Below are 453095 nucleotides of genomic sequence, written 5' to 3'. Positions count from 1 at the left end.
CGGCACGAACTCCCCGACAAGGCGGGCATGAGCGTCGCGGTGCCGGCCGACTTCGTGAAGCCGAAGAAACACGCCGACGACTGGGACGGCACCAACGAGACGTTCACCGACCCGAGCGGGATGGTCGTCGTCCACGTGGACCGGGACATCAAGGCCGACGACGAGGACGGCGACTTCCCCGCCACCGCGAGCGCCCACGCCTGGGCGGACTGGGACAAGCTCAAGGACGGCGACTACGCCCGGGACATCGCGGACGCCCCCGCTCCCAAGGGCGAACCGGTCGAGACCGAGTACAAGGGCGACAAGGCCGCCGAGAACACCGTCGAATACACGACCACGGACTCGCAGAACCCACGTGACCGCGAGTACCACGTGCTCTACTACACGGCCGGGAACGGCGACAACTACCGGGTCTCGATCGACTACCCCGGCAGCGGCTACTTCGTCGACGAGGGACGTGAGATCGCCCGGACGGTGGTCGCGAACTGGGAGGTCGGGAATTCCTGAGGGCGGTTCCGCCCCGTAACGCGCTGATCAGCGGGTTTGTTGCCAGCGATCACTGGCATTGTGTGAGCACTCGGTGAATCCCCATTACCGACGGGTACACAAAGCCCTCGCGGCGTCATACCCTGCGGCTCATGACGGACGCGCACGCCCCGGAACTGACCGGCACGAACCCCCTCGCCCCCGCCCCCGAGGGCGCCCGCACCGCTGCCGACGTGGTCACGCCCGAGCTGGTCGCCCAGCTCACCAAGGGCGTGGCCGGCTCCGGCCGCACCGCCAACCACACGCCGTTCACCGGCGAGAAGCTGGCGGACCTGCCCGAGTCGACGCCGGAGGACGTGGCCGGCGCCTTCGAGCGGGCCCGCGCCGCCCAGGCGGTGTGGGCGCGCATCCCGGTGCGGCAGCGCACCGCCGTCCTGCTGCGCTTCCACGACCTGGTCCTGGAGCGCCAGGCCGAGGTCCTCGACCTCATCCAGCTGGAGACCGGCAAGGCCCGCCTGCACGCCCACGAGGAGGTGCAGGCCGTCGCCGTCGCCGCCCGGCACTACGGCCGCAAGGCGCCCGCGTATCTGCGGTCCAGGCGGCACACCGGCGCCGTACCGACCCTGACGAAGGTCACCGAGCTGCGTCACCCGCGCGGCGTCGTCGGCCAGATCGCCCCCTGGAACTACCCGCTGGAGCTGTCCGTCGGCGACGCGCTCCCCGCGTTCGTCGCGGGCAACGCGGTCGTCATGAAGCCCGACACCGAGACCTGCCTGACCGCCCTGTGGGCCCGTGACCTGCTCATCGAGGCCGGGCTGCCGGCCGAGGTCTTCCAGGTCGTCCTCGGCGACGGCCCGGTCGTCGGCCCCGAGGTCGTCAGGCACGCCGACTACGTCTCCTTCACCGGCTCCACCCGCACCGGCCGCGAGGTCGCCCAGGGCGCCGCCGCCCGCCTGGTCGGCGTCTCCCTCGAACTCGGCGGCAAGAACGCCATGCTGGTCCTTCAGGACGCCGACATCGAGAAGGCCGCCGCGGGCGCCGTCCGCGCCTGCTTCTCCTCCGCCGGCCAGCTCTGCATCTCCATCGAGCGGCTCTACGTCCACGAGTCGGTCGCCGACGCCTTCCTGGAGCGCTTCGCCGCCCGCACGAAGGCCATGCGGCTCGGCACCTCCCTCGCCTACGGCGCCGACATGGGCTCGCTGGTGGGGGAGCGGCAGCTGGAGACCGTGAAGGCGCACGTGGCGGACGCCGTGGAGCGGGGCGCGAAGCTCGTCGCCGGCGGCGTCGCCCGCCCGGACATCGGCCCGTACTTCTACGAGCCGACCATCCTCGACGGGGTCGCGGCCCCCATGACCGTGTGCGCCGAGGAGACCTTCGGCCCGGTCGTCTCCGTCTACCGGTTCAAGACCGAGGACGAGGCGGTCGAACACGCCAACTCCACGCCGTACGGTCTGAACTCCTCGGTCTGGACGAAGGACGCCCGGCGCGGCCGCGACGTCGCGACCCGGCTGCGTACCGGCACGGTCAACATCAACGAGGGCTACGCGTCCGCCTACGGCAGCGTCCAGTCCCCGATGGGCGGCATGAAGGACTCCGGCCTCGGCCGCCGGCACGGCTCCGAGGGCATCCTCAAGTACACCGAGGCCCAGACGGTCGCCCACCAGCGGCTGCTGCCGATGGCGCCGTCGCTGGGGATGGACGACGCCGCGTACGCGGCCTTCATGAGCCGGAGCCTGCGCCTGATGAAGGCGTTCCGCCTCCGCTGAGCAGTCCGCCACCCGTACCCGTTCTCAACGAGGAGAGCACGTGTCACAGGAGAAGTCCGTCCAGACCCGGGACGAGAACGGGTACGACTACGACGTCCTTGTCGTGGGATCCGGCTTCGGCGGCTCCGTGTCCGCCCTCCGCCTGACGGAGAAGGGATACCGGGTCGGCGTCCTGGAAGCGGGCCGTCGCTTCACCCGGGAGTCGCTGCCGAAGAACTCCTGGGACCTGAGGAACTACCTCTGGGCACCCAAGCTCGGCATGTTCGGCATCCAGCGCATCCACCTGCTCGGGAATGTCATGGTCCTGGCAGGAGCCGGTGTCGGCGGCGGCTCCCTCAACTACGCCAACACCCTCTACGTGCCGCCGAAGCCCTTCTTCGACGACCCCCAGTGGCGGGACATCACCGACTGGCACGACGAGCTGACGCCGTACTACGACCAGGCCCGGCGGATGCTCGGCGTCCGCCTCAACCCGACGATGACCCCCTCCGACGTGCACCTGAAGGCCGCCGCCGAGCGGATGGGCGTCGGCGACACCTTCCACATGGCGCCGGTCGGCGTCTTCTTCGGCGACGGCGAGGACGCCGACGGCACGACGCGGGCGAAGCCGGGGGAGCGGGTGGCCGACCCCTACTTCGGCGGCGCGGGCCCCGACCGCAAGGCCTGCAACGAGTGCGGCGAGTGCATGACCGGCTGCCGTCACGGCGCGAAGAACACCCTCAACGAGAACTACCTCTACCTCGCCGAGAAGGCGGGCGCCGTCGTGCACCCCATGACGACGGTCGCCTCGGTCACCGAGGACTCGCGCGGCGGGTTCGCGATCGCCACCCTCCCCACCGACCGCCAGAAGAAGGGGACGGGCCGCACCTTCACGGCCCGCCGGGTCGTCATGGCCGCAGGCACCTACGGCACCCAGACCCTGCTGCACCGCATGAAGGCGGGCGGACAGCTCCCGCACATATCCGACCGGCTCGGTGAGCTGACCCGCACCAACTCCGAGGCCCTGGTCGGCGCCCAGACCGACGACCGGCACTACCGCAGGGCCACCGGCGAGTCGCGGGCCGACTTCACGCGCGGCGTCGCCATCACGTCCTCGATCCACCCGGACGCCGACACCCACATCGAGCCGGTCCGGTACGGCAAGGGCTCCAACTCCATGGGCGGCCTGTCCATCCTCCAGGTCCCGTACGCCGGGCAGACCGCCTCGGGCGCGTCCCGCGTCCTGGGCTTCCTGGGCCACGCGGTCAGGCATCCCACGCTGGTCCTGCGCTCCCTGTCCACACGGCGCTGGTCGGAGCGGACCATCATCGGCCTGGTGATGCAGTCACTGGACAACTCCCTGACGACCCACCTGAAGCCGACGGGCGTCGGCAAGGGCCTGCTCACCGCCCGCCAGGGCCACGGCTCGCCCAACCCCAAGCAGATCAAGGCGGCGACGGAAGGCGCCTCGGCCCTCGCGGCCGAGATCAACGGCTTCGCCGGCTCCAACGTCGGCGAGCTGATGGGCACCCCGCTCACCGCGCACTTCCTGGGCGGCTGTCCGATCGGCGCCTCCCGCGAGAGCGGCGTCATCGACCCGTACCACCGGCTCTACGGCCACCCCGGCATCTCGGTCGTCGACGGTGCCGCGGTCTCGGCGAACCTGGGCGTCAACCCGTCCCTGACCATAACGGCCCAGGCCGAGCGGGCGATGTCGTACTGGCCGAACAAGGGCGAGAGCGACCCGCGCCCGGCCCAGGGAACGGCGTACGAGCGTCTGCCCGCCGTCGAGCCCAAGTCCCCGGCGGTCCCGGCGGAGGCCTTCGGCGCGCTGCGACTGCCGTTCCTGGGGATACCGGCGGTGCCCCCGAGGAAGTAGCGGACGCGGTCACCGCACGGAACACACAGAAGGACCTGCGCCCCCCTCCGAGCGCAGGTCCTTCCCGTCTGGCGGCGGGCCGTGCCGGCCCCGCCGGTTACGCCTCGGCGCCGGCCTTACGGCGCCGCATCGCGAACACCGCGCCGCCACCGAGGACGACGGCGAGTCCGCCGACGAGCCCGATCGTCGGCAGCGCGGAGCTGGAGCCGGTCTCGGCGAGGCTGCCGGTGACCTGCGGCGTGTTGCTCGCCGGCTTCTTCACGCTGACGGGCGCCTTGCCGCCTTCCTGCGGCTTGGTGCCCTCCGTGTCCGTGCCGGCGGCCACGATCTGGAACTGGTAGGCGACGTCACCGAAGCCGGTGCACTCGCCGTCCGAGTCGCCGTAGATGGTCGCGCCGAGCGTGAAGCCGGCGCCGACGGGGGCGGAGGCCTTCACGTTGATCCGCATCGGGATGTCGACCTCGTAGTCGGGCGCCAGCTCGTCGGTGTAACCGATGTAGCCGACCGCGTAACCGATGTCGTTGAGGTCTTCCCAGATCTTGTCGTCGGGGTTCCAGGCCTGGAGGCTGACCTTCTTGCTCTCGAACAGCTCCTCGCCGTTCCGGTCGGCGGACGCGCCGGCCAGGTACTCGAGGTTCTGGAGGGTGGAGCCGGAGTTGTTCGCCACGTTCAGCGAGAACTTGTGCCAGCCGCTGCCCACCGCGATCTTGCCGGGCAGGCCCGCGATGCTGACGTCGACCTTGGTGTCCTCGCACACGGACGGCTCGGGGTCCGGGGTCTCCGTCTCCTCGGGAGCGGAGGTGCTCGGCGACGGGTCCGCGGGCGCCGTCGTGGTCGTCTCCGACCCGCTGGGAGCGGGGGTGCCCTCGTCGTCCGTCTCGCTCGGGGACGTGCTCACCGAGTCGCTCGGAGCGGGCGTCTCGCTCGTCGACTCGCTCTGGGACGGTGACGCCCCGGTGGACGGGTCCGTGGTCGGATCGCCCGTGGAGCTGCTGGACGTGGCGGTCGGGGACGGCGACGCGTCACCGGTCGCATAGGCGGCCGGGGCGGCGAGCAGCGCGACCGGGGTGATCACTGCCGTGGCGGCCGCTGCCGCCATGGCGCGACGAAGCTTCATGAAGACCTCAGGTGGTCCGGCGTACCGCGTGCGGCGATACGGGAGAGTCAGGGAGGCCTCCGCGTGTGGGGGCGCGGGTGTGGCCCTTGGTTCGGTCCGTACGCCTGTTTGATCAGTGAAACCTGTGAATGGTTGCCCCCGAGCTCACAGAACCTTTATGTGTCCTGCGTCACCAACGGGCAGGCTGGGGGCTGGTGGTGGGACGTCGGGAGGCGGGGGACGGGCGACGGCATGGCGAAGGGCCCCGCGGGATGTGCGCCGCGGGGCCCTTCCTCAGCCAGCACCGGCGTCAGTCAGGGCGGCGCCGGTGCCTCGGAAGCGGCGCCGGGGGGTTGCGCCGCTGGCTTCGAATGGCAATGCAGTCGAGTGGGCCGACGGGGAACTCGGTCGCCCCGTCGGCCGGCCCCGGGCGTCCCCGGAGCCGGCCGTTCTCTTGGGTGACCGGGCTGCTGTCCCCTGCCGTCCGGTCACTTTCCTGGAGCGAGGTCCCACGACGTACGGCACGGCCGTCCGTCTCATCGCTCCAGCGAGCCACGCGTGGTTCTTTCGGGCCCGCCCCTGGCTGACACGGACACAGGGACCAACGAGGCGGCTCGCGTCCTGGTCACGCGCCGTACGGGTGAGAAGGTGCCCGAACTGGGCTACGACACTCAGACGCGCCCCCGACACAGCTCCAGCATCGTCATCGCCAGCGCCGTACCCGGCCTGCCCAGCGCCTGGCGGTAGTGGTCGAGGACCTCCATCTCGCGGGAGAGGTTCACGCGACGGCCGCCGGAGGTGATGCGCGCCTCCTGGATGACGGCGGAGACGGCCATCCGTTCCTGGATCAGCCCGATGATGCGGTCGTCGAGGGCGTCGATGCGTTCACGTGCGCCGGTGATCACGTCGGCGGCCTCGGTGGTGCGGGCGCCGGTCTTGTCGGCCGCGGTGCTCTTGGCGGCCGTGGTGCTCTCGTCTGCTGCGGTGACGGTCATGTCGGTGGCTCCTCGTCGAAGGGCGGTGGTGCCCGGAGCGACAGGACCCGGAAACGCCAGACGCCCCGGGCCTTGTCGGCCCGGGGCGCCTGGGAAGTCGCTTGTCAGTTGCTCAAGCAGCACGACCATGGCAGCCGGTGGGCCGGTTGCCATAGGTAAAGAGGAAGGTCTGGTGCGTGAGCATGGCCTCAGTATGCCCCGGAGACGGACGGTGTCCAAGCCGGTTCGCATGGTGAGACCTGGAGGAGGGGCGGCCCTGGCGTCGTGGCCGGGGCGGGGCCACCTGCCCGTCTCGGTAGAATCGGCAGTACAAGACCCCCGCCCGACCGCCGGAAGGCACCCCGTGTCATCAGCGACTCCCGCTGCCGCCGCCCCCGACACCGTCCTGGTCGTCGACTTCGGCGCGCAGTACGCCCAGCTCATCGCCCGCCGTGTCCGCGAGGCGCGGGTCTACAGCGAGATCGTGCCGAGCTCCATGCCGGTCGCGGAGATGCTCGCCAAGAACCCGGCGGCCATCGTCCTCTCCGGCGGCCCCTCGTCGGTGTACGAGCCCGGCGCCCCGACCCTGGACCGCTCCCTGTTCGAGGCGGGCGTCCCCGTCTTCGGCATGTGCTACGGCTTCCAGCTGATGGCGCAGACCCTCGGCGGCACCGTCGACAACTCCGGCGCCCGTGAGTACGGCCGCACCGAGCTGTCGGTCTCCAAGCCGTCCTCCACCCTCTTCGAGGGCACCCCGGCCGAGCAGGCCGTGTGGATGTCCCACGGCGACGCCTGCTCCGCGGCCCCCGAGGGCTTCACCGTCACCGGCTCCACGGACGTCGTCCCGGTCGCCGCCTTCGAGAACGACGAGAAGAAGCTCTACGGCGTCCAGTACCACCCCGAGGTGATGCACTCCACGCACGGGCAGCAGGTGCTGGAGCACTTCCTGTACCGGGGCGCGGGCCTGCGCCCGGACTGGACCACGGGCAACGTCATCGAGGAGCAGGTCGCGGCGATCCGCGAGCAGGTCGGCGACAGGCGCGCCATCTGCGGCCTGTCCGGCGGCGTGGACTCCGCCGTCGCCGCCGCCCTCGTCCAGAAGGCCATCGGCTCCCAGCTGACCTGCGTCTACGTCGACCACGGCCTGATGCGCAAGGGTGAGACCGAGCAGGTCGAGAAGGACTTCGTCGCCGCGACCGGCGTGCAGCTGAAGGTCGTGGACGCCGAGGAGCGGTTCCTCAAGGCGCTGGCCGGCGTCTCCGACCCCGAGGAGAAGCGGAAGATCATCGGCCGCGAGTTCATCCGGGTCTTCGAGCAGGCGCAGCTGGAGATCATGCGGGAGGACGGCCCCGAGGTCGCCTTCCTCGTGCAGGGCACGCTCTACCCGGACGTCGTCGAGTCCGGCGGCGGCACCGGCACCGCCAACATCAAGTCCCACCACAACGTGGGCGGCCTCCCCGACGACATCGAGTTCGAGCTGGTCGAGCCGCTGCGCCAGCTGTTCAAGGACGAGGTCCGGATGGTCGGCCAGGAGCTCGGCCTGCCGGACGAGATCGTCCAGCGCCAGCCCTTCCCGGGTCCGGGCCTCGGCATCCGGATCGTCGGCGAGGTCACCAAGGAGCGGCTCGACCTGCTCCGCGAGGCCGACGCGATCGCCCGCGAGGAGCTGACCGCGGCCGGCCTCGACCGTGACATCTGGCAGTGCCCCGTGGTGCTGCTCGCGGACGTCCGCTCCGTCGGCGTCCAGGGCGACGGCCGTACCTACGGCCACCCGATCGTGCTGCGGCCCGTCTCCTCCGAGGACGCGATGACGGCCGACTGGTCCCGGCTGCCGTACGACGTTCTCTCCAGGATCTCGACGCGGATCACCAACGAGGTCAAGGACGTCAACCGGGTCGTCCTCGACGTGACCTCGAAGCCGCCGGGGACGATCGAGTGGGAGTGATCCCCGGCCCTACGCGCGCCTGACCGTGCGCAGGGGCTCCCCGGGCTGCCAGATCTGAACGACCAGGCTGGCGCCCTCGACGCAGGTCCGCACGACCTCCGTCAGTTCGGTACGGAAGAGGTGGAACGGCTCCGGCGGTTCCACCTCTTTCACGTACGCGGCCCGCCTCTCGGGGTCCTCGACCTCGATCGCCCGGCCGCCGATTCGCACGTCCCCACCGCCCATACCGGTGCCGTCGCCCGGATTCGCCTGCAACGCGAACCGCGGGTCACGGCGCAGGTCGAGCGCCTTCAGCGAGCCCGGCATCATGCCGAACCACAGTTCGCCGCCCAGGAAACGCACCTCCAGCCCGGTGGTGCGGGGCGAGCCGTCCTTGCGCAGGGTGGCGAGGGTGTGGTGGGTGTACGCGCCGAAGCGCGCCTCGACGGTGGCGGCCAGTGCGGGTTCGGCGGCGGCGAACTCGGCCCAGTTGGCGTCGGTGCTCGATGTCATACACCGAGTGTGGATCCAATACCCGACACCTCCTGTCGGATATCGAACTCGGGAACTCGGGAACTCGGGAACTCAGAAACTCCGGAGTACGGCCGCTTTGGTCATGGCGAACTCCGCGTCCGTGAGCACGCCGCTGCGATGCAGGTCGCCCAGCTCGCGCAGCCGGCGCAACAGGACGTCGTGATGATCGGCCGGAGGCGGTACGGCGGTCGGCGCGTCGGTCGGCACGGCGTGTTGTACGGCGGATGGTGGTGAGACGGTCGCGCGCCGCCGGCAGGCGCCGCGCGTACCGGCCGACGGGTGCGGCAGCCGGGCCGTGACCGCGGTGGCGATCAGTGCGGTGAGCAGGTCGCGGCGGGCGCTGCCCCACAGATCCAGGGCGTACGGGTCCTTCTCCGGCGGCAGTGCGGCGAACGCCGTCTCCCGGGTCACGAACCGCAGGAAACCGTCCTCCGAACCCGAGTTGGGCAGCCACTCGACCTGCGTCAGATCGCCGACGGCGATGATCCGCGGGCCGGCGGCGCGCTTGATCCGGTCGGAGGTGTCGGCCCAGTCGATCCGGACCTGGGTGCCGTCGAAGGAGACCGTGCCGTCCGAGGAACGCGCCGAGACCGGCACCGGCGGCCCGGGCAGCAGGTAGGCCTTCGTGGGCTCCTTGGGGATCTGGTCGAGGAGCAGCGCGTGGCGGATCTCCTCGGCGACGTACTCGGCGACCCCGCGGCGATCGGTCTCCACCGTGAGCCGGTACGGGTCCGCCGCGTCGGGCAGCCGGCCGCCGGTCGCCTGGAGGAGGGGGTCGGCGCCCTCACGCAGCCGCAGCCGCAGCCGCCCGCGTTTGCGTTCCGGCTCGTGGGCGATGCCCGCGACGGCCTCCAGCGGCACCGAGACCTCTCCGTACGTCTGCCGGAACAGCGACACCGAGCGGTGCCGACCCGGTGTGATCCGTACCGTACTGCCGTCGAACGCCCAGGTCCCGTCGCGCTGGATGATCTCGGCCATAAGGGAATTCTCGCAGTCGGGTCAACATGGCGGTCCGCGTGTCACCCGCGCTGAGCAGAGCGGACCGGGGGCGGCAGGCGCGCGGGGGGTGGTGTACGGCACAATTCGCTTCCGTCCCATGGGACTTACGGGTTCTGCCGCGGGTGGTGCCTTGGTTGTCGTTGCTGGATTTTCGCAGGGGTTCGGGAAGGCGGGCGTCGGTCGTGGCGGTGCAGGAGGCGAGACGCGGGAGCGGCTCGGACAAAGGCGCGTACGAGGCGGCGCACGGGGGCGGCTGCACCTGCGGGGACTGCCCGCACGGCGCCCGTGAGGGGCACCGTCGAGCGGTCGCCGCGTTCCTGCTCAGGCGGGACGAGTTCGCCGCCGGGCAAGGTCTGCCGGCCGCGGTGGCCCACTCGGCCTCCGCCTCCCGGCAGTGGGTGTCGGAGGAGCTGACCCAGTCCGCGGGGCTCGTCGCCGAACGCGGTCGCGCCGAGGGCCGGGCGTGGCTCGCGGGCCTGGGGCGCCGCACGGCGGCCGTCGTGTGGGCGGCGGTCGTGCTGCTGCTCCTCTGGCAGTCGCTCACCGCGATCGGGGCCGGCTGGACGGCGGCGCGCACCGCCGGGCTCGCGGCGGCGCTGGTCGTGGCCGGTGCGCTGACGGCGGCGTCGTGGTTCCACCGGGCGCGGGGTGGGGCGCTGGCTCCGGTCATCGGCGAGGACAACCGCCTGTCCACGTCCCGGGCCGTCGCGGCGGTCTGGGTGCTCTTCGTCGCCTACGCGGTGCTTGTCCTGGCCGGGCAGTTGGCGGTGGCCTCGGGCCACGGCCGGCGGGACGCGCTGATCTCCGGGCTCGAACTCGCTCGGGGCGTCGGTGCGGTGACCGTGCTCGCGGTGGTGTGCGGGATCGCGGTCCTAGTACGGCGGGTGGTCGGACTGCGGGTGCTGGGGCAGCGGCTGCAGAAGGTTCGGGCGGACCGGCCGCGCGCGGCCGACCTGTTGACGGACGACGCGGGACGCGGGTCCTTCGCCGACATCCAGTACGTGGTGATCAGCACCGTCGCCCTGGTGTTCGCGGCGGTACGGCTGGCCCGGCGCCCGGAACAACTGCCCGACCTGCCCTGGGGACTGGCGGTCGTGGTACTGGTCTCGGCGGCGACCTATATGGCGGGGAAGTACGCGGAGGGCGGGCGTCCCGTGGTCCTCTCCGTGGTCCGGGCACGGGAGGCCGGGGACCTGGACGCCCCGATCCGCACCGGCGACGACATCGAGATCCGCGGCGCCGGCTTCGTACCGCCCGGCGCCCAGGGTGCGGACCGGCTGTCCCGGATGGTCGTCCGTATCGGCGCGGTCAACGTCCACGTGCCCCTCGTCCCCGTAACGGGCGGCTTCAGCAACCCCACGGACGACCTGCTGACGGTCCCGATGCCCGCGGACGTGGAACCGGGCCGGGTGGACGTCCAGGTGGTCACGAGCGCGGGTGTGGAGACCAACCGGTACGCCATCGACGTGACGGACTGACGCCCACTCGCGTCCGCTGCCGACCGGCAGCCTCTCGAAACGGCAGCGTCTCGAAGCGGCAGCGTCTCGAAGCGGCAGCCTGTCGAAACCGACAGGAAGAAACCTGCCGAAGGAGGACTGAGCGGCGGCCTGTCGTACGTATGGTCTGTTGAGAGGGCTCGGCACGCGCGGGCGAGAGGCGGCTGGCAATGATGACTCAAGGTATGCGGACGGATGCGTACACCTCGCATCCGGGCGGCGGCGGAGACTGGCGGGACCACGCCACCCGGTACGCCCTCCTGCCTCTACGGATCTTCCTGGGCGTCACCTTCATCTACGCGGGCCTGGACAAACTCACCGACAGCGCCTTCATGAAGGACGCGGGCGCCGGCTCCGTCGGCGACATGATGCGTACCGTCCGCGATTCCTCGGCCATCCCCTCCCTGGTCGACCTGGCTCTGAAGAGCCCCGCCGGTTTCGGCTACGCCATCGCCCTGGGCGAGCTGGCCGTCGGCATCGGCACTCTGCTCGGGCTGTTGACCCGGCTGGCGGCGCTCGGCGGCGCGCTGATCTCCCTCAGCCTGTGGCTGACCGTCAGCTGGGCCTCCGACCCGTACTACTACGGCAATGATCTCGCCTACTTGATGGCCTGGACCCCGCTCGTCCTGGCGGGTGCCCCGCTGCTCTCCCTGGATGCCGTCCTGCGCTCCCGGCGACGACAGCGGACGGGCGGCGGGTACCAGTAGGCTCCGCCGCGTCGACCGGTGGCCGTGCCGGCCCCGTCGGCTGAGTCGGCGGCCGGATTGCCGTCCGATGGCTGGCTCGGAGTGCCCTCCGATGGCTCAGGTCCCCTGGGGGACCGACCCTCCGCGTAATGCGTGAACTTTTCTGCCGACGTGTTCATGCCCCGCTCGTATGAGCGGCTCGGCCTGAGGGGTGACCAGCGGCGTCCCCGTGAGTCGCATCCCGCTGGGTCGGTCCTGCCGGGCACCGGCCGTCCGAAGCGCCGTCAGCCGTCACCCCGAGAGGTCCGCGCGGGGCCCGCCCTCCTTCGCCGCGCGGAGCGCCCCGCGGCGTCGGTGCACGGCCCGGGCGCAGACTCCGACCGCTCCCGCGGTGCAGAGCCCGCCCACGACGACGGGGATCACCACGAACCACGGCGTGTCCCAGAGGCCGCCCGCGTCGCCGGCGTAGATGACGCCCGCCAGGGTCAGGAAGAAGCCGGCGACCAGTCGGCCGGGCTGGAACCTATGACGCAGCACGGGACACCTCCGCCTGTCCGACGCCGACCTGGAGGTCGAGGTCGAGCGTGCCGGCGTCCTTGCCGTCCGTGGTGGGGGACAGGGTGATCTCCTTGTGCTTGCCCGGTGCCACGTCCACGTCCTGCTTGTCGTCGCCCGGCAACTGGATGTCGCCGACGCCCACCTCGACGCTCAGCCGCACGGTCACGTCCTGCGGCACGACGACCCGTATTCGGCCCAGGCCCACGTCGGCCCGGGTGGTCACCGTCTGCCCCTTGGCCAGGTCGAGCCCGGACAGGTCGAGGGTGCCGCTGCCGGCGCCGATGTCGTACTGCTCGCGTACGCCGGCCACCGTCGTGGGCTCCCAGGTGGTCCGGACCCACTCCGTGCCGACGTCCTTCGGCACGGCCGCCGTACCGGCGAGCAGACCCGCCGTGATGACCGCCAGGAAGATCGAACCGGCTCCCGTGCGCCCCAGGAAGGCGCTGACCGCGATGCCGATGCCGAAGACGGCGAGCGCGCAGGCCAGGCCGGTCTGCAAACTGGTGCCGAGCGGCTGCTCGTCCCAGGTCAGCCGGGTGCCGAGGAAGCCCGCGAGCAGGGCGAGGAGGAAGACCCAGCCGCCGATTCCGCGAGGTCCGCGCGGCTGCGGGTGCCGCGAGCGCCGGTCGTCGGCGGCAGGCCGGTCGCCGCCCCGGACTCCACGGCCGATGTTGACGGCCGCCGCGATGTCACGCTCCTCGGAGTCCGGTGGGCCCCACAGATATCCCGTCCCGCCGATGTGGGTGCCGTCCTTGACTATGGGGTCGCGCCACCAGGAGGGCCAGGTGAACATGATCGGCGGCGCCTGGGCCTCCGGCGGGGCGTCGGCGACGGCCTGGGCGGAGAGGGGATCGGGGGCGGGGGCCCTGCGCTGCCGGGACCAGTAACCGGCGCCCGCGAGCAGGAGGGAGAGGACGACGCCGAAGGTCAGCACCCCGCCGTTGTTCAGCATGGTCAGGAAGACCCCGCAGCCGACCAGGGCGAACAGCACGGCCGCCAGCGCGTGGCCGTCGACCCGGCCGGTCAGCAGCTTGCGCACCTCGTTCTCGTCCTCGTCGTCGTAGGGGACGAAGAGCCAGGCGAAGCCGTAGAAGATGAGGCCGATGCCGCCGGTCGCGGAGAGCACCGCGAGGGTGATCCGGAAGATGACCGGATCCATGTCGCACTGCCGTCCGAGGCCGGCGCACACCCCGGCGAGCGTCTTGTGCCGCCGGTCGCGCTGGAACTTGTGCGGCGGACCGGGGACATCGGGGCCGGCGGGGACGCCCGCCTCGGTTGCGGCACCCGCGGCATCCGCGGCGGGCGCGGCATCCTGCGGCCCGGCGCCCATCGGTGGGCGCGGGCCGGGACCGGGTCCCGGACCCGTCGCGGCGTGCTCGTGATCTGTCATGAGTCCATGGTGACGGGCGCGGCGCCGTGACGGCAGTCGGTTCGACCCTGGTCGGACCCTGATATCGGCCCTGACGCGAGGCCGGGGGAACGTTCGAAGCGCCGGGGGGTCGAAGATCAGGGGAGTCTCGGGGACCGACCCTGATGCTCCGGCTCCCACCGCCGTGTGACCATCAGTGTCATGCCGGAAGCCGCAGCAGCACCACTCGTCGAACCGCGGCCGCCGCGCAAGCTCTACCGCAGCAGCGACGGACGCTGGCTCGGTGGCGTGGCGCGGGGGCTCGCCGGGCACCTCGGGCTGCCCGTCATCTGGGTACGGTTCGTCTTCGTAGGCCTGTTCATGGCCGACGGTCTCGGCGCGCTGCTGTACGCGGCCTTCTGGTTCTTCGTACCGCTGGGCGTCGGCGGCGTCGACGCCCAGCGGCCGCCGTCCCTCGTCACCTCCGAGACCTCACCGGACGGCCGCCGCAGACTCGTCACCCGCAAGCCCGACAAGGGCCAGATCGTCGCCCTGCTCCTCATGGTCGTCGTCGCCCTGGTCTTCGTGGGGAATGTCGACCTCAGCGGCGGAGCCAAGGCCTACCTCTGGCCGACCGTGCTCGTCGGCGCGGGCGTCGCCCTCGTCTGGCGCCAGGCGGACAACGCCCGCCGGGCCCGCTGGGCCGAGGTGGGGCGCCACCGGCGCACCGTCACCCTGCTGCGCTCCGTGGCCGGCGTCCTGCTGGTGACCGCCGGTGCCACCGGCATCTTCGTCCTGCAGGGATCCGCCGCCCACCTCGGCTCCGTTCTCCAGGCGGCCCTCGCCGTCCTCGTCGGTATAACGCTCCTCGCCGGCCCCTACCTGGTGCGGATGACGCAGGACCTCTCGGAGGAGCGGCTGATGCGCATCCGGGCGCAGGAGCGCGCCGAGGTCGCCGCCCACGTCCACGACTCGGTGCTGCACACCCTGACCCTGATCCAGCGCAACGCGGAGAGCGCGAGCGAGGTGCGCCGCCTCGCCCGGGCCCAGGAGCGCGACCTGCGCGCCTGGCTCTACAAGCCGGAGGGCAACGGCAAGGACGAGGACGACGAGCCCACCACGCTCGCCGAGGCCGTGAAGCGCAACGCCGCGGAGGTGGAGGACAAGCACGGCGTGCCCATCGAGGTCGTGGTCGTCGGCGACTGCCCCCTCGACGAGAGGATCGCCGCACAGATGCAGGCCGGACGCGAGGCGATGGTGAACGCCGCCAAGTACGGTGGCGAGGGCGGCGCCGTTCAGGTCTTCGCCGAAGTCGAGGGCAGGACGGTCTTCGTGTCCGTCCGGGACCGAGGCCCCGGCTTCGACCTCGAGTCGATACCCGCCGACCGGATGGGTGTCAGAGAATCGATCATCGGCCGTATGGAACGCAACGGCGGCACGGCGCGGCTGCGCGCGGTGCCGGACGGCGGCACGGAGGTCGAGCTGGAGATGGAGAGGGCGGAGAAGACGTCATGAGCGAGTCGACCGAGGCGAACGGAAACGCGGGAGCGGGCGAGGCGGCCCAGCCCGCACAGCCGGCGAACGGCGGCGCGGCGGAGCGTCACGTGCGCGTGGTGCTCGTCGACGACCACCGCATGTTCCGCACCGGCGTCCAGGCCGAGATAGGCCAGACCGCCGAGACCGGCGTCGAGGTCGTCGGCGAGGCCGCCGACGTCGACCAGGCCGTCACGGTCATCACCGCGACCCGCCCGGAAGTGGTCCTCCTCGACGTACACCTCCCGGGCGGCGGCGGTGTCGAGGTCCTGCGCCGCTGCGCCCCCTTGATGAGTGACGCGGAGCAGCCCGTCCGCTTCCTCGCCCTGTCCGTGTCGGATGCGGCGGAGGACGTGATCGGCGTGATCCGTGGCGGCGCCCGCGGCTACGTGACCAAGACGATCACGGGCACGGACCTGGTGAACTCCGTCTTCCGCGTCCAGGAGGGCGACGCCGTCTTCTCCCCGCGCCTGGCCGGGTTCGTCCTCGACGCGTTCGCTTCCACCGACGCCCCGCCCGTCGACGAGGACATGGACCGACTCACCCAGCGCGAGCGCGAGGTGCTGCGCCTGATCGCCCGCGGCTACGCGTACAAGGAGATCGCCAAGCAGCTGTACATCTCGGTCAAGACGGTCGAGTCCCACGTCTCGGCGGTCCTCCGCAAGCTCCAGCTGTCCAACCGCCACGAGCTGACACGGTGGGCGACGGCGCGGCGGCTGGTGTGAGCACGCGGGGTGGCCGGGCGAAGGGGATACGCCGATAGGGAGACCCTGACACGGCCCCAGCAGCGTGTGATCATGCGTGCATGGCGTCTGGGCGGATCATCTTCCTCAACGGCACCTCCAGTTCGGGAAAGTCGAGCATCGCTCGGGAGCTTCTGGCGATCCTGGACGACGGCGTCTTCTTCCACATGGCGGTCGACACCTTCAACGCGATGCGGAGCAAGCGAGAGCTCGGGGCCGACGAGCTCGATGCCGCGTTGCGGCGGACCCGGATGGGCTTTCACCGCTCGATCGCGGCCATGGCCGAGGCGGGCAACGACATCGTGGTCGACCATGTGCTGAGTGAGCCGTGGCGGCTGCTCGACTGCCTGACGTTGTTGCCGGCGAAGGACGTACTGTTCGTCGGTGTGCGTTGCCCGCTGGACGAGTTGACCCGACGCGAGCTCGCCCGGGGTGACCGCCCGTCGGGCCTCGCCGCCCACCAGTACGAGCGTGTGCACAGCCACGGTGACTATGACCTGGAGTGCGACACGGGCACGGCGAGCCCGCGTGAGTGCGCGCAGCGGATCAAGGACTTCCTCCCGCACCGTCCCAGCCCCACCGCCTTCACCCGGCTCCGCCTGAAGCACGTCGGCTCGCCTGTTCGCTGACCCCCGGCGCGAGTGACATCTCGAACCACACCTCCTTGCCGATGCCGCAGTCCCTTCCCCGCGCGCCCCAGTCGTCCGCCAGCGCCACCACCAGCGCGAGGCCTCGGCCCGACATGTCGTCCGGGCCGGCCGTGGCGGGTGCCGGAAGCGTGGCGTCGGCGTCCGTCACCGTGACGCGGAGGCGGTCGTCCGTGAGCAGGCAGCGGGCCCGGATCTCGCGGCCGGCCGGGACCCGGGCGTGGCGGTACGCGTTCGTCATCAGCTCGCTCAGGAGGAGTTCCGCCGTGTCCGTCACGTCCTGCGGCAGCTCCCAGGAGGCCGCCTGATCACGGAACAGCGCGCGTGCCCGGCCCACACTGCGCGCGCGACGCGGTAGTCGCCACTCGATGTCTTTCGGGGTCGTCGTAGGCAGTGGCGGCCACGGGGTCTGCATGCGCTGTTCATTCCTTGCGTCGATGTTTCACGGTTGGCGAGATCACCGTCCCGGCTCGCGCGTAGCCTCACGAGTGACGGAGCGGGTACAGCGAGTGCCTGTACCCTGCGTGGCCCGGCGGAGGTGCGCGTGTCGACCGAGGTGAACTCCCAGCCACCGATCGCGTGGCGGTACTGCGGCAGCCAGATCAAGATGTGGCGTGCGGGGGCCGGTGTCGGCCGCGATGCGCTGGCCAAGGAAGCCGGTTACGACTACGAGTACGTCAAGTCGATGGAGAACGGCCGCCGTCGGCCCACGCTGCGGCTGCTGCAGATCGCGGACCAGGTGTGCGGGGCAGGTGGGAAGCTGATCGCCGCGCAGGAGTATCTGAAGCCGGAGCCTTTCCCGGCGCGGTCGCAGGAGTTCATGGCCATCGAGGCCGAGGCGATCAGCTTCTCCTGCTACGAGCCGCTGCTCATTCCGGGTCTGTTGCAGACGGAGGAGTACGCGCAGGCGTTGATCGGAGGCAGCTGTCCGCCGCTTGACGACGAGACAGTGAACGAACGCGTCGCCGCCAGGCTGCGCAGGGCAGATGCGCTGAGGCGGAAGTTCGGCGTGATGTATGGCTTCCTTGTCTATGAAGCTGCGCTACATACCGGTGTAGGCGGAGAGACGGTCATGCGCCAGCAGTTGCAGCACCTGCTGCAGGTCGGCCAGCTTCGCAACGTATCGATCCAGATCTTGCCGTTCGGCCGTTGCGGGGGAGTTGCACTCAACGGCCCGATCGTCCTGCTGGAGACGGAAGAGCATGAGCTCTATGCCTTTGCTGAGGGGCAAGGGACGAGTGCTCTATACGTCAACCCTGGCAAGGTCAGTGGGCTATCACGCAAGCATGACATGATCCGCATGCACGCTCTCAGCGTTGAGGAGTCTGCCGAGTTCATCAGAGGGGTGGCTGAGGGACAGTGAGTGACTGCCTGACGTGGTTCAAATCCAGCTACAGCGACAGTGAAGGCAGTAACTGCCTCGAAGTAGCCCTCGACTGGCGTAAGTCCAGCCACAGTGGCACTGAGGGCGGCAACTGCGTCGAAGTCGCCCCCTGCCCCCACACCATCCACGTCCGGGACTCGAAGCTCGGGCCCCGGAGCCCCCGGTTTGCCGTCGACGGAGCGGCCTGGGGTGCCTTCGTCGCGTACGCGCGTACCGGCGCTTGAGCTTCGAGGGGCGAGGCTCGGGAGTCGAGCGGCGTTTGTGAGGAATGGGTGGTGGGGTTCAACCCACCCACCGCCCACCCTCCCGGCGGCGACGGGCCGTCCGTCAAGCCGAGGTGACTTTTCGTGATCGGCTTGCGACGCGCTGTCGCCACCCTCTAGCGTTCGCGGCAACAAACAACCCCGGTCGGGTGCTCGCAACACCCGCCGGGGTCTCACCAACAAGATCGCAGACTCTAGGAACGATCTCATGGCTTACGAAGACTCTATCGCCGCCTTGCCCGCACCCGCAGCTCATCGCATGGCCAATCCCGGCTACGGCAAGCGCACCGCCCCGGTCGAGCCCGGCGCCGCCTTCCGGCCCGTCGACTTCTCGCACCTCCCCGCCCGCGAGGCCTACATCGCCGCCTACGTGCACCGGCTGCCTGAGGGCGCCGCGATGGACGTGAAGAGCCTCGCCAAGGCGCTCCCGCTGTACGGACAGCAGGCCGTCCGCAGCGCGCTCAACTTCCTCTCCCGCGCCGGGCATCTGCACCGTGTGCGGGGCCTCGCCGCGAACGGCGACGGCGGCACGCGCTGGGTGTTCCGTACGTTCTGGTCCAGCACCGCACGGGACAACGCCTGGTGGGCACGCCTCCTGGATGGTGACGTCACCGTGGACGTCGTGACGCCGGTCGACGGAACGGGCGAGGTCACCCCACCGAGCGAGCCCGTGCCAGCGCCCGCACCCCTCACCCCCGAAACGCACCGCTCCACCGCCTACCGCACCCTCGCCCGGCTCGGCCGGGTCGAACCGCGCCTCGCTCTGTCCGACGCCGACTGCAACGACCTCGCCGACCTGGTCGTCCCCTGGCTGGAACGGGGAGCCAGTTCGGTCGCGCTGATGCAGGCCCTCACCTGCGGCCTGCCCGACGTCGTGCACTCGCCGCGCGGGCTTGTGGGCCGTCGGCTGCGGGACAAGTTGCCGCCCGTGCCGACGCCCGCCACGGGACCGGACTCGACGCCCGGCGTCCCCGAGCCCCGTCTCCTCGGTCGCCTCATGCCGGAGTGCACCGAGTGCGGCGTACCGGGGCGGCCCGCCGCCTTCGACGGTGGGCTGTGCCAGGGATGCCGTACCGTCGCGCCGCGTGGCGACGCCCGGTACGTCATCGAGAAGGCTCCGCCCGTCGCCGCGTCCCGTGCCGTCGCGCTTGCCCGCGAGGCGGCGCTGGCGGCCCGTGACCGCCGTCGCCAAGCCGTCACTGTCACACCACCCGCGTAGCCCCCGCGAACGGCATCTCGTCGAGGGGGGCGACGCGGACCGGGGCCGACGGATTCGGGGCGTGGATCATGCGGCCGTCGCCGATGTAGATGCCGACGTGACTGATGCCCGGGTAGAAGAACACCAGGTCCCCCGGACGCAGTTCGGACCGTGAGACGCGGCGGCCCGTGTCGATCTGGGCGTAGGTCGTGCGGGGGAGGGAGACGCCGGCCGCGCGGTAGGCGGCCTGGATGAGGCCCGAGCAGTCGAAGGCGTCGGGGCCGGTCGCGCCCCAGACATAGGGGCTGCCGATCTTCTGGTGGGCGTAGGCGACGGCCGCCGCCGCACGGGAATTGGGCGCCTTGGAAGAGACGGTCAGGACGGCGCGGTCGTTCGTGCCGTGGGCGAGGCCGGCGCGTTCCTCGGTGGTCAGCCGGGACAGCAGGCGGCGGGCCGTCTCCAGTTTGCCGGTGACGGTCTCGCGGTGGCGTTTCAGTTCGGCCCGGCGGGACGTCAGGGAGGTCACCTCGATACGGGCGGCTCCGCGCAGCTGCTCGATCTCCCGGAGTTCCTCGCGTACCCGGCCGACGGCGGCCGTCTGCCTGCTGCCCGCCCGCTCGACGAACGCGGCGCCTTCGAGATACGCGTCGGGGTCGGCGGAGAGTGCGAGTTGCAGGGCCGGGTCGAGGCCGCCGCTGCGGTACTGGGCCGCCGCGACCGAGCCCAGCGCCTCGCGTGCCGAGTTCAGCCGGCCCTCCTTGCGGGCCGCCTCGTCGCGGAGTTCCTCAAGGCGCTGCTCGGCGGCGTCCGCCTTCTCCTTCGCGCCGTTGTACTTCTCGGTGGCGATCTCCGCCTCCCGGTAGAGCTTGTCCACCTTGGCCTTGACCTGCGTCGCGGTCGGCTTCGGGTCGGCGTGCCCGGTCCCGCCTCCCAGGCCCGTGGCGGTGGCCGCGCCCGCGAGGGTGATCGTGACCGCCGTACGGACTCTCCCGCCGCCCGTCGCGCGCTGTCGCGGCCTGCGGTGCTTACCCACCTGCGATCCACGTCCTTCCGTACGGCTCGATACGGCTCGATTCCGGTTGCCTGCGGGAGGACGCTAGGCGCGCCGGTAACGGCCGGGTGACGGGATGCGCGGAAGTGGCGGTACTGGATCGACCGGCGACCGTAAGTGAGCAGGAGGTCGATTCGCGACTGTCGTCTTCACGCTGAGTGATGACCGATGTGTCGGAACGGGGATAGTTGGGAGGTGTGAGGTGTTATGGGGTGCCTGTGCGTACCGAGGGAGGTGCGGGCGTCCTCGCGGGCGGGCGGGCCGGTGTCGGAGGGTGTCCGGGGCCCTGATTAGGCTCCGGCCTCATGGACGTACTCATCCACATCTTCGTCGGCCTGCACATCATCGGCATCGCGTCGCTCCTCGGCGGCTTCCTGACCCAGATGAAGGCGATGGGCCAGGGCACGGCCCGTTTCGTTCCGGCGATGCTGCACGGCGCGCTGACGATGCTGGTCACCGGCGTCATCCTGATCGGCCTCAACCAGGCCGACGACCAGTCCGTCGACAACGTGAAGATGGGCGTGAAGCTCGCCGTACTGATCGTGATCCTCGGTCTGGTCTACGTGAAGCGCGACGACGAGAAGGTGGACAAGCCCCTGTTCGGGCTGGTGGGCCTGCTGACGGTGGTGAACATCTTCATCGCCGTGCTGTGGACCTGAGGGCCGCCGTCCCCATGTCCGGGGCCGGGGACCGCAGCCCCGCCCTGGCCTGGGCGACCGCCCCGGCCGCGACCACCAGCCACGCGGCCACCGCGATCCACAGCAGCGCCTGACCCGGTGCTTCCAGCCACGGGACGTCGATGACGGCGGCGACGGACAGCGTCGCCGCCGCCGTCATACCCAGCGGGAAGACGGTCGACCAGCGGCGCACGTCGTAACGGACCCGGGGCCACGCGATCTCGGCGGCGAGCAGTACGGCGTACCAGGCGAGGTCGAGGGCGAGCAGGAAGACGGTCACGTCGTGCAGGACGGCGTAGTCGTCGTCGTTCCACAGGTACATGCCGGTCCCGGCCGCCGCGAGCAGTTTGGCACCCGCGAGGGCCGAGATGGCGAGCGCGCCGCCCGCCACCCAGTGGTCGCCGCTGCCCCGGGCCACCTGCCGCAGATCGAAGCGGAACAGCGCGACCAGGTAGAGCACGATGCCCAGCCAGAAGGGCACCAGGGACGCGTGCGCCAGCCAGGGCGTCGTGGTCGCCGCGGCCAGCGTGGCGCCGAGTACGGCGAGGCCCTCCGTGGCCACGCAGCCCAGGAACACGGCGCCCGGCATCCTGCGCCCCCAGTGCCGTACGACCAGGAGCAGCAGGACCGGCCACAGCAGCGCAGCCAGGGCCAGCAGGGCCGCCGCCAGGACCGGACGGTCGAGCAGGGAGAAGCGGGTGCCGAGCACGGTGGTGGCGGCGACGGCGGTGAGCGCGCCCGGCGTCCCCGCCCGCGTCAGCCACTGCGCGCGCTCGACCAGCAGCAGGTAGACGAAGTTCGCCGCGAGCGTCAGCCAGGCGGCGCAGGCCAGGACCAGGGCGATCCGGGAAAGGATCTCGTGGCCCGTCAGGTGCAGGGCGACCGACACGATGCCGGTCGCCATCACCGCGGCCCCGGCCGCCGGCGGGCGCTGCGCCCACCAGGCGCGCAGCGGGTAGGGGGAGGTGGGAGAGGTGCCGGATGACATGCGCCCGATGCTAGGCAGCGGCGGGGGTCAGGCCGGGCGCACCACGCTGTGGACCGACGACTCGCCGTCGTAGTAGACCGACTCCTCGCGGACGTACGCGCCCGGCTTCGGGGCGTGGATCATCATGCCGTCACCGATGTAGAGGCCGACGTGGGTCACGTCGTCGTAGAAGAAGACCAGGTCACCGGGTTGCGCCTGGGAGAGCGGGACCGTCGTGCCGGTCTCGACCTGGTCGTAGGTCGTACGCGGCAAGGTCACGCCCGCGGCCTTCCAGGCGGCCTGGGTGAGGCCCGAGCAGTCGTACGAGCCGGGGCCCGTGGCGCCCCAGACGTACGGCTTGCCGATCTGGGCGCGGGCGAAGGCGAGCGCCTTCTCGGCCTTGGTGCCGTACGAGGAGTCCGGCGTCGAGGGGCCCGGTGTGGCGGAGCCCGATGATCCGGTGCCGCCGGAGGATCCCGATCCCGTGGAACCGGAACCGGCGCCGCTTTCCTGCTGGGCGGCCTCCTGCCGGGCAGCCTGTTCCCGTTCCTGCCGTTCCCGCTCCTCGGCCTGCCGCTTCGCCAGCTCCGCGGCCTTGCGGTCGGCCTCCTCCTGCTTCTTCTTCTCGATCGCCGCGAGCCGGGCCTTCTCCTCGGCGGTCAGCGTCGACAGCAGTTCGCGCGCTGTGGCGAGCTTCTCCTGGACGGTGCTCTTGGCGGTCTTCAGGTCGTTCTGCGACTCGGTGAGCGTCTCGAGGCTCTTGGTGGCCTCCCGGCGCTTGGCCATCGTCTCGGACTGCTGTGTGACGTAGTCGTCGACCGCGTTCTTCTGGCGGCCGGTGAGCCGGCTCATCAGCTGGTTCTGGTCGAAGTAGTCCTGCGGCGAGTCCGCGAGCAGGAAGGTCGCGGTCTCCGGGACCGCCGCGCCCGTGCGGTACTGCGCGGAGGCGAAGGACCCCAGCTCCTCGCGCGCCTCGTTGAGCTTCTGGGTGCGCTGGGCGACGTCGTCGAGGAGGGTGTCGACCTGCTTGCGCTGCTTGGAGGTCTTCTCCTTGGCCGCGTTGTACTTCTCGGTCGCCGAACCGGCCTGGCGGTAGAGGTCGTCGACCTTCTTCTCGACCTCTTCGAGGCTCGGCCTGTCGTCGTCCGACGGCGAGGCGGTGGCCGTCTGGGACAGCAGGGCGACGGAGGTGAGGGCGGCAGTGGCGAGGACGGGGGTCCGTATGCCTGCGACGCGGGTACCCGTGGGACGCGACTTGCGGTGCGACGCCAAGGAGGCGACTCCTTCCGGTGTTCCGCCTACCGGGTTAGCGGTGGGGGTCCCCCCAGGCCTTTCAGGCTCTGGGGGAGGGTTCGGGCGGTGGTTCGGAAGGTTTGCCCTACGGCGGTCCGCCCCGTCGAGGGCGGTGAGCCGATTCACCCCAAGGTCTCGGTGGGTCCCCGGCTCCGGGCGCCGTGCGGGCACGCCGGACTCGGCGGAGGCCGCGCGGCCCGGCGAGGTTCGCCGGAGGGGGTCGTGCGGCCTGCCCGCACCGTAGCCAACTCGTGTGGCGGCTGTGAAGGTTGGCGGGTGATATGCCCGATACATTTTCGTGACCTTCCGTGTGGAGCTCCGCGGGCGTCACTCTTCGTGTCCCGAGCTGTCGCAGGGCGTGCCCGGTGGCCGAATGCCGGGCATTTTCCGGGGTGGCGGCGGGTTGTCGGTGGGGCGCCCTAGACTCGGAGAGCGATGAGCAGCCTCTTTGACGAAAGCTTCCTGGCGAGCCTCCAGACCCCCCGCGGTCACGAGGAGGAACCCCCGCCGCCACCCGAGGACGATCACGGACCGGAGCCGGTCCCGCACGATCTGTTCGGCGGGAAGTTCGACGCGCCGCCGGACCGGGACACCCATTACCGCGACGGCGCCCCGCGCCCCGCCCTGGACGCGGCCGCGCTCCTGGAGGGGCTGAACGAGAACCAGCGCGCCGCCGTGGTGCACTCCGGCTCCCCGCTGCTCATCGTGGCCGGCGCCGGCTCCGGCAAGACCCGGGTGCTCACCCACCGCATCGCGCACCTGCTGGCCGAGCGGAGTGTCCACCCGGGCCAGATCCTCGCGATCACCTTCACCAACAAGGCCGCCGGCGAGATGAAGGAGCGCGTCGAGCAGCTCGTCGGCCCGCGCGCGAACGCGATGTGGGTGATGACCTTCCACAGCGCGTGCGTCCGCATCCTGCGCCGGGAGTCGAAGAGGCTCGGCTTCACGTCGTCGTTCTCGATCTACGACGCCGCGGACTCCAAGCGTCTGATGGCACTCGTCTGCCGCGACCTCGACCTGGACCCCAAGCGCTTCCCGCCCAAGTCCTTCAGCGCGAAGATCAGCAATCTGAAGAACGAGCTGATCGACGAGGAGGACTTCGCCGCGCAGGCCGCCGACGGCTTCGAGAAGACCGTCGCCCAGGCCTACGCCATGTACCAGGCGCGGCTGCGCGAGGCCAACGCCCTCGACTTCGACGACCTGATCATGACGACGGTCAATCTGCTCCGCGCCTTCCCGGACGTCGCCGAGCACTACCACCGGCGCTTCCGGCACGTCCTGGTCGACGAGTACCAGGACACCAACCACGCCCAGTACTCCCTCGTGCGCGAGCTCGTCGGCACCTCCGAGCACCCCGTCGACGTGCCGCCCGAGGCCGAGGTACCGCCCGCCGAGCTGTGCGTGGTGGGCGACGCCGACCAGTCGATCTACGCCTTCCGCGGCGCCACCATCCGCAACATCCTCCAGTTCGAGGAGGACTATCCGGACGCGACGACGATCCTCCTGGAGCAGAACTACCGCTCCACCCAGACGATCCTCACCGCCGCCAACGCGGTCATCGAGCGCAACGAGTCCCGCCGCCCCAAGAACCTGTGGACCAACCAGGGCGCCGGCTCGCAGATCACCGGGTACGTCGCCGACACCGAGCACGACGAGGCCCAGTTCGTCGCCGACGAGATAGACCGCCTCACGGACGCGGGCGAGGCCAAGGCCGGAGACGTCGCCGTCTTCTACCGGACCAACGCGCAGTCCCGTGTCTTCGAAGAGGTCTTCATCCGCGTCGGCCTGCCCTACAAGGTCGTCGGCGGCGTCCGCTTCTACGAGCGCAAGGAGGTCCGGGACGTCCTGGCCTACCTGCGGGTGCTGGCCAACCCCGAGGACTCGGTGCCGCTGCGCCGCATCCTCAACGTCCCCAAGCGCGGCATCGGCGACCGCGCCGAGGCCATGATCGACGCGCTCTCCCAGCGCGAGAAGATCAGCTTCCCCCAGGCCCTCAAGCGCGTCGACGAGGCGTACGGCATGGCCGCGCGCTCCGCGAACGCGGTCAAGCGGTTCAACACGCTCATGGAGGACCTCCGTACGATCGTCGAGTCCGGAGCGGGACCGGCCACCGTCCTCGAGGCGATCCTCGAACGCACCGGCTACCTCGCCGAGTTGCAGGCCTCCACCGACCCGCAGGACGAGACCCGCATCGAGAACCTCCAGGAACTCGCTGCCGTCGCCCTGGAGTTCGAGCAGGAGCGGGCCGAGAGCGAGGAGGCCGGGACCCTGGCCGACTTCCTGGAGAAGGTCGCCCTGGTCGCCGACTCCGACCAGATCCCGGACGAGGAGGACGGCGACGGCGTCGTCACCCTGATGACCCTGCACACCGCCAAGGGCCTGGAGTTCCCGGTCGTCTTCCTCACCGGCATGGAGGACGGCGTCTTCCCGCACATGCGCGCCCTCGGCCAGGCCAAGGAGCTGGAGGAGGAGCGGCGCCTGGCGTACGTCGGCATCACACGCGCGCGTGAACGGCTCTACCTGACCCGGTCGACGCTGCGCAGCGCCTGGGGGCAGCCGTCGTACAACCCGCCCTCCCGCTTCCTCGAGGAGATTCCGGCACCCCACCTGGAGTGGAAGCGGACCGGGGCGAACGGGCCCGCGTCCTCCGCGCCGGTCTCGGGCGTGGCGGCCTCGCTGTCGTCGTCCCGTTCCCGTTCCTCGGCATCGGGCGCGTCCGGCTTCGCCACGCGCCGGTCCGCCTCCGCCGAGCAGCCGACGGTCTCGGTGGCGGTCGGCGACCGCGTCACGCACGACCAGTTCGGGCTCGGCACGGTGGTCGCGGTCAAGGGCACGGGGTCGAACGCCGAGGCGACGATCGACTTCGGGGACACCAAGCCGAAGCGGCTGCTGCTGCGGTACGCGCCAGTGGAGAAGCTCTGAGTTGCCGGTGGTGCGGGTGAGTGTGCCGGTGGTGCGGGTGCGGGGGCTTTGAGCGCCCGCACGTCGGCCGGGCTTCGCGCCCGCGCCCGGCCTGCTGAGACGTCAGGGCGTCACGACGGGTTGAGTCCGTGGCTGCGCAGCCACGAGAGCGGGTCGATCGCCGAACCGCCCGAGGGCCGGACCTCGAAGTGCAGGTGCGGACCGGTCGAGTTGCCCGAGTTGCCGGAGAACGCGATCGCGTCGCCGGCCTTCACCGTCGTACCGGAGGGGACCTGGTAGGTGGAGAGGTGGCAGTACCACGTCTCCGTGCCGTCCTTCGCGGTCACGATCATCATGTTCCCGTACGCGCTGTTGTACTGCGTGCGGACCGTGCCGTCGGTCACGGCCATCACCGTCGTGCCGTACGAGACGGGGAAGTCGATCCCGCTGTGCACGGACATCCAGTTGATGCCGGCCTGGCCGTAGTACGCGCTGAGGCCGTGCTGTGCCACCGGGAGCACGAACTTGGGGCGCTGCCGCTCCTTGCGGGCCGCCTCCTCCGCCGCGCGCCTCTTCTCGGCCGCCTGCTGGGCCTTGAGGTCGATGCGCTCCTGGGTCCGGCTGGCCCGGTCGGCGAAGTCGTCTGCCCCGGCGGCGAGGCTCGTGAGCTGGGTGTCCAGCTTGTTGTTGGCGGTGGACGGCTTCACCGGCGTTGGTTCCGCGTCGCCCGCCGTACCCGAGTCCGCGGCGTCCGCAGCGGACGCCCTGGTCTCCTTGCCGTCGTCGCCGGTCAGATCGCCCACGGAGGCCGCGGCGATACCGGCGACGCTCATCACGCAGGCCGACGGTACGGCGATGGTCAGCAGCGCCGAACGCTTGGCGGGCTGACGGCGGCGGGAACGCGCCCCGCCCCGGGAGGGGGTGCGTGCGGAGGGGATCCCGACGGCGGGGCTGACCTCTTCCTGGTCCTCCAGGAGAGCGGTCACGGTGGGGAGTTCGCCGGTGGCGGCCAAGCCGTCGTCGCGCGGGGCGGCTTCCTCGGCGGTCGGAGGTGTGTCCGTCGCGATGTCCTGCGGAGTCCGCGCGTCCTCCGGCGTTTTCGCCGGGGTGCCGTCCGAGTTCCACTGCGTGGCGTCGTAGGCGCCGGTGTCGGCGGTGCCGTTGTCGAACGCGCCGGTCGCGAAGGTACCGGTGGGGAAGGCGCCGGTTTCGTAGGCGTCGGTTTCGAAGGTGCCCGTCGCGAAGGTGTCGGTCGCGAGTGTGCCGGTTTCGAAGGTCTGCGTGCCCCAGTCCCATTGCTGGGTCCCGTCGGCCGGCTCGCCGGACCGGTCCGGCTGGGCCCATGCGCCGGTGTCCCACTGCCCGGTGGCCTCGGCGCTCGTGGCCTGCGGCGGCACGGCGGCGGACTGCGGGTAGTCGGCCGTCCACGTGGTCGTGTCGTAGGCGCCGGTGTCGTAGGCGGCGTGGTGCTGGGCCGCGTACGCGTCGTAGTTCAGGGTCTGCCCGCTGCCGCTGGACCACTGGGTGGCGTCGTACGTACCTGTGGTGTCGTAGGCACCCGTGGGGTCGTACGAGCCCGTGGCGTCGTAGGTCCCCGTCGCGGTGTCCTGGCCACCCGGCAGGCAGCCGAAGAGGGGGTCCGCGTCGAAGGTCGGCGTGGTGGCGTCGCCGGTGGAGAAACCGGTGGTGTCGTATGCGCCGTACGTGGTGAGGTCGCCGTACTGGGCCTCTCCTGTGCCGTACGACGCGTACTGCGCCGGATCGGCATCGGAAGCCGGGGCCGGGGTGGTCGTGGTCCCCGACGGGTGACGGTCGTTCACCAACTTCTCTTTCGCCTCGACAACAGGGGCTGCCAGAGCAGTGCGGCGACTGTACCCGGCGGTATACGGGCACGACAATCTTCGTCAGGTTTCACGCGTGAAGGAAACGGGCAATCGGCCGTGTTTTGGGGGACGGCGGGCACGAGTTTGGCTTTGTGTTCGATGTTTGTTCGATGGCGAATGGGTGGCGTCGGCCGAGTTTCGGAACCGCTCTCAGGGTTTTCGGCGTCTTCCCTGAACTCAGGCGACCGTCAGACCGCCGGCGCCCTTGCCGGTTTCCGTGCCCGCTTCCGGCTCCTCCACGGTGTCGAGCGCCTGCCGGATCCCGGTGGCGACGGCGGGATGCACCGGGAGGGCCAGGTGGCCGATGCCGCTCACCCGTACGTTCTGCACCGTCAGGTCGGGATGGTCGAGGCAGGCGGTCTCCAGCGGGTCCATCACGCGGTCCAGGTCGCTCCAGAAGCTGACGAACTGCGTACGGCAGCCGGGCGACGGCCGGGTCAGCTCCTCGAGCACCGCCGAACCGGGGCGCATCTGGCGCACGATCGGGTGCGCGTTCGCCAGGGGGATCACGCGGGTGCCGGTGTGCGGGGTGCCGAGCGTCACGAGTGTCCGGACACGGAGGTCCCCGGCGAGGCGCTGCACGTAGTACCGCGCGATCAGCCCGCCGAGGCTGTGTCCGACGATGTCGACCCGGTCGCTGCCCGTCCGCTCGCAGATCTCCTCCACGTGACGGCCGAGCAGCTCGGCCGCGGTGCGGATGTCGCAGGTCAGCGGGGAGTAGTTCAGCGACTCGATCTGGTGCCTGCCGTGCTGGGCCAGGCTGCGGCGCAGGAGCAGGAAGACCGAGCGGTTGTCGATGAAGCCGTGCAGCAGGACGACCGGGGGGCTGGTGCGGGCCGGGAGCCGAGGAGTGGGAGGGGAGATCTGCGGCTCCTGGGAGTCGGTCAGCGGGAGGGCGGAGACCGGGCGGCGCTCCTGGATGATCCCCGAGGGGTACAGGAGCACGTGCCCGGCGAGGATCGCGGCCTCCAGGGCGCTTGCCTTCAGGAGGGTCAGGGAGAGCCCGGTCAGCCGGCCCGGGAGACCTGCCAGCTCCGTCAGTCCTGGCAGCGCCGGTAGCCCCGGTAGCCCCGGCAGCCCCGGCAGGCCGGGCAGTAGGCGCTGGAAGAGGGGGAGAAGGGGCAGTGCTGCCGTGGTGACCTTCATGGGCCGACCTCCTGTCGCGGCACGCGCAGGGACGCCTCTGTCCCCCGTGTGCCCTCGTGGAGAGCCGTGACACCAGTGATTGGTGGTGATTGTGAGGTTTGCCCGTCAGGCGTGCCGATGTGGGGCGGCGGCGCCCTGGGGCCCTGTGGTGTCGTGAAAACGGCGACGAGGCCCGCTGCGGTCCTGCCCGACTTCGCCGCGGCTCTCCGTGCGCGTGTAGCCGCCGCGCCCTGGAACGGTGCGTGGCGAACGTGTCCCACTGTGTGATTTCCCCCTCTGTATCCACCGCGAAACTGCCGCTTGCGGGATGCTGGCGATAACGTGCGTTCACCTCGTCGGACGGTGCGGTGCGGTGCGGCGCGGTGCGCCCCCGTGTGTGGCGTCGGCGAATTGTGCGGTACTTGTCGGTACGGATGGATGTAGTCGCTTCATGGAGGCAGTGATGGGTGTGGCAGCCGGTCCGATCCGCGTGGTGGTGGCCAAGCCGGGGCTCGACGGCCACGATCGCGGGGCCAAGGTGATCGCGCGGGCGCTGCGCGACGCCGGTATGGAGGTCATCTACACCGGGCTCCACCAGACACCCGAGCAGATCGTGGACACCGCGATCCAGGAGGACGCCGACGCGATCGGCCTGTCCATCCTCTCCGGTGCGCACAACACGCTCTTCGCCGCCGTGATCGAACTGCTCCGGGAGCGGGACGCGGCGGACATCCTGGTCTTCGGCGGCGGGATCATCCCCGAGGCGGACATCGCCCCGCTGAAGGAGAAGGGCGTCGCGGAGATCTTCACGCCCGGTGCGACGACGGCTTCGATCGTGGACTGGGTCCGGGCGAACGTGCGGGAGCCCGCGGGGGCCTGAGGACTCCTTCCTCCGCCTGAGGGGAGCCCGGCGGCGCTGCTCATGGGCAGTGGGCGGGCCGCTCACGGACGGTGCTGAGCTGATCACGGATGAGGGTGGGCCGCACACGCGAGGTGGCGGGCGGTCGTGGACGGTCGTGTGCGGTCGTGGGTGCGGGCGGTGCTCACGGGGGCGCCGCGCCGCGCGGCCCGCAGGCCGGCCTCAGTGCCGCGCGCCTTCCATCCCGGCCCCCAGTTCTTCGGCCATCGCCGCGCGCAACCGCAGCGTCCTGACGAGCCGCTGGAACGCCTCCGCCCAGTACCCCCCGGCTCCCGGCGACGCGTCCTCCGGTTCGTCCGGTATCGCCAGCAGGCCGTCTAGCCGGCCCGCCTCCGAGGGGTCGAGACAGCGTTCGGCCAGACCCATGACGCCGCTGAAGCTCCACGGATAGCTTCCCGCGTCACGGGCGATGTTGAGCGCGTCGACCACCGCTCGTCCGAGCGACGGGGCCCACGGCACCCCGCACATGCCGAGCAGCTGGAACGCCTCCGACAGACCGTGCGTAGCGATGAACCCGGCCACCCACTCGGCCCGTTCGCCGGATCCCAGGGTGCCGAGCAGTTTGGCCCGCTCGGCCAGGGACACCGCGCCCGGCCCCCCGGCCTCGGGCGCCGTGGGCGACCCGAGCAGCGCCCTCGCCCATGCGCCGTTCCGCTGCCGTACCGCCGCCCGGCACCACGCCGCGTGCAGATCGCCCTGCCAGTCGTCCGCCACCGGCAAGGCGACGATCTCCTCGGGGGTGCGTCCGCCGAGCCGTGCCGACCAGGCTCCGAGCGGGGCCGCTTCCACCAACTGGCCGAACCACCAGGACCGCTCCCCCCGGCCCGAGGGTGGCTTGGCGACGACGCCGTCCCGCTCCATGGCCGCGTCGCACTCGTGGGGCGCCTCGACCGCGATCGCCGGCGGGTCCGGGGTGCGGTCGAGGGACACGCACGTCACGGCCCGCGCCGCCATCCGCGCGGCGAGCGCCGAACCGGGCAGTGCGGACAGCAACTCCGCCGCCGTCGCCCGTACGTTGCGGCTGCGGTCGGCCAGCGCCTGCTCCAGGAACGGTTCGTCCGCCGGCTCCAGTCCCGTCCGCAGCGAGTCGAGGAACATCAGCCGGTCCTCGGCCCGCTCCGTCGCCCAGGTCGAGGCGAGCAACTCGCGCGCGGCCGCGGAATCGCGGGCACGCAGGGACGCCAGCAGCGCGACCCGCTCGGCGAACAGGCCCTCCTCCCAGAGCCGGCGCACCCGCTCCGCGGCATCGGGGCTCGACGGTACGGTGCCTCCGCCCGGCGTCGCGCGCAGGGCGAACCGCCAGTCCGGATTGAGCCGGGCCAGCCACAGGGCCCGGGGCCCCGCGAAGGCCAGCGCCGCCGGACGCAGGTCCGTACGTCCTCGTGCCGCGTCCAGCAGGGCCGGCAGCGCCTGGGGCGGAGCCGCGTAACCGCGGGCGTTCGCCGTCGCCAGCCACTGGGGCAGCAGCTCCATCAAGTCGGGCGCGGTACCCCTGCGGCCGCCGCCCCCCGTCCCGGCACGGTCGGTGAGCAGCATGGTGAGGCGTCGGGCCGCCGCGGCCGGCAACGGCGGACGGGGATCCTCCGGAGCCGGCTCCGGGCGCCGGGCCGCGCGGGCGGGGCGCAGCCCGGCGCGCCGGCGAACCGTCTCCGCCGCCGCCGCGTCCAGCAGCGCCGCCGGTGCGCCCGGGCCGGGCTCGCAGCCCGGGGGAGTACGGCGGTCCGTGCCGAGCAGTGCCGAGGTGACGAGTTCCTCCCAGACGCCCGGCACGGGCGCGTCCGCGGAAGCGGGTGTCGTGATCATGAGGCCCCCTCAGTTTCCCATTGGTTGCGTGTCGTCGGGTTCCGGTCCGTCCGGTCGTCGGATCTCGTTTCGACCGGTTTCGCTTGGTCGGGCCGCATTGGATCCGGCTCCGTTCCACCCGTTTTCGCGTCGTCCGGCCGCGTTCTATGGGACGGTCAGTACAGCGGCACCGCCGGACCAGGCCCGGTCGGCCAGGCCGTCAGTGGGGTGAAGCCCCGGTGGCCGCACTCGCCGAAGACCTTGACGGGCGCGCCGCCCGACAGGGCGACCAGGCGCCACAGCCCCGGGCGGTTGCCGGCCGCAGGGGCGAGCGGCAGCGCCGCGTCCCCGTCGGCGTCCGCCAACTGCCAGGAGTCACCGTCCGGTACCGGGACGACCCGCTCCAGGGTCACCGGCACCGAATCCAGCCACGGGTCGTCCCGGAGGGCCTCGCCGTAACCGATGGCCGCCTGGGGCGGCGTCACCCCCCGCGGGCGTATCTCCGCTGGCGCGGGCGGCGCGAACTGCCGGCCCAGAGCAGCTCGCCGCTGACCGGCCCCCGGATACGCCGACACCTCCGCCTCCAGAGCCAGCCCCACCGGCAGCGCCGGCTCCGGGGCCCGGCCTGCGGCGCCGTAGGAGAGGAGCAGCGCGGTGCGGCCGGTCTCCTCGCCGTACAGCCAGATGCGACGCGTCGTCAGCCGGGCGTCCGCGGTGTCGTACTGGGCGAGAACGAGCCAGCGGTCCCGCACCGGGGAGCCGTCCGCGGAGGCCGGCAGGCCGACGCGTGAACGGACCGTCGCCGCCAGGCCGTCCGGCAGCCGCTCGCGGCGCAGCCAGCCCTGGTCCAGAAGGTGAAGGAGGGCGCACTCCTCCAGCAGCCTGACCGGCCAGCCGGGACCGGACGACGGTATGGCCCCCAGCTCCCGCACCCGTGAGGCCAGCCCGGACGCCTGGGCGTCGACCATGCGGGCCGCAGTCTCCTCCCACAGCCCGTACCCCGCCTGCTCCGCGCCGGCCAGGCCGCCGCGCAGCAGGTCCGTCAGCCGCTGCTCCAACTCCGTCGCGCCCGCGGTGATCCGCTCGGCCCGCTGTGCCGCCCGGCGTCGCGCCGCCTCCGGATCACCGGGCCCGGCCGCGGAACCGGATGCGCCCGCCGCCGTCTTCTCCGCCGTCCGCTCGCGTCGTCCGACGATCCACTGCTCCGCCCAGTCCGGGGGCTCGGCCACCGGTACCGCTACCTCGCCGCCGACCCACAGCAGCAACAGCCCGAGCGCGTGCTTGCACGGAAACTTTCGGCTCGGGCAGCCGCACTTGTACGCGGGCCCGGACACGTCCGCTATGTCGACGACGGTCTGGTACGGCTTGCTGCCGCTGCCCTTGCACAGCCCCCACACCGCCCCCTCGTCGGAACTCCCCACCTCGAACCACGGCCCGGCCGCTCCGAGCTTGCTTCCCGCTCTGCGTGACGCGACGTCAGGCGCCAGTGCCAGCACCTGGTCCGCGGTCCAGCGCACCCCCTGCTGTGTCATGTCTCCGAAGGTAGGTCCAGCCACTGACAATCGGTCACGACGGCGCATTTGTGCAGGTCAGAGCGATTGTCAGTGGCGTAGTGCACCGTGGATGACAGATCGAACCGGCCGAGCTGGAGGGGGAATCAGCCATGCCTGTGTCCGTAGAACCGACTTTCGCCGAACCGATGCCCGCCGAACCGGCGTCCGTTGAACCGGCGTCTGCGGAAGCGGCGTCCGTGGGAAGGGCGTCCGTCGACCCGAACCGGAGCGGGGCCATGGCCGGTGCGGAGGTCTTGCGTCCGCACGCCGAGAACGCCTTCGCGGCCGAACTGGCCGCGCTCGCCGCGCAGGACGACCGTCCGCGACCGACCCGCTGGAAACTGTCGCCGTGGGCCGTCGCCACCTACCTGCTGGGCGGCACCCTGCCCGACGGCACGGTGATCACCCCGAAATACGTGGGCCCCCGCCGGATCGTCGAGGTCGCCGTCACCACGCTCGCCACCGACCGCGCCCTGCTCCTGCTCGGCGTGCCCGGCACCGCGAAGACCTGGGTGTCCGAACACCTCGCCGCGGCCGTCAGCGGCGACTCGACCCTGCTGGTGCAGGGCACGGCCGGCACCCCCGAGGAGGCGATCCGCTACGGCTGGAACTACGCGCGGCTCCTCGCCCACGGCCCCAGCCGGGACGCCCTCGTCTCCAGCCCGGTGATGCGGGCCATGGCGGAGGGCATGACCGCCCGCGTGGAGGAACTGACCCGCATTCCGGCCGACGTGCAGGACACACTCATCACGATCCTGTCGGAGAAGACCCTGCCGATACCGGAGCTGGGGCAGGAGGTGCAGGCCGTCAGCGGCTTCAACGTGATCGCCACCGCCAACGACCGGGACCGCGGGGTCAACGACCTGTCCAGCGCCCTGCGCCGCCGCTTCAACACCGTCGTGCTGCCGTTGCCGGAGACCGCCGAGGCCGAGGTCGAGATCGTCTCGCGCCGCGTCGACCAGATCGGCCGCTCCCTCGACCTGCCGTCGGCGCCCGACGGCATCGACGAGATCCGCCGGGTCGTCACCGTCTTCCGCGAGCTGCGCGACGGGCTGACGAGCGACGGGCGCACGAAGGTGAAGTCGCCCAGCGGCACGCTGTCGACGGCCGAGGCCATCTCCGTCGTCACCAACGGTCTCGCACTGGCCGCCCACTTCGGTGACGGGGTGCTGCGGCCGGGCGACGTGGCCGCGGGCATCCTCGGCGCCGTCGTCCGCGACCCGGCCGCCGACCGCGTCATCTGGCAGGAGTACCTGGAGACGGTCGTCCGCGAGCGCGAGGGATGGAAGGACTTCTACCGGGCCTGCCGGGAGGTGAGCGCGTGAAGGGCATGGGGACGCGGACGCGACGCGGGACGGGTGTTCCGGTACTCGGCTCGACGGGTGACGACGAGGACTCGACCTGGACCCGTAGGCGAGGGGGACGGTGTGACTGGCGCTGACAGGACCGGGAGCGAGGGGAGCGGAGGGAGCGGTGCCGGTGGCTTCGGGGATGGACCGTGGCTGCTGGGCGTACGCCACCACGGTCCGGGATCGGCACGGGCGGTCCGGGCCGCGCTACAGGCCACCCGGCCGGGGGTCGTGCTCATCGAAGGCCCGCCGGAGGCCGACGCCCTGATCCCGTTGGCCGCCGACGAGGACATGCGGCCGCCGGTCGCGCTCCTCGCCCACGCCGTGGACGAACCCGGCCGATCGGCGTTCTGGCCGCTGGCCGAGTTCTCCCCGGAGTGGGTGGCCGTCCGCTGGGCCCTGGAACACGACGTGCCGGCCCGCTTCATCGACCTGCCCGCCACGCACACGCTCGCGTGGCAGGCGGCGAAGGGTACGGGGGAGGAGACGGAGGCGGAGCCGGGGGAGCCCGCCCCGGGCGAGGGGGACGAGCCCGGTGCCGCCGTCCCCGACGTCCCCGCCGTCCCCGACGTCCCCGCCGTCCCCGACGTCCGGGCCGATCCGCTCGCCGCCCTCGCCGAGGCCGCCGGCCACGACGATCCCGAGCGCTGGTGGGAGGACGTCGTCGAGCACCGGGGCACGGAAGGCGAGGACGCGCTCGCGCCGTTCACGGCACTGGAGGAGGCCATGGGGGCGCTGCGGGAGACGGAGGAGGAAGGGGGACACGACCGGGACCTGGTGCGGGAGGCGTACATGCGGCTCCAGGTACGGGCGGCGGCACGTGAGTTCGCCCAGGGCGTCGCCGTGGTCTGCGGGGCCTGGCACGTGCCGGCGCTCCGCCGCAAGGTCACCGTCGCCGCCGACCGGGCGCTGCTGAAAGGGCTGCCCAGGGCGAAGGTGGACATGACCTGGGTCCCCTGGACCCACCGCAGGCTGTCCCGGACCAGTGGATACGGGGCGGGCATCGAGTCGCCGGGCTGGTACGGGCACCTGTTCGCAGCGGCGGACCGGCCGGTGGAACGCTGGCTGACCAAGGTGGCCGGCCTGCTGCGGGAGGAGGACCGGATCGTCTCCTCGGCGCACGTCATCGAGGCGGTGCGGCTGGCCGAGACCCTCGCGGCGATGCGCGGGCGCCCGCTGCCCGGGCTGAGTGAGACGACGGACGCCGTACGGGCGGTGATGTGCGAGGGCTCGGACGTGCCGCTGGCGCTGGTGCACGACCGGCTGGTGGTGGGGGACGTGCTGGGCGAGGTGCCTCCGGGAGCGCCCGCGGTGCCGTTGCAGCGGGACCTCTCCCGGATCCAGCGGCGGCTGCGGCTCAAACCGGAGGCGCGGGAGCGGGAACTGGAGCTCGACCTGCGCAAGGAGACCGACGCGGGACGCAGCAGACTGCTGCACCGGCTGCGGCTGCTCGGCGTCGGCTGGGGTGAGCCGGCCGCCTCGCGGGGCAGCACGGGCACGTTCCGGGAGACGTGGCGACTGCGGTGGGAACCGGAGCTGTCGGTGCGGGTCGCCGAGGCCGGAGTGTGGGGCACGACCGTGCTCGCCGCCGCGACCGCCAGGGCCGAGGCCGACGCCGTCACGGCGCGGGGCCTCGCCGATGTCACCGCGCTCGCCGAACGCTGCCTGCTGGCCGAACTGCCGGACGCGCTCGCCCCGGTGATGCGGATACTCGCCGACCGAGCCGCACTCGACACGGACGTCGGCCACCTCGCCCAGGCCCTGCCGGCCCTCGTCCGTTCCCTGCGCTACGGCGATGTGCGCGGCACCGACACCGGCGCCCTCGCCGAGGTCGCCGCGGGCCTCGCCGAGCGGGTCTTCGTCGGTCTGCCCGCGGCCTGCGCCGCACTGGACGCGGACGCGGCCGAGGAGATGCGCCGGCACGTGGACGCCGTACACGGGGCGGTGGGCATGCTCGGTGACGCCGCCGCGCCCGGCCACGGCGACCTGCGGTCCCGCTGGCGGGCCGTGCTGCGGGCCCTTTCCGCGCGGGACACCGTGCCCGGCGTCGTCCGGGGGCGCGCCGTACGGCTCCTGCTGGACGACGGTGAGCTGGTGCCGGACGAGGCGGCGCGGCTCATGGGCCTGGTGCTGTCACCGGGGACGCCGCCGGCGGACGCGGCGGCATGGGTCGAGGGCTTCGTCGGCGGGGGCTCGGGCGGCGGCATGCTCCTCCTCCACGACGAGCGGCTGCTCGGCCTGATCGACGCCTGGCTGACCGGAGTACCGGCGGAGGCGTTCACGGACGTGCTGCCGCTGCTGCGGCGCACCTTCTCGGCCTATGAGCCGGGGGTGCGGCGCGGCCTCGGTGAGCTGGTCCGGCGCGGCCCGGAGCGGCGGGGGAGTGTGACGACGGCCGGCGCCGGCATACCCGGCTTCGCGGCCGGGCTCGACACCGCACGCGCCGACGCCGTGCTGCCGGTGATCCGACTGTTGCTGGGCTTGGACGCGCCGGACGCGCCGGACGCGCCGGACGCGCCGGACTCGGCGGGAGTGGCGGACTCGGCGGGTGTGGCGGACCCAGTGGTCGTGGCGGACGCGACCAAGGAGGCGGACGCGAACAAGGAGGAGGCCGACACAGTGGGCGGGGCGGATACGTCCGGCGCGGGCACCGGAAACGCCCGGCCCTGCGCGGGCGGCCGACCGCCGGGCGCTGACGACAACGACCTCGTGGGGGTGGACGTATGACGACCGAGCCGGTGGATGCCGACACGGCGGCCGACACGGCCCAGGAACGGCTTCGGCGGTGGCGACTCGTGCTCGGCGGCGACCCGGCCGACGGCACCGGCCACACGCTCGCCGGACAGGACGCCGCGATGGACGGTGCGCTCACCGCGCTCTACGGGAAGGGGGACGCCCCACGGGCGGGGCGCGACCGTTCGGCCGGGCTCGGAGCCTCGGCGCCGGCCGTGGCGCGTTGGCTGGGGGACATCCGGACCTACTTCCCCTCCTCCGTGGTGCAGGTCATGCAGCGGGACGCGATCGACCGGCTCGGCCTCGCCACGCTTCTGCTGGAGCCGGAGATGCTCGAGGCCGTGGAGGCCGACGTGCACCTCGTCGGCACCCTGCTCTCTCTCAACAGGGCGATGCCGGAGACGACGAAGGAGACGGCGCGGGCCGTCGTGCGCAAGGTCGTCGAGGACCTGGAGAAACGGCTCGCCACCCGCACCCGGGCCACCCTCACCGGCGCCCTGGACCGCAGCGCCCGGATCAGCCGGCCCCGCCACCACGACATCGACTGGAACCGCACGATCGCGGCCAACCTCAAGCACTACCTGCCCGAGTACCGGACGATCGTGCCGGAGCGGCTCGTCGGATACGGGCGGGCGTCCCGGTCCGTGAGGAAGGAGGTCGTCCTCTGCGTCGACCAGTCCGGGTCGATGGCGGCGTCGGTCGTGTACGCGTCCGTGTTCGGGGCCGTGCTGGCGTCCATGCGGTCGATCGACACCCGGCTCGTCGTCTTCGACACGTCGGTCGTCGACCTCACCGACCAGCTCGACGACCCGGTCGACGTGCTCTTCGGTACACAGCTCGGCGGCGGCACGGACATCAACCGCGCGCTGGCGTACTGCCAGTCGCAGATCACCCGGCCCACCGAGACGGTGGTCGTGCTGATCAGCGACCTGTACGAGGGAGGCATACGGGACGAGATGCTCAAGAGGGTCGCGGCGATGAAGGCGGCGGGGGTGCAGTTCGTGACGCTGCTGGCGCTGTCCGACGAGGGGGCGCCCGCGTACGACCGGGAGCACGCGGCGGCGCTCGCCGCGCTGGACGCGCCGGCCTTCGCCTGCACGCCCGATCTCTTCCCGGAGGTGATGGCGGCGGCGATCGAGAAGCGGCCCCTGCCGGTACCGGACGCCGGGTGACGATTTGTCGATCGAGGCGGCCTGATTCCTGCCAGTAAAACGGACATGACTACCCATCGGTGAGTCCGGGCTTGCGCAGTGTCCGGACTCACGTGCGAGGATCGCGCGGCGTGTCGATGCGTTGATCGATGCGCTTCCCCGTTCCGCCGCACGCGAGGAATCTCCCTCTCTTGACCTGGTCAGCGCCCCTGCCCGGTGCCGCTCTGCGCATGATGCGCACGGCGGCCGGGCGGCGTGCGCTGCACGTGGCGTTGCTGGTGGGCGGGTTGTTCGTGCTCGGGGTGCTCTGCGGAGAGCGGGCGCAGGCGGCCGGAGGAGCGCCGCCGTCGCCGAGGGACGCGGTCGGCCAGGTCGTCGACGTTTTGGTGGAGGGCCCGCGAGAAGGACGGGGACCAGCCGTCACGGCCGAGAACGTCGTCCGCTCCGTGGAAGGCCGGGCCCTGGGGCCGGTAGGTGACGTGGTCGGTGACACGGTGGAGACGGTGACCGAGGGGCTCGGGTTCGAGGCGGTCGCACAGACCGAGGTGCCGCTGCCCTCGCTGTCCCCATCGCCCCCACCGCCCCCATTGCCCTCGCTGTCGTCGATGCCACCGTTGTCGGCGCTTCCGGACCCGGTTGACCCGTCCGGCCCGTCCGGCCCCCCTGATCTGCCTGGCCTGTCCGGCCTTCTCGGGCGGTCTATGCCGGTCGGCACGGACCCGCAGCCCGGGCCTCCGGCCACGGTGCCCGACACCTCCGGCGCGGCTGACGATCCCGGCACGGCTGTCACCTCCGACACGCCTGATACGTCCGGGGCCACCGACGCCGGGACCTCGGACCGAGCCGGGGGCGCGGCGCAGGCCGCCTACGGGCCGGAGCAAGTCGTGGAGCACGTCGTCCGCGTGGCGCCCGCCGCGGCGCACGTCGACACCCACCGTGCCGAGCCCGCCCCCACCGAGCCCGCCCCCACCGAGCCCGCCCCCGCCCACCGTGCACCCACCGGCGATCCCGACGGCACGTTGGGCAGCGCGTCCGGTGCCGACCAGGGGCCGCCGCGGCAGGGGGACGCGCACGCGCTCACCCCGCACCACCGGATCCCGTTCCGGCTCGTGCCCGGCGCCCTGGCGCGCGCCGACGCGGCCGAGACCCAGGACCGGTACCGGGACATTCCCGTCTCTCCCGCCTAGAGCAGGGCCTTCCTCCGACGCAGACGACGCGATCCCGCCGCGCGGGAGCGGAGAGGCCTGCCCGCCGTCCGGACGCCTTCTCACTCCTCCGGTCACTCGTCCGGTCACTCCTCCGGGCGGACGCCGCCGGGTCGCCTCGCCGGATCGCCGGATCGCCGGATCGCCGGGTCGCCGGGTCGCCGGATCACCGGCGCCGGGCTGCGCCCCGTACGGCCTCCTGACAGCTTCCGAAAGGTTCTGACAGCCTCTGACCTCCCCGCTCGCCGTGGCCATCGCGCGATGCCCGCGACCACCGCGGCGGGCGCCGACCCCGCGGGGCGGCAGGCCTCGGACGGCCGAAATCCGTCGGCCCCCGTCCGCCCGAAGCCCCGCGGTCGGGGCCGGCCGGTCCCCATTGGGGTGGGGACCGGCCGGCCCGCGCTCCCGGAGGACCGCACCCGTGCGGCCTCCGGGAGCCCGACGGGCCTCACCGGGCCAACCCCAGCCCGGTGAGGCCCCTCCCACGGTCCACTGAGCCCTCCATGACCTGCGGAGCCCGTTCCACGGAGCCCCTCCACGGCACTCGGAGAGCCCTCTCCCACGGTCCTCGGGAGCCCCCTCACCCAGACCCTGCCCACCCCTCACACCCGGCACCGCGTGCCAGTGAGCGCGGCATCATGTGACAGGCATCACCGCTCAGGTGTGACCCACGATTTAGAGACCCCCCGCAAGCGGCGATAACCTGCGAGACGGACATGCCGCGCGCTCGGACACCGTGTGCGCCCCCCTTGTGACTCACAGCGGACGTCACGTTGCCCTTCGCGGCACGCCCACGCATCCAACGAACCGCGAGATCACTGATAGGGACGGAAGCGCGTGGACCTGTTCGAGTACCAGGCGAGGGACCTCTTCGCCAAGCACGATGTACCGGTGCTGGCCGGTGAAGTCATCGACACGCCTGAGGCGGCGCGCGAGATCACCGAGCGTCTGGGCGGCAAGTCCGTCGTCAAGGCGCAGGTGAAGGTCGGTGGTCGCGGCAAGGCCGGTGGCGTGAAGCTGGCCGCCTCCGCGGACGAGGCCGTCGCACGGGCGACGGACATTCTCGGCATGGACATCAAGGGCCACACGGTCCACAAGGTGATGCTGGCCGAGACCGCCCCGGAGATCGTCGAGGAGTACTACGTCTCCTTCCTCCTCGACCGTGCCAACCGCACCTTCCTCTCCATCGCCTCCGTCGAGGGCGGCATGGAGATCGAGGAGGTGGCGGCCACCCGTCCGGAGGCCGTCGCCAAGACGCCGATCGACGCGATCGACGGCGTGACGCCCGAGAAGGCGCGGGAGATCGTCGAGGCCGCGAAGTTCCCGGCCGAGGTCGCCGACAAGGTCGCCGACATCCTGGTCAAGCTGTGGGACACCTTCATCAAGGAGGACGCCCTCCTGGTCGAGGTCAACCCGCTGGCCAAGGTCGTCTCCGGCGATGTCATCGCCCTCGACGGCAAGGTGTCGCTCGACGACAACGCCGAGTTCCGTCACCCCGACTTCGAGGAGCTCCACGACAAGGCTGCGGCCAACCCGCTCGAGGCCGCCGCCAAGGAGAAGAACCTCAACTACGTCAAGCTCGACGGCGAGGTCGGCATCATCGGCAACGGCGCGGGTCTCGTCATGAGCACCCTCGACGTCGTCGCGTACGCCGGTGAGGCGCACGGCAACGTGAAGCCCGCCAACTTCCTGGACATCGGTGGCGGCGCCTCCGCCCAGGTCATGGCGAACGGCCTGGAGATCATCCTCGGCGACCCGGACGTCCGCTCCGTGTTCGTCAACGTCTTCGGCGGCATCACCGCCTGCGACGAGGTCGCCAACGGCATCGTCCAGGCGCTGAAGCTCCTGGAGGACCGCGGCGAGAAGGTCGAGAAGCCGCTCGTCGTCCGTCTCGACGGCAACAACGCCGAGCTGGGCCGCAAGATCCTCACCGACGCCAACCACCCGCTGGTCCAGCGCGTCGACACCATGGACGGCGCGGCCGACAAGGCCGCCGAGCTGGCTCACGCCGCCGCCAAGTAAGCACTCAGGACGAGGACACCAACACACCATGGCTATCTGGCTCAACAAGGACAGCAAGGTCATCGTCCAGGGCATGACCGGTGCCACCGGCATGAAGCACACCAAGCTCATGCTGGGTGACGGCACCGAGGTCGTGGGCGGCGTGAACCCGCGCAAGGCGGGCACCTCCGTGGACTTCGACGGCACCGAGGTACCGGTCTTCGGCACCGTCAAGGAGGCCATCGAGAAGACCGGCGCCAACGTCTCCGTCATCTTCGTGCCGGAGAAGTTCACCAAGGACGCCGTCGTCGAGGCCATCGACGCCGAGATCCCGCTGGCCGTCGTGATCACCGAGGGCATCGCCGTGCACGACTCGGCCGCCTTCTGGTCGTACGCCGGCAAGAAGGGCAACAAGACCCGGATCATCGGCCCGAACTGCCCCGGCATCATCACGCCGGGCCAGTCCAACGTCGGCATCATCCCGGGCGACATCACCAAGCCGGGCCGTATCGGTCTGGTCTCGAAGTCCGGCACGCTGACGTACCAGATGATGTACGAGCTGCGTGACATCGGCTTCTCGACCGCCGTCGGCATCGGTGGCGACCCGATCATCGGCACCACGCACATCGACGCGCTCGCCGCGTTCGAGGCCGACCCCGAGACCGACCTGATCGTCATGATCGGTGAGATCGGTGGCGACGCCGAGGAGCGTGCGGCCGAGTTCGTCAAGGCCAACGTGACCAAGCCGGTCGTCGGCTACGTCGCCGGCTTCACCGCGCCCGAGGGCAAGACCATGGGCCACGCCGGTGCCATCGTCTCCGGTTCGTCCGGTACCGCCCAGGCGAAGAAGGAGGCCCTGGAGGCCGCCGGTGTCAAGGTCGGCAAGACGCCGACCGAGACGGCGAAGCTCGCCCGCGCCATCCTCGCCGGCTGACACCTCGTCGGCCGGGCACCTTCCGGCCGATCCGGTACGCCGAGTGGCCCGCCCTGTTCACGGGGGCGGGCCACTCGGCGTAACGGCATGTGGTGCGAGCCCGGCCGGGCTCATTCGAGTCGGGGCGTCAGCCGCTCCGGTCCGTCCTGCAACTGGTCCCGCAGCTTCTGCCGCAGCTCCAGCTGCTCGTCCGACAGCGCCCCCGGCGCCACCCGGGGCGGCACCCCGCGCACCGTCTCCCCCGGGGACACGGGCGGTTCGTAGTGCGTGGGCGAGGTGCGCAGGGTCAGGGCCGTGGTCCCGATCAGGGCGACCGTGAAGGCGATCGCGGCCCGGGTCCAGAACCGCGCCCGGCGCTCGCTGCCCAGCCGCACCGTCGGTGGCCTGCCCGCCCGCAGCCGCTCGTTCGACGCCAGCTCGGCCAGCCGCTGGTGCAGCACCTGAGGATCGGCCAGCTCGGGGAGCCGGTCGGCGACGGCCTCGCGGGCGCGCAGGAGCCGGTTCGCCGCCGCCGGGGTGCTCGCCTCCGTCTCCGCGGCCGTCTCCGGCAGGTCGAGGCCCACACCGTCGTACAGCACGAGCGTGCGGCGGTGCGGCGCGGGGAGTCTGAGGAGCGTGTTCAGCAGGGTGCGGTCGCCGGGGTCGGCGGGCGGCGGCTCCGGGTGCCGATGGCGCAGCCGGAACCGCTGCCAGGGCGAGAGCGCGAACTCGTACGCCGTCGCCCGCACCCAGCCCACCGGGTCGCGGTCGCGGGCCACCTCGGGCCAGTTCTCCCAGGCGGCTTGGAAGGCACGCTCCACCGACTCGCGCGCCAGCTCGCGGCGGCCGGTCAGCAGAAACGTCTGGCGTACGAGGGCGGAGGCGCTGAAATCGTAGAGTGCGTCGAAAGCCTGAACGGGCGTCAAGGCGACCGGACCGGGCATTGGCTCGGGGCGCGGCTCCGGACCTGACTCCTGCTCAGCCGCTGCCCCTGCCGCTGCCACTGTCTCCGTCTTAGCGTCCGCGTCAGCGTCCGCCTCCGCATCGGCCTCCGGCTCCCGCAGGCTCAATGGTTTCGCGGGGAGTACGAGGCTGTCGACGGCCTGCTCGGAGGTGTGCGCCGACCCGGCACCGATGGCCACCACGACGGGCACCGGCTTCGTCCGCCCCGCCGTCGTCTCCGGGGCGAGTGCGCTCAGCAGCTTCGCGTACGCCTCCCGTTTCCGGCCGCGCGGAGTCGTGCGGCCGCTCTCCCACGCACGGACCGTCCCGCGGGTGACACCCACCCGTTCCGCGAGCTGAGCCTGCGTCAGGCCGGCGGCCTCACGTAGGCGTCGGCGTGCCTTGGGAGGAGGGAGCGGGGTGGCGGGGCTCCGCGTCACAGGGCACTCCTTCGTACGAAAAAGTACATAAACATATATTGAGCGACACAACGGGCCTTCGCCTGTTACGCCGGTAAAGCGCGTGTCGTTGGGAGCATGGCGGGCGTGATCCAGACGACCGTTCGCCGAGCCCCGTTGTCCCTGCTGCGCACCCGCTGGCGCGACCGGTCGCCCGGGCTGGCCGCCGGCCTCCTGGGCGGCGCGGTCGCGGCGGGACTGGGACTGGCGTCGTACGCCGTGCTCGTGACGGTGCTGTGGATCAGTTCGCCGTACCCCGACAACGGACCCGGCGGTGCCCTGCACGTAGCCGCTGCCCTGTGGTTGCTGGCACACGGAGCCGAACTGGTCCGTGTCGACACGCTCTCCGGCGGCTCCGCGCCCGTCGGCGTCACGCCGTTGCTGCTGCTCCTGCTTCCGGTGTGGCTGTTGCACCGGGCGGCCCGGGACGCCACGGACCAGGGGGACGGCGTGGGGCTGGTCGTAGGGGCGGGTGCGGGTGTGGGTATGGGCGTGGAGGCGGGGGCGGGGGCGGGGCTCGGGGCGCGTCCTGGCGGGGGCGGGGACCTTCCGGACACCGGACCGCCGCCCGTCTCCGCGCGCATCGCCTGGGCCGGGGTCGTGCTCGGGTATCTCGCCGTCGCCGCGCCCGTCGTGCTGTACTCGGCGGGCGGTGCGTTGCGTCCGTCCTGGTGGTGGGCGGTGGTGTGGCTGCCGCTGGTGGCCATGGGCGCGGCGGGCGCGGGGGTGTGGACGGCGTTCGGCCGCCCGGGCGGGCCGGTGGGGCGGGCGCTGCGGGTACTGCCCCGGAACCTGCGGGAACTGGTGGTGGAGCCGGACGCGCGCCTGGGTGCAGCGACGCGCGCCGCGGGCGCCGGTGCGGCGGTCCTCGTCGGTGGCGGGGCGCTGTTGCTCGCGGTGTCGCTGGTGTGGCACGGAGTCGCCGCCCGGGACGCGTTCCTGCGGCTGACCGAGGGATGGTCGGGCCACTTCGCCGTGCTGCTGCTCTGTCTGACGCTGGTGCCGAACGCGGCGGTGTGGGCGGCGGCGTACGCCCTCGGCCCCGGATTCGCGCTCGGCACCGGGCACGTGGTCGACCCCTTCTCGTCCGCCCCCGCGCCGTTGCTGCCGCCGTTCCCGCTGCTGGCGGCGGTGCCGGACGCGGGCCCGGGTACGCCGCTGCACTGGGCGGCCGGGATGGTGCCGCTGGCGGCGGGGGCGGTGGTGGGGTGGTTCACGGCGCGGGCGGCGACCGGGGCGGACCCGGGCGCTGCCCAGACCGCCGTGGCGTGGTCGTGGCGGCGGACCGCCGGCGCCGCCGCGCTGGCCGCCGTGCTGTGCGCGGTCCTCGTCGCTCTGCTGGCCGCGCTGGCGGGCGGGCCGCTCGGGGGCGGCGTCCTCGCCCGGTTCGGGCCGGTGTGGTGGCAGGCCGGGGGCGCGACGCTGGCGTGGGTCGGGGTGGTGGCCGTACCGGTGGCGGTGGGCGCGCGGGTGTGGCGGGGCCGGAGGAGGCGGGGCGCCGTCCCGGCGCCGGCGGGGGAGACGGCCGGGGGTGTGGCCGACGCCGGTGGGCGTCGGTGGGCGCGGGTTGCCTGGTCCTCGGCAGGGCGGTGGTGGGACAGGGGCGAGGGGGGACGGCGGTGGTGGCCCTGAACGGGCCCCGTCCTCGGCTCGGACGCCGGACGGGCTGAGCCCGCCCGGCGTCGGCAACGCGGTGAGGAACGCGTCGTCAGAAGCCGAGGCCAGAGCCGACGCGTCGGAGCCACGCATCGGAGCCGACGCGTCAGAGCCGACGCGTCAGAGCCGACGCCACGAGGTCGGCGTCAGTGAGGTCGACGTCAGTGAGGTCGACGCCAGGAAGTCGGCGTCAGTCCTCCGTGCCCAGCAGGTCCCGGAGCTGCTCCGGGAGGTGGGTCTCGCAGGACTGCTTCGCCTGGTTGGTCAGGGCGTCGTTCCGGCAGGTGTAGTAGTCGTTGTAGATCAGCTGGGCGCTGAAGGACGCGGCGACCAGGACGATGGCCAGGGAGGACGTGACCAGGCCGCTGATCGCGGCGGTGCGCTGCGGGCGGCCGGTCTGTGGGGCGGGCGGGGCCGGGGTGTCCGGGTCGGCGGCGGCGCGGGGCTTGGCGCGCAGCGCGCTGATGCCCCAGTACAGGGCCAGCGCGCCGAGCAGCAGGGCCACGTACGGCCAGGTGAAGAGCGCGAAGAAGAGCGCCCACATGCCGCTCAGCAGGGCGTAGCGGGCACGCCGCTGGGTGGGGTCCGTCGGGTCCCAGCGCTGACCCGTGCCACCGCCGGGCCCCTCGGGGCCGGAACCGGACGGGCCGGGCCGCTCGCCGAAGCCGTCGGGGGAGCGGCCCGGCTGCCGGTCGCTCCACTGCCGGCCCCACGGCGAACGTCCGCCGCCCTGGGAATCACCCTGGGATTCTCCGCCGTCACCCGACGGGGACCGCGGCTGCCAGGGGCGGTCCGGCGAGCCCTCCGGGGGCGGTGCGAACGGATTGTCCTTGTCGGTGGCGCCGTCCCGATCGCCGCCGTTCGTCCCGTCCGAGGGGGTGTCGGGCGGTGAGGAGGGGCGGCGCTCCCGCAGCAACACGGTGCTGCGCTCCCCTGGCTGTGCCGACTGCTGGGGGAGCGTGAGCAGTCGCAGGCTGCGGTCCGGCATCAAGTGAGCGTCTTCCCCTTGGCGATAAGGAACGGGCGAACTGGTCGGCACGACTGGTGAACGCGTGGCGCGCGAGTCGCGTTCCCGGTCCGGCTCCACGCAGACGCTACCTTCCGGCCACGCCCCCGTCCCGAGGGGGCCGCCCGGTGTGCCGGTATCGTTGCTGACGGTCGGCCGCTTCGTAGACTTCCCCGTATCCGGGGGCGCGAAGCATTCGTACGACCGTACAAACAGACGAACGCTCCCCGAGAAAGGCCCCCACCGTGGCCGCCAAGCCCGTGGCCCAGCGAGCCAAGCGCCTCGTCGTGCTGGTCTCCGGATCCGGCACCAACCTTCAGGCGCTCCTCGACGGGATCGCCGCCACCGGCGTCGAGGCCTACGGAGCCGAGATCGTCGCCGTCGGCGCCGACCGCGACGGCATCGAAGGACTCGCCCGCGCCGAGCGCGCCGGGCTGCCGACCTTCGTACGAAAGGTCAAGGACTACGGGACCCGCCAGGAGTGGGACGCGGCGCTCGCCGAGGCCGTCGCCGCCCACGAGCCGGACCTCGTGGTCTCGGCCGGGTTCATGAAGATCGTGGGCAAGGAGTTCCTGGCCCGCTTCGGGGGGCGGTTCGTCAACACCCACCCCGCCCTCCTCCCCAGCTTCCCGGGGGCCCACGGCGTGCGGGACGCGCTCGCGTACGGCGCCAGGGTCACCGGCTGCACCGTCCACTTCGTCGACGACGGCGTCGACACCGGGCCGATCATCGCGCAGGGCGTGGTGGAGATCCGGAACGAGGACGACGAGAGCGCTCTGCACGAGCGCATCAAGGAAGTCGAGCGAAGGCTGCTCGTCGATGTCGTGGGGCGGCTCGCCCGCAACGGCTATCGCATTGAGGGACGAAAGGTAGTTATCCAGTGACCGCCACCGCCGGAAGCAACAAGCGGGCCATCCGTCGCGCGCTCGTCAGCGTCTACGACAAGACCGGGCTCGAGGACCTCGCCCGCGGGCTCCACGAGGCCGGCGTCGAACTCGTCTCCACCGGGTCCACAGCCGGCCGTATCTCCGCCGCCGGTGTCCCCGTCACCAAGGTCGAGGAGCTCACCGGCTTCCCCGAGTGCCTGGACGGCCGCGTCAAGACCCTGCACCCCAAGGTGCACGCCGGCATCCTCGCCGACCTGCGCCTGGACAGTCACCGGCAGCAGCTCGGCGAGCTGGGCGTGGAGCCGTTCGACCTGGTCGTGGTCAACCTCTACCCGTTCCGCGAGACCGTCGCCTCGGGCGCCACCGCCGACGAGTGCGTCGAGCAGATCGACATCGGCGGCCCGTCGATGGTCCGCGCCGCCGCCAAGAATCACCCGTCCGTGGCCGTCGTCACCAGCCCCGCCCGCTACGCCGACGTGCTCTCCGCCGTGCGGGACGGCGGCTTCGACCTCGCCGCCCGCAAGCGGCTGGCCGCCGAGGCCTTCCAGCACACCGCCGCGTACGACGTGGCCGTCGCCTCCTGGTTCGCCTCCGAGTACGCCCCCGTGGACGAGTCGCGGTTCCCCGACTTCCTCGGCGCCACGTACGACCGCGCCCACACCCTGCGCTACGGCGAGAACCCGCACCAGCCCGCCGCCCTCTACACCTCCCCCGAGGGTGGCGGCCTCGCGGAGGCCGAGCAGCTGCACGGCAAGGAGATGTCGTACAACAACTACACGGACACGGACGCCGCCCGCCGTGCCGCGTACGACCACGACGAGCCCTGCGTCGCGATCATCAAGCACGCCAACCCGTGCGGCATCGCCGTCGGCGCGGACGTCGCCGAGGCGCACCGCAAGGCGCACGCCTGCGACCCGCTGTCCGCGTTCGGCGGCGTGATCGCGGTGAACCGCCCGGTCTCCAAGGAGATGGCCGAGCAGGTCGCGGAGATCTTCACCGAGGTCATCGTCGCGCCCGACTACGAGGACGGCGCCCTCGAAGCCCTCACCAAGAAGAAGAACATCCGCGTGCTGCGTGCCCCCGAGGCCCCCGCCGCACCCGTCGAGGTCAAGCCCATCGACGGCGGCGCCCTCCTCCAGGTCACCGACCGCCTCCAGGCCGAGGGCGACGACCCCGCCACCTGGACGCTGGCCACCGGCGAGGCCCTCTCCCCGTCCGACCTGGCCGACCTGGCCTTCGCCTGGAAGGCGTGCAGGGCAGTCAAGTCCAACGCGATCCTCCTCGCCAAGGACGGCGCCTCCGTCGGCGTCGGCATGGGCCAGGTCAACCGGGTCGACTCCGCGAAGCTGGCGGTGGAGCGGGCGGGCGCCGAGCGCGCGCAGGGGGCGTACGCCGCGTCCGACGCCTTCTTCCCCTTCCCGGACGGCCTGGAGATCCTCACCGCGGCCGGCGTGAAGGCCGTGGTCCAGCCCGGCGGCTCGGTCCGCGACGAACTGGTCGTCGAGGCGGCGAAGAAGGCCGGCGTGACGATGTACTTCACGGGGACGCGGCACTTCTTCCACTGACGCTGACGCTGACGCCGACGCGGTACGAGGACCCGGTGTGTGCGTCCCGCACGCACCGGGCCCGTCCGTCAGGTCGTCAGGATTCCCCGCCCTTGCGCAGCGCGCGCCAGGTCCCCGGTCCGACCATCCCGTCCGCGTCCAGCCCCGCGCGCTCCTGGAAGATGACGACCGCACCGTGTGTCATCGGGCCGAAGTCGCCGTCCACCTCGCCGACCTCCTTGATCCCGTGCAGGTGCCGGAGCAGGCACTGCAACTCCCTGACCTGGCTTCCCCCGTCTCCCCGCTTGATGGTGAAGTCCCACGTGCCGCTGTGGCCCGCCGTGTAGCCGGTGCCGTGCGAGGCGTCCTCGTAGACCACGGGTTTCTCGCAGGTGGGAGGCGCCGCGGCGGCCGGGGCCGACTCCCACGGGGCGGTGTAGGCCAGGCTCGCCGCACCCACGATGGTGGCCGCGAGCGCCGCCGCCAGGACCGGGCGCCGCCACCGCCGGGGACGCAGCCTCGGCAGCCGGGCCGACCGGGAGGTGCCGGCGGCCTCCTCCACCCGGCGCAGCAGCGCGGCGGTGTCGGAGGGGCGTTCCGCGTGGGTCGGGGCCAGGCAGTCCCGCAGGATGTCCCGCCAGACATCGGGGAGCCCGGCGGACAGGCGCAGTTCCTCACGGCCGTGCGCGTAGCGCGTCGCCGCGTCGGCGCGGGCCTCCGAGGTGGCGCCGGGCAGCGGGAAGCCCCCGGTCAGGACCACGTGTGCGAGGACGCCGAAGGCCCAGACGTCGGCCGAGGGGCGGATCCGCGTCCCACGCTCGTCGACCTCGGGCCACAGTAGCTCGGGCGGGGTGTAGTCCGGGGTGGCGAAGGCGGGGGCGTAGGCGTGCGTGCCCTCCATCTCCGCCGCCATGTTGAAGTCGGCGAGCCGCGCCGAACCGTCCGCCATCAGCAGCACGTTGGCCGGTTTCAGGTCCCCGTGCACCCACCCGGCGTGGTGCAGCTGGTGCAGGCCCTCGCAGATCTGCGCCAGCAGGGCGGGTCCGGCGTCCGGAGACGGGGTCCGGGCCAGTACGGCGTCCAGGGAGCCCTCGGCCCGCTCCAGCACCAGGACGGTGGCACCGTCCAGCTCGGGGTGTTCCGGGTCGTCGACGGTCAGCGTGTCGTACATCCGGATCAGCCGGGGCGAGCGGAGCCGCCGCAGCAGCTGCACCTCGCGTTCGGCCAGGTCGCGCAGGTGGTGCAGCTGGCGCGGGGTGCGGGTGCCGGTGGACAGGAACTTCAGCGCCGCCCGGCGCGGCAGCTCCCCGCCGTCGGAGGTGCGGCCGGTCGCTTCGGTGGTGCGGCCGGTCGTCGCTTCGGTGGTGCGGCCGGTCGCTTCGGAGGTGCGGTCGGTGGTGTGGAGGGTCGCGTCGTAGACCGTGGCGAACGCGCCGGACGCGAGTGGCTCGCACACCTCCCACGGCCCGATCCGGTACCCCTTCGGCACCGGGACCGCGTACGTCCGCCCGGTCACCGTGCCGCTCCGCTCGGGACCGGCGCGAGCACCACGAGGTCGTCCTCGCGGACCAGGTCGAAACGGAGGGCGAGGGAGGCCAGGGACTCCTTCTTGCCGTGCGTGCGCCTGCCCGGCTCGGCCGTGTCCGGGCCGGGTCGCAGCCGCAGCTTGACGGCGAGGTAGTCGATGTTCCAGTAGACGGCGGATCGGCTGACCTTGGGCCAGCTCGGGCGCAGCCGGTCCACTATTTCCTCGACGGCGGGCAGCGGGGCGCGGGGCTCACCGCGCAGGCGCCGTTCGCACAGGGCGACCAGGACCGCGAAGTACCGTTTGGTGCGGTCCAGGGCGAACGCCGGGACGGTGCCCGCCCCTTGCAGCCCGCCACGCTCGACGCTGCGGAAGGCGTGCCGCGGCGCCCAGACGTCGAAGGTGAGCAGGTCACCCGCGGCGGGCAGGGTCACGCGCGCCAGTTCGAACGGCACGGGCGCCTCCACGCGGCCCGGAGCGATCTTGATGTGCTCGCCGGCGCCCTCCGGGTTCTCCACCACGTAGGTCTGGTCCTCGCTGAGGTTGCTCAGCAGCCAGAACGTCCGGTGCGCCGCGATCTCCCCGGCGATCCGGGGCACCCCCGCGTGTGCGATGACGAGTCCGCCGCCGCTCGGTTCGGCCCTGCCGAACTCGATGCGCTCACCCGCGCTGATCCTGATCTGGTCGGTCACACTGCCGCACGACGGCGGCACGACGATGACGCTGTACATGGAGTCGTCCCCCTCCCCCGATCGCTCGGGGTCAACATTCCCCAGTCCAACAACGGGCAGCGTACGGGAGGCGAATGGGGGCGACCCAAGCATTCGGACGCCTCGGCGGGTCGGTGGTCACCGGACGACGAAGCGGCCCCGGCCCCCTCCGTGGAGGGAACCGGCGGCCGCCGTTCAGGCACGCTCCGGGGAGCGGATCAGCAGGGGCGCAGGGACCAGATCGGGTCCCAGGTCGCCGTGCCCGCCTGGTAGGCGGTCGACGTCCAGCGGACGCTGCCGTCCTTGTTGAAGAACTTGGCGACCGTGCCCGGTGTCTGGTTGTTGGTGAACGGGCCGTTGCCGGTCCAGTTGGTGAGGTTCCACGTCTGGCACTTGTAGAAGTCGAACTTGGTGCCGTTGACGATCATGCACAGGTGGCCGTAGCCGCAGGCCAGGTCCTGCGCGGCCTTGGTCCTGGGCGCCTCGGTGACGGTCAGTCCCTCGTACTTGACCGCGTCGGCGGACACGTGCAGGGGCTTCGGCTTGTCGGCCAGCACCTCCTCGGCCGCCTGCTGGAGAGCGGTCACCCGAGTGCCGGCCGGGTCGGCGGCGGTGGCCGCGACCGTGGAGCCGGCGACCAGGGCCGAGGCCGCGAGGAGCAGCGCGGCGGGCTTGATCATGTTCACTGTTGTTCCCCCATGAACGTCGGTGTCGTACCGCCGAAGCGGTGTGCTCACACCGTGCCCGGGGCGCCCGCCGCGCGGTACCTCGTAATTCTCAGGGTCACTTCCGCCCGGGCGGCGTGTACTCCTTCAGGTGGTGAGCGACGCGGTCGGCGTAGTGGCGGTACTTCGGGGGAACGCCGTCCGCGTCGTTCACCTTGCGGTACGACGTCCGGTAGGCGACGGCGATCAGCACCCGGCGGTCGCCCGGCAGGCCGGCGTCGAGGCGTGGCGTGATCCAGCACAGGTAGCGGCCCATCGCCGGGATGGACTCGGCGGGTGGGAACGGGGGCTCGGGGACGGACTCGCCGGGTGTGCCGTCCTCGTTCATCCACCAGCGCAGGACGGTCGGGGTCCAGCGGGCGATGCCGTACTCGTCCTTCGCGGGGTCGGAGAGGTTCGGGTCGAAGTCGCTCTCCACCTTCAGTATGGCCGCGATCAGGGGCGGGCTGACCTCCTCGCGGGCGCAGTCGTGCGCCGTCTCGACGATCAGCAGGCGGTAGGCGGGCGGCACGCCCCGGTCGGTGCGCAGCTCGGCGGAGCCGTAGGAGGCGGCGGAGACCGTCGCGGTACGGCCTCCAGGGCCCTGGCCAGTGGGTTCGGGGCCGCCTCCGCCGCCGCCGTCGTTCGGGGCGCTGATTCCGTAGCCGAGCGCGGCGACGACCACGGTGGCGGCCGCCACGGCCAGGACCGCCCACCGGGTGCGCGTGCGGCGCGGCAGGACGGGCCGGAGGGAGCGGAGGGCCCCGGCGGACCGGATGGACCCGATGGACCGGATGGACCCGACGGATCGGATGGATCGGACGGATCGGACGGATCGGACGGTGCCGCCCGTGGTCGCCGCCACGCGGCGTAACAAGGTGTCCGTGCCGATGCGTTCGGCGTGCGTACGGGTCAGGCACGCGCCCACGATCCCCCGCCACGCCTCGGGCAGCGCGGGCGACAGCCGCAGCTCCTCGGTGCCGCGCGCGTAGGCGGCCCCGGCGTCGCGGCGGGCCGTCGGGGTGCCGCCGGGCAGTGGGAAGGACCCGGTGAGCACGAGGTGGGCGAGGACGCCGAAGGCCCAGACGTCGGCGGAGGGGCGGATGCGGCGGCCGCGTTCGTCGATCTCGGACCAGAGCAGCTCGGGCGGGGTGTAGTCAGGGGTGGAGAAGGCGGGGGTGTAGGCGTGGGTGCCTTCCAGCTCGGCGGCCATGTTGAAGTCGGCGAGCCGGGCCGAACCGTCCGCCATCAGCAGTACGTTGGCCGGTTTCAGGTCCCCGTGCACCCACCCGGCGTGGTGCAGCTGGTGCAGGCCCTCGCAGACCTGCGCGAGCAGCGCGGCACCGGCGGCCGGGCGCGGCGACGCGGACAGCAGGGCGGACAGCGAGCCCTCCGCCTTCTCCAGTACGAGGACGGTGGCGCCGTCGAGGGCGGGGCGGGCCGGGTCGTCGACGACGAGGGTCTCGTACATCCGCACCAGCCGGGGCCGCCGCAGCTTGCGGTGCAACTCGACCTCCCGTTCGACGAGTTCGCGCAGGTGCGTCAGCTGGCGGGGCGTGCCCGTACCGGTGGGCAGGAACTTCAGGGCGGCCGCGCGCGGCAGACCGGTGGCATCGCCTTCGCCGACCCGGCGGGCCTCGTACACGCTGCCGAAGGCGCCCGTGGCGATCGGCTCCCGCACCTCCCAGACGCCGACCCGGTACCCCTTCGGCACGGTGACGGCGTACGGCTCGGTCACCGTGGCACCCGGCGCGGTGGTGCCGCGAGGACCACGAGGTCGTCCTCCCGTACGAGGTCGAAGCGGAGCGCCATGGAGACCAGCGACTCCTTCTTGCCGTTGAGCCGCGCGCCCGCCTCCGCCGCCTCCGGGCCCGGCTTGAGCCGCAGCTTCACCGCGAGGTAGTCGATGTTCCACTGGACGGACGTACGCGACGCGGCCGGCCAGCCGGGCCGCAGCCGCTCGACGACCTGCTCCACGGTCGGCAGCGGCGCGTGCGGCGCCCCGCGCAGCCGCGGCTCGCACAGGGCGGCCAGGACGGCGAAGTACCGCTTGGTGCGGTCAACGGAGAAGGCCGGGGCGGTCGGCTCGCCGTCGCCGCCGTCCTCCGCGCGCAGATAGTCGTGGCGCGGTGCCCACACCTCGACGGGCAGCAGGTCGCCCGCGGCGGGCAGCACGATCCGCGAGAACTCGAACGGCACCGGCGCGTCCAGCCGGCCCGGCGCCACCTTGATGTGCTCGCCGGCGCCCTCCGGGTTCTCCACCACGTAGGTCTGGTGGGTGGACAGGTTGCTCATGGTCCAGAAGGTGCCGTGGGCGGTGATCTCACCCGCTCTGCGGGACACTCCCTCGTGCCCGATCAGCAGGCCGCCCTCGGGCACGGACCGCCCGAAGACGAGGCGCTCGCCGGGCGCGAGCCGGAACTGGGTGCGGGTGGGTTCGTCCTCCGTGGTCGGCGGAGGTACCACGATGATGCTGTACAAGGTGCGTCTCCCCGTGCCTGACGGCTACCCACGTCAGACTATTGCGACGCACCGGGCCCGTGTCCCCCTCGTACGGGTGAGACACGGGCCCCATGACGTGATTGGCGCGAAGTGTGCCGTGCCGGACGCCCGTTCAGTACCGCGGGCGGTTGAACCAGTAACTGCCGTTCTTGTTGGCGCAGAAGACGATGATCAGAATGCCGAGGACCAGACTGATCAGGGCGAAGATGTTGGCACCCAGCAGGTTGATCACGCTGGCCAGCGTCACGACCGAGCCGTAGACGATCGCGGAGACCCGCGCACCGCCCCGGCCGGTGGCGAACTTGACACCTGTGAATATCGCCCAGAACGCGAACGCCAGGAAGATCACGCCGAGCCCGATCATGAGGCCCGCGCCGATGTTCGTGACGGTCTCCGCGTCCTGCGCCGAGATGGTGGGGTCGGAGTTGACCTCGTCCTCGATGTAGTCGGCGAACCAGGAGCTGGCCGCGATCATCAGCACGCCGCCGATGATCTGGCAGGCGCCGAGCACGAACAGCATCACGCGCGCGGCCTTCACCGTGCCGGGCATGACCGAGGGGACGGGTGCGTGGCCGCCGCCGTAGGGCTGGACCGGCGGCGCCGAGGGGTAGCCGTAGCCGGGCCCGCCCTGGGGCTGCTGCTGCGGGTAGCCGTAGTTCGGCTGCTGGCCGTGCTGCTGGCCCTGCGGCGGACCGTAGGGGTTGTTCGGGTCGCCGAAACTCATGCGGGACTTCCTCCGTAGCTGTCACGTGCGGGGACGACGCGTGGCTCGATGTGGAGGAGGCATTTCATTGCGGTTCGTCCCCCCGGTACGGCCCCGCGGCACTGTGCTACTGCCCAATCGTTCTTGACCTATCTCTTACTTGTCCAGCCTGGTCGCAAGGTGTTGTGCAAGTGCAACAGCGTCGATCATGATCCGACAGGGTGGGACACGCCCCGGGATGCCCGGTCGGAGGCCGGATCCGTGCCCGGATGCCGGGCGGATTGGAACCGGGGGCCGGTCATCCGCGAGGATGGGGGCATGACCGCCCAGATTCTCGATGGCAAGGCCACCGCAGCCGCGATCAAGTCCGAACTGACCGCCCGGGTGGCGGCGCTGAAGGAGAAGGGCGTCACGCCCGGCCTCGGCACCGTCCTGGTCGGTGACGACCCCGGCAGCCAGAAGTACGTCGCGGGCAAGCACCGCGACTGCGCGCAGGTCGGTATCGCCTCCATCCAGCGCGAACTGCCGGCCACGGCGACGCAGGAGGAGATCGAGGCGGTCGTCCGCGAGCTGAACGAGGACCCGGCCTGCACCGGTTACATCGTCCAGCTGCCGCTGCCCAAGGGCATCGACGAGAACCGCATCCTGGAACTGATGGACCCGGACAAGGACGCGGACGGCCTGCACCCGATGAACCTCGGCCGCCTCGTGTTGAACGAGCCGGCGCCGCTGCCCTGTACCCCCAACGGCATCCTCACCCTCCTGCGCCGCTTCGGCGTGGAGATCAAGGGCGCCGAGGTCGTGGTCGTCGGGCGCGGTGTCACCATCGGCCGGCCGATGCCGCTGCTGCTCACCCGGCGCAGCGAGAACGCCACCGTGACCCAGTGCCACACCGGCACCCGGGACCTGGCCGCCCACCTCAAGCGCGCGGACATCGTCATCGCCGCGGCCGGCTCCCCGCACCTGGTCCGCCCCGAGGACGTCAAGCCTGGCGCGGCCGTCCTCGACGTCGGCGTCTCGCGCAACGCCGAGGGCAAGATCATGGGCGACGTCCACCCCGGCGTGGCCGAGGTCGCCGCCTGGATCTCCCCGAACCCCGGTGGCGTCGGCCCCATGACCCGGGCCCAGCTGCTCGTCAACGTGGTGGAGGCGGCGGAGCGCAGTGCCGGCTGACGACACCGACACCGACACCGAGCGCCCGGAGAGTTCGGGGAGCCCGGAGGAGCAGGGGAGCCCGGGAGGTCGGGAGAGCGCCGAAGGCGGCGTTGAGAGCGGCGCCGAGGGCGGCGCGGAGAGCTCCGAGGGCATCACCGTCCGGGACCCCGTCAGCGCGCCCGACGCAGCGGGCAGGCCGCGGCGGATCACCCGACGGTTCCCGCTCTTCACCCGCGACACCGCGCGCCCCGAGGGCGGCGGCCGGGCCGCCGCCGGCGACGCCCCGGCGCCCGCCCGGCAGTGGCCGATCCTGCTCGTGGTCGGCCTGGTCGGGGTGGGCCTGCTGCTGACCGCGCTGGACGTGTTCCGCTGGGGCCTGGTCCTGATCGGCGCCGCTCTGCTGTTCGGCGCCGTGCTCCGCTGGATGATGCCCAGCGTCGGCATGCTCGCCGTGCGCTCGCGCTTCACGGACATCGCCACATACGGAGTCCTGGGCCTCAGCATCGTCCTGCTGGCGTTGATGGCCCAGCCGGAGCCGCTGCTGGAGATCCCGTTCCTGAAGGACACCCTGCACTTCACGGTGAGCTAGTAGCGCTTCGTTGGGTTCTGTGCTGTCTGCGCATGGCCCCGGCGGCGGCCCGTCCTCACCCCCGTGGAAGGACGGGCCGCCGCCGGGATCCACACTCCTGTACGCGGAACGCCCTGATCAACGCCTGTCAGGGCGCTGTGGCACGGAAGTGACCGTTCCGCTACTCCGTCACTCCGATGTGCGCGCCGTGCAACACGGGGCGCGTGTTCCGAGCGTGACCGTCCATGTACGTTCCGTCGGGCGAGGTATTGACAAGTTCGCGGATATACCGCGAAGTCGTTCAGGGACAGCGCTAGCCTCAGGGGCTCGGTTCAGGGCATGGCGAGGCCGGTGGGACACTGGACCACGGGTCGGTGGGCGTGCGACGGTGCATGTTCGCGACCTCTGTGCTCCTGTGCGCCCCCACCCCGGGAACTGAGATCCTGACCGGGCGCATCCCTGTGGGTAGCCAGAACGGGGACTTCGGGCGGGACGCCGCGCGCGGGACCAAGCGGGGAACGAACAGCACGTCACCGGGGGGAAGAGGGGGAAGCAATGCCTCGTTGGAAGGCCTTGCCGGATGAACTCGATCCGCAGATCAAAGAGTTCACCAGCCAGTTGCGTCGACTCGTGGACCGTAGCGAGCTGAGCGTCGCGTCGGTCGCCGACGCGACGGGCTACAGCAAGACGTCCTGGGAGCGCTATCTGAACGGCCGGCTGCTGGCGCCGAAGGGCGCCATCGTGGCCCTGGCCGAGGTGACGGGGACCAACCCCATGCACCTGACCACCATGTGGGAGCTGGCCGAGCGCGCCTGGAGCCGCTCGGAGATGCGCCATGACATGACCATGGAGGCCATTCGGATCTCCCAGGCGCGTGCCGCGCTGGGTGAGCTGGGCGCGCCCGCGGCCAAGTCGGGCAGCGGCGGCAGGAGCGGCAGGGGGAGCCGGACCGGCCGCCACGGCGGCGGCGCGACGGTCACACCCGGGATCGCGGGGCCGGCCGGTGTGGCACCCACACTGCCGCCTTCGGTCCCCGTGCAGCCGACGGCCGCGGACAGCCCCGACTCGGCCGTCGGCACGGTCCGGGGCGGCGGCGCCACCGGCGCGCCCTCGGTCCCGTCGTCCGGCGGCGCGGCCGACGGCAACTCGTGGGGCATCGCCGGCTACCGGGGACCGGCGCCGACCGGTGACCGCACGGCGCGGTCCGGGCCCGGTGCCGGGCCCGGGGGAACCGCGCGAACCACGGCGATGCCGACCGCCGCCGCACCGAACGGCCACGGCCCGTCGGGACATTCGGGATCACCGGGACACGCGGGCTCGCCGGGGCCCTCGGGGCCGGCGGGCACGTTCGGCGAGCCCCCGCGTGACGGTTCCCGTTCGCGGGGCCGGTCCTCCGGGGGCGGCAACAAGCGGATGACGACGTTCGTCGCGGGTGTCGTCGGCGTGCTCGTCGTGATCGCGGGCGCCTTCTTCCTTCTGAACGACGGCGGCGACAAGGAGAACGAGAGCGCCAAGCCCTCCCCGTCGCCCACCGTGAGCACCGACACCGAGCTGCCGCCGGGCGTCAAGTGCAGCGGCGACGCCTGCACCGGCAAGGACCCGGAGATCATGGGCTGTGGCGGCGACCTGGTGACCACCGCCGCGACCGCCACCGTCGGCACGGCCGCCGTCGAGGTCCGGTACAGCAAGACGTGCGGTGCCGCGTGGGCCCGTGTCACCCAGGCGGCACAGGGCGACGAGGTGCAGGTGAGCGCGGGCGGCGAGAACCAGCAGACGGGCAAGATCACCGGGGCGGCCGACACCGTCGCGTACACCCCGATGGTGGCGGTGAAGTCCGGGGCCGAGGCCAAGGCGTGTGTGACGCTGACGGCGGGCCAGCAGGGCTGCACGGAGTAACAGGCCGCACGGGGGAGCGGCCCGCACGGGGGACCAGGTCGAGGAAGAGGGAGCGGCCCGCAGGGACACGCGTGCGGGCCGCACCGGAAGAAAATCGTCCGCGGCAGGCATGGCCCGCCATGTCACGGGCACGCGAGAAGTACCCCCACGGGAGTCCGGCAACGGTATCCCCGAACGGCGGTCGCTTCGTCCCCCCTCTCCCGGACAGGCGGCCGCCTCTTCATGTCCCCCGCGTTCATGTCCCCCGCGTTCACGTCCCCCGCGTTCACGTCCCCCGCGTTCACGTCCCCCGCGTTCACGTCCCCCGCGCCCTGCGCCGTGCCCCCGCTCCACGCCCCCGCTCCACGCCCTCCCGTTCACGCACGCGGGTGACCCGGCGGTGGTCCTGTGGGCCGGGCCACACCGACCCGGACGTCCCGGCCACCGGAGGCGCGATAGCCTGACGGCTGGATGGATCTCTTGATACCAAGAGATCGATCAAACGCCCGGGGCCGGGACGCCCCACCGCCAGCTGTCATACGGAGAACGCCATGACTCGCACTCCCGTGAACGTCACCGTCACCGGCGCGGCCGGCCAGATCGGTTACGCCCTGCTCTTCCGCATCGCCTCCGGCCAGCTGCTCGGCGCGGACGTGCCGGTCAAGCTGCGCCTCCTGGAGATCACCCCGGCGCTCAAGGCCGCCGAGGGCACCGCGATGGAGCTGGACGACTGCGCGTTCCCGCTCCTCCAGGGCATCGAGATCACCGACGACCCCAACGTCGCCTTCGACGGCGCCAACGTCGCCCTCCTCGTCGGCGCCCGCCCGCGCACCAAGGGCATGGAGCGCGGTGACCTCCTGGAGGCCAACGGCGGCATCTTCAAGCCGCAGGGCAAGGCCATCAACGACCACGCCGCGGACGACATCAAGGTCCTCGTCGTCGGCAACCCGGCCAACACCAACGCCCTGATCGCCCAGGCCGCCGCCCCGGACGTACCGGCCGAGCGCTTCACCGCCATGACCCGTCTGGACCACAACCGCGCGCTGACCCAGCTCGCGAAGAAGACGGGCTCGACGGTCGCCGACATCAAGCGCCTGACCATCTGGGGCAACCACTCCGCCACCCAGTACCCGGACATCTTCAACGCCACCATCGCCGGCAAGAACGCCGCCGAGGTCGTGGGCGACGAGAAGTGGCTGGCCGAGGAGTTCATCCCGACCGTCGCCAAGCGCGGCGCCGCCATCATCGAGGCCCGCGGTGCCTCGTCGGCCGCCTCCGCCGCCAACGCCGCCATCGACCACGTCCACACCTGGGTCAACGGCACCGCCGACGGCGACTGGGCCTCCATGGGCATCCCGTCCGACGGCTCCTACGGCGTCCCGGAGGGCATCATCTCCTCCTTCCCGGTCACCACGAAGGACGGAAAGTACGAGATCGTCCAGGGCCTGGAGATCAACGACTTCTCCCGCGCCCGCATCGACGCCTCCGTCAAGGAGCTCTCGGAGGAGCGCGAGGCGGTCCGCGGTCTCGGCCTCATCTGATACGTCGCACCACCCCACCGCCGGATCAGTGGTCCGGCCGGTGCACCGGTCCCCGGATCCGCCACGGCGGTCCGGGGACCGACGTGTCTCACCCGGCGCTCTGTTGACGTTTCGGGCCTGGCGGCCCCGTCCCTCCTCTATGCTGCTGCCTCTCAACTCGACCGAAGTCGCCGGACTTCACGCGCATCGGGGGATCGGCGTGAGCACCGCCTACGTGCCGCAGCAACCACAGCAGAGCAACGCGGGGACACCACCGGAACCCCCGCCCACCCCGCCCTACGCCAGTGAGGCGACCCGGCTGCTGTGCGCGGGCGCCTATCTCGACCCCGGTTACCGGGACCGCGTCATCGACGATCTGTATCTCGACGAGCAGCGGGTCGTGGCGCCGTCGCTCGGCTTCGACGCGGCCCGGGTCCTCGCGCACGCCCTGCGGGCCCGCCGACTGGAGCTGCTGTGGTCCGCGGCCGTCATCGGACTGTGGGTGGTGGGGATCCCGCTCAGCGGCGGGCTGCTCGCCGTCTTCCTGTGGCCCAGTGTGCTGCTCGCCCTGGCCCCCTGGATCAGGGGCCGCGGGGAGCGACCGCCCCTGTACCGGCGGATCGCGGCCTTCATGGTGCGCTGGTGCGGGCGCTTGCAGTTCGCCTTCTCCATGTTCATCATGGTCGCCGTCGCGTTCGGCGGCGGCTCGGACGACGACTCCTCGTACGGATCGGCAGCCGACTTCTACGGCTCCGGCGGCTCCAGCGGCTCCGACTGGCAGGAGTTCGCCGACGTGGCGCTCCCGTCCGTCGGGGACGGCGCCGCTCTGATCGAGGTCTGGCAGGCCTGGCTGGGGATCGCCGTCCTCGTGCTGATCGGGATGTGCGTGGCCGCGCAGCGCAACCAGTTCGCCCGCGCGCTCGCCGCCGAACTCTCCCCGGAACGCTTCCCGGACGCCGCCGGTGACCCGGCGGAGAAGGCCGAGGGCGAGCGGTTCCAGCGGCTGATGCGACGCATCCGGCTGGAGCAGCACGCGCCGCTGGTCATGTACAACGAGAAGCACCCGTTCTTGGGGGCGGGAGCGGCGTACGACACCTGGGTGCTGGCCGTCGAGCTGAAGCCGGACGACGAGAAGAAGCAGCAGCCGCTCAGCAACCGCGCCGTCCTGGACCGCGTCCGGCCCCTGATCGAACAGCTGCGCATGCCCTCCGAGTACGCGGGCGCCGGCGTGCGCGACCGGTTGCGCCGGCTGGAGCTCGACGAGTGCGTGTTCCTCCCGGTGGAGGGGCTGCTCGACCGTGAGCAGGCCCCGTACAGCTGGGAGGAGTTCGAGCAGCACCGCTCGCGTGCCGTGGAGGAGGGCGCCGAGAAGCGGCGGCACTTCCTGCGGATCCGGGTCGGCGGCTGGGAGGAGGAACTGGTCGTCACGGTCTTCGTGCGCCTGCACACCCAGGGCCGGATGCTCATGCTGGAGATCGCCCCGCACGTACTGACCCCGGTGCGCGCGGACTTCAAGGACGCCGACCGTGCCTCCCACCGCTTCCGCAACAACAACGTGCTGGGCAAGGCGGCCGGGGCCGCCGCCCTGGTGCCCGGCTCCGTGGGCCGTTCCCTGCTCACCCTCGGACGGGGCCTGGTGTACGGGTGGCGGCTGCTGACCGGCGGCCACACGGGCGCGCTCCCCGCGGGTCCCGCCATCTCCGTACGGGAGCTGGCCTCGATGCCCACCGGGTCGACCTTCCAGGAGATGGACGTCAGCCGCTACCTCAGGAGCATCCAGGACCGTGTGGGGCACGGTGTGCGGCTGGCCCTGGCCGACGCCGGTTACGAGACCGGTGAGTTCGTGCAGAAGATCGTGAACCTCAGCAACGGCAGTACGTACATCGGCAACGCCCAAGGGGCGACCTTCGCCGTCGGCGACAAGTCCCACGTCTCGTCCCACGCCCCGTCCAAGACCGCCGGCCCCGCGCCGCAGAAGGGATCCGGAAGCTAATGGCAGCCAACGAGCCGAACGTGCACATCGGCAACGCCCAGGGGGCGACCTTCGCCGTCGGCGACAACGCGAACGTGACGAGCCACTACGGCACCACGGCGCCGCGCGACCAGACCGCCGAGGAACTGCTGAGGGCGGTGCGGGAGTTGCGTGCCGACCTGGCGCGGATCCAGGGGACCGAGCAGACCGCCAGGCTCGACACGGCCCTCGCGGACACCGAGGAGGAGATCACCCGTACCGGCACGGCCCCCGAGGGGCGCCTCCAGCGGCTGCGGGGCCTGTTCGAGGAGACGCAGGCGGCCCTGTCCCTGTTCGCGTCCTTCGGGACGGTCGCCGGGCTGCTGGGGATGTGACCCGATGAGCGGGGGACGGCAGCGGTACTGGAACGAGACGACCCAACGCTGGGAGGACACCGCGGGCGGCACCGCGCCGGTGACCCCACCACCACCGCCCCGGCCGGGGTCGGCGCCAGAGGCACCACAGACGCCGCAAGGACCACCGACCCCGCAGGCTCCGCAACCACCCCGGACACCACAAGCACCCCAGACCCCGCTACCACCTCAGCCCTCGCCAGCACCTCAGTCCCCGCGAGCACCACAGGTGTCACACGACGAGAACGCCGACCACCCGCCCGGCGCCTCGCTGCCGGGGTCACCGCCGGCCCCCGGTACCTGGTCCGCGCCCGAACTGCCCCACACCGGTTCCTGGCCGCGGCCCGGGCATCCGCGGACGCCGCCCCCCGCCGGCACCGGCGGTCCCAGCCGCCGGCTCATGTGGTCCGTGCTGGGCGGTGCCGCCGCGGCCGGGGTCGTGGGAGCCCTCGTACTGACGCTCGTGGTCCCCAAAGACGACGGCACGGACGACCGCGGCGACCACGCGGCGGTGTCGGCGAGCGCGTCCCCCACCCCGGAACCCTCGGCCCCCGAGCCCTCGACGCTCCGGACCGACGAGGCAGGGACACCCGCCTCCGACATGCCGGATTCGCCGTCCGGCACGGCCACCGGGCCACCCGACGGCTCCGGGCCGCTCGACGGTTCCGAGCTGCCCGACGACTACGAGCTGCACTCCGACGCGGAGGGCTTCACCATCGCCCGTCCCGTGGGCTGGGTGCGCGAGGAGGTGCCCTCGAAGTACGGCATCGACGTGGTCAACTACCGCAGCACCGACGGCGCACTGCGGCTGCAGGTGTACCAGGTGGAGGAAGCCTCGCCCGACGCGTCCTTCGAGCTGTTCCTCTCCGAGGACACGGCCAAGGCCGACGGCTTCCGGCAGATCTCCCTGGAGACCCTGGACGACGGCGACTTCACCGGCTCCCGGCTCGAGTACCTCGCCGACTCCCTCAAGGGCGAACCCGACATCGGCACCTGGCATGTCGTCGACGAGCGCTTCCTGGCCGCCGACGGCGAGGTCTACGCGATCGCCGCCTACGGGGCGGAGGCGGACGGCCGCGAGGACGAGCGGGCCATGCTGCGGGCGGCCCTCGGCCACTTCTGCCCGCCGTACACGACCTGCGGCAGCGACGCCGACACCCTGTGAACGGGCACTCACAGGGTGGGCGGTTCGTTCCGCTCCGTCCCTTTGTTCAGTGACTCGGCACACTTCCGATCCCGGAACCGCATGCATCCGGGGACCAAGGGCATGAGCACCCGGTCCCGTGCATGACACCTGCGTGGTGCACGGGCGCTGAACAGGGAACGGAAGGCATTGACGATCATGGCGGACAGTACGGAACTCCGGGCGCGCGACACCATCCATGCCGGGGGTGAATGGCGAGCGGCCGCCTCGGGGCACACGCGCGACATCCTCGACCCCGCGGACGCCCTGCCGTTCGCCGTGATCGCGGAGGGCGACGAGCGCGACACCGACCTGGCGGTGGCCGCCGCCCGGCGCGCCTTCGACACGGGCGAGTGGCCGCACACCCCGGTCACCGAGCGCGCCGCCCTGCTGCGCCGCGTCGCCGACCTGCTCGTGCGCGACCGCGAGACGCTCGGCCTGCTGGAGAGCCGCGACGCGGGCAAGACCGTCGAGGAGGGCCGGGTCGACATCGACTGCGTCGCCGACGCCTTCCGCTACTTCGCGGACCTGGTCGCCGGCGAGGCCCCCGGCCGGGTCGTCGATGCGGGCTCGCCCGAGATCCACAGCGTCGTCGTGCACGAGCCGGTCGGCGTCTGCGCGATGATCACGCCCTGGAACTACCCGCTCCTCCAGGCCAGCTGGAAGATCGCCCCCGCGCTCGCGGCCGGCAACACCTTCGTGATCAAGCCCAGCGAGATCACCCCGATGACGACCGTCGCCCTGATCGACCTGCTGACCGAGGCCGGCCTCCCCACCGGCGTCGCGAACATCGTCACCGGCCCGGGTCACACCGTCGGCGCCCGGCTCGCCGAGCACCCCGACGTCGACCTGGTCTCCTTCACCGGCGGCCTGATCAGCGGCACCAAGGTCGCCCAGGCCGCCGCCGTCACCGTCAAGAAGGTCGCCCTCGAACTCGGCGGCAAGAACCCCAACGTCGTCTTCGCCGACGCCTGCGAGACCGAGGAGGGCTTCGACACCGCCGTCGACCAGGCCCTCAACGCCGCCTTCATCCACAGCGGCCAGGTCTGCTCCGCCGGCGGGCGCCTCATCATCGAGGAGTCGGTCCGCGAACGCTTCGTCGCCGAACTCGCCCGCCGCGCCGCGAAGATCCGCCTCGGCCGCGGCACCGAGGACGGCGTCGAGTGCGGCCCGCTCGTCTCCGAGCAGCAGCGCGCCAAGACCGAGAACTACGTCGCCTCCGCGCTGGCCGAGGGCGCCGAGCTGCGCTGCGGCGGCAAGCGCCCCGAGCCGTCTCCCCAGCGGCCGGAGAGCGGCTACTTCTACGAGCCGACCCTCCTCGACCACTGCCACCGCGAGATGAAGGTCGTACGGGAGGAGGTCTTCGGACCGGTGCTCACCGTCGAGACCTTCCGTACCGAGGACGAGGCCGTAGCCCTCGCCAACGACACCGAGTACGGTCTGGCCGGTGCCGTCTGGACCGCCGACGCGGGACGGGCCCGCCGGGTCGCGGGCCGGCTCCGGCACGGCACCGTCTGGATCAACGACTTCCACCCCTACCTCCCGCAGGCGGAGTGGGGCGGCTTCGGCAAGAGCGGCGTCGGCCGCGAACTGGGCCCCGCGGGCCTCGCCGAGTACCGCGAGAGCAAGCACGTCTACCAGAACCTCGCCCCGAAGCCCGTCCGCTGGTTCGCCGGCTGACCGGGCTCAGCCCCAGCCCGCCCGGCTCCCCGACCGCTCACCCTCTGGAGTACCCCCATGCCCGAGACCACCCATGTCTACGACTACGTCGTCATCGGCGGCGGCACCGCGGGATCGGTGATCGCCTCCCGCCTCACCGAGAACCCGGACGTCACCGTCGCCGTCATCGAGGGCGGCCCCAGCGACGTCGGCCGCGACGACGTGCTCACCCTGCGCCGCTGGATGGGCCTGCTCGGCGGGGAGCTGGACTACGACTACCCCACCACCGAACAGCCACGCGGCAACTCGCACATCCGGCACAGCCGCGCACGGGTGCTCGGCGGCTGCTCCTCCCACAACACCCTCATCGCCTTCAAGCCGCTGCCGTCCGACTGGGACGAGTGGGAGGCGGCCGGCGCCGAGGGCTGGGGCGCGGTGCCGATGGAGGCGTACTACGCGCGCCTCAAGAACAACATCGTCCCGGTCGACGAGAAGGACCGGAACGCCATCGCCCGCGACTTCGTCGACTCCGCGCAGAAGGCCCTGGAGGTGCCCCGCGTCGAGGGCTTCAACAAGAAGCCGTTCACCGAGGGCGTCGGCTTCTTCGACCTCGCCTACCACCCCGAGAACAACAAGCGGTCGTCGGCTTCGGTGGCGTACCTGCACCCCGTGATGGACGAGCGGCCCAACCTCACGATCATGCTGGAGACCTGGGCGTACAAGCTCCAGCTCGACGGGACCCGCGCCGAGGGCGTCCACGTCCGCACCAAGGACGGCGAGGAGATCCTCGTCCGGGCGCGGAACGAGGTCGTACTCTGCGCCGGCGCGGTCGACTCGCCCCGCCTGCTGCTGCACTCGGGCATCGGCCCCCGTGAGGACCTCGAAGCCCTCGGCATACCCGTGGCGCTCGACCTGCCCGGGGTCGGCGAGAACCTGCTCGACCACCCCGAGTCGGTGATCGTGTGGGAGACCGACGGCCCCATCCCGGACAACTCCGCGATGGACTCCGACGCCGGTCTGTTCGTGCGCCGCGACCCCGAACACCCGGGCCCCGACCTGATGTTCCACTTCTACCAGATCCCGTTCACGGACAACCCGGAGCGCCTCGGCTACGAACGCCCGGAGTTCGGCGTTTCGATGACCCCGAACATCCCCAAGCCGAAGTCCCGCGGCCGGCTCTACCTGACCAGCGCCGACCCGTCCGTGAAGCCCGCCCTGGACTTCCGCTACTTCACCGACGAGGACGACCACGACGGCCGCACCCTCGTCGACGGCATCAAGATCGCCCGCGAGGTCGCGAGGACCGAGCCGCTGGCAGGCTGGCTCAAGCGCGAGGTCTGCCCCGGCCCGGACGTCACCGGCGACGAGGAGCTGAGCGAGTACGCCCGCAAGGTCGCCCACACCGTCTACCACCCGGCGGGCACCTGCAAGATGGGCGCCGCCACCGACGAGCAGGCCGTCGTCGACCCCGAGTTGCGCGTCCGCGGCCTGGAGGGCATCCGCGTCGCGGACGCCTCCGTCTTCCCCGCCATGCCCGCCGTGAACCCGATGATCGGCGTCCTCATGGTCGGCGAGCGCGCCGTCGAGCTGATCGGCGGTGACGCCCGATGAGTACCGCCACCAGCGCCAGTACGCCGCCGGGCACCGACGAGTCCACCGCTCCCGTCTTCTCCGTGGACGGCCTGTGGAAGGTCTTCGGCCCGAAGGCCGCCCGGATCCCCGCCGACCCCGAACTGAGCGCCCTGAGCCCGGCCGAGCTGCGCTCGCGCACCGGCTGCACGGCCGCCGTCGCGGACGTCTCCTTCGACGTGCGCAAGGGCGAGGTCTTCGTCGTCATGGGCCTGTCCGGCTCCGGCAAGTCCACCCTCGTACGCTGCCTGACCCGGCTGATCGAGCCGACCGCGGGCGCCATCGCCATCGACGGCGAGGACGTCCGTGCCATGGACAGGTCCCGGCTGCGCGAACTGCGCCGCCACCGTGCCGCGATGGTCTTCCAGCACTTCGGCCTGCTCCCGCACCGCACCGTCCTGGACAACGTGGCGTACGGCCTGGAGGTCCAGGGCGTGGGCCGCGCCGAGCGCCGCGAGCGCGCCGCCGCCATCGTCGCCAAGGTCGGCCTGGAGGGCCTGGAACACCGACGCCCCGGCCAGCTCTCCGGAGGCCAGCGCCAGCGCGTCGGCCTCGCCCGCGCCCTCGCCGTCGACCCCGAGGTGCTGCTCTTCGACGAGCCGTTCAGCGCGCTCGACCCGCTGATCCGGCGGGACATGCAGGAGGAGGTCGTCCGGCTGCACCGCGAGGAGGGCCGCACGATGGTCTTCATCACCCACGACCTCCAGGAAGCCCTCAAGCTCGGCGACCGCATCGCCCTGATGCGCGACGGCCGTGTGGTCCAGCTCGGCACCCCGGAGGAGATCGTCGGCTCGCCCGCCGACGACTACGTCCGGGAGTTCGTCCGCGACGTGCCCCGCGAGCAGGTCCTCACCGTCCGTACGGCCATGCGCCCCGCCTCCTCGGCCGACGAGGCCGGCACCGGCCCCGCGCTCCGGCCCGGCGCCACCGTGTCCGAGGCCATCGAGGCCGTCGCCCGCGCCGGCTCCCCGGCCCGCGTGATGGACGACGGCCGCTGCCTGGGCGTGGTCGACGCGAACGCCCTGCTGTCGGTGGTGGCGGGCACGGCGGGCACGGCTGACGCGGCCGCAGCCGACGCGACCGCCGCGGCTGCGGGCAGTCGTGCCGCAGCGGCGGCACCGGCCCAGCGCCGCAAGCCGACCACCCCGCCCCCCGCCACCAGCGAGGAGCCGGTCTGATGGCAACGCTCACGGCAACAGCCCGAAAGACCGCCCCGCCGGGCATCCTCACCCACCCCGCCGTACGCAAGCTCCTGACCCTCGCCGTCGCCGCCGCGATCCTCGTCCCCGTCGCCGTGACCCAGTGGGGCGGCACCACCTGGCCGTCCGCCCTCACCGTCGACGTCTCCGAACCGCTCGGCAAGGCCAGCGACTGGATCATCGACAACCGCGACAGCCACCCGCTGTTCCTCTACTTCTTCGGCCACGTCAGCAACGTCGTCGTCATCGCCGTACGCGCCGTGTACCTCGCCCTCCTCGCCGTCGGCTGGGCCGGGGTCACCGCGATCGGCGCCCTGATCGCCTGGCGCGTGGCCGGAGTGAGGCTGGCCTTCGGCACCGCGGCCGCGTTCCTGGCCTGCGGCCTGCTCGGCATGTGGGTGCCGACCATGCAGACCCTCGCGCTCATGGTCGTCGCCGTCCTCGCGTCGGTCGTCGTCGGCGCCCTGCTCGGCCTGGCCGCCGGCCTGTCCGACCGGATGGACCGCGTCCTGCGCCCGGTGCTCGACACCATGCAGGTGCTGCCCGCCTTCGCCTACCTCCTGCCCGTCGTGCTGGTCTTCGGCATCGGCGTCCCCGCCGCGGTCCTGGCCACCGTCGTCTACGCCGCCCCGCCCATGGCCCGGCTCACCGCCCTCGGCCTGCGCGGCGCCGACAAGGAGGTGCTGGAGGCCGTCGAGTCGCTCGGCACCACCGCCCGCCAGCGGCTGCTGACCGCCCGCATCCCGCTGGCCCGCAAGGAACTCCTCCTCGGCGTCAACCAGACGATCATGATGGCGCTCTCCATGGCCGTCATCGCCTCCGTCATCGGCGCCGGCGGCCTCGGCGACCGCGTCTACCAGGCCCTCGCCTCGGTCGACGTGGGCGCGGCGCTCGCGGCCGGCATCCCGATCGTGCTGCTCGCCGTCGTCCTCGACCGCGTCACCGGCGCGGCGGGGGAGCGGCTCGGTGAGACCGGGAAGTCGCCGCTGACCTGGCTGTACGTCGTGGCCGCCGCCGCTGCCGTCGCGGTCGCCGGACGGATCGCCGGGTTCCTCGACTGGCCCGACGCGTGGGAGGTGGACATCGCCGAGCCCGTCAACCGGGCCGTCGACTGGATGACCGCCCACCTGTACTCCGGCGTGCCCGTCGTCGGTGGCACCGCCGACTGGGCCGCCCACTTCACCAGCGGGGTCCTCAACCCGCTCCGGGACGGCCTCCAGTGGCTGCCCTGGTGGTCCGTACTGCTCGTCGTCGCCGCCCTCGCGTGGCTGATCGGCACCTGGCGCACCGCGCTCACCGCCGTCCTCGCCATGGCCGCGATCGGCGTGCTCGGCGTGTGGAACCCGTCCCTGGACACGCTCTCGCAGGTCCTGGCGGCCGTCGCCGTGACCCTGGTCATCGGCTTCGCTGCGGGCGTCGCCGCCGCCCGCAGCGACCGCTTCGAGCGCGCGCTGCGGCCCGTCCTGGACGTCTTCCAGACGATGCCGCAGTTCGTGTACCTGATCCCGGTCGTCGCCCTCTTCGGCGTGGGCCGCGCCCCCGCCGTGGCCGCCGCGGTCGTCTACGCCCTCCCGGCCGTCGTCCGCATCACCGCCCAGGGGCTGCGCCAGGTCGACCCGGCCGCCATGGAGTCGGCCCGCTCGCTCGGCGCCACCAGCGGGCAGCAACTGCGGCAGGTCCAGCTCCCGCTGGCCCGCCGGTCCCTGCTGCTCGCCGTCAACCAGGGCGTCGTCCTCGTCCTCGCCGTCGTCATCATCGGCGGCCTGGTCGGCGGTGGCGCGCTCGGCTACCAGGTCGTCTTCGGCCTGGCCCAGGGCGACCTGGCGACCGGTCTGGTGGCCGGCGCGGCGATCGTCTGCCTCGGCCTGATGCTCGACCGGGTCACCCAGCCGACCGAACGCCGTACGAGGAAGGGAGCCTGAGATGTCACGCAAGCGGATCACGGCAGCCGTGGCCGTGCTGGTGCTGGCCACCGGCTGCGGCGCCGCCGACATGACCAAGCAGGCGTCCCCGTACGCCAATGCCCAGGGCGCCAAGACCGTCACCCTGTCCGTGCAGTCCTGGGTGGGCGCCCAGGCCAACGTGGCCGTCGCCCAGTACCTGCTGGAGCACGAGCTCGGCTACCGCGTCGACACCGTCCAGGTCGACGAGGTCCCCGCCTGGGACGCGCTCAGCCAGGGCCGCGTCGACGCCATCCTGGAGGACTGGGGCCACCCCGAGCAGGAGCAGCGCTACGTCGAGGACAAGAAGACCATCGCCCCCGGCGGCGACCTCGGCGTCACCGGGCACATCGGCTGGTTCGTCCCGACGTACTTCGCGAAGAAGCACCCGGACGTGACGGACTGGAAGAACCTGAACAAGTACGCCGAGCTGCTGCGCACCGCGGAGAGCGGCGACAAGGGCCAGCTGATGGACGGCTCTCCGTCCTACGTCACCAACGACAAGGCCCTGGTGGAGAACCTCGACCTGGACTACAAGGTCGTCTTCGCCGGCTCCGAGGCCGCCCAGATCACCCAGATGCAGCAGTTCGCCAAGGAGAAGAAGCCCTTCCTGAGCTACTGGTACACCCCCCAGTGGCTCTTCGAGAAGGTGCCGATGACCGAGGTGAAGCTGCCGCCGTACGAGGAGGGCTGCGACGCCGACCCGGCGAAGGTCGACTGCGCCTACCCGGTCACCGAGCTGCAGAAGTACCTCAACGCCGACTTCGCGGAGAACGGCGGCGAGGCGGCGGAGTTCCTGAAGGACTTCACGTGGACGACCGAGGACCAGAACCAGGTCTCCCTGATGATCGCCGAGCAGAAGATGCGGCCCGACGAGGCGGCGAAGAAGTGGGTGGACAGCCACGAGTCCGTCTGGAAGAAGTGGCTGCCCTGACCCTCACTTCGCGAGTCCGGCCGCGATCTCCCGCAGCGCACGCGCCGCACGCCGCTGGAGTCCCGGTCCGAACGTGACGCGGGTGGCCCCGAGTTCGCCGAGTTCGGCGGGCGAGGGGCCTTCCCCGGGCAGCGCGCCCACGTTGACCGGCCCCTGTATCCCGGCCCGCAGCGACGGCAGTACACCGACCGGGGCGAAGATCGGGTACACGCAGTCGGCGCCGGCGGCGACGTACAGCGCGGCCCGCTCGATCGCCGCCTCCGGGTCGTCGACGCCCCTGACGAACGTGTCGACCCGGGCGTTGACGAAGAGCCGGTCCCCGGCCGCCGCCCGCACCTCGGCCAGCCACTCGGCGTGCTCGTGCGGGTCCTTGAGCACGCCGTCGGCGGAGTCCTCCAGGTTGCAGCCCACGGCGCCGGCCTCCAGCAGCCGCTCCACCAGCTCCTTCGGCGCCAGTCCGTACCCGTCCTCGACGTCCGCCGACACGGGAACGTCCACGGCCCGCGCGATCCGCGCGACGGCCGCGAACATCTCGTCGGCCGGGGTCGCCCCGTCCTCGTACCCCAGCGACGCCGCCACGCCCGCGCTGGGCGTCGCGAGCGCCGGGAACCCGGCCTCGGCGAAGACGCGGGCGCTCGCCGCGTCCCAGGGGCCGGGCAGCACGAGGGGGTCGCCCGGGGCGCGGCCGTGATGGAGGGCCCGGAAGCGGTCCGCCTTGCCCACGGTCACGCGTGCTGCCCCGGGGTGTAGTGGCCCGGCGTCAGCCGGCACGTCACGCCGAACCGGTTCCAGGCGTTGATCACCGTGATCGCGGCGATCAGCTGGGCCAGCTCGGCCTCGTCGAAGTACTTCGCGGCCTTCCCGTACACCTCGTCCGGCACGAAACCGTCCGTCAGGACGGTGACCGCCTCGGTCAGCTCGATCGCCGCGAGCTCCCTCTCCGTGTAGAAGTGCCGCGACTCCTCCCAGGCGGACAGCTGCACGATCCGCTCCACGCTCTCACCGGCCGCGAGGGCGTCCTTGGTGTGCATGTCCAGGCAGAAGGCGCAGTGGTTGAGCTGGGAGGTACGGATCTTCACCAGTTCCCTCAGCTTCGGGTCCAGCCCCTGGTTGGCCGCCTTCTCCAGCCGGAGCATCGCCTTCCAGACCTCGGGTGCGTGCTTGGCCCACTCCAGCCGGGGGGCCTCCTCGGGGGCGAAGGCGTCGGAAGCGGCGGTGATGTTCTCGTTCGTCGTCATGCTTCGAGACTAGAAGCGAGGCAGCCCACGGGTATGGTCCATTTCCATGGGGAAATCATGGGCCACTTTCGGTGTCGACCTTCACCTGGACCGGTCCGGCACCGGGCTGCGCCGCGGCCTCACCGACGCCCTGCGCGAGGCCGTCCGCGGCGGCCGGCTGGCTCCCGGCACCCGGCTGCCCTCCTCGCGCTCGCTCGCCGCCGACCTGGGCGTGGCGCGCAACACGGTGGCCGAGGTCTACGCCGACCTGGTCGCCGAGGGCTGGCTCGCCGCCCGCCAGGGATCCGGCACCCGGGTGGCCGACCGCACACCCGCCATCCCGGACGGCACGCCCGCCACCCCGGACCGCACGCCCGCCGCCCCCGACCACCGCCCGGCGCCGTCCCACCCGGCACCGCACCGGCGTGAGCCGGGCCGGCCCGCCTACGACCTCGTCCCCGGCACGCCGGAACTCGCGTCGTTCCCCCGGGCCCAGTGGCTGCGGGCGGCCCGCCGCGCCCTGACCACCGCCCCCGACCGGGCCCTCGGCTACGGCGACCCCCGCGGCCGCCCCGAACTGCGCACCGCGCTCGCCGACTACCTCTCCCGCGCCCGAGGCGTGCACGCCGACCCGGACAGGATCGTCGTCTGCGCCGGCTTCCTCGGCGGGCTCGGCGTCCTCGCCGAACTGCTGCGGCAGCGGGGAGCACGCTCCGTGGCGGTCGAGTCCTACGGCCTGCCCCACCACCGCCGGCTGCTCACGCGCGCGGGCTGCGACACGCCGCCGCTGCCGTTCGACGACCGGGGCACCCTCCCCCTCGCCGACCCGGCCGCCGCCCAGGCCGCCCTGCTGACGCTCTCCCACCAGTTCCCGCTGGGCCTCCCGCTGCTCCCCGAGCGCCGGACGGCACTGATCGACTGGGCCCGCCGCACCGGCGGGCTGGTCCTGGAGGACGACTACGACGGCGAACTCCGCTACGACCGACAGCCCGTCGGCGCCCTCCAGGGCCTGGACCCCGACCGCGTCGTCTACCTGGGCACCGCCAGCAAGTCCCTGGCCCCCGGGCTGCGCCTGGGCTGGCTGGTGCTGCCGCCCTCGCTCGTCGAGGACGCCATGGACTGCATGGCGGGCCGCACCCCGGGCGCCCTGGACCAGCTGACCCTCGCGGAGTTCCTCGGCTCCGGCGGCTACGACCGGCATGTCAGGGCCGTCCGGCTGCGCTACCGGCGCCGCCGCGACGCCCTGGTCGCCGCCCTCGCCGAGCGCGCCCCCGAGGTGCGCGTCACCGGTATCGCCGCCGGACTGCACGCCGTCCTCCAACTGCCCCCCGGCACCGAGCAGCAGGCCGTCCGGGCCGCCGCCTGGAACGGACTCGCGGTCCACGGCCTGTCCACGTTCCGGCACCCGGAGGCCGCCGTCGCCCCGCTGGACGCCCTCGTCGTCGGCTACGGCACCCCGCCCGAGCACGCCTGGGCAGGGGCCCTGGACGCGCTCTGCCGGGCGCTGCCGTAGAGTCCCCCGGCGGCGGTCGTACACTCGATCGGTCCAACCATCGGCTCAACTGACGTACAAAAGCGCGGACAACGGGGGAGACGGACATGGCACAGACCCGGCGACGGCTGCGGTCGAGCACCGTGGTGCTCGGCGGTATGGGAATGCTCGCGGCGGCCCTGAGCGCGTGCGGGTCGGACCCCGACCGGCGCTGCGTGGACCGCGACAGCTACGACTACCTCAACGGCTACAAGGTCGTCGCCGACAAGAACTGCAAGTCGGGCTCGTCCGGCGGTTCGTACGGCAAGGGCGGCAAGAAGAAGTCCGGCTCCAAGGTGGACGACGCCGACTGGTACTACGACGGCGACGTCAGCAACGGCTGGGCCGACTCCGGCACCTTCAGCCGCGAAGAGGCCGTCGACCGCGGCGGCTTCGGCTGCTCCGGCTCCGGCAGCGGCGGCGGCTGAGCCCGCCGTGGAGCGCCGCACCACCGAGCCCCGCCCCGGCTGGCAGCAGACCGTGGAGGAGCAGGGCTGCATCTACCCCCTGACCCGCTACCCCGACGACTCCCTGCGCCCCTACTGGGACGAGAGCGCCTACTACGTCTTCTCCCTCCCGGAGGTCGAGGCGCTGGAGGAGGTCGTCGAGGAACTCCACCGCATGTGCCTGGCGGCGGCCGGGCACATCGTCACCGCCGGCCGCTTCGCCGACCTCGGCATCACCGACCCGCGCGTGGTCCGGGCGGTCACCGAGGCCTGGCACCGCCGCGCCGAACTGCCCTCCGTCTACGCCCGCTTCGACCTGCGCTACGACGGGACGGGGCCCGCCAAGCTCCTGGAGTACAACGCCGACACCCCGACCTCCCTGGTCGAGGCGGCGTCCCCGCAGTGGTTCTGGATGGAGGAGAGCTTCCCCGGCGCCGACCAGTGGAACAGCCTCCACGAGCGCCTCGTCGACGCCTGGAAGAAGCAGGCCGCCCTCCTGCCGCCCGGCAGCCCGCTGTACTTCGCGCACTCCGCCGACGACGAGCTCGGTGAGGACCTCATGACGGTCGCCTACCTCAAGGAGACCGCCGAGCAGGCCGGCCTGGAGACCGACTGGATCTCCGTGGAGGAGATCGGCTGGGACCGCCTGTCCGGCCGCTTCGTCGACAACAGGCTCCGATTCATCCGCAGCATCTTCAAGCTCTACCCCTGGGAGTGGCTCACCACCGACCGCTTCGCCGACCACGTCCTGGACACCCTCGACAACGGCGGCGGCACCGGCACCACCCTGTGGATCGAGCCCGCCTGGAAGATGCTGCTCAGCAACAAGGCCCTGCTGGCGATCCTCTGGGAGCTGTACCCCGGCCACCCCAACCTCCTCCCGGCCTACCTCGACGGCCCGAGGGAGCTGGCCGACACGGCGGGCTACGTCGCCAAGCCCCTGCTGGGCCGCGAGGGCGCCGGCGTCACGATCCACGAGCCGGGCGCCGCCCCCGTCGTACGCGACGAGCCCTGCTGCTACCAGGAACTGGCCCCCCTGCCCGACTTCGACGGCAATCGCGTCGTCCTGGGCGCCTGGGTGGTGGAGAACGAGTCGGCGGGCCTGGGCATCAGGGAGTCGTCGGGCCTGGTGACCGACGAGTACGCGAGGTTCCTCCCCCACGTGATCCTCTGAACCGCTCCCGGGGGAGCTCCCGCATCGCGGACACGGAAGGCACCGGCAGAACACACCCGCTACCCTGGGCCCGGGCCGTGACTGGCGCGCAAGGATGGGATGAACCATCGGGAAGCGGTCCGAGCGACAAGTGCCGAGCGCCTGGGCCGACCTGAACGCTGATTCCAACGTCCGGAGGCCCCCGTGTCCGCAGAGCTCACCCCCGAGTCCGTCGCCTACCGTGCCGCGCTGCAAGCGATCCGCGCCGTCGAGCCGCGCGTCGCCGACGCCATCGGCCAGGAGGTCGCCGACCAGCGCGAGATGCTCAAGCTGATCGCCTCCGAGAACTACGCCTCCCCGGCCACGCTTCTCGCGATGGGCAACTGGTTCAGCGACAAGTACGCCGAGGGCACCATCGGCCGCCGCTTCTACGCCGGCTGCCGCAACGTCGACACCGTCGAGTCGCTGGCCGCCGAGCACGCCCGCGAGCTCTTCGGCGCCCGCCACGCCTACGTCCAGCCGCACTCCGGCATCGACGCCAACCTCGTCGCCTTCTGGGCCGTCCTCGGCGCCCGCGTCGAGGTGCCCTTCCTGGAGAAGACCGGCGTCCGCCAGGTCAACGACCTCACCGACGCCGACTGGGCCGAGCTGCGCCAGGCCTTCGGCAACCAGCGCATGCTCGGCATGTCCCTGGACGCCGGCGGCCACCTCACCCACGGCTTCCGCCCGAACATCTCCGGCAAGATGTTCGACCAGCGCTCCTACGGCACCGACCCGGCCACCGGCCTGATCGACTACGAGGCCCTGCGCGCCTCCGCCCGCGAGTTCAAGCCGCTGATCATCGTCGCCGGCTACTCCGCGTACCCCCGCCTGGTGAACTTCCGGATCATGCGCGAGATCGCCGACGAGGTCGGCGCGACCCTCATGGTCGACATGGCGCACTTCGCCGGCCTCGTCGCGGGCAAGGTACTGACCGGCGACTTCGACCCGGTCCCGCACGCCCAGATCGTCACGACGACCACCCACAAGTCGCTGCGCGGCCCGCGCGGCGGCATGGTCCTGTGCGACGACTCCCTCAAGGACCAGGTCGACCGCGGCTGCCCGATGGTCCTCGGCGGCCCGCTCCCGCACGTCATGGCCGCCAAGGCCGTCGCCCTCGCCGAGGCCCGGCAGCCCGCGTTCCAGGACTACGCCCAGCGCGTCGTCGACAACGCCCGCGCGCTCGCCGAGGGCCTGACGAAGCGCGGGGCCACCCTGGTGACCGGCGGCACCGACAACCACCTCAACCTGATCGACGTGGCCTCCTCCTACGGCCTCACCGGCCGCCAGGCCGAGGCCGCGCTCCTCGACTCCGGCATCGTCACCAACCGCAACGCGATCCCGGCCGACCCGAACGGCGCCTGGTACACCTCCGGCATCCGCGTCGGCACCCCGGCGCTCACCACCCGCGGCCTGGGCACGGCGGAGATGGACGAGGTCGCGGGCCTGATCGACCGGGTCCTGACCACCACCGAGGCCGGCACCACCAAGTCGGGCGCCCCCTCCAAGGCGGCACACGTCCTGGACGCGAAGACCGCCGACGAGATCTCGCGGCGCGCGACGGACCTGGTGGCGGGCTTCCCGCTCTACCCGGAGATCGACCTGGGCTGACGGTCGCCGACCGGGGGAACGAGCCTCGGGCGGAACCTGAGACAATGACGGGCATGGCCTCTGAACGTCCCCGCGTGCTCTCCGGTATCCAGCCGACCTCAGGCTCGTTCCACCTCGGCAACTACCTCGGTGCCGTCCGCCAGTGGGTCGACATGCAGAACACCCACGACGCGTTCTACATGGTCGTCGACCTGCACGCGATCACGGTCCCGCAGGACCCGAAGGAACTCCGCGAGAACACCCGCCTCGCCGTGGCCCAGCTCCTCGCGGCCGGACTCGACCCGGACCGCTGCACGCTGTTCGTGCAGAGCCACGTCCCCGAGCACGCCCAGCTCGGCTGGCTGATGAACTGCATCACCGGCTTCGGCGAGGCGTCCCGGATGACCCAGTTCAAGGACAAGTCCGCCAAGCAGGGCAGCGACCGCACCACCGTCGGCCTGTTCACGTACCCGATGCTGATGGTCGCCGACATCCTGCTCTACCAGGCCGACCAGGTCCCCGTCGGCGAGGACCAGCGTCAGCACCTGGAGCTGACCCGCGACCTCGCCGACCGCTTCAACCAGACCTACGGCGCCACCTTCACCGTCCCGAGCGCGTACATCCTCAAGGAGACGGCGAAGATCTACGACCTCCAGGACCCGACGGCCAAGATGAGCAAGTCGGCGGCCACCCCCAAGGGCCTGATCAACCTGCTCGACGAGCCGAAGGCCACCGCGAAGAAGGTGAAGAGCGCCGTCACGGACACCGACACCGTGATCCGCTTCGACCGCGAGCACAAGCCCGGCGTCAGCAACCTGCTGTCGATCTACTCCACCCTCACCGGTGCGGAGATCCCGGAGCTGGAGCGGAAGTACGAGGGCAAGGGCTACGGCGCGCTGAAGACGGACCTCGCCGAGGTCGTCGTGGAGTTCGTCACCCCGTTCCGGGAGCGCACCCAGCAGTACCTGGACGACTCGGAGACCCTCGACGCGATCCTCGCCAAGGGCGCGGAGAAGGCGCGTGCCGTCGCCGCGGAGACCCTCGCCCGGGCGTACGACGGGCTGGGCTTCCTGGCCGCCAAGCACTGAGCCGCGGCACCGCCCGGCCCACCGTCCGACCACGGCCCGACCACCGCTTCCGCGCTGATCCCGGAAACCCCGGTGCGCCCCGGCACGCCGCCGTAGCGCTGCACATCACTCCGGTTGCGCCTGCCCCGGGCCGGGTCGTGGCCGTACAGTCGATATCGGGTGTCCGGCACAGCGACATACGACGAGTGACACGTGACGACAGGAGACGACGTGGGGACCGTAACGATCGGCGTGTCGATCGCGGTCCCGGAGCCTCACGGCAGCAAGCTCCAGCAGCTGCGCGCGGACTTCGGTGACGCCGCCGCTCACGGCATCCCCACGCACGTCACCCTGTTGCCGCCGACCGAGGTCGAGGGCGGCGCGCTGCCCGCGATCGAGGCTCACCTGGCCGAGGTGGCGGCGCGCGGCCGGCCCTTCCCGATGCGGCTGTCCGGCACCGGGACCTTCCGCCCGCTGTCGCCCGTGGTCTTCGTCCAGGTGGTCGAGGGCGCCGCGGCCTGCTCCTGGCTGCAGAAGCGCGTCCGCGACACCTCCGGGCCCGTCCCCCGCGAACTGCAGTTCCCGTACCACCCGCACGTCACCGTGGCGCACGGCATCGGGGAAGCGGCGATGGACCGCGCCTACGAGGAGCTGTCCGACTACGAGGCCCAGTGGCCCTGCACCGGCTTCGCGCTCTACGAGCAGGGCGCCGACGGGGTGTGGCGCAAGCTGCGCGAGTTCCCCTTCGGCAGCACCACGGTCCCCCCGCAGGCGGGCCGCGTGGAGAGCGGCTCCGTGCCGGTCCGTTAGATCCTGCCCGAGGCCCGGCCGGCCTCACAGGCCCCGGACGGCCTCACACCGGCAGCCGGCGGAAGACCGCCCGCGGCAGATGCCGCAGCGCCGACATCACCACGCGCAGCGCACCGGGCACCCACACCGTCTCCGAACGCCGTCGCAACCCCACCTCGATGGCCGTGGCGACCGCCTCGGGCGTCGTGGCGAGCGGCGCCTCCTCCAACCCGGCGGTCATCCGCGACCGCACGAACCCGGGACGTACGACCATGACGTGCACGCCGGTGCCGTGCAGCGCGTCGCCGAGGCCCTGCGCGAAGGCGTCCAGGCCTGCCTTGCTGGAGCCGTAGATGAAGTTGGCGCGGCGGGCCCGCTCCCCGGCCACCGAGGAGAGCACCACCAGGGAGCCGTGGCCCTGCGCCTGGAGCGCGCGGGCGCTGACCAGGCCGGCCGAGACCGCGCCGGTGTAGTTGGTCTGCGCGACCCGTACGGCGTTCAGCGGCTCGCGCTCGTCGTGCGCCTGGTCGCCCAGGACGCCGAAGGCCAGCAGCACCAGGTCGATGTCGCCCTCGGCGAAGACCTTGCCGAGGGCCGCTTCGTGGGACTCGGTCTCGAGCGCGTCGAAGGCGACGGTGCGCACCTCGGCGCCGAGACCGCGCAGCCGCTCGGCGGCCTCGTCCAGCGCGGGGGAGGGGCGGCCGGCCAGCCAGACGGTGCGGGTGCGGCGGGCGACCAGACGGCGCGCGGTGGCGAGCGCGATCTCGGACGTACCGCCGAGGACGAGAAGGGACTGGGGAATGCCGAAGGCGTCCTTCACGACAGGCTCCTGGGGGTTTGTGGAGGAAGGGTCCTGGAGGGGGCCCGAAGGGGCTCCTAGAGGCCGAGGCGCCGGGACAGGTCGGAGACGAACACCCCGCGCGGGTCCAGCTCAGCGCGCAGCGCGCGGAAGTCGTCCAGGCGCGGGTACATCGAGGCGAGCAGCTCCGGCCGCAGCCGGGAGTCCTTGGCGAGGTAGACCCGGCCGCCGGCCGCCGCCACCTCCTCGTCGAGGCCGTCGAGGAAGGAACCGAGGCCCGGCAGCCCCGCCGGGATGTCCAGGGCCAGGGTCCAGCCGGGCACCGGGAAGGAGAGCCAGCCCGGGTCGGCCTCACCGAACCGCTTGAGGACGGCGAGGAAGGACGGGCAGCGGTGCTCGGCGATGCGCCGCACGATCCGGCGCAGGGCGTCCTCCCGGCCGTGCCCGACGACGAACTGGTACTGCACGAAGCCGCCGCGGCCGTAGATCCGGTTCCAGTGCGGGACCCCGTCCAGCGGATGGAAGAAGGTGGAGATCCGCTGGAGCTGCCCGGTCCGCCCGCGGGGGGCCTTGCGGTACCAGAGCTCGTTGAACAGGCCCACCGTCGTCCGGCTGAGCAGCCCGTCCGGGACGAGGTCGGGGGCGGCCGGGAGACGGGAGGTGCGGAAGGCCAGGGGCGCCCGCCGCGCACGGGAACGGGCGGGCAGCGCGTCCAGCGGGGCGTGGTCGCCCCGGGTGAGCACCGCGCGGCCGGTCGCGGCGCCGCGTGCGAGGAGGTCGATCCAGGCGACCGAGTAGCGGTAACGGTGGTCGCCCGCCGTCAGCCGGGCCATCAGGTCGTCCAGGTCGGCGGCGCGCTCGGTGTCGACCGACATCAGCGCGGTCTCGACCGGCTGGAGCCGCACGGTCGCGGTGAGGATCACACCGGTCAGGCCCATGCCGCCGGCGGTCGCGTCGAACAGCGGCGTGCCCCGGTCCACGGTGCGGACCCGGCCGTCGGCGGTGAGCAGCTCGAACGAGAGCACGTGCCGGGCGAAGGAGCCCGACACGTGGTGGTTCTTGCCGTGGATGTCCGCGCCGATCGCCCCGCCGACCGTCACATAGCGGGTGCCGGGCGTCACCGGCACGAACCAGCCGAGCGGCAGCAGCACCTCCATCAGCCGGTGCAGGGAGACTCCCGCGTCGCAGAGCACGGTGCCGCCGTCGACGTCGATGGCGTGGACGCGGTCCAGGGCCGTCATGTCGAGCACGTCGCCCCCCGCGTTCTGCGCGGCGTCCCCGTACGCCCGCCCCAGGCCCCTCGGGATGCCACCGCGGGCCCCGCAGTCCCGGACGGCGACGGCGGCCTCCTCGTACGTCCGCGGGCGGACCAGCCGGGCGGCGGTGGGCGCGGTGCGGCCCCAGCCGGTGACGGGACCCCAACCGGCGTCGGGATCCGAGTCGGCGTCGGGAACGGTGTCGGCAGACATGCCGGTGACCGTATCGCCACTATGCGAACGATTAGTTCCAAAACATTCTGCCCGTCCCTGAAACGGGTGATTAATGGTATGTCGCTCGATCATGCCGGACTTCCGGAGCCGTTGGCGTGAACAGTGAGTCCACATGGACGACCTCGACATGGACCACCGGATCGTGACGGCGCTCAGAGCCTGCGGCACGGACCCGCGCGTGGCCGGTGCCGCGCGTGCCCTGTCCTGGGCCGGGGAGCACGGAGCGGTGTGGCTCGCGGCGGGCCTCGCCTCAGCCGCCGTGGACGGCACGCGGCGCGCGGCCTGGCTGCGCGGTACCGCGCTCACCGCGGGCGCGCACGTCGTCAGCATGGGTCTCAAGCGCGTCGTGCGCCGCCCGCGCCCGGCACACGTCGTGCCCTTGGTGCGCACCGCCGGCCGGCACTCCTTCCCCAGCTCCCACGCCACCTCGGCCGCGGCGGCCGCCGTCGCCTTCGGCGCGCTCGGTGTCCACGCCGCCTGGCCGCTCGCCGCCGCGGTGTGCGCCTCCCGGCTGGTCGTCGGCGTCCACTACCCCTCGGACGTCGCCGCGGGCGCGGCCCTGGGCGCGCTCACGGCCCGGCTCGGCGCCGGCTGGATGCGCGGAGGCACCCGTGACTGACATGGCCGTCCTGCGGCAACGCGCCCCCGAACAGCGGCGGGAGCCCGCCCCGCCCCGTGGGAAAGGGCTCCTGGCCGGCCTGTTCCGGACCGCGCGCCCCCGCCAGTGGATCAAGAACGTCCTGGTGGTCGCGGCCCCGGCCGCCGCAGGTGAGCTGTTCTCCCGGCACGCGCTCACCCAGCTGGCCCTGGTCTTCGTCCTGTTCACCGCCTGCGCCGCCGCCGTCTACCTGGTCAACGACGCCCGCGACGCCGAGGCCGACCGTGCCCACCCGGTCAAACGGCACCGCCCGGTCGCCGCCGGACAGGTCCCGGTGCCGGTCGCGTACGCCGTCGGCGGCGCCCTGGGCGTCCTCGCGCCCCTCGCCGCGGCCTGGCTGTGCCCGAGGCCCGTCGCGGCCCTGCTGACCGCCTACCTCGCGATGCAACTGGCGTACTGCGTCAGCCTCAAGCACGTCCTGGTCGTCGACCTCGCCGTCGTCACCACCGGCTTCCTGATGCGGGCGATGATCGGCGGACTCGCGCTCGGTATCCCCCTGTCGCGCTGGTTCCTCATCACGACCGGTTTCGGCGCGCTGTTCATGGTCGCCGCCAAGCGCTACTCCGAAGCCGTCCAGATGGCCGAAAAGGACGGTGCCACGCGCGCGCTGCTCACCGAGTACACCACCGGCTACCTCCGCTTCGTGTGGCAGCTCGCGGCCGGCGTCGCCGTCCTCGGCTACTGCATGTGGGCCATGGAGGAGGGCGGCGTCCCGCACACCAGCGTGCTGCCCTGGCGCCAGCTGTCCATGGTCGCCTTCGTCCTCGCCGTCCTGCGGTACGCCGTCTTCGCCGACCGGGGCACCGCCGGCGAACCCGAGGACGTCGTCCTGCGCGACCGGGCGCTCGCGCTGATCGGCGTGGTGTGGGTGGCGATGTACGGCCTGGCGGTGGCCAATTGGTAGCCGGACGGCGCGAGCTGCTCGGCTTCGCCTCCGTCGGCCTGCTCGCCTACGCCGTCGACCTCGGCCTCTTCACCTGGCTGCGCGGCCCGGCCGGTCTCGGCCCGCTCACCGCCAAGGCCCTCTCCTTCGTCGCCGGCTGCTCCGTGGCCTACACGGGCAACGCGCTGGGCACCTACCGGCACGCCCGACCGCGGGGCCTGCGCCCGTACGCCGTGTTCTTCGCGGTCAACGCCGCCGGAGCCGCCGTACAGCTGCTGTGCCTGGCCGTCAGCCACTACGGCCTCGGACTCACCTCGCAGCGCGCCGACACGGTCTCCGGCGCGGGAATCGGCATGGTCCTGGCCACGATCCTGCGTTTTTGGGGCACAAGAACCCTGGTCTTCCGTACCGGGGCAGGAACCGGTGACACGACGGGATCATGGACCGGGGCGAGCGGGGGCAGGGTCGGATCATGGACTGGCTGAAGAAGCTCCCCGTGGTGGGCCCGTGGGCGGCGCGGGGGATGACCACGCACGCGTGGCGCTCGTACGAGCGGCTGGACCGGGTGAAGTGGACGCGGCTGGCCGCCGCCATGACCTTCACCAGCTTCGTCGCGCTCTTCCCGCTGCTCAGCCTGGCAGCCGCCGTCGCCGCCGCCACGCTCGACGAGGACCAGCAGGGCCGGCTCCAGGACACGATCGCCGAGCAGATCCCCGGAATCGCCGACCAGCTGAACATCCAGGGCCTGATCGACAACGCCGGCACCGTGGGCCTCATCGCAGGCGCCCTGCTCCTCTTCACCGGCATCGGCTGGGTCGACGCCACCCGGGGCTGCCTGCGTGCCGTCTGGGAGCTGCCCGACGAGGAGGAGAACCCGGTGGTGCACCGGGCCAAGGACGCCGGCGTCCTCGTCGGTCTGGGCGGCGCCCTCCTGGTCACCGTCGCCATCTCCACCGTCGCCTCGGCGCTGGTCGGCTGGATCATCCGGCAGCTCGGCATCGCCGAGGGCGGCTTCGGCGGGGTGCTGCTCTACGTCGCCGCGTTCGTCGTCGCCGTACTCGCCGACTTCCTCCTGCTGCTGTACGTCCTGACCCTGCTCCCCGGCGTCCAGCCCCCGCGCCGCCGCCTGATGGTGGCCGCGCTGATCGGCGCGATCGGCTTCGAGCTGCTGAAACTGCTGCTGAGCGGCTACATGCAGGGCGTCGCCGCCAAGAGCATGTACGGCGCCTTCGGCGTCCCCGTCGCCCTGCTGCTGTGGATCAACTTCACCTCGAAGCTGGTGCTGTTCTGCGCCGCCTGGACGGCGACGGGGAGCAAGGAGGAGGAGCTGACGGAAACGGACGGGCCGGACGTCACGGGCGCGTCCGGCGACGGACCAGGTCCGGCAGCGGCCACTTCCGGTTGATCAGGAACGCGCCGCCCGCGAGCAGGACCAGCAGACCGGCGGTGATACCGGCCGCGACGCCGACACCGCTGGAGCCGTCCGCGGCCGGGGCGCCCGCCACCGGCTTCGCGCCCGCCGCGCCCTTCCCGGTGCCGCCGGCCTCCCCCGAGGCGGCCGGAGCGGGTCGCGGGCTCGCCTGGGCGGCGCTCCTCGGCGGCACCAGCTCACCCACCGGCTCCACCTTGCCGGCCGCCTTGAAACCCCAGTCGAACAGGCGGGCGGTCTCCTTGTAGACCTCGTTGTGCTCGTCCTTCTCCGGGTTCATGACCGTGACGAGCAGCACCTTGCCGCCCTGCTCGGCGACGCCCGTGAAGGTGTAGCCCGCGTTGGTGGTGTAGCCGTTCTTCACGCCCGCGATGCCCGGGTAGACGCTCACGTCCGAGTCGCCGCCGGACAGCAGCCGGTTGGTGTTCTGGATCTCGAAGGACTCGCGGGACGTCTTGCCCTTCTTGTCCTTCTTCGTCTCGCCCGGGAACTTCGCGCGGACCGTCGAGGCGTACTCGCGGAAGTCCTTCTTCTGCAGCCCGGAGCGGGCGAAGAGCGTCAGGTCGTACGCGGAGGAGACCTGCCGCGGCGCGTCGTAGCCGTCGGGGCTGACCACGGTCGTGTCGAGGGCCTGGAGCTCCTCGGCGTGCTCGTTCATGTCCTCGACGGTCTTGTCGACACCGCCGTTCATCGCGGACAGCACGTGCACCGCGTCGTTGCCGGAACGCAGGAAGACACCGAGCCACAGGTCGTGGACGGTGTAGGTCTCCTCCTCCTTGATCCCGACCATGCTGGAGCCGGCGCCGACGCCCGCGAGGTCCGAGGGGACGACCTTGTGCTCGGTCGTCTTCGGCCACTTCGGCAGCAGCGTGTCGGCGAACAGCATCTTCAGCGTGCTCGCCGGGGCCAGCCGCCAGTGCGCGTTGTGCGCGGCGAGCACGTCGCCGGACTCGGCGTCGGCCACGATCCAGGAACGGGCGGTGAGGTCCTTCGGCAGCACGGGCGCCCCGCCCGCCAGATCCACCTGCGTCCCGGGCTTCCCGAGCCGCGCGCCGCCCACGGCGGACATCGACGCGGGAGGAGTGGCCGACGGACTGGCCGAGGGACCGGCCGACGGGTTCGCCGTGGGGCCCGGGGCGGCGAGCGCGGTGGGCGTGAGGAGCGCGAGAGCGGTCAGGGCGGCGGAGGTGACCAACAGGGATCGCCTGACGGCCTTCTGGGGTGCGGGCACGAGCGAGAACGTACCTCCCGGGAGCGGCACGCTCCCACCCCCCTCCCCACCCCGGGCACGGATCCGGACACGGGGCGGCGATACTGAAGGCATGAAGCTCAGCCGCCCCGTCTCCTGGTTCCTGCTCGCTTTCGGGGTGTGGAGCTGGATCATCTGGATCACTTTCGTCAAAAATCTGATCAAGGACAGCAGCGGGCTCGCCTTCGAGGACGGCGACCCCACGGCGTACTTCTGGGTGCACCTGCTGCTCGCCGTCGTCTCCTTCGTATTGGGGACGGTCGTCGGGCTCATCGGGTTGCGCTCGGTGCGCCTGCTGCGCCGAAGGTCATAGACGTCACGGACGTCACAACCGAGGGGATACGACGGCATGGTGGTCGTCTTCGCGCTTGTCGCGGTGGCAGTGGTGAGCGTGCTGGTGGCGGCCAACTGGTACGTGTGGCGGCGCCTTTTCCGCGACACGACCCGGGGCCCCGGCCCCGTGCGCCGTATCGGCGCGGTGGTGATCGCCGGGGGCTGGTCGCTGGCCGTCGGCACGATGGTCGCCGGGAACGTGGGCGCGCCGTTCTGGCTCGAGCGGATTCTGGCCTGGCCGGGTTACCTGTGGCTGGCCCTGTCGCTCTACCTGCTGCTGGCGGTGCTCGTGGGCGAGGTCGTCCGTCCGCTGCTGCGGCGGTTCCTGGAGCGGCGGGCGGCCGGGCGGCAGGCGGGTGCGGAGCCGACGCCGGAGCCGGAGCCGCTGAGGACCCCGGCCGTCGACACGGAGCGCATACCGGCCGGAACGGCCCCGCCCAAGACAGCCGAGGAGTCCGGAACAGGCGAGAAGCCCGAAACCCCCGGGGAGCCTGGAACAGCCGGGAAGCCTGAGGCGCCGGCCCCGAGCGCCGCCGCCGGTGACGGCCCGTCCGAGCGTCCTGACGCCCTCCCCTCCCGCCGTCTCTTCGTCTCCCGCGTCGTCGCCGGTGCCGCCGCCGCGGCGGCCGTCGGGACGGTCGGCTACGGGACGTACGGCGTGCTGAACGGCCCGACGGTGAAGCGGGTCACCGTGCCGCTGGCCAAGCTCCCGCGCGCGGCGCACGGTTTCCGCATCGCCGTGGTCAGCGACGTCCACCTCGGCCCGGTGCTGGGCCGCGGCTTCGCGCAGACGGTCGTCGACACGATCAACTCCACGCAGCCCGACCTCATCGCCGTGGTCGGCGACCTGGTGGACGGCAGCGTGAAGGACCTCGGCCCGGCGGCGGCCCCGCTGGCCCAGCTGAAGGCCCGGCACGGCTCGTACTTCGTCACCGGCAACCACGAGTACTTCTCCGGCGCCGAGCAGTGGGTCGACGAGGTACGGCGGCTCGGCCTGCTCCCGCTGGAGAACGCGCGTACCGAGCTGCCCCACTTCGACCTCGCCGGCGTCAACGACGTGGCGGGCGAGGACGAGGGCCAGGGCCCCGACTACGCCAAGGCCCTCGGCGACCGGGACCGGGCACGCGCGTGCGTGCTCCTCGCCCACCAGCCGGTGCAGATCCACGACGCCGTCGACCACGGCGTCGACCTCCAGCTCTCCGGCCACACCCACGGCGGCCAGCTCTGGCCCGGCAGCCTCCTCGCCGGCCTCGCCAACCCCACCGTCGCGGGCCTGGAGCGCTACGGCGACACCCAGCTGTACGTCAGCCGCGGCGCGGGCGCCTGGGGCCCGCCCACGCGCGTGGGGGCGGAGTCGGACATCACGGTGATCGAGCTGGCCTCACCGAAGGCCTAGGACCCGTTCCGCGGGCCCTTCTCGGGGGCGTCGTCCCCAGGAGGGTCCTCGGGAACGTCCTCGGGGGGCGCCGTCCGCTTCGCCGGGTCCGGGAGCGCCTTGGTCATCCCGGGCAGGAAGTCCGTGAACAGTTCGTGTACTTCGCGCACCAGCGGGCGCAGCACCCGGAAGCGGGCCAGCACGACGCCGCGCGCGGTGAGCCGGGCGCCGCGTTCGGCGAGGCGGTAGCTGCGCTCGCGCCCCTCCGTGCGGTCGAAGATCCAGTACAGGACGAGGCCCATCTGGGAGAGCCACATCAACTCGGGCAGGATGTCCCGCAGCTCCGCGGGCACCTTGGTTCTCGCGCCCGCCAGGACCTGCCGGTGGACGTTGATGGCCTCCACGCGCGCGTGCTCCGACTCCGGGGAGAAGGGGCTGAGCGGGCTGTCCGGGTCGGCCGCGTTCTTGAAGAACTGCACGGCGAACTCGTGGTACGGCGTCGCGATGTCCAGCCAGACCTTCAGCACGCCGGCCAGCCGTGCCTCCAGGTCGGTCTCCCGGGCCAGGACCTCCCGGACCGCCGCCTGGTGCTCGGCGGCGATCCGGTCGTAGAAGCCCTGGATCAGGTGCTCCTTGCCGGCGAAGTAGTAGTACGCGTTGCCGACGGAGACCCCGGCCTCCTGGGCGATGGCCCGCATGGTCGTCCGGTCGTAGCCGCGTTCCTGGAAGAGCCGCATGGCCGTCTCCAGGATCAGCGCGCGGGTCTGCTCGGACTTGCTGAGGGGGGCTCCGTCGTCGGGGCCGTCGTTCTTCGCAGGCACGGGAGCGAGCCTAACGACTGGCACAGGCGCCGTCGTCGCAGCCCGGTCCGGTGTACAGCCATCCCTTGCCGGGTTCGTACGCCCACCCGTCGGCCCGGCGGTAGGCCCGGCCGCCGAACCGCGCGCCCCGCCACTTGGCGGCGGCCAGGACGGCGCCCCGGGCCAGCACGGCCCCGGTGGGCGTGCTGAGCCGGTGGGCGAGCGGGCGGTGCTCGCGCAGTGCCCACAGGACGACGACCCAGGCGGCGGCGCCCCGGTAGACCTGACCGGCGTCGGCCACGACGGTGACCTCGTCGAGGGTGGTGGCGTGGTCGAGGCCGGGCAAGCGCCGGCGTGCCTCGTCGGAGCCGGCCGGGACCAGCTCCATCGGCACCAGCCGCCGCTGCCGCAGCAGCCAGTCCCGTACATGGGCGCACAGGGAGCACTCGGCGTCGTAGAGGACGGTGAGCCGGCGTACCGGGGCGCCGGCCGTCGCGGGAGCGGGGGACGTCGGATACGCCGGTGAGGTCGCTGTCGTCCGTGACATCGGCTCAGGCACCGGCCGTCGGGGCCACCCAGCCCTGCGGCGGGACCGGTGGGATCTGCTCCCGCTCCATCATCCCGCGCCGCCGGATCCGGTTGAGGACGTACACGTTGCCCAGGTGCATCACGCCGAGCACCAGGAGCACCACGCCCAGCTTGGTCGAGAGCGCCTCGAAGATCTGGCGGGTGTCGGCGATGGTCTTGTCGCCGCTCAGGTAGAGGGCGACGAAGCCGAGGTTGACGAGGTAGAAGCCGACCACCAGGAGGTGGTTGACGGCGTCGGCGAGCTTCTCGTTGCCGTGCAGCACGTCGGCGAGGAAGACCCGGCCGTTGCGGCTGAGCGTGCGGGCCACCCAGATGGTCAGACCGATGCTGACCAGCAGGTAGATGACGTAGGCGATGACGGTGCGGTCCATGCCCCACCCCTCCTTGAACGCGTTCAAAACGCTGACAGGGGAGACTGTAGACCTGCTTTTGAACGTGTTCAACTCGTGGGGGGAGTGGTCCGCGTCACGGGCGGCGGCCCAGCTCCGGCCGCTTGGAGTAGTCGGTGAGGCCGATGACGTTGCCCCACGGGTCGGCGAACTCGACGGTCCAGCCGGTGGCGACGGGGAAGGGCTCGTCGAGCGGCTCCATCCCCGCGTCGCGCAGGGCCCGGGCCGCGACGCGGGCGTCCGGCACCTCCAGCCACACCCGCGCGGACGGCCACAGCGGCGGCCGCCGGCCGAACTCCTCCTCCACCCGCAGCAGGATGCCCGGCGTCTCGCCGCCGGCCTTCAGCAGTGCGATCCCGGCCTCGTCGAGCCGGAAGGCGACGGGGAAGCCGGCCCGCTCGTAGAAGCCGACGGCCTCGCCGAGATCCCCGACGGGCAGCAGCACGTTGTCGAACCCGAGCAGTTCGTACGACTCATGATCTGACATGACGTCACATTAGGTGCGTACGACGTGAAGTGGGACGGACCCGCTGCGGGGCGGCGGCCGGGTCACCCGCCCGGGCGGATGGCCGTTCCCGGGGCCCGGCTTCTCTTTGTCCGCCGAGTCCTACAGTATGACCGGCAGTTTCCCGTACCTTCCAGGAGTGACACCACCGTGAGCGAGCAGCCGCAGCAGCCGTCCCAGCCGCCCGGTTACGGCTACCCGAACCAGGGCCCCGGCGCGGCCGACAAGGCCGGCCCCTACGGCTACCCGCAGGGTGGCCCCCAGCAGCCCCCCGGCGGCTACCAGCAGCCGGGTTACCAGCAGCCCGGGTACCAGCAGCCCCCCGGCGGCTACCAGGCCCCCGGATACCAGCAGGCGCCCGGCCCCTACGGCGGCGGCGACCCCAACGCGCTCTACGGCTACGACCCCTACGGGCGCCCGTACTCCGAGAAGTCGAAGATAGTCGCCGGCGTACTCCAGCTCTTCCTCGGCAGCTTCGGCATCGGCCGCTTCTACGTCGGTCACGTCGGCATGGGCATAGCCCAGCTGTTCACCTGCGGCGGCCTCGGTATCTGGGCGCTGGTCGACGCCATCGTGTACCTCGTCAGCAACGACCGTACGGACGCCCAGGGACGGATCCTGCGTGGCTGACGCGGCCCCTCCCGCGCCACCCGCGGGGCGGCGCCTGCCGCGGCACCCCGCGGCGGCACCCCTCGCGGTGCTCGTCGCGGGCGCCGCGGGCGCCGGGTACCTGTGGTTCACCGACCCGCACGAGTCAGGCCACCTCCTGCCGCAGTGCCCGTTCCGGTTCGTCACGGGACTGCTCTGTCCGGCCTGCGGCGGCACGCGCATGACGTACGACCTGATGCACGGTCACCTCACCGCGGCCTGGCTGGACAACCGCGCCCTGCTGCTCGCCGCGCCGTTCGCGCTGGCGCTGTGGGGCCGCTGGACGGTGGAGGGCCTGCGCGGCCGCTCCTGGAGGCCCCGGATCGCCCCGTGGGGCCAGGTGCTGATCCTGGTGACGGCGGTGGCCTGGACGGTGGCGCGCAACCTCGTTTGAGACGCCGTGACGCCGTGACGCCGTGACGCCGTCAGGCCGTGTTGCCGACCGGGAGATCACGGAATGGGAACGTTAGATCGAATCCACTCCCGCCGGCCCCACCCGTCTCTCTATGCTCCTCACGCACAGGGGGGACGGCCACGTCATCACCGCGTGGACCGCCGTGCATGGTCAGTGTGCGATCAGCGGAGTTCCTTCCTGGGCCGCCGGGCCATCCGTCCCGGCCCGTCCCACATCTCCCCAGGAGCACCATCATGACCGTCCCTCCGAACCCCGCCGCGCCCTACGGCTACGACCCGCAGGGCCGCCCGTACTCCGAGAAGTCGAAGATCGTCGCCGGTATCCTCCAGCTCTTCCTGGGCACCCTGGGCATCGGCCGCTTCTACGTCGGCTCCGTCGGCGTCGGTGTCGCCCAGCTGCTGACCTGCGGTGGCCTGGGCTTCTGGGCGCTGATCGACGGCATCATGTTCCTGGTCAGCAAGGACCGCACCGACAAGGAGGGCCGCGTGCTGCGCGGCTGACGCTGACGTATCAGGGCCTGGGGGTACGGTCGCGGGCCCTGACCGGCGCGAAGACAGAACAAAGCGGCACCACCGATCGACGCGGTGGTGCCGCCGCCCGTTGAAACGGGCCCGTGACCGTCAGTCCTGGCCGGGTGCGGGCCTGTGCCGTCCGGCGGCGAGGATCTCGGCGACGTCCAGGGTGACCTCGGCGCCGAGGGAGCCGGGGAGGGTGACGGTCTCACCGGGGGAGTGGACGCGGTGGGTGGAGTAGTCGGCGCAGTCCGGGTCGGTGAGGACGTGCAGGCGCTGGTGCTTGCGGTCGACGATCACGTAGACGGGGACCATGGCGGCGGCGTAGGCGGTGACCTTGGCCTTGAGGTCGTTCTTCCAGTTGCTGGAGGTGACCTCCAGGACGAGGCGGAAGCAGACCGGGTCGTAGCAGTTGTTCTCGATGAGGTGGTCGTCGATGTCGGCGTCCACGATCACCAGGTCCGGGATCGCGTAGTCCTCGGTGTCGGTGGTCAGCCAAATGCCGACGTTCTGGTGTACTTCCGTATCGCCGTCGTCCAGGCCCGCCGCGATGAATGGGCGCATGAGTTTGTTCAGGGCCCGCGAGTGCGGAACGTCCGGGGGCGGGGTCGTGACGAGCTGGCCTCCGATGATCTCGACGCGGTAGCCCGGATTGCGGTCCATGATGCGGTTCGCCTCCGCGATCAACGGAAGGTCGCCGTGGGGCAGCTCTACGGATGCTGCGGACATCGCGTGCCTCCTAGGCGCTGGTGTCGAGGCCATCATCTTAGGACGGAGGGTAGCCGTACGGCCCGTCGCCGACGGGTTCACCCGATGGTGTGGCATATGCCAGAGGGCCCCGTTTCCAGGGGAAACGGGGCCCTCACAGCCGTGAACCGGCGTACACCGACGGGGTCAGAAGCGGCGCGTGATGAGCGCTCGCTTCACCTCCGCGATCGCCTTGGTGACCTCGATACCGCGCGGGCAGGCGTCCGTGCAGTTGAAGGTCGTGCGGCAGCGCCAGACGCCGTCGCGGTCGTTGAGGATCTCCAGCCGCTGCTCGCCGGCCTCGTCACGCGAGTCGAAGATGAAGCGGTGGGCGTTGACGATGGCCGCCGGGCCGAAGTACTGCCCGTCGTTCCAGAACACCGGGCACGAGGACGTGCAGGCGGCGCACAGGATGCACTTCGTCGTGTCGTCGAAGCGCTCGCGGTCCTCGGCGCTCTGGAGGCGCTCACGCGTCGGCTCGTTGGTGTCCTTCGTGATCAGGAAGGGCATCACGTCCCGGTACGCCTGGAAGAACGGCTCCATGTCGACGACCAGGTCCTTGAGGACCGTCAGGCCCTTGATGGCCTCGACCGTGATCGGCTTCTCGGGGCTGAGGTCCTTGATCAGCGTCTTGCAGGCGAGCCGGTTCTTGCCGTTGATCCGCATGGCGTCCGACCCGCAGATGCCGTGCGCGCAGGAGCGGCGGAACGTGAGCGTCCCGTCGAGGTCCCACTTGATCTTGTGCAGCGCGTCGAGGACGCGCTCCTTCGGGTCGATCTCCAGCTGGAAGTCTTCCCAGGTCGCCTCGGCCGAGACCTCCGGGTTGAACCGGCGGACGCGGAAGGTGACCGTGATGTACGGGGAGTCGGCGAAGCCGGGCTCGGGGGCCTTGTCGCTCTTCTCCATGACAGGGGTAGCCATCAGTACTTACGCTCCATCGGCTGGTAGCGGGTCTGGACGACCGGCTTGTAGTCGAGCCGGATGGACTCGGCGCCGTCGTCGCCCACCTCGCGGTACGCCATGGTGTGGCGCATGAAGTTGACGTCGTCGCGGTTGGGGTAGTCCTCGCGGTAGTGACCGCCGCGCGACTCCTTGCGGGCGAGCGCGGACACCGCCATGACCTCGGCCAGGTCGAGCAGGTTGCCCAGCTCGACGGCCTCCAGCAGGTCGGTGTTGAAGCGCCTGCCCTTGTCCTGGATCGCCACGTTCTTGTAGCGGGCACGCAGTTCGGCGAGCTTCTCCACGGCCGTCTTGATCGTCTGCTCGGTGCGGAAGACCATGACGTTGGCGTCCATGGTCTCCTGCAGCTCACGACGGATCGTGGCCACCCGCTCCGTGCCGGTGGATTCGCGCAGCCGCTCGATCTGCTCGACGACCAGGGACTCCGGGTTCTCCGGCAGCTCGACGAAGTCCGCCTTCTGCGCGTACTCCGCGGCGGCGATGCCGGCCCGCTTGCCGAAGACGTTGATGTCCAGCAGCGAGTTGGTGCCCAGGCGGTTGGCGCCGTGCACCGACACGCAGGCGACCTCGCCGGCCGCGTACAGGCCCGGGACGACGGTGGTGTTGTCGCTGAGGACCTCACCCTCGACGTTGGTCGGGATGCCGCCCATCGCGTAGTGCGCCGTCGGCTGGATCGGGATCGGGTCCGTGTAGGGCTCGATGCCGAGGTAGGTCCGCGCGAACTCCGTGATGTCGGGCAGCTTGGCGTCCAGCTGCTCCGGCGGGAGGTGGGTGAGGTCCAGGAAGACGTGGTCGCCCTCGGGACCGCAGCCGCGGCCCTCGCGGATCTCCGTGTAGATGGAGCGGGAGACGACGTCGCGGGAGGCGAGGTCCTTCATGACCGGCGCGTACTTCTCCATGAAGCGCTCGCCGTCCTTGTTGCGGAGGATGCCGCCCTCACCGCGGGCGCCCTCCGTCAGCAGGATGCCCATGCGCCAGATGCCGGTCGGGTGGAACTGGAAGAACTCCATGTCCTCCAGCGGCAGCCCGCGCCGGTACACGGCGGCCTGGCCGTCACCGGTCAGCGTGTGCGCGTTGGACGTCACCTTGAAGAACTTGCCGGTGCCGCCGGACGCGTAGATCACGGACTTCGCCTGGAAGACGTGGATCTCGCCGGTGGCCAGCTCGTAGGCGACCACACCGGCGGACTTCTTGACGCCGTCGACCTCGGTGATCAGCTGGTCCAGGACGTAGAACTCGTTGAAGAACTCCACGCCCTCCTTGACGCAGTTCTGGTACAGCGTCTGGAGGATCATGTGACCGGTGCGGTCGGCCGCGTAGCAGGAGCGGCGGACCGGCGCCTCACCGTGGTTGCGGGAGTGACCGCCGAAGCGGCGCTGGTCGATCGTGCCGTTCGGCGTCCGGTTGAACGGCAGGCCCATCTTCTCCAGGTCGAGGACCGAGTCGATGGCCTCCTTCGCCAGGATCTCGGCGGCGTCCTGGTCGACCAGGTAGTCACCGCCCTTGACCGTGTCGAAGGTGTGCCACTCCCAGTTGTCCTCCTCCACGTTGGCCAGCGCGGCGGCCATGCCGCCCTGCGCGGCGCCCGTGTGGGAGCGGGTGGGGTAGAGCTTCGTCAGCACGGCGGTGCGGCTGCGCTTCGTCGACTCGATGGCCGCGCGCATGCCGGCGCCACCGGCGCCGACGATGACGGTGTCGTACTTGTGTACCTTCATGATTTTCGCAGCCCCGTGCCTAGCGGATGTTCGGGTCGAAGGTGAAGATCACCAGCGTGCCCAGCAGGATGGTGAACACCGTGGCGGTGTAGAGCAGGCCCTTGAGCCACAGCCGGGTGTTCGGACGCTCCGCGTAGTCGTTGATGACCGTGCGCAGGCCGTTCGCGCCGTGCAGCATCGCGAGCCAGAGCATCAGCAGGTCCCAGACCTGCCAGAACGGCGAGGCCCAGCGGCCCGCCACGAAGGCGAAGCCGATCTTGGAGACGCCGCCGTCCAGCACCAGCTGGATGAGCAGGTGTCCGATGACCAGGACGACCAGCACGACGCCGGACAGGCGCATGAACAGCCACGCGGCCATCTCGAAGTTGCCCCGCGTGGACTTCGGGGTCTTCTTGGTGCGCTGGCGGGGGGCTTCGATCAGCGGCGCGGGGTTGTCGACCGAGTACACGGACGCGCCCTCGACGGGGCCGACCCCGGACGTGGTGGTTTCAGCGGTAACTGTGTTCTTCGACATACGGCGCGTCAGCTCCCGAACAGTTCACGAGCGGCGTGGCCGAGCACGGGGTAGATCGCCCCGATCATCAGCACGAGCCACAGGCCGACAACGGTCCAGAGCATCTGCTTCTGGTAGCGGGCGCCCTTGACCCAGAAGTCGACGGCGATGACGCGCAGGCCGTTGAGCGCGTGGAAGAGGATGGCGGCGACGAGGCCGTACTCCAGTAGCGCGACGATCGGCGTTTTGTACGTGGCCACGACGGTGTCGTAGGCCTCGGGGGACACACGGACGAGAGCGGTGTCCAGCACGTGGACGAACAGGAAGAAGAAAATGAGGACGCCGGTGACTCGATGAGCCACCCAAGACCACATTCCTTCCCGGCCGCGGTACAGCGTTCCAGCCGGCACGGAAGTTTCCTCCGGGAGCGGGGATTGGGGCCGCGCCGGCTTTCCTTGTCGGTCGGGCCCGGCCGGGTACGGTCCACCGGCCCCCAGCATCGTAGCGACGGTTGCCCGCGGCGCTTACGGGGGGCCCGCCTGTGTGATCAAAGTTGCACTCAAAGGAGCAGTCGGAGGGCCGCCGGTGGCTCAGAGAGTGGGGCTTTGGGTGGTTTGCCGGGTGTGGGGAGCCGATGGCCGGCCGAGCCCGCACGACGCGGCCGCCGAGGTCACGGCCTCGCGCCCCTGAAGAGCGTCGGGCAGCCTGCTTCTCGCGAGCCGCCTCAGTTCATCGGCCGCGACCTGACGCTCTTCCTCCGGATCGTTTGCCAATCGTGACCGGATGCCTTCGAGTACATGGTCCAGGGCTTCGTTCGCGGGCATGCCGTCCAGGCAGATGACGAACGCGTGTCCGAAGCGGCTCTCGTAGGCCGCGGTGGCCGCGCCGAGGGCCGTGTGCGCCGCCGCGTACGTGTCCTTGGGCAGGGCGGGCAGCGCCTCCGCCGCCAGCGCCTCCGTCAGGTCCTCCGGGGCGAGGTCGTACGCCGCCTCGTCCACCGCGGCCAGGAGGGCGGGCAGGTCCGGGTAGGGGCGGTGGGTGATGAGGCGGTGGGCCCAGTGATGGCTGTTCAGGCAGGTGAGGAGGGCCTGGAGGGCCTCGTCGGCGGGGGCGGTGTTGAAGCGCTCCAGTGAGGCGGCGGTTACCGGTGCGGCGCGGGTTTGCGTCGGTACCGGTATGGCCACTCGGCCGGGGAGGTCTGGGAGACGGTGCGCAGGCAGCGTGGGTCCTCGTGGGCTTCACGTGTGTGTCGGCAGGGGATTGTGCGAAAGATGTGGCGTCACGTTATCGAGTGACGGCATGACGTGTCCGGCCGATGCCCCAATTTCACCCGAACGGGAGAGTTTCAGAACATGTGGTGGACGCATGGTGGAGCTCACGGCCGTAGGTTGGCGCCGTGAGCCAGCACGGACGCCGGACACCGGCGCGCAATGTGAGGCAGCGGGTCGTGATCACCGGTGCGGTGGTCGCCTCGCTCGGTGTGGGAGCAGGCCTGTGGGCCACCGACGGTGAGGGCGACGGCGGGCCCGCGGGCTCGGCCGCGAGATCCCCCAAGGCCGCCGCGCCCAGCCCCAGCCGCTCCTACGCACTGTCGAAGGAGCCGCGGACCATACCCGCCGTACGCGACCACGCCCCGGCCCGCGGCCCCGGATGGCAGGCGGAGAAGGAGCACCGCGTCGTCGTCGCCGACGCCGCTCTCGCCGACGAGGGACGCCTCATAGCCGACGAGCTGGGGCTGACGTACGCGGGGGAGAAGGACGACGAACGCGCCGGGGACGTGCTGCTGGACGTCAAGGAGAAAAAGGGCGCGAACCCGGAGTCGTACACCATGACCGTGCGCGACGGGAGGGTCACCGTCAGCGGACCGGCCGAGGCCGGCGTCTACTACGGCACCCGCACCCTGAAACAGGCGGTCGACGGCGGCGCCGGCGCGCCGGAGGGCGTCGTGACGGACGAACCGGCCAAACCGCGGCGCGGCCTCAGCCTCGACATCGCGCGCAAGCACTACGACGCCGACTGGATAAAGGACCGGATCCGCGAGCTGGGCGACCTGAAGTACAACGAACTGGGTCTGCACTTCTCCGACGACCAGGCCTTCCGGATCGAGTCCGACTCGCACCCCGAGATCGTCTCCGACGACCACCTCACCAAGGCCCAGGTCAAGGAGATCATCGACCTCGCCGCCTCGCGGCACATCACCGTCGTCCCCGAGATCGACTCGCCCGGCCATCTCGGCGCCGTGCTCGCCGCCCACCCCGACCTCCAGCTCCGCAACGCCCAGGGCACGCCCACGCGCGGCGCGATCGACATCTCCAAGCCCGAGTCCGCCGAGATCGTCGACGACCTGCTCGACGAGTACGCCGACCTCTTCCCCGGCTCCCGGTTCCACCTGGGCGCGGACGAGTACCAGGCGCTCATGGTGTCCGACCCCGAGGCGTCCTACCCGGACCTGGCCGCGGCCGCCCGCGAGGCGTACGGCCCCGGTGGCACCGTCGCCGACCTCACCACCGCCTGGCTCAACGGCCGCGCCGAGACGGTCATGGCGCACGACCGCATCCCGCGCGCCTGGAACGACGGCTTCTTCAAGGACACGTCCGTGGAGCCCCTGAAGGAGATCAAGGTCGCCTACTGGACCGGCAAGGAGATCGGCGCCCGCCCGCCCACGGAGTACCTGAGCGAGGGACGCGAGGTCCTCAACTACAACGACGAGTTCCTCTACTACGTGCTCGGCGAGCCCCAGACCTTCGTCTACCCGACCGGAGAGCGCATCTACGAGCAGTGGACCCCTCGCGTCCTGCGCGGCACCACCGCCGTCGACGCGAAGTACGACGACCAGATACTGGGCGGCAGCTTCGCCGTCTGGGGCGACCTGCCGAACGCCCAGACGCAGGCCCAGGTCGCCGAGGGGATCCGGCTGCCGCTGGCCGCGACGGTCCAGAAACTGTGGGACCCGGACAAACCCGAGCTGTCCTGGGCCGACTTCAAGTCGCTGGCGAACCAGCTCGACTGATCCCGTACGCCCCCCCCCGGGCGTCGCGCGGATTGTCCGATACGGCTGCGAACTCCCGTACGGCTGTGGTGGTCTTTTGGCGAGCCGATCGACACGCGGGGGGAGCCGGAACATGGGCTACTGGGGGTATTTCGTCGTGGGCCGGGCCGAGCGGCCGCTCGCTGAGCTGGAGGCGCTGTCCGGCACCACGGACATGACCCTGCGGCTGTCCGCGCCGGACGGCTGGCAGGTGTGGGAGTTCCCGGGCGGCGACGGAGACGTCGGGAACATGAACGACCTGGCCGGCCAGACCGGCGCGCCCGCGCTGTTCGGGTACGTCATGGACAGCGACTGCGTCGTCGTGGAGGCGGCGGCGCCCGAGAGCGGGGCGTGGACGACCTGTCTGGCGCGGTCCGCGATGGCCGGGTACCTGGGCGCCGAGAAGGACGGGCTCACCCTGGAGGACTACTTCCTGGAGCCCCGCGACGCCGCCGAGCGTGCCGTCGCCTGGGCCGCCGAGGCGGGCCGCACCGCGAACGCCGGGGAGCTGGCGGAGGTGCTGTCGGCCGACCCCGGGGGTGCTTCGGGCCCCGGCGGTGACGCGGGTGCCGGTGGTGACGCAGACCCGGGCGCGGATGCCCGCCCGGACGCCGGCCCGTTGGCCGAAAACCTCTTCTTCCGGTTCCTCGACCGGCTGGGTGTGGTGCCGCTGTGACACTCCCGGGCCGTCGCACGCAGTAGGGGGAAGTGCGGGCTCCGTGGTGGTGAGCGGGCCGAGGCGGTAGGAACAGGGAGGCACCGGATGAGCCTGGTGGAACTGATCGCGCGGGCCGACGTACGCGGACTCGCCGGGAGCGGACTGGCTTGTTTGGACCGTTGCGTTCCCCTGTTGGACGGCGACGACGAGGTTCTCAGACCTCTGTGGGCGGCCCTCTCGGATGATGCCGGGGAGGGGCATGGCTGGGCGGACGGGCTCGCGCGGGTGCGCGACAGGCTGGCCGGCCCGGACGCCACCGGCGAGGACGAGGCCGTGCTCCTGGCCCGCCGGATGCTGGCCGCCGCGCCGGCCGAGTGTTCCGGCGCCGGGATACGGGAATGGGCGGATGCCTGCTCCGTCGCGGCGCTCCGGGTCCACCGGCTCCTCGATCCCGCGGCGGACACCGCCGCCCGGGCCGACGTCGTACGCCGGGAGGGCGGCGTGGAAGGCCGCACGGAGGGCTCTGCCCAGGGCCGTGCGGAGCGGCTCTCGCCTCTCGTCGCCGCCGAACTGCGCCGCCAGGTCACCGTCCTCGAGGTGCTCGCCGGTCACGGCCCGGCCGGGCTGCGCCGGGCCCTGGAGGTCTCCACGGAGGGGCGCCGGGTACTGCGCGCGGTGGTCTCCCGCCGGGCGCGCGGCCGGGGCTGAGTGCCGGACCCGCCTGTGACCGTCGTGCGGGGAACGCGCGACGGCGGTGCGGCGAAGGTGGTGGAGGTGGGGTGGTCCCGCGCCGGTTGCGGAAAGGCCGGCGCACCCGTGTGACGAAACTCCACCTGTCGGCGCTTCAGGTGGTGTGACGACTGTGACCAGTGGATTGACGACCCAGCAGGAGAACCGGCCGTCGGCCGCCGCGAAGCCGGTGCGGTGGGCGGCGGACGCCGTGGCCACGATGCGCGAGGGCGCCCGGTTGCGTCTGGACTACTCGGCGCAGAGCCTGTGGCGCGTCGACCGCGTGATCGACGGAATCCGGGGCGAGGGAGCGCCGTACGCCGCCGTGGAGACGGTACTGCGCGGCCTCGGCGCCTACGCGGGGGAGGTGATCGTGCGTCAGGCCGGCGGCGAGTGGTGGGCGACGGGCGGCGATCACTGGGTCCGGACCCCCGACGGCCGCCTGTGGGACCCGATCGACGAGGCCCGCCGCTGCTTCGCCGGTGACGGGTCGCTCCGGCTGCTGTGCCGGGACGCGGTGGCGGCCCGGTGACGATCCTTCCGGGGGACGCGCAGAAACGATTCGTCAATCAGCGGGGCGACGTGGGCGGCGGCGTGCCGCGTGCCTGTGAGATGCGGGCGCACGCGACGGCGTTCGTCCGCCGCGTCACGGCTCGCAGCCGGCTGCCGCTGGACCACTCCCCGGCCTGCCTGCGGATCGTCGACTTCCTGGTCGACGGAGTACGCAAGGGCGGCGCCGGCCACGAGCGGGCACGCGGCACACCGCCCGGCCCGGGCGCCTACGCCGGCCGGCGGGCGTGCTTCGGGCAGCCGGTCGGCGTACGGATGCCGGACGGGCGGGTCTGGAACCCGCTCGGCAGGGTGCACGACCGACGGGTGGCCGGTGGCGGCGCCGAGGAATCGCCGCACGCCTTCTGCCTGACGCCGCACGGACGGGCCCGGCGCGTGCGGCCTGCCGTCAAGTGAGGGCGGCTGTCCGGGCCGCCGGATGTGACACTTCCGTGCGTGCCGACGCTGATGACCGTGGGGGCGGGCTCACCCGAGCGCGCGGAGAACTCGGTACGGACGAGGACGGTTCTTGGGCCAGCGAGGGGAACCCCGCCGCGTACAGGCGTACGACGCGGAACTGGGCGCGGCCGTCGCGCGGGCCCAGGATGGTGACGAGGCCGCCTTCGCGGTCGCCTACCGGCTCGTGCAGCCCGGCCTGCTGGGCTATCTGCGCGGGCTCGTCGGGGACGACGCCGAGGACGTGGCGTCCGACGCGTGGCTGGAGATAGCGCGCGACCTGCGGCGCTTCAGGGGCGACGGGGCCGGCTTCCGGGGCTGGACGGCGACGATCGCCCGGCACCGGGCCCTGGACCACCTGCGCCGCCAGAAGGTACGGCCCCGCCCGACGGCGCTGGAACAGGACGTCCTGGACCTGCCCGGCACGCACTCCACACCCGACCAGGCGCTGGAGACGCTGTCCACCCGGGCCGCCCTGGCCCTGGTCGCGGGACTGCCCCGCGACCAGGCCGAGGCCGTGCTGCTGCGAGTCGTCGTCGGCCTCGACGGACCGTCCGCCGCGCGCGTCCTCGGCAAGCGGCCCGGTGCGGTGCGCACGGCGACGTACCGGGGACTGAAGAGGCTGGCACGGCAGCTGGGCGGCGCCGGTGTGACGGATGATGCGCCCAGGACGCTGGGGGAGTCGACATGACGGGCACCGAGGGCGGCGGCCCGGCCGGCCGAGCGGGAACGGAGGCGGACATGGGCGCACAGCACGGCGACGGCGAAGGCGACGACGGTCACGCCGGCACCCGGCCCGTTCACCACGACACCCCCGGGACGGAGAGGCTGCTCGCCGCCGCCCTGCGGGAGGAGCGCGTCGACGCCGAGGGGGAGCGACGGGCCGTGGCCGCGTTCCGGGCCGCCGCGGAGGCGGCGCCGGGCCGGGCCGCGCGCACCCGCCGGCGGGACGACTGGCGTCCCCGGGAGCGCCGGGGCGCGGGGCGCACGCTGAAGACCGCGCTCTCCGTTCTGCTGGCGAGCCTCACCCTGGGCGGTGTCGCCTACGCGGCGATCGGCGCGGGCGGCTCCGCCCAGGACACCGCCGGGCCGGACCGCACCCCTCCGCCCGCCACCACGGGCGGCACCGAGGTCCGGCCGATCGCCACCCCACGCCCCGCCACCCCGTCGTCCGGCGCCCCCGCACGACCGGACCGCCCGGCCGCCGCCGCCCGGGACACCGAGGCCGGCTGCCGTGCCTACGAACGGCTGGAGGGCCGCGGCAAGGCGCTGGACGCCCCGGTCTGGCAGCGGCTCGTCGCGGCGGCGGGCGAGGAGGAGAACGTCGCCTCCTACTGCGCGGAGCGGCCCACCCCGCGGACCCGGCCGGACCCCCCGGCCCCGAACACCCCGGACGACACGAACAAGCCGAGCGGGGCGCCCGAACCGGCCGCCCCCGGACGTGCGAACGGCGACGCGCCCGGCACGGTGAACGGCGGCAACGGGCACGGGAGTGACAACGCCGGGACGGAGCAAGTGGATCGGGCTCCCGGCAAGGACAAGTAGCCTCGCACCAGCGGCGATCGCGGCGGCCAAGGCAACGGCCGGAGCCGCCACCCCCCACAGGAGAGGCCCCGGCCGTCGCGCGGCACGGGCCGCGCGGCGGCCCGTACTCCCTTCAGCGCCGCGACCGCGTTTTATGTCACACCTCACCGCGTCACGGCTTAGTTGCATCTTGTACGGCAATGGGATGGGGACATGGACGAGTGGCGGTTTCAAGACGTAACGTGCCATTCGCGCCGATCAGCGGGGGGCTCGCTCCCGCGACGGGGTCGCGGGAGGCCACCGCGACCATTGATTGAGAAACCACGATGGTGAGGACCACGTCCGCGAGAGCGGCGCCGGTGCAGGCGCAGAAAGGCTTCTCGGTGCTGGGGGACGACGCGGAGCTGACCGCCGCGGTGCGTGCGGCGCAGGGCGGGGACGAGACCGCGTTCCGGACCGTGTACCGGGCGGTGCAGCCGCGACTGCTGGGATACGTACGGACACTGGTCGGCGATCCCGACGCCGAGGACGTGGCGTCCGAGGCCTGGCTGCAGATAGCCCGTGACCTGGAACGCTTCGACGGCGACGCGGACCGGTTCCGCGGCTGGGCCGCCCGTATCGCCCGCAACCGCGCGCTGGACCACATCCGCATGCGCGGCCGCCGGCCCGCCACGGGCGGCGACGAGACGGAACTGACCGGCAGGCCGTCCGGGTCCGACACCGCGGACGAGGCCATGGAGGCCCTGGCCACCGACAGCACCCTCTCCCTCATCGCCAGGCTGCCCCAGGACCAGGCCGAGGCCGTCGTCCTGCGCGTGGTGGTGGGCCTCGACGCCAAGAGCGCCGCTGAGACACTGGGCAAACGGCCCGGTGCCGTCCGCACGGCGGCGCACCGCGGCCTGAAGCGCCTGGCCGAGCTGCTCGGCGGGGATCCGGAATCGGGCGGCGGGCTCGACGCCCTGCCGCATCAGCGAGAACCACACCGCCGTGCGGTGACGTCCGCGACTGTGACGCATACGCGCGCGCGGACGCAGAAGGACATGTGATGGCCGACGAGCAGGACAGGTGGCTGGACCGCGAAACGGCGGAGATCTTGCTGCGCGGAGAGTCACCGGAGGCTGTCGACCCCGCGGTTCGCGACCGGGCCGAACGGCTCGCCCGGGCCCTGGGCGCACTCTCCGCCCCACCCGTGCCGAGCAGCGCGGAACTCCCCGGCGAGGCCGCCGCGCTGGCCGCCTTCCGCAAGGTGCGGGCGGACGCGGGAGCGGGGACGTCGGACGCCCCCGGGCGCGGTGCCGCGCCGCGGCCCTCCGACGCCGGACTGGTGCGCATCGGCAAGCGCGACGAGGGTGCCGGGCGCCCCCGCTGGAGCCGTCACCTGCGCCTCGGGCTGGCCGCCGCGCTGACCGTCGGCATGGTCGGCTCAGTGGCGGTGGCCGCCGGAACCGGAGTTCTGCCGACACCGTTCGACGGTGCCGAACCGGAACCCGGCGCCACCGTCTCGGCCGCCGCGTCCCCCGACCGCCCGCTCACCTCGCCCTCGCCGTTGGACGGGGCGCGGGGCGGGTCGACGCCCGGCGGAGCCAGGCCCGGCGCGCCGGAGCGGGACGGCGCGCGGGACGACGCGGGCGGCGGCACGGCCGAGAACCGTGACTCCGGCTCCGCCTCCGACGACCGGGCGGACGGCTCCCGGGGCGGGCGGCCGGGCCTCGCCGCGTCCTGCCGTGAGATGGGCGCCGGCAAGGAAGTCGAGGGCGCCCGCAGGCGCGCGCTGAAGGAGGCGGCCGGGGGCTCGTCGCGGGTCGGGAAGTACTGCAGGAGCCTCCTCGCCGGGACCGACGGCGCTGCTCAGGACCGCGACAGCGGCACGGAGGGCAGGGCCTTCGACGAGTCCGCGAAGTCGACCCGGGAACGGGAGACCGAGAGGGAGACGGGCGACTCCGACGACAAGAACGACAAGAGCGACAAGAACGCGAAGGGTGACAAGGGCGGTAAAGGCGACGAGGGCGGTAAGGGAGGGGAGGGCGGAAAGAAGGGTGGCGACGACAAGGGCGGCAAGGACGACGAGGACGACGACGGCCCCCCACATAACCCCGCCCGCCGGGCACCACCACGATCCGCACGCCCCCTCGGCCTTCGTGCCCCTGCCGCAGCAGCGGCCGAACCACCCGCCGCACACGTCGTCCGCCGTCATCAACGCCGTCCGACCTGCGCTTTCGCAGGACTGGAACGGTTCCCTCGCCGAGGGTGTGACACTTTCGGCCGCCATGGCGCAGTAATGAGTGAGCCGACTGGTCATCGGCTTTCGCACCGAGCCGGGGTTCCCCCCGTACCTACGGCTCGTGCACCTCGGCGCGGGCGGGACACGTTCCCCCGGTCCCGCCCGCGCCCCATGCCTCACGCCCCGTACTCCCGGCTCACCGCCTCACCGGTGAACGACGACCTTGTCGCCGTTCCGTACCTGTGCGTACAGGTCCGCGATCGCCGCCTCGTCCCGTACGTTGACGCAGCCGTGGGAGGCGCCCGCGTAACCGCGGACGGCGAAGTCGTCCGAGTAGTGCACGGCCTGGCCGCCGCTGAAGAACATCGCGTACGGCATGGCGGAGTCGTAGAGCGTCGAGACGTGGTGGCGGGATTTCCAGTAGACCTGGAAAACGCCCTCCCGGGTCGGCGTGTACCGCGAGCCGAACCGCACCGGCATCGTCGACACGGTCCGTCCGTCGATCATCCAGCGCAGTGTCCGGCTCGACTTGCTGACGCACAGCACCCGTCCGGTCAGACAGCGCGGATCGGGGGCGGCGGCCGGCTGCCCGCCCATCAGGTACAGCTCCCACTTGTCCGGCTCCCGCGACATGCCCAGCAGCCGCTGCCAGGTGACGGTGTCGGTCCGGCCCGTCCTGGGCAGCCCGCGCTTGCCCTGGAAGCCGGTCACCGCGCGCTCGGTGAGGTCGTCGTACGTCCCGGTCGGCCCGTCGACGAGCCACTCCACCTGGCGCAGCCGGGCCTGCAGTTCACGGATGTCCCGGCCGGTGTCGCCCCGCCTCCACAGCACCCGGGGCTCGACGCGGGCGGCCGGCGCACTCGACGGCGGGTCGCCGGCCGGCGTGTTCACCGGCCCTTTCGGCGACTTCGGCTGCTTCGGCTGTGTCGATCGCAGCGGCTGCTCGGACTGGTGCGGCTGTCCCGGCGGCGCCCCGGTGACCTCTATGTGCACCGGCGCACGCCCCTTGCCGTCGACACCCGTGCTCTGCACGGTGCAGCCGCCCGCCGCCAGTGCGGCCCCCAGGGCGACGGCGACCGCCCTCCCCACGTTCCCCATGCCCGTCATACGCATCACGGCCCCCCGCCGTCTCACCGCCCCGTACGGACGTCCCCTGAGATGTTTCCCCCCGGATGACGCGTCGTGAACGGCACGGCATCGTTGTGACCGGGACCGCATCGAGGTTGTGAGCAAGGTCCCAGCGTGCGCCCCTCCACCGGGTGGCGCGTGCGCCGATACAGTCCGTCGAAGGTCGGTCGTATTGGCGAGTATCTGACAGGCAGTTCGAGCAGTTCGAACATGTGCTCAGCGGGAGGCATCACACCATGGCGCGCGAGTCTGAGTCCGGACTGCCCATCGAACCGGTCTACGGGCCCGACGCCCAGGTGGGCTGGGACCCGGTGGAGAAGTTGGGCGAGCCGGGGAGGTTTCCGTTCACGCGGGGTGTGTATCCGTCGATGTACACCGGTCGGCCGTGGACGATGCGGCAGTACGCGGGTTTCGGTACGGCGACGGAGTCGAACGCGCGTTACAAGCAGTTGATCGCGAACGGCACGATGGGGCTGTCGGTCGCTTTCGACCTGCCGACCCAGATGGGTCATGACTCCGACGCGCCGATCGCGAGCGGTGAGGTCGGCAAGGTCGGTGTGGCGATCGACTCGGTCGATGACATGCGGGTGCTGTTCGGCGGGATCCCGCTGGACAGGGTCTCCACGTCGATGACGATCAACGCGCCGGCGTCCCTGCTGCTCCTGCTGTACCAACTGGTCGCGGAGGAGCAGGGCGTGAGCGCCGACCGGCTCACCGGCACGATCCAGAACGACGTGCTCAAGGAGTACATCGCGCGGGGGACGTACATCTTCCCGCCGAAGCCGTCGCTGCGGTTGATCGCGGACATCTTCAAGTACTGCCGGGCCGAGATCCCGAAGTGGAACACCATCTCGATCTCGGGTTACCACATGGCCGAGGCGGGTGCCTCGCCCGCGCAGGAGATCGCGTTCACCCTGGCGGACGGTATCGAGTACGTGCGTACGGCGGTCGCGGCCGGTATGGACGTCGACGACTTCGCCCCGCGCCTGTCGTTCTTCTTCGTGGCGCGTACGACGATCCTGGAGGAGGTCGCCAAGTTCCGCGCGGCCCGCCGGATCTGGGCGCGGGTGATGCGTGAGGAGTTCGGCGCGAAGAACCCCAAGTCGCTGATGCTGCGCTTCCACACGCAGACGGCGGGGGTGCAGCTGACCGCGCAGCAGCCCGAGGTGAACCTGGTCCGGGTGGCCGTGCAGGGCCTGGGCGCGGTTCTGGGCGGCACGCAGTCGCTGCACACCAACTCCTTCGACGAGGCCATCGCGCTGCCCACCGACAAGTCCGCGCGTCTGGCGCTGCGCACCCAGCAGGTCCTGGCCTACGAGACGGACGTGACCGCGACGGTCGACCCGTTCGCCGGTTCCTACGTCGTGGAGAGGATGACCGACGACGTCGAGGCGGCGATCCTGGAGCTGATGCGGAAGGTCGAGGACCTCGGCGGCGCGGTCAACGCCATCGAGCACGGCTTCCAGAAGTCCGAGATCGAACGCTCCGCCTACCGCATCTCCCAGGAGACCGACTCCGGCGAACGCGTCGTGGTCGGCGTCAACCGCTTCCAGCTCGACGCGGAGGAGCCGTACGAGCCCCTGCGCGTCGACCCGGCCATCGAGGCCCAGCAGGCCGAACGCCTCGCCAAGCTCCGCGCCGAACGCGACCAGCGGGCCGTCGACACCGCCCTGGCCGCGCTGAAGAAGGCCGCCGAGGGCGAGGACAACGTCCTCTACCCCATGAAGGACGCCCTGCGCGCCCGCGCCACCGTCGGCGAGGTCTGCAACGCGCTGCGGGAGGTCTGGGGGACGTACGTGCCCTCGGACGCCTTCTGAGCTGGGGTGTTACCTCGAACGGGTGATCAAGGGCGGATACCGTCCGTCCCCGGTTACTCTCGTGGGGAGTGGGCCCCAGAAGGAGGACGCCATGGCCGTAATGCAGCAGGAGCTGACCCTGGGCGAGGCTGCCGACCAGCTCGCCCGTGCACTGCCGGGCCACCGCGTGGAGATTCTCCAGGGGAGGCTCACTGTGACACCGCCGCCGGATGGCTCACATCAGCTGGCATTGACCAAACTCGGCAGGGCGTTCGACCGCGCCGGGATCGTCGAGGCTGGGTATGAATACGTCCAGGGTGTCGGACTGTGGCTGCCCACGTTGCCGGCGGACTTTGCGATCCCCGACTTCTCCGTCGTCGACGAGGACTTCCGCGACGCTCACGTCACCAAGAACTACTACGCGCCGAACGTCTTCCGCCTGGTCGTCGAGATCACGTCGTCCAACTGGTCCGACGACCTCGGCCCCAAGGTCGAGTGCTACGCCCAAGCGGACATCCCGGCCTACCTGGTCGTCGACCGCAAGCACGGCGAGGTCCTGCTCTACACGGAACCGGCAGACGGCAAGTACCCCGACGCCCAGCGCTTCAAGCGAGGTCAGGACGTGACCGTACCGGAATCCGTCGGCGTCGCCCTCGATCTCTCCGTGGATACCCTCCTCGACGGCGACGGCTGACGGACCAGCCGGTCAGGGGCGGCCGAAGCGCAGCAGGTAGTCGCCGAGACCGGCCGGGGTGTGGCCCGCCCACCCCACGTACCCGTCCGGCCGCACCAGGAACAACCCCGCCCCGTACGCCCCGTGCGCCGCCCCGCGCACCACCCGCACCGCCGCCCCCACGCCACCGACGGGCGAGTCCACGCCCAGCGCCAGCAGCGTCCAGTGCGGCCCCCGGAAGGCGTCGAAGAGGCGTACGCCGTCCACCGTCCCGTCGGGTGCCCGGTCCCCGGCCCGCACCGCACCCTCCGCGACCGCCGCGCGGGTCTCCGCGGTCAGGGAGGAGTCCCGGTACCCCAGCCCCAGCTGCCGCGTCGCCCCACCGCGCCGCACCTCGCCACGGTGGACGCCGGTCGACAGGTCGAGCATCTGCGCGGCGATCGGGCGCCGTTCCTCCTCGTAGCTGTCCAGCAGCCCGGCCGGGGCCCCGCCCGTCAGCACCGCGCCCAGCTTCCAGCCCAGGTTGTAGGCATCCTGGACGCTGGTGTTCAGGCCCTGTCCGCCCGCCGGTGAGTGCACGTGCGCCGCGTCCCCGGCGAGGAAGACCCGGCCCGCGGCGAAACGGTCGGCCAGGGCCGCGCGCGGCCGGAAGTCGGAGGCCCAGCGCACCTCGGTCACATCCTCCGGGGCGAGGTGCGAGCGCTCCGCGACGACCTTGCGGACGCCGTCCGGGGTGAGATCCACCGCCGTGCCCTCCGGGAACCGCGCGACCACCTGGAAGTCCTCGGTGCCGGCCAGCGGGCAGACGGCGAGGAGAGTGGCGCCACCGTCCGCGGGCGGGAAGACGTGCCAGTGGTCGCGGTCCAGCCCACCGACGCGCACGTCGGCCACCAGCGTCGGGCTCGGGTCCACGGTCTCGCCGGTCATGGCGATGCCCAGGGCCCGGCGCACCGCGGACCGGCCGCCGTCGGCGGCGACCAGATAGCGGGCGCGTACGGTCTGGCCGGAGGCGAGGTGCGCGGTGACACCGTGCGCGTCCTGCTCGATCCCCGTGACCTCTCGGCCGAAGGAAACCCCGCCGCCCAGCTCCTCCAGCCGGGCCCGGAGGATCTCCTGCGTGCGCCACTGGGGCACCATCCACGGCTCGTTGTACGGCGAGTCCTCGCTCGCCTCCGCCGGGTCGAACATCTGGTGCTCGCCGACCCGCTCCCCGTCCCGCCAGATCATGCCGACCGGGTAGGTCCCGCCCGCCGCGTGGACGGCGTCCAGGACCCCGAGGTCGTCGAAGACCTCCATCGTGCGGGGCTGCATGCCCTTGCCGCGCGAGCCGGGGAACAACCTCGCCCCGCGCTCCACGACCAACGCGTCCACCCCGCGCCGGGCCAGATCGACACCGAGGGCGAGACCGGTGGGGCCCGCGCCGACGACCAGAACGTCCGTGTCCGTCTCCATGACCACTCTCCTTAACGGTGTTAAGTGCCGCTCGGTTCCGAGCATGGCCTTAACGCCGTTAAGCTGTCAAGCGTGGTGATGGAACGACGAGCCCCCCTCGACCGCCGACGGGTCGCGGACACGGCGCTGAGACTGCTGAACGAGGTCGGCCTGGACGGCCTGACCCTGCGCGCCATCGCCAGGGAACTGGACGTCAAGGCGCCCGCTCTCTACTGGCACTTCAAGGACAAGCAGGCGCTGCTCGACGAGATGGCCACCGAGATGTACCGGCGGATGGTCGCCGGGACCCCCCTCGATCCGGCCGACAGCTGGCGGGGACGGCTGTTCAAGGTCAACCGGGGCCTGCGCGCGGCGCTGCTCGGCTACCGCGACGGCGCCAAGGTGTTCAGCGGGTCACGCTTCACCGGCGCGGTGCACGCCGAGCAGATGGAGGAGAACCTGCGCCTGTTCACCGGCGTCGGCCTCACCCTCGCCCAGGCGGTGCGGGCGACCACGACGGCATACGTGTTCACCATCGGCTTCGTCACCGAGGAACAGGGCGTGCACCCGCTGCCCGGCGAACGCCGGGAGGGCTACGACCTGGACGAACGCGCCCGCCTGATGGCCGAGTACCCCTTGACGGCTCAGGCGGGCGCGGAGATCTTCACGGACTACGAACGGCACTTCGAGGAGGGGCTGGCCCTGGTGATCGAGGGGATCGGAGCCACCTACCGCCTCGACTGAGCCGTACCCGACGCCTTCGCCCGCTGCGCCGCCCGGTACCGGCGCACCGCACGCGTGACGACCGGAGGCAGCAGGTCCAGCGCGAGACGGCGGGTGCGCTCACGCGGAGTCGGCGGCCGTGTCGAGCGTGCCGCACGGCCCGCCGGACGTGCCTGCTTGGTCTGCTCGGGCACGGGCACGCCGTCCGGCCGCGACGCCGAGGAGGCGGGCGCCGGCGAGCTCGGCACCGCCGCGGGCGCCGGGTGCAGCGACGGCGGCAGCGAGGGCAGCCGCATCCGCTTGCCCTTGGCGCGGGCCCGGACCAGCCGGTGACCGGCGGCCTGCTCCACGGTCACGGAACAGTCGTCGCGCTCGCGCAGCGCCGCGAGCAGCTCCTCCCGCACGGGCTCGGGATCGCCCCAGGTGGCGTACAGCTTCTGACTGCTCAGGCAGACGGGACGGAGCCCCCGGTTGAGCACGGCCTCCCAGGCGGCGACGGCGACACCCGGGGTGTGCTCGCTGCGGAAGTCGTCGAGGACGACGATGCCGTCGGGCAGCAGCAGATCCCGGGCCGCGCCGATGTCGCCCTCGACGTGCTCGTACAGGTGCGAGGCGTCGATGTGGGCGAAGCGGCAGGTGCCGGGCGCGACCTCGTCGGTGATCGCGGAGCTGGGGGCCTGGATGATCGTCGGCAGGGTGTCGTGGAAAGAGAGGTAGTTCTGCTCGAAGGCCTGCCGGGTGAGCGAGGAGTACGACTGCGCCGCCTCCGCCCGGTTCGCCGCGTCCGGCGGCTCGGCCCCGAACAGGTCGCAGACCGTGAGTGTCTCGCCCTCTCGCAGGTGGTGCCCCAGCAGGATCGCGCTCTTGCCCAGATAGGCGCCCAGTTCGAGCAGGTCGCCCCGGGCGCCCCGCTGCTCCTGCCGCTCCAGGAACCAGGAGAACAGCACCTGGTCGAGCGGCCAGAACCAGCCGGGGACGTCGTTCAGCTCACCGGGGTACTTGTGCGTCTCTTGCGCAGTGGCCATGAGGGGAGGATGCCTCCTCGGCACGGAAAAAGGAGCCAGCCCGCGCAATCCCATAGGCAGAACATCACACGAATCGCTCAGCGTGCCCGGGAGATCACCATGAGCATGCGGTTCCGTACCGGGCCGGCCGGACGCGCTCAGAGCCTCCGGGAGAGCACCGACCGCAGGCGCGGGGTCAGAGGCTTCTCGACGAACCGGTGCAACAGCCAGGCCAGCAGCAGCATCGCGGCCGTCGTCAGCACGAAGGTCGCCGCCGACGGCACGCGCAGATCGCGGTGCAGGACGTGTATCACCACCCAGCCCAGGTGCTCGTGCACCAGGTAGAAGGGGTACGTCAGCGCCCCGGCCACCGTCAGCCAGCGCCAGTTCGCCCAGCTCAGCCAGCCCAGCGCGATCGCCGCCACCGCGACGAAGCCGAAGGCGACGACCAGGACGATGCCGAACGTGGTGCGGTGGGCGAAGGCGTTCGGGTCGGCGGCGTTCCACAGATCGGCCACCGCGTAGTGCTGCCCGACCAGGAAGCTCACGACCGTGATACCCCACCCGTGGGCGTCCCGCCGGTCGCGGTGGACGAGGTACAGACCGATGCCGCCCACGAAGAAGGGGGCGTACTCCGGCATCAGCACCAGATCGAGCAGCGGCTCGTCCGCGGCCTGCGCGAGCACCGCCGCCAGGAGCCAGCCGCCGCAGAACATCAGGACCCGCCGGCGGTTGGTACCCGGCAGGACGACGCACAGCGCGAACAGCGCGTAGAAGCGGACCTCCACCCACAGCGTCCAGCACACGCCCAGCACCCGGTCCGCGCCCAGCGGCTGCTGCAGCAACGTCAGGTTGACCAGGGCGTCGCTCGGCGAGACCGCCTCGTAGGCGACCGCCGGCAGCGCGAACACCGCGGTCACCAGGACGACCGCCACCCAGTAGGCGGGCATCAGCCGGGACACGCGGGACGCGAAGAACGAGGTCAGGGATCGTCCCCAGCCGCTCATGCAGATCACGAAGCCGCTGATCACGAAGAAGACCTGGACACCGAGACAGCCGTAGGCGAACACGGTGTGCAGCGTCGGGAACTGAAGCTCGGGGGAGCTGCCCCAGGCGTCGGTGACGGAACCCCCTCGTCCGCCGTAGTGGTACGCCGCCACCATCAGCGCGGCCACCAGCCGCAGTCCGTCCAGCGCCCGCAGCCGGCCCGGGGCGGGCCCGCGCTTCTCCGGCTCCGGTCCGGGCGGTACCGGCACCGCCTCGGCGGGTGCCGGAGGGAGGGCGGCCGTCGTTCCGGGCCGCGCTGTCGACGTGCTCACGACCGTTTCGGTCACGCTCGTACTACTCCTTTGACCTGTCCGGTCGGTGTCGGTTGCTCAGGACGCCCGCAGGTACGCCGAGTGCGCGGCCTTGCCCAGGTAGGTGAGGCGGGTGTCGCCCTTCAGGTGGTCGTCCAGGGCGTCCTTGATGCCCGGCCAGTGGGGGTCGCCGAAGTCGTCCAGGACGACGATCGCACCGGGAGCGGCGATCTCCTCGACCCACTCGAGGTCCTGGGCGACGCCCTTGGCCGAGTGGTCACCGTCCACGACGATCACGCCGTAGCGGCGGTCCGAGACGGCGGCCCGGGTCTCGGGGTCCTCGGAGAACCCCTGCTGGATGCGCGCCGCCGCGCCCGCCGGACCGGCGAGGCCGAGGTTGGTGCGTACGGCGTGCTCGTCGACCGGGGCCCCGGTGGGGTCCGGGCGCTGGTCGGTGCCGGGCTGGAGCTGCACGCCGGCGAACGGGTCGACGATGGTCAGGCTCGGGCTGCGGCCGTCACGCTCCATCATCCGGACGAGCCCGGCGGAGAACATGCCGTACAGCGTGCCGATCTCCAGGATCTCGTCGTTCGGCGGATCGAGCAGCGGGATCGTGCCGAGCTTGCCGCAGATGTTCATGGTGCCGCCCGCGATCCGGCCGACGCCCAGCGACTCCAGCGCGACGAGCAGCCGGAAGGCGGAGGTGACGTTGCGTACCGCCGCGTCACGGTCGCCGGACAGCGCCTCGACCTCGGCGTACAGACGTTCCAGCGGAGCTTCGGCGACCATGCGGGAGATACCGCGACCGCGGGGCCCGCAGAGCAGCTCGAAGGTGAGCTGCCGGCGCTTGAGCATCTCGACGTCACGCACCAGCTGCCCGGCGTCCGGGCCGCCCGTCGAGCCCTGGGTGCCGGCACGACGGGCCGCCGAGCGGACCTGCCGCTCGATGCGCTGGTCGATGAGATCGGCGACCGGGCGCAGCAGACGCCGGGAGACCGAACTGCGGAGCATGGAACGGCTGTTCATGGGTCAAGGCCTCAATCCGTCACGGAGTTGTACGTGAGTGCGAGGAGCATGGGTGGGGCGGGTGCGGCACAGGCTAGGCAGCGTCTGTTCGAAGGAAGAACAACCGAGCGGGACGCCAGGGGAACTTCTGTGGAACTCCGGGTGTCCGGCCGGAGGGCCCGTCGCGTCGGGCGTGGGCCGTGGCGACCAGACGGACCGATTCCTCCGGAGGACCGTTTCTTCTTGGAGGTCCCTCTCCTGCGGGAACGCCTCGTTCAGCCCCCCTTGCGCAGTCGTGCCGAGTGGTGGGTCACCTGGGCCCGGACCGACTCCCCGCGGGCCAGTTGGCGGATGGCCCGTCCGCGCGTGCCGAGCGGGGCCGCCACGCGGGAGATCTCGGCCCGCACCCTGCCCCGGCCGCCGCCGGCGATCGCCGCCGCGGCCAGCAGCCGGTCGACGGACTCGGCTGCCTCCTCCTCGATCCAGCGCCCCACGTCTCCGTCGAGGTCGGCGGTGACCAGCAGGAAGGTGTACTCCCGTGCGTCGGGTGCGCTCAGGATCCGCGCGGTGAGACCGACACCGTTGCGGTTCTCGATGAAGACGGCGATACGCATAGACAACCAGCCCGGTCCAAAGGGTCTGCGATGCACAGGGGCACAGAGGCACAGGGATGTGTTTGTTCGGAGGAGGTTTTCCCGCAGATCTTTGCACGAGAAGTGGCAACCGATGGATGAAGAAAAAATGAACGCAGACCGATCCGGTCATGGTCCGGTCGCGATTCGACCGTCGTCCGGTTATCGTCGCGCCCTTTGTCCATGTCCCTGATGCCAGGAATCACCTCACCGTTTGATCGAGCGTTGAATGGCCCTCGCCCGCCGCACCACCTTGCGTGCCGTGGAATTGTGCGGCAGGAATGCCAGCCGCTCCGGAATACCGCCGGGCAGGCCCAGTGAGGTCAGCCGCCGCTTCTTGAAGTACCGCCGGGTACGGGCGTTCAGGTTGCCCCGCAGGTACTCCTCGGCCGCCGGCCGCAGCTCGGGCAGGATCTTGGGCTGCATCGCGAACCCGACGGCCCGCACCAGCGCGGCGAGGGCGTCGGTGTCCAGCCCCGGACGCCCCTGAGCGACGTCGGCCGAGTCGGCGGGCTCGGGCAGCAGCGCGTCGACGATGGTGACCGGGACGCGGTTGCTGTTCTCGTACGGCGTCAGCCGGTCCAGCAGCGTCTCGGTACCGACCCGGGCGACCGGCAGCCCGTACAGCGCGGAGGCGGTCAGCAGGGCCGTGGAGAAGCAGCCCACGACCAGCGCCGGACGCATCCGCTGGTACAGCACCTCGGCGAGGACGGGTGTGTCCACCACGGTGAGGTCGGCGCCGAGCCGCTCCGCCTCCTGCTCCAGCACGCGGGTGAAGCGGGCCGGGGCCGTCGGGTGCGGTTTGAACACCACGCGGGTGTGCCCGAGACCGACCGCGCCGGTCAGCATGCTGACGTGCAGGTCCTCCTCCTCCTCGGGGGAGAGGATGCCCAGCGCCGACAGGTACTGGCCGAGCAGCACCGCGGGACGCTCCACGTCCGGCAGACCGGCGCCGGTGTCCGCCAGCTCGGTCAGCACCTTGGTGAACGCCTCGGTCGGCACGAGCTCCGCCCCGACGCCGAACTCGGTCAGCAGCAGCGGTGCGAGCCCCGGCACCAGGTCCAGGTGGAGCAGCCGTTCCACCCGCGTGCCGACCAGCGGGTCGAGCTTGTTGCGGGTGGGGCCGTAACTCATCAGGCCGTCGGCGTACACGGTGAGGGGCGCGTCGGTGAAGATCTGCGCCACGCCGAGCGCCGGGTGCACCTGGATCGACTCCACGGCGAGTGCCACGTCGTCGTCGCCGATCCCCCAGGCCAGCCGCAGATACCGCTCCCACATGGGCGCGTCATCGACCCGCGGGGACCAGCCGCCGGGGTGGAAGGGGAAGATCGCCTCGTTCCACGACACCACGTCGTCGAACCGCGTCCGCAGCTGGTCGAACCCCGGCATACCGTCCACGGAAGGCGTCGTCTCGGGTGTCGTCGCGTTGTTGGAGACCAGCAGTATCCGCCGGTCGGCCGCGTCGAAACAGCCGGTGTCGAGGGCGGCGGCGAGCGTGGCGGTGCCGTACAGCGTCGACGCCAGGAAGATCTGCGTGGTCACGCGGCCACCTCCGCGCCCGGCACCGCACGGCGGCGCAGCCGGCGCAGCCGCGTGGCGCGCTCGGCGTCCATCGAACCGAGCACCTCGTCGAGCGCGTCCTGCGGCATCCGCCGCAGCGCGGCGGCGCTCATCGCCTTCAGTTTGCGGGCCACGGCGGGTTCGAACCTTTCGATGGAACCGAGATGGTGGGAAATGATCGCGCAGTACGTGCGCACGGCCTTCGGCAGCAGGATCGCGGCGTCGGCGTCCTCGGCCGCCCCGGCGAGGACCTCGTCGAAGGCACGGATGAAGTCGAGCTGGCGGACGTCCCCGATCTGGGTGAGCGAGGACGCCACCCCGCGCCGGTAGAAGACGCCGAGCAGCCCGGTCACCGCGAAGGACTCCGCCTCCCGGTGCAGCTTCCAGATCCACGGCCGGTCCTCGGCCGTGCGCAGCCCGTCGGTGAAGCGCAGCAGACCGCGCTCCACCAGACGGCGGTGGTAGACACCGGCCCACGCGTAGGCGTAGTCGACGGAGGTGGAGCGGTGGGCGGGCAGTATCGCGTCGCGCGGTCGCAGCGGCACGTTGCGGCGGCCGTGCGGCACCCGGTGCACGACGCGGGCCCGAGCCGTGCACTGGACGTGGTCGGTGCGTACGAAGTCGCAGCCCAGCTCCTCGATCACGTCGACGAGCCGGTCGTAGTAACCCGGGGCCAGCCAGTCGTCACCGTCCAGGAAGGTGAGGTACTCGCCGCGCGCCCGGTCGATGCCGGTGTTGCGGGCGGTCGCCAGACCACCGTTGTGTTCGTGTCTGACCAGCACCGCCCCCGGCAGCTCGGACTCGGCCCGCGCGAGCAGGTCCGCTGTCCCGTCCGACGAGCAGTCGTCGACGAGAATGAATTCGAAGTCGTCCCGCGCGTTGGCGCGCAGACTCCGCAGGGTGTCGGGTGCGTATTGCCGCACGTTGTAGAACGGCACGATGACGGAGAGCTTGGGCACGTGAAAGACGTTAGGCGGCAGCCCGGCATCGGGCTTTACCTGAACCTTGACACGGAGTGAACGAGGCATGGCGAAGCCATGAAGCGCGCGCTGTTCCGGACGCCACGTGGCTCGATCCCCCATTCGGCGATGTGCTGTTCACCCTTTGTTGGATTCCGGTTGGGCGGTTCCTAGAAATGACTTCCTAGCGTCTACGACGTGCCAGCAAGTGCAACGAAGGCCCTGCGAGTCGCCGTCCTGGCGGACTCCGACACCCGGTGGAAATGGGGCGCGCTCACCGCGACCCGCATCTCACCCGAGAAGACGGAGATCCACCTCGACGGCTACCTCCTGCGCGGCCGAGCCACCCCCACCCCCCGCCAGCTGCGGGAGGTCGGCGTCACCGCGGACTCGCTCCGCGAGGTGACCGCCGTCGAGTTCCTGCGCGCGATGGGCGGGGCGGCGGGCGAGGAGTCCTACGACGTCCTCGTCCTCGCCCTGGTCGGCGGCGGCGTCCAGGCGATGCTGCACGGCCTGGGCCGGGTCTGGGAGGACCGCGCCGAGCGGCCCGTGGTCGTCACCGGCTACGTCGGCGTCGTCTACGAGAAGCTCGCCGACGGCCTGCTGCTGCGCCACGGCGCCGACCTCGTCCTCGCCAACTCCCGCCAGGACGCGGACCGTTTCCGAGCCGTGTACGAGGGTGTCGGCGCCGACGCCACCGCGGTGACCGAGGTAGCCCTGCCCTTCCTGGGCGGAGCCGCCTACGCGGGGGAACCCGACGCCGCGGACCGCCCCTACACGGTCGTCTTCGCCGCCCAGCCCTCCGTACCGGACAGCCGCAAGGACCGTACGTACCTCCTCGAACGGCTGATCCGGCACGCCCGCCGGCACCCCGAGCGCGAGGTGCTGCTCAAGCTGCGCTCCAAGCCCGGCGAACACACCACGCACATCGAGGAGCTGCCCTACCAGAAGCTGGTGCAGCGGGCCGACCCGCCGCCCAACTTCCGCCTCGTCTACGGGCACATGGGCGAGGTCCTCGACCGCACCGACCTGCTGGTCACCATCAGCTCCACCGCGGCCCTCGAATCCCTGCACCGCCGCGTGCCCACGGTCGTACTGACCGACCTGGGCGTGCGCGAGGCGCTCGGCAACCACCACTTCGTCGGCTCCGGCTGCCTCGCCTCCTGGGACCAGCTCGACGAGGGCCACCGCCCGGCGCCCGACCCCGAGTGGGTCGCCCGGCAGGGCGTGGCGGCGCACGGCGGTTACGAGACCGCCTTCGACGAGGCCCGGACGCGCATCGAGAGCCTGCTCGGCCGGCCCGGCGGCCGGCCCCCGCTCGCCCCGTACTACACACCGGTCACCGCCCCCGGCTACCTCCCCGGCATCCTCGCCCGCCACCACCTCGCCCCCGACGGCACCCCGCTCCCCGGCGCGCCCGCCGCCGACAAGGCACCCGGCCCGGTCCGGCAGGTCGTGCGCCGCGCGGCACGCGGCGCCTACCGGCACGGCGTCCAGCGCGTCGCCCCGGTGATCCGGCGCATGGGAGAGCTGTGAACGCCCCGGACCGTCTCCGTCTCCGCAGCCGTCTCCAAGGAGTACAGCCCATGTCCCAACCGCAAGCGGGCCGGGGCGCCGACGTGCGCCGCGTGCTCGCCGTGATCCCCGCGCGCGGCGGCTCCAAGGGCGTGCCCGCGAAGAACCTCGCCCCCGTCGGCGGCGTGCCCCTGGTGGCCCGCGCGGTGCGCGAGTGCCGGGCCACCCGGCTGGTGACGGACGTGGTCGTCTCCACGGACGACCAGTCCATCGCCACCGCGGCCCGGGAGGCCGGCGCCGAGGTCGTGCTGCGGCCCGCCGCCATCGCCGGGGACACGGCCACCTCCGAGGCGGCCGTACTGCACGCCATGGACACCCACGAGGCCCTGCACGGCGCGCCCGTCGACGTGGTGCTGCTCGTGCAGTGCACCAGCCCCTTCATCGTCCGCGAGGACATCGACGGCGTGGCCGGCGCGGTCGCCGAGAACGGCGCCGACACGGCGGTGACGGTGGCCCCGTTCCACGGCTTCGTATGGCGGGACGGCATCGACCGGAACACCGGTGAAGCGGAAGACGGCTTCGGTGAAACGGAGGGCGGCTTCGGCGTCAACCACGACAAGTCGTACCGCCCCCGCCGCCAGGACCGCCCCCAGGACCTCCTGGAGACCGGCGCCGCCTACGCCATGGCCGCGCCCGGCTTCCGCGAGCACCGGCACCGCTTCTTCGGCCGCACCGAACTGGTCCGCACCGACCCGGCCCGCGTCCTGGAGATCGACGACCCGCACGACCTGTCCCGCGCCCGCGCCCTGGCCCCCCTCTTCGACTCGGCACGCCCCGGCGCCCTCCCGACCGCCGCCGACATCGACGCGGTGGTCCTCGACTTCGACGGCACCCAGACCGACGACCGGGTGCTGATCGACTCCGACGGACGGGAGTTCGTCTCCGTGCACCGCGGCGACGGACTCGGCATCGCCGCGCTGCGCCGCAGCGGACTGACGATGCTGATCCTGTCCACGGAGGTGAACCCGGTCGTCGCCGCCCGCGCGCACAAGCTGGGGCTCCCCGTGCTGCACGGCATCGACCGCAAGGACCTCGCCCTCAAGCAGTGGTGCGAGGAGCAGGGCATCGCGCCCGAGCGCGTGCTCTACGTCGGCAACGACGTCAACGACCTCCCGTGCTTCGCCCTCGTCGGCTGGCCCGTGGCGGTCGCGAGCGCCCACGACGCCGTACGCGGCGCGGCCCGCGCGGTCACCACCGTCCCCGGCGGCGAGGGCGCGATCCGGGAGATCGCGAGCTGGCTCCTGGGCCCCTCGCTGGACCCCCTCGCCCCCACCGAACCCTCCACCACCCCCACCACCTCCACCACCCTCATCACCCCCACCACGCTCACCCAGTCCAAGTAAGGAAATCCCCGCCATGAGCACCAACTCCCGCATCCGCGCCTTCGGCTCCCGCGAGGCCGGCCCCGGCCGCCCCGTCTACATCACCGGCGAGATCGGCATCAACCACAACGGCGACCTCGAGAACGCCTTCAAGCTGATCGACGCCGCCGCCGAGGCCGGCTGCGACGCGGTCAAGTTCCAGAAGCGCACCCCCGAGATCTGCACCCCGCGCGACCAGTGGGACATCGAGCGCGACACCCCCTGGGGCCGGATGACGTACATCGACTACCGCCACCGCGTGGAGTTCGGCGAGGACGAGTACCGCCAGATCGACGACTACTGCAAGACCAAGAACATCGCCTGGTTCGCCTCCCCGTGGGACACCGAGGCCGTCGCCTTCCTGGAGAAGTTCGACGTCCCCGCCCACAAGGTCGCCTCCGCGTCCCTGACCGACGACGAGCTGCTGCGCGCCCTGCGCGCGACGGGCCGCACGGTCATCCTCTCCACAGGCATGTCGACCCCGAAGCAGATCCGCCACGCGGTCGAGGTCCTCGGCTCGGACAACATCCTCATGTGCCACGCCACGTCGACGTACCCGGCGCAGGCCGAGGAGCTCAACCTCCGCGTCATCAACACCCTCCAGCAGGAGTTCCCGAACGTCCCGATCGGCTACTCCGGCCACGAGACGGGCCTGCAGACCACCCTGGCCGCCGTCGCCCTCGGCGCCACCTTCGTCGAGCGCCACATCACCCTCGACCGCGCCATGTGGGGCTCGGACCAGGCCGCCTCCGTCGAGCCGCAGGGCCTGACCCGCCTGGTGCGCGACATCCGCACCATCGAGGCCTCCCTCGGTGACGGCGTCAAGAAGGTCTACGACTCCGAGCTCGGCCCGATGAAGAAGCTGCGCCGCGTCACCGGCGTCGTCGCCGAGGCGGAGATCGCCGCCGCCGCGGGCGAGCCGGTCACGGTCTGACCCCGCGGTCCGACACCCCCACCACGCCCTCACCACGGGACGGTCCTACGCCGATGAGCCCCCGCGCCGGGAATGCCGGCCCCCGCACTCTCGCCTTCGTCGAGAGCCCGGTACAACTGCTGAACGTGCTGGAGTGGGCGCACACCCGCGCACCCGGCGCGGAGCTCACCCTCGTGGTCCTCTCACCCGTCGACCCGATGACCCGCGGCCAGCTGCGCCGCATGTCCGAACTGGCCCGCAAGGAGGGTCACGAGGTCCGCTGGGAAGAGGCGCGGGGCGGTGCCACGGCCCCGTTCCGCACCGTGGGCGGCCTGACGACCGTCCTCCGCCGGGCGGAGCGGATCGTCATGGGCGACCCCTTCTCCCGCTACGTACAACTGCTCCTCACCATCACCCGCGCCCGTGACCTGGTCGTCGTCGACGACGGCACGGCCACGATGGAGTTCGTCACCCAGCTCGCCCGCGGCGAACGCCTGGTGCGCTGGCACCGCAAGGGCAGCCGCCCCGGCCCCCGCGACCTGCTCTTCGCCCCGGTCTCAGGGTCGGCGCGCCGGCGTCTCACCCCCTCCGGGGACCGCCGAGTCTCGGTCTTCTCCGCCATGCCCATCGAGGACACCCCGGACGGCGTGACCGTCACGGCGAACGACTTCGCCTGGACCCGGTCCCGCTTCGGCCCGCCCCGCATCACCAAGGGCGCCGACATGGTGGGTACGTCACTGGTGGAGACGGGCGTCGTCGACGCCGACCGCTACGTGGACGCCGTAAGCGGCCTGGCGCAGGCCCACGGCGCGGCCCGCTACTTCGCCCACCGCCGTGAGAGCGCCGAGAAGCTCCACCGGCTGGCCGTGGAAACGGGCCTGGAGATCGTCCGCCCCGACCTCCCCCTGGAACTGATCGCCCGCCGCGGCCCGATCGGCCGCACCGTTCTCAGCTTCCCGTCCACGGTCGTCCACACCCTCCCCCTGGCCCTGGCCGGCACGGAGGTCCGCGTCGCCGTCTGCGACATCGACCCGGCCTGGCTGACCCAGCACGCCTCACCGAGGGCACGGGGCTTCCTGAGCGGCGTGACGGGCTCGGCCCGGGGGGCGCACCGGCTGTCGGCGGTGGCGGGCGCCACGTAGTCCTCCCCGTGCCGCGGCCGGGCGGGGCGCCCGCCTCCGGGACGCCCGCCGCACAGGGCCGTGCCCAGCGCCGTCCAGGCCCTAGGAGCCGACCTCGTACTGGCCGACCTCGAGGAAGTGGCGCAGCCCTTCGGGGGTGTTGTCGTCCAGGGCCGCGCCCGCCGCCGCGCGCAGGGCGTCACTGCTGTCGGGGTCGGCGAGGATCCGGGTGATGGCGACGCGGTCGTCCTCGGCCTGGGCGAGGCGGTGTCCGGTCTCGAGCCAGGCGCGCATCTGTTCCGGGGTGCCGGTGTCGAGGAGTTCGTTGATCTCCTTGATCACGCGCCGTCCGCTGTCGGGGTCGCCCAGGAGCCGGACGATGGCGACCTGGTCGTCCTCGGCCTGGGCGAGGCGGTGTCCGGTCTCGAGCCAGGCGCGCATCTCCTCCACGGTGGCGCCGTCGAGGAGCTCGTTGGCCTCCCGGATCACGCGTCGGCCGCTGGCGGGGTCTGCGAGGGTCCTGGCGATGGCGACGCGCAGGTCGTCGGCGTCCATCTCGTCGTAGGGGGAGCCCGTGTCCACCGCCGCCGCGACGGACGGCGGTGTCGGGGTGGCGGCGAAGGAGGGGGTGGCGAGCAGCAGGGCCGGGGCCAGGGCGCCGGCGGCCACGGCGAGGGTCACGCGGGTCAGTCTCACAGAGTCAACCACCTTGAGTCGTCGTCATGTTGTGCGGGCACTGCTGAAGCATCATGCCGGGGAGAGGCAGGCCGGGCCACTGTAATGATCAGGCAGTCTTCACAGGTCCTTCATTGCTGGTGGCACGTCAGCGGCAGCGTCGGACCCGTCTGCGTGGACCCGTCTGCGCGGACCCGTGTGGCCGTGTCCGGGGCCCGGCCCGCCACGTCACTTCTCCTGGGTCCGGGCGAGCGTGACGCGCATGTCGCTGATCCGCCGGCCCGCCGGAGTCCGCACGGCGGCGCACGCCCTCCCGCGACGTCCGGCGGTCGGCCCGCGCGTGGGGCGATCGTCGCGTGGTACCCGTACCCCAAGGACGGGTGCCGTCGGGTGGTGAGGGCCGCTCCCGGTGGATCTCTCAGGATCGGCTCGGTCGAAAAAGCGGGCGAGTGTACCCAAGCCAGTCGACAGCTATGCGTAGGGCGGCCCAGTTTTCTTCCCCTAACGGGCTGAATTTTTGTTGATCGTGGGTCCACCGGTCGCTCGGGCGCCCTACGCTGCAAAGGGTGAAAGCGTTGATGTCCCCAGAGTCCGAGGCCGACACTTCCGGTGAAACCGCGCTGCCCGGCGCCCTGCCCGAGGCGCTGCGTGCGGAGCTCGTGGCCTTCCGCCGCGATCTGCACATGCATCCCGAACTGGGCAACCAGGAGTTCCGCACCACCGCCGCGATCAAGGAACGGCTCGAGCGGGCCGGCCTCAAGCCGCGTGTGCTTCCCGTAGGAACCGGGCTCGTCTGCGACATCGGAACCGGCACCGACTCCGGACAGTGGGCCGGCGGGCCGCGCATGCTCGCCCTGCGGGCCGACATCGACGCCCTGCCCATCCCGGACACCAAGAGCGAGTGCCCGTACCGCTCGCGTGTACCGGACCGCGCCCACGCCTGCGGACACGACGTGCACACCACCGTCGTCCTCGGCACCGGGCTGGTGCTCGCCGCCCTGCACGAGCAGGGCCTGCTGCCCCGGCCGGTGCGGCTGGTCTTCCAGCCGGCGGAGGAGGTGCTGCCCGGCGGCGCGGCCGACGCCATCGAGGGCGGCGCGCTCGACGGGGTGCGCCGCATCCTGGCCGTGCACTGCGACCCCCGGGTGGACGCCGGGCGGATCGGCCTGCGGGTGGGCCCCATCACCTCCGCCTGCGACCGGCTGGAGGTCGCCCTCAACGGCCCCGGCGGCCACACCGCCCGTCCGCACCTCACCACCGACCTGGTCACCGCCGCCGCCCGCGTGGTCACCGACGTGCCCTCGCTCGTCGCCCGCCGCGTGGACAGCCGCAGCGGACTCGCCCTGACCTGGGGGCGCGTAGAGTCCGGCCACGCCCCGAACGTCATCCCGCAGCACGCCGAACTCGCCGGCACCGTCCGCTGCCTCGATCTCGACGCCTGGCGGCAGGCGCCCGACCTCGTGGTCGGCGCCATCGACGAGATCGCCAACCTGTACCGGGCCAAGTCCGAGATCACCTACGTCCGCGGGGTGCCCCCCGTCGTCAACGAGGTCACCAGCACCGAACTGCTCCAGGCCGCCATGGTCGCCCGGCGCGGCACCGAGTCCGTGGAGAGCACCGAGCAGAGCCTCGGCGGCGAGGACTTCTCCTGGTACCTGGAGCACGTGCCCGGCGCCATGGCCCGCCTCGGCGTCCGCCCGCCCGGCGAGCGCACGGTCCGCGACCTGCACCAGGGAGACTTCGACGTGGACGAGCGCGCCATCACCGTCGGCGTGGAGATGTTCACCGCGGCGGCGCTGATCGAAGCGGTGCATTGAAGTGCTCTCCCGGCTGAAGCCGGGAGATTCCTGCTTACCTTGCGGTAGCGGGCTTGACGCGCTTTGCGCGCCTGACGACTGCCCTTCCGGCAGCCGGGATGAGCGCGAGGCCCATCCGGTACAGGTGCAGGACGTTGCGGGCCGCGTTGTGGTCGGCGTTGCCCGACCAGCCGCAGTCCGGGCTCTTGCACACGAAGACGGCCTGGGACTCCCGGCTGCCGGGCGTGGTGAGACCGCACGCCGAGCAGCGCTGGGAGGTGCCGGGGGCGGGGACCTTGTGCAGGGTGCCGCCGTGCTGGGCGGTCTTGTACGTCAGCAGGGTGACCGTGCGGCCCCATGCCTCCTGGCTGATGGAGCGGTTCAGCCCGGACTTCTGGGCGACGTTCTTCCCCGGCGCCTCGGTGGTTCCCCTGGCGGATTTGACCATGTTCGTGATGGTGAGTGCTTCGACCACGATCGTGCCGTAGGCGCGGGCGATGGTGGTGGTCGTCTTGTGCTGCCAGTCCAGGGCCCTGCGCTTGGCTTTCGCGCGGAGCTCTGCGATCCGGTCGTAGGTGCGGCGCAGCCGGCGGCTGGTGCGCTCGCCGGGTCTGCGGTGTCGTTTACGCTGGGCGGCGCGCTGCTCCAGGTGCAGGAGCCGCGTCTTCTCCTTGTCGGTCAGCCACTCGTCGTGCTCATAGGTTTCACCGTCGGAGAGGGCGAGGGGCACGTTGATCCCGACGTCGATGCCGACTTCGGGGCCGGTGTGGGGTTCGGGTCTGGTTTCGAGGGTCTGGACGCGGAAGGCGAGGTGCCATCCGAGGGTGTCTTTGACCAGCCGGGCTCCGGTGATCCGGTTGCCGTCGCCGGCGTGTTTGCCGACCGGGAGGTCCTTGGTCCAGCGGAAGCGGACCCGGCCGATCCTGGGGATGTTGGCCATGCCCCAGCGTCGGTGCACACGGCTGATGTTCAGGTCCCGGCCCTGCGGAACGTCCACGGACATCACCGAACGGAGGCGGCTCTTGAAGTCCGGAGCGTTCGCCCGCCCGTCCCAGCAGTTCTTCCACGCCCGGAAGTAGGTCTTGAGTACCGCTTGCGCGGCCTGGGCGGGGAGGGCGGCGAGGAAGTCGATGTCCTTGCGGGCCTGTCGGATCGCGGCGTCCGCGTTCGCGAGTGTCCGTTTCTCTTTCGGCGTCATCTGCCACCACGCGTGCAGCAGGTTCCACATCGTGCGGGCGGCGTGTGCCTGGTCGTCCGTCTTCAGTACCTCGGCAGGCGACAGTGCGAGCCGGGCACGGTGCCCGAACTGTCGTGTGACCAAGGTGTCTTGTTTCACGAGCGTGAGATTAGCATTGGTTTATGTCACCACGCTGGGAACCGAATCCGGATGTCAGAACCGGTCGCCATGTTGTCTACCACTTGCACGTTCACTTGGTCTTTGTCACCAAGTACCGGCGGAACGCGTTCACCGACGCCATGCTGACCCGCACCGAAGAGATCATGCGGGAGGTCTGCACCGACTTCGAGGCCGAGCTGAAACAGTTCAACGGCGAACAGGACCACGTCCACCTGCTCGTGCATTACCCGCCCAAGGTGCAGCTCTCCAAGCTGGTCAACTCCCTCAAGGGCGTCAGCTCCCGCAGACTCCGCCAGGAATACGACAGCCACGTCCGCCGGTACCTGTGGGGCGGACACTTCTGGTCCGGCTCCTACTTCGCCGGATCATGCGGCGGAGCACCGCTCACCGTCGTCCGCCAGTACATCGAGAGCCAGCAACGACCCACCTGACCGTCACCACAAAGGCGCAGAGAACTCCAGCGCTTCGCGCCTCCGCACCAAGGATGCGCCTCACCTCCGCCCTGAAGGACGGAGCACTGCGCAAGATCAGAGGTAGACGCGCCGCGGTGGCCCCGCGGTGAGAGACCGGTCCGCCCAACCGTCGAGGTCGCGGCCCCGGCGGGCCGGCGGCACTCCGACGCACAAGCGCACGGAGTCCCCGGCACGCCCCGAACACCCGCTGCGCCGACCAGCGGCACGAATGGGTAACGGCCCCGCGAAACCCCGTTCCCAGGAGTTTCTACGCGCGTTAATCTGCGCCGAACCGAGCGCCCGCTGCGGGGCTTTGGAGAATGGGGAGCTTCAGATGCGTCGGATATCGAGACTGACCCGCGCCGCGGTGGGGGTCGCGTCGCTCGCGCTCGCCGCCACGGCCTGCGGCGGCACCAGCAGCGAGAGCGACAGCGGCGACGAGGGCACCAAGGACGACAAGGGCCTCGCCATCGCCTACGACATCGGCGGCAAGGGCGACCAGTCCTTCAACGACGCCGCGTACGCGGGCCTGGAGCAGGCGAAGAAGGAGTACGGCTACAAGACCGCCGACATCGAGCCCACCGAGGGCGAGACCAACGCCGACAAGGAGCAGCGGCTGTCCTCGCTGGCGAAGCAGGGCTACGACCCGGTCATCGGCGTCGGGTTCGCCTACGCCCCGGCGATGAAGGCCGTCGCCGAGAAGTACCCGGACACCACCTTCGGCATCGTGGACTCCGTGGTCGACGCCAAGAACGTCGCCTCCCTGGTCTTCGCCGAGAACGAGGCCTCCTACCTCGCCGGTGTCGCCGCCGCCAAGGCCACCAAGACCAGGACGGTCGGCTTCGTGGGCGGTGTGGACATCCCGCTGATCCACAAGTTCGAGGCCGGCTACGAGCAGGGCGTCAAGGACACCGACCCCAAGGTCAAGGTGGTCTCGCAGTACCTGACGCAGACCGCGGAGGACGGCGGCTTCTCCAGCCCGGACAAGGGCCGCGCCGCCGCCGAGGGCCAGATCGAGAAGAAGGCCGACGTCGTCTACCAGGCGGCCGGTCTCTCCGGCCAGGGCGTGATCGAGGCCGCCGCGAAGGCGAAGGTCTGGGCGATCGGCGTCGACTCCGACCAGTACAAGCAGGAAGCGCTCGCGGCGTACAAGGACCACATCCTGACCTCCGCCCTCAAGGACATCGACGGCGCGGTGTTCGCCCTGGCCAAGTCGGTCGAGGACGGCAAGCCGCTGACCGGCACCCACACCTTCGACCTCAAGTCCGACGGCGTGGGCCTGTCCGACAGCAACCCGAAGTACGCCGAGGTCCCGAATCTGACGGACGCCGTGGCCAAGGCCAAGGAGGGCATCATCACCGGCGCCATCAAGGTGAAGACGGAGTAGCACCACGCCTCGCACGGAACACGTGCGGAACCAGATGAAGCGGGCGGGCGCCCGGATGTGCCCGCCCGCTTCGGCATGCCGCGCCCGGATGTGCCCGCCCGCTTCGGCATGCCGCGCCCGGGCGGCCCGGGCGTCACCCTCCGCCACCCTGCGTTCGCGTCCGGCAAGCCCCGCGCCCCGTTCACCGCGGCTTGCTCACGGGCGGATAACAAGAAGGACAGAAGGGGTTTTCAGGCAGGTCTACGCGCGTTAATCTGCGGCGAAGCCAGCGCCGTAGCCGAACCGTCCGGCGCTTTGTACGACAGGAGCACCAGACATGCGCCGGATTTCCCGGATCACGGTCGCAGGCGCAGCGACCGCCTCCCTGGCCCTCGCCCTCGCCGCCTGCGGTGGCACCTCGACCTCCTCCAGCTCGTCGGAGTCCAAGGGCGACAAGGGCCTCGCCATCGCCTACGACGTCGGCGGCAAGGGCGACCAGTCCTTCAACGACGCCGCGTACGCGGGCCTGGAGCAGGCGAAGAAGGAGTTCGGCTACGAGACGGCCGACGTCGAGCCCACCGACGGCGAGACCGACGCCGACAAGGAGCAGCGCCTCGTCTCCCTGGCCAAGCAGGGCCACAACCCGGTCATCGGCGTCGGCTACGCGTACGCCGCCGCGCTGAAGAGCGCCGCCGAGAAGTACCCGGACACCACCTTCGGCATCGTGGACGACGCCACGATCGAGGCGAAGAACGTGGCCGACCTCGTCTTCAACGAGGAGCAGGCCTCCTACCTCGCCGGTGTCGCCGCCGCCAAGAGCACCAAGACCAAGACGGTCGGCTTCGTGGGCGGTGTGGACATCCCGCTGATCCACAAGTTCCAGGCCGGCTACGAGCAGGGCGTCAAGGACACCGACCCCAAGGTCAAGGTGATCTCGCAGTACCTGACGCAGACCGCGGAGGACGGCGGCTTCTCCAGCCCCGACAAGGGCAAGACCGCCGCCGAGGGCCAGATCGAGAAGAAGGCCGACGTCGTCTTCGCGGCGGCCGGTCTCTCCGGTCAGGGCGTGATCGAGGCCGCGGCCGCCAACAAGGTCTGGGCGATCGGTGTCGACTCCGACCAGTACAAGCAGGACGCCCTCGCGAAGTACAAGGACTACATCCTGACTTCGGCCACGAAGGACGTCGCCAAGGCGGTGTACAACCTCGCGAAGTCGGTCGAGGACGGCAAGCCCGAGACCGGTATCGTTCGGGGCGATCTGAAGTCCGGCGAGGTCGGCCTTTCGGACTCCAACCCGAAGTTCGCGGACAACGCCGAGCTCCAGGCAGCGATCAAGACGGCCAAGGAGAAGATCGTCAGCGGCGAGATCAAGGTCAAGAGCAGCTGAGCGGCTTCACCAGCACAGGTAACACCAGCAGTATCACCAGTACGAGTAACACCAGCAGTATCAGCAACACCTCGAACCGCGTGTAACCGCGCCGGTTGCACCCGCCCGGCGGGGTACGGGGAGGAAGCCTCCGGGCCCCCTCCCCGTACCCCGTCGTGTGTCGACGTGCCGCCGCCGCTTTAGATGCCGTAGGGGCGCTACGCGCGTAGACGGCCCCCGTCCCCAGGAGAGTGCGCCATCAACGCGTCCAGCAGCCCTCCGGCCGGAGCGGCGGTCAACGAATCGGTGACCGCCGTCGAACTCGCCGGGATCACCAAGCGTTTCCCCGGTGTCGTGGCCAACCACGACATCCACCTGACCGTCCACAAGGGCACCGTCCACGCCCTCGTCGGCGAGAACGGCGCCGGCAAGTCGACCCTGATGAAGATCCTCTACGGCATGCAGAAGCCGGACGAGGGCACCATCGCGATCGACGGCGAGCAGGTCGCCTTCTCGTCGCCCGCCGACGCCATCGTCCGCGGCATCGGCATGGTCCACCAGCACTTCATGCTCGCCGACAACCTCACGGTCCTCGAGAACGTGGTCCTCGGCAGCGAGAAGCTGTACGGCATCGGCGCCAAGGCCCGCCGGAAGATCAACGAGATCTCCGAGCGGTACGGCCTCGGCGTGCGCCCCGACGTCCTCGTCGAGGAACTCGGTGTCGCCGCCCGTCAGCGCGTGGAGATCCTCAAGGTCCTCTACCGCGGCGCCCGCACGCTGATCCTCGACGAGCCGACCGCCGTCCTGGTCCCGCAGGAGGTCGACGCCCTCTTCGACAACCTGCGCGAGCTCAAGGCCGAGGGCCTGTCCGTCATCTTCATCTCGCACAAGCTGGGCGAGGTCCTCTCCGTCGCCGACGAGATCACCGTCATCCGGCGCGGTACGACGGTCGGTACCGCCGTTCCCGCCGAGACGACGCCGCGCCAGCTCGCCGAACTGATGGTCGGCAGCGAGCTGCCCACCCCGCAGACCGCCGAGTCCACGGTCACCGACCGCCCGGTCCTCACCGTCGACACGCTGCGCCTCGCGGCCCCCGGCGGCAAGGCACTGCTGGACGACATCTCCTTCACCATCCACGCCGGCGAGGTGCTGGGCATCGCCGGCGTCGAGGGCAACGGCCAGACCGAACTGGTCGACGCCCTCATCGGCCTGCGGCACGCCGACTCCGGCACTATCCGCTTCCTCGACGAGGACATCACCGCGCTGCCCACCCGCAAGCGCCGCGAGCAGGGCGTCGGCTACATCCCCGAGGACCGCCACCGCCACGGCCTGCTCCTGGAGTCCCCCCTCTGGGAGAACCGCATCCTCGGCCACGTCACCGAGAAGCCCAACAGCAAGGGCGTCTGGCTGGACCCCAAGGGCTCCCAGGAGGACACCCGCCGCATCGTCGAGACGTACGACGTCCGCACCCCCGGCATCGACGTCACCGCCGCCTCGCTCTCCGGCGGCAACCAGCAGAAGCTGATCGTCGGCCGCGAGATGAGCCACAAGCCGCGCTTCCTCATCGCCGCCCACCCCACCCGCGGTGTGGACGTCGGCGCGCAGGCCGCCATCTGGGACCACATCCGCGAGGCACGCCGCGAGGGACTCGCCGTCCTGCTGATCTCCGCCGACCTGGACGAGCTGATCGGCCTGTCCGACACCCTGAGGGTGATCTACGACGGCAGGCTGGTCGCGGACGCCGACCCGGCCACCATCACCCCCGAGGAGCTGGGCTCGGCGATGACCGGTGCCGCCTCCGGACACCTCGAACACGAAGAGAACCCCGAGACCCCGGCCGACACGTCCAAGTCGTCCGAGGCTCCGGAAGACGAGGCCCGCTGATGAAGAAGTTCGACAAGGAGCGCGTGCTCCTCGCGGTGGCCGGCCCGGTCATCGCGCTCGCCGTGGCCTTCGCGCTCAGCGCGATCGTCCTGATCGCCTCGGGCAAGAACCCGGTCGAACCGTTCGCCCTGATGTTCGAGCAGGCCGGATTCTCCGACATCCAGGTGCTGATCATCAACCAGGCGTCGATGTACTACATCGCGGCCCTCGCGGTGGCCATCGGCTTCCGGATGAACCTGTTCAACATCGGCGTCGACGGCCAGTACCAGCTGGCCGCCATGACGGCCGCGATCGTCGGCGCCCACGCCAGCCTCCCGGCCGCCCTCCAGATCCCGCTCCTCCTGCTGACCGCCGTCCTCACCGGCGCCTTCTGGTCCGGCATCGCCGGCGTACTCAAGATCACCCGCGGCGTCAGCGAAGTCGTCGCGACGATCATGCTCAACTCCATCGCCACCGCCGTCATCGGCTACCTGTGGCTGCCGGACGTCTTCGGCGTCAAGATCGGCAACAACAACACCACCGGCGAGATGCACGAGTCCGGCTGGATCCCCGGCATCGACATGGGCGCGGCCGGCGAGATCTACGGCCTGGTGATCCTCGCCGTCCTCCTCGGCATCGGCTACTGGGTCGTCCTCAACCGCACCCGCTTCGGCTTCGACCTGCGCGCCTCCGGCGCCTCCGAGTCCGCCGCCGCGGCCAGCGGCGTCAACCCCAAGCGCATGGTGCTCACCGCGATGCTGCTCTCCGGCGGCCTCGCCGGACTCGCGGGCCTGCCGATCCTGCTCGGCGACACCCACACCTACAGCCTCAACTTCCCCACCGGCATCGGCTTCCTCGGCATCGGCATCGCCCTGCTCGGCCGCAACAGCCCGGTCGGCATCGCCTTCGCCGCCCTGCTGTGGGCCTGGCTCGACAAGGCCTCGCCCGAGCTGGACTTCCACGGCTACGACAAGGAGATCGCGGTCATCATGCAGGGCCTGATCGTCCTCTCCGTCGTCGTCTCCTACGAGGCCGTCCGCGAGTGGGGCCTGCGCCGCCAGCAGCGCCGCGTCGGCGCGGAGCTGGCCGCCGGTCACGTCCTCGGCGCCACCGACAACACCAAGAAGGAGGTGGCTGGCCGATGACCGCCCCGACCTCTGCGACCGACGTCAACCAGCCCTCGCTGCAGCCCGCGGCGCCGACCGGCCGCCGGATCTCGCTGCCCGTCCTGCTGCTGATCATCGCCGGTGCCCTGGCACTGACCTCCATCGTCCGCATCGTCACCGGCGCCAACGGCATCACCAACGTCAGCCAGATGTCCACCGCGCTCCAGCTCGCCGTGCCGATCGGCCTCGCCGGTCTCGGCGGCCTGTGGGCCGAGCGCGCGGGCGTCGTCAACATCGGCCTCGAGGGCATGCTGATCCTCGGCACCTGGTTCGGTGCCTGGGCCGGCTTCCAGTGGGGGCCGTGGACCGGCGTCCTGATGGGCATCGTCGGCGGCGCGCTCGGCGGCCTGCTGCACGCCATCGTCACGATCACCTTCAACGTCAACCACATCGTCTCCGGCGTGGCCATCAACATCCTCGCCCTCGGCGCCACCCGCTACCTCGCCCCGCTCGCCTTCGAGGGCCACCAGGGCGGCTCGGCCAAGCAGTCCCCGCCGGTCGACTCGCTGGGCCACTTCACGGTGCCAGGGCTCTCCGACGCCCTGGAGAGCCTCAACGACCAGCACTGGTTCTTCGTCTCGGACATCGCCGGCCTGCTCGGCGGCCTGGTCACCGACGTCTCCTGGCTCACCCTGATCGCCGTCGCCCTGATCCCCGCCAGCTGGTACATCCTGTGGCGCACCCCGTTCGGCCTCCGCCTGCGCTCCTGCGGCGAGAACCCGATCGCGGCCGAGTCCCTCGGCGTCAACGTCTACAAGTACAAGTACCTCGCCGTGATCATCTCCGGCGGCCTGGCCGGCCTCGGCGGCGTCTTCCTCTCCATCGTGGCCAACCCCTTCTACCTGGAGGGCCAGACCAGCGGCCGCGGCTACATCGGCCTCGCCGCGATGATCTTCGGCAACTGGATGCCGGGCGGCCTCGCCATCGGCGCCGGCCTCTTCGGCTACACCGACAGCCTCAACCTGCGCGGCGGCTCCGCCAACGTGCACGCCCTGCTGCTGCTCGGCGCGCTGCTGCTGGTCGCCGGTGCCATCTGGCTCGCGGTCCGCAAGAAGTACGTCAAGGCCGCGATCACCGTGGTGATCGGCGCCCTGGTCTTCGCCTGGTACGCCACCACCGACGACGTCCCCAACCAGGTCGTCTCCGCCACGCCGTACGTCATCACCCTCGTCGTCCTCGCACTGTCCGCACAGCGCCTGCGGATGCCGAAGGCGAACGGCATGCAGTACCGGAAGGGACAGGGCAAATGACCGACGTCGACTGGGGCGCGCTGCGCACGGCGGCCCGCGAGGCCATGGCCCACGCCTACGCCCCGTACTCCGGGTACGCCGTCGGCGCCGCCGCCCTGGTCGACGACGGCCGCACCGTCACCGGCTGCAACGTCGAGAACGCCAGCTACGGCATCGGCCTGTGCGCCGAGTGCGGGCTCGTCTCCCAGCTCCAGCTCACCGGCGGCGGCCGGCTGACGCACTTCGCCTGCGTCGACGGCCACGGCGAGACCCTCGTCCCGTGCGGCCGCTGCCGACAGCTGCTGTACGAGTTCGGCGGCCCTGAGATGCTGCTGGAGACCCCGGCGGGGATCGTCCCCCTGTCGGAGATGCTCCCGCAGGCCTTCGGCCCCGACCACCTCACCAAGTAGCTCCCGCAATCCCGTAATCCCGTTAGGAAGAGCCAGCCATGGCCATGGACGTCATCTCCGTCATCCGCACCAAGCGTGACCGCGGCGAACTCAGTGCCGAGCAGATCGACTGGGTCATCGACGCGTACACGCGCGGCGCGGTGGCCGACGAGCAGATGTCGTCGCTCGCGATGGCGATCCTGCTCAACGGCATGAACCGCGGCGAGATCGCCCGCTGGACCGCCGCGATGATCGCCTCCGGCGAGCGCATGGACTTCTCGTCCCTGTCCCGTCCGACCGCCGACAAGCACTCCACGGGCGGCGTCGGCGACAAGATCACCCTGCCGCTCGCCCCGCTGGTCGCGGCCTGCGGCGCGGCCGTCCCGCAGCTCTCCGGCCGCGGCCTCGGCCACACCGGCGGCACCCTGGACAAGCTGGAGTCCATCCCCGGCTGGCGCGCGCTCCTGTCCAACGAGGAGATGCTGAACGTCCTGGACGGCGTCGGCGCGGTGATCTGCGCGGCCGGCGACGGCCTCGCCCCCGCCGACAAGAAGCTGTACGCCCTGCGCGACGTGACCGGCACGGTCGAGGCGATCCCGCTCATCGCCTCCTCCATCATGTCCAAGAAGATCGCGGAGGGCACCGGCTCCCTGGTCCTGGACGTGAAGGTGGGCTCGGGCGCCTTCATGAAGACCCTGGAGGACGCCCGCGAGCTGGCCTCCACCATGGTCGGCCTCGGCACCGACCACGGCGTGAGGACGGTCGCCCTGCTGACCGACATGGCCACCCCCCTCGGCCTCACGGCGGGCAACGCCCTGGAGGTCCGCGAGTCGGTCGAGGTCCTGGCCGGCGGCGGGCCCTCCGACGTCGTCGAGCTGACCCTCGCCCTGGCCCGCGAGATGCTCGACGCGGCGGGCCTGAAGGACGCCGACCCGGCGAAGGCGCTGGCCGACGGTTCCGCGATGGACGTCTGGCGCCGCATGATCGCGGCCCAGGGCGGCGACCCGGACGCGGCCCTGCCCACGTCGAAGGAACAGCACGTGATCAAGGCGGGCGCCTCCGGCGTCCTGACCCGCCTCGACGCCTACGACATCGGCGTCGCCGCCTGGCGCCTGGGCGCGGGCCGCGCCCGCAAGGAGGACCCGGTGCAGGCCGCGGCGGGCGTCGAACTCCACGCCAAGCCCGGCGACACGGTGGTGGAGGGCCAGCCCCTCCTGACCCTCCACACCGACACCCCGGACCGCTTCGAGTACGCGCTCGCGGCGGTGGAGGGCTCGTACGACGTCGCCCCGTCCGGCACGGCCTTCACCGCCTCGCCGGTGGTGCGGGAGCGTATCGCCTGACCAGGGGTTTCCTCGATCGGGTGAACGGGACCGGTGGACCTCCACCGGTCCCGTTCGGCATGCTGGACTCGGTGACGCACCGATTGGAGACACCGCCATGAGCGCACTCAGTGCCGAGCCGACCCCCGGAGGGGCGGGCTGGGAGGAGGTCGTCCGTGTCCTGGAGGAGACGGACGCTCCGGAGGGCAGCAAGGTGGAGATCATCGAAGGGATCGTCACCGTGGCGCCTCCGCCGTCCGAAGCACACAACGACACCGCCGAGCTGCTTCAACTCAGTCTCTACACCGCCGTCCCAGAGGGGTGCGGCATCTACCAGACTCTGGGTCTGCTGGTGCCGGAGACGGCGGGGGTCTTCCAGCCCGACCTGTGCGTAGTGCCCAGGGTGGCGTTGCGACAGGGCAGGAGAGTGCATGCGAGTGAGGCGGAGCTGGTGGTGGAGGTCACCTCTCGCAGCAACGCCAACCATGACCGGATCAAGAAGGTCAGGGGCTACGCCCGCGCCGGTGTCCCCCTCTACCTGCTGCTGGATCCCTGGCACAGCGGATGCCCGACGGCCACGCTTTACGGAGTGCCCGAGGACGGCACCTATCGCGTCCTGGCATCGGTGGAATACGGCGAGAAGCTGACGTTGCCGACCCCCTTCGACCTGGAGGTCGACACCGGGGTCTTCCCGACAAGCTGAGCCGCCGTCACCCCAAAACCGCCGCCACCCCCACCAGCACCGGCACCGAAACCACCGTCGACACCAGGATCGCGTCCCGCGCCAGCCGCTCGCCCACCCCGTACGTCGACGCGTACGTGTACAGGTTCTGTGCCGCGGGCAGTGCCGACGTCACCACCACGTCCAGCAGTTGCGCGCCCCGCAGTCCGAACACCCCGGACGCCAGCGCCCAGGCCACCGCGGGCTGGCCCACCGTCTTCAACGCCACCGCGAGCAGCACGGGCCGCCGTTCCACGCCTCGCATGGGCATCGTGGAGCCGCACAGGGAGATACCGAAGGCCAGCAGGACCGCCGGGACCGACATGTTGCCGATCAGGGTCACCGGGTCCATGACCGCGTCGGGTATCCGCAGACCGCTCGCGGCGACCGCGACCCCGGCGAGTGAGCCCAGCGCTATCGGATTGCGCAGCGGTGTCAGAAGCATCCGCCACAGCGGGCCCCTGCCGCCCCCTCCCGACAGGTCCAGGAGCGTCACCGCCACCGGCGTCACCAGCACCAGCTGGAACAGCAGCACCGGCGCCACCAGCGCGGCGTCGCCCAGGACGTACACGGCGATCGGGATGCCGAGGTTGCCGGAGTTGACGTAGCCGGAGCACAGGGCGCCGATCGTCGTGCGGCCCACGCCCCAGCCCCGTACGACACCCACCGCGACGAAGACCCCGGCCACGGCGGCCGTGGACAGTGCCGTGACCAGGAGCCGGCTGGAGAAGACCACCGACAGGTCGGCCGTCGCCAGCGTGGTGAACAGCAGGGCCGGCGAGGCCACGTGGAAGGCGAGCTTGGTCAGTACCTCGCGTCCCTGGGGGCCGAGGTGGCCCCGCAGCCCCAGCACATAGCCGACGGCGATGACGACCGCGATGACCGCGAAGCCGGTCAGCACCCCCTGCACGGCACCTCCCCGCCGAGCGGACGGACCTGGGACGGCATGGCGCGGGGAGGGGATACGTGGGGCATGCAACAGACTCTCCGGGGGTACGCCCGCGCACGTCAATGTGATCTCTGCCGACGGGCACCGATGAGTTCCCGGCCCGCCCCGGGTCTACCGCACGTGGACGCCGTGACACCCGCCGTACTCGTGCTGCCGGGGCCTGTCTCCCGAGGGGAGACACCCCGGCTCTGCGACGAGGTGCGCGCGCTGATGGAAAGCACCCGGGCCGGGGTGGTCGTCTGCGACGTCGGCGGGCTGGGACCGCCGGGGCTCGCCGTCGTCGACCTGCTGGCCCGCCTGGAGCTCACCGCCCGGCGGGAGGGGGGCCGGATCCGGCTGCGCGACCCCGACCCCGCCCTGCACGCCCTACTGGACCTCGTCGGCCTCCGCTTCGAGACGGAGCGGCAGGTCGAACAGCGGGAACCACCGCTTGGTGTCCAGGAAGCAGTGGAACCCGGTGATGCGGCCGTCTGAGATCTCCAGCACCTGGACCGCCCAGGGCGCGAAGCCGCCCGCCTCCTCGTCCGGCTTGTAGTGGGCGAAGGCCGGCAGCCCGTTGGCCTCGACCGGCACCAGCCGCGAGTTCGCGCACGCCGCGCCGAGCGTCGTCATGAAACCGGTGATGTCCGCCGAACCGGACAGCCACAGGTCGAACGGCGGCATCGTCATGATGGCGTCCTCGTGGAGCAGCGCCGTCAACGCCGTCATGTCATAGCCCTCGAAGGCGGCGACATAGCGCTCCAGGAGCTTCAGCTGCTCCTCGTCCAGCGGGTCGGACACCGCCGCGCCGTCGCCCGCCTCCTCCCGCTCGGAGAGGGTCGCGCGGGCGCGCTGCAGGGCGCTGTTGACGGAGGCGACCGTCGTGCCGAGCAGCTCGGCGACCTCGCTCGCCTTCCACGCCAGCACCTCGCGCAGGATCAGCACCGCCCGCTGCTTGGGCGGCAGCTGCTGGAGGGCGGCCATGAAGGCGAGCCGCACCGACTCCTTGGCGATCGCGGCCTCGGCCGGGTCGGCGGTCGACGGCAGTACGCGGGCGTCGGGCATCGGCTCCAGCCAGGTGTTGTCCGGGCGAGGGGACAGGGCGGCTTGGGCGAGCGGCGTCGAGTCCGTCAGGTCCATCGGGCGGGCCCGCTTGTTGCCCGCGGTGAGCATGTCCAGGCAGACGTTGGTCGCGATGCGGTAGAGCCAGGAGCGGAGACTGGAGCGGCCCTCGAACTTGTCGTAGCTCCGCCAGGCGCGGACCAGGGTGTCCTGGACCGCGTCCTCGGCCTCGAAGGAGGAGCCGAGCATCCGGTAGCAGTACCCCGTCAGCTCGACCCGGTGCTTCTCCAGCGCGGATTCCAGCTCCGTGGTCACGGTGCCGTTGGTCATCGTCCACCCACCCCTGTGGCGTACCGTCGTGCGCGTCTTCGCGCCTCGCACTTCGGAAGCTACCGCAGAGGACTGACAATGGCCTGTGCAGTCAAGAAAGGCGCAGGTCAGCGGGGTAGGCTCAAGGCCCGCACCGGCCTGTCCGGGGCCTGCCGGCGCGCCGCGAGGGAGCCGAGGACCGTGATCGCCACGACGCCCGCCACCGCCAGCAGCCCGACCCCGACCGTCCCGGCCCAGCCGCCGGAGTGGAAGGCCACCGCGCCCACCGTGCTGCCCGCGCTGGAGCCGACGTAGTAGGCGGACTGGTACAGGGCCGAGGCCTGGGCGCGGCCGTGCTGGGCGGTCTTGCCGACCGCCGAGGACGCCACCGCGTGCCCGGCGAAGAAACCCGCCGTGATCAGCACCAGGCCCAGCAGGACCAGCGGCAGGGACGGGGCGAGGGACAGCAGCAGGCCCGCCGCCGTCGTACCGCCGCCCAGGTACAGCGCCCCGCGGCGGCCGAGACGCCCCACCAGACGGCCCGCCGTCGACGCCGAGACCGTGCCGACCAGGTAGACCAGGAAGATCGAGCCGATGAGACCCTGCGGCAGGGAGAAGGGCGCCTGGGCCAGGCGGTAGCCGATCACCGTGTAGACGCCGCCGAACACCGTCATGAACAGGGCGCCGATCGCGTACAGGCGGCGCAGCAGCGGGTTGGCGAGGTGGTCGCGGACCGTGCGGACCAGGACGCGGGGGCGCAGCGAGCCCGGCGTGAAGTGCTTCGGCGCCGGCAGCAGCATCCGGAAGGCCACCGCGCACGCCACCGCGACGAGGCCGATCACGCCGACGGCGATCCGCCAGCCCCACTCCTGGGCCACCCAGCCGGTGATGACCCGGCCGCTCATCCCGCCGACGCTGTTGCCCGCCACGAACAGGCCGATCGCGGTGACCAGCGCACGCGGCCGCACCTCCTCCGCGAGGTACGCCGTCGCCGAGGCCGGCAGACCGGCCAGCGCCGCGCCCTGTACGGCGCGCAGCGCGACGAGCGCCGGCAGCGAGGGGGCGAAGGGGACCAGCAGCCCGACGGTCACCGCGACCGCCAGCGACGCCGTCATGACCGTACGGCGTCCGAAGCGCTCCGAGAGCGCGCTCATCGGCAGCACGAACACCGCGAGGCCACCGGTCGCGGCGGCCACCGTCCAGCTCGCGTCGCTCGCGCTGACGCCCATGTCGCCCGAGATGAGCGGCAGCAGGGCCTGGGTGGAGTAGAGGAGCGCGAAGGTGGCGACGCCCGCCAGGAACAGGGCGAGGCTCATCCGGCGGTAGCCGGGCCCGCCGGGGGCCATACGCGAGTCGGGGGTGTCAGGAGCGCCGGGTGCGCCGGGGACGTCGGTGGCGGAGACGGATGCAGCGGCGTCCAGGGTGGTGGACGCCCCGGTATCGGCGGGAGTCATGCAGCGACGGTACGAAGACCGCGACTCATCCGTCCAATGCATGGAATGGCCATAATCGTTCCCATGGTGCATCAGCAAAGCTCACAGGCCCGCCTGTCACCTTCCGGTGACACAGAAGACATCGTCGCGCTGCTCGCGCCCCGCCTCGCGCACTTCGCCGGCGTGGCCCGCACCGAGCACGTCACCCGGGCCGCCCAGGAGATGAACGTCCCCCAGTCGACGCTCTCCCGCGCCCTCGTCCGCCTCGAAGAGGACCTGGGCGTCGACCTGTTCGTGCGCCGCGGCCGCACCCTCGCGCTGACCGTCGCCGGACGTACCTTCCTGGGATCGGTCGAACGCGCCCTCGCCGAGGTGGAGCGCGCCGCCGACGAGGTCCGCGCGGACGCCGACCCGGCCACCGGCAAGGTCGCCTTCGGCTTCCTGCACACCATGGGCGCCGAGACCGTCCCCGGGCTGCTGCACGCCTTCCGCGCCGACCACCCCCGCGTCCGCTTCAGCCTCGTCCAGAACTACGGCGAGGCCATGCTGGAGCGCCTGCGCGCCGGCGAACTCGACCTCTGCCTGACCTCCCCGGTCCCGGACGCCCCCGACCTGGTCGCCCGCCGCCTCGACGAGCAGAAGCTGCGCCTGGTCGTGCCGGCCGACCACTCCCTGGCCGCGCGCAGGCGCATCCGCCTCGCCGAGGCCGCCGACGAGGCCTTCGTGACCCTGGAGCCCGGCTACGGCCTGCGGCGCATCACCGACGCCCTGTGCAAGGAGGCCGGTTTCCGGCCCAGGGTGGCCTTCGAGGGGGAGGAGGCGGAGACACTCCGCGGGCTGGTCGCGGCCGGCCTCGGCGTCGCCCTGCTGCCGCCGCCCGCCGTGCCCCGTCCCGGCGTGGTCGAACTGACGGTCACGGCCCCGCGCGCGGCCCGCGAGATCGGCGTGGCCTGGCTGGCGGGGCGTACGGACACGCCCCCGGTGGCGGCCTTCAAGAAGTTCCTGCTGTCGAGGCGGGGCCACCTGCTCCCGTCCTGACCCGGCCAGGCCGCCCGGACACCGCGCCGCGGTCGCTACCGCCGCCGCAACGACTTCCCGAACCCCACCGCCAACGGCATCCGCAGCCCCAGCGGCGGGGGAGCGGCCAGCGCGTCCTCCACCGGCCGCGAGAACGACTGCCCGAACAGCACACCCATCACGAAGTCCTGCGCCAGCGCGGCGACTTCCTCCCGGTAGTGCCGCAAGCCGTGGCCGTCGGAGTGGACTTCGAACCGGCACACGGCACGGTTCGTCTTCTTCGCCCGGGAGGCCAGCCGGAACGACAGCTCCGGATCGCTGCGTTCGTCGTTCGTGCCGTGCACGATCAGCACCTGCCGCCCGGCGAGCTGCTTCACCGGTTCGGGTGGTGCGGCCATGTCCTCGTCGGGCAGCCAAGGGGCGATCGCCAGTACCGAGTTGACGGCCTCGTGCCCGCCCGCGCGCAGCGCCGCACGCCCGCCCATGTCGGTGCCGACCAGGCAGACGGGGACGTCGCCGTAGCGCCGTACGGCCTCGTCGGCGGCCCACTCGGCGTCCCGGGCGAGGTGGGCCTCGGTGCCGTTCCAGCCGCGGTAGCGGTAGTGCACGACGTGCGCGGCCAGGCCCTCGTCCCGCCCCGCGCGCGTGAGCCGGCGCCCCAGCGTGCGGACGGACGCCGCCGCGAGCAGCGGAGACGGTCTGCGGCTGGAGACCTCGTCGCCACCGGGGAGCAGCAGCACCACACCGCTCACCGCCGTCCCCTCCGGACCGAGCGTTCGCCCCAGCCGGGCCCGACGGACCGGCGTCGCTTGCTGTGACATGGCAGAAGATTCTCAGAAGACGGGGGGTACGCCACCCGTCCCAGCGGTCACCGTTACATATCGGCGGGTCCGTACACGCCGGCCGCGCGCCGCGTGAACGCCCCGGAGTCCGCGCGTTCGCGGGTGTTCCCGCGCATTCACCCGGCGTTCTACGCGCGTAGGAGTTAGGGTGCGGAAATGACGAGCCAGAGCACCGCGCAGACCGCCGCGAAGACGGCCGATCAGACCTCCGCGCAGACCTCCGCGCAGACGGCCGCCCAGGCCGCCGCGAAGAACACCGCGAGGACTCCGACGCCGGATCAGATCCGCCAGGCGCCGAAGGTTCTGCTGCACGACCATCTCGACGGCGGGCTGCGTCCCGGCACGGTCGTCGAACTCGCCCGGGCGACCGGCTACTCCGGCCTCCCCGAGACCGACGCCGACCGGCTCGGCGCCTGGTTCCGGCAGGCCGCCGACTCCGGGTCGCTGGAGCGGTACCTGGAGACCTTCTCCCACACCGTCGGCGTCATGCAGACCCGTGACGCGCTGGTCCGGGTCGCCGCCGAGTGCGCCGAGGACCTCGCCGAGGACGGCGTCGTCTACGCCGAGGTGCGGTACGCCCCCGAGCAGCACCTGGAGGGCGGGCTCAGCCTCGAAGAGGTCGTCGAGGCCGTCAACGAGGGCTTCCGGGAGGGCGAGCGCCGGGCCCGGGGCAACGGCCACCGCATCCGGGTCGGCGCCCTGCTCACCGCCATGCGGCACGCCGCCCGCTCGCTGGAGATCGCCGAACTCGCCAACCGCTACCGCGATCTCGGAGTCGTCGGCTTCGACATCGCGGGCGCCGAGGCCGGGTACCCGCCCACCCGGCACCTGGACGCCTTCGAATACCTCAAGCGCGAGAACAACCACTTCACGATCCACGCCGGCGAGGCCTTCGGGCTGCCGTCCATCTGGCAGGCCCTGCAGTGGTGCGGCGCCGACCGGCTCGGGCACGGGGTGCGCATCATCGACGACATCAAGGTCCACGAGGACGGCACGGTCGAACTCGGGCGGCTCGCCTCGTACGTCCGGGACAAGCGCGTCCCGCTGGAGCTGTGCCCCAGTTCCAACCTGCAGACCGGGGCGGCGGACTCGTACGCCGAGCACCCCATCGGGCTGCTGCGACGGCTGCACTTCCGTGCCACCGTCAACACGGACAACCGGCTGATGTCCCACACCGGTATGAGCCGGGAATTCGAGCACCTTGTCGACGCGTTCGGTTACACGCTCGATGACATGCAGTGGTTCTCCGTCAATGCGATGAAATCAGCGTTCATTCCTTTCGATGAACGACTGGCCATGATCAATGACGTGATCAAGCCCGGATATGCCGAGTTGAAATCCGAATGGCTGTTCCAGCAAACCGCTTCGACCAGCGGTTCTTCGGAGAGTGAGAGCTGAGTGTGAGGCGACGGTAATACGGAAATGCGGATGGGCTTTCACAATCCGTCCGCATTTCAATGTTTGCCGCGAGGGGTGCCGCGTGTTTACGTTCAAGGACCGCTCACATCCCCGTCATCCCATTTCGAGGACGCATTTCATGAAGCAGTCTGCAGTCAAGACCCTCGGTGTCGCCGCCCTCGGTGCCGCCTTCGCCGCCGTCGGCGCGGGCGCGGCCACCGCGGCGCCGGAACTCCCGGACGCCACCCAGGCCGTGGACTCCGTCGCCCGGACCCTCCCCATGGAGACCGTCTCCGAGGTGGCGCCCCTCGCGGGCAACACGCTGTCGCAGGCCGGCGACATCTCCGGCAAGGGTCTGACCGCCGCGCCGCCGCTCGCCGAGCAGGTGGTCGCCGAGCAGCTCTCCGATGCTCCGGTCGCCGGCCTGCTCGGTGGCCTGCCGGCCCAGGGCCTGGGCTTGAACGGCATCCCGCTCGGCGGCTGAGCCCGCTTCTCCCCACGCGCGCCGACGGGGCGCACCCGGCGACACCGGGTGCGCCCCGTCGGCGTACCAGAGGGGAGGCGGGGCGGGGAGGCGGGTCACAGGGACCCGCAGGGGCCCGTCACCAGGCCGTACGGGCGGCCTTCTCCTCGGACGGCAGCAGGAGCCACAGGGCGAGGTAGAGCAGGAACTGCGGGCCGGGCAGCAGGCAGGAGACCACGAAGATCGTCCGCATCGTGGTGGTGGAGGTGCCGAAGCGCCGGGCCAGCGCGGCGCACACTCCGCCGATCATGCGGCCGTGGGTGGGGCGGGCGAGGCGGGACATCGCGGCTCCTTCGTGAGCGTGTGGACGGGGCTGCCGTGCGGCTTCCCCTTCATCTGCCCTCCACGCTACGGAGACGAACGGAACAAAGCGTCGCTCTACGGGGCGATACCGACCCTGGGAATCGTCGGGGTCCGACCCTGAGTGAGCTCCTCCTGAGGTGCGGCCTCCCCCTCGCCCTGCTCGGACCTGCGACGGAGCCGGGCCCGGCCCGCGGGGACGAGGGCCAGGTGAGCCAGGGCCACGCCTGCCGTGTTCAGCAGGAGCGAGTCGACGTCGACGACCTGGCCGGGCACTCCGGTCTGCAGCAGCTCGATGCCCAGCGACAGCAGGGCGCCCGCGGCCATGGTGCGCAGCAGGGAGGCCAGCGGCGAGACGGTCAGTCGGCCGCCCGCCATCGGCAGCAGGACCCCCAGCGGCGCCAGCAGCGCGAGCGACCCTCCGAGGGCACGTGCCGCCGCGGGCCAGCCGAGCGCCAGATCGGCGCGGATCCCGTCGAACGGGTGCAGGTTGGGCGGCAGCACCCAGGGGACGTCGAGTGGCCGCAGCGTGTACCAGGCGACGAACGCGAGATGTGCGACCAGGAGAACACTTCCGGTCGCACGGATGCGGAGCGCGGCGCTGCCGCCGAAATACCCATGACGCTGCACGTCCCCCTAGACGCGGGCGCCGCCGCACTCGGTTCCGGCCTCTCCCTCGCGAGGGTGAGGCTTGCGCCACATGGCCCACGCGGACCTCGGCGCCCGCGCCCGTCAGCCCCGCGCCGCCGACCGACCGCCGACCGTCAGCCGGCGGCGGCCGGCCGTCAGCCGTCAGCCGTCCGTGACCTCGCTGGACGGAGGTTCGTTGCTGCCCGGCCGGGCGCGGACCTCGTCCGTGCAGACGTAGCGGCGCGCGGGCCGGTCGGCCGGGCCGGCCAGCACGACGGAGTCGTCGCCGTCGCCCTCGGTCGCGGCCGAGTCGGAGAAGGTGCAGACGACCTGGGCGAGGGCGTACGAGGTGAGGTCGCCGGGCTCGACGCCGAGGCGCAGCGTGTCCTCGGGATCGCCGGAACGCGGCCCCGCCACGGTGATCCCGCGGCCGACGTCCGTGGTGTACCCGGCCTCGTTCTCCGCGGCCGACGGCGGTGCCGTGAGCTGGTCGAGGAGCCCCTCGGCCACCAGCACCCGCCGCTCGGAGTCCGCCCCGCCGTCCGGGACCCGTACCGTCCGGTCCACGGCCGCCAGCGACGAGCCGCACAGCAGGAACACCCGGACCGGCACGCCTGGCGCGGCCCGCGTCGACACGTCGGGCTCGGCCGGCGAGCAGCGCACCCGTGAGGGCGCGGGACCGTAGTCCGTGGGCACCTCCGTGGCGCGGATGCCACACCCGGCGAGCAGCGCGGCCAGCACTACGAGCCCGGGGAGTGCCGGCAGGCGGCGTACGGTCATCAGACCTGTCCCTTCGCGTCCTTGCCCGTACTCTCGTCACCCGAGTCACCCGAGTCACCCGAGCCGGCCCTGGCGCTCCCAGTGCCCCCGGCGTCCCCGGCGTCCTCGGAGTCCTCGTCCGCCGGCGGGTCCTGCGGCAGCCGCAGCGTGAACACCGCACCCCCCTCGGGGCAGTTCTCGGCGGTGATCCCACCGCCGTGGATGTGCGCGTTCTCCAGGGCGATGGACAGGCCGAGTCCGCTGCCCTCGGAACGCGGCCGGGACGCGCTCGCCTTGTAGAAGCGGTCGAAGACGTGCGGCAGGACGTCCTCGGGGATTCCGGGCCCGTGGTCCCGCACCCGGATGACCACCTCGTCGTCCGCCCGCGCCACCGACACCCGCACCGGCGACCCGCCGTGCTTGAGCGCGTTGCCGATCAGGTTGGCGAGGATGACGTCCAGGCGGCGTGGATCGATACGGGCGTGGATGCCGCGCTCGGCGTCGAGGTCGACGGCGTCCAGCCAGGCGCGGGCGTCGATGCAGGCGGTGATCTGGTCGGCGACGTCGACGTCGTCCAGGACCAGCCGGGCGGTGCCCGCGTCGAAGCGGGTGACCTCCATCAGGTTCTCCACGAGGTCGTTCAGCCGCCGCGTCTCGCTGACCACCAGCCGCACGGCGGGCTCGACCATCGGGTCGAAACTCCCGCCCTCGAACTCCAGCTCCTCCTCCAGCACCTCCGTGACGGCGGTGATCGCCGTCAGCGGGGTACGCAGCTCATGGCTCATGTCCGCCACGAAACGCCGCGAGGCCTGCTCCCGGCCGGCCATGTCCGCGACCCGCTTCTCCAGCGCCTCGGCGGCGCTGTTGAACGTGCGGGAGAGATCCGCCAGTTCGTCGGTGCCGGACACGCGCAGCCGGGTGTCGAGCTTCCCCTCGCCGAGGCGGCGCGCCGCGACCCCGAGCCGGTGCACCGGCTTCAGCACGGTCGTCGCCAGCGCCTGCGCGAGCAGTGCGGAGCCGAGCAGGGCGAGTGCGGTGGCGATCCCCAGCGACCAGGCGAGCGAGTTCAGGTCCTTGGCCTCCGGTTCCAGCGACTTGAGCATGTAGCCGGTCGGCCCGCCGCCGATCACCTTGGTGCCGGCCACGAGCCGCGGGGTGTCGCCCTCGGTGATCCGCTGCCAGTACAGGTGGTACGGGTGCTTGTTGGTCTTGGTGACCTTCTGTTCCTTGTTCACCGCCGTGCGGAGCGACTCGGGCACGTCGGACAGCGAGAAGCCGTCCAGGCCGCCGGAACTGCCGTACACGGTCTCGCCGTCGGTGTTCTCGGCGACCAGCAGCACGCTGAACCGCTGGCCGCTGCCCGCCATCTGCCCCGCGGTGTGCTGCAACTCGTCCTGGGTCGGGTGCTCGGGCAGCGCGCCCGCCCGGTTCTGCATCTCCTGCTCGAAGCCGCGCAGCACGGCGTCCTGGGTGCGGGTGAGCACCGCCTCCCGGTTCAGCCAGTAGGCGATGCCGGACGCGGACACGGCGGCGGTGAGCGCGACAAGACTGAAGACGAGGACCAGCCGCAGGCGCAGGCTGGTGAAGCGCAGCCAGGACCAGACTCCCTTGCGAGCCACGGCCCAGCCGCGTGAACCCCCCTGGTGTTCCTGTGTCACTGAGGCGGGTCCAGCCGGTAGCCGACACCCCGCACGGTACGGATCAGGGTCGGGGACGACGGCACGTCCTCGATCTTGGCGCGCAGCCGCTGCACGCAGGCGTCCACCAGCCGGGAGTCGCCGAGGTAGTCGTGCTCCCACACCAGCCGCAGCAACTGCTGCCGGGACAGCGCCTGCCCCGGCCGCCGGCTCAGTTCGAGGAGCAGCCGCAGCTCGGTCGGCGTGAGCTGGAGGTCCTCGCCGTTCTTCGTGACGGTCATCGCCGAACGGTCGATGACCAGGCTGCCGAAGCTCGCCGAGTCGGTCGACTCCCGTTCCCCGCGCCGCAGCACGGCCCGGATCCGGGCGTCCAGCACCCGGCCCTGGACGGGTTTGACGACATAGTCGTCGGCGCCCGACTCGAGACCGACGACCACGTCGATGTCGTCATTGCGCGCGGTCAGCAGGATGATCGGCAACTGGTCGGTGCGCCGGACGCGACGGCACACCTCGAAACCGTCGATGCCGGGCAGCATCACGTCCAGCACGATCAGGTCCGGCCGCTGCTCACGCAACAGCTTCAGACCGTCCTCACCGCTCGCAGCGGTGGCCACCCGGTGGCCCTGGCGGGTCAGGGAGAGCTCCAGGGCCGTACGGATGGCGTCGTCGTCCTCGATCAGCAACAGGGAAGGCACGGGCTCATTCTGGCCCATGGAGGGGGTGCGGATCGACCGGTGGGTCCGGTTGGGGTCCCGCCACGCCGCCGGACTCTGTGAAGGAACGGTGGTACAGCCGTGACGGACCCCTGTGACAGGTCTGTGACAGTCGGCGGACACGGCCATGAAGTCACCGGGGCAAGCTTTTCGTCACAGGCAACACAGCAAGTCGCGACACAGCAGGCAGAACACCGGAAGTCCACGGACGGGGGCGCGAGATGAACACGCTGAAGGGCACCAGCACCAGCGCAGTGGTCACGCGTCTGCACGACGTGCACGCACACCGGGGTTCCGAGAAGTCCGGTGCTGTGAGCGGGCGGGGGTGCGCTCGCGGCACCGGACGACAGCACACCGCCTACATGGCGGTGGTCGACACGCGTCAGGGGGAGACGCACGGGGGGTCGACGCACGGGGGACCGACGTACGGGGAGGACCCGGGGGAGCGCCGTTCGCTGTCGGAGGCGGAGTTCACCGCCTACGTCCAGGAGCGCCGCGCCTCCCTGTACGCCACCGCCTACCACCTCACCGGTGACCGCTTCGAGGCCGAGGACCTGCTGCAGAGCGCGCTGTTCTCGACGTACCGGGCGTGGGACCGGATCAGTGACAAGGCGGCGGTCGGCGGATACCTCCGCCGCACCATGACGAACCTGCACATCAGCGCCTGGCGGCGCCGCAAGCTCAACGAGTACCCGACCGAGGAACTGCCGGAGACGGCGGGCGACACGGACGCGATGCGCGGCACCGAGCTGCGCACGGTCCTGTGGCAGGCGCTGGCCCGGCTCCCCGAGCTCCAGCGCACCATGCTGGTCCTGCGCTACTACGAGGGCCGCACGGACCCGGAGATCGCGGACATCCTCGACATCAGTGTCGGCACGGTGAAGTCCAGCATCTGGCGGTCGCTCCGCCGGCTGCGCGAGGACGAGGTCCTCAGCTTCGGCCGTGACCGGGAGGACGCCTTCGGCGAGTTGGTCGCCTGAAGGTTGGGGGGAACCGGGGGTCCGGGGGGACCCGCGGAAAAAAGTACGAGCCAGGGTGTATCAGGGGGAGGATCCCGGGCTCTTACTCACGGGGAAGCACCACGGGGGACCCGGGGGGAGTACGGGGGACACGGGGGAACAACCCGGGGGGACACGGGGGAAGCACGGGGGAGCACAAGGAGAGCGGGACTGGAGGGCCGGGGGGTCCGTCCAGTCCCGCTTCTCTGTGTGTACGAGTACGGGTGTACGAGTACGGGTGTACGAGTACCGCCCCAGGACGTAGGCCCGCTACACGGCCGTACGCGCCGTCGCGCACCGTCCCGCGGCGGCGGCGGCCAGCCGGCCCATCGCCTCGTCCCGGTCGCAGGCATGGGCGCCCAGGGCCGTCTGCCGGGCGATGACCGTCCGCTCCTGCCGCATCAGCCGCCAGCCGCGGCGCAGCAGGAACGGCACGGACTTCCGGCCCTCCCGCAGATCCCGCAGGAAGCGGCGTCGGAAGGTCGTCAGCGGGCCCCGGCTCAGGCACAGCGTGTCGGCCAGGACGCCCAGTTCCCGGCAGCGTGCCACGAGTTCGGCGGCGAAGACGCCCTCCGCGAGGAACAGCGGGGTCCGTCCGATGTCGGCCGTCTCCTCGCCGGTGCGGGCGCTGAGCGCGAGGTCGTAGACGGGCACCCGCGTACGGCCCGTGCGGCACAGCTCCGAGATGGCGGCGACGGCGGCGTCCGCGTCCCACGAGCCGGGATGGTCCCAGTCGATGTCGGAGCTCTCGGACACCAGCGGCAGCGTCGGGTCGGTGCCCTCCTTGTAGAAGTCGTCGAGCCGCAGCACCGGAAGGCCGGAGTGGGCGGCGAGGAGGGACTTGCCGGAGCCGGAGGGGCCGCAGAGCAGCACGACTCGCGTCGGTATGGGCGGATGGGAGCTCACGGGACACCAGTCTGAGGCATCGAACGGCCGCCGTACGACCCCGCGGGTCGACTTTGAAGCAGGCATCACATCTCAACTACGCTGCGCGCGGTCCTGATTACTCTCCGCGGTACTCCCCGAGTACTCCGAAGCACGAGGTGGCTCACCGATGGCCCGACACGCGTCCCCCTCCCGCACCTCCCGCGCCCCGGCTGTCCGGCGCGCCCTGGCCGTCCTCGCGACCGCTGGGGCGGCCCTGGGCGCGGGCGCGGTCACGGCCTGCGCTGCGGAGGGCGGCGAGACGGGCACCGGCCCGGCGAGAACCGGTGCCGCCCTGCTGGGCGACATGGATCCGCAGGCGGGCCTGCGGACGGTGACCGGCACGGTCGGGTATGTCACCGGCCCGGTCGCCGACCTCAAGCCCAACCCGCTGGCCGGTACCGGCGTCGACCCGCTGGACAACGGCGTCGGTACGCAGGTGGCCGACTTCCAGCCGCTGACCTCTACGGCGCTGACGGGCCCCGTTGCCCAGGCCCAGTCCCTCGGTAGCATCCCGGTACTGGGCCAGGCGACGGAACTGGTGCGCTGACGGAGTGTGTACGCGTCGGGCCGCAACTCCGTGAGGGAGGTCGCGGCCCCTCGGCGGTGCGGGTGGTTCAGGCGGTTCGGCCGAGGTGGGTGACCAGGATGCGGATGACGTCATCGTCGATGGCATACAGAACCCGGTAGTCGCCGATGCGCAGGCGCCGGAGATCCGCTGATCCGTACGGAACCGAGCCAGTGGGGCGCGGGTCCTCCGCCAATTTGTCGATGGTGTCCAGCACCAGAGCGAGGCCGCTCGGGTCGTCTGACAGGAAGCGAGCGGCGGCGTTCAGGGCCTGCGGCTCGAAGGTGATCTCGTAGGTCACTTCTGTTCGAGCCCCAGCCGCCTGCGCACCTCGGACATGGGGATGCCCTCTCCGAGGGTTCCTTCTGCCTTGCGCCGCTGATAGTCCGCCACCGCCAGCGCGTCCTCCAGATCCTCTATCACCTGGGGTGACACGAGAAGGGCGGCGACGTGCCCGTGATCAGTGAGGGCGATGGTCTCGCGGCCGTGCGCGGCGCGGCGCACGAGATCACCGAGCTGGGAGCGGGCGGCGCTGATGGCGATCTCGGTCATGCCACAAGATTACGCAAGAGAAATTTTGTGGTCAATTCTGAGATGATGTCGAGATGTGATGCAGTCATGCCTGGTGAACGAGTGACGGCTGCCCTGAGAATCTGACTGCTCGTTCCGTGAGAACGTCCGGAACACTTCCACAGCCCGTATCCCGGATCGGAGTTACAACGAGTCGCCCTTGAGGCCGTTGGTGCACGGAACCCAGGCCTGGGCGGTGAGCGTCAGGACGGGGCCGTCGGTGTTCTTGCTGTCGCGGACGGGGATGGTGCCCGGGGGAGTCATCGCTTTGCAGAGCCAACCTGGACGCGCCAGCGTGGCACGCAGGGGACCTCGCCGATCCCGCCAGTTCTACCGGCACCGTCCCCATCGCGTTCGAGGAGTGTGAGATCGCCCGACTGCTGTTGCTGATGGCAGCCAGCCCGCCCGGCCGAGCAGATACTCCACGGCCCGCCCTGGCCGTGATGGCGACGCTGTCACCAAGCCGTCGCCCGGGCCTGTCACCGGCGGCGCACCAGACACCCACGGTACGAGCACCACCCATTCTCTCTCCCCCCGAACTACAGCGAAACCGTCAATTTCCAACGGAAGGGATTTGGGGCGGAGAGCTTGTTCCGCGAAGGGGCAGGGAACGGGCCGGCGTCCCGGTGTAGCCTCGCTCGACATCCGCAAGACCTGCGGGAGTCGTCGGTGGTGAAAGAGGGGGATGCGTGCCCTACCCGGTCCAGGCGCGGAGGCTGGCCAAGAAGCTGACCGAGCGGTACCGCCCGCTGAAGATCGCGGAGGACGTGGCGGGTCACCCCACCGAGAAGCAGATGTTCCTCAGTCGAGCGGTGGCTGCCCTCTCCCTGCAGTACGTGGTGGGCATGAGCGCCGAGGACGCGGCGGGCGCCATCACCGACGGCAGCGGGGACGAGGGGTTCGACGCCGTCGCGGTCACGGGCCGGGAAATCTTCGTCGTCCAGGCCAAATGGAGCGAGAAGGGGACCGCGGGGTTCAAGAATGCCGACGTCGCCGCTGTTGTGGACGGGTTGCGCTTCCTCTTCAACCGGGAATTCGACCAGTTCGGTCCGAAGATGGCCCCGCACGTCGACGCCTTGACCCGAGCTCTGAGGACACCACAGCCACGCGTGACTCTCGTTCTCGCGCTCGTCAACGGCGACGTCGGAAAAGAGCTGCACGACAACACCCGGAGTCGGTTGGAGCAGCAGATACAGGCCTTGCACCCGCGTGATCCGGGCCTCGTCGAGGTGAAGATCGTCAACCTCCTCGACATGTACCACTTCGTCCTCGAGAAGCCCCAGCGGAAGGTGAACCTCGTCTTCGACCTGGACAGTCCGGGCAGGCAGGAGAAGCCCTTCCCTCTCTACTACGGCACCGTCCCCGCCGCCACAGTGGCCGCCTGGTACGCCGACGGAAACCGCGATCTCCTCACCGACCGCAATGTCCGTGACGCGCTTGAGGACACGGAGGTGAACTCCGGGATCCGCAACTCGCTGATCAAGTACCCGGGTCAGTTTCTCTATCTGAACAGTGGTATCACCCTGGTCTGCGACAGGCTTGACGGCAACGGCGTGGATCCTCCTGCCAAGTGGGCGCCCGTGGGGCTGCGCCTGGAGGGCGCGAGCGTCATCAACGGTGCCCAGACCGGCGACGCGATTCGTGCCGCGGCGGAGTCCCACCCCGACATGGTCGCTCAGGCCCGGGTACAGGTCCGGATCATTTCTCTGGAGAACTGCCCAGAGAATTTCGGCGACGCGATCACGATCGCGGCCAACACGCAGAACCCCATCGAGGCCCGGGATTTCAGGGCGCTGGAGCAGGAGCAGGTCGACCTGCAGGAAGACTTCCAGCTGTCACTCGGCCTCACCTACTCCCGCAAGCGGGGCGAGGGCGAGCCTAAACCGGACGAGGGCTGCGTGATGGAGGAGGCCGCGTTCGCCCTCGCCGCCGTACATCCGGACCCGGTCTGCGCGGCGGCGGCCAGACAGGATCCGGCGTGGCTGTGGGAGAAGATCAACTACCAGCAGGTATTCGGCCCTCTGCCGACTGCCCACCGGGTCTGGCGCTGTGTCGGCCTCCTCCGCGCGGTGCGTGCTGCGCTACAAGACGTCGACCCGGGCAGGAAGACTCGTGCGCGGCAACTGGCGGAGTCCGGCGACCTCCTTCTCACCCACGTCCTCTTCCGTGTCCTGGAGACCGACGACCTCGACGTCGAGGAGGCAGGGCCGGCCTGGTGGGAGCGCCTGGCCTCAGTGCCGTCGTTGGTGTGGCGGTCGGTGCCGCTCCTGCTCGATGTTCTCTACGGCGCGTACGGAACGAGGGTTCGTCTCGCCAAAGCCGTCGCATCGGCGGAGCGAGCGCCGGAGATCGCCGAGAGGCTTTACGAGCTTTTGCGAGCGACCGGCTCATCCGTACAGGAGATCCCGGCGGACGCCGGTGAGGCAACGGGCCCGCCCGAGGCCGGCTGGGCCAGTGTCGTGCTCACGGCATCTTCGAAGACTCCGGGCGACGTGGGGGCCACGACGCCACCGGCGGTCGGTGCGCGCAGCGCCCGCGCTGTCACGGTCATTGTCGAGCAGGGACTCATCAGAGAAGGAACGCGGCTGGAGCTGCGCCCCGACACCGAAGCGGACCACAAGAACCTGCCCCGCTGGATCCAGGAGGATCCGAGACGAGGAGTCGCGCACTGGCAGAACAGTAAGAGCGCCCCTCTCGTCTGGGCGGCCGACGGCCAGGCGTACTCCCCCTCCCGGCTGGTCCGCCGCATCCGTGGCGAGGCGATGGGCAATGACCAGCAGGTGCAGGGGACGAAATACTGGGTCACGCCGGAAGGGCGCTCGCTGACCAAGATCGCGGAGGAAGGTGCTGCGGTGGGCAGCGGCGACGAAGCCTGACGGCATGACCCGCAGCGGGGAAGAAGCGGTTCCGTGCTGGCCTAGTCTTGGGTGGTGCCGTCCGTCGACGGCGGGCGGTGTGCCGTGCGGCAAGAGGGAACAGAGGGGCACTCATCACGATGGCTGAGGAACAGCTGGGCTTCGACCTGCCGGAGGAGGGCCCGCACAAGCCGGAGACGCCCGGGAAGCCTGGCAAGGAGGGCACCGGCGAGGCTCCTGCCGGGCCGCGCAAGCTCGCGGACGACGAGGTCTTCGATTACATCACCGGCGACAAGGTGGTGAAGCTCACCGAGGCCGAGAAGGTGCGGCAGCACATCGCCCGCTCCCTCGTCCACCAGTACGGCATCGACCCGGACGACATGGAGGCCGACTTCTCCATCCCGGTGATCAACGACGCCGGGCGCAAGACCCGGCGCCGCGCGAGCATCGCGATCTTCGAACACGGCAAGGATCACGAGCTGGAGAACCTCCGCCGGGTCGTCGTCACCAAGCCCCGACCCAAGGACAGCCGCACCGTTTCCAAGATCCGTACCTACGCCCATGCCAAGGCGCAGATCGACGAGGTCGGCCAGCTCATGCAGGCCGCGCCCGACTGCCGCTACGGGATGTGGACGGACGACAAGGACCTGTACTTCGTCCGTAAGGACGACGATTCGTCCCTGTTCGAGACTAAGTACCGTCCGCTGCTGAACTGGCCGCGCGGCGATGCGACCAGCTTCGACGCCCAGGGCGACGCCTCCTCCCTCGCGATCATGCGGCGGGCGGACGAGCGGATGCTGCGGTTCGCCTTCCGCCGCTGCCACAACTACATCCACGGCAACGAGGGCCTGCCCAAGGACGCGGCGTTCTGGCAGTTCCTGTACGTGCTGTTCGCCAAGCTCCACGACGAGCGGCTGGTGCGCGAGGGCGCCAAGGAGCCGCGCTTCCGCATCGACAGTGACGACCTCGCCGCCGCCGCCGAGGAGGAGGCGGGCAGCGCTGAGGTCGCCCAGCGGATAAGGGAGCTGTTCGAAGAGGTCAAGGAGTTCTACGCCCCCCAGCAGCTGTTCGACGAGTACGACCGCCTGACCCTGACCGACGGCGCCCTCACCTTCATCACCAAGCAGCTCGCCACCTACCGCATGCACGACACGTCCCTGGATGCCCTCGGCACCGCCTACCAGGAACTCGTCGGCGACAACCTGCGTGGCGACCGCGGCCAGTACTTCACCCCGTCCGGCGCGGTCCGCCTCATGGTCGAGATGCTCAACCCCCAGGAGGGTCAGACCGTCCTCGACCCGTGCTGCGGCACCGGCGGCTTCCTCAGGGAAACCCTGCTGCACATCCTGCACACCTGGATGCCGGAGGACGAGCAGGACCTGTCCGTCCAGGAGAAGGCCCGGCAGGAGACCAGGAAGCGGAAGCGGCTCGGCGAGTACGCCCAGGCCTGTGTCTTCGGCACCGACTTCGACCCCTTCCTGACCCGCGCCGCCGCGTTCGGCGTGATGATGCTCACCGACGTCGCGGGCAACACCTTCCAGGTCGACTCCCTCGGCTTTCCCCGGATGGGCAACCTGCGGGGCATGCAGCGCGCCCTGCGGCACCTCGACCGCATCGCACCCGGCGAGGTCGACATTCTGCTCACCAACCCGCCCTTCGGTTCCGACATCCCCGTGACCGGCCCGGTCCTCGAACTGTTCCGCACGGATGAGGGCGGCTTCGAGAAGGAACGGAGTATCGCCTACAGCTGGTCCCGCGGCGAGGACGGCACCCTGGTGAAGGGCAAGCCGGCCGTCTCCGTGGCGCCCGAGCGGCTCTTCGTCCAGAAGGCCGTCGAATGGGTCAAGCCGGGCGGCCGTATCGGCATCGTGCTCCCCAATGGCATCCTGTCCAACCCCGGCCCCGACGACGAGGCGGTGCGCAAGTACATCCTCGACGAGTGCTGGGTGATGGCCAGTGTCGAACTTCCCGTCGAGATCTTCGTCGTGGGGGCCGGCGTCAACATCCTCACCACCCTTCTCTTCCTCCAGAAGAAGACGCAAGAAGAGAAGGACGAGGAGCAGCTGCACGGCCCCCTGGATCACCCAGTGTTCATGGCCGTCGCCGAGAAGGTCGGTCACGACCGGCGCGGCAACGACCTGTTCGTCCGGGATGCCAAGGGTGACTACGTCATCAAGGAGTACGAGGAGACGGACGAGATCGTCGTCAAGAACGTAGCGATCGAACGTTCCATCAAGCGGCGCACCCGCATTCTCGACGACGACCTGATGTCTGAGCGCGACCGACCCAAGTACCACGACCGGCCGAGCGTCGTCCGTGAGTACCGGAAGTTCATCAAGGAGTACGGCGACCAGCTCCCCTGGAAGCGGCCGGAGGACGACGCGTGAAGATCGCCGAGCGGGGCAACCCGGCCATGCGGAGCTGGCTCGACCGGCAGGGGTTGCGGTTGGTGGCCAAGCCGTACCTGTCGGGGGCCTTCGCCACCCAGCAGTTGCTGGAACGGCTCACGGTGGAGAAAGCGCCGCTGCGGGATCTTACGGCGGGCTACGGCGGGGGCATCAACAGCGGCCCGCTGTTCCGGCGAGTCTATGTCACCGCCCCCGAGCACAGTGTTCCCTTTGTGGGCAGTAAAGACATGCTGGTTGCCGACCTGAGCTCGTTGCCCCGGCTGAAGAAGGCCGACGCGGAGTCGTCCAGCCTGCATTACCTGGAACTTCAGCCCGGAATGACGATGATCTCGCGCTCGGGATTCAATGCCGGCAGGCGTGCGTATGTGCGGCCCGACATGGGTGGCTTCTGGTCCTCGGAAGACGTCATCAAGGTCACTCCCGACCAGAACAAGATCAAGGCGGGGTACCTGTACACATTCCTGTGGAGCCGCTTCGGGGAAGTATTGGTCAGGGGCGGCGTATATGGGTCCGCCATTAGGCATATCGCACCGGATCACATCGAGGAGATCCGCGTACCGCGCTTCGGTGAGGCGGTGGAGAAGGAGATCCACGAACTCATGGAAGAGGCCGCCTCGCTGCGGGCGGCGTTCCAGAGCGGCGTGAACCGGGCGACACGGGACCTGTTCGAGACCGCGGGGCTCGCGGACCTGCTCGACCTGCGATGGCACGAGCAGGGGCGGGACCTCGGATTCCCGCAGCGTGGGGTGGATGCGACGACGTTGCGGGCGCTGAACTTCCAGCCACGGGCGCAGAAGATATTGCGGCGGCTGGGGGAGGTCGAGCATGTGACATTGGGGGAGGTTTGCAAGGGCGGTCAGATGAGTCGTGGCCTACGCTTTCCGCGCGTCGACGGCGAGCCGGGGGACACCTACAGCTACCGACTGGTGGGCCAGCGTCAGGCGTTCTGGCTCCGTCCGGAAGGGCGATGGATCAGCAAGGCGCACACCTCGAAGGAGGTGTTGGCGGAGGACGAGACGGTTTTGATCGCCGCCCGTGGAACGCTGGGAGAAAATGAGGTCTATGGCAGGTCGATCCTCGTAACAGGTGCATGGAGCGGTCACGCCTACTCCGAGGACTTCTTGCGGCTGCGCTCCGGCCTCTCAGGCTTTTCAGGCGCCTACTTGAGTGCCTTGCTTCGGTCTGAACCCATGTTTCGAGTGCTTCGTTCCTGCTCAACAGGCGGAAAGCAGCAGGACATTCATCTCGATCTATGTGCTGGGATCCCGGTACCGACCCTGACTGAAAAAGATCGCGAACGCGTCGCAGGAACCGTCCGCCAGGCCTACAGTCAGCGTGATGAGGCCGATCGCAGGGAAGACCAGGCCCTCACGCGGTTGGAAGAGGTTGTGGCTCAGCACGCGGGTGGAACCAGCTAAGCGGAGGCCGCGTTTCGTCGGGCTGTGGCCGGGCCTTGCCACGGCCCGTTTCTGCCCCTACTTTGTCGAAGTGCGCTTGAAGCTTCCAACGAACTGTGTCCAGGCTAGGCGCGGGATCATCAGGACAGGCCCCTCCGCGTCCTTGCTGTCCCGGACAGGCACAGCGGCAGGAACACCGTCGGCGACCTCAAGGCAGTTGCCCCCGTCCACGTTGCTGTAGCTCGACTTGCGCCACCGTATAGGGTTCAGTCCGTTTGCTGCTCGCATGGGTTGAAGCCTTCCGTTGCTGCTTCGATCATCGCGGCGGACTCCCGCGGCGACAGGGCGTTGGCCCTGAGTAGATCGTAAGCCCGACGCCGCTTCATGGCCTCGGCCGGATCCTCGATGAGCTGGCCGGAGTAATTGCTCTCCACGTAGGCAACCGCCGTGGTATTCGGCAAGGTTAGGAGCGTAAGGGTGCTGTCGAGTAGTGCGTGTTCCCCATGCGCATAAGGGACAACCTGCACTTCAATGCGTGGTGACTCGGCGAACGACAGCAGAGCGCGGAGCTGTTCGCGTGTAGTTGCCGGACCTCCAATGGGGCGCCGTAGAACCCCCTCCTCCAGGAGAGCCCACAAGCGAGGCCCATCGCCCTCCCCCAACCGCCCCTGCCTCCCCACCCGAAGCCCCACCTTCCGCTCGATCTCCTCACCCGAGGCCTCCGGGTCCCCCACCCGTAGCAGCGCACGCGCGTACGCCGGTGTCTGGAGCAGTCCCGGTACCAGGTGGCCGGCGTATTCGTGGATGTCGGTGGCCTGGTCGGCGAGTTCCATGAAGCGGCGGTAGCGGTCTGGGTAGCGCTCCCGCTGGATGATGCTCCACAGGCCCTCGAACAGCCCGCCCGTGCCGAACGCGGCGTCGAGCTTGGACGAGAGCGGGGGCAGCGGCAGGCGCTCGGCCGTCTCGACGCCGTGGAGCTGGGTCTTGCTGTAGTTCACGATGTCGGACAGTCGGTCCAGGGACACCTCGGTGAGCTGTCGCTGGCGGCGCAGTTCCGTGCCGTAGAGCTCCCGTGCCGAATGGGCCGGGTCGAGTCTCTGGGTCTCGGAGGCCATGTGCATCCCCTGTTGACGTGCTGTTCCGCATCCCCGGGTGGGATGCCGTCACCCTGTTCACGGTAGTCGCGGACGGTGACGCTGTAGGTGCGAACAGTGAAATCCCGGAGCTGCCCCGACGCACCTCCCGCACCTGGAGGCACCACATGGCCCCCCACACACCGCCGACCCCGCCCCCGCTGCCGCGCCGCAGGCCCTGCCGTACCGCCGCCGCGGCCCAGGCGCACGAGGCTGCCGTACGTGCCGCGCGAGAAGAGCGGGCCCCGCGGCGGCTGCCCGTCGGGCAGCTCGCGTACGACACCCGGCGGGAGCGGCGGGGTGTCGTCATGGATCACCTCGACGGGCTCGTCTGGCTGCGCCCGGAAGGCGGCGGCGCCGAGTGGACCGCACGGCCGGACGAGGTCGAGCCGGCCGCCTCGGTACTCGGGGGCGAGCTGCCGGAGGGCATCCTGCGGGCACGGGTCGCCGTGGCGAACTCCCGCAGCCGGCGGGAGCTGCTGTGACCGCAAGTGCACCCCCGGCAACGGGTGTTGCATCTGCGCCGCACGGGTTGTCAGTGGCTGGGCATAGAGTGGTCGATGACTCGAAGTGTGCAGGTGCGGACAGGGGGTTGCGGCCGGTGGCGCGGATGATTCCGGTGGGTGAGCCGGTCAACGATGCCGAGCGGATGGTGCTGCGGCATCTGCGGGACCACGCCCCCGAAGGCTGGACGGTGGTGTCCAACTTCGAGCTGTCGTACGGGCGCGGCCGGCAGGTCTTCGAGGTGGACCTGGCCATCCTCACCGAGCATGTGTGCCTGCTCGCCGACACCAAGGGGGCGCACGGCCGGATCGAGGTGCGCGGGGCCCGCTGGTATCTGAGCCGGGGATCGTATTTCCCGTCTCCGGTGCGCAAGTCCCGGGAGCACGCCAAGGTACTGGGGCGGCTGCTGCGGCGGTCCCGGTCCGGTGCGGCGCTGTCGGTGTGGTGCGATCCGCTGGTCGTCCTGCCGTTCGACGACGCGGTGCTGCGGGACCCGGCAGGTCTGGACGAGCCGCAGACGGTGCGACTGCGGGACCTCGTTCCGTTCCTCACGCAGTACCGTCCGGCGGCCGGCCACCCGGTGCCGGACATCGCCGGCCGGCACGACGACATCGTGCGGGTACTGCTCGCCGAGGCCCGGACCCCCGCCGGACCCCGGACGTTCGGGCGGTACAAGGTCGAGGAGACCCTGGCGGAGACCGACCCCTCGGCACCGGCGGCCCCCTACGACCCGTACGAGAACGTGTCGGTGTACCGGGTGCGCAGGCAGGGCCAGGCAGGCGCCGGCACCTATCTGCTCCAGGTGCACGGCGTCGATCCGCTGCTGCCGGAGGCCGAGCTGGAAGCGGCGTTCGCCCGGATCAGCACGCCGATGCAGGCGCTTGGCAGGCTCAAGGCGAGCGAGCACATCGTGGCCTGTGTGGATGACTTCCCCGTGGACGACCAGGCGGGCTACGCGGTCGTGCTGGAGGACGTACGGGCCGACGCGCTGAGGGTGCGGTTGACGGACGAGTCGTCTCCCCTCGGCGCGGACGCCCGGCAGCGGGTGATGTCCGGCGTGCTCGCCGGGCTCGCGCACGCCCACGCCAAGGGGGTGGTGCACCGGGGGCTCACCCCCGACGCGGTCCTCGTCGACCGTGACGGGAACGCCATGCTGACCGGATTCGACCTGGCCTACCCCGGGCAGCCGCGCGGCTCGCAGCTCACGGTGCGGCAGACGGCGCTGGCACGGCACGACGCGGCCTACCTGGCGCCGGAGGTGGCGGGGGACGCGGACGCGTTCTCACCCGCCTCGGACATGTACGCGGCGGGTGCGCTCTTCCACGAGCTGTACACCGGAGAGCCACCCGACCCGGAGGGGGACACCGGGGCGGCCACGGCGGCGCTCGGGGCGGTCCCCGGAATCGACGCCGATGTCGGGTCTCTCGTCGCGGCGCTGCTCGCCCCCGACCCGCAACAGCGTCCGGAGGCCCGTGACGCGCTGGAACTGCTGGCGCGGCACCGCCCGGCGCCGGGCGGGCGGCGCGGCGCCCCGGCCGAGTGGGAGGACGACGGCTCCTTCGACTGGCACAACCCGCGCAACTACGCCGACCTGCCCCACGGGTTCCGGCTCACCGAGAAGTTCCGCGTGCGGGCCAAACTCGGACAGGGACAGTTCGGCGTCGTCTACCGGGTCTACAACGTCCTCGACGACGAGGACGAAGTACTCAAGATCCTCACCGGCGGCGGCCTGGAGGTGGAGGAGCGGCTCAAGAAGGAGTACCGGGCGCTCCGACGTCTCCCGCCGCACCCCAACCTGGTGCGGCTCATCGACGCCGAATGGCTGCCCAAGGGCGGATTCCCGTACCTGCGCATGGAGTTCGCGGAAGGGCGGGACCTCCAGGCCGTCATCGACCGCGGTGGTGAACGGCCCCTGGGCCCGGCCGACGTGCTCCGACTGCTGGAGGACTGCCTGAGGGGCCTCGGTCATCTGCACGGACACGGCGTCTACCACTGCGACATCAAACCCAGCAACCTCCTGTGGACGCCCGACGGCACCCGGCTGCTCGACTTCAACGCGGCGGTCTCCACCGGCTCCACCCTCACCCCCACCCTCGCCTCGCCCAAGTTCATCGCCCCCGGGGCCCTCGGCCGGGGACGGCCCAGGGCGGAGGACCTCACCGACCTCGACCTGTACGCGGCCGGACTCTCCGCCTACGTGGCGCTCACCGGTGCCTACCCGTGGCGGGGCCGGGAGAGTCCACCGCGTGACGAGGAAGCCCCCGACCCCCGGGACATCGCGGGCTTCGCCGACCTCGGCGCCGGCTTCGCCAGCGTACTGCGCCGCGCGATCTCGCCCCGCCGGTCCGAACGCTTCCCCGACGCGGAGGCGTTCCGCACCGCGCTGCGCGAAGCCGGGGAGGTACGCCGGACACCCCCGGGCCACGCCACCGGGGACGAGACGCGGGCCGCACCGCGAGGAGCCGGAGCCGCCCCTACTCAGCCGGCCGAACCCGGACGCAACCCGTTCGTGACCCATCTGCAGACCCTCTACAGCCAGAACGCGCGGACCAACGCCGGCACGCGCGGCCTGGACCCCACCGGCTTCCCGCTCTACGTCGAGACCGCCCTCGACACCCGGCTGACCCCGGCCGTGCTGCGGGGCGAACACCGCCTGGTGGTCATCACCGGCAACGCCGGCGACGGCAAGACCGCCTTCCTCCAGCATCTCGCCACCACCGCGGCCAAGAAGGGCGCGGACTTCGCCGCCCACCGCGCCAACGGCGACGAATTCACCTACCGCGGCCGCCTGTTCCTCACCAACCACGACGGCAGCCAGGACGAGGACGGAACGGACAACGAGACCGTGCTGGAGGCGTTCCTCGCCCCCTACCAGGGCGAGTCCGCCGACACCTGGACCGATCACGAAACCCGGCTGCTCGCCATCAACGAAGGACGGCTGGCCGACTTCCTGAGCCGGCACGAGAAGCACTATCCGCTGCTCGCCGACACTCTTCGCGAGGGTCTCGTCAGCGGGCAGGAGGCCCACGGCATCGCCGTCGTCAACCTCAACGCGCGCGATGTCTTCGCCGATCCCCACGGCACCGGCTCCATCATGCGGCGCATGGTCGAGACCATGACCGACCCGCGGCACTGGGAGGCCTGCGGCTCCTGCCCCCTCGCCACCCGCTGCTACGCCCTGCACAACGCCCGGACCTTCGCCCACCCCACCGCCGGCCCCCAGGTCCGCGAACGCCTCACCGTCCTGCACCGCATGGCCCAGCTGCGCGGACGGCTCCACATCACCCTGCGCGACCTGCGCTCCGCTCTCGCCCACACCCTCACCTCGGGACGGGACTGCGACCAGATCCACGCCCTCTACGCCGGTGGCGCCGATACCGCCCAGCAGAGACTCGACAGCTTCTACTTCACCAGCTGGGCCGGAATCCACACGGACGGTGACCAAGAGCACGACCGGTTCCTCACCCAGCTCCGTGATCTCGACATGGCAGGGGTCCCCGACCCGCAACTGGATCGCAGACTCGACTACACAGGGCCCTCCGGCGGCCACAGCCTGATCTCGGTAGACCAGCGCGGCGATCACGACGGGGAACTCCTGCGCGAACAGTTCGCCGCCCTGCCCCGCACCCCCGACCCGGGCGGTCACCAGCGCGACGCCCACCGGGCCTACCTCGCCGCCTCCCGGCGCCGCTTCTACTTCGAGAGCCTGGACGACACCCGCTGGACCACCATGGTCAGCTACCGCTCCGGAGGCCGCTTCCTCGGCCTCCTGGACGGCACGCTCCCCGCGGTTGGGGAACTGGCCCGGCTCATCGAGGCGATCAGCCGCGGCGAAGGGATGCAGCACCCCTTCGGCCCGGACGGCGAACCCGACCTCGCCCTCCAGGTCAGGGCGGTGCGCGGCGCCACCGTCCGCAGCCACCGCCTCTTCCCCGCCGGACGGTTCACCCTCGAAGTGCGCACCCCCGCTGCCTCTGGGTACGTGGAGAGCAGCCCCCGGGAACTCGTCATGAGCCACCGGCCCGACGGCGACGGCCCGCAACATGCCCGGCTCGTCGTCCGCCTTGACCTGTACGAGCTGCTCGACCGGCTCCACCACGGCCACCGGTCCGGCGTCGAGGACCAGCAGGGGCAGAACCTGGCTCTCGCCGTCTTCAAGAACGCCCTGTCCGCAGCGTCCTGCCAGGAGGTGCTGCTCAGCGCCCCCGGCAGCCCGCCGTACCGACTTACCCGGCAACCCGGCGCAACCCTGCAGCTCGCCCCGGCACGAGGAACGGAGCACTGATGGCACTGCGCCGCCGCGACAGCGAGCTGAAACACCCCGGCGTCTCCCACCTGGAGTACAAACGGGTCGAGATGGACCGGGTCCTCACCGGATTCCTGATGCGGGTCAACCACAACGGCCTGCCCAGCAAGATGGTGCAGCGCAAGGAGCTCTCCGTCGACGCCTTCGTCAAGGAGTTCACCAAGGAACAGCACGCCGCGAAGTTCCCCGGTTTCGCCGAGCACAGCGACATCGCCCGCCGGTGGATCGAGACGCAGTTGCTCGACATGGTCAACCGCGGCCGGCCCAGCCAGGCCGTGGCCGGACTGCGCCCGCTGCACGGACTCACCTACAAATTCCGTAACTACTACCACTCGCGTGCCTACGGCGCGGACGCCCAGCTCTACCAGATGCTGCGCCACGCGCGAGGCGGCCAGGGCCAGGCAGCCCTCGAACAACTGCGGCGATTCTTCTTCACCGGACTCGGCTCCGCCTCCCGCGGCCGACCCGACGAGTCGGCGGACCCCCGTATCGACGTCGAGACCCAGGCCGTACTGCACCTCAACAGCCAGGTCACCCAGGACGCGGCGCAGCAAGTGCGCGGCTGGTACGACGTCCCGCCCCTGTGCGTCGGCCAGGCAGACCTGCTCGCCGATGACGTCCTGCGCCTGATGTCCCTGAAGGACCTGCTGCCGCGCGTCACCCTCGTCGAATACCTAAAGATCCTCTGCGCGCTGCACCTTGCCCTCGGCCAGCTGAAGGCGATGAAGCTGCTGCCGCACGCCGTGGCCCGCGGCGGTGCGGACCCGGCCTGCGGCCCCGACAACTGCCCCGCCGCGGCGGCGGCGGCCGATCCGCTCGCGGGCTGCCCGTTCCGCGCCGGACTCTTCGTCGACGCGGCCGGCATCCCCGGGAGTCAGGCAGCCGCCCTCGCCGAACAGAGCGCGGCCGCGTGGCACCGGCGCATCCCGGACTTCGTCCGCGCCGGATACGTGGTACGCAAACTCGACGACTTCGCCGATCAACTCGTCTCACGGGGCGAGGCCACCCGGCCCTCCCGGGGCCGTGCCACCGTCGGCGAACTCTTGCGCTTCGGCTCGGACGCCTACCGGGAGCACCGAGAACGGTTCTTCGAGGCCCGCCTGGAGAGCATCCTCGTCGATACACGGAAGGAGGAGCAGCCCGAAGAGGTCCGGCCGCTGCTGGAGGCCTCCATGGGACTCGGAGCCTTCGAGCAGTACATCGAACTGCTCATGGCCTACCGCGGTCGCTACCACCACAAGTACCTCATCGAGACGATCGACTCCCTGCTGCTGAAGAACCGGCCGGGCGCGCTGATCGCACAGCCCCACCGCGGCCGTCGGCGCTTCGTTCTCGACAGCGCGCTGCTCGAAGTACTCGTCCAGGTGGCGCTGCTGCGCCCCAACCCGCGGGGCACCCGCTCGCGGTTCACCCACCACACCGTCTCCCTGCGACTCGATGAATTCACCGACCTTCTGCGCACCCGCTACGGCCTGCACATCGACCGGCTCCCGGCCGGTGACGGCTTCGCCGTCCCCGGACCGGAGGAGGAGGCCGCGCTCCGGGCGAACACCGAGGCGTTCACCACGAAACTGCGGGAGACCGGCTTCTACGACGACCTGTCCGACGCGTACGTCACCCAAGTGATCACACCCCGCTTCGTGATCGCACAGGACGGCACGGTCACAGCGGGCAGCGGAAGGTAGCGGAGAACGGACCACCATGGCACGCGGACTGACCGAGATCACCGAAACCCAGTGGCGCCAGGCCCTGGAGCAGGCGCTGCTGCCCCGCATCGTCTCCGTGCTGCGACGGAGGGAAGCCGGACACTGCATGCGTGTCGAAGGGCTGCACACCGACCTGGCCGTGAGCCTCACCCGAAGACTGCACACCGCGGTACCCGAGGCCCAGGTCCACGTCCTCGACCCGGGAGCAGTGGACCTCGACGCCGGCGACGTGACCATCACCGGCACCCGGCTCGTGGAACTGCGCAACCCCGATGACACCGGGGCGCTGCGGCCCCCGCTGCTGGTCTTCGTCCCGCCCGGCACCCGGGCCAGCGCGGAGGACTCCTTCTCCACCGCGACCTTCGAGGAACTGCCGCTGAACGACGTGCACGCGGCCCTGCGGCAGACCTTGCTCGGCCAAGTGCCGGAGGCACTGCGCCCGTCCGTCACGGAACTGCTCGGCTCGCAGGCGGCCGGCGGGGCGAAGGGCGCCGACGCCCAGGCCGCCGTGCGGTATCTGCTCACACTCAGGGAGAACCACCACCACCCGGAGGCGGCCGGTGCGGCCGTTCATCTACTCGGACTCATCCCCGACTTCCGGCTCTTCTCCGATCCCGCGCTGGTCGGCCACAAGAGCGAGCGCAACCGCCGTGTCGTCGACGCGCTCAGCGACCACGCCGCCACCCCGCGACAGCGGGTTCTTTCCCTGGGCCTGCCCCGCTCCAGCGCGGAACAGCAGGCCTTCACGAAACGGTTGGTCGCCTTCGCAGGACGCACCTCGTTCGCCGAGCCCCGCCAGTGGTGCCGTTCCATCGCCGTCGAACCGGACAACTGGCCGCTGGCCTTCCACCACTGGCCGGAGGAACAGGACCGCAGGGACCAGCGGATCACCGTCGAAGTCGACGACCTGACTGCCCTGCCGAAAGTCGGGGACAGCGACGAGGATCTGCGCAACCACCCGGTACTGGAGCGCGTCTTCGGCGCCCGCTACCTGCTGCCCGGCGGGCTCACCTCCCTGCCGGTGTCCTTCGCGGTGGACCCCGACGCCCGCACCATCACGGGCCTCGCGCACTTCAAGGTCGAGATCTGCTCGGAATCGGCGGGCGACGGGGACGACGACAGCACGGTGGTGGTCAGTCCCACCGGGCTCAGCGCCACCATCCCGGCGCACCGCCGCACCACCCGGAACGCACACAGGACCCAGGTGAAGCTGAAACGCGGACGCCGGAGCACAGAATGGGAGGAAGGCTGGCACTTCGCCAGGGTCACGCCGCTGGACGACCACGGCGAGCCGCTGCCCGTGACCCGGACCGGTCATGGCCACGGACGGCGGGCGGCGGAGAGCGACCGCTTCTACGTGGTGCCGGACGGAGAATTCGACGAGCCCCCGGTCCCTCGCGTCCAGCACGCCTCGGATGTGGCCCAGGCCCTCAACCGGCTGCGTTTCACCGCGCGGGCCGAGGGACGCGACCCCTGGCGTATCACCTGCCGGGATGTCACCTGGGCGAGCACGGGAGCCAAGACCCGGTCCCTGCGCGCGTCTTTCGGCGCCGGCACGCCCTTCCTCCTCGACCTCCCGAGACGGCTCGCCGAGGCCCAGCAGTCTCTTCTGGCCCGCCCCCACACCCTGACCGGCCCCACGGTGGAGATCGACGCGGCCGACGCAGCACACCTGCGCCCCGACACCCGGCCCACAGCACAACACACCGGTCCCACACCCGCGTACACCACGTACCTGCACGCACGTACCGTCCTGTTCTCGGCCATCACCGGGGAACAGACCGGCGAGGACGCACAGGTGGTGGAAGGAAGGGACCCCCGGGACCTGCGCTCCCTGACCGAGGCCTACGCGGAGGCCTACCTGGACGCGCTGACGGCCTGTCTGCGCGCCCTGGAGGATCCGTACGCGCGCGACACGGACACGCACCGCGGCGAACTCCACCAGCTGTTGAGCACCGACACCCTGCCCGTGACCCTGGCCGCCCCGGACGGCAACCGCTCCGGCGCCGTGCTCGTGGCACCCACCCACCCCCTGCGGATGTTGTGGGGCAGCGGCCACACCGCCCTGGCCGACCACTGGCTCAGTGAAGCGGAACACGACGACAGAGCAGCCGTCTTGGAACGGCTCGAAGCGCTTGAGCGGAAACTGGCGCCTCTGGGCTTCCCCCTCACGGTGCCCCTCGGCACAGGAGAGCTCACCTTCGCCGCCGGACTCCTGACCAACCATTGGCAGGTCTGCCTGCCGAGCGAGGCCGAGAATCCGCGCGGCACCGTCGCCCGGATCGCCACGGCCCTCGGCGCGGACGGTGCTGCTACCAGCAGCGGCGATGTCACCGGCGCGGACCTTGCCGACCGGGTCGAGCGCTATATCCGCCTCCACCCCTACGCCGACTCCCTGATCATCAACGCGGTGGGTGCCGGTCGCGGTGAACTGCTCACGGACATGCTCATCTCCCTCCAGGAGCGCCGCCACCTCGCCCATCTGCGGTACACGGTGCGGCTGTTCACCCCGGCTGCCGACGATCCCTGGGCAGGGGCCGCCCTCACCGACCTCTTCGCACCCCGGGACGGGGCACGAACCACGGCCGCCGAGGCCTTCTCCACGCCGGGCGATCCACTGCGCCCGAAGCTGTCCGTGCTCGTACGGGACCTTGCCGACCTCACCTCCGGCCACGAGGACTTTCCCGCGCACCTCAGCTTCCTGTTCGCCCCGTTCGGCGGAGAGCGGCACGACATCGCCCCCGGCCGCCCCGCCTCCGGCCGGGCAGCCGTGCACGGACTCGTGCAGGAGATGACCAGCCACTACAGCGAGGACGGCGGATCGGCGATCTGGAGCCGCCGCCCCCGGCACGGTGTAACGGACCCGCTGCCCGGTGCGGAGATCACCGGAGACCTGCTCGCCGCACTGCCCGCCACGATGTCGGCCGCCGTGGTCGCGGCCACCGCGGGGGAGCCCAGGCCCGGCATGCTGCCCCAGATCAGCCTCAGCCTCGGTACGGACGACCGGTCACTGCTGCACGACGTGCACCGCATGAGCGACTGGGTGGTCACCGTGGACCGTACGCTCGGTGCCGAGTACTTCGACCACGGGCGCCCGAACCGGGCCGAGTACGTCATCGACTACACGGCCTCCTCGGTGGCGGGCATGAGCAGCCACATCGTGGTCTCCTCACGCTCCGTCGACGAGCTGAGGGCGCTACTGGAACCGGTCCTCGCGGACCGCAGACTGAGTATCGAACAGCGTCATGTCCGCACCTTCTTCGACCAGTTGCGGGAACTGTCGGGCAATCTGGCGTTCAAACTGGCGGCACTGAGCGAGAGCGGACGCACCGAGGTGGTGGGGCTGGCGCTGGCCCGTCTCTACCTGGAGCACCGCAGTGCACTGCGGCACCAGATCCTGGTGCCACTCGACGCACATCCCGAGCTCTACGCGGAACAACAGCGACGCTCGGCCGCGGGCGACACGGAGGTCAGGCTGCACCGTACGGACCTGGCCCTGTTCGATCTGGACGCGGAACGCGCGACCATCACCTGCCGGCTGATCGAGGTCAAGTGCTTCACCGGTGCGGGAGGCCTGGCGTCCCTGGAGTCGACACGGCAGCGGATCCGCACCCAGCTGGACAACACCCGGCGGGTGCTCACCGGACTGTTCGATCCGGCCCTTACCCGCAGCGACCGTCCACTTCAGAACGTCACCCTGCGCACGCTGCTGGGCCACTACCTCGCACGCGCGGACCGGTACGGCCTCTTGTCCGCGAAGTCCCGGGACGAGGCGCGCTGGCTTCTCGACCACCTGGACCACCACTTCACCTGGGAGTTCACTGCCACCGGCCTGGTCTTCGATCTGTCGGCGGGTGGACTGGACATCGAAACCGTGGACGGCATCACCTACCACCGGGTCGGCCGGGAACACGCCCTGCGGATGCTCGACGACATCCGAACGGAGTATCTGCGCGGACCGGAGGAGGAGGCGGAGCGCTCCGAGACGGCCGGGGAGAACGACGACGGAACGGAGCCGGAGCGTACCGGTCTGGTGCCGGGCACGGGCCCTGCGCTGCCCGGAGACGCGGATGCAGCGGCGCTCGCGACGCTCCGGCCGCGGGATCGCGAGCGAATTATGCCGGACGAACCCGGGCCGCTCCCCTTGGACACCGAGGACGACGATCCGGGACATGAGGCGGAGCCGTACGCAGGTGAGACAACGGGCGACGAGCCGGGGCGGGAGGCGCCGACCCCGGCGGAGCCTCAAGAGCCCTCTGCCGAGCCGGAACCGCAGGGCACCGACGGCGAGGATCCGACACCTCGGCCGGACCCGGATGCCAGGACCGTGGACACGGGAGACATCAACGACGGCACTCGGGGACCGGTTGCCGATGTCGTACTCGGAGTGGCCAAGCCCTCTCCCCAGTACGGCCTCATCGGCACCAGTGCAGGCCGCCGGGTCGCCCTGGACCTCTACGAGACCCACACGATGAGTCTGTTCGGCGTCCAGGGAGGCGGCAAGAGCTACACTCTGGGAGCCATCCTCGAAATGGCCTCCAGGCCGGTGCCGGGAATCAACCGGCTCGGCAAGCCGCTGGCGAGCATGGTGTTCCACTACAGCGAGACGTCCGACTACGCCCCCGAATTCACCAGCATGATCCGCCCCAATGACGACGAGGGACAACGGGCTGCCCTGCGGCTGCGTTACGGGGCCGACCCGGTGGGGCTGGAGGACGTGATGATGCTCGTCCCCACGGAGAACCTGGAAGACCGGCGGGAGGAATTCCCGGACCTGGAGGTCCTGCCCCTGACCTTCGCCTCCTCCGAACTCAAGGCGAGTCACTGGCGGTTCCTCATGGGGGCCGTCGGTAATCAGGCCACCTACATCCGGCAGGTCAACCGGATCATCAAGCAGAACCGCAAGGACCTCACCCTGGACGCCGTCCGCCAGGGTATCGAGAACTCCGATCTCGCCGATCACCTCAAGAAACAGGCCAAGGCGCGGCTGGAGCTGGCGGAGGGCTTCATCGACGACACCACTCGGTTGCGTGATCTGGTCCGGCCCGGTCGGCTGATCATCGTCGACGTACGCTCCGACGACATCGAGAAGAGCGATGCGCTCGGTCTGTTCGTCGTGCTGATGCAGCTGTTCGCAGAGGCACAACAGTCGGACGAGACATTCAACAAACTGGTCGTCTTCGACGAGGCGCACAAGTACGCGGACAGCGGAGACCTGGTGGCGGGGCTCGTCTCGAGTGTCCGCGAGATGCGGCACAAAGGGATGTCCGTCATCGTCGCCAGCCAGGACCCGCCGTCTGTTCCGACAGCACTGATCGAGCTGTCCAGTGAAATCGTGCTGCACAAATTCACCTCACCGGCGTGGCTCAAGTACTTGCAGAAGGTGAACACCGCCCTGGGCGGCCTTACTCCGCAGAAGATGGCGGCGCTTCAGCCGGGCGAGGCCTACCTCTGGTCGAGCAAGGCGACGGACGAAGCCTTCACGCAGGGAACCGCCAAGATCCAGTGCCGCCCGCGGGTCACTGAGCACGGAGGCGGTACCAGAACGGCGTTCGACTGACAGGTGGGGAAAAAGCGGGTGGTCCCGGCAAAGCCGCCGGGACCACCCGCGTGGGACGCGCGGAGCCACTCGCTCAGTAGGCGGAGCCGGACGCGCCCAGCGCGCCCGTCGGGTGCCAGACCGTCTTCGTCTCCAGGAACGCCGTCATGCGGTCGGTGCCGGGATCCGTCGACCAGTCGACGCCGTCCACAGGCTGTGGACGAAGGACGCGCTTGAGGTTGTCCGCCGCCGCGATCTCCAGCTCCTTCGCCAGCGTCTCGTCGGCGCCCGCGAGGTCGATCGCGTTGACGTCCTGGTGGGCGGCGAGCGGCGCGGCGAGCTCCGCCGTACGGCCGGAGAGGATGTTGACCACGCCGCCGGGGACGTCGGAGGTGGCCAGGACCTCGCCGAGGGAGAGGGCGGGGAGCGGGGACTTCTCCGACGCCACCACGACCGCCGTGTTGCCCGTCGCGATCACCGGGGCGACGACCGAGACCAGGCCCAGGAGCGACGACTCCTGCGGGGCGAGGACGGCCACCACGCCCGTCGGCTCCGGGGAGGACAGGTTGAAGAAGGGGCCCGCGACCGGGTTGCCGCCGCCCACCACCTGGGCGATCTTGTCGGTCCAGCCGGCGTACCAGACCCAGCGGTCGATCGCCGCGTCCACCTGGAGGCCCGCCTTCGACTTCGACAGGCCCTCGGCGTCGGCGACCTCCGCGACGTACTGGTCGCGGCGGCCCTCCAGCATCTCGGCGACGCGGTAGAGGATCTGGCCGCGGTTGTACGCCGTCGCACCCGACCAGCCGCCGAACGCCTTGCGCGCGGCGACCACCGCGTCACGGGCGTCCTTGCGGGAGGAGAGCGGGGCGTTCGCCAGCCACTTGCCCTTCGAGTCCGACACCTCGTACACCCGGCCGCTCTCGGAACGCGGGAACTTCCCGCCGACGTACAGCTTGTAGGTCTTCAGCACATTGAGTCGCTCAGACATCGAGGTACGCCTCCAGGCCGTGGCGGCCGCCCTCGCGGCCGAAGCCCGACTCCTTGTAGCCGCCGAACGGCGACGTCGGGTCGAACTTGTTGAACGTGTTGGACCAGATCACACCGGCACGGAGCTTGTTCGCGACCGCCAGGATGCGCGAGCCCTTCTCCGTCCAGATGCCCGCGGAGAGGCCGTAGGGCGTGTTGTTCGCCTTGGCGACCGCCTCGTCCGGCGTACGGAAGGTGAGGACGGACAGGACGGGGCCGAAGATCTCGTCGCGGGCCACCGTGTGCGCCTGGGTGACGTTCGTGAAGAGCGTCGGGGCGAACCAGTAACCGGACGACGGCAGTTCGCAGGCCGGGGACCAGCGCTCGGCGCCCTCCGCCTCGCCCTGGTCGGCCAGCGCGGTGATCCGGGCCAGCTGCTCGGCGGAGTTGATCGCGCCGATGTCGGTGTTCTTGTCCAGCGGGTCGCCCAGGCGGAGGGTGGTGAGCCTGCGCTTGAGGGAGTCCAGGAGCTCGTCGTGGATCGACTCCTGCACCAGGAGGCGGCTGCCCGCGCAGCAGACCTGGCCCTGGTTGAAGAAGATGCCGTTGACGATGCCCTCTACGGCCTGGTCGATCGGGGCGTCGTCGAAGACGATGTTGGCGCCCTTGCCGCCCAGTTCGAGGGTCAGCTTCTTGCGGGTGCCCGCGACCGTACGCGCGATCTGCTTGCCGACGGCCGTGGAGCCCGTGAAGGCGACCTTGTTCACGTCGGGGTGGGCGACCAGCGCGGCGCCCGCGCGGCCGTTACCGGTGACGATGTTGACGACGCCCCTGGGCAGGCCCGCCTGACGGCAGATGTCCGCGAAGAAGAGGGCGGAGAGAGGGGTCGTCTCGGCGGGCTTGAGGACGACCGTGTTGCCGGTCGCCAGCGCCGGGGCGATCTTCCACGCCAGCATCAGGAGGGGGAAGTTCCACGGGATGACCTGGCCGGCCACGCCCAGCGGCTTCGGGTTCGCTCCGTAGCCGGCGTGGTCGAGCTTGTCGGCCCAGCCCGCGTAGTAGAAGAAGTGCGCGGCGACCAGGGGGAGGTCCGCGTCGCGGGTCTCCCTGATCGGCTTGCCGTTGTCGAGGGTTTCCAGGACGGCCAGCTCGCGGCTGCGCTCCTGGATGATGCGGGCGATGCGGAAGAGGTACTTCGCGCGCTCGGAGCCGGGGAGCGCCGACCACTTCTCGAACGCCTTGCGGGCGGCCTTCACCGCGCGGTCGACGTCCGCCTCACCGGCCTCGGCGACCTCGGAGAGGACCTCCTCGCTGGACGGGGAGACGGTCTTGAAGACCTTGCCGTCGGCGGCCTCCGTGAACTCGCCGTCGATGAACAGGCCGTAGGACGCGGCGATGTCGACGACGGCGCGGGACTCGGGCGCCGGGGCGTACTCGAAAGCGGATGCGGATGCGGATGCGGATGCCATGGTGATCAGTCCACCGTCACGTAGTCGGGGCCGCTGTAACGGCCCGTGGCCAGCTTCTGACGCTGCATCAGCAGGTCGTTCAGGAGCGAGGAGGCGCCGAAGCGGAACCAGTGGTTGTCCAGCCAGTCCCCGCCCGCGGTCTCGTTGACCAGGACGAGGAACTTGATCGCGTCCTTGGTGGTACGGATACCGCCGGCCGGCTTCACGCCGACCTGGACGCCGGTCTGCGCGCGGAAGTCGCGGACCGCCTCCAGCATCAGGAGGGTGTTGGACGGGGTCGCGTTGACCGCGACCTTGCCGGTGGACGTCTTGATGAAGTCGGCGCCCGCCAGCATGCCGAGCCAGCTCGCGCGGCGGATGTTGTCGTACGTCGACAGCTCGCCGGTCTCGAAGATGACCTTCAGGCGGGCACTCGTCCCGCAGGCCTCCTTCACGGCGGCGATCTCGTCGTACACCTTCATGTAGTTCCCCGCGAGGAAGGCCCCGCGGTCGATGACCATGTCGACCTCGTCCGCACCCGCCGTCACGGCCTCGCGCACGTCGGCCAGCTTGACCGCGAGCGAGGCACGGCCCGCCGGGAACGCGGTGGCGACCGAGGCGACCTTGACGCCCGAGCCGGCGACGGCCTCCTTGGCGGTGGGCACCATGTCGGGATAGACGCAGACGGCCGCCGTGGCGGGGGTCGCGCGGTCGGTCGGGTCGGGGCGGACCGCCTTCGCGCCGAGCGCCCGGACCTTGCCCGGGGTGTCCGCGCCTTCCAGCGTCGTCAGGTCGACCATCGAGATGGCGAGGTCGATGGCGTACGCCTTCGCGGTGGTCTTGATGGAACGGGTGCCGAGCGAGGCGGCGCGCGCCTCCAGGCCGACCGTGTCGACGCCGGGCAGCCCGTGGAGGAAGCGGCGCAGCGTGCTGTCGGACGCGGTGACGTCGGCGAGTCCGTGTGCGGGAACAGCGGATGCAGTGGTGGGCATGGTCACCAGGCGAGCATATCTACGCGCGTAGCGGCTGTACAGTCCCGTGCGCTCGTTCCGTGGACCGGCACCGCCGATGAGCGCCGCCGGGGCCGTCGGGCACAATCGGCACCATGACGACCCCGGAGTCCCAGTCACCACCGCCGCAGCCGCCGGTACCCGTGTCGAAGGACCGGATCTACCGCTCGCCCGCGGGCCTCGCCGGCGGAGTCCTGCTGCTCGCCCTCGCCCTGTGGCTCGGCATCGACGCCCTGGTCGCGGGCGAGGGGCGCACGCCCTGGATGGCCCTCGCGGCGCTGCTCTTCCTCGTGCCGCTCATCGCCGCCTACACCGTGCGGCCCGCCGTCTTCGCGGGCGACGACAGGCTGCGCGTGCGCAATCCCTTCCGGGTGATCGTGCTGCCCTGGGGGCAGGTCGCCTCCTTCCGGTCCGGTTACTCCAACGAGGTCTTCACCGAGTCGGGCGACAAGTACCAGCTGTGGGCCATCCCGGTCTCGCTGCGCGCCCGCAAGAAGGCCGCGCGACGGGAGGACCGGCGGGCCGCCGGAGGCGGCCAGAGGCGCGGGAGTGTGCTCGGCGGTTACGGCCAGTCCGGTGCGCGGGGCGGTGGTGCCGGGTCCGCCGCCATAGAGGCGGACGGGCCGGTGCGGGCGGAGACCGACAAGGTCATGGACGAGCTGCGCGAGATGCACGAGGCGCGGAAGCCGGCCGAGACCTCGCAGGGCGAGGTGACGGTGCGCTGGGCCTACGAGGTCGTCGCGCCGGCGGCGGCCGGGGCGGTGCTGCTCGCGGTGCTGCTGGGGACGGGCTGACGGCTCGGGGAGCGGGTCCGGGGCCGGGAGCGGGTCGGGCCCGGGGCCGGGTTCGGGGCCGGCACCGGGTTCGCCTCGAAGGACCGGTGCGCGGTGTTTCCTACGGTGCGCTGGGCCAGACCAGGAGCATGTACGCGCCGCAGTACGCCGAGCCCAGTACCGCCGCCGTCAGGGTCAGCGCGCGGTTGCGGCGCGAGGCGCGGGACAGGTGCAGCGCCAGCGGCAGGAGCAGCGGGAAGGCCGGGAGCAGGAAGCGGGCGCGCGGGAAGTAGACGCCGCCGCTGCCCAGGACGACCGCCAGCATCACGCCCGTGAAGACCAGCAGCGCGGCCGGCTGGCGGTCCCACACCGACAGGCCGAACAGCACCACCGACGCGATGAGCGTGGCAGTCACCAGCACCAGGAACAGCTGCGGCGTCGGATCACGCCACAGCAGCCACCGCACCTGGTGGAGCGTCCGCAGGCCGCCGTCCAGCTCGTTGTGCCAGAGCCGTTGTACGGCGAAGTAGCCGTCCCAGCGGCCCAGACGCAGGCCCACCCAGGCCAGGTACGCGCACCAGCCGAGCGGAGCGAGGACCGCGGCCGCCAGGACGCGCCGCCGCGGCCCGCGGTGGCGGACGAGACGCAGCACCGCCACCGCGCTGACCGCCGCCGCCACCGCGATGCCGGTCGGGCGGGTCAGGCCCGCCAGTACGGCGAAGCCCGCCGCCCACAGCCAGCGGCCCGTGAGCACCGCGTACAGCGACCACGCCGCGCACGCAGTGAACAGCGACTCCGTGTAACCCATCCACTGCACCACGCCGACCGGGAACGCCGCCCAGAGCGTGGTGAGGAGCACGCCCGCGCGGCGGCCGTGCAGGTGGTCGCCCACCGCGAAGACGCCCCACGCCGCGACGAGGGAGGCGACGACCGCGACGCCGAGGCCCGTGGAGGCGCGCGTGCCCGGGGTGAGGACCGCCACCGCCTTCACCAGGACCGGGTAGAGCGGGAAGAAGGCGAGGTTGTTGGCGTTGTGGGCGGTGCCGAGTTCGTGGGCGTAGCCGTGGTCGGCGATGGCGAGGTACCAGTCGGAGTCCCACTGCGCGGCGAGGTTCACCCAGAGGTCCTGGTGCCGGCGGGGGGCCCAGACGGCGAGCACCAGCAGCCCCGTGAGACGTACGGCGAGATAGGCGGCGAGGGCGGGGGCGGCGCGGCGTGCGGCGCGCAGGAGACGTCGGGCGTGGTCGGTGGAGCGGGCGTGGCTCCGCGGTGGTGGGGCGGTGGTGGCGGGAGGCCGGGGGCGCCGGGTGCCGGGGATGTGTCCCTTGAGGGCTGTCCTGAGGGCGGTCTCGGGGGCGGTCGGGGACACGGCGGCGGCTCCCTGGTGGCTCGGTGGTCACGTACCGGCGGCACGTGTGCCGGCGGTGCGTCTGCCGGCGGCACGTGTGCCGGCGGTGCGCTTTGCGGTCCACCGTTGCTCCGGGGGCGGCCCTGGGAGGGGAGGGCAGTCAACGGGCAGGGGTAAATCACCCGATGGGGTGCCTCCGGGTGGGGGCGCCCCATCGGGTTCGGGTGATCGGGCTCGTCCGGTCGGACTCACCGGTCGGTGCCGCGCGTCGTCAGGCGCCCGGGATGCCCGCAGCCGCCGACAGGTCGCGCTTGAGCGCCGACAGCAGGTCCGTCGCCTTGGCCCGGGCCCCGGGGAGGTCGGCGTGCGCCGCGACCGGCACGACCACCTCCAGGTAGCACTTCAGCTTGGGCTCCGTACCGCTCGGGCGGACGATCACCCGGGCGCCGTCGAGGGTGTAGCGCAGGCCGTCCGTGGGCGGAAGCGCGTCCGTGCCCCGGGTGAGGTCCTCGGCCTTCGTGACGGGCAGGCCGGCGAGGTCCGTGGGGGGCTGCTCGCGCAGGCGCCGCATCGCGGCGGCGATGAGGGAGAGGTCCTCGACGCGGACCGAGAGCTGGTCGGTGGCGTGCAGACCGTGCTCGACGGCGATGTCGTCGAGGAGGTCGAGGAGGGTGCGACCGCCCGCGGCGGAGCCGCTGCCGGAGGTGGACGCCTTGAGGGTGGAGGCCAGTTCCGTCATCAGGAGGGCCGCGGTGATGCCGTCCTTGTCGCGGACGCCCTCGGGGTCGACGCAGTAGCCGAGGGCCTCCTCGTAGCCGTAGCGCAGGCCCTCGACGCGGGCGATCCACTTGAAGCCGGTCAGGGTCTCCTCGTAGGGGAGGCCCGCCTTCTCGGCGATGCGGCCGAGGAGGGAGGAGGAGACGATCGACTCCGCGAAGGTGCCGCGCGCTCCACGGCCGACCAGATGGGCGGCGAGGAGGGCGCCGACCTCGTCGCCGCGGAGCATGCGCCAGTCGGTGCCGTCCTTGACGGCGACGGCGAGGCGGTCCGCGTCCGGGTCGTTGGCGATGATCAGGTCGGGGTCGGTCTCACGGGCCTTCGCGAAGGCGAGGTCCATCGCTCCGGGCTCTTCCGGGTTGGGGAAGGCGACGGTGGGGAAGTCCGGGTCGGGGTCGGCCTGCTCGGCCACGAGGACGGGCTCCGGGAAGCCGGCGCGGGCGAAGGCCGCGAGGAGGGTGTCCTTGCCGACGCCGTGCATCGCGGTGTAGACGGTGCGGGCGGTGCGGGGCGAGCCCTCGGAGAGGACGGCGTCCGTGCGGGCGAGGTAGGCGCCGAGGACGGAGTCGTCCAGGGTCTGCCAGCCGGTCTCGGGGCGGGGGACGTCGTTCAGCGAGCGTACGGCGTCGATCTCCGCGGCGATCTCGGCGTCCGCGGGGGGCACGATCTGGGAGCCGTCGCCGAGGTACACCTTGTAGCCGTTGTCGCGGGGCGGGTTGTGGCTGGCGGTGACCTCCACGCCGGCGACCGCGCCGAGGTGCCGTATGGCGAAGGCGAGTACGGGGGTGGGCAGGGGGCGGGGCAGGACGGCCGCCCTGAGACCGGCGCCGGTCATCACCGCGGCGGTGTCCCGGGCGAAGTCCTCGGACTTGTGGCGGGCGTCGTAGCCGATGACGACCAGGCCGGCGTCTCCGTCCCCCTGGGCGGCGCCCTGCTTCTTCAGGTACGCGGCGAGGCCGGCGGCGGCCCGGATGACGACGGCGCGGTTCATGCGCATCGGACCGGCGCCGAGTTCGCCCCGCAGGCCCGCGGTGCCGAACTGGAGGGTGCCGGAGAAACGCGCGGTGAGCTCGGCGTGGTCCTCGGCGTCGATGAGCTCGGCGAGTTCCGCGCGGGTGTCCGCGTCGGGGTCCTCGGCCAGCCATGCCCTGGCCCGTGCGAGGAGGTCGTCGTGCACGTCGGTCAGCCTCTCGTGTGTGGGTCGCGTGTGATGCGGGTGGGGGAACGGGTGCGGGGCGCCGTGAGCAGGGTGCGGTGCGCGGGGTGCGGTGCGCGGCGCGGGGGCGCCTGCGGCGGCCTGGGCGGGTTCGCGCGTGGCGCACGCCGCCGGCCGTATCGCCCCGGCGCCGACCGCGCGACCGCGGGCCGGCTGCGACCCGGCCCGCGCCCGCGCGCGCCGGATTACAGCCGGCCCAGCACCTGCGTGAGCAGCGACCCCATCCGCGCGGCGGAGTCGCGGCCGGCCTGCAGGACCTCCTCGTGGTTGAGGGGCTCGCCCGTCATGCCCGCCGCGAGGTTGGTCACCAGCGAGATGCCCAGCACCTCCGCGCCGGCCTCGCGGGCGGCGATCGCCTCCAGGACGGTCGACATGCCCACCAGGTCGGCCCCGATGACGCGGGCCATGCGGATCTCGGCCGGCGTCTCGTAGTGCGGGCCGGGGAACTGGGCGTAGACGCCCTCCTCCAGCGTGGGGTCGACCTCCTTGCAGAGGGCGCGCAGGCGGGGGGAGTAGAGGTCCGTCAGGTCGACGAAGTTCGCGCCGACGATCGGGGAGGTGGCGGTGAGGTTGATGTGGTCCCCGATCAGGACCGGCTGGCCGGGGCGCATGCCCTCGCGCAGGCCACCGCAGCCGTTGGTCAGGATGATCGTCTTGGCGCCGGCGGCGACGGCCGTGCGGACGCCGTGGGCGACGGCGGCCACCCCGTGACCCTCGTAATAGTGGGTGCGGCCCAGGAAGACCAGCGCGCGCTTGTCACCGATGGAGTACGAGCGGACCTTGCCACCGTGTCCCTCCACCGCCGGCTTCGGGAAGCCGGGGAGCTCGGTGACCTGGAGATCGGCCTCGGGGTCGCCCAGGGCGTCCACGGCCGGTGCCCAGCCGGAGCCCATCACGAGGGCGACGTCGTGGGTCTCGGCGCCGGTGAGTTCGCGCAGGCGGGCCGCGGCGGCGTCGGCGGCGGCGTAGGGGTCGCCCTGGATGTCGTCCGGAAGAAGAGATGCGTTCACGCCGAAGAGGGTAGCCGGTTTACGCCTACGCGCGTAGATGACAGAGCTCACGGGTTTGCGATCGTTGTCCTGTCGTTTCCGACAAAGGATCGACAAGGGACCGTCCGGGGGCCGACCAGGGACCGTCCGGGGGCCGACCAGGGACCGTCCGGGAACCGACCCGGGACTGGCCGGCGGCTCACGAGGAGCAGGGCCACGCTCAGCGGGGCCACCGCTCAGCAGGGGCGCTTGCGGAGTTCCATGACGTAGTCGTGCGGCGCGCCGGCGGACTCCGCGGCGTCCGCGACCTCGCCCAGGTAGCGGGCGGAGGGCAGGCCGCCCTCGTAGCCGTTCAGGACGTACGTCCAGGCTCCCTCTTCGCCCTCCAGGGTGTGGACCCGTACGCGGGTACGGCGGTATATGTCCAGCCCCACGCCCTCCCAGCGGTCCATCGAGTCCTCGTCCATCGGAGCGATGTCGTAGAGGGCCACGAAGACCTGGGAGATCGGATCCTCGACGAGGGTCGCGAGCGCGCCCTCCCAGCCCATGTGCTCGCCCCCGAAGGTCAGCCGCCACCCGTTCAGCCAGCCGGTGGCGCGCAGCGGCGAGTGCGGGGCGCGGCGGGTCATCAACCGCGCGTCGAGGTTGCCGGCATAAGCGGCGTAGAGCGACATGGGGGAGAGGGTACGGCAGGGGCCCCGGAGTCGCTCTTGTAACAGACGTGCCCCCGGGCGGCCCCGCATTGAAGGGTGCGGGACAATGGAGTACGTGACTCGGATCGTGATCATTGGCGGCGGACCCGGCGGATACGAAGCGGCGCTCGTGGCCGCACAGCTCGGCGCGGAGGTGACCGTCGTCGACTGCGACGGTCTGGGCGGGGCGTCGGTGCTGACCGACTGCGTGCCGTCCAAGACCCTCATCGCCACGGCCGAGGTGATGACCACCTTCGACTCGTCGTACGAAGAGCTGGGGATCATCGTCGCCGACGACACCCCGCCCATGGAGCAGGCCGCCCGGGTGGTCGGCGTGGACCTGGGCAAGGTCAACCGGCGTGTGAAGCGGCTCGCGCTGGCGCAGTCGCACGACATCACCGCCTCCGTGACGCGCGCCGGTGCGCGCGTGATGCGCGGGCGTGGACGGCTGGAGGGCATGCAGGCCCTCGACGGGTCGCGCAAGGTCGTGGTGCGCGCCGCCGACGGGAGTGAGGAGACGCTCACCGCGGACGCGGTGCTCATCGCGACCGGTGGGCATCCGCGTGAGCTGCCCGACGCCCTGCCCGACGGCGAGCGGATCCTGAACTGGACCCAGGTGTACGACCTCGACGAGCTGCCCGAGGAGCTCATCGTCATCGGGTCCGGTGTGACCGGTGCCGAGTTCGCCGGTGCCTACCAGGCCCTCGGGTCGCGGGTCACGCTCGTGTCGTCGCGTGACCGTGTGCTGCCCGGCGAGGACCCGGACGCCGCCGCCGTGCTGGAGGACGTGTTCCGGCGGCGCGGTATGAACGTCATGTCGCGGTCGCGGGCCCAGTCCGCCAAGCGGGTCGGGGACCGGGTGGAGGTGACGCTCGCGGACGGGCGGGTCATCACCGGGTCGCACTGTCTGGTGGCCGTGGGCGCCATCCCCAACACCGAGGGGATGGGGCTGGAGGAGGCCGGGGTCAAGCTCAAGGACTCCGGGCACATCCGCACCGACCGCGTGTCGCGGACCTCGGCCCCCGGTGTGTACGCCGCCGGTGACGTGACGGGCATCTTCGCGCTCGCCTCGGTCGCCGCCATGCAGGGGCGTATCGCCATGTACCACTTCCTGGGCGACGCCGTGACCCCGCTCAACCTGAAGACCGTCTCGTCCAACGTCTTCACCGACCCCGAGATCGCCACGGTCGGGTACTCGCAGGCCGACGTCGACGCCGGCAAGATCGACGCCCGTGTCGTCAAGCTGCCGCTGCTGCGCAACCCCCGGGCCAAGATGCAGGGCATCCGGGACGGCTTCGTCAAGATCTTCTGCCGGCCGGGCACCGAGATCGTGGTGGGCGGTGTCGTGGTCGCGCCGCGCGCCTCGGAACTCATCCACCCCATCTCCATCGCGGTCGACAACAACCTGACGGTCGAGCAGATCGCGAACGCCTTCACCGTGTACCCCTCCCTCTCGGGGTCGATCGCGGAGGTGGCACGGCAGCTGCACACACGGAAGGCCGGCGGAGAGGGCTAGTCAGTCCCCCGGCCGTGACCCCGCCGGGACCCCGCGGGACCGGCGGGCCCCCGGCGGCCGGAATCGACTCCCCGCCGGTCACGGGGAGTTGCGGAGCGTGCGGGCGGCATAGGCGTCCGGGGTAGGCGCGTATACCACTTCAGGCCTGGTCATGCGAACAACTTCTGTTATTCGGCGCATACTGCTGAAAGCAGACGGTCGTTGGGGTTACTGTCAGTTTCGTGTTCGCTGCAGAACGTCGCCAATTGATCCTCGAAATGGTGCGAGCGAACGGGGCCGTGTCGCTCCGTGAGCTCGCCCGCGTCGTCCAGACCTCCGAAGTGACCGTACGGCGGGACGTGCGCGCACTGGAGGCAGAAGGACTCCTCGACCGCCGGCACGGCGGTGCGGTACTGCCGGGCGGGTTCACGCGAGAGTCCGGCTTTCCGCAGAAGTCCCATCTCGCGACCGCCGAGAAGACGGCCATCGCCGACCTCGCCGCGGGCTTCGTCGAAGAGGGCGAGGCCATCGTGGTGGGTGCCGGTACCACCACGCAGGAGCTGGCCCGCCGGCTCGCGCGGGTGCCCGGCCTGACCGTCGTCACCAACTCGCTGCTGGTGGCCCAGGCCCTCGCCCATGCCAACCGGGTCGAGGTCGTGATGACCGGTGGCACGCTCCGGGGCTCCAACTACGCCCTCGTCGGCTCGGGTGCCGAGCAGTCCCTGCAAGGGCTGCGGGTGTCCAAGGCCTTCCTGTCCGGGAGCGGGTTGACGGCGGAGCGGGGGCTGTCCACGTCCAACATGCTGTCGGCGTCCGTCGACCGCGCGCTGGTACAGGCCGCCGCCGAGGTCGTCGTTCTCGCCGACCACTCCAAGCTGGGCACGGACACCATGTTCCAGACCGTGCCCACGGACGTCATCACCCGCCTGGTCACGGATGAGCCGGCCACCCACGACGACCGTGCCGCCACCGAGCTCCAGGCCCTGGCCGACCAGGGCGTGCAGATCGCCGTCACCGGGGCGTCGGGGGGTGCGACGACCGGATCGGGAGGTTCTTCCGGGGCCTCGGGGGCCTCGGGGGCCTCGGGTGCCTCCGGCGGTGATGCCGTCCCGGCGCGTCAGCAGCGCCGGGACGTGCCGCTTCCGGGGCCACGCCGACAGGTTCCGGGTGCGGCGGCCGGCCTGCGCTCGGCGTCGGCCCTGGGTGAGCAGAACGCCGGGGCGGAGCGGGCGCGCGTCGCGGACATGCGCCGACGCTGAGCCGCCACACGGTCCGTCGCGCCCCCGGCACCAACAGCGGGGCGCCCGGCGGACCACAGTGGTCCACCGGGCGCCCCGGCCGTGGCGTACGGTCGCTCAGTCCTTGATCTCGCAGATCACCGCACCCGACGTGACGGACGCGCCGACCTCGGCGCCCAGGCCCTTGACGGTGCCTGCCTTGTGGGCGTTGAGGGGCTGTTCCATCTTCATGGCCTCCAGGACGACGATCAGGTCGCCCTCCTGGACCTCCTGGCCCTCCTCCACCGCGATCTTCACGATGGTGCCCTGCATCGGGGAGGCGAGGGTGTCGCCGGAGGCCGCGGGGCCGGACTTCTTCGCCGCGCGCCGCTTGGTCTTGGCGCCGGCCGCCAGGCCGGTGCGGGCCAGGGACATGCCCAGCGAGGAGGGGAGGGAGACCTCCAGGCGCTTGCCGCCGACCTCGACGACGACAGTCTCCCGCCCGGACTCCTCGTCCGCCTCGGTGTCGGCGGGCGCGGTGAAGGGCTTGATCTCGTTGACGAACTCCGTCTCGATCCAGCGGGTGTGGACCGTGAAGGGGTCGGCGGAGCCGGTCAGCTCCGGGGCGAACGCCGGGTCCTGGACCACCGCGCGGTGGAACGGGATCGCCGTGGCCATGCCCTCCACCTGGAACTCCTCCAGGGCGCGGGAGGCACGCTGGAGGGCCTCGGCGCGGGTGCGGCCGGTCACGATCAGCTTCGCCAGGAGCGAGTCCCACGCCGGGCCGATCACGCTGCCGGACTCCACGCCCGCGTCCAGGCGGACACCCGGGCCGGTCGGGGGAGCGAAGGTGGTGACGGTGCCGGGCGCGGGAAGGAAGCCCCGGCCGGGGTCCTCGCCGTTGATGCGGAACTCGAAGGAGTGGCCGCGCAGCACGGGGTCGCCGTAGCCGAGTTCCTCGCCGTCGGCGATGCGGAACATCTCGCGGACCAGGTCGATCCCGGCGACCTCCTCGGTGACCGGGTGCTCGACCTGGAGGCGGGTGTTGACCTCCAGGAAGGAGATCGTGCCGTCCGTGCCGACGAGGAACTCCACGGTGCCGGCGCCGACGTAGCCGGCCTCCTTCAGGATCGCCTTCGAGGCGGAGTACAGCTCGTCGACCTGAGCCTGGGACAGGAAGGGGGCCGGAGCCTCCTCCACCAGCTTCTGGTGGCGGCGCTGGAGCGAGCAGTCACGGGTGGAGACGACGACCACGTTGCCGTGCCGGTCGGCCAGGCACTGGGTCTCCACATGGCGGGGCTTGTCGAGGTAGCGCTCGACGAAGCACTCCCCGCGCCCGAAGGCGGCCACCGCCTCACGGACGGCGGAGTCGTACAGCTCGGGCACCTCTTCGAGGGTGCGGGCGACCTTGAGGCCGCGTCCGCCGCCGCCGAAGGCCGCCTTGATCGCGATGGGCAGGCCGTGCTCCTTCGCGAACGCCACGACCTCGTCCGCACCCGAGACCGGGTCCGGCGTGCCCGCGACCAGCGGAGCGCCTGCGCGCTGGGCGATGTGCCTCGCCGCGACCTTGTCACCCAGGTCGCGGATGGCCTGCGGGGGCGGGCCGATCCAGATCAGATCCGCGTCCAGGACCGCCTGCGCGAACTCGGCGTTCTCGGAGAGGAATCCGTAGCCTGGATGGATGGCGTCCGCGCCCGACTCCCGCGCGGCCTTCAGGACCTTGGCGATGTCCAGGTAGCTGGCGGCTGGGGTGTCACCACCCAGGGCGAACGCCTCATCAGCGGCGCGGACATGCAGAGCGTCCCGGTCAGGGTCCGCGTAGACGGCCACGCTCGCGATCCCGGCGTCCCGGCAGGCCCGGGCCACGCGGACAGCGATTTCGCCACGATTGGCGATGAGCACCTTGCGCACGATTGAGGCTCCCTCCTTGAAACAAGCCGAGTTTAGGGACTGCCGACACGGCACTTCGACCCGTCCCCGATGGTGACCTTGCCCACACAGAGTGTGATTCGAGGCTCGCCCGACCCGCGAAAGCCCTTGTCCTGCCGCGATACACGAGACTCCTCGGGGAAACCCTAGCTTCCCGATGTGGGCAAGGTCTCTGTGCGAGGGTGCTGCGCGCCACTCGGTTTCTTTGTGGAGTCCCTACGAATGGCCCAATGATTCTTTGCCCGTCGCAGACCCCTTGTCGCGAGGTTTACCGGTTAGTAACGTTCCCCGTGTCTCGAACGTACTTGGGGTAACAGCTGTCCTGTGCGGCAGCGGTCGAAAGTGGGTGGGGACCGGTGACGGTGCGCAGGCCGGTGGCGTGGGTCGTGGCGGTCGTGCTCTTCGCGGAGGCGGTCGGCGTCGCGGCGCTGAACTGGTTCCTGGGGATCGTCGTCGACCGGCAGGACATGTCCCTGGCCGGTCTCGACCCGGCCATGATGTCCGTGTCCTCGAAGATCGGCGGTGTCGTCTTCGGGCTCTACTTCGCGCTGTGCGGCCTGGTCGCCCTGCTCGTGGCCGTGCGCGGCCGCCCGCCGGCCGGCCTCGGGCGGGTCCTGCTGATCAGCGCCGCCGTGGTGCACGCGCTGCTCGGCGCCTTCACCTGGGGGCTGGTCGGCTGGCACGCCTTCCTGTTCATGGTCCTCGTCCTCGCCCTCATCGTCCTGCTGCTGATGACCTACGACGCCCGCGAGGAGCCCGCGGCCGGGCGCCCCGAGGGCGGCAAGGGCGACGACGGCTCCCCGGTCAGCCCGCCGCCGGCGCCCACAACTCCGTGATGCCCACGCCGAGTTCGCCGAGCAGCCGGCGTACGAGGGGCAGGCTGATGCCGATCACGTTCCCGTGGTCGCCCTCGATGCCGTCGATGAACGGGGCCGAGCGGCCGTCCAGCGTGAACGCGCCGGCGACGTACAGCGGCTCGCCGGAGGCCACGTAGGCCGCGATCTCCTCGTCGGTCGGCTCGCCGAAGCGGACGACGGTGGAGGCGGTGGCCGAGACATGGCGGCCCGAGGCGGTGTCCCAGACGCAGTGGCCGGTCTGGAGCGTGCCCGCCCGGCCGCGCATCGCCTTCCAGCGGGCGGTGGCCTCCTCGGCGTCCGCCGGCTTGCCGAGCGCCTGGCCGTCCAGGTCGAGCACCGAGTCGCAGCCGATCACCAGCGCCCCGTGCACCTCGGGCTTGGCGGCCACGACGGAGGCCTTGGCCTCGGCGAGGGCGAGGGCCAGCTCGGCGGGGGTGGGCGCGGTGACGGCCTCCTCGTCGACGCCGCTCACGAGCACTTCGGGCGCGAGCCCGGCCTGGCGCAGCAGGCCCAGCCGGGCCGGGGACTGGGAGGCGAGGACGAGTCGGCGACGCGGCTGCTGGTCTGTCATGCGATCAGGGTATCGGCGCCACCGGCGGCGTCAGGGACGCCGGCGCCTCACCCCGTGCCGATCACGATCATCGCGAGGACCATGGCCAGCGCCAGGAAAACGCTCAGCCGCCGCAGCATGTCCTGCGTCTCGCGCAGTTCCTTGGGCGGCTCGTTCTCGGGGTCGGACCACAGCATGCCACCAGCGTGCGGCTTCAGCGGTGCGGGGCGCCTGAGTAGCGGTACTCAAATCGGCGCCCCCGTTGTCCCACCGGGCGCGGTTCCCCGCGCCCCTGTAAGGGGGCCTGCTCAGCCTGGCCAGTACGTGCGGCCCCAGGACGCCGGGCCCGGGTGGGGCAGGTGGGCGGCCGCGACGCGGGACGGGTCGGACCACGCGTCCCTGGTGCTCGGCGCGCCGGACGGCTCGGCCTGTGCCGCCACGGCGCGGGCGCGGACCACCGCCAGGGCGGCGGCCAGCTCCTCGGGGGTCGGGTTGCCCCGTACGACCTTGATCGTCACAGCGGCTCCTTAGAGGGGGATGTTGCCGTGCTTCTTCGGAGGGAGGGATTCCCGCTTCGTACGCAGCTGGCGCAGGCCGCGGACGATGTGGCGGCGGGTGTCGGACGGCATGATCACCGCGTCGACGTAGCCGCGTTCGGCGGCCGTGTAGGGGTTGAGGAGGGCGTCCTCGTACTCCTGGATCAGGCGGGCGCGGGTGGCCTCGGCGTCGTCACCGGCCTCGGTGATGGTGCGGCGGTGCAGGATGTTGACCGCGCCCTGGGCGCCCATGACGGCGATCTGGGCGGTGGGCCAGGCCAGGTTGAGATCGGCGCCCAGGTGCTTGGAGCCCATGACGTCGTAGGCGCCGCCGAAGGCCTTGCGGGTGATGACCGTGATCAGCGGGACGGTGGCCTCGGCGTAGGCGAAGATCAGCTTGGCGCCGCGGCGGATGATGCCGTCGTGCTCCTGGTCGACGCCGGGCAGGAAGCCGGGGACGTCCACGAAGGTCAGGACGGGCACGTTGAAGGCGTCGCAGGTGCGCACGAAGCGCGCCGCCTTCTCGGAGGCGGTGATGTCCAGACAGCCGGCGAACTGCATCGGCTGGTTGGCCACGATGCCGACCGGGCGGCCCTCGACGCGGCCGAAGCCGGTGAGGATGTTCGGCGCGAACAGCGGCTGCGTCTCGAAGAACTCGGCGTCGTCCAGGACGTGCTCGATGACCGTGTGCATGTCGTAGGGCTGGTTCGCCGAGTCCGGGACGATCGTGTCCAGCTCGGCGTCCTCGTCGGTGACGGCGAGGTCCGCCTCCTCCGGGAAGGCGGGCGGGTCGGAGAGGTTGTTGGACGGCAGGTACGACAGCAGCTGCTTGACGTACTCGACGGCGTCCTTCTCGTCGCCGGCCATGTGGTGGGCCACGCCGGAGGTGGAGTTGTGGGTGCGCGCGCCGCCCAGCTCCTCGAAGCCGACGTCCTCGCCGGTGACCGTCTTGATGACGTCGGGGCCGGTGATGAACATGTGGCTGGTCTGGTCGACCATCACCGTGAAGTCGGTGATCGCGGGGGAGTACACCGCGCCGCCCGCGCACGGGCCGACGACCAGGCTGATCTGGGGGATGACGCCGGAGGCGTGGGTGTTGCGGCGGAAGATCTCGCCGTACGCGCCGAGTGAGGCCACGCCCTCCTGGATGCGGGCGCCGCCGGAGTCGTTGATGCCGATGACCGGGCAGCCGGTCTTCAGCGCGAAGTCCATGACCTTGACGATCTTCTGGCCGTAGACCTCGCCCAGGGCGCCGCCGAAGACGGTGAAGTCCTGCGAGAAGACGGCGACGGGGCGGCCGTCGACGGTGCCGTAGCCGGTGACGACGCCGTCGCCGTAGGGGCGGTTGGCGTCGAGGCCGAAGTTGGTGGAGCGGTGCCGGGCGAACTCGTCCAGTTCGACGAAGGAGTCCTCGTCGAGGAGGAGACCGATGCGCTCACGGGCCGTCAGCTTGCCCTTGGCGTGCTGCTTCTCGACGGCCCGTTCCGAACCGGCGTGCGTCGCTTCCTCGATACGGCGCCTGAGATCCGCGAGCTTGCCCGCGGTCGTGTGGATGTCGGGCTGCTGCTCTTCCGGCTCGGACATCGGGATGCGGCTCCCTGCCTGCTCAAAAGGGTGGGGACGGTTACTCATCCGTAGAGTAGTAGGGGCCCTTCCGATCGGCAGTGCGGTGTTTCCCACACCTACTGTGGGTTGCATGACGCCCCGAGATGCCTCTGACTCCCCCCGCGGCCGCTGGTCCGACCTGGACCGGCCGCCCCTCAACGTCACGACCCTGCGCCGGGGACTGGTGCGGGAGGGCGGACTGTGGCGGCAAGTGGATGTGGTGCAGCGCACCGGCTCCACCAACTCCGACCTCGTGGCCCGCGCCGCCGAGGGGAAGCAGGCGGAGGGGGTCGTCCTCGTCGCCGAGGAGCAGACCGCCGCGCGGGGCCGCCTGGACCGGCAGTGGACGGCACCGCCCCGCTCCGGCCTCTTCTTCTCCGTACTGCTGCGGCCCGCCGAGGTGCCCGTGCACCGCTGGGGCTGGCTGCCGCTGCTCACCGGCGTCGCGGTGGCGACCGGACTGTCCCGGGCGGCGGGTGTCGATACGGGCCTGAAGTGGCCCAACGACCTGCTCGTGACGGTCGGCGACGAGGAACGCAAGGCGGGCGGCATCCTCGCCGAGCGGGCCGGCGACGACGGGGTCGTCGTCGGAGTCGGCATCAACGTCACCCTGCGGGCCGACGAACTCCCGGTGGAGCGGGCCGGGTCGCTGGCGCTGGCCGGGGCCGTGAGCACCGACCGCGACCCGCTGCTGCGGGGGGTGCTGCGGTCGCTGGAGGAGTGGTACGGGCGGTGGCGTGCGGCCGGGGGCGACCCGGCGGCCAGCGGGTTGCAGGAGACGTACGCGGCGGGCTGCTCGACGCTCGGACGCGTGGTGCGGGCGGAGCTTCCGGGGGACCGGTCGCTCGTGGGGGAGGCGGTGGCCGTGGACGGGGACGGCAGGCTGGTGCTGGCCACGGCGGCGGGAGTGCAGGAGCCGGTGGGGGCGGGGGACATCGTCCATCTGCGACCGGCGTGAGCGCGCCCGCCCGCGCGGCCCCCTGCCGCATGACCGCCGCGTCCGCTCGTGCGGCTCTCTGCCGTATGACCGCCGCGTCCGCTCGTGCGGCTCTCTGCCGTATGACTGCCGTGCCCGCTCGTACGGCCTCCCGCCGTATGACTGCCGTGCCCGCTCGTGCGGCTCTCTGCCGTATGACCGCCGCGATCGCTCGTGCGGCCCCCTGCCGCATGACCGCCGCGTCCGCTCGTGCGGCTCCCCGCCGCATGACCGCCGCGGCTGCCCCCTGGGCTGCGGCTGGAGGCTCGTCGGGAGTGAGCTGGGGCACACCTGACGTAAAGTTGGGGCCGGTCGAACCTGACCGCGGCAGATCGGAAGGGCAGCAGGCGTGACCGTCGACGACACGGGCTCCGGCGCGGACGGGGACGGCCGGGTGGACCCCGAGCCCGGCCCGGAGTCCGTCGATTCCGGCGAGGACCCGCTCGCGCTGCGCCTCGAAGGGCTCATCCTGGGCGCCGAGCGCCGCTACACCCCCTTCCAGGCCGCCCGCAGCGCGGGCGTCTCCATGGAGCTGGCCTCCCGTTTCTGGCGGGCCATGGGCTTCGCCGACATCGGCCAGGCCAAGGCGCTCACCGAGGCGGACGTCCTCGCCCTGCGGCGGCTGGCCGGCCTGGTGGAGGCGGGGCTGCTCAGCGAGGCCATGGCCGTGCAGGTGGCCCGGTCCACCGGGCAGACCACCGCCCGGTTGGCCGAGTGGCAGATCGACTCCTTCCTGGAGGGCCTGACCGAGCCTCCGGAGCCCGGGATGACGCGCACCGAGGTGACGTATCCCATCGTCGAACTGCTCCTGCCCGAGTTGCAGGAGTTCCTCGTCTACGTCTGGCGGCGCCAGCTCGCCGCCTCGGCCGGCCGGGTCGTCCAGGCCGGGGACGACGAGGAGATGGTGGACCGGCGGCTCGCCGTCGGCTTCGCCGACCTGGTCGGCTTCACCCGGCTGACCCGCCGGATGGAGGAGGAGGAGCTCGGCGAGCTGGTCGAGGCCTTCGAGACCACCGCCGCCGACCTGGTCGCCGCACGCGGCGGACGGCTGATCAAGACCCTTGGCGACGAGGTGCTCTACGCCGCCGACGACGCCGGTACCGCGGCCGAGATCGCGCTGCGCCTCATCGAGACCATGGCGAACGACGAGACCATGCCGGAACTGCGCGTCGGCATCGCCTTCGGCACGGTGACCACCCGGATGGGCGATGTCTTCGGTACGACCGTGAACCTGGCCTCCCGGCTCACCTCGATAGCGCCCAAGGACGCCGTCCTCGTCGACAGCGCCTTCGCGGAGGAACTGATCCGTACCCGGGATGCCCCGGCCTCGGAGGCGGTGGCGGCGGAGGAGGCCGCCGCGGCGGAGAAGGAGGGCGAGCAGCCGCCGGCGTACCGCTTCGCGCTCCAGCCGATGTGGCAGCGGCCGGTGCGCGGTCTCGGCGTGGTGGAACCGTGGCTGCTCACGCGGCGGGGCGGCGGCGGGGAGTCCTAGGACCGCTCCGTCAGCCGGTCGTCGTCAGGTCGTCGTCATCGTCACGCCCCTTCCCGGGCTCACGGGCCCCGGTGCGCATGAGCACCGTACGAGCCCCGGTATGAGTCAGGTCTTTCCCCACGCGGGCCCGCCTGCGATGATCGGGCCGTCGGCTTGTTAACACGCGTTAACCGGAGGGTGCCATGAGCGAGGAGCGGTTCGGAGAGTTCGTCCTGGTGCGGCGGCACGGGGACGGGCATGTCGCGGAGCTCGCGCTCGACCGGCCGAAGGCCATGAACGCCGTCTCGACCGCGATGGCCCGGTCCGTCGGCGCGGCCTGCGCGGCGCTGGGCGAGGACCGGAGCGTACGGGTGGTGGTGCTGACCTCGACCCACGAGCGGGCGTTCTGTGTCGGGGCCGACCTGAAGGAGCGCAACTCCTTCTCCGACGCCGACCTGCTGCGCCAGCGGCCCGTGACGCGGGCGGCGTACACGGCGGTGCTGGAGCTGCCGGTGCCGACGGTCGCGGCCGTGCACGGGTTCGCGCTGGGCGGCGGGTTCGAGCTGGCGCTGTCGTGCGACGTGATCGTGGCCGACCCCACGGCGGTGGTGGGGCTGCCCGAGGTGTCCGTCGGGGTGATTCCGGGCGGCGGCGGTACGCAGCTGCTGCCGCGGCGGGTCGGGGCGGCGCGCGCCGCCGAGCTCGTGTTCACGGCGCGGCGGGTGGCGGCCGCGGAGGCGCGCGAGCTGGGACTCGTGGACCAGCTCGTGGAGGAGGGGCGGGACCGGGAGGAGGCGCTGGACCTCGCCTCCCGGATGGCCGCGAACTCGCCCGTGGGGCTGCGGGCGGCCAAGCGGGCGCTGCGGCTCGGGCACGGTCTCGACCTGCGGGCCGGCCTGGAGGTCGAGGACGCGGCGTGGCGGTCGGTGGCGTTCTCGGGGGACCGGGCGGAGGGGGTGGCGGCGTTCAACGAGAAGCGTGCGCCGCGCTGGCCGGGCGAGTGAGCCGATCCCGTGCGTGAGTGAGCCGACCCTGTGCGTGAGCGAGCCGGCCCTGTGTGAGTGAGCGATCCGTGCCCGGGCGAGCAGTCCGTGCCCGGGCGAGCGTCCGTGCGGCGCGGGGTGGGCGCCCGGCGTCGGACCGTGTGGTCGGGGACGCCCCCGTTCGCCCTGCTTGAATCACGTTTCGCCGTGAATCTCCCTAGCCTGGAGTGATGGGTGACGACAGGCGGCTCGCGGCCGTGGTGGCACTGGCGCAGGGCATGGCCGCCGCGCACAGCTCGCGTGAGGCGTGGCGGGCGGCGGCCGCCGGTGCCTGCCTGGCGCTGGGCGGCAGCTTCGCCGCGCTGTCGGTGTGGGAGCGTGAGCTGGGCCGGCTGAGGGTCCTGGTGAACGTCGGCCGGCTGGCCGAGGGCGAGGAGGAGTTCCCGGAGGACGAGTCCTACCCGGTGCACCAGTTCGCGGAGATCACCGAGTTCCTGCACGAGCGCTGGGCGGGCGGCGGTGAGCCCGACGCCTGGGTCGAGACGGCCGAGGGGCCGGCCGCCGGGCGCCCGGGGTACGTCCACCAGCGCGTCGCCGCCCTGCGCCGCCGGGGGCGCGGCTGCTGCGTGGTGGCGCCGATCGTGCTGCACGGCCGCGCCTGGGGCGAGCTGTATGTGGCCCGCCCGGTGGGGGAGCGCGTCTTCGAGCGGGCCGACGCCGACTTCGCCACCGTACTGGCCTCGGTCGTCGCCGCCGGGATCGCGCAGACCGAGCGGCTGGAGGAGGTCCGGCGTCTCGCGTTCACCGACGCGCTCACCGGGCTGGCCAACCGCCGTGCCGTCGACTCCGCACTGGACGAGGCCGTCGAGCGGCACCGCAGGGAGGACGTCGTCGTCAGTCTCGCCGTATGCGATCTGAACGGCCTCAAGCGGGTGAACGACACGCACGGGCACGCCGTCGGCGACCGGCTCCTGGAACGGTTCGGTTCGGTGCTGTCGCTGTGCGGGGCGATGCTGCCGGGGGCGCTCGCGGCGCGGCTCGGCGGGGACGAGTTCTGCCTGCTCGCGGTCGGGCCGTCCGCCGACGCGGTGGTCAAGGCGGCCGAGGAGCTGTGCCGCAGGGCGGCCGAGCTGGAGCTCGGGGACGGGGTGGCCTGCGGGGTCGCCTCCACGGAGGATCCCGTCGGGCCCGTCCGCTCCGCCCGCCGGCTGTTCCGGCTCGCCGACGCCGCCCAGTACCGCGCCAAGGCCGAGCGGTCGGCGCGGCCGGTCGTCGCCGGCCGTGAGGGGCCCGACGACCCCGTCGTACGGCTCGCGGACGAGCCCTCGCGGGAGGGGGACGGGGAGCGCAGGCGGTTCCGTGGGCGGCACTCGCCGTGACGCCGGTGCCGGTAAGGGGCGCTCCTGGCGTCCGATGGTGACGCACCCGCTCGTGACATCACCGAATTCACTGCGTACGCTCCTGAATATGGATATGCACACTGTGATGGTGGGGACGTCCGGGGTCACCGCGTCCGACGTCCTCGCCGTGGCGCGGGCCGGCGCCCGGGTCGAGCTCTCCGGCGAGGCGGTCGCCGCCCTGGCCGCGGCCCGCGAGATCGTGGACGCGCTGGCCGCGAAGCCGGAGCCCGTGTACGGCGTGAGCACCGGTTTCGGCGCCCTGGCCACCCGGCACATCAGCCCGGAGCTGCGGGCGCGGCTGCAGCGCAACATCGTCCGCTCGCACGCCGCCGGGATGGGCCCGCGCGTCGAGCGCGAGGTGGTCCGCGCGCTGATGTTCCTGCGGCTGAAGACCGTCTGCTCCGGGCGCACCGGCGTCCGCCCCGAGGTCGCGCGGACCATGGCCGACGTGCTCAACGCCGGCATCACCCCGGTCGTCCACGAGTACGGCTCCCTGGGCTGCTCCGGCGACCTCGCCCCGCTGTCGCACTGCGCGCTCACCCTCATGGGCGAGGGGGAGGCCGAGGGCCCCGACGGCACCGTACGGCCGGCCGGTGAGCTGCTCGCCGAGCACGGGATCGCCCCGGTCGAGCTGCGTGAGAAGGAGGGGCTCGCCCTCCTCAACGGCACCGACGGCATGCTCGGCATGCTGGTCATGGCCCTCGCCGACCTCGACACCCTCTACAAGTCCGCCGACATCACCGCCGCGCTGACCATGGAGGCCCTGCTCGGCACCGACCGCGTGCTCGCCCCCGAGCTGCACGCCATCCGCCCGCACCCGGGTCAGGCCGCCAGCGCCGCCAACATGGCCGCCGTACTCAAGGGCTCGGGCCTGACCGGGCACCACCAGGACGACGCCCCCCGCGTCCAGGACGCCTACTCGGTGCGCTGCGCCCCGCAGGTCGCCGGTGCCGGACGCGACACCATGGCCCACGCCGGCCTGGTCGCCGAGCGCGAGCTGGCGGCGGCGGTGGACAACCCGGTCGTCCTGCCCGACGGTCGGGTGGAGTCCAACGGCAACTTCCACGGCGCCCCGGTCGCCTACGTCCTCGACTTCCTCGCCGTCGCCGTCGCCGACCTCGGCTCCATCGCCGAGCGGCGCACCGACCGGCTGCTGGACAAGAACCGCAGCCACGGCCTGCCGCCGTTCCTTGCCGACGACGCCGGCGTCGACTCCGGTCTGATGATCGCCCAGTACACGCAGGCCGCCCTGGTCAGCGAGTTGAAGCGGCTGGCCGTACCGGCCTCCGCGGATTCGATCCCGTCCTCCGCGATGCAGGAGGACCACGTGTCGATGGGCTGGTCGGCGGCGCGCAAGCTGCGCACGGCCGTCGACAACCTCACCCGCGTGATCGCCGTCGAGCTCTACGCCGCCACGCGCGCGATCGAGCTCCGCGAGGGCCTCGCCCCCGCCCCGGCCTCGCGGGCCGTCATCGACGCCGTACGGGCGGCCGGTGTCGAGGGTCCCGGGCCGGACCGCTACCTGGCGCCCGACCTCGCCGCGGCGGACGCGTTCGTGCGCGCCGGGCACCTGGTCGCGGCGGCGGAGACGGTCACGGGGCCGCTGCGCTAGCGACCGGCGCCGACCGAGGGGCTCCGTCGGGAGGACGGGGCCCCTCGGGGCTGCTCCGAGCGGCGAACGGTCAAAAAATCCAAAAGAACGTCAAGAGCTGCTAAAAACCGACGCGTTCCCGGCGCACCGAATACCCGACGAAGCCGACTCCGAGACCGAGACAGAGGGCGCCGCCGACGACGTACGGCGTGCTGTCGAAGCTTCCGGTGTCGGCCAGGCGGGTCGTGGTCGTGCCCTCACCGGTGACCGCCGTGTCCGTGGACACGGCTCTCGCCTGCTCGGTGACCTGCGGAGAAGGGCTCGCGGAGGCGGCCTTGAGTACCGGCGTCTCGGGTGTCGCGTTCGCGGACGGGACGAACCACATGGCGCACAGCAGGCCGCCTGCGGCGGCGGCGGTCAGCAACGGACGGCGAGCGGATGACACGGAATATCGATCCCCTTGTGGCGCTGGCGAATTGGCCGTGTGGGCAGATGTTAGTGAAAGTCGCGGGTCACAGGAAAGTCACGGGAGGGGTCGGCCTTACGCTCCGAGCATGAGTACTCCAGAGACATCACGTTTTGTACGGATTCGCGTCGAGCTCGTCGTCGAGGTCGACGACGAGGAGGCCGTCACCGGGGCCGCGCTGCAGTCGCTCGCCGACGACACCGACCTCCCCGAAGCGGAACGGGCCGACGCCGAGCGCGCCGTGACGGAGGACACCGCCGAGGCGCTGGCCCATCTCGTGGACCCGTTCGACCTGGTCGGGGAGGTGCCCGGGGTCGAACTCCAGCAGGCCTCCTGGAGCAGCGAGCTGATCGACTACGACCCCGATTCGCCCGAGTGGGACCTCGACGAGGATGATGGCGGCGAGAAGGACCCGGAAGACGAGGAAATGACGGTCGGCTGACGCGGTGTGGGGAAATACCTGACCCCGGGCGGCAACCACCGCCCGGGGTTTCGTCGTCTCAAGGGGCGCACCGACCGACCCCCGCACCGCCCCCGCCTCCACGGCAAACGTGGTATGCCCCACACATGCGAGCGATGTGGAACGGGACGAACCGGTCGTAGCGTTGGAAGTTATTGACGGGGAATCTCGGGGTTTCCGGAATCGGCAACGATGGAGAAGCGTGTGATGACGGACGGTAAGCGGCGCAAGGGCCTGGTGGCCGCGTCCGCACTGCTCGGCGGTGTGCTGGTGCTCTCGGCATGTTCCAGTAGCGACGCCGACACCTCCGGGGGTGGGGACGGGAAGACCTCGCAGGCCGAGGCCGACAAGGCGGCGGCCAAGAAGGCCTCCGAGGCCCAGATCAAGATCACGCCCGGGGACAACTCGGACAACGCCTCCATCAACAACTCCGCCGGCGTCACCGTGAGCAAGGGCACGCTCACCGAGGTGAAGATGACGGCCACCGACGGCACCGAGGTCAGTGGCGAGATATCCGCCGACAAGACCAGCTGGAAGCCCAGCGGGCAGCTGGAGCGGGCCACCACCTACAAGCTGACGGCGACCGCGAAGGACTCCGAGGGCCGCGCCGCCCACGAGAACTCCTCGTTCACCACGGTCTCCCAGAAGAACAGCTTCATCGGCACCTTCACCCCGGACGACGGCAAGACCGTCGGCGTCGGCATGCCCGTGTCGATCAACTTCGACAAGGAGATCACCAACAAGGCCGCCGTCCAGAAGGGCATCACGGTCAACACGACCAGCGGCCAGGAGGTCTCCTGCCACTGGTTCAGCACCCAGCGCATGGACTGCCGCCCCGAGGACTACTGGCAGGAGAACTCGACCGTCACGCTCAAGCTGGCGCTCGACGGGGTCGAGGGAGCCGAGGGCGTCTACGGCGTCCAGCAGAAGTCGGTCAGCTTCAAGATCGGCCGCAACCAGGTCTCGTACGTCGACGCGAAGACCAAGCAGATGAAGATCACGCGGAACGGCAAGACCGTCAAGACGATCCCGATCTCCGCCGGCTCCCCCGAGAACAAGACCTACGAAGGCCAGATGGTGATCTCCGAGAAGTACAAGGAGACCCGGATGGACGGCTCGACGGTCGGCTTCACCGACGACGACGGCAAGGGCGAGTACGACATCAAGGACGTGCCCCACGCGATGCGTCTGAGCACCTCCGGCACCTTCATCCACGGCAACTACTGGAGCAAGGGCATCTTCGGCCAGGCCAACACCAGCCACGGCTGCGTGGGCCTGGCCGACACCCAGGGCGCCGACGACCCGAACACGCCGGGCGCCTGGTTCTACAACAACTCCATGATCGGTGACGTGGTCGTCGTCCAGAACACCGGCGACAAGACCATCGCCCCGGACAACGGCCTCAACGGCTGGAACATGGACTGGGCCCAGTGGAAGGCGGGTTCGGCCATCTGACGCCGAACTCCCCGTCACCCGGCAGTACTTCTGCTCGAACGCCCGCCGCCCCTCACCGGGAGGCGGGCGTTCGGCGTTTCCTCTTCCAGCTCGCACCAGACCGTCTTGCGGTCCGCGCGCTGCTCCACGCCCCAGCGCAGTGCCAGCGCGTCGAGGAGGGTGAGACCGCGTCCGGACTCGGCGGTGGCGGCGGCCGGCCCGACGAGTACGGGCAACGCACGCGGATCGGGGTCGGTGACCTCCACGCGCGTGTGGTTCGCGCCGGTGCGGGCCACACGGACGGTAACGGGTGTGCCCTCGCCGACGTGGTCGACAACGTTCGTCAGCAACTCGCTAGCGCAGAGCTGGACGTCGTAGCCGTGGTGGCGCAGGAGGTACCGCAGTTCGGGTACGGCCTTCGGCGTGGCGAGCATGCTGATCTCGACGGTCACGAGCACGCCGCCTCGCGGAGTACGGCGGTGAGGGCGCGCGCGGTGACGTTGTTGCAGTTCCCGAGCGCCACGAGCCCGGCGGGCGGCGCGTACGCCCCGGCGAACGTCGGCAGGTCCACGCGGAGGGAGGGGAGCGTGATGCCGTGCAGGGTGAGGGCGGCGCGGAGCTCCTCCACGCAGCGGGTCATGTCGTCTTCCGGACGGGAGGGCTGGGACATGAACGGGCACCTTTCCGTGTGCACTGTGTGACGAACACCTCACACTGTGACGCCGGGCGTCCTACCGTGAAAGGCATCTCGCGTCGGCAGCCCGGAGTGCGGAAGAGGCAAGGCCATGGCACAGCGCAAGGACATCGACGGCTCGACGAGCGTCCCGACCTTCTACGGCAAGGAATTGAGGTGGCAGCGGGAGCGGGCCGGGCTCTCGCTGGAGGCGCTGGTCGAGGGCAGCTTCTACGGCAAGTCGTATCTGAGCGACATCGAACACGGAGAACGGCGCATGCCGGTGGACCTGGCCCGGCACGCGGATCGAGTGCTGGGGACGGACGGATTTTTCGAACGGCGGTGTGAGGATGTGCGGAAGGCGCGGCGGGGTGGACACGCCGAGTACTTCGTCGATGTGGCGGAGATGGAGAAGCGTGCTCAGGAGATCGAGGAGTGGGATCCGACTCTGATTCCGGGGCCGCTACAACTGGCGCCGTACATCAGGGCCGTTGTCCTGGCGGCTCATCCCTCGGACTCGGAGGAGACGGTGGCCGAGAAGATCGAGGCCCGGCGATCACGCGCGTGGCTCTTCGAAGATCATCGGGCACCCGAAAGCTGGCTCGTGCTGCATGAGTCGGTTCTGCGGCAGCCGATCATCTCACCCGACGCCATGGCCGATCAGCTCGCTCATATCGCCGAGGTAGCGCGCCAGCGTCGGACGGTTCCGCAGATCCTTCCGCAGAACGCAGGGGCCCACCCCTTCATGATGGGCACGACAAGGTTCATGACCTTTGCCGATGCACCGCCGGTCATGTACACGGAGGGGATGTACAGCGGACAGTTGATCGATGACCCGAGCCTCGTGAGGCAGTATGCGAAGGCGTACGGTCGCCTCAGGGCCGCAGCGCTCCCTCCTGAACCGTCCCTCAAGCTCATTGAACAAGCAGCAGAGGACTACCGAAATGGCAAGTACCCGAATCGCTCCGCCTCGGATGACATGGCGTAAGAGCAGTTACAGCAACGGCGACGGCGGCCACTGCGTAGAGGTCGCCGACGGGATCCCCGGCCTCGTCCCCGTCCGGGACTCCAAGGCCTGCGGCGACGGCCCCGTCGTTCTCCTTACCGCCCGTGCCTGGGCGCCCTTCGTCGCGGCGCTGAGCCAGGCCACGCTCACGGCGTGAGCGTGGCCGCCGCGTCCGTCCCCCAGCTGGCCAGCAGCCGCAGGCCCTGTGCCGATGGGGAGCCCGGCTCGGCGTGGTACGTGATGAAGGCCTGTTCGTCGTCGTCGACCAGGCGGAACGTCTCGAAGGACAGCGTCAGGTCACCGACCAGCGGGTGCCGCATCCGCTTGACGCCGTAGCTCTTCTCCTTGACGTCGTGCGTGGCCCACAGCCGCCGGAACTCCTCGCTCTTCACGGAGAGTTCGCCGACCAGCGCGGACAAGCGCGGGTCGTCCGGGTGCCGGCCCGCGTCCATGCGCAGGAAACTGACCATGTCGGACGCCTTCTGGTCCCAGTCCACGAACAGGTCGCGGTAGTCCGGGTTCAGGAAGACCAGCCGCGCCCAGTTCCGCTCCTGGGCCGGCAGCCTGCCCCAGTCGCCGAAGAGGGCCGCCGCCATCCGGTTCCAGGCGAGGATCTCCGAGCGCCGGCCCGTCACGTACGCCGGGACCGTGTCGATCGACTCCAGCAGCTGGAGCAGCGCCACCCGCACCGGCTGCTGCGCCCGCGCACCCGCCGACCGCCGCCGCTGCTGCTTGGGCTTCGCCAGGTGCGTCAGGTGCGCCTGCTCGGCGTCGGACAGTCTCAGCGCGCGGGCGATCGCGTCGAGGACCTCCGCCGACACGTTCCGTCCGTTGCCCTGCTCCAGGCGTGTGTAGTACGCCACCGACACCCCGGCCAGCTGCGCCAGCTCCTCCCGGCGCAGCCCCGGCACCCGGCGGTGCCGCCCGAACGACGGCAGTCCCACGTCCTGGGGCTTCAGCCGGGCCCGCCGGGTGCGAAGGAACTCGCTCAGTTCGGCACGCCGGTCCAGCTGTCCATCCATACCCTCCAGTATCGCCGGTCGTATTCCCGGTCGTACGCCCCGGAGCCTGTCCCCGCCAGTGGTACGCACACTGGTCGTAGGCAAAGCCGTGGTCTGGGTGGATGTCCGGATCGGAGGCAGGCTGGAGGCCATACCCACACCGCTGTCACGAGAATCGACGGAGAGCCCTGCATGACCACTGTCGCCGCGTACGCCGCCCCCGCCGCCAAGGCACCGCTGGAGCGGACCACCATCGAGCGGCGTGAGGTGCGCGAGCACGACGTCCTGATCGACATCAAGTTCGCCGGCATCTGCCACTCCGACATCCACCAGGTGCAGGAAGGCTGGGGCGAGGCCATCTTCCCGATGGTCCCCGGCCACGAGATCGCCGGCATCGTCTCCGAGGTCGGCCCCGGCGTCACCAAGTACGCCGTCGGCGACCGGGTGGGCGTCGGCTGCATGGTCGACTCCTGCGGAGAGTGCGACAACTGCGCGGCCGGCCAGGAGCAGTACTGCGCCGCCGGCAACATCGGGACCTACAACGCCGTGGGCAAGGACGGCGAGCCGACCTACGGCGGCTACTCGGAGAAGATCGTCGTCGACGAGAACTTCGTCCTCGGCATCCCCGAGGGCATCGCCCTGGACGAGGCCGCGCCCCTGCTGTGCGCCGGCATCACCACGTACTCCCCGCTCAGGCACTGGAACGCCGGCCCCGGCAAGAAAGTCGCCGTCGTCGGCATGGGCGGCCTCGGCCACATGGGCGTCAAGATCGCCCACGCCATGGGCGCCGAGGTGACCGTGCTGTCGCAGTCGCTGCGCAAGAAGGACGACGGCCTGAAGCTGGGCGCCGACCACTACTACGCCACCAGCGACCCGGCCACCTTCGAGCAGCTGGCGGGCACCTTCGACCTGATCGTCTCGACGGTCTCGGCCCCGCTCGACTTCGGCGCCTACCTGGGCCTGCTGAAGACCGACGGCGCCCTGGTGAACGTCGGCGCCCCCGAGGAGCCGGTCTCCCTCAACCTGTTCACGCTGCTCGGCGGCCGCAAGACCCTCGCCGGGTCCATGATCGGCGGCATCCGGGAGACCCAGGAGATGCTGGACTTCTGCGCCGAGCACGGCATCGGCGCCGAGATCGAGCTGATCGCCGCGTCCGAGGTCAACAAGGCGTACGAGCGGGTCCTGGCCAGCGACGTGCGGTACCGCTTCGTGATCGACACAGCCACGATCTGACCGGCCGGGAAATCTTTTTTCGATTTCCTCCCCTCGGCTGTCACACGGCCGCGCCGCCCCGGGTCATACCGCCGTAGACACACACGGCGGACGCCCGGACGGGCAGGAACCAGGAAACAGGAACCTGTCCGTCCGGGCGCCAGGACCCCGGGAGCAGCCATGACGTACCCCTCGTACCCCTCGTCCCCCACCACCCCCCTCCTGGTCACCGGCGGCACGGGCACCCTGGGCGGCCACGTCGTCCCGCTGCTGCGGGCGGCCGGCCACGAGGTACGGGTCCTCACCCGGCGCCCCCGCCCCGACGAGGACGGCGTCACGTACGTCACCGGCGACCTCCTCACCGGCGAGGGCGTCGAGGCCGCCGTCGACGGTGTGCACACCGTCCTGCACCTGGCGGGCGGCCCGAAGGGCGACGACCGGGCGACCCGCACCCTCGTCCGCGCGGCGTCCGGCGCGGACGTACGGCACCTCGTGTACATCTCGGTCGTGGGCGCGGACAGCGTGCCGCTGGCCTGGCTGCGCACCAAGCTGGACTCGGAGCGCGCGATCGCCGACTCCGGCATCCCGTGGACAGTCCTGCGTGCGGCCCAGTTCCACGAGCTGACCCTGACGATGATCGAGAAGATGACGAAGCTGCCCGTCCTCCCCGTCCCGGGCGGACTGCGCCTCCAGCCGGTCGACTCCCGCGAGGTCGCCGCCCGCCTGGCCGAGCTGGCCCTCGCGGCCCCCGCCGGCCGGGTCCCCGACATGACCGGCCCCGAGGTCCACGACCTGGCCGCCCTGGCCCGCCCGTACCTCGCCCTGCACGCCCGGCGCCGGCGCCCCCACCTGCCGGTCCGCATCCCCGGCAAGGCGGGCCGCGCCTACCGCGCGGGGGCGAACCTCACGCTTCAGGGGGCGCGGACGGGCCGGCGGACGTGGGAGGAGTTCCTGACGGAGCGGGCCGGGCGCGGGACGGTGACGGCTGCCGCGCGCCGTGCGTGAGCCCGCGGTTCAGCGGCGCCGCAGGGCCGGGTCCAGCAGCGCGGGCGGGGTGTCGAACTTCTCGTGCGCGGCCAGGTCGGTCCCGGGAGCGACGATCTCGTCGATCGCGTCGAGGACATCGGCGCTGAGCACGGTGTCGGCGGCGGCGAGCTGCGAGTGCAGATGGGCCGGCGTGCGGGGACCGATGAGCGCGCTGGTCACGCCGGGGTGCGCGGTCACGAAGCCGAGCGCCAGCTGGATCATGGTCAGGCCGGCCCCGTCGGCGACCTCGGCCAACCGCTCGACGGCGTCGAGCCTGGCCCGGTTGGCGGGCAGGGAGGTGTCGAAGCGCTCCGGCATGAACGCCGAGCGGTGGGTGGCGATCTCCCGGCCCGCGCGGACCGCCCCGGACAGCCAGCCCGAGGCGAGCGGGCTCCACGCCAGCACACCGAGCCCGTACCGCTCGGTCACGGGCAGTACGTCCCTCTCGATGCCCCGCTGCAGGATCGAGTAGCTGGGCTGCTCGGTGACGTAACGGCCCAGGCGCTGCTGCCGAGCGGCCCACTGGGCCTCCACGATGCGGTACGCGGGGAAGGTCGAGGAGCCGAAGTAGCGGATCTTTCCGGCCCGTTGCAGGTCGGTCAGCGCCGCGAGCGTCTCCTCGTCGCTGGTGGCCGGGTCCCACCGGTGGATCTGGTACAGGTCGACGTGGTCGACACCGAGGCGGCGCAGGCTGTTGTCCAGCTCGGTGACCAGCCAGCGGCGCGAGGCGCCCCGGTGGTTGCGCTCGTCGTCCATGGGCATGCCCGCCTTGGTGGCCAGCACGATGTCGTCGCGGCGGCCGGCGATGGCCTTGCCGACCATCTCCTCCGACTCGCCGGTGCCGTACATGTCGGCCGTGTCGATGAGGTTGACCCCGGCCTCCAGGGCCGCGTCGACGATGGCGGTGGCATCGTCCTGGGTGGTGCGTCCGATGCTGCCGAAGTTCATGGCGCCGAGTGCCAGGGAGCTGACCTGTACGCCGGTGCGGCCCAGGGTGCGGTACTGCATGACGGTGTTCCTCCGATGTGGTGGAAGAGGGACGGATAGGGGCGGATACGGCGGCAGGCGTGACAAGGGCATGCCAAAGAAGGGGGATTGGTGGCGGGCTCCGTGCTCTGGCATCATGAACAAGTGGAACCCTGTCCCGCTTGACGATACGGAACGGTGTCCCGTTTAGTAAACCCGGGTGGCGGAGGAAACGACGTGGTGCAGGAGCAGGACGGCGACGAGGGCACGGCGCACGCGGCCCGGCCCAAGCGGGCGGACGCCCGGCGCAACCAGGAGACCCTGCTGGACGCGGCCGCCGCGGTCTTCGTCACGTCCGGCGTGGAAGCGCCGGTACGGGACATCGCGGCCCGGGCCGGCGTCGGAACCGCCACGATCTACCGCCACTTCCCGACGCGGGCGGACCTCATCATCGGCGTCTACCGGCACCAGGTGGAGTCCTGCGCCGAGGCCGGCCCCGCGCTCCTGGCGAGCAGCCCCACCCCGTACGCCGCACTGGGCGGGTGGATCGACCTCTTCGTCGACTTCCTGGTCACCAAGCACGGACTCGCCGCCGTCCTGCAGTCCGACAACGCCGGCTTCGAGACGCTGCACGCGTACTTCCTCGACCGCCTCGTGCCCGTGTGTGCCCAGCTCCTCGACGCCGCGACCGCCTCCGGCGAGATCCGGTCCGATCTGTCCGCCCTCGAACTCATGCGCGGCGTCGGCAACCTCTGCATCGGCGCGGAGAGCGACCCCCGCTACGACGCGCGCCGCCTGGTCGAGCTCCTCGTCGCGGGGTTGCGCCGCCAGGACTGACCGGGCGGGCCGACGCCTCAGGGCTGTCAGTGGTGGCAACTAGATTCCGGGTATGAAGAGTTGGATCGACAGTCGGCTCGGGGGCGCGTATCCGGGCCATGAGGTGAGCCTCGTCTTCGTCCGAGGGCTGACCGCCGACGCCGTCGCCCAAGGGCTCGGCGGGTTGCGGCGTCAGGTGCTGGAGACGGGGGTGGCGGGCGAGTGGACCTGGGCGATGCACGACTCCTTCGCCCCGGAGGCCAACGACTACGACACCGCGGACTACCGGCCGCTGTGCGAGGGCGGCGGCGAGGCGGTGGTGTTCATGGTGGAGCCGTGCAGCGCCAAGACCCACTCGCCCGACTTCACGTACTACCGGGACGGCCGGTGCGTACTGCACTTCAGCTTCGAGGATGTGGGCCAGCGGGTGGGGGACAACCCCGACCACCTGTCCGCCGAGCTGCTGGAAGCCGGCCTGATAGGCCCCGACGCGTACTGCGAGCTGGAGGACGAGGACGACGGACACGACTGCTTCGAACATCTCGACGGCCGGGACGACCGCCTGGTGTCGGCGATAGCGTCCGCCTTCGGCCTGCCGTCGCCGCCGCTGGCCGAAGAGGTGGCGGCGGGATGAACCGGCTGCCTCCACACACGTTCGCCACGTTCTGCCGGGGCATGGACACCGGCCTGCTCCCCCGTTCCAGTTCGCCTACCACCGCGGCGGCTTCGAGCAGTCGTAGTTCAACCTGGGCGCCCGCAGGGAGTCGCGCCGGGGAGGCGCGATGCCGGACCTTCTGCTCCCGGAGCTCCTGGCGGCGGGCGTGGTGGGCAGGGAGACACCGGAGCCGGGCTTCAACGAGGACGGCGCGGTGACGATGGAGCTTCTCGCCCGCCACTTCGGCCTGCCCACGCCGCTGTCGCAGGAGCGGCGCGGGACAGAGGACCGGTAGTCGGATGCCGCCAGGAGTGCCACCGTGCGGAGATATCACAACGGCGTGGCGCACGGCCGTAGGACCATGAGCGAGCCTTCCAGGGTCGCCGCCATGGCGAAGGGGAACCGGTCGACCTCGAGGCAGAGCGCGACGTCATCGGGGTGGACTCCTTGGCGCACCCCCTCGGCCAACTCGGCGGCGGCGCGCGACTCGGCGGCGCGGCGGAGGAACTCGGCGGCGTCCGTCCCGGCCCCGGCCGCTCTCCGGGCGATGTACTGAGCGCACGCCAGATCCTCGTCGGCCCGCCCGTCGTCGCCGGTGACCACGAACGTGACGCTGTCGCACTCGCGGGTCCGCAGGACCCGAGCCGTTGCCTCCGCCACCACGAAGCCGGCGCACAGCACCAGCGACGCCTCCTTGACCGCGAGGGCGCCGACCGTGCCCGCCGTGGTCTTCTGCACCACGGTCCGTCCGCCCAGATCGGCGGACCGCAGCAGCCCCGGCGAGTTGACCAGGTCGAAGCCGGGCACGGGCGGACCGTCCTTGAGCGCCACCCAGTCAGGGCGGGAAGCCTTGAGCGCCAGGGCCTCGTCCAGCGACTCGGCAAGAACGATCTTCTCCGCCCCTCGGGCGAAGGCCCAGGCGGCCACGGTGAATGCACGCATGACATCGACCACGACCGCCACGGACGGGGCTTCGACCAGGTCAGTGATGCCAAGAAAACGAGTTTCCATCTCCATGCGGCGCTCCGTCATGTCATCCGCCCAGGTGGGCGAGGAATTCGTCTCCGGCCGGATAAGGGCGTTCCGCGGGCAGCAGCCGTGCGGCGGAGTCCAGTTCACCGGCACTGACCAGGGCATGGATCTCGTGTGCGAGTGGGGTCACGTCGCTGATGGCGACCGTCCACTCATCCGCGTAGCGACGCGCGGCCTCGCCGGAGAGGCCGAGCTGCAGGGATCGGTAGGGCAAGGGGCGCAGGCGCAGGTCCCGCTCCGGATCCCACTGCACACGAGTGGGCGCACGCTTCAACTCACGCTGCCAGGTGGCCCGGTCGGGGTGCGTCCCTCGGACGTAGCTCGACAGACACGCCCGGCGCAACGCCCACTCGAACCCGTCGCGGCTGATCTCGACCGCGAGAACGGTCTCCTGCCCGGCCTTCGCTCCCCAGCCGCAGCGGTACATCATCCACAGGAACGACGGCTTGATCCACGTCATCCTGTCCCGTTTCCAGGCGGCGGGGAAGCGGCCCTCCCGGGCGGCGGGCACCCCGATGCCCGGGGAGTACGCCTGGTAGACGGTGACTGTGGATTGCGCATAGGCCGCGCGGATCCCGCGTTGTGGTGCTTCCATGACGTACAGCGTGGGGCCGGCCGGTTCGGGACACCACCGGTTTTGGGCACCACCGGGAGCCGCTCGCCGCTCGCCGCTTGCCGAGACGGAGGGAGAGGGGGCACCTCTCACCGGTGCCGGAAGCCGACCGGACGGGGCGGGAGTGTCGTTGCCGCGGGCCGATGCCTACAGCGCGTCGAACGGGGGGCGTACTCCCATCGCCACTCAGTGATCATCGAGAGGTGAGTCCGACTGCGGCGTGGGCCTGGTCGAGGATGCGGCCGATCTCGGATGCGGCCTGTCGCGCATGGGCGACGTCGCCCGACTCGGCGCTGTCCTCCCAGTGGCGGAAGGCCGCTGCCAGGGCGGGCTGACGCTGGATGTGCACGTAGACGGCCCACTGGGCGATGAACCGTTGCAGGGGCGCCAGATCCGGGCCCTGCCGGGACTGGTCCGCCGCCTGGTCCAGCTCACGCGTGAACGCCGTCAGCGCGGCCGGCGCGATCTGCCTGATGGCTTGACGCAGAGCGGCGACCGTGGCCGGGGGCTGGGCGGTTGCCCGGCAGCGGTGGTGGTCATTGCCACTCCCATGGGCGCGATTCTGGTCCCGAACCTCAGGGGTATCCGGCGTGAGGATTGCCCCACCGCTCGAACGGGTGAGGCAGAACCGACACGCCCGTCCCACCCTCCGGCAGGACGGGCCCGGAATCGTTCGGACCCCTCGCGCGTTGACGTGAGCGGGCACGAGACGCCGGCGGTGTGCGCGCCGAGCAGCCCGAATGACCTGGCTGAGAGATATTGGAGGGCCGCGATGGCTGCGCAGACGCAGAGGGCCGTGCTTGCGGGCGGATGCTTCTGGGGGATGGAGGAGCTGGTCCGCCGGCTCCCGGGCGTTACGGGGACCCGGGTCGGTTACACCGGGGGAGACGTGCCGAACGCGACGTACCGCGACCACGGCACGCACGCCGAGGCCATCGAGATCCTCTTCGACCCCGAGAAGACCGATTTCCGCGCGCTCCTGGAGTTCTTCTTCCAGATCCACGACCCGAGCACCAAGAACCGCCAGGGCAACGACATCGGCCTCAGCTACCGCTCGGCGATCTACTACGTGGACGACGAGCAGAAGCGGACCGCCGAGGAGACGATCGCGGACGTGGACGCCTCGGGACTGTGGCCGGGCAAGGTCGTCACCGAGGTGGAGCCGGTCGGACCCTTCTGGGAGGCCGAGCCCGAGCACCAGGACTACCTGCAGCGCTACCCGGACGGCTACACCTGCCACTTCCCGCGCCCGGGATGGCGGCTGCCCGCCCGCACCGAGAGCTGACCGGCAGGCGGCCCGGTCGGAAGTCCCGCCGGGCCGTCCGTCGCGGGGATGTCAGTGCGGCAGCGTCGCCGGGCTGCCGCCGTTCGCCTCGTAGCCCGCCACCGCCATGGCGCGGTAGACGGCGAACTCGGCCGCCGGGTCGGGGGACATGGTCCAGGGCAGGGCCCCGACGTGACCGTCGATGAGTATCAGCTGGTTCATGGCCTCGGCCCAGCGCTCACCCCCGACCAGGAAGAAGACCAGCAGGTGACGGACGTGCGCCTGCATCGGGTCGTCGGGGCGGGCGGAGTGGACCGCGTGCAGGGCGCCGTGGACCGCCTTGGTGACGACCTCGCTCTGGTGGAAGCCCCGGACCAGGTTGACCTCGGGCAGGTGCTCGAAGACGGCGAACAGCGGCATCGCCGCGAGCAGGGAGCCCTGGGGGGCGCGGGCCGCCGCCGCCTCCGCGAAGGCGTACGCCAGGTCGCGGGAGCCGTGCCACTTCTCGCACCAGTACTGCAGAGCGGCCAGGTGGGCGCCCATGTGGTTCGGAGCGCGGTCCAGGATCTTCAGCCAGAGCTGCTCGAAGTCCTCGCGCGAGTAGCCGAGCCCGCGCGCGACCGAGAGCTCGACGATGTACGGGATCGGGTCGCCGGGGGCGAGCAGGGCCGCCGCTCCGCACGCCGCCTTCGCCTCCTCCATGATGATCCGGAAGTCGTCCGTGCCCGGCGTCGCCGTCCGCCACGCCTGCTGCACCAGGAACTCCGCGTGCACGGCCGCGCCGCCCGCGTCCTTGGGGGCCTCGGCCCGCCACACCCGCAGCCACTGCCCGCCCGGCGTCTCCCCGACACCGCCGGGCCGCTCCCGCAGCTCCAGCGACGCGGCACCCGCGAAGGCCTGCACACGCTGCCAGCGCCGCTCACCCCGCGCCTCCGTGCCGGCGAGGAGCTGCTGGGCCCCCCGGTAGTCCTGCGTACGCTGCACCAGGTCCAGGACGTCCAGCAGGTCCTGGTCGGGGCCGGGCATGCGGATGTCCAGCTCCTCCTCGCGGGCGAAGCCGTAGTTGGCGGGGTCCGCCGCGTCCGGGTGGCCGGCGGGTACCAGACCGACCGCGCTGCGCCGGCGCCGCAGAACGGGGAGCAGCACGAAGCCCAGCATGACCAGCGCTATCAGGACCCAGAGAATCTCCATGTCTCAAGCGAACCAGACGGCGCCGACAATTGGCCAACCTGTCCCCCCGCCCTGTGGAAAACGCGCGGAGTCGTCCGCGCCGCTACCCTCGGTGCCCATGAGCGACAGGCACATCAGTCAGCACTTCGAGACACTCGCGATCCACGCGGGCAACACCGCCGATCCGCAGACGGGCGCGGTCGTACCGCCGATCTACCAGGTGTCGACGTACAAGCAGGACGGCGTCGGCGGGCTGCGCGGCGGATACGAGTACAGCCGCAGCGCCAACCCGACCCGTACGGCCCTGGAGGAGAACCTCGCCGCCCTGGAGGGCGGCCGTCGCGGCCTCGCGTTCGCGTCCGGACTGGCGGCCGAGGACTGCCTGTTGCGTACGCTGCTGCGCCCCGGCGATCACGTGGTGATCCCGAACGACGCGTACGGCGGTACCTTCCGGCTCTTCGCCAAGGTCGCCACCCGGTGGGGCGTGGAGTGGTCCGTGGCCGACTCGAGCGACCCCGCCGCCGTGCGGGCCGCGCTCACCCCGAAGACCAAGGCCGTGTGGGTGGAGACGCCCTCCAACCCGCTGCTCGGCATCACCGACATCGCCGCCGTCGCCCAGGTCGCCCGGGACGCCGGCGCCCGGCTCGTCGTCGACAACACCTTCGCCACGCCGTATCTCCAGCAGCCGCTGGCGCTCGGCGCGGACGTCGTCGTGCACTCCCTGACCAAGTACATGGGCGGCCACTCCGACGTCGTCGGCGGCGGGCTGATCGTGGGCGACCAGGAGCTGGGGGAGGAGCTGGCGTTCCACCAGAACGCGATGGGCGCGGTCGCCGGCCCCTTCGACTCCTGGCTGGTGCTGCGCGGCACCAAGACGCTCGCCGTGCGCATGGACCGGCACAGCGAGAACGCCACCAAGGTCGCCGAGATGCTCTCCCGGCACGCGCGCGTGACGAGCGTGCTGTACCCGGGGCTGCCGGAGCACCCCGGGCACGAGGTCGCCGCCAAGCAGATGAAGGCCTTCGGCGGCATGGTGTCCTTCCGCGTCGAGGGCGGTGAGGAGGCGGCCGTCGAGGTCTGCAACCGCGCGAAGGTGTTCACGCTCGGTGAGTCCCTGGGTGGCGTCGAGTCGCTGATCGAGCACCCCGGTCGGATGACGCACGCCTCGGCCGCCGGTTCGGCTCTGGAGGTGCCCGCCGACCTGGTGCGCCTGTCGGTCGGCATCGAGAACGTCGACGACCTGCTCGCGGACCTTCAGCAGGCCCTGGGCTAGTCGGCACATGCCGGCCCGGACCAGCCGGCATGCGCCGGGCCGTCCCGGCCAGCGCCCGCCCGCCGGGCCGTCCGGACCAGTCCGGGCCGCCCGGGCCGGGGCCAAGGGCTCACCAGCCTTCCCAGCCCGTCACGGGTGGGGTCGTCTCCGACGGCGGCTCCGCCCAGGGCTGGACGGTCAGCGCCCACACCGTGAACGCCACGGCCGCGGCGCACAGCACCAGCCACATCAGGCGGCGGGCGGCGGTCCTGCGCCGCAGCATGCGGCCGCCCCGGCGCACGGCGTCCGCGTACAGCTCGGGCGGCACCCGCGGCGGCGACTGCTCCATGATCCGTCGTACGGCGGCCTCTCGCTGGGGGCGGTTCACCGGCGCCTGCCCGTGCGCGACGCGCGCGTGGCGGGCGCGTCGCGGTCCGTCGCGGCGGCCGACCGGACGGTCGCGGTGCCGGTCGACGCGCCGGTCGTCGTAGCGGTCGCCGGGACCGTCATGGCGTCGCCCCCGCCTTCGTTTCCGCCGCCTTCGCTTTCGTCACCTTCGTGTCCGCCGTCGGCGGTCGGGACGGTTCGGCGGGCGGGCGGAGCAGGGTGGCTGTCGCCCGGTCGCAGAGCGTCCGTACGCGTTCCACGGGCACGCCCAGCAGGGCGGCGGCCTGCTCCTCGGCGACTCCCTCGTACATCCTGAGCACCAGGACCAGGCGTTCCTGCGGGGCGAGCCCGCCCAGGGGGCCGACGGCGCGCCGTCCGGCCCGGCCCAGGCCGCCGCCGTACCGGTGCCAGGCCTCGCGGGCGAAGCGGGTGGCCAGGTACTGGCGGGCCCGGTCGTAGGGGTCCTCCCCGTGCAGCCGGTCCCAGTACGCGTACGTGTGCGCGAGGGAGAGGGCCAGCAGTCGCCGCGCGCGCGGGTTGGCGCCCGGCGGCTCGGCCGTGAGCAGGGTGGCGGCATGCAGCAGCCGCCCTGCCGCGCCCGCGACGAACGCCTCGAACTCCCGGGCCCGGCGGGCACTCTGGGACGCTTGCCGTTCTCGCACCGCGCCTCCCGACCGGACGGCGACGACCCCTGAGGTCTCATATCAGGCCAGGGGCGGCCCGCCGGTCAAGAGTCCGGTGCGAACCGCCCCGGAAAGCCCGTGAAGGGTGGCTCAGGAGCCCGACGACGACTCCTGGCCGGGCGACACGCCCGGCGGGGCCATACGGGCGGACAGGGCGCCGTTGAAGCGCGTGAGGAGCGAGCAGAACGCCTCGCGCTCCTCCGGTGCCCAGTCCTGGGTCAGTTCGGCCATGAGCTGACGCCGGGAGGACCGGACCTCTTCCAGCCGCGACACGCCGCGCGGGGACAGCTGGAGCACCACGGCGCGGCCGTCCTCGGGGTGCGAGGTCCGCTTGACGAGTCCGGTGTCGACCAGCGGGGCCACCTGCCGGGTGACCGTCGAGGAATCGATGCCCATGCTCGCGGCGAGCGCCTTCACGCCCATCGGGCCCTCTTTGTCGAGGCGGTTGAGGAGCAGGTAGGCGGCGCGGTCCATGGAGTTGCGCACCTGCCCGACCCCGCCGAGCCGGGTCTGTTCGGCACGGCGGGCGAAGAGCGCCACCTCGTGCTGGAGCGTCTCGAGAAGACCGGTGTCACCGGCGGTCGTCATGTCCATCGACATTTCAGGCGTTGTGGGCATGGCCGGGGGCTCACTTCGTGGAAGGCTGCTGATTGGGGGACAGGGTACGCGGCCGGGCGGTGGGACGTACCGGCGCTGCGCGAAGCGGGTCTCGGAGGTTGGTCACAGCGGCCCCGAGCGCTCGTGGACTGCGATGCTGGAGACATGAGCTACAGCACGGCCGCCCTGGTCGGACCCGTCACCCTCGACGACGTGCGAGGAGCCCAGAAGATGCTCTCGGGCGTGGCGCGGGTGACGGCGATGGAGGGCAGCAGGCACCTGTCCCAGCTGGTCGGCGCGCCGGTGCACCTCAAATGCGAGAACCTCCAGCGGACGGGTTCGTTCAAACTCCGCGGCGCCTACGTCCGTATCGCCGGGCTGCTGCCCGAGCAGCGGGCCGCGGGCGTGGTCGCGGCGAGCGCGGGCAACCACGCGCAGGGCGTGGCCCTGGCGTCGTCGCTGCTCGGTGTGCGGTCGACGGTGTTCATGCCGAAGGGCGCGCCGCTGCCGAAGATCAGCGCGACCCGGGACTACGGCGCCGAGGTGCGGCTGCACGGTCAGGTGGTCGACGAGACGCTGGCCGCCGCGCAGGAGTACGCGGAACGGACGGGCGCGGTCTTCATCCACCCCTTCGACCACCCCGACGTCATCGCGGGCCAGGGCACGGTCGGGCTGGAGATCCTCGAGCAGTGCCCCGAGGTGCGGACCATCGTGGTCGGTATCGGCGGGGGAGGGCTGGTGGCCGGAACAGCGGTCGCGGTGAAGGCGCTGCGGCCGGACGTGCGGATCGTGGGCGTGCAGGCGGAGGGGGCGGCGGCGTATCCGCCGTCGCTGGCGGCGGGGCGTCCGGTGGCGGTCGAGAATCCCGTGACGATGGCCGACGGCATCAAGGTGGGACGGCCCGGTGACGTGCCGTTCGGGATCGTCGGCGAGCTGGTGGACGAGGTCCGCACGGTTTCCGAGGACGAGCTGTCCACGGCTCTGCTGCTGTGCCTGGAGCGGGCCAAGCTGGTCGTGGAGCCGGCCGGAGCGAGTCCGGTGGCGGCGCTGCTGAGCGAGCCGGACGCCTTCGAGGGGCCGGTGGTGGCCGTGCTGTCCGGCGGCAACGTGGACCCGGTGCTGATGCAGGGGGTGCTCCGGCACGGCATGGCCGCGCAGGGCCGCTACCTGGCGGTCCGGCTGCGCCTGACGGACCGGCCCGGCGCCCTCGCCACGCTTCTCGGGGTGTTGTCGGTGGTCGACGCCAACGTCCTGGATGTGAGCCACGTCCGGACCGATCCGCGGCTCGGGCTCACGGAGGCGGAGGTCGAGCTGCACCTGGAGACGAAGGGCCCGGAGCACTGCGCCGAGGTCGGCCGGGCGCTGCGGGAGGCCGGGTACCCCGTCATCGGCTGACCTGCCACCCGGCCGGCCAGTAGGGACGGGGTCACTCGTTCGAGGAAAGGCGTTGTGAGACGCGATACATCGCGTTATGGTGTGTGGTAATTCGCTCGCTGCGCGGAGCGAAACGTACAAACCTAGGCTTTGCGAAGAATCCCCGACGACGTGGAGACTCATATGCCAGGCGCCATCTATGCCGAAGGCCTGGTGAAGACCTTCGGCGACGTAAGGGCTCTGGACGGCGTCGACCTCGACGTTCCCGAGGGCACGGTCCTCGGCCTGCTCGGGCCGAACGGCGCGGGCAAGACGACCGCCGTCCGCTGCCTCACCACCCTGCTGCGCCCGGACAGCGGCCGGGCGGTCGTCGCGGGCATCGACGTGCTCAAGCAGCCCAACGACGTACGGCGGTCGATCGGCCTCTCCGGCCAGTTCGCCGCGGTCGACGAATACCTGACCGGCCGGGAGAACCTCCAGATGGTCGGCCAGCTCTACCAGATGCGGGCCAGGGCCGCGAAGGCCCGGGCCGGCGAGCTGCTCGAACAGTTCCACCTCGCGGACGCCGCCGACCGCCCGACGAAGACCTACTCGGGTGGCATGCGCCGCCGGCTCGACCTGGCGGCGGCCCTGGTCGTCTCCCCGCCCGTCATGTTCATGGACGAACCGACGACCGGCCTCGACCCACGCAACCGGCAGGAGCTGTGGGAGGTCATCAAGCAGCTGGTCGCCGGCGGTACGACCCTCCTGCTGACCACGCAGTATCTGGAGGAGGCCGACCACCTCGCGCACGACATCGCGGTCGTCGACCACGGCCGCGTCATCGCCCGCGGCACCTCCGACCAGCTCAAGGCGCGCACCGGCGGAGAGCGCGTCGAGGTCGTGGTCCACGAGCGGGAGCACATGGGGACGGCCGCCGAGGTGCTCGGCGGATTCGGCAAGGGCGCCACCACCGTCGAGGAGCACACCCGCAAGCTCACCGTCCCCGTCACCGGTGGCGCGAAGCTGCTCGCCGAGGTCATCCGCGAACTCGACAGCCGCGGCATCGAGATCGACGACATCGGCCTGCGCCGCCCCACCCTCGACGACGTCTTCCTCTCCCTCACCGGACACGTGGCCGAGGCCAAGGAGAACGGCCCGGCGGCCGACACCGGCCGCGAGGACAAGAGCGCCGGCCGCAAGGACGAGAAGGAGACCGCCAAGTGAGTGCCGCCACCGACACCGCGCGGGTCGCGGCGCCCGCAGGCGCCTTCGGCCAGTCCGTCCGGGACTCCCTGGTCATCGCCCGCAGGAACCTGATCCGGATGACCAGGATCCCCGAGATGGTCCTGTTCGGGATCATTCAGCCGGTGATGTTCGTGGTCCTCTTCACGTACGTCTTCGGTGGCTCGATGAAGATCGGGAACACCACCGACCCGGACGTCTACAAGGACTTCCTGATGGCCGGCATCTTCGCGCAGACCGTCACGTTCGCCACCGCCGGATCGGCGGCCGGCATCGCCGACGACATGCAGAAGGGGCTCGTCGACCGCTTCCGTTCCCTGCCGATGGCCCGTGGCGCGGTGCTGACCGGCCGCACCGTCGCCGACCTCGTGCAGACGTCCATCACGCTGCTCGTCCTCGCGATCGTGGCGCTGATCGTGGGCTGGCGCACCGGTTCGGCGGATCCGACCAACGCCGGGCAGATCCTGGCCGGCTTCGGCCTGCTGCTTCTCCTGGGATACGCCTTCACCTGGATCGGCGCGCTGATCGGCCTCTCCGTGCGAACGCCGGAGGCGGCGACCTCGGGCGGGATCATCTGGCTCTTCCCGGTGACGTTCGTGTCGAACGCCTTCGTGGACTCCAGCCAGATGACGCCGTGGCTTCGGCACATCGCCGAGTGGAACCCGTTCAGCGCCACCGTGCAGGCCTGCCGCGAGCTGTTCGGCAACCCGGGCGTCGTGCAGTCCGACGCCTGGCCCATGCAGCATCCGGTCTGGGCCTCGCTGATCTGGTCCGTCCTGATCATCGCGGTCTTCCGGACGCTGGCGGTCCGCAAGTACCGCTCGGCCGCCTCATGACGACGGCGCTTCATGACGGCGGCGCTTCATGACGACGGTGCTTCATGACGGCGCTGCCGCATGACGACGAGCCCCCGGCGTCCCGGGGTTCACCGGGACGCCGGGGGCTCGTCATCGACAGGCGGCCGGGTGTACCACCGGCCTGGGGGAGGGAGCCTGGTCAGCCGTTGTAGGGCTCGGCCTTGAGGATCTTCACGGACGCCGGCTTGCCGTTGGGCAGCTCGTACTGCGCGTCCTCGCCGACCTTGTGGCCCATGACGCCCGAGCCCAGCGGAGACTGCGGCGAGTAGGTCTCGATGTCCGAGCTCGCGTACTCGCGCGAGGCGAGCAGGAAGGTCAGCGTGTCGTCCTCGTCACCGTCGAAGGCGATCGTGACGACCATGCCGGGCGCCACCGCGCCGTCCGCGGCCGGAGCCTCACCGACCTTGGCGCTCTCGAGCAGCTGGGTCAGCTGGCGCACGCGGAGCTCCTGCTTGCCCTGCTCCTCCTTCGCCGCGTGGTACCCGCCGTTCTCACGGAGGTCGCCCTCCTCACGGGCCGCGGCGATCTTGGCAGAGATCTCGGTGCGCGCAGGACCAGTAAGGTATTCAAGCTCCTCCTTGAGCTTGTTGTACGCCTCCTGGGTCAGCCAGGTGACGTTCTCGCTGGTCTGGGTCACGGGTGCTCCTCGTTGGTACTGGGAATACAAATCAACGCCCTACCCAGAAGGATGTTCCTTCACGGAAGGGCGAAACCACGAGCCTAACAATTCAGTGGCCAAAGGGGGAGGACATAAGCCACCAGATTCATGTCACCGCAGGTCAGCGCGTACGGATTCGCACCGACGGGGCTGCGCGGGGTCAGCCCGCGTGGCAGCCGAGCAGCTCGGCCGTCGTACCCGCGGCCTTCGTCCTCAGGGTGACGACCTTGTCGATGCGCGTGGAGTCCCCGTCGAAGCGGAAGTCGGCCCGGCCGACCTCGTCGCCGTCCTCAGCCTGGGAGCGCACCGTGCAGTAGCCGACGGCGCCGGCATCCTTGCGGACCTCCAGGTGCACCTGCACCGAGTCCTCCGCGAGCTCGAACCCGATCAGCTCGCCGCTGATCTCGTTCTGGGCGACGTAGTGGTAGCCGAACCAGCCGATCACCGCGAGCAGCACGGCACCGAGCACGGCGCCGACGACCTTGAGCGTGCGGTCGGCCCGTTCGTCCGAGGAGCGGCCGTACCGGCTCTCGGGCGTCTGCGTGCTCGCCGTACTCATGGTCGTCCTCTCGGCAGGAGCCGGTCTTCCCGGGCTCCGGAATTATTCGGCTCCCGATTCGGTCACTATAGAAGCCCCCACCCACCACCCGACCGCCGCCCCTCGACGACGCCCCTGCGGGGCGGCACCTATTGGATCGCGCCGACGCACACGGGCGCCGACTGACCGAGGATTGAGTCTTGACTGACCAGCTGCGACTGATGGCCGTGCACGCCCACCCCGACGACGAGTCGAGCAAGGGCGCGGCCACCATGGCGAAGTACGTGTCCGAGGGGGTGGACGTGCTGGTCGTGACCTGCACGGGCGGGGAGCGTGGCTCCATCCTCAACCCCAAGCTCCAGGGCGACGCGTACATCGAGGAGAACATCCACGAGGTACGCAAGAAGGAGATGGACGAGGCCCGGGAGATCCTGGGCGTGGGACAGGAATGGCTCGGCTTCGTCGACTCCGGCCTGCCCGAGGGCGACCCGCTGCCGCCGCTGCCGGAGGGCTGCTTCGCCCTGGAGGACGTCGACAAGGCGGCCGGTGAGCTCGTGCGGAAGATCCGTTCCTTCCGTCCCCAGGTGATCACCACCTACGACGAGAACGGCGGCTACCCCCACCCCGACCACATCATGACCCACAAGATCACGATGGTGGCCTTCGAGGGCGCGGCCGACACCGAGAAGTACCCGGAGGCCGAGTACGGAGCGGCGTACCAGCCGATGAAGGTCTACTACAACCAGGGCTTCAACCGCCCCCGCACCGAGGCGCTGCACAACGCGCTGCTGGAGCGCGGCCTGGAGTCGCCCTACGGGGACTGGCTCAAGCGCTGGTCGGAGTTCGAACGCAAGGAGCGCACGCTCACCACGCACGTCCCCTGCGCCGACTTCTTCGAGATCCGCGACAAGGCGCTGATCGCGCACGCCACGCAGATCGACCCCGACGGCGGCTGGTTCCGGGTGCCGATGGACGTCCAGAGGGAGGTCTGGCCCACCGAGGAGTACGAGCTCGCGAAGTCCCTCGTCGATACTTCCCTCCCCGAGGACGACCTCTTCGCGGGCATCCGGGACAATGCCTGACATGAGTGCAAGCGCAAGCCTGGCAATGACGCACCTCGTCACTCTCGCCGAACTCGACGAGGACAAGGTCACCCCCGGTGTCCTCGGTTTCATCGTCTTCGCGGTGATGGCCCTGGCGGTGTGGGGTCTGATGCGGTCCATGAGCCGGCACATGGGCAAGGTCGATTTCAAGGAGACGCCGGAGGCGGAGGCCTCCGGCGTCCCGGCGGAGCCGCAGAAGGGGTGACGCGGTCACCCGGCGCCGGGATGCGACAGGGGTGGGTGCACGGCGTCGCCGCGCCCACCCGTGCCGCCCCGGCGCGAGGCACGGCCGCCCGCGGCCGGTGCGGCTACGCCGTCGTCACCGCCACCCCCATCACCTCCCGGGCCTGACGGCTCGGGACCATGCCCAGGTGCCACGCCTGCCAGCCGGACTCCAGTCGGACGCCACGCTCCAGGAGCAGCTGGTAGGCCTCCACGTAGTCGTCCAGCTTGGCGTCCCGTGCCGGGTGGCGGGCGCGGGACAGCTCGGTCAGCTCCTCCTGCGCCACCGCCGTGCCGACCTCCACGCCCCCGGGGGCGGCGTACGGCAGCAGGGTGCAGCGCAGGAAGCGGGCCCAGTCCTCCCCCCGCAGGTCGCCGTATGCCGCGAAGAGCGCCACCGCCTCGTCGCACAGCGCCAGCGCCTGCGGCGTACGGGCGTTGCCTGCGTCCACGAGCGCCAGCTCCAGGCAGGTCCACGCCTCCCCGTGACCGACGCCGATGCGCTGGAAGTCAGCCCGGGCGTCGACCAGGAGCTGCCGGGCGAAACCCGAGTTCCGCAGCGAGCCGGTCTGGGCGGCACGCTGGTCCCGGGTGACCCGTGCCGAGTGGTGCCGGGCGCAGGCCAGGCCGTACACGTCCCGCATCCGGGAGAACATCGTGCGGGAGCGTTCCAGCTCGCGGACCGACTGGTCCAGATCGCCCGTCTCCTCCAGCGCCTGGCCGACGTAGTAGACCGTCCACGCCTCGCCGCGCGCGTCCTCGTTCTCCCGGTGCCGGGCCGCCGCCCGCCGCAGCTCCTCCAGGGCCTCGGACGCGTCGCCGTCCATCAACCGCGCCCGCGCCAGCTGGGTCAGCGCCCAGGCCTCACCGCGGGCGTCCTGGGTGCGGCCGTACAGCTCCAGGGCCGCGCGCAGGTCCGCCTCCGCCCGCGGTACGTCGCCCATGCGCAGGTGCAGCTGGCCGAGCTGGAAGTGGGCCCACGCCTGACCGTGCACCGACTCGCCCGCGCGGTGCAGCACCAGTGACTCGGTGAGCAGCTCCAGGGCCTCCGCCAGCCGGGCCCGGTCCCGTTGCACCGCCGCCAGCGCGTGCAGCGTCCACGCCCGGTCGGTGTCCAGCTCGGGCGCGGCCTGGAGCTCCAGCGCCTCCCGCAGCTTCGCCGCCGCCTCGGTCAGATTGCCCTGGTGGTGCAGCGTGATGCCCAGCGAGCACAGGGCGCGGGCCGCCCCCGCGTCGTGGTGGGCCTCCCGGTACAGGTCGACCACGGAGGTGAGCGTCGTCCGCGCCTTGTCCAGCTCGCCGAGCTGCCGGGCCGCGATACCGGTACGCCACTGCACCGACCGCACCAGCAGCCCCTGGTCCACGGACTGCGCCAGCTCGCTGATCTCACCCAGCCGGTACAGGTCGCCGCGCAGCAGGCAGTAGTCGCACAGCGCGCCCAGCAGGTTCAGCACCGCGCCCTGGTCGACGCCCTCCGCGTGCCGGAGCGCCGCCGTGATGAAGCTCGACTCGTCGTCCAGCCAGCGCAGCGCCTCGTCCAGGGAGGTGAAGCCGTAACTCCCGAACCGGTCCGAGCGGGTCGACATGTTGCCGTCGACCAGGCGCAGCACCGAGTCGGCCAGCTCGGCGTAGTTCGCGATCAGCCGTTCCTGCGCCGCCGCCCGCTCGCCCGGCTCCTCCTCGTCGGCGAGCCGCGCCTCGGCGAAGGCCCGCACCACGTCGTGCAGCCGGTAGCGGCTGCCCCGGACATGGTCGAGCAGACCCGCCCGCGACAGCGCCGCCAACTGCCGGGTCGCCTCCGTCTCGTCCGTGGCCAGCACCGCGGCGGCGGCAGCGGCGCCCAGTGAGGTGCGCCCGGCCAGCGCCAGCCGGCGCAGCAGCCGCCGGGCCGGTTCCGACTGGTCGGTGTAGCGCAGCCACAGGGCCCGCTCGACCGGCTCCACCGGCCCGTACGCGCCCAGGTCGGTCGCCAGCGCGCGCGGCGAACGCGGCCCCAGCGACGACCCCGCCACCCGCAGCGCCAGCGGCAGCCCACCGCACAGCTGCCGGATCCGGTCGGTGGACTCGGCGTCGTACGGTCCCGACGCGTCCTCGGCGGCGGCGCCCAGCAGTTCCTCCGCGCCCGCCGCGTCCAGGGCCTCCACCGGGAGGTGGTGCACCCGTGCGGGCAGGTCGGCGGACAGCTCCAGCGCCTCCCGCGCGGTGACCAGCACCAGGCTGTCCGACCGCTCCGGCACCAGCGCGCGCACCTGCTCGGCGCTGGACGCGTCGTCCAGTACGACGATGACCGGCACGCCCGTCAGATGCTGGTGGTACAGCTCGCTGAGCCGCTTGACCTGCTGGGCCGCCGACGACCGCTCACGGAACAGCAGCTGCTCTCGGGGCGCCCCGAGCCGGTTCAGCAGATGCAGCAGGGCGTCCCGGGTGCCCAGCGGCGACTCCCCGCCGGACGCGGCACCGCGCGACCCCTCCCCGTGTGCCCCGGCACCGCTCGGCCCCGCCCCGTCACCGCGCAGGTCGACCACACACGCCCCGCGGAAGTAGTCCCGCAGCTCGTGCGTGGCCCGCACCGCGAGCGTCGTACGGCCGCTGCCGGGGGCCCCGTGCAGCACCACCACCGTCGGCTTCGTCTCCGTGCTCGCTCGGGCCGCCTGCACCCACTGCCGCAGCCGCGCCATCTCCTGCCGCCGGCCCGCGAAGGTGCCCTCCGGCTCCGGGAGCTGCGCGAACGACTGCTCCAGCGCGCTGCGCCCCCGGGCCGCGGCGCTCTTGTCGGCACCCCGCAGCCTCGGCCCGGCCGCCGCCTTCTTCGGCCCGGTGGACGCGGCGAGCATCCGCTGCTGGTCCAGGAACGGCCGGATGCCCCGCACCTCCAGCGCCGTCAGCCACTGCAACCGCAGCTGCTCGGGACCGCCGGGCTGGCTCACGGCACCGGCGCGGTGATGGGCGGCCGGCACATGCGAGCCGACCACCTTCACCACCGTCGCCGCGGCGCCGACGACCCCGACGGTCACTCCCGCGCCCACCGCCGTACCCGTACCGGTGCCGAGCGCCATGTCGGCCACCACCGCGGCGACCGCCGCCACGGCGGCCACCAGCAGGGGGGTGCCGGCGCCCTCCCGGGCGTACCGCTGCCGGAAGGTGAGCTGTCCGGCGGCCGCCTCGTCGAGGGCGTGGGTGTAGGCCGCGTACTCCTCGGCGGCCGCCTGGGCCATCGCGTCCAGCGACCCGCGCGCCCGGGACAGCAGCACGCTGCCGTCCGTGCGCCCGCCCGAGCGCCGTACCTCCTCCTCCACGGCCCGCCTCAGTAGCCCCTCGGCCTCCGACCGATGACTGTCCCGCATGTCGCGCCCCCTCCGGCGGCATCGGTGTCACCCGGGTGTTCCCAGACCCGCTGGGACTCTCCCGGCCCGTCCCCGGGTCCTTCCCCACTTGTGCGTCGGTCAAGTGTCCTGCGACGGGGAGGCTATGGGGAGAGGTCCGCACGAGGTGCGACGGTGTGCCGTCCGGGGAGGCGCGGGTACGGGGGAGGACGGGCAGGACGGACACCGTGACGGCGGTGGAAATCCCGTCAGGGCCTGAACAGCGTCTTCAGGCTGGTCACCTGACCCGCTCCGTCGAAGACCAGGTCGTATCCGATGCCGTCGTAGAGGCTGGAGTCCAGCCGGTTCACCAGGGTGACGAACCGGGCCGGGGAGTACGGCAGCAGCTCGGCGTCCTTGGCCTCAGCGGTCTCGGTGCGAACCGGGACGGTCAGCAGCGTCCGGGCGTCCCCGGCCATGGGCACCGTGGTGAACGGGCCGGTGCCCGAGTTGATCTCCCAGGTGTCGAACTGGGTGTTGATCTTCTTCTCGGCGGGCCGTACCGACACATAGCTCCGTCCGTTGCTCGTCCAGGCCCTGTCGATCGTCACGAACTGCTCGGTGCCGGCGAAGGGGGCCCGGCCGGTCGAGGCCGGCGCGTCCTTCGCCGCCTCGCCGCCGCTGTCGGACCGGGTGTCCGTCCGCGGGGAAGGCGGTTGTGTCTTCGCGACGGTGGCGGGTCCCGCGGAATCCCGGCCGTCGTCCGCCCGGGAGCCCGAATCACCGGCGGGTGTGGAAGGCGACGCCTTCTTCGCGGCCTCGGCGGGGTCCGCGGACTTCTTTCCGTCATCCGGCAGGGCGTTCGTCCTGTCGGCCGAATCGGAGAGCGACGCGGTGTTCGCGTCCGCGGCGGACTCCATTCGGTCCGCGGGCTTTTGGCTGCATCCCGACAGGGCAATGGCCGCGAGGACGGCAACGGCGATCCAGTGCGTGGTGGTCCGGCGGTGCGAGGTGTTCATCGTCAACTGCTCCTGTAAACCTGTGTGGTTGGTGGGGTACAAGGTCTCTACGCATCGCACCGGCCACCGGGTTGCATCCCGATCAGGTCTATTTCGCGGAGTTTTTCGAGCACCCGGAACTGTGATGTCGCCGCATTCCCCGGGCAACGACAGATATCCCGCCGGTCAGGAGACCGGCGGGATATCGACGCCCGTTCCCGAACGAACGAACTCGGGAACCGCCGTCGACGAAGTTATCGTTGGCCGTCTCGTTCGACGGACAGCCAGAAAGCTTCTCTCAGCGATTGAATTCTGCCCTCGCCGTCGTAGTCGACGGCGAACACCCAGCGCGGTCCGGCACTCAACCGGCCCACCAGTTCGCCCAGCCGCATGTCCCCCGGCTTGCCGCCGGCCAGGTGCTTCACTTCCACCGGGGTGTGCGTCGGCGCGGTCACCTTGTGCACCACACCGGTACGAAGCTGCTCCACGGTGACCTGGACCGTATCCCCCTCCAGCAGCACCGCGCCGTACACGTAGCCGATCTCACCGGCGTACTCCTCACCCGGAGCCGGTACCGGCGGCACGAACCGTGAGGTGCTCGATGCCGCCGGCTTCACGGCGGCCGGTGCCGGCCCCGGACCGAGCCGGACCAGAGACAGGACTCCCACGGCCAGAGCGGCGGTCAGTACCACGCCGCCCGATGCCGCAGCCGCCTGCTTGCGGCGCCGCAGCCGATCGCCGCGTGCCCGGATCCGCTCCGCGGTCGCCGGTACGGCGAACCGCTGCCCCGAGGCGGCAAGATCGGCGAGGTGATGCTCCAAGCCGGACTCGTCAGCCATGCTCCGACCTCCTCCGTGGTCTCCGTGGGACCCGGGCGTGCGCGACTCACGGCCTGAACAGGGACTGCAACTTGACCACCTGACCCGCTCCGTCGAAGCTCAGGTCGTACCCGACGCCGGCGGAGAGCGTGGCGTCCATCTGCTTCAGCAGGGAGACGAACTCGGCCTGGGAGAACGGCAGCGGCTCGGCCCGGCCGCCACCGGACGCGTCCTCGCCGCGGACCGGGGTGGTCAGCAGGACCCGGGCGTCCTCGGCCATGGTCACCGTGGTGAAGGACCCGGTGCCGGGGATGATCTCCCAGGTGTCGAACCGGGTGTTGACCTTCTTCTGGGCGGGCCGCACCGACAGACGGGTCAGTCCGTCCTCGGTCCAGGCCCTGTCGATCGTGACGAACTGCTTGGTGCCGGCCCACGGGGTCCTGCTGGTCGACGCCTGCGCGTTCCGCGAACCTTCGCCGCCGTCCGACGGGGTGGCCGTCCCGCCACCGCCGGCCGGTGCGGTGTCCGTCACCGCGGCCGCCGTGGGAGCAGCCGTGGGCTCCTCGCCCTTCTCGCCGCATCCGCTCAGGACGAGGGCGCCGAGGGTGACAACACTGAGCAGGCGCGGGGTGGCCCGGCGGTACGAGACAGACATGGTCAACGTTCTCCTGGGAACCGGTGCGGTCGGGTTACACGGTCTCTACGCCGCGCACCGGCCCCCGGGTTGCATCCCAGCCGGACTTCTTCGGCTTCCGCCGAAGTTCAGTCGACTGTCAGCCAGGACGCCTCACGCAGCGACCGGACTCGGCCCTCACCGTCGTAGTCGACGGCGAACACCCACCGTGGCCCGCCACGCAGCCGGTCCGTCAGCTCCTCCAGCCGCACGTCCCCCGGCTTCCCGCCGGCCAACTGCTCCACCTCGACCGGGGTCTGCGGCGACAGGGTCACCTGGTGCACCACTCCCGTGGGTACGGTCCTTCCCCGCTCGGTACGAAGCTGCTCCACGGTGACCCGGACCGCGTCCCCCACCACCGTCGCGTCGTACACGTAGCCGATCTCGCTGGCGTACTCCTCACCCGGGGACGGCGTCGGGGGCACGAACCGCGGCGTGCTCGACGCTGTCGGCTTCGCGGCGGCCGGTGCCTGCTCCGGGCCCGGCCGGACCAGCGAGAGGCCTCCCACGGCGACAGCGGCGGCCAGCAGCACACCGCCCGACAGCTGGGCCGCCCGCTTACGGCGCCGACGCCGGTCACCGCGCACCCGGATCCGCTCCGCGGCCAGCGGCACGGCGGACCGTCGGCCCTCGGCCGCAAGACCGGCGAGGTGATCGTCCAAGCTGCTCTCGTCAACCACGTTCCACCTCCGAAACCCGGCCCTCCCGCGGATCCAGCTCGGTCTCGGCCAGAATCCTCGCCAACGCGGCCCGACCCCGGCTCAGCTGTGCTTTGACCGTACCGACGGGGCAGTTGGTCTCGGCGGCCACCTGCTTCACCTCCAGATCGCACAGGTGGTGGAGCACGATGGCCCGCCGCTGCGCCGCGGGGATCTGCCGCAGTGCCCGCACCAGCAGCACATGATGGGTGTCCGGCGGCGGTACGTTCGCGGGCGGGCCCTGGCGCCGCGCGAAGGAGAGCGCGGTACGCACCCGCCGCCACCGGCTGACCGCCAGCCGCCAGGCCACGGTGCGCACCCATGCCTCGGGTGCACCGTCCTGGTCCAGCCGGTCCCGATGCTCCCAGGCGCGGACGAAGGCTTCCTGGACCACGTCCTGCGCCTCGGCACGGTCGCCGGTCATGGCGTACAGCTGGCCGATGAGCCGCCCCACGCTCCCGGCGTAAAAGGCGTCGAACGCCTGCTCGTCCATTCCCCGCCTGCGGTTCCTGTGGCCGTACATGTGTTCAATCGAGCGAACAGTGTCACCCGTCAGGACCGTGGCGCAAGGCCCTCATCACGTCGCCGAGGTCTGGTCGACGACGGAACCGGGACGGCCGGGCACCCGCTGCTCGGGCCGGTGCGTTCAGACCAGGGCCAGGACGCCGCTGAGGGCGGCGGCGATGGCGAAGGCGGTCAGTCCCAGGAACGTCTCCATCAGCGTCCAGCTCTTCAACGTCGTACGGATGTCGATGCCCATGTACCGGTTGAAGAGCCAGAAGCCGGAGTCGTTGACGTGCGACAGCACCGTGCCGCCCGCCGCTACGGCGACGACGACGAGCGCGATCTCCGGCTGGGAGAGGTCCAACTCGCGTATGAGCGGCGCCACGATGGGCGCCGTGGTCACGATCGCGACCGTCTTCGAGCCGAGCGCCACCCGCAGGACCGTCGCTATGAGGAACGCGAGCACCACGGCCGGCAGCGCCGTCGAACCCATCAGATCCGCCAGCGCGTCCCCGGCGTTCGACTGCTCCAGAACGGCGCCGAAGACCCCGCCCGCGCCGGTCACCAGCAGCACCAGCGCCACCGGGCCCAGCGACGCCGAGGGAGTTCGACGCACAAGGCTGGGCCTTCGTTCCGCATGGCGTATAGGTGCGAGGAACTGTCCGACCCGCAGAGCGACGGTGAGTAAGTCAGCTCAGGGCCCATCCGTGCGTTGACCCCCGTGGCGCATGGGCGGGGCGGCGGCGCGTGCGCGAGTATGGGGACATGTCCAACCGACTCGCGCAGGCCACGTCCCCGTATCTCCTCCAGCACGCGGACAACCCCGTCGACTGGTGGCCATGGGCGGCGGACGCGTTCGAAGAGGCCCGGCGGCGCGACGTCCCCGTGTTCCTGAGTGTCGGCTACAGCGCGTGCCACTGGTGCCACGTGATGGCGCACGAGTCGTTCGAGGACGGGCCCACGGCCGAGTTCCTCAACTCGCACTTCGTGAGCGTCAAGGTCGACCGCGAGGAGCGCCCCGACGTCGACGCCGTCTACATGGAGGCCGTGCAGGCGGCGACCGGGCAGGGCGGCTGGCCCATGACCGTGTTCCTCACGCCGGACGCCGAGCCCTTCTACTTCGGCACCTACTACCCGCCCGAGCCCCGGCATGGCATGCCCTCATTCCGCCAGGTGCTCCAGGGCGTGCACCAGGCCTGGGCCGAGCGCCGGGACGAGGTCACCGAGGTCGCGGGGAAGATCGTGCGGGACCTCGCCGGGCGGGAGATCTCCTACGGCGACGCGCGGCCGCCCGGGGAGGCGGAGCTCGGGCAGGCGCTGCTCGGGCTGACCCGGGAGTACGACCCGCAGCGCGGCGGGTTCGGCGGGGCGCCGAAGTTCCCGCCGTCCATGGTGATCGAGTTCCTGCTGCGCCACCACGCCCGTACCGGCGCCGACGGCGCGCTGGAGATGGCGCGCGACACCTGCGAGCGGATGGCGCGCGGCGGGATCTACGACCAGTTGGGCGGCGGCTTCGCCCGCTACTCCGTCGACCGCGAGTGGGTCGTGCCCCACTTCGAGAAGATGCTGTACGACAACGCCCTGCTGTGCCGCGTCTACGCCCACCTCTGGCGCGCCACCGGATCGGATCTCGCCCGCCGGGTCGCCCTGGAGACCGCCGACTTCATGGTGCGGGAACTGCGCACCGCCGAGGGCGGTTTCGCCTCCGCGCTGGACGCGGACAGTGACGACGGGATGGGGAAGCACGTCGAGGGCGCGTACTACGTGTGGACGCCCGCGCAGCTCACCGAGGTCCTCGGGGCCGACGACGCGGCGCTCGCCGCCCAGTACTTCGGGGTGACCGTGGAGGGCACCTTCGAGCACGGCTCCTCCGTATTGCAGCTGCCGCAGCAGGAGGGCGTGTTCGACGCCGGTCGGATCGCCTCGGTCAAGGCGCGGCTGCTGGCCGCCCGCGACGGGCGCCCCGCTCCGGGCCGGGACGACAAGGTGGTCGCAGCCTGGAACGGGCTCGCGATCGCCGCGCTCGCCGAGACGGGTGCCTACTTCGAGCGCCCCGATCTGGTGGAGGCCGCCGTCGCCGCCGCCGACCTGCTCGTGCGGCTGCATCTCGACGAGCAGGCCCGGCTCTTCCGCACCAGCAAGGACGGCCGGGCCGGTGCCCACGCCGGGGTGCTGGAGGACTACGCCGACGTGGCGGAGGGCTTCCTCGCGCTGGCTTCGGTCACCGGTGAGGGTGTCTGGCTGGACTTCGCCGGGCTGCTGCTGGACCACGTCCTCACCCGCTTCACCGACGGCTCCGGCTCCCTCTACGACACCGCGTCCGACGCCGAGCGGCTGATCCGCCGCCCGCAGGACCCCACCGACAACGCCACCCCGTCCGGCTGGACCGCCGCCGCCGGCGCCCTGCTGTCCTACGCCGCCCACACCGGTTCCGAGCCGCACCGCACCGCCGCCGAGCACGCCCTCGGTGTGGTGAAGGCGCTCGGTCCGCGGGTCCCGCGCTTCGTCGGCTGGGGGCTGGCGGCGGCGGAGGCGCTGCTCGACGGGCCGCGCGAAGTCGCCGTCGTCGCACCGGCGTTGGACGACGACGCCGCGAAGGGCCTGCACCGTACGGCACTTCTGGGGACGGTGCCCGGCGCGGTCGTCGCCTTCGGCGTCGAGGGGAGCGACGAGTTCCCCCTGCTCGCCGACCGGCCGCTGGTGGACGGGGCGCCGGCCGCGTACGTCTGCCGGAACTTCACCTGTGACGCGCCGACGACCGATCCGGAGCGACTGCGTGCCGCGCTGCGTACGGCCCTGAACAGCTGAAACGACATAACCGGAAGTGTTCGGAACGCGACCGGAAGGCGAATTGTTCAGACCTGGTCCTCAGTGTGAGGAAACATGCTCTTCACTCAAACACCTTATGGGTTTCACAGGTTACCCCTAGTCTCTTCACCGTGACGCGGCGGAGCGGGCGCCCGGTCCGGGTGCTCCGCTCGGGTGCTCCGTCGCGCAGGGGGAGTTCGAAGATCTGGGGGGATCTTTCTTGCTTACGTCCGTCTTCATCGCTGCCGTCTCACTGGCGCTCTTCTGGATGGCGGCGTTCACGCTGTGGTGGCAGATGCACGCCTGGCGTACGCCGGAGGTTCTCGCCTCCACCCGGTTCAGCCCGCCCGACGGGGCCGAGCACGTGTCGTTCTCGCTGCTCCTGCCCGCGCGGCACGAGCAGGCCGTGCTCGACCACACCATCCAGCGGCTGCTGACCTCGTCCCACACCGACTTCGAGATCATCGTGATCGTCGGACACGACGATCCGGAGACCACCGTCGTCGCCGAGAGGGCCGCCGGCGCTGATCCGCGGGTGCGGGTCGTCGTCGACACCCACGAGAAGAAGAACAAGCCCAGGGCCATGAACACGGCGCTGCCGCACTGCCGCGGTGACGTCGTCGGGGTCTTCGACGCCGAGGACCAGGTCCACCCCGAACTGCTCGCCCACGTCGACCACGCCTTCCGCACCACCGGCGCCGACGTCGTGCAGGGCGGGGTCCAGCTGATCAACTTCCACTCCAGCTGGTACAGCCTGCGCAACTGCCTGGAGTACTTCTTCTGGTTCCGCTCCCGGCTGCACCTGCACGCGCAGAAGGGGTTCATCCCGCTCGGCGGCAATACCGTCTTCGTACGCACGGACGTGCTGCGGGCGGCCGACGGCTGGGACCCGGACTGCCTGGCGGAGGACTGCGACCTCGGCGTGCGGCTCTCCAGCACCGGCAAGAAGGTCGTCGTCGCCTACGACTCCGACATGGTCACCCGGGAGGAGACCCCGGGCACGCTGGTCTCCCTGCTCAAGCAGCGCACCCGCTGGAACCAGGGCTTCCTCCAGGTGTACCGGAAGAAGGACTGGACGCAACTGCCCACCTTCACCCAGCGGTTGCTGGCCCGCTACACCCTGATGACGCCGTTCTTCCAGGCCTTCACCGGCGTGATCATCCCGCTCAACGTGGCCGTCACGCTCTTCCTGGACGTGCCCGTCGGCATCGCCTTCATCACCTTCCTGCCGGCCGTCACCGCCCTGGTCACCTTCGTCTTCGAGGTCGTCGGCCTGCACGACTTCGGCAAGCAGTACGGCCTGCGGATCCGCTTCTCGCACTACCTGAAGCTGATCGTCGGCGGCCCCTTCTACCAGGTCCTCCTCGCCGGGGCCGCCGTCCGCGCCGTATGGCGTGAGCAGCGCGGCCGCACCGACTGGGAGCTGACCAGCCACGTGGGCGCCCACCTCGCACCCGCGGACCGAGAGGACGTTCCCGCGTGACCGACACCCTCCCCGCGGCGACCGGCACGAAGGTCCCCGCGCAGCGCCGGCCTGCCCACGACACCGCCCCGGCCCGCGAGAAGGCGGCGCCGCCGGGCCGGCTGCGCTCCTCGCGCCCCGACCTGCTGCTGTGCGGCGGGCTCCTCGTGGCGATCATGCTCGTGCAGGGCTGGAACATCTCCGACTACCCGACCCTCAGCGACGACGAGGGCACCTACCTCGCGCAGGCCTGGGCCGTCCAGCAGGGCGAGGGCCTGGCCCACTACACCTACTGGTACGACCACCCGCCGCTCGGCTGGATCCAGATAGCCGTGCTGACCTGGATACCCGCGCTGATCAGCCCCGAGTCGATGACCGTCGGCGCCATGCGCGGCGTGATGCTGATCGTCAGCGCCGTCTCCACGGTCCTGGTCTACGTGATCGCCCGCCGGCTCTCCCTGCCGCGCTGGGCGGCCGGCCTGGCCATGGTCCTGTTCGGCCTCTCCCCGCTGTCCGTCGTCCTCCAGCGGGAGATCTTCCTCGACAACCTCGCGGTGATGTGGACCCTGCTGGCGTTCGCGCTCGCCGCCTCCCCGAGCCGCCATCTGTGGCACCACTTCGGCGCGGGCATCGCCGCCGCCACGGCCGTGCTCACCAAGGAGACGATGCTCCTGGTCCTGCCCGCCGTGCTGGTCACCATGTGGCGGCACAGCCATCCGGACACCCGCAAGTTCGCGGTGACCGGAGCCGTCACGGCCTGTGCGCTCATCGGCTTCTCCTACCCCCTGTTCGCCCTGCTCAAGGGCGAGCTGCTGCCGGGCGCCGGGCACGTCTCCCTGTGGGAGGGCATCCAGTACCAGCTGACCCGTCCCGGCTCCGGCTTCATCCTGGACGAGGGCTCCGGCTCGTACGGCGTCCTCCAGTCCTGGCTCTACTACGACCGTGTCCTCCCGCTGGGCGGACTCGCGGGCGCGCTGCTGCTGCTGGCCACCTGGCGCTGGTCGGTCACCGCACGGTCCCTGGCCGGGCCGGCCCTGACGGTGGCGATCCTCGCCGTCCTCGCCCTGCGCCCGACCGGCTACCTGCCCGCGATGTACGTCATCCAGGCCCTGCCCTTCCTCGCCCTGGTCCTGGCCGGCGGCACCGCGAGCGTCGCCCACGCCGTACTGCGCCGATGGCGTACCGAGGCCGAGAACCGAGGGGTGACGCTCGGCCGGTACGCGCTCGCCGGCGTCCTGGTGCTCGCCGCCGGCGCCTACGTCGTACCCCGCTGGTACGACGGCGACCGCACCGCCGTCACCGCCGACGCCAACGCGCCCTACGAGGCCGCCGCCGACTGGCTGGCGACCGAGGTCCCGGACCCGGAGGACACCCGTGTCCTCGTGGACGACGCGCTCTGGCTGGATCTCGTGCACGCCGGATACGAACCCGGGCTCGGTGTCATCTGGTTCTACAAGGCCGATCTCGACCCGGCGGTGACGAAGACGATGCCGGGCGGCTGGCGTGACATCGACTACGTGGTCGCCTCGCCGACGGTGCGGCGCGACGCGGTCGACCTGCCCAACGTCAAGGCCGCCATGAACCATTCGGCCCCGGTCGCCGTCTTCGGCACCGGTGCGGACCGCATCGAGATCCGCCGAATCCAGCCTTCCGGAGCCGCCCGATGAGCCACGAGTCCACCGTGCCCGACGAGCTGGGCCATCCGGCCGTACGCGCCTCGGAGGTGCCCGAGCCGGGTGCCGTCACCATCGTCGTACCGACCTACAACGAGTCCGGGAACGTACGGCGGCTGCTGCGTCTGATCACCGAGTCCGTGCCGGCCCGGCTGCCCTGCGAGGTCGTCTTCGTGGACGACTCCACCGACGACACGCCGGAGGTGATCCGCGCGGTGGCGCCCGACTGCCCCTTCCCGGTCACCGTCCTGCACCGGGACGAGCCGTCCGGCGGGCTCGGCGGCGCGGTCGTCGAGGGCATGAAGGCGGCGGGCTCGGACTGGATCGTCGTCATGGACGGCGACTGCCAGCATCCGCCGTCCCTCGTGCCGGAGCTGGTCGCCACCGGGGAGCGGGCGAACGCCGGACTCGTCGTCGCCTCCCGGTACATCAAGGGCGGCAGCCGCGCCGGGCTCGCGGGCGGCTACCGGATCGCGGTCTCGCGCGCGGCGACCTGGCTGACCAAGGCGCTCTTCCCGCGCCGGCTGCACGGTGTCAGCGATCCGATGAGCGGCTTCTTCGCCATCCGCCGCAGCGAGGTCACCGCCGAGGTCCTCAAGCCGCTCGGTTACAAGATCCTCCTCGAACTGGCCGTCCGCAGCCGCCCCCAGACGGTCACCGAGGTGCCGTTCGTCTTCGAGGAGCGGTACGCCGGCGAGTCCAAGTCCACGGCGCGGGAGGGGCTGCGCTTCCTGCGCCACCTGGCCGGTCTGCGCACCGCCTCGCCGCTGGCCCGCATGATCGCCTTCGGGCTGATCGGGCTGAGCGGCTTCGTGCCGAACCTGGCCGCCCTGTGGGCGCTGACCGAGGCCGGGCTGCACTACCTGCCCGCCGAGATAGTCGCCAACCAGTTCGGCGTGGCCTGGAACTTCCTGCTCCTGGAGCGGCTGCTCTTCCGCGACCGGCGCCGGCACCGGCACTGGGCCGACCGGACCCTGCGGTTCGCGCTGATAGCCAACGCCGACCTGGTGCTGCGCATCCCGCTCATCGCGCTGCTCGTCGGCCAGTTCGGCCTGACCGTGCTGCCCGCCACCGCGCTCGCCCTCGTCATCACCTTCGTCCTGCGCTTCGCCGGGACGGAGGCGCTCGTGTACCTCCCGCGCCGATCCCGTACGGCCGACCGCACCGCAAGGAGTGACGCATGAGAAGAAGACCCCGGCACAGAACCTCCGCCCTCCTGGCGGTGTCCGCCCTCACCGGCGGGCTTCTGCTCACCGCGCCCCAGCCCGCCTCGGCCGCCAACCTGATCAAGAACCCCGGCTTCGAGACCGCCGGCACCGGTGACATGCCGTACTGCTGGGAGAAGTCGGGCTGGGGCGACAACGACTTCACCTTCGAGACCGTCGCCGACGCCCACTCCGGCACCAGGGCCATGAAGGTCGAGCTGACCCGCCGGACCGAGGGCGACCGCAAGGCCCTGATCACGGAGTCCGCCGAGTGCGCGCCGGTGGTGACGGAGGGCAAGCAGTACGAGCTGTCCCTCTGGTACAAGACCACCACCCCGGACGCCTCCCTCACGCTCTTCCGGCACGACGCCACCGCGGGCTGGCAGTACTGGACCGACCTCAAGGCCCTCGACCTGGCCGCCGACTGGACCGAGGCGAGCGTCCGCACCCCCGAGGTCCCGGCCGGTACCGACCGCATCAGCTGGGGCGTCTCCGTCTACGGCACCGGCTCGGCGACCACCGACGACTACACGATGGAGCAGGTCGCCGACCCGGTCCCGGACCCGGAGTGCACGGGTACCGCCGAGGAGTGCGAGAACGGCCGCTGGGACGTGCTGCCGACGCAGAACCCGGTCCGCTCCATGCACTCCGTCGTCCTGCCGGGCGGCAAGGTGCTGCTGATCGCGGGCTCCGGCAACGACCCGGAGATGTTCGAGGCGGGCACCTTCACCTCGGCGGTCTACGACCCGAAGACCGGCGACTACAAGACGATCCCGACGCCCGACGACATGTTCTGCGCCGGGCACGTCCAGCTCAAGGACGGCCGCGTCCTCGTGATGAGCGGCAACGCCGGCTACCCGTCGGCGGACGGCACCATCGGCTACCAGGGCTACAAGGACTCGTACATCTTCGACCCGGAGACCGAGACCTACATCAAGACCAACGACATGAACGACGGCCACTGGTACCCGTCGGCGACGATCCTCGGCAACGGCGACGTCATCTCCTTCGGCGGGCTGCGCGAGGACTCCACCGGGTCGGTGACGGCCGACCTGTGGTCGGACGAGCAGCAGAAGTGGCTGCCGACCTGGCAGGTCAACCAGACCTGGTCGTACTGGGGCCTGTACCCGTCGATGATCCTCATGCAGGACGGCCGGCTCTTCTACTCGGGCAGCCACGTCTTCGGCAACAACATCCCCGGCACCGGCTCCGCGATCTACGACTACGACGCCAACACCATCACCCAGGTGCCGGGCCTCCAGGACAAGGACGTGCGCGACCAGTCGGCCAGCGTGCTGCTGCCCCCGGCTCAGGACCAGAAGGTGCTGACCATCGGCGGCGGCAACATCGACTCCAACCCGGACGCCAACCGCCTCACCGACATCATCGACCTCAAGGAGCCCGACCCGGCGTACGTCGCCGGGCCGCCGCTCCCGCAGGGCACGGTGGACTTCGGTGACGGCCCGGTCCCGCAGACCGGCGACCAGGGCAAGATGTACGTCTCCACCGTCCTGCTGCCCGACGGCACGGTGCTGGAGACGGGCGGCGCCCTGCACAACCGGGCCAACCCGGTCTTCGAGACGTCGATCTTCGACCCGGAGACGGAGACCTTCGACCCGGTGGCGGTCGACCCGGAGGCCCGCGGCTACCACTCCTCGGCGTTCCTGCTGCCCGACGGCCGGGTGATGACGACCGGCGACAACCCGGGCAACGGCTCCTGGAACCACGACGTGTCCGTCTACACCCCGCCCTACCTGCTGAAGGGCGAGCGTCCGGCGATCACCTCGGTCATCGACACCGAGTGGAACTACGGCGACACCCAGCGGATCACCGTCGACCGGCCCATCGCCAAGGCGGAGCTGATCCGCCCGGCCGCCGTCACGCACTCCTCGGACCCGAACCAGCGGTTCGTGGACCTGCCGCTGTCGGTCGACGGGAACAACGTCGACCTCAACGTCACCAGCAACCCGAACCTGGCCCCGCCCGGCTGGTACATGCTCTTCGCGGTCGACGCGAACGGCGTCCCCTCGGTCGCCGAGTGGGTGCACCTGGACGGTCCGCAGGCGCTCAGCGCCAAGGACGCCTCCGCGCACGTCCACTCCTTCGCCGACGCCCCGCGGGGCAAGGTGGCGGGGCCCGGGAAGAAGCGGACGTCGCAGCCGGTCAGCCCGACCGTCTCCGGCTGCGACCGCCACTACGGCTCCGCCAATGTCTGCGTGCCGACCGCCTTCCCGGCCGAGGTGAAGAAGACGACGGCCGAGCGCTGCGACTGGCTGGAGCGCAATGACTACGGCCGCCTGGAGGTCAACGGCCAGGACGACCCGCTGCGCCTGGACCCGGACGGGGACGGCACGGCCTGCGGCAAGGGGGACGTCAGGCGCCGCTGAGGATCAGGGCGCCCAGCGTGAGCTGGGCGTTCCACTGCAGGGCGACGGCCCAGCACCTGGCGGTCGGCCACCGCGGGCGCGGCGCTGTGGGCCTGTTTCCGGGCGGCGGTCGGGCTGGGCGTACGGGCACTGGCGTGGCCCCGCACCTCCCACCGCGCCGGCCGCCCCCGGTGACCGGCGCGGATAGTCAACCGCCGTACTCAACCACCCTGGGTACCCCGGCGCACCGCCGCCTCCACGATGGCCTCCAACTGCTCGTGGTGCGCGCCCTTCCAGTACGCGCGCCCGCACGCCCGGCACTGCGCGAACACGTCGTACGTGCGCTCGGTACCGCCCTTGAGCTGGTCGGCCACCTCCTCCTTGGTGGCCTCGCCCAGCAGTCCGTTGCACGCGGTGCACCTGGTCCACGGGCGCAGCTCGGGGCGGAAGCGGTCCAGGACCTCCTGGAGCTGGTCGTCGGGGCGGGTGCCGTAGACGTAGGCGCCGGCCCACAGCTCGCGGCGGCGCAGCAGGCCGCGGTCGCGGCTGAGCATGACCCGTTTCTCTGCCGCGGACAGCGCGGCGAGCGCCGGGTCGCCGAGGTCCGTCGACTCGTACGCCGTGTCCACGCCGAGCAGCCGCAGCCGGCGGGCGAGGGTGCCGAGGTGCACGTCGAGCAGGAAGCGCAGGGGAGCGCCCGGGACCCGCTGGGGGTGTTCGACGGGGAGTACGCTCACCGACTCGCCGCCGGTGGGGACGTGTCCGGGCGGCACCTCGCGGCCGTCGACGAGGAGCGTGCCGACCTCGGTGAGGGGGACGCCGAGGGACTCGACGACATGGCCGAGCGTGGAGACTCCGTCGGTGGCCGCGCGGGCGGCGCCGGTGGGGCGGGCGCGCGGCACGAACAGGTGCAGTTCCGGGGCGAACTCGACGTGGATCTCGGGACCGTTCACCCGGTCAGGATGCCACGGGGGAGGGGCACGGCCTCGGTCTTTTCCGAGGCCGGCGGAGTCCCTAGTAGGCGACCAGCGAGATCCCCACGTAGTGCGCGATGAAGGCCGCCAGCGTGAAGGAGTGGAAGACCTCGTGGAAGCCGAACCAGCGCGGTGAGGGGTTGGGCCGCTTGAGGCCGTAGATCACGCCGCCCGCGCTGTAGAGCAGCCCGCCCGCGATCACCAGCACCAGGACGGCGATGCCGCCGGCCCGCATGAACTCGGGGAGGTAGAAGACGGCCGCCCAGCCCATGGCGAGGTAGCACGGCGTGTAGAGCCAGCGCGGGGCGCCGACCCAGAAGACGCGGAAGAGGATGCCCGCCGCCGCGGCGGCCCAGATGCCCCACAGCAGCCACTGGCCCTTGGCCTCGGGGAGCAGGAGCATCGTGAGCGGGGTGTAGGTGCCCGCGATGATCAGGAAGATGTTGGCGTGGTCGAGGCGGCGCAGTACGCCGTCCATCCGCGGGCTCCAGTCGCCCCGGTGGTAGAGCGCGCTGACGCCGAACAGCAGACAGGCCGTGAGGACGTAGATCCCGCAGGCGATGCGTGCTTCGGTCGACTCGGCGAGGGCGGTGAGCACCAGGCCCGCGACGAGGACGGCCGGAAACATGCCGAGATGCAGCCAGCCGCGCAGCTTCGGCTTGACCGGATGCGGCAGATCGAGCGCTACAGGGCCGCGGCCGGCGGCCGGCGTGTCCCTGGGCGCGTCGGAGGCGGACGCAGTCATAGGGACATCGTACCTACGGAACCGTAAGTTACGCATCAGTACGGACGTTCGCGGGTGCCGAGTGGTCATCGTCTCACGGGGTACCCGGCGCCGCACCCCCTCAGACCTCCGGCGAGAGTACGTGGCGATCCTCACTCCGCTCAGGTGTGACGCCCTCTGGACAGATGGGCGCTCACGTCGGATGATCAAATGAGTGCGGTCGACACCGGATGAGCGCCCAAGAGGTCAACGTCACGCATCCGGGTCGCAGCCCCCACGGGGCCTCCCAACAAAAAACCCCTCATTTAGGAGCAATCGTGGCGCGCGACATCGCTGCTCCCCCCGTCCCCACCAACCACCACGAGCTGATCTCGTGGGTGAACGAGATCGCCGAACTGACCCAGCCGGACGAAGTGGTCTGGTGCGACGGATCCGAGGCCGAGTACGAGCGCCTGTGCGGGGAGCTCGTCGAGAAGGGCACCTTCCGCAGGCTCGACCCGATCAAGCGCCCCAACTCGTACTACGCGGCCTCCGACCCCTCCGACGTCGCGCGCGTCGAGGACCGGACCTTCATCTGCTCCGCCAAGGAGGAGGACGCCGGCCCGACCAACCACTGGAAGGACCCCGCCGAGATGCGGGAGATCTTCCGGGGCACGGGCGGTGAGGGCGGCCTGTTCCGCGGCTCCATGCGCGGCCGGACCATGTACGTCGTGCCCTTCTGCATGGGCCCGCTCGGCTCCCCGCTCTCCGCGCTCGGCGTCGAGATCACCGACTCCGCGTACGTCGCCGTCTCCATGCGCACCATGACCCGCATGGGACAGCCGGTCCTGGACGAACTCGGCGACGACGGCTTCTTCGTCAAGGCCGTGCACACCCTCGGCGCCCCCCTCACCGAGGGCGAGGCGGACGTTCCGTGGCCGTGCAACAGCACCAAGTACATCTCGCACTTCCCCGAGGACCGCGAGATCTGGTCCTACGGCTCCGGCTACGGCGGCAACGCCCTGCTCGGCAAGAAGTGCTACGCCCTGCGCATCGCCTCCGTCATGGCCCGCGACGAGGGCTGGCTCGCCGAGCACATGCTGGTGCTGAAGCTGACCCCGCCCACCGGCGAGCCCAAGTACGTCGCCGCCGCCTTCCCGTCGGCCTGCGGCAAGACCAACCTCGCCATGCTGGAGCCCACGATCTCCGGCTGGACCGTCGAGACGATCGGCGACGACATCGCCTGGATGCGCTTCGGCGAGGACGGCCGCCTGTACGCCATCAACCCCGAGGCCGGCTTCTTCGGCGTCGCGCCCGGCACCGGTGAGCACACCAACGCCAACGCGATGAAGACCCTGTGGGGCAACTCCGTCTTCACCAACGTCGCCCTCACCGACGACGGCGACGTGTGGTGGGAGGGCATGACCGAGGAGACGCCCGCCCACCTGACGGACTGGAAGGGCAACGACTGGACCCCCGAGTCCGGTACGCCCGCCGCGCACCCCAACGCCCGCTTCACCACGCCCGCCGCGCAGTGCCCGATCATCGCGCCGGAGTGGGAGGACCCCAGGGGCGTGCCGATCTCGGCGATCCTCTTCGGCGGGCGCCGCGCCACCGCCGTACCGCTGGTCACCGAGTCCTTCGACTGGAACCACGGCGTCTTCCTCGGCGCCAACGTGGCCTCCGAGAAGACCGCCGCCGCCGAGGGCAAGGTCGGCGAGCTGCGCCGCGACCCGTTCGCCATGCTGCCGTTCTGCGGCTACAACATGGGCGACTACATGGGTCACTGGGTCGACGTGGCCAAGGACAAGGACCAGGCCAAGCTGCCCAAGATCTACTACGTCAACTGGTTCCGCAAGGACGACGAGGGCAGGTTCGTCTGGCCCGGCTTCGGCGAGAACGGCCGCGTCCTGAAGTGGATCGTGGAGCGCCTGGAGGGCAAGGCGGACGGCGTCGAGACCCCGATCGGCGTCCTGCCGACCAGGGAGTCCCTCGACACCGACGGCCTCGACCTCGCCGACGCCGACCTGGACTTCCTGCTCAGCGTCGACAAGGAGGTGTGGCGCGAGGAGGCGGCACTCGTCCCCGACCACTTCAACACCTTCGGCGACCACACGCCCACCGAGCTGTGGGACCAGTACCACAACCTGGTGAAGCGCCTGGGCTGACCGCCACCCCGTCACCCACCCGGCTCCGCGGCCGGTCCGACTAGCCCTGACCCGCGAAGTCGTCACGAAGGCAGGCCGCGAGGGGGCTCCCTCCCGCTCCAGTAGCTCGCAGTACCCCGGAGCGTGAGGGAGTCCCGATCGGGCCGGGTCCCCGCACAACGGCGTGCGACGGACCCGGCCCTTCGGCGTTCTCCGCACGTCGGCACGGGCCGTGCGCCGCCCGTCAGCCGGAACGGTCCTCCAGATACCGCGTGTGGGACTCCTGCCGCCGGGCCTCGGTCTCCCGCAGCTCGGCCGTCAGCCGCTCCGCCTCCTCGTGGAGCAGCGCGAGCTGCCGCTCCAGATGCCGCTCCGGCGGCTCCTGCCCCGGCGTCATCCGCGTCCACCACCGGGTCCGCACGTACGCGTCGACGGCCTCCGGCACGTCCTGCCGCACCGCCCGCGACACCGCGTGCACGGCCTCCGGGTCGGCCGCCAGCACCTCGGCGACCCAGCCCGGCTCCAGCAGCGCGGCCAGCAGGCCGGTCAGCTCGGTCAGGCGCCCGCGGGCGGCCGACGGCAGCTCGACATCGGCCAGATAGGAGCGCAGCCGGCCGAAGTCGCCGCGCACCTCCTCCAACTGGGCCGACAACTGGGCCGACAACTGGGCCGCCGGGTCCGGGAAGTCGGGCGGCGCGGGCCGTTCCGGCGGGGCGAGAAGCGCGCCGGCGCCGTACAGCCCGGCGACGACCACGGGCCAGTACGGCCCCGCAGCCCCCGTGAAGGTCAGCACCACACCCGCCAGCCCGCAGGCGCTGCCGGTCAGGTTCTTGCGGGATTCCAGATACGCCCAGGCCCGGCCCTCGCCGTTGTCCCTACTGGTAACCACGGATCTCCTCGAAGGCGCCGTCCAGCGAGCCCTTCCGGGCGTCGAAGAGACGGCCGCCGGTCAGTTCGGCGATGTGCGCCAGCTCCGCGCGGTCGGAGTCGCCGAAGAGGATGGGGAAGACCGGGATCTCCCGCCGGGCCCCGCTCAGCGAGCCGTAGAAGCGGTCGAAGTCGGCCGCGTCGGCGCCCTCGGTGTTCTCGCCGTCCGTCATCAGCACGATCGAGGTGAACGCGTCCCGTCCGCCGCCGAGATGGTCGTACGCCTTCTCCAGCGAGGTGTAGATCGCGGTGTCGCCCTGGGCGGTCAGGCTCCTGGTGTCCCGGCGAATGCCGTCCAGTCCGGAGCGCGGATCGGCGGGGTCCACGACGTGGGTCGTCACCCGTTTCACGTCCGTCCCGAACGGCATCAGCGTCACCTCCTCGCGGTCGCGGAAGTCACCGGTGAGGGCGGTGAGCGCCTCCTTCAGCCGGCGCAGCCGCTCGCCCTCCATCGAGCCGGAGGTGTCGAGGACGTACACCGTCCGGGACGGGCGGCGCAGGTCGTTCTCGTACGCGTCGAGCAGGCCGTCGGCGACGGACCGGGTGCCGGGGGAGGGCAGTTCGCGCCGCCGGCTCGTGTCCAGGCCGGGCGCGGGCGGCACCGAGGCGAGGACCGGACGGCGGTGCGTGCCGCGGGTGATCTCCCGCTGGATCTCGGGGGTGCGCAGCGCCTCGGCGAGGCGGCGGACGTTCTCGCGGGTCGAGGCGTGCGTCGACGTGAGCGTGGAGAGCGGGTAGTCGGCGGTGACCACGCCGTCGGTGGGGCGGAAGACGGTGAGGCCCTCGATGCCCTTGAGGACGGACTCGTAGTTGAGCAGCGCGTCGACGTTTCCGCGCCGCTCGTACGCCGTCGCCAGCCAGCCCGACGAACCCGAGGTCAGTTTCTGCCCGGTGAAGAACTTCCTCAGCCGCGGGGTCGCCTTCGCCACGTCGGCGTCCGTGAGCGCGGACTGGGCGCCGGAGAGCGCGGAGGCGACCGAGACGAGCGAGGCGAAGCCGGAGTTGGAACGGGCGGGGTCGGTCATGCCGTAGGTGAGCTTCCCGTCGGTGACGGCCCGCTCGACCTGGGACCAGGTGACCTGCCCGGGCCGCCAGCCCAGCTTCCGGGCGGTGGCGTCCTTCACGCCGACGGCGACGGGGCTGGTCATCACCGGTGTCTCGGAGACGATCCGTTTCGCCGCCTCGGGACGCAGTCGCAGCGAGTCGTTGGACGACAGCCACAGCGCGTCGTACTTCAGGTCCGTTCCGCCCTTCGCCAGCAGGTCCACGGCGTCGAGAGTGCCGATGGGGGTGAGGCGGACGGTGATTCCGGTGTCCTCGCGGATCCTGTCCAGCACCGGGGCCATGTCGGTCAGCTCGCTGGAGGCCAGGACGCGCAGGGTGCCGGGCTCGGCACCGCCGGGCGCGCCGGGAGTCGGCGCCCCGTCCTTCCCGGTCTCCTTCTCCTGTGTCGTGCAGGCGGTGAGGAGGGCGACGGCGGCGAGGCAGACGGCGAGGGCGCGTCTCATCCGAGCCCTCCTTCCCGGGACTCCGGCGCGCCCTGCGCGCGGCTGCGCTCCAGGTAGGCGCTCGCGTGCCGGAGTTCGCCGGTGAGGGACTCCACGGTCGCCGCCATCGCCTCCGTCGCCTGGACCTTGTAGGTGTCGATGGCGTCGAGGGTGCGGTAGATCTGCTGGAAGGCGGTGCGCAGGGTCTCCGCTCCCACCGCCGGGTCGGCGGCGATGCGCTGGATCTCCCCGCTCTGGGTCGCGAGCATCTCCGCGTTGCCCCGGATCAGGTCCTCCGTCGTCCCGCGCAACGCGTTGACCTGCTCGACGACCTTCTTCTGGTGGTCCAGGGCGGAGGCGAGCATCACGGAGATCCGCAGCGCGGAGACCGTGGTGGTGGCCGCCCGGTCGACGCCCTTGACCAGTTCCTCGTTGTTGCGGCGTACGACGTCCATGGCGAGGTAGCCCTGCGCGCACACCGCGAGCTGGGTGAGCAGGTCCTGGTGCTTCTGCCGGACCGCGAAGAGGACGTCCGCGCGCAGGGCGTCGGCGGCCTGCGGGTCGGCCGGCTCCACACCGGCGACGTGCCGCTCGACGGCCGTGTCCAGGGCTTCGGTGAGTACGACGTACTCCTGGAGCTTGCCCATGGTCTCCCACAGGCGGACCCGTTCGGTCTGCAACGCGGCGTTGTCGCGGCGCAGTTCGTCCTGGCCGCCGCGCAGCGAGCCCACGATCCCGTTCAGGGTGCCCTGGGCGGAGGCGTACTTGGCGATGTGGTCGCGCAGTCTGTTGCCGCCGGGCAGCCGGGAGAGGAACTTGCGGCCCTTGTTCGCGGGCAGCTCGCGCGGGTCCAGGTCCTCGACCACGCGCCGCAGTTCCACCAGCGAGCCCGCCACCCGCGCCTGGGCGTCGCCGCCCCGGTCGGGCAGGCTGCGCACGGTGCGCTCCAGCATGCGGTTGGACTGCGCGGCGGCGGTCCGCATCTCGGCGGTGCCGAGCCCGGTGATCTCGCCGACCTTGCCGGCGAACTCCGGCGACCGGGCGTCGAGCGCGGCGAGGCCCTCGACGTAGGCGGCCGCTCTGCGGGCCATGTCGGCGCGAGCCGCGTCGTCGACGGGCACGAGTCCGCCGGCCTGCTCCCGGGGCACGGGTGCGACGGGCTCGGGCGGGGTGAGGGTGAGAGTGAAATCGTCGTCAGTACCGGTCACGTGGCCGATCCCCCTGTGTTCCGCTGTCATCCGCCCGCCCGGCGGGCCAGCTCGTGCAGCACCTCGTAGGTGGGCACGGGCGCCTGCCGGACGCCGGTCAGCTGCTGGTTGAGATACGCGGTGTGGGCCTCGGTCGCCCTGGCGAACTCGGCTCCGGCGCCCTGCGGCCGGAATCCGTGCCGCACGGCCAGGTCCCGCAGCCCCGGGTCGGTGGCGAGGAGCTCGCCGAGCGCGCGGCCCTCGTCGGTGAGCGGTACGACGGTGTGGTCGCTGGTGGCGGTGGTGTCCGGGTACAGGACGGTCACGTCCGCGACGCTCTGGCCGCCCTCCCGCAGCAGCGAGGCGACCTGTGACTCGTACACCAGCACCAGTGGGTCTCCGACGCCGCTGGTGAAGTCCCGGAACAGCGCGTCCGTGCTGGACTTCTGGCCGCCCTGGGCCCGGACCAGCTCGCGCATCAGGGGCGCGGTCCGGTCCACGTCGGCTTCGCTCGCGACCACCCGGTCGCCGTTCGCGACGTAGGAGGCGGCGGCCAGGTAGAGGGCGCCGGAGTTGGAGGTCTCCGGGTCCGTCGTCGCGATGTACACGGTCCCGGTCAGTTCGCCGTGCTCGTCGGCGTCCTTCAGCTGCTGCCAGGTGCGGCCGTCGCGGGCCGCGTCGAGGTAGGCGCGCATCTTCAGGGTGCCGCCCCGGTTGCGGTCGAGCGTGGCGAGCCCGTTCGCCGCGAGGACCTGGGCGGCGTCGCGGTGGGCGACCACGACGATCGGCGAGTAGAAGGGCCGGGGCAGCGGCTTGCGTACGCCGTGCTTGTCGGCGAGCTCGTCGGCCGGGGCCTGGCTGGACGGGAAGGCGAGGTCGTAGCCCCCCAGGTCGAGCTCCTCCATCGCCCAGGATCCGGAGGTCTCCGTCCGTACGGTGTAGCCCTCGGCGGCGAGGGCCTCCACCACGTCGGGATCGGCGAAGAACGCTTCCTTCTCCGACCCGATGACAGCGCGCACGGTCTTCGTTGCCGTGGCCTTGTCCTCCGCTTGCCGGCCCGCGACGACGGCTGCCACCACTCCGCCGATCAGCAGGACGGCGAGGACGATTCCCGAGATACGTCTCACACGCGGAGCATGCTCCCGGAACTCAACATTCCTGACGTGCGCCCATGAACGGGGGGTGTCGTACCGGACCCGGACACGCAACGCCGACGAGGAAAGCGCCCCGAAGGGGCGCGGGGAACTGCGCGATCAGCCACGACGGACGGAAGCCGCCAACCGGCAGCCGGCCCCACGGCGCCCTGGCGATCCAGCCAAGGCCAACGCAGTGAGTGGCACCCGGTCCGCGCGTCGCTGCGGGTGCGCGCGGACCGGGGCCGTGTGGGGGAGCCCTGTGCGGGCTCAGGGGGCCGGGCCCGTGGCGAACGGGCTCAGGGGGCCGGGCTCAGTGGGACGCGAGTGCGCGCGGCTCCAGGGCCGCGGCGTGCGCGTCCATGCGCTCGGCGGACAGGATCGCGACCGCCGTGTCGGCGCGGGAGGCCGCCACCACCAGGGCGCGGCCCGCCAGGGTGTGCGCCCGGCGGTGCAGGGCCGCCGACTGCGGCTCGGAGTGATCGGCGGTCACCGGCGCGCGGACCGGCGCCGGTCCGCCCCGCAGCCGGGCCACCTGCTCGGCGAGCCGGTCGGCCGCGGCGTCCAGGTCGGGGGAGGGGGCCGGCGCGCGCAGCTCGTCCGTGACGGCGAGCAGTGCCGCGAGGTGGCCCGCGAGCTGGATGTCCAGCTCTTCCTCCCGGGACCGGTGGGGGAAGTCCGAGGTGTCGCCGGCCATCGTGCTGTGGACGGACCTGGTGCGGATCGGTTCGTACATGGGACGGCCTCCTGAGTTCTTCAGGAAACCATCCTACATTGGATTCAATCTAAAATTGACGGAGATCGGAACTTGGTTCAGTGCTGGCTGTAGCCGTCCAGGAAGTTCCCGATCCTGTCCACCGCCTCGCGCAGGTCACTGGCGGTCGGCAGGGTCACCACCCGGAAGTGGTCGGGCTCGGGCCAGTTGAAGCCGGTGCCCTGGACGACCATGATCTTCTCCTGGCGCAGCAGGTCCAGGACCATCCGCCGGTCGTCCTTGATCTTGAACACCTTGGGGTCGAGCCGCGGGAAGAGATACAGCGCGCCCTTCGGCTTCACGCAGGTCACGCCCGGAATGCTGGTCAGCGCCTCGTGGGCGGCGTCCCGCTGCTCCCGCAGCCGCCCGCCCGGCAGCACCAGCTCGTTGATGGTCTGCCGTCCGCTGAGCGCCGCGACCACGCCGTGCTGCCCCGGCATGTTGGCGCACAGCCGCATGTTCGCCAGGACGGTCAGGCCCTCGATGTAGGACTCGGCGTGCGCGCGCGGCCCGGAGACCGACATCCAGCCGACCCGGTAGCCGGCCACCCGGTACGCCTTCGACATGCCGTTGAAGGTGAGGGTGAGCAGGTCCGGGGCGATCGAGGCGGTCGGGGTGTGCGTGGCCTCGTCGTACAGGATCTTGTCGTAGATCTCGTCGGAGCAGACCAGCAGGTTGTGCCGGCGCGCGATGTCGGTCAGCCCGCGCAGCATCGCCTCGTCGTACACCGCGCCCGTCGGGTTGTTCGGGTTGATGACGACGAGCGCCTTGGTGCGGTCGGTGATCTTCCGCTCCACGTCCGCGAGGTCCGGCATCCAGTCGGACTGCTCGTCGCAGCGGTAGTGCACGGCCGTCCCCCCGGAGAGCGAGACGGCGGCCGTCCACAGGGGGTAGTCGGGCGCCGGGACCAGGACCTCGTCGCCGTCGTCCAGCAGCCCCTGCATCGCCATCACGATCAGCTCGGAGACGCCGTTGCCGATGAAGACGTGCTCGACGTCCGTCTCGATGCCGAGGGTCTGGTTGTGCATGACGACCGCGCGGCGCGCCGCCAGCAGGCCCTTCGCGTCGCCGTACCCGTGGGCCGTCGACACGTTGCGGAGGATGTCCTCCAGGATCTCCGGCGGGCACTCGAAGCCGAAGGCGGCCGGGTTGCCGGTGTTCAGCTTCAGGATGCGGTGCCCGGCCGCTTCCAGCCGCATCGCCTCCTCGAGCACGGGGCCCCGGATCTCGTAACAGACGTTGGCGAGCTTGGTCGACTGGATCACCTGCATGTCCGTGAGCTTACGACCCGGTTGCGCGTCATGGGCCGTGTTGTCCGCCACGTGGGACGTGTGGTTCGGGTGGATTTCCGACGACTTCGCCGTAGGGCAGGACAGGGCAGGGCTGCCGCCGGGTGGTGACCCGGCGGCCAACGGGCGGTGACTCGGTCAGTCACCCGGTCGGCCGCCGGGAAGGCGCTACCGCGGAGTCCGCCGCACCGACCGCCCCGCCAGTACGTCCGTGCGCCGTCCGTCCTCCATCACGAACCGCCCGTCGACCAGCACGTACGGGATACCCGTCGGCAGCACGCGCGGGTTGTCGTACGTGCTGCCCGCCGCGACCGTCGCCGGGTCGAAGAGCACCAGGTCGGCCCGGTACCCCTCGCGGACCAGCCCGCGGTCCGGCAGCCGCAGCCGGGCGGCCGGGCGCGAGGTGAGGTGGGCGACGCACTCCTCCAGCGACAGCACGCCCAGCTCGCGGACGTAGTGCCCGAGATAGTGCGGGAAGGTGCCGTAGGCGCGCGGGTGCGGCTTGCTGCCCTGGAGGATGCCGTCCGAACCGCCGGTGTGGACCCGGTGCCGCATGATCGCGCGCACGTTCTCCTCGTGGCCGACGTGCTGGAGTATGGTCGGCGCCAGCCGGTCGGTCAGCAGCAGGCGGCGGGCGACCGTCCACGGGGTCTCGCCGCGCAGCCCGGCCGACTCCAGGACCGTACGGCCGACGTACTCGGCCAGCGCCGGGTCGCCCGTGCCGGAGATCTCGATCGTCTCCCACTCCACGGGCACGCCGTGGCAGCCGTCGGCGCCGATCTCCTCCATGTGGTGCCGGATCCGCTCGGCGGTGTCGTCGTCCGCCAGCCGCTCAAGGATCCGCTCCGGCCCGCCCTCGCTCGCCCAGCTCGGCAGCAGCGCCACGAGGGTGGTGCAGCCGGGGGTGTACGGGTAGGTGTCGAGGGTGATGTCGGCACCGGCGTCGAGCGCGTCGTCGAGGAGCGTCAGCAGCTCGGGTGCCCTGCCCTTGTTGACGCCGAAGTTCATGGTGGCGTGCGCCAGGTGCAGCGGGCAGTCCGCCTGCCGGGTCAGCTCCACCATCTCCTCGTACGCCGTCAGCGCCCCGGCGCCGTACGAGCGGTGGTGCGGGCAGTAGTAGCCGCCGTACGACGCCACCACCCGGCACAGCTCGGTCAGCTCCGCGTCCTTGGCGTACATGCCGGGCGTGTACGTGAGCCCGGACGACATGCCGACCGCGCCCTGTTCCATGCCCTCGGCGACCAGCCGGCGCATCCGCTCCAGCTCGGCGGGCGTCGCCTCCCGGTCGTCCCAGCCGACCGCGAGGGCGCGCACCGTGCCCTGCGGGATCAGGTAGGCGGCGTTCACCGCGATGCCCGCGTCGAGCCGGTCCAGGTACTCGCCGACCGACCGCCAGTCGAAGTCGACGTCGTCGCCGGGGCCGTTCCACCCGGCGATGGCGCGGCGCACCTCGCCGAGGGTGCGGTCGTCGACCGGCGCGTACGACAGCCCGTCCTGGCCGACGACCTCCAGGGTGACGCCCTGCGCGGCCTTGGCGCTGTGGTCGGGGTCCCGCAGCAGCGCCAGGTCGCTGTGCGCGTGCATGTCGATGAAGCCGGGGGCAAGGACCAGGCCCTCGGCGTCCAGCTCCCGGCGTGCCTTCGGGCGCTGGCATCCGGCGGCCGCCGCCTCCTTGACGATCGAGACGATCCGGCCGCCGTCGACCACGACGTCGGCCCGGTAGGAGTCGTCGCCGGAGCCGTCCACGACATCGGCGTCCCGGATGACCAGCTCTTCCATGTTCCGCTCCTTTGCGAATCCTTTTGGAAGGAAGACCTTCTGGAAGGAAGTCCTCTTAGAAGAACGTGCGGATGTAGTCGACGACCGTCCCGTCCGCCTGCGCGAGGGGGATCAGCTGCCACTTGTCGAAGGACGTGCACGGGTGGGACAGGCCCAGGCCCACCCAGTCGCCGACCTCCAGGTCGGCCTCCGGTGCGGTGCGCAGCCAGGCGTGCTGGTCGGACAGACCGCTCACCGTGACGCCGGTCGCCGCCCGCTCCGGGCCGCCGTCCGCCGGGCGCACCACCTGCGCGAACGGCAGGTCGAGGTCGTACGCCGCGTCCCGCTTGCCCGCGTTGGCGAAGGCCTGCTCGGGCGAGGGGCGGGAGACGACCTGCGTCCACAGCCGGAACGCCGGCTCCAGGGCGCCCTCGTCGGGGACGCGGTTGAAGGGGGTCACCTCGCGGTAGTGCCCGTCGTCGTGCGAGACGTACGCGCCCGAGCGCAGCAGCTTCAGTACGGGCAGGGAGAGGCCGGGGACCTCGGCGAACACGTCGGCCACCGCGTCGAACCAGGCGCTGCCGCCCGCGCTCAGCACGATCTCCTCCAGCCCGGCGAAGCGCCCGGCCTTGTCGAAGTCCACGGCCAGTGCGACCAGCCGCCGCAGCCACGCGCGCACCCTCTCCGGGTCGGCGTCCGGCACCTCGCCCTCGTACCCGGCGACACCGGCCAGCCGCAGCGAGTGCGCGTCGGCCACGGCGTCGGCGACCGCCGCGCACTCCGCCTCGGTGCGCACCCCGGTCCGGGCGCCCTCACCGGCGCCCAGCTCGACCACGACGTCCACCGGGCGCAAGGCGCCCGCGTCGGTCAGCGCGGCGTCCATCAGCCGGGCGCCGCGCACGGAGTCGACGTAGCAGACGAAGCGGAAGTCCGGGTCGGCGTCCAGCTCGGCGGAGACCCAGCGCAGGGCGGCGGCGTCGACCAGCTCGTTGGCGAGGAAGATCCGCCGGACGCCGAAGGCGCGGGCGACCCGCACCTGGTGCGGCACGGCGAGGGTGATGCCCCAGGCGCCGTGCTCGATCTGGCGGTGGAAGAGCTGCGGGGCCATGGAGGTCTTGCCGTGCGGCGCGAAGGCGAGGCCGTGCCGGGCGGCGTACGTCTCCATCAGCGCGAGGTTGTGCTCCAGGCGCTCGGCGGACAGGGCCAGCACGGGGGTGGCGAAACCGCCGGTGAAGAGGTTGCGGCGCTGACCGGCCAGCTCGGAGACGGTCAGACCGTCGGCGTCCGGCGGGAGGCCCTTGAAACGGTGGTCGACGCGCTCCTCGGCCAGACGGGCGAGGGCTTCGGTGCCGGTATCGAGGGCCATGGAGCCTCCCTGATCTGATGCGTTGCAAATAATGCAACGATCGTTGCGTATATCGCTTACTGCTGTCTAACATCTCGGCGAACGCGGGGTCAACGGAGCCGCCGCCCGCGAGACGCGACTAGGAGCCAAGACCATCGTGACCGTCGACGGACCCCGCAGCACCGCCCCCGACATGGTGGACGTCGTCGCGCTCGGCGAGTCCATGGTCACCTTCCTCCCCTCCGTGCCCGGGCGCCTCGCCGACGTCCCCTCCTTCGACCGGGGCATCGGCGGCGCCGAGTCCAACGTGGCCTGCGTACTGGCCGCCGCCGGGCACGTTGTCCGCTGGGTCGGCCGGGTCGGCGCCGACGGCTTCGGCGACCACCTCACCGAGGCGATCGGCGCCTACGGCGTCGATGTCAGTGCCGTCCGCCGCGACCCCGACCGCCCGACCGGCGTCTACTTCCGCACCGCCGGCGACCGCGCCACCGACGCCCACGAGGTGGCGTACTACCGGGCGGGCTCGGCCGCCTCCGCGATGTCGGTGCGGAACATGGACCTCGACACGATCCGCTCCGGGCGCGTCCTCCACCTCTCCGGCATCACCCCCGCGCTCTCCGCCGACTGCCTCGCCCTGATGCGCGAACTCACCACCCGCCGCCCCGGCCGCCCCCTCGTCTCCTTCGACGTCAACCACCGCCCGGGACTGTGGCGCGACGCCGAGGACGGCCCCGAGGTGCTCCTGGAGCTCGCGCGCGGCGCCGACCTCGTCTTCGTCGGCGAGGACGAGGCCTGGGGACTGGGCGGCCCCGAGGCCGTGCGCGCCGCACTGCCCGAGCCCGAGCTGCTCGTCGTCAAGCAGGGTGCGACCGGCGCCACCGCCTTCCACCGGACCGCCGGCGCCGACGGCACCCAGGCCACCCACGTCACCACCGTTCCCGCCCTCACCGTCGACGTCGTCGCCGCCGTCGGCGCGGGCGACGCCTTCGCCGCCGGGTTCCTCTCCGCCACGCTGCGCGGCCTGCCCGTGCGCGAGCGCCTGCGCCACGGCCACCTGATGGCCGCCGCCGCCCTCACCGCCCCCGGCGACCTCGCCACACCTCCCGCCCGGCACCACGCCGACCGCCTGGCCGCCCTCGACGACGCCGCGTGGGGGAGACTGCGACTCGGCCCCGGCTGGACACAGGCCGGCGAAAGGGCCGAGGAGGAGGTACGTACGCCATGAGTCAGACCGTCGACCGCGCGCTGAGCATCCTGCCGCTGCTCGCCGAGGGCCCCGCCGACCTGGGCCGGGTCGCCGACCGGCTCGGCGTCCACAAGTCCACGGCCCTGCGCCTGCTGCGCACCCTCCACGAGCACGGCTTCGTCTACCGCCAGTCCGATCAGCGCTACCGCCTCGGCGCCCGGCTCATCGCCCTCGCCCAGGAGGCGATGGAGAACCTCGACGTCCGCGAGATCGCCCACCCCCACCTCATACGCCTCAACGAGCAGTGCGGACACACCGTCCACCTCGCCGTCTACGAGGAGAACGAGGTCCTCTACATCGACAAGGTGGAGAGCCGCTACCCGGTCCGCATGTACTCGCGGATCGGCAAGCCCGTCGCCATCACCGTCGCGGCCGTGGCCAAGCTGCTGCTCGCGGACCTCCCCGAGAACGACCGCCGAGCCGTGGTCGAGAAGCTCGACTACCCCCTGTACACGGCCCGTTCGACACCGAACGCCGACGGTTTCCTCAAGGAGCTGGCCAAGGTGCGCGAACAGGGCTGGGCCACCGACCTCGGTGGCCACGAGGAGTCCATCAACTGCGTCGCCGCGCCCATCCGGGGCGCCGACGGCCGGGTGACGGCCGCGATGTCGGTCTCCGCGCCGAACGTCGTCGTCACCGCCGACGAACTCCTCACCCTGCTCCCGCTGGTGCGCCGTACGGCGGACGCCATCAGCGGCGAGTACTCCGGCAGGACCCCAGTCAAGGAAGTCACCGCATGACCGACAAGATCGCTCTCACCCCCGCGACCCACACCGTCCCCCCGGCGAAGTTCAGCCACGGTGTCCGCAAGGGCAACATCCTCCAGGTCGCCGGCCAGGTCGGCTTCCTCCCCCACGAGGAGGGCAAGGCCCCCACCCCGGCCGGCCCCACCCTGCGCGAGCAGACCCTCCAGACCCTCGCCAACGTCAAGGCGATCCTTCAGGAGGGCGGCGCCTCCTGGGACGACGTGATGATGATCCGCGTCTACCTCACGGACGTCGACCACTTCGCCGAGATGAACGACATCTACAACGCCTACTTCGAGGAGCAGGGCCTCACCCAGCCGCCCGCCGCGCGCACGACCGTCTACGTCGGTCTGCCCGCCGGACTCCTCATCGAGATCGACGCGCTGGCCGTCCTCGGCTGACCCTCTCCTCGGTCTTACCCTCCCCACCGCCTGTTGTCTGTCGCACGGCACGGCGCCCCCTCACCCCCGGGGGCGCCGTGCCGCGCCCCGCCGTGCCCGAAAGCTTTATGTGTTTACCCAGAGGACCCCCGTATGTCCCCTATATCCCTCCAGCTCGCCGCCTCCGCGCCGGCCCAGACCCCGCCCCACACCGGTGGCCTGCTCCACCTGATCGACGGCACGGCGGGCCTGCTGACCGTCGCCGCGATCGGCATCGGGCTCCTGCTCTTCCTGATCATCAAGGTCCGGCTCCAGCCGTTCGTCGCGCTGCTCGCCGTCTCCATAGCCGTCGGCCTGCTCGCCGGCCTGTCGGTCACCGAACTCTTCGGCACCGTCCAGAAGTCCGACGCCGTCTCCACCATCGAGTCCGGCATGGGCGGCATCCTCGGCCACGTCGCCATCATCATCGGCCTGGGCACCATGCTCGGCGCCATCCTCGAGGTCAGCGGCGGAGCCCAGGTACTCGCCTCCCGGCTGCTGGGCCTCTTCGGCGAGAAGCGCGCGCCCCTCGCCATGGGCCTGACCGGCCTGATCTTCGGCGTCCCGGTCTTCTTCGACGTGGGCATCTTCGTCCTCGCGCCCATCGTCTACGCCGCCGCCAAGCGCTCCGGCAAGTCGGTCCTGCTCTACTGCCTGCCGCTGCTCGCCGGCCTGTCGATGACCCACGCCTTCCTGCCGCCGCACCCCGGCCCGGTGGCCGCCGCCGGTCTGCTGAAGGTGGACCTCGGCTGGGTGATCCTCATGGGCATCGTCTGCGGCGTCCCGGCCGTGCTCGCCGCTTGGGCGTTCTCCGCCTGGATCGGCCGCCGCATCTTCGTGCCCGTGCCGCAGGACATGGTCGAGGCCGCCGAGGAGGCCAGGCAGGCCGTCATCGACGAGCAGAGCAAGGCCGGTGTCGCCCCGACCGAGAGCCCGGTCGCGCTCGGCACGGTCCTCGGCATCATCGGCACCCCGCTGATCCTCATCCTCGCCGCGACCTTCTCCTCCATCGCCCTGGACGAGTCCACCCTCCGCTCGGTGATCGAGTTCTTCGGCAACCCGTTCGTCGCCCTGACCATCGCCCTGTTCCTCGCCTACTACCTGCTCGGCATCCGGCGCGGCTGGTCCCGCAAGTCGCTGGAGACCGTCTCGACGGCCTCGCTGAAGCCGGTCGGCAACATCCTGCTGGTGGTCGGCGCGGGCGGTGTCTTCGGCGCCGTCCTCAGCGCCAGCGGCGTCGCCCAGGCCCTCTCCGACACCTTCAACGACGTCGGCCTGCCGGTGATCGTCCTCTCCTACCTGATCTCCCTGGTGCTGCGGGTCGCCCAGGGCTCGGCGACGGTGGCCATCGTGACGACGGCGGGCATCGTGGCACCGCTGCTCGCCGAGGGCGACCACTCCCAGGCGTTCGTCGCGCTGGTCATCATGGCCATCTCGGCGGGCTCGATCTTCGCCTCGCACGTCAACGACGGCGGCTTCTGGATGGTCGCCAAGTACTTCGGCATCAGCGAACGGGACACGCTGAAGACGTGGACCGTGCTGGAGAGCGTGCTGTCGCTGGCCGGGTTCGTGGTCGCCGCGGTGCTGAGTCTCTTCGTGTAGGCGTCTCGTGTAGGCGTCTGATAACGAAGTTGGGGCTGGCTGTGCCCGGCACAGGTTCGTCGACCATACTGCCCGCTGTGGACCAGCGCAGAGGATCGACCAGCCAGCCCCTGGAAGGCGCCGGATTCGACCCGGCATTCATCCCCGGGCTCAGCTCGCCCGTGTCCGGTGAACCGGAGGACGTGAGACCGGCGAAGCCGGAGACGGAGGCGAAGACGGACACCGAGGCCGGGGACGTCCGCGACGCGGAGGAAGCCGTCGTCGGGGAGCCGTCCGCCGAGGAGTCCGCCGAGCCGGCCACGGAACCGGACGAGGAGGAGGCCCCCGCCGGCCCCGTCTTCGAGGCGTCCGACCGCCGCGCGAGGATCGTCGCCGACCACAAGGGCGTACGGCTCGCCCTCGACGACCAGAACTGCGAGTTCCGCTGGGACGAGGTAGGGGCCGTCGAGACGGAGACGGGACGCTTCGGCAAGCGGTTCACGGTCACGGTGCACACGCCCGACCGCCGCTGGTACCCGATCGAGATCGAGGCCACCTCCAGGAGCCGCTTCCCGGAGTGGGAGTCGGCCCTGGACGACGTCCTGGACGCGTACTTCGAGGACGGCGAGGCGCAGCCCGAGGCGGACGAGGAGAAAGAGCCGGCCGACGCCGGGTGAGACCGGGGCCCGTGCCGTGAGGCGTCGCTGAGCGCGGCACGGGGCGGGATCGCCGGTCCCCCCAGCGGGCCTCCGGTCCCGCCCTGCCCCGGCGGGGCGAGCGCTCTCGCCGCGCACTTGGACCCCACGTGCAACGCCACTACGGTCGCATACGGTTGAGGCGGATCACTCGTGCGGGCCACCACTTACGGGGCGGCCCGTCGGACTCTGGGGGGACTGTGCGGATTCGCATCGGAGACGGCGACCCGGGTGACGGACGGCCGGGCGGCGACGCCACCGACCTGACCGGGCGTTTCGCCGACTGGCTGGTCAAGGACCGGAGCGTGGGCCGCCACGTGACGTTGACCCGCGAACGCGCCGGAACGGCCGACGGCGGGATGTCGGGCCAGGCCCTGGAGTGGATCGGCCTGGCCCTCGGCTCCGGTTTCTCCGCCGCCGGTCTCGTCTACGCCCACCTGAACTTCCGCGCGTCACTGCCGCCTCGCCGACGATCGGCCGCACGGCTGGTCGTCGAGCACAACGGCGTCCGCGTCGTGATCGAGGACGGCGGCCCGGCGGACGCAGCCCGTATCGCCCGCCTTCTCGGCGCGGGGGACGCGGCGGGTGACTCCCCCGACGGCGCTGCCGCCGGCGAGGAGGACCCGAGTGCCCGTACCTGATCCGCGCCGCAGCCGGGCCGTGGTGGTCGGAATCGGCGACTACACGCACGCCGACCTGGCGGCCATGCCGGCCGCGGCGTCCGGCGCGAACCGCGTCGCCGCGCTGCTGCGCGACCCCTCGGTCTGGGGGCTCTCCGAGGATCACGTCACCACCCTCGTCTCCGGCACCACGCAGGAACGCATCCTGACGGCGGTAAGAGACGCCGCGCTCGCCACCGAGGACACCTTGTTGGTGTACTTCGCCGGCCACGGACTGCGTGACCCGGGCGAACGCCTCCATCTGGCGCTGGCCGACGCCGACCCCGACTTCCCCCAGATCGGCACCCTGCCCTACCGCCAACTCCGTGACCTGATCAGGCACGCCGGCCACCGGGCCAGACACCGCGTCACCGTCCTGGACTGCTGCTACAGCGGCATCGCCGGCGGCATGTCCCACGCTGCCACCCCGACCCGCGACGAGTTGGCCACCGCTCTCGACGAACCCGTGCACGGGGACGCCAACGGCGGTGAGGCGGACGGCGACGCCGGGTGGCCGCCCCCCTCGGACGAGGACCGCTACGGCGACTGCGTCCTGACCTCGGCACCGGCGGAGAGCCGTTCCTTCGTTCGCCCCGGCGCGCCGTACCCCGAGTTCACGGGTGAGCTGATCGCGACGCTGGACGCGGGGATCGCCGGAGTCGGGCCCCTGATCAGCCTGGAGCGTGTCTGGCTCAGGGTCCGTGACCGCATGCGCGCCCGCCACAGCCCGGAACCACAGCAGTTCGCGCACAACAGCGCCACCCGCCACATCCAGTTCCTCAACCGTTCCCCCCACACCCGGGGCGAACCCGGATCGGCCGCGCCCGGTCCCGATGCCGCCGCCGACCCGGGTCCCGAGCCGGGCCCGCCGGCCGCCCACCTCGCGGCACGGGACGCCGCCGAACGCATCGCCCGCACCATCCCGGAGGTCTCCGGCCGGATGTCACTGCTGGCCGGACTCGCCGACGCGACGGCAACGGTCGACCCCGGCAAGGCCCGGCGACTCGCCGACGAGGTCGTCCAGGCCGCGCACGAGACCACCACGGACCCCACCCAGCGCGCTCTCCTCTTCGCGCGGGCCGCCGTCTGCCTCGCCACCCTCGACCCGTCACGGGCACGGCGCCTCGTGGACGAAGCCGAAAGGGCCGCCCAGGACGAAACGGATCCCGACGCCCGGGCCCGGGCCCTGGTCTACCTCGCGGACGAGCTCGGTTCAATCGACCGTGACCGGGCAACCTGGCTCCTGGAGGAGGCAGAGGGCACCGCCCACGGCGTACCCGATACCTGGGAGCGGTCGTCACTGCTCCGGAGTCTGACGCATGCCCGACTGTTGAAGGACGCCCCAGAGTGGCGTCAGCGGCTCAAGGACGAGGCCGAGAGCTTTTACGAAAACCGCCGGAAGGGTGAGAAGTTCGAAGAGGCCGCGCGCCGCTCACCCGAGGGCACACGCCGGGCCGGCGAGGCCGGCGCCACCACCGACCCGCAGCGGAAGGTCGCAAAGCTGGTCGAGATCGCAAGGGAGCTGACCGACTCCAAGCACCACCATCAGGCCGTCGAGCTGCTGGAGGAGGCCGAGCGGACCATCCAGATGATCCGGCCCCGCAAGAGAGGGGCGGCGCTGCGCATCCTCATCGGTGAGCTATCGCGCATCGGCTGGGCCGCCACGACCATTCCCGACCGTGTCGTCGATCTGACGTCGAGGACGCAACGAGCCGTCGACAGCCTCACGGATCATATGCGGGACGACCTGCAGGAGGACCTTGCCAGAACGTTGGCCCACGTCGCGAGGTGCCTGGCCTGGACGGACCCCCGTCGCGCGCTCGGGCTCGCCCGCGAGGCCCAAGCTCTCTTACCCCGGTTCCGCTCATGGGAGCGGCCCTTCGGTGAACTAGACGTCGCGAGGACACTGACCGACATCGGCAAACACCTGGCCCCGTCCGATCCCCGTCAGGCGGCCGACCTCGCCGTCGAGGCCTGGCGAGTCGTTTCGGTCTCTACCAAGAAAGAATCTTGGCAGTACAAGCCGACGTCTCGGGAGGCCGTGGAGGTGCTGGCCCTTGCCGGCAGGCACCTGGCGGCCACCGACCCGCGTCGCGCGGAGGAACTCCTCCGTGACGCCGAGTCACGCGCCCACGACCTCCCCGCCTCAGAACGGACATCGGGACTGCGCGCCGTCGCCGTCGCCCTGGTCGAAGCGCTGGGAGAGACGGGCACGAGCACGCGTCCCGACCAGGCGGACAACACCCTCCGCCGGGCCGAGCGCCTGGCCCGTGACCTGCCTGACGACGAGAGCGACCTGCTGGAAAGACTCTCCAGATCCCTGTTGAAGGCCGGAGAGACCCTCGTTGCGGAGGATCCGGAGCGCGCCGCGCTGTACGCCGTCGACGCCGAACGCGTCGGTCGCCGGTCCCAGAACGAGACGGACTGGAGTCTCACGTTCGAATCGATCGTTTACCTGTGGATGAAAATCGTCGAACGCAGGCCGGCCTACGCCAACCGGGCCCGACTGACCGCGAAGAAAATCGCTGACGATGAGGACAGGGCACGGGCCCTCGGGCATCTCGCGGCCGCGCTGGCACCCGCCGACCCCGAGCACGCGGAACGCATCGCCGAAGACATCCCCGTCTCGACCGCGAAGGCAGTGGCTCTCATCGCGATCTCGAAGGCGTGGGCCACCGCGCGATGAGCAGCCTGGACGGAGTAGGCCAGCGACCCAGTACTGAGTACCTCGGGTGAAGATCCCCGCACGCCCCCTTGTCCCGTCGCCCGGCATGAGCTTTCTTGGCCCGCATGGCGGACACCACGGGCAACACCAGTGAAAAGGCCACGGGGACACCACACGACCCCGGCTCGGCACCTCGCAAATCCAGCTGGCGCTACATCGGCCCCGGCATCGTCGTCGCGGCGACCGGGGTCGGCGCCGGCGACCTCGTGGCCACCCTGATCGCGGGCAGCAGCTTCGGCTACACCCTGCTGTGGGCGGCGGTCCTCGGCTGCCTGGTCAAGATCTCCCTGGCCGAGGCGGCGGGCCGCTGGCACCTCTCCACCGGCCGCACCCTCTTCGACGGCTGGGCCAGCCTGGGCCGCTGGACGACGTGGTTCTTCGCGTTCTACGTCGTGATCTGGGGCTTCACCTACGGCGCTGCGGCCATGTCGTCCAGCGCCCTGCCCCTGCAGGCCCTGTTCCCCGGTGTGATGGACCTCGAATGGTGGGGCGTGGCCTGCGGTGTGGTCGGCCTGGTCTTCGTCTGGTTCAACAAGTACGCCGTCTTCGAGAAGGTCATGACGGTCCTGGTGGGCGTCATGTTCGTGGTGACGGTCTACCTGGCGATCCGGGTCGCCCCCAACCTGGGCGACGCCTTCGCCGGCCTTCTCCCGGTCATCCCCGACGGCGAGGACTCCGTCCTCAACACCCTCGGCCTGATCGGCGGCGTGGGCGGCACGATCACACTCGCCGCCTACGGCTACTGGGTCAACGCCAAGGGCTGGGCCAACACAGGCTGGATGAAGGTGATGCGGCTGGACAACCGCGTCGCCTACATCACGACCGGCGTCTTCGTCGTCGCCATGCTCTTCGTCGGTGCGGAGCTGCTGCACGCCGCGGACATCGCGCTCTCCGGCGGCGGCAAGGGCCTGGTGCAGCTCGGCGACATCCTGGAGGACGAGTACGGCACGGCGACGGCCAAGTTCTTCCTGATCGGCTTCTTCGCCACCTCCTTCACCTCGCTCATCGGCGTGTGGCACGGAGTGAGCCTGATGTTCGCGGACTTCGTGTCCCGGCTGCGCGAGAGGAGGGCGGACGGCGCCGGCGGGACGGCGGGCGGGGCCAAGGAGATCGCCACCGGCGAGCACGAACGCTCCTGGCCCTTCCGCGTCTACCTGCTCTGGCTGACCTTCCCGCCCGTCATCCTGCTCTTCCAGGGCGAACCCTTCCGCCTGGTCATCATCTACGGCGTGCTGGGCGCGGCCTTCATGCCCTTCCTCGCCCTGACCCTGGTCTGGCTCCTCAACTCCTCCCGCACACCGGCCGAGTGGCGCAACGGCTGGCTCAGCAACGGCATGCTCACGGTCGCGGGCCTGCTGTTCCTGGTGCTGTGCGTGAAGGAGATCTGGGACCAGCGGTGGGCGGACTTCTTCTGAGGACGACGGCCCGTGGGACCGGGGGAGGCCCGGTCCCACGGGGTTCAAGATTCTGAACGACAATCATGTACACAGTCATTGACGTGTCCGCAACATGGTTTTAGCTTGCAGGAAAGCGCTTTCCCTTTCCTGTGGGCCGACCGCTCCCCTCCGGCTCTCGGCGGCCCCTCCGTGACTCCACCGACGAATCGGAGACCAACCGATGCAACGCAGACCCCTCATCGCCTGCGTCGGCCTGCTGGCCGGCACGCTCGTCACCCTGTCCGGCCACCCCGCACAGGCCGCCACCGAACGGTACGAGGCCGAATCCTCCCCCGCGAGCTGCACGGGCACGATCGACTCCGATTGGGCCGGGTACTCGGGCAGCGGCTTCTGCAACGGCACCAACGCGGTCGGGGCACACGCCCAGTTCACCGTGAACGCCCCGGCGGCGGGCACGGCCACCCTGCGGATCCGCTATGCCAACGGAACCGGCACGGCGCGTCCCGCGAACATACTCGTGAACGGCTCGACCGCGGCCTCCGCGCCCTTCGACGGCACCGGGACCTGGAGCACCTGGGCGACCCGGACGCTCACGGTGACGCTGAGGGCGGGCGCCAACACGGTCCGGCTCACCCCGACCACGTCGGCCGGTCTGCCCAACCTCGACCACGTGGAGGTGGAGACGGACGGCGGCTCCACCACGCCCCCCGTCACCGGCACGCTCTACGTGTCCCCGAGCGGCACTGACGGCGCCACCGGCACGGAGTCCGACCCCACCACACTCACCTCGGCGATCACCCGCGTCGCCCCCGGCGGCACGATCTACCTGCGCGGCGGCACCTACCGCCACGCCCAGACGGTCACCATCCCCCAGGGCAACGACGGCAGCTCGTCCGCCCGCAAGACACTGGCCGCCTACCCGGGTGAGACGCCGGTGCTGAACTTCTCGGCACAGAGCGAGAACTCGGCCAACCGCGGCCTCGCGGTGAACGGCTCGTACTGGCACGTCAAGGGCGTCGTCGTCGAGCGTGCGGGCGACAACGGCATCTTCGTCGGCGGCAGCGACAACATCTTCGAACGCACGGTGACCCGCTACAACCGCGACACCGGCCTGCAGCTCTCACGGATGCTCTCCAGCACGCCCAAGGCCGAGTGGCCCTCGAACAACCTCATCCTGAGCGCGGTCTCGCACGACAACGCCGACTCCGACGGCGAGGACGCCGACGGGTTCGCCGCGAAGCTCACCTCCGGCCCCGGGAACGTCTTCCGCCATGCCGTGGCCCACAACAACATCGACGACGGCTGGGACCTCTACACCAAGTCCGAGACCGGCGCGATCGGTGCGGTGACCATCGAGGACTCCCTCGCACTCGACAACGGCACCCTGAGCGACGGCTCCCAGGCCGGCAACGGCGACCGCAACGGCTACAAACTCGGCGGCGAGGACATCGAGGTCGACCACGTCGTCCGACGCAGCATCGCCTACCAGAACGGCAAGCACGGGTTCACCTACAACAGCAATCCCGGCACGATGCGGGTGTCGGACAACATCAGCATCGGGAACGAGCAGCGCAACTTCAACTTCGACGACGGTGACTCGGTGTTCCAGAACAACACCTCGTGCGACAGCGGTTCGAACGACCGGATCATCGGCGACGCCGACGGCTCGAACCAGTTCTGGTCGGGCTCGAACGGTTCCCGCTGTTCCTCCTACGCCGGAGCCCTGCGCTGGTCCTTCGCCGCGGACGGACGCCTGGTGGTGACCTTCGGCGGGGTGGCCGTGACCCGCTAGGCCCTGCCCGACAAACAGGGCGAGCCCGGCACGTCGTCCTCGGTGCCGCCGCCCGCCCCGCACCCCGGATCGGTCCGCCGCGCCACAGCGGGCGGCGGACCGGGCCGGGGGATCGACCCCTTACCGCAGCTTCTCCCACTCCGGGCTGAGCGCGATCTCCCGCAGCTGGTCGATGCTCAGCGCCGGGCTCTCGCGGGTGGGCCGGGCATGCGCGGCGTCGTTGTTGAACGCGCTGATCACCACGCGGAAGCCGTCGTCGCCGGGCCGCAGGGTGTCGACGGTCCACATGAGGACCCCGGCGACGCGGTCGTCGCCGGGCCCCTGCCGTACGGCGACGCGGGTGCCGTCGGGGAGGGTCTCGCCGGAGCCGTAGAGCTGACCCGCTACGTCGCCCATGCCGTGCTGCACGTTGACCTGGACGAGACTCCCACCGCTGCCGTCGTCCACGACGACGTAGCTGAACCCGCCGTCCTGGCCGCCCTGCCTGACCACGTCCAGGTTCTCGGGGAGCAGCCCGGTGAGGGTCTCGGAGATGCCCTCGCCGGAGGCCTCCGGCGGCGCGTACTCCGGCGTGGCGGACCCGGACGGCTCCGGCTCGACCGGCATGGCGTCCACCACCCGGCGCCACACGTCTGCCGTGACGACCTCCTTCAGCTGCGCGGTGGACAACGGCGGGTCCTCCCGTGAGATCGGGGCGCCCTTCTGGGCGGGGGAGTTCCACTCGCTCAAGGAGATGTGCTGCCCCTCGCTGGTGACGAGGTCGGCGGACCAGAGCTTGGTGTCGACGCGCCGGTCGGGATACTCGTAGCCCTGGAAGAGCCTGAGCAGCGAGCCGTCGGGCAGCCGGCTGGAGTCGCACGCGTCGTGCGGGGTGAACGTCTCGTCCGGACACTCCGTCAGCTGCCGGGCCTGGTCGCTGCCGGGCTCGACCCGGCCGAGGCCCATGCTGAGCGCGGCCGCGCCCTCCCCGTCGTCGTACACGGCATACGCGTACGGGCCCTGCTTCTCGTCGGAGCCCCGGGCGTCCTCCTGGCTGAACTCCCCCTTGGGAAGCAGTTCCTTGAGCGACTGGAGAAGGGCGTCCGCGGAGACGGGGGACGGGGCGGCCGAGGCGGGCGGGCGGGCGGTCGTCTCGGAGGCCACGGTGGAACGGTCGGGGCCCGAGGAGTCCCCCGAGGGCAGCAGCATCGCCCCGCCCACCCCGACCAGGGCGACCCCGGCCACCCCGCCGAGCACCCCGGCCCGGCGCCGCGTCAGCGCCCGGCGCCCACGGGTCCGCCCACCGGCGACGAGGGCCGTGCCGTCGGCCCGGAAGTCACCGCCGGTGTCGCGCAGAGCGGCGGTGAGCCGTTCCTCGAAGGGATCCTGGTGCTGGTTTTCGGGCATGACGAGCCACCCTTTCGGCTTGGTGAGAGCTGTGACAGTCGTGAGAGCTGCGTGCTGTGCGTGCTGTGTGCGGGACGAGGCAGGTATGCGGGTCCGACGAGAGGCGGGTGGTGCGTCAGGGTCTGGCGTACTCCGCGAGGTCCTCGCCCAGCAGCTCGCGCAGCTTGCCGAGCGCCCGGGAGCACCGTGTCCGTACGGCCGCCGAGCTGACGTTCAGCACGTCGGCGGTCTGCTCGACCGAGCGGTCCTCCCAGTACCGCAGGACGATGACGGCCCGGTCCTTGGCGGGCAGCCGGGCGAGCGCGGCCAGCAGGGTCAGCCGCAGCGGCGCGTCCCCGTCGCCGGCGCCCGGCAGGTCGGGGAACACGTCCGTCGCCCGCTCACGGCTGCTGCGCCGCCGCTGATGGGCGAGGAAGGCCCGGGTGAGCACGGTCTGCGCGTACGCGGCGGGGTTCCCCACCCGGGACACCCGCCCCCAGCGCACGTACAGCCGCCCGAAGGTCTCCTGCACGAGATCCTCCGCCAGATGCGTGTCCCCGGCGGTGAGCAGACACGCGGACCGGTACAGATGCCCGGCCCGCGCCGCCGCGAACTCGGCGTACTCGTCCGCCCGTCCCTGCCTCATGTACGTGTTCCCCCGCGCTCACCGCTGTCGTGCACCGCCGTCACTTCATTGATGCGGTGAGGCCCGGGAAATGTTTCATACGGACTTCACAGCAGGTGGTCGGCCTTGCCCGCCTTGATGTCGAGGATCATGCGACGCAGGGCCTCCCGGCTGTCGGTGAGGGGGGCGTCCTCCTCACCGGCTATGGCGATGTAGGCGTTGCCGGTGGTGTCGGTACCGAGGCGGAAGCAGCTCGCTCCCTCCCCGCAGAACGGCTCTTCCCACGTGATGTCATCCATGATGTGTCTCCTCACAGCCCGTTGGCGACGTCCCGGATGAAGTCGCGGGATGCCTGTGGAGACAGGGCGATGCGCTCCATCCAGTCCAGATGCGTACGGTACTTCGCGAGCTGTGCTTCCCCGCTCAGGAATTCCGGCCCGTGGGTGCTGTCGATCTGGACGGTGTCCAGTCGAGGCACCGGCCCCTCCAGGTAGTTGAAGATCTGCCCGGATCCCGGGAAGGTCCCGGCGGTGAAGGGTACGACCAGCAGCCGCACGGTCGGCCGCTCGGAGACCGAGATCAGATGCTCCAACTGCGCCCTCGCGATCTCGGCCCCACCGAACTGCATGCGCACGGCGGCTTCGTGGACGACAGCGACGTACTCGGGCGGGTCGTCTCCTTCCAGCACCTTCTGCCGTTCGACGCGGTACGCCAGCCGCAGTGCCGTTTCGTGCTCGGGTAGCGGTGGCAGTACGGCCCGGAAGAGTTCGAGGGCGTGGTCGCTGGTTTGCAGCAGCCCTGGAATGTGCGCGATGTGAATGGTCCGCATGCGCGTCGTCTGCGCCTCGAACTCGGCGATGTCGAGCAGTCCTGCGGACAGCGAACCCCGATACCGTTCCCACCACCCGCGGGTTTCCGGCCGGGCCATACTGACGAGCGCATCGATGTAGGCCTCGTCGGAGCAGTCGCAGTTGCAGGCCAGAGTGCGCAGTCGCTCCGGGCTGATGGTGCGGATACCCGTCTCGATGTTGGAGATCTTGGCCCGGTCCAGCCCGAGGAGTCCGGCTGCCCGGTCGGCCGTTATACCCGCTGCGACACGCATCCTCCGCAGCTCGGCGCCCAGACGCCTCTGACGCTCGGTCGGTGTCGTCCTCGGAGGCATGCCCTTCCTTCCTCTGGTTGTCGCCAAAGTCTGCCGTGGTCCGACCCCCGCCTACCACGCGCGGGTGAATTACCTCTGAACGATGGTAATTGAACCACTCGCGGACCTACATTCAGTGACGTACTGATCGCCCGGCGAGGTCGGCAGTGCATCGCGCGAGTCTGCCCGCGCGACGGAGCCACCGACCGCCCGGCAACTCGACGAACCCGACGAAGGAGCCCCATGCCCGCGACTCGCTGTCCCTCCGCTCCCACCTACCCGGCGGACCCGACGCCGCCCGTTCCCGAAACCCTGGCCTACAGCTTCACGCTCCCCGCCGCACTGTCCAGCCCGGCTCTGGCGCGGTCGGCCACGAGGGAAGTGCTCAGGGCGCACGGCCTGACGGACATGCTGGACCCGGCTCTGCAAGCGGTAGGCGAACTGACGGCTGTGGCATGCCAGTTCACGGAGTCCGAGAACTACTACCTCACCCTCCGCTACCGCTTCTCCACCCTCCGAGTGATCGCCTACGACAGCCACCCCCGCCACACCAGCCCTCACCTGGCCGCCGTCTGCGACACCCACCGCCGCGCGGCCCTCCGCGTCCTGGCCCGCGTCTGCCGCGCCTGCGACGGCACCTGGGGATTCGGGGAGGCGAGGGAACCGGGCGGCGGCACACGCATGTGGGCGACCCTGCCGAGGGTGGGCGCGGTGGCGTACGGGGCGACTTGACGGTGTGCGTCAGCGCGGCGGCACCCGGAGGTCGCTTCTCGTACGCGGTACGGGTGAATGGGCCCTTTGTTCAATTCGAGACAGGTGGCGGATCTTCTACGTTCTGTGGGTGGACCCCAGGACCGGAAGAAGGGCCCTGCGGGCGGGAACCGGCGAAAGGCGCGCCTGATGACGGGGTTGGGGAGCGCGGTGGTGCGGATGGTGGCCCTCGGGCCGTCCGTCGGTTGCTGCGCGGTGGCGGTCTCGCTGGTGCTCCGCACGTGGTGGACGAGCGGACGGGTGCGGACGCGGCTGCTGCTGTTCGGGGGCGCGGCGGCGGCCGGCGGCCTGTACCGGGTGGTGGCCGATGTGCTCAAGGCCCATCCACCGGACCCAGGACGGGACGAGCAGTCGCTGCTGGAGTCGGTGGTGATCGTCGGAGCGGCACTGGCGGTCGGACTGGGGACGGCCGGTCTGGTGGTCGCGGCCGACGCGGGTACCGGACGGCCCGTGCTGTTGCGGCGTGTACTCGACGGCGTCGTCGCGGCCGGGGCCCTGTTCATGACGGGCTGGGTGCTGCTGAGCGGGACCGGTGGCGGCTGGCTGCCGGGGGAGGGGATGGTGGTGTTCCTGTGGGCCGTCGAGCTGGTGTTCCTCAGCTTTCTGCTGGCCCTGTGCCGTCTCGTACGCAGTGACCGGAGAGCGACCTTGTGGGCGGGGATCGTCGGACTGTCCCTCATGCTGGTCGGTGACACCCTGCAGCTGTGGGTCGTCGGCCCGCAGGGAGCCGGGGTGCCGGACGGTCAGATGGTCGACGTTTGCAAGACCGTGGGGCTACTGGTGATCGCCACCGGGCCGTGGTTGCCCGGCGGGGCGAGCGTCCTGGACATGGCCCGGCCGGCGCTGCGATGGGGGATGGAGGGCGCGGCGGCTTTCGTTCCCTTGACGGTCTGCACGGTCATGGCGCTGGGACACGTGCTGTCTCCCACTGCCCGTGACCCGGTGCCGCTGCTGGTCGGTGGGACGGTCCTGGTGAGCCTCTGGGTGCGCCAGAGATTCCTGCCGAGCGACCATCTGGGAAGGGGCGACTGAGCCACGTGCGGCTGTTCCCCCTGCCGCCGTCGCGATAGGGGGAACAGCCGTGCTGACCAGCCGAGTCGGCCGGGCCGGCCGGAGTTACGGAAGCGCGTGCACGTGCGCTCCCACCGAGTTCGACCAGGCGTTGCCCGCCGTCGCGTCCCAGTTCGTGGACCAGGTCATCGCGCCCCGCAGGTCGGGGTACGTCTTCGACGGCTTGAAGGAGCCGCAGTTCGTGCCCTTGGTCAGGCAGTCCAGGGCGTTGTTGACCACGGACGGGGAGACGTAGCCGCCGCCCGCCGCACGGGTGGAGGCCGGCAGTCCCAGACCGACCTGGGACGGGTCGAGGCCGTTCTCCAGCTGGATGCAGGCCAGGGCGGTGAGGAAGTCGACCGTGCCCTGCGCGTACACCTTGCCGTCGCAGCCGAGCATCGTGCCGCTGTTGTAGTACTGCATGTTGACGACCGTGAGGATGTCCTTCACGTTCAGCGCCGTCCGGAAGTACGAACCCGACGTCGACTGCATGTCGATGGTCTGCGGGGCCATCGTCAGGATCATGTCCGGGCCCGCCTTCGCCGACAGGGCGCGCAGGGCCTGCGTCATGTAGGTCGCGTTGAGACCGTTCTCCAGGTCGATGTCGACGCCGTCGAAGCCGTACTCGCCCATGAGCGCGTGGACGGAGTTCGCGAAGTTGGTCGCCGAGGCGGAGTCGTTCACCGTGATGGTGCCCTTCTCGCCGCCGATCGAGATGATGACCTTCTTCCCGGCCGCCTGCTTGGCGCGGATGTCCGCCTTGAACTGGTCGACCGTGTAGCCGTCCAGGCCGGCCGTGTCGAGGTTGAAGGTGACGGCGCCGGGCGTGCTCGTCGCGTCCGCGAAGGACACGGCGATGATGTCGTACTGGGCGGAGACGTCCGAGATCTTCTGGACCGCCGCCCCGTTGTCGAAGTTCTGCCAGTAGCCGGTCACGGCGTGCTTGGGCAGGTCGCCGCCGCCCCCGCCGTCGCCGCCGTCCGCCGTCCGGGCCGAAACGGCCGCCGACTTGGCGGACTCGCCGGCCGCGTTCGTCGCCGTGACCTGGAAGGAGTACGACGTCGCGGCCGCGAGGCCGGTCACGGTCGCCGACGTGCCGGTCACCGCCGTCACCTTCGTACCGTCGCGGTAGATGTTGTAGCCGGTGGCGCCCGACACCGTGTCCCAGGTCAGCGACGCCGAGGAGGAGGTCGTACCGGAGACGTTCAGACCGGCGGGGACGGACGGGACCGTGGGTTCGGGTCCGCCGTCGTCACCGCCCCCGCCGTCCGGGCCGAAGACGGACAGGTCATCGGCGTAGTAGGCCGACTGGCCATACCAGCCGTGCGTGTAGACCGTCACCGAGCTCGTCGAGGAACCCGTCGTGAACGTCGTCGACAGCTGCTTCCACGAGGTGGAGCCAGGGGTCCAGGTCGACACGTCCGTCGTGCCCGTGCCCGTCACGCCCAGGTAGGAGTACCCGCCCTGGACCCAGGCGCTGAGCGTGTACGTCGATCCGGGCTTCACCTTGACCGTCTGGGCGCACCGGGCGTTGTCCTGCCCGTTCGGCGTCGCCTTCAGCGCGGCGGAGCCGGCGTGCGTGGGGGAGGAGACGGTCGTACCGCTGCCGGCGGAGCAGGTCCAGTTGCTCAGGCCGGCCTCGAAGCCGGCGTTCTTCGCGTTGTTGACGTCCGCGGCGGACGCCTGGCCGACGGCCGTGACCGAGAGGGCGAGCGCGGCGGTGACGGCTCCCGCCCAGAACTTCGTCCGTCTGCCGATACGTCTGTGTACGGGCTCCATGGGGGCCTCCGGAGGGGGAGTGGGGGCGTTGACGTACAAGGTGGTCCAGACCAATTGAGGGTGTCAAGAGGTCGGCAGGGACCAACAGGGAGAGGGAGCCCGCGAATTCACGGATGGCCCTGCTGACCGTGCACGCAGCACCTATCGTTGCTCCCGGTAATCAGGCGCAGGGGGGACGGATGCACAGCGACGGCAGCGCGGGGGGCGGCTCGGAGTACGGATCGGGCATGCTGATCGCCCACCGCTACCGGCTGGACAAGGTACTGGGCCGGGGCGGGATGGGAGTGGTCTACGAGGCTCTCGACACCCGCCTCGACCGGAAGGTGGCCGTGAAGGGGCTCCGGCACCCCGACGAGACCCCCGTCACGCACGCGCAGTGGGTGAGCCGGGCACGCCGTGAGGCGCAGGCCATCGCCAGGATCGAGCACCAGAACGTGGTCGCCGTCCACGATGTGATCGAGGAGGGGGGCCAGGTCTGGATCGTGATGGAGCTGCTCAACTCGCGCTCGCTGGCCGACCTGCTGAAGGACCAGCGGCAGCTCGCGGTGCCGCACGCGGCGCGCATCGGCCTCCAGGTGCTGCACGGGCTCACCGCCGTGCACCGGGCCGGTGTGGTCCACCGCGACGTGAAACCCCACAACATCCTGTTCCGGCCCGACGGACGGGCCCTCCTCATGGACTTCGGGATCGCCACGTTCGAGGGGGCCGTGCAGGTCACCCGGACGCGCGAGATCATCGGCACGGCGCAGTACCTCGCGCCCGAACTGCTCAGCGGTGCCCGGGACCAGCCACGCACCGCGACCGCCGCGTCGGACCTGTGGGCCCTCGGCGTCACGCTCTACGAGATGGTGGAGGGCCGACGCCCCTTCGAGGGGCTGACCGACCTCGAAGTGCTCATCGCCGTGCGGGAGGCACCGGTACCGCCCATGAGGTACGCCGGGCCGCTCGCCGTGCTCGTCGACGCGCTGCTGTGCAAGGACCCGGCACGGCGCCCGGACGCCGCCGAGGCGGAGCAGTTGCTGTCCGCCGTCACCTTGGAATCCCTCGCCCTCGACACGCAGCCGGGCCCGAGGCCCCCCGCGGAGCCGGTGCCACCGGATTCCCCACCCGGCCCGGCGCCGATCGGCGGGCCTCCTCCCGAGCCGGCCGGCCGCGGGCGTCCGGTCCGGTGGAGGATTCCGGTCGCCGGGCTCTGCGCGGCCCTGCTCGCCGCCGGTGCCTGGTTCGTCTGGGGGCAGCAGGACGGCTCCGGGGAGCGGGACGAGCCCGTCTCGGGCAAGCCGGGGACGGAGAAGACGTACAAGGACACGGACAAGGACGGCACACTCGTCGTCGGTGTCAAGGGCGATCAGCCCGGACTGGGCGTCGAGACGGGCGACGACTTCGTCGGGTTCGAGCCCGCCCTCGCGGTGAAGATCGCCGACCTCATGGGGTACGAGGAGCGGAACGTCGAGTTCGTCCGGGTGACGACCGCCGACCGGTCCGACCACCTGGTCGGCGACGTGGTGGACATCGTCGTCGCCACGTACACCATCGACGAGGAACGGAGCAGGGAGGAGGGGGTGGAACTCCTCGGCCCGTACTACCGCCCGTTCGCGGCGCTGCTGGTGAAGAACACACGGTACGGCTCCCTCGACGAACTGCAGGACTCGGAGAACTCCGTGGTCTGCACCACCCGGGACTCCGTGTACGGCGAAGTCCTGAAGAAGTACGGACTCACTCCGAAGAAGAACCCCCCCGACACCTTCGAGAAGTGCATCGAGTACCTCAAGGACTCGAGGAACACCATGGACGCTGTGGCCACGGACGACGCCATCGCCAACGGCTACGTGAGTGAGAACCCCGCCTGGAAGACACTCCTGCTCGATCTCGACAGGCGAGGGTGGGGCATCGGCGTCAAGAAGTCCGAGGGTGAGAGCAACCGGCTCCTCAAGAGGGATGTGTGCCGCGCCCTTTCCGAGATCATGGAGGAGTCCGCTGACGGGAAGTCGGTCTACAGAAGCCTCTACGACGAGTACCTGAAGGGCATCCAGAAGAACCGCAGCACCCCCGGCCCGCCGCCGCTGGAGCACTGCGCCGACTACCTGTAGGGCCGGGAACCGGCCGTACCCAGGCCGGCCCTCGCCCGGCGAATGTTCAACCTGCCCCGTTTTGACGCACCTTGTGCAACACAAGTTGTTCCAGAGCTACAGAAAGGCTGTTCTCCGGTCACAGAGGCGTGGATACAGTGCTCACGTAGTCACGCAGTGAAGTCGTCCGGGTGGGCCGGAGTAACACCGGTGCACCGGCGGGCATGGGGAGACGGGGAGCCGCGTGTGCCAACTGCCATCGCCGTGACCGGTGCCGACATGGCACTGCCGCCGCAGGACGAACGGACGCTGCCCGCGATCGTGCTCCAGGACGTCGACCGACGTCCCCTGGAACACGTGCTGGCCGAGCTGCACGCGCTGGTCGACCAGCACGGGCATGTGATCGTCGTGTGCTCGCAGGCCCTCCCGGAGCGTGTGGAACGCCGGCTGCACACCGTCCGCGCCCTCCTGGAGACCGACCGGATCGCCCTGTTCCGGCCGCCCCTGCCACCGCTCGGACTCGCCGTGCTGGCCCGCCAATTACGGCAGTTGGCGTCCTGCGACCTCAGCCCCGGCGTCCTCGCCTCGGCCGGCCGGCTGCTCACCCACTACATCCACACCGGCGCGCTGCTCGGCTCCGTCGCCCGGCTCGACCACGTCCCCGTGGGCCTGAAGTCGCACGCCAGGTCCTGGATGCCGGGCAGTCAGTTCGGCGTCGTGACCCATCCCGTGCCGCAGCTGGTGAGGATCGGACCCGAAGCCGCCCTCGACGGGCCCGAGTTCGGCACCAGCCTGCTGGTCGCCAAGGGCCAGCTCCCGTCCGACTGGGTCACCGGCACCCTCGCCCCGTCCTGGAAGGTACAGGGACTGCGCGAGACGCCCCTGCCCGCGGAGTCCCCCGGCTGGTGGGGGACCGGACGCCTGACCGAGTTCTGCGCCTACCTGCCCGACCTGTCGGTCCTCTACCAGCTGGTCACCTCCGTGCGGCGGAGTACCTGCCACTGGTGCGGCATCGACGTCATCGGCGACCGCTGCGTGTTCTGCTCCGCCACGCCACCGGCCTACGACGCGACACCGGCCGCGCACGGCGCGGACGGCGAGTCCGCCCGCCGCGACGGCGCCCGCCGCGCCGCCGCTCTCGGCCACCGCCGTGAGAGACGAGCCCTCACCGGGTAGGCCCGCCCCGCGCCCGCCCCGCCCCCGCCGCGCGTCGCGCCGTCGTCCGTCCGTCCCGCCCGCCCGTCATCCGATCCGGTTCGACCGATTCCCCAATGAGGTTGCACGGTTCATGAACTCCCGTCAGCGCCGAGGCATCATCCTGCTGATCCTGTCCGTCCTCTGCGCCCTCGGCGCGTTCGCCGGCGTGCTGTCCGTCGTCAACGACGTGAAGTCGAAGGTCGGGCCCGAGGTCACCGCGTACCGGCTCAAGACGAACGTGGAGCCCTACACGGCCCTCGGCGCGGAGCAGTTCGAGAAGATCGAGATGCCCGAGCGCTGGCTGTCGGAGAACGCCGTCACCGACCTCGGCCAGGTCCGCGGCAAGATCGCGGTGACGACGCTGAAGAAGGGCTCGTTGCTGCAGAGCGACATGATCGTCGACCAGCCCGCCCTGCAGCCCGGGCAGCAGGAGGTCGCCATCATGATCGACGCGGCGACCGGCGTCGCCGGCAAGATCACGCCGGGCTCCACGGTCAACGTGTACGCCACCTTCGAGGGCGAGCGTGAGGGCGACCCCGCCCAATCCAAGATCATCGTGACCAACGCCAAGGTCATCGATGTCGGAGACCTCACCCCGCTGAAGCCCGACGAGAACAGCCGCGACCGGGAACCCACCGACGCCGTCCCCATCACCTTCGCACTGTCCACCATCGACGCCCAGCGCATCACCTACGCCGAGTCGTTCGCCCAGCGGGTCCGGCTCGCGCTGGTGGCACCCGGCAGCGACACCACGGTCCCGGACAAGGACCGGACGTACGAACTCGCGAAGGACAAGTGAGACCCGTATGCCCACGAGGATCCTCCCGGCAGTAGGCGACCCGGACGCCGTACGGTCCATCACGACCCTGCTCAGCCAGCTCCCGGACGCCGAACCGGTGGCCCCGGTGACCGACTCCACCCAGCTCGTGGACACCCTCGCCCGCCTCGCCGCCGAGTCCGTCGACGAACTGCCCGAGGTCGTCGTCGTCCACGAGCGCATCGGACCCGTCCCCGCCCTGGAACTGATCCGCGAGGTCGCCCTCCGCTTCCCTGCCGTCGGCGTCATCCTCGTCACCTCCGACCCCGGCCCCGGCCTCTTCCAGGCCGCCATGGACTACGGCGCCCGGGGCCTGGTCGCCCTGCCGCTCGGCTACGAGGAACTCGCCAGCCGCGTCCAGGCGGTGGCCCAGTGGTCGGTGGGCGTACGACGGCACCTCGGCAGCAGCGTGGAGGTGTTCACCGGAGCCGGCGGCACCGTCGTCACGGTCAGCGGCGCGAAGGGCGGGGTGGGGACCTCCCTGACCGCGATCCAGCTGGCCCTCGCCGCCCAGGCGTCGGGACGGCCCACGGCACTGGTCGACATGGACCTCCAGGCCGGCGACGTCGCCTCCTACCTGGACGTCCAGTTCCGCCGCTCCGTCGTCGACCTCGCCACCATCACGGACATCTCCCCGCGCGTCCTGGCCGACGCCGTCTTCCGCCACGACACCGGCCTCGCCCTGCTGCTCGCCCCCGGCGAGGGCGAACGCGGCGAGGAGGTCACCGACCGCGCCACCCGCCAGATCGTCAGCGCCCTGCGCTCCCGCTACGAGGTCGTCGTCCTCGACTGCGGCGCCCAGCTCGGCGGGGCGGGCGCGGCGGCCGTGGAGATGGCGGACACGGCGCTGCTGGTCACCACCCCGGACGTGGTCGCGGTGCGGGGCGCCAAACGGGCGGTGCGCATGTGGGACCGGCTGCAGATCCGCAAGGCGGAGGAGACGACCGTGGTCGTCAACCGGCACACGCGGAGTACGGAGATCCAGCCCGCGCTCATCCAGAAGATCACCGGCACGGCGATCGCCGGCACTGCCGTCCCCGCCAACTTCAAGGAGCTCCAGGGCGCGGTGGACGCCGGACGCGTCCACGACCTGGACAGCAGGAGCACGGTGAAGCAGGCCTTGTGGGCCCTCGCGGGCGAACTGGGCCTGGTCAAGGCGCCCGAGGGCGACCGGAGGGGTGGCCGGGGACGCGGTGAACGAGGACGCGGTGAACGAGGACGCGGTGACCGGTTCCGCGGCGACCGGGGGTCGGTGAGCCTCCGGCGCCGGAAGGACGGTGCCGGATGAGTGCCTTACGGGGGTGGGCCACGGAGCGGCGGCAGCGGTACCGCCGGGACGCCGGCCAGGTCACCATCGAGTTCCTCGGCATGACCCCGGTGATCATCGCGACGCTGGTGGTGCTGTGGCAGCTCGTACTCGTGGGATACACGTACACGCTCGCGGGTAATGCTGCGGACGAGGCGGTACGGGCGGCGACGGCCGCCGACCGGGGGGCACGGCAGGGAGCCTGCCAGGAGGCGGGCCGGGACAAGCTGCCCGGCGCGTGGGAGGGGGGCGCCGAGGTGGCCTGCGGCACCGGGGGCGGCTATGTCACCGCCGACGTGCGCATCGAGGTGCCCATCCTCTTCCCGGGCACGGTCAGCTTCCCGTTCACCGTGCACGGGCACGCGGGGGCCGTCGAGGAGGAGGACGACTGAGATGCCGTACTCCTTGCGCGGCCGGGCGAGGGACCGCGGCCAGGTGGCCATCGAGTACCTCGGTTTCCTGCCGATCCTGATCATCGTCGGCATGGCCGCCGTACAACTCGGCCTGATCGCGTACACCGCCCAGCAGGCCGGCACCGCGGCGCGCGCCGGGGCCCGCAGCGCCTCGCTCCAGGAGAGCGCGCAGGACGCGTGCGCGGCGGCGGTCAGCGGCTGGCTGGCCGACGGAACCGACTGCCCGCCGGCGTACGGCGGCGACGAGGTGTCGGTCACCGCCACCGTCGCCATCCCCTCGATCGTCCCCGGCTGGGACTTCGGGGACGCCACCAGGACGGCCACCATGCCGCTGGACCACCCGGCGGAGGAGTGACGGCGTGAACAGTGACGGCGTGAACAGCGACCGGGCGATCCGTGACCGGGTGAACAGCAGCCGGGCGAACAGTGACCGGGCGAACAGTGACCGGGCGATCAGTGCCGGGGCGACGATCAGTGCCCGCGTGAACGAGGAGCAAGGAGCACCGGACGCATGAGCCTGCGCGCACGCATCCACTCCCCCGAGGAGCACGCCGGCCGGGGCGAGGACGGACACCTGGTCGCCTCCTACCGGGCCAAGCTCCTGGAGGAGATCGACCTCGCCGAGATGAGCTCACTGGCGATGGCCGAGCGCCGGGCCCGCCTCGAACGGGTCCTCGGACACATCATCAGCCGCGAGGGCCCGGTGCTGTCGACGGTCGAGCGCTCCCAGCTGATCCGCAGGGTCGTGGACGAGGCCCTCGGCCTCGGCATCCTGGAACCCCTGCTCGAGGACGCGTCCATCACGGAGATCATGGTCAACGGCCCGGACGCGATCTTCGTCGAGCGCGGCGGCCGCGTCGAACAACTCCCGCTCCGTTTCGCCTCCAACGACCAGCTGATGCAGACCATCGAACGCATCGTCTCGACGGTCAACCGCCGCGTCGACGAGTCGAACCCCATGGTCGACGCCCGCCTCCCCTCCGGCGAGCGCGTCAACGTCATCATCCCCCCGCTGTCACTGACCGGCCCCACCCTCACCATCCGCCGCTTCCCGCGCTCCTTCACCCTCCACGAGCTGATCGGCCTCGGCTCGCTCGACGAGAACATGCTGTACCTGCTGGCCGGCCTGGTGCAGGCGCGCTTCAACATCATCGTCTCCGGCGCCACCGGCACCGGGAAGACCACCCTCCTCAACTCGCTCTCCGGCCTGATCCCGGAGACCGAACGCATCATCACCATCGAGGACTCGGCGGAACTCCAGCTCCAGCAGGCACACGTCATCCGCCTGGAGTCCCGCCCGCCCAACGTCGAGGGACAGGGCCGGATCACCATCCGGGACCTGGTCCGCAACTCGCTCCGCATGCGCCCCGACCGCATCGTCGTCGGTGAGGTCCGGGGCGGCGAGTCCCTGGACATGCTCCAGGCCATGTCGACCGGCCACGACGGCTCCCTCGCCACCGTCCACGCCAACAGCGCCGAAGACGCGCTGATGCGCCTGCAGACCCTGGCCTCCATGTCGGACGTCGAAATCCCCTTCGTCGCCCTGCACGACCAGATCAACAGCTCCGTCGACGTCCTCGTCCAGCTGACCCGCTTCGCCGACGGCGCCCGCCGCATCACCGAGATCGCGCTGCTGGCCAGCCACGGCGGCGAGCCGTACCGCCTGGCCACGGTCGCCCGCTTCAACGCCCAGCCGATGGCCGCCGACGGCCGCGTCTACGGCGCCTTCGAGTACTACCCCCTCCCGCGCCGCACCGCCGAGCGCCTCTACATGGCGAGCCAGCCCATCCCACAGGCCTTCGGCGTGGCCCACACCGCAGACCAGCTCGCCACCCGAGAAGCCAGGTGACCCGACCGATGGAAGCCGGATAGGAACCGAACCGATGGAAGCCAGATAGGAACCGAACCGATGGAAACCAGGTAGGAACCGCCCGATGGAACTGGAAACGCTCGTCACGCTCACCACCGGCATCACGCTGCTGACCTGCGCCCTGGCGGTCATGGGCCTGCACTCCTACGCCGCCGGCAAGGCCCAGCGCGCGGCCCTGGTCGACCGACTCTCCGCCGCCGGCCGGATCCCTCCCGCCGGCCGCCGGCGCCGCTTCCGCACCCTGGACCGCCGCCTGCGCCGTACGAAGCTCGGCCGGAAGCTGGAACTGCGCCTGGCGGCCACCGGTCTGGACGTCACGCCCGGCGAGTTCTTCGCCTACATGCTCGCCACGGTCGCGGGCCTGTGGCTGATCGGCCAGGCCGTCCTGGCCCCCTTCTTCGGTCCGATCGCCGGCCTGCTGGGTATCGGGGTGGCGGTCCAGTTCCTCAACTGGCAACGCCAGCAACGCATCGAGAAGTTCATCAACCAGCTCCCCGAACTCGCCCGCATCATCGCCAACGCCACCCAGGCCGGCCTCGCCCTGCGCACCGCCATCGGCATGGCGGCGGAGGAGCTGGAAGCCCCGGCCGGCGAGGAACTCGGCAAGGTGGCCGACCAACTGGCCGTCGGCGCCTCGATGGACGACGCCCTCGGCGAACTCGCCGACCGCCTCCCCTCCCGCGAACTGGTCGTCCTGGTCACCACCCTCGTCCTCTCCAACCGCGCGGGCGGCCAGGTGGTCGGCGCCCTGCGCAACCTCACGGAGACGCTGGAGGAGCGCAAGGAGACCCGGCGCGAGGTCCGCACCCAGCTCTCCCAGGTCAGCATGACGTCGTACGCCGTCCCCGTACTGGGCGTCGGCTCGTTGTTCCTCATGAACGGGGTGAAGGACGGCGCACTGGAACGCATGACAGGCTCCCCGGCCGGCCAGACCGCTGTGATCATCGCGTTCGCGCTCTACGCCGTCGGCTTCGTCCTCATCCGCCGCCTGTCCCGCATCGACGTCTGAGGGGAGAACCGAAATGGGACTGGGATTCCTCCTCGCACTGCTCATGGGCCTGAGCGTCTGGGGCGCCTTCGCCGGCATCCGCATGTACCGGGCGGACGCCAAACTCCCCGGCGACCTCGCCCTCGCCCTGGAGGTCGGCGCCACCCGCACCGGAGCCGTCTACTCCCTCATCGACCGCATGGGCATGCGCTACGCCCCCGCCGTGCTGCGCCTCATGGGCCCCGCCCTGGTGGCCAAGTACCGCCGCAGGATCGACCTGGCCGGCAACCCCGGCGGCCTGACCATCGACCGCTACGCCGCCCGCCGCGCGGTCTACGGCTTCCTGGGTGTGGTCGGCTTCCTGGTCTTCCTCCTGCGCGACCAGTTCGTCGTGGCCCTGCTCCTCCTCGCCTTCGGCGCCTTCTGGACGGAGGTCGGCATCTGGTCGGCGATCCGCATCCGCAAGGACGTCATCGAGCGCACGCTGCCCGACTTCCTGGACGTCCTGGCGGTCGTGGTCAGCGCGGGCCTCGGCTTCCGCCAGGCCCTGGACCGCGTGGCCATCCGCTACGAGGGGCCCTGGGCCGACGAACTCCGCATCACCCTCCGCCAGATGGACCTCGGCGTGAGCCGCCGCGAGGCGTTCGCGGAGCTGCGCCGGCGCAACGACTCCGAGCAGGTGGCGATGTTCGTGACGGCACTCCAGCAGGGTGAGGAACTGGGCGCCCCCATCGTCGACACCCTGGTCTCCCTGGCCAAGGACATGCGCCGCACGGACGCCCAGAACGCCCGCCGCAAGGCCGCTCGCGCGGTCCCCAAGGCCACGATGATGATCACCACCTTCATGGTCCCGGCCACGATGATCCTCCTCGGCGCCGGCCTGATCCTGGGCTCGGGGACGGACTTCGGAACGATCACGGGCGAGTAGGGGAGGAGAACGGCATGTCGAACGCACGGTCGGGGAAGGGGGCGGTCGTAAACGACCAGAGTGCGACTGCACACGAAGCAGTGACGTCAACATCCGTTGAGCTACCGCCTGGTTGGTCTACTTTCACGCAATACCTTTCGCACTTGCAACCCAGTGTGGGACAGTCTTTGCCTGGTGCTCCCAACAGGTCGAGGTCCCAACTGAGCGCAGGGGAGGTGGAGATCGTGAAGAACGTGACACCCGGCACGACCAGCCGGCGGATCTCCGCCACCTACCGACTCACGCCACATGAAGGGGCCCACGACCGGGCTCTCCACCCTGGAGGGGAACACCATGACCAACTGGCTCCACACCACCACCGAGTACCTTCAGTCCCGAGCAGCAGCCCGCAACGACAAGGGCCAGACGGCCGTGGAGTACCTGGGGATCATCGCGGTGGTGGTGGCTATCGTGCTGGCGATCACGGGGACGGATATCGGCAACACGATCTACAACGCGATCACGGCCAAAATCGACGAGGTCATCGGCTGATCCCGCGCCTCAGTCGCAGCGATTCCGGGCAGGCCTTCCCCATCTACATCACGGTGGTGGCGGGCCTGCTGTTTCTCGCGTTTGCTTACCTCGCGGTCGGTCAAGCCGCGACGAATCGAAATGGTGCCCAGACGGCAGCCGATGCGGCAGTCCTCGCAGCCGCGCAGGAAACGCGGGACCAGCTCGCTGGGGAGTGGGCGGAGAACGTGCTAGACCCGGCTTCTTGGCAGGACATCTTCGACGGCGTGGTTCCCGGCCTCGACGATACGTGCTGGCGTGCGGATCAGCTTGCGGCCCAGAACGACGCGCAGATCGATGCCTGCGCGCCGGATGGTCTCCTGGGCTACAGGGTCGAGGTCACAGCGGATGAGCCAGTCGGGGATTCCATTGTCCCCGGTACGGAGAGCGACTACGCGCGTGCTTCCGCCATTGCCGTAATCGAACCGAGCTGTACGTTCGAGCTTCCCGAGGGGGACACGGAAGCCGACGTGCTACCGAAATTGACCTGCGAGGACCAGGACTGGGAACTGGACCCGGAAGATCTGTCCGAGCTCCCGAAGCCCCAGGACCTGTTCGACGTCCACCTGGCCGACTGAAAGGCGAGCGACGAGTGATGAAGGAAGCGGAGTCATGAGCATGCGGTTCACAACGAAGGCCCGCAGAGGAATGGTCACGCTGACCGTTGTTGGGCTAGCACTCGGTGTGGTCGGCTGCAGTAGCGGCGGTAACGATGACGAGAAGCCAAAGGCGTCGGCGTCCGCCGCGCCGGGCGGCAATTCGGATGCGAGCGCGCAGCAGGGCACGGACTCACCCTTGGCTGAGCTCAAGGGTGAAGACGGCCTGGTTCTGACGATTGACTCCGCGGCACGAGACGCAGGCGGATTCGTCACCGTGAGCGGTGAGATCAAGAACGATGGCGCTGAGGCAGCCCGTGTTCCGATTCAGACCAGGGGCAACGAAACAGAGATCATGCGACACGGCGGGTCACTGGGCGGTGCAACGCTCGTGGACCCCGCCAAAAAGAAGCGCTACTACGTACTGCGCGATACCGACGGCCGCCCACTGACGACCACGGACATGCCGCGCATCAAGCCGGGCGCAGCCATCCCCGTCTTCATGCAGTTTCCGGCGCCCCCCGCAGATACAGGTGAGGTCACTTTCCAGCTTCCTACTTTCGCAGCCGCTCCCATTGAGATTTCAGGGTGAGGCCACCAATGAGCCAAACCCGTCTGACTGTGCTGCTGACGGCGTCCGTACTCATCGCTACGAGCGTCGCTGGCACGTCGGCCAACGCCGCCGACGACCCCCCGGGCACCGAACCCTCCGCCTCCGCCCCCGTAGAGGTGGACTCCAACGACCCGGACCTGAAGATCCCGGACGGTGCCACGCTCGCGCAGGCGAAGGTGCTGGACATCAAGTCGGTCGTGGAGGAGCAGAGCGGTGACGAACGCCGCGAGGACACCAACACCAGCGTGACGCTCGCGCTCCAGGCCGAGGTGCTGTTCGGCAAGGACAGTGCCAAGCTCGGCTCCGAGGCGAAGTCCCGTATCGCGGGGATCGCGGAGGAGATCAGGACCCAGAACGCCACCAGGGTCCGTGTCTTCGGCTTCACCGACAACCTCGGCTCCTCCGCCCACGGCGACGTGCTCTCGAAGAAGCGCGCCAACGCCGTACAGGAGGTCCTGGTCCAGACCCTGAACGACTCCGCGATCACCTACGAGGTCCGCGGCTACGGTGAGGACTACCCCATCGCCGACAATTCGACGGAGGCCGGCCGTAAGAAGAACCGCAGGGTCGAGGTCTCCTTCCCGCGCTCGGAGGCCTGACCGGCCGATGGCGGAGCAGGAGGAGCAAGAGGATCCCGTAGGGACGCGAAGGCGCGCCCGCGGACGAGCGGCGACCCTCGCGGTGCTCACGGCGCTGACCGCGCCGGCCGTGCTCGCGGTGGCAGCCTGCGACGGCCCGGACCAGACGGACGCGGCGCCGCCGCCGTCGTCGTCGTCCCCGGAGCGGCCGACGACATCCCGGCCGCCGGCCACGCAGTCGGCCGCCGAGGAACCGGCGCCGTCCGTATCCGCGGCGGACGGCCACGACCCCCGTGCCTGCGCCGACGGCAACTGCGAGATCACGGTGTCCAGGCCCGTGACCGTCCGCTTCCAGGGCCCTGGCGGTCCGGCGACGCTGTCCGTGACCGAGGTCGGCCCGGACAGGATCGAGTACGCGGTGAAGTCGGGCGGCGGCCGGACCGAGGGCGGCGCGAGCGGCCCGGGGCAGGGCTGTCTCACCGTCCTCCGGGAGAACGGCGGCGGCAACTCCTGCGGCGGCCTGTCCGGCACCCGCCCCAGCGCTCAGCCCGGCAGCGTAGTGATCCAGGCGACGACCGGGACGGACGGTACGGCGCTCCTGCACATCGTGTCGTCCTGACTCCGGCAGGGCGGATCATTCCCGCGGGCGGGGATCCACCACGCTCGCGCCGCGCTCGGCGACCTCGGTCCAGAAGGCGACGGCCAACTCCTCGAACCGCAGCCCGAACGCCAGGACGGCGGCCTGCGTGGGTTCGAACCTCGAACCGGGCCCGGCAGTGTCCAGTGCGGCCCCGCTCGGGGCGGGCACCGACGCGAGGATCGTCTCGTACTCGGCGAGCTTGCGGCGGTGGGCGTCCCGCTGTTCCACGGCGAGCTGACGCACCCGCTCCGCGCCGGACGACGCGTCCTGCTGGAAGTAGAGCCGCAGCAGGCCCTCGTCGCGGATGTCCGTGTCGTGCCCGGCCGCCCCGGTGAGCCACTCGGCGAGCGTGTCCCGTCCGGCCTGGGTCAGCGACAGGGTCCGCCGCCGACGTCCGGTGCTCTCCCGCTCCTCGACGACGAGCCCGCGACGTACGAGCCGGGCGGCCTCCGCGTAGATCTGGGACCGGGGAAAGGACCAGAAGTTCCCGACGCTCTGCTGGATCTCGCGGTCGAGAGCGTACGGAGTGGTGGCGCCCTGCTGCTCGAGAAGGCCGAGCACGACATAGGCGCTCGCGGAGAGCGTTGGCATGACATCTCCCGGTCTGGACGGTCTGAACCTCGGCGTTGCACGCCGGATTTCGAAGTCGGAGTATCGGAACAGTACAGGCTGCACGTTCCAATCCGATGATCGGAGTCAACGATGGCCGAGGCGATCCGCAATCCCTATCTGGAGGGCAACTTCGCCCCCGTGTCCGACGAGTTGAGTGTCGACGACCTGCCGGTGACCGGGACCCTGCCGGCCGAGCTGAACGGCCGCTACCTGAGGATCGGACCCAACCCCACGGGGACGGACGAAACCGGCGTCGGCCACCACTGGTTCGTCGGCCAGGGCATGGTGCACGGTGTCCGCCTGTGTGACGGACGCGCCGAGTGGTACCGCAACCGGTTCGTCCGGGGCGACGTCCCCGAGGACTCGCCCAACACCAACGTCCTGGCCCAGGGCGGCCGTCTCCTCGCGCTCGTCGAGGGCGGCGGAGCACCGGTGACGATCACCTCCGACCTGAACCGGATGTCGACCTGGGACTCCGACGGGGCGCTGAGCGCCGGTTTCACCGCGCACCCGAAGATCGACCCGGTCACCGGTGAGATGCACTCCATCAGCTACCTGATCGGCCCCGGGGCGGAACAACTCCGCTACGACGTCCTGGATGCCACCGGGAAGGCGGTACACACCGCCGAACTGCCCGTATCCGGCGTGCCGATGGTCCACGACATGGCGATGACCGCCACCCGGGTGGTGGTGCTGGACCTTCCGGTCACCCTGTCGATGGAGGCCGCGGGCCGACTGGCGGCGGGCGCACCGCAGATCGGCGACGCGCTGCCGATGCGCTGGAACGACGAGCACCCGTCGCGGGTGGGAGTCCTGCCGCGCGGCGGCACGGCGGATCAGGTCAGGTGGTTCGACGCGCCGCGCTGCTACGTGTTCCATGTCCTGAACGCCTACGACCGCCCGGACGGCTCGATCGTCATGGACGTCGTCCGCTACGACACGGTCTTCCGCGACTTCCTCCGCGGCCCTGCCGACGGCCTGCCCGCCCTCGCCCGGTGGACCATCGCCCCGCACCGGGGCACCGTCTCCGAACAGATCATGTCCGACCGCGGTGTCGAATGGCCCCGGATCAACCAGGACTGGGCCGGGCGCTCCCACCGCTACGGCTGGTTCGGGGGAGTCGGCCCCGAGAGCCTGCGCCTGTCCGACGACGTCGACCGCGACCGCGGCGGCAGCTTCGAGCCCGGACCGCTGATCAAGCTCGACACCACGACGGGCGAGGCCTCGACGCACCACTTCGGCGGCGGGCGAGTGACACAGGAACCGGCGTTCGTGGCGCGCCCGGGGGCTGAGGCCGAGGACGACGGCTGGATCCTCTCGGTCGTCCACGACGGCAACACCGATCGCAGCGAACTGGTCGTGCTCGACGCCGCCGACGTCACCACCGCCCCACTCGCGCGCGTCCACCTGCCGCGACGCGTCCCCTTCGGATTCCATGGCAACTGGGTCTCCGACAACGAGATCGGCGCGTAGCCGTAACCGAACCTCAGCCCAGCAGCCGCGTGAGGCGCTGGAGGTCGTCGCGCACGGCCCGTTCACACCGGCCGCTCCGGTCAAAGGCGATCAGAGTTGAGCAGAAAGGCCTGGTCCTCCACGACCTCGACCCGCGCTCCCGCCCGCACGCCCCATCCGCTCATCGCTCCGGCCTCCGCCTCCAGCACGTGCCGGGAACGCAACCGGGGCAGCCCCAGCCTGCCAGGCCGCATGGTGCGCACGGCGATGACGGTGAGCCGCCGGTCGAGGTACGCCACGTCGATGGGTATCCGCATCCGGAAGGTGTGCACGCTGTTGGCGGGAGACAGGAGGATCGCCCCCTCGACGGAATCCCGCCCCAGCAGCCCCCTGGTCCGCGCGCGGTAGGAAGCCGCGATCTCCAGCGGAACGCGGACAGCACCAGCGCCGGCCGCCCCCTCCACCACCAACGCGCCCGTACCGTCCCGCCGGCGCCGCCTCATACCGATACCCCTCCGTCAGCACGCTGTCCCGCCGAACGTATCCGTCCGGGACCGGCCCCGACACGGGTACCGACGCGTAATGCTGTTGTCCGGCGGCCGGGGCGGAGGTAGGAAGATCCCATGACTGGACTCGGTGCCGTATTCCGTCCCCAGCTCGCCCCCGAGCGGCTGCGTGCCGTCGCGCGGGCAGCCGATGAGGCCGGGCTGGAGGAGCTGTGGCTGTGGGAGGACTGCTTCCGCGAGGGCGGCATCTCCACGGCCGCGGCCGCGCTGGCGTGGACCGAGAGGGTGCGGGTCGGGGTCGGGCTGCTGCCCGTGCCGTTGCGGAACGTGGCCGTCACCGCGATGGAGGCCGCCACACTCCACCGGATGTTCCCCGGCCGCCCGGTCCTCGGGGTCGGGCACGGGGTGCAGGACTGGATGGGGCAGGTCGGGGCGCGGGCCGAGTCGCCCGTCACTCTCCTGCGTGAACACCTCCTGGCGCTGCGGGCGCTGCTGCGTGGGGAGCGGGTGACGACCGAGGGACGCTACGTCCGGCTCGACGACGTCGCGCTCGACTGGCCGCCCGGCCAGGGCGTCGAGGTGCTCGCCGGCGCCACCGGACCCCGTTCGCTGCGGCTCGCCGGTGAGGCCGCCGACGGGACCGTCCTCACCGCGAACACCCCGCCCGACGGGGTGCGCCGGGCCCGGCGGCTCATCGACGAAGGACGCGCGGCGGCCGGGCGGACGGAGCCGCACAAGGTCGTCGTGTACCTGCTTGCCGCCACCGGGCCCAGCGCCGGTGAGCGGTTGCGGGCCGAGCTGGTCGCCGAAGGCGTCGGATCGGTGCCGGACCTCGGTGTCGCCGGGGACGCGGGGGCCGTCGCCAAGGCCGTGCGGGCGCTGGCCGAGGCCGGGGCCGACACCGTGATCCTCCAGCCGACCGGTGACGAGCCCGACCCGGAGGGATTCGTCCGGTTCGCCGCCGAGCAGGTCCGGGCCCTGGTGGACTAGGCGCCGCCCACCCCGCCGCCCCTCCTGCCCGGCCCTGCCGTCACCACTGCCGATCGGACGCACCCCCATGGCTCAGACCCATGCCCGTACCTTCGACGACCTCGTGGCCGAAGGCGCCTCCGTGCCCACCGCGGGGTGGGACTTCTCCTGGTTCGAGGGGCGGGCCACCGAAGCCCGGCCCTCCTGGGGGTACGCGCGGTCCATGTCCGCGCGGCTGACCGCGGCCACCGCCGTACTGGAGGTGCAGACCGGGGGCGGGGAGGTCCTGGACCACGCCCTCGCAACCGCCGCCCCTCACCGTCCCCCGCTCGTCGTGGCCACCGAGGGCTGGGCGCCCAACGTCGCCAAGGCCACCGCCCTGCTCCGTCCACGCGGCGTACCCGTGGTCGCCTCGCCCGACGACGCGCCCCTTCCCTTCGCGGACGGAGCCTTCGACCTGGTCGTGAGCCGGCATCCCGTCGAGCCGCACTGGGCCGAGATCACCCGGGTGCTCGCGCCCGGCGGCACGTACTTCGCCCAGCACGTCGGTCCCGGCAGCGTCTTCGAGCTCATCGAGTACTTCCTCGGGCCACAGCCGGAGGAGGGGCGGAACCACCGTCACCCCGACCGTGAGCGCGCCGACGCCGAGGCCGCCGGGCTGGAGATCGTCGACCTGCGGGCGGAACGGCTGCGGATGGAGTTCCACGACATCGGCGCCGTCGTCCACTTTCTGCGCAAGGTGGTGTGGATGGTCCCCGGCTTCACCGTCGAGAGGTACCGGGACCGACTGCGCGACCTGCACGAACTCATCGAGTCCGAGGGCCCCTTCGTCGCCCACAGTGCGCGCCACCTCTTCGACGCCCGCAAGCCGCACCACTAACCACTTGGTGGTTGAACTCTTGAATATCTGCTCACCGACCATCGAGAATGCAGTCGAAGCTCGCCCCTCGAAGCAACGTCGGAGAGGAACCGCAGCAGATGAAGAGTCGGTCCAGATTAGCCCTGGGTGCCCTGACGGCCGTCGCGCTGACTACCGCACTGTCCGGAACACCCGCATTCGCCGCCGATGAGGTCAATTGCGGCACCAACGACGACCACGTCGCGCTGACGTACCTGGAGAACGGCGCGGAGCACACCCGATGCTGGGACGACCCCGACAGCGTCACCCTCAACCTGGACAACGTCACCTCCTTCTACTCGGGTGACAACGAGGTGGTCATCTTCTGGTCGACGGGTCAGGGCTGGGAGGTCAACGTGCTCGAGCCCCACACGTCGGCTCCCTTCACCGGCGCCGACACCTGCCGCGTTTTCGGCTTCCAGGTCAGGTAATCGCGGGACGGACCAGTGACGGGCGCTGGCCGGCCCCCTGGGGAGGGCCGGCCGCCGCCCGTCCACAGGGCCGTCCGTACGTCCGCGCGGGTGACGCCGTCGGGCCACAGGCCGACGGACCGCTCGGCCGTCGGCAGTACCGGTGCGTGGACGCCGGGCATCGCGTCGGCCACGTCGGCCACCGGTGTGCCCGTTCGGGCGGACTTGGCCAAGAAGCGCCGTTCGAGCCGCTGCGCGCAGGCCGCGCCCCGAGTGATCCCCCGTCTTCGTCATGAGATGACGTCAGAAGGGGAGCCGGACGGTTCGCGGCCCACGTCTGTGGGGCGTATGCGGCGCACCTTCGCAAATTCCGCGCGCCTGGCGAGAGAGTGCGGAATCACCCTGCAACCCTCACGGGGTGTCCACATCGTTATTCATCGTTGCCCTTCTCGCGTCGAAAGAGGGACGCCGCATCGCGTAAGTTCAAACACAGGTAATTCGCGTGAGCAAAGCTGCGCGTGTGGCACCGCGCAGTGGAGGGGGCTGCGCGGTGCCTGGTCAAGCGGGCGCTCGTTGGTGCGTTCACCCGGTCGGGCGAAGCGGGGGCGGTTCGCCGCGCAGGCGTCGGCGCACCTCGGAGCCCCTTGGAATCCGCTCCGAGTGACCCTTTGGACTCCTCGGCCACGTCAGTCACTTGTGAATCACCCGTGAATCCGCTGTGTTCTGGCCATGATTCAGGGCGGAATGAGCGCCTCCGGGGCCATCCGGGCGTCGCCGGGCGATTCCGGAGAGTAGTTGTGGCACGCCGATGCACGCAGCATCACTTACAAAGGGTTATGGTGGAAACCCCCCCTCGGGCCGGTCCGTCTCCCCCCCACGGACCGGCCCGTTTTTTCTGCCTTCTCCGGCCCGCACTCCGCCCGCCCCTCCCGCCGCAGCGGTCTCACCGCGGAGGTCGCCCGCCGGAGCCGTCCGCGGCGGTCTCCCGCCGGCCTTCCGGCGGGACGCCCGTCATGAGGAGTTCACCGGTGCGTCGTCCGGTGTCGTGGCATGGCGGCGCTCGTTCGAGGGCATAAGCCAAGCAGGTCGACGCCCGAACCACGGGTGTCGTATCTCAGCGGACGGCACGGAGCCGTCCGCCCGGGAGGCCCTTTGCACCAGCTCCACCGTGCGGTCACGGCACGGAAGACGCGGCGGAGGGCCGGTTCGCGGCCCGCGCCAGTGCATGGCGGTCGTCGACCGGCCGGTTCGTTCCCGCCCTCCCGGTCCAGCGTCCACTCCGTCGCTCCCCGACCTCTTCCGAGGGGGTACGTCCTTCCGTGGTGACCAGCACAAAGCGCCACAAGCCCGATAGGCGCACCTACGTTCTCGACACCAGCGTCCTGCTGGCCGACCCGAACGCTCTGAACCGCTTCGACGAGCACGAGGTCGTGCTCCCCATCGTCGTGGTGACCGAGCTGGAGGCCAAACGGCACCATCCCGAGCTCGGCTACTTCGCCCGGCAGGCCCTGCGCCTGCTCGACGAGTTCCGGGTGCGGCACGGTCGCCTCGACGCCCCCATTCCGATCGGGGATCTCGGCGGCACCGTGCGTGTCGAGCTCAACCACTCGGACCCCAGCGTGCTGCCCACCGGCTACCGCCTGGGGGACAACGACTCCCGCATCCTCGCGGTCGCCCGCAATCTGCAGGCGGAGGGATTCGACGTCACCGTCGTGTCCAAGGACCTCCCGCTGCGGATCAAGGCGTCGTCCGTCGGCCTGCTCGCCGAGGAGTACCGCGCCGAGCTCGCCATCACGGACGCCTCCGGCTGGACCGGAATGTCCGAACTGACGCTGCCCGGCGAGCAGGTGGACATCCTCTTCGAGGAAGGGCGGGTCCACGTCCCCGAGGCCGCCGACCTGCCCGTGCACACGGGTCTGACCATCCAGTCGGAGCGCGGCAAGGCCCTCGGCCGGGTCACGCCCGACGGCAGCGTCCGCGTGGTGCGCGGCGACCGGGAGGCGTTCGGCATCAAGGGCCGCAGCGCCGAGCAGCGGATCGCGCTCGACCTGCTCCTCGACCCGGACGTAGGGATCGTGTCGATGGGCGGCCGGGCCGGCACCGGCAAGTCGGCGCTGGCGCTGTGCGCCGGTCTCGAGGCCGTGCTGGAGCGCCGGCAGCACCAGAAGGTGATGGTCTTCCGTCCGCTGTACGCGGTGGGCGGGCAGGAGCTCGGCTATCTGCCGGGCTCCGAGGCCGAGAAGATGAGCCCCTGGGCGCAGGCGGTCTTCGACACGCTGTCGGCGGTCACCAGCCGGGAGGTCATCGAGGAGGTCACCGCACGCGGGATGCTGGAGGTCCTGCCGCTCACCCACATCCGAGGACGCTCGCTGCACGACGCCTTCGTGATCGTGGACGAGGCCCAGTCGCTCGAGCGGAACGTCCTGCTGACCGTGCTGTCCCGGATCGGGGCCAACTCACGGGTCGTACTCACCCATGACGTGGCACAGCGGGACAATCTGCGGGTGGGACGGTACGACGGAGTCGTCGCCGTCATCGAGAAGCTGAAGGGGCATCCGCTCTTCGCGCACGTCACCCTGACGCGCTCCGAGAGGTCCCAGATCGCGGCGCTTGTGACCGAAATGCTGGAGGACGGGCACATCTGAGGGAGCCTGAGAGGTACGACCCGACACGGGTCGGTTACCCGGCGGTTGGCGCCGTCCGGAAGGCGAAGAGCCTAGCCGGGCGGCGTTCTCGCGTGTGGGGGTTTCCGGAAATCCCCTGGAGCAAACGGGATGTGAGCTTTCACACGCGACACAGAATTGCCTCACCCCACCGGGTTACGGCAGAGTCTCATTCCTGTCAGGCCCCGCATACGACACAGTTGTGCCTCTGGGGGTACCTCCCACGCTTTTAGAGTAGTGGGGGAGGTACAGCGCCGCAGAAGCACCAGATCCAACTCCATAGCAGCGTCGTATGCCGCCCGAGCACCACGCGGCGCTCCCCGCCGGGGAGTTGCCCACCGGGTCCGTGCCTCCCGTGACCCGTAGTTGGGGAGGCCAGCGCCAGGGGCACGATTGCGTCCGCGAGGGTCACCGAAGCGGGCGATGCTGGAAGGAAACCGTGTGAGCCGGATCTCGGTCCGGGGATTCGCAGTGGCCTCGGCCACGGCGGTCACCGCAGTCGGAAGCGTCGTCGGCGTTGCCTCGGGCAGCACCGCTCAGAACAACGACGCGGAAGCGACGGCAGCCGGCACGACGCTGCTCGCGGACATCCCCATGGGCGAGCAGGCGCAGGTGCAGACCGCGTCCCTGACGCAGCAGGCCGACGTACAGGCCATCGCCGCGGACGCGAGCGCCAAGAAGGACGCCGAGCAGGCGGCCCGCAAGGCAGCCGCCCAGACCGCCGTGGCCAAGCAGCAGAAGGCCAAGCAGGCGGCCGACGCGGCCAAGAAGCGCGAGGATGCGAAGGAAGCGGCCAGCCGCGCCGCCAAGCGCGAGGCCACCAGCTTCTCCGTCCAGAGCTCCTACAGCACCAGCCAGATCCAGGCGATGGCCCGTCAGATGGTGCCCAGCGGCCAGTGGCAGTGCTTCAGCAACATCGTGGACCACGAGTCCAGCTGGAACTACAAGGCGGTCAACCCCTCCTCCGGGGCCTACGGTCTCTTCCAGGCGCTCCCGGCGGGCAAGTACGTCTCCGCGGGCGCCGACTGGCGGACCAACCCGGCCACCCAGATCAAGTGGGGCCTCAACTACATGGACAACCGCTACGGCAGCCCGTGTGAGGCCTGGACCTTCTGGCAGGCCAACCACTGGTACTGAGCCCGCCCGGCGCGGTCCACCGCTCAACCTCGCGAAGCCCCTCACCGTCTTGTGGTGAGGGGCTTTCGCGCTCCCGCCATGTACGGTCGGACCGAAACGACTCCAGGGGGGAGTGGTGAGGAGAGACGGGGGAAGAGGACGGATCATGTCTCGAGTGCCAGGGTGGCTCGGTCGGCTCGGCGCCGGACTGACGCGGATGAGCGAACGGTTGGACCAGCGGCGTGAGGAGGGGCGGGCGGAGGACGCCGACGACACACCGGCGTCGGCCCCCGACCACGTACCGTCGCCGTCGGAGGACACCTCCCCGGAACACACTCCGGAACACACCCCCGCGCACCCCCTGACCGCCGTCCACGTCCGGCCCGACCCGGCGCAGGCCGTGCCCTGGGGCGTACGGGTCGCAGCGGAGGCCGGGTGGCGGCTGCTGGTCCTCGCCGGCACCGTGTGGGTGCTGATGCGGGTCATCAGCGCCGTGCAGCTGGTGGTGCTGGCGTTCGTGATCTCACTGCTGATCACGGCGCTGCTCCAGCCGACCGTGGCGTGGCTGCGCCGGCACAGGGTGCCGAGAGGGCCGGCCACCGCCCTGACCGCGATCCTCGGGTTCGTGGTGATGGGCCTGATCGGCTGGTTCGTCACCTGGCAGGTCATGGAGAACATCGACAATCTCTCCGACCAGGTCCAGGACGGCATCGACGAACTGCGCAACTGGCTGCTCAACAGCCCTTTCCACGTCACCGACAAGCAGATCAACGAGATCGCCAAGAACCTGCGTGACGCGGTCGGCGCCAACACCGACCAGATAACGTCCGCCGGTCTGGAGGGCGTCACCGTCGTCGTCGAGGCGCTCACGGGCATACTGCTGGCCGCCTTCTCGACGCTCCTCCTGCTCTACGACGGCAAGCGCATCTGGCGCTGGACGCTGAAGCTGGTGCCGGCGGCGGCCCGGCCGGCCGTGGCCGGTGCCGGTCCGCGCGCGTGGCGGACGCTGACGGCGTACGTGCGCGGCACGGTGATAGTGGCGCTGATCGACGCCATCTTCATCGGTCTCGGCATCTACTTCCTCGACGTGCCGATGGCTGTCCCGCTGGCCGTGTTCATCTTCCTGTTCGCCTTCATCCCGCTCGTCGGCGCGGTGATGTCGGGCGCCCTCGCGGTCGTCGTGGCGCTGGTGACCCAGGGCATGTTCGCGGCGGTCATGACGCTCGTCGTGGTGCTGGTGGTGCAGCAGATCGAGGGCCACATCCTGCAGCCGTTCATCCTGGGGCGCGCGGTGCGGGTCCATCCGCTGGCGGTGGTGCTGTCGGTGGCCGCCGGTGGCATGGTGGCCGGCATCGGCGGCGCGGTGGTCGCCGTACCGCTGGTGGCGGTGGCGAACACCGTCGTTGGCTACCTGCGGGCGTACTCCCGCGAGGCCGCCGTACGGCAGGCTCCCAGGCCGCGCGGCGCGACATCGACGGACGTGTCCCCGGTGACTTCGAAGGCGGAACCGGAACCGCCGCCGACGCCCACGGACGCCGAGCCGCCGTCGGGCACTTCCCCGGCGTAGCAACGCGACGGGCCCCGCTCACCGAAAGGTGAGCGGGGCCCGTGCCGTGTGTGCCGCGTCGCGGGACACACGGGAGTGCTCGTACCGGGGCGCCGGGCGGCGCCACGAGCGCCTACTGCGCGGCCAGAACCGCCTCGGCGTCCAGCGTGGCACCGACGGCCTCGACCACGGCGGCGATCTTGAAGGCCTCCTGGATCGTCTCGCGGTCCACACCGGCCTTGCGGAGCACCTGCTCGTGCGAGTCCAGGCACATGCCGCAGCCGTTGATGGCGGACACCGCGAAGGACCACAGCTCGAAGTCGACCTTGTCGACGCCCGGGTTGCCGATGACGTTCATCCGCAGACCGGCGCGCAGGGTGCCGTACTCGTGGTCCGACAGCAGGTGCCGGGTGCGGTAGAAGACGTTGTTCATCGCCATGATCGCGGCGGCCGACTTGGCGGCCGAGTACGCCTCGGGCGTGAGGTTCGCCTTCGCCTCCGGCTCCAGCTCACGCAGCACGATCGGGGAGCGCGAGGCGATGGCGGTCGCCAGCACGGTGCCCCACAGCTGCTGCGCCGGGAGGTCGGAGTTGCCGATGACCGAGCCCAGGTTGAGCTTCAGGTCCTTGGCGTAGTCCGGTACGGCGGACTTCAGGGAATCGAGGGACATGTCAGCTCACTCTCCCGAAAGCAGCGCGACGGGGTCGAGGGTCTCGTCGCCCTTGCTCCAGTTGCACGGGCACAGCTCGTCGGTCTGCAGGGCGTCCAGGACCCGCAGGACCTCCTTCGGGTTCCGGCCGACCGAGCCGGCGGTCACCATGGTGAACTGGATCTCGTTGTTCTGGTCCACGATGAACACGGCGCGCTTGGCGAAGCCGTCCTCGCCCTCGATGCCGAGGTCGCGCATCAGCTCGTGCTTGGAGTCCGCCATCATCGGGAACGGCAGGTCCGTCAGGTCCGGGTGGTCCTTGCGCCAGGCGTGGTGCACGAACTCGGAGTCGCCGGAGAAGCCGAGCACCTGGGCGTCACGGTCGGCGAACTCGTCGTTCAGCTTGCCGAAGGCGGCGATCTCGGTCGGGCACACGAAGGTGAAGTCCTTGGGCCAGGCGAAAACGACCTTCCACTTTCCCTCGTAGGTCTTGTGGTCGATCGTCTCGAACTCCTTGCCCTTCTCCAGCGAGACGCAGGCGGTCAGTTCGAACTCGGGGAACTTGTCACCGACAGTGAGCACAGGCTCTCCAAAAGCGCAGCGAAGAAACACCCATTTTGTGAGTGTTTCCCATGGGTTGGACGTTGTTGATGTTGGCATAGAGTGCATTGATTAGTGAAATAGCTACACTCGGTCGAGTTGATCGGAGGTGGCTATTAGTGGCAGGTAAGAAGAGGCAGCCCAGCCTCGCCCAGCTGCGGGCTTTCGCCGCCGTCGCGGAGCATCTGCACTTCCGCGACGCCGCCGCCGCGATCGGCATGAGCCAGCCCGCGCTCTCGGGCGCCGTCTCCGCGCTGGAGGAGGCACTCGGTGTCACCCTGCTGGAGCGGACGACGCGCAAGGTGCTGCTCTCGCCGGCCGGGGAACGGCTCGCGGTCCGGACGAAGGCGGTACTCGCGGAGGTCGGCGCGCTGCTGGAGGAGGCCGAGGCGGTACGGGCGCCGTTCACCGGCGCACTGCGGCTCGGGGTCATCCCGACGGTGGCGCCGTACCTGCTGCCCACGGTGCTGCGTCTGGTCCACGACCGCTATCCGGACCTGGACCTCCAGGTCCACGAGGAACAGACGGCGAGCCTGCTGGACGGCCTCACCTCCGGCCGCCTCGACCTGCTGCTGCTCGCGGTACCGCTCGGCGTGCCCGGGGTCACGGAGCTCCCGCTCTTCGACGAGGACTTCGTGCTCGTCACGCCGCTCGACCACCGGCTCGGCGGCCGGGAGGGCATCCCGCGCGCGTCACTGCGCGAGCTGAAGCTGCTGCTGCTCGACGAGGGCCACTGCCTGCGTGACCAGGCGCTCGACATCTGCCGGGAGGCGGGCCGCGCCGGTGTCCCGGCGACGACGACGGCCGCCGGACTGTCGACGCTGGTGCAGCTGGTCGCGGGCGGCCTCGGGGTGACGCTGCTGCCGCGCACGGCGGTCCGCGTGGAGACGTCCCGCTCCAGCCAGCTCCTCACCGGCTCCTTCGCCGACCCGGCCCCCACCCGCCGGGTCGCCCTCGCCATGCGCACGGGCGCGGCGCGCTCCGCGGAGTACGAGGAACTGGCGACGGCCCTGCGGGAGGCGATGGGGGACCTGCCGGTACGGACGGTCCACGACTGAGCGGACGCGGGTTCGCCTCCGGCGGAGGCGGGCTCGGTCCGGGTTGGTGCCGGGTGCCGGCTCGTCCCGGACAGGAGGAGCCGGCCTGCCCCGCCCCCTCCGGGTGCCCCGTTCCAGCAGGTCTGTCCTCCCGCCGGCCGGCGGGAGGACAGACCTGCTGCGTGCCGGGGTGAAGCCGGCGGAGCTACTCCGCGCTACTCCGTGCGCAGTCCCTCCGGCCGCATCAGCCGCAGCAGCGGTGGCAGGCTGAGGAGGGTCACCACCAGGACGACCGCGGCGCCGATGCCGGTCATGAACAGGACACTGGTCCAGTCGACGCTGACCGGGGTGGCCGTCATCTTCAGGAGGACCGTGCCCAGGGTCAGGCCCACGACGGTGGCCAGCAGCAGGCCCAGCACGATGGGGATCGCGGTCTGCCAGAGCACCGACAGGCTCAGCGTCCGGCGCCGGGTGCCGAAGGCGACCAGGGCCGACAGCAGCTTCTTCCGCTCGCGGAGCTGCTCCAGCTGCGAGACCAGCAGACTCGCACCGATCAGGGCCAGCACACACGCCGCTCCGACGAACAGACCGGTGCGGATGGCGTCGAACCGGCCGGTCCGTTCCGTCGCCGACCACGTCATGGCGTCCGCCAGCGGATGGAGGGCCACCGCGGTGTTCCGTACCCGGTCGTGCACGTCTTCCGCCACCGACTCGTCCAGCTTGAGGTAGGCGTGCCCGTCCAGGGCCGGCGCGAGCGTCTCCGGCATCGCCTTCGGCGTGACCAGGAAGCCGCCCCTGTCGATCCCGGCCAGCAGGCCGGGCCGCGGCTTCGCCGCCTTGACGTCCTGCGGCACCGTCCAGGGGATCTCCCTGCTTTTCGGGCCGCCCTCGTAGGACGGGTCCGCGTACAGCTTCCGGCCCGGCGCGGCCAGCTTCGTCATGTCCTCCCCGGCGTCCCACTCGGCACCGTGGACGACGAACACGTCCCCGTCCTCGCAGGAGGGCAGCTTGGCCATCTCCCGCAGCGACGCGCAGTCGCCCACGGTCAGCATCGTGCCGTGCTCCGGGTCCTGGGCGCGGTCGCCGAGGTAGCCCTCGGAGTAGCCGTGGACCGCCTTCACACCCTCGGTGTCGCGGAACTCGCCGACCGCCGTGGCCAGCGGGACCTCACTGGGCAGCGTCGCCTCCATCTGCGCCAGCGACAGGTCCTTCCCGGTGGACTTGGTGTAGTCGTTGTCCACCCCGGCGAACAGCATCTGCAGCGCGATCGCCCCGGCGACGGCCACCGCGATGCCGTTGATCATGCGGGCCGCCGTACCACTGCTCATCTGCAGCCTGCGTACGGCCAGTTGCCAGGCCACACCGCCGGAACCGAGCCGGGCGACGACGGTCTCCACGATCCACGGCAGCAGCGCGGTCACGCCGATCAGGAGCAGGACGACACCGCCGGTCACCAGGTACTGGTTGAAGTCACCGTTCTCGCGGCCGGCACCGATCATCGGGTAGAGCATGGCCAGTCCGGCCGCCGGCAGCAGCAGCCGCCACCACAGCCGGCGCCGGGCCGGCCGGCTCGCGCGCACCACACCGAGCGGCTCGATGACCACCCCGCGCAGTGCGAACACCGTCACCAGCACCGCCGCCGCCGGCACCGCCACCGCGACCAGCAGGGCCAGCAGCGGCGAGGGGTTGAGGTAACTCGGGAACACACTGATGCGGTACACCTCGGCGGACCCCGCCAGCTGGCGTCCGACCATGAAGAACCCGGCGCCGAAGACCAGCCCGAGGACCGAGCCCGCCAGTGCCTCGCCGGCGGCGATGCGCCGGGTCATGCGGCTGTCGGAACCGACCAGCCGCAGCGCCGCGAGCCGCCGGTCCCGTCGCTCGCCGCCGAACCGTACGGCGGCGGCGATGAAGACCGCGACCGGCATCAGCAGCACCACGAAGACGACGAGGACCAGCAGGAGCAGCACCGGATCGGACTGGTCCGGCCCCGGCTCCGGGTCTCCGAACCGGTCGATACGTTCGACCCGGCCGAGTTCGAGGTACTGCGCGAGCCCGTCCGCGCCCCGGTAGAAGGCGAGTTCGGCCGAGCCGATCAGCCCGCTCTCCCCGATCGTGCCGACGATCCGGTCCGGGAGCCGCTCGCGCAGCAGCGCGCCGGAGTCCGACTCCAGCAGCTCCTTCAGCGCGGGGGAGACCACCATCTCGCCCGTCGCCGGGAACTCATCCACCCCCGGCGGCAGCGGTGCCCGCGGCCCTTCGGGATCCAGCGCCCGGCCCCGGACTTCGTCGTCGCGGAAGCTCGTGTCGAGAGCGGCGATCACGAGGGTGTCGTTCGCCTTCGGCATCTGCTCGGTGGCGTAGGTGAGGTCGGAGCGTGCCGCCTCCCGGTCGTGCCGGACGTTGAGCGCGTTCGGGACCGCCGTCGTCAGCAGGAGCAGCGCCACCCCGAGCCCGACACCGACGGCCGTCAGCACGGCCCGGGTCCACCCCTCGCGCCCGCCGGTGAAGGCGAAGCGGACGCCCATGGCCAGGTCCCGGGCCCACTGTCGCACGCTCATACGGCGCGCTCCATGTCCCGGGACTTGCCGTCCCGTACGACGATCTCGCGGTCGGAGTAGGCGGCCACCCGGGCCTCGTGCGTGACGAGGACGACGGCGGCGTTGGTGGTGCGGGCGGCGTCCGTGAGGAGTTCCATCACGCGCTCGCCGTTGAGGGAGTCCAGGGCGCCGGTCGGCTCGTCGGCGAAGAGCACGCGGGGGTTGGTGACCAGCGACCGCGCCACCGCGACCCGCTGCCCCTGGCCGCCGGAGACCTCGCCGGGCCGCTTCTTCCTCAGGTCGTCGACCTCCAGGCGCTCCATCCAGGTCAGCGCGGCCCGCTCGGCCTCCTTGCGGGAGGTGCCGTTCAGACGCAGCGGGAGGGCGACGTTCTCGACGCAGGTCAGCTCCGGCACGAGCTGCCCGAACTGGAACACGAACCCGAAGTCGGAGCGGCGCAGCGCACTGCGCTGGGCGTCGTTCATGGCGGACAGCTCACGCCCGTTGTACGTGATGGTCCCCGAGTCGGGCGGCACGATGCCGGCGAGGCAGTGCAGCAGCGTCGACTTGCCGGACCCGGAGGGGCCCATGACGGCGACGACCTCGCCGGGGTGGATGGAGAACTCCGCGCCGTCGAGGGCGAGGGTCGGGCCGTAGGCCTTCTGCAGCCGCTCGGCCGAGAGCAGCGAACCTGCGGGAGGAGTCATCGGGGTGTTACCGCCTCACGGAGCTTGTCGAGGCGCGCCGCGGTGAGTTCGAGCCAGCGCAGGTCGGCCTCCAGATGGAACAGGGCGTGGTCGCAGATGAGCTGGTCGGCGAGATCGCCCTTGCGTTTGCGGTCGGTGAGGATGCGCATGCCGCGCAGGTGCTCCGAGCGCTGGGTGTCGAGGATGTCGGCCGCGTCGCGGTGGGTGAGCAGCGCGAGGACGACCTTGGTGTACAGGGTCGACTGGAGGTACGGCTCGGGCTTCTCGGGCGTGGCGAGCCACTGCTGTACGTCGGTGATCCCCGCGTCGGTGATCGCGTACCGCTTGCGCTCGGGACCGCCGCCCGTCTCGATGCCGTCGACGACGACGAAGCCGTTCTTCAGCAGGCGGGACATCGTCGAGTAGACCTGGCCGTAGTGCAGCGGCCGGTCATGACCGAACTTCTCGTCGAAGGCGCGCTTCAGGTCGTAACCGTGGCGCGGCCCGGACTCCAGGAGTCCCAGGAGGGTGTGACCGATGGACATGCGGAGCACTCTACACACGGTGTATACCCGCTATGTATACGTCGAGTGCAGAGATCGTGACGGCGTGGGCAGGCCCGCAGGTCAGGGTCGATTGTCACGGTTCCGCCACGGCGGAAGCCGCGCCTCCGATCCATCAACGCGATGCGATGCGATGCGACCGGTGGCGCGGCGTGCCCGGCTGTCGTCCCTGTCGCCGTCTCTGCCGTCGTCACGAAGGCGGGGTGGGCGGCGTGGGCGGCGGCCCCGTGCCCGGCCCCGCGCCCGGGTCCGAACCCCGGGGCGGGCGGCCCCGGCGTGGCATCGGTCCGGTGTCCTTGGGCAGGCGGCCCGCCTCCGCGAGCGCCCTGCGGATCAGGAACTCGATCTGGGCGTTGGCCGAGCGCAGCTCGTCGCCCGCCCAGCGGGCCAGTGCCTCGTAGACCTGGGGGTCCAGCCGCAGCAGCACCTGCTTGCGCTGCTGGCGGGCCCGGCGCGGCGCGGGCGGCCCCCCGGGCTCCGGGGCCGGCCCTTCGGAGGAGGAGGTCACTGGTAGAGGGAGCCCGTGTTCAGGACCGGCTGGGCGGCGCGGTCACCGCAGAGCACGACCATCAGGTTGGACACCATCGCGGCCTTGCGCTCGTCGTCCAGCTCCACGATGCCCTGCTCGCTGATCCGGGCGAGCGCCGCCTCGACCATGCCGACCGCGCCGTCCACGATCTGCCGCCGCGCCGCGACCACCGCGCCGGCCTGCTGCCGCTGGAGCATCGCCGAGGCGATCTCCGGCGCGTACGCGAGGTGCGTGAAGCGGGACTCGATGATCTGCACGCCGGCCGCCTCCACGCGCGCGTGGAGTTCGACGGCGAGCTTCTCGGTGATTTCCTCGGCGTTGCCGCGCAGCGAGAGGCCGTCCTCGTCGTGGGCGTCGTAGGGGTACTCGATGGCGATGTGCCGCACCGCCGCCTCGGTCTGGGTGGAGACGAACTCGATGTAGTCGTCCACCTCGAAGGTGGCCTGCGCGGTGTCCTCCACCCGCCAGACCACGACGGCGGCCAGCTCGATGGGGTTGCCGTAGGCGTCGTTGACCTTCAGGACGGCCGTCTCGTGGTTGCGCACCCGCGTCGAGATCTTGGTGCGTGAGGTGAGGGGGTTCACCCAGCGCAGCCCGTCCTGCCGGATCGTCCCCCGGTACCGCCCGAAGAGCTGCACCACCCGGGCCTCGCCCGGCGCCACCATGTTCAGCCCGCACATCGCGAGGAACGCGGCCAGGGCGACCACGATGCCCCCGATGATCAGCGCGGCCTTTCCTCCGGTCGAGGCGACCGCCGTCGCGGTGACGACCAGGCCGGCGCCGACGAGCAGCCCGACCAGCCCCAGCAGCAGTGCGAAGCCGCCACCGACGCTGTGCGCCTGCGTCTCGCGCACCCGTGGCGCCGGCATCTCGGGTACGTCGGCGCTGACCTGCGAAGTGTCGTGCGCGTCGGGTGTGGGCATGAGTGGTCCCCCGTTCCGGCCGGGCGTGCTCGCGCACGTCCGGCGACTATCGTCGGTCTATCTAAGTGATAGCACTTTACCCGCGAATGGCAACCTTGAACCCCTCTCGTACGTCGGTTCCATAGGAACGGGTGCTGATTCTCACGTCCGTACAAGGCCGGATCGGCATCCGTTTGTCATATCTCCCGGTGTTAGCTTTCTGAGCTGACCTGTGCGGCGAACCTGTGTGGCGCGTGCGCGAGGCGTGGCCACAGATGAACGAAGCGGAGCGGATCGGAGCCATGGGACGAGCGGAAGAGAGAAAAGCGCGACAGCGCGGTGGCCGCCGCGCGGCGCCGAAACCCCGCCGTTCGTCGGGCGCGGAGGGGAGGAGCCTCATACGCAGGCTGTTCACCTGGAAGAAGGTCCTCGGGACGTTCTTCGGCCTCTGCCTGCTCGGCATGGGCGCCTTCATCGTGATGTACATGGTGATCGACATCCCCGAGGGCAACCCCGAGGCCGAGCTGCAGAGCAACGTCTACAAGTACAGCGACGGCAGCGTCATGACCCGCACGGGCGACCGCAACCGTGAGATCGTCGACCTGGCCAAGGTGCCCAAGGAGGTCCAGCGGACCTTCGTCGCCGCCGAGAACAAGACGTTCTACAAGGACTCCGGCGTCGACCTCAAGGGCACCGCGCGCGGTGTGCTCAACACGCTCTCCGGCAAGGGCGCGCAGGGCGGTTCCACGATCACCCAGCAGTACGTCAAGAACTACTACCTGACCCAGGACCAGACGGTCACGCGCAAGCTGAAGGAACTGGTCATCTCCCTGAAGCTGGACCGGGAGAAGCCCAAGGACTACATCCTCGCCGGCTACATCAACACCAGCTACTACGGCCGCGGTGCCTACGGCATCCAGGCCGCCGCGCAGGCCTACTACCGCGTCGACGCCGAGGACCTGACGGTCGAGCAGGGGGCGTACCTCGCCGCGCTGCTCCAGGCGCCCAACCAGTACGACTGGGCGATCGCCAGCGACACGGGCAAGAAGATGGTCCAGGAGCGCTGGAACTACGTCCTGGACAACATGGTCGAGCAGGAGTGGCTGGACCGGACCGAACGCCAGGGCATGAAGTTCCAGGAACCCGAGGCGCCCAAGACCGCCGCCGGGATGCAGGGCCAGATCGGGTACCTGGTGGAGGCGGCCAACCACGCGCTCGAGCAGCGGCTCGTCGCCCAGGGCGCGGCCGAGGACATGGATCAGGCCAAGGCCCTGCGGGAGCTCGGCGGCTACACCATCACGCTCAACATCGACAAGAAGAAGCAGACCGAGCTGGAGAAGGCGGTCAAGGCCAAGCTCACCAGCAAGCTGGACCCCGAGGAGCGCGCGGTCGACGCCGACGTCCAGGCCGGTGCCGTCTCCGTGGACCCGAAGACGGGCGCGGTCCTGGCGATGTACGGCGGCGTGGACTACGTGAAGCACTACACGAACAACGCCACCCGCGACGACTACCAGCCCGCCTCCACCTTCAAGCCGCTGATCCTCGCCGCGGCCGTGGACCAGGACGCCGAGACCCAGGACGGCGTGCCGATCACGGCCAACACGATCTACGACGGCACGAGCGAGCGCCCCGTCATGGACGGCGACCAGGAGGTCGGTTTCGCGCCCCCCAACGAGGACGACGTCGACTACGGCGACATCACCGTCCAGGAGGCGATGAACAAGTCCGTCAACTCCGTCTTCGCGCAGATGGGCATCGACGTCGGCATGCCCGAGGTGATGAAGGCCGCGGGTGAAATGGGCATGGACACCGAGGGCCTGCAGGCCGTGCCCGCCCAGACCCTGGGCAGTATGGGCGCCAGCCCGCTGGAGATGGCCGGCGCCTACGCCACCCTCGACAACCACGGCGTGAAGGTCACCCCGGCCGTCGTGAAGTCGGTCGAGCACAAGGACCGCAAGATCGAGTTCCCCGACCCGATCGGCGAACGCGTCATCAGCCGCGAGGCCGCCGACACGGTGACCTCCGTGCTCACCGGCGTGGTCGACGACGGTACGGCCAAGAAGTCCGTGCGGGAGAACCCGCTGCGCGACGGCCAGCAGGTCGCCGGCAAGACGGGTACGTCCGACAACAACAAGTCGGCCTGGTTCACCGGCTTCACCCCCGGCCTGGTCACCTCGGTCGGGCTGTTCGGCGAGGACTCCAAGACGTTCGCCCAGGTCCCGATGTACAAGGCGGGCGGCGTCGACCACCGCGTCAACGGCGGTGGCTTCCCCGCGGAGATCTGGGCCGCGTACACCTTCGGTGTCATGGGCGAGGTCACCAAGTTCGACCTGGAGACCAAGCAGGGCAACGCGGTGAAGCCGAGCAAGTCGCCGACGGCCCCCGAGTCGCCGACCCAGTCGCCGACGCAGGAGGAGACGACCGAGCCGCCCACGTCCGACGAGCCGACGTCCGACGCGCCCACGTCCGAGGACCCGACGACCGAGCCGCCGTCGCAGCCGCCGTCGCAGTCGCAGTCGCCGTCGAACAGCCCGTCGACCGAACCACCGCCGACGGGCGGCGAGTCCACGGAGCCGGAGGACCCGCTCTTCCCCGGCGGGGACTGGCAGCAGCAGTAGTCGCGGCAGTCGCGTGTACGGGCCTCAGCCCCGGTTCAGCTCGAACCAGACCACCTTCCCGGTGCTCAGCCGCGTCGCGCCCCAGCGCCGGGCCAGCCGGTTCACCAGGTACAGCCCGCGTCCGCCCTCGTCCGTGGCCCGCGCCTGCCGCAGCCGGGGCAGCTGCGGCACGTCGTCGCCGACCTCGCAGCGCAGCACGTCCGTGCGCAGCAGCCGCAGGGTGACCGGCTTGGTGGCGTACCGCACGGCGTTGGTCACGACCTCGCTGACCAGCAGCTCCACGGAGTCCGTGAGGTCCTCCATGCCCCAGCGGGCCAGCGCGCGCCGGGCGAGGCGCCTGGCCCGGCCGGGAGCCGTGTCCTCGGGCTCCAGGAACCAGTACGCCACGTCGCTGGGCGCGATGCCGTCGAAGCGGGCGGCGAGCAGCGCGATGTCGTCGTCCCGGTCGCCAGGCCCGAGCATGTCCAGCACCTCGTCGCACAGGGCTTCCAGGGGCGGCGGATGGTCGGGTCCGGTGAGCTGCGCGGTCGCCGCGAGGCGCTCCCGCAACTGCTCTATGCCGGTCCACACGTCCCGCAGCCGGGACTCGACCAGCCCGTCCGTGTAGAGGAGCAGGGTCGCCCCGGCGGGGGCGTCCAGCTCCACGGCCTCGAAGTCCACGCCGCCCACGCCGATCGGGGCGCCCGCGGGCACCCGCAGCACCTCGGCGTGGCCGTCCATGTGCAGCAGCACGGGCGGCGGGTGTCCGGCGTTGGCGACGGTGATGCGGTGCGATACCGGGTCGTACACCGCGTACAGGCAGGTCGCCATGCGGTCGGTGCCCAGGCGCTGGGCCTGTTCGTCGAGGTGGTGCAGTACCTCCTGCGGGGGCAGGTCGAGCCCGGCCAGGGTCTGCGCGGTGGTCCGCAGCTGGCCCATGATGGCCGCCGACGTCATGGAGTGGCCCATGACGTCCCCGACGACCAGCGCGACCCGGCTGCCGGGCAGCGGGATGGCGTCGTACCAGTCGCCGCCGACCCGCGCGGTCTCGGCGGCCGGGAGGTAGCGGGAGGCCAGCCGCACGCCGGTGCAGCGCGGCAGGTTCTCCGGGAGCATCGTGCGCTGCAGCTCGTCGGCGATGTACGCCTCACGCCCGTACAGCACCGCCTTGTCGATGCCGAGCGCGCTGTGCGTGGCGAGCTGGGCGGCCACCAGCAGGTCGTCGGCCTCGAAGGCGACGCGCTCCGGGCCGCGCAGGAACAGGGCGGCCCCGATCACCCGGCGCCGGCCGCGCAGCGGCGCCAGGATCGCCCGGCGGCCGTCCGGTACGGCGAAGTCCTCGCCGTCACCGAGCAGTTCCGGCAGGGCGGCGCGGGCGGCGGGTGTGTCCGTGAAGACCGGGCGCACCCCGCGCAGCACCTCGGCGAGCGCGCTGCCCGGCCGCACCTCGCACAGCTCGGAGCCGACGGCCTCCAGATCGGAGGGCTCGGGCTGGGCCGCGGGCGTGAAACCGCCCTCGGTGTCCCGTTCCACCGGTATCCGGTCGGTGCGGCGCAACCGCAGCACCAGGGGGCCCGTGGGCCGCTCGTCACCGACCGGCAGCGGCTCGCGCAGGTACACGAGGATCGCGTCCGCGAACGTCGGCACGGTGGCCCGGCACAGCCCCATCACGATCTCGTCCAGGTCCATGCCCCGGGCGATCCGCCGGGTCGCGGCTCCCACGAACCGCAGCCGGTCCCCGTCCCGTCGCATGGGTGTGGGGCGCCCGGGCGCGGTGGGCCGGCCGGTGCGGCGCTCCGGTTCGAGCGGCGCGGCACGGTGCTGCGGCTCCGCCGGCGTGCCGGGAGCAGGGCCGGGCCCCGGGCCGGGGCCGGGGCCCGGGCCGGGATGGGGAGCGGGGCCGGCTTCGGCTCCGGCTCCCGGTGCGGGGAGGGCCCCCGTCCCGGTCTGCGCGCCGCCCGGCTGGACCGGGACGCCCTCGGGCGTGGGCCGCGGACGGTGGGTGGCGGGCTCGGCGGCCTGCTCGGCGCCCGGCTGGGAGTGCTCGAAGGCATCGGGGGAGTCCCCGCCGGCGGCGGGCGGCGTCTCTCCCGTGCGCCCCTGTGCCGGTAACGCGGCCCCGGGGGCGCGCGGTGGCACAGGGGTACGCGGGAACGCCCCGCGGGGATCCGTGGGGTCGCCGCCCGTCGGGGGGCGGTCGAAGGAGGTCGGGTGCTCCGTCACGCGTGTCGAATCCGTCCGTCCGGGACTGCGCGCGGCGCGTGCAGTTCGTCCCGCAGAAATCCCGATACCCGGAATACGTGCCCCGGGAACGGGATTGCCGCGTGGTCAGAGGCTGTTCCTGTGTCACCGGCGGACCGTCTGCGGCCCGTACCCGTGTTGCCCTCGTACCCCTCGCTCACGTCCTGCCGCCCCTCGGTGACGATCGGTCAAGCACGGCGCACCCTCCGCCGGTTGCTGCCTTTGCTGCCGCGCTGCCTTGCGGAGGACGATCCTACGTTTCTTGCCCGGGGGCGTATCAAGGGTCTCATGAGGACACGTGCGCGGGCGTGCGGTCCCAGTCCCCCGGCAGCGAAGGTACCGCCCAGGACGGATCGGGTCGCCAGTGTTCCCAGCCGTCCGTGAACGGCGGCCCCCAGGCGCGGATCCGGGCCACCGCGGCGCGCCCCGCCTTCCGCACCCGCCCGGCGAGCCGGGCGTCCACCAGCCGGTCCCGCTGGGCCTGCGCGAACTCGTCCTCGTCCCGCCAGTGCCAGGTGCGGTCCGGGTGGACGGAGATGTCCAGGAAGTGGTCCTCGGAGTCGACGCCGCCCTCCCAGCGGGTCAGCGGCTCCTCCAGGTTCACGTACCAGTTCTTGAACCGCCAGCCCGGATCCCAGAACAGCCACACCGACCAGGGCTCGCCGGGCCGCGCCAGCTTCAGCACACCCGTGCCGAACCACCGGTCGCGCTGCACGGTGCGCGGCCTGGTGTAGCGCGACGCCAGCGGTTCCAGGTGCACCGGCGTACCGTCGGCGAGCACCGGCTTCACACACTCGGTGCCGGGCGCCAGCCACACGGCGAGCAGGTCGGCGTCGTCGCGTACGACGGTGACGGGGCGGGCGATGTGGAGGTGCGGGCCGCCGTTCTCCCGGTACCGCCACAGGATGTGGCTGCCGGGCGCCCAGTACCTCGCCGGGGCGGCCGGGCCGTCCGCCTCCGACTCCGCTTCCGTCGCGGCGCTCACCGCTTCACCGTCTGCCATGGACAGATATTAGGTGCCCTGGCCACACGACGCGCCGGTGATCGCGCAGGAGCGCCCGCGTCCGTGCGCGCTCACGAACACGCGTGAACGCTCACGAACGCGCACAAACGTCTACAAGTAATTCAAGTACTTCCAGCGCTTCGAGCGCTCACGACGGGCCTCCGGTCACGGACGGGTCATCCGCAGTACGTCCAGCGCCTCGTCCAGCTGCTCGTGCGTGAGGTCGCCGCGCTCGACGTACCCGCCCTCCAGCACGACCTGGCGGATCGTCTTCCGCTCGGCCAGTGCCTTCTTGGCGACCTTGGCGGCCTCCTCGTACCCGATGTACTTGTTGAGCGGCGTCACCACGGACGGCGAGGACTCGGCGTACTCGCGGGCCCGTTCCCGGTGGGCGACGACGCCGTCGACGGTCCGGTCGGCGAGCAGCCGGGAGACGTTCACGAGCAGCCGGACCGACTCCAGGACGTTCTTGGCGATGACCGGCAGCATGACGTTGAGCTCGAAGTTGCCGGCCGCACCGGCGGCGGCGACGGTCGCGTCGTTGCCGGTGACCTGGGCGGCGACCATGAGCACGGCCTCCGGGATGACCGGGTTTACCTTGCCCGGCATGATGGACGAGCCCGGCTGGAGGTCGGGCAGCGAGATCTCCGCGAGGCCCGTGCGCGGCCCGGACGCCATCCACCGCAGGTCGTTCGCGATCTTCGTCAGGCCGACGCCGATGGTCCGCAGCTGCCCGCTCGTCTCCACGATGCCGTCCCGGGCGCCCTGCGCCTCGAAGTGGTCGCGGGCCTCGGTCAGCGGCAGCCCGGTCGCGCGGGCCACCTCCTCGATGACGGCGGCGGAGAAGCCGGGCGGGGTGTTGATGCCGGTACCGACCGCGGTGCCGCCCAGCGGCAGCTCGGCGAGCCGGGGGAGGGAGGCGTTGAGCCGCTCGACGCCGTACCGCACCTGGGCCGCGTACCCGCCGAACTCCTGCCCCAGCGTGACCGGCGTGGCGTCCATGAGGTGCGTACGCCCGGACTTCACGACGTCGGCGAACTCCTCCGCCTTGCGCTCCAGGGCCCCGGCGAGGTGGTCCAGGGCCGGGATCAGGTCGCGGCTGACGGCGGCGGTGGCGGCGATGTGGATGGAGGACGGGAAGACGTCGTTGGACGACTGGGAGGCGTTGACGTGGTCGTTGGGGTGCACGTCCCGGCCGAGCCGCTCGGTGGCGAGGGTGGCGATCACCTCGTTGGTGTTCATGTTGGACGAGGTCCCCGACCCCGTCTGGAACACGTCCACGGGGAAGTGCGCGTCCCACTTGCCCTCCGCGACCTCCCCGGCCGCCTCCTGGATCGCGCCGGCGACGTCCTCGTCCAGGACTCCCAGCTCGGCGTTGACCTTGGCCGCCGCGCCCTTGATCCGGGCGAGTGCCTCGATGTGCGCGCGTTCGATGCGCTGCCCGGAGACGGGGAAGTTCTCCACCGCGCGCTGCGTCTGGGCACGCCACTTGGCGTGGGCGGGGACCCGCACCTCACCCATGGAGTCGTGCTCGGTGCGGTACTCGGTGCTGTCCTGCTCGTCGGCCATCGACGATCACCTCCACGTGTCACAGCGTCCTGGACGCGACCACTGTTCCCCGTGGAGGTGAACCGTCACCGGCCTGGCTCAGGCGAGCCCGGGGCCCCGTACCGGAATGCTCGTGAACGTCGGCGCCGGCGCCGGGTCCTGGAAGAAGTCGTTGCCCTTGTCGTCCACCACGATGAACGCCGGGAAGTCCTCGACCTCGATCTTCCAGACCGCCTCCATGCCGAGCTCCTCGTACTCGACGACCTCGACCTTCTTGATGCAGTCCTGGGCGAGCCGGGCCGCCGGTCCGCCGATGGAGCCGAGGTAGAAGCCGCCGTGCGCGTCGCACGCGTCGGTGACCTGCTTGCTCCGGTTGCCCTTGGCCAGCATCACCCTGGAGCCGCCCGCCGCCTGGAACTGCTCCACGTAGGAGTCCATGCGCCCGGCGGTCGTCGGACCGAAGGACCCGGACGCGTACCCCTCGGGCGTCTTCGCCGGACCGGCGTAGTACACCGGGTGGTCCTTCAGGTACTGCGGCATCTCCTCGCCCGCGTCCAGCCGCTCCTTGATCTTGGCGTGCGCGATGTCGCGGGCCACGACCAGCGGGCCGGTGAGGGAGAGCCGGGTCTTGACCGGGTGCTTCGTCAGCTCGGCCAGGATGTCGTCCATCGGCTGGTTGAGGTCGACCTTCACGACGTCCCCGGCCTCGTCGAGGTGCTCGTCCGTCGTCTCCGGCAGGAACCGCGCCGGGTCGGTCTCCAGCTGCTCCAGGAAGACGCCCTCGGCGGTGATCTTGGCGACCGCCTGCCGGTCCGCCGAGCAGGACACGGCGATGGCGACCGGGCAGGACGCCCCGTGCCTCGGCAGGCGCACCACGCGCACGTCGTGGCAGAAGTACTTGCCGCCGAACTGCGCGCCGATGCCGATCTTCTGCGTCAGCTCGAAGACCTTCTCCTCCAGGTCCTGGTCCCGGAAGCCGTGCCCGAGCTCGGATCCCTCGGCCGGGATCTCGTCCAGGTAGTGCGCGGAGGCGTACTTCGCGGTCTTCAGCGCGTACTCGGCCGACGTACCGCCGACCACGATCGCCAGGTGGTACGGCGGGCAGGCGGCCGTACCGAGCGAGCGGATCTTCTCCTCCAGGAACTTCATCATGGAGGCCTCGTTCAGGACGGCCTTCGTCTCCTGGTAGAGGAACGACTTGTTGGCGGAGCCGCCGCCCTTCGCCATGAACAGGAACTTGTAGGCGCCGCCGTCGGTCGCGTACAGCTCGATCTGGGCCGGGAGGTTCGAGCCGGTGTTCTTCTCCTCCCACATGGTGAGCGGGGCCATCTGCGAGTAGCGCAGGTTCAGGTTCTTGTACGCGTCGTAGACGCCCCGGCTCAGGGACTCCTCGTCGCCGCCCGCCGTCAGCACGTTCTGGCCGCGCTTGCCCATGACGATCGCCGTGCCGGTGTCCTGGCACATGGGCAGCACGCCCGCCGCCGCGATGTTCGCGTTCTTCAGCAGGTCCAGCGCCACGAACTTGTCGTTGCCCGACGCCTCGGGGTCGTCGATGATGCGGCGCAGCTGTGCCAGGTGGGCGGGGCGCAGGTAGTGCTGGATGTCGTGGATGGCCTCCTCGGCCAGCTTGCGCAGCGCCTCGGGCTCCACCTTGAGGAAGGTCCGCCCGTCGGCCTCGAAGGTGGAGACACCCTCGGAGGTCACCAGCCGGTACGGGGTGGTGTCCTCTCCCTGGGGGAGCAGATCGGTGTACGCGAACTCAGGCATCTCGCCCATTCCTCACTCGGCATGACGCGCGGCTGGATTCCTCAGCAACGACGGCTGGCCTCCGTTGGCAGCGTCCACCAGCGTAAAACCTGCGGTCGGCGCCGGGCTTGTGAGGTAAGGCTCAGTAGGCCGCCGAGGGCTCGTGGCGACTGTCGGTCGCTGTCGGCGGTTGTCGACGCCTGTCGGCCGCGACAAGGTTGCCCACAGGGGCTAGTCGCGATCTATCGCGTTTCGGTACGCTGCTGCCGTGGACCTTCAGAAGCACGCCCAACCCCAGGATGCCGCGCCGCGTGTCGCCGAGGCGCGCGTCTCCGAGATGCGCGCCTCGGACGCCGACCGGGACCGCATCGCCGACATGCTGCGCGACGCCCTCGCCGAGGGGCGGCTCACCGCCGAGGAGCACGCCGACCGGGTCGAGGGCGTGCTGGCCGCCAAGACGGTCGGTGAGCTGGACGTCTTCGTGCGGGACCTGCCCGCCGCACACGCCGGCCGGCCGGCCGCCGCCCCGGCCCCCGACCGCCCCACCGCCGGAGCCGTCCCGGCGGACCCCGAGGAGAACGTGGTGGCGGTCTTCAGCGGGGCCGTCCGCAAGGGCCGCTGGCGGGTGGGCCGCCGCATCCACGCGTACGCGGTCTTCGGCGGCGTCGAGATAGACCTCAGCGAGGCGATTTTCCAGCACCAGCAGGTCGTGATCAAGGCGTTCGCCGTCTTCGGCAGCGTCGAGGTGCGCGTCCCGGAGAACGTGTCGCTGCGCGGTGCGGGCGGCGGAGTGCTCGGCAACTTCGAGGTCGACGCGCTCGACTCGCCCGAGGCCGAGGCCCCCGTCGTCTACGTGGACGGCTGGGCCGTCTTCGGCGCCGTCGAGGCGCGCCCCAAGCGCGGCAAGGTCGTCGCGGACATTCTCCACCGGGTGCACCGCAAGGTCGAGAAGGGTTTGCGCAAGCACGTGTAGCGCGTTGCCGATCACGGTTGGGAACCCAGTGCATAGGCACGCGTACAACGGGTAAGCCTTGACGCATCGTCTCTCGCTCGCGAAGCCGTCGTCAGGAGTAGACCGTGCTGCAACCGCCGCCTTCGTCCCTGCAGGTAGCCGCTGTTCCGGCCCAGCGGGTGCCCGTGCGGGACAGGGGCCAAGACGCTCCCTGGCACACCGAGGCGGTGTGCCGGCGCGACGAGGCCGGACTGTTCTTCGCACCCTCCAAGGAACCCACCGCCGCCCGGCTCTCCCGCGAGGAGGCGGCCAAGCGCGTCTGCGCGCGCTGTCCGGTCATGGTCGAGTGCCGCGAGCACGCCCTCCTGCAGCCCGAGCCCTACGGCGTCTGGGGTGGCCTCACCGCCGCCGAACGCCGCGTGGTCCTGGCCCGTCGCCGCCGCCGCGACGTCGAGCTCAAGAAGGCGTCCCGCACCGCGGCGGGCCGCATAGCCGCAGCCGGCTGACACGGACGCCGACGAAGGCGGCGCCCCCGCAGGGGACGAAGGCGCCCCGGCACAGGGCGAAGGCGCCCCCCTCCGCACAAGGGGGGCGCCTTCGTCACGCCACGCGACAGGCACCCCCGGTTCGGTGGGCGCCCCGCGAAGCCGACGCGGACGGAGTCACTTCGCCCGGTCGAAGTCCACCGCGCTGTAGGCCCGCAGCTTGCTCAGCCGGTGCTCGGAGTCGATCCGCCGCACCGTGCCCGACTTGGACCGCATCACGATCGAGTCGGTCGTGGCCGTCTCGGACCGGTACCGCACTCCCCGCAGCAGCTCACCGTCGGTGATGCCGGTGGCGACGAAGAAGACGTTGTCCCCGGAGACCAGGTCGTCGGTGGTCAGCACACGGTCCAGGTCGTGCCCGGCGTCGATCGCGCGCTGCCGCTCCTCGTTGTCCTTGGGCCACAGCTTGCCCTGGATGGTGCCGCCCAGGCACTTCACGGCACAGGCCGAGATGATGCCCTCCGGGGTACCGCCGACACCGAGCAGCAGATCGATGCCGGTGCCCTCGCGCAGCGCCAGGATGGAGCCGGCCACATCACCGTCGGAGATCAGCTTGATGCGGGCGCCGGTCTCCCGGACCTCCTTGATGAGGCCCTGGTGCCGGGGGCGGTCGAGGAGGACGACGGTGACGTCCTCGGGGGTGCGGCGCTTGGCCTTGGCGACCCGGCGGATGTTCACGGACACGGGCGCGTTGATGTCGACGAAGTCGGCGGCCTCCGGGCCGGTGACCAGCTTGTCCATGTAGAAGACCGCGGACGGGTCGAACATGGAGCCGCGTTCGGCGGCGGCCAGCACCGCGATCGCGTTGGTCATGCCGTTGGCGGTCAGTGTGGTGCCGTCGATCGGGTCGACGGCGATGTCGACCTCGGCTCCGGTCCCGTCGCCGACCCGCTCCCCGTTGAAGAGCATCGGGGCTTCGTCCTTCTCGCCCTCGCCGATGACGACGACGCCGTTCATCGAGACGGTGTGGACGAGGGTCCGCATGGCGCGGACCGCGGCACCGTCGGCGCCGTTCTTGTCACCGCGCCCGACCCAGCGGCCGGCGGCCATGGCAGCGGCTTCGGTGACCCGCACGAGTTCCATGGCGAGGTTGCGGTCGGGGGCCTCCGAGGGGACGTCCAGCTCGGACGGCAGGTGGTGCTCGGTCATCGGAACGCACCTTTCTGATACGACGACGGCCGGATGAGGGTATGGCCCAGACTCTATCGCCAGTCCGACAGAATGAGCAGGGGACCCCACGTATGAGCGCAGCGGGGACCTGCGACGATAGGGGCGTGGCAGGTACGAAAGGCAAGCAGAAGACGGCCCGGGACATGGTCCTCTCCCTGGGTGTCATCGTCCTCGCGGGACTGGTCATGTGGCTTTTCATCCCGCACGACGACGGTGAGCCGGACCTCAAGCGGGTCGACTACTCGGTCGAGCTGATCACCGCGCGCCGCGCCGCGCCGTACCCGGTGGCGGCGCCCGAGGGCCTGTCCAAGGACTGGAAGCCGACCTCCGTCGGCTACCGGGGTGACGACTTCGACACCTGGCGCCTGGGCTACCACGCGCCCGACGGCGAGTACGTGGAGATCAAGCAGTCCACGCAGAAGCCGTCCGCCTTCATCGACGAGGCCAGCCAGGGCGCGCGGCGCACCGAGACCACCGAGGAGATCGGCGGCCGGACGTGGGCCCGGTACACGGGCGGCCGGTACGACGCGCTGGTGCTGCACGACACCGACGGCACGAAGGGCGCGACGACGGTCGTGGCCGGCACGGGAACCTTCGACCAGCTGAAGCAGATGGCGGCGGCGCTGAAGCTGGCGTGAGCGACCGCCGTACTCCGCGCGTACGACGAAGCCCCCCGGTTGTGCCGGGGGGCTTCGTCGTACGCGCGGAGCGCCTTGGCCCCAGAATTCCGGACTCGTCGGCGCGCCGGTCTCAGACCGTGGTGACGACCTGGTCGAACTCGAGGCGCGGGGAACGCGGGAACCACGCCTCCGGGCCCGGGCGGCCGATGTTGACGACCATCAGCGGGGTGTGGTCGTCGTCCAGGAACTCCTTGCGGAGACCGTCGAAGTCGAGGCCGGTCATCGGGCCGGCGGCCAGGCCCGCGGCGCGGACACCGACGATGAAGTAGGCGGCCTGCAGGGCGGCGTTCAGCGTGGCGGCACCCTCGCGGACCGGACGCTCGCTGAAGAAGGCGTCCGCGATCTGCGGGGCGTGCGGCATGAGCTGCGGCAGCTCCTCGTGGAACTCGTTGTCCGCGGAGAGGATCGCGACCAGCGGGGCGGTGGCCGTCTTGGGCCGGTTGCCCTCGGCCATGTGCTGGACGAGACGCTCGCGGGCCTCGGGGGAGCGGACCAGCGTGATGCGCAGCGGCGACTGGTTGAAGGCGGTCGGGCCGTACTTGACCAGGTCGTAGATCGCCTGCACCTGCTCGTCGGTCACCGGCTCGTCGGTGAAGGTGTTCGCGGTGCGGGCCTCGCGGAACAGCAGGTCCTGGGCCGCGGGGTCAAGAACGAGAGACATACGTGATCTTCCTCGGGTGTGCGTCGGCTCCGCCCGGATCGGCACGGAGCCGTTGACGAGGACGACGCTACGCCAAAGAAGTTCAACCTTCAACCAAAAAAAGGGTGCGGTGATCCGCTTCACACGACCGCCGGAGCGGGGTGGAGTGAGGCGGATCACACCGGCCGGGCGATCACTTCCGGCGCCCACCGAGGTCGTACAAGGCAGTACACCGCTTGTATGTACCGCATGTACCGCATGTACCGCCTGCACCGCCTCGGACCATGAGCTCGCACAGATGGGATCGCATCGACATGACCGCCACCGTGAAGGGCCCCGCCTCCTACTTCCCGTCGATCGAGAAGAAGTACGGCCGCCCGGTCGCGGAGTGGAAGGAGCTGATCCGCTCCTCGCCGCTCACCAAGCACATGGAGCTCGTCGCCTGGCTGAAGAACGAGCACGGCCTGGGCCACGGACACGCCAACGCCCTCGTCGCGCACACTCTCGCGGAGGCCGGCGCGAAGTAGGCCGTGGTCCCGTAGCCGCGGCTAGCGCTTCCCGTCCCCGTCCTCGTCGTCGGCTCCGGCCTCCTCGGCCAGCGCCGCGTCGAGGCGGGCCCGGGCGCCGTCCAGCCGGCGGCGGCAGACCTTCGCCAGCTCCTCGCCCCGCTCCCACAGGGCGAGGGACTCCTCCAGCGTCGTACCACCGGCCTCCAGCCGCCGTACGACCTCGATCAGCTCGTCCCGCGCCTGCTCGTAACCGAGCGCCTCGGACATGGCCGTCGGCTGCTCCACCTCGCTGGTCATCCACCCACCTTATGCGTCGACTCGTACGGAGAAATCGCCCTCACTGACACGTGCGCGCAGCGTCTCGCCCTGCTCCACCTCGCCGGGATCGCGGACGGCGTGGCCGTCCGCCCGCTGCAGTACCGCGTACCCGCGCTTCAGGGTCGCGGCGGGGGAGAGGGCCACCACACGCGCGTGCGTGTGCGTCAGCTCGGAGTCGGCCCGGTCGAGGTGGTGCCGCAGCGAGCGGCGGCCCCGCTCCAGCAGCGCCGTCACCTGCTCGGCCCGCTCGTCGATCACCCGGTGCGGATCCTGTATCGACGGCCGGGACAGCGCATGGGCCAGCCCCCGCTCCTCGCGGTCCACGTACGCCGCCACGCACCGCCGCGCGCGGTCCCGCAGCTGGCGCACCCGCTCGTACTCCTCGCCGACGTCCGGTACGACCTTCTTCGCGGCGTCGGTCGGCGTGGAGGCGCGCAGGTCGGCGACATGGTCAAGGAGCGGATTGTCGGGCTCGTGCCCGATCGCCGAGACGACCGGCGTACGGCACGCGGCGACCGCCCGCACCAGCTGCTCGTCGGAGAACGGCAGCAGATCCTCCACGCTGCCACCACCCCGCGCGACGACGATCACGTCGACGTCGTCCTTGGCGTCCAGCTCCTTCACCGCCTGCACCACCTGCGGCACGGCGTGCACGCCCTGCACGGGGACGTTGCGCACCTCGAAGCGGACGGCGGGCCAGCGGTGCCGCGCGTTCTCCAGGACGTCCCGCTCGGCCGCCGACGCCCGTCCGCACACGAGACCGATCAGCTGCGGCAGGAACGGCAGCGGTTTCTTCCGCTCCGGCGCGAACAGCCCCTCGCGCGCGAGTGCCTTCTTCAGCTGCTCCAGGCGCGCGAGCAGCTCCCCGACGCCCACCGGTTTGATCTCGGCGGCCCGCAGCGACAGCTGCCCACGCGGGGCGTACCACTCCGGTTTGGCGTGGACGACCACCCGCGCGCCCTCGCCGACCACGTCCGCCACCGCGTCGAACACCTGCCGGTAGCAGGTCACGCTCACGGAGATGTCGTACGAGGGGTCGCGCAGCGTCAGGAACACGACCCCCGCGCCCGGCCGCCGGGACAGCTGCGTGATCTGTCCCTCGACCCACACCGCGCCGAGCCGGTCGATCCAGCCTCCGATCAGCCGGGACACCTCGCCCACGGGCAGGGGGCTTTCGGGAGTCGAGTTGGCAGCCATGCGCTCGAGCGTAACGGCCGGGTGTGACAACCCGCCCGGCGCGCGACGCCCGCTCCCCGGCCCGGCCCACCTTCCCGTCGGCTGCGGCTGCGGCTGCCGCTGCCGCTGCCGTTCCGGTCCGCTGCCGCTCCGGCGGCTCACGCCCCCGCTGTTCTCCTCCCGCGCGCCTGCACCGCCAGTACCACCAACCCCACCACCAGCCAGATCGCCCCGACCACCTGCGCGGCCCTCGACGCCTCCACGATCACCGCGACCGTGATCGCCGCGCCGAGCACCGGGATCAGCACATGCCGCCACCAGCTGACCGGGCCCGAGCCGCGCCGGACGGCGAACCAGCCCACCACGCTCGCGTGGAGCAGCGTGAACGCGGTCAGCGCGCCGACGTCGACCACCGAGACCAGATGGTCGAGACCGTCGTCCCGCCGCGCCGCCCACACCGCCGCCACCATCGTGATCACGGCCGCGACCAGCAGCGCCACGCGCGGCACCCCGGAGTACGTCCGCGACAGTGCCTTCGGCAGCCGCCGGTCGCGGCCCATCGCGAACAGCAGCCGCCCGGCCGCCGCCTGCCCGGCCAGCGCCGCGAACGCCGCGCCGATCGCCTTGCTCACCGCCACCAGGTCGTGCAGCCACGTCCCCACGGACGCGTCCACCGCGTCGTAGAACGCCGATCCCTGCCGTTCCGGCTCCGCCGCCAGCCGCGCCGACGACACCGGCTCCAGCAGCGCCGCCAGATACGTCTGCGCGATGAACAGCACGCCCGCCAGCGCCAGGCAGAACAGCAGCGCCCGCGCGACCTTCGCCGAACCGCCGGTGACCTCCTCCGCGAAGCTCGCGATCGCGTCGAAGCCCAGGTACGACAGCACCGCCACCGACACCGCGCCGACCACCGCCGACAGCGCGAACGCCCCCTGTGTGCCGTCCCCGGTCAGCGGCGACAGCCAGCCCCGCTCGGCACCGTCGCGCGCGAGGACCACGACCGCCGCCACCACGAACACCAGCAGGACCACGATCTCCATGGCGAGCACCAGGAAGCCCACCCGGGCCGCCGCACGCACCCCCCACAGGTTCAGCAGGGTGGTGACGACCACCGCGATCGCCGTCCACACCCATCGGGACACCTCCGGAACCAGCGCCTCCATAGCGATGCCGGAGAAGAGATACGCCACCGCCGGGATGAGGACGTAGTCCAGCATCGCCATCCAGCCGGCGATGAAACCGACCCCGTTGCCGAGCCCCGCGCGCGCGTACGCGAACACCGACCCCGCCTGGGGGACCACCCGCACCATCTGCGCGTAGCTGAAAGCGGTGAACGCCATCGCGACGGTGGCGAGGACGTACACCAGTGCCACCGCACCGTGCGACTTGGCGTCCAGCGTGCCGAACACGCCGACCGGCGCCATCGGCGCGATGAACAGCAGCCCGTAGACGACGAGGTCCCTGAAGCCCAGGCTGCGCTTCAGCCGGTGCTCCTGGTTCTCCCCGTTCTCCCGGTCTCCCGGGTGTTCACCACCGGCCCCCTGGGCCGCCGTACCGGTCTCGGACATCGTGCCTCCGCCAGCGCATCGGACTGTGCCTCGGAACGTCCCCGTCATCGTCCTGGCCAGTCTCCCTGGCAACGCCGCACCCACGCGATCTCTGACCCGCCGAACGCACCCTTACGATGGGTGGCATGACTGCTTCGCCTGGCCGCCGTGTCCTGCTCGCCGCCCCCCGTGGCTACTGCGCGGGTGTGGACCGCGCCGTGATCGCCGTCGAGAAAGCCCTGGAGCAGTACGGGGCTCCGGTCTACGTCCGGCACGAGATCGTCCACAACAAGTACGTCGTCCAGACCCTGGAGAAGAAGGGCGCCATCTTCGTCGAGCAGACGGAGGAGGTCCCCGAGGGGAACATCGTGATGTTCTCCGCGCACGGCGTGGCCCCCGTCGTCCACGAGGAGGCCGAGCGCGGCAAGCTCGCCACCATCGACGCCACCTGCCCGCTCGTCACCAAGGTGCACAAGGAAGCCGTCCGTTTCGCGGACGAGGACTACGACATCCTCCTGATCGGCCACGAGGGCCACGAGGAGGTCATCGGCACCTCCGGCGAGGCGCCCGACCACATCCAGCTCGTCGACGGCCCCGAGGACGTCGCCAAGGTCGAGGTCCGCGACCCGTCGAAGGTCGTCTGGCTCTCCCAGACCACCCTCTCCGTCGACGAGACCATGGAGACCGTCGACGCGCTGAAGGACAAGTTCCCGCAGCTCATCTCCCCGCCGAGCGACGACATCTGCTACGCCACGCAGAACCGTCAGCTCGCCGTGAAGCAGATGGGCGCCGAGGCCGACCTGGTGATCGTCGTCGGCTCCCGCAACTCCTCCAACTCCAAGCGCCTCGTCGAGGTCGCCAAGCAGGCCGGTGCCCGCGACGCGTACCTCGTGGACTTCGCCGACGAGATCGACGAGGCCTGGCTGGAGGGCGTCACCACGGTCGGTGTCACCTCCGGCGCCTCCGTCCCGGACATCCTGGTGGAGCAGGTCCTGGAGTGGCTGTCGCAGCGCGGCTTCGAGGACGTGGAGATCGTCAAGGCCGCCGAGGAGTCGATCATCTTCTCGCTGCCCAAGGAGCTCCGCCGCGACCTGCGCGAGGAGGCGGCGTCCCTGGTGGCGGAGCGTGGCGGTTCGGGTACGCCCGGGGCGTGACCCTCAGTCGCAGGTCGTAACGTGGTCCCATGCAGATCTTCGGCGTGGACATCGGCGGATCCGGGATCAAGGGCGCCCCTGTGGACCTCGACAGGGGCGACCTGGCCCAGGAGCGCTGCAAGGTACTGACCCCGCACCCGGCGACCCCCGACGGCGTGGCCGACGGCGTGAAGCAGGTCGTCGAGCACTTCGGCTGGACCGGACCGGTCGGGCTCACCTTCCCGGGCGTGGTCACGGGCGGCGCCACGGTCCGCACCGCGGCCAACGTCGACAAGAGCTGGATCGACACGGACGCGCGCGCCCTGTTCAGTGAGCGGCTGGGCGGGCTCGACGTGACGGTCGTCAACGACGCGGACGCGGCGGGCGTCGCCGAGATGCGCTTCGGCGCCGGCCGCGACCGCGAGGGCACGGTCGTCCTGCTCACCTTCGGCACCGGCATCGGCAGCGCCGTCTTCACCGACGGCGTCCTCGTCCCCAACAGCGAGCTGGGCCACCTGGAGCTGGACGGCCACGACGCGGAGAAGCGCGCCTCCAGCAAGGTCAAGGACGACGAGGACCTGTCCTGGGAGCAGTGGGCCCACCGTGTGCAGCGCTACCTCGCCCACGTCGAGATGCTCTTCTCGCCCGACCTGTTCGTCATCGGCGGCGGGGTCAGCCGCAAGGCGCACAAGTTCCTCCACCACATCGAGGGCGTCCAGGCCGAGATCGTCCCCGCCCAGCTCCAGAACAACGCAGGGATCGTGGGCGCGGCGATGCGGGCGTCCCAGGCGGCCGGCCGGCCTGCCGGGGGCTGAGCCGGGCTGTCACACCGGCGGGGTCTCCGGCCCCGTCACACCGGCGGGTCGCCGCCCCCGTCACACCGGCGGGGTCTCCGCCCCCGTCACACCGGCGGACGGTTCCGGGCGCCGGCGCACGGGACCCGCGGCGACGGCGTCGGCCCGGCGGCGGCGCAGCAGCCGGACCCTCCGGACGATCACGGTCGATCCCGCGACCAGGGTCCCGCCGTACAGCCAGCCCGCCTCGGTGGCGAGGGCGGTCACCAGCCCCATCAGCCGTCCTCCCAGCCCCTCGCCGCTCTCGGCGACGGCCACCAGGCCCACGGCGAAGGCGATCGGTACGACGACCGGGGCGGTCAGCAGGTCGCCCGCGCGCACCCAGAGCGCGGTGAGCAGGCACACCGGCAGGAACAGCACGCCGTACACCGTCAGGGACGCGCCGAACAGCAACTGGTCGAGGAAGCCGAGCACCAGCATCACGGCCGCGCAGAACAGGCCACTGCCCAGCCCGGTCAGCCGCAGACCGGGCATCCCCCGCAGGAGGCGCACGGCCCGCACCACCAAAGGCCCGGCCCGCACCGCCGGGGGACCGGACCGAAGTGCCGGCGGACCGGACCGGGGCGCCGGCCGCACCGCGACCGGCCGGTGCGGTCCGCCGGCCCAGCCTTGTGCGGCGGGCCGCCCGACCGGTCGCCCGGCGGCGCGGCTGCCGTCCGCCCCCCGGCCCTGTGGGGGCAGCGGCGCCCGGCCCCGTCGCGGTCCGTACTGCGCAGGTCGCGTCCTGTGTTGCTCCACTGGACCAACTTAGGTCGGTTTATGTGCCGAATAGCCCGACAGACACGCCGTCGGGCACGGCTTGGCCGAGCGTTCGACACCGCGCGGGGCAGGCGCCGGTCACCTGATTCTTGTGAGGAGGCTCCGGCGTTGACGCCGGGGAGGGATCGCATCCGGCTGGTGCGACGCGGAGCGTCGCCGTATCCGGTTCAGGGCGCGGAGCGCCCGTACCGCTGCCACTGGCACTGGCACTGGCACTGCCGACAAGGTGATGCGAACGCGTGTACGTGTGGTCGCTGGTCGGGGTGGTGGTTGTGGGTTCGGTGGGTGTGTGTGCGGCTGTCGTACGTATGGTCCTTCGCAGGGTTCGGGACGGCAGAGTGTCCTGGCCGGGGTCGTGAAGGGGGGCGGGATGGCGCGGGTGGGGGCGGGTGTGGGGGTCGGGCATGCGCGGTACACGTACAGGTTGCGGGTGTCGTCCGCTGCCCGCACCGCCCTGGGGGCGGAGTGGGGCCGGTGTCGTTGGCTGTGGAACGAGTGCGTCGCCAAGTCGAGAGCCGTGCACCTGCGCAACAGGGTGGCCGGTGAGAAGGCCACGTGCGGCCCGGCCCAGCTCGACAGGATGCTGACCGAGGCCCGCGCTCGCACGCCGTGGCTGCGGGAGGGCTCGTCCGTTCCCCAGCAACAGGTCATCCGCGACTTCGGCCGCTCCCGCGCCAAGGCACACCAGGACATGACAGCGCGCCTGCCCGTGGCGCGTCGGGCGGGGATGCCGAAGTGGAAGACCAGGCGTGATGCGTTGCCGACCCTGAATTACACGAAGCGCGGGTTCCGGCTGAGGGACGGTCGGCTGCACCTGGCGGGCGGCATCGTGGTGACGGTGGTGTGGTCGCGGGAGTTGCCGGGTGAGCCGTCCTCGGTGCGCGTGTACCAGGACAGTCTCGGGCACTGGTACTGCTCGTTCGTCGTCCCCGCCCAGCTCCAGCCCCTGCCGGAGACCGGTCGGGTCCTCGGTGTCGACTGGGGGGTGGGGGAGACGGCGACGACCACGTCCGACGCGCACGACCTGCCACACTCCGGGCACGGCGGGAAAGCCCGGGTGAAGCTGGCCCGGTACGACCGGATGATGGCCCGCCGCAGGCCGAAGAGGGGCGAGCCCGCATCGAAGGGCTACCGGACGGCGAAGAAGCTGCGGGCGAAGGCCCACAAGAAGGTCGCGAGGCAGCGGGCGGACACCGGCCGCAAGTGGGCGAAGAAGGTCGTCCGCGACCATGACGTCATGGCGGTCGAGGATTTCCGTCCGAGGTTCCTGGCCAGGTCCACGATGGCCCGCAAGGCCGCTGACGCCGCCATCGGCGCCACCAAGACGGCCCTGATCGAGATGGGCCGCAAGCACGGGCGGGACATCCGCCTCGTACACCCCGCGTACACCACGATGGACTGCGCACAGTGCGGAGCGAGAGCCAAGCACGCACTGCCGCTGGGTGAGCGCACCTACACCTGCACCGCCTGCGCAGCCGTCTCCCCACGGGACAAGAACTCCGCACGCGTCATGCTCGTCCGGGCTGGTCTCGACCCGGCTGGCGTTGATGGCGGAAGACCTCCTGGAGCGCTGCTCCAGGAGGCAGCCTGAGCCAGGAATCCCCTCCACTTCAGGGAGGGGAGGATTCAACCCGTAGACTGGTGGATCGGCCCCCTGCCCGGCCCTCCCACGCCCTCCGCATCCTCATGTACGGGAAGTCGCAACGTGTCGCTCACGATCGGAATCGTCGGTCTGCCGAATGTCGGCAAGTCGACCCTGTTCAACGCCCTGACCAAGAACGACGTGCTCGCGGCCAACTACCCGTTCGCCACGATCGAGCCCAACGTCGGCGTCGTGGGCGTCCCCGACCCCCGTCTGGGGAAGCTGGCGGAGATCTTCTCCTCGGACAAGGTCCTCCCGGCGACGGTCGACTTCGTCGACATCGCGGGCATCGTGCGCGGCGCGAGCGAGGGCGAGGGCCTGGGCAACAAGTTCCTCGCCAACATCCGCGAGTCCGACGCGATCTGCCAGGTCATCCGCGCCTTCAAGGACGAGAACGTCGTCCACGTCGACGGCAAGGTCTCGCCCAAGGACGACATCGAGACGATCAACACCGAGCTGATCCTCGCCGACCTCCAGACCATCGAGAAGGTCCTGCCCCGCCTCCAGAAGGAGTCGCGGATCAAGAAGGACATCGCGCCCAAGGTCAAGGTGGTCGAGGAGGCCAAGGAGATCCTGGAGAAGGGCGACACGCTCTTCACGCACGGTATCCTCCAGGGCAGCGAGCGCGCCGAGCTCCTCCACGACCTGCACCTGCTCACCACGAAGCCCTTCCTCTACGTCTTCAACGTCGACGAGGACGAGCTGACCGACGAGGACTTCAAGAACGAGCAGCGTGCCCTGGTCGCACCCGCCGAGGCGATCTTCCTCAACGCCAAGCTGGAGGCGGACCTCGCCGAACTGGAGGAGGACGAGGCGCTGGAGCTCCTCCAGTCCGTCGGCCAGGAGGAGCCCGGCCTCGCCACACTCGCCCACGTCGGCTTTCGCACCCTGGGCCTGCAGACCTACCTGACCGCCGGCCCCAAGGAATCCCGCGCCTGGACCATCAAGAAGGGCGCCACCGCCCCCGAGGCCGCCGGTGTCATCCACACCGACTTCCAGAAGGGCTTCATCAAGGCCGAGGTCATCTCCTTCGACGACCTGGTCGCCACCGGCTCCGTCGCCGAGGCCCGCGCCAAGGGCAAGGCGCGCATGGAGGGCAAGGACTACGTGATGCAGGACGGGGACGTGGTGGAGTTCCGCTTCAACGTCTGACGCTATGTCAATATCTGTGCCCGATCCTCCTGTTGGCGGGTCGGGTACAGCTGTGTGTCCGCAGTGAGTCCCCGATCCCGCGATGCGGTGACAGCGTTTGGCCGGGCGGCGTGGCAGCGACGCGGTCTCAGACCTTGACGACCTCCACGGAAGGGCCGCACAGGAGTGTCAGATCCTCGGGGTCGGAGGTGAGGACGGTGACCGGTTGGGGCGCGTTGCGGGCGATGGCGGCGAGAGCGGCATCGATGGCGTACTTGTGGCCGTGAAGGTGATGGGTGCGAAGGAGGACGGCGGCCCGGTCGGTGATCTCCTTGGTGACGTCGTGGACGTCGACGCGGGAGAGGACCCACTTGATGCGGGCCGGGTGAATGCGCTCGTAGTCGGCCTCAAGCGTGGTCATGGCACTGGTGGCGACTCGGACGCCCTCCTCCGACGCCGCCTGGACCAGGGCCACCACGGTGCGGTCCTTGCGGTAGAGCTTCGAGAGTCCTTCGCTGTCGAGCAGGAGGGTGCCGGGCATCAGGCGGCGGCCCCGCCGGCCTGCCGGTGGTCGTGGCGCAGCAGCGCCCGGGCGGCCTCGACCTCCTCGCGGGTGAGAGCTTCGTTGTCGGTCTCGAAGTCGGCGACGATCTCCCGCAGCTTGTCCATGGCGACCCTCTGTTCGAGAGCCTCGGCGACGTAGGCGGAGAAACCGCCGGGCCCGACATGGGCGCGTACGGCCTCGGCGAGATCCTCGGGCAGGCTGATCGAATACTTCCTACTACCGCTCATGGTGCCGATCCTACCGGTGGTCGTAAGTCTGGGGGTTGTGAATGACTGCCCCGAGGTTCGGTTGATCAGCAGGGAGCTGCGAATGCCCGTCGAGGCCCCGTGTGGGCGGTGGAAAGATGCGGGGAGGGCCAGAGAGGGGCGGGAAGCGTGGGGCGTGGCGAGCGGGACACAGTCGTGAGGGGAACGCGACTGTACGAGGCGGCGCAGGCAGTGGTCGGTGACCATGGACGGGCAGTGGAGGCGGTACGGGCGGCACTGGAGCCGATCCATGATGCGGCGGTGAAGCGGGAGCTCGACGCCATTCCCGTCGCCCGGCTGCAGGACGTCACCGAAGGACGGCTGCGGCTGGGGAGCGTCGAGAGGGGCGGACTGCGCACCGTGGGCAGTGTTCTCGAAGCGGGCCCCTACCGGCTGCGGCAGATTCCCGGTGTAGGGCAGCGCACCGTCGACCAGATGCTCGCCGCCGCCCGCCGGCTCTCCGAGGCCGTGCACGAGACCGTGGCCGTCCACATCGACGTGGACCGGCCGGAACCGAGCACTACTGCGCTCGTCATGGCCCTGCATGTCCTGGTGGAGGCCGGCCCGGACGCCCAGCGTGCGGTCGACAAGGCCACCGTCCTGGCGGAACGGCTCGGTCCGCTGCTGGCCGACGCTAGGCCCGCCGCCGGAAGGGTCCGGATGCTGCTGGCCGGCCGGGAGAAGAAGGCTCGCGCGTGGGCGGCGGTCGCCGAGACCCGGTCGCTGGTGGACGGGGCGGAGCAGGCCGGCCTGCCAGAGCTGCTCGCCCAGGCGTCGGTGGACCTGCTCCGGGGGCTCTCGTCCGACGTCGTGGCCTGGGTGGACTTCGAACTCCGATCCGCCGAGTACTACAGCCTGCTCGCCGAGATTTCCGGGCGGCTGCCGGACGCGGCTGCCGCAGAGGGCTTTCTGCCGGATGAGATCGCGGAGCGGGTACGGACCCAGCACCTCGACGACACGCACCGGCGGGTCTCCCTGCGTGGTTACCAGTCGTTCGGCGCACGGTTCGCGCTTGCGCAGCGCAAGGTGATACTCGGCGACGAGATGGGCCTCGGGAAGACCATCCAGGCGATCGCCGTCCTCGCGCACCTGGCCGCCGAGGGGCAGAGTCACTTCATGGTCGTCTGCCCGGCGAGCGTCCTCGTGAACTGGACACGGGAGATCGAGGCCCGCAGCGCCCTGCGCGTCATGGTGCTCCATGGTCCCGACCGGCACTACGCGTTTGCCGACTGGAAAGGGCGGGGCGGAGTTGGGGTGACCACGTTCGACGCGCTGCGCGGCTTTCCGGCACCGGGCGGCGGGGAGGTCGGGCTGCTGGTAGTCGACGAAGCGCACTCCGTGAAGAACCCGAAGACCAAGCGGTCTCAGTCGGTCGCCCTGTGGACGGAGCGTTGTGAGCGCAGCCTCTTCATGACCGGAACCCCGATGGAGAACCGGGTCGTGGAGTTCCGCAGCCTGGTCCAGATGCTCGACGGCAACGTCGCGGACTCCCTCGGTGAACGGGACGCGTTGGCCGGATCGGTCGCCTTCCGCAAGGCGGTGGCCCCGGTCTACCTGCGGCGCAACCAGGAGGACGTGCTGACGGAACTCCCGAGCCTTCAGCAGACCGACGAGTGGGAGGAGCTGAGCGCTTCGGACGAGGAGGCGTACCGCGAAGCCGTGCGCGCGGGCAACTTCATGGCCATGCGCAGGGCCGCGTACATGCGCCCCGAGAAGTCGGCCAAGTTGGACCGGCTCCGGGAGATCGTTCAGGAGGCTGGCGAGAACGGGCAGAAGACGGTGGTCTTCTCCAACTTCAAGGACGTACTGGGCGTGGTGAACGATGCCCTCGCGGCCACAACCGCCAGGGCCACTCCGGTGTTCGGTCCGCTGACCGGCGGCGTCCCGGCCCAGCGTCGCCAAGAGATCGTCGACGACTTCGCCGGTGTCCAGGGTCCGGCGGTGCTCCTGGGGCAGATCCAGGCAGCGGGCGTCGGCCTCAACATGCAGGCTGCCTCCGTAGTCGTCATCTGCGAACCCCAGATCAAGCCGACCATCGAACATCAGGCGGTGGCCCGGGCTCACCGTATGGGCCAGGTCAGGCCGGTTTGCGTGCACCGTCTCCTTGCCACCGGAGGCGTGGACGAACGCATGGTGAAGATGCTGGAAGCCAAGACGCGCCTGTTCGATGCCTATGCCCGCCGCAGCGCCGTGGCAGAAGCCACCCCGGACGCGGTCGACGTGTCGGACACCGAGCTGGCACGTCGGATCGTCGAGGAGGAACAGGCACGTCTGGGTATGACGGACGAGAGGCTCATGTCGGCCGAGTGAGGGTGTCCTCCGGTCCGCAGCCAGTCCGCAGGACACCCGTGAACGGCCGTCGGGAGCCAACGCACGCCAACCAGGAAGCCCCAGGTCAGTGCCCTGCGCGGGGCTCCGCCGCAGGTCAGGCCCTTCTGCTGTCCGCAACAGTCCGCAGAAGCGGGAGCAGCTACGTGTCGTAGACCGTGGAGCGGTGTCCGACGTGTACGACCCACACCACCAGCTCCCCGTTGTCGATCGTGTAGACGACACGGTGGTCGCCGACCCGTAGGCGGCGGCGCTCAGGCTGGGATACGAGGGCGGTGGTGTTGAAGCCGAAGGGGTCGCTTTCAAGCTGTGTCAGTTTGGCCAGGATACGAAGCGCCATGTCGCGCGGGATCTTGCGCAGCTCGGCCTGGGCCTCGGGCCGGAACACGGTGCGATAGTCACTCACTGCGGGCCAGCGTCTCCCTCATCACGTCCTCGATCGGGACGCCGGCGGCCGGGCTCGCCATGCGCTCGTCGATGATGCGGTTGATCTCGCGCTCTTCCCACTCCTGGTACTTGCGCAGCACCTCGATCGAGACCACTGCGGCGACCTGCTTGCCACGACGGGTGATGACCGTGGGCACGTCGTCGCGGTCGGCCCGCTCGACGACTTCTGCCAGGTGGGAGCGTACGTCGCGGATGGACTCTATGGGTAGCGGCTGAGTCATACTTCAACGGTACCAAGTGTGTCATGTGTACACAACCGTGGTTGTCCGCAGGACACCCGTAAGCGACCTGGGATGGTGCTGAGATGGGATCGGGATGCCCGTGCTGGGATTTGTGCGAGCGGGGCGCTGGTCGAGTGTGAAGGCAGTGCGGGCGTGGCGCTTTTCCTACTCGTTTGACACAATCGAGGGCATGGCTGAGACGACGTACGGCATCGGGGAAGGCCCGGCGACGCGGGTGAGCCTGTCGCTGCCGGAGGGGACCGCGGAGGCGATCCGGGCGCGGGTGGGGAAGAGGGAGTTCTCCGCGTTCATCGCCGAGGCGGTCGAGCGTGAGCTGCGCGGGCAGGTCCTGGACGAGTACCTGGCGGACTACGAGAGCCGCAAGGGGCCGGTCTCCGAGCCGGCTCGTCAGCGGGCGCGGCAGGTCTTCGACGAGGTGTTCGCCGAGGAGGCCGAGTGGCCCGCCGCAGGCTGAGTCACGAGGGGACGCTCGTCCTGGACAGCGAAGGGCTCTCGAAGCTGCTCGCCGATGACGAGCAGGTAATGGCTCTGATCGCTGAGGCGCGCTCGCGCGGCATGGAGGTCGTGATCAGTGCGCTCACCATCATCGAGGCCGTCCATGCCCGTACGAACAAGTCACGCCTGAACTGGGTGCTTTCCGGGCTGCGGGTCGTCCCGGTCGGTGACGAAGAGGCAAGGGCGGCCTCGAAGCTGCTGATGAATGCCGGGTTGCACGGGCACAAGTACGCGATCGATGCGGCCGTCGCCGAGGCCGCGCTGCGACAGCACCGGCCCTTGGTCATGCTGACTTCCGATTTTGACGACATGGCCAAGCTGTGCGGCGAGCGGGTCCGGCTCGTGGCGGTGTGATTTCCCTTGGTCCGGCTCAGTAGGAGCGGGGTCCGCAGGGGCTCCAGTGACAGGGGAAGGCTCGAGGTCGTCGCCGCTGGGTTTCGGCGGCGTGGGCAGTTTCGGCGCTGAGAGGTCGTTTTCTCCCGTTGTTTCATCCCGGAATCTGGTGGTTGGTCTGTGGTGTCGGGTCGCGCCAGGCGATGGTGTTCTCGCCGGTGAGGCGGCGGGCCATGAGGTCGGTCATGGCGATGTGGATTATGGCTTCGGAGCGGGTGGACAAGGTTTCGTAGTCGCGGGCCAGGCGGCGGTGCAGCATGAGCCATCCGTAGGTACGTTCGACCGCCCACCGCTTCGGAATCGGTGTGGAACCCCTGCTCCCGGGCTTGCGGCCGGTGATTTCCATGTCGATGCGCAGGGCGGCCGCGTGCTCGACGAGGTGCTGTCGGTAGCCGCCGTCGACCCAGACTTTTCGGATCCCGGGATGGTCGGCGGCGACCCGGTCCAGGAGGCGTGTGCCGGCGATGGAGTCCTGCACGCTCGCCGCGGTGACCAGCACCGCGACCAGGAGACCGAGCGTGTCGGTGACGATGCTCCGCTTCCTGCCGACGATCTCCTTTCCGGCGTCGATGCCCTGGCCGGTAGCGGGGACGCTGGTGGAGGTTTTGACGCTCTGGGCGTCGATCACGCAGGCCGACGGCTCAGCGTCCCGCCCTTCCTTCTCACGCAGCAGCTGCCTGAGCAGACCGTTGAACTGGGTGAACACACCCTCGTCGGCCCATTTGGCGAAGTAGCCGTGTCGCTCAGCAGCTGCACGGCGGTGAGGCTGTCCGCTCTTCATGCGGCGCCGTCGTTCGACGCGTAGGGCGCCGGTGCGTCACAGAACAGTTCGCTCTGCGCGGCCTGGACTTCGGCCTCGCTCAGCGGCTCGTGCTCAGCTTCGTGGGCGGCCACGATCTCGGCGAGGCCGTCCATGGCGAGCTGATGCCGGACCGCCGCCGTCACGTACGCCGGACACGCCGCGCCTACAGGTGCTGGGAGGTGCCCGCGTAACCGCGGGTCAGAGCGGTCGTGGTGGGGTTCGCTTCACCGTCAGCCGCATCACCGCAGGCGGCCTGACCTGCGAGAACGCGGGTCAGGCCGTTGTGCTGTCCGCAACAGTCCGCGAAAGTGGGAGCAGCTACGAAAGAACGTTCGATACGAACGTTCGCCTCACGTCCCGCCGGGTGTCACCAGTCTCTGCCGATCGACGAGACCCTGATCTTCCGCAGCTCCTCGACCGCGTGGTCCGGCGAGAAGGCGTGCTGGAGATCCTGTACGAGGTGTGCCAGCGTCTGGAGCAGGTACTCCATGGTCACGAACCGGGCCTGGGTGCCCTGTTCCTCCAGCACCCGTCGCGCGCCGGTGTCCGCGCCCCGCACGATGGCCCGGGCGGGCCGGCCGGCCACGGCTTTCGCTCCCTCGGCCGTGAGCACGAACTGCTTGGGCACCATGATCTCGACGGTGGCGCCGGTGCCGGGGGCGGTCCAGACGGACACGGCGAACGCGCCCTCCATCGCGGTGTCCGTGGCGTGGAGGCCCATGTCCCGTACGGTCTCGCAGAGCCGGTCCAGGTACTCCTTGGCCGTCTCGGCGTTGTCGAGGTCGCCCGAGAGTTCCGCGAACGTCTCGCCCTCGGTGCCTGGAATGGTCTCTCCGGCCACCTCACCGCCGACCCGTTCGAGCTGTTTGCGCTCGTCCTCCATCCGGCTCTCGATGGTCTTCCGGACGACCTCGCGCTCCTCCTCGTCGAGCACCGCCTTGATGACGTCGGCGTTCACGAGGTCGGACAGGTGACTCAGCTCCTGTCCGCCGGCCAGCTTGGCGAGGCGTTCGCGGTGCAGCGAGGGGATCCGCATCTTCGAGACGCGCGCGAGCCAGGTCGGCAGCCCCGACTCGACGCGCTGCGCCAGCGCGTGCATGCGGAAGGAATGGTCGGAACCGTCCTCGCCCACACACAGTTCGGCCGCTGCGCGCAGGTACCCCGCGACCTGTTCGCAGAGCTGCTCGACGTCCGCGTAGTACAGCTTGACCGAGGGTGCCCGCCGTTTGCCGCGGTCGGGCTGTTCGGCCGACTGGACCGGGTCCCCGGCGAGTTCTTCGGGGGTCAGCCGCACGGAGTGCGGTCCGCCGAGCCGGAGGCGCCCGGCGAGGGCCTCGGGCTCGTCCGAGGGTTCCCGTCCGGGTCCTCGCGAGGGGTCATCGGCGTCCAGGACTATGTCGTACGTCGTCAACCGAGGATCAGTGAGCTCGATCACCAGCCACCCTTTCAGGGACGGAGGAAGGCCGGGACGGACCGCGGAGTCGCGGATCCGGCCGGTGTGCCGGCGTTGAAAAACCTTCCGAGTTGTCCCCGCGTGTCCCCCTGGTACGCAAAAGATTACCCATAGTGGGTCGTTGGGGGGTAGAACTTCGCCACTCACGGATCGGATACCGGCCGACCGGCCGCCGCGTCCCGGCCGACCGCCGAATCCCGAACGGCCGCCGAATCCCGGCCGACCGGTCCGGACCCCCGCGTCGCGTGCCGGGTCAGCCCGTCGGTGCCACGGTCGCCTGGGGGTCGGAGAAGGTGTCGCGGGGGGTGCGCGGGACGGTGGACTTGGCCAGGGCGGTGAGGGTCTTGCCGGGGCCGATCTCCATCAGGCGGTCGCAGGCCAGCTCCGAGGTGAGCGTGTGGAGCGTGTCCGACCAGCGGACCGGTGCCGCGAGCTGGCGGCGCAGCAGTTCCGCCCAGTGGGGGCCGCCGCGGTAGGCGCGGGCGTCCACGTTGGCGACGACCGCGGTGTGGCCCGGCATGAAGCGGGCCGTGGACAGCGCGGCGGCGAACGGTTCGACCGCCTCGGCCATCAGCGGTGTGTGGAAGGCGCCGTCGACCGAGAGCCGGACCACCTTCGCCGCCCCGGCCGACTTCAGTTCCTGGACGCAGCGTTCCAGGTCCGCCGTGCGGCCGGCGACCACGGTCTGCCGCGGTGAGTTGTGGTTGGCCACCCACACCTGTCCGCCGCCCGCGTGGCCGGCGTCCACCACCTGCTGCACCCGCGCCGCGTCCAGGCCGAGTACCGCGGCCATTGTGCCCTCGGCCCGCTCGCAGGCCGCCCGCATCGCCGACCCGCGCACCATGATGAGGCGCACCGCGTCCTGCGGGTCCAGGATCCCGGCGGCGACCAGCGCGGAGTACTCGCCCAGGCTGTGTCCGGCGCAGGCGCCGGGGAACGTCGCCAGCGGGTGCTGGTGGCGCAGCTCCGTCAGCGCCACCACGGCCAGGGTGAAGGTGGTCAGCTGCGCGTTGTCGGTACGCCGCAGCGTCGCCGTGTCCGCGTCCAGGAGGAGGGCCTCGACGTCCCGGCCCGCGGCCTCGGAGACCTCCGCCACCACGGACCAGCCGGGGCAGCGGGTCCAGGGCAGGCCCATGCCCGGCCACTGGGAGCCCTGGCCGGGAAACATCAGCGCCAGTCGGGGGGTTGTCATCGTCGTTCCGTCTCCTCCCTGCGGCGGACCGCCAGGCGCTGCCCCAGGGGGGAACCGCGTCCGTATCCGCGCCGTACGGGTGGTCGTCCCCCTGTCGGGTTCCGCCGCCCGGCCCGCTTGTCTGCGATTCGCTCGTTTCTCTGGGAATGAAAGCACTTCGGCGGGGGTGGGCGGCATACCAGTTGCACTTGAGTGGTGCGTGAATACGTCTTTGGAAAGGGGCTGTGCTTCTTCGGTGTTCCCTTGGGCGATTCCCCCTTGTCGCGCGCTTTTCGCGGGATTAGTTTCCGGGGTGACGCAGGTCGGATCGAGCGAAGGGTTGTCACCCATGACTCAGCAGCAGGACGACCGCACCTGCTCCGCGGATGTGGAGGGTGCCGGGGACGTCATTCCCGAAGAGGGGGAAGGCCTCGGTGAGTTTCCGTCACTCGGTCATATTCTGACCGCGGTCTGCGAGCAGTTGACAGGGGCGCTGCGGCAGATCTGAGCCAGGCCGGCCCCGGCCCCCGCCCCCTCCCGGACCGCCGCCGCACGACCTCCCCCGCGTGCGGCGGCACTCTCTTCCGGGCGGCCGGGCCGGTCAGGCCTCGGTGGGGCGGCACCACGGCGGCCGGCGCCGCCGAGCGCGGCCGGTCAGATCACGGCCTGTCCGAGCAGGGCCAGATGTGCGCAGTGCTGCGTGCCCATGAAGCAGCGGTACGGCAGCCGGCGGCGGCTGCGCCGGGTGGCGCCCTGCCCGGTCAGGGTGACGGTGGCCAGGACCACCGCCCCCGCCAGGACCACGGACGCGACCGGCAGCAGCTCCGGCGCCCAGGCCGCCGCCCCGGCGGTGTAGCCGCCGCCGACCGCGCAGGCGCCCACCGCGACCAGCAGGCGGGCGCGCCGTTCTCCCAGCGTGATGGCCCAGGTGCGGCGGCCGGAGGCGATGTCGCCCTCGATGTCGGAGAAGTCCTTCGCGACCGCTCCGACCAGCGCCATCCACAGCGACATGGCGAAGGCGGTCAGCAGCAGTGCGGGAGATGCCGGCGACGAGCCGAGGGCGACGGGGCCGGCGCTGTAGGTGAGCAGCCCGGACACGAACACCACGCCCATGACGGCGGGCGTCCGGTTCTTCCAGGCGGTGCGCGGCGAGGAGTAGCCGTACCCGAGGAGCAGCAGCGCCGTGCAGAGCAGGAGTGCTCCGAGTCCGGCGCCGGCGGCGCAGATCAGCGCGGCGAGGGCGGCGCAGCGGGCGACTGTCAGCGCGGTGCTCCGGGGCAGCTTGAGACTCGCTATAGGACGGGTCGATTCGTTGACCCGGTCCTCGCGGTAGTCCATGTATCCGTTGTAGAGATAGGTGTAGAAGACGGCACAGAACCAGGCGACGAAACAGAGGGTCGCCTGGAGGGCCGGTCTTACGCCGAGGACGGTTGTGGATGCCGGGACCAGTGCGACTCCGGCGAGAAAGCGGAGTTGGAAGGCCGCCAATACGGCGGGGCGGGATTCTTTGAGGCACAGGCGGAGAGTTCGCGGAATCCCGGATACCGGAGTAGACGGTGCACTCGCGGGCAGTGTCTGCGCGGTCACGAAGGGCATGGCGAGGAGCCTAGGGAGCTGGGACCCGCCTGACTGCTCCGCAATGGGGTAACTCGTACCTCTAAAGTGAAATACCCTACTGGCCGGTTGGATGCATGGGGATCATCGTCGTCATCCCCGTCGTTTTGTCCGGCCCGCCGGTCCCCGGTGAATACCGTACTCCGGATTTCGCGAATCGGACGCTCCGGGTCCGCTCGCATTCACCACGGGGACCAGGCTGAACCACTCCGGTCCGACGCACCGGGCCACTCCCGCCCGGGTTCACGAGACCACCTTCCACCTGGTACGTCCCCTCATCGCCGAAGTGGACCGCGCCCCCCTGACCCGCCCGCGCTTTGCTGGTGAGCCAGGCGGGCGCCGTCCTTTCCGGCACTCCGCTTCCCGACAAGGGCCGTTGGCAGCCCTGGTCCGTTCCGACCCCGGGAAGCCTTCATGCGCACCCTGTCGCCCCCGTATGCCTCCGATATCGACTTCGGGGACATCCATGTCTGGTCCGTCCCCCTGGACCGGGTCCCGCTCGACGACGCGGACTCGGTCCTCGCCTCCACCGAACGCGCCCGTGCGGCGCGGATCCGCCATCCCGCCGGCCGGCGGCGCTACCGCCGCGCGCACGTGGCGCTGCGCATGGTGCTCGCCGGCTACCTCGGCGTCCCTCCCGACCGGCCGCGTTTCGTCCGCCGCTGTCCTGAGCCGGAGAGTTGCGGCAACTGCGGCGGCGGACGGCCCGTGCTGGTCCCCGGGGCCTGGCCGGAGCTGGAGTTCAGCCTGTCCCACTCCGGAGCGGCCGCCCTGGTGGGGGTGGTCCGGTCGCCCGGCACGGTGGGAGTGGACGTCGAGCGGCTCCGTACCTCGTTCGACTGGAGCCGGCTGCCACAGGTCGGTGCGGCGGACCGGGTCGCCGGGTTCCGCACCTGGACCGCCCTCGAGGCGGTGGGAAAGGCGGCGGGCACCGGGCTGCGTGTCCCGGTCTCGGTCGGTGAACCGCGGGCCGGCGGGCCGCGGCGGGCGCGGCGGGCCGGGGACCGGGCCGACTGGTACGTGCACGAGGTGGACTGCCCCGACGGGTACGTAGGATCCGTTGCCACGCATACGCCGGATGCGATACTGAGGTCATTCCTGTGGACTTAAATGGGGCGGGCTCAGGACTTGGGGTGGATGGGTGCGTGCGTTGACAACCCATAATCGCGCGGTAATGATCGCAGCGTCGGATCAGGGGGAGGGGGCTCCGTTGGTGCAATCGGACTCCGCGGCAGTCGGCAAGGAGAGTTCGACGGCGGAGACACTTCTCGCCTTGTCAAGCACATTATTGGACGAATATCGGCTTCGACTGGAGGAGATAAAAAGCCCGCTGGTCGCCGACGACGCCACCTGGCACAGCTGCGCGCTGCAGGCCGAGCGGGTCATCCGGGACTGCGCCGAGAGCCTGCGTCACTGCCGGGCCGAGGTTCGCGGCACGCTGATCCAGCAGGTGCAGACCCTGGGAACGGAACGGGTCACCAAGGGCATCGACGCCGTGCACTCGATCCGTGCCGGAATCATCCTCTTCGACCTCGTCTTCGACGCGATCGCCGGCGCGATGATGTCCTCGCCCGACGAACTCGACTGCTTCAAGGCCGCGATCCGCACCCTGCAACAGGGCATCGGGAAACGGCTGGAAGCCGGTGCGCTGGGACACGACATCTACCTGCTCAACACGGTGCGCGAGGTCAACGCCGCCTCGTACCGGCAGCTCGCCCGGGAGATCCACGACCACCTGGGCAACCACGTCAGCCTCGCCCTGCGCCAGCTCGAGCTGCACGAGATGACCATGGACGCCGGACCGCACGAGGTCTCCGCCCGGATCGGCGCCGTCAAGGAGACCCTCACCGAGTCGCTCGGCATCATCCGCGACCTCGTCACCCAGCTGCGCCGCGCCGACCGCGAGGGCACGCTGGAGTCGGCGTTCGCCGCCTTCCTGGAGTCGATGGAGATCACCCCCTCCCAGGTACGGATCCAGGTCAACGGCAGCGAGGAGTGGGCCACTCAGCACGTCCTCGACGAGGTCTTCCTCGTCGTCCGCGAGTGCCTGCGCAACGCGCTCGCCCACGCCGACGCCGAGCACGTGCTGGCGGCGGTGGACATCGCGCCCTACCGGCTGCACGCGCTGATCGAGGACGACGGCCGCGGCTTCGACGTCTCGGCGGTCGCCGTCACGGGCACGGCCAACGGGATCGCCTCCGTCACCGAGCGGGTCGAACTGCTCGGCGGCAGCATCCTGCTCACCAGCGACCCCAAGGGCGGCGGCACCCGGGTCACTGTCACCGTCCCTCTGATGGACTTGCCAGGTGATTCCGTTGAGCCCGCGTCCTGAACTCATCCGCATCCTCGCGGCGGACGACCACACGCTGCTGCGCACCGCCCTCACCGAACTGCTGAACGCCGAGCACGACTTGCAGGTCGTGGCGGAGGCGAGCAGCGGACGCGGGCTCGCGGAGCTGGTGGAGCGACACCAGCCGCATGTGCTGCTGCTCGACGTGGAAATGCCGGACCACCACCCCCGGGCTGCGGTGCGCCGGCTGCTGGAGCGCTTCCCCAGCCTGCGGATCATCATCCTCACCATGTACGACGACCAGCCCCTCGTCCACGAACTGCTCCAGCTGGGCGCCCGGGGCTATCTGCACAAGAGCGTCTCGCGCGGTGCTCTGCTGACCGCGGTCCGCAACGCGGCCAGGGAGGACGACCAGATCACCATCCTGGTGCCGCGGTCCGGCTACACGGCCGGGCAGACCCAGGCGAACGAGCAGGAGGCCGGTCCGGTGTCGCCGCGCGAGCGGGAGGTGCTGACGTGCGTCGCGGAGGCCATGAGCAACCGGCAGATCGCGGTCCGGCTCGGGATCACCGAGGGCACCGTCAAGCGGCATCTGCGGAACATCTTCGACAAGTTGGACGCGGTGTCGCGGATCGACGCGGTGAACAAGGCGCTGGCGCAGAAGCTGATCGCGGCTCCCCGGGGGCGCTCCATGCGATGACGCCCTCGGCGGTGCCGCCGTCGCGGTGGCCGGGTGCCCGGCGTTCCGCCGCGGGCACCCACCGCCGCCGCCGCCGGCGACGGCCCGCCCTCAGCCCTGCCGTCCCCCTAGCCCTGCCGTCCCCCTCAGCCCCGCCGTCCCCTCGCCCCTGCCGCGCCTCCTCAGCCCTGCCGCGCCTCCTCGTACGCCTCGCCGATCGCCGCCATCGCGTCGTTGATGCCGGTCAGCGGGAGGGAGCCGTATCCCAGGAGCAGGGCCGGCGGGCCGGGCGGGCCGCGGAAGCGGAACTGCTGGCCGCCGCGGACCAGCACCGAGCGGCGCAGCGCCCCGTGTACGACGGCGGCCTCGTCGGTGCCCGGCGGCAGCAGCGCGTAGCTGTGCAGACCGGCGGCGCAGCCGCAGATCCGGGCGTCGGGCAGTGATTCGCGCACGGCGGCGGCGAGGGCGTCGCGGCGGGAGCGGTAACGCGAGCGGACCCGGCGCAGATGACGGTCGAGCAGGCCGCTGCGCATCATCTCGGCGAAGGCCAGCTGGGTGAGAGTGTCGGAGCCCTGGTCCTGACGGGAGCGGACCCGCTCCATCAGCGGGTACAGCTTCGGCGGTATCGCCAGCCAGCCGAGCCTGAGGCCGGGCACCAAAACCTTGCTGGTGGTCCCGGCGTACACCACTCGCTCGGGGTCGCCCTCCTGAAGCGCGGTGGGCCTGACCCCGTGGTCGAACCAGAACTCGCCGTCGTAGTCGTCCTCGATGATCCATCCGTCCCGCTCCCGGGCCCAGGCGAGGAGTTGCCGCCGGCGCTCGGGCGAGAGCATGACCCCGGTCGGGAACTGGTGGGCGGGGGTGACCAGGACGGCGCGGGCGCCGGTGCGGGCCAGGGCCGCGACGTCCAGGCCCTCCTCGTCGACCGGTACCGGCAGCGGGGTGATCCCGGTGTCCAGGATGAACCGGCGCTGGCCGCTGTGGCCCGGATCCTCGATGGCGAGTTCCCGCAGGCCGAGCCGCTGCAAGGAGTCGGAGAGCAGTGCCAGCCCTTGTGCGAAGCCGGCCGTGATCATCACCTGTGCGGGCTCGGCGCGCACCGAGCGCACCCGGCCCAGATACCCGGCGAGTTCGTTGCGCAGTTCGGCGATGCCGGCGACCGGAGGGTAGTCCATGCCCTCCCGGCTGACGTTCTGCAGGACCTTCGTATAGGAGTTGAGCCATTCCTGACGGGGGAAACTCGACAGGTTCGCGATGCCGACCCGCAGGTCCCAGCGCGGTCCGGAGGCCGGCCGGGCGTCCAGCAGGGGTGACGCAGCGGTCTGCTCGGGCAGCTTCCGGGTGACGTGCGTCCCCGATCCGCGGACCGCGTCCAGATAGCCCTCGGCTATCAACTGCTCGTACGCCTCGACCACGACACTGCGTGAAAGCCCCAGGTCCTGGGCGAGTTGACGGCTCGACGGGAGCCGTGCGCCGGGGTGCAGCACCCGGTCCTCGACCCGGCTCTTGATGGCGTTCTGCAACTGCGCGGTGAGTGGTACCGCCGAGTCCCGGTCCACTTGGACCGACAGATGCCAGGCCATCTGGTCTGCTCCGTCCCCCGCACAGTGGTCTGGGTGGCCCCTCGCGCCCACTGGCCTAATGGATCACGCCAACGGCCCTTATTTATAGCACTTCGAGGGGAGAACCCAATGAATTCGATGACGGGCGTACTCACTCCCGCGTCTCAACTCCGGGGCGATGCGGCCCTCTTCGACGAGAAGCTGGCGAGCCGGACCCTGCGGGTGGGAATCGTGGGGCTCGGTTACACCGGTCTCCCTCTCGGTCTCGGATTCGCCGTGGCCGGGCTGCCGGTCCACGGCCTGGACACGGACGCCGCGCGGGTCGCCCAGGTGGGCCGCGGGGAGTCCTATCTGCCGGATGTCTCCGACACCGAACTCGCCGCGGCCGCCGACCGGCTGAGCGCCACCACCGACACCGCGCAGCTGGCCGGCTCGGACGTGCTGATCATCTGCGTACCGACCCCGGTCACCGGCGACCGGCGGGCCAACCTGGACTACGTGGACCGCGCCGTGGACTCGGTGGCACCGCTGCTGCGCCGCGGGACGCTGGTGGTCCTGCAGTCCACGGTGCCGCCGGGCACCACGGCCGCCGCGGCCGAGCGGCTGGCCCGCGCCAGCGGCCTGCGGCAGGGCACCGACTTCCACATGGCGATGGCCCCGGAGCGGGTCGACCCCGCCAACACCAACGGCTGGCACCTGGCCAACACCCCGAAGGTGGTGGGTGGTCTCACCGAGGAGTGCACCCGGCGGGCGGCGGCCCTCTTCGGGCTGGTCTGCGAGACGGTGGTGCCGGTGGGCACGCCGGAGGTCGCCGAGCTGTCCAAGGTCTTCGAGAACACCTTCCGACTGGTCAACATCAGTCTCACGCTGGAGCTCTCGGACCTCTGCCGACAGCTGGGGATACCGGTCCGCGAGGTGATCGACGCCGCCTCCACCAAGCCCTACGGTTTCCTCGCGCACTATCCGGGGCCGGGCGTGGGCGGCGAGTGCATACCGGTCGACCCGCACTTTCTGCGCGAGGCCGCGGCCGAGGCCGGCACCCCGATGGAGCTGGTGGCCGCCGCGCACGAGCGGGTGGAACGGCGGCCGCGACAGGTCGTCGAACGCCTCGCGGAGCTGGTCGGCGAGCGCGGCTCCCCGCTCCGCGGCGCCCGGGTGCTGGTCGTCGGCGTCAGCTACAAGAGCGGCGTGGCCGATCTGCGCAACGCTCCCGCGCTGGACGTGATCCGCCATCTGCGCGAGGCCGGAGCCGTCGTCTCGTACCACGACCCGCTGGTCGTGGACCTCGTGGTGGACGGCCAGCCGGTCACCGCGGCCCCCTGGCTGGCTCCGGAGCTGGCGCGGCAGGACGCGGCGGTGCTCGTCACCCCGGTGCCGGGGCTGGAGCAGGACCTCATGTGGGGCATCCCGCCGGTCGTCCTCGACACCCACAACAAGCTCGCGGCGGCCAGCAATGTGGCGGTGCTCTGATGGCCGCGGCCCTGCTCGCCGACCGGGCACTGCCGGCGGTCACCCGCGACGTGGTCGCGGGCCGGACGGTGACACCCGAAGCGGCAGGGGACGCGGTGGCCGAGCTGCTGCGGGAGACCACGGAGGCGGTGGACGCCGCGGCCTTCCTGACCGCTGTGGCGGTCACCGGAGCCGGCCCGGAACTCGTGGCGGCCGCTGTGCGGGCGGTGCTCGCGGTGGCCCGGCCGGTCGCCTGGGCGGGACCCGCGGTCGATGTGGTCGGCACCGGCGGTGACGGCAGCGGCTCGGTCAACATCTCCACGCTCGCCGGGCTCGTCGCGGCCGCCGCCGGGGCGACCGTCGCCAAGGCCGGCAACCGGGCCGCGACGTCGCGGTGCGGCAGCGCCGATCTGCTGGAGGCACTCGGCGTCGAACTCGACGCCGGGGAGCGCATCCCGGCCCTGCTGGCCGAGCACCGGTTCGCGTTCCTCTTCACCCCCGCGCTCCATCCGGCGTTGCGCCGGCTGGCGCCCGTCCGGCGGCGGCTGGGCTTCCGCTCCCTGTTCAACCTCTCCGGCCCGCTCGCCAACCCGGTGCCGCTCACCGGCCGCCTGATCGGCACCGCGACCCGGCGGGACCAGGAGGTCCTGGCCGAGGCGGCCGGTCTCCTCGGCCACCGGCGGACCTGGGTCGTCCACGGCTTCGGCGGCATGGACGAGCTGACCACCGCGGGCCCCGCGCGGGTGCTCCAGGTGGACGGCGGGAACCTCACCGAGTCCGTCGTCGACCCCGCTCAGCTCCCACTGCGTCCGGCGGGCCCGGCGGAGCTGGCGGGTGGCGGCCCGGCGCGCAACGCCGTCCTCGCCCGCGAGGTCCTCGCGGGTACGGCGGCAGCGCCGCTGCTCGACATGGTGCTGCTGAACGCGGCGGCCGTCCTGTCGCTGGCCGGGGCCGCCCCGGACCTCCCGGCCGCCCTCGTCCTGGCCCGTCAGGCGGTCCGTGAGGGAGCACCGGCCGAGCTGGCCGACCGCCTTGCCCGAGACCGGGAGGACCAGGTCCGAGACCGAGTTCGAGTCCGGGACCGGGACCGATTCCGCGACCTCGTCCGAGACCCAGTCCGCGCCCACACCCCCAAGGAGGGCCGTCATGGCCATGCACCTCGATGACATCGTCGCCGCGAAACGCGCCGCGTGGAGCGGCCCCGCGGCAGCCGACGCCGCCGCGCGTGGCCGGTCGGTTCCCGCCGTACCCGGCCGGTTCGCGGCGGCGCTCGGTGGCCGCGACGTCTCGGTGATCGCCGAGATCAAGCCGATGTCCCCGTCCAAGGGCCGGCTGCTCGACCTCTCGCGGGCCGTTCCCACCGCCGTCCGGTACGTCGAGGCGGGTGCCTCGGCCGTCTCGGTGCTGGGTGACGCGCCGTACTTCGGCGGCTCGCCCGAGCTGGTCCGCTCCGTCGCGGAGCACCCGGCGGTGACCGTACCGGTCCTCTTCAAGGACTTCCTGGTCGACACCCGCCAGGTGACGCTCGCCCACGCCAGCGGCGCCGACGCGGTGCTGGTGATCGTCCGGGCCGTGGACGACGCGCTGCTGGCCGACCTGGTGGCCACCGCGCACGGCCTGGGGCTTGACGCGCTGGTGGAGACCTTCACCGAGGACGAGGTGGACCGGGCGCTCGACGCCGGAGCCCGCGTCGTCGGCATCAACAACCGGGACCTGCGGACCTTCGCGGTCGACCTGGACAACTCGGCCCGGCTGCGCCGCGACATCCCGCGCGGCGTGCTCACCGTCAGCGAGAGCGGCCTGGCCGGCCGCCCCGACATCGAACGCATCGCCGCGCACGGCTTCGACGCCGCGCTGATCGGCGAGTCCCTGCTCAGCAGCCCCGACCCCGCCGCCCGACTGCGGCAGTACACCGGGGTCCCGATTCTGGAGGTGGCCTCGTGAACGGCCGATTCGGCGAGTACGGCGGACAGTTCGTCGCCGAGACCCTGGTGGGTCCGCTCGAGGAACTGGAGCTGGAGTACCACCGCGCGCTGGCGGACCCCGAGTTCACCGCGGAGCTCGACCGGCTGCTCAAGATGTTCGTCGGGCGGCCCACACCGATCACCGAACTGCACCGGCTGGGCGCCACCGAGAACGGCGTCAAGCTCTGGCTCAAGCGCGAGGACCTCACCCACACCGGCGCCCACAAGATCAACAACTCGATCGGGCAGGCGCTGCTCGCCCGGCGCCTGGGAAAGAAGCGCATCATCGCCGAGACCGGCGCCGGACAGCACGGCGTCGCCGTGGCCGCGGCCTGCGCCTACCTGGGCCTGGACGCCACCGTCTACATGGGCCGGGTCGACGCCGAACGGCAGGCCCCCAACGTGCAGCGGATGAAGCTGCTCGGGGCCAGGGTCGAACTGGTGGACCTGGGCACCGCGACCCTGAAGGACGCCATCAACGCCGCGATCCGCGAGTGGATCGCCCACCCCGACACCACTCACTACCTGCTCGGCTCGGTCGTCGGCCCGCATCCCTTCCCCACCATCGTGCGCTCCTTCCAGTCGGTGATCGGCCAGGAGGCCCGGGCCCAGTTCCTGTCCGAGAACGGCCGGCTGCCCGACGTGGTGGTGGCCTGTGTCGGCGGAGGCTCCAACGCGGCCGGCATGTTCAGCGCCTTCCTCGACGACCCGGTGCGCCTGGTCGGCGTACAGGCGGCCGGCGAGGGCAAGGGCGGGCAGGGCGGCCACGCGGCCCCGCTGCTCTACGGCGACCCGGGCGTGCTGCAGGGCACCCGCACCTACCTGCTGCAGGACGACGACGGCCAGATCCAGCTCACCCACTCCATCGCCCCCGGCCTCGACTACGCGGGCGTGGGCCCCGAGCACTCGTACTACAAGGACTCCGGCACCGTCGAGTACATCTCCGCCTCCGACGACGAGGCGCTGGACGCCTTCGTCGCGCTCAGCGCGCACGAGGGCATCGTCCCGGCCCTGGAGTCCGCGCACGCGGTGGCCGGCGCCCTGAAGGTGGCCCGCGAATGCGAGCCCGGCAGCACCGTCCTGGTCAATCTCTCCGGCCGCGGCGACAAGGACCTCACGTCCGCCCTGGCCGCCCTGGAGCAGCGTGAGGAGAACCCGCGATGAAACGGCTCGAGCAGACCTTCGGCGACAACCGCGCCAAGCAGGAGACCACCCTGGTCGCCTACCTCACCTCCGGCTACCCCTCGCTCGGCGAGACCGTCGGCCTGATGCGCGCCGCCCAGGACGCGGGTGCCGACGTGATCGAGCTGGGTGTGCCGTTCTCCGACCCGCTGGGTGACGGGCCGGTCATCCAGGCCGCCGGGCAGGCCGCGCTGGACACCGGCACCACCACGGCCGCCACCCTCGACCTGGTCGCCGAGGCGCGCGCCGGCGGGATCGAGGTGCCGATCATGCTGATGGGGTACTGCAACCCCTTCCTGCGCTACGGGCTCACCCAGCTCTACGACGACGCCCGCTCGGCCGGCGCCGACGGGTTCGTGGTCCCCGACCTGCCGGTCGGCGAGGGCGCCGAGTGGCTGGCCCACGCCGAGGCCACCGGTCTGGGCCAGGCGTTCTTCACCGCGCCCGGCAGCTCGGCCGAGCGCGTCGCGGCGGCGGCCGCCGCCTCCCGCGGCTTCGTGTACGTCCTCGCCGCGAACGGTGTGACGGGCGTCCGCTCGGAGCTGGCCTCGGGCATCGACTCCTACCTGGAGCGGGTCCGGGGCGCGGGCGACACCCCGATGGCCGTCGGGTTCGGCATCTCCCGCCCGGAGCACGTGGCGGCACTGCACGGCAAGACGGACGGCGTGATCGTGGGCAGCGCGCTGCTGCAGGCGATCGGCGCGGCCCGCGACGCGGCCGGCCGCCGCCGGGCCACCACCGACCTCGTCTCGTCCCTGAAGGCGGCCACCCGATGAACGAGACCATCGCGTTCGGCGGCCACCCGATGAACGAGACCGTCCCCTTCTTCAGCGGCGCCGCCTCCGCCCGCCGCGACCGGCCGGCGCTGGAGGCCCGGATCCGCCAGGTCGCCGCCTCCGGCCGCTTCACCTCCGGCCCGGTCACCGCCGAGCTGGAGCAGGCGATCGCGCGGCGCACCGGCGCACGGCACGCGGTGGCCGTGGCCAACGGCACCGACGCGCTGGTCATCCTGCTCCGCGCGGCCGGTGTCGGGCCCGGCGACGAGGTGATCGTCCCGGCGTACACCTTCTTCGCCACCGCGTCCTCGGTCCTGCACGTGGGCGCCGAGCCGGTCCTGGTGGACGTCCTGCCCGGCTCGTACGCGATGGACCCGAGGCGCGCCGAGGAGGCGATCACCGAGCGCACCAAGGCGATCATGCCGGTGCATCTCTTCTCGCAGATGGCCGACATGGAGGTGCTGAAGGACCTGGCCGACCGGCACGGACTGCTGCTGCTGGAGGACAGCGCCGAAGGCATCGACATGCGGGCGGGCGGGGTGCACGCGGGTCTGTGGGGCAGCGGCGGGGTGCTCTCCTTCTTCCCCACCAAGACCCTCGGCTCGCTCGGCGACGCCGGCATGCTGCTCACCGACGACGACCGGATCGCCGCGAGTGCCCGCAGGCTGCGCCAGCACGGCCAGGACACGGACGGCGACTACCTGCACCACGAGATCGGCTACAACAGCCGGTGCGACGAACTGCAGTCGGCGTTCCTGCTGCACCGCCTGGAGCGGCTGAGTGAGGAGATCGAGCGCCGCGCCGAGCTGGCCGCCCTGTACGACCGGCTGCTGGCCCCGCTGGCCCCCGCGGTCGCCACACCGTGGCTCGCACCGGCCAAGACGCCCGGCAACCAGGTCTACTACGTCTACCTGATCGAGTGCGACTGCCGCGACGAGCTGGTCGCGTACCTGGACGCGCACGGGGTCGGCACCGAGACCTACTACCCGCGTCCGCTGACCGAGCAGCCGCTGCTCGCCCCGCTGCCCGGCTCCCGGCACCCGGTGCCGGTCGCCGAGGCCGCCGCACGCCGCGCCGTGGCGCTCCCGCTCTATCCCGACCTCACCGACCGGCAGGCCGAGCGCGTCGCCAGACTGGTCCACGCCTTCCACGGAGTCGCATCGTGACCACCGCCATCCCGTACTACGACGGGCCCGCCCGCTTCGCCGACTGGACCGACGACGTCGTGGAGGTCTTCCGCGAGGTCGCCGAGAGCGACGAGTTCATCCTCAAGTCCCGGGTCGAGCGCCTGGAGGCGGAGGTCGCCCGGCGCACCGGCGCGGCCCACGCCATCGCCGTCGCCAACGGCACCGGCGCGCTGACCGTGATCCTCTCCGCGCTCGGCGTCGGCCCCGGCGACGAGGTCGTCACCCCGGCGTTCTCCTTCGTCTCCACCGCCTCCACCGTCGCCCTGCGCGGCGCCCGGCCGGTCTTCGCCGACGTGGAGTACGAGACGGGGCTGCTCGACCCGGCCGCGGCCGAGGCCGCCGTCACCGAGCGCACCCGGGCCCTGCTGCCGGCGTACCTCTTCTCCTCCTCCCCGCGCATGGCGGACCTCGCCGCGCTCGCCGCCCGGCGGGGGCTGCACCTGGTCGAGGACAGCGCGGTCGCCCTCGGCGCCGAGGTCGACGGCCGTCCCGCCGGCCGGCACGGGCACGCCGGGGTGTACTCCTTCTTCCCCGCGAAGCCCGCAGGCGGCATCGGCGACGCCGGGATGATCGTCACGGACGATCCGGAGCTCGCCCGCACCGCCCGCATGCTGCGCAACCACGGCCAGCCGCCGGGCAAGCGCTTCTACCACGAGCTGCTCGGCTTCAACTGCCGGATGGACGAGCTGACGGCCGGTTTCCTGCTGCGCAAGCTGCCCCAGCTGGACCGGCTGCTGGAGCGGCGCCGGGAGATCGCCGAGTGCTACGAGGAGGGACTGCGGCCGCTCGCGCCCGAGCTGCTGCCCCCGCCGGCCGGCTTCGAAGGACGCTCCGTCTACACCTACGTGGTGCGCGCCCAGCGGCGCGACGAGCTCCGCGCCCATCTGGCGGACCAGGGCATCGGGACGACCGTCTACTATCCGCGCCCGCTCCCGCTGCAGCCCGCGTTCGCCGCACTCGGCCACCGGGAGGGCGACTTCCCGGTCGCCGAGCGGCTCTGCCAAGAAGCGCTGGCGCTGCCGCTGCACCCGGACATGGAACCGGGGGCCGCCGAGCGAGTGGTGGCCGCCGTCCGCGACTTCTACCGGGCGGGGCGGTGAGGGCGGTGCGGGCGGTCCCCGGCGCCCCGAACATCACCGCGGACCGGCTCTGCGGCATCGGCGACGAGGCCGCCCCGGACCTCACCGGCCAGCTGGTGATCCACCACGAGCTGGGCATCAAAGCGCTCGAGCTGCGCACCGTCGACGGTCGCCAACTGCACGAACTGCCCCCGGGCGAGGCCGCCGACCTGGCCCGGCGCACCATCGTCGCGGATCTGCGGGTGCCGGTCGTGGACACCCCGGTCGGCTCCTGGTCCACCACGGTCGCCACCGACCTGGACGCCGAACTGGCGGTGCTGGAGCGCTCGGCCAAAGTGGCCGCACTGGTCGGCTGCGACCGGCTGCGCGTCATGTCGTACCCGAACGACGGCCGCCCGGAGCACGAGTGGCGCGCCGAGTCGCTGCGCCGGATGCGGGTGCTGGCACGGGAGGCCGAGCGCCTGGACGTGACCCTGCTGCACGAGAACTGCCAGGGCTGGGGCGGCCGGAGCGCCGAGCACACCCTGCGCATGCTCGAGGAGGTCGCCAGCCCCCGGCTGCGGCTCCTCTTCGACACCGGGAACGGACTGGCCTACGGCTACGAGGCGTTGGACTTCCTGGGCCGGGTGCTGCCGTGGGTGGAGCACGTGCACCTGAAGGACGGGGTGGTACGCCCCGACGGCAAGGCCGAGTTCACCATGCCGGGCGCGGGCACGGCCCGGGTCGCCGACTGCGTACGGCTGCTGGAGGAGTACGGCTACCGCGGCCACTACAGCCTCGAACCGCATCTGAACCACATCCCGCACCTGGGCGTGGCCGGCGACCCGGCCGCCCTCGCCGACGGTTTCCGGGAGTACACCCGGCGCCTGTGCGCCCTGCTGGGCATCGAGTCCGCGGTGAACCACCTGTACTGGGAGGAGAGCCACCATGGCTGAGTGGACCGGGACCACCCGCACCGGCATCGACGGTTGTCTCACCGCGGCCGACGTGGAGTGGCTGACCGAGCTGATGGCCGTCGACTCCGTCTCGCCGCTGGAGGGCGGCCCGCTGGACGGGGCGGCCCGCGCCCAGCGGGTCTTCCTGGCCGGTGCCGCCGAGCGCGGCTTCCGCACCGTGCTGCACCAGACCCCCGCCCCCCAGCTGCTGCGGCGCCCCGAGGTGCCGGCGCCGGTGCGCGAGGCCGCCGAACGTGACCTGCCCGCCTTCCTGTCCGGCCAGCCCTCGGTGGTGGCCGCCTGGGGGTCCCCGCAGCCGCAGGAGCGGCGCATGGTCGTCAACTTCCATGTGGACACGGTCGGTCCGCACGTGCCACCGCGCCTGGAGGGACGCGTCCTGCACGGCCGGGGCGCGGTCGACGACAAGGGCCCGGGGATCGCCGCCGCGGTCGGTGTCGCCGCCGCCTTCGCCGAGGACCCGGGGCTCGACGGCCGGATCGAGGTGCAGATCGCCTCCGTGCCCGGCGAGGAGGGCGGCGCGATGGGCACGTACGGCACCCGCGCCCTCGTCGACGCCGGGTACACCGGGCGGCTGATGGTCTTCGCCGAGCCCACCGGCAACACGTTCATGGACGCCTGCACGGCCGCGATGACCCCGCGGATCACGGTGCTCGGCGAGGACTCCACCGACGACCACCCGGGAGACGGCCACAACGCCACCGTGGTGCTCGGGTTTCTCGCCGACTTCCTGGCCCGCCGGCTCGGCCCGCTGGCCCACGGCATGGGCGCCAAACTCTGCGTCGCGGGACTGCACACCGGCACCGCGCACAACCGGGTCTACGGCGGTGGCCGGCTGCTCCTCAACATCGCCTACCCGGACACCGAGCAGGCCGAACTGCTGGCCGCCGCGCTGGGGGTGCTGCTGGAGGAGGCGCGCGCCGAGTTCGCCCAGGCCCACGCGCACGATCCGTTCGCCCGGCGCACCGTGAAGGACTGGCAGCGGATCGTCCGCCTGGACTGGCTGAAGCAGGGCCTGCCCACCCTGCGCAACCGCGACCCGGAAGCCGAAGGGATGCTGACGCAGGCCGGCTTCACCCGGCACGACGGTCTCGCCGACGGCTCCGCCTTCACCTGCGACGCCATCTGGGCCCCGGGCCCCGGCCGCTACGTCGCGGTCTGCGGCCCGGGCCGGCTGGACGCCAACGGGGCGCACACCCCTGCCGAGTTCGTGGACCTGGACGACCTGGACGCCTACGCACTGCGCGTCAAGGAACTGGTGCACAGCTTCGCCGCCCGTACCGCCTGACCCCCTCCCACACCCCCGCCACCCCTCCCGGAGAGAAGGCCCCCGTCATGACCGTTCGTGTTCCCCTCGCCGAGCTCACCTCCTTCGTCCAGCGCGTCCTTGGGGAGTGCGGCCTGGACACCGCGTCCGCCCGCACCGCCGCCGACGTGATCACCTACGCCGACGCGCACGGCTTCACCACCCACGGCACCAACGGGCTGGTGAACATCTACGCCCCCCGCCTGCTCGACGGCAGGATCGCCGCCGACGCCGCCCCCCGCGTCGTCCAGGAGACCGCCGGTGCCGCCCTGCTGGACGGCGACCGAGGGCTCGGGCTGGTCACCATGGACCTCGCCATGGACCTCGCCATGGACAAGGCACGCCAGACCGGCATCGGCATGGTCGCCGTCCGCAACAGCACCCACTTCGGCAGCGCCGGCTTCTACACGCACAAGGCGGCGAACGCCGGTCTGATCGGCCTGGCGATGACCAACTGCGGCGCCCAGGGCGTCGCACCGCCGCTGGGCGGCACCGTGCGGATGCTCGGCACCAACCCGCTGAGCGCGGCCGTCCCGGTGACCGAGGGCGCGCCGTTCGTCCTCGACATGAGCACCACGGTGGTCGCCACCGGCAAGATCAAGGCCGCCCACAAGGAGGGCCGGCCGGTGCCCAGCGAGTGGCTGATCCGGCACGACGGCACCCCCACCTCCGATCCGGCCGACTTCATGGCCGAGGAGGCGGACGTCGCCTGGCTGGGCGGCCCGGCGGCGACCGGCGGCGCCAAGGGCTTCGGCCTCGCCCTCCTGGTCGACCTCCTGTGCGGCCCGCTCACCGGCGCCGCCTACGGCCCCCGGCCCGGCGTGCTGAAGGGCGAGCCCGCGGGCGACGACAACGTGGGGCACACCGCGATCGTGATCGACCCGTCGGCGTTCGGCTCGGCGACGTCCATCGCCGCCGAGAGCCGCACCCTGCTGGACACCGTGGCGGGCTCCCCGGCCGCCGCCTACGCCGACACCGTCACCTACCCGGGAGCCCCCGAGGCCAGGCGGTACGAGGAGTCGCGGCGCGGCGGTGTCGAGCTGCCGGGCCCGGTCGCCGAGGGCCTGGCGGCGCTGGCCGGCCGGCTCGGCGTACCGGCGCCCGGCCCGCTCGCCCCCCGGGGCCCGCTGGTGACCGTCCCGACCGCACCCGCGTCCGTGGGACGCACGCCCGAGGGCCGGGCGGCATGACACCGCCGACGACGACCACAGCACCCGACCCGACGACCGGAAAGGACCCCGCGGCCATGCGTATCGGAGTGATCGGACTGGGCGTCATCGCCCCCTTCTTCCTGCGGGCCATCGACGAGGCACCGGACCTGAGCCTGACCGCGGTCTGCGACCTCGACCCGGGCAAACTCACGGGATTCGAACCGCGGACCGCCGTCTTCACCGACCACCGCGAGCTGCTCGCCTCGGGCCTGGTGGACGGCGTGGTGATCACTCTCCCCAACCACGCGCACGCCCCGGTCGTGGGCGACGCGCTACGGGCCGGCGTCCACGTCTGCTGCGAGAAGCCGCTGACGGTCGTCGCCGCCGACGCGCACCGGCTGACGCGCCTCGCCGACTCGTACGGCACCACCCTCTTCACCGCCTTCCACCGCCGCTACAACACCCATGTGCGGCAGCTCGCCGCCACGCTGCCGGACCGCAAGCTGATCTCGCACGTCACCAGCCGCTACCAGGAGCGGATCGAGGAGCACTCCGGAGCCGAGGGCTGGTACCTGGACATCGACCGCTGCGGCGGCGGATGCGTGATTGACAACGGGCCCAACGCGCTGGACGCGCTGGAGACCGTGCTGGGCCCGCTCACGCTCACCGACGCCGTCCTCGGCGACGTCCGCTCCGGGGTCGAGTTCTGCGCCGGCCTCCGGCTGGCCACCGAGGACGGCATCCCGGTCCAGGTGGACCTGGACTGGGCGCTGGAGACGGGCGAGCGCAAGGACATCACCGTGCATCTGAAGGACGGCCGGCAGTTGTACGCCGACATGCTCGGCGGCTTCACGGAGTTCAAGTCCTCCCTGGACCACGAGTACGCGGGGATCATGGCGGACTTCCACCGGGCCGTACGGGAGGGCCGGAGCGAGCCCGACCGGGGGCCGCACATCGTGGATCTGGTCGAGGGGGCGTACGGGATCGGCCGGTCCCGCGAGGAGCGGATGCGGATGCCGGTCAAGGACCCGGTCTCGGCCCACCTCGTGAAACTGCTGTTCCACCGGCGTGCGGACCGCGGGATGCGGCTCTCGCAGTGGCGGTCGAGGTGTGTACGGGCCGGCGACGTGCACGAGCTGGTCACCACCACCGACCGGCCCACCGCCACCGGGGACCGGGTGGACCGGGTGGGGTTCATCGGCTTCGCCGAGTTCCCCACGGGCCTGGTGATCGAGCGCGGGGACGTGGTGACGGGCCCGGACGGGCCGATCGGACGGGTGGCCGGATTCGACGAGTGCCACGCGCCGAACCACTACAACATCCTCATAGACACCGACCGCGTCCTCACCGCCGAGGACCTGAACCTGCGCCCCACCGACACCCTCACCTTCTCCGGAGGCACCCGATGAACCCGGCCCGACCGCTCTACCGCACCGCGGAGTTCCGCATGATCGATGTGGCGCCCGGGGCCCGGGAGCTGATGCCCGGGGTCCAGGTGCTGACCCTGGAGGCGGAGCTCCCCGAGGGCGGCGTCGCACCGGCCGACGCGGTGTGGGCCGAGGCGCACGCCCGGTGGAACGGCGCGAGCAGAGCCGAGGTGCGGGCGGACCCGCGGGTCACCGCCTACCGGGAGCTGAGCCGGCGGCTCGGCAGCCACCCCGACAAGCAGCCGCCGTCCGTGCAGGCCCTGATCGACCGGGGGCTGCGGGGCAAACCACTCGGCGCCTGGCCGCGGATCAACCCGGCCGTCGACGCGGTCAACGCGGCGGCCGTACACACCCGCGTCGCGCTCGGCCTCTTCGACCGGGACCAGCTGGCGGGCAGGGTGCGGCTGCGGCTCGCCGACGGCACCGAGGAGTTCCACGCGATCGGCGCGGACCAGCCGGTGGTCCTGGAGGCGGGCCGGCCGGTGCTCGCCGACGACGAGCGGGTGCTGTCGCTCTTCGCGCACCGGGACGGGGTGCGGCAGGCCGTCACCGCGCGGACCCGGCGGGTGCTGCTGCTCGCGTGCGCGGTCCCGGGCGTCAGCGAGGACGGGTGCCGGGACGCGCTGCTGGAGGCGGCCGGACTGCTGTCCGCCACGGGCTGAGACCCGGGACCGGCACCCCGGCGCGCGGGAAGTGGTACGCCGGTGCGCCGGGACAGTGGACTGCTGTGGGGGGACGTGCCGTTGGTTGGCTGGCATCACGCCGCTGATCGACTCACGGAGCGAAGAGGACCCACCCACGATGACCATGACCGCCGTCGCGCCCGTCGCGGCACCGCCCCGGGCGGACACCGCGCCCCTGCGGGTGACCGTGGCACGCGCAGCGCTGCCACCGCACGCCCCGCTCACCCTCGGCACCGAGCTGCGCCGGCTGCTCGGCGAGGACCAGGTGTTCCTGTTCGAGAGCCTGGCAGGCCCCGCCGAGGACTGCCGCTTCGCCGCGGTCGGCGCCGAGGTACTGGCCCGGATCACCGTGCACGACGGGCAGGCCCTCGTGGACGGGGTGCCGGAGCTGGCGCGCAGACTGCGCGCGGTCACCGACCGGGCGGCGGGCGACGGCGTACAGGCGCTGCTGCGGGCGCTGGGCGAGGCGTTCGCCGTGGAGACCGACGTACCGCCGGGCTCGTACGCCTTCGGCTTCCTCGGCGTCTTCGGCTACGAGGCCGCCTGGCATCTGGAACGGCTCCCGCCGCACGCCCCCGGACGGGACCCGGAGATCACCCTCACCGTCTTCCGCCATGTCGTCCAGTACGACCCGGACACCGGCGAGACCTGCCACCTGTACGCCGACGCCGCTGAGTTCGGCGGCCCGGGCGCGCTCGGCCCGGACCTCACCGCACTGGTGCGCGTCCTGCCCCACGAGCCGGCCCCGGTACCGCCCGCTCCCCGGCCGGACGCGGTGCGCGGCACCGTGGGACGCCAGGAGTTCACCGACCGGGTCGAGGACTGCCTGGAGCACATCCGCGCGGGCGACGTCTACCAGATCCAGATCGGCCACCAGATCCACGTCACCACACCGCTGCCGGCCCTCGACGCCTACCGCCGGCTGCGGCACAGCAACCCCTCGCCCTACATGTACCTGGTGCCGTGGGCCGGCCGCAGCCTGATCGGGGCCAGCCCCGAGCTGCTGCTGCGGATCGAGGGCCGGAGCCTGACCATGCGGCCCATCGCCGGCACCGCGGCGCGGGCCGCCGAACCGGCCGAGGACGCCCGCCGGGCGGCCGCGCTGCGCGCCGACGCCAAGGAGCGCGCCGAGCACATCATGCTGGTCGACCTCTGCCGCAACGACGTCGCGCGGGTCTCGGTGCCCGGCACCCTCACGGTCGAGCGCATGATGGCCGTCGAGCGCTTCGCACACGTGCACCACCTGGTCTCCACGGTCCGCGGCGAGCTGGCCGAGGGCGCCGACGTGTGGTCCGCGCTGCGCGCCACCTTCCCCGCCGGCACCATGACCGGGGCGCCCAAGATCCGGGCGATGGAGCTGATCCTGGAGATCGAGGACCGGCCGCGCGGCGCCTACGCGGGCGCCCTGGGGCTGATCGACGTCCGCGGACAGGCCGCGACGTTCGCCCTGTGCATCCGCACCGCCGTGCACAACCCGGCCACCCGGACGTACACGCTGCAGGCGTCGGCCGGCGTCGTCGCCGACTCCACGGCCGACGGCGAATGGCGCGAGACGCTGATCAAGATGGGCGCGGTGTACACCGCGCTGACCGGCGAGGAGCCGACGGCATGAGGATCCTCCTGGTCGACGCGCGCGACAGCTTCACCCACATCGTCGACCACTGTCTGCGCGAACGCGGCGCCCACACGGACGTCGTCACCGCGCACGCCCACTCCCCGGCCGAGCTCGCCGCCCGCCGCCCGGACGCGGTGGTGCTCGGCCCCGGCCCCGGCCACCCGGCCGACTCCGGCCACCCGGAGCTCGTACGCCACTTCGCCGGCCGGTACCCGCTGCTCGGGATCTGCCTGGGACACCAGGCGATCGGGCTGGCGTACGGCGGACGGGTCGAGCGGGCGGCGCGCCCGCTGCACGGCAAGACCAGCCGTCTCGACCACGACGGCTCCGGCGTCTTCGCGGGGCTGGCGCCCGGCACGGAGGTCACCCGCTACCACTCGCTGGCCGTCGCGGAGCCGCTGCCCGCCGAACTCGCGGTGACGGCACGGGCCCGCGAGGACGGCTGCGTGATGGGGCTGCGCCACCGCCGGCTGCCCGTCCAGGGAGTGCAGTTCCACCCGGAGAGCATCACCACGCACGACGGACTGGCGTTCATCGACAACTTCCTGGAAGGGATATCGCGATGGTCACTCACCGCCCCTGGGCGACGATAGCCGCGCTGAACGGCTCCGAGCGGCCCGACGGACTCACCGCGCGGGTGCTGCGCGTCCTGTCCGCGGCCGCCGCCGAACACGGCGTCCACATCGACACGATCCCGCTCGCCGAGTACGACATCACCCCCTGCGGGGCGTGCGGCGACTGCAACGTCCGGCCGTTGCCGTGCGCGGTGGACGACGACGTCCCCGCCCTCGTGGACCGCCTGGTGCGGGCCGACGGCGTGCTGTACGCGGCGCCGGTGCACGGGTTCGGTCTGGCGGGCGTGATGCAGAACTTCATCGAGCGCGCCGGGGTCGGACGGCTGCGGTTCGACCGTCCGCTGGCCAACAAGGTGGCCGGCGTCGTCGTCACCGGACGCCGCTACAGCCACGACCGGGTCTTCGGGCAGCTCATCGACAACGTCCTGCTCAACCGGATGATCCTGGCGGGCAGCGGCTTCCCCGCCTTCGTCCACGACCAGTTCGCGCCGGAGGAGGACCACGAGGGGCTCGCGGCCGCCCGGGCGCTGATCGACCGCATGGTCGACATGCTGCGGATCATGCTGCTGCCGCACGGCGGGCGCGAGGACACCGCGCGGCTGCTGTCGCTGCCGCGCAACGAACGGACCGGGCCGCTCGCCCCGGTGGGGTGAGCGGCCCGGCGGGGACGGCCCGGTTCAGCCGGCGGGCGGCGCCAGCGGGCCCGCCACGTGGCGGCCGCCGATCAGCACCGACCGCAGCGCGCCACGGTCCTGGAGCACCCTGAGGTCCGCCGCCGGGTCGCGGTCCCACACCACCAGGTCGGCGAGGCGGCCCGGCGCCACCTCCCCGGCGTCCCGGCCGCGTCCGGCCAGCTCCGCCCCATGGGCGCAGGCCCACTTCAGGACGGTCTCCGGCGCGATCCCGGCCCGCTCGACGTACATCACCAGCTCGTCGGCGTAGGTGCCGTGTGGGGTCCACGCGAAGCCGAAGTCGTCGCCCGGCACGATCTTCAGGCCGAGCTTCTCCGCCATCGGCAGGAAGCGCAGGGTGTTCTCGATCTCCTTGCGGAAGTCGAGCGACTCCAGGTAGTCCGGGGCCTTGCCGAACTTCTCGCCGAGGGCGAGCAGCCGGTCGGGCTGGAAGAGGCTCGGCACCACGAACACACCCCGCTCGGCGATCGTCTCCAGCGCCTCGTCGTCGGCGTAGGTGGCGTGGTCGATGACGTCGACGCCGGCGGCGAGCGCGTTGCGGATGCCGTCGAGGCCCCGGGAATGGGCCCGTACCCGGGCTCCGCGTCCGTGGGCGGTCCGCACCACCTGGCTCAGTTCTTCACGGCTGAAGAGCAGTTCCTCGGAGCGGGCGTTGGGGAAGGTGTCGTCGCCGGAGGAGAAGACCTTGATGATCTCGGCGCCCTCGTCGATCTCCTCCTCGGTGTACTTCACCAGGTCACCGAGGACGTCCACCACCGGCATCAGCTCGCGCGGCATCCGCTTCTTCAGCTCGGGGCTGCGCCGGTCGGGCGGGCCCGACACCATCAGGTCCCGGCTGCACGGCGTGACGCGCGGGCCGGGGATGACACCGGCCTCGATGGTGTTCTTCAGCGCCATGTCGATCCCGGCCACCGACCCGGCCCCGACGAACGCGGTGTAGCCGCGGGCGAGCAGGTCCGCCGCGTGCCGTGCGGCGTGCAGGGCGACCTCGGGGACCCGGTACTTGAAGAGGGTCTCGCGGCCGTTGGTGACGTTGACGTACGCGATGTGGGTGTGGCCCAGGGTCATGCCCGGCATGACGGTCGCCCCGGCCAGATTCCAGCGGCGGAAGTCACCCTCGGCGGGCGCCTCGGCGGCCGGCACGACGGCCTCGACGCGGTCCCCGGCGAGCAGCACGGAGCGGGCGGGCAGCGAGGCGCGGCCCCTGCCCTCCTGGACGGTGACGTCGTGCAGCAGCAGGCGGTCAGCGCTCATGAGGTTCGGCTCCTTCGACGGAGGCGGGAGTGGGCTGGTTCACGACGGCGGGCCCGAAGACCATCCACACCATGGGGACGCCCGGCCGCGAGACCTGGAAGACCAGCCGGTTGGCGACCCGGCCGGGTTCGTTGGTGATGGCCGCGTCCGCCTGGCCCTCGGCGGCCAGCCGGGCGGCGTGCATGGTGGACTCGGCGGGCACCCAGGCGATGTCGTAGTCGCCGCGGCCGCCCTCGAGGCCGTCGAGCAGCTCCACCAGCCGCCGGGTCTCGCGCAGGGTGGCCAGCCGCAGGACGCCCTCGCGCAGCCGCGGCCCGCGGGCGGCGATCCCGTAGTCGGGGGTGGGCGAGGAGAACGTGGCGTCCAGCCGCAGCCGCGGTGACCAGAAGAACCGGGTGGCGCACTCGGCGGCCCCGGGGACCAGGGCGTACGGGGGGCCCGAGGGGGTGCCGACGGCGGCCAGCAGTTCCTCGAAGGAGTCGTACGGCACGGGGTGCACGACCGGGCCGCCGAGGTGGGCGAGCCGGTGCGCGAGCCGGCCGAGGGCGACCATGGAGGTGGTGCCGTCCGGGCCGAGGGTGCCGATGCTCAGGTCGCCGGGGCGCAGCAGCGGCGAGTGCGGGATGCGGGCGGGCTCCCAGAGGATGGGAAACGGTGTCTGGTCGGCGGGGCCGTCGACGGTGCCGTCGGTGGCCCGGGGACGCAGCGCGTATCCGGTCATGCGCCGCGCGCCCTGGACCCGGCGAGCCTGCGGGCGGCGGCCGTCTCGTGGTCGACGCCGGTGCGCCGGTCCTGGATCCGCGCGGCCTTCCAGCTGACGAACGCGCCGGTGGTGGTCACCGGGTCCAGCTCGTCCAGGAACTCCACCCGGCAGCGCACCCCGAGGGTGGCCGCGACGCGCTCCGCGTGACCGCCGCCCGACTCGCGGGCGGGTCCGCCGGGCAGGTCGAGGCGGACGACGAGAAGGTCCTCGCCGGCCGAGTCCCGGTCGATGACCACCTGGTAGCCGAAGGAGTGGTCGATGCCCCGCAGTACGGCCTGCTCGACCTGCCAGGCCTGGAAGCTCCGGCCGCCGAGGACGATCCGGTCGCGGGTGCGGCCGACGACCCGGACGACGGGGCCCCGGATGCCGCAGCCGCAGTCGTTCGCGGAGAGTTCGACCAGGTCGCCGGTGCGGTAGCGGATCAGCGGCTTGACGCCGTCGACCAGCATGGTGACGACCAGTTCGCCGCTGCCCTCGGAGCCGAGGGAGGCGCCGGTGTCCGGATCGACCAGCTCGGCGATGTAGTTGGGCCGGGCCAGGTGGAGCCGGCCGTGGGCGCAGGCGGAGGCGACGACCAGCGTCTCCTGGGCGCCGTAGAGGGCGTTGTAGGTGCGGGCGTCCCAGGCCTGGTCGATCTGCCGGGCCAGGTCGGGGGTGCACATCTCACCGGTGACCAGGAAGACCTTGACGGCGAAGTCCCGACGCGGGTCGAGACCCTCGGCGTGCGCGGCCTTGGCCAGGGACAGCGCCACGTTCGGGGTGCAGAAGACCACGTCCAGGGCGAGGTCCCGCATCAGCTGGAGCGCCTTGGGGAAGCCGATGACCGGGGAGTACGGCCAGATCTTGGCGACGGCCGAGCCCACGTTGCGGGCCACGTCGCCCAGGGTGTCGCCGAGCGAGTGCACCTCGGTGGGACCCATCACGCCGACCCGCGGGGACCGGCCGCCGAAGACGTCGGCGAAGATGTTCCGCCAGCTCTCCGTCACATGGGCGTTGGAGGCGATCACCTCGCGCGGGCCACGGGGGCAGGGGGTGGCCGGACCGGTGGTGCCGGTCGTCTCGTAGTAGAAGCAGGCCTCGTCGAGGTCCCGGCTGAGGATGTCGTGCATGGCCGTACGCAGGTCCTCCTTCGTGGTGAAGGGGAGCCGCGTCAGGTTCTCCAGGGTGAGCCCGTCGGCGTCCACGCCGGCCAGCCGCCGGCCGTAGAAGGGGGAGCCCTTCTGGGCGAGGGCGACGACCGTGCGCAGCCGCTCCTCGGCCCACGCGCGCCAGGCGTCCTCGTCGAGCTCACCCGCGGTGTAGCGGTCGTGCAGTGCCAGATAGCGGTCGATGAAGTCTTGGTGCTTCCCGGACGTGGGCAGCCACATGGTTCCCCCAGGTGGTTCGGCGGGTGCGGTGGACGAGGTGCCGTGCACCAGGGCGGGCCTGGGTGCGCCCGTACGCGTCCGGGAAGCGGCCATCCGATACTGCGGGCCGCGCCGCCGTGCCCTCAATCAGCCTTAAGACACACCGCGTTCGCTCTTGGTGGCATCACGGGGGCGGATGCCGTGGTCACGCGGCCGTGACCCCTCTCGCCGTCACGCTCCCGCCTTCGCGGCGGCCACGAACCGCTTGATCAGCACGGGGTCCTTGACCCCGCGCGAGCGTTCGACGCCGCTGGAGACGTCCACACCCCAGGGGCGCGGGTCGAGCGACGCGACGGCCTCGGTGACGTTGTCCGGGTCCAGCCCGCCCGCCAGCAGCCATGTCCCGCCGAGGCCGGTGCCGAGGACGGCCGGGTTCCAGCGCTCGCCGGAGCCGGGCCGGGGGGAGTCCACGATGAGCAGGTCCTCGCCGTACGCCCCCGTCCGCAGCGGCGTACCGGACCGCGGGGAGGTGGCCCGGATCAGCCGGAACCCGTCGGCGCGCAGCGCGGCGAACGCCTCGGGCGTCTCCCCGCCGTGCAGCTGCACGGTGGTCACGCCCGCCTCGGCGGCTGCCCGCCGGATCTCCGCGAGCGGCTCCCCGCGGAACACGGCGACCGTGGCGATGCCGTCCGGCACCGCGGCGGCCAGGGCCTTCACCGCCCCCGGGGTGACCTGCCGGGGGCTGGGGGTCAGGACGAACCCCACCGCGTCGGCACCGGCGTCGACGGCGGCCGCCACATCCTCGGGACGGCTCAGACCGCACACCTTGACGTACACGATTGTCTCCTTGGGTCGGGGAAGCGCCTTCGGCCCTGTGGCCTGCGGCCTCTCGTACCTTCTCGCGTACCGCTTCTCGTATCACGACCGGTTCGCCGTGCGGGAGCAGAGGAAGGCCAGCGCACCGGCGGTCAGGCCGGCGGCGGTCACCGCCAGCGCCGCGCGCGGGCCGACGGCGGCCGCGAGCAGTCCGCCGAGCAGTCCGCCGAGCGGGATCACCGCCCAGGTCAGGAACCGGAAGGTGGCGCTGACCCGGCCGATCAGCTCCGGGGGCACGGTGGCCTGGCGCAGGGTGATCGAGTGGATGTTGAAGACGGCGATGCCGAAGCCGTTGAGGACGTAACCGCCGCACAGGAGGACGTGGTCGAGGCCGCCGCCGGTGCCGGGCGCCAGGGGCAGCAGCAGCGTCGCGGTGGAGGCCACCGCCATGCCGAGGACCATGGCACGCCCCGTCCCCACCCGCCTGCCGAGCGGGCCGGCGCAGAGCGAGCCGGCGAGCGCGCCGATGCTGCCGACCGCGATGACCAGCCCGAGCCCGGCCGGGCCGAGGTGCAGCACGCGCAGGCCGTAGAGCGGGAAGACGACCAGGACGATGTCCCAGAACAGGTTGTACCAGCACGCGTGCAGCGCGATGACGCGGAGCAGTCTGCTGCGCAGCGTCATCCGCAGCCCCGCCGCGATGTCCTTGCGGACGGAGGGCCGGTCGCCGGGCGGGCGGACCGGGCGGGTCTCGGGGGTCCGGATCCGCAGCAGGGCGGCGGCCGCGACGAGGTAGCCGAGGCAGTCGAGCAGGATCGCCACGGGCGCGGTGAGCAGCTGGATCAGTGTGCCGCCCAGTCCCTGTCCGGCGGTCTCCGCGACCGAACGGCTGCCCTGGAGCTTGCTGTTGCCCTCGACCAGTTGCTCCCGGGTCACCAGGGACGGCAGATACGCCTGGTAGGCCACGTCGAACAGGGCGGTGAGCACGCCGGTGGCGAAGGCCACGGCGCACAGCGCCCAGATGTCGAGTCCGCCCAGCCAGGCGAGCAGCGGTACCGCGGTGAGGACGGCGGCCCGGCCCAGGTTGGCCGTGATGAGCAGGGGGCGGCGGCGCACCCGGTCGGCGAGCACTCCCGCGAACAGGGTGACGCAGAGCACGGGCAGGTACTGGGCGCTGTTCAGCAGTCCCAGCTGGGCGGGGCCCGCGTCGAGGAGCACGATGGCGGTGACCGGGAGGGCGAGTTCGGTGATCCGGGAGCCGAGGAGCGCGACCGTCTGGCCGGCCCAGAGCCTGCGGAAGTCGCGGTGGTGCCAGAGTCCGGCAGCCGGTCCGGAGGCGTCGGCGGGGGAGTCGAGGAGCTCAGTGGCGGCCATCCGGGGCCTCCCTCGCGGGCAGCCCGGCGGCCTCCGGTACGGCGGCCTCCGGTACGGCGGCCTCCGGTACGGCACTTCCCGGTACGGCGGTCTCCGGTACGGCGCTCGCCGGAACGGCCGTCTCCAGTACGGCGGCCGGCGTGCTCCCGGTCGGCTCCGCCTTCCGCCGCGCTCCCTCCTCGCCCGGCTGGGCGCCGAGCGGATGCCAGTCGAGCCGGTACGCCGCGAGCGTCTGCTCGATCGCCGAGGCGACGGCGTCCGCGTCCGCCGCCGCGTAACGGAAGGTGCCGGCGGTGTGCACGGCGCCCCCGTGGCCGCTGAGCACCGTGCCGGGCGCGGGCAGCGTCTCGGCGTACATCCCGGGGACGTCGTCCACGAGCGTGGTCACCGCGTCCACGACGGCCGGCCGCACCGGCGGCTCGGGCATCATCAGATAGCCGGCGACCGGCCCGTCCAGGTCCATCGGCGCGACCCGCACCTCCTCGCCGAGCTGGACCTGGGCGGAGAGCGCCACCAGGTCGACCCCGTAGACCTCGTCCCAGACGAAGCGGACCTGGCCGCCGCCGGCCCGCGCCCCGATCTCCAGGAACACCAGGTCGTCGCCGGGGGTGCGGAACACCTCCAGGTGGAACACGTCGTCGGTGAGGTCGAGGGCGGCGCAGACCCGTTCGGCGAACACGGTCACCCGCTTCTCGAAGTCCCGGTCGTCGTTGGCGATCGAGCTGAAGGCGGTGCCGGTGGCGAAGTCCAGGCAGCTGGCGCCGCAGCGCCAGGACCGGGAGGTGAGCAGGCGGCCGCCACGGACCACCCCGTCGACCTGGTAGAGCACGCCGTCGATGAACTCCTCGCACTGTGCGTCGGCCAGGTCGGCGCCGTCCAGCAGACCCCGGAGCCGGTCGGCACCGGAGACCACGTGCACTCCCTGGCTGTCGGCGCCGGCGCGGGGCTTGAGCACGAACGGGTAGCCGTGCCGCTCGGCGAAGTCCCGGACGGCGGCGGCGGTCGGGGTGGCCCGGTGGACGGGCACCCGCAGACCGGCCGCGGCGACCCGGGCCTTCATCACCACCTTGTCGCGGACGGCGGCGACCTCCGCGGGGCCGCGCCCCGGTATGCCGTGGCGTCGCCGGATCTCGCCCGCCAGCTCCAGGTCGAACTCGGAGAGCGCGAGGACGTGGGTGAACGGGCCGTGCCGTGCGACGAGTTCCGCCACCTGGACCAGGGCCGCGCGGGTGTCGAGGAGGTCGGGCAGCACCCGGATCTCCTCGGCCAGCTCCTCGTCGAGCGGCGCCCGGCCGTCGGCAGTGGTGAGGTAGGCGACGCGGTCGCGGGCGTGGTCGACGTAGCGGTGGTACGCGGCGAAGCCGTTGGTCCAGCGGTTGATGATCAGTACGTGGCGGTTCATCGTGTTCTCCGGTTGGTGGTGGGGACCGCGAGCCGGCCCTGGACGGCCGGGCACGGGGCGCCGGCGCCGGGGGCCGGACGTCAGCGGAAGGTGACGGCGCTCTCGGCGCGCCGCAGCACATCCGCCGTCTCCTGGTAGGTGGCGCCCTCGGCGAGTACGTAGCCGAGCCGGCCCGCCGAGCTGCCGGGGTCGGGCAGCGCGCTGTCCGGCGGCAGGAGCACGCCGATCTCCCGCACCCGCGGGTCGGACTGGAGCACCGGGTCGACCCGGAACTCGTGGTAGCGCCTGAGGCCGGGCCGCAGGAAGTACCGGATGCCGGCCCGGGCGCCGGTCCGCGGCGCGACGGGCGCCGGACCGGGAAGCCCCAGATAACAGCGCAGCATGATCTCGTACAGGTCGTGGCCGCAGGCCATCCGCAGCAGGTCGGGAATGCGGTCGCCGGGCAGCCGGGCGGCCACCTCCATCAGCAGCGGGCCGCGTTCCGACATCCGGAGCTCGGCGTGGAAGGGGCCGGTGCGCAGGGCCACGGCGTGCAGGACGCCGGTGACGTACCGCTCGATCTCCGCGGCCGTGCCGGGCTCCAGCAGGGCCGGCACGATGTGCCCGACCTCGACGAAGTGCGGTTCGGCGCCCAGGAGTTTCTCGGTGACGCCGAGCACGTGCACCCGGCCGTCCTCGACATACCCCTCGACGCTGTACTCCGCGCCCTCGACGTACTCCTCGACCAGCACCAGGCCGGCGCCCGGGACGCCGAACCGGTCACCGGAGCGCAGAGCCGCGCGGAAGGCGAGCCGTGCCTCGCGCGGTGAGGCCACGCGGCGAACGGCGAGGCTCCCCGACTGGTCGACCGGCTTGACCACGCAGACCGGCCCGAGCTCCGTGCAGGCGGCGGCCGCGGAGCGTTCGCAGGAGACGGTCCGGTAGCGGGGCTGGTCGAGACCGGCGGCCTCGACCGCCCGGCGCATCCGGTGCTTGTGGCGCAGCGGTGTGACACCGGCCGGGTCGATGCCGGGCAGACCGAGCGCGGCGGCGGCGTGGGCGGCGAGCGGGACGAAGTGCTCGAAACCCGGCAGGACCGCCCGCAGCGGGGTCTCGGCGTGCAGGGCGCGGACCCGCCGGAGCACGTCGGCCTGGTCCGCGGTGTCGCAGGTGATGACGCGGTCGGCCTTGGCGAGCGAGCCGTCGTGGTCGGCGGTCGCGGTCATGACCAGGACGGTGTGGCCGAGTTCGTGGGCCCGGGTGACCAGCTCCAGGCCGGAGGAGTGCGGCTCGATGATCAGGACGGTGCTCATGCCGCCCTGCCTTCTCCGGTACGGGGCAGGGGCGGGGCTCCGACCACGGCTCCGGCCGGTGCTCCGGTGAGCCGGGCCGGCGCGGGCGCGCCCCCGGCCCGGCGGAAAGCGGCGGTGCGCGCGACGTCGAGGAGCTCCATGGACTCCAGGTGCAGCGCGAGGTCGCTGCGCGGGGCGGGACCCTCGCCACGGAAGTGGGCGTAGGCCTGGTCGACGAAGCGGGTCAGCGGGGCGTCCTGGACCACCATGCGGACCGGGCGCCCGGCGATGCGGACCTGTCCGAAGTCGTCGTCGCCGGAGACCGGGTAGTCAGCCACCAGGGTGCCCTCGGTGCCGTGGATGTGCAGGCGGCGGCGGCGTACCGGCGAGGACAGATCCGTGTAGAGGGTGGTCCGCGCACCCGAGAGGTGGCGCAACCGGACCTCGGCTCCGCCCAGTCGGGTGAGATGGCCGACCGGCAGCGGCAGGTCCCAGCCGCGCGACGCGGTGACCTCCGCGACCGGCCCCGCGAGGTGCAGGGCGAGCAGCAGCTGGTGCGGCAGCTCCACCTCGAAGGCGCTGGCGTGAGTCCGGGTCTGCAGGGACCGGCGAAAACGCGGCTTGCTCTGCTCCATGTGGTACGCGACCGGCTCGCCGATCGCTCCCGAGGCCACCAGTCCCTCGGCGGCCTCGGTGACCCTGCTGGCGGGCCAGACACTCATCGGCAGCACCACGGCGCCCGTGACCTCCGCGAGCTCCACCAGATGGACGGCCTCGCTCACGGTGTCGGCGATCGGCTTCTCCATGATGAAGTACCGGGCCCCGGCGGACAGCAGCCGCTCCAGGCAGTCGCGGTGGGCCGCCGGCGGCACCGCCACGTGGAAGACGGCGTCGGCGGGCCGGTGCCCGCCGGCCCGCAGCACCGACAGGGCGGCGGGTATGTCCGGCACCCACTGCCCGTGCGGCACCTCGGCGGGGCGCGGGTCGACGGCGATCACCTCGGGGTGGCCCCCGCTGACGTCCAGCAGCGCGCGGTGGTGCAGATCCTGGCCCGCGTGCCCGTATCCGATGATGACGGAAGGAGGATTTTCCTTCATCGATGTCCCGCCCTTCGGTGTCGTATTGAAAAGGAGTCTCCCAACGGGGCGAGTCGCGCTGCCATGCCAATTGGTGGGACCCGTGGCAGTCCACTTCCGGGCTCACCGGGACAAAGGAAATATGGAGGGAATACCTCCAAGGGCACACGAGCGTCGCGGAAGTGGCAGTGGTCGGGCAGTGTGGCCGGCCGTGGTCGTCGCTACCGTGGTCCGGGTATTTCCGCATTCAGTCCCCGCGGAAAGTCGGGGATATTCTGCGAATTCCCGGAAAGGGGAGATGATTGATGAGCCTCGAAGGGCGGGCCGCGCTGGTCACCGGTGGTTCCCGCGGCATCGGGCGGGCCATCGCGGTCCGTCTCGCGTCCGAGGGTGCCGCCGTCGCCGTCAACTACCGCTCGCGGCAGGACGAGGCCGAGCGCACGGTCCAGGAGATCACCGACGCCGGAGGGAAGGCGATCGCGCTGCGGGCCGACGTGTCGGACCCCGGAGCGGCCGAGGAACTGGTGAGGGAGTCGATCGCCGGTCTCGGCGGGCTGCACATCCTGGTCAACAACGCCGGCGTGGCCAAGGACGGCTTCCTCTTCGACCAGGCGCCCGCGGACTGGTGGGAGGTCCTCCAGGTGAACGTCGGCGGTGTGTACCACTGCACCCGCGCCGTGGCCGGGCACTTCATGTCCCAGCGCGACGGCGCCGTCGTCAACATCTCGTCCGTGATGGGCGAGGGCGGCTGGGTCGGGCAGTCCAACTACAGCGCCTCCAAGGGAGCGGTCAACGCGTTCACCCGGGCCGCCGCCATCGAGCTGGCCCGCTTCGGGGTGCGGGTCAACGCGGTCCTCGCCGGGTTCACCGCCACCGAACTGATCGGCGGACTGCTGGAGAAGGACGGCGGCCGCGCCCTCAAACGCCAGCTTCCGCTGCGCGAGTTCGCGACCCCCGAACAGGTGGCCGGCGCGGTGTCCTTCCTGGCCGGCGCCGACGCGTCGTACATCACCGGCGAACTGCTGCGCGTGGACGGGGGATGGGCGGGGCAACTCGGCATGGGGCGGCCGAAGTAACACGGAAAGAGCGCGGGAAGGCCCCGTGCGACCGGAATTCCGGTCGCACGGGGCCTTTTCGGCAGTGGCGGGCAGGGAATCGTGAGAGCCCTTTCCGGTTATGCGGTTCAGGCGATTTCCGGTTGCGCCGCGAAGAGCCGCCCTGCGGGCGCCGTACGCATCGGCCCGTCGCACGGGTGTGCCTCCTCGCCGTGAACCCGCCGGTTCATCCGATCCGCGCCAGACCACGGGCGTTGCGCCGGCCGGCCCCGCGGGAGACCGCGAGGGGGTCCCAGTCCTCGGTGCGCCGCGGGAGCAGGTCCGGGTCGCCGAGGAGCGCTCCGCCGTGGACTTCCGCGAGGAGCCCGCGGCCGAGGATCTGCGCGGCACAGGCCATGCCCCCGACGGCGGAGCCGGTGATGCCGGTGCCGTACCGGGTGTTGGTGCCCACCACATGGAGCCCCTCGATGGTGGTGCGGGTGTCGGGGCGCGAGCCCGCGCCGCCCCAGTGCGCCAGGCCGTAGGGCGTACCGCCGGTGGCGAGGGTGTAGCGCTCGTGGGTGATGGGAGTGGCGGTCTCCAGGTGCACGATGTGGTCGCGGAACGGGCCGAGCGCCTCCTCGGCCGCGCTCAGCATCGTCTCGGTGAGTTCCGCCTTGCGTGCCACGTAGCCCTCGTTGCGCCGGTACCGCTCACCGGCCGCCGGGCCCCGGCTCACGCCCCAGTAGTCGTACGAGGGCGGGCAGAGCGTCATCACCTGGAAGTTGCTGTGCCCCGGCGGGCAGACGGCGCGGGCGTCCGGGTCCTTCAGCGAGGCGAAGGAGACGAAGAGGAACGGGAGCGGGCTGATGCGCTCCTCGGTCAGCTGTTCGTAGTAGCCCTCGATGTCGTCGTTCCGGTACCACCACAGGTTGGCGTTCGGCCGGGCGGGCAGTTCCGTGTCGAGCGCGACGTAGAGCGTGGCGAGCGGCAGTGCCATCTCCGCCCGCCGGGTCCTGGCCACCACCCGGCGGCCGAAGTGTTCCTCCCCGACCAGGTCGAGGACGGTCCGGGAGTAGTCCGCGTTGGAGACCACCAGGGGTGCGTGGTGGGTGTCGCCGTTGGTCATGCCGACACCGGTGGCCGTGCCGTCCTCGACCAGGATGCGGGCCACCCGGCTCTTGGTCCGCAGCTCCCCGCCGTGCGCCTCCAGGGCCTCGACCAGCGCGGCCGCGAGGACCTGGCCGCCGCCCTCCGGGTAGTAGGCGCCCCGCAGGTAGTGGTCGGTGACGGCGGCGTGGGTGGAGACCGTGGCCAGCCGCGGCCCCATCCCGTAGTTGGGGGACTGCGCGGCCAGCACCGTCCGCGCCCGCGGGCTGAGGCCGCAGTGGTCGAAGAGCTCGGTGAGGGTGCGGCGGCCCCACTCGGCGGTGACCGGCGTCCGGGCGAGCAGGTCGGCCAGCGACGGTTCGCCGTCCGTGAGCATCATCGAGCGGGTCTCCGCGCCGACGGCGGCGCAGATTTTGGTGAACAGGGTGATGCCCTCGCTCTCCCCGGGGAACGCCTCGTGCAGGCGCCGGGTGTACGCCGGCCATCCCACCGGCACGTCCACCGTGAGACCGGGGACCACGATCCGGTCGAAACCGTCCGGGTCCATCTCCCGGTAGCCGACCCGTCCGTCGAGCCCCAGCCCGGAGAAGATCGTCGGCAGCACCCCGCCGGGTCCGCAGTCGCCCAGGTAGTGGACGCCCACGTCGAACTCGTAGGCCCGGCGGCGGCGGAAGACGTGGCTGTTGCCGCCCGCCACGTCGTGCTGTTCCAGTACCAGGACGCGGCGCCCGCTCACGGCCAGGTACGCCGCGCACACCAGGCCGCCCATGCCGCTGCCGACGACGATGGCGTCCCACTTGTCCTGCTTCATCATGCAGCTCAACCGTTCTGTCGTGGCGGGCGCTTCTGAGGCCCACCGCTGCTTCTCGGCCCTGCGGCTTCCGGCTTCCCGGCCTCGGGTCTCCGGCTTCTCGGCCCCCCGCGCTCAGCCCCGCTCGCGGACGACCAGCGCGCCGGCGTTGCCGTCGTGGCCGACCGAGGTGACCAGGCCGGTACGCGGGGCGTCGGCGGGCGTGCTGCGCCAGTGGGCGAGGAGCGCGGCGAGCTGCAGGGCACCGCTGGCGCTGTAGGTCTCGCCCAGCACCTCGCTGACGCGCACCTGCTCCGGCGTCCGGCCTCCCAGGGCCAGCCGTACCGCGCGCTCCTCCAGCCGGTCGAGCCCGATGTGGCCGGTGGCGCCCAGGGACACCGTGGCCGGCTCCTCGGGCCGGACCCCGCTGCGTTCGAGGGCGCGGGTGATGGTGGTGGCCAGGGCGTTCGCCAGACCCCGCCGGCCGGGCGGACGCCGCCTGGTCCCGGCCCAGCCGTGGTAGCCGACCTCGCAGGCCAGCAGCTCCGCGAGGGGCGGTCGGTCGGCGGACTCCTCGGCCTCCACGACGAAGACGGCACTGCCCTCGCCGACCGGAGCGCCGGCCCGCAGGGTCCCGGCGTGGTGCCAGGCCCAGGCGGCCGGGGCGCTGAGCTCCTCGGTGCCACCGACCAGGAGCGTCTCGGCGCGTCCCGCCGTCATGGCCAGCCGGGCGTGCCGGAAGGCGTAGAGGCTGGCGCTGCGGCCGCCGGCCACGGTGGCGTTGAGGCCCTTCAGCCCGTGCCGGATGGCCATCTGGCCTGCGCTGCAGTTCATCACGCTGCCGGCGAACTTGCCGGGGTTGATGAGGTAGGGCTTCTCCAGGGTGAGCGTGTCGTACAGCAGGTCGGAGTAGCCCGCGATGCTGCCGGTGTTGGTGGCCAGCACCACGCCGGTCCGGTCCGGCTCCGAGGCGCCGACGACGGCACCGGTCGCCTCCAGCGCCTGCTTGCAGGCGACCAGGCTGAGGCCGGCGAGCCGGTCCAGGTTCTTGGTGCCCCTGCGGCCGAGGTGGTCGGCGACGGCGAAGCCGGCGACGGGGCGGACCGGCCGCGGCGGGTAGGCCGCGTCCGGCTCGCCGACGCCGGTGGGCGCGCTGCGCGGGGCCGGCGCGGCGGCCAGGGGGGTGAGCCCGTAGCCCGCGCTGGACACCACTCCGACGCCGACCAGCGGCAGGGGCTGCACGGGCGCGGCCGTGGTCACGTGTACCTCCCGAGGATGGTGATGACGTTGTTGCCGCCGAAGGCGAAGCCGTGGTTCTGAACGATCTCCAGCCGGGCCGCTCGACCCTGTCCCGGAACACAGTCCACGCCCGGGCCCAGCTCCGGATCGGTCTCGACCAGGTTGGCGGTGGGCGGAAGGAAGTCCTGCTCCAGCGCGGTGCAGCAGGCGATGGCGCCGAAGCCGCTGGCCGCGCCCATGGTGTGGCCGAGCATCGACTTGATCGAGCTGATCGGGGGCAGCCGGTCGCCGAAGACCTGGCGGACGGCCCGCACCTCGGTGGCGTCGTTGGTCGGGGTGCCGGTTCCGTGGGCGCAGATGTAGTCGATCTGCTCCGGCCGGACGCCGGCGTTGCGGTGCGCGGCCTCGATGCAGGCCGCGATGCTGGTGGCCTCCGGGTGCACCATGTGGGAGGCGTCGCAGTTGGCGGCGTAACCGAGGACCTCGGCGTAGATGCGGGCGCCGCGGGCCAGCGCGTGGTCGAGCGGTTCCAGCAGCAGCGAGGCACCGCCCTCGCCGGTGATGATGCCGGAACGGCCGGCGTCGAACGGCTGGGGCAGCTCCGCGGCCATGGCACCCAGGGCGTAGAAGCCGGCGTGGGTCAGCCGGTTGACCGAGTCGGCGCCGCCGGCCAGCATCAGGTCGGCCTCGCCGAAGCGCACCATGTCGAAGGCGTATCCGAGCGCGTAGTTGCTGGCCGAGCAGGCGGTCGGGATGGTCTGGGCGTCGCCGCCGAGGCCGAGTTCGGCGTTGACGGCGGCGGCGATCTGGCCGGCCGGCAGCTGGCCGATCAGCCTCGGTTCGAGGCCCTTCAGCCCCTGGGTGATCCACTGGCCGCCCAGGCTCTGCGCCACCGCGGACTCACCGCTGGTGGTGCCCATGATGGAACCGGCCCGGACGGTGGCGAGGAGATCCGGGTCCAGATCCGCGTCCTGGACCGCCAGCCGGGAGGCGGCGGCCGCGAGGAGGGCGCTGCGGCCCCACCGGGCGGGGTCGAGGTGGTGCAGCAGGGCGTCCGGGTCGAAGTCGTCGACCTCGGCGGTCTTGCGGCTGGGGAAGGGCGTGGCGTCGAAGCTGCGGGCCGGCCCGATGCCGACCCGGCCGGTCCGGACGGCATCGGCGAACTTGCGCACGCCGATGCCGACCGGACTGACCGCCCCGAGCCCCGTGATGACGACTCGGCGTGCAGCGGTCTCAGGCATGCGCCGCCGCGCATCCCTCGACGGCCGCGAGGAGCGCCCGCAGGTTGGTCAGGGCCTCCAGCTCCTCCTTGGGAAGGACGTAGCCGAGCTCCTTCTCTATTCGGGAGACCACGGTTATCAGGGTGAGCGAGTCGCTGTCGTAGTCCTCGATGAAGTGGCCGTCCTCGGTCAGTTCACCCTCCTCGAGCTCCAGCTCCTCGTTGACGATGTCGATCACCTTGCTACGGAGTCCGGCGTCCAGCTCCACGCTCTGCACGGTCATGAGAGGTCCTTTCGGTTGCGTCGGCCTGGTGGGTGTTCCTGGTGGTGAGTTCCGTCCGCGGTACGGGTCTCAGCCCGCGACCGGGACCCGGGTCGGCGGGACGGGGGTGAAGGCGCCTATCTGGGCCAGCAGCAGCAGGTCCTGGCGGAAGCCCCAGTGCTCCACGACCTTGCCGTTCTCGATGCGGTAGATGTGGGTCTGCTCGACGTCCACGTCGCGCCCGGTGGGGGCGATGCCGAGGAAGTCGCCGGTGTGCTTGCCGGTGAAGCGCAGGCGCAGCACGGCGCGGTCGCCCTCGGAGAAGCTGTCCAGGTGCTCCCAGGTCGCGCCGGCGAACGCGCTGTGCACCCAGCGGGCGGTGCCCAGGTAGCCGAGCGGGCCGCCCGGGACGCCGGGCTGGGCCTCGTGGTCGACGAACTCGGGGGCGACGTGCCGGAGGGCGGCCTCCTCGTTCAGGTCGTTGAAGATCAGGCCCATGTTCATGGAGAGTTCGAGAGCTTCGCTGGACATCCGGTGCTCCTTCTCGGTGGTCGCGGACACGGGTGGTCCCGGGTCCGGGTACGTGGGTGTGCGGTGCGCCGCGGTGGGGCGCGGTGCGGTGGGATGCGGAGCGGCGCGGTGGGGCGCGTGGCCGCCCGCACGGCGGGGGCCCGGGATCAGTGCCCGGCGCCCAGGCCGCCGGTGACGGGGATGACTCCGGCGGTCACGTAGGAGGCGTCGTCGGCGGCCAGGAAGCGTACGGCGGCGGCGACCTCCTCGGGGGTGCCGGTGCGGGCCAGAGCTGTCCTGGCCAGTGCCGCCTGCCGGCGGACGTCGGTGACGTGCTCGACCATGTCGGTCTCGATCATGCCGGGGGCCACCACGTTGGCGGTGATGTTGCGCCGGCCCACCTCGATGGCGAGGGACCGGGCGAAGCCGATCAGCGCCGCCTTGGCCGAGGCGTAGTTGGTCTGCCCGGGGGCGCCGGACATGCTGTTGATCGAGGACATGTAGATCAGCCGGCCCCAGCGGGCCTTGATCATGGCGGGCAGGACCTGCCGGGTGAGCGCGACGGCGGCCTCGAAGTTGGTCGTCATCACGGCTCGGAAGTCCTCCTCCGGCATGCCGATCAGCAACTGGTCGCGGGTGATGCCCGCGTTGGAGACCAGGATCTCCACGGCCCCCTGCTGGACGGTCACCTCCTCGACCGCGGCCTCGAGCTGGGCCGTGTCGGTGACGTCGCAGCGGACGGCGTAGAAGCCGGCGGGCGGTTCACCGGTGCGGTAGGTGATGGCGACCTTGTTGCCCTCGGCCGCCAGGGCCCGTGCGGAGGCGAGTCCGATGCCCCGGTTTCCGCCGGTGACGAGCACGGAGCGGCTCATGTGCGCTTCCTCCAGGTGTCGTGGCTCATACGGTGCCGTCCAGGAGCGTGGCGAGCCGGTCTCCCGCGCTCTCGGCATCGGTGAAGAGCACCGCCTGCCAGCCGGCCGCCTCGGCACCGGCGCAGTTGTGTGCCATGTCGTCCACGAGCACACAGTGCTCCGGGGGGACGCCCGCCCTGCGGGCGGCGAGCTCGAACATGCCGGGCGACGGTTTGCGGTGCCCCACCTCGAACGAGAGGAGGACGTCGTCGAAGAGTTCGGCGGGCTCGACCATGCGCCGCCAGTGCCGGTCCCAGGCGGGCACCATGTTGGAGAGCATCCCGACGAACGCCCCCCGGTCGCGCGCCTTGTTCAGGTGGGCCTGCCAGGCGTGGTTGGTCTCCCGCCCGTCGAACCAGATGTCGGCCATCGTGGTGAGGCGGAGCGTGACGCCGTGATCGGCCTGGAGCACGTCGCCGATCTCGCGCAGCCACTCCTCCTCGGTGACCAGGGGGGTGTCGATCGGCTCCATGATGTCCTCGGTGCCGTACCGGGCGGTGACCGTGGCCAGGGCACGGCCGAGGACCTGCGCGTCGACGCCCGTCGTGGCGCAGAACTTCGCCATGGTGTGGCCGAGCGGCGGGGTGAGGACGCCTCCGAAGTCCGTCCAGACGGCCGGCGTCGCTGATGTGGTGTCAGTCATGGTTCCTCAGGCTCCGTGGATGTGGGAGGCGTCGACGACGGTGACGGTGAGGACCGCGATCTCCTGTTCCTGCTGGCTGAGGTGGACCCGGATCGTGTGCCGGGTGGAACCGCCGGGGTCCCGGTGCGCGGTCGCGGTGACCGGGACGTCCAGCTCGGCGAAGCGGTGGAAGGTGGCCTCGAAGCCGACGGCGTAGACCGGGGCCGGGGTGCCGGACGCGGACCCGACGGTGAGCAGCGCCAGCTGGCGGGCCGCCTCGACCAGGGTCATGGCCGGCAGGTGGTCGTAGTCGTGGTCGAAGAGCGCCGGGTTGTCGAAGCGCGGTGCCACCCGGGCGCTGACGGTCCCGGCGGTGAACTCCGGCTCGCCGAGGACGACGTTGAGCGGGTTCTGCCGGCCCACCAGCGCCGGGGCGACGGGGGTGACGGGACCCGGGACGGCGCTGAACTGGGAGCTGAGCGGCGCGGGGGTACCGCGCTGGGCGTGGCGCAGGATCTCGTTCTCCTCCGCGCGGAGGAAGAGCACGTCCATCCAGTGGTCGGCGACGTGCACGTCCCCCAGGTAGACCCGCTGCTCCAGCCGGCCCTTGCGGTACCTCCCGTTGCGCCGGGAGGTCTTGCCGTAGAAGTCGGTGTCGATGCGCGGCGGACCGGGCTCCCGCCCGATCCGCAGCGCGTGCGGTGCGTGGACCGTGAACTCGAAGGCGTCGACGATGGCGCAGGTCTCCCGCGGCACCCCGGCGTTGGTGTGCGATCCGGCGATGGCGGCCTGCCGCCCCGCCTCCAGCAGCAGCAGCGCGTCGTGGGCGCTGGGCCGCTGCGTGTGGTCGCTGTAGTAGAGGTGGGTCAGCGGCAGGTGGATCCCCGCCGTCACCGCCATGGGGCGGATCGACTGCACGTCGGTGACGAAGACCTCGGAGATCGCGGAGCGGTGCGCGAGGGACCGCTCGATGGTGCGTCCGTATCCCACGGCCGGGACCGCGGACGGTGTCACCTCGTCCAGCACCTGGGTGGTCATCAGTTCTCCTCCAGACCGGTTCGCACGATGGTGGGGCGGGCCGGTCAGGCGACCGGGGCCGGCACCGCTGCCGGCTCGGCGACACCGTCGTCGGCCGAGACCGCGCCGCGCTTGATGAACAGGCCGCTCAGCGCGCCGAGCAGGACCACGGCCACACCGATCCACAGGGCCGACTCCAGACCGTCGGTGAACGCCACCATCGGATTTCCGGAGGTGTCGGCGTTGAACTGGTGGCTGAAGACGGTGGTGAGCGCGGCGACACCGAGGGCACCGCCGAACTCGCGGCTGGTGTTGTTGGCGCCGGACGCCTTGTTGTGCTCGCTCTCCCGGACCGAGGAGATCACCGTGGCGGGGTTGCCGGCGAAGACCAGGCCCATGCCGATCCCGGCCAGGGCCAGCGCGGGCACCATGGCGCCGTAGCCGATGTCGGGCGTGACGATCAGGGCGATCCAGCCCAGTCCGAGGCCCTGCAGGGCGCAGCCCGCGGCCTGCATCACGCCGCCGCCGATCCGGTCCACCAACTGGCTGGCGATGGGCACGACGATCATCGGGGCGACCGTCCAGGGCAGGGTGCGCAGCCCCGCCTCGAAGGGCGAGTAGCCCATGGGGCCCTGGAGGAACTGGGTGAGGTAGAAGATCGAGCCGAAGACGCCGAAGTACATGGTGATCGAGACCACGTTGCTCAGCACGAAGGCCGGGACCCGGTACATGTGCACGGGGATCAGCGGGCTCCTGCTGACCCGCTCGGAGATCACGAACGCCACGGTCAGGACGACCGCGAGGGCGATGCCGACCAGGGTGCTGGTCTCGGTCCAGCCGTGGTCGGCGGCGGAGACGATGCCCCATACGGCGGTGACGACCGCGCCGGTCACCAGGACCATGCTGCCGACGTTGAGGGAGCGCTCGTTGCCACGGCTCTCGCGGACCGCCCAGAGGGCGAGCGGGAGGGTGAGCAGACCGACCGGCACGTTGATCCAGAAGATCCAGCTCCAGCTGATCTGCTCGGTCACCAGGCCACCGGCGAGCGGGCCGATCGCGATGCCGAGACCGTTGACGCCGCCCCACACACCGACGGCCATGTTCCGCTGCGCCCGGGGGACGGCGGCGACGGCCAGGGTGAGGGAGACGGGCAGGATGGCCGCGGCGCCCGCGCCTTGCAGGACACGCGCGGCGATCAGGGTCTCCACCGAGCCGGCGAGCGCGCAGCCCACGGAGGAGACGGTGAACAGGACGACGCCGGAGAGGAAGACCCGGCGGCGGCCGAAGCGGTCGCCCAGGGCGGCGCCGGCCAGCAGCAGGCCCGCGAAGGCCAGCACGTAGCCGTTCATCACCCACTGCAGCTCGGACTGCTTGACGTCGAAGTCCTTGCCGATGTCCACCAGAGCGTTGGTGACGATGAGGTTGTCCAGCGAGACCATGAACATGGGCAGCGATGTGGCGATCAGCGCCCAGAGCGAGGCCTGGCCCTTCGTTGCGGTCATCGGATGTTCTCCTTGTTGCTCATACGGGACGGCAGGCGCCGGAGGGTGATCTGGTCCGACGTGGCACCGGCCAGGGCCGCGCCGACTTCGCCGCTGAGCACGTAGTCGCCGCACGGTGTGAACGCCACCGTGGTGGGGCCGCCGGTGGGCCAGGGCTTGATCTGGCTGGTGACGCGGGCGCTGCGCCAGCCGTCGCGCGAGGTGAGGACCGACACGCCGTCCTCGCCGCCCGGGACGCCGACGGCGGCGCCGATGGAGTTGGTGACGACGACCAGGGAGCCGTCGGAGCGCAGCTGGAGGCCGTCCGTGCCGATCAGCGGCCGCGGCAGTCTCACCTCGGACACCCTGCGGTGGGCGGGCGCGCCGGGGGTGATGCGGTACATCTCCCCGGTGTCGTAGCGGAGGCTGAGCAGGTAGCCGTGCGGATGCCAGACGACGCCGTTGAGGCCGACGATGTCCGCGGCGAAACGGGGGTCGGTGGCCACCGGGGTGACGTTGCCGGCCAGGTCGATCCGCTGGACCGTGTCGGAGACGGAGTCCGTGACGTAGATGTTGCCGCGCGGGTCGAAGGTCAGGTCGTTGGCGAAGGTCCGTTCCCGCCCGCCGGAGACGTCGATACGCTGCTCCAGCTCGCCGGTCTTCAGGTCGTAGACGGCGACCCCCGAGGTGGGCGGCTGGTCGCCGACGTCCAGGCGCTGGCGGATCCAGAAGTCGCTGTAGGCGACCAGGATGCGGTTGCGTGCCGTGTCCACCCGGAGGCCGAGGGTGGACACCATGCCGATGCTGGGTGCGAGTTCGGTGACGGTGCCGTCCATCCGGATCACCGACAGGGTGCCCCTGAGGGCGGATCCGACCAGGAAGGCCCGGCGGGTGGGGTCCCAGGCGATGCCTTCCGGGTAGACGTCGGTGGCCCGGCTGACGATGACGTCCTGTCCGTGCCGGTGGCCGTTCGAGGCGGCCGGCCGGGCGGTCTCCGCCACGGCGGCGGGGGCGGGGAGGAGTATCGGGGCCATCGTGGCGAGGACGGCCGCTGTGGCTACCGCGACTCGTAGCGGGAGGGCGCGGGACACGGCGCTCCTTTCGTGGTGGGGGTCGGGAACTCTCCACGAGGTGCGGGGAGCTTCGGAGTCCCGGCAGCGCGAACCGGGGATCCCCCGGGCCGATGACGGTTCCCCCGCTCACCGGCCTGCGGAGCGACGCCGGAACTAGCGGGCAGATGTGCCTACTTGCGACATGCCAAGACTCTAGGAGCGCCACCGGGCGGGGAAACAGACAACCTAGGGCGTAGTGCGATGTCTCCTTCGTGGCAACTCACGCCTCTGAGCTGCGCGTTCGCCATGCCCGGTGGTCGCACACGACCGCGGCCAGGGCACCTCCCCGCCCCGCCCGGCGACCGGGCCTGCTTACCCGGGCCGCGCGGCGAGCAGCCCCGAGACGATGCCGGCGCGCGCGGAGACCGAGGTGGCCGCGGTGGCGGACGTACCCGTCTCGCGGGGGAGGGCGAAGACCCCTCGCTCCGGCGATCCGCCAGGAGACCGGGCGCTCCAGGATGAGTGATGTCCCCGCCGGGCACACCGAAGCCCCGGCGAACACACTGAAGTCGGGGAGTTCACGATGAACCGTCGTACGGTCATGCTCGCGGTACCCGCGCTCACCCTCACCTACGGACTGTTCCGGATCGCGGACGGACTGGACGGCGAGCGAGGGCCCGGCCCCGCCTGGACCCTCGGCCATCTGGCGTTCTGCGTGGCACTGGTTCTCTTCGCGGTGGTGTTCCGCTGGCTGAGGGCGCTCGCCCCGTCGGGCGACCGCGTCGCGGCGGTGGCGCACTGGGCGGCGACGGCCGGAGCCGCCGTCCTCCTGGTGCAGTTCGGGATCGACCTGGTGGCGGGTGCGGTGTCCGCGGACCACCTGGAGATGTCCCGGTTCACGGAACGGGCCTCACAAGTGCCCGGCGTGGCACCGGTCGTCTACGACTTCGGCCCGTACCTCTTCTACGTGGGGATGCTCGCCCTCGTCGTGCGGCTGGCCGTCGTCCGGGTGGTCAGGCCGTGGACGGCGTTCCTCGTCCTCGCCGACCTGGTGATGCCGCTGGCCGACAAGGACCTGATCCCGGTCGGGGCGCTGCTACTGTCCGTCTCCTTCGCGCAGCTCGCGCGGGTGATGGAGACGCGCCAGGCCGCCTCCGGTACGGCGGACGACCGTGACACGGAACGCCCGGCGGCAGCCGGTGCGCGGTGACGCGTCAGGGACGGCTGTGACCGGGGGAGCTGTGAACTGGACGGACATGGGCGCGCGGGCGGACCGGGTACGGGGACGGCTTCCCGCCCTGCCCCCGCGCGCGGTCGACACCGGGCTGGCGGCTCTCGTGGCCGCCGTCCAGCTCTGGCCCTTCGCCGCGCGGGCCGACGTGGGAGGCGGACCGTGGAGCGGGTGGGGCGTCCTGGTCGTACTGGGCTCGGCGGCACCGCTGTACTGGCGGCGGACCCGCCCGGTACCGGTCCTGACGGTGAGCCTCGCGGCGACCAGCGCCTACGACTACGTCGGCGAGGTACCCTCCCAACCCGTCTGGTACGCCGCCCTGGTGGCGATCCACTCGGTGGCCGAACGGTCGGGGCGGTGGGCCCGTAACACGGTGGTCGTCGCGACCGTACTCGGCAGCTTCGCGTTCGCCTCCTCCGAATCCGGACTGCGGATGAGCGTGCTGTGCGTCGCGGCCTACGCGCTCGGCAGGGCCGCCGCGGCCGGCCGGGCCCACGCCGAACGGCTGGAACGCGAGCGTCGGGCGGAGGCCGAGAAGGCCGCGCTCGCCGAACGCGCCAGGATCGCCCGGGACATGCACGACATCCTGTCCCACGCGGTGAGCCTGATGGTCGTCCAGGCCGAGGCCGGGCCCGTGGTCCTCGCCACGGACCCGGCTCGCGCCGAGCGTGCCTTCGACGCCATCGCGGGTGCGGGACGCGACGCGATGGTGCAGCTCAGAGGAATCCTCGAGGTGCTCGAACCGGACCGGGCCCCACAGCCCGAGCGCACTCCTCAGCCCTCCCTCGCCGACCTGCCCGGCCTGACCGCCGGTTCGGGCCTCAGCGTCGAGTGCACGCAGACCGACGGCTCGGGAGTCACCGTCGAGTACCCGCGGCCCGGCCGGCCCGGCCACCGTCGGCTCGCCCCGCACGTGGAGACCGCGGCATTCCGCATCGCCCAGGAGGCGTTGACCAATATCGTCAGGCATGCGGGCACCGACCGTGCCCGGCTTCACCTCCACTGGCAGGAAGACCGAGGCATCGTGCAGCTCGACATCACCGACGACGGCGCGGCCACCGGTCAACGGCCCGCCCGCTCCCTCCCCTCCGGCGGCCACGGCCTGATCAACATCCGGGAACGCGCACGTTCGTGCGGTGGTACGGCCGAGTGCGGTCCCCGTACCGACGGCTCCGGTTTCCGGGTCCGCGCCCGCCTCCCGCTCCTCCCTCCGTCATGAGCGGCGGTACGGCGGCCGGGCCGCTGCGCGTGGTCGTCGCCGACGACCAGGAACTGGTCCGGGCCGGATTCGCGATGATCCTGGACGCCCAGCCGGACATCGAGGTCGTCGCGGAAGCCGCCGACGGCGCCGAGGCGATCGCGGCGGTACGGGACCACGCCCCGGACGTCGCACTGCTCGACATCCGTATGCCGGGCACGGACGGCCTCACCGCCACCGCCGAGATCTGCGCCACCACCGCCACCCGCGTGATCATCCTGACCACCTTCGACCTCGACGCCTACGTGTTCGAGGCGCTGCGAGCGGGTGCGAGCGGCTTCCTCCTCAAGGACGTCCGGCGTGACGATCTCGCCCACGCGGTCCGGGTCGTCGCGGGCGGCGATTCCCTCCTGTCGCCTTCCGTCACCAGCAAGCTCATCGCCCACTGCACCAGCGCTCCCGCCGCGGTGCCGCTGCTCCCCGACCCGCGCCTCGACTCCCTCACCACGCGTGAGACCGAGACCCTGCGCCTGCTCGCCCGCGGCCTCACCAATCCGGAGATCGCCGCGACCATGGTCATCAGCGAACACACCGTGAAGACCCACGTCAGCAGCGTTCTCGCCAAGCTCGGCCTCCGCGACCGCATCCAGGCGGTGATCACGGCCTACGAGGCGGGGCTGGCGGTACCGGGCCGCAGGGACCCGGTGAACTCCGTGGCCACAGCGTCCTCTTCCGGCTCCGTCGGGGCGACGTCAGCGGTCTCCCTTCGCAGGGCGCCCCGAGGCGCTGAGGGGTAGCGGCGACACGACGTCGTCAGCTGCGCGCCCCAGGCCGAACCGACCACCGAACACCAGGCGCCGCAGCGCCGTGACGGAAGCCGGGTCAGTTGCCGACGGCCCTGAAGTCGGGGCCGTAGGTACCCGTCCACACGGCGAAGGCGGTGACTCGGCCGGCGTCGTCCTTGCCGCCGAGCTCGTGCCACACCTGACACCGGTGGCCGGTGTCGGCGGCCCGGTCGACGGCCTGGGCGGCCGGGATCTCGTCGCAGGACACCTTCTGCTCGTACCCGCCGCCACCGTTCGCGCCGTGCTGCTCCCAGAACTCGTGGTAGACGCGCTTGGCGAGGAGGAGGTCCTTCCGCGGCTCCGCGTCGTACTGGATCAGGAAGCTGCCCTCCTTGTAGGAGTCGCTGACCGTCACCTCGTAGGGAATCTCCACGCCCTCGTACGTGGCCGTGCACGCGCTGGTCGCGGACGCCTTCAGGGTGACGCCGTCGGGGCAGTCGGCGGTGGTCTCGCCGTTCGCCTTGGCGGCCCGCAGGAGGTCCTTGCGGAGCTTGTGCTCGACCTTCTCCGTGAACTCCGCGCCGCTGTCCGGCTCGGGCGTCTTCAGACCGTCGTTGGAATCGACGACGCCGGACTGCGGCCCGGTCAGTTCGACGGCGAGCAACTGGTCCACGGGCTTGTGCTGTTCCCGCGAGGAGCCGCCGTCGGCCGAGTTCCGCTGATCCGGGTCCCCGTCGGAACCGCACCCCGCCGTCAGAAGAGCTGCGGCCACGACAACGGGAGCGATTCTGGAGATGCGCATGCCACGAACCCTAAAGGACAAGTAAAGTCCGACGGGTGGCGGGTCCCCGTCCCCGGAGCCGCGACGGAGTCAGCGCCCCGTCGTGCCGTCGATCAGTTCCCGGAGGATGTCCGCGTGGCCGGCGTGGCGGCCGGTCTCCTCGATCATGTGGGTGAGTGCCCAGCGGACGCTGGGGGCGCGGTCGTCCGGTCCTGGCCGGGGGACCGGCCGGTCGAGGTCGGTGCACGCGTCGAGAACCCTGTTCGCGCGCGCCACGGCGTCCCGGTAGCGGGCGACGACGTCGGCGACGCCGTCCTCGGGCGCGGCCCGGAAGGTGGCCTGCCAGTCGGTGACCCTCTCGCCGAGGAAGGTCGCGCGCTCGACGAAGGCCAGGTGGTTGAGCAGGCCGAGCAGGTTCGTGCCCGAGGGGACCGCGGCCGTCCGGACCCGGGGCTCCGGGGCGCCGTCGACCTTGTCGGCCACGGAGGTCCGGAGGTAGTCGAGGAAGCCGCGCAGGACCTCCGTCTCGCTGCTTCCGGTCCGGGGAGGTGGGGTGTCCGCGCGGCGGGTGCGGCGCGAGGTGGTGGACATGGCGGCCTCGTCTTCTTCTGCGGGGATCGGTCACTCGTCCGGTCACTCGTCCGGTCGGTCGTCCGGACGGCGGGTCGGACGGTGCGGTGGGTCGGCCGGACGGCGGGTCGGCCGGTGCGATGGGTCAGATGGTGCGGCGGGTCGGACGGTGCGGTGGGTCAGACGGTGCGGCGGACGAGCAGGATGTGGTCGACGACCTCGGCGGTGCTTCCGTCCGGGCCGGTCGCGGTCCGGCTGGACGCGTCGGCCCGCTCGACCGTCCAGGTCGCCGGGTCCAGGGCGATACCCGCCGACACCTCCCGCGGGGTCGGGTGCCGGACGTCCGGGTCCTGGTCCCACGACCACGGCGCGGTCGAGCCGTGGTCGACGACCAGCAGCCGCCCGCCCGGACGCAGCGCGTGCGCGGCCGTGCGCAGGGCCGCCGACCGGTCCAGGTCGAAAGGGGTGTGCAGGTAGTGGGCGCAGACCAGGTCGAACCGGCCCTCGGGGAAGGACTCGCGCAGGTCGTGCCGTTCGGCGGTGACCAGTTCACCGAGACCGTGTGAGCGGGCGTGCCCGGCGAGCCGCTCGGCCGCCACGGCCGAGATGTCGACGGCGGTGACGCGCCATCCCCGGCGGGCGAGCCACAGCGAGTCGCCGCCCGCGCCGCAGCCGAGGTCCAGCGCGTCGCCGGGAGGCAGATCCGTGACCGTCTCGACGAGACGGGCGTTCGGCCGCGGGTCGGTGACTGCCGGCCGGGACGCGTAGACGCCGTCCCAGAACGTGACCGCATCGGTGGCGCTCATCGGAACTCCTTCTGCTTGTCGGGATGCGGCCAGTCTCTGCGCGACTCCCGGATCCGGCACGGAATCTTGCCGTTGTGGCAAGGTGATCCGATGGACGCCGAAACCGATGACGTACTCGACGCGGTGGGCCCACGGCTGCGTGCGCTGCGGCGAGCGCGCGGCGTCACCCTCGCCCACCTCTCGTCGGTGACCGGGGTGTCGGAGAGCACCCTGTCGCGGCTGGAGAGCGGGCAGCGCCGCGCGACCCTCGAGCTGCTGCTGCCACTCGCCCGGATCTACGACGTTCCGCTGGACGACCTCGTCGGTGCCCCGCGTACGGGCGATCCCCGTATCCACCTGAAGCCGATCCGGCGGTTCGGCATGGTGTTCGTGCCGCTGTCCCGGCGGCCGGGCGGGACACAGGCCTTCAAGATGATCATTCCGAGCTCGTCCCGGGCCCTCGAACCGACCCCGCAGACACATGAGGGTTCTGAGTGGCTGTACGTGCTGAGCGGCCGGCTGCGGCTGGTGCTCGGGGAGCGTGACCTGACGTTGCCGCCCGGGGAGGCCGCCGAGTTCGACACGTCCCTGCCGCACTGGCTGGGCAGCGCCGACGGCGGCGCGGTCGAGCTTCTCATCCTGTTCGGCCTGCAAGGGGTGCGTGCGCACCTGCGCGCCGGTTCGCCGACGGCCGGGTAGGGCCTCGCGGGAGTCCCGGGGCCGGCCGGGCGACTCCTGGGCAACACGGCGCCGGGGCCCGGCCCCGGAGAAATATGGCCCACTCCGCGGGCATGACCGCACCGAGCGAGCAACTGGCTTAGCCTGCTAGGCAGTTGACGGTTGCGATGACGGGTCGTGAGGGAGTCGGCATGGACAAGGTGTGGTTGGTCACCGGTGCGAGCAGTGGTTTCGGGCGGGCGATCGCCGAGGCGGCCCTGGCCGACGGTGATGTGGTCGTCGGTGCGGCGCGGCGTCCCGAGGTGCTCGACGGCCTCGTGGCCGCACATCCCGGCCGGATGGAGGTGCTGCGTCTGGACGTCGCCGACACGGCCGCCGCGCAGGGTGCCGTACGGGAGGTGCTGGCGCGGCACGGGCGGATCGACGTGCTGGTCAACAACGCGGGCCGTACACACGTCGGTGCCTTCGAGGAGACCGGGGAGGACGAACTGCGGGCCCTGTTCGACGTGCACGTCTTCGGGCCGGCCGCGCTGACGCGTGCTGTGCTGCCGCACATGCGGGAACGGCGCTCGGGCGCGATCGTGCAGATGAGCAGCATGGGCGGGCAGATGTCCGTCGCGGGCTTCTCGGCGTACAGCGGTACGAAGTTCGCGCTGGAGGGCATGTCCGAAGGGCTCGCGGACGAGGTGCGGGAGTTCGGCATCAAGGTGCTGATCGTCGAGCCGGGTGCCTTCCGCACAGGCCTGTTCGCGGTCGGCAACGCCGGGGTCAGCCCGGACAGCGGGCTGTACGCCAAGGTCGGTGAGACCCGCGGGTTCGTCTCCGGCGGCGACGGTGGTCAGCCCGGCGACCCCGCCAAGGCGGCGGCGTTGATCCTCGACGCCCTGGCGGCCGAGCGCACCCCGCTGCGCCTGCCGCTCGGCGACGACGGTGTGGGCGCGGTTCTCGGCCACCTCGACCAGGTCCGCGAGGACGTCGAGGCGTGGGAGAAGCGAGCCCGGGCCACGGCCTTCGACGACTGAACGACGGGTCAGTAAGCGGGGTCGGCCCGCGGACCGCTCATGCGGCACAGGGGCCCGCACATCCGTGCAGGGCCTCTTGTGCAATTCCTCTGGAAGCCTCAATCTTTCGGCTGACGCGCAAAAAGTCGCTCGGATTGACATGGCCATGACCCAATGGTCGTCTTCGGGGCGGCCTGCTCGGCGTGCACGAACCCCACCACGCACCACCGACTGAGGAGGACCCCTCACATGGCAGTGCTGCGTCAGCACCCCCACCGCACCACCCGGCGAAGACTGGCCGCCGTCAGCGCCGCGGCCACCGCGGCCCTCGCCGCGAGCCTCGTCTCCGCGCTCCCCGCGGGTGCCGCCCCGGCCGCCGCGGAGGGCCGTGTCCAGTACCAGGACGCGGCCAACGCGGTCGCCGGCAGCTACATCGTGACCCTCAAGGCGGACGAGGCGAAGTCCGGTTCGGCCGAGGGCCGCGCCGTCGCGGGGCGTCACGGCGCCGACATCGAGCACACGTACACCAAGGCCCTCAACGGCTACGCGGTCGAGGCCTCCGAGACCGAGGCGAAGCGACTCGCCGCCGACCCGGCCGTCGCCTCCGTCGTCCAGAACCGCACCTTCCGCGTCACCGGCACCCAGCCCAACCCGCCCTCCTGGGGCCTGGACCGCATCGACCAGCCGAACCTCCCGCTGGACGACTCGTACACCTACCCGGACAGCGCCGGACAGGGCGTGACGGCGTACGTCATCGACACCGGCGTCCGCATCACCCACAACGACTTCGGCGGCCGCGCCTCCTACGGCTACGACGCCATCGACGACGACAACACCGCCCAGGACGGCCACGGGCACGGCACCCATGTCGCCGGCACCGTCGCGGGCGGCGCGTACGGCGTCGCCAAGCAGGCGGACATCGTCGGCGTCCGGGTGCTCGACAACTCCGGCTCCGGCACCACCGCGCAGGTCGTCGCCGGCATCGACTGGGTCGCCCGCAACGCGGTCAAGCCGGCCGTCGCCAACATGTCCCTCGGCGGCGGCGCCGACAGCGCCCTGGACGCGGCCGTCCGGGGCGCCATAGCCTCCGGCGTCACCTTCGTCGTCGCGGCCGGCAACGAGTCCACCAACGCCTCCACCAAGTCCCCGGCCCGGGTGACGGAGGCGATCACGGTCGGCGCCACCACGTCGAGCGACGCCCGCGCGAGCTACTCCAACTACGGATCGGTCCTGGACGTCTTCGCGCCCGGCTCGTCCATCACCTCGGCCTGGAGCAGCGGCGACTCCGCCACCAACACCATCTCCGGTACGTCCATGGCGAGCCCGCACGTCGCCGGGGCCGCCGCCCTCCACCTGGCCGACAACCCCACGGCCACCCCCGCCCAGGTCGCGTCCGCGCTGACGTCCGCCGCCACCAGCGGCGTCGTCTCGAACCCGGGCAGCGGCTCACCCAACCGCCTGCTGAACGTGGGCGACGGCGGCACGACGCCCGAGCCGCCCGGCGACCGGTTCGAGAACGCCGGCGACTACACCATCCGGGACAACGCCACCGTCGAGTCCCCGGTGACCGTCTCCGGCGTATCGGGCAACGCGCCCTCGTCCCTGGCCGTCGAGGTGGGCATCGTCCACAGCTACATCGGCGACCTCCGGGTCCAGCTGGTCGCCCCGGACGGCACGGCGTACACGCTGAAGGCGTACGGCACCGGCGGCAGCGCGAACAACATCGACACCACGTACACCGTGAACGCCTCCTCGGAGGCCGCGAACGGCACGTGGAAGCTGCGGGTCAGCGACAACGCGTCGTGGGACACCGGGCGGATCGACGCCTGGGCCCTGCAGTTCTGACGCTGAGTCAGTGACCGCTCTCCGGTAGATAGACCTCCTCGTCCTCGCGGTGCGGCTCCGGGTCGGTGACCCAGCCCGCCGCGAGGACGAGGCGCGAGTGCCGGTGCACGGCGAGGAAGCCGAAGGGGCGGTCGAAGACGGCCCGCACGGTGGTGCGCAGCCAGCGCGCCCTCGGCATCCCGGCGCCCATCGCGCCCATCGCCGTCACCGCGGCGGCCTCGAAGCCCCGGGCGTCGAACCGGGCCAGCGCGGACTGCCGGGCCGCCTCGACACACAGGGGATACGGGCTGACGCCGGGGAAGTGACCGGGAACGGCCCGCACGGCCGCCGTCAGCCCGAACAACTCCACGCGGTCCAGCAGGTCGTGGTCGGCCGTCAGGCCGTACGCCGGTGCCGTGACGTCGAGCGCCGGCGGCTCGGGCGTCGTCGTGTGTTCCCGTACGACGCTCAGGCCGGGGCCCGCGTCTCCGTACGGCAGCCGGGGGCCCGGTACGACCGGGTGCGTGCGCGCGAGTACGCCGATCCCCGCCCCCAGCACCCGACCCGGCGCCATGCCCTCCTCGCCGAGCAGCAGATGGACGTCGACGGCGGTGTCGCCCAGTACCTTCAGCTCGGTGACATGGCCGTCGGGCGTGTCCGCCACGCCGATCCGGTCCAGCACCGCGCTCTCCCGCCACAGGCCCCGCAGCTCACGCCCTCGCCACGGTCCGCTCTCCGGCGCGAGGTACCCCTCCTCGAAGGGCCGCAGCCACCGGGTCCGCAGCGCCAGCGCGCTCACCAGCACCATCTCGGTGTCCGGTGTGACCGCCGCCGGCATCCGCCCGATCAGCCCGCCCGTGCGCTTCGCCGCCCAGGCGTCCAGCGCCTCCCGGTCGGCCGCCGCGTCGCCCGTGAGCACCCCGTGCGCGCCGGCGGGCAGCCCCGCCTCCCACCGCTCGCGCAGTTCGAGGGTGCGCCGGGTCCACAGGCCCAGGGCCGCCTCCAGGCCGCGCACCGAGCCGAGTCCGGCGAGCAGTTCGCGGGCCGCGCCGCCCGCCCGGTCGGCCGGGATGCCCACCGCCTGGGCCAGTTCCGCCCGGGCCGCGCCCGCCGCGCCGTCCGCGAGCAGGGCGAGCAGGGGCCACACGCCCACCGCGGAGAACACCGTGCCGCCGCTCGTGGTGTCCGCCCAGCGCGCGGTGAGACCGTTCACCGCGCGGATCGTCGCCTTCGAAACCCGCATACCGCCCCCGTCCGCCGCGCGCTTACCATGCGCTTTGTGATCGGCGGCGGGCCGCCCGTCGGGCCCGGCCCCGAACCCCCAGCCCCGCGGCGCCTTCGCGTCACCGTCCGAAACAGGAGCACGGTACACGTGTCCATACCGCCGCCGTCCGGACCCCAAGAGCCCTACTCCCAGGGCCAGTACCCGCAGGGGCAGTACCCGCAGGGACCGTATCCCGGGCAGCAGCCCTATCCGGCCTATCAGACCTATCCGGTCCCTCCGGGCGGCTGGGGGCAACCCGGCCCGCCCTACGGGGCCCACCCCCGCAAGCCGCCCGTCAACGGTGTCGCCATCGCCGCGTTCGTGCTCGGTGTCTTCTGCTGCGTGCCGGCGGTCGGGCTCGTGCTGGGGCTGATCGCGCTGGCCCGGATCAGGAGGAGGGGCGAGCGGGGCAAGGGGTTCGCGGTGGCCGGTTCCGTGCTGTCCTCCGTGGGGTTGGCCCTGTGGGTGGTGTCGCTCTCCACGGGCGCCGCCGCCGACTTCTGGGACGGCTTCCGGGACGCCGCGCGCGGTGAGGGCACCGCCTACTCGCTCGAGAAGGGCCAGTGCTTCACCACCCCCAGCGGTTCCCTGGAGGGAGTGACGTACGACGTCGACGAGGTGCCCTGCGAGGAGGAGCACGACGGCGAGGTGTTCGCCTCCTTCGAGCTGCCGGGCGGAGCCTTCCCCGGTGACGACATGATCACCCGGATCGCCGACGACCGCTGCTACGCGCTCCACGACGACTACGCCATGGACACCTGGGCCCTGCCCGCCGACGTCGACGTGTACTACCTGACACCGACCTCGCAGAGCTGGCGCACGGGCGACCGGGAGGTCACCTGCCTGTTCGGGAACACGGACGAGCGGGGCAAGCTGACCGGCTCCCTGCGCAACGACGAGACGACGCTGGACGCCCACCAGCTCGCGTACCTGAAGGCGGACGGTGTCCTGAACACGGCGTTGGATTCGGTGCCCTCGTCCGAGTACTACGAGGACGATCCGACCGTCCACAAGGCGTGGGCGGGCCGCGTGGCGCGCGCGCTCACCGAGCAGACCGGGATGCTGCGCGAGCACTCCTGGCCCGCCGGCGCCGAACAGCCGGTCACCGAGCTGATCGGCAACCTGGACGAGGCGCGGAAGGCGTGGGCCGCGGCGGAGGTGGCCACCGAAGCCGACCTCTACTACACGCACCTGGACAAGGGCTACGGGCTCATGGACTCCGAGAGGACGGTCACCGCGCGCGAGGCTCTGGGCCTGCCCGCGACGCCGCCCGTCTACGGGGAGGACGGCGGCGGTGCGGGAGAGACACCCGGCAAGGAGGTGTGACGGCGGCCGCAGCGGGGAGAAAGTGCCTGCGTAAAGCCTTCCGGAAACCCGGGTCATCACATCGAGTGATTCTCTGGCCTTTGCTTGCCTGGCACAACCTACGGTTGCCACGCTGTTGCTGTCTGTACAACCTGATGGGAGCGGCCAGTGACATTCGGTGAGCAGCCGGCGTATCTGCGTGTCGCGGGTGATCTCCGTAAGAAGATCACCGACGGCCTGCTGCCGCCCCACACCCGCCTCCCGTCCCAGGCGCGGATCCGCGAGGAGTACGGCGTCTCGGACACCGTCGCCCTGGAGGCACGCAAGGTGCTGATGGCCGAGGGGCTGGTCGAGGGCCGCTCCGGTTCCGGGACGTACGTGCGCGAGCGGCCCGTGCCCCGGCGGATCGCCCGCTCCGGCTTCCGGCCGTCCGGCGGCGCCACCCCCTTCCGGCAGGAGCAGGCCGACGGCGAGGCGCGCGGCACGTGGGAGTCGCGCAGCGAGCAGGCCGAGGCGAGTCGCTCCGTCGCCGAGCGGCTCGGGATCAAACCCGGGGACCGGGTGATGTGCACGCGGTACGTCTTCCGGGAGGGCGGCGAGGCCATGATGCTCTCCACCTCCTGGGAGCCGCTGGACCTCACCGGCCGCACGCCGGTGATGCTGCCCGAGGAGGGTCCGCTCGGCGGCATGGGCGTCGTCGATCGCATGGCCGCCATCGACGTCGTCGTCGACAACGTCACCGAGGAGGTCGGTGCCCGCCCCGGCCTCGCCGATGAGCTGCTCGCCCTGGGCGGAGTCCCGGGGCACGTGGTTCTGGACATCCAGCGCACCTTCTACGCCTCGGGCCGGGCGGTCGAGACGGCCGACGTGGTCGTTCCGGCCGACCGGTACCGGGTGGCGTACCACCTGCCCGTCAAGTAGCGGCGCCGCCGGGGCAGTTCAGGCGGCCCCCTGTGGTGTGAGATGGCGCACGCCTCCCGTGCGCCCCCCCGCGCCCTTTTCCCGCGCCCGCACGGGTGTCCGTTCGCCGTGCCGTCCCTCGCACGGCGCCGTGATCGAGCCGTTCCCGCAGGTCGCCCACCATGGTCCCCGGCATGCCTCCGACCGGTGGTGTCGGCGCGCGGGGACGGCGCGTTCCGTATCGTGCGCCCCCTGCGTTCTGGCTGGTTGCGTACCTCTTTGTGCAAAGCCGTATTCGCTGCGTGAAGGTTAGGCGTAGGGTCGGGCATATGCGGATCGGGGTTTCCTTGGCGGGCGGGGTGCGGCGCGGGCCGTGGACGGGAAGCGGAGGGGCGCGATGAACGACGGCATGGTCACTCTTCCCTGGCTGGTCTTCCGGCAGGACGACAACGGCAATCGCTACCGCGTGGGCAGATACGCGACCCGGGCCGAGGCCCAGCGGATCGCGGACAACCTCGACGGTCGCGGCCACAAGCAGCTCTACTGGGTCGAGAAACTCGGCCCGAACGGAACGGGCCCGGCGGACTGACCGCCCCGACAGGCCCCGTCGGCCGGTGCCGCCCACCGCCCCGTGCGGGCCGTAGGCTCCGGCGCATGAAGGAACGGATCGTGGTGGGTGCCGCCCTGGTCGACGGCGGACGTCTGCTCGCGGCGCGCCGCAGCGCACCGGCCGAGCTGGCCGGACGGTGGGAGCTGCCCGGCGGCAAGGTCGAGGCGGGTGAGGCGCCCGAGGCGGCGCTCGTACGTGAACTGCGCGAGGAACTGGGCGTGACGGCCGAGCCCGGTGAGCGGGTCCCGGGACAGTGGCCGCTGAGAACCCCGTTCGTCCTGCATGTGTGGACGGCGCGACTGCTCCCCGGCTCCGCCGCCCCCGAGCCTCTCGAGGACCACGACACCCTGCGCTGGCTCGCCCCCGCCGAGATCTGGGACGTGCCCTGGCTCGACCAGGATGTGCCGGCCGTCGAGAGGGTGCTCGCACACCTGGGACTGGAGACGACTGACGCGCCGGGCGCATGAGCGAACCGGGGCGAGCGCCCCGTACGCCGTCGGTGCCACAGTGCGCCCTCCGAGCGGTACCCGGACACCAATATCGGGTATGTCGCTGTTAACCCCACCAAATCAGACGTGGGTGGGGGTCGCAGGCCCGGGAAGTGATCGGCGTGATCGACGGCGAAGGCGGCTGTGCCGAGTGGGTCTTCCCCGCGGTGCCGGACGCCGTGGGGACCGCCCGCTCCCTCGTCCGCCGCACGCTGCGCGAGTGGGAGCTCGACAGTGTCGGAGACATCGCCGCCCTGCTGGTCAGCGAGCTGGTGACCAATGCCCTGCGGCACGCCACCGGCCCTATCGGCGTCCGCCTGGCACGCCGCCCCGCCGGGCCTGGCGGCGTCCTGCTCGTGGAGGTCTCCGACCCCCTCCGGGATCCGCCCCGCGAGCGCGTCGCCCGCCCCGGTGACGAGGACGGCAGGGGCCTCCAGCTGGTGGCCTCCTCCGCGAGCCGTTGGGGGACCCGGCCCGGAGAGGTGGGCAAGACGGTGTGGTTCGAACTCGCGGTGCCGGGATGACCGGGTGGCCGGTGGTACACCGCTCAGGCGTCATGAAATGTCCTGATATCTACACCGCTCATGTCGATCAACTGGTTCAGGCCAGTGGCAGTTGTGGAACTACGTGATTCGATGCCGTGTCCGCTGGTTAGAAGACTGGAAGTGTTGTCACGGTCCGGACCGAAAAGCATCGGGACCGTGCTGTGATCGTGAACACCGTGTCGTGCGGCGCCGTAGTGCTGGATACTGCGGGCAGCCGCCCCCGGTGACCGGTGCCGGACGCGGTGAGCTGGAGGGGACGGTTCGCGTGAGCGAGATACCAGCGAGGGCCTCGGAGCCCGAGGGCCCGTCGGGCGGTGCGTCGGACGGCGCGCCGTTCGCTGACGCGGTCTGGCAGAGCAGCCCGCCCGGCTCCATCTACGACTACATCAAGGTCGCGTCCTTCTCCATCGGCCCCGACGGGCTCGTCGACCAGTGGAGCCTGCGCGCGGAGCAACTGCTCGGCATCCGGGCCGAGGACGCCGTGGGCACCGACCCCATCGAGGCCTTCATCGACCCCGACCTGCGGGAACGGGGCCAGCGCAAGATGGCCGAGATCCTGGACGGACGGGAGTGGACCGGCGTGGTCCCCTTCCGGGTGCCGGACGACGACGCCGACGGCGAGCGGAGCCGGCGCGGACAGCGCGGACTCGCCGAGGTCTACGTCATGCCGACCCGCACGGAGGACGGGGAGAAGGCCGCCGTCTGCATCGTCGTCGACGTCCGCGTCCTGCGCAGCATCGAGACCGACCTCGCCGCCTCACAGGCCATATTCGGCCAGTCTCCGTTCGGCTTCCTGCTGATCGACCCCGACCTCAGGGTGCGCCGCGCCAACGAGCGGTTCGCCTCGGTCTTCGGCGGCACGCCCGACGACCACCGGGGCAAGGGCGTCCACGACTACCTGCCGCGCGCCGAGGCCGACCGGGTCTCCGCGACCCTGCGCCGGGTGCTGGAGACCGGCGACTCCATCACCGACATGCACGTCACGGGCTTCGCGCCGCACTCCGACGGACGCCGCCACTGGTCCGTCAACCTCTACCGCGTGCACAGCGGTTCCGGCCGGCCCATCGGCATCTCCTGGCTCGGCACCGACATCACCGCCCGCCGCGAGGCCGCCCGCGAGGCCGCCTCCGCCCGGCGCAACCTCGCCCTCCTCAACGAGGCGGGCGCCCGCATCGGCAACTCCCTCGACCTGGAGACCACCGCCCGCGAACTCCTCGACGTCGTCGTCCCCGGCTTCTGCGACCTGGCCACCGTCGACCTCTACCAGGGCTTGCTGGTCGGCGACGAGACCCCGCCCGGACTCGCCGACGGCAGCGCGGAACTGCGCCGCGTAGCCTTCTCCAGCGCCGTCTCCGACGTGCCGTTCCACGGCACCGGCGAGCGGGTCCGGCTCGGCGCCGTCCACCACTACCCGTTCAACTCGCCCTGCGCCGACGCCCTGCGCACCGCCCGCCCGCGCACCGTCCCCGCCGAGGACGGCGGCCTCGTGCAGTCCACGCTCGCCGTGCCGATGGTCGCCCACGACACGGTCGTCGGACTCGCGCAGTTCGCCCGCACCAAGGGCAGCGAACCGTTCGGCGACCGCGACCGGGACCTCGCCGTGGAACTGGCCGCGCGCGCCGCCGTCTGCATCGACAACGCCCGCCTCTACCGGCGCGAGCACGAACGCGCGCTGATACTGCAGCGCTCCCTGCTCCCACCCGGCGACCCCGAGGCCTCCGGCCTCGACATCGCCTGCCGCTACCTGCCCGGCAACGCGGCAACCGGCCGGCCCAGCGAGGTCGGCGGCGACTGGTTCGACGTCATCGAACTGCCCGGTCACCGGACCGCCTTGGTCGTCGGCGACGTCATGGGCCGCGGCCTGCGCGCCGCCGTCGCGATGGGCGAGCTCCGCACGGCCGTCCGCACCCTGGCCGGACTCGACCTCGAACCGGCCGAGGTGCTCGCCCAGCTGGACGAGATCGCCCGCGGCCTCGGCGCTCCCGGAAGCGTCCAGCAGGCGACCCGGGCCGCCCGCCGCCCCCGCGAGGCGGACCTCTCCGAGGTCTACCTGGCGACCTGCGTCTACGCCGTCTACGACGCGGTGACCAGGCGCTGCACCTTCGCCAACGCGGGCCACCTGCCCCCCGTCCTGGTCGAGCCCGGCGAGTCCGCGCTGATGCTGGACGTGCCGCCGGGCCTGCCGCTCGGCGTCGGCGGGGAGCCCTTCGAGGAGGTCGAGGTCGAACTGCCCGAAGGCGCCCTGCTCGCCCTCTACACGGACGGACTGGTCGAAAGCCGTGACCACCCCCTCGACGAGGGCCTCCAGTCCTTCGTGGGCGCGCTCACGGACTCCACCCGTCCCCTCGAGGACGTCTGCGACCAGGTCCTCAACACCCTCGACAGCCACCACGCCGAGGACGACATCGCCCTGCTGATGGCCCGCGTCCAGGGCCTGCCCAGCGAGTCCGTCGGCGACTGGACGCTGCCGCGCGAGCCGCGCAGCGTCGGCCGGGCCCGCGAGCTGGCCCGCGCCCAGCTGCTCGACTGGGACCTGGAACCGCTGGTCGACACCACGGAGCTGCTCGTCAGCGAACTGGTCACCAACGCCCTGAGGTACGGCGAGGGCGAGATCAGACTCCGCCTCCTCCTCGACCGCACCCTGGTCTGCGAGGTCTGGGACTCCGGCCTGGTCCAGCCCCGCAGGCGCCGCGCCCGCGACACCGACGAGGGCGGCCGGGGCCTGCAACTGGTCGGCCTGCTCAGCGCGGCCTGGGGCTCACGCCGTACGCCACGCGGCAAGACGGTCTGGTTCGAACTGCCCCTGCCGGGCGCCGACACCCAGCTGGCGGACCCGGCGGAGGCGTTGCTGAGCCTGTTCTGACGCTTCCGGTGTGCGACCCCGGTGTCACCTCCCGGTTCCGGGGCGGCCCGGGGTCGTACGGGTCCGGGCGCGCCGGGTGCGGCGCAGACGACCGTATCCGGCCAGAAGCAGGGCCGCCCCGGCCGTGACCAGGGGCGGCAGCAGGTCGGCGGAGATCACGGCGCCGCACTCCCGACCGCAACCGGAACACCGGTTCGAGTCGTCCACGCTGGCAACACGTTCGGAGCGTATGCGCGTGGACCGGCCCCCGCGACCGGGGACGGGCCACAGGGAGGGGAACGCCGTGGACCACACGGAGCCGAGCACGGAGCCGAGCACGGACCCGAGCACCACCGGCCCGGCGGCCACCGACGCTGATCCGGCGGTCACCGGCCCGGCGGCCACCGAAGCCGAGGACGCCCGTACGAGAAAGAAGAGACGGGTCCGTCGCGTCCGCCGCACCGTGCTCGCCGTTCTCATCGTCCTGCTCCTCCCCCTCCTCACCGCCGAGACCGCCCTGCGCGTCAACTACATGGGCGACCCCGCCGACGGCACCTACACCAGGAACCGCGACGCGATGTGGCTCGGCCACGCCTGGGTCGACGGCCGCAAGGACGACGCCGACCTCGCCGCCTTCGCCCGCCGCGTCAAGACCACCGGCATCCGCGACCTGTACGTCCACACCGGACCGATGGAGCACGACGGCACCCTGCCCGAGTCCCTGTACCCCAGGGCCCGCTGGCTGATCGACGCCGTGCACCGTGAGCTGCCCGGCGTCCGCGTCCAGGCCTTCCTCGGCGATGTCCTCGCCACCGAGAGCGCCGACGGCATGCGCCTGGAGCGGGCCGCCACCCGCGCCGCCGTCGTCCGCAGCGCCGGTCAGGTCCTGGACGTCGGCTACGACGGCGTCCACCTCGACCTGGAGCCCATGCGCTCCGGCGACCGGAACTACCTCTCGCTCCTCGACGACCTGCGCGAGACGACCCGCGCCCAGGACGCGCGGCTGTCCGTGGCCGCCCACCAGATCGACCCGCTCCCGGCCCTCCACTCCGTCTTCGGCGTCTTCACCGAGAACCCCAAGTGGTGGTCGCAGGAGTTCTTCGGCCAGGTCGCCCGCCGCGTCGACCAGATCGCCGTGATGACGTACGACACCGCGCAGCCGCTGGAGGGCACCTACGGCGGCTACGTGGCCCAGCAGACCTCCCTCGCCCTGGAGGTCACCCCGCCCACCACCCACCTGCTGATGGGCCTGCCCTTCTACCACGAGAGCAACTTCGACCACTGGGGCCACGCCGAGACCGTCGCCGCCGCCGTCCGCGGCGTCCGCCTCGGCCTCTCCCGGACCGACGCCGACCGCGAACTCTTCGGCGTCGCCCCGTACATCGACTTCGCGGCCACGGAGACGAACTGGAAGGAGTACCGGGAGGGCTGGGTCCGCTAGGACGACCGGCGCCTGATCTTCGACCCCAGCCACACCAGCGGGTCGTACTTGCGGTCCACAGCCCGTTCCTTCAGGGGGATCAGCGCGTTGTCCGTGATCTTGATCCCTTCCGGGCAGACCTCCGTGCAGCACTTGGTGATGTTGCAGTAGCCGAGACCGTGCTCGTCCTGGGCCGCGCGCCCCCGGTCCAGGCCGGTGTCGGCGGCCGCGTCCAGCGGGTGCATGTCCAGTTCGGCGACGCGCATGAGGAAGCGCGGGCCCGCGAAGGCCGGCTTGTTCTCCTCGTGGTCACGGACGACATGGCAGGTGTCCTGGCACAGGAAGCACTCGATGCACTTGCGGAACTCCTGCGAGCGGTCCACGTCCTCCTGCGTCATCCGGTACTCGCCCGGCCCGAGGTCGGCGGGCGGGACGAAGGCCGGGACCTCGCGGGCCTTGGTGTAGTTGAAGCCGACGTCCGTCACCAGGTCGCGGACGACCGGGAAGGCCCGCAGGGGCGTGACGGTGATCGTCTCCTCGGGGGTGAAGACGGACATGCGGGTCATGCACAGCAGCCGCGGCCGCCCGTTGATCTCCGCGGAGCACGAACCGCACTTGCCGGCCTTGCAGTTCCAGCGCACGGCGAGGTCGGGTGCCTGGGTGGCCTGGAGGCGGTGGATGATGTCGAGGACCACCTCGCCCTCGTTCACCTCGACCCGGAAGTCCTCCAGACCGCCGCCCTCGACGTCGCCCCGCCACACCTTGAAGCGGGCCTCGTAGCCGCTCATTGGGAAAGCTCCTCCTCGGCGAGGTACTTGACCAGCTCGTCCTTCTCGAAGAGGGCGAGCAGGTCGGGCCGGACGGGCTCGGTGGCCGTCCGCTCCAGGGTGATCTGGCCGCGCTCCGGGTCGGCCGCCGCGAGGCCGCCCGTCGGGTCGGTCAGGGAGCACAGCAGGTTGGCGGGGCGCCACCGGCGGTCCATCGACGGATGGTCCTCCCGGGTGTGCCCGCCGCGCGACTCGGTGCGTTCCAGCGCGGCCCGCGCCACGCACTCGCTGACCAGCAGCATGTTCCGCAGGTCCAGGGCGAGGTGCCAGCCCGGGTTGAACTGCCGGTGCCCCTCCACGCCGGCCCGCCGGGCCCGTACCCGCAGCTCCGCGAGCTTCTCCAGGGCCTGTTTCATCTCCGGCTCGCGGCGGATGATACCCACCAGGTCGTTCATCGTCTGCTGGAGCTCCTGGTGGAGGGTGTACGGGTTCTCCGGCGGTCCGTCGGACGACTCGGGCGCCTCCGCCTCGGCGGAGAACGGCCGCAGCGCCTCCGCGGCGGCGGCGTCGACCTGGGCGTCGTCCGGCCGGGGCCGTGCTCCCGGCGCCCGGCCCGCCGCGTACTCGGCCGCGTGCCAGCCCGCCCGGCGCCCGAAGACCAGCAGGTCGGACAGCGAGTTGCCGCCGAGCCGGTTGGAGCCGTGCATGCCGCCGGCCACCTCACCGGCCGCGTACAGCCCCGGCACCCCGCGCGCGGCGGCCGTGTCGGAGTCGACGGCGATGCCGCCCATCACGTAGTGACAGGTGGGCCCGACCTCCATCGGCTCCGCCGTGATGTCGACGTCGGCCAGCTCCTTGAACTGGTGGTACATCGAGGGCAGCCGGCGCTGGATCACCTCGGCGGGCATCCGCGTCGAGACGTCCAGGAAGACACCGCCGTGCGGGGAGCCCCGGCCCTCCTTCACCTCGGCGTTGATCGCGCGCGCGACCTCGTCCCGGGGGAGCAGCTCGGGGGGCCGCCGGTTGTGGTCCGGGTCGTCGTACCAGCGGTCGCCCTCCTCCTCCGTCACCGCGTACTTGTCCTTGAAGACGTCGGGGACGTAGTCGAACATGAACCGCTTGCCCTCGGAGTTCCTGAGCACCCCGCCGTCGCCGCGCACCGACTCGGTGACGAGGATGCCCTTCACCGACGGCGGCCAGACCATCCCGGTCGGGTGGAACTGCACGAACTCCATGTTCAGCAGCGGCGCCCCGGCCAGCAGCGCCAGCGCGTGGCCGTCCCCGGTGTACTCCCACGAGTTCGACGTCACCTTGAAGGACTTGCCGATGCCGCCAGTGGCGATGACCACCGAGGGCGCCTCCAGGACGAAGAACCGTCCGGTCTCGCGCTCGTAGCCGAAGACGCCCGATACCTGGCCGCCCTCCTTGAGCACACGCGTCACCGTGCACTCCTGGAAGACCTTCAGACGGGACTCGTAGTCCCCGGTCTCCCGGAAGTCCTCCTGCTGGAGCGAGACGATCTTCTGCTGGAGGGTGCGGATCAGTTCCAGGCCCGTACGGTCGCCGACGTGCGCGAGGCGTGGGTACTCGTGGCCGCCGAAGTTGCGCTGCGAGATCCGGCCGTCCTTCGTACGGTCGAACAGCGCGCCCCAGGTCTCCAGCTCCCACACCCGCTGCGGGGCCTCCTGGGCGTGCAGCTCGGCCATCCGCCACTGGTTGAGGAACTTGCCGCCGCGCATGGTGTCGCGGAAGTGGACCTGCCAGTTGTCGCCGGAGTTGGCGTTGCCCATGGCGGCGGCGATGCCGCCCTCGGCCATCACGGTGTGCGCCTTGCCGAACAGCGACTTGCAGATCACGGCCGTACGGGCGCCCCGCTCGCGGGCCTCGACGGCGGCGCGCAGCCCGGCGCCGCCCGCGCCCACCACGACGACGTCCCATTCCTGCCGGTCGACCACGGACATCAGAACAACCTCGGATCGTCGAAGGCACCGGAAGCGACGAGATACACGTAGAAGTCGGCGAGCGCGACGCTCACCAGCGACGCCCAGGCCAGCTGCATGTGGCGGGCGTTGAGCTTGCCGACCCACTGCCACATCCGGTAGCGCACGGGGTGCCGGGAGAAGTGCTTGAGCTTGCCGCCGACGATGTGCCGGCAGGAGTGGCAGGAGAGGGTGTACGCCCAGATCAGCACGATGTTGGCCAGGAACACCAGGGTGCCGAGGCCCATGTGGCCCCAGGCGTAGTGCTCGTCGCGGAAGGCCAGCACGGTGTCGTAGGTGAGGATGAGCGCGACCAGGAGGGCCGCGTAGAAGAAGTACCGGTGGATGTTCTGCAGGATGAGCGGGAAGCGGGTCTCGCCGGTGTACTTCTTGTGCGGCTCGGCCACCGCGCAGGCCGGCGGGGACGCCCAGAAGCCCCGGTAGTAGGCCTTGCGGTAGTAGTAGCAGGTCAGGCGGAAGCCGAGCGGGAAGATCAGGATGAGGATCGCGGGGGAGACGCCCCACCAGCCGCCGAAGATCTCCCAGTTGGGCCCGGAGCGCATCGGCTCGCAGTTCTCCGCCAGACAGGGGGAGTAGAAGGGCGAGACGTACGGGGCCGCGTAGTAGTCCGCGTTCGCGAAGGCCCGCCAGGTCGAGTAGACGACGAAGGCCAGCAGGCCGGCGGCGGTGGCGGCCGGTGCCAGCCACCAGCGGTCGGTGCGCAGGTGCCGGGCGCGGATGGCGGCGCGCGTCGGGGTGTGGACGCCGGCGCCTCGGGGATGGGGTTCGGTGGCTGGCGGTTCCGTACCAGTGGCCACTGGGCGACTCCGGTCGGTCGGGTCGGGGTGGGTCGGGCGCAGAGGGCGCGGCGGGCGCGGCGGGTGGGGTCAGGGGGTGCGGCGGGTCGCGTTCAGGGGGCGCGGCGGTCGCGGGCGCCGAGGCCCTCGTCGTCCGAGTCCGTCCACAGCGAGCCGTCGTACGGCACGTCGGAGATCGTGACGAGGTCCGGACGGACGGGCGCGTCGGGCGCGGCCGACACCGCCCGCAGCAGCGCGACGCTCTCACGCAGATGGTCGGCGTCGGTGCGGATCCGGCGGACATCCAGGCCGCCGCTGCCCAGCCGCTGCTCCAGCCGGGCCACCGACCGGGACAGTTCGTCGAGACTGCGTTGGATCGATGACAGGTCGTCGTGCACGGACATGACGTGACCTCACTTCCGCCGGAACTTCCGTAGGACACGGCGCGGAGCCGGCCCTGGGTGACGACGTGGCGACGTTCATGCGCCTGAGAGTGTCGCGCGTCACACCGGTCGCTGGGAAGGGATGTGCGGCGATTGGCCGGGGCGTGTCGGTGCATCGCGGGTGGCGTTGCGCCGCACGGGTGGGCTTACGCACCGTCGCCGCCGTGTCTCCCGGCGTCGCCGAACCGTTTCCTCTTCAGTGGCCGCATCCCCGTCCGGATACAAATGATCAACTCCAAATACCGCATATACGGCACATGCCGCTGAAAGTGACCACCACGCCCGCGGCCCTCCGGAGGTAGCAGAGATGTCCTACGTCGGTGTAGGACCGAGCGCGGTCATGCGCTCGGTCGCCTTCCTCACCGCGGGTGTGCTCGCGGTCCCCGCGCTGGCCGGCTGCAGCTCCGAGGACCCGGCGGGCAAGCCGCTCGCCGAGCAGGACATCGCCTCCGCGGCCCGCGCCCAGGTCTCCGACGGCGGCACCCTGCGCTGGGCCGTGGACTCCGTACCGGACACGCTGAACACCTTCCAGTCGGACGCCGACGCCACCACGACCCGCGTCGCGCAGGCCGTGCTGCCCTCGATGTACCGGATGGACGAGACCGGCCGCCCGGTGCGCGACCCCGATTACCTGGAATCGGCCGAGGTCGTCGAGACCGAGCCCAAACAGGTCGTCGTCTACAAGCTCAACCAGCAGGCCGTCTGGAGCGACGGCCGGGAGATCGGCGCCGCCGACTTCGCCGCCCAGTGGCGCGCCCTGTCCGGCAAGGACAGCGCCTACTGGACCGCCCGCAACGCCGGCTACGACCGCATCGAGAAGATCGAGCGCGGCGCCGGCGACCTGGAGGTCAAGGTCACCTTCAGCCGGCCCTACGCCGACTGGAAGTCCCTGTTCACGCCGCTGTACCCGAAGAGCGTCACGGGCACCCCGGACGCCTTCAACGACGGCGCGCGCCGCAAGCTGAAGATCACCGCCGGCCCCTTCGCCCTGGAGAAGGTCGACACCGAGGACGACGAGATCGTGCTCGCCCAGAACCCGCGCTGGTGGGGCGACCCGCCCAAGCTGGACAAGATCGTGCTGCGCGCCGTCCCCCGCGACAAGCGGGTCTCCGAGCTGGTCGCCGGCAAGCTCGACCTGGCCGAGATCGACCCGGACACGGCCGAGCAGGTCGCCCTGGCCGCCGGGCCCCGGGACGCCGGCACCGGCACCCCGCTCATGGGCCCGGAGGGCACCCCGGCCGCGGGCTCGGGCGGCTCACCGTTCCAGGGGCCGCAGGGCACCTCCGCCGCTCGGGCACTGCGGTCCTGGGCCATCGCCAACGGCTCCGACGAGGAGGCCGCCGACGAGGAGATCCTCGCCCGTGAGAAGCGGCGCGAGGCCCGGGAGAAGTTCGACCGACGGCAGAAGGCGCTGAGCGGCTTCGAGGTCCGCAAGTCGCTGGAGCCCGCCTACACCCAGCTCGCCCTGAACGGCGCCGACGGCCCTCTCGCCGACGAACGCGTCCGCCGGGCGGTGGCCCGCGCCCTGGACCGCGAGAAGCTGGCGGAGGCGGTGCTGAAGCCGCTGGGCCTGCCGGCCGAGCCCGTGGGCAGCCACCTCGCACTGTCCGGCCAGGCCGCCTACGCCGACGGCAGCGGCGCGCTCGGCGACCAGAACGCGAAGGAGGCCCGGGCCCTGCTGGCGGACGCCGGGTGGGTGCCCGGCGGGCCGGTGAAGGAGTCCGAGGACGGCGAGAAGGCGGCCGGCGCCGAGAAGTCGGAGGACGGCGAGGACGAGAAGTCCGAGGGCGGCGACGAGGGGACGTACATCGTCGGCGAGGACGACAAGGACACGGACGACAAGAACCCGGACGACAAGAACACGGACGGCGAGGAAGAAGGCGAGAAGGAGGCCGAGGAGCAGGACGGCGAGGACGAGAAGGGGGAGGGGGAGGAGGACGAGCGCAGCAGCGGCAAGAACACCGCCCAGGGCGGCGTCCCCGGCGCCTACGCCCCCAAGGGCACCGCCGCTCCGGCCGGCTCCGCGGTGGCCCCGCTCGCCAAGGACGGCAAAGCGCTCACCCTGAGCTTCGTACTCCCCTCCGGTCCCGGTTCCGACGCCCTGCGGACCGTGGCCGACCGCGTCTCGGACATGCTGGAGGAGATCGGTATCGGCACCGAGATCACCAAGGTCCCGGACGAGAGCTACTTCAAGGACCACATCGCCTCCGGCGAGTACGACCTGGCGCTCTACTCCTGGCCCGCCTCCGCCTTCCCCGCCACCGACGCCCGCCCCATCTACGCCAAGCCCGTCCCGGCCGCCGACGGTTCCCTGAACGTCGCGCAGAACTACACCCGGGTCGGCACCGACCAGGTCGACCAGCTCTTCGACCAGGCCGTGGCCACGCTGGACCAGGAGAAGGCCCGGGACCTGCTCCGCAAGGCCGACTCCCGGATCTGGGCGGCGGCCGGCTCCATCCCCCTCTACCAGCGCCCCCAGCTCATGGCGGCCCGGAAGAACCTGGCCAACGCGGGCGCCTTCGGTTTCGAGACCCCGGTCCACGAGGACATGGGCTTCCTCAAGAAGGGCGCCCAGGGTTCCCGCCCGTCGGCGAGTCCGTCGTCCTGACCGGGTCTCCCGGGCTTCCCGGGGCCCTCGGATCCCCGCGCCCGCAGCACCTGGCAAGCCCCAGTCCCCGGGGCCCCGTACCATTGGGTGAGGCCGTGGCATGTACCGCCCGGCAGGCCCGAGTGACAAGGACGTACGCGAGGGCCGACCTCACACCCTCCGGGAGTACGCCTCATATGGCCACGCGCCACGACATCCGCAACGTCGCCATCGTCGCCCACGTCGACCACGGCAAGACCACCATCGTCGACGGCATGCTGAAGCAGGCCGGCGCCTTCGCCGCGCACCAGCTCGAAGGCGTCGACGACCGCATGATGGACTCGAACGACCTGGAGCGTGAGAAGGGCATCACGATCCTGGCCAAGAACACCGCGGTGAAGTACCACCCCAAGGCCGGCGGCGACCCGATCACGATCAACATCATCGACACCCCCGGCCACGCCGACTTCGGTGGCGAGGTCGAGCGCGGTCTGTCGATGGTGGACGGCGTCGTCCTGCTCGTGGACGCCTCCGAGGGCCCGCTGCCGCAGACCCGCTTCGTGCTGCGCAAGGCGCTCAGCCAGCGGCTGCCCATCATCCTGTGCATCAACAAGACGGACCGTCCGGACGCCCGGATCGACGAGGTCGTCAACGAGACGTACGACCTCTTCCTCGACCTGGACGCCGACGAGGAGCAGATCGAGTTCCCGATCGTCTACGCGTGCGGCAGGGACGGCGTCGCCTCCCTCACCAAGCCCGAGGACGGCACGGTCCCGTCCGACTCCACCACGCTGGAGCCGTTCTTCTCGACGATCCTGGACTACATCCCGGCCCCGACCTACGAAGAGGACGCCCCGCTCCAGGCGCACGTGACCAACCTGGACGCGGACAACTTCCTCGGCCGTATCGCCCTGCTGCGCGTCCACCAGGGCGAGCTGAAGAAGGGCCAGACGGTCGCCTGGATGAAGCGCGACGGATCCGTCAGCAACGTCCGCATCTCCGAGCTGATGATGACCGAGGCGCTCACCCGCAAGCCGGCCGAGAAGGCCGGTCCCGGTGACATCTGCGCCGTCGCCGGCATCCCGGAGATCATGATCGGCGAGACCCTGGCCGACCAGGAGAACCCGGTCCCGCTGCCGCTGATCACGGTGGACGAGCCCGCGATCTCCATGACCATCGGCACCAACACCTCGCCGCTGGTCGGCCGCGGCGCCACCGGCAAGGGCGCGGACAACAAGGCGGTCGTCAAGGACCGCAAGGTCACCGCCCGCCAGGTCAAGGACCGTCTGGACCGCGAGCTGATCGGCAACGTCTCGCTGCGCGTCCTGGACACCGAGCGTCCGGACGCCTGGGAGGTGCAGGGCCGCGGTGAGCTGGCGCTGGCCATCCTGGTCGAGCAGATGCGCCGTGAGGGCTTCGAGCTGACGATCGGCAAGCCGCAGGTCGTCACCAAGGACGTCGAGGGCAAGACGTACGAGCCCGTCGAGCGCATGACGATCGACGTGCCCGAGGAGCACATGGGCGCGGTCACGCAGCTCATGGGCGTGCGCAAGGGCCGGATGGACAACATGTCCAACCACGGCTCCGGCTGGGTCCGCATGGAGTTCGTGGTCCCCTCCCGCGGTCTGATCGGCTTCCGCACGGAGTTCCTGACCCAGACCCGCGGCACCGGCATCGCCCACTCCATCCACGAGGGCCACGAGCCCTGGTTCGGCACCCTCACGACCCGTAACAACGGCTCGCTGGTCGCCGACCGCTCCGGTGCCGTCACCGCCTTCGCGATGACGAACCTCCAGGAGCGCGGCGTGCTCTTCACGGACCCGGGCACCGAGGTGTACGAGGGCATGATCGTCGGCGAGAACTCCCGCGCCGACGACATGGACGTGAACATCACCAAGGAGAAGAAGCTCACCAACATGCGGTCGTCCTCGGCCGACTCGTTCGAGGCGATCGTCCCGCCGCGCAAGCTCTCGCTGGAGCAGTCGCTGGAGTTCTGCCGCGACGACGAGTGCGTCGAGGTGACCCCGGAGGCCGTTCGCATCCGGAAGGTGAACCTGGACGCCCGCGAGCGCGCCCGCGCCGCGAGCCGCGCCAAGCACGGCTGATTCCGCTCCCCGACGGCACCGGACACCACGTCTGACGTGGTGTCCGGTGCCGTTTCGCATGGGCCGCCACGGGTTGCGAGCGACGTAGGGTAAACCCTCGATTTCGCGCCGAGACGCCGTCGGGCGGGCCGCACCGCACTAACCTGCGCGGAAACCGGAGCGCCGACGGGTTGACTTCCGGGGCTCCGTGGCCGGCGTCGCCGAGCGTCAGACAGAGCTGCAAGTCAGCCTGCACCGCCCGCACGTTACGCGCAATCACTTTTCGTCACCGAGGCGTCCGTTATACGGACGGTGACCTCCGTTAGATGTGTAACAAGTCCGTTTCGCTGTGATCTCTCACCAAACCCTTTGTCCGGATTTTGGAAGATCTGGCCTCTATCTGTGATCGAACCGAGACCTCTAGGGTGTGGTTCGTTCCCTGGAGGATGGCAGATAGTTAGCCACATAAAGCTCGGATGAACGGGTCACGCCCTGGCGGTGCGGACTCGCGAGCGCGGGGGCACTTGGCGAATCTCCGGTCACCACGTGTGGCCGGGATGTGTCGTGTGCTCCTGTTTGCGGTGAACCAGCGGATTCATGAGGAGGAACCCATGCGAGGTGCCACAAGCGCCATATGGGTCGCGTCGTCCCCGATGGCGGGTGTAGGCCCCGCGGGTGCGTCCAGTGCCGTCACGGTGGTTGCGGCAGCGGCCAGGCGTCGCGAACTTCCTTGACGACGCGTGCCGTCGGCCGGTGGGCATCGGCCGCGAGCCAGGGTTCTCCAGGGGTGATGTCGCCCCTCCGTCGTTGTTCCCCTCGCGCGCTGCGAAAGACGTACGCCGTGCGAAGGCCGTCGGACGGGCGTGAGTCCCGACGACCTCCAACCTGTGAAATGGACGAATCATGACGAGTCCAATCGAGATTGAGGGTGCTGAAGCCTCTTCCGTCTTGGACAAAGAGAGCGCGCCGCAGGGTGACGCCCCCAAGCCCAAGGAGCCGGAAGGGCTCAAGCCCGGGCAGTTGATGTGGGCGCGGTTCAAGCGCGACCGGGCCGGTGTGGTCTCTGCCTTCGTCGTCCTGTTCTTCTTCGTGATCGCGGCGGCGGCGCCGCTGATCTCGAAGGTGTACGGCAAGGACCCGTACACGCTGTACGGGCAGGAGAACCCCGACCTCCTGGACATGTTCACCATGCCGGCCGCGCCGTTCGGCGGTATCAGCGGCGACTTCTGGTTCGGCATCGAACCGGGCCTGGGCCGCGACGTGTTCACCCAGCTGCTGTACGGGATGCGCAACTCGATGGCCACCGCGCTGGCCGCGACCATCATCATGACGGTGCTGGGTGTCCTGATCGGCCTGGCCGGCGGCTACTTCGGCGGGAAGATCGACTACTGGCTCGGCCGGATCACCGACTTCTTCATGGCCCTGCCCAGCCAGCTGTTCTTCGTCGCCGCGATGCCCGTCATCACCACGGTGTTCGTCGCCCCGGACAAGGAGACGCCCACCTATGTGCGCGCGTCCGCGATCATCATCGTGCTGTCCTTCCTGGGGTGGATGAGCATGGCCCGGATCGTCCGGGGTGCCACGATGTCCCTGCGCGACCGGGAGTTCATCGAGGCGGCACGCATCTCCGGGGCCTCGCCCTGGCGCATCCTCCGCAAGGAACTGCTGCCCAACATCGTCACCCCGACGCTGGTACAGGCGACGCTGACCCTGCCGAGCACCATCCTCAGCATCGCGTTCCTCTCGTTCGTGGGCGTCGGATACGTCGAGCCCACGCCGGACTGGGGGCGGATGTTCTCCATCGGCGCCGGCATCGTCGAGCAGGATCCGTACTACATGCTCTTCCCCGGAGTGGCCATGGTGATCTTCATTGTGGCCTTCAACCTCCTCGGTGACTCGGTGCGGGACGCCTTCGATCCCAAGACGAACCGCTGAGATTCCAGGGAACCCCCCCCACACGCTCGCCGGCCGGTCCGGTGCCGCTCAGCCCGGTCCCGGCCACGTACCAGCAGTGCTCACTACTCACAGGCAGGTGGATTCGTCCCTATGAGCATCTTCCGTAACCGCACCGCCACGGCCGCCATAGTCGCGGTCGCAGCCGGCGCCCTGACCCTCACCGCCTGCGGTGGTGGCGGCAGCGACAGCTCCTCCAAGGACAACAGCAAGAAGAAGGAGGACGCCAAGTCGCAGTCGAAGCCGGTCCAGATCGGTGACGCCAAGGCGTCGGCCGGTCCGGCCGAGGAGGTCCCGGGCGCCAAGCCGGGCGGCACGGTCACCGTGTACCAGGAGGCGGACTTCTCCCACCTGGACCCGGGCCAGATCTACGTCTCGGACGGCAAGCTGCTCAGCCGCCTCATCTTCCGCGGTCTGACCCAGTACGACGAGGACGAGAACGGCAACCTGACGGTCGTGGGCGACCTCGCCACCGACGCGGGCAAGCCGTCCGACGGCGGCAAGACCTGGACGTACACCCTCAAGGACAACCTGAAGGACGAGAACGGGAACCCGATCAACGCGGCGGACATCCGCAACACGGTCGAGCGCCTGTACTCGAACTACATCACCGACGGTCCGACGTACCTCCAGCAGTGGCTGTCCGGCGAGGGCACCACCTACCGTGACGCGTACGCCGGCCCGGACAAGGGCAAGCACCTGCCCGACACCGTCCTGGAGACGCCGGACGACAAGACGATCGTCTTCCACTTCAAGGACGCGCGGCCCGACGTCCCGCAGATGCTGACCATGCCCGGTTACAGCGTCGTCCCGGAGGAGACGGACACCAAGGCGAAGTACGACTCGGACCCGGTCGCCGTGGGCCCGTACAAGATCGCCGACTTCAAGCCGGGCAAGTCCATGAAGCTGGTCAAGAACACCCAGTGGGACGCGAAGTCCGACTCGGTGCGCCACCAGTACGTCGACGGGTTCAACATCTCGATGAACCACGACGACGAGGACCAGACCAAGACCCTCCTCGCCGACCAGGGCGAGGCCAAGAACGCCATGATGTTCACGGGCCAGGTCGCCACCACGCAGCTGCAGAAGGTGGTGGGCGACAAGGAGGCCATGAAGAACCGCACGATCCAGGGCTACGCGCCCTACGTGTGGCAGCTCAACTTCAACATGGACCGGATCAAGGACAAGAAGCTCCGTGACGCCATCACCCTGGCGCTGCCCTCCGACTCGGTCTTCAAGGCCGACGGTGGTGCCTACGGTGGTGAGGTCGCCAACTCGCTGATGTCGCCCACGACTCCGGGCTACGACGAGAGCTTCGACCCCTTCAACCGTCACAAGAAGCCCAACGGCGACATCGAGGCCGCCAAGAAGCTGATCAAGGAAGGCGGCTTCGAGGGCAAGAGCCTCGTCTACGCCTACGGCAACACGCCGACCCGCCAGAAGCAGGCCGTCCTGATCGCCGACGCGCTGGAGAAGATCGGTCTCGACATCCAGAAGAAGGAGATCGACTCCGCCACCTGGTACGAGCAGGTCGGCAAGGTCAAGAACGGCTACGACCTGTACATGACCGGCTGGGGCCAGGACTGGCCGTCCGCCTCCACGGTCATCCCGCCGTCGTACGACGGCACCCAGATCCAGGACGGCGCGGCCAACTACGCGCACATCAACGACAAGCACGTCAACTCGGAGATCCAGCGCATCGAGACGATCGCCGACACGGCCGAGGCCACCAAGGCGTGGGCCGAGCTGAACGAGTACATCTCCAAGGAAGTCAACCCGGCCGCCCCGATCTACTACACCAAGGTCTTCCAGATCTTCGGTTCGAACATCGGCGGCATCCGCTACAGCTCGGACTCGAGCTATGTGGACGTGACCCGGATCTTCCTCAAGAAGTAGTCCGCTCGGTCGGGAATCCGGTGGTGGGCGCGCGGCGGAGCGCCCACCACCGGGCCCGGATCCCCTCGAGACCTCCCATCCGACTGCCGCAGTCCTGAGAGCAGCTGTCTGCCATGCTTCAATTCCTCATTCGCCGGTCCTTCGGCGCGGCACTGATCCTGCTGTTGATCAGTGCGTTCACGTTCTTCATGTTCTTCGCGATCCCGCAGGACCCGGCCATGCTGGCCTGTGGCAAGAACTGCACTCCGGACGCGCTGGCGATCATTCACCAGAACATGGGGCTCGACAAGCCGGTCACCGTCCAGTACTGGAACTTCCTGATCGGCATCTTCACCGGCCGTGACTTCGCCGTCGGTCACTGCCCCGCCCCGTGCTTCGGTGTCTCCTTCGCCAACGACCAGAACGTCTGGGACACGATCCTCGACCGCTTCCCGCTGACCATCTCCCTGACCCTCGGCAGCCTGCTGGTCTTCCTCTTCCTCGGCCTCGGCGCCGGGATGCTGGCCGCCAAGAACCGCGGTACCTGGATCGACAAGCTCTTCAGCTCCGGGTCGCTCGTCGTCAGCTCCCTGCAGATCTACTTCCTCGGCCCGCTCGTGCTGCTCCTCTTCGTCTACAGCACCGGCTGGCTGGACAAGCCGAAGTACGTGCCGTTCTCCGAGGACCTCGGCGGCTGGTTCATGGGCCTGTTGATCCCCTGGCTCGTCATGGCGACCATCTTCACCGCCAACTACACCCGGATGAGCCGCTCGTCGATGATCGAGCAGCTCCAGGAAGAACACGTCAAGGCGGCCCGCGCCAAGGGCATGTCGGGCAACTACACCTTCTTCCGTTACGCCTGGCGGGGCTCCCTCGTCCCCATCGTCACCATCCTCGGCATCGACCTGTCGGCGCTCATGGGCGGTGGCATGGTGACCGAGATGACGTTCGGTCTGGCCGGAGTCGGCCGGCTCGCGCTGGACTCCGTCACCAACAAGGACCTGCCGATGCTGATGGGCGTCATGCTCGTCAGTGCCGCTCTCATCATCGTCTTCAACCTGATCGTGGACGCCCTGTACGCCGTCATCGACCCGCGCGTGCGCCTGTCCTAGGAGAACCACCGTGACCACTCAGACCAAGCCCGAAGAGGCCCCGGCCGCCGCCGCGGGGGACGCGTTTCTCTCGGTGCGCGACCTCAAGGTCCACTTCTCCACCGAGGGCGGCGTCGTCAAGGCGGTGGACGGGCTCTCCTTCGACCTGGAGCGCGGCAAGACCCTCGGCATCGTGGGCGAGTCCGGCTCCGGCAAGTCGGTGACCAACCTGGCCGTCCTCGGCATGCACGACCGGCGGAAGACCGCCATCGACGGATCGATCACGCTGGACGGCCAGGAGCTGACCGACGCCGACGAGAAGCAGCTGGAGAAGCTGCGCGGCAAGAAGATGGCAATGATCTTCCAGGACGCGCTGACCGCGCTGTCGCCGTACTACACGGTCGGCCGGCAGATCGGCGAGCCGTTCACGAAGCACACCGGGGCGTCCAAGAAGGACGCCCGGGAGCGCGCCATCGACCTGCTGGAGAAGGTCGGCATTCCGCACCCGCAGCAGCGGGTCGACGACTACCCGCACCAGTTCTCCGGCGGTATGCGTCAGCGCGCCATGATCGCCATGGCCCTCTCGTGCAACCCGGACCTGCTCATCGCCGACGAGCCGACCACGGCGCTCGACGTGACCGTGCAGGCGCAGATCCTCGACCTGCTCAAGGACCTCCAGCAGGAGTTCGGCTCGGCGATCATCATGATCACCCACGACCTGGGTGTGGTCGGCAACATGGCCGACGACATCCTGGTCATGTACGCGGGCCGGGCCGTCGAGCGCGGCACGGTGCGCGAGGTACTCAAGTCGCCGCAGCACCCGTACACCTGGGGCCTGCTGGGTTCGATGCCGAGTCTCGCCTCGAACGTCGACGAGCCGCTGATGCCGATCCCGGGATCGCCGCCCTCGCTGCTCAACCCGCCCTCGGGTTGCGCGTTCCACCCGCGGTGCGGCTTCACCGACCTGGTCACCGGAGGCCGTTGCACGGGTGAGCGTCCGACGCTCGCCCCGGGGCGAGCGGCCGCCTGTCACCTGACGGCGGACCAGCGGCAGCAGGTGTTCATCGAGAAGATTCAGCCCCGGCTGGGCTGAGCGGAAACCGGCGACTGGGGCATCACCATGAGCGACAACAGTAAGAAGACCACGGCGGTCGCCGACTCCTTCCCGCAGCAGCGGGACGGCGACAGCGCACCGCTCCTCAAGGTCAGCGGTCTGGCGAAGCACTTCCCGATCAAGGGCGGCTTCCCGATCAAGCGGACCGTCGGTCACGTCAAGGCCGTCGACGGCGTCGACTTCGAGGTCTACCCGGGGGAGAGCCTCGGTCTCGTCGGCGAGTCCGGCTGCGGCAAGTCGACGACCGGCCGGCTGCTGACCCGCCTGTACGAGCCCACCCAGGGCACCATCGAGTACCGGGGCAAGGACATCACGCGCGCCAACCGGCGACAGCTGGCGCCGATCCGGTCCGAGATCCAGATGATCTTCCAGGACCCGTACGCGTCGCTGAACCCCCGGCAGACCGTGGGCACCATCATCTCGGGCCCGATGGAGATCAACGGGATCAACCCGCCCGGCGGCCGAGAGAAGCGCGTCCGCGAGCTCCTGGAGATCGTCGGTCTCAACCCGGAGCACTACAACCGCTTCCCGCACGAGTTCTCCGGCGGTCAGCGTCAGCGCATCGGCGTCGCGCGGGCCGTCGCCCTGGAGCCGAAGCTGATCGTCGCCGACGAGCCGGTCTCGGCCCTCGACGTGTCGATCCAGGCCCAGGTGGTGAACCTGCTGCAGAAGGTGCAGCGGGAAATGGGGATCGCCTTCGTCTTCATCGCCCACGACCTGGCGATCGTGCGGCACTTCTCGCAGCGCATCGCGGTGATGTACCTGGGCAAGGTCGTGGAGATCGCGGACCGCGACTCGCTCTACAACCGCCCCCGTCACCCGTACACGCACGCCCTGCTGTCGGCCGTGCCGGACGCGGACATCGACGCCGTGAAGAAGGAGCGGATCCGGCTCCAGGGCGACGTACCCTCGCCGATCTCCCCGCCGTCCGGCTGCCGGTTCCGTACCCGGTGCTGGAAGGCACAGGACAAGTGCGCGACCGAGGAGCCGCCGCTCGTGAAGATCTCCGGCAACCGTGACGGCCACCTGACGGCCTGCCACTTCCCGGAGGACCCCACGACGGAGGCCAGGGACGAGGACATCGTCATGGACCCGGGCCTCAAGGCGATGGAGGACGACGCCGACGGCGGCGCGGCGGTCTCCAAGAGCTGAAGCCGGCGGCAGCGAGCCGGCCCGGCGGGAGAGCGGGGGCGGGAGGAGACTCCCGCCCCCGCTCTCCGCATGTGGGGCGCTCCCGCTCCTCCCGCTCCCTCTGCGGGGCACCCACCGGCGCTCCCGCCCCTCTGCCCTCCCGCCCTTGCCCTCCCGCCCCGTCCGTACTGCGCCCCGGCGCCCTCCCGCTCATCCGCGGACACCCGTCCGGAGGGCACCCGACACCCGTCCGGAGGACACCCGAGACCCGTACGGACCGGGTGAATGTGCGCCCGACGGCTCTCCCTTTGAAGCTGACCGGTAACGGACCAGCGGACGAGTCAGGCACAGGGAGGCACTCCATGCGCGGAGCCAGGCACGCCGGATGGGCCGCATGCGCGGTGGCGGCAGCCCTCGCGGCGACCGCCTGCGGAGGCGGGGGAGGCAGCGGCGGGGACACGGGCGCGGTCCTCAGCTCGTCCTGGGGCGACCCGCAGAACCCGCTGGAGCCGGCGAACACCAACGAGGTCCAGGGCGGCAAGGTCCTCGACATGATCTTCCGGGGGCTGAAGAAGTACGACCCCGAGACCGGCGAGGCGCAGAACATGCTCGCCGAGAAGATCGAGACCTCCGACTCGCAGAACTTCACGATCACCGTCAAGGACGGCTGGACCTTCAGCAACGGCGAGAAGGTCACCGCCCAGTCCTTCGTGGACGCCTGGAACTACGGCGCGAGCCTGAAGAACAACCAGCGCAACGCCTACTTCTTCGCCTACATCGACGGCTACGACAAGACGCACCCGGAGAGCGGCGAACAGAGCGCCGACACGCTCTCCGGGCTGAAGGTGACCGGCCCCCGCACCTTCACCGTCAAGCTCAGCCAGAAGTTCTCGACCTTCCCCGACACCCTCGGCTACCCGGCCTTCGCACCGCTGCCCCGCGCCTTCTTCGACGACCACGACGCCTGGCTGAAGAAACCGGTCGGCAACGGCCCCTACATGGTCGACAACTACGCCCGGGGCTCCCAGATGTCCCTGCGGAAGTGGGAGGAGTACCCGGGCCCGGACAAGGCGCGGAACGGCGGCGTCGACCTGAAGGTCTACACCGACAACAACACGGCCTACACCGACCTGATGGCCGGCAACCTCGACCTCGTCGACGACGTCCCCGCCGCCCAGCTCAAGAACGTGAAGAACGACCTCGGCGACCGGTACATCAACACCCCGGCCGGCATCATCCAGACGCTCGCGTTCCCGTTCTACGACAACGACTGGAGCAAGCCCGGCTCGGAAAAGGTCCGCAAGGGCCTGTCCATGGCGATCGACCGCAAGCAGATCACGGACACGATCTTCCACCAGACCCGCACCCCGGCCACCGACTGGACCTCACCCGTCCTCGGCGAGGACGGCGGCTACAAGGCGGGACTGTGCGGCCAGGCCTGCGAGTTCAAGCCCGACGAGGCCAAGAAGCTGATCAAGGAGGGCGGCGGACTGCCCGGCGGCCAGGTCAGGATCACGTACAACGCCGACACCGGCTCCCACGGGCAGTGGGTCGACGCGGTCTGCAACTCCATCAACAACGCCCTGGACAACGACCGCGCCTGCGCCGGCAACCCGGTCGGCACCTTCGCCGACTTCCGCAGCCAGATCACCGACCGGAAGATGAGCGGCCCCTTCCGCGCCGGCTGGCAGATGGACTACCCCCTCATCCAGAACTTCCTCCAGCCGCTCTACTACACCAACGCCTCCTCCAACGACGGCAAGTGGTCCAACGAGAAGTTCGACGAGCTCGTCGACAAGGCCAACGCCGAGACCGACACCGCGAAGGCCATCGGCCTCTTCCAGCAGGCCGAGGAGGTCCTGCGGGACGAGATGGGAGCCATCCCGCTCTGGTACCAGAACGGCAGCGCGGGCTACTCGCAGCGGCTCTCCGACGTGAGACTCAACCCGTTCAGCGTCCCGGTCTACAACGAGATCAAGGTCGGCTGAGGGGGCGCCATGGGACGCTACGTCGTCCGGCGGCTGCTCCAGATGATCCCGGTCTTCATCGGGGCCACGCTGCTGATCTTCCTGATGGTCAACGTGATGGGCGACCCCGTCGCGGGACTCTGCGGCGACCGGGAGTGCGACCCGGCGACCGCCGCCCAGCTGCGGCACGAGTTCGGCCTCGACCAGCCCGTGTGGCAGCAGTACGTGACCTACATGGGCAACGTCTTCACCGGCGACTTCGGCACCGCCTTCAACGGCCAGCCGGTCACCGAGCTGATGGGGACGGCCTTCCCCGTCACCATCCGGCTCACGATCATCGCCATCCTCTTCGAGATCGTCGTCGGTATCGTCCTCGGCGTCGTCACCGGCCTGCGCCGCGGCCGCCCCATCGACACCGGGGTACTGCTGCTCACGCTCGTCGTCATCTCCGTCCCCACCTTCGTCACCGGCCTCATCCTCCAGCTCCTGCTCGGTGTCAAGTGGGGCTGGATCGACCCGGCCGTCTCCTCCGACGCCCTCTTCGGCGAGCTGATCGTCCCGGGCCTGGTCCTCGCCTCGGTCTCCCTGGCGTACGTCACCCGGCTCACCCGTACCTCCATCGCGGAGAACCGGCGCTCCGACTACGTCCGTACCGCCATCGCCAAGGGCCTGCCCCGCCACCGGGTCATCACCCGGCACCTGCTGCGCAACTCCCTGATCCCCGTCGTCACCTTCATCGGCACCGACATCGGCGCCCTGATGGGCGGCGCCATCGTCACCGAGCGGATCTTCAACATCCACGGCGTCGGCTACCAGCTCTACCAGGGCATCCTCCGGCAGAACACGCAGACCGTCGTCGGCTTCGTCACCGTCCTGGTCCTCGTCTTCCTCGTCGCCAACCTCCTCGTCGACCTCCTGTACGCCGTACTCGATCCGAGGATCCGCTATGCCTGAGCAGCAGCAGCCGTACGAGCCCGAGCGCGCCGTCGCCGGCACCGGCATGGGCGGGACGATGGACCTCGGCGCGAGCGAGGCGGTGACGCTGGAGAAGACACCTGGCGGCCCGGGGGGCCCGGACGGCGGGCCCGGCTCCCACGACAGGCCCCGCAGCCTCTGGTCCGACGCCTGGCACGACCTGCGCCGCAACCCGGTCTTCATCATCTCCGCCCTGGTGATCCTCTTCCTGATCGTCATCTCCGTCTGGCCGTCCCTGATCGCCTCCGGCAGCCCCCTCAAGTGCGACCTCGCCAGGGCCCAGGAGGGCTCCCAGTCCGGCCACCCCTTCGGCTTCAACGGCCAGGGCTGCGACGTCTACACCCGCACCGTCTACGGCGCCCGTACGTCGGTGGCGGTCGGCGTCCTCGCCACGCTCGGGGTCGCGGTGCTCGGCAGCGTCCTCGGGGGCCTCGCCGGCTTCTTCGGCGGCGCGGGGGACGCCGTCCTCTCCCGCATCACCGACGTCTTCTTCGCGATCCCGGTCGTCCTCGGCGGCCTGGTCCTGCTCTCCGTCATCACCAGCAACACCGTCTGGCCGGTGATCGGCTTCATCGTGCTGCTCGGCTGGCCGCAGATCTCCCGGATCGCCCGCGGCTCCGTCATCACCGCCAAGCAGAACGACTACGTCCAGGCGGCCCGTGCCCTGGGCGCGTCCAACTCCCGCCTTCTGCTGCGCCACATCGCGCCCAACGCCGTCGCCCCCGTCATCGTCGTGGCGACCATCGCGCTCGGCACCTACATCTCCCTGGAGGCGACCCTGTCCTTCCTCGGCGTCGGCCTCAAGCCGCCCAGCGTCTCCTGGGGCATCGACATCTCCGCAGCCGCCCCCTACGTCCGCAACGCCCCGCACGCCCTGCTCTGGCCCTCCGGAGCCCTCGCCATCACCGTCCTCGCGTTCATCATGCTCGGCGACGCGGTGCGCGACGCCCTCGACCCGAAGCTGAGGTGAGCCGCCGCATGCTGCTGGAAGTGCGCGACCTGCACGTGGAGTTCCGCACCCGGGACGGTGTCGCCAAGGCCGTCAACGGTGTCAGCTACGCGGTCGACGCGGGCGAGACCCTGGCCGTCCTCGGCGAGTCCGGCTCCGGCAAGTCCGTCACCGCCCAGACGGTCATGGGCATCCTCGACGTGCCACCGGGCCGGATCACGGCGGGCGAGGTGGTCTTCGAGGGCCGGGACCTGCTGAAACTGAAGGAGGAGGAGCGCCGGAAGGTCCGCGGTGCCGAGATGGCGATGATCTTCCAGGACGCGCTGTCGTCGTTGAACCCCGTCCTGACCGTCGGCGACCAGCTCGGCGAGATGTTCACCGTGCACCGCGGGATGTCCCGGAAGGACGCACGCGCCAGGGCCGTCGAGCTGATGGACCGCGTCCGCATCCCGGCCGCGAAGGAGCGGGTGCGGCAGTACCCGCACCAGTTCTCCGGCGGCATGCGCCAGCGCATCATGATCGCGATGGCGATGGCCCTGGAGCCGAAGCTGATCATCGCCGACGAACCGACCACCGCCCTCGACGTCACCGTCCAGGCCCAGGTCATGGAACTCCTCGCGGAACTCCAGCGCGAGCTGCACATGGGCCTGATCCTCATCACCCACGACTTGGGCGTGGTCGCCGACGTCGCCGACAAGATCGCCGTGATGTACGCGGGCCGCATCGTGGAGACGGCGCCGGTCCACGACATCTACAAGGCGCCCGCCCACCCCTACACCCGCGGCCTGCTGGAGTCGAACCCGCGCCTGGACCAGAAGGGCCGGGAGCTCTACGCCATCAAGGGCCTGCCGCCCAACCTCACCCGCATCCCGCCCGGCTGCGCCTTCCACCCCCGCTGCCCGATGGCCCAGGACGTCTGCCGCACCGACGTACCGCCCCTCTACGACGTGACGGAGTCCGACGCGGAGCGGGGCAGCGCATGCCACTTCTGGAGGGAGTGCCTGCATGGCTGAGGCGACCGATCCGATCCTCGAGGTCCGCGGGCTGGTCAAGCACTACCCGCTGACCTCCGGCATCGTCTTCAGGAAGCAGGTCGGCGCCGTGAAGGCCGTCGACGGTGTGGACTTCGAACTGGCCCGCGGCGAGACGCTGGGCATCGTCGGCGAGTCCGGCTGCGGCAAGTCCACGGTCGCGAAGATGCTGGTCAACCTGGAGCGGCCGACGGCGGGGGAGATCCGCTACAAGGGCGAGGACATCACCAAGCTGTCGGGCAAGGCCCTCAAGGCGGTACGCCGCAACATCCAGATGGTCTTCCAGGACCCGTACACCTCCCTCAACCCCCGTATGACGGTGGGCGACATCATCGGGGAGGCGTACGACATCCACCCGGAGGTGGCCCCGAAGGCCGACCGGCGGGGGCGGGTCCAGCACCTGCTGGACGTGGTCGGCCTGAACCCCGAGTACATCAACCGCTACCCGCACCAGTTCTCCGGCGGCCAGCGCCAGCGCATCGGTATCGCGCGGGGCCTCGCCCTGCGCCCGGAGATCATCGTCGCCGACGAACCGGTCTCGGCCCTCGACGTGTCCGTCCAGGCACAGGTGATCAACCTGATGGCCCGGCTCCAGGACGAGTTCGACCTCTCCTACATCTTCATCGCCCACGACCTGTCGATCGTCCGGCACATCTCGGACCGGGTCGGCGTGATGTACCTGGGCCGCATCGTGGAGACCGGCCGCGACGCCGAGATCTACGACCATCCGACCCACCCCTACACCCAGGCGCTGCTGTCCGCTGTGCCCGTACCCGACCCGGAGGCCCGGGAGCACCGCGAGCGGATCATCCTGGCCGGTGACGTCCCGTCCCCCACCGACATCCCCTCCGGCTGCCGCTTCCGCACCCGCTGCTGGAAGGCGCGGGAGCGCTGCGCCCTGGAGGTACCGGCGCTCGCCGTGCCCGCCGAGTTCCGCACGGTCTCCGGTCCGGCGGCCCACGACTCGGCGTGCCACTTCGCGGAAGAGAAGCAGGTGGTGCCGCCGGAGGAGCACGGCTCGGACGGCGAGCCCGGCCCGCACGGCTCGCACAGGGAGGACAGCGAGGGCGGTGGGCGCGGCGGCGGGCCGGGGTGACATGGCGTTCCCCGGCCCGCTTACGGCACCCGCACGGCCGTACGCCACTCAGCGTGGCGCGTCCGTATATCGGCGCCGATTCGACGAAGTTGCCCGCGTGTTAAAGCGGTCGGCGCATCCGGGTGGCGATGGCGCTACGCCAGCGACCGCTTGAGGAAGTCGACCTGCAGGAGCAGCAGGTTCTCGGCGACCGACTCCTGTGGGGTCATGTGCGTGACGCCGGACAGCGGCAGCACCTCGTGCGGGCGGCCGGCGGCCAGCAGGGCCGAGGACAGCCGCAGGGAGTGGGCCACCACCACGTTGTCGTCAGCCAGCCCGTGGATGATCATCATGGGGCAGTGCGGCTCGGCGGGGTCGACGAGTCCCGCGTCGTCGATCACCGAGTTGCGGCGGTAGACCTCCGGCTGCTCGTCGGGATGACCGACGTACCGTTCCTGGTAGTGGGTGTCGTAGAGGCGCAGGTCGGTGACCGGGGCGCCCACGACGGCGGCGTGGAAGACGTCCGGACGGCGCACGGCGGCCAGGGCGGCCAGGTAACCGCCGAACGACCAGCCGCGGATGGCGACGCGGTTCAGGTCGAGCGGGAAGTCGGCGGCGAGGGCCTGGAGCGCGTCCACCTGGTCCTGGAGGACGACCGCGGCCACGTCGTCCTTGATGGCCTTCTCCCAGGCGGGGGACCGCCCCGGAGTACCCCGCCCGTCGGCGACGATCACCGCGAACCCCTGGTCGGCGAACCACTGAGAGGTGAGGTGGGCGTTGTGCGCGGCCACCACACGCTGACCGTGCGGGCCACCGTACGGGTCCAGGAGAACGGGGAGGGGGGTGTCACCGTGGTAGTCCCTTGGCATAAGCACGGCGCACGGGACACGGCGTGCGCCCCCCTGGGTGAGTGTCACGCGCGGGGACAAACCGGGGTCTTCGGCGTAAGAGGCGACGGTCGCCGTCGGTTTCCCGTCCCGCAGAACCTGTGCCCGGGCCCCCGGCCGGCCGAGGGTGGCGGAGACCAGAACCGTCACGCCTCCGGCGCGCACCGCCGAGTGCACGCCGGGCTCCTGCGAGACGCGCTCCACGCCGAGTTCGTTCACCCGGTACACGTGCACTTCGCCCGTCTCCGGCTCGGCCGCCTCCTCACCGGCCGACGCGGAAACCAGCACGTCGTCGCCGGAGACGTCCAGTACCGCCCGCAGATGCAACTGAGCCCCGGTGAGCGGTCGTTCACCGACCGCCAGCACGCGCGCCCCGCCCTCGTCGGCGATCCGCACGAGCTGTCCCGAGGGGCTCCAGCAGGGGAGGCCGGGGAAGAGTTCCAGCCAAACTGGATCTTCATCGGCGTGCACCATCCGGGTCGCCCCGGACTCCGTGTCCACGGCGAGGAACAGCTGACTGCGCTGGTCGCGCGCCTGTACGAGAAGGAGCGGGGCACCCGCCGCTGACCAGTGCACTCGCGCCAGATACGGATACCGCGCCCGGTCCCAGAGAACCTCCGTGCGCCCCCCGTCCAGCCCGATCGCGAACAGCCGTACGTCCGCGTTGGCGGTGCCCGCCGCCGGGTACGGAACGTGTTGTGGATCACGCTCGGGGTGGGCCGGGTCGGAGATCCACCACCGCTCGACCGGCGTGTCGTCCACGCGCGCCACCAGCAGCCGGTCCGACTCCGGGCCCCACCAGAAGCCCCGGCTGCGGCCCATCTCCTCGGCGGCGATGAACTCGGCGAGCCCGTACGTGACGCCTTCGGCGTCCGCCTCGGCCAGCGCCCTGTCACCGTCTCCCTCGGCGCCCACGACCCGCAGGGCGCCCTGGGCGACGTAGGCGATGTGCCGCCCGTCGGGGGAGGGCCTCGGGTCGATCACCGGCCCGGGGGTGGGCAGTTCGCGTGCCGTCCCGGCCCGCAGCTCGGCCGCGAAGAGCCGCCCCGACAGTGCGAAGGAGGCCAGCTCGACAGCCGCGTCGGTGGCGTAGCCGACGATGCCGGCGCCGCCCTCGCGGCTGCGCTCACGCCGCGCCCGTTCTTCGGGTGACAGGTGTTCCTCGGCGCCGCCCAGGAGGGCGCGCGGGTCGGCGGCGACGCGCTCGCCGCCCTCCTCGACATCGAGGATCCACAGGGAGTTGGCCCGGTCGGTACCGGTGCCGGAGCGCAGGAAGGCGACCCGTGAACCATCGGGCGCCACGGTGAACGAACGCGGCGCGCCGAGCGTGAACCGCTGGGTGCGGGCGTGCCGTTTGGGGAAGGAGTCGGACTCGGTCGTCATGCCCTGACCATATTGGCCATGCGCCCCCTTGTGCGGCCGTGCGCCGAGAGATGCGCGCGCACGGATAGTTATGATCACTAGCGCATAGTGGGTATCAACCAGGTGCCCGCTGCGTGGATTTATCTGTCCCAAGGTTCGACTGCGTCCGACCCCCCCATGTCCCTGGGCTTATTGGAGGTGAGCCGCCGTGGCACTCTCGATTTCGGCGGTTGTGCTGCTGGCGATCATCGTCTTCCTGCTGGTCAGGAAATCAGGCCTGAAGGCGGGGCATGCCGTCGTGTGCATGCTCCTCGGCTTCTACCTGGCCTCGTCGACGATCGCTCCCACGATCAGTGAGCTGACGACGAACCTGGCGGGGATGATCGGCAGCATCAACTTCTGACTCCGTGTCGGGCCGGCGGCCGGGCCCCGGGGAGACCCGTACCGGCCGGGCGGGCTCCGTGGTCGACCTGTTCCCCCGACTCCCCGCTTCACGCCTCCGTGGACTCAGCGGCCTCGGAGAGAGGCGAGGACGAGGGGGCGGCGCGTGGACAGCGACAGTGTGGACGGACGGACGGCTTCGGGAGCCGTGACGCCTGACGCACGACCTGGCCGCGCGCCGCGTCACTCCTGGGCGCTGCCGCTCTCGTGAGCGGCGGTGGCGTCCAGTGCGTAGGGCACGACCACGATCTGTACGTCGTCCTCGTAGACGACCCGCCCCGGATCCGCGGAACGCAGCGCCCGGCAGTCGACACCGTGCGCGGACAGAATCTCCAGATAGCCGGGGACGCGGGCGAGGAGATGAGTGGCTGACGGCTTGAACCATGCCGCCGCGCCAGGGTTGATCTCGTGGTCGTAGATGTCGGGGTCGATGGTCGAGGGGTCGGTGTACGCGGCGTCGTACCAACTGTTGTTGCTGCGGCGGAAGGACTCCTGTTCGTCCGAGAGCCTTCCCGTCCGCGCCAGATTGTTGACGAGCCCGAAGACGCCGGTGAAGTGGCCTCGGCTGTTCCGGTGCGGCGACTGGAACCGCACGTACAGGACGGTCGCGCGGTCGCTGTCGGTCAACTCCATCGGAACATCTTCCCACTTCACCCTCAGGTCGGCCATCGGCGATCCCTGGCGTGAAAGCACCCGCACGACTCCCCTTCAGTCCTGGGCGGGGAAGTCCAGGGCGGTCCCGTACAGCCGGGAGACCCGGATCAGGATCACCACACGCCGGTCCGGCAGCGACTGCTCGCCCGGGGCCGCTCCGTCGGCCGGGTCCACTATCTCCGCCTCGCCCTCCGCCACGGCGAACGACCAGACGTCCGGGCCGCTGACGTGCAGTGAGGTGTGCGGGTCGCGGCGCAGTTGGCGGACCTTGAGGCGGTCGGCGGTGGAGGAGACGCGCAGGACGCGCTCCTCGGCGTTCCAGTCGTAGACGACGGTCGACAGGTGCGGGTGACCGGTGCTCCTGACGCTCGCGAGCACGCCGAACTGCTGCTGGTGCAACAGCTGGGAGAGCTCCTGGTCGGTGAGCACGCGGGGGGCCGGGCCGTCGTTCTCGGTGGTGCCGGCGGGCGTCTCGGTGACGGTCTTCTCGCTCATGGGTCATCCTTTTCGGCGGTCGGGCCGGGCCAGGCCGGTCGGGCCGGGTGTCGGGACGGGCTGTCAGTCGGGACGACAGGAGTGACCGTAGCAGATGGTTTCGTTGCAGACTATTTCTTTCGGTCTCACTTTCGGTCTTGCCTTGCCTTCTGTGCCTTGCCTTCTGTGGCCTGCCGGCTACGGCCCCGCTCCGGGGGCTACTTGGCCTGACGTGCCCGGCGGGCGGAGCGCGGAGCCTCCACCGGGGTCGCCAGGCCGTCGCCGACCAGGTGGTCGAGCGCTCGCAGGAGGGCCCGCCTGTCCCCCTCAGGAAGCGCGGCCAGGGCTTCGCGGTGCACGCCGTCGACGATCTTCTGGCTCCGCCCGGCGACGCGGGCGCCCTCGTCGGTGACGGCGATGATCCGGGCCCGCCGGTCCGTACTGGAGGGGCGGCGCTCGGCCAGGCCCGCCTTCTCCAGCGCGTCCACCGTCACCACCATCGTGGTTTTGTCCATGTCGCCGATCTCGGCGAGCTGGATCTGGGTGCGCTCCTCCTCCAGGGCGTGCACGAGCACGCAGTGCATGCGGGCGGTCAGGCCGACCTCGGCGAGAGCGGCGGACATCTTGCTCCGCAGGACGTGACTGGTGTGGTCGAGGAGGAACGACAGGTCCGGTTCGGTGCGCGCGGGCGTCATGGCGGTCATGTCCGCCAGCGTAGAGCAGTTCGATCCGAGACGGATTATCCGAAAGGGATCCAGTCCGCCCGGGCCCGTGCCCGACTTCGTCCGGACGTGTGCGCGCTCCTCGCGACTGGCCCTTTGCGGAGGGGAGGCGGCCCACCTCGTCCCCGGTACTCATAGGGTGGAGCCCATGACGGAACTCCCCGCCCGGCGTCTGCTGCTGGTGCACGCGCACCCGGACGACGAGTCGATCAACAACGGCGTCACCATGGCCAGGTACGCGGCCGAAGGCGCCCACGTGACACTGGTGACCTGCACCCTCGGTGAGCGGGGCGAGGTCATCCCGCCCGAACTCGCACACCTGTCCGGAGCCGCCCTCGGCGGGCACCGCAGGGGTGAGCTGGCGGCCGCGATGCGCGCGCTCGGCGTGGACGACTTCCGGCTGCTCGGCGGGCCGGGACGGTTCGCCGACTCCGGAATGATGGGACTGCCCGACAACGACGACCCCGGCTGCCTGTGGCAGGCCGACGTCGACCGGGCCGCCGAACTCCTCGTCGAGGTGATCCGCGAGGTGCGTCCCCAGGTACTCGTCACCTACGACCCCGACGGCGGATACGGCCACCCCGACCACATCCAGGCGCACCGCGTCGCCATGCGCGCCGCCGAGCTGGCGGCCGAGGCCGGCTGCCCGATCGCCAAGGTCTACTGGAACCGCGTACCGCGCACCGTCGCCGAGGACGCCTTCGCCCGGCTGCGCGACGAGCTGCCCGGCCTGCCCTTCGAGAAGGCGGCCGGCGTCGAGGACGTACCGGGAGTCGTCGACGACGAGCGGATCACCACCGAGATCCGCGGCGAGGGCACCGCGTACGCCGCCGCCAAGACCGCGGCCATGAGCGCGCACGTCACGCAGATCACCGTGGCCGGGCCGCACTTCGTCCTCTCCAACGAACTGGCCCAGCCGGTCTTCACCACCGAGTACTACGAACTGGTCCGCGGCGAGCGGGCCGGTGACAGCGGCGGCGGCGCACGCGAGAGCGACCTGTTCGCCGGGATCGAGACCGAGGAGACGCCGTGAGCGGCCGTACCGAGCCGACGACCTCCGCCCTGGCCCAGCCGCTGCGCGCGCCGTCCGCCGGGCTGGTCGCGCTCTATCTGGGACTCCTGGTGCTCGGCGCCGTCGTGGGAGCGGCGGGCGCGCTGGTGCAGCCGGCGTGGTTCCCGGGCGGGCTGCTGCTCGCGCTGGCCGCCGAGGCGGGACTCTGCCTCGGCGCGGGCCGGGCCGTGGGCCGCCGGGGCGGGGCCGTCGCACCCGCCGCGGGCTGGGCCCTCGCCGTGCTCCTGCTCACCACCAGCCGCCCGGAGGGCGACTTCCTCTTCGCCGCCGGCAGTGGCTCCTACCTCTTCCTGCTCGGCGGGATCGCTGTCGCTGTGATCTGTGCCACCCTCGCGCCGGTGCGGCAACCGGACGGCGACGCCGTCCGACTTGGGAAGTGACGTACTACTTCGCCATGGCGCGGGCGTGCGAGTCCGGTGTGGGTTTCCCCGGCGGTCACGGGATACGCGCCAGAGGTGGCCAGTATGGTGGTGCGCGCCGCCGAGCCGCCCGCGTTGAAGGTGTGACGGGCGGCGGAGCCAACCGGGAGAACCTGCCTTGAGTCGTGAAACTGACAGTTCGTCCTCCGGGCCCCACGGGCGCGGCGGAGCCGCATACCCGTCGGGCACCCCGCCCTACGGGACACCCACGGCTTCCGACGCCGGTGCGGACGCGGGCCGTTCGGCCTCGCGGCCGGAGGAGCGCAAGACCGAGACGACGCTGACGACCCGCATCCGGATCAACATCCCCGGGTCACGGCCCATCCCGCCGGTCGTCGTGCGCAAGCCCGTCGGGGACGCCGAGGACACCACGGGCGCCGGCGGCGACGAGGAGACGACGGCCGAGCGGCCCGCGCAGGCGCCGAGCGCCGCCGCGCCGCCCGCCGGCGGCGTCGAGACTCCCGCCGAGGCCGCGCAGCATGCCCGGCCGGGCGAGGACAAGCCGACCAGTGACTGGTTCGCGCCGCGCAAGTCCGGTCCGGGCAAGGGCGCTCAGGGTGGCGGATCCACCAACGGCGCCGGTCTGCCCGGCGGTTCCGGAGCGGCGGCCGGCGCGCCGGGAGCTTCCGGTACGGGCCCCACGGGTTCCGCGGCTCCCGCCGGTGCGGGCACCGGCGCTTCCGGTACCGGTGCGCGACCGGGCGGCGGGAGTGGCCGTCCCGGTGGCGTCGTGGGTTCCATGAACGTGCCGGGCGGTTCCCGGTCCGGCTCCACCAACGGCGCCGGTCTCTCCGGGGCGACCGGCGGACCCGTGGCGCCCGGCCACGGCGGCGGCACCGGCTCCTTCGACGTGACCGAGGCACTGGCGGCGGGACCGCTGGGCAACGGCGGCGGCCCCGAACCGCGCCGCGACGACCTGCCGTACGGCTCCGAGAACACCGGGGCTCCCGGCCCCGGCGGCCCCTACAGCGGACCGAACGGCCAGTCCCCGTACGGCGACGCCCACAGTGGCCCCGCGGGCCCGACGAGCGGCCCGGTCACCGGGGACAGCGCGCTGGCGCGACCCCGGGCGGGCGGGCCCGGGACGCCCGGCGGACCCGGCGCGCCCGACGGACCGCGCGGCGCCGCCCCCAACGGCCTCCGCGGCCAGGGCGGCTCCGGTGCTCCGGTCGGCTCCGGTGGTCCGGCCGGTTCCGGTGCTCCGGGCATGTTCCAGGGCGGCCCCGGCACCGATGCCGCACGTCCCGGCACGGGCCCCGGCTCCTCCCGCCCCGGTCCCGGCGGCGGTCTCAGCGACGACACCGCGATCCTCACCCCGCAGAAGCCGGCCCCCAAGCCGGGCACCCCCGGTTACGGCAACCCGGACAACGTCTCCGGGAACACCGTCACCAGCGGCATCCCCGTCGTACCGGGCGACCGGAACGTGCCCTTCCAGGGCGGGTCCGCCGACGGACCGCTGCCGCACACGCCCCCGAAGCGGCCCGAGCCGGTCTCCGCGCCCCCGGCGAGTTCCGCCAAGCCGGCCAAGAAGAAGGGGCGCAAGAAGCTCCCCCTGCTCGTCGGCGGCCTGGTCTTCGTCGCCGGTGTCACCTACGGCGCGGGCCTGCTCATGAACCGCTCCGACGTGCCGAAGGGCACCACCGTGCTCGGCGTCGACATCGGAGGCAGTACGCGCGACGACGCCGTCGAGAAGCTGGACGACGTCCTGGCCGCCCGCGCGGGCAAGCCGCTCAAGCTCACGGTGGGCGGCGACACCGTCTCCCTGAAGCCGGACCAGGCGGGGCTGCAGCTCGACACGCAGGCCACGGCCAGCGCGGCGGCGACGAGCGACTACAACCCGGTCTCCGTGATCGGCTCCCTCTTCGGCCAGCAGCGTGTCGTCGACCCGGTCATGCCCGTCGACGAGGAGAAGCTGCACGCCGCCCTGGAGAACGCCGCCGGCGGGGCCGGATCGGTGACCGAGGGCACCGTCAGGTTCGAGTCCGGCAAGGCCGTCCCCGTGTACGGCAAGGCGGGCAAGGGCATAGACGTCGACAAGTCGACCCAGGCCGTGCAGGAGGCGTACCGCGCTCAGGTGGAGACGGGCACCGCCACCCCGGTGAACGTACCGACGACCGCCCAGCAGCCCACGGTCTCCAAGGCCGAGGTCGACCGGATGATGAAGGAGTTCGCCGAGCCGGCGATGTCGGCCAAGGTGACCGTGCGGACGGATCCGGCGCACAGCATCGTGTTCAGCCCCGAGAAGTCGCTGTGGAAGTTCCTCGGGGTCACGGCGGTCAACGGCAAGCTGACCGACAAGCCCGACCTGGCCGCTCTCAAGGAGCTCTACGGCCAGACGTTCGACGGTGTGCTCGTCAACCGCGCCAACGGTGAGAAGACGGCCGTCACCCCCGAGGACGTCTACGGGGCCCTGCGCCAGGCCCTGAAGAGCAAGACCGACCGGGTGGCGGTCATCGAGACGAACCCGACGTAGCCCGTCGACCCACGAAAGTCGACCCACGAGGGGCGCCCGCCGGGCGCCCCTCGGCCCGTCCGGCGGGCCACGGGGGAGGGACCGCGCGGGTCAGTTCAGCAGTGCCCGGGCCGCCCGCGCCTCGCCCCGCACCTGCTCGGCGACCGCCTCGTCCACCGCCCCCACGACCTCCGCGTACACCTCCAGCTCCCCGGCCCCCGCCGAGAACTCCCCCCGCTGCACCAGCAGTCGCGCCCGCTCGTACCGCAGCCGCGCGGCATGCGCCGGCAGCAGCAACGCCAGCTCGATCGCCCACAGGCCGACATCCGACCGCTCCGGCCGGGCCGCCGCCCACGCCCGGATGTTGTTCAGGATGCGCGACACCACCTCCAGCGGCGCCGCGGGCTCCAGCATCGACGGGTGCAGCGCGGCCCCCGTCGCCCCCGTCACCAGCAGTTCCGCGTCGTTCCCGCCGAGCACCCGCCCGCCGTCGAACGGATCGGCGAGCACCCGCTCCTCCTCCGGCCCGAACTCCGGCCCGAACCCGACCACGAAGTGCCCCGGCAGCGCGACCCCGTACACCGGGGCTCCCGCCCGCCGGGCCACCTCCAGCCACACCACCGACAGCATGATCGGCAGCCCGCGGCGGCGCCGCAGCACCTCGTGCAGCAACGACGACTCCAGCCGCTGGTAGTCCGCGGCGGCCCCGTGGAACCCGTACCGCTCACCGAGCAGGTCCCGCAGCGCCGCCGCCCAGGCCCGCGGCGTGCCCGGCCGGAACGGCAGCTGCCCGGCCAGCCGGTCGAGTTCCATCTGCGCGGCGTCCAGCCCGGCCTCGTCCAGCGTCCCGTCCGCCTCCGCGCCCACCAGCAGGCACAGCGTGGCCAGGTCGGGCCGCTCGGACCGTGCCTCTTCGGCGAACCGCCGCCGCAGCTCGGCCGAGCGTCGTGGTGACGGGGGATGAGGATGACGCATGACTGGCTCGTGCCCTTTCACGGCGATCGGTCACCGGTCCGTCCCGGCGCTGTCGGGCTCCCGGTAGTGGTGGTACGTGTGATGCGCCGCGAAGCCCATTCCGGCGTACAGCGCCCGCGCCCCCGCGTTGTCCGCCTCCACCTGGAGCCACGCCGCCGACGCGCCCTCGTCGAGCGCCCGCCGGGCCAGCGCGGCCATCACGACGGTGGCGAGTCCCCGGCGGCGTTGCGCGGGGTCGACCTCGACGGCCGCGAAGGAGGCCCACCGCCCGTCCACGACACACCGCCCGATCGCCGCCGGGGCGTCCACGTCCGTTTCCCCGTCCACGTCCGCGCCGGGCACCGTCGCGAACCACACCGACGGCCCGCCGGCCAGCACCCGCAGGGCCACCTCGCTCACGCCCCTGCGCCGGTACCGCGCCAGCCACGCCTCGTCCACCTCCCGGGACAGGACCGCACCCGTGCCCTCGGCCAGGTCGGCGACCGGCGCCAGCCCGCCGGTCCACACCTCGGCCGTCACCTCGCGCACCCAGCCACGCCGTTCCAGCTCCGCGCACAGCAGCTCCTGCGTGCCCTCGGCGCCGGTGGCGGTCTGGACGTACGCGGGCAGGCCGCGTGCGCCGTACCAGCGTCGTACGGCGGTCAGCGCCTCGTCGAGCGGCAGCCCCGGATCGCCGAGCGGCAGTACGGAGTTGGCGCGCCGGGTGAAGCCGGCCGCCGCCCGCAGCTCCCACTCGCCGAGCCGCTCGCTCTCCACCGGCGGCCAGGCCCGCGCGGTCACCCGCGCCAGCTCCTCGTAGGAGGCGGCGGGACCGCGCCGGCGGGCGGGCGCCGGCGGTACGACCTTCCCCGCGACCACTGCCGACTCCGCGACACGGACGGACTCGCCACTCTTTCGTGTGATGAGCAGCACACCATCGTCCCAGGATGTGAGAACTCCCACCGTGTCGGTGAACTTCTCACCTGGGACACCAGCATGGCTCAAGCACCGTACGGAGACTCGTTTGCCCACGTCAGCAGCGGTGATACGGACCTCAAGGCGCCCTGCGGCAGAGATTTCCACGGGTCTGTTCACCCCTCCTGTTCGGATCATGCCCAAGAACGGAGATACTAGGGGCGGGCATCGACGACGCCGCGCTCCCGCGCGCCAGGCGGCGGAGCCTGAGGAGGCCCGCCAGCGCCCTATCGAGGAGGAACGACAGCGTGACCTACGTCATCGCGCAGCCTTGTGTCGACGTGAAGGACAAGGCGTGCATCGAGGAGTGCCCGGTCGACTGCATCTACGAGGGCCAGCGGTCCTTGTACATCCACCCGGACGAATGCGTCGACTGTGGTGCCTGTGAGCCGGTCTGCCCGGTCGAGGCGATCTTCTACGAGGACGACACCCCGGAGGAGTGGAAGGACTACTACAAGGCGAACGTCGAGTTCTTCGACGAGCTCGGCTCGCCCGGTGGTGCCAGCAAGCTGGGGCTGATCGAGCGCGACCACCCCTTCGTCGCCGCTCTGCCGCCGCAGAACCAGTAGGAGCGGCCCGCGCCGCGCCGCCTCGGTCCCGTACGGCTGATCGCCCACGATCGGTGCCGTGCGGGACCGAGGCGTTTCGCCTGCCCGGCCGCGTCTGCCGCACGAAGAAAGTGAGCCAGTAACCGTGTCCGCAGTCTCCGACCCCCCACCCGTCGCCCACCACCGCCCTTCCAAAGAGTCGCTTCGCGACCGCCTTCCGGTCTTCCCCTGGGACAAGCTGGAGCCGTACAAGAAGACGGCCGCCGCGCATCCGGACGGAATCGTCGACCTCTCCGTCGGTACCCCGGTCGACCCGGTCCCCGAGCTGATCCAGAAGGCCCTGACCGACGCGGCGGACTCCCCGGGCTACCCGACGGTCTGGGGCACCCCGGCACTGCGCGACGCGATCACCGGCTGGGTCGAGCGCCGCCTCGGCGCCCGCGACGTCACCCACCGCCACGTCCTGCCCATCGTCGGCTCCAAGGAGCTCGTCGCCTGGCTCCCGACCCAGCTGGGCCTCGGCCCCGGCGACCGGATCGCCTTCCCGCGGCTGGCCTACCCGACGTACGAGGTGGGCGCGCGCCTGGCCCGCGCCCAGTACGAGGCCTATGACGATCCCACCGAGCTGGACCCGGCGGGCCTGAGGCTCCTCTGGCTCAACTCCCCGTCCAACCCGACCGGCAGGGTCCTGCCGAAGTCCGAGCTGACCCGCATCGTGGCCTGGGCCCGCGAGCACGGCGTCCTCGTCGTCTCCGACGAGTGCTACCTGGAGCTGGGCTGGGAGGCCGACCCGGTCTCCGTCCTGCACCCGGACGTCAACGGCGGTTCGTACGACGGTCTGGTCGCCGTCCACTCGCTCTCCAAGCGCTCCAACCTCGCCGGCTACCGCGCGGCCTTCCTGGCGGGCGACCCGGCCGTCCTGGGTCCCCTGCTGGAGATCCGCAAGCACGGCGGCATGATGACCTCGGCGCCGACGCAGGCCGCCGTGGTGGCGGCCCTCGGCGACGACGAGCACGTCCGCGTGCAGCGCGAGCGCTACGCGGCCCGCCGTACGGCCCTGCGCGAGGCGCTCCTCGGTCACGGCTTCCGCATCGAGCACAGCGAGGCCAGCCTCTACCTCTGGGCCACCCGCGACGAGTCCTGCTGGGACACGGTGGCCCACCTGGCCGACCGCGGCATCCTGGTGGCTCCCGGCGACTTCTACGGCCCGGCGGGCGACCACTTCGTCCGCGTGGCCCTGACGGCGACGGACGAACGCGTCCGGGCGGCCGTGGAGCGCCTGTAGGCGCCGCGGTGGGCGCCCGGCCAGGACCCGCCCACCGCACCGACCCGGGCAAGCGAAACGCCGGGGCCCAGGGAACGAACCCTGGGCCCCGGCGCCGTACGAGCCGGACGCTCAGCCGAGCGGCAGCCCCTGCACCGGCAGTCCGCCCGTGCCCAGCGCGTCGGTCGGCAGCCCGCCCTTCGTGGCCGTCTGCGCCGTGTCACCGACGATCTCCCCGGCGGAGCCCGCCGCGTCACCGGCGGCCTTCTGCGCCACGGGCGTGGCCTTCTTGACGACCGCGCCACCGGCCTTGCCCGCGGCCGGCACACCCTTCTGGACGGCCTTGCCGCCGGTCTCGCCGGCGGTCTTGGTGACGCTCTGGGCCGCGGCGTCGACGGTGTTGCCGACGTTCGCCCCGTCCAGGGCGGTCAGTCCCCCGAGGTTCGGGGCGGCCGGCAGTTCGGGAGCCGCGCTGGCGGAGCCGGCCGCACCGACCCCGGCAGCCGCTCCGGCGGCGACGAGCAGCGCGGCACGGGCGATCCGGCGGGTCAGGGGGAGGGACATGATGCTCCTTCGACGGAAGTCAGTGATGAGGTAACCGACCGCGCCCGGCGAATGATCGACCGGGCCCGGCCGCAGTGACTACCGCTCGAAGGCCGCGAAGGTTGCGGCGGCACAAAGCAAAGAGTTGGTAATGCGTCGCATTATCAGGTGCACAGAAAAACGGGCAAAAGGGAGCTCGCCGGAAAGCTTGCCGAATCCTTACAGCCCTTGGTTTCCCTGGGGTGTGGCGGATTCGGGGGTGACGGCACGGAAATCGGCCCACCGCGTCGACATGACGCCCGTACGGATAACTCCCCGGAGTGACGGCTCGTACGGGCGAGCGCTACCGCGCGGACGTGATCCGGACCGATCCCGCCGTCCGCTCGGCCCCGTGGGCGCTGCCCGCGTCCGTCGGATACCACTTGCTGTCGGTGTTTCCCGCGGTCCACTCCCGGCCCGCGTAGGCGACCCGTTCGATGCGCAGTGAGGAGGCGTTGGCCACCGCCCAGTGGGCCAGCTGCCAGCCCCGCTGCCCCGGGCGTTCCTCCGTGCCCGCACCTGCGGTCACGGGCAGCGTCACGGTCCGCCCGCCGGAGCCGCCCCCGGTACCGGTGCCGCCCGGGCTGCCGCCCGCGCCCGTGGTCGGCGAGGGCGAGGCCGGGGGAGCCGTCGAGGCGTCGTCCACGGCCCCGCCGGCCGACTGGAGCACGTCCTGCCCGAAGTCCCGTACGAGCGCCGCGCGGACCGCGTCAGGCCCCTGCGCGCGGGCCGCGCCCGGGCGGCCCTCGCACGTCAGCGTCGCCGCGGACCGCCCGGTCAGCGCGGCGGCGAGCAGGGTGGCGTCCGGTTCGTGCTTGGCGTACGCCTGCGGGAAGCCGCTGCGCTGCACGCGCTGGGCGGCGACGGTCAGCGGGAGACGCGTGTAGCCGGGCACCTCGACCAGCCGCTCGTAGAACATGCCCGCCGAGTACGCCGGGTCCATGATCTCCGCCGGTGTGCCCCAGCCCTGCGAGGGACGCTGCTGGAACAGGCCGAGCGAGTCGCGGTCGCCGTAGTCGATGTTGCGCAGCGTCGACTCCTGCAACGCGGTCGCCAGCGCGATCGTCACCGCCCGCTCCGGCAGGTCGCGCGCGGTGCCCACGGCGGTGATCGCCGCCGCGTTCACCGCCTGCTCCGGCGTGAACTCGTAGGTCGCGTGGCCGTCCTCGGTCGCGACGACCTTGCAGCCCGGAGCGCCCGCGCCCCCGGTGACGTACTGCACCGTGAGGTAACCGGCGACCGCGAGCAGGACCACGAAGGCCGCACCGGAACGGAGCAGGCGGCCACGGCGTTTGCGGGGTGGTGGCGGCTGAAGCACGCGTACAAGGTACTGGAGGGTAAGGGGTGGTGCGCGCCGGGCACGAACCGTGCCCGAAAGGGCAGGGGGTTAGGGTCGGGGCCATGGCCGATACCCCGCTTGACCTCACGCTGGACGCCGCGGAGCTCACCGCGCGGCTCGTCGACTTCCCCTCCGAGAGCGGCACCGAGGAGCCACTCGCGGACGCGGTCGAGAGCGCCCTGCGCGCCCTGCCGCACCTGTCGGTCGAGCGGTACGGCAACAACGTGGTGGCCCGTACCGATCTGGGCCGGGCGGAGCGTGTGATCCTCGCGGGTCACATCGACACCGTCCCCATCGCCGACAACGTACCGTCCCGGCTGGACGAGGACGGGGTCCTGTGGGGCTGCGGCACCTGCGACATGAAGGCGGGCGTCGCCGTGCAGCTGCGCATCGCGGCGACGGTCCCGGCGCCCAACCGCGACCTGACCTTCGTCTTCTACGACAACGAGGAGGTCGCCGCCGACCTGAACGGGCTGAAGCACGTCGCCGAGGCGCACCCCGAGTGGCTGGAGGGCGACTTCGCGGTGCTCCTCGAACCGTCGGACGGCCAGGTGGAGGGCGGCTGCCAGGGCACGCTGCGGGTGCTGCTGAGGACGACGGGGGAGCGGGCGCACTCCGCGCGCTCCTGGATGGGCTCCAACGCGATCCACGCAGCCGCCCCGATCCTCGCCCGCCTCGCGGCGTACGAGCCCCGCTACCCGGTGATCGACGGCCTGGAGTACCGGGAGGGCCTGAACGCGGTCGGCATCACCGGCGGGGTCGCCGGCAACGTCATCCCCGACGAGTGCGTGGTCACGGTCAACTTCCGCTACGCCCCGGACCGCAGCCCCGAGGAGGCCCTCGCCCACGTGCGCGAGGTCTTCGCGGACTGCGGGGTGACGGACTTCGTGGTCGACGACCACAGCGGCGCGGCCCTGCCGGGGCTGTCCCACCCGGCCGCGGCGGCCTTCATCGAGGCGGTGGGCGGCACCCCGCAGCCCAAGTACGGCTGGACGGACGTGTCGCGCTTCTCGGCACTCGGCGTCCCGGCGGTCAACTACGGTCCCGGAAACCCACACTTGGCGCACAAGCGCGACGAGCGGGTGGAGACGGCGAAGATCCTCGCGGGGGAGGAGCGCCTGCGGTCCTGGCTGACGGCGTGATCCGAACCGGGTTTAGGCCGCTGCGTGGCGGACATGCTGAGGTCCCTCGTACGTAACCCGCGTAGATCTACGCTGAGGTGGAAGAACCTGCAACTGGAGGGAGCGCGCATGGCTACTGGCAACCCCGAGGGCAAGAAGCGGCCACCGGAGGAGCAGCGCCTGGGCCCTGTCCTCCGGCGGCGGGGTCAGGTACAGAAGAGCACCACGGACCAGCGCCTGCTGGACGAGCGTGCCCCGACCGACTGGGTCCACACCGACCCGTGGCGCGTCCTGCGCATCCAGTCGGAGTTCATCGAGGGCTTCGGCACGCTCGCCGAACTCCCGCCCGCGATCAGCGTCTTCGGTTCCGCCCGTACGCCGGCCGACTCACCGGAGTACGAGGCGGGCGTGCGGCTCGGACGCGGCCTGGTGGAGGCCGGCTTCGCGGTCATCACCGGCGGTGGGCCGGGCGCCATGGAGGCGGCCAACAAGGGCGCCCTGGAGGCCAAGGGCACCTCGGTCGGCCTCGGTATCGAGCTGCCCTTCGAGCAGGGACTCAACGCGTACGTCGACATCGGGCTGAACTTCCGGTACTTCTTCGTCCGCAAGATGATGTTCGTGAAGTACGCGCAGGGCTTCGTGGTCCTGCCCGGAGGCCTCGGCACCCTCGACGAGCTCTTCGAGGCGCTCACCCTGGTGCAGACCCAGAAGGTGACCCGCTTCCCCATCGTCCTGTTCGGCTCCGAGTACTGGGGCGGCCTGGTCGACTGGCTCCGCGGCACCCTGGTCGCCCAGGGCAAGGCCGCGGAGAAGGACCTCATGCTCTTCCACGTCACGGACGACGTGGACGAGGCGGTGGCCCTGGTCTCCAAGGAGGCGGGGCGCTAGGGGGTGTCGTCCCGCGGGGCTCGGACGGGGGCGGCGGGGAGGGGGCGGAGCGGAGAAGCCGGCCGCCGCTGCTTCTGCCTGGCCGGCTGCCGCTTCCGCCCGGCCGCCGCCGCTGTCCGGCCTACGCCAGCCCCCGCCGAGCCACCGCGGGCTCCCGGTGCCCCGCGATCGTCGCCACCATGTCCAGCACCTGCCGGGTCTCCGCCACCTCGTGCACCCGGTACACCCGCGCCCCCAGCCACGCCGACACCGCTGTCGTCGCCAGCGTCCCGAGCAGTCGCTCCTTCACGGGCCGGTCCAGCGTCTCCCCGACGAAGTCCTTGTTGGACAGGGACACCAGCACCGGCCACCCCGTCGCCACCATCTCGTCGAGCCGACGCGTCGCCTCCAGGCTGTGCCGCGTGTTCTTGCCGAAGTCGTGCCCGGGATCGATCAGCACCGACTCCCGGGGCACGCCCAGTGCCACCGCCCGCTCGGCCAGCCCCAGAGTCCTCTCCAGGATGTCGGCCATGACGTCCTCGTACGTCACCCGGTGCGGCCGCGTCCGCGGCTGCGCGCCGCCGGCGTGCGTGCACACCAGCCCCGCCCCGTACCGCGCGGCGACCTCCGCGAGCGCGGGGTCGACGCCGCCCCACGCGTCGTTCAGCACGTCCGCCCCCGCCTCGCACACGGCCTCGCCGACCTCGTGCCGCCAGGTGTCCACGCTGATCACGACGTCCGGGAACCGCCGCCGGACCTCCGCGACGAACCCCACCGTCCGCCGCGCCTCCTCCTCGGCCGACACCTCGTCCCCCGGCCCGGCCTTCACCCCGCCCACATCGATGATCGCGGCACCCTCCGCCACCGCCTGCTCCACGCGCGCGAGGGCGGGCTCGTCGCGGAAGGTCGCCCCGCGGTCGTAGAAGGAGTCCGGGGTCCGGTTCACGATCGCCATGACGACCGGCTCGTGCGCCGCGAACTCACGCCTGCCGAGCCTGAGCATCCCCTGTGACATCTCCACGTCCATACCGTTCTCACGTTCCGCTCTCGCCCTTGGGGGCCACCCTGCGGATTCGGCCTCCGAATCCGGTCCTCCTGTGCGGCATCGACCGCGCATCGACCGCCTGCGGCCCCGACTGTCAGACTCGCATGGCACGATCGGACCCGACACAACCGACTCCGACTCCAGCTTCGACTCCGACTCCTGTTCCGACACCGATCCAACCAGGCACGCGATCCGTCGAATCCTCGAACCCACGCGATCGCCGCGCCCGACCCGACCATGGGGGCCCCAGCGATGGTCATGTTCCTGTTCCTCGTCATCGCACTGGCCGTCGTGGTCGCCGCGGTGACGCTCGCCGTGGTGAGCGGTGGCGACAGTGGGCCGCTGCCCGACGCCGCCCCCGAGCGGCTGCGCGACTCCCTGCCCCCGGGCCGCCCGGTGGACCGCGCGGACGTGGAGCGGCTCCGCTTCCCGCTCGCCGCCCGCGGCTACCGCATGGCCGACGTCGACGACGCCGTCGGCCGCCTCGGCGCCGAGCTGGCCGAGCGCGACGCCCGCATCGCCGACCTGGAGTCCGCGCTGGCCGGGGCCCGGGCCGCGGCCGTCCACCAGCACGTCTCCATGGAGAAGCCGGCCCAGGAGGAGCAGGAATGAGCGCGGGGGAGGCCGTCGCGGGCCCGGACGGCGCGCCGCGCTGTCCCTGGGCCCTTTCCACCGCGGACTACGTGACGTACCACGACGAGGAGTGGGGCCGCCCGGTCCACGGCGACGACGCCCTGTTCGAACGCCTCAGCCTCGAGGCCTTCCAGTCCGGCCTGTCCTGGATCACCATCCTGCGCCGACGCCCGGGGTTCCGTACCGCCTTCGCCGCGTTCGAGATCTCCAAGGTGGCGGACTTCGGCGACGAGGACCGTGAGCGTCTCCTCGCGGACGCGGGCATCATCCGCAACCGCGCCAAGATCGACGCGACCCTCGCCAACGCGCGTGTGCTGGCCCAGTGGGCCCCGGGCGAGCTGGACGAGCTGATCTGGTCCCATGCCCCGGACCCGGCCGGGCGCCCGGTCCCGAAGACCCTCGCCGACGTCCCGGCCGTCACACCGGAGTCCACGGCGCTGTCCAAGGCCCTGAAGAAGCGAGGCCTGCGCTTCGTCGGTCCGACGACGGCGTACGCGCTGATGCAGGCCTGCGGACTGGTCGACGACCACCTGGAGACATGCGTGTCGCGCGCAGGCCGACGATCACCGGCTCACTTGCCCAGATAGCGCGGCTTCTCCTTGTCGACGAACGCCCGCACCGCGATCGCGTGGTCCTGAGAGGAGCCGGCCCGGGACTGCAGCTCGTCCTCCTTCTCCAGCGTCTCGGAGAGGGAGTGCGTCAGCCCGTACGCCATCGCCTCCTTCAGCGCCGCGTACGCCACCGTCGGCCCCTCGGCCAGGGCCCGCGCCGTCTGCTCGGCCTCGGCACGCAGGTCGGCGGCGGGAACCACCCGGTTGGCGATGCCCAGCTCGTACGCTTCCCGAGCGCCGATGCTGCGGGGGAAGAGCAGCAGGTCGGCGGCGCGCCCGGGGCCGACGACACGCGGCAGCGTCCAGGAGACGCCCGAGTCGGCGGTGAGCGCGACCCCCGCGAAGGACGTGTTGAAGGCCGCCGTGTCCGCGACGACCCGGTAGTCCGCCGCGAGGGCGAAACCGAAGCCCGCCCCCGCCGCCACGCCGTTCACGGCGGCCACCACCGGCTTCCGGGCCTCGGCGAGCGCCCGCACGATCGGGTTGTAGTGCTCGCGCACCGTGCTCATGGTCCGGTCCGAGCCCGTCTCCCGGTCGGCGGCCAGCAGCCCGATGTGCTCCTTGAGGTCCTGGCCGACGCAGAACGCCCGCTCTCCGGCCGCGGTCAGCAGCACCGCCCGTACGGTGTCGTCCGCGGCGGCGGAACGCACCGCGTCCCGGAGCGCGACCTTCGTCTCGATGTTCAGCGCGTTCATCGCCTCGGGGCGGTTCAGCGTGATCGTCGCGAGCCCGTCGCTCACCTCGTAGAGCACGGTGTCGGCCATGGGATCCCCTCCGCGTCGTCTTCGTCCGTGTGGGTCGTACGTCTGGGTCGTACGTCTGGGTCGTACATGTGGGTCGTACATGTGTGTCCGGGACACAGCATGACGGAGATCACCGGCAACGGATCGCTCCGGAGATGTGACCTGCGTCAAAGGATTTCGGTCCGTATCCATTCGGCAGAAGTGGGCAAGGGCGCGCAGTATCGCAGTCACATCGCCGAATTGAGTGGTTTTGCTCGCGCGCGTTGCCCAAGCGATGCCGACCGATGTTGGTCATCGGGTCCTGGGATGCGGGATAATGGCTGGGAAGCAATGTGTTCGATGCCGGTGTCGCGCGTCCATGCCGGACTGCGCGTGCCCTCACGGGCCGTCGGCGGTGACGGTGAGCTGGTATCAGGAAGGGGAACGAGCATGGCGGCCATGAAGCCGCGGACGGGCGATGGCCCGCTCGAGGTGACAAAGGAGGGGCGGGGCATCGTCATGCGCGTTCCGCTCGAAGGCGGCGGTCGACTCGTCGTCGAGCTGACCCCCGATGAGGCCGACGCGCTCGGCGACGCCCTCAAGAAGGTCGTCGGCTGACGCGCGAGCGACCATACCCGTTCAGTCGCCCCGGTACCGCACCTGGTGCCGGGGCGATTGTTTTCCATTTTTGGCGGTGCTCGTGCTCGTGGTCGTGCTCGTACTCCCGGCCCCGCGGGCCTGCTTCACCGCTTGACGGCGCACAGCAGCCCGTCGCCCACCGGCAGCAGTGACGGCACCAGCTCCTGGCTCTCCCGCACCGCACGCAGGAGTTCCCGCAGCCGCAGTACCTCGGTGGGCTGCGGTCCGGAGTCGATCGTCCGGCCGCCGCCGAAGACGCCTTCGAAGGCGACGAGACCTCCGGGACGCAGCAGGCGCAACGATTCGTCGAGATAGTCCAGGTACTCCAGACGGTCCCCGTCACAGAAGACGAGGTCGTAACCCGCGTCCGCGAGCCGGGGCAGCACCTCCAGGGCCCGTCCCGGAATGAAGCGGGCCCGGTTGCTGGCGAAGCCCGCGGCGCGGAAGGCCTGACGGGCGAACTGCTGGTGCTCCGGCTCCGGATCGACCGTGGTCAGTACCCCGTCCGGCCGCATGCCCTGCAGGAGATGGATCCCGGAGACGCCGCAGCCGGTGCCGATCTCCGCGACCGCCTTGGCGTCCACGGCGGCGGCGAGCAACCCCAGCGCGGAGCCCGTGCCCGGGGTCACCGAGCGCAGGCCCGCCTCGCGAGCCCGGTCGCGTGCCCAGAGCAGCGCGTCGTCCTCGGCGACATAGGCGTCGGCGAACGCCCAGCTCGTCTGCCGGTTGCCGGTAATGACCCTCTCCTGTCCCCGTCGTTGCCTCGGCGTGACTGTATCCGTTGGCGTCGGGAACCCGCAGATGGGACCAGTCGTTCAAGGGGAGAGCGAAGAGACGACTGAGCGGCCGGGCCGGGACGGGGGCGACGGATGGGCCAGAGTGCCGGGCAAGTGCTGACGCGGCAGGACGGGCCGTGCCGGCCCAGATCAAATTCTCGTAAAACCGCTTATCCGGAGCTAACGGGCGAGGTGGCTATGGTAGGGGCTCCACTGGACACCACCAGAGCCGACAGGGGAGGTGCGGCCGCACCCGCGGATCGGGGAGGAGTGCTGCGGCGCTTCCTCGGATCGGCAGGCAGGCCGAAATCCGTGAACGACACCGCTGCTGACCACAGCCACTCCAACAGTCCCACCACGGGACACGCCCAGACCGCGACCTTCTCCAGCGACGCGGACGGGCAGGCGTGGACTCCGCCCACCTGGGAGGAGATCGTCAGCACCCACAGCGGCCGGGTCTACCGCCTCGCCTACCGCCTCACCGGCAACCAGCACGACGCCGAGGACCTCACGCAGGAGGTCTTCGTCCGAGTCTTCCGGTCGCTGTCGACGTACACGCCGGGCACCTTCGAGGGCTGGCTGCACCGCATCACCACCAACCTCTTCCTGGACATGGTCCGCCGCAAGCAGCGCATCCGCTTCGACGCGCTCGGCGACGACGCGGCCGAGCGGCTGCCCAGCAAGGAGCCCAACCCGCAGCAGGTCTTCCACGACGCCCACTTCGACGCGGACGTCCAGCAGGCCCTCGACACGCTCGCGCCCGAGTTCCGCGCCGCCGTCGTCCTGTGCGACATCGAGGGGCTGTCGTACGAGGAGATCGCCGCGACCCTCGGCGTCAAGCTCGGCACCGTCCGCTCCCGGATCCACCGCGGTCGCTCCCAGCTGCGCAAGGCACTCGCGCACCGTTCCCCCAAGGCGCGTGCCGAGCGTCGCTCGTTCGCGGCCCGTGTTCCCGCACTGGGAGGAGGGGGCACGAGCGCGTGAGTGGGTCACGGCCTGAATCCGAGGGACACCTCGCAGAGCAGCACCTGGGAGACCGACTCTCCGCCCTGGTGGACGGAGAGCTCGGTCATGACGCGCGTGAGCGCGTGCTGGCGCACGTGGCCACCTGCCTGAAGTGCAAGGCGGAGGTCGACGCGCAGCGCCGGCTGAAGAACGTCTTCGCGGCAGCGGCCCCGCCGGCCCCGTCCGAGAGCTTCCTGGCCCGCCTCCAGGGGCTTCCCGGGGGAGGTGACACGGACGGTGGCGGCTCGCCGCTGGACGCCGGAGGATTCGCCGGCGGCCTCGACGGCGTCTTCGGAAGCAAGCGCGGCGAGCGGTTCGAGTTCGGCTATGTTCCCGCCCGGCCGCACTCAGCCGTGCCGGTGTCCGCCTCGCAGGGGCGCGGCTTCCGCATCCATGACGTGAGCCGGCACGAGTCGGAGCGGTCCTCCTCGCGCGGCCTGCGGTTCGCCTGCGCCGCCGCAGGAGCGGTGTCGCTGGCCGCGATCGCCCTGGGCGGTGTCACCGTCGGCACGCCGGACACCACCACGGAGGCGCGCGGCTCCGGGAGCGGCAGCAACGTGACGCCCACGCGCACACAGGGCGCGGGAGCGGCCACGAGCTCCGAGAGCCAGCGCCGCCGCTCGGGCGGTCCGCTGCTCGGACAGGGCCAGGGACAGCGGGCGCTCGGCGACGTCCCCGTCGCGCCCACGGCCATGTCCGCGCCGCTGCTGCCCGGAGTACCGGCCCCCTCGGGCGCCGATCCGCGACAGCAGGCCGTGCGTGCGCTGACCACTCCGGTGATGGCCGGGGCCGCCGCCATGTCCCCGCTGATACGTCCGCTCGAAGCGGTTCCGCCGCTCTCGCTGACCTCCTGGTCGATGGCCGCCGAGGTCAGGCCGCCCGGCCTGCTCGCCGCGCCCGTCCCCGACCCGGGCCCGTCCCCCTTTCCCACGGCTTCCTCCGCCTCCCCCCACCGTCCGGTTCCCTGACCGGATCTGCGCGCAGGCCCGCGAACCTGATTGAATCCGGGGGGCGCCAGAGCCCTTGGAGCCGACGAGCTGCGGCCAGCTGCGGGGGAGAACATGAACGAGGGGAAGCCCACGAAGGCGAAGTGGTGGAGTCGTCCCCGTTCGCCCGAAGACACGACCGACGGCGACTTCGAACTGGAACGCCCCCGCACGGCCACCGACGTCGTGGCCGACGGGGATGACGGGGGCGATTTCGAGCTGGAACGCCCGGCGGCGGTCCGCGTGGCCGACGAAGGGGACTACGAGCTGGACCGGCCGGCGTCCGAGACGGACCGGCCCACGGACGGCGGCGGAACCGCGTACCCCGGCGAGCCCGCGGGCGGGGCCGCCGATGCCGTTCCCTACGCGGGCGCGGGTACCGGTGCGGGCCCGTACGCGGACGCCGCTCCGGACACGGGCGTGGGCACCGATGCGGGTCTCCAGGCCGGCGTGGGCACCGATGCGGGCTTTCAGGCGGCTGTGGGCGCGGACCCGGGCCCGCACGCGGGCACGGGTATCGACGCGGGGCCGGACGCGGGCGTGGGCGCCGACAGGCACGGCACCGATGCCGACGCCGCCTTGGCCACGGCGCCCGTCGCCGAGCGCGGCAAGCCGCTGCACGACCCCGACCCGTACAGCACGCCCCCGTACGGCGAGCCGGGACCCTGGGCTCCCGCTCCGCCGGTGCAGCATCCGACGGCGACACCGGCGCACGGCACGGTCGCGCCGGGTGCGCCTTCCGCCCCCAGTGCGCCCGTGGTGCCCGAAGTGCCCGTGGTGCCCGTGGTGCCGTCGCAGGCTCCGCCGCCGGGTGCGGTGCCCGACCCGGCGTTGGCGGACGCCCCGCCTCCCGCCCCGCCGGCACACGCCACCACGGCAGCGGCGGCACCTCCCGGCCCGCCGATCACGCCGATCACGCCGATGACACCGGCGGCTCCCGCGTCGCAGGCGTCGGCGTCCCCCGATCCGGGCAGTGCCGGACCGGGCGCCGACCCCTGGGGGCGCTACGACCCCTGGGCCGCCGCGGCCCACGCCGCACCTCTCCACCACAGCGGCGCGGTCGCGCCGACGCCGGTGCGGCGACGTAGGCGGGCCAGGACGGCGGCGGTCGGCGGTGCGGTGCTGATCGCCCTGGTCTCCGGCGGCGTCGGCGGCGCCATGGGCACGTATCTGGAGCGCAACGGCGGCGTGGGCACGGTCGAGCTGCCGCAGGCCGGGAAGGAGGCGGCGGAGCGGGCGCCGGACAGCGTCGCCGGGATCGCCGCCCGGGCCCTGCCGAGCGTGGTGACCCTGCACGTGAGCGGCGGCGACGCCGCGGGTACCGGCACCGGCTTCGTACTCGACGACCGCGGCCACATCCTGACCAACAACCACGTCGTGGAGCCCGCCGGATCCGGCGGCGAGATAACCGTGACCTTCAACAGCGGCGACACCGCCGAGGCCACGCTCGTCGGCCGCGACAGCGGGTACGACCTCGCCGTGGTGAAGGTGAAGGGCGTCAGCGGTCTCACCCCCCTGCCTCTCGGCAACTCCGAGAACGTCCTGGTCGGCGACCCCGTCGTCGCCATCGGCGCCCCCTTCGACCTGGCGGGCACGGTCACCTCCGGCATCATCAGCGCCAAGGAGCGGCCCATCACGGCGGGCGGCGAGGAGGGCGACGGCAGCGACGTCTCGTACGTCGACGCGCTGCAGACCGACGCGCCGATCAACCCCGGCAACTCCGGCGGTCCCCTCCTGGACGCCCAGGGCCGGGCCATCGGCATCAACTCCGCCATCCGGTCCGCCGGCAGCGGCGGCACCGAGTCGGACGGCGGCCAGGCCGGCTCCATAGGGCTCGGCTTCGCCATCCCCATCAACCAGGGCAAGCGTGTCGCCGAGGAACTGATCAACACGGGCAAGGCCACCCACCCGGTCATCGGCATCACCCTCGACATGAACTACGCCGGCGACGGCGCCCGCGTCGGCGCCGAGGGCAGCGACGGGGGGCCCGCGGTCACCACGGGCGGCCCCGGCGCCGAGGCCGGCATCAAGCCGGGGGACGTGATCACCGCGGTGGACGGACAGCGCGTGCACTCCGGCGAGGAACTCATCGTCAAGACCCGCGCCCACCGCCCCGGCGACCGTCTGGAGCTGACGCTGGAGCGCGACGGCAAGGAGACGACCGTCTCACTGGTACTCGGCTCCTCCGACGGAGGCTGACCGGGCCGCGCAGGCCCGACAAGGGGCCAGGAAGGCAAACAATTCGGAAAGCGCCCGCATACACGCACTCGGGGCTCACGGGACGGTACCGGTCGGACGGGATCGGCGGGTACCGTGGTGGCGGCCCGGACATCCCAAGGAGCTTCAGGTGTTCAATGACATAGGCGCACTAGAGCTGGTGACGCTCGTCGTCCTCGCCGTGCTCGTCTTCGGTCCGGACAAGCTCCCCAAGGTCATCCAGGACGTGACGCGCACCATCCGGAAGATCCGCGAGTTCTCCGACAGCGCCAAGCAGGACATCCGGCAGGAGCTGGGCCCCGAGTTCAAGGACTTCGAGTTCGAGGACCTCAACCCCAAGACGTTCATCCGCAAGCAGTTGGACAACGACGAGCTGGGGCTCAAGGAGATCCGCAACGGCTTCGACCTGAAGAAGGAGATGGCCGAGGTCACCGACGCGGTCCACGGCCGAGAGTCGGAGTCGTCGTCCGATCCCTCGTCCTCCTCCGGTTCCTCCGCCGGCGGACGGATCGACATGACCAAGAAGCCCGAGACTCCCGCCCTGGACGAGCGCCCGCCGTTCGACGCGGACGCCACCTGAGCGTCGGCGGACGCCACCTGAACCCGGCCCCACGCGCCGCCGCCGCACGCCAGGAGAGCCGACGCCCTCACGTCACGTGACGCGTCTCACACTCCGGACGGGGCGTACAGGGCCCGAAGGCGACGCCCGCGCGACCCACGCGCCCGGCGGTTTCCCGGCTGCCGCCTGTGGTGTGGCTATGCTGCCCGAGTTGTTGTGCGGACCGGACGAGTGCGCCCGAAGGGGGGCGGGCCGTTCCGTTCCGACGAGAGCGAGGAGGCGTCCGGGTACATGGAGACGACAAGTGGCGCGGTCGCGCAGGCGCCGGCCGCGGAGGACGGACAACAGGTCCCCTCCGCCCGGCGCGTGGTCGACGGCTACCTGAGCGCGCCCTTCCCTTGGTACGGCCTCGACGAGGCCTTCACGGGGCGGCGCTGGCTGATGCAGGTCGGTACGGCGGCCGACGGGGCCGTGGAGCACGGCTCGATCGGGCACGGTGACGAACCGTCCGTGCGCAACGAGCACGTGGCGGGCGACGAGCAGGACGCCAAGGAGAAGTTCGCGGTCGTCGTGACCGTCGCGGCCAACCCCGACCGGCGCAGCGCCGACGGCACGGGTCTGCTGGAGGCCACCTCGGTCTCCTCGGCCGCCTGGCTGGCCGGTGTGGGGCTGCTGTCCTTCACCTGGCCCGGCCAGATGGACCACTCGCTGCGCGACGACTGGCTGGAGCAGCAGACGGAGACCGCGTGGGTCCTCGCGGACGACCTCGACGGCGAGGACTGGACCACGCTGTCCCTGCCCGTGGACGGGGTGGCGACGCCCTTCCACTACCGGGAGTCCGAGTTCGGCTGGGTGCTCGCCGGTTCCACCGAGCAGGGCGTCCACCTGGGGGCCTACGGCAGGGGTCTGAGCGCCTACGGGCTGGCCTTCTCCGTGGTCAAGGACATCGCCGCGTACGCCTGACAGGCAGGCAGGCACGCGTACGACTGCCCGCAGGTGTACGACGAGGGGCGCCGTCCCGGCGGACAGCGCCCCCAGTCCCGTACGGGCAAGGCCAGTCCCGTACGGGCAAGGCCGGAGTACGTCAGAACTTGTTCTTCGGCGTGATCCCCAGCGACAGCCCCGAAAGGCCCCGCTGGCGCCCGCCCAGCTTCCCCGCGATGGAGCGCAGTGCCGCGCCCGCCGGGGAGTCCGGGTCGGACAGGACGACGGGCTTGCCCTCGTCGCCGCCCTCGCGCAGGCGGACGTCGATCGGGATGGAGCCGAGGACCGGGACCGACGCGCCCGTGGTGCGGGTCAGGCCGTCGGCGACCGACTGGCCGCCCCCGGTGCCGAAGACGTCGACCATCTCACCGCAGTGCGGGCAGGGCAGGCCGGACATGTTCTCGACCACGCCGACGATCTTCTGGTGGGTCTGGACGGCGATCGCACCCGCCCGCTCGGCCACCTCGGCGGCGGCCTGCTGAGGGGTCGTGACGACCAGGATCTCGGCGTTCGGGACGAGCTGCGCGACGGAGATCGCGATGTCGCCGGTGCCGGGCGGCAGGTCGAGCAGCAGGACGTCCAGGTCCCCCCAGTACACGTCCGCCAGGAACTGCTGGAGCGCGCGGTGCAGCATCGGTCCGCGCCAGACGACCGGCGCGTTGCCCGGGGTGAACATGCCGATGGAGATGACCTTCACGCCGTTGGCCGAAGGCGGCATGATCATGTTCTCGACCTGGGTGGGCCGCCCGTCGGCGCCCAGCATGCGCGGCACGGAGTGGCCGTAGATGTCGGCGTCGACGACACCGACCTTCAGGCCGTCCGCCGCCATCGACGCCGCCAGGTTCACCGTCACCGAGGACTTGCCGACGCCGCCCTTGCCGGAGGCGACCGCGTACACCCGGGTCAGACTGCCGGGCTTGGCGAAGGGCACCTCGCGCTCGGTCTGGCCGCCGCGCAACGCGTTCGCCAGCTCCTTGCGCTGCTCGTCGCTCATCACGTCCAGCTCGACGTCGACGCGCGTGACACCCTCCACCCGCGACACCGCGTCCGTCACGCGCTGCGTGATGGTGTCCCGCATGGGGCAGCCGGAGACCGTCAGGTACACGGCGACCGCGACCGCTCCGTCCGCACCGATCTCCACCGACTTGACCATCCCCAGCTCGGTGATGGGCCGGTTGATCTCGGGGTCGTTCACCGTCGCCAGTGCTTCACGCACCGCGTCTTCCGTAGCCATGGGGTCGATGGTACGGCGCCGCACACCGGACACGGAAAGCCCCGTCAGCGGTCGTGTACGTCACGCCCTCCGGACCGGTCTGCCGGGAATACCCCGCGATCGGGGTGGTGGCCGTCGTGCCGCTCCTCCAGGTCCTTGATCACGTCCTGCAGTTCGGAGCGGATCCAGTCCCGCGTCGCGACCTCGCCCAGGCCGATGCGCAGGGCGGCGATCTCCCGGGTCAGGTACTCGGTGTCGGCGATCGACCGCTCGTTCTGCTTGCGGTCCTGCTCGAGATTGACCCGGTCCCGGTCGTCCTGCCGGTTCTGCGCGAGCAGGATCAGCGGGGCGGCGTAGGAGGCCTGCAGCGACAGCATCAGCGTCAGGAAGATGAACGGGTACTCGTCGAAGCGCAGGCTGCTCGGCGCGGACACGTTCCACACCACCCAGAGGATGATGACGACGGTCATCCAGACGATGAACCGTCCGGTGCCCAGGAAGCGGGCGACGCGCTCCGACAGCCGGCCGAAGGACTCCGGGTCCCACTCGGGCAGGAACCGGCGCCGCGGCGGGCGCGGCTGGTCCAGGCGGGCCCGGGCACGGGAGGCCGCCGTGGCTCCCGAGGCGGCCCGCTCACGGGTCGTCGTCTCGCGCTCAGGCACCATCGGCGCTCACCTCCTCCGCCGTCTCCTCGAGGTGGTACTCGGTCTCCCGCCAGTCGTCGGGCAGCATGTGATCCAGTACGTCGTCCACGGTGATGGCACCCAGCAGTGATCCGGAATCGTCGACGACCGGCGCCGCGACCATGTCGTACGTGGCGAAGAACCCGGCGACCACGGGCAGCGCGGCGTCCGGATCCAGGGGTCGCAGGTCGTCGTCGATGATCGAGCCGACCAGCGTGTACGGGGGGTCGCGCAGTAGGCGCTGGAAGTGGACCGTGCCCAGGTACTTCCCGGTCGGGGTCTCCTCGGGCGGCCGGCAGACGTAGACCTGCGCGGCGTGCGCGGGGGACAGGTCGGGGTTGCGGATGCGGGCCAGGGCGTCCGCGACGGTCGCGTCGGGCCGCAGCACGATCGGCTCGGTCGTCATCAGACCGCCGGCCGTGTGCTCCTCGTACGCCATCAGGCGCCGCATGTCGGCCGCGTCGTCGGGCTGCATCAGGCTCAGCAGCCGTTCCTTGTCCTCCTCGGGCAGCTCGCCGAGCAGGTCGGCGGCGTCGTCGGGGTCCATGGCCTCCAGCACGTCCGCGGCGCGCTCCTCCTTGAGCTTGCCGAGGATCTCGATCTGGTCGTCCTCCGGCAGCTCCTCCAGTACGTCGGCCAGGCGGTCGTCGTCGAGGGCGGCGGCGACCTCGGCGCGGCGCTTGGCGGACAGATGGTGCAGGACGTTGGCGAGGTCGGCGGGGCGCAGCTGCTCGAAGGTGGCGAGGAGGTTCTCGGCGCCCTGCCCCTGCTCCTCCACGGAGAAGCCGGTGACGCCGGACCACTCGACGGTCAGCGTCTCGCCCTTGTTGCGGCGGAAGGCGCCGCCCTTCTTCCCCTTGCGGACGAAGACCTTGTCGATCTCCCAGTCCCGGCGGGCGGGCAGCTGCTGCACCGACAGGTCCAGGACGGTGACCTCCTCGCCGGTCTCGGTGAGGGTGACCCGCCGGTCGAGCAGCTCGCCGAAGACGAGGCGTTCGGTGGGCCGCTGCTCGAAGCGCCGGACGTTGAGCACGCCGGTGGTGATGACCTGGCCGGACTCGACGCCGGTGACCCGGGTCATGGGCAGGAAGATACGGCGGCGGGTGGTGAGTTCGACGACGAGACCGAGTACGCGCGGCGGCTTGCGGGCGACGCGGAGCATGACGACCAGATCGCGTACCCGTCCCACCTGGTCGCCGGTCGGGTCGAAGACGGCGATGCCGGAGAGGTGGGAGACGAAGATCCGGGGGGCGCCCGCTGCCATGGCCGCGGCTCCTTTTCGTATGCGTGCGTCGGACTGCGTGAGAACTGATTCGTACGGTGTCTCTTTTCCGAATTGCCCGCTCGGACGGGCTTCAGGCTAGCCCGTCCCGAAGAGCTCCGCCCTGGTGGGCGGTCCGGACGGACTGGCTCCGTTCGCCGTTCAGGGCCCCGGTACGCTGCGGTACGCCGCTTGGACCGCCGCCGGCCCCTCGTCGGCTCCTTGTCAGCTGCGTGCCAACTCCCTGGCAGCCACTGTCAGTCCCTGTCAGAAAGGCAGTCCCACCTGTGTCTGTGACTCCCCGGCGCCGAATCCGCAGGGCCGCTCTGATGGGCGCGGTGTGCGCCTTGGCGGTGACGGGAGCGGGGCTGACGGGATGCAGTGGTGAGGACCCCGACGCGGGCACCAACGGCGTCGGGAAGCTCCCGGCCGACAAGATCCACGCCAAGACCCGCGCGGTCGCCGAGTCCGCCCGGGCGGTACGGCTGCACGGGACCGTGGCCGCCGGCGGGAGCACCTACACCCTCGACATGCGGCTGAAGCCCGACGGAGGCACCGGTTCGGTCGCCGCCGAGGGGACGACGTTCGGGCTGCTGCGCGTCGGCGAGCATCTCTTCCTCAAGGCCGACGCCGGGTTCTGGAGCCACGACGGCGGTGACGCGGCGGCTGCCGAGAAGCTGGCCGGCAAGTACGTCAAGGTGCCGCAGAGCGACCCCGTGTACAAGAAGTTCAGCGGCTTCACGGACAAGGACGACCTCCTCGGCGGCGTGCTGAGCCTGCACGGCGAGGTGGAGACGGACGGCCGCCACGAGCAGGCGGGCGTGCGCACCGTCCGGATCACCGGCGGGGAGGGCTCCGGCGGCTCGCTGGACGTCTCCCTGGAGGGCACGCCGTACCCGCTGCGACTGGTGCGGGCGGGCAGCGGGGGCACGCTCAGCTTCTCGGACTGGAACAAGGACTTCGCGCTCAGGGAGCCGGCGAAGGACGACACCCTGGACTACGGCAAGCAGCTGCCGACGTCCTAGAAGGCGCTACCGGCGCCTCTTCCGGCGCTTCAGCAGCAGGCGCGGCAGCCCCGCCGGGGCCGGTTCGCGCGTCGTCGCCGGGCTCGGCAGCGGTGCCTCGGCCAGCGAACCGTCGGGCAGCGGCGCCGTCGCCCCCGTCGGCTCCAGGCGCAGCACCCGGCACTCACGGGCCCAGCGGTCCGTCATCGCCTCGCCGTCCGGGGCGTTCAGGCGCTTGCCCTTGAGATCGGCGACCGCGGCCTGCCAGGCCTCCGAGCCGGACGGCAGCTCCACCACCCGGGCGGTCCAGGAGACCAGCCGGCCCCCCTTGTCCTTGCTGCGCACCGTCACCTCGGCCGCGGCCCCGTCGGCCAGCCCCGGCAGCGGCTGCTCGCCGGGACCGTCGCCGATGACACAGGCCGCGCCCTCGTGCCAGACGTGCCACAGCGCACGGGCGGGCAGCCCCGGCCCCCGGACCCAGATGAGGCCGGACTTCTTCGTGGCCTCCTCGACGAGGGCCTGGTCGAGCAGCTCGCTTGTCATGCGGCCAGCCTAGCGATGCCGGCCGGATGCCGGTCAGAGCCAGCCGTTGCGCTTGAGCGTGCGGTGGATGCCCAGACAGAGGCCGACCGTGATCGACAGGACCAGCGGGTAGCCGAACTTCCAGTGCGTCTCGGGCATGTAGTCGAAGTTCATGCCGTACACCCCGCACACCATCGTCGGTACGGCGATGATCGCCGCCCATGAGGTGATCTTGCGCATGTCCTCGTTCTGCGCGACGGAGGCCTGCGCGAGGTTGGCCTGGAGGATGGAGTTCAGCAGCTCGTCGAAGCCGACGACCTGCTCCTGCACCCGCGCCACGTGGTCGGCGACGTCCCGGAAGTACTTCTGGATCTCCGGGTCGATCAGCCGCATCGGCCGCTCGCTGAGCAGCTGCATGGGGCGCAGCAGCGGCGACACCGCCCGCTTGAACTCCAGCACCTCGCGCTTGAGTTGGTAGATCCGGCCGGCGTCCGTGCCGCGCGGCGTCCCCTTGCGGCCCGGCGAGAACACCTCCGTCTCGACCTCGTCGATGTCGTCCTGCACCGCGTCGGCGACCGCGATGTAGCCGTCGACGACGTGGTCGGCGATGGCGTGCAGCACCGCCGAGGGGCCCTTGACCAGCAACTCGGGGTCCGCCTGCAGCCGGTGCCGCAGCGCGCGCAGCGAGCCCTGTCCGCCGTGCCGGACGGTGATGAAGAAGTCCCGCCCGGTGAAGCACATGACCTCGCCGGTCTCGACGACCTCGCTGCTGGCGGTGAGTTCGTCGTGGTCGACGTAGTGGATGGTCTTGAAGACCGTGAACAGGGAGTCGTCGTAGCGCTCCAGCTTGGGCCGCTGGTGGGCCTGGACGGCGTCCTCCACGGCCAGCGGGTGCAGCCCGAACTCCCGGGCGATACCGGCGAATTCGTCCTCGGTGGGCTCGTGCAGACCGATCCACACGAATCCGCCGTCGCGGCGCACCTGGCGCATCGCCCGGTGCGGGCTCAGTGGCGTCTCCGTCTCCACGCGCGTGCCGTCCCGGTAGACGGCGCAGTCGACGACGGCGGAGGCGGTCGCCGGGTCGCGGGTGGTGTCGTAGGCGCCGCTGTCCTTGCGCAGAGAGACGCGGGACGGGCGGACCGCGGCGCGCAGGTCACGGATCATCGACATGGCAGGCTCCTTCGCGACGGGCGGCGAACGGCGCCGGTGACGGGTGGCACAACCCGGAATGAGGACGTCCTGAGTACGTGTGTCCGCACGTCCACAAAGCGGGGAGCACCGCACCGTCGCGGTGGCCGGCTTCGCTGCTGATTCAGCTGGTGGTTCAGCCGCTGATACGGATCGATGAATCGATAAATCGACGGAAACGACGGAATCGACGAACCGATGGACCGGATCAGGCAGAACGAGACGAAGTGCTCTTCCGCGTGAAGGTGCGCGGGTGATGGGAGGCGGCAGGGGCGAGAAGCCGAAGCAGCCGCATCAGCGGCCGGAAGAGCGGGTGGTACTGCACGGTCGACTTCGGTCCATGCCAGCCCCACCTCCTCCGGCCGGTCCCTCGTGAGGGACGATCCATTCCCTCTGTTTAGAGGGCTTCCCCGTAGGGGAGTCTTCAAGGCGTCGGGGTCTTGATCGCGATGCTTCTGCATGCTGCCCCGAAACCGCTGGCCCAGAGTACCAGTCGCCCACGTGTCAAGGCGCCGCTTTGCCACGTCCCGACGAGTTCTATGCTCGCCGCATGGCTGATGTTCTTCCTCTGGTCGAGGCCCGGTTGCGCAGCGCGCTGGGCGAGCCGGACGCGCGCGCGGCGGTCACCTTCCTCGGCACCGACCGTATCGAGGTGCTGCGCTTCCCCGCCGGGGGCCAGGGGGGCGACATCGTCCGCTACGCCACCCTCGGCATGGCGGCGCAGCCCATGGCGGACCCCACGGCCGTGCTCGCCGACCCCGTCCAGGGCCCTCGTGCCGAGCTGGTCCTCTCCGTCCGGGCCGGTCTCGCCGACACCGACAAGGTGCTCCGCCCACTCGCCGTGCTGGCCGCGTCCCCGCAGGTCGAGGGTGTGGTCGTGGCGCCCGGCGCTTCCCTGGACGTGGGCGAGGCGCTGTGGCCCGGGGCGCCGTTCACGTCGGTCCTGGTGGCCGAGCCGGGCGGCCTGGTCGAGGACCTCGAGCTGGACGCCCCGCTGGACCCCGTACGGTTCCTGCCGCTGCTGCCGATGACCGCGAACGAGGCCGCCTGGAAGCGGGTGCACGGCGCGGAGGCCCTTCAGGAGCGCTGGCTGACGCACGGCACGGACCTGCGCGATCCGGCGCGCAGGTCCGTCCCGCTGGAGTGACGGGACTCACTGAAATCCGGGGTAGGGCCGGTCGGTTGGGCCTTCAGCGGGTCCTCGCCGTGAGTGGGCAGCCGGCCGCGTCGTCAGTCGGCGAAGACCGTGACCCCGTCCTCGGTGGCGTGCTTCGGCTCCAGTTCCTCCGCGACGTGCGTGAGCGCGCGGCGCCGTACGGCGACCACGACCGCGCCCAGCACGGCGGTGACCGCCGCGACGACGAAGGGCATGTGGATGTCGCTCCACTCCTCGATCTTCGGTGCGAAGAAGGGAGCGGCCGCCGCCGCGAACCAGCGCACGAAGTTGTAGCCCGCGCTCGCCACCGGACGCGGCGCGTCCGACACCCCGAGGGCCAGCTCGGTGTAGACGGTGTTGTTCACGCCGATGAACGCGCCGGACAGGATCGTGCAGACGATCGCGGCGGTGTGGTTGCCGTAACCGAGGACCAGCACGTCGGCCGCCAGCAGCACCAGCGAGCCGCCGAGCACCTTGAGCGAGCCGAACCGCTTCTGCATGCGCGGCGCCACGAGGACCGAGAAGACGGCGAGCAGCACACCCCAGGCGAAGAACACGGCACCCGACTTGTACGGCGTCATGTTCAGCACGAACGGCGTGAGGCCAGCACGGTGAAGAACGTGTAGTTGTAGAAGAACGCCGACACGGCGGCCGAGGCGAGGCCGCCGTGGCCCAGCGCCTTGAGCGGGTCCAGCAGCGACGTCTTGCGGGCCGGCTTCGGCTGCTCCTTCAGGAACACCGTGATGCACAGGAAGCCGATCGCCATCAGGAAGGCCGTGCCGAAGAACGGGTAGCGCCAGCTGGCGTCGCCGAGCACGGCGCCCAGCAGCGGGCCGCAGGCCATGCCGAGGCCGAGGGCGGACTCGTACAGCAGGATCGCCGCGGCGCTGCCGCCGGCCGCCGCTCCGACGATGACCGCGAGGGCCGTCGAGACGAACAGCGCGTTGCCGAGGCCCCAGCCGGCCCGGTAGCCGACGAGCTGGCCGACCGTGTCGGAGGTGCCCGCCAGGCCCGCGAAGACCACGACGAGGGCGAGGCCGAGCAGCAGCGTCTTGCGTCCGCCGACACGGCTGGAGACGAAGCCGGTGACCAGCATCGCGAGCGCGGTGATGAGGAAGTACGAGGTGAACAGGAGGGAGACCTGGCTGGCGCTCGCGTCCAGGCCCTTGGCTATGGACGGCAGGATCGGGTCGACGAGCCCGATGCCCATGAAGGCCACGACGGACGCGCCGGCGGTCGCCCACACGGCCTTGGGCTGTCGCAGGATGCCGCCCGTGCCCGCGTCGAAGGAATCCATGCTTGCTCCCATGCCGGAGAGGGGAATCGGATGGTTGGTGTATGCACACAGTAAGTTAGCGTGGCTAATTAATGCAAGTTACATCTAGTTTCCGCTGGTCAGTCACCCCGCCCGGATGGGTGATCGTCCTTGACGTGGGGGAGTGAGGGTAGGACCGTGGGGCCCTATGAGGGGCGAACCCAGTTGCCCGAAATGTGGTGGCCGGGTCAGGGCTCCCGGTCTCTTCGCCGATTCCTGGCAGTGCGACCTGCACGGCACGGTGCACCCGCTGCAGCCGGTGCTCCCGCCCAGCGTCGAGGCGCTCGGCGTCGTGGTGCACCGGACGCAGGTACCGGTGTGGATGCCGTGGCCGCTGCCGGTCGGCTGGCTGTTCACCGGCGTGGGCTGCGCGGGCGACGACCGCAGCGGCGGCCGGGCGACCGCCGTGGCCTGCTCCGGACCCGGCCCGCTCGGCGGCATCGGTGAGCTGATCCTGGTCGCCGAGGAGCTGGGCGTCGGCCTCGGGGCGCGGTACGCGGGCATCGACGCCCCGGACCCCGGGCCGTACATGAACGTCGAGAAGCCGCCCCAGGCGAAGGTCCTGGCCGCCGGCCGCCCGACCCCCCTCTGGCATGTCTCTGGAGCACCCGCCGACCGCGCCGTCTTCGCCGGGGAGGCCCTCGGTATGTGGCTGTGGGCCGTCGTGTGGCCCGAGCGTTCGGGCCTGCTGATGTACGAGGAACTGGTACTGACCGACCTGCGGGACGCGGGCGCCGAGGTGGATTTGGTGCCGTGCGGTGCGCTGTCGCCGCGGTTGATCCAGCCGTGAGGGCTGCGGGGCCTGGTGTGAGCAGGGGGTGCGGCGAAGGGCGTGGACGAGGAGTGCGGACGGGGAGTGCGGACGGGGAGTGGGGTCGGGGGTCTGGGGTGTGGTGGGGCTAGGGGGTGTGCAGCGGGGCGTAGGGGGCGCAGGGTCGCTGCGGGTGTGACAGTGGTGGGGGGAGTTCCGGTTATCCTTGAGCGTCCCCCTTCGTCCCGTCACCGCTTGGAGTCAGCGTCGTGCGTATCGATCTGCACACCCACTCCACCGCGTCCGACGGCACGGACACCCCGGCCCAGCTGGTGCGCAAGGCCGCCACGGCCGGGCTGGACGTCGTCGCGCTGACCGACCACGACACCACCCGCGGACACGCCGAGGCCATCGCCGCGCTCCCCGAGGGGCTCACCCTCGTCACCGGCGCCGAACTCTCCTGTCGCCTCGACGGTGTCAGCATGCACATGCTGGCCTACCTCTTCGACCCCGAGGAGCCCGCTCTGCTCGCCGAGCGCGAGCTGGTCCGGGACGACCGGGTGCCGCGGGCCCAGGCCATGGTCGCCAAGCTCAACGCGCTCGGCGTCCCCGTCACCTGGGAGCAGGTCGAGCGGATCGCCGGTGACGGCTCGGTCGGGCGGCCGCACGTGGCCTCCGCACTCGTGGAACTCGGCGTCGTGCCCACCGTGGGCGACGCCTTCACCCAGGACTGGCTGGCCGACGGCGGCCGGGCCTTCGTGGAGAAGCACGAGACCGACCCCTTCGAGGCGCTCCGGCTGATCAAGGGCGCGGGCGGAGTCGCCGTGTTCGCGCACCCGGCCGCCGTCAAGCGGGGCCGTACGGTGCCCGAGACCGCGATCGCCGAGCTGGCCGAAGCCGGGCTCGACGGCATCGAGGTCGACCACATGGACCACGACGCGGAGGCGCGGGCACGACTGCGCGGGACGGCGGGGGAGCTGGGGCTCCTGGTGACCGGCTCCAGCGACTACCACGGCAGCCGGAAGACCTGCGTACTCGGCGAGTACACGACGGACCCCGAGGTGTACGGGGAGATCACGCGGCGGGCGTTCGGGGCGTTCCCCGTGCCGGGGGCCGGCGGGATCTGAGCCCCGTCCCCGCGCGCCCGCCACCTTCCCCCTCTCCCGCAAGGCCAGTAACTCACCCATGTTCGACGTCGCCGTCTTCGGCTCTCTCTTCCTCACCCTTTTTGTCATCATGGATCCCCCGGGGATCACCCCGATCTTCCTCGCGCTGACCTCCGGCCGGCCCGCCAAGGTGCAGAAGCGGATGGCCTTCCAGGCCGTCTGCGTCGCCGGTGGCGTGATCACGGTGTTCGGTCTGCTCGGGCACCAGATCCTGGACTACCTGCATGTGTCCGTGCCCGCGCTGATGATCGCGGGCGGGCTGCTGCTCCTGCTGATCGCGCTCGACCTGCTCACCGGCAAGACCGACGAGCCGAAGCAGACCAAGGACGTCAACGTCGCGCTCGTACCGCTGGGCATGCCGCTGCTCGCCGGGCCCGGGGCGATCGTGTCGGTCATCCTGGCCGTGCAGAAGGCCGACAGCGCGACCACGCAGCTGTCGGTGTGGGCGGCGATCCTCGCGATCCACGTGGTGCTGTGGCTGGTGATGCGGTACTCGCTGCTGATCATCCGCGTCATCAAGGACGGCGGCGTGGTCCTGGTGACCCGCCTCGCCGGCATGATGCTCTCCGCGATCGCCGTGCAGCAGATCATCAACGGCGTCACGCAGGTGATCCAGGGCGCGTGAGCGTCGGCCGGCTCCGGGGCCCCGCCGGCCTGGCCCCGCTGGCCTGGCCCCGCTGGCCTGGCCCCGCCGACCTGACCCCGCCGACCTGAGGCGGCCCGGGCCCCGGGCCGGGCACGCACAGGGCGCCCGCACGGTGTTCCGTGCGGGCGCCCTGGATGTGTGCGCAGGTGATCTGCGGAGCTTCCGCGCTACAAGGCCGAGGTGTCGGCCGGGCGGATCCACAGGCGCTGCCCGATGGCGGCGGCCTGTTGAACGATGCGGTTCACGGAGGCGGCGTCCACGACGGTCGTGTCCACGGGGGTTCCGTCGACGTCGTCGAGTCGCATGACTTCAAAGCGCATGGCCTCTCCCTTGTTCTGGTCATCCTCCTGAGGAGAACTACTGGTGTGGCTCCTGGGTCGTCGGTGCCCGGGCTTCCGTAGGAGTCAACGGGCTGCATGCTGCAAACATTCCCTACGCTAAGGAAATTTTTCGAACTGCTAATTACTGACTGGTAAGCCGCCTGCTCCCAGGGGTGATGCGTGGCGCGGTGAGTGTGAGATGAGTGCTCGCCGCAAGACTGACCGGGACCGGTTGTGTTCGCAGCGTGACCGCCGGGACAATGGAGCCGATGAACGACGACCTCACGTCCCTGGACGCCCGTATCGATCGCACCAACGAGCTGCTGCAGCGCATGCTCGCCGAGGTGGCCAAGACACCCTCCACCCACGCGATCTTCGTGGACGCCGGGTACCTCTACGCGGCGGCGGGACGTCTGGTGGCCGGGACCGAGGACCGCCGGGCCTTCGACCTGGACGCGGAGGGGCTGATCGAGGCGCTCATCGACAAGGCGCGCACCATCTTCGCGGACAGCCGCCTGCTGCGCGTCTACTGGTACGACGGCGCCCGGCGCCGCATCCACACCGCCGAGCAGCAGTCCATCGCCGAACTGCCGGACGTGAAGGTCCGCCTGGGCAACCTCAACGCCAACAACCAGCAGAAGGGCGTCGACTCACTGATCCGCTCCGACCTGGAGTCCCTCGCCCGTCACCGTGCCATCAGCGACGCGGCCCTGCTCGGCGGCGACGAGGATCTGGTGTCGGCGGTCGAGGCCGCCCAGGGCTACGGGGCCCGCGTCCACCTGTGGGGCATCGAAGCCCCCGAGGGCCGCAACCAGGCCGACCCGCTGCTCTGGGAGGTCGACAGCCAGCGCACCTTCGACCTGGACTTCTTCAAGCCGTACGTCTCCCGGCGCACGGCTCACGCCTTCGACACGATGGGCGTGACCAGGCCGCCTCGCGAGGACGTCCGTTTCGTGGGCGCTCAGATCGCCGCGAAGTGGCTGGCGGCGCGAGGCCGTGAGGCGCTGGTCGAACTGCTCCCCGGCCATCCCTACCTCCCCGGCTCGGTGGACCAGGACCTGCTGGTGGAGGCCGAGGGGTTGCTGCAGTACTCGCTGCGTGGCCAGGCCGACCTGCGCCGGGCGCTGCGGGACGGCTTCTGGGAGCACTTGCAGGCGCAGTACTAGCCGGGGCGTGCGCGGCCGCTGTTCGGGGCGTGCGCGGCCGTTGGTCAGGGCGTGCGCGGCCGCCGTCGTGCGGGGGCGTCGTCCCAGAAGTCGGCGAGGGCGCGCGCGGTCGGCAGCGGCTGGTCGGTGTTGGGGGAGTGCTCTGCCCCGTCGATCACGGTCCGGCGGGCGTCCAGCCGTACGGCCATCTCGTCCAGGAGGGGTACGGGCCACGTGTCGTCGTAGGCGCCCGACAGCACGTGGAACGGCAGCGGCACGGCGGCGAGCTCGGCGACGCGGTCCGGCTCGGTGCACAACTGGCGCCCCGTGGCGAGGAGTTGCGCGGGCCGGGTGCCCAGCCAGCGGCTGCGCAGCCGTTCCGGGTCGTCAGGGCCGCGGCCGGATGCGGGGGCGCCGACTTCCTCGGGCGGTCCCATGGCCTGGATCACTCCCCAGACCTCGGCCATCGTCATGGTGTCGAGTGCGTCCCGAAGGAGCTTCACACGCTGCTGCTGGGAGACGGAGATCCGCGCCGGACCCGAGGACATCAGCGTGAGGGAGACGAAGGGGGCGTGGTCGAGCAGGACGGCGGCACGGGCGATCTGACCGCCGAGGGAGTGCCCGACGAGATGCACGCGGGTCCCGAGGGCGGCGACCTGCGCGAGCACGTCCCGGGCCAGCTCGGTCTGCGCGTAACCGGCTTCGTCGTGCTCGGGCCCGTCGGACTCGTACTGACCCCGCCCGTCCACGGCGACCGTACGGTACCCACGCGCCCCGAGCGGCTCGTGCAGCAGCGTGAAGTCCTCCTTGCTTCCCGTGAACCCGGGCAGCATCAGCACCGTCCCCTTCGCCTCGGCTCCACCGGCCACGGGCGAATCGACGACGGCGAACTCACCCCGCGCGGTACGCAGCCGGTAGGCGCGGGCGTCGGAGGGCGGGGTGAAGGCGGCGTTACTGCTCACGGGCAGAGGCTATCGGGCGGTGTGCGGGGAGGCCCGGGGAGACCGGGGAAGACGAGGGTGGGAACGCCGTCGGCCCGGTCCCGCGTGGGTGCGGGACCGGGCCGACGGTCGGGTGAACGGCGTGGATCAGCTTTCGCCGGTCTCCGCGGGCCGCGTGGCAGCCGTGGCCGCCTTGCGGGTGCGGCGCGCCTTCGGCTTCGCCTCGGCCGTGTCGGGGGCCTCGGAGGGTGCCTCGACCGCGGTTTCCGTCTTCGCGGCGGCCTTACGGGTCCGCCGCCGCGGTGCGGCCTCCGGCTCCTGCGAGGCCTGGGCCGGGATGCCGGCGGTGGCCTCGACGGGTTCGGCGGCTGCGGCCTTGCGGGTGCGTCGGCGCGGCTTGGTCTCCGTGCCTTCGGCGGTGTCGACGGGGGTGTCGACGGCGGTTTCGGCCTTGGTGGCGGCCTTCTTGCGGGTGCGTCGGGGCTTGGCCTCGGCGGCTTCCGCTGTCTGGACGGCCGTCTCGGCAGACCCGGTCGCCTCGACGGGTTCGGCGGCTGCGGCCTTGCGGGTGCGGCGGCGCGGCATGGCCTCCGTCGCCTCGGCGGTGTCGACGGCGGCTTCCGCCTTCGCCGCGACCGTCTTCCGGGTGCGGCGCGGCTTCGCCTCGACCGCCTCCGGCTCCTGCGAGGCCTGGGCCGGGATGCCGGCGGTGGCCTCGACGGGTTCGGCGGCTGCGGCCTTGCGGGTGCGTCGGCGCGGCTTGGTCTCCGTGCCTTCGGTGGCGCCTTCGGCGGTGTCGACGGCGGTTTCGGCCTTGGTGGCGGCCGCCTTGCGGGTGCGCCGGGGCTTGGCCTCGGCGGCTTCCGCTGTCTGGACGGCCGTCTCGGCAGCCCCGGTCGCCTCGACGGGTTCGGCGGCTGCGGCCTTGCGGGTGCGGCGGGGCTTCGCCTCAGGCGTGCCCGCGCTGTCCGCACTGTCCGCGGTGTCCGGCGTGGTCGCGGCCTTCTTGCGGGTGCGGCGCGGCTTCGTCTCCGTCACCTCGGACGCGGGCTCGGCCGCTCCCTCGGCCGTGTCGACCGCCGTCTCGGCGGCCGGGGCCGCCTTACGGGTGCGTCGGCGCGGCTTCTCCACAGGGGTCTCGGCCACCGGTGCCTCGAAGGCCACCGGTGCCTCGTCGGCCACCGGCTCGGTCACCACGGCGGTCTCCAGCGGAGCGGCCGACGCCTCCGCCGTCTTACGGGTGCGGCGGCGACGCGACTTCGCGGGGGTCTCCGCGGTCTCCGCGGTCGCCGCGACCTCCGCGCCTTCGGAGGCGGTGAGCGCGTTGTCCGCCGCCTGCTCCGCGGAGGCGTCGGTCGTCGCGGCCGTCACCGGCCGGCGCGACGCCTCTCCGCTGCGCGTACGGCGTCGGCGGCGCAGCGTGCGGGGGCCCTTGGCGGCGTCCGTGTCCACGTCGGCGGCGCTGTCCGCAGGGCCGGTCACGGCCTCGGGTGCGGTGGTCGCGGAGACGTCCGCGTCCACCGGTGCCCCGCCGCGCATCCGGCGACGGCGACGCGGCGTCGTACGGGACGAACGCTCGCGGTCGGCGGAACGGGACTCGTCCCGGCCACCCCGGCCACCACGGCCGTCCCGGTCGCCACGCGCGCGGCCACCACGGCCACCCGGCTCGCCCAGGTCCTCCAGCTCCTCCGCGTCGAGCCCGGCGCGTGTGCGCTCCGAGCGCGGCAGGACACCCTTGGTGCCCTCGGGGATGCCGAGGTCGGTGTACAGGTGCGGAGAGGTGGAGTACGTCTCCGGCGGGTCGCTGAAGCCCAGGTCCAGAGCCTTGTTGATGAGCTGCCAGCGCGGGATGTCGTCCCAGTCGACCAGCGTGATCGCCGTACCCTTGGCGCCCGCGCGGCCGGTGCGGCCGATGCGGTGCAGGTACGTCTTCTCCTCTTCCGGCGACTGGTAGTTGATGACGTGCGTCACGCCTTCGACGTCGATGCCGCGGGCGGCGACGTCGGTGCAGACGAGCACGTCCACCTTGCCGTTGCGGAAGGCGCGCAGGGCCTGCTCGCGGGCGCCCTGGCCGAGGTCGCCGTGGACCGCGCCGGAGGCGAAGCCGCGCTGCTTGAGCTGGTCGGCCAGGTCGGCCGCGGTGCGCTTGGTACGGCAGAAGACCATGACCAGTCCCCGGCCGTCGGCCTGCAGTATGCGCGCCACCATCTCGGGCTTGTCCATGTTGTGCGCGCGGTAGATGAACTGCTTCGTGTTCGCGACCGTCGCGCCCGCGTCGTCCGGCGAGGTGGCGCTGATGTGAGTGGGCTGCGACATGTAACGGCGGGCCAGCCCGATGACCGCACCCGGCATGGTGGCCGAGAACAGCATGGTCTGACGCCTGGCCGGCAGCATGTTGATGATCTTCTCGACGTCGGGCAGGAAGCCCAGGTCGAGCATCTCGTCGGCCTCGTCGAGGACCAGGCTCTTGATGTGCTTCAGGCTCAGCTTCTTCTGGCCCGCGAGGTCCAGCAGGCGGCCCGGGGTGCCGACGATCACGTCGACGCCCTTCTTCAGGGCCTCCACCTGGGGCTCGTAGGCCCGGCCGCCGTAGATCGCCAGGACGCGCACGTTGCGGACCTTGCCGGCGGTGAGCAGGTCGTTGGTGACCTGCTGGCACAGCTCGCGCGTCGGGACGACGACGAGGGCCTGCGGGGCGTCGGTCAGGGCTTCGGGGGCGGCGCGGCCCGCCTCGACGTCGGCGGGGACGGTGACGCGCTCGAGGAGCGGGAGGCCGAAGCCCAGCGTCTTGCCGGTGCCGGTCTTGGCCTGGCCGATGACGTCCTTGCCCGAAAGGGCTACGGGGAGCGTCATCTCCTGGATGGGGAAGGGATTGATGATGCCGACGGCTTCAAGGGCTTCGGCGGTCTCGGGGAGGATCCCGAGGGATCGAAACGTCGTAGTCAGGGTGCTGCCTCTTCTGTGTACGTGGTGCGAGGCGAGCGCGCGGGTCGTGCCGGACCGTGTCGGGGACGTCGGCTGCCTTACGGAATGAGCCGTAGGACACGGGACCTCTGTCGACGCTCCAGCGCTCGTACCACTGAGGGTCCCCCTCCGGATTCCGTACGCAGTGTGGCGTACGGCAGGGAGGGCTGTCGGGTCGGAGCCGATCGGGCCACCGACCGGGCATCCTCATGCGTGCGGCCCGACGACGATGTCACGTACCCGTACGTCACATACTCGGCAGGCGCATTACCACCATACCCCGGATTCGCGCACACGCGTTGGCCGGTTTGGTCACGTAGTCGTCGTCACACTGATTGACCAGGGCCGACCGGAGACCTTTCGGCAGGCGACGGGCGGGCTATTGTGCGCTGCATGACGAGCTCGGACAAGCCTGGCCACGCCGCAGACGCCCCCGCCGAAACCACCGGAGCCACCGGAGCCAACGAAACCACTGGAGTCGCTGTAGTCGCCGACCGGGACTGGGCGTCGGCAGCGGCCGACCCGCAGTACCGCGCCGCGGTCGTGGACCTGCTCGGCGCGCTCGCCTACGGCGAACTGGCGGCGTTCGAGCGGCTCGCGGAGGATGCCAAGCTGGCGCCCACCCTCGCGGACAAGGCGGAGCTGGCGAAGATGGCGTCCGCGGAGTTCCACCACTTCGAGCGGCTGCGCGACCGGCTCGCCGAGATCGGTGAGGAGCCGACGGAGGCGATGGAGCCGTTCGTGGCCGCCTACGACGGCTTCCACAAGCAGACGGACCCCTCCGACTGGCTGGAGGGGCTCGTCAAGGCCTACGTCGGCGACTCCATCGCCAGTGACTTCTACCGCGAGGTCGCGGCCCGCCTCGACGCGGACACCCGCGAGCTGGTGCTGGCCGTGCTCGACGACACCGGGCACGCCGGATTCGCCGTGGAGAAGGTGCGTGCGGCGATCGACGCGGACCCGCGTGTGGGCGGGCGGCTCGCTCTGTGGGCGCGGCGGTTGATGGGGGAGGCGCTCTCGCAGTCCCAGCGGGTGGTGGCCGACCGGGACGCGCTGTCGACGATGCTGGTGGGCGGTGTGGCGGACGGCTTCGACCTCGCCGAGGTCGGCAGGATGTTCTCCCGGATCACCGAGGCGCACACCAAGCGGATGGCGGCGCTGGGACTGGCGGCCTGAGCACGGTCAGGGGCGAGCCGCGAACGGGTGCTGTTCCACGACGTGGTCCGTCCCATGACGTGGTCCGTCGCTCACTTCGCCACGCTCATCTCGGGCGTGGGTGCCACCAGGCGCGGCGGCCGCTCAGGCGGTCGCCGATCGGCCACGGAGTCTTCCCGCGGGGCGCAGCAGCAGCGACAGTGAGGCCGCGGAGAGGGCTGCCGAGCCCAGGAGGACCAGCAGGAGACCGCCGGCGCCCAGCGCGGTGTGTGTGACGAACGCCCCGAAGAGTGCCCCGGCGATCCCCGTCGGCAGGACCAGGACGCGGGCCGGCAGACGGTGCGGCAGCCGGTGGACGGCGGCCCATGCCAGGGCGAGGCCCAGGATCGCGGCGCTGAGCACTTCCAAGAGCATGTCGGGGTCCCTCCCACATGGCCGGCCTGCCCGAAACGGTCACAGCCGTCATACCCCTGACCTGCGGAATGCAACCCTCCCACTGTGGGTGAACTGTGCCCCGAGTGTGACTGCGCTCCGCGTGTGAACGGAAGACGGGAGGGGCCCGGCGGCTGGTCGCCGCCGGGCCCCTCCCGATCTTCGTCCGTCGTCCTGCTTCCGCCGGCTACAGCGCGCCGAAGCCCACCTTGCGCGGGGCGGGTTCGCCGATCTCGACGTAGGCGAGCCGGTCGGCCGGCACCAGGACCTTGCGGCCGTGTTCGTCCACGAGACTCAGCAGCGCCGACTTGCCGGCGAGTGCCTCGGCCACCACACGCTCGACCTCCTCGGCACTCTGACCGCTCTCCAGAACGATCTCGCGGGGCGCGTGCTGCACGCCGATCTTGACCTCCACGGCTATGTCCCTCCGACGGTCAGTGAAGTGCGCGATCTTCCGCGCCGTACCCAGCACACATTAGCCCGGTGAGGGGACGTACACGCTGCGCCGGAGCACGCCAGGAGCGAACAGCCGACGGAACGGAGCCGCCGTACGCCCGTCGCGGCCCCGGCACACCCTGACGGTCAGTGCTGCTCGCTGCCGTGCAGCGGGAAGCCGGCGATGCCCCGCCAGGCCAGGGAGGTCAGCAACTGGACCGCCTGGTCGCGCGGCACGCTGCGGTCGCTGTGCAGCCAGGAGCGGGCCACCACCTGGGCGAGGCCGCCCAGACCGGAGGCCAGCAGCATCGACTCGGCGCGCGAGAGGCCGGTGTCCTCGGCGATGACGTCACAGATCGCCTCGGCGCACTCGTTCGTGACCTTGTCGACACGCTGGCGTACGGCGGGCTCGTTGGTCAGGTCCGACTCGA

Annotated in this window: 421 protein-coding genes, 3 pseudogenes and 1 riboswitch (2 of these 425 cut by a window edge); of the genes and pseudogenes, 234 read left to right on the top strand and 190 right to left on the bottom strand. The window is 71.4% G+C overall.

What is annotated here, in order from left to right; genetic code table 11:
- From QC283_RS06040 to QC283_RS06030, 3 genes are all read left to right on the top strand, one after another.
- Positions 1-507: the 3' end of a serine/threonine-protein kinase gene (locus QC283_RS06040; RefSeq protein WP_279560302.1), read on the top strand. Its footprint begins 1230 nt before the window's first position; only the last 507 of its 1737 coding nucleotides appear in the window; its start codon lies beyond the left edge, outside the window; its stop codon occupies positions 505-507.
- Positions 508-638: 131 nt separating this feature from the next.
- Positions 639-2252, top strand: a complete 1614-nt coding sequence (locus QC283_RS06035; protein WP_279560301.1) for a succinic semialdehyde dehydrogenase — start codon at positions 639-641, stop codon at positions 2250-2252.
- A 40-nt stretch (positions 2253-2292) separates the two neighbouring features.
- Positions 2293-4110 (top strand): GMC family oxidoreductase, encoded by a 1818-nt coding sequence (locus tag QC283_RS06030; RefSeq protein ID WP_279560300.1) that lies wholly within the window; start codon positions 2293-2295, stop codon positions 4108-4110.
- A gap of 97 nt (positions 4111-4207) precedes the next feature.
- On the opposite strand, the gene QC283_RS06025 is transcribed toward QC283_RS06030, so the two are convergent.
- Both QC283_RS06025 and QC283_RS06020 read right to left on the bottom strand, forming a co-directional pair.
- On the bottom strand, positions 4208-5227 hold the full coding sequence (locus QC283_RS06025) for an LPXTG cell wall anchor domain-containing protein (RefSeq protein WP_279560299.1): 1020 nt from the start codon (positions 5225-5227) through the stop codon (positions 4208-4210).
- A gap of 650 nt (positions 5228-5877) precedes the next feature.
- Positions 5878-6201, bottom strand: a complete 324-nt coding sequence (locus QC283_RS06020; protein WP_279560298.1) for a chorismate mutase — start codon at positions 6199-6201, stop codon at positions 5878-5880.
- 343 nt (positions 6202-6544) lie between these two features.
- Between QC283_RS06020 and guaA the strand changes: the two genes are divergently transcribed.
- A complete protein-coding gene (gene guaA / locus QC283_RS06015) occupies positions 6545-8125 on the top strand; it encodes a glutamine-hydrolyzing GMP synthase (RefSeq protein WP_279560297.1) in 1581 nt (526 codons plus the stop codon).
- Between the two features lie 9 nt (positions 8126-8134).
- Here the strand turns inward: guaA and QC283_RS06010 are convergent, their stop codons facing one another.
- Together QC283_RS06010 and QC283_RS06005 are read right to left on the bottom strand one after the other, a co-directional pair.
- A complete protein-coding gene (locus QC283_RS06010; protein ID WP_279560296.1) occupies positions 8135-8617 on the bottom strand; it encodes a pyridoxamine 5'-phosphate oxidase family protein in 483 nt (160 codons plus the stop codon).
- Positions 8618-8689: 72 nt separating this feature from the next.
- Positions 8690-9616 (bottom strand): DUF4429 domain-containing protein, encoded by a 927-nt coding sequence (locus QC283_RS06005; protein WP_279560295.1) that lies wholly within the window; start codon positions 9614-9616, stop codon positions 8690-8692.
- Positions 9617-9819: 203 nt separating this feature from the next.
- On the opposite strand from QC283_RS06005, the gene QC283_RS06000 reads away from it, so the two are divergent.
- The gene (locus QC283_RS06000; protein ID WP_279560294.1) at positions 9820-11115 is read left to right on the top strand and encodes a hypothetical protein; all 1296 of its coding nucleotides are present in this window, start codon (positions 9820-9822) and stop codon (positions 11113-11115) included.
- 203 nt (positions 11116-11318) lie between these two features.
- Entirely contained in the window at positions 11319-11840 is a 522-nt protein-coding gene (locus QC283_RS05995; protein ID WP_279560293.1) for a DoxX family protein, read from the top strand.
- Positions 11841-12110: 270 nt separating this feature from the next.
- Here QC283_RS05995 and QC283_RS05990 read toward each other — a convergent pair whose 3' ends face one another.
- The gene (locus QC283_RS05990) at positions 12111-12356 is read right to left on the bottom strand and encodes a hypothetical protein (protein WP_279560292.1); all 246 of its coding nucleotides are present in this window, start codon (positions 12354-12356) and stop codon (positions 12111-12113) included.
- Positions 12343-13767: a PspC domain-containing protein gene (locus QC283_RS05985; RefSeq protein ID WP_279560291.1), complete on the bottom strand. Its 1425-nt coding sequence runs from the start codon at positions 13765-13767 to the stop codon at positions 12343-12345. Before QC283_RS05985 ends, QC283_RS05990 begins: the two co-directional genes overlap by 14 nt.
- 180 nt (positions 13768-13947) lie before the next feature.
- On the opposite strand from QC283_RS05985, the gene QC283_RS05980 reads away from it, so the two are divergent.
- The 3 genes from QC283_RS05980 (at position 13948) to QC283_RS05970 (ending at position 16630) form a co-directional block, all read left to right on the top strand.
- A complete protein-coding gene (locus tag QC283_RS05980) occupies positions 13948-15240 on the top strand; it encodes an ATP-binding protein (RefSeq protein ID WP_279560290.1) in 1293 nt (430 codons plus the stop codon).
- Entirely contained in the window at positions 15237-15983 is a 747-nt protein-coding gene (locus tag QC283_RS05975) for a response regulator transcription factor (RefSeq protein ID WP_279560289.1), read from the top strand. Before QC283_RS05980 ends, QC283_RS05975 begins: the two co-directional genes overlap by 4 nt.
- Positions 15984-16063: 80 nt before the next feature.
- Entirely contained in the window at positions 16064-16630 is a 567-nt protein-coding gene (locus tag QC283_RS05970) for a chloramphenicol phosphotransferase CPT family protein (RefSeq protein WP_279560288.1), read from the top strand.
- Here QC283_RS05970 and QC283_RS05965 read toward each other — a convergent pair.
- Complete coding sequence (locus QC283_RS05965; protein WP_279560287.1) at positions 16587-17063, bottom strand: ATP-binding protein; 477 nt, start codon at positions 17061-17063, stop codon at positions 16587-16589. The genes QC283_RS05970 and QC283_RS05965 overlap by 44 nt on opposite strands.
- A 129-nt stretch (positions 17064-17192) precedes the next feature.
- Between QC283_RS05965 and QC283_RS05960 the strand changes: the two genes are divergently transcribed.
- The 3 genes from QC283_RS05960 to QC283_RS05950 all read left to right on the top strand — a co-directional run bounded on the left by QC283_RS05960 (position 17193) and on the right by QC283_RS05950 (position 19514).
- Positions 17193-18011: a helix-turn-helix domain-containing protein gene (locus tag QC283_RS05960; protein ID WP_279560286.1), complete on the top strand. Its 819-nt coding sequence runs from the start codon at positions 17193-17195 to the stop codon at positions 18009-18011.
- Entirely contained in the window at positions 18008-18256 is a 249-nt protein-coding gene (locus tag QC283_RS05955; RefSeq protein ID WP_279560285.1) for a DUF397 domain-containing protein, read from the top strand. Before QC283_RS05960 ends, QC283_RS05955 begins: the two co-directional genes overlap by 4 nt.
- Positions 18257-18503: 247 nt before the next feature.
- Positions 18504-19514 (top strand): hypothetical protein, encoded by a 1011-nt coding sequence (locus QC283_RS05950; RefSeq protein WP_279560284.1) that lies wholly within the window; start codon positions 18504-18506, stop codon positions 19512-19514.
- Here QC283_RS05950 and QC283_RS05945 read toward each other — a convergent pair.
- Entirely contained in the window at positions 19498-20526 is a 1029-nt protein-coding gene (locus QC283_RS05945; RefSeq protein WP_279560283.1) for a C40 family peptidase, read from the bottom strand. The two genes, QC283_RS05950 and QC283_RS05945, sit on opposite strands and share 17 nt — an antisense overlap.
- A gap of 323 nt (positions 20527-20849) precedes the next feature.
- Between QC283_RS05945 and QC283_RS05940 the strand changes: the two genes are divergently transcribed.
- On the top strand, positions 20850-21203 hold the full coding sequence (locus tag QC283_RS05940) for a hypothetical protein (RefSeq protein ID WP_279560282.1): 354 nt from the start codon (positions 20850-20852) through the stop codon (positions 21201-21203).
- Here the strand turns inward: QC283_RS05940 and QC283_RS05935 are convergent.
- Together QC283_RS05935 and QC283_RS05930 are read right to left on the bottom strand one after the other, a co-directional pair.
- Positions 21181-22209 (bottom strand): tellurite resistance/C4-dicarboxylate transporter family protein, encoded by a 1029-nt coding sequence (locus QC283_RS05935; RefSeq protein ID WP_279560281.1) that lies wholly within the window; start codon positions 22207-22209, stop codon positions 21181-21183. The two genes, QC283_RS05940 and QC283_RS05935, sit on opposite strands and share 23 nt — an antisense overlap.
- A gap of 27 nt (positions 22210-22236) precedes the next feature.
- Entirely contained in the window at positions 22237-23460 is a 1224-nt protein-coding gene (locus QC283_RS05930; protein WP_279560280.1) for a C40 family peptidase, read from the bottom strand.
- A 456-nt stretch (positions 23461-23916) separates the two neighbouring features.
- On the opposite strand from QC283_RS05930, the gene pcrA reads away from it, so the two are divergent.
- Entirely contained in the window at positions 23917-26403 is a 2487-nt protein-coding gene (gene pcrA / locus QC283_RS05925) for a DNA helicase PcrA (protein WP_279560279.1), read from the top strand.
- Between the two features lie 110 nt (positions 26404-26513).
- On the opposite strand, the gene QC283_RS05920 is transcribed toward pcrA, so the two are convergent.
- Both QC283_RS05920 and QC283_RS05915 read right to left on the bottom strand, forming a co-directional pair.
- Positions 26514-28202 (bottom strand): M23 family metallopeptidase, encoded by a 1689-nt coding sequence (locus tag QC283_RS05920; RefSeq protein ID WP_279560278.1) that lies wholly within the window; start codon positions 28200-28202, stop codon positions 26514-26516.
- Between the two features lie 240 nt (positions 28203-28442).
- Positions 28443-29411, bottom strand: a complete 969-nt coding sequence (locus QC283_RS05915) for an esterase/lipase family protein (RefSeq protein WP_279560277.1) — start codon at positions 29409-29411, stop codon at positions 28443-28445.
- A 442-nt stretch (positions 29412-29853) separates the two neighbouring features.
- On the opposite strand from QC283_RS05915, the gene QC283_RS05910 reads away from it, so the two are divergent.
- Entirely contained in the window at positions 29854-30270 is a 417-nt protein-coding gene (locus tag QC283_RS05910) for a cobalamin B12-binding domain-containing protein (RefSeq protein WP_003974171.1), read from the top strand.
- 201 nt (positions 30271-30471) lie between these two features.
- Here the strand turns inward: QC283_RS05910 and QC283_RS05905 are convergent, their stop codons facing one another.
- Positions 30472-32112, bottom strand: coding sequence for a DUF5691 domain-containing protein (locus tag QC283_RS05905; protein WP_279560276.1), 1641 nt, complete (start codon positions 32110-32112; stop codon positions 30472-30474).
- Between the two features lie 155 nt (positions 32113-32267).
- Complete coding sequence (locus tag QC283_RS05900; RefSeq protein ID WP_279560275.1) at positions 32268-33623, bottom strand: SWIM zinc finger family protein; 1356 nt, start codon at positions 33621-33623, stop codon at positions 32268-32270.
- 257 nt (positions 33624-33880) lie between these two features.
- Here QC283_RS05900 and QC283_RS05895 point away from each other — a divergent pair, with 257 nt between their 5' ends.
- From QC283_RS05895 to sucD, 6 genes are all read left to right on the top strand, one after another.
- Positions 33881-34969, top strand: a complete 1089-nt coding sequence (locus QC283_RS05895; RefSeq protein WP_279560274.1) for an ATP-binding protein — start codon at positions 33881-33883, stop codon at positions 34967-34969.
- Between the two features lie 102 nt (positions 34970-35071).
- Positions 35072-37720: a DUF5682 family protein gene (locus QC283_RS05890; protein WP_279560273.1), complete on the top strand. Its 2649-nt coding sequence runs from the start codon at positions 35072-35074 to the stop codon at positions 37718-37720.
- Positions 37717-38898, top strand: coding sequence for a VWA domain-containing protein (locus tag QC283_RS05885; RefSeq protein ID WP_279560272.1), 1182 nt, complete (start codon positions 37717-37719; stop codon positions 38896-38898). The genes QC283_RS05890 and QC283_RS05885 overlap by 4 nt, the downstream gene beginning before the upstream one ends.
- 170 nt (positions 38899-39068) lie before the next feature.
- A complete protein-coding gene (locus QC283_RS05880) occupies positions 39069-40064 on the top strand; it encodes a hypothetical protein (protein WP_279560271.1) in 996 nt (331 codons plus the stop codon).
- An 855-nt stretch (positions 40065-40919) separates the two neighbouring features.
- The gene (gene sucC / locus QC283_RS05875) at positions 40920-42104 is read left to right on the top strand and encodes an ADP-forming succinate--CoA ligase subunit beta (protein WP_279560270.1); all 1185 of its coding nucleotides are present in this window, start codon (positions 40920-40922) and stop codon (positions 42102-42104) included.
- A 28-nt stretch (positions 42105-42132) separates the two neighbouring features.
- Complete coding sequence (gene sucD / locus QC283_RS05870; RefSeq protein WP_279560269.1) at positions 42133-43017, top strand: succinate--CoA ligase subunit alpha; 885 nt, start codon at positions 42133-42135, stop codon at positions 43015-43017.
- Between the two features lie 110 nt (positions 43018-43127).
- On the opposite strand, the gene QC283_RS05865 is transcribed toward sucD, so the two are convergent.
- Complete coding sequence (locus tag QC283_RS05865) at positions 43128-44378, bottom strand: helix-turn-helix domain-containing protein (protein WP_279560268.1); 1251 nt, start codon at positions 44376-44378, stop codon at positions 43128-43130.
- Between the two features lie 96 nt (positions 44379-44474).
- On the opposite strand from QC283_RS05865, the gene QC283_RS05860 reads away from it, so the two are divergent.
- Entirely contained in the window at positions 44475-46028 is a 1554-nt protein-coding gene (locus QC283_RS05860; RefSeq protein WP_279560267.1) for a cell division protein PerM, read from the top strand.
- Positions 46029-46242: 214 nt separating this feature from the next.
- Here the strand turns inward: QC283_RS05860 and QC283_RS05855 are convergent, their stop codons facing one another.
- Positions 46243-47040 (bottom strand): hypothetical protein, encoded by a 798-nt coding sequence (locus QC283_RS05855; RefSeq protein ID WP_279560266.1) that lies wholly within the window; start codon positions 47038-47040, stop codon positions 46243-46245.
- A 263-nt stretch (positions 47041-47303) separates the two neighbouring features.
- Here QC283_RS05855 and purN point away from each other — a divergent pair, with 263 nt between their 5' ends.
- Positions 47304-47942 (top strand): phosphoribosylglycinamide formyltransferase, encoded by a 639-nt coding sequence (purN, locus tag QC283_RS05850; protein WP_279560265.1) that lies wholly within the window; start codon positions 47304-47306, stop codon positions 47940-47942.
- Complete coding sequence (purH, locus tag QC283_RS05845) at positions 47939-49510, top strand: bifunctional phosphoribosylaminoimidazolecarboxamide formyltransferase/IMP cyclohydrolase (protein ID WP_279560264.1); 1572 nt, start codon at positions 47939-47941, stop codon at positions 49508-49510. Before purN ends, purH begins: the two co-directional genes overlap by 4 nt.
- 76 nt (positions 49511-49586) lie before the next feature.
- Here the strand turns inward: purH and QC283_RS05840 are convergent, their stop codons facing one another.
- The 6 genes from QC283_RS05840 to QC283_RS05815 all read right to left on the bottom strand — a co-directional run bounded on the left by QC283_RS05840 (position 49587) and on the right by QC283_RS05815 (position 55654).
- On the bottom strand, positions 49587-51005 hold the full coding sequence (locus tag QC283_RS05840; RefSeq protein ID WP_279560263.1) for a protein kinase domain-containing protein: 1419 nt from the start codon (positions 51003-51005) through the stop codon (positions 49587-49589).
- Positions 51002-51745, bottom strand: a complete 744-nt coding sequence (locus tag QC283_RS05835; RefSeq protein WP_279560262.1) for an FHA domain-containing protein — start codon at positions 51743-51745, stop codon at positions 51002-51004. The genes QC283_RS05840 and QC283_RS05835 overlap by 4 nt, the downstream gene beginning before the upstream one ends.
- Positions 51746-51942: 197 nt before the next feature.
- Entirely contained in the window at positions 51943-52410 is a 468-nt protein-coding gene (locus tag QC283_RS05830) for a hypothetical protein (RefSeq protein WP_336620623.1), read from the bottom strand.
- A gap of 97 nt (positions 52411-52507) precedes the next feature.
- A complete protein-coding gene (locus tag QC283_RS05825) occupies positions 52508-54166 on the bottom strand; it encodes a protein kinase domain-containing protein (protein WP_279560260.1) in 1659 nt (552 codons plus the stop codon).
- Complete coding sequence (locus tag QC283_RS05820; RefSeq protein ID WP_279560259.1) at positions 54163-54909, bottom strand: FHA domain-containing protein; 747 nt, start codon at positions 54907-54909, stop codon at positions 54163-54165. The genes QC283_RS05825 and QC283_RS05820 overlap by 4 nt, the downstream gene beginning before the upstream one ends.
- 133 nt (positions 54910-55042) lie before the next feature.
- Positions 55043-55654 (bottom strand): hypothetical protein, encoded by a 612-nt coding sequence (locus tag QC283_RS05815; RefSeq protein ID WP_279560258.1) that lies wholly within the window; start codon positions 55652-55654, stop codon positions 55043-55045.
- 297 nt (positions 55655-55951) lie between these two features.
- On the opposite strand from QC283_RS05815, the gene QC283_RS05810 reads away from it, so the two are divergent.
- From QC283_RS05810 to QC283_RS05800, 3 genes are all read left to right on the top strand, one after another.
- Complete coding sequence (locus QC283_RS05810) at positions 55952-56806, top strand: bifunctional methylenetetrahydrofolate dehydrogenase/methenyltetrahydrofolate cyclohydrolase (RefSeq protein WP_279560257.1); 855 nt, start codon at positions 55952-55954, stop codon at positions 56804-56806.
- Positions 56807-56939: 133 nt separating this feature from the next.
- Entirely contained in the window at positions 56940-57377 is a 438-nt protein-coding gene (locus tag QC283_RS05805) for a DUF3017 domain-containing protein (protein WP_279560404.1), read from the top strand.
- A gap of 534 nt (positions 57378-57911) precedes the next feature.
- Entirely contained in the window at positions 57912-59252 is a 1341-nt protein-coding gene (locus QC283_RS05800) for a helix-turn-helix domain-containing protein (protein WP_279560256.1), read from the top strand.
- Between the two features lie 122 nt (positions 59253-59374).
- Here the strand turns inward: QC283_RS05800 and QC283_RS39525 are convergent, their stop codons facing one another.
- A complete protein-coding gene (locus QC283_RS39525; protein ID WP_443032545.1) occupies positions 59375-59551 on the bottom strand; it encodes a hypothetical protein in 177 nt (58 codons plus the stop codon).
- A gap of 231 nt (positions 59552-59782) precedes the next feature.
- On the opposite strand from QC283_RS39525, the gene QC283_RS05795 reads away from it, so the two are divergent.
- The 9 genes from QC283_RS05795 (at position 59783) to QC283_RS05755 (ending at position 71659) form a co-directional block, all read left to right on the top strand.
- Positions 59783-60772: a malate dehydrogenase gene (locus tag QC283_RS05795; RefSeq protein ID WP_279560255.1), complete on the top strand. Its 990-nt coding sequence runs from the start codon at positions 59783-59785 to the stop codon at positions 60770-60772.
- A 199-nt stretch (positions 60773-60971) separates the two neighbouring features.
- Complete coding sequence (locus QC283_RS05790) at positions 60972-62744, top strand: hypothetical protein (RefSeq protein WP_279560254.1); 1773 nt, start codon at positions 60972-60974, stop codon at positions 62742-62744.
- A complete protein-coding gene (locus QC283_RS05785; RefSeq protein ID WP_279560253.1) occupies positions 62744-63097 on the top strand; it encodes a hypothetical protein in 354 nt (117 codons plus the stop codon). The genes QC283_RS05790 and QC283_RS05785 overlap by 1 nt, the downstream gene beginning before the upstream one ends.
- A 247-nt stretch (positions 63098-63344) precedes the next feature.
- Positions 63345-64280, top strand: a complete 936-nt coding sequence (locus QC283_RS05780; RefSeq protein ID WP_279560252.1) for a hypothetical protein — start codon at positions 63345-63347, stop codon at positions 64278-64280.
- 177 nt (positions 64281-64457) lie between these two features.
- Positions 64458-65978 (top strand): aldehyde dehydrogenase family protein, encoded by a 1521-nt coding sequence (locus QC283_RS05775; protein WP_279560251.1) that lies wholly within the window; start codon positions 64458-64460, stop codon positions 65976-65978.
- A 57-nt stretch (positions 65979-66035) separates the two neighbouring features.
- The gene (locus tag QC283_RS05770; RefSeq protein ID WP_279560250.1) at positions 66036-67568 is read left to right on the top strand and encodes a GMC family oxidoreductase; all 1533 of its coding nucleotides are present in this window, start codon (positions 66036-66038) and stop codon (positions 67566-67568) included.
- Positions 67565-68764: a quaternary amine ABC transporter ATP-binding protein gene (locus QC283_RS05765; RefSeq protein WP_279560249.1), complete on the top strand. Its 1200-nt coding sequence runs from the start codon at positions 67565-67567 to the stop codon at positions 68762-68764. The genes QC283_RS05770 and QC283_RS05765 overlap by 4 nt, the downstream gene beginning before the upstream one ends.
- Complete coding sequence (locus tag QC283_RS05760) at positions 68764-70707, top strand: ABC transporter permease (protein WP_279560248.1); 1944 nt, start codon at positions 68764-68766, stop codon at positions 70705-70707. Before QC283_RS05765 ends, QC283_RS05760 begins: the two co-directional genes overlap by 1 nt.
- Position 70708: 1 nt before the next feature.
- Positions 70709-71659, top strand: coding sequence for an ABC transporter substrate-binding protein (locus QC283_RS05755; RefSeq protein ID WP_279560247.1), 951 nt, complete (start codon positions 70709-70711; stop codon positions 71657-71659).
- 3 nt (positions 71660-71662) lie between these two features.
- Here QC283_RS05755 and QC283_RS05750 read toward each other — a convergent pair whose 3' ends face one another.
- On the bottom strand, positions 71663-72382 hold the full coding sequence (locus tag QC283_RS05750) for an isocitrate lyase/PEP mutase family protein (RefSeq protein ID WP_279560403.1): 720 nt from the start codon (positions 72380-72382) through the stop codon (positions 71663-71665).
- 2 nt (positions 72383-72384) lie between these two features.
- The gene (locus QC283_RS05745; RefSeq protein WP_279560246.1) at positions 72385-72897 is read right to left on the bottom strand and encodes a carboxymuconolactone decarboxylase family protein; all 513 of its coding nucleotides are present in this window, start codon (positions 72895-72897) and stop codon (positions 72385-72387) included.
- Between the two features lie 46 nt (positions 72898-72943).
- Here QC283_RS05745 and pdxR (QC283_RS05740) point away from each other — a divergent pair, with 46 nt between their 5' ends.
- The 6 genes from pdxR (QC283_RS05740) to QC283_RS05715 all read left to right on the top strand — a co-directional run bounded on the left by pdxR (QC283_RS05740) (position 72944) and on the right by QC283_RS05715 (position 79512).
- A complete protein-coding gene (gene pdxR, locus QC283_RS05740; RefSeq protein WP_279560245.1) occupies positions 72944-74389 on the top strand; it encodes a MocR-like pyridoxine biosynthesis transcription factor PdxR in 1446 nt (481 codons plus the stop codon).
- An 86-nt stretch (positions 74390-74475) separates the two neighbouring features.
- The gene (locus tag QC283_RS05735; RefSeq protein ID WP_279560244.1) at positions 74476-74835 is read left to right on the top strand and encodes a hypothetical protein; all 360 of its coding nucleotides are present in this window, start codon (positions 74476-74478) and stop codon (positions 74833-74835) included.
- 7 nt (positions 74836-74842) lie between these two features.
- Positions 74843-76027 (top strand): glutathionylspermidine synthase family protein, encoded by a 1185-nt coding sequence (locus QC283_RS05730; protein ID WP_279560243.1) that lies wholly within the window; start codon positions 74843-74845, stop codon positions 76025-76027.
- Between the two features lie 67 nt (positions 76028-76094).
- A riboswitch (ZMP/ZTP riboswitch) is annotated at positions 76095-76181 on the top strand.
- 29 nt (positions 76182-76210) lie between these two features.
- The gene (locus QC283_RS05725; protein ID WP_279560242.1) at positions 76211-77656 is read left to right on the top strand and encodes a glycine hydroxymethyltransferase; all 1446 of its coding nucleotides are present in this window, start codon (positions 76211-76213) and stop codon (positions 77654-77656) included.
- A 53-nt stretch (positions 77657-77709) separates the two neighbouring features.
- Positions 77710-78723 carry a tryptophan--tRNA ligase gene (gene trpS / locus QC283_RS05720; RefSeq protein ID WP_279560241.1) on the top strand — a complete coding sequence of 338 codons (1014 nt, stop codon included), beginning with the start codon at positions 77710-77712 and terminating at the stop codon, positions 78721-78723.
- 210 nt (positions 78724-78933) lie between these two features.
- A complete protein-coding gene (locus tag QC283_RS05715) occupies positions 78934-79512 on the top strand; it encodes a 2'-5' RNA ligase family protein (protein ID WP_279560240.1) in 579 nt (192 codons plus the stop codon).
- Positions 79513-79555: 43 nt separating this feature from the next.
- On the opposite strand, the gene QC283_RS05710 is transcribed toward QC283_RS05715, so the two are convergent.
- Complete coding sequence (locus QC283_RS05710; protein WP_279560239.1) at positions 79556-80311, bottom strand: decaprenylphospho-beta-D-erythro-pentofuranosid-2-ulose 2-reductase; 756 nt, start codon at positions 80309-80311, stop codon at positions 79556-79558.
- A gap of 56 nt (positions 80312-80367) precedes the next feature.
- A complete protein-coding gene (locus tag QC283_RS05705; RefSeq protein WP_279560238.1) occupies positions 80368-81759 on the bottom strand; it encodes an FAD-binding oxidoreductase in 1392 nt (463 codons plus the stop codon).
- Between the two features lie 133 nt (positions 81760-81892).
- Between QC283_RS05705 and QC283_RS05700 the strand changes: the two genes are divergently transcribed.
- Genes QC283_RS05700 through QC283_RS05685 form a run of 4 tightly spaced genes read left to right on the top strand, consistent with a single transcriptional unit; the run spans position 81893 to position 84726 of the window.
- Positions 81893-82399: a phosphatase PAP2 family protein gene (locus QC283_RS05700; protein ID WP_279560237.1), complete on the top strand. Its 507-nt coding sequence runs from the start codon at positions 81893-81895 to the stop codon at positions 82397-82399.
- Between the two features lies 1 nt (position 82400).
- Positions 82401-83342 (top strand): decaprenyl-phosphate phosphoribosyltransferase, encoded by a 942-nt coding sequence (locus tag QC283_RS05695; RefSeq protein WP_279560402.1) that lies wholly within the window; start codon positions 82401-82403, stop codon positions 83340-83342.
- Positions 83336-83806 (top strand): GtrA family protein, encoded by a 471-nt coding sequence (locus QC283_RS05690; protein ID WP_279560236.1) that lies wholly within the window; start codon positions 83336-83338, stop codon positions 83804-83806. Before QC283_RS05695 ends, QC283_RS05690 begins: the two co-directional genes overlap by 7 nt.
- Positions 83794-84726 (top strand): YihY/virulence factor BrkB family protein, encoded by a 933-nt coding sequence (locus QC283_RS05685; RefSeq protein ID WP_279560235.1) that lies wholly within the window; start codon positions 83794-83796, stop codon positions 84724-84726. The genes QC283_RS05690 and QC283_RS05685 overlap by 13 nt, the downstream gene beginning before the upstream one ends.
- On the opposite strand, the gene QC283_RS05680 is transcribed toward QC283_RS05685, so the two are convergent.
- A complete protein-coding gene (locus QC283_RS05680) occupies positions 84674-85981 on the bottom strand; it encodes a D-alanyl-D-alanine carboxypeptidase family protein (protein WP_336620622.1) in 1308 nt (435 codons plus the stop codon). The genes QC283_RS05685 and QC283_RS05680 overlap by 53 nt on opposite strands.
- A 91-nt stretch (positions 85982-86072) precedes the next feature.
- Between QC283_RS05680 and QC283_RS05675 the strand changes: the two genes are divergently transcribed.
- Positions 86073-86312, top strand: a complete 240-nt coding sequence (locus QC283_RS05675; protein WP_279560233.1) for an SCO4848 family membrane protein — start codon at positions 86073-86075, stop codon at positions 86310-86312.
- A 36-nt stretch (positions 86313-86348) separates the two neighbouring features.
- Positions 86349-87728, top strand: a complete 1380-nt coding sequence (locus QC283_RS05670) for a metallophosphoesterase (protein WP_279560232.1) — start codon at positions 86349-86351, stop codon at positions 87726-87728.
- Here the strand turns inward: QC283_RS05670 and QC283_RS05665 are convergent.
- From QC283_RS05665 to QC283_RS05650, 4 genes are all read right to left on the bottom strand, one after another.
- A complete protein-coding gene (locus QC283_RS05665) occupies positions 87725-88528 on the bottom strand; it encodes a TetR/AcrR family transcriptional regulator (RefSeq protein WP_279560231.1) in 804 nt (267 codons plus the stop codon). The genes QC283_RS05670 and QC283_RS05665 overlap by 4 nt on opposite strands.
- A 10-nt stretch (positions 88529-88538) precedes the next feature.
- Positions 88539-89054 carry a thiol-disulfide oxidoreductase DCC family protein gene (locus QC283_RS05660; protein ID WP_279560230.1) on the bottom strand — a complete coding sequence of 172 codons (516 nt, stop codon included), beginning with the start codon at positions 89052-89054 and terminating at the stop codon, positions 88539-88541.
- A 4-nt stretch (positions 89055-89058) separates the two neighbouring features.
- Complete coding sequence (locus tag QC283_RS05655; protein ID WP_279560229.1) at positions 89059-89466, bottom strand: hypothetical protein; 408 nt, start codon at positions 89464-89466, stop codon at positions 89059-89061.
- A 94-nt stretch (positions 89467-89560) separates the two neighbouring features.
- Positions 89561-89971 carry a VOC family protein gene (locus tag QC283_RS05650; RefSeq protein ID WP_279560228.1) on the bottom strand — a complete coding sequence of 137 codons (411 nt, stop codon included), beginning with the start codon at positions 89969-89971 and terminating at the stop codon, positions 89561-89563.
- Positions 89972-90139: 168 nt separating this feature from the next.
- On the opposite strand from QC283_RS05650, the gene QC283_RS05645 reads away from it, so the two are divergent.
- From QC283_RS05645 to QC283_RS05635, 3 genes are all read left to right on the top strand, one after another.
- On the top strand, positions 90140-90619 hold the full coding sequence (locus QC283_RS05645) for a TM2 domain-containing protein (protein ID WP_279560227.1): 480 nt from the start codon (positions 90140-90142) through the stop codon (positions 90617-90619).
- On the top strand, positions 90612-91031 hold the full coding sequence (locus tag QC283_RS05640; RefSeq protein WP_279560226.1) for a DUF2752 domain-containing protein: 420 nt from the start codon (positions 90612-90614) through the stop codon (positions 91029-91031). The genes QC283_RS05645 and QC283_RS05640 overlap by 8 nt, the downstream gene beginning before the upstream one ends.
- Positions 91032-91285: 254 nt before the next feature.
- Positions 91286-91552: a TM2 domain-containing protein gene (locus tag QC283_RS05635; protein ID WP_279560225.1), complete on the top strand. Its 267-nt coding sequence runs from the start codon at positions 91286-91288 to the stop codon at positions 91550-91552.
- A gap of 120 nt (positions 91553-91672) precedes the next feature.
- Here QC283_RS05635 and QC283_RS05630 read toward each other — a convergent pair whose 3' ends face one another.
- From QC283_RS05630 to QC283_RS05605, 6 genes are all read right to left on the bottom strand, one after another.
- Positions 91673-92293 (bottom strand): Uma2 family endonuclease, encoded by a 621-nt coding sequence (locus QC283_RS05630; RefSeq protein WP_279560224.1) that lies wholly within the window; start codon positions 92291-92293, stop codon positions 91673-91675.
- Between the two features lie 165 nt (positions 92294-92458).
- Positions 92459-93232, bottom strand: a complete 774-nt coding sequence (locus tag QC283_RS05625; RefSeq protein ID WP_279560223.1) for a succinate dehydrogenase iron-sulfur subunit — start codon at positions 93230-93232, stop codon at positions 92459-92461.
- A complete protein-coding gene (gene sdhA / locus QC283_RS05620) occupies positions 93232-94986 on the bottom strand; it encodes a succinate dehydrogenase flavoprotein subunit (protein WP_279560222.1) in 1755 nt (584 codons plus the stop codon). Before sdhA ends, QC283_RS05625 begins: the two co-directional genes overlap by 1 nt.
- A gap of 19 nt (positions 94987-95005) precedes the next feature.
- Positions 95006-95500 (bottom strand): succinate dehydrogenase hydrophobic membrane anchor subunit, encoded by a 495-nt coding sequence (locus tag QC283_RS05615; RefSeq protein WP_279560221.1) that lies wholly within the window; start codon positions 95498-95500, stop codon positions 95006-95008.
- Between the two features lie 8 nt (positions 95501-95508).
- Complete coding sequence (sdhC, locus tag QC283_RS05610; protein ID WP_279560220.1) at positions 95509-95889, bottom strand: succinate dehydrogenase, cytochrome b556 subunit; 381 nt, start codon at positions 95887-95889, stop codon at positions 95509-95511.
- Positions 95890-96069: 180 nt separating this feature from the next.
- Positions 96070-96699, bottom strand: a complete 630-nt coding sequence (locus tag QC283_RS05605; RefSeq protein ID WP_443032557.1) for a 2-oxo-4-hydroxy-4-carboxy-5-ureidoimidazoline decarboxylase — start codon at positions 96697-96699, stop codon at positions 96070-96072.
- Positions 96700-96875: 176 nt separating this feature from the next.
- Between QC283_RS05605 and QC283_RS05600 the strand changes: the two genes are divergently transcribed.
- The 8 genes from QC283_RS05600 (at position 96876) to QC283_RS05565 (ending at position 103469) form a co-directional block, all read left to right on the top strand.
- Positions 96876-98489 (top strand): beta-N-acetylhexosaminidase, encoded by a 1614-nt coding sequence (locus QC283_RS05600; RefSeq protein ID WP_443032544.1) that lies wholly within the window; start codon positions 96876-96878, stop codon positions 98487-98489.
- Positions 98490-98601: 112 nt separating this feature from the next.
- Positions 98602-99183, top strand: coding sequence for a hypothetical protein (locus QC283_RS05595; protein WP_279560218.1), 582 nt, complete (start codon positions 98602-98604; stop codon positions 99181-99183).
- 87 nt (positions 99184-99270) lie between these two features.
- Complete coding sequence (locus tag QC283_RS05590; RefSeq protein ID WP_279560217.1) at positions 99271-99873, top strand: hypothetical protein; 603 nt, start codon at positions 99271-99273, stop codon at positions 99871-99873.
- A 166-nt stretch (positions 99874-100039) separates the two neighbouring features.
- A complete protein-coding gene (locus QC283_RS05585) occupies positions 100040-100426 on the top strand; it encodes a hypothetical protein (RefSeq protein ID WP_279560400.1) in 387 nt (128 codons plus the stop codon).
- A complete protein-coding gene (locus QC283_RS05580; RefSeq protein WP_279560216.1) occupies positions 100423-100860 on the top strand; it encodes a hypothetical protein in 438 nt (145 codons plus the stop codon). The genes QC283_RS05585 and QC283_RS05580 overlap by 4 nt, the downstream gene beginning before the upstream one ends.
- A 112-nt stretch (positions 100861-100972) precedes the next feature.
- Positions 100973-101590, top strand: a complete 618-nt coding sequence (locus QC283_RS05575) for an RNA polymerase sigma factor (RefSeq protein WP_279560215.1) — start codon at positions 100973-100975, stop codon at positions 101588-101590.
- Entirely contained in the window at positions 101587-102444 is an 858-nt protein-coding gene (locus QC283_RS05570) for a hypothetical protein (protein WP_279560214.1), read from the top strand. Before QC283_RS05575 ends, QC283_RS05570 begins: the two co-directional genes overlap by 4 nt.
- Before the next feature lie 362 nt (positions 102445-102806).
- On the top strand, positions 102807-103469 hold the full coding sequence (locus QC283_RS05565) for an RNA polymerase sigma factor (RefSeq protein WP_279560399.1): 663 nt from the start codon (positions 102807-102809) through the stop codon (positions 103467-103469).
- Between the two features lie 1379 nt (positions 103470-104848).
- On the opposite strand, the gene QC283_RS05560 is transcribed toward QC283_RS05565, so the two are convergent.
- Positions 104849-105757, bottom strand: coding sequence for a L,D-transpeptidase family protein (locus QC283_RS05560; protein WP_279560398.1), 909 nt, complete (start codon positions 105755-105757; stop codon positions 104849-104851).
- A gap of 251 nt (positions 105758-106008) precedes the next feature.
- On the opposite strand from QC283_RS05560, the gene QC283_RS05555 reads away from it, so the two are divergent.
- Both QC283_RS05555 and QC283_RS05550 read left to right on the top strand, forming a co-directional pair.
- The gene (locus QC283_RS05555; protein WP_279560213.1) at positions 106009-107589 is read left to right on the top strand and encodes an acyl-CoA mutase large subunit family protein; all 1581 of its coding nucleotides are present in this window, start codon (positions 106009-106011) and stop codon (positions 107587-107589) included.
- 100 nt (positions 107590-107689) lie between these two features.
- The gene (locus QC283_RS05550; RefSeq protein ID WP_443032543.1) at positions 107690-108262 is read left to right on the top strand and encodes a Uma2 family endonuclease; all 573 of its coding nucleotides are present in this window, start codon (positions 107690-107692) and stop codon (positions 108260-108262) included.
- A 12-nt stretch (positions 108263-108274) separates the two neighbouring features.
- Here the strand turns inward: QC283_RS05550 and QC283_RS05545 are convergent, their stop codons facing one another.
- On the bottom strand, positions 108275-109693 hold the full coding sequence (locus QC283_RS05545; protein ID WP_279560211.1) for an FAD-dependent oxidoreductase: 1419 nt from the start codon (positions 109691-109693) through the stop codon (positions 108275-108277).
- A gap of 72 nt (positions 109694-109765) precedes the next feature.
- Between QC283_RS05545 and QC283_RS05540 the strand changes: the two genes are divergently transcribed.
- Positions 109766-110416, top strand: coding sequence for a TetR/AcrR family transcriptional regulator (locus tag QC283_RS05540; protein ID WP_279560210.1), 651 nt, complete (start codon positions 109766-109768; stop codon positions 110414-110416).
- On the opposite strand, the gene QC283_RS05535 is transcribed toward QC283_RS05540, so the two are convergent.
- The 6 genes from QC283_RS05535 to QC283_RS05510 form a co-directional block, all read right to left on the bottom strand.
- Positions 110401-111420 (bottom strand): class I SAM-dependent methyltransferase, encoded by a 1020-nt coding sequence (locus QC283_RS05535; protein WP_279560209.1) that lies wholly within the window; start codon positions 111418-111420, stop codon positions 110401-110403. The two genes, QC283_RS05540 and QC283_RS05535, sit on opposite strands and share 16 nt — an antisense overlap.
- Positions 111421-111557: 137 nt before the next feature.
- A complete protein-coding gene (locus QC283_RS05530) occupies positions 111558-112733 on the bottom strand; it encodes an acyltransferase family protein (RefSeq protein WP_383530798.1) in 1176 nt (391 codons plus the stop codon).
- A 42-nt stretch (positions 112734-112775) separates the two neighbouring features.
- Positions 112776-113723, bottom strand: coding sequence for a class I SAM-dependent methyltransferase (locus QC283_RS05525; protein WP_279560208.1), 948 nt, complete (start codon positions 113721-113723; stop codon positions 112776-112778).
- Between the two features lie 254 nt (positions 113724-113977).
- Entirely contained in the window at positions 113978-114322 is a 345-nt protein-coding gene (locus tag QC283_RS05520; protein ID WP_279560207.1) for a hypothetical protein, read from the bottom strand.
- A gap of 219 nt (positions 114323-114541) precedes the next feature.
- Entirely contained in the window at positions 114542-115876 is a 1335-nt protein-coding gene (locus tag QC283_RS05515; RefSeq protein WP_279560206.1) for a polysialyltransferase family glycosyltransferase, read from the bottom strand.
- A complete protein-coding gene (locus tag QC283_RS05510; RefSeq protein ID WP_279560205.1) occupies positions 115873-116853 on the bottom strand; it encodes a glycosyltransferase family 2 protein in 981 nt (326 codons plus the stop codon). The genes QC283_RS05515 and QC283_RS05510 overlap by 4 nt, the downstream gene beginning before the upstream one ends.
- Before the next feature lie 198 nt (positions 116854-117051).
- Here QC283_RS05510 and QC283_RS05505 point away from each other — a divergent pair, with 198 nt between their 5' ends.
- Genes QC283_RS05505 through QC283_RS05490 form a run of 4 tightly spaced genes read left to right on the top strand, consistent with a single transcriptional unit; the run spans position 117052 to position 121844 of the window.
- Complete coding sequence (locus QC283_RS05505) at positions 117052-118389, top strand: DUF6716 putative glycosyltransferase (RefSeq protein WP_279560204.1); 1338 nt, start codon at positions 117052-117054, stop codon at positions 118387-118389.
- A gap of 50 nt (positions 118390-118439) precedes the next feature.
- Positions 118440-119771: an N-acylneuraminate cytidylyltransferase gene (locus QC283_RS05500; protein WP_279560203.1), complete on the top strand. Its 1332-nt coding sequence runs from the start codon at positions 118440-118442 to the stop codon at positions 119769-119771.
- A gap of 13 nt (positions 119772-119784) precedes the next feature.
- A complete protein-coding gene (locus QC283_RS05495) occupies positions 119785-120723 on the top strand; it encodes an N-acetylneuraminate synthase family protein (RefSeq protein WP_279560202.1) in 939 nt (312 codons plus the stop codon).
- Between the two features lie 53 nt (positions 120724-120776).
- Positions 120777-121844 carry a hypothetical protein gene (locus QC283_RS05490; protein WP_279560201.1) on the top strand — a complete coding sequence of 356 codons (1068 nt, stop codon included), beginning with the start codon at positions 120777-120779 and terminating at the stop codon, positions 121842-121844.
- 81 nt (positions 121845-121925) lie between these two features.
- On the opposite strand, the gene QC283_RS05485 is transcribed toward QC283_RS05490, so the two are convergent.
- Positions 121926-122519, bottom strand: coding sequence for a hypothetical protein (locus QC283_RS05485; protein ID WP_279560200.1), 594 nt, complete (start codon positions 122517-122519; stop codon positions 121926-121928).
- Positions 122520-123076: 557 nt separating this feature from the next.
- On the opposite strand from QC283_RS05485, the gene QC283_RS05480 reads away from it, so the two are divergent.
- Positions 123077-124315 carry a M20 family metallopeptidase gene (locus tag QC283_RS05480; RefSeq protein ID WP_279560199.1) on the top strand — a complete coding sequence of 413 codons (1239 nt, stop codon included), beginning with the start codon at positions 123077-123079 and terminating at the stop codon, positions 124313-124315.
- Positions 124316-124349: 34 nt separating this feature from the next.
- Here the strand turns inward: QC283_RS05480 and QC283_RS05475 are convergent, their stop codons facing one another.
- Positions 124350-125630: an RNA-guided endonuclease InsQ/TnpB family protein gene (locus QC283_RS05475; protein WP_279560198.1), complete on the bottom strand. Its 1281-nt coding sequence runs from the start codon at positions 125628-125630 to the stop codon at positions 124350-124352.
- 23 nt (positions 125631-125653) lie between these two features.
- Here QC283_RS05475 and tnpA point away from each other — a divergent pair, with 23 nt between their 5' ends.
- The 9 genes from tnpA to QC283_RS05430 all read left to right on the top strand — a co-directional run bounded on the left by tnpA (position 125654) and on the right by QC283_RS05430 (position 135507).
- Positions 125654-126082 (top strand): IS200/IS605 family transposase, encoded by a 429-nt coding sequence (gene tnpA / locus QC283_RS05470; protein WP_279560197.1) that lies wholly within the window; start codon positions 125654-125656, stop codon positions 126080-126082.
- Between the two features lie 355 nt (positions 126083-126437).
- A complete protein-coding gene (locus tag QC283_RS05465) occupies positions 126438-127490 on the top strand; it encodes a BMP family lipoprotein (RefSeq protein ID WP_279560196.1) in 1053 nt (350 codons plus the stop codon).
- A 316-nt stretch (positions 127491-127806) separates the two neighbouring features.
- The gene (locus QC283_RS05460) at positions 127807-128856 is read left to right on the top strand and encodes a BMP family lipoprotein (RefSeq protein WP_279560195.1); all 1050 of its coding nucleotides are present in this window, start codon (positions 127807-127809) and stop codon (positions 128854-128856) included.
- A gap of 285 nt (positions 128857-129141) precedes the next feature.
- On the top strand, positions 129142-130719 hold the full coding sequence (locus QC283_RS05455) for an ABC transporter ATP-binding protein (RefSeq protein WP_279560194.1): 1578 nt from the start codon (positions 129142-129144) through the stop codon (positions 130717-130719).
- A complete protein-coding gene (locus tag QC283_RS05450; protein WP_279560193.1) occupies positions 130719-131843 on the top strand; it encodes an ABC transporter permease in 1125 nt (374 codons plus the stop codon). The genes QC283_RS05455 and QC283_RS05450 overlap by 1 nt, the downstream gene beginning before the upstream one ends.
- Complete coding sequence (locus QC283_RS05445; protein WP_279560192.1) at positions 131840-133114, top strand: ABC transporter permease; 1275 nt, start codon at positions 131840-131842, stop codon at positions 133112-133114. Before QC283_RS05450 ends, QC283_RS05445 begins: the two co-directional genes overlap by 4 nt.
- Positions 133111-133503, top strand: coding sequence for a cytidine deaminase (locus QC283_RS05440; protein ID WP_279560191.1), 393 nt, complete (start codon positions 133111-133113; stop codon positions 133501-133503). Before QC283_RS05445 ends, QC283_RS05440 begins: the two co-directional genes overlap by 4 nt.
- 44 nt (positions 133504-133547) lie before the next feature.
- On the top strand, positions 133548-134825 hold the full coding sequence (locus QC283_RS05435) for a thymidine phosphorylase (RefSeq protein ID WP_279560396.1): 1278 nt from the start codon (positions 133548-133550) through the stop codon (positions 134823-134825).
- 97 nt (positions 134826-134922) lie between these two features.
- Complete coding sequence (locus QC283_RS05430; protein WP_279560190.1) at positions 134923-135507, top strand: Uma2 family endonuclease; 585 nt, start codon at positions 134923-134925, stop codon at positions 135505-135507.
- A 7-nt stretch (positions 135508-135514) separates the two neighbouring features.
- Here QC283_RS05430 and QC283_RS05425 read toward each other — a convergent pair whose 3' ends face one another.
- Complete coding sequence (locus QC283_RS05425) at positions 135515-136435, bottom strand: AEC family transporter (RefSeq protein WP_279560189.1); 921 nt, start codon at positions 136433-136435, stop codon at positions 135515-135517.
- Positions 136436-136561: 126 nt separating this feature from the next.
- On the opposite strand from QC283_RS05425, the gene QC283_RS05420 reads away from it, so the two are divergent.
- Positions 136562-136948: an STAS domain-containing protein gene (locus QC283_RS05420; RefSeq protein WP_279560188.1), complete on the top strand. Its 387-nt coding sequence runs from the start codon at positions 136562-136564 to the stop codon at positions 136946-136948.
- Here QC283_RS05420 and QC283_RS05415 read toward each other — a convergent pair.
- Positions 136841-137845 (bottom strand): sigma-70 family RNA polymerase sigma factor, encoded by a 1005-nt coding sequence (locus QC283_RS05415; protein WP_279560187.1) that lies wholly within the window; start codon positions 137843-137845, stop codon positions 136841-136843. The genes QC283_RS05420 and QC283_RS05415 overlap by 108 nt on opposite strands.
- A gap of 107 nt (positions 137846-137952) precedes the next feature.
- Entirely contained in the window at positions 137953-139278 is a 1326-nt protein-coding gene (locus QC283_RS05410; protein WP_279560186.1) for an MFS transporter, read from the bottom strand.
- Positions 139279-139341: 63 nt separating this feature from the next.
- On the opposite strand from QC283_RS05410, the gene QC283_RS05405 reads away from it, so the two are divergent.
- On the top strand, positions 139342-140295 hold the full coding sequence (locus tag QC283_RS05405; RefSeq protein ID WP_279560185.1) for a LysR family transcriptional regulator: 954 nt from the start codon (positions 139342-139344) through the stop codon (positions 140293-140295).
- A 35-nt stretch (positions 140296-140330) separates the two neighbouring features.
- On the opposite strand, the gene QC283_RS05400 is transcribed toward QC283_RS05405, so the two are convergent.
- A complete protein-coding gene (locus QC283_RS05400) occupies positions 140331-141095 on the bottom strand; it encodes an alpha/beta hydrolase (RefSeq protein ID WP_279560184.1) in 765 nt (254 codons plus the stop codon).
- A gap of 177 nt (positions 141096-141272) precedes the next feature.
- On the opposite strand from QC283_RS05400, the gene QC283_RS05395 reads away from it, so the two are divergent.
- Together QC283_RS05395 and QC283_RS05390 are read left to right on the top strand one after the other, a co-directional pair.
- Positions 141273-142514, top strand: a complete 1242-nt coding sequence (locus tag QC283_RS05395) for an adenosine deaminase (protein WP_279560183.1) — start codon at positions 141273-141275, stop codon at positions 142512-142514.
- Positions 142515-142653: 139 nt separating this feature from the next.
- On the top strand, positions 142654-142998 hold the full coding sequence (locus QC283_RS05390; RefSeq protein ID WP_279560182.1) for an ATP-binding protein: 345 nt from the start codon (positions 142654-142656) through the stop codon (positions 142996-142998).
- A gap of 118 nt (positions 142999-143116) precedes the next feature.
- Here QC283_RS05390 and QC283_RS05385 read toward each other — a convergent pair whose 3' ends face one another.
- The 5 genes from QC283_RS05385 to afsQ1 form a co-directional block, all read right to left on the bottom strand.
- Complete coding sequence (locus QC283_RS05385; protein WP_279560181.1) at positions 143117-143320, bottom strand: PspC domain-containing protein; 204 nt, start codon at positions 143318-143320, stop codon at positions 143117-143119.
- 95 nt (positions 143321-143415) lie between these two features.
- On the bottom strand, positions 143416-143967 hold the full coding sequence (locus QC283_RS05380) for a VanZ family protein (RefSeq protein ID WP_279560180.1): 552 nt from the start codon (positions 143965-143967) through the stop codon (positions 143416-143418).
- A gap of 162 nt (positions 143968-144129) precedes the next feature.
- Complete coding sequence (locus QC283_RS05375) at positions 144130-144747, bottom strand: hypothetical protein (RefSeq protein ID WP_279560179.1); 618 nt, start codon at positions 144745-144747, stop codon at positions 144130-144132.
- On the bottom strand, positions 144747-146384 hold the full coding sequence (locus QC283_RS05370; protein ID WP_279560178.1) for a HAMP domain-containing sensor histidine kinase: 1638 nt from the start codon (positions 146382-146384) through the stop codon (positions 144747-144749). The genes QC283_RS05375 and QC283_RS05370 overlap by 1 nt, the downstream gene beginning before the upstream one ends.
- Positions 146381-147058, bottom strand: a complete 678-nt coding sequence (afsQ1, locus tag QC283_RS05365; RefSeq protein ID WP_279560177.1) for a two-component system response regulator AfsQ1 — start codon at positions 147056-147058, stop codon at positions 146381-146383. The genes QC283_RS05370 and afsQ1 overlap by 4 nt, the downstream gene beginning before the upstream one ends.
- A 239-nt stretch (positions 147059-147297) precedes the next feature.
- On the opposite strand from afsQ1, the gene QC283_RS05360 reads away from it, so the two are divergent.
- Entirely contained in the window at positions 147298-148056 is a 759-nt protein-coding gene (locus tag QC283_RS05360) for a SigE family RNA polymerase sigma factor (protein ID WP_279560176.1), read from the top strand.
- Positions 148057-148344: 288 nt separating this feature from the next.
- Here QC283_RS05360 and QC283_RS05355 read toward each other — a convergent pair whose 3' ends face one another.
- Positions 148345-148947, bottom strand: coding sequence for a uridine kinase (locus tag QC283_RS05355; RefSeq protein ID WP_279560395.1), 603 nt, complete (start codon positions 148945-148947; stop codon positions 148345-148347).
- A 181-nt stretch (positions 148948-149128) separates the two neighbouring features.
- Here QC283_RS05355 and QC283_RS05350 point away from each other — a divergent pair, with 181 nt between their 5' ends.
- Complete coding sequence (locus tag QC283_RS05350) at positions 149129-149548, top strand: hypothetical protein (protein WP_279560175.1); 420 nt, start codon at positions 149129-149131, stop codon at positions 149546-149548.
- Positions 149549-149615: 67 nt separating this feature from the next.
- Here the strand turns inward: QC283_RS05350 and QC283_RS05345 are convergent, their stop codons facing one another.
- From QC283_RS05345 to QC283_RS05335, 3 genes are all read right to left on the bottom strand, one after another.
- On the bottom strand, positions 149616-149867 hold the full coding sequence (locus QC283_RS05345) for a type II toxin-antitoxin system RelE family toxin (RefSeq protein ID WP_279560174.1): 252 nt from the start codon (positions 149865-149867) through the stop codon (positions 149616-149618).
- Positions 149864-150118, bottom strand: coding sequence for a type II toxin-antitoxin system Phd/YefM family antitoxin (locus tag QC283_RS05340; RefSeq protein WP_279560173.1), 255 nt, complete (start codon positions 150116-150118; stop codon positions 149864-149866). Before QC283_RS05340 ends, QC283_RS05345 begins: the two co-directional genes overlap by 4 nt.
- 162 nt (positions 150119-150280) lie before the next feature.
- Entirely contained in the window at positions 150281-150400 is a 120-nt protein-coding gene (locus QC283_RS05335; protein ID WP_279560172.1) for a DUF397 domain-containing protein, read from the bottom strand.
- A gap of 425 nt (positions 150401-150825) precedes the next feature.
- Between QC283_RS05335 and QC283_RS05330 the strand changes: the two genes are divergently transcribed.
- The 3 genes from QC283_RS05330 to mads5 all read left to right on the top strand — a co-directional run bounded on the left by QC283_RS05330 (position 150826) and on the right by mads5 (position 156817).
- A complete protein-coding gene (locus tag QC283_RS05330; RefSeq protein ID WP_279560171.1) occupies positions 150826-153012 on the top strand; it encodes an AIPR family protein in 2187 nt (728 codons plus the stop codon).
- A gap of 119 nt (positions 153013-153131) precedes the next feature.
- Positions 153132-155378 (top strand): methylation-associated defense system DNA methyltransferase MAD2, encoded by a 2247-nt coding sequence (gene mads2, locus QC283_RS05325; RefSeq protein ID WP_279560170.1) that lies wholly within the window; start codon positions 153132-153134, stop codon positions 155376-155378.
- Complete coding sequence (gene mads5 / locus QC283_RS05320) at positions 155375-156817, top strand: methylation-associated defense system restriction endonuclease subunit S MAD5 (protein WP_279560169.1); 1443 nt, start codon at positions 155375-155377, stop codon at positions 156815-156817. The genes mads2 and mads5 overlap by 4 nt, the downstream gene beginning before the upstream one ends.
- A gap of 57 nt (positions 156818-156874) precedes the next feature.
- Here mads5 and QC283_RS05315 read toward each other — a convergent pair whose 3' ends face one another.
- Both QC283_RS05315 and QC283_RS05310 read right to left on the bottom strand, forming a co-directional pair.
- Positions 156875-157084, bottom strand: coding sequence for a DUF397 domain-containing protein (locus QC283_RS05315; RefSeq protein WP_279560168.1), 210 nt, complete (start codon positions 157082-157084; stop codon positions 156875-156877).
- Positions 157063-157911, bottom strand: a complete 849-nt coding sequence (locus tag QC283_RS05310; RefSeq protein WP_279560167.1) for a DUF5753 domain-containing protein — start codon at positions 157909-157911, stop codon at positions 157063-157065. Before QC283_RS05310 ends, QC283_RS05315 begins: the two co-directional genes overlap by 22 nt.
- Before the next feature lie 146 nt (positions 157912-158057).
- Between QC283_RS05310 and QC283_RS05305 the strand changes: the two genes are divergently transcribed.
- The 4 genes from QC283_RS05305 to mads8 all read left to right on the top strand — a co-directional run bounded on the left by QC283_RS05305 (position 158058) and on the right by mads8 (position 170005).
- A complete protein-coding gene (locus QC283_RS05305; protein WP_279560166.1) occupies positions 158058-158414 on the top strand; it encodes a hypothetical protein in 357 nt (118 codons plus the stop codon).
- Between the two features lie 125 nt (positions 158415-158539).
- A complete protein-coding gene (gene mads6, locus QC283_RS05300; RefSeq protein WP_443032541.1) occupies positions 158540-162718 on the top strand; it encodes a methylation-associated defense system protein kinase MAD6 in 4179 nt (1392 codons plus the stop codon).
- Positions 162718-164424, top strand: coding sequence for a methylation-associated defense system protein MAD7 (gene mads7, locus QC283_RS05295; protein ID WP_279560164.1), 1707 nt, complete (start codon positions 162718-162720; stop codon positions 164422-164424). Before mads6 ends, mads7 begins: the two co-directional genes overlap by 1 nt.
- 16 nt (positions 164425-164440) lie before the next feature.
- Positions 164441-170005: a methylation-associated defense system ATP-binding protein MAD8 gene (gene mads8, locus QC283_RS05290; RefSeq protein WP_279560163.1), complete on the top strand. Its 5565-nt coding sequence runs from the start codon at positions 164441-164443 to the stop codon at positions 170003-170005.
- A 73-nt stretch (positions 170006-170078) separates the two neighbouring features.
- Here mads8 and QC283_RS05285 read toward each other — a convergent pair whose 3' ends face one another.
- Genes QC283_RS05285 through deoC form a run of 3 tightly spaced genes read right to left on the bottom strand, consistent with a single transcriptional unit; the run spans position 170079 to position 173390 of the window.
- Positions 170079-170972, bottom strand: a complete 894-nt coding sequence (locus QC283_RS05285) for an aldehyde dehydrogenase family protein (protein WP_279560162.1) — start codon at positions 170970-170972, stop codon at positions 170079-170081.
- Positions 170965-172419: an aldehyde dehydrogenase family protein gene (locus QC283_RS05280; RefSeq protein ID WP_279560161.1), complete on the bottom strand. Its 1455-nt coding sequence runs from the start codon at positions 172417-172419 to the stop codon at positions 170965-170967. Before QC283_RS05280 ends, QC283_RS05285 begins: the two co-directional genes overlap by 8 nt.
- Before the next feature lie 5 nt (positions 172420-172424).
- On the bottom strand, positions 172425-173390 hold the full coding sequence (gene deoC, locus QC283_RS05275) for a deoxyribose-phosphate aldolase (RefSeq protein WP_279560160.1): 966 nt from the start codon (positions 173388-173390) through the stop codon (positions 172425-172427).
- Between the two features lie 113 nt (positions 173391-173503).
- Here deoC and QC283_RS05270 point away from each other — a divergent pair, with 113 nt between their 5' ends.
- Positions 173504-174202 carry a PH domain-containing protein gene (locus tag QC283_RS05270; protein WP_279560159.1) on the top strand — a complete coding sequence of 233 codons (699 nt, stop codon included), beginning with the start codon at positions 173504-173506 and terminating at the stop codon, positions 174200-174202.
- Positions 174203-174302: 100 nt separating this feature from the next.
- Here QC283_RS05270 and QC283_RS05265 read toward each other — a convergent pair whose 3' ends face one another.
- The 4 genes from QC283_RS05265 to QC283_RS05250 form a co-directional block, all read right to left on the bottom strand.
- Positions 174303-175550, bottom strand: coding sequence for a hypothetical protein (locus tag QC283_RS05265; protein ID WP_279560158.1), 1248 nt, complete (start codon positions 175548-175550; stop codon positions 174303-174305).
- A gap of 250 nt (positions 175551-175800) precedes the next feature.
- Positions 175801-177483, bottom strand: coding sequence for a phospho-sugar mutase (locus QC283_RS05260; protein WP_279560157.1), 1683 nt, complete (start codon positions 177481-177483; stop codon positions 175801-175803).
- A 224-nt stretch (positions 177484-177707) separates the two neighbouring features.
- The gene (locus tag QC283_RS05255) at positions 177708-178532 is read right to left on the bottom strand and encodes a purine-nucleoside phosphorylase (protein WP_279560156.1); all 825 of its coding nucleotides are present in this window, start codon (positions 178530-178532) and stop codon (positions 177708-177710) included.
- A gap of 215 nt (positions 178533-178747) precedes the next feature.
- Positions 178748-179185, bottom strand: a complete 438-nt coding sequence (locus QC283_RS05250) for a gamma-glutamylcyclotransferase (protein WP_279560155.1) — start codon at positions 179183-179185, stop codon at positions 178748-178750.
- 85 nt (positions 179186-179270) lie between these two features.
- Here QC283_RS05250 and QC283_RS05245 point away from each other — a divergent pair, with 85 nt between their 5' ends.
- Both QC283_RS05245 and QC283_RS05240 read left to right on the top strand, forming a co-directional pair.
- Positions 179271-180719, top strand: coding sequence for an NAD(P)H-quinone dehydrogenase (locus QC283_RS05245; RefSeq protein WP_279560154.1), 1449 nt, complete (start codon positions 179271-179273; stop codon positions 180717-180719).
- 221 nt (positions 180720-180940) lie between these two features.
- Positions 180941-181957, top strand: a complete 1017-nt coding sequence (locus QC283_RS05240; protein ID WP_279560153.1) for a DeoR/GlpR family DNA-binding transcription regulator — start codon at positions 180941-180943, stop codon at positions 181955-181957.
- A gap of 96 nt (positions 181958-182053) precedes the next feature.
- Here QC283_RS05240 and QC283_RS05235 read toward each other — a convergent pair whose 3' ends face one another.
- The gene (locus tag QC283_RS05235; RefSeq protein ID WP_279560152.1) at positions 182054-183826 is read right to left on the bottom strand and encodes an acetyl/propionyl/methylcrotonyl-CoA carboxylase subunit alpha; all 1773 of its coding nucleotides are present in this window, start codon (positions 183824-183826) and stop codon (positions 182054-182056) included.
- Positions 183827-184200: 374 nt separating this feature from the next.
- On the opposite strand from QC283_RS05235, the gene QC283_RS05230 reads away from it, so the two are divergent.
- A complete protein-coding gene (locus tag QC283_RS05230) occupies positions 184201-184680 on the top strand; it encodes a hypothetical protein (RefSeq protein ID WP_279560151.1) in 480 nt (159 codons plus the stop codon).
- Here QC283_RS05230 and QC283_RS05225 read toward each other — a convergent pair.
- The 4 genes from QC283_RS05225 to QC283_RS05210 all read right to left on the bottom strand — a co-directional run bounded on the left by QC283_RS05225 (position 184649) and on the right by QC283_RS05210 (position 187371).
- A complete protein-coding gene (locus QC283_RS05225; RefSeq protein ID WP_279560150.1) occupies positions 184649-185272 on the bottom strand; it encodes a Maf family protein in 624 nt (207 codons plus the stop codon). The two genes, QC283_RS05230 and QC283_RS05225, sit on opposite strands and share 32 nt — an antisense overlap.
- 47 nt (positions 185273-185319) lie before the next feature.
- On the bottom strand, positions 185320-185448 hold the full coding sequence (mmpB, locus tag QC283_RS05220) for a morphogenic membrane protein MmpB (RefSeq protein ID WP_279560149.1): 129 nt from the start codon (positions 185446-185448) through the stop codon (positions 185320-185322).
- A gap of 111 nt (positions 185449-185559) precedes the next feature.
- Positions 185560-185769, bottom strand: a complete 210-nt coding sequence (locus QC283_RS05215; RefSeq protein WP_279560148.1) for an acyl-CoA carboxylase epsilon subunit — start codon at positions 185767-185769, stop codon at positions 185560-185562.
- A 9-nt stretch (positions 185770-185778) separates the two neighbouring features.
- Positions 185779-187371: an acyl-CoA carboxylase subunit beta gene (locus tag QC283_RS05210; RefSeq protein WP_279560147.1), complete on the bottom strand. Its 1593-nt coding sequence runs from the start codon at positions 187369-187371 to the stop codon at positions 185779-185781.
- A 112-nt stretch (positions 187372-187483) separates the two neighbouring features.
- Here QC283_RS05210 and QC283_RS05205 point away from each other — a divergent pair, with 112 nt between their 5' ends.
- From QC283_RS05205 to hutH, 5 genes are all read left to right on the top strand, one after another.
- Positions 187484-188350, top strand: coding sequence for a biotin--[acetyl-CoA-carboxylase] ligase (locus QC283_RS05205; protein WP_279560146.1), 867 nt, complete (start codon positions 187484-187486; stop codon positions 188348-188350).
- A 367-nt stretch (positions 188351-188717) separates the two neighbouring features.
- A complete protein-coding gene (locus QC283_RS05200) occupies positions 188718-189860 on the top strand; it encodes an adenylate/guanylate cyclase domain-containing protein (protein ID WP_279560145.1) in 1143 nt (380 codons plus the stop codon).
- 182 nt (positions 189861-190042) lie between these two features.
- The gene (locus QC283_RS05195; RefSeq protein WP_279560144.1) at positions 190043-190843 is read left to right on the top strand and encodes an enoyl-CoA hydratase/isomerase family protein; all 801 of its coding nucleotides are present in this window, start codon (positions 190043-190045) and stop codon (positions 190841-190843) included.
- A 209-nt stretch (positions 190844-191052) separates the two neighbouring features.
- Positions 191053-192201: a GGDEF domain-containing protein gene (locus QC283_RS05190; protein WP_279560143.1), complete on the top strand. Its 1149-nt coding sequence runs from the start codon at positions 191053-191055 to the stop codon at positions 192199-192201.
- Between the two features lie 94 nt (positions 192202-192295).
- The gene (gene hutH / locus QC283_RS05185) at positions 192296-193834 is read left to right on the top strand and encodes a histidine ammonia-lyase (protein WP_279560394.1); all 1539 of its coding nucleotides are present in this window, start codon (positions 192296-192298) and stop codon (positions 193832-193834) included.
- Between the two features lie 100 nt (positions 193835-193934).
- Here the strand turns inward: hutH and QC283_RS05180 are convergent, their stop codons facing one another.
- A complete protein-coding gene (locus QC283_RS05180) occupies positions 193935-194258 on the bottom strand; it encodes a hypothetical protein (protein ID WP_279560142.1) in 324 nt (107 codons plus the stop codon).
- A 109-nt stretch (positions 194259-194367) separates the two neighbouring features.
- On the opposite strand from QC283_RS05180, the gene QC283_RS05175 reads away from it, so the two are divergent.
- Positions 194368-194721, top strand: a complete 354-nt coding sequence (locus tag QC283_RS05175) for a hypothetical protein (RefSeq protein ID WP_279560141.1) — start codon at positions 194368-194370, stop codon at positions 194719-194721.
- A gap of 225 nt (positions 194722-194946) precedes the next feature.
- On the top strand, positions 194947-196194 hold the full coding sequence (locus QC283_RS05170; RefSeq protein ID WP_279560140.1) for a L,D-transpeptidase: 1248 nt from the start codon (positions 194947-194949) through the stop codon (positions 196192-196194).
- 14 nt (positions 196195-196208) lie between these two features.
- Here the strand turns inward: QC283_RS05170 and QC283_RS05165 are convergent, their stop codons facing one another.
- Both QC283_RS05165 and QC283_RS05160 read right to left on the bottom strand, forming a co-directional pair.
- A complete protein-coding gene (locus QC283_RS05165) occupies positions 196209-196631 on the bottom strand; it encodes an ATP-binding protein (RefSeq protein ID WP_383526033.1) in 423 nt (140 codons plus the stop codon).
- Entirely contained in the window at positions 196622-196843 is a 222-nt protein-coding gene (locus tag QC283_RS05160) for a hypothetical protein (protein WP_279560138.1), read from the bottom strand. Before QC283_RS05160 ends, QC283_RS05165 begins: the two co-directional genes overlap by 10 nt.
- A gap of 115 nt (positions 196844-196958) precedes the next feature.
- On the opposite strand from QC283_RS05160, the gene QC283_RS05155 reads away from it, so the two are divergent.
- Complete coding sequence (locus QC283_RS05155) at positions 196959-197834, top strand: helix-turn-helix domain-containing protein (protein ID WP_279560137.1); 876 nt, start codon at positions 196959-196961, stop codon at positions 197832-197834.
- Positions 197821-198009 carry a DUF397 domain-containing protein gene (locus QC283_RS05150; protein WP_279560136.1) on the top strand — a complete coding sequence of 63 codons (189 nt, stop codon included), beginning with the start codon at positions 197821-197823 and terminating at the stop codon, positions 198007-198009. Before QC283_RS05155 ends, QC283_RS05150 begins: the two co-directional genes overlap by 14 nt.
- Here the strand turns inward: QC283_RS05150 and QC283_RS05145 are convergent.
- Positions 197999-198874 (bottom strand): helix-turn-helix domain-containing protein, encoded by an 876-nt coding sequence (locus QC283_RS05145; protein WP_279560135.1) that lies wholly within the window; start codon positions 198872-198874, stop codon positions 197999-198001. The genes QC283_RS05150 and QC283_RS05145 overlap by 11 nt on opposite strands.
- A gap of 171 nt (positions 198875-199045) precedes the next feature.
- On the opposite strand from QC283_RS05145, the gene QC283_RS05140 reads away from it, so the two are divergent.
- Positions 199046-200086, top strand: coding sequence for an NAD(P)-dependent alcohol dehydrogenase (locus QC283_RS05140; RefSeq protein WP_279560134.1), 1041 nt, complete (start codon positions 199046-199048; stop codon positions 200084-200086).
- A 159-nt stretch (positions 200087-200245) separates the two neighbouring features.
- Positions 200246-201070, top strand: coding sequence for an SDR family oxidoreductase (locus QC283_RS05135; protein ID WP_279560133.1), 825 nt, complete (start codon positions 200246-200248; stop codon positions 201068-201070).
- 9 nt (positions 201071-201079) lie between these two features.
- Here the strand turns inward: QC283_RS05135 and QC283_RS05130 are convergent, their stop codons facing one another.
- On the bottom strand, positions 201080-202099 hold the full coding sequence (locus QC283_RS05130; protein ID WP_279560132.1) for an aldo/keto reductase: 1020 nt from the start codon (positions 202097-202099) through the stop codon (positions 201080-201082).
- Between the two features lie 195 nt (positions 202100-202294).
- Between QC283_RS05130 and QC283_RS05125 the strand changes: the two genes are divergently transcribed.
- The 3 genes from QC283_RS05125 to QC283_RS05115 all read left to right on the top strand — a co-directional run bounded on the left by QC283_RS05125 (position 202295) and on the right by QC283_RS05115 (position 203823).
- A complete protein-coding gene (locus tag QC283_RS05125) occupies positions 202295-202894 on the top strand; it encodes a TetR/AcrR family transcriptional regulator (RefSeq protein WP_279560131.1) in 600 nt (199 codons plus the stop codon).
- 52 nt (positions 202895-202946) lie between these two features.
- Positions 202947-203507 carry a hypothetical protein gene (locus QC283_RS05120; protein WP_279560130.1) on the top strand — a complete coding sequence of 187 codons (561 nt, stop codon included), beginning with the start codon at positions 202947-202949 and terminating at the stop codon, positions 203505-203507.
- A 148-nt stretch (positions 203508-203655) separates the two neighbouring features.
- Complete coding sequence (locus tag QC283_RS05115; RefSeq protein WP_279560129.1) at positions 203656-203823, top strand: hypothetical protein; 168 nt, start codon at positions 203656-203658, stop codon at positions 203821-203823.
- 35 nt (positions 203824-203858) lie between these two features.
- On the opposite strand, the gene QC283_RS05110 is transcribed toward QC283_RS05115, so the two are convergent.
- The 3 genes and pseudogenes from QC283_RS05110 to QC283_RS05100 form a co-directional block, all read right to left on the bottom strand.
- Positions 203859-204539 (bottom strand): 2-phosphosulfolactate phosphatase, encoded by a 681-nt coding sequence (locus tag QC283_RS05110; RefSeq protein ID WP_279560393.1) that lies wholly within the window; start codon positions 204537-204539, stop codon positions 203859-203861.
- A gap of 22 nt (positions 204540-204561) precedes the next feature.
- Positions 204562-205155 carry a DUF4291 domain-containing protein gene (locus QC283_RS05105; RefSeq protein ID WP_279560128.1) on the bottom strand — a complete coding sequence of 198 codons (594 nt, stop codon included), beginning with the start codon at positions 205153-205155 and terminating at the stop codon, positions 204562-204564.
- Between the two features lie 211 nt (positions 205156-205366).
- Positions 205367-205713: pseudogene (locus QC283_RS05100) on the bottom strand (hypothetical protein).
- A gap of 232 nt (positions 205714-205945) precedes the next feature.
- Between QC283_RS05100 and msrA the strand changes: the two are divergent.
- Positions 205946-206458 carry a peptide-methionine (S)-S-oxide reductase MsrA gene (msrA, locus tag QC283_RS05095; protein ID WP_279560127.1) on the top strand — a complete coding sequence of 171 codons (513 nt, stop codon included), beginning with the start codon at positions 205946-205948 and terminating at the stop codon, positions 206456-206458.
- A 51-nt stretch (positions 206459-206509) separates the two neighbouring features.
- On the opposite strand, the gene QC283_RS05090 is transcribed toward msrA, so the two are convergent.
- Positions 206510-207628 (bottom strand): hypothetical protein, encoded by a 1119-nt coding sequence (locus QC283_RS05090; RefSeq protein ID WP_279560126.1) that lies wholly within the window; start codon positions 207626-207628, stop codon positions 206510-206512.
- 97 nt (positions 207629-207725) lie between these two features.
- Between QC283_RS05090 and QC283_RS05085 the strand changes: the two genes are divergently transcribed.
- Positions 207726-208880, top strand: a complete 1155-nt coding sequence (locus QC283_RS05085) for a cystathionine gamma-synthase (protein WP_279560125.1) — start codon at positions 207726-207728, stop codon at positions 208878-208880.
- Positions 208881-208989: 109 nt separating this feature from the next.
- On the opposite strand, the gene QC283_RS05080 is transcribed toward QC283_RS05085, so the two are convergent.
- The 3 genes from QC283_RS05080 to QC283_RS05070 form a co-directional block, all read right to left on the bottom strand.
- A complete protein-coding gene (locus tag QC283_RS05080) occupies positions 208990-209247 on the bottom strand; it encodes a hypothetical protein (protein WP_279560124.1) in 258 nt (85 codons plus the stop codon).
- Between the two features lie 118 nt (positions 209248-209365).
- Complete coding sequence (locus tag QC283_RS05075) at positions 209366-209908, bottom strand: sigma factor-like helix-turn-helix DNA-binding protein (RefSeq protein ID WP_279560123.1); 543 nt, start codon at positions 209906-209908, stop codon at positions 209366-209368.
- A gap of 111 nt (positions 209909-210019) precedes the next feature.
- A complete protein-coding gene (locus QC283_RS05070; RefSeq protein ID WP_279560392.1) occupies positions 210020-210529 on the bottom strand; it encodes a MarR family winged helix-turn-helix transcriptional regulator in 510 nt (169 codons plus the stop codon).
- 162 nt (positions 210530-210691) lie between these two features.
- Between QC283_RS05070 and ilvA the strand changes: the two genes are divergently transcribed.
- The 3 genes from ilvA to QC283_RS05055 all read left to right on the top strand — a co-directional run bounded on the left by ilvA (position 210692) and on the right by QC283_RS05055 (position 213960).
- Positions 210692-211921: a threonine ammonia-lyase gene (gene ilvA, locus QC283_RS05065; protein ID WP_279560122.1), complete on the top strand. Its 1230-nt coding sequence runs from the start codon at positions 210692-210694 to the stop codon at positions 211919-211921.
- Between the two features lie 162 nt (positions 211922-212083).
- A complete protein-coding gene (locus QC283_RS05060) occupies positions 212084-213106 on the top strand; it encodes an ATP-binding cassette domain-containing protein (protein WP_279560121.1) in 1023 nt (340 codons plus the stop codon).
- Positions 213103-213960, top strand: coding sequence for an ABC transporter permease (locus tag QC283_RS05055; RefSeq protein ID WP_279560120.1), 858 nt, complete (start codon positions 213103-213105; stop codon positions 213958-213960). The genes QC283_RS05060 and QC283_RS05055 overlap by 4 nt, the downstream gene beginning before the upstream one ends.
- A 160-nt stretch (positions 213961-214120) precedes the next feature.
- On the opposite strand, the gene greA is transcribed toward QC283_RS05055, so the two are convergent.
- Together greA and QC283_RS05045 are read right to left on the bottom strand one after the other, a co-directional pair.
- Positions 214121-214618 carry a transcription elongation factor GreA gene (gene greA / locus QC283_RS05050; protein ID WP_055418146.1) on the bottom strand — a complete coding sequence of 166 codons (498 nt, stop codon included), beginning with the start codon at positions 214616-214618 and terminating at the stop codon, positions 214121-214123.
- Positions 214619-214799: 181 nt separating this feature from the next.
- Positions 214800-215198 (bottom strand): DUF4307 domain-containing protein, encoded by a 399-nt coding sequence (locus QC283_RS05045; protein ID WP_279560119.1) that lies wholly within the window; start codon positions 215196-215198, stop codon positions 214800-214802.
- A 179-nt stretch (positions 215199-215377) separates the two neighbouring features.
- On the opposite strand from QC283_RS05045, the gene mca reads away from it, so the two are divergent.
- Entirely contained in the window at positions 215378-216259 is an 882-nt protein-coding gene (gene mca, locus QC283_RS05040) for a mycothiol conjugate amidase Mca (protein ID WP_279560118.1), read from the top strand.
- Positions 216252-216485: a hypothetical protein gene (locus QC283_RS05035; protein WP_279560117.1), complete on the top strand. Its 234-nt coding sequence runs from the start codon at positions 216252-216254 to the stop codon at positions 216483-216485. The genes mca and QC283_RS05035 overlap by 8 nt, the downstream gene beginning before the upstream one ends.
- 103 nt (positions 216486-216588) lie before the next feature.
- On the opposite strand, the gene QC283_RS05030 is transcribed toward QC283_RS05035, so the two are convergent.
- The 7 genes from QC283_RS05030 to QC283_RS05000 form a co-directional block, all read right to left on the bottom strand.
- Positions 216589-219846 (bottom strand): tetratricopeptide repeat protein, encoded by a 3258-nt coding sequence (locus tag QC283_RS05030; protein ID WP_279560116.1) that lies wholly within the window; start codon positions 219844-219846, stop codon positions 216589-216591.
- A gap of 227 nt (positions 219847-220073) precedes the next feature.
- Positions 220074-220823, bottom strand: a complete 750-nt coding sequence (locus tag QC283_RS05025; protein WP_279560115.1) for a hypothetical protein — start codon at positions 220821-220823, stop codon at positions 220074-220076.
- Between the two features lie 233 nt (positions 220824-221056).
- Positions 221057-221641 (bottom strand): hypothetical protein, encoded by a 585-nt coding sequence (locus QC283_RS05020; RefSeq protein WP_279560114.1) that lies wholly within the window; start codon positions 221639-221641, stop codon positions 221057-221059.
- 46 nt (positions 221642-221687) lie between these two features.
- Positions 221688-222275 carry a hypothetical protein gene (locus tag QC283_RS05015; RefSeq protein ID WP_279560113.1) on the bottom strand — a complete coding sequence of 196 codons (588 nt, stop codon included), beginning with the start codon at positions 222273-222275 and terminating at the stop codon, positions 221688-221690.
- 107 nt (positions 222276-222382) lie between these two features.
- Positions 222383-222973, bottom strand: a complete 591-nt coding sequence (locus QC283_RS05010; RefSeq protein WP_279560112.1) for a hypothetical protein — start codon at positions 222971-222973, stop codon at positions 222383-222385.
- Positions 222966-223484, bottom strand: a complete 519-nt coding sequence (locus tag QC283_RS05005) for a SigE family RNA polymerase sigma factor (protein ID WP_279560111.1) — start codon at positions 223482-223484, stop codon at positions 222966-222968. The genes QC283_RS05010 and QC283_RS05005 overlap by 8 nt, the downstream gene beginning before the upstream one ends.
- A 153-nt stretch (positions 223485-223637) precedes the next feature.
- Positions 223638-224111, bottom strand: coding sequence for a GntT/GntP/DsdX family permease (locus QC283_RS05000; protein WP_279560110.1), 474 nt, complete (start codon positions 224109-224111; stop codon positions 223638-223640).
- A gap of 149 nt (positions 224112-224260) precedes the next feature.
- Between QC283_RS05000 and QC283_RS04995 the strand changes: the two genes are divergently transcribed.
- The 5 genes from QC283_RS04995 to QC283_RS04975 all read left to right on the top strand — a co-directional run bounded on the left by QC283_RS04995 (position 224261) and on the right by QC283_RS04975 (position 233030).
- Positions 224261-226303 carry a thioredoxin domain-containing protein gene (locus QC283_RS04995; protein ID WP_279560109.1) on the top strand — a complete coding sequence of 681 codons (2043 nt, stop codon included), beginning with the start codon at positions 224261-224263 and terminating at the stop codon, positions 226301-226303.
- Between the two features lie 220 nt (positions 226304-226523).
- Positions 226524-227786 (top strand): glycosyltransferase, encoded by a 1263-nt coding sequence (locus QC283_RS04990; protein WP_279560108.1) that lies wholly within the window; start codon positions 226524-226526, stop codon positions 227784-227786.
- Positions 227783-229432, top strand: a complete 1650-nt coding sequence (locus QC283_RS04985) for an ArnT family glycosyltransferase (protein ID WP_279560107.1) — start codon at positions 227783-227785, stop codon at positions 229430-229432. Before QC283_RS04990 ends, QC283_RS04985 begins: the two co-directional genes overlap by 4 nt.
- Positions 229429-230622 carry a glycosyltransferase family 2 protein gene (locus QC283_RS04980; RefSeq protein WP_279560106.1) on the top strand — a complete coding sequence of 398 codons (1194 nt, stop codon included), beginning with the start codon at positions 229429-229431 and terminating at the stop codon, positions 230620-230622. The genes QC283_RS04985 and QC283_RS04980 overlap by 4 nt, the downstream gene beginning before the upstream one ends.
- Positions 230619-233030 (top strand): galactose oxidase-like domain-containing protein, encoded by a 2412-nt coding sequence (locus tag QC283_RS04975; protein WP_279560105.1) that lies wholly within the window; start codon positions 230619-230621, stop codon positions 233028-233030. The genes QC283_RS04980 and QC283_RS04975 overlap by 4 nt, the downstream gene beginning before the upstream one ends.
- A gap of 200 nt (positions 233031-233230) precedes the next feature.
- On the opposite strand, the gene QC283_RS04970 is transcribed toward QC283_RS04975, so the two are convergent.
- Both QC283_RS04970 and trhA read right to left on the bottom strand, forming a co-directional pair.
- Positions 233231-233962, bottom strand: coding sequence for a Mut7-C RNAse domain-containing protein (locus QC283_RS04970; RefSeq protein WP_279560104.1), 732 nt, complete (start codon positions 233960-233962; stop codon positions 233231-233233).
- Positions 233963-234023: 61 nt separating this feature from the next.
- Positions 234024-234728 (bottom strand): PAQR family membrane homeostasis protein TrhA, encoded by a 705-nt coding sequence (trhA, locus tag QC283_RS04965; protein ID WP_279560103.1) that lies wholly within the window; start codon positions 234726-234728, stop codon positions 234024-234026.
- A 296-nt stretch (positions 234729-235024) separates the two neighbouring features.
- Between trhA and QC283_RS04960 the strand changes: the two genes are divergently transcribed.
- The gene (locus tag QC283_RS04960) at positions 235025-236854 is read left to right on the top strand and encodes a phosphoenolpyruvate carboxykinase (GTP) (RefSeq protein ID WP_279560102.1); all 1830 of its coding nucleotides are present in this window, start codon (positions 235025-235027) and stop codon (positions 236852-236854) included.
- Positions 236855-237077: 223 nt separating this feature from the next.
- On the opposite strand, the gene QC283_RS04955 is transcribed toward QC283_RS04960, so the two are convergent.
- The 8 genes from QC283_RS04955 to QC283_RS04920 form a co-directional block, all read right to left on the bottom strand.
- Entirely contained in the window at positions 237078-237722 is a 645-nt protein-coding gene (locus QC283_RS04955) for a hypothetical protein (RefSeq protein WP_279560101.1), read from the bottom strand.
- Positions 237709-239268, bottom strand: a complete 1560-nt coding sequence (locus QC283_RS04950; protein ID WP_279560100.1) for a vWA domain-containing protein — start codon at positions 239266-239268, stop codon at positions 237709-237711. The genes QC283_RS04955 and QC283_RS04950 overlap by 14 nt, the downstream gene beginning before the upstream one ends.
- A complete protein-coding gene (locus QC283_RS04945; protein ID WP_279560099.1) occupies positions 239265-240485 on the bottom strand; it encodes a toxic anion resistance protein in 1221 nt (406 codons plus the stop codon). The genes QC283_RS04950 and QC283_RS04945 overlap by 4 nt, the downstream gene beginning before the upstream one ends.
- Positions 240482-241561 (bottom strand): substrate-binding domain-containing protein, encoded by a 1080-nt coding sequence (locus tag QC283_RS04940; RefSeq protein WP_279560098.1) that lies wholly within the window; start codon positions 241559-241561, stop codon positions 240482-240484. The genes QC283_RS04945 and QC283_RS04940 overlap by 4 nt, the downstream gene beginning before the upstream one ends.
- Before the next feature lie 319 nt (positions 241562-241880).
- Positions 241881-242303 carry an SCO4983 family protein gene (locus QC283_RS04935; RefSeq protein WP_279560097.1) on the bottom strand — a complete coding sequence of 141 codons (423 nt, stop codon included), beginning with the start codon at positions 242301-242303 and terminating at the stop codon, positions 241881-241883.
- 77 nt (positions 242304-242380) lie between these two features.
- Entirely contained in the window at positions 242381-243592 is a 1212-nt protein-coding gene (locus QC283_RS04930) for a pyridoxal phosphate-dependent aminotransferase (RefSeq protein WP_279560096.1), read from the bottom strand.
- A gap of 186 nt (positions 243593-243778) precedes the next feature.
- On the bottom strand, positions 243779-245389 hold the full coding sequence (locus QC283_RS04925) for an N-acyl-D-amino-acid deacylase family protein (protein WP_279560095.1): 1611 nt from the start codon (positions 245387-245389) through the stop codon (positions 243779-243781).
- 55 nt (positions 245390-245444) lie between these two features.
- Entirely contained in the window at positions 245445-246734 is a 1290-nt protein-coding gene (locus QC283_RS04920) for an amino acid deaminase (protein WP_279560094.1), read from the bottom strand.
- A gap of 136 nt (positions 246735-246870) precedes the next feature.
- Here QC283_RS04920 and QC283_RS04915 point away from each other — a divergent pair, with 136 nt between their 5' ends.
- From QC283_RS04915 to QC283_RS04875, 9 genes are all read left to right on the top strand, one after another.
- A complete protein-coding gene (locus QC283_RS04915; protein WP_279560093.1) occupies positions 246871-247938 on the top strand; it encodes a sugar kinase in 1068 nt (355 codons plus the stop codon).
- Positions 247935-248699 (top strand): IclR family transcriptional regulator, encoded by a 765-nt coding sequence (locus QC283_RS04910; protein ID WP_279560092.1) that lies wholly within the window; start codon positions 247935-247937, stop codon positions 248697-248699. Before QC283_RS04915 ends, QC283_RS04910 begins: the two co-directional genes overlap by 4 nt.
- Positions 248696-249106 (top strand): RidA family protein, encoded by a 411-nt coding sequence (locus QC283_RS04905; RefSeq protein ID WP_279560091.1) that lies wholly within the window; start codon positions 248696-248698, stop codon positions 249104-249106. Before QC283_RS04910 ends, QC283_RS04905 begins: the two co-directional genes overlap by 4 nt.
- Positions 249107-249238: 132 nt before the next feature.
- Positions 249239-250726 (top strand): GntP family permease, encoded by a 1488-nt coding sequence (locus QC283_RS04900; protein WP_279560090.1) that lies wholly within the window; start codon positions 249239-249241, stop codon positions 250724-250726.
- 77 nt (positions 250727-250803) lie between these two features.
- Positions 250804-251382 (top strand): hypothetical protein, encoded by a 579-nt coding sequence (locus tag QC283_RS04895; protein WP_279560089.1) that lies wholly within the window; start codon positions 250804-250806, stop codon positions 251380-251382.
- A 218-nt stretch (positions 251383-251600) separates the two neighbouring features.
- Positions 251601-252041 carry an effector-associated constant component EACC1 gene (locus QC283_RS04890; protein ID WP_279560088.1) on the top strand — a complete coding sequence of 147 codons (441 nt, stop codon included), beginning with the start codon at positions 251601-251603 and terminating at the stop codon, positions 252039-252041.
- Positions 252028-254745, top strand: coding sequence for a caspase, EACC1-associated type (locus tag QC283_RS04885; RefSeq protein ID WP_279560087.1), 2718 nt, complete (start codon positions 252028-252030; stop codon positions 254743-254745). The genes QC283_RS04890 and QC283_RS04885 overlap by 14 nt, the downstream gene beginning before the upstream one ends.
- Before the next feature lie 104 nt (positions 254746-254849).
- The gene (locus QC283_RS04880; protein ID WP_279560086.1) at positions 254850-256199 is read left to right on the top strand and encodes an Nramp family divalent metal transporter; all 1350 of its coding nucleotides are present in this window, start codon (positions 254850-254852) and stop codon (positions 256197-256199) included.
- 202 nt (positions 256200-256401) lie between these two features.
- Positions 256402-257973 carry a carbohydrate-binding protein gene (locus QC283_RS04875; protein ID WP_279560085.1) on the top strand — a complete coding sequence of 524 codons (1572 nt, stop codon included), beginning with the start codon at positions 256402-256404 and terminating at the stop codon, positions 257971-257973.
- A gap of 120 nt (positions 257974-258093) precedes the next feature.
- Here the strand turns inward: QC283_RS04875 and QC283_RS04870 are convergent, their stop codons facing one another.
- The 4 genes from QC283_RS04870 to QC283_RS04855 form a co-directional block, all read right to left on the bottom strand.
- Complete coding sequence (locus tag QC283_RS04870) at positions 258094-259359, bottom strand: hypothetical protein (protein WP_279560084.1); 1266 nt, start codon at positions 259357-259359, stop codon at positions 258094-258096.
- A 115-nt stretch (positions 259360-259474) separates the two neighbouring features.
- The gene (locus QC283_RS04865; protein WP_279560083.1) at positions 259475-259984 is read right to left on the bottom strand and encodes a SigE family RNA polymerase sigma factor; all 510 of its coding nucleotides are present in this window, start codon (positions 259982-259984) and stop codon (positions 259475-259477) included.
- Between the two features lie 86 nt (positions 259985-260070).
- Positions 260071-260262, bottom strand: a complete 192-nt coding sequence (locus QC283_RS04860; RefSeq protein WP_279560082.1) for a hypothetical protein — start codon at positions 260260-260262, stop codon at positions 260071-260073.
- Between the two features lie 11 nt (positions 260263-260273).
- The gene (locus QC283_RS04855) at positions 260274-261125 is read right to left on the bottom strand and encodes a helix-turn-helix domain-containing protein (RefSeq protein ID WP_279560081.1); all 852 of its coding nucleotides are present in this window, start codon (positions 261123-261125) and stop codon (positions 260274-260276) included.
- Between the two features lie 222 nt (positions 261126-261347).
- Between QC283_RS04855 and QC283_RS04850 the strand changes: the two genes are divergently transcribed.
- Both QC283_RS04850 and QC283_RS04845 read left to right on the top strand, forming a co-directional pair.
- The gene (locus tag QC283_RS04850; protein WP_279560080.1) at positions 261348-261836 is read left to right on the top strand and encodes an ATP-binding protein; all 489 of its coding nucleotides are present in this window, start codon (positions 261348-261350) and stop codon (positions 261834-261836) included.
- 168 nt (positions 261837-262004) lie between these two features.
- Positions 262005-262907 carry a hypothetical protein gene (locus QC283_RS04845; RefSeq protein ID WP_279560079.1) on the top strand — a complete coding sequence of 301 codons (903 nt, stop codon included), beginning with the start codon at positions 262005-262007 and terminating at the stop codon, positions 262905-262907.
- An 84-nt stretch (positions 262908-262991) separates the two neighbouring features.
- On the opposite strand, the gene QC283_RS04840 is transcribed toward QC283_RS04845, so the two are convergent.
- Positions 262992-264704: a chitinase gene (locus QC283_RS04840; RefSeq protein ID WP_279560078.1), complete on the bottom strand. Its 1713-nt coding sequence runs from the start codon at positions 264702-264704 to the stop codon at positions 262992-262994.
- A 179-nt stretch (positions 264705-264883) separates the two neighbouring features.
- Here QC283_RS04840 and QC283_RS04835 point away from each other — a divergent pair, with 179 nt between their 5' ends.
- The 15 genes from QC283_RS04835 (at position 264884) to QC283_RS04765 (ending at position 277247) form a co-directional block, all read left to right on the top strand.
- Positions 264884-266794 (top strand): serine/threonine-protein kinase, encoded by a 1911-nt coding sequence (locus QC283_RS04835; protein WP_279560077.1) that lies wholly within the window; start codon positions 264884-264886, stop codon positions 266792-266794.
- A gap of 258 nt (positions 266795-267052) precedes the next feature.
- Complete coding sequence (locus QC283_RS04830; protein ID WP_279560391.1) at positions 267053-267949, top strand: hypothetical protein; 897 nt, start codon at positions 267053-267055, stop codon at positions 267947-267949.
- Positions 267950-268061: 112 nt separating this feature from the next.
- The gene (gene cpaB, locus QC283_RS04825; protein WP_279560076.1) at positions 268062-268769 is read left to right on the top strand and encodes a Flp pilus assembly protein CpaB; all 708 of its coding nucleotides are present in this window, start codon (positions 268062-268064) and stop codon (positions 268767-268769) included.
- A 7-nt stretch (positions 268770-268776) separates the two neighbouring features.
- A complete protein-coding gene (locus tag QC283_RS04820; RefSeq protein WP_279560075.1) occupies positions 268777-270075 on the top strand; it encodes an AAA family ATPase in 1299 nt (432 codons plus the stop codon).
- Positions 270072-270485 (top strand): TadE/TadG family type IV pilus assembly protein, encoded by a 414-nt coding sequence (locus QC283_RS04815; protein ID WP_279560074.1) that lies wholly within the window; start codon positions 270072-270074, stop codon positions 270483-270485. Before QC283_RS04820 ends, QC283_RS04815 begins: the two co-directional genes overlap by 4 nt.
- Before the next feature lies 1 nt (position 270486).
- Positions 270487-270861 (top strand): TadE/TadG family type IV pilus assembly protein, encoded by a 375-nt coding sequence (locus tag QC283_RS04810; protein ID WP_279560073.1) that lies wholly within the window; start codon positions 270487-270489, stop codon positions 270859-270861.
- A gap of 4 nt (positions 270862-270865) precedes the next feature.
- Positions 270866-271021, top strand: coding sequence for a hypothetical protein (locus QC283_RS04805; protein WP_279560072.1), 156 nt, complete (start codon positions 270866-270868; stop codon positions 271019-271021).
- Positions 271018-272355, top strand: coding sequence for a CpaF family protein (locus tag QC283_RS04800; RefSeq protein WP_279560071.1), 1338 nt, complete (start codon positions 271018-271020; stop codon positions 272353-272355). Before QC283_RS04805 ends, QC283_RS04800 begins: the two co-directional genes overlap by 4 nt.
- Positions 272356-272440: 85 nt before the next feature.
- Positions 272441-273385, top strand: a complete 945-nt coding sequence (locus QC283_RS04795; RefSeq protein WP_279560070.1) for a type II secretion system F family protein — start codon at positions 272441-272443, stop codon at positions 273383-273385.
- A 13-nt stretch (positions 273386-273398) separates the two neighbouring features.
- On the top strand, positions 273399-274292 hold the full coding sequence (locus QC283_RS04790; RefSeq protein WP_279560069.1) for a DUF5936 domain-containing protein: 894 nt from the start codon (positions 273399-273401) through the stop codon (positions 274290-274292).
- A 333-nt stretch (positions 274293-274625) separates the two neighbouring features.
- Positions 274626-274823: a Flp family type IVb pilin gene (locus QC283_RS04785; RefSeq protein ID WP_279560068.1), complete on the top strand. Its 198-nt coding sequence runs from the start codon at positions 274626-274628 to the stop codon at positions 274821-274823.
- On the top strand, positions 274820-275419 hold the full coding sequence (locus tag QC283_RS04780) for a pilus assembly protein TadG-related protein (protein ID WP_279560390.1): 600 nt from the start codon (positions 274820-274822) through the stop codon (positions 275417-275419). The genes QC283_RS04785 and QC283_RS04780 overlap by 4 nt, the downstream gene beginning before the upstream one ends.
- A gap of 34 nt (positions 275420-275453) precedes the next feature.
- Positions 275454-276029, top strand: a complete 576-nt coding sequence (locus QC283_RS04775) for a hypothetical protein (RefSeq protein ID WP_279560067.1) — start codon at positions 275454-275456, stop codon at positions 276027-276029.
- 8 nt (positions 276030-276037) lie between these two features.
- Positions 276038-276649 (top strand): OmpA family protein, encoded by a 612-nt coding sequence (locus tag QC283_RS04770; RefSeq protein ID WP_279560066.1) that lies wholly within the window; start codon positions 276038-276040, stop codon positions 276647-276649.
- A 7-nt stretch (positions 276650-276656) separates the two neighbouring features.
- Positions 276657-277247, top strand: coding sequence for a hypothetical protein (locus tag QC283_RS04765; RefSeq protein WP_279560065.1), 591 nt, complete (start codon positions 276657-276659; stop codon positions 277245-277247).
- A gap of 15 nt (positions 277248-277262) precedes the next feature.
- Here QC283_RS04765 and QC283_RS04760 read toward each other — a convergent pair whose 3' ends face one another.
- A complete protein-coding gene (locus QC283_RS04760) occupies positions 277263-277859 on the bottom strand; it encodes a PadR family transcriptional regulator (RefSeq protein ID WP_279560064.1) in 597 nt (198 codons plus the stop codon).
- A gap of 111 nt (positions 277860-277970) precedes the next feature.
- Between QC283_RS04760 and QC283_RS04755 the strand changes: the two genes are divergently transcribed.
- Positions 277971-279353, top strand: a complete 1383-nt coding sequence (locus QC283_RS04755; protein WP_279560063.1) for a carotenoid oxygenase family protein — start codon at positions 277971-277973, stop codon at positions 279351-279353.
- A gap of 80 nt (positions 279354-279433) precedes the next feature.
- Here the strand turns inward: QC283_RS04755 and QC283_RS04750 are convergent, their stop codons facing one another.
- Positions 279434-279835, bottom strand: coding sequence for a DUF192 domain-containing protein (locus QC283_RS04750; RefSeq protein WP_279560062.1), 402 nt, complete (start codon positions 279833-279835; stop codon positions 279434-279436).
- Between the two features lie 120 nt (positions 279836-279955).
- Between QC283_RS04750 and QC283_RS04745 the strand changes: the two genes are divergently transcribed.
- The 6 genes from QC283_RS04745 to QC283_RS04720 all read left to right on the top strand — a co-directional run bounded on the left by QC283_RS04745 (position 279956) and on the right by QC283_RS04720 (position 287461).
- Positions 279956-280828, top strand: coding sequence for an LLM class flavin-dependent oxidoreductase (locus tag QC283_RS04745; RefSeq protein WP_279560061.1), 873 nt, complete (start codon positions 279956-279958; stop codon positions 280826-280828).
- 67 nt (positions 280829-280895) lie between these two features.
- Entirely contained in the window at positions 280896-281687 is a 792-nt protein-coding gene (locus QC283_RS04740) for a class I SAM-dependent methyltransferase (protein WP_279560060.1), read from the top strand.
- 98 nt (positions 281688-281785) lie between these two features.
- Entirely contained in the window at positions 281786-282136 is a 351-nt protein-coding gene (locus QC283_RS04735) for a hypothetical protein (RefSeq protein ID WP_279560059.1), read from the top strand.
- A 1298-nt stretch (positions 282137-283434) separates the two neighbouring features.
- Positions 283435-284760: a PhoH family protein gene (locus tag QC283_RS04730; protein ID WP_279560058.1), complete on the top strand. Its 1326-nt coding sequence runs from the start codon at positions 283435-283437 to the stop codon at positions 284758-284760.
- A gap of 459 nt (positions 284761-285219) precedes the next feature.
- Positions 285220-285915, top strand: a complete 696-nt coding sequence (locus tag QC283_RS04725; protein WP_279560057.1) for a transglycosylase SLT domain-containing protein — start codon at positions 285220-285222, stop codon at positions 285913-285915.
- A 145-nt stretch (positions 285916-286060) separates the two neighbouring features.
- The gene (locus QC283_RS04720) at positions 286061-287461 is read left to right on the top strand and encodes an AI-2E family transporter (RefSeq protein ID WP_279560056.1); all 1401 of its coding nucleotides are present in this window, start codon (positions 286061-286063) and stop codon (positions 287459-287461) included.
- A 112-nt stretch (positions 287462-287573) separates the two neighbouring features.
- Here the strand turns inward: QC283_RS04720 and QC283_RS04715 are convergent, their stop codons facing one another.
- Positions 287574-288110 carry an alkyl hydroperoxide reductase gene (locus QC283_RS04715; protein WP_217246645.1) on the bottom strand — a complete coding sequence of 179 codons (537 nt, stop codon included), beginning with the start codon at positions 288108-288110 and terminating at the stop codon, positions 287574-287576.
- A gap of 6 nt (positions 288111-288116) precedes the next feature.
- Positions 288117-288671: a peroxiredoxin gene (locus tag QC283_RS04710; RefSeq protein ID WP_279560055.1), complete on the bottom strand. Its 555-nt coding sequence runs from the start codon at positions 288669-288671 to the stop codon at positions 288117-288119.
- A gap of 137 nt (positions 288672-288808) precedes the next feature.
- Here QC283_RS04710 and QC283_RS04705 point away from each other — a divergent pair, with 137 nt between their 5' ends.
- Positions 288809-289747, top strand: coding sequence for a LysR substrate-binding domain-containing protein (locus QC283_RS04705; protein ID WP_279560054.1), 939 nt, complete (start codon positions 288809-288811; stop codon positions 289745-289747).
- Between the two features lie 194 nt (positions 289748-289941).
- On the opposite strand, the gene QC283_RS04700 is transcribed toward QC283_RS04705, so the two are convergent.
- The 5 genes from QC283_RS04700 to QC283_RS04680 form a co-directional block, all read right to left on the bottom strand.
- A complete protein-coding gene (locus QC283_RS04700; protein ID WP_279560053.1) occupies positions 289942-292287 on the bottom strand; it encodes an ABC transporter permease in 2346 nt (781 codons plus the stop codon).
- Positions 292284-292973, bottom strand: a complete 690-nt coding sequence (locus tag QC283_RS04695; RefSeq protein ID WP_279560052.1) for an ABC transporter ATP-binding protein — start codon at positions 292971-292973, stop codon at positions 292284-292286. Before QC283_RS04695 ends, QC283_RS04700 begins: the two co-directional genes overlap by 4 nt.
- Positions 292970-293497, bottom strand: coding sequence for a PadR family transcriptional regulator (locus QC283_RS04690; RefSeq protein WP_279560051.1), 528 nt, complete (start codon positions 293495-293497; stop codon positions 292970-292972). The genes QC283_RS04695 and QC283_RS04690 overlap by 4 nt, the downstream gene beginning before the upstream one ends.
- A 208-nt stretch (positions 293498-293705) precedes the next feature.
- A complete protein-coding gene (locus QC283_RS04685) occupies positions 293706-294023 on the bottom strand; it encodes a hypothetical protein (RefSeq protein WP_279560050.1) in 318 nt (105 codons plus the stop codon).
- Positions 294020-294967, bottom strand: coding sequence for an SPFH domain-containing protein (locus QC283_RS04680; protein WP_279560049.1), 948 nt, complete (start codon positions 294965-294967; stop codon positions 294020-294022). The genes QC283_RS04685 and QC283_RS04680 overlap by 4 nt, the downstream gene beginning before the upstream one ends.
- A 281-nt stretch (positions 294968-295248) precedes the next feature.
- On the opposite strand from QC283_RS04680, the gene QC283_RS04675 reads away from it, so the two are divergent.
- Positions 295249-297564 (top strand): transglycosylase domain-containing protein, encoded by a 2316-nt coding sequence (locus QC283_RS04675; RefSeq protein WP_279560048.1) that lies wholly within the window; start codon positions 295249-295251, stop codon positions 297562-297564.
- Between the two features lie 24 nt (positions 297565-297588).
- Here QC283_RS04675 and QC283_RS04670 read toward each other — a convergent pair whose 3' ends face one another.
- The 4 genes from QC283_RS04670 to QC283_RS04655 form a co-directional block, all read right to left on the bottom strand.
- A complete protein-coding gene (locus QC283_RS04670; protein WP_279560047.1) occupies positions 297589-299766 on the bottom strand; it encodes a SpoIIE family protein phosphatase in 2178 nt (725 codons plus the stop codon).
- Positions 299767-300070: 304 nt separating this feature from the next.
- On the bottom strand, positions 300071-300787 hold the full coding sequence (gene fomD / locus QC283_RS04665) for a cytidylyl-2-hydroxypropylphosphonate hydrolase (RefSeq protein ID WP_279560046.1): 717 nt from the start codon (positions 300785-300787) through the stop codon (positions 300071-300073).
- A 165-nt stretch (positions 300788-300952) separates the two neighbouring features.
- On the bottom strand, positions 300953-302356 hold the full coding sequence (locus tag QC283_RS04660; protein ID WP_279560045.1) for a class II fumarate hydratase: 1404 nt from the start codon (positions 302354-302356) through the stop codon (positions 300953-300955).
- Between the two features lie 78 nt (positions 302357-302434).
- Complete coding sequence (locus tag QC283_RS04655; protein WP_279560044.1) at positions 302435-304102, bottom strand: fumarate hydratase; 1668 nt, start codon at positions 304100-304102, stop codon at positions 302435-302437.
- Between the two features lie 247 nt (positions 304103-304349).
- Here QC283_RS04655 and QC283_RS04650 point away from each other — a divergent pair, with 247 nt between their 5' ends.
- Together QC283_RS04650 and QC283_RS04645 are read left to right on the top strand one after the other, a co-directional pair.
- Positions 304350-305054 carry a DUF1707 SHOCT-like domain-containing protein gene (locus QC283_RS04650; RefSeq protein WP_443032536.1) on the top strand — a complete coding sequence of 235 codons (705 nt, stop codon included), beginning with the start codon at positions 304350-304352 and terminating at the stop codon, positions 305052-305054.
- Between the two features lie 104 nt (positions 305055-305158).
- On the top strand, positions 305159-305539 hold the full coding sequence (locus QC283_RS04645; RefSeq protein WP_279560043.1) for a WhiB family transcriptional regulator: 381 nt from the start codon (positions 305159-305161) through the stop codon (positions 305537-305539).
- Positions 305540-305695: 156 nt separating this feature from the next.
- Here the strand turns inward: QC283_RS04645 and glpX are convergent, their stop codons facing one another.
- Positions 305696-306727, bottom strand: coding sequence for a class II fructose-bisphosphatase (gene glpX / locus QC283_RS04640; RefSeq protein WP_279560042.1), 1032 nt, complete (start codon positions 306725-306727; stop codon positions 305696-305698).
- Between the two features lie 125 nt (positions 306728-306852).
- Here glpX and QC283_RS04635 point away from each other — a divergent pair, with 125 nt between their 5' ends.
- Entirely contained in the window at positions 306853-307386 is a 534-nt protein-coding gene (locus QC283_RS04635; protein ID WP_279560041.1) for a DUF4245 domain-containing protein, read from the top strand.
- A gap of 112 nt (positions 307387-307498) precedes the next feature.
- Here the strand turns inward: QC283_RS04635 and QC283_RS04630 are convergent, their stop codons facing one another.
- A complete protein-coding gene (locus tag QC283_RS04630) occupies positions 307499-308089 on the bottom strand; it encodes a malonic semialdehyde reductase (protein ID WP_279560040.1) in 591 nt (196 codons plus the stop codon).
- Positions 308090-308382: 293 nt separating this feature from the next.
- On the opposite strand from QC283_RS04630, the gene QC283_RS04625 reads away from it, so the two are divergent.
- Positions 308383-308595, top strand: a complete 213-nt coding sequence (locus tag QC283_RS04625; RefSeq protein ID WP_279560039.1) for a DUF4287 domain-containing protein — start codon at positions 308383-308385, stop codon at positions 308593-308595.
- 21 nt (positions 308596-308616) lie between these two features.
- Here the strand turns inward: QC283_RS04625 and QC283_RS04620 are convergent, their stop codons facing one another.
- From QC283_RS04620 to QC283_RS04610, 3 genes are all read right to left on the bottom strand, one after another.
- Positions 308617-308874, bottom strand: coding sequence for an exodeoxyribonuclease VII small subunit (locus QC283_RS04620; RefSeq protein WP_279560038.1), 258 nt, complete (start codon positions 308872-308874; stop codon positions 308617-308619).
- 9 nt (positions 308875-308883) lie between these two features.
- On the bottom strand, positions 308884-310092 hold the full coding sequence (gene xseA, locus QC283_RS04615) for an exodeoxyribonuclease VII large subunit (protein WP_279560037.1): 1209 nt from the start codon (positions 310090-310092) through the stop codon (positions 308884-308886).
- 137 nt (positions 310093-310229) lie between these two features.
- Positions 310230-311639, bottom strand: coding sequence for an APC family permease (locus QC283_RS04610; protein ID WP_279560036.1), 1410 nt, complete (start codon positions 311637-311639; stop codon positions 310230-310232).
- Between the two features lie 116 nt (positions 311640-311755).
- Between QC283_RS04610 and QC283_RS04605 the strand changes: the two genes are divergently transcribed.
- Together QC283_RS04605 and ppgK are read left to right on the top strand one after the other, a co-directional pair.
- Positions 311756-312772, top strand: coding sequence for a 4-hydroxy-3-methylbut-2-enyl diphosphate reductase (locus QC283_RS04605; RefSeq protein ID WP_279560035.1), 1017 nt, complete (start codon positions 311756-311758; stop codon positions 312770-312772).
- A 29-nt stretch (positions 312773-312801) separates the two neighbouring features.
- The gene (ppgK, locus tag QC283_RS04600) at positions 312802-313566 is read left to right on the top strand and encodes a polyphosphate--glucose phosphotransferase (protein WP_279560034.1); all 765 of its coding nucleotides are present in this window, start codon (positions 312802-312804) and stop codon (positions 313564-313566) included.
- Between the two features lie 60 nt (positions 313567-313626).
- Here ppgK and QC283_RS04595 read toward each other — a convergent pair whose 3' ends face one another.
- Positions 313627-314343, bottom strand: coding sequence for a DUF6542 domain-containing protein (locus QC283_RS04595; protein WP_279560033.1), 717 nt, complete (start codon positions 314341-314343; stop codon positions 313627-313629).
- A 391-nt stretch (positions 314344-314734) separates the two neighbouring features.
- On the opposite strand from QC283_RS04595, the gene QC283_RS04590 reads away from it, so the two are divergent.
- Entirely contained in the window at positions 314735-315955 is a 1221-nt protein-coding gene (locus QC283_RS04590; RefSeq protein ID WP_279560032.1) for an RNA-guided endonuclease InsQ/TnpB family protein, read from the top strand.
- 114 nt (positions 315956-316069) lie between these two features.
- Positions 316070-317158, top strand: a complete 1089-nt coding sequence (gene ychF, locus QC283_RS04585; RefSeq protein ID WP_279560031.1) for a redox-regulated ATPase YchF — start codon at positions 316070-316072, stop codon at positions 317156-317158.
- 127 nt (positions 317159-317285) lie between these two features.
- On the opposite strand, the gene QC283_RS04580 is transcribed toward ychF, so the two are convergent.
- Positions 317286-317678: a DNA-binding protein gene (locus tag QC283_RS04580; protein ID WP_279560030.1), complete on the bottom strand. Its 393-nt coding sequence runs from the start codon at positions 317676-317678 to the stop codon at positions 317286-317288.
- Entirely contained in the window at positions 317678-317929 is a 252-nt protein-coding gene (locus tag QC283_RS04575; protein ID WP_018845686.1) for a hypothetical protein, read from the bottom strand. Before QC283_RS04575 ends, QC283_RS04580 begins: the two co-directional genes overlap by 1 nt.
- 174 nt (positions 317930-318103) lie before the next feature.
- Between QC283_RS04575 and QC283_RS04570 the strand changes: the two genes are divergently transcribed.
- Entirely contained in the window at positions 318104-320257 is a 2154-nt protein-coding gene (locus tag QC283_RS04570; RefSeq protein WP_279560029.1) for a DEAD/DEAH box helicase, read from the top strand.
- A 160-nt stretch (positions 320258-320417) separates the two neighbouring features.
- On the opposite strand, the gene QC283_RS04565 is transcribed toward QC283_RS04570, so the two are convergent.
- Positions 320418-320681 carry a type II toxin-antitoxin system RelE family toxin gene (locus QC283_RS04565; RefSeq protein ID WP_279560028.1) on the bottom strand — a complete coding sequence of 88 codons (264 nt, stop codon included), beginning with the start codon at positions 320679-320681 and terminating at the stop codon, positions 320418-320420.
- Positions 320674-320943, bottom strand: a complete 270-nt coding sequence (locus QC283_RS04560; protein WP_279560027.1) for a type II toxin-antitoxin system Phd/YefM family antitoxin — start codon at positions 320941-320943, stop codon at positions 320674-320676. The genes QC283_RS04565 and QC283_RS04560 overlap by 8 nt, the downstream gene beginning before the upstream one ends.
- Before the next feature lie 190 nt (positions 320944-321133).
- On the opposite strand from QC283_RS04560, the gene QC283_RS04555 reads away from it, so the two are divergent.
- Both QC283_RS04555 and QC283_RS04550 read left to right on the top strand, forming a co-directional pair.
- On the top strand, positions 321134-321418 hold the full coding sequence (locus QC283_RS04555) for a hypothetical protein (RefSeq protein WP_279560026.1): 285 nt from the start codon (positions 321134-321136) through the stop codon (positions 321416-321418).
- On the top strand, positions 321400-321813 hold the full coding sequence (locus QC283_RS04550) for a PIN domain-containing protein (RefSeq protein ID WP_279560025.1): 414 nt from the start codon (positions 321400-321402) through the stop codon (positions 321811-321813). The genes QC283_RS04555 and QC283_RS04550 overlap by 19 nt, the downstream gene beginning before the upstream one ends.
- A gap of 133 nt (positions 321814-321946) precedes the next feature.
- Here the strand turns inward: QC283_RS04550 and QC283_RS04545 are convergent.
- The 4 genes and pseudogenes from QC283_RS04545 to QC283_RS04530 all read right to left on the bottom strand — a co-directional run.
- A pseudogene (locus tag QC283_RS04545) lies at positions 321947-322591 on the bottom strand (IS5 family transposase); the annotation flags it as partial.
- Between the two features lie 38 nt (positions 322592-322629).
- The gene (locus QC283_RS04540) at positions 322630-322767 is read right to left on the bottom strand and encodes a hypothetical protein (protein ID WP_443032534.1); all 138 of its coding nucleotides are present in this window, start codon (positions 322765-322767) and stop codon (positions 322630-322632) included.
- 254 nt (positions 322768-323021) lie between these two features.
- On the bottom strand, positions 323022-324089 hold the full coding sequence (locus QC283_RS04535; RefSeq protein WP_279560023.1) for a hypothetical protein: 1068 nt from the start codon (positions 324087-324089) through the stop codon (positions 323022-323024).
- A gap of 271 nt (positions 324090-324360) precedes the next feature.
- Positions 324361-325299, bottom strand: a complete 939-nt coding sequence (locus QC283_RS04530) for an ACP S-malonyltransferase (protein ID WP_279560022.1) — start codon at positions 325297-325299, stop codon at positions 324361-324363.
- 328 nt (positions 325300-325627) lie between these two features.
- On the opposite strand from QC283_RS04530, the gene QC283_RS04525 reads away from it, so the two are divergent.
- The gene (locus QC283_RS04525; protein WP_279560021.1) at positions 325628-325786 is read left to right on the top strand and encodes a hypothetical protein; all 159 of its coding nucleotides are present in this window, start codon (positions 325628-325630) and stop codon (positions 325784-325786) included.
- Between the two features lie 146 nt (positions 325787-325932).
- Here QC283_RS04525 and QC283_RS04520 read toward each other — a convergent pair whose 3' ends face one another.
- Positions 325933-326874 (bottom strand): UbiA family prenyltransferase, encoded by a 942-nt coding sequence (locus QC283_RS04520; RefSeq protein ID WP_279560020.1) that lies wholly within the window; start codon positions 326872-326874, stop codon positions 325933-325935.
- Between the two features lie 432 nt (positions 326875-327306).
- Between QC283_RS04520 and QC283_RS04515 the strand changes: the two genes are divergently transcribed.
- The 3 genes from QC283_RS04515 (at position 327307) to QC283_RS04505 (ending at position 329882) form a co-directional block, all read left to right on the top strand.
- Entirely contained in the window at positions 327307-328002 is a 696-nt protein-coding gene (locus tag QC283_RS04515; protein ID WP_279560019.1) for a 4'-phosphopantetheinyl transferase family protein, read from the top strand.
- Between the two features lie 163 nt (positions 328003-328165).
- A complete protein-coding gene (locus QC283_RS04510; RefSeq protein WP_279560018.1) occupies positions 328166-329224 on the top strand; it encodes a sensor histidine kinase in 1059 nt (352 codons plus the stop codon).
- Positions 329208-329882: a response regulator transcription factor gene (locus tag QC283_RS04505; protein WP_279560017.1), complete on the top strand. Its 675-nt coding sequence runs from the start codon at positions 329208-329210 to the stop codon at positions 329880-329882. The genes QC283_RS04510 and QC283_RS04505 overlap by 17 nt, the downstream gene beginning before the upstream one ends.
- A gap of 161 nt (positions 329883-330043) precedes the next feature.
- On the opposite strand, the gene pdxR (QC283_RS04500) is transcribed toward QC283_RS04505, so the two are convergent.
- The gene (pdxR, locus tag QC283_RS04500) at positions 330044-331444 is read right to left on the bottom strand and encodes a MocR-like pyridoxine biosynthesis transcription factor PdxR (RefSeq protein ID WP_279560016.1); all 1401 of its coding nucleotides are present in this window, start codon (positions 331442-331444) and stop codon (positions 330044-330046) included.
- Positions 331445-331552: 108 nt separating this feature from the next.
- Here pdxR (QC283_RS04500) and QC283_RS04495 point away from each other — a divergent pair, with 108 nt between their 5' ends.
- The 15 genes from QC283_RS04495 (at position 331553) to QC283_RS04425 (ending at position 347423) form a co-directional block, all read left to right on the top strand.
- Positions 331553-332893, top strand: a complete 1341-nt coding sequence (locus QC283_RS04495; RefSeq protein ID WP_279560015.1) for a nucleotide sugar dehydrogenase — start codon at positions 331553-331555, stop codon at positions 332891-332893.
- Complete coding sequence (trpD, locus tag QC283_RS04490) at positions 332893-334038, top strand: anthranilate phosphoribosyltransferase (RefSeq protein ID WP_279560014.1); 1146 nt, start codon at positions 332893-332895, stop codon at positions 334036-334038. The genes QC283_RS04495 and trpD overlap by 1 nt, the downstream gene beginning before the upstream one ends.
- Positions 334019-334816 carry an indole-3-glycerol phosphate synthase TrpC gene (locus tag QC283_RS04485; RefSeq protein WP_279560013.1) on the top strand — a complete coding sequence of 266 codons (798 nt, stop codon included), beginning with the start codon at positions 334019-334021 and terminating at the stop codon, positions 334814-334816. The genes trpD and QC283_RS04485 overlap by 20 nt, the downstream gene beginning before the upstream one ends.
- On the top strand, positions 334813-336000 hold the full coding sequence (gene trpB / locus QC283_RS04480; RefSeq protein WP_279560012.1) for a tryptophan synthase subunit beta: 1188 nt from the start codon (positions 334813-334815) through the stop codon (positions 335998-336000). Before QC283_RS04485 ends, trpB begins: the two co-directional genes overlap by 4 nt.
- The gene (gene trpA, locus QC283_RS04475) at positions 335997-336794 is read left to right on the top strand and encodes a tryptophan synthase subunit alpha (protein WP_279560011.1); all 798 of its coding nucleotides are present in this window, start codon (positions 335997-335999) and stop codon (positions 336792-336794) included. Before trpB ends, trpA begins: the two co-directional genes overlap by 4 nt.
- Positions 336791-337960, top strand: coding sequence for a DegT/DnrJ/EryC1/StrS family aminotransferase (locus QC283_RS04470; RefSeq protein WP_279560010.1), 1170 nt, complete (start codon positions 336791-336793; stop codon positions 337958-337960). The genes trpA and QC283_RS04470 overlap by 4 nt, the downstream gene beginning before the upstream one ends.
- On the top strand, positions 337957-339081 hold the full coding sequence (locus QC283_RS04465) for a DegT/DnrJ/EryC1/StrS family aminotransferase (RefSeq protein WP_279560009.1): 1125 nt from the start codon (positions 337957-337959) through the stop codon (positions 339079-339081). Before QC283_RS04470 ends, QC283_RS04465 begins: the two co-directional genes overlap by 4 nt.
- 5 nt (positions 339082-339086) lie before the next feature.
- Entirely contained in the window at positions 339087-339995 is a 909-nt protein-coding gene (locus QC283_RS04460; protein ID WP_279560008.1) for a sugar phosphate isomerase/epimerase family protein, read from the top strand.
- Positions 339988-341301 carry a M20/M25/M40 family metallo-hydrolase gene (locus QC283_RS04455; RefSeq protein WP_279560007.1) on the top strand — a complete coding sequence of 438 codons (1314 nt, stop codon included), beginning with the start codon at positions 339988-339990 and terminating at the stop codon, positions 341299-341301. The genes QC283_RS04460 and QC283_RS04455 overlap by 8 nt, the downstream gene beginning before the upstream one ends.
- A 47-nt stretch (positions 341302-341348) precedes the next feature.
- The gene (locus QC283_RS04450) at positions 341349-342509 is read left to right on the top strand and encodes an Ldh family oxidoreductase (protein WP_279560006.1); all 1161 of its coding nucleotides are present in this window, start codon (positions 341349-341351) and stop codon (positions 342507-342509) included.
- A 56-nt stretch (positions 342510-342565) separates the two neighbouring features.
- On the top strand, positions 342566-343879 hold the full coding sequence (locus QC283_RS04445; protein ID WP_279560005.1) for a Gfo/Idh/MocA family protein: 1314 nt from the start codon (positions 342566-342568) through the stop codon (positions 343877-343879).
- Complete coding sequence (locus QC283_RS04440) at positions 343876-344559, top strand: phenylalanine--tRNA ligase beta subunit-related protein (protein ID WP_279560004.1); 684 nt, start codon at positions 343876-343878, stop codon at positions 344557-344559. Before QC283_RS04445 ends, QC283_RS04440 begins: the two co-directional genes overlap by 4 nt.
- 139 nt (positions 344560-344698) lie before the next feature.
- A complete protein-coding gene (locus QC283_RS04435) occupies positions 344699-346192 on the top strand; it encodes an anthranilate synthase component I family protein (RefSeq protein WP_279560003.1) in 1494 nt (497 codons plus the stop codon).
- Entirely contained in the window at positions 346189-346788 is a 600-nt protein-coding gene (locus QC283_RS04430) for an anthranilate synthase component II (protein ID WP_279560002.1), read from the top strand. Before QC283_RS04435 ends, QC283_RS04430 begins: the two co-directional genes overlap by 4 nt.
- A complete protein-coding gene (locus QC283_RS04425) occupies positions 346758-347423 on the top strand; it encodes a flavodoxin family protein (protein ID WP_279560001.1) in 666 nt (221 codons plus the stop codon). The genes QC283_RS04430 and QC283_RS04425 overlap by 31 nt, the downstream gene beginning before the upstream one ends.
- Positions 347424-347447: 24 nt before the next feature.
- Here QC283_RS04425 and QC283_RS04420 read toward each other — a convergent pair whose 3' ends face one another.
- The 8 genes from QC283_RS04420 to QC283_RS04385 all read right to left on the bottom strand — a co-directional run bounded on the left by QC283_RS04420 (position 347448) and on the right by QC283_RS04385 (position 356785).
- The gene (locus QC283_RS04420) at positions 347448-348716 is read right to left on the bottom strand and encodes an amidohydrolase family protein (protein ID WP_279560000.1); all 1269 of its coding nucleotides are present in this window, start codon (positions 348714-348716) and stop codon (positions 347448-347450) included.
- Positions 348706-349437, bottom strand: coding sequence for a hypothetical protein (locus tag QC283_RS04415; protein WP_279559999.1), 732 nt, complete (start codon positions 349435-349437; stop codon positions 348706-348708). Before QC283_RS04415 ends, QC283_RS04420 begins: the two co-directional genes overlap by 11 nt.
- Positions 349434-350846, bottom strand: coding sequence for a phenylacetate--CoA ligase family protein (locus QC283_RS04410; protein ID WP_279559998.1), 1413 nt, complete (start codon positions 350844-350846; stop codon positions 349434-349436). Before QC283_RS04410 ends, QC283_RS04415 begins: the two co-directional genes overlap by 4 nt.
- A gap of 210 nt (positions 350847-351056) precedes the next feature.
- Positions 351057-351662 (bottom strand): phosphoribosylanthranilate isomerase, encoded by a 606-nt coding sequence (locus tag QC283_RS04405; protein ID WP_279559997.1) that lies wholly within the window; start codon positions 351660-351662, stop codon positions 351057-351059.
- Between the two features lie 81 nt (positions 351663-351743).
- Entirely contained in the window at positions 351744-353015 is a 1272-nt protein-coding gene (locus tag QC283_RS04400) for an MFS transporter (protein WP_279559996.1), read from the bottom strand.
- Complete coding sequence (locus tag QC283_RS04395; RefSeq protein ID WP_279559995.1) at positions 353002-354417, bottom strand: ATP-grasp domain-containing protein; 1416 nt, start codon at positions 354415-354417, stop codon at positions 353002-353004. Before QC283_RS04395 ends, QC283_RS04400 begins: the two co-directional genes overlap by 14 nt.
- A gap of 80 nt (positions 354418-354497) precedes the next feature.
- Positions 354498-355709, bottom strand: a complete 1212-nt coding sequence (locus QC283_RS04390) for an ATP-grasp domain-containing protein (RefSeq protein ID WP_279559994.1) — start codon at positions 355707-355709, stop codon at positions 354498-354500.
- On the bottom strand, positions 355706-356785 hold the full coding sequence (locus QC283_RS04385; protein ID WP_279559993.1) for a Gfo/Idh/MocA family oxidoreductase: 1080 nt from the start codon (positions 356783-356785) through the stop codon (positions 355706-355708). The genes QC283_RS04390 and QC283_RS04385 overlap by 4 nt, the downstream gene beginning before the upstream one ends.
- A gap of 284 nt (positions 356786-357069) precedes the next feature.
- On the opposite strand from QC283_RS04385, the gene QC283_RS04380 reads away from it, so the two are divergent.
- On the top strand, positions 357070-357840 hold the full coding sequence (locus tag QC283_RS04380; protein ID WP_279559992.1) for an SDR family NAD(P)-dependent oxidoreductase: 771 nt from the start codon (positions 357070-357072) through the stop codon (positions 357838-357840).
- Between the two features lie 205 nt (positions 357841-358045).
- Here QC283_RS04380 and QC283_RS04375 read toward each other — a convergent pair whose 3' ends face one another.
- The 10 genes from QC283_RS04375 to QC283_RS04330 form a co-directional block, all read right to left on the bottom strand.
- Entirely contained in the window at positions 358046-359722 is a 1677-nt protein-coding gene (locus QC283_RS04375; protein WP_279559991.1) for a phytoene desaturase family protein, read from the bottom strand.
- A 111-nt stretch (positions 359723-359833) separates the two neighbouring features.
- Entirely contained in the window at positions 359834-360958 is a 1125-nt protein-coding gene (locus QC283_RS04370; protein ID WP_279559990.1) for a beta-ketoacyl synthase N-terminal-like domain-containing protein, read from the bottom strand.
- Positions 360955-362178: a beta-ketoacyl-[acyl-carrier-protein] synthase family protein gene (locus QC283_RS04365; protein ID WP_279559989.1), complete on the bottom strand. Its 1224-nt coding sequence runs from the start codon at positions 362176-362178 to the stop codon at positions 360955-360957. Before QC283_RS04365 ends, QC283_RS04370 begins: the two co-directional genes overlap by 4 nt.
- Complete coding sequence (locus QC283_RS04360) at positions 362171-362440, bottom strand: acyl carrier protein (RefSeq protein WP_279559988.1); 270 nt, start codon at positions 362438-362440, stop codon at positions 362171-362173. The genes QC283_RS04365 and QC283_RS04360 overlap by 8 nt, the downstream gene beginning before the upstream one ends.
- Positions 362441-362509: 69 nt before the next feature.
- Positions 362510-362950, bottom strand: a complete 441-nt coding sequence (locus tag QC283_RS04355) for an ester cyclase (RefSeq protein WP_279559987.1) — start codon at positions 362948-362950, stop codon at positions 362510-362512.
- Between the two features lie 146 nt (positions 362951-363096).
- Positions 363097-363801 carry an SDR family oxidoreductase gene (locus QC283_RS04350; protein WP_279559986.1) on the bottom strand — a complete coding sequence of 235 codons (705 nt, stop codon included), beginning with the start codon at positions 363799-363801 and terminating at the stop codon, positions 363097-363099.
- 25 nt (positions 363802-363826) lie between these two features.
- Positions 363827-364483: an HAD family hydrolase gene (locus tag QC283_RS04345; RefSeq protein WP_279559985.1), complete on the bottom strand. Its 657-nt coding sequence runs from the start codon at positions 364481-364483 to the stop codon at positions 363827-363829.
- Positions 364484-364489: 6 nt separating this feature from the next.
- Positions 364490-365500 carry an AfsA-related hotdog domain-containing protein gene (locus tag QC283_RS04340; RefSeq protein WP_279559984.1) on the bottom strand — a complete coding sequence of 337 codons (1011 nt, stop codon included), beginning with the start codon at positions 365498-365500 and terminating at the stop codon, positions 364490-364492.
- Between the two features lie 44 nt (positions 365501-365544).
- Entirely contained in the window at positions 365545-366981 is a 1437-nt protein-coding gene (locus tag QC283_RS04335; RefSeq protein WP_279559983.1) for an MFS transporter, read from the bottom strand.
- Positions 366978-368051 (bottom strand): SMP-30/gluconolactonase/LRE family protein, encoded by a 1074-nt coding sequence (locus QC283_RS04330; protein WP_279559982.1) that lies wholly within the window; start codon positions 368049-368051, stop codon positions 366978-366980. Before QC283_RS04330 ends, QC283_RS04335 begins: the two co-directional genes overlap by 4 nt.
- Positions 368052-368595: 544 nt before the next feature.
- On the opposite strand from QC283_RS04330, the gene QC283_RS04325 reads away from it, so the two are divergent.
- The 3 genes from QC283_RS04325 to QC283_RS04315 are packed head-to-tail and all read left to right on the top strand — an operon-like array spanning position 368596 to position 371238.
- Positions 368596-369222: a hypothetical protein gene (locus QC283_RS04325; RefSeq protein WP_279559981.1), complete on the top strand. Its 627-nt coding sequence runs from the start codon at positions 368596-368598 to the stop codon at positions 369220-369222.
- 31 nt (positions 369223-369253) lie between these two features.
- Complete coding sequence (locus tag QC283_RS04320; RefSeq protein WP_279559980.1) at positions 369254-370462, top strand: sensor histidine kinase; 1209 nt, start codon at positions 369254-369256, stop codon at positions 370460-370462.
- Positions 370459-371238: a response regulator transcription factor gene (locus tag QC283_RS04315; protein ID WP_279559979.1), complete on the top strand. Its 780-nt coding sequence runs from the start codon at positions 370459-370461 to the stop codon at positions 371236-371238. Before QC283_RS04320 ends, QC283_RS04315 begins: the two co-directional genes overlap by 4 nt.
- Before the next feature lie 85 nt (positions 371239-371323).
- Here QC283_RS04315 and QC283_RS04310 read toward each other — a convergent pair whose 3' ends face one another.
- From QC283_RS04310 to QC283_RS04300, 3 genes are all read right to left on the bottom strand, one after another.
- Positions 371324-372028, bottom strand: a complete 705-nt coding sequence (locus QC283_RS04310; RefSeq protein WP_279559978.1) for a hypothetical protein — start codon at positions 372026-372028, stop codon at positions 371324-371326.
- A 69-nt stretch (positions 372029-372097) separates the two neighbouring features.
- Entirely contained in the window at positions 372098-372598 is a 501-nt protein-coding gene (locus tag QC283_RS04305) for a DinB family protein (protein ID WP_279559977.1), read from the bottom strand.
- Between the two features lie 158 nt (positions 372599-372756).
- On the bottom strand, positions 372757-373383 hold the full coding sequence (locus QC283_RS04300) for a class I SAM-dependent methyltransferase (RefSeq protein WP_279559976.1): 627 nt from the start codon (positions 373381-373383) through the stop codon (positions 372757-372759).
- Between the two features lie 90 nt (positions 373384-373473).
- On the opposite strand from QC283_RS04300, the gene QC283_RS04295 reads away from it, so the two are divergent.
- The 3 genes from QC283_RS04295 to QC283_RS04285 all read left to right on the top strand — a co-directional run bounded on the left by QC283_RS04295 (position 373474) and on the right by QC283_RS04285 (position 376886).
- Entirely contained in the window at positions 373474-374061 is a 588-nt protein-coding gene (locus QC283_RS04295) for a helix-turn-helix domain-containing protein (RefSeq protein WP_279559975.1), read from the top strand.
- Positions 374062-374231: 170 nt separating this feature from the next.
- On the top strand, positions 374232-375062 hold the full coding sequence (locus QC283_RS04290) for an SDR family NAD(P)-dependent oxidoreductase (protein WP_279559974.1): 831 nt from the start codon (positions 374232-374234) through the stop codon (positions 375060-375062).
- A 228-nt stretch (positions 375063-375290) separates the two neighbouring features.
- Positions 375291-376886 carry a S8 family peptidase gene (locus tag QC283_RS04285; RefSeq protein ID WP_279559973.1) on the top strand — a complete coding sequence of 532 codons (1596 nt, stop codon included), beginning with the start codon at positions 375291-375293 and terminating at the stop codon, positions 376884-376886.
- A 7-nt stretch (positions 376887-376893) separates the two neighbouring features.
- Here the strand turns inward: QC283_RS04285 and QC283_RS04280 are convergent, their stop codons facing one another.
- Positions 376894-378108: a serpin family protein gene (locus QC283_RS04280; protein WP_279559972.1), complete on the bottom strand. Its 1215-nt coding sequence runs from the start codon at positions 378106-378108 to the stop codon at positions 376894-376896.
- Between the two features lie 129 nt (positions 378109-378237).
- Here QC283_RS04280 and QC283_RS04275 point away from each other — a divergent pair, with 129 nt between their 5' ends.
- From QC283_RS04275 to QC283_RS04250, 6 genes are all read left to right on the top strand, one after another.
- Entirely contained in the window at positions 378238-379455 is a 1218-nt protein-coding gene (locus QC283_RS04275) for a DUF4190 domain-containing protein (RefSeq protein WP_279559971.1), read from the top strand.
- A gap of 147 nt (positions 379456-379602) precedes the next feature.
- Positions 379603-380355, top strand: a complete 753-nt coding sequence (locus QC283_RS04270) for a GntR family transcriptional regulator (RefSeq protein WP_279559970.1) — start codon at positions 379603-379605, stop codon at positions 380353-380355.
- A 376-nt stretch (positions 380356-380731) separates the two neighbouring features.
- Positions 380732-380923 (top strand): SPOR domain-containing protein, encoded by a 192-nt coding sequence (locus QC283_RS04265; protein ID WP_279559969.1) that lies wholly within the window; start codon positions 380732-380734, stop codon positions 380921-380923.
- Between the two features lie 65 nt (positions 380924-380988).
- Positions 380989-381411, top strand: a complete 423-nt coding sequence (locus QC283_RS04260; protein WP_279559968.1) for a (deoxy)nucleoside triphosphate pyrophosphohydrolase — start codon at positions 380989-380991, stop codon at positions 381409-381411.
- 134 nt (positions 381412-381545) lie between these two features.
- Entirely contained in the window at positions 381546-381956 is a 411-nt protein-coding gene (locus tag QC283_RS04255; RefSeq protein ID WP_279559967.1) for an ATP-binding protein, read from the top strand.
- Between the two features lie 286 nt (positions 381957-382242).
- Positions 382243-384840 (top strand): SpoIIE family protein phosphatase, encoded by a 2598-nt coding sequence (locus QC283_RS04250; protein ID WP_279559966.1) that lies wholly within the window; start codon positions 382243-382245, stop codon positions 384838-384840.
- Between the two features lie 24 nt (positions 384841-384864).
- Here QC283_RS04250 and QC283_RS04245 read toward each other — a convergent pair whose 3' ends face one another.
- Complete coding sequence (locus tag QC283_RS04245) at positions 384865-384999, bottom strand: hypothetical protein (protein WP_279559965.1); 135 nt, start codon at positions 384997-384999, stop codon at positions 384865-384867.
- Between the two features lie 124 nt (positions 385000-385123).
- Between QC283_RS04245 and QC283_RS04240 the strand changes: the two genes are divergently transcribed.
- Entirely contained in the window at positions 385124-386260 is a 1137-nt protein-coding gene (locus QC283_RS04240; RefSeq protein WP_279559964.1) for a glycosyl hydrolase family 18 protein, read from the top strand.
- Here the strand turns inward: QC283_RS04240 and QC283_RS04235 are convergent.
- The 4 genes from QC283_RS04235 to QC283_RS04220 form a co-directional block, all read right to left on the bottom strand.
- Positions 386257-387027 (bottom strand): succinate dehydrogenase/fumarate reductase iron-sulfur subunit, encoded by a 771-nt coding sequence (locus QC283_RS04235; protein ID WP_279559963.1) that lies wholly within the window; start codon positions 387025-387027, stop codon positions 386257-386259. The genes QC283_RS04240 and QC283_RS04235 overlap by 4 nt on opposite strands.
- Positions 387024-388967, bottom strand: a complete 1944-nt coding sequence (locus QC283_RS04230) for a fumarate reductase/succinate dehydrogenase flavoprotein subunit (RefSeq protein ID WP_279559962.1) — start codon at positions 388965-388967, stop codon at positions 387024-387026. The genes QC283_RS04235 and QC283_RS04230 overlap by 4 nt, the downstream gene beginning before the upstream one ends.
- Positions 388967-389803, bottom strand: a complete 837-nt coding sequence (locus QC283_RS04225; protein ID WP_279559961.1) for a hypothetical protein — start codon at positions 389801-389803, stop codon at positions 388967-388969. Before QC283_RS04225 ends, QC283_RS04230 begins: the two co-directional genes overlap by 1 nt.
- A gap of 92 nt (positions 389804-389895) precedes the next feature.
- Entirely contained in the window at positions 389896-390186 is a 291-nt protein-coding gene (locus QC283_RS04220; protein WP_279559960.1) for a hypothetical protein, read from the bottom strand.
- 346 nt (positions 390187-390532) lie between these two features.
- On the opposite strand from QC283_RS04220, the gene QC283_RS04215 reads away from it, so the two are divergent.
- The 12 genes from QC283_RS04215 (at position 390533) to QC283_RS04160 (ending at position 408078) form a co-directional block, all read left to right on the top strand.
- Positions 390533-392833 (top strand): ABC transporter family substrate-binding protein, encoded by a 2301-nt coding sequence (locus QC283_RS04215; RefSeq protein ID WP_279559959.1) that lies wholly within the window; start codon positions 390533-390535, stop codon positions 392831-392833.
- Between the two features lie 176 nt (positions 392834-393009).
- Entirely contained in the window at positions 393010-394917 is a 1908-nt protein-coding gene (gene typA, locus QC283_RS04210) for a translational GTPase TypA (protein WP_279559958.1), read from the top strand.
- An 882-nt stretch (positions 394918-395799) separates the two neighbouring features.
- Positions 395800-396831 carry an ABC transporter permease gene (locus QC283_RS04205; RefSeq protein WP_279559957.1) on the top strand — a complete coding sequence of 344 codons (1032 nt, stop codon included), beginning with the start codon at positions 395800-395802 and terminating at the stop codon, positions 396829-396831.
- A 111-nt stretch (positions 396832-396942) separates the two neighbouring features.
- Positions 396943-398745: an ABC transporter substrate-binding protein gene (locus QC283_RS04200; RefSeq protein WP_279559956.1), complete on the top strand. Its 1803-nt coding sequence runs from the start codon at positions 396943-396945 to the stop codon at positions 398743-398745.
- A 113-nt stretch (positions 398746-398858) separates the two neighbouring features.
- Positions 398859-399836, top strand: coding sequence for an ABC transporter permease (locus tag QC283_RS04195; RefSeq protein ID WP_279559955.1), 978 nt, complete (start codon positions 398859-398861; stop codon positions 399834-399836).
- Between the two features lie 10 nt (positions 399837-399846).
- Entirely contained in the window at positions 399847-400908 is a 1062-nt protein-coding gene (locus QC283_RS04190) for an ABC transporter ATP-binding protein (protein WP_279559954.1), read from the top strand.
- Positions 400909-400935: 27 nt separating this feature from the next.
- Positions 400936-402081, top strand: a complete 1146-nt coding sequence (locus tag QC283_RS04185; protein WP_279559953.1) for an ABC transporter ATP-binding protein — start codon at positions 400936-400938, stop codon at positions 402079-402081.
- A gap of 341 nt (positions 402082-402422) precedes the next feature.
- The gene (locus QC283_RS04180; RefSeq protein WP_279559952.1) at positions 402423-404048 is read left to right on the top strand and encodes a peptide ABC transporter substrate-binding protein; all 1626 of its coding nucleotides are present in this window, start codon (positions 402423-402425) and stop codon (positions 404046-404048) included.
- A 9-nt stretch (positions 404049-404057) separates the two neighbouring features.
- Positions 404058-404981, top strand: coding sequence for an ABC transporter permease (locus tag QC283_RS04175; protein WP_279559951.1), 924 nt, complete (start codon positions 404058-404060; stop codon positions 404979-404981).
- Positions 404974-405972 (top strand): ABC transporter permease, encoded by a 999-nt coding sequence (locus QC283_RS04170; RefSeq protein WP_279559950.1) that lies wholly within the window; start codon positions 404974-404976, stop codon positions 405970-405972. The genes QC283_RS04175 and QC283_RS04170 overlap by 8 nt, the downstream gene beginning before the upstream one ends.
- Before the next feature lie 8 nt (positions 405973-405980).
- The gene (locus tag QC283_RS04165; RefSeq protein WP_279559949.1) at positions 405981-406964 is read left to right on the top strand and encodes an ABC transporter ATP-binding protein; all 984 of its coding nucleotides are present in this window, start codon (positions 405981-405983) and stop codon (positions 406962-406964) included.
- Positions 406957-408078 (top strand): ABC transporter ATP-binding protein, encoded by a 1122-nt coding sequence (locus QC283_RS04160; RefSeq protein ID WP_279559948.1) that lies wholly within the window; start codon positions 406957-406959, stop codon positions 408076-408078. The genes QC283_RS04165 and QC283_RS04160 overlap by 8 nt, the downstream gene beginning before the upstream one ends.
- A gap of 134 nt (positions 408079-408212) precedes the next feature.
- Here the strand turns inward: QC283_RS04160 and QC283_RS04155 are convergent, their stop codons facing one another.
- Positions 408213-410327: a S9 family peptidase gene (locus tag QC283_RS04155; protein WP_279559947.1), complete on the bottom strand. Its 2115-nt coding sequence runs from the start codon at positions 410325-410327 to the stop codon at positions 408213-408215.
- A 187-nt stretch (positions 410328-410514) separates the two neighbouring features.
- Between QC283_RS04155 and QC283_RS04150 the strand changes: the two genes are divergently transcribed.
- Positions 410515-410709: a hypothetical protein gene (locus tag QC283_RS04150; protein WP_279559946.1), complete on the top strand. Its 195-nt coding sequence runs from the start codon at positions 410515-410517 to the stop codon at positions 410707-410709.
- A 221-nt stretch (positions 410710-410930) separates the two neighbouring features.
- Here the strand turns inward: QC283_RS04150 and QC283_RS04145 are convergent, their stop codons facing one another.
- The 3 genes from QC283_RS04145 to QC283_RS04135 form a co-directional block, all read right to left on the bottom strand.
- A complete protein-coding gene (locus QC283_RS04145; RefSeq protein WP_279559945.1) occupies positions 410931-411380 on the bottom strand; it encodes a hypothetical protein in 450 nt (149 codons plus the stop codon).
- A gap of 75 nt (positions 411381-411455) precedes the next feature.
- Positions 411456-411896 carry a pyridoxamine 5'-phosphate oxidase family protein gene (locus QC283_RS04140; RefSeq protein WP_279559944.1) on the bottom strand — a complete coding sequence of 147 codons (441 nt, stop codon included), beginning with the start codon at positions 411894-411896 and terminating at the stop codon, positions 411456-411458.
- A 197-nt stretch (positions 411897-412093) separates the two neighbouring features.
- The gene (locus QC283_RS04135; RefSeq protein ID WP_279559943.1) at positions 412094-412579 is read right to left on the bottom strand and encodes a MarR family winged helix-turn-helix transcriptional regulator; all 486 of its coding nucleotides are present in this window, start codon (positions 412577-412579) and stop codon (positions 412094-412096) included.
- A gap of 166 nt (positions 412580-412745) precedes the next feature.
- Here QC283_RS04135 and mshB point away from each other — a divergent pair, with 166 nt between their 5' ends.
- The 3 genes from mshB (at position 412746) to QC283_RS04120 (ending at position 416561) form a co-directional block, all read left to right on the top strand.
- Positions 412746-413630 (top strand): N-acetyl-1-D-myo-inositol-2-amino-2-deoxy-alpha-D-glucopyranoside deacetylase, encoded by an 885-nt coding sequence (mshB, locus tag QC283_RS04130; protein ID WP_279559942.1) that lies wholly within the window; start codon positions 412746-412748, stop codon positions 413628-413630.
- Complete coding sequence (locus QC283_RS04125; RefSeq protein ID WP_279559941.1) at positions 413627-414049, top strand: DUF6113 family protein; 423 nt, start codon at positions 413627-413629, stop codon at positions 414047-414049. Before mshB ends, QC283_RS04125 begins: the two co-directional genes overlap by 4 nt.
- Before the next feature lie 157 nt (positions 414050-414206).
- The gene (locus tag QC283_RS04120; protein ID WP_279559940.1) at positions 414207-416561 is read left to right on the top strand and encodes a hypothetical protein; all 2355 of its coding nucleotides are present in this window, start codon (positions 414207-414209) and stop codon (positions 416559-416561) included.
- A 90-nt stretch (positions 416562-416651) separates the two neighbouring features.
- On the opposite strand, the gene QC283_RS04115 is transcribed toward QC283_RS04120, so the two are convergent.
- Both QC283_RS04115 and QC283_RS04110 read right to left on the bottom strand, forming a co-directional pair.
- A complete protein-coding gene (locus QC283_RS04115; RefSeq protein WP_279559939.1) occupies positions 416652-417515 on the bottom strand; it encodes a transglutaminase-like domain-containing protein in 864 nt (287 codons plus the stop codon).
- 30 nt (positions 417516-417545) lie between these two features.
- Complete coding sequence (locus tag QC283_RS04110; protein ID WP_279559938.1) at positions 417546-418577, bottom strand: GNAT family N-acetyltransferase; 1032 nt, start codon at positions 418575-418577, stop codon at positions 417546-417548.
- A 140-nt stretch (positions 418578-418717) separates the two neighbouring features.
- Between QC283_RS04110 and fdxA the strand changes: the two genes are divergently transcribed.
- Both fdxA and QC283_RS04100 read left to right on the top strand, forming a co-directional pair.
- Positions 418718-419038 carry a ferredoxin gene (gene fdxA / locus QC283_RS04105; protein WP_003973842.1) on the top strand — a complete coding sequence of 107 codons (321 nt, stop codon included), beginning with the start codon at positions 418718-418720 and terminating at the stop codon, positions 419036-419038.
- Positions 419039-419162: 124 nt separating this feature from the next.
- Entirely contained in the window at positions 419163-420302 is a 1140-nt protein-coding gene (locus QC283_RS04100; protein WP_279559937.1) for a bifunctional succinyldiaminopimelate transaminase/glutamate-prephenate aminotransferase, read from the top strand.
- Between the two features lie 111 nt (positions 420303-420413).
- Here QC283_RS04100 and QC283_RS04095 read toward each other — a convergent pair whose 3' ends face one another.
- Complete coding sequence (locus QC283_RS04095; RefSeq protein WP_279559936.1) at positions 420414-420845, bottom strand: ATP-binding protein; 432 nt, start codon at positions 420843-420845, stop codon at positions 420414-420416.
- 322 nt (positions 420846-421167) lie between these two features.
- Positions 421168-422181 (bottom strand): heavy metal transporter, encoded by a 1014-nt coding sequence (locus tag QC283_RS04090; protein WP_279559935.1) that lies wholly within the window; start codon positions 422179-422181, stop codon positions 421168-421170.
- Between the two features lie 83 nt (positions 422182-422264).
- Here QC283_RS04090 and dapE point away from each other — a divergent pair, with 83 nt between their 5' ends.
- On the top strand, positions 422265-423344 hold the full coding sequence (dapE, locus tag QC283_RS04085) for a succinyl-diaminopimelate desuccinylase (RefSeq protein WP_279559934.1): 1080 nt from the start codon (positions 422265-422267) through the stop codon (positions 423342-423344).
- A gap of 108 nt (positions 423345-423452) precedes the next feature.
- Positions 423453-424211: a TIGR00730 family Rossman fold protein gene (locus QC283_RS04080; protein WP_279559933.1), complete on the top strand. Its 759-nt coding sequence runs from the start codon at positions 423453-423455 to the stop codon at positions 424209-424211.
- Between the two features lie 121 nt (positions 424212-424332).
- Here the strand turns inward: QC283_RS04080 and folP are convergent, their stop codons facing one another.
- Positions 424333-425193: a dihydropteroate synthase gene (gene folP, locus QC283_RS04075; RefSeq protein WP_279560388.1), complete on the bottom strand. Its 861-nt coding sequence runs from the start codon at positions 425191-425193 to the stop codon at positions 424333-424335.
- A 300-nt stretch (positions 425194-425493) separates the two neighbouring features.
- Here folP and QC283_RS04070 point away from each other — a divergent pair, with 300 nt between their 5' ends.
- Together QC283_RS04070 and QC283_RS04065 are read left to right on the top strand one after the other, a co-directional pair.
- A complete protein-coding gene (locus QC283_RS04070) occupies positions 425494-425847 on the top strand; it encodes a DivIVA domain-containing protein (RefSeq protein ID WP_279560387.1) in 354 nt (117 codons plus the stop codon).
- Positions 425844-426455 carry a DNA-3-methyladenine glycosylase I gene (locus tag QC283_RS04065; protein ID WP_279559932.1) on the top strand — a complete coding sequence of 204 codons (612 nt, stop codon included), beginning with the start codon at positions 425844-425846 and terminating at the stop codon, positions 426453-426455. Before QC283_RS04070 ends, QC283_RS04065 begins: the two co-directional genes overlap by 4 nt.
- Here the strand turns inward: QC283_RS04065 and QC283_RS04060 are convergent.
- Positions 426440-427243: an enoyl-CoA hydratase/isomerase family protein gene (locus QC283_RS04060; protein WP_279559931.1), complete on the bottom strand. Its 804-nt coding sequence runs from the start codon at positions 427241-427243 to the stop codon at positions 426440-426442. The two genes, QC283_RS04065 and QC283_RS04060, sit on opposite strands and share 16 nt — an antisense overlap.
- A gap of 408 nt (positions 427244-427651) precedes the next feature.
- Here QC283_RS04060 and QC283_RS04055 point away from each other — a divergent pair, with 408 nt between their 5' ends.
- Entirely contained in the window at positions 427652-427819 is a 168-nt protein-coding gene (locus QC283_RS04055; RefSeq protein WP_003966491.1) for a DUF3117 domain-containing protein, read from the top strand.
- Positions 427820-427944: 125 nt separating this feature from the next.
- On the opposite strand, the gene QC283_RS04050 is transcribed toward QC283_RS04055, so the two are convergent.
- Positions 427945-428643 carry an O-methyltransferase gene (locus QC283_RS04050; RefSeq protein ID WP_279560386.1) on the bottom strand — a complete coding sequence of 233 codons (699 nt, stop codon included), beginning with the start codon at positions 428641-428643 and terminating at the stop codon, positions 427945-427947.
- Positions 428644-428928: 285 nt separating this feature from the next.
- On the opposite strand from QC283_RS04050, the gene sigE reads away from it, so the two are divergent.
- The 5 genes from sigE to QC283_RS04025 all read left to right on the top strand — a co-directional run bounded on the left by sigE (position 428929) and on the right by QC283_RS04025 (position 434346).
- Entirely contained in the window at positions 428929-429600 is a 672-nt protein-coding gene (gene sigE, locus QC283_RS04045) for an RNA polymerase sigma factor SigE (protein WP_279559930.1), read from the top strand.
- Entirely contained in the window at positions 429597-430589 is a 993-nt protein-coding gene (locus QC283_RS04040; RefSeq protein ID WP_279559929.1) for an anti-sigma factor family protein, read from the top strand. The genes sigE and QC283_RS04040 overlap by 4 nt, the downstream gene beginning before the upstream one ends.
- A gap of 93 nt (positions 430590-430682) precedes the next feature.
- Positions 430683-432806, top strand: coding sequence for a trypsin-like peptidase domain-containing protein (locus tag QC283_RS04035; RefSeq protein WP_279559928.1), 2124 nt, complete (start codon positions 430683-430685; stop codon positions 432804-432806).
- Positions 432807-432954: 148 nt separating this feature from the next.
- Positions 432955-433404, top strand: a complete 450-nt coding sequence (locus QC283_RS04030) for a sec-independent translocase (RefSeq protein ID WP_279559927.1) — start codon at positions 432955-432957, stop codon at positions 433402-433404.
- 270 nt (positions 433405-433674) lie between these two features.
- On the top strand, positions 433675-434346 hold the full coding sequence (locus QC283_RS04025) for a hypothetical protein (RefSeq protein ID WP_279559926.1): 672 nt from the start codon (positions 433675-433677) through the stop codon (positions 434344-434346).
- Positions 434347-434467: 121 nt separating this feature from the next.
- Here the strand turns inward: QC283_RS04025 and QC283_RS04020 are convergent, their stop codons facing one another.
- From QC283_RS04020 to QC283_RS04010, 3 genes are read right to left on the bottom strand one after another with little or no spacing between them, the layout of a single operon-like run.
- Entirely contained in the window at positions 434468-435601 is a 1134-nt protein-coding gene (locus QC283_RS04020) for an Mrp/NBP35 family ATP-binding protein (protein ID WP_279559925.1), read from the bottom strand.
- A 44-nt stretch (positions 435602-435645) separates the two neighbouring features.
- Positions 435646-436245: a DUF1003 domain-containing protein gene (locus QC283_RS04015; RefSeq protein WP_279559924.1), complete on the bottom strand. Its 600-nt coding sequence runs from the start codon at positions 436243-436245 to the stop codon at positions 435646-435648.
- Positions 436235-437527 carry a magnesium transporter MgtE N-terminal domain-containing protein gene (locus QC283_RS04010; protein ID WP_279559923.1) on the bottom strand — a complete coding sequence of 431 codons (1293 nt, stop codon included), beginning with the start codon at positions 437525-437527 and terminating at the stop codon, positions 436235-436237. Before QC283_RS04010 ends, QC283_RS04015 begins: the two co-directional genes overlap by 11 nt.
- Before the next feature lie 284 nt (positions 437528-437811).
- Here QC283_RS04010 and QC283_RS04005 point away from each other — a divergent pair, with 284 nt between their 5' ends.
- Entirely contained in the window at positions 437812-438549 is a 738-nt protein-coding gene (locus tag QC283_RS04005) for a hypothetical protein (protein ID WP_279559922.1), read from the top strand.
- 6 nt (positions 438550-438555) lie between these two features.
- Here QC283_RS04005 and QC283_RS04000 read toward each other — a convergent pair whose 3' ends face one another.
- Both QC283_RS04000 and QC283_RS03995 read right to left on the bottom strand, forming a co-directional pair.
- Entirely contained in the window at positions 438556-439071 is a 516-nt protein-coding gene (locus tag QC283_RS04000; RefSeq protein WP_279559921.1) for a hypothetical protein, read from the bottom strand.
- Positions 439072-439104: 33 nt separating this feature from the next.
- Positions 439105-440220 (bottom strand): magnesium and cobalt transport protein CorA, encoded by a 1116-nt coding sequence (locus tag QC283_RS03995; RefSeq protein ID WP_279559920.1) that lies wholly within the window; start codon positions 440218-440220, stop codon positions 439105-439107.
- A 568-nt stretch (positions 440221-440788) separates the two neighbouring features.
- On the opposite strand from QC283_RS03995, the gene QC283_RS03990 reads away from it, so the two are divergent.
- Complete coding sequence (locus tag QC283_RS03990) at positions 440789-441385, top strand: suppressor of fused domain protein (protein WP_279559919.1); 597 nt, start codon at positions 440789-440791, stop codon at positions 441383-441385.
- 83 nt (positions 441386-441468) lie between these two features.
- Here the strand turns inward: QC283_RS03990 and QC283_RS03985 are convergent.
- A pseudogene (locus QC283_RS03985) lies at positions 441469-442691 on the bottom strand (MFS transporter).
- Positions 442692-442857: 166 nt separating this feature from the next.
- Here QC283_RS03985 and QC283_RS03980 point away from each other — a divergent pair.
- From QC283_RS03980 to QC283_RS03970, 3 genes are all read left to right on the top strand, one after another.
- Positions 442858-443499 (top strand): DUF6758 family protein, encoded by a 642-nt coding sequence (locus QC283_RS03980; protein ID WP_279559918.1) that lies wholly within the window; start codon positions 442858-442860, stop codon positions 443497-443499.
- 230 nt (positions 443500-443729) lie between these two features.
- Positions 443730-444587, top strand: a complete 858-nt coding sequence (locus tag QC283_RS03975) for a PHP domain-containing protein (RefSeq protein ID WP_279559917.1) — start codon at positions 443730-443732, stop codon at positions 444585-444587.
- 58 nt (positions 444588-444645) lie between these two features.
- Entirely contained in the window at positions 444646-445251 is a 606-nt protein-coding gene (locus QC283_RS03970) for a MarC family protein (protein ID WP_279559916.1), read from the top strand.
- 188 nt (positions 445252-445439) lie between these two features.
- Here the strand turns inward: QC283_RS03970 and QC283_RS03965 are convergent, their stop codons facing one another.
- Positions 445440-445592, bottom strand: a complete 153-nt coding sequence (locus tag QC283_RS03965) for a hypothetical protein (protein ID WP_007444413.1) — start codon at positions 445590-445592, stop codon at positions 445440-445442.
- A 260-nt stretch (positions 445593-445852) separates the two neighbouring features.
- On the opposite strand from QC283_RS03965, the gene QC283_RS03960 reads away from it, so the two are divergent.
- Entirely contained in the window at positions 445853-446758 is a 906-nt protein-coding gene (locus QC283_RS03960; protein WP_279560385.1) for an NYN domain-containing protein, read from the top strand.
- Between the two features lie 44 nt (positions 446759-446802).
- On the opposite strand, the gene QC283_RS03955 is transcribed toward QC283_RS03960, so the two are convergent.
- Complete coding sequence (locus QC283_RS03955; protein ID WP_279559915.1) at positions 446803-447699, bottom strand: alpha/beta fold hydrolase; 897 nt, start codon at positions 447697-447699, stop codon at positions 446803-446805.
- A 126-nt stretch (positions 447700-447825) separates the two neighbouring features.
- The gene (locus QC283_RS03950; RefSeq protein ID WP_279559914.1) at positions 447826-450531 is read right to left on the bottom strand and encodes a DEAD/DEAH box helicase; all 2706 of its coding nucleotides are present in this window, start codon (positions 450529-450531) and stop codon (positions 447826-447828) included.
- A gap of 504 nt (positions 450532-451035) precedes the next feature.
- Here QC283_RS03950 and QC283_RS03945 point away from each other — a divergent pair.
- Complete coding sequence (locus tag QC283_RS03945) at positions 451036-451818, top strand: ferritin-like domain-containing protein (protein WP_279559913.1); 783 nt, start codon at positions 451036-451038, stop codon at positions 451816-451818.
- A gap of 123 nt (positions 451819-451941) precedes the next feature.
- Here QC283_RS03945 and QC283_RS03940 read toward each other — a convergent pair whose 3' ends face one another.
- The 3 genes from QC283_RS03940 to QC283_RS03930 form a co-directional block, all read right to left on the bottom strand.
- The gene (locus tag QC283_RS03940; RefSeq protein ID WP_279559912.1) at positions 451942-452211 is read right to left on the bottom strand and encodes a hypothetical protein; all 270 of its coding nucleotides are present in this window, start codon (positions 452209-452211) and stop codon (positions 451942-451944) included.
- A 205-nt stretch (positions 452212-452416) separates the two neighbouring features.
- Entirely contained in the window at positions 452417-452644 is a 228-nt protein-coding gene (locus tag QC283_RS03935; protein ID WP_279559911.1) for a DUF3107 domain-containing protein, read from the bottom strand.
- A gap of 167 nt (positions 452645-452811) precedes the next feature.
- On the bottom strand, positions 452812-453095 hold the final stretch of the coding sequence (locus QC283_RS03930) for a TetR/AcrR family transcriptional regulator (protein WP_279559910.1). The gene runs 358 nt beyond the window's last position; 284 of the gene's 642 nt are visible here — the last part of the coding sequence; its start codon lies off the right edge, out of view; the stop codon is at positions 452812-452814.

The sequence above is a fragment of the Streptomyces sp. DH41 genome (assembly GCF_029813785.1).
Lineage (GTDB): Bacteria > Actinomycetota > Actinomycetes > Streptomycetales > Streptomycetaceae > Streptomyces.
This window is presented reverse-complemented; position numbering and strand designations above follow the sequence as displayed.

What these genes read in the sequence shown, in the direction of transcription:
- QC283_RS06035 (WP_279560301.1), top strand. Translation starts at nt 639, where the DNA reads ATGACGGACGCGCACGCCCCGGAACTGACCGGCACGAACCCCCTCGCC.
- QC283_RS06025 (WP_279560299.1), bottom strand. Translation starts at nt 5,227, where the DNA reads ATGAAGCTTCGTCGCGCCATGGCGGCAGCGGCCGCCACGGCAGTGATC.
- QC283_RS06020 (WP_279560298.1), bottom strand. Translation starts at nt 6,201, where the DNA reads ATGACCGTCACCGCAGCAGACGAGAGCACCACGGCCGCCAAGAGCACC.
- QC283_RS06010 (WP_279560296.1), bottom strand. Translation starts at nt 8,617, where the DNA reads ATGACATCGAGCACCGACGCCAACTGGGCCGAGTTCGCCGCCGCCGAA.
- QC283_RS06005 (WP_279560295.1), bottom strand. Translation starts at nt 9,616, where the DNA reads ATGGCCGAGATCATCCAGCGCGACGGGACCTGGGCGTTCGACGGCAGT.
- QC283_RS05995 (WP_279560293.1), top strand. Translation starts at nt 11,319, where the DNA reads ATGCGGACGGATGCGTACACCTCGCATCCGGGCGGCGGCGGAGACTGG.
- QC283_RS05985 (WP_279560291.1), bottom strand. Translation starts at nt 13,767, where the DNA reads ATGACAGATCACGAGCACGCCGCGACGGGTCCGGGACCCGGTCCCGGC.
- QC283_RS05980 (WP_279560290.1), top strand. Translation starts at nt 13,948, where the DNA reads ATGCCGGAAGCCGCAGCAGCACCACTCGTCGAACCGCGGCCGCCGCGC.
- QC283_RS05975 (WP_279560289.1), top strand. Translation starts at nt 15,237, where the DNA reads ATGAGCGAGTCGACCGAGGCGAACGGAAACGCGGGAGCGGGCGAGGCG.
- QC283_RS05970 (WP_279560288.1), top strand. Translation starts at nt 16,064, where the DNA reads ATGGCGTCTGGGCGGATCATCTTCCTCAACGGCACCTCCAGTTCGGGA.
- QC283_RS05965 (WP_279560287.1), bottom strand. Translation starts at nt 17,063, where the DNA reads ATGCAGACCCCGTGGCCGCCACTGCCTACGACGACCCCGAAAGACATC.
- QC283_RS05950 (WP_279560284.1), top strand. Translation starts at nt 18,504, where the DNA reads ATGGCTTACGAAGACTCTATCGCCGCCTTGCCCGCACCCGCAGCTCAT.
- QC283_RS05940 (WP_279560282.1), top strand. Translation starts at nt 20,850, where the DNA reads ATGGACGTACTCATCCACATCTTCGTCGGCCTGCACATCATCGGCATC.
- QC283_RS05935 (WP_279560281.1), bottom strand. Translation starts at nt 22,209, where the DNA reads ATGTCATCCGGCACCTCTCCCACCTCCCCCTACCCGCTGCGCGCCTGG.
- pcrA (WP_279560279.1), top strand. Translation starts at nt 23,917, where the DNA reads ATGAGCAGCCTCTTTGACGAAAGCTTCCTGGCGAGCCTCCAGACCCCC.
- QC283_RS05915 (WP_279560277.1), bottom strand. Translation starts at nt 29,411, where the DNA reads ATGAAGGTCACCACGGCAGCACTGCCCCTTCTCCCCCTCTTCCAGCGC.
- QC283_RS05910 (WP_003974171.1), top strand. Translation starts at nt 29,854, where the DNA reads ATGGGTGTGGCAGCCGGTCCGATCCGCGTGGTGGTGGCCAAGCCGGGG.
- QC283_RS05905 (WP_279560276.1), bottom strand. Translation starts at nt 32,112, where the DNA reads ATGATCACGACACCCGCTTCCGCGGACGCGCCCGTGCCGGGCGTCTGG.
- QC283_RS05900 (WP_279560275.1), bottom strand. Translation starts at nt 33,623, where the DNA reads ATGACACAGCAGGGGGTGCGCTGGACCGCGGACCAGGTGCTGGCACTG.
- QC283_RS05895 (WP_279560274.1), top strand. Translation starts at nt 33,881, where the DNA reads ATGGCCGGTGCGGAGGTCTTGCGTCCGCACGCCGAGAACGCCTTCGCG.
- QC283_RS05885 (WP_279560272.1), top strand. Translation starts at nt 37,717, where the DNA reads ATGACGACCGAGCCGGTGGATGCCGACACGGCGGCCGACACGGCCCAG.
- sucD (WP_279560269.1), top strand. Translation starts at nt 42,133, where the DNA reads ATGGCTATCTGGCTCAACAAGGACAGCAAGGTCATCGTCCAGGGCATG.
- QC283_RS05860 (WP_279560267.1), top strand. Translation starts at nt 44,475, where the DNA reads ATGGCGGGCGTGATCCAGACGACCGTTCGCCGAGCCCCGTTGTCCCTG.
- QC283_RS05855 (WP_279560266.1), bottom strand. Translation starts at nt 47,040, where the DNA reads ATGCCGGACCGCAGCCTGCGACTGCTCACGCTCCCCCAGCAGTCGGCA.
- QC283_RS05835 (WP_279560262.1), bottom strand. Translation starts at nt 51,745, where the DNA reads ATGTACAGCGTCATCGTCGTGCCGCCGTCGTGCGGCAGTGTGACCGAC.
- QC283_RS05815 (WP_279560258.1), bottom strand. Translation starts at nt 55,654, where the DNA reads ATGAGTTTCGGCGACCCGAACAACCCCTACGGTCCGCCGCAGGGCCAG.
- QC283_RS05810 (WP_279560257.1), top strand. Translation starts at nt 55,952, where the DNA reads ATGACCGCCCAGATTCTCGATGGCAAGGCCACCGCAGCCGCGATCAAG.
- QC283_RS05800 (WP_279560256.1), top strand. Translation starts at nt 57,912, where the DNA reads ATGCCTCGTTGGAAGGCCTTGCCGGATGAACTCGATCCGCAGATCAAA.
- QC283_RS05795 (WP_279560255.1), top strand. Translation starts at nt 59,783, where the DNA reads ATGACTCGCACTCCCGTGAACGTCACCGTCACCGGCGCGGCCGGCCAG.
- QC283_RS05785 (WP_279560253.1), top strand. Translation starts at nt 62,744, where the DNA reads ATGGCAGCCAACGAGCCGAACGTGCACATCGGCAACGCCCAGGGGGCG.
- QC283_RS05775 (WP_279560251.1), top strand. Translation starts at nt 64,458, where the DNA reads ATGGCGGACAGTACGGAACTCCGGGCGCGCGACACCATCCATGCCGGG.
- QC283_RS05770 (WP_279560250.1), top strand. Translation starts at nt 66,036, where the DNA reads ATGCCCGAGACCACCCATGTCTACGACTACGTCGTCATCGGCGGCGGC.
- QC283_RS05765 (WP_279560249.1), top strand. Translation starts at nt 67,565, where the DNA reads ATGAGTACCGCCACCAGCGCCAGTACGCCGCCGGGCACCGACGAGTCC.
- QC283_RS05760 (WP_279560248.1), top strand. Translation starts at nt 68,764, where the DNA reads ATGGCAACGCTCACGGCAACAGCCCGAAAGACCGCCCCGCCGGGCATC.
- QC283_RS05755 (WP_279560247.1), top strand. Translation starts at nt 70,709, where the DNA reads ATGTCACGCAAGCGGATCACGGCAGCCGTGGCCGTGCTGGTGCTGGCC.
- QC283_RS05745 (WP_279560246.1), bottom strand. Translation starts at nt 72,897, where the DNA reads ATGACGACGAACGAGAACATCACCGCCGCTTCCGACGCCTTCGCCCCC.
- pdxR (WP_279560245.1), top strand. Translation starts at nt 72,944, where the DNA reads ATGGGGAAATCATGGGCCACTTTCGGTGTCGACCTTCACCTGGACCGG.
- QC283_RS05735 (WP_279560244.1), top strand. Translation starts at nt 74,476, where the DNA reads ATGGCACAGACCCGGCGACGGCTGCGGTCGAGCACCGTGGTGCTCGGC.
- trpS (WP_279560241.1), top strand. Translation starts at nt 77,710, where the DNA reads ATGGCCTCTGAACGTCCCCGCGTGCTCTCCGGTATCCAGCCGACCTCA.
- QC283_RS05705 (WP_279560238.1), bottom strand. Translation starts at nt 81,759, where the DNA reads ATGTCTGCCGACACCGTTCCCGACGCCGACTCGGATCCCGACGCCGGT.
- QC283_RS05700 (WP_279560237.1), top strand. Translation starts at nt 81,893, where the DNA reads ATGGACGACCTCGACATGGACCACCGGATCGTGACGGCGCTCAGAGCC.
- QC283_RS05695 (WP_279560402.1), top strand. Translation starts at nt 82,401, where the DNA reads ATGGCCGTCCTGCGGCAACGCGCCCCCGAACAGCGGCGGGAGCCCGCC.
- QC283_RS05685 (WP_279560235.1), top strand. Translation starts at nt 83,794, where the DNA reads ATGGACTGGCTGAAGAAGCTCCCCGTGGTGGGCCCGTGGGCGGCGCGG.
- QC283_RS05675 (WP_279560233.1), top strand. Translation starts at nt 86,073, where the DNA reads ATGAAGCTCAGCCGCCCCGTCTCCTGGTTCCTGCTCGCTTTCGGGGTG.
- QC283_RS05670 (WP_279560232.1), top strand. Translation starts at nt 86,349, where the DNA reads ATGGTGGTCGTCTTCGCGCTTGTCGCGGTGGCAGTGGTGAGCGTGCTG.
- QC283_RS05660 (WP_279560230.1), bottom strand. Translation starts at nt 89,054, where the DNA reads ATGTCACGGACGACAGCGACCTCACCGGCGTATCCGACGTCCCCCGCT.
- QC283_RS05655 (WP_279560229.1), bottom strand. Translation starts at nt 89,466, where the DNA reads ATGGACCGCACCGTCATCGCCTACGTCATCTACCTGCTGGTCAGCATC.
- QC283_RS05650 (WP_279560228.1), bottom strand. Translation starts at nt 89,971, where the DNA reads ATGTCAGATCATGAGTCGTACGAACTGCTCGGGTTCGACAACGTGCTG.
- QC283_RS05635 (WP_279560225.1), top strand. Translation starts at nt 91,286, where the DNA reads ATGACCGTCCCTCCGAACCCCGCCGCGCCCTACGGCTACGACCCGCAG.
- QC283_RS05630 (WP_279560224.1), bottom strand. Translation starts at nt 92,293, where the DNA reads ATGTCCGCAGCATCCGTAGAGCTGCCCCACGGCGACCTTCCGTTGATC.
- QC283_RS05625 (WP_279560223.1), bottom strand. Translation starts at nt 93,232, where the DNA reads ATGGCTACCCCTGTCATGGAGAAGAGCGACAAGGCCCCCGAGCCCGGC.
- sdhA (WP_279560222.1), bottom strand. Translation starts at nt 94,986, where the DNA reads ATGAAGGTACACAAGTACGACACCGTCATCGTCGGCGCCGGTGGCGCC.
- QC283_RS05615 (WP_279560221.1), bottom strand. Translation starts at nt 95,500, where the DNA reads ATGTCGAAGAACACAGTTACCGCTGAAACCACCACGTCCGGGGTCGGC.
- QC283_RS05595 (WP_279560218.1), top strand. Translation starts at nt 98,602, where the DNA reads ATGGGCTACTGGGGGTATTTCGTCGTGGGCCGGGCCGAGCGGCCGCTC.
- QC283_RS05590 (WP_279560217.1), top strand. Translation starts at nt 99,271, where the DNA reads ATGAGCCTGGTGGAACTGATCGCGCGGGCCGACGTACGCGGACTCGCC.
- QC283_RS05570 (WP_279560214.1), top strand. Translation starts at nt 101,587, where the DNA reads ATGACGGGCACCGAGGGCGGCGGCCCGGCCGGCCGAGCGGGAACGGAG.
- QC283_RS05560 (WP_279560398.1), bottom strand. Translation starts at nt 105,757, where the DNA reads ATGCGTATGACGGGCATGGGGAACGTGGGGAGGGCGGTCGCCGTCGCC.
- QC283_RS05555 (WP_279560213.1), top strand. Translation starts at nt 106,009, where the DNA reads ATGGCGCGCGAGTCTGAGTCCGGACTGCCCATCGAACCGGTCTACGGG.
- QC283_RS05550 (WP_443032543.1), top strand. Translation starts at nt 107,690, where the DNA reads ATGCAGCAGGAGCTGACCCTGGGCGAGGCTGCCGACCAGCTCGCCCGT.
- QC283_RS05545 (WP_279560211.1), bottom strand. Translation starts at nt 109,693, where the DNA reads ATGGAGACGGACACGGACGTTCTGGTCGTCGGCGCGGGCCCCACCGGT.
- QC283_RS05535 (WP_279560209.1), bottom strand. Translation starts at nt 111,420, where the DNA reads ATGGCCACTGCGCAAGAGACGCACAAGTACCCCGGTGAGCTGAACGAC.
- QC283_RS05525 (WP_279560208.1), bottom strand. Translation starts at nt 113,723, where the DNA reads ATGAACAGCCGTTCCATGCTCCGCAGTTCGGTCTCCCGGCGTCTGCTG.
- QC283_RS05500 (WP_279560203.1), top strand. Translation starts at nt 118,440, where the DNA reads ATGTCCCAACCGCAAGCGGGCCGGGGCGCCGACGTGCGCCGCGTGCTC.
- QC283_RS05495 (WP_279560202.1), top strand. Translation starts at nt 119,785, where the DNA reads ATGAGCACCAACTCCCGCATCCGCGCCTTCGGCTCCCGCGAGGCCGGC.
- QC283_RS05490 (WP_279560201.1), top strand. Translation starts at nt 120,777, where the DNA reads ATGAGCCCCCGCGCCGGGAATGCCGGCCCCCGCACTCTCGCCTTCGTC.
- QC283_RS05480 (WP_279560199.1), top strand. Translation starts at nt 123,077, where the DNA reads ATGTCCCCAGAGTCCGAGGCCGACACTTCCGGTGAAACCGCGCTGCCC.
- tnpA (WP_279560197.1), top strand. Translation starts at nt 125,654, where the DNA reads ATGTCACCACGCTGGGAACCGAATCCGGATGTCAGAACCGGTCGCCAT.
- QC283_RS05465 (WP_279560196.1), top strand. Translation starts at nt 126,438, where the DNA reads ATGCGTCGGATATCGAGACTGACCCGCGCCGCGGTGGGGGTCGCGTCG.
- QC283_RS05460 (WP_279560195.1), top strand. Translation starts at nt 127,807, where the DNA reads ATGCGCCGGATTTCCCGGATCACGGTCGCAGGCGCAGCGACCGCCTCC.
- QC283_RS05450 (WP_279560193.1), top strand. Translation starts at nt 130,719, where the DNA reads ATGAAGAAGTTCGACAAGGAGCGCGTGCTCCTCGCGGTGGCCGGCCCG.
- QC283_RS05445 (WP_279560192.1), top strand. Translation starts at nt 131,840, where the DNA reads ATGACCGCCCCGACCTCTGCGACCGACGTCAACCAGCCCTCGCTGCAG.
- QC283_RS05440 (WP_279560191.1), top strand. Translation starts at nt 133,111, where the DNA reads ATGACCGACGTCGACTGGGGCGCGCTGCGCACGGCGGCCCGCGAGGCC.
- QC283_RS05435 (WP_279560396.1), top strand. Translation starts at nt 133,548, where the DNA reads ATGGACGTCATCTCCGTCATCCGCACCAAGCGTGACCGCGGCGAACTC.
- QC283_RS05430 (WP_279560190.1), top strand. Translation starts at nt 134,923, where the DNA reads ATGAGCGCACTCAGTGCCGAGCCGACCCCCGGAGGGGCGGGCTGGGAG.
- QC283_RS05420 (WP_279560188.1), top strand. Translation starts at nt 136,562, where the DNA reads ATGAGTTCCCGGCCCGCCCCGGGTCTACCGCACGTGGACGCCGTGACA.
- QC283_RS05415 (WP_279560187.1), bottom strand. Translation starts at nt 137,845, where the DNA reads ATGACCAACGGCACCGTGACCACGGAGCTGGAATCCGCGCTGGAGAAG.
- QC283_RS05410 (WP_279560186.1), bottom strand. Translation starts at nt 139,278, where the DNA reads ATGACTCCCGCCGATACCGGGGCGTCCACCACCCTGGACGCCGCTGCA.
- QC283_RS05405 (WP_279560185.1), top strand. Translation starts at nt 139,342, where the DNA reads ATGGTGCATCAGCAAAGCTCACAGGCCCGCCTGTCACCTTCCGGTGAC.
- QC283_RS05400 (WP_279560184.1), bottom strand. Translation starts at nt 141,095, where the DNA reads ATGTCACAGCAAGCGACGCCGGTCCGTCGGGCCCGGCTGGGGCGAACG.
- QC283_RS05395 (WP_279560183.1), top strand. Translation starts at nt 141,273, where the DNA reads ATGACGAGCCAGAGCACCGCGCAGACCGCCGCGAAGACGGCCGATCAG.
- QC283_RS05390 (WP_279560182.1), top strand. Translation starts at nt 142,654, where the DNA reads ATGAAGCAGTCTGCAGTCAAGACCCTCGGTGTCGCCGCCCTCGGTGCC.
- QC283_RS05385 (WP_279560181.1), bottom strand. Translation starts at nt 143,320, where the DNA reads ATGTCCCGCCTCGCCCGCCCCACCCACGGCCGCATGATCGGCGGAGTG.
- QC283_RS05375 (WP_279560179.1), bottom strand. Translation starts at nt 144,747, where the DNA reads ATGACCGTACGCCGCCTGCCGGCACTCCCCGGGCTCGTAGTGCTGGCC.
- QC283_RS05360 (WP_279560176.1), top strand. Translation starts at nt 147,298, where the DNA reads ATGAACACGCTGAAGGGCACCAGCACCAGCGCAGTGGTCACGCGTCTG.
- QC283_RS05350 (WP_279560175.1), top strand. Translation starts at nt 149,129, where the DNA reads ATGGCCCGACACGCGTCCCCCTCCCGCACCTCCCGCGCCCCGGCTGTC.
- QC283_RS05340 (WP_279560173.1), bottom strand. Translation starts at nt 150,118, where the DNA reads ATGACCGAGATCGCCATCAGCGCCGCCCGCTCCCAGCTCGGTGATCTC.
- QC283_RS05335 (WP_279560172.1), bottom strand. Translation starts at nt 150,400, where the DNA reads ATGACTCCCCCGGGCACCATCCCCGTCCGCGACAGCAAGAACACCGAC.
- mads2 (WP_279560170.1), top strand. Translation starts at nt 153,132, where the DNA reads ATGGCTGAGGAACAGCTGGGCTTCGACCTGCCGGAGGAGGGCCCGCAC.
- QC283_RS05315 (WP_279560168.1), bottom strand. Translation starts at nt 157,084, where the DNA reads ATGCGAGCAGCAAACGGACTGAACCCTATACGGTGGCGCAAGTCGAGC.
- QC283_RS05310 (WP_279560167.1), bottom strand. Translation starts at nt 157,911, where the DNA reads ATGGCCTCCGAGACCCAGAGACTCGACCCGGCCCATTCGGCACGGGAG.
- QC283_RS05305 (WP_279560166.1), top strand. Translation starts at nt 158,058, where the DNA reads ATGGCCCCCCACACACCGCCGACCCCGCCCCCGCTGCCGCGCCGCAGG.
- mads6 (WP_443032541.1), top strand. Translation starts at nt 158,540, where the DNA reads ATGATTCCGGTGGGTGAGCCGGTCAACGATGCCGAGCGGATGGTGCTG.
- mads7 (WP_279560164.1), top strand. Translation starts at nt 162,718, where the DNA reads ATGGCACTGCGCCGCCGCGACAGCGAGCTGAAACACCCCGGCGTCTCC.
- mads8 (WP_279560163.1), top strand. Translation starts at nt 164,441, where the DNA reads ATGGCACGCGGACTGACCGAGATCACCGAAACCCAGTGGCGCCAGGCC.
- QC283_RS05285 (WP_279560162.1), bottom strand. Translation starts at nt 170,972, where the DNA reads ATGTCTGAGCGACTCAATGTGCTGAAGACCTACAAGCTGTACGTCGGC.
- QC283_RS05280 (WP_279560161.1), bottom strand. Translation starts at nt 172,419, where the DNA reads ATGGCATCCGCATCCGCATCCGCATCCGCTTTCGAGTACGCCCCGGCG.
- deoC (WP_279560160.1), bottom strand. Translation starts at nt 173,390, where the DNA reads ATGCCCACCACTGCATCCGCTGTTCCCGCACACGGACTCGCCGACGTC.
- QC283_RS05270 (WP_279560159.1), top strand. Translation starts at nt 173,504, where the DNA reads ATGACGACCCCGGAGTCCCAGTCACCACCGCCGCAGCCGCCGGTACCC.
- QC283_RS05250 (WP_279560155.1), bottom strand. Translation starts at nt 179,185, where the DNA reads ATGTCGCTCTACGCCGCTTATGCCGGCAACCTCGACGCGCGGTTGATG.
- QC283_RS05245 (WP_279560154.1), top strand. Translation starts at nt 179,271, where the DNA reads ATGGAGTACGTGACTCGGATCGTGATCATTGGCGGCGGACCCGGCGGA.
- QC283_RS05225 (WP_279560150.1), bottom strand. Translation starts at nt 185,272, where the DNA reads ATGACAGACCAGCAGCCGCGTCGCCGACTCGTCCTCGCCTCCCAGTCC.
- mmpB (WP_279560149.1), bottom strand. Translation starts at nt 185,448, where the DNA reads ATGCTGTGGTCCGACCCCGAGAACGAGCCGCCCAAGGAACTGCGCGAG.
- QC283_RS05210 (WP_279560147.1), bottom strand. Translation starts at nt 187,371, where the DNA reads ATGTCCGAGCCGGAAGAGCAGCAGCCCGACATCCACACGACCGCGGGC.
- QC283_RS05205 (WP_279560146.1), top strand. Translation starts at nt 187,484, where the DNA reads ATGACGCCCCGAGATGCCTCTGACTCCCCCCGCGGCCGCTGGTCCGAC.
- QC283_RS05195 (WP_279560144.1), top strand. Translation starts at nt 190,043, where the DNA reads ATGAGCGAGGAGCGGTTCGGAGAGTTCGTCCTGGTGCGGCGGCACGGG.
- QC283_RS05190 (WP_279560143.1), top strand. Translation starts at nt 191,053, where the DNA reads ATGGGTGACGACAGGCGGCTCGCGGCCGTGGTGGCACTGGCGCAGGGC.
- hutH (WP_279560394.1), top strand. Translation starts at nt 192,296, where the DNA reads ATGCACACTGTGATGGTGGGGACGTCCGGGGTCACCGCGTCCGACGTC.
- QC283_RS05175 (WP_279560141.1), top strand. Translation starts at nt 194,368, where the DNA reads ATGAGTACTCCAGAGACATCACGTTTTGTACGGATTCGCGTCGAGCTC.
- QC283_RS05170 (WP_279560140.1), top strand. Translation starts at nt 194,947, where the DNA reads ATGACGGACGGTAAGCGGCGCAAGGGCCTGGTGGCCGCGTCCGCACTG.
- QC283_RS05160 (WP_279560138.1), bottom strand. Translation starts at nt 196,843, where the DNA reads ATGTCCCAGCCCTCCCGTCCGGAAGACGACATGACCCGCTGCGTGGAG.
- QC283_RS05155 (WP_279560137.1), top strand. Translation starts at nt 196,959, where the DNA reads ATGGCACAGCGCAAGGACATCGACGGCTCGACGAGCGTCCCGACCTTC.
- QC283_RS05150 (WP_279560136.1), top strand. Translation starts at nt 197,821, where the DNA reads ATGACATGGCGTAAGAGCAGTTACAGCAACGGCGACGGCGGCCACTGC.
- QC283_RS05145 (WP_279560135.1), bottom strand. Translation starts at nt 198,874, where the DNA reads ATGGATGGACAGCTGGACCGGCGTGCCGAACTGAGCGAGTTCCTTCGC.
- QC283_RS05140 (WP_279560134.1), top strand. Translation starts at nt 199,046, where the DNA reads ATGACCACTGTCGCCGCGTACGCCGCCCCCGCCGCCAAGGCACCGCTG.
- QC283_RS05135 (WP_279560133.1), top strand. Translation starts at nt 200,246, where the DNA reads ATGACGTACCCCTCGTACCCCTCGTCCCCCACCACCCCCCTCCTGGTC.
- QC283_RS05130 (WP_279560132.1), bottom strand. Translation starts at nt 202,099, where the DNA reads ATGCAGTACCGCACCCTGGGCCGCACCGGCGTACAGGTCAGCTCCCTG.
- QC283_RS05120 (WP_279560130.1), top strand. Translation starts at nt 202,947, where the DNA reads ATGAAGAGTTGGATCGACAGTCGGCTCGGGGGCGCGTATCCGGGCCAT.
- QC283_RS05115 (WP_279560129.1), top strand. Translation starts at nt 203,656, where the DNA reads ATGCCGGACCTTCTGCTCCCGGAGCTCCTGGCGGCGGGCGTGGTGGGC.
- QC283_RS05110 (WP_279560393.1), bottom strand. Translation starts at nt 204,539, where the DNA reads ATGGAAACTCGTTTTCTTGGCATCACTGACCTGGTCGAAGCCCCGTCC.
- QC283_RS05105 (WP_279560128.1), bottom strand. Translation starts at nt 205,155, where the DNA reads ATGGAAGCACCACAACGCGGGATCCGCGCGGCCTATGCGCAATCCACA.
- msrA (WP_279560127.1), top strand. Translation starts at nt 205,946, where the DNA reads ATGGCTGCGCAGACGCAGAGGGCCGTGCTTGCGGGCGGATGCTTCTGG.
- QC283_RS05090 (WP_279560126.1), bottom strand. Translation starts at nt 207,628, where the DNA reads ATGGAGATTCTCTGGGTCCTGATAGCGCTGGTCATGCTGGGCTTCGTG.
- QC283_RS05085 (WP_279560125.1), top strand. Translation starts at nt 207,726, where the DNA reads ATGAGCGACAGGCACATCAGTCAGCACTTCGAGACACTCGCGATCCAC.
- QC283_RS05070 (WP_279560392.1), bottom strand. Translation starts at nt 210,529, where the DNA reads ATGTCGATGGACATGACGACCGCCGGTGACACCGGTCTTCTCGAGACG.
- ilvA (WP_279560122.1), top strand. Translation starts at nt 210,692, where the DNA reads ATGAGCTACAGCACGGCCGCCCTGGTCGGACCCGTCACCCTCGACGAC.
- QC283_RS05060 (WP_279560121.1), top strand. Translation starts at nt 212,084, where the DNA reads ATGCCAGGCGCCATCTATGCCGAAGGCCTGGTGAAGACCTTCGGCGAC.
- QC283_RS05045 (WP_279560119.1), bottom strand. Translation starts at nt 215,198, where the DNA reads ATGAGTACGGCGAGCACGCAGACGCCCGAGAGCCGGTACGGCCGCTCC.
- QC283_RS05035 (WP_279560117.1), top strand. Translation starts at nt 216,252, where the DNA reads ATGCCTGACATGAGTGCAAGCGCAAGCCTGGCAATGACGCACCTCGTC.
- QC283_RS05030 (WP_279560116.1), bottom strand. Translation starts at nt 219,846, where the DNA reads ATGCGGGACAGTCATCGGTCGGAGGCCGAGGGGCTACTGAGGCGGGCC.
- QC283_RS05025 (WP_279560115.1), bottom strand. Translation starts at nt 220,823, where the DNA reads ATGAACACCTCGCACCGCCGGACCACCACGCACTGGATCGCCGTTGCC.
- QC283_RS05020 (WP_279560114.1), bottom strand. Translation starts at nt 221,641, where the DNA reads ATGGCTGACGAGTCCGGCTTGGAGCATCACCTCGCCGATCTTGCCGCC.
- QC283_RS05015 (WP_279560113.1), bottom strand. Translation starts at nt 222,275, where the DNA reads ATGTCTGTCTCGTACCGCCGGGCCACCCCGCGCCTGCTCAGTGTTGTC.
- QC283_RS05005 (WP_279560111.1), bottom strand. Translation starts at nt 223,484, where the DNA reads ATGGACGAGCAGGCGTTCGACGCCTTTTACGCCGGGAGCGTGGGGCGG.
- QC283_RS04995 (WP_279560109.1), top strand. Translation starts at nt 224,261, where the DNA reads ATGTCCAACCGACTCGCGCAGGCCACGTCCCCGTATCTCCTCCAGCAC.
- QC283_RS04980 (WP_279560106.1), top strand. Translation starts at nt 229,429, where the DNA reads ATGAGCCACGAGTCCACCGTGCCCGACGAGCTGGGCCATCCGGCCGTA.
- QC283_RS04975 (WP_279560105.1), top strand. Translation starts at nt 230,619, where the DNA reads ATGAGAAGAAGACCCCGGCACAGAACCTCCGCCCTCCTGGCGGTGTCC.
- trhA (WP_279560103.1), bottom strand. Translation starts at nt 234,728, where the DNA reads ATGACTGCGTCCGCCTCCGACGCGCCCAGGGACACGCCGGCCGCCGGC.
- QC283_RS04950 (WP_279560100.1), bottom strand. Translation starts at nt 239,268, where the DNA reads ATGAGACGCGCCCTCGCCGTCTGCCTCGCCGCCGTCGCCCTCCTCACC.
- QC283_RS04945 (WP_279560099.1), bottom strand. Translation starts at nt 240,485, where the DNA reads ATGACAGCGGAACACAGGGGGATCGGCCACGTGACCGGTACTGACGAC.
- QC283_RS04935 (WP_279560097.1), bottom strand. Translation starts at nt 242,303, where the DNA reads ATGTACGAACCGATCCGCACCAGGTCCGTCCACAGCACGATGGCCGGC.
- QC283_RS04930 (WP_279560096.1), bottom strand. Translation starts at nt 243,592, where the DNA reads ATGCAGGTGATCCAGTCGACCAAGCTCGCCAACGTCTGTTACGAGATC.
- QC283_RS04925 (WP_279560095.1), bottom strand. Translation starts at nt 245,389, where the DNA reads ATGGAAGAGCTGGTCATCCGGGACGCCGATGTCGTGGACGGCTCCGGC.
- QC283_RS04920 (WP_279560094.1), bottom strand. Translation starts at nt 246,734, where the DNA reads ATGGCCCTCGATACCGGCACCGAAGCCCTCGCCCGTCTGGCCGAGGAG.
- QC283_RS04910 (WP_279560092.1), top strand. Translation starts at nt 247,935, where the DNA reads ATGAGTCAGACCGTCGACCGCGCGCTGAGCATCCTGCCGCTGCTCGCC.
- QC283_RS04905 (WP_279560091.1), top strand. Translation starts at nt 248,696, where the DNA reads ATGACCGACAAGATCGCTCTCACCCCCGCGACCCACACCGTCCCCCCG.
- QC283_RS04900 (WP_279560090.1), top strand. Translation starts at nt 249,239, where the DNA reads ATGTCCCCTATATCCCTCCAGCTCGCCGCCTCCGCGCCGGCCCAGACC.
- QC283_RS04880 (WP_279560086.1), top strand. Translation starts at nt 254,850, where the DNA reads ATGGCGGACACCACGGGCAACACCAGTGAAAAGGCCACGGGGACACCA.
- QC283_RS04875 (WP_279560085.1), top strand. Translation starts at nt 256,402, where the DNA reads ATGCAACGCAGACCCCTCATCGCCTGCGTCGGCCTGCTGGCCGGCACG.
- QC283_RS04870 (WP_279560084.1), bottom strand. Translation starts at nt 259,359, where the DNA reads ATGCCCGAAAACCAGCACCAGGATCCCTTCGAGGAACGGCTCACCGCC.
- QC283_RS04865 (WP_279560083.1), bottom strand. Translation starts at nt 259,984, where the DNA reads ATGAGGCAGGGACGGGCGGACGAGTACGCCGAGTTCGCGGCGGCGCGG.
- QC283_RS04860 (WP_279560082.1), bottom strand. Translation starts at nt 260,262, where the DNA reads ATGGATGACATCACGTGGGAAGAGCCGTTCTGCGGGGAGGGAGCGAGC.
- QC283_RS04855 (WP_279560081.1), bottom strand. Translation starts at nt 261,125, where the DNA reads ATGCCTCCGAGGACGACACCGACCGAGCGTCAGAGGCGTCTGGGCGCC.
- QC283_RS04850 (WP_279560080.1), top strand. Translation starts at nt 261,348, where the DNA reads ATGCCCGCGACTCGCTGTCCCTCCGCTCCCACCTACCCGGCGGACCCG.
- QC283_RS04845 (WP_279560079.1), top strand. Translation starts at nt 262,005, where the DNA reads ATGACGGGGTTGGGGAGCGCGGTGGTGCGGATGGTGGCCCTCGGGCCG.
- QC283_RS04840 (WP_279560078.1), bottom strand. Translation starts at nt 264,704, where the DNA reads ATGGAGCCCGTACACAGACGTATCGGCAGACGGACGAAGTTCTGGGCG.
- QC283_RS04835 (WP_279560077.1), top strand. Translation starts at nt 264,884, where the DNA reads ATGCACAGCGACGGCAGCGCGGGGGGCGGCTCGGAGTACGGATCGGGC.
- QC283_RS04830 (WP_279560391.1), top strand. Translation starts at nt 267,053, where the DNA reads ATGGCACTGCCGCCGCAGGACGAACGGACGCTGCCCGCGATCGTGCTC.
- cpaB (WP_279560076.1), top strand. Translation starts at nt 268,062, where the DNA reads ATGAACTCCCGTCAGCGCCGAGGCATCATCCTGCTGATCCTGTCCGTC.
- QC283_RS04820 (WP_279560075.1), top strand. Translation starts at nt 268,777, where the DNA reads ATGCCCACGAGGATCCTCCCGGCAGTAGGCGACCCGGACGCCGTACGG.
- QC283_RS04815 (WP_279560074.1), top strand. Translation starts at nt 270,072, where the DNA reads ATGAGTGCCTTACGGGGGTGGGCCACGGAGCGGCGGCAGCGGTACCGC.
- QC283_RS04810 (WP_279560073.1), top strand. Translation starts at nt 270,487, where the DNA reads ATGCCGTACTCCTTGCGCGGCCGGGCGAGGGACCGCGGCCAGGTGGCC.
- QC283_RS04800 (WP_279560071.1), top strand. Translation starts at nt 271,018, where the DNA reads ATGAGCCTGCGCGCACGCATCCACTCCCCCGAGGAGCACGCCGGCCGG.
- QC283_RS04795 (WP_279560070.1), top strand. Translation starts at nt 272,441, where the DNA reads ATGGAACTGGAAACGCTCGTCACGCTCACCACCGGCATCACGCTGCTG.
- QC283_RS04790 (WP_279560069.1), top strand. Translation starts at nt 273,399, where the DNA reads ATGGGACTGGGATTCCTCCTCGCACTGCTCATGGGCCTGAGCGTCTGG.
- QC283_RS04785 (WP_279560068.1), top strand. Translation starts at nt 274,626, where the DNA reads ATGACCAACTGGCTCCACACCACCACCGAGTACCTTCAGTCCCGAGCA.
- QC283_RS04775 (WP_279560067.1), top strand. Translation starts at nt 275,454, where the DNA reads ATGAGCATGCGGTTCACAACGAAGGCCCGCAGAGGAATGGTCACGCTG.
- QC283_RS04770 (WP_279560066.1), top strand. Translation starts at nt 276,038, where the DNA reads ATGAGCCAAACCCGTCTGACTGTGCTGCTGACGGCGTCCGTACTCATC.
- QC283_RS04765 (WP_279560065.1), top strand. Translation starts at nt 276,657, where the DNA reads ATGGCGGAGCAGGAGGAGCAAGAGGATCCCGTAGGGACGCGAAGGCGC.
- QC283_RS04760 (WP_279560064.1), bottom strand. Translation starts at nt 277,859, where the DNA reads ATGCCAACGCTCTCCGCGAGCGCCTATGTCGTGCTCGGCCTTCTCGAG.
- QC283_RS04755 (WP_279560063.1), top strand. Translation starts at nt 277,971, where the DNA reads ATGGCCGAGGCGATCCGCAATCCCTATCTGGAGGGCAACTTCGCCCCC.
- QC283_RS04750 (WP_279560062.1), bottom strand. Translation starts at nt 279,835, where the DNA reads ATGAGGCGGCGCCGGCGGGACGGTACGGGCGCGTTGGTGGTGGAGGGG.
- QC283_RS04745 (WP_279560061.1), top strand. Translation starts at nt 279,956, where the DNA reads ATGACTGGACTCGGTGCCGTATTCCGTCCCCAGCTCGCCCCCGAGCGG.
- QC283_RS04740 (WP_279560060.1), top strand. Translation starts at nt 280,896, where the DNA reads ATGGCTCAGACCCATGCCCGTACCTTCGACGACCTCGTGGCCGAAGGC.
- QC283_RS04735 (WP_279560059.1), top strand. Translation starts at nt 281,786, where the DNA reads ATGAAGAGTCGGTCCAGATTAGCCCTGGGTGCCCTGACGGCCGTCGCG.
- QC283_RS04720 (WP_279560056.1), top strand. Translation starts at nt 286,061, where the DNA reads ATGTCTCGAGTGCCAGGGTGGCTCGGTCGGCTCGGCGCCGGACTGACG.
- QC283_RS04715 (WP_217246645.1), bottom strand. Translation starts at nt 288,110, where the DNA reads ATGTCCCTCGATTCCCTGAAGTCCGCCGTACCGGACTACGCCAAGGAC.
- QC283_RS04700 (WP_279560053.1), bottom strand. Translation starts at nt 292,287, where the DNA reads ATGAGCGTGCGACAGTGGGCCCGGGACCTGGCCATGGGCGTCCGCTTC.
- QC283_RS04695 (WP_279560052.1), bottom strand. Translation starts at nt 292,973, where the DNA reads ATGACTCCTCCCGCAGGTTCGCTGCTCTCGGCCGAGCGGCTGCAGAAG.
- QC283_RS04690 (WP_279560051.1), bottom strand. Translation starts at nt 293,497, where the DNA reads ATGTCCATCGGTCACACCCTCCTGGGACTCCTGGAGTCCGGGCCGCGC.
- QC283_RS04680 (WP_279560049.1), bottom strand. Translation starts at nt 294,967, where the DNA reads ATGCCCACACCCGACGCGCACGACACTTCGCAGGTCAGCGCCGACGTA.
- QC283_RS04675 (WP_279560048.1), top strand. Translation starts at nt 295,249, where the DNA reads ATGGGACGAGCGGAAGAGAGAAAAGCGCGACAGCGCGGTGGCCGCCGC.
- fomD (WP_279560046.1), bottom strand. Translation starts at nt 300,787, where the DNA reads ATGGCAGACGGTGAAGCGGTGAGCGCCGCGACGGAAGCGGAGTCGGAG.
- QC283_RS04660 (WP_279560045.1), bottom strand. Translation starts at nt 302,356, where the DNA reads ATGGCCGACGAGCAGGACAGCACCGAGTACCGCACCGAGCACGACTCC.
- QC283_RS04655 (WP_279560044.1), bottom strand. Translation starts at nt 304,102, where the DNA reads ATGCCTGAGTTCGCGTACACCGATCTGCTCCCCCAGGGAGAGGACACC.
- glpX (WP_279560042.1), bottom strand. Translation starts at nt 306,727, where the DNA reads ATGACCGAGCACCACCTGCCGTCCGAGCTGGACGTCCCCTCGGAGGCC.
- QC283_RS04630 (WP_279560040.1), bottom strand. Translation starts at nt 308,089, where the DNA reads ATGTCTCTCGTTCTTGACCCCGCGGCCCAGGACCTGCTGTTCCGCGAG.
- QC283_RS04625 (WP_279560039.1), top strand. Translation starts at nt 308,383, where the DNA reads ATGACCGCCACCGTGAAGGGCCCCGCCTCCTACTTCCCGTCGATCGAG.
- QC283_RS04620 (WP_279560038.1), bottom strand. Translation starts at nt 308,874, where the DNA reads ATGACCAGCGAGGTGGAGCAGCCGACGGCCATGTCCGAGGCGCTCGGT.
- xseA (WP_279560037.1), bottom strand. Translation starts at nt 310,092, where the DNA reads ATGGCTGCCAACTCGACTCCCGAAAGCCCCCTGCCCGTGGGCGAGGTG.
- QC283_RS04610 (WP_279560036.1), bottom strand. Translation starts at nt 311,639, where the DNA reads ATGTCCGAGACCGGTACGGCGGCCCAGGGGGCCGGTGGTGAACACCCG.
- QC283_RS04605 (WP_279560035.1), top strand. Translation starts at nt 311,756, where the DNA reads ATGGGTGGCATGACTGCTTCGCCTGGCCGCCGTGTCCTGCTCGCCGCC.
- ppgK (WP_279560034.1), top strand. Translation starts at nt 312,802, where the DNA reads ATGCAGATCTTCGGCGTGGACATCGGCGGATCCGGGATCAAGGGCGCC.
- QC283_RS04590 (WP_279560032.1), top strand. Translation starts at nt 314,735, where the DNA reads ATGGCGCGGGTGGGGGCGGGTGTGGGGGTCGGGCATGCGCGGTACACG.
- QC283_RS04580 (WP_279560030.1), bottom strand. Translation starts at nt 317,678, where the DNA reads ATGCCCGGCACCCTCCTGCTCGACAGCGAAGGACTCTCGAAGCTCTAC.
- QC283_RS04575 (WP_018845686.1), bottom strand. Translation starts at nt 317,929, where the DNA reads ATGAGCGGTAGTAGGAAGTATTCGATCAGCCTGCCCGAGGATCTCGCC.
- QC283_RS04560 (WP_279560027.1), bottom strand. Translation starts at nt 320,943, where the DNA reads ATGACTCAGCCGCTACCCATAGAGTCCATCCGCGACGTACGCTCCCAC.
- QC283_RS04555 (WP_279560026.1), top strand. Translation starts at nt 321,134, where the DNA reads ATGGCTGAGACGACGTACGGCATCGGGGAAGGCCCGGCGACGCGGGTG.
- QC283_RS04540 (WP_443032534.1), bottom strand. Translation starts at nt 322,767, where the DNA reads ATGGACGGCCTCGCCGAGATCGTGGCCGCCCACGAAGCTGAGCACGAG.
- QC283_RS04530 (WP_279560022.1), bottom strand. Translation starts at nt 325,299, where the DNA reads ATGACAACCCCCCGACTGGCGCTGATGTTTCCCGGCCAGGGCTCCCAG.
- QC283_RS04525 (WP_279560021.1), top strand. Translation starts at nt 325,628, where the DNA reads ATGACTCAGCAGCAGGACGACCGCACCTGCTCCGCGGATGTGGAGGGT.
- QC283_RS04520 (WP_279560020.1), bottom strand. Translation starts at nt 326,874, where the DNA reads ATGCCCTTCGTGACCGCGCAGACACTGCCCGCGAGTGCACCGTCTACT.
- QC283_RS04515 (WP_279560019.1), top strand. Translation starts at nt 327,307, where the DNA reads ATGCGCACCCTGTCGCCCCCGTATGCCTCCGATATCGACTTCGGGGAC.
- pdxR (WP_279560016.1), bottom strand. Translation starts at nt 331,444, where the DNA reads ATGGCCTGGCATCTGTCGGTCCAAGTGGACCGGGACTCGGCGGTACCA.
- QC283_RS04495 (WP_279560015.1), top strand. Translation starts at nt 331,553, where the DNA reads ATGAATTCGATGACGGGCGTACTCACTCCCGCGTCTCAACTCCGGGGC.
- trpD (WP_279560014.1), top strand. Translation starts at nt 332,893, where the DNA reads ATGGCCGCGGCCCTGCTCGCCGACCGGGCACTGCCGGCGGTCACCCGC.
- QC283_RS04485 (WP_279560013.1), top strand. Translation starts at nt 334,019, where the DNA reads ATGGCCATGCACCTCGATGACATCGTCGCCGCGAAACGCGCCGCGTGG.
- trpA (WP_279560011.1), top strand. Translation starts at nt 335,997, where the DNA reads ATGAAACGGCTCGAGCAGACCTTCGGCGACAACCGCGCCAAGCAGGAG.
- QC283_RS04470 (WP_279560010.1), top strand. Translation starts at nt 336,791, where the DNA reads ATGAACGAGACCATCGCGTTCGGCGGCCACCCGATGAACGAGACCGTC.
- QC283_RS04455 (WP_279560007.1), top strand. Translation starts at nt 339,988, where the DNA reads ATGGCTGAGTGGACCGGGACCACCCGCACCGGCATCGACGGTTGTCTC.
- QC283_RS04450 (WP_279560006.1), top strand. Translation starts at nt 341,349, where the DNA reads ATGACCGTTCGTGTTCCCCTCGCCGAGCTCACCTCCTTCGTCCAGCGC.
- QC283_RS04445 (WP_279560005.1), top strand. Translation starts at nt 342,566, where the DNA reads ATGCGTATCGGAGTGATCGGACTGGGCGTCATCGCCCCCTTCTTCCTG.
- QC283_RS04440 (WP_279560004.1), top strand. Translation starts at nt 343,876, where the DNA reads ATGAACCCGGCCCGACCGCTCTACCGCACCGCGGAGTTCCGCATGATC.
- QC283_RS04435 (WP_279560003.1), top strand. Translation starts at nt 344,699, where the DNA reads ATGACCATGACCGCCGTCGCGCCCGTCGCGGCACCGCCCCGGGCGGAC.
- QC283_RS04430 (WP_279560002.1), top strand. Translation starts at nt 346,189, where the DNA reads ATGAGGATCCTCCTGGTCGACGCGCGCGACAGCTTCACCCACATCGTC.
- QC283_RS04425 (WP_279560001.1), top strand. Translation starts at nt 346,758, where the DNA reads ATGGTCACTCACCGCCCCTGGGCGACGATAGCCGCGCTGAACGGCTCC.
- QC283_RS04420 (WP_279560000.1), bottom strand. Translation starts at nt 348,716, where the DNA reads ATGAGCGCTGACCGCCTGCTGCTGCACGACGTCACCGTCCAGGAGGGC.
- QC283_RS04415 (WP_279559999.1), bottom strand. Translation starts at nt 349,437, where the DNA reads ATGACCGGATACGCGCTGCGTCCCCGGGCCACCGACGGCACCGTCGAC.
- QC283_RS04410 (WP_279559998.1), bottom strand. Translation starts at nt 350,846, where the DNA reads ATGTGGCTGCCCACGTCCGGGAAGCACCAAGACTTCATCGACCGCTAT.
- QC283_RS04400 (WP_279559996.1), bottom strand. Translation starts at nt 353,015, where the DNA reads ATGGCCGCCACTGAGCTCCTCGACTCCCCCGCCGACGCCTCCGGACCG.
- QC283_RS04395 (WP_279559995.1), bottom strand. Translation starts at nt 354,417, where the DNA reads ATGAACCGCCACGTACTGATCATCAACCGCTGGACCAACGGCTTCGCC.
- QC283_RS04390 (WP_279559994.1), bottom strand. Translation starts at nt 355,709, where the DNA reads ATGAGCACCGTCCTGATCATCGAGCCGCACTCCTCCGGCCTGGAGCTG.
- QC283_RS04385 (WP_279559993.1), bottom strand. Translation starts at nt 356,785, where the DNA reads ATGAAGGAAAATCCTCCTTCCGTCATCATCGGATACGGGCACGCGGGC.
- QC283_RS04380 (WP_279559992.1), top strand. Translation starts at nt 357,070, where the DNA reads ATGAGCCTCGAAGGGCGGGCCGCGCTGGTCACCGGTGGTTCCCGCGGC.
- QC283_RS04375 (WP_279559991.1), bottom strand. Translation starts at nt 359,722, where the DNA reads ATGATGAAGCAGGACAAGTGGGACGCCATCGTCGTCGGCAGCGGCATG.
- QC283_RS04365 (WP_279559989.1), bottom strand. Translation starts at nt 362,178, where the DNA reads ATGCCTGAGACCGCTGCACGCCGAGTCGTCATCACGGGGCTCGGGGCG.
- QC283_RS04360 (WP_279559988.1), bottom strand. Translation starts at nt 362,440, where the DNA reads ATGACCGTGCAGAGCGTGGAGCTGGACGCCGGACTCCGTAGCAAGGTG.
- QC283_RS04355 (WP_279559987.1), bottom strand. Translation starts at nt 362,950, where the DNA reads ATGTCCAGCGAAGCTCTCGAACTCTCCATGAACATGGGCCTGATCTTC.
- QC283_RS04350 (WP_279559986.1), bottom strand. Translation starts at nt 363,801, where the DNA reads ATGAGCCGCTCCGTGCTCGTCACCGGCGGAAACCGGGGCATCGGACTC.
- QC283_RS04345 (WP_279559985.1), bottom strand. Translation starts at nt 364,483, where the DNA reads ATGACTGACACCACATCAGCGACGCCGGCCGTCTGGACGGACTTCGGA.
- QC283_RS04340 (WP_279559984.1), bottom strand. Translation starts at nt 365,500, where the DNA reads ATGACCACCCAGGTGCTGGACGAGGTGACACCGTCCGCGGTCCCGGCC.
- QC283_RS04335 (WP_279559983.1), bottom strand. Translation starts at nt 366,981, where the DNA reads ATGACCGCAACGAAGGGCCAGGCCTCGCTCTGGGCGCTGATCGCCACA.
- QC283_RS04325 (WP_279559981.1), top strand. Translation starts at nt 368,596, where the DNA reads ATGAACCGTCGTACGGTCATGCTCGCGGTACCCGCGCTCACCCTCACC.
- QC283_RS04315 (WP_279559979.1), top strand. Translation starts at nt 370,459, where the DNA reads ATGAGCGGCGGTACGGCGGCCGGGCCGCTGCGCGTGGTCGTCGCCGAC.
- QC283_RS04310 (WP_279559978.1), bottom strand. Translation starts at nt 372,028, where the DNA reads ATGCGCATCTCCAGAATCGCTCCCGTTGTCGTGGCCGCAGCTCTTCTG.
- QC283_RS04305 (WP_279559977.1), bottom strand. Translation starts at nt 372,598, where the DNA reads ATGTCCACCACCTCGCGCCGCACCCGCCGCGCGGACACCCCACCTCCC.
- QC283_RS04300 (WP_279559976.1), bottom strand. Translation starts at nt 373,383, where the DNA reads ATGAGCGCCACCGATGCGGTCACGTTCTGGGACGGCGTCTACGCGTCC.
- QC283_RS04295 (WP_279559975.1), top strand. Translation starts at nt 373,474, where the DNA reads ATGGACGCCGAAACCGATGACGTACTCGACGCGGTGGGCCCACGGCTG.
- QC283_RS04290 (WP_279559974.1), top strand. Translation starts at nt 374,232, where the DNA reads ATGGACAAGGTGTGGTTGGTCACCGGTGCGAGCAGTGGTTTCGGGCGG.
- QC283_RS04285 (WP_279559973.1), top strand. Translation starts at nt 375,291, where the DNA reads ATGGCAGTGCTGCGTCAGCACCCCCACCGCACCACCCGGCGAAGACTG.
- QC283_RS04280 (WP_279559972.1), bottom strand. Translation starts at nt 378,108, where the DNA reads ATGCGGGTTTCGAAGGCGACGATCCGCGCGGTGAACGGTCTCACCGCG.
- QC283_RS04265 (WP_279559969.1), top strand. Translation starts at nt 380,732, where the DNA reads ATGAACGACGGCATGGTCACTCTTCCCTGGCTGGTCTTCCGGCAGGAC.
- QC283_RS04260 (WP_279559968.1), top strand. Translation starts at nt 380,989, where the DNA reads ATGAAGGAACGGATCGTGGTGGGTGCCGCCCTGGTCGACGGCGGACGT.
- QC283_RS04235 (WP_279559963.1), bottom strand. Translation starts at nt 387,027, where the DNA reads ATGAGCGGCTACGAGGCCCGCTTCAAGGTGTGGCGGGGCGACGTCGAG.
- QC283_RS04230 (WP_279559962.1), bottom strand. Translation starts at nt 388,967, where the DNA reads ATGTCCGTGGTCGACCGGCAGGAATGGGACGTCGTCGTGGTGGGCGCG.
- QC283_RS04220 (WP_279559960.1), bottom strand. Translation starts at nt 390,186, where the DNA reads ATGTCCGTGCACGACGACCTGTCATCGATCCAACGCAGTCTCGACGAA.
- QC283_RS04215 (WP_279559959.1), top strand. Translation starts at nt 390,533, where the DNA reads ATGTCCTACGTCGGTGTAGGACCGAGCGCGGTCATGCGCTCGGTCGCC.
- typA (WP_279559958.1), top strand. Translation starts at nt 393,010, where the DNA reads ATGGCCACGCGCCACGACATCCGCAACGTCGCCATCGTCGCCCACGTC.
- QC283_RS04205 (WP_279559957.1), top strand. Translation starts at nt 395,800, where the DNA reads ATGACGAGTCCAATCGAGATTGAGGGTGCTGAAGCCTCTTCCGTCTTG.
- QC283_RS04200 (WP_279559956.1), top strand. Translation starts at nt 396,943, where the DNA reads ATGAGCATCTTCCGTAACCGCACCGCCACGGCCGCCATAGTCGCGGTC.
- QC283_RS04195 (WP_279559955.1), top strand. Translation starts at nt 398,859, where the DNA reads ATGCTTCAATTCCTCATTCGCCGGTCCTTCGGCGCGGCACTGATCCTG.
- QC283_RS04185 (WP_279559953.1), top strand. Translation starts at nt 400,936, where the DNA reads ATGAGCGACAACAGTAAGAAGACCACGGCGGTCGCCGACTCCTTCCCG.
- QC283_RS04180 (WP_279559952.1), top strand. Translation starts at nt 402,423, where the DNA reads ATGCGCGGAGCCAGGCACGCCGGATGGGCCGCATGCGCGGTGGCGGCA.
- QC283_RS04175 (WP_279559951.1), top strand. Translation starts at nt 404,058, where the DNA reads ATGGGACGCTACGTCGTCCGGCGGCTGCTCCAGATGATCCCGGTCTTC.
- QC283_RS04170 (WP_279559950.1), top strand. Translation starts at nt 404,974, where the DNA reads ATGCCTGAGCAGCAGCAGCCGTACGAGCCCGAGCGCGCCGTCGCCGGC.
- QC283_RS04165 (WP_279559949.1), top strand. Translation starts at nt 405,981, where the DNA reads ATGCTGCTGGAAGTGCGCGACCTGCACGTGGAGTTCCGCACCCGGGAC.
- QC283_RS04160 (WP_279559948.1), top strand. Translation starts at nt 406,957, where the DNA reads ATGGCTGAGGCGACCGATCCGATCCTCGAGGTCCGCGGGCTGGTCAAG.
- QC283_RS04155 (WP_279559947.1), bottom strand. Translation starts at nt 410,327, where the DNA reads ATGACGACCGAGTCCGACTCCTTCCCCAAACGGCACGCCCGCACCCAG.
- QC283_RS04145 (WP_279559945.1), bottom strand. Translation starts at nt 411,380, where the DNA reads ATGGAGTTGACCGACAGCGACCGCGCGACCGTCCTGTACGTGCGGTTC.
- QC283_RS04140 (WP_279559944.1), bottom strand. Translation starts at nt 411,896, where the DNA reads ATGAGCGAGAAGACCGTCACCGAGACGCCCGCCGGCACCACCGAGAAC.
- QC283_RS04135 (WP_279559943.1), bottom strand. Translation starts at nt 412,579, where the DNA reads ATGACCGCCATGACGCCCGCGCGCACCGAACCGGACCTGTCGTTCCTC.
- mshB (WP_279559942.1), top strand. Translation starts at nt 412,746, where the DNA reads ATGACGGAACTCCCCGCCCGGCGTCTGCTGCTGGTGCACGCGCACCCG.
- QC283_RS04115 (WP_279559939.1), bottom strand. Translation starts at nt 417,515, where the DNA reads ATGCGTCATCCTCATCCCCCGTCACCACGACGCTCGGCCGAGCTGCGG.
- QC283_RS04095 (WP_279559936.1), bottom strand. Translation starts at nt 420,845, where the DNA reads ATGTCCCTCCCCCTGACCCGCCGGATCGCCCGTGCCGCGCTGCTCGTC.
- dapE (WP_279559934.1), top strand. Translation starts at nt 422,265, where the DNA reads ATGGCCGATACCCCGCTTGACCTCACGCTGGACGCCGCGGAGCTCACC.
- QC283_RS04080 (WP_279559933.1), top strand. Translation starts at nt 423,453, where the DNA reads ATGGCTACTGGCAACCCCGAGGGCAAGAAGCGGCCACCGGAGGAGCAG.
- folP (WP_279560388.1), bottom strand. Translation starts at nt 425,193, where the DNA reads ATGCTCAGGCTCGGCAGGCGTGAGTTCGCGGCGCACGAGCCGGTCGTC.
- QC283_RS04070 (WP_279560387.1), top strand. Translation starts at nt 425,494, where the DNA reads ATGTTCCTGTTCCTCGTCATCGCACTGGCCGTCGTGGTCGCCGCGGTG.
- QC283_RS04065 (WP_279559932.1), top strand. Translation starts at nt 425,844, where the DNA reads ATGAGCGCGGGGGAGGCCGTCGCGGGCCCGGACGGCGCGCCGCGCTGT.
- QC283_RS04060 (WP_279559931.1), bottom strand. Translation starts at nt 427,243, where the DNA reads ATGGCCGACACCGTGCTCTACGAGGTGAGCGACGGGCTCGCGACGATC.
- QC283_RS04055 (WP_003966491.1), top strand. Translation starts at nt 427,652, where the DNA reads ATGGCGGCCATGAAGCCGCGGACGGGCGATGGCCCGCTCGAGGTGACA.
- QC283_RS04035 (WP_279559928.1), top strand. Translation starts at nt 430,683, where the DNA reads ATGAACGAGGGGAAGCCCACGAAGGCGAAGTGGTGGAGTCGTCCCCGT.
- QC283_RS04025 (WP_279559926.1), top strand. Translation starts at nt 433,675, where the DNA reads ATGGAGACGACAAGTGGCGCGGTCGCGCAGGCGCCGGCCGCGGAGGAC.
- QC283_RS04020 (WP_279559925.1), bottom strand. Translation starts at nt 435,601, where the DNA reads ATGGCTACGGAAGACGCGGTGCGTGAAGCACTGGCGACGGTGAACGAC.
- QC283_RS04015 (WP_279559924.1), bottom strand. Translation starts at nt 436,245, where the DNA reads ATGGTGCCTGAGCGCGAGACGACGACCCGTGAGCGGGCCGCCTCGGGA.
- QC283_RS04010 (WP_279559923.1), bottom strand. Translation starts at nt 437,527, where the DNA reads ATGGCAGCGGGCGCCCCCCGGATCTTCGTCTCCCACCTCTCCGGCATC.
- QC283_RS04000 (WP_279559921.1), bottom strand. Translation starts at nt 439,071, where the DNA reads ATGACAAGCGAGCTGCTCGACCAGGCCCTCGTCGAGGAGGCCACGAAG.
- QC283_RS03995 (WP_279559920.1), bottom strand. Translation starts at nt 440,220, where the DNA reads ATGTCGATGATCCGTGACCTGCGCGCCGCGGTCCGCCCGTCCCGCGTC.
- QC283_RS03990 (WP_279559919.1), top strand. Translation starts at nt 440,789, where the DNA reads ATGGCTGATGTTCTTCCTCTGGTCGAGGCCCGGTTGCGCAGCGCGCTG.
- QC283_RS03980 (WP_279559918.1), top strand. Translation starts at nt 442,858, where the DNA reads ATGAGGGGCGAACCCAGTTGCCCGAAATGTGGTGGCCGGGTCAGGGCT.
- QC283_RS03970 (WP_279559916.1), top strand. Translation starts at nt 444,646, where the DNA reads ATGTTCGACGTCGCCGTCTTCGGCTCTCTCTTCCTCACCCTTTTTGTC.
- QC283_RS03965 (WP_007444413.1), bottom strand. Translation starts at nt 445,592, where the DNA reads ATGCGCTTTGAAGTCATGCGACTCGACGACGTCGACGGAACCCCCGTG.
- QC283_RS03960 (WP_279560385.1), top strand. Translation starts at nt 445,853, where the DNA reads ATGGAGCCGATGAACGACGACCTCACGTCCCTGGACGCCCGTATCGAT.
- QC283_RS03950 (WP_279559914.1), bottom strand. Translation starts at nt 450,531, where the DNA reads ATGACGCTCCCCGTAGCCCTTTCGGGCAAGGACGTCATCGGCCAGGCC.
- QC283_RS03945 (WP_279559913.1), top strand. Translation starts at nt 451,036, where the DNA reads ATGACGAGCTCGGACAAGCCTGGCCACGCCGCAGACGCCCCCGCCGAA.
- QC283_RS03940 (WP_279559912.1), bottom strand. Translation starts at nt 452,211, where the DNA reads ATGCTCTTGGAAGTGCTCAGCGCCGCGATCCTGGGCCTCGCCCTGGCA.